Raw genomic sequence first — 456173 nt, 5'->3', positions numbered from 1 at the left:
CCCATTTGCGCATCGACTTGCCGGTGTGGTTGAAGTCCTTGGACATCAACGCATCGGCCTTGGCCCAGCTGGTGAGCCAATTCAAGGTGCATTCCAGCTGCTCCGGGCGACCGTCGCGCATGAACTGCATCACGCGCTTGCTGGTGTCTTTTTCCAGCTTGGTGATGTCGGCGGTGCTGTCGCGAAAGGCCTTTTCCGATTGCACATTCAGCGTGGAACGGGCCTTGTCCGAACCTTCGTACTTGCTGCGAAATTGCAGCGAGCCGGTGTACGGCGCCGGCATGGTGTCGCAGTCATTCTTGAAGTCGCCGGTCTTGAACGCTTCCACCGGGGCGAAATAACCCTGGGGCGGACGCAGTGGCGCGGCGGCGTTGACTGAGCCGGCGAAGATCGCCATGCCCAGTAAAGTTGGAATCAATAACTTCTGCATAAGTAACCTCATTGCCCGAGTTGGGCGGTCTGTTGACCACCGCTTGGGAATACGTTGCGTGTGCAAATTTTCGCTTCAACCTTCTGCGCGGCCTGACCCGCTTCGGGGCCCTGCACTTCCACGGCCAGCAGGTTTTGCGTGGCCCAGTCTTCATCGGTGCGCAGTTCAAAGGCGAAACGCCCGTCTGTATCGGATGTTTCGGGTTTCTCGATCTTGATGTCCTCGTGGCGCCCGTTCATGTACCAGAGGGTGGCTTGCAGGGTTTTCACCGAAGGGTCGGCGAAGCGGATGTCGACCTGATGGCTGGCATTGCGCAGGTCTTTGTTCGAACTGTTCACCAGCAATTCGTTCTTGCCGGGCTTCAGCGTGGTACTGGCGGTCATCTGGGCGGTCTTGCCTTCGCAGCCGTTGTCCAGCAGCGACATCATCTGGCGGTAGATGGTCTCCTGATCCAGGCGATACAGCGGCGAGAATTCCCAGATCAGAATCTTCGGCGGGGTCTTCTGGAATTCTTCGCTGCCCAGGTACTGGATCATCGAGCCTTCGAGGCCACCGCCGGGAAAGGCGACGTTGAGGATGTCGGCACCGATTTCCTGTTCCAGGAAGCCAGCGAAGTTGTAGTTCTTGCCGCTGTGGCTGGTGCCCACGAGGGTGATCTGCGGGTTGCCGGAATCGCCGAACAGGTCGCCGTCGCCCGCTTCGCCCTTGGGCTCGGTGGTGAACTGGTCCATGTACTGGATCGCGTAGCTGGTGCCGCACAGTTGCCCGGCCATGTTGTGCAAGGTGCCGGTCTTGCCCATGCGCCCGGACCGTTTGGTCTCGAATTCACGCTGCGGGATACCGGCAAATTCAGGCATCGCGCGCACTTTGGCGCCGACGATTTTGGCGGTGCGCTGGGCGCCGTACGGCGTCCAGTGTTGGTCACCGCGGAAGTAGAAGTCGTGGGCCGGCAATTCATCCGGCAGCTGCTCGTTGGTCAACGGCGACAGGTCCGGCACCACGTAGCCCATCTTGGCGAAGCGGCCGAGCATGGTCTTGTAATTGCCCAGGGCCTTGTCGAAATCGAACTTGGCTTTCTCTTCCGGGTTGAGCTTGTTGCGGTTCACCAGGCCACGGGTCGGCTGGTACACCACCACCAGTTCCACGCCCTTGCTCTTGAACGCATCGTGCAGCTGTTGCATGCGTTTGTAGCCGGCGGGGCTGGTGTCGAATTCGGTGCGCAGGTCTTCCTGGGTACGGAACAGCCAGTCACCCTGGGCTTGTACCAGGGTGGTGAAGTTCTGTTGGTAGCGCGTGGTGTAATTCTTCGCGTCGTGGGCGGCCGGGCACAGGCTGCAGCACGGCTCGGCGCTGAACTTCGGGGCCTGTACTTCGTCGGCGCGCACGCCCTGGCTGGCCGCGAGCAGGCCGAGGGTCAAACCCGAAAGGCTGAGCAGTTTGATCATGTGTGGGTGCATAAAGGTCATCCTCAGTCCTGCATTTCGGTCTGGCGTTCGACAGGGTCGATCAGCACGGCTTTCTTCTGGCGTACCAGCAAGTCGAGAATCTCTTCCTGGCGATCGCCGAGAACGCCCGAGAAGCTGATGCCACTGGATTTGGTCGGCGCAAGCATCGACACGCGGTACAGCTCGACACTCAACGGCGAGTCGATGGACAGCGGCCCGCTGCCGTTGGCGGCCAGTTCACCGCCGACCACGATCAGCGAGACCTTGGTGTCGAACGGGTCGAGGGCGATGTCGCGGTCGGTGTCGGTCAGGTCCTTGATGTGGCCGTATACGCCGGTCAGCCCGTTGGCCATGGCCACGTTTTCGTACAGGCGAATGTTCACGCTGTTACGTATGCGGATGCCGTGGCGACGGTTGCTGATCACCTTGTTGCCCCACAGCAGGTTATCGCCGCTCTCATAGAGGGTGATGCCGTCGGTGTGGTTGCGGTAGATCTCGTTGTCGGCGATCAGGTTGTTGACGCTGTTACGGTCGATCACCAGGCCCGAGAGCTTGTTGTCGAAACTGCGGTTGTTGAAGATGAAGCTGTCGTTCACTTCCCGGGAAATGATGATGCCGTGCTTCTTCTTCGTGCCGTAGACGGTGTTGTCGGTGATGATCAAACCGTGTGACCGGTCGTGGGGGTCAATGCCGTAGACGATGTTGTCTTTGTAGGTATTGCCCTTGAGCACAAAGCCGGTGGTCTCATAGCAGTAGAAGCCGTACCACATGTCCGAGAACTCGGAGTCGACGATCCAGCCCGTCGGCTCGGGACGCTTGAGCACCTTGGCCATGTTCGGCGTGTACTGGGAAATACTCACGCCATACGACTTACTGTTGGCGTAGCCGAAGCTGGCCATCTTGCTGTTGGCGATGTAGGTCTCGGTGCCGCCCCAGGCCAGCAGGAACGGACGGAATTCCTTGGGCGACTGGAAGGTCGCCGGGCCGTTGGTCTTCTCGCGCCAGCCGGTGATTCTGGTGTCGCGCACAAACAGCTGGCCGTCGTTGATCAGGAACGAACCGGCCTCCTGGGACAGGCGCAATTCCTGGGTCTGCTTGTCGATTTCGAGGATGCCTTTACGGCCCACCACGATCGGCAACTTGGCCAGGAACACCCCCGGCGAGGTTTCGCTGAAGTACTGCTTGGGCACTTTCTTCAGCAGGTCCTTGAGGTTCATGTAGCCGTCGTCGACAAAGATCGCCTGGGGAATGCCGTGCTGGCGCACCACCCATTCAGCCATCTTGTTGTCGCCGCCGATGAAGTCCTTCAGGGCGTCTTCCTGCATCATCCGGCGGATACTGATTTTGCCCGGCTTGCTGCGCACGATTTTCTTCGCGATATTCGCCGCGGTGTAGCCGGACACGTCCGGCAGCGCCGGCTTGGCCATTTCCAGCGGCTCGGTCGGCGGGCTCGAAATGGTGTAGGTCTTGGCCTGTTGCAGCTCTTTGGCGATGGTCGGCGCCTTGACCTGCTGCGCGACATCGGCGAAGGCCGAAGTGCTGGCCAGCAGCATGGCTGCGACCAGCAGGCTGACCGAGCCTTTGAGGGCTTGAGGGTTCATTGCGCAGGCTCCCATCAGAACTTCCAGATCACGTCGACAAAGGCGCGATGCATGTACGAGTCGACCTGGCTGCCATAGGCGTCGCCCGGTTTGAACACACCGGCACGGAAGCGCACCAGGGCCGACGGTTCGTCGATCGACTGGCTGAGCCCGGCCGGCAGCAGGCCTTTCTTGAAGTACTTGGTGACCACCAGGTCCATCTCCTGGCCCAGGTCTTTCTTGCCGTCTTCAAGCGGCAGGGAAGTGCTGGACAGGATCGCGCCGGTCACGTCATCGGTGTTGTTCTGCACGGCATCGATGCCGTTGCTGCCGACCGGCTTGTTGCCGTCGACGCGCCAGAACTTGTGGTACACGAGGCTGGCGTCATAGTCCTCGCGCAACTGCCAGGAACCGAACAGGCTCATGGACTGCATGTTGTTCATTTCGCCACGGAACGCTTCGCCGAAACGGTGGACACGGGACTGGGTACCGGTCCAGTTCGAACGGTTGCTTTGCAGGCCGTTCTGCTCGTATTCGGCGCTCGCGCGCGAGTAAGCCGCGCCCACTTGCCACTGCGGGTCCAGACGCAGGCGCACACCCAGGTCGGTGGCCCAGCCATTCACGTCATCGCTGCGCTTGGCATTGGCGGGGCGGGTGCCGTCGGCGTTCAAGGCGTTGACCGTGTCGCGGTCACCCTGCATGCCGGTGACGCTCGCCCAGTAGTTGACGGTGTTGGTGTTGCGCCAGTTGTAGGCGTCGCTGTTGGCTTCGATGCCGAGCCAGGTCAGGTCGCCGTTCTCGCGTTTGTCCAGCGAGTCGGTGGCCACGCCCGGTTGCGGGTAGTCGAGCTTGCCGTCGTCATGGGTGTGGTGAGCGCGCAGGCCGATCCACTGGCCTGGCGTCCACTGATAGGCGGCGTCGGCGTAAAGGTGCTGGCGGTCCTTGTCCTTGGGCGACAGTTCCTTGAGGTCGGTGCGGTATTCGCTGAAACGCTCGGCGACGCCGACATTGGCCTTGAGCAAGGTGGTGTCGAAGGTCCAGTTCAGCGCTTCGATGTTGGTGTCGCGCCATTGGCCGTCGTCATTGCGCAGGCGTTGGCGACCGAGCTTGAGGATCTCGCCGGGGTAGGGCGTGAAGCCGCCGTAGGCGACCCAGAACTCGCGCATCGCCAGGTAGTTTTTCTTGCTCTTGCGGTCGTCATTGCTGGTCTGTTGGGTGGCGTCATCCGAGGACTGTTGCAGGGTGTCGGTCTCGATGATGTCGCTGGACGTCACGGCCTGGCCCATGGCGTAGGCGCTCCAGTTGCCGCTTTCGCCGTAGATCCACGGGCGCAGGTCGAGGCCGATGCCGTTGACGTCGCCGCCTTTCTGGGTGCCCAGGTCGCGGTCATCTTCGGACTGGCCGGTGACTTTCACTTCCAGGCCGAAGTTCTTGGCTTCGGTCAGCGCGGCCAGGGTCGGGCACGACCACAGCAGGGCGAAGGTCAGGCCGATGCCGGCCATGACGAATGGATTGAGCTTCATAGGGATTCCTCGCCGTCTTCTTCTTGCAGGGCGTGCAATTGCAGCGTGCTTTGGGCCAGGGTGCCGCGCGCGGCCAGTTCCTGTTGCACCAGGCGTTGGCCTTCGGCGCGTTGTTCCGGGGTCAGCGGGGCTTCGAGCTGGGTGGCCAGGTCGTTGGCTTCCGGCGTGTCCTGGGCCTTGGCCAACTGGCTGAAGACATAGGCGTTAAGCGGATCGGGCTTGGTGCCCTTGCCTTGGGAGAACAGTTGGGCGATCGCGAAGTCGGCGCTGTTCTGGCCGTTGCGCGCGGCGGTCAGCAGGTGGTCGAGGGCCTTTTGCGAATAGACCTTGCCCAGGTAGCCACGACGATAGATCTGGCCGAGGTAGTAATCGGCAGCCACTTCGCGGCCGACGGCTTTCTGGAAGTGTTCTTCGGCAGCCTTGGCGTCAGCCGGGACCCACTTGCCTTCGTAGTAGAGCTTGCCCAGCAACAGTTCGGCGCGGGGCTGGTCGGCGGCGCGGCCGTTGTCGAGGTACTTCATCATCTGGTCGACGTCGCCCAGTTCCGGGAAGTCGTAGAGCAGTTGCGCCAGGCTGACCCAGGATGCCGGGTAGCCCGGGGCGATTTTTTCCAGCAGGGCCTGGGCAGTTTTTTCGTCGGTCTTGCCCAGGGTCGCATCGCCCAACACACGGGCAACACTGTCGACCCGTTGGGCGGTCACGGCGCCACGGCTGTAGCCGGCTTCCATCTGTTTCAGCAGCTCAGCCTGTTTTTCCGGCTCGGCTTTTTTCTGGTAGACCGTGGCCAGCTCGACGTAGCAGATATCCGTGGTGTTCAGCGCGGCCTTGCAGATGCTTTCCACTTCGTCCAGATGCTGGTCGTAGGTGTCCTGGGTGCGGTACAGCAGCACCTGGGCGAGACCTGCTTCCGGGTAACCCGAGGCGCGCCATTTGCTGATTTGCTGCTGGGCGTTGATGTTCGGGAAACTGTGGGGGTATTGCAGGTACAGCATCGCCAGCGGGATCAGGGTGTTGCCTTCGCCATTGGCAAAGGCTTTTTTCAACAGGCCTTCGGCTTCATGGTGCTCGGCTTCGGTCGCGCCAGGCTTGGCCACCAGCAGGCGGCCCAGGCGTGCCTGGGCACGGGGCGAGGTGTCGGCGGCCGCGCGATACGTGGCTTCGGCCTGCTTGATTTGCTCGGGGTCGCGGGTGCCGACCTGGATGTCAGCCAGGCCCACCTGGGCCTCGCTGTAGCCCAGGTCTGCCAGCTGCTGGTAGTTCTGCTGCGCGGTGACCGTGTCGCCACGCTTGAGGGCTTCGTTGGCCAGGCGTTGGTCGGGCAGGCCGGCGCACCCGGCGAGGGCGATGGCCAGCGCCAATGGAACCGGCAGGGATCGAAGGGCGCTCATGGTTAAAGACCTGCAGCCATGGCTTTGTCGATCAGCCAGTTCAGGGACGGGCCACGGTCGCTGGTCACTTCAACCGGGCGACCGGCGTAGGTGCTGTCCAGCGGGGCATCGGGTTTGATCTGCACACGGATGTCGGAGGACATTTCGGTGCTGTTGAGGCTGGTGCTGCTGACGATGGTGCCGGTGCGAACCTGCTCTTCATCCGCCACCTGGAAGTTCACACGGGTGCCCGGGCGAACGTCGGCAAACTGGCGATAGGAGAAGCGTGCATCCACGTTGGCCTGGCTGCCGCGTGGCACCAGCTGGAAGATCACGTCGCCTTTGCTGGCGTACTGACCGTCGGCGACCAATTGCTGGGCCACGACGCAGTCGCACGGGGAGGTGAGGGTGCCGGTCATTTGCTTGCCGAACAGCTCTTCCACCTTGGCCGGTTGCAACTGGTCCTCGTCCAGATGGCCTTTGAGCACGTCGAGCATGCTGGTGCTGAAGGTCGCCAGTGGCGCGCCCTTGGCCGCCACTGCATCCCCTTTGATCAGGCTCTGCACGGTGCCATCGCGGGGCATGGTGACGTTCATCCCGGGCACGCTCACCAGGCCGGAGGTGGCGTGGCTGACGAAGTACATGCCGTACACCGATTTGACCACGAAGCCGAAGGCGACCAGGCCCACCACGAAGATCCCGAGGCTGAAGGTCACGGCCCGCAGGCGGCCGCCGACGCTCATGTTGCTGCCGCTGTCCTTGACCTTGCGCGCCTTGGTGAAGTTGTCGCGTTGCAGGGTTGCCAGCACGTCGCCCATGGTCACGATGTCGCCGGACAAGTGCGAGGTGATCAGGTGGCGCAGGGTCGAGATGTCTTGTGCGTCGAGGTTCTGGAACTGGCAACCGGTGCGGCCGGTCTGGCGGTCGTAGGAGCGAATCTGCAGCTCGACGTCCATCGCCAGGCCGAGGTTATCGATCACGAACTGCAAGCGACCCTTGTGCACATCGCCGACTTTCAGCGGCTGCTGCGGGGCGTTGAACGCCAGGCCGCCGGCGGACAGGTCGATGACGCGTACTTCCATCGGCGTGTGGTCGGCGCCGAAGAAGCGCAGCTTGGCCGGGATTTTTACCCGGGCGTGTTGGCGCTGGGCTTCGGATTCGTGGACAACGTTGGCGTTTACTTGGCTATTCATGGTGTGTAGTTCCTAGTTAATTCAGGCTTGGCAGGGTCAAACCATCATCAGCAACACGGCGACGAAAATGCTGCCGGCGGAGAAGGTCATGGTCCGAGACGACCAGGTGTTGAACCAACGTTGAAAGCTGGCCAAATCGCGGGTCAGTTTGGTGTCCTGGCGTGTCCAGGACTGTTGATCAAGGCGGAAGAACACGTAGATCTTCACCAGCGCGCCCATGATCTGGTTGTAATAGAGAATCACCGGGTAAGCCGGGCCGACCCGGTGACCGGAGCACGACAGCAGCAGGGTCAGGATGAGGCGGGTGATGCCGATCCACAGCAGGTAGGCGAGGATGAACGCGCCGCCGTATTTGAACGTGGCGATGATCGCCACGGTCAGGCCCAGCAGCGAAGTCCACATCGACACGCGCTGGTCAAACAGCACGATGCTGGTGAACAGGCCAAGCCGGCGCATACCCAGGCCGAGGGCACGGGAGTTCTGGCGCAGGTTGTTGCCGTACCAGCGGAACATCAGCTTGCGGCTGGCCTTGATAAAGCTCTTTTCCGGCGGGTGTTCCACGGTGTGGATCGCAGCGTCCGGCACGTAGAAAGTGTCGTAGCCCAGGCGCATCAGGCTGAACCAGCTGGACTTGTCGTCACCGGTCAAAAACTTGAAGCGGCCCAGGCGCCAGTGTTGCAGCGAGTCGCTTTCCACGTCGGCGATAAAGCCCGGGTCGGTGACCACGTTGGCGCGGAACACCGACATGCGGCCGGTCATGGTCAGCACGCGTTTGGACAAAGCCATGGAGCACATGTTGATGTGGCGCTGGGCGAAGCGCAGCTTGTGCCACTCGCTCATGATGTAGCCGCCGCGCACTTCGCAGAACTCGTTGGTGGTCAGGCCGCCGACATTGCCGAACAGCTGGAACCACGGCACGGTCTTGCGCACGACGCCCTCGGCGAGCACGGTGTCGCCATCGATCACGGCCACCACGGCGCGGTCGTCCGGCAGGTGGCGGGAGATGGCGCGAAAACCGAAGGCCAGGCCGTCACGCTTGCCGGTACCGGCGATACGCACGAAGTCCAGCTTGACGTGGTCGGGCGGGTTCATCCTGGCCCACAGGCTCTTGACCAGCAGCTCATCGGACATTTCCACCAGCGAGCAGACCACGGTGGTAGGGAAGCCACATTCGATGGCTTCGCGGATCACCGAGCTGTAGACCTGGGCCGTGGTCAGCGCGTCGATCCGAAAGCTTGTCACCATCAGGAATACGTGGGACGGGTCTGCTGCCTTGCCCAGCTTGCGCACTTTGCGCCGCAGGTGCGGGTAGACCACGTACAGGAACAGCATGCCGCGAAAGAAATGCGTAGCACCCATCGAGTAGCGCCAGATACCGACGGCGCCAATCAGGAAAATAAAATTCTTCGACTCGGAGTCGAACGTACTCGCCGGCAACAGCAGGGCGAGTCCCATCAGCAGGCTCAGGAAAAACAGCCAGCCGGCGGATTGGAGGAGTACGTGTTTTAACTTGGACATAGGCGTCATTCCGCAGGTGAAGGAGGCTTCAAGCGGCAAGCGCCGGGGATCAGGACGCTTGCCGCTTGAAACTTGCCGTTGCTGTTACCAGCAAATGCCTTCGGTACGACCGCTCACGCTGGTGGCCTTGGACATGAAGCCCACCAGGTCGACCACTTGCTTGCCGTGGGGAGCGTTATGCGCCAGGGCACGGAACTTCTCATCGCGGTTGCCCAGGATGATCACGTCGGAGTTGTTGATCACTTCGTCGAAGTCCGAGTTGAGCAGGGACGACACGTGCGGGATCTTGCCCTCGATGTATTCCTTGTTCGCGCCGTGCACGCGGGCGTATTCGACGTTGCTGTCGTAGATGCTCAGGTCGAAACCCTTGCCGATCAGCATTTCGGCCAGTTCCACCAGCGGGCTTTCGCGCAGGTCATCGGTGCCGGCCTTGAAGCTCAGGCCCAGCAGGGCGACTTTGCGTTTGTCGTGGCTGGAGACGATGTCAAAGGCGTTTTGCACCTGGGACTCGTTGCTGCGCATCAGCGAGTTGAGCAGCGGCGCATCCACGTCGAGGGAGCCGGCGCGGTACGTCAGGGCGCGCACGTCTTTCGGCAGGCACGAGCCGCCGAACGCGAAGCCCGGGCGCATGTAGTACTGGGACAGGTTGAGGGTCTTGTCCTGGCAGACCACTTCCATCACTTCGCGGCCGTCGACACCCACCGCCTTGGCGATGTTGCCGATCTCGTTGGCGAAGGTCACTTTGGTCGCATGCCAGACGTTGCAGGTGTACTTGATCATCTCGGCGACGGCGATGTCCTTGCGGATGATCGGGGCGTCGAGTTCTTCGTACAGCGACTGCAGGACATCGCCGGAGGCTTTGTCGAACTCACCGATGACGGTCATCGGCGGCAGGTCGTAGTCGGCGATGGCGGTGCTTTCACGCAGGAACTCAGGGTTTACCGCGACGCCGAAGTCGACACCGGCTTTCTTGCCGGAGCAGTCTTCGAGAATCGGGATGACCACATTCGCCACGGTGCCTGGCAGCACGGTGCTGCGGACCACGATGGTGTGGCGGGTGGTCTTGTCACGCAGGACAAAACCGATCTCGCGGCACACCGATTCGATGTAGTTGAGTTCCAGGTCGCCGTTCTTCTTGCTCGGCGTACCGACGCAAATCATCGACAGGTCGGTATCACGGATTGCTTCGGCGAAATTGGTGGTGCCGCGCAGTCGGCCAGTTTGAATACCCTGGCTCAACAGCTCGCCCAGACCCGGTTCAACGATGGGCGATTTGCCCGCGTTGATCAGGTCGATCTTTTCCTTGGAGATGTCTACGCCGACGACCTCATGGCCTCGTGCAGACAGGCAACCGGCACATACTGCGCCGACGTAACCTAGACCAAATATGCTGATGCGCATCGCATTTACCTCATTGTTAATCGTGCCATTAGATGGCCGGAGTTCATGTTTTGAAGCGTCACTCAGACACTGGAAAGTGCGACGAATAAACGTCGATATATCCAGTGCAGGCATACTAAAAGTCGAGTGACTAACTAATGCACTCAAGTTGTGCGCAACTTGGCCTTATTGTTGGGGCTTGCCCTGAAATGCAGCCAGCCTTCCTGGGGAAGGGCCTGGCGCCAGTGCCTCAAGGCGTTGACAGGGGCTTTAAGCCCTTATATATCAACGGCTTGGGTTGTCTCACTGACCCATACAGGTGAGCTCAGCCTTGGCCTTTTCGGAGAAAGTAGTGAAACCTCTTCGTCCGCCTTCAACTAGTCAGTTGATGGTTTGACCATTGAGTCAAAGTTAGATGACAACTTTGCTACTTCATTTGGTCGCCGCGTAAGTCATCTCTTACATTTGCAGAGATAATCGTTACCGGTGGTATGAGCGGTGCTTTGGGACATAGTTCCGGGCCGCTCATCCTGTTTCCGGAAATTTCTTGAAATATTAGGAAAGATGGCACTAGTACTATTGTGATAGCACTTGCTATTTGGGCCAGTAGTTGCGGGGAGTTGCGAGGGCTAAATAGTTTTGTGCCACTACTCTTTGAAAAAAGTGGTGCCACTACGAAAAAAATTGACGAATGTCGAGTGAAATAAATGTTAGGAATTCTGAAGAAATATTTTTGACGCCAAATAAATGACGATTAGATGGGCTGAAGAGGGGTTTATTCGAGGGAATTGTTGTGGCGAGGGAGCTTGCTCCCGCTGGGGCGCGCAGCGGCCCTGGCTTTTTTGGGGCCGCTGCGCAGCCCAGCGGGAGCAAGCTCCCTCGCCACGGGTTTCCGGTTTTCAGAAAGACTGAGTTATTCCGGTGCGTGATCCCGCAGGAACACCAGGTTATCCGGTTTCGACTGCTCCGCATTGAAGCGGTAGCCCTGTACGTCAAATTCCTTGAGCCTGGCCGGGTCGTTGATGCGTTCTTCAATCACGAAGCGGCTCATCATGCCCCGGGCCTTCTTGGCGTAGAAGCTGATGATCTTGTACTGGCCGTTTTTCAGGTCCTTGAACTCGGTGTTGATGATCCGCGCGTTCAGTGCCGGGCGCTTGACTGCCGAAAAGTACTCGTTGGAGGCCAGGTTGAGCAGCACGTCATCGCCTTGTTCGGCCAGGGCTTCGTTGAGCCATTCGCTGATGCGGGTGCCCCAGAAGGCGTACAGGTCCTTGCCACGGGCGTTGGGCAACTTGGTGCCCATCTCCAGGCGGTACGGCATCATCAGGTCCAGTGGGCGCAGCAGGCCGTACAGGCCGGAGAGCATGCGCAGGTGGTCCTGGGCGTAGGTGAAGTCGGCGTCTGTGAAGGTTTCGGCGTTGAGGCCGGTGTAGACGTCGCCCTTGAAGGCCAGCAGGGCCTGTTTGGCGTTGGCTTGGGTGAAGGCTGGGGTCCAGCTGCCGAAGCGTGCGGCGTTGAGGCCGCCGATCTTGTCGGAGACGTGCATCAGTTCGCTGATCTGCGCCGGGCTCAGTTCACGCAGTTGTTCGATCAGCTCCTGGGAGTGGTCGAGGTATTGCGGCTGGGTGAAGCGCGGGGTGACCGGCTTTGACTCGAAATCGAGGGTTTTGGCGGGGGAAATCACCGTCAGCATGAAGTCGTCTCCTTTAATCGTGGGGGGATTCTAGGGGGTAGGGAGGTTTGACTCCACCTATGATGGTGATAGATGTCTGGGGGTTTGTGTGTATATCCGTTATTTAGGTAACGGCGGCTTAGGGTTCCGCCCTTACGGCGGGTCACTTTTGGCAAACGCCCCAAAAGTAACCAAAAGGTCTTTGCCCCACCACTCGGTGCCTCGCCTAGGCTCGGCATGCCCGCACTCCGGCCCGATTCCGCGGGCCGCCGCGACGGGCCATCCATGGCCCGGCGCGGCTAAATCGGCTTCCCTGCCGATTTACCCGCTCCACCGTGCCTGCTTGCGGCCATCGTGGTTGACGGGGCCCGCAGATCAAGATCAACAGCAAGAGCACAGCGGCCTACAGGCCGGCTTGAGTGGTAGAAGCCACAGCAAAAGCCAAAGCGAAAGCAAAGCTGCTTTTCTGTAGGAGCCGGCTTGCCGGCGAAAAACCTGAGAACGCCGCGTTCATTCAGGATGCCCACGTCATCGTTAACGACCATCGCCGGCAAGCCAGCTCCTACAGTTGGACCGTGCCCGCTTTAGATTTTGATTTTGCTTTTGCCTTTGCTTCACACCACTCAAGCCGGCCTGTAGGCCGCTGTGCTGTTGATCTGCTTTTGATCTTGATCTTAGGCGCCCCGTTAAACCACGCTGGCCGAACGCAGGTAGTACGGAGCGGGTAAACCGGCAGGACGCCGGTTTAGCCGCGACGGGGCAGGGACGCCCCGTCGCGGCGGCCCGCTTCGTGCTACCGGAGAGAGGGCACACCGAGCCTAGGCGAGGTGCCGAGTGGTGGGGCAAGAGCGTTTTGCTTACTTTTGCGCTGTTCAAAAGTGAGCCGCTGTAAGAGCGGAACCCATATCAGCCATCACCCAAATAACGGATCTACACACCAACCCAATAGCCCCCCCCACACGATCGGCTATAGTGCCCGACGACTCTGGAAAGGGAGACCCTTCGTGCGAATTGCGCTTTTACTGTCAGCCTGGCTCATCTGCCTGGGCGCCCAAGCCGCCCCCGTGGATGTCGCGACCCTGGACCGCGGCACCTGGCCCGAACGCCTCAGCAGCCCGGCCCTGTTCGATGTCGCCTCCCGCGCCGAAATCCTGATGTTCGCCCACACCCTGCTGGCCAGCGAAGCCCTCGACGAGCCCGCCCTGAAACAGCGCCTGGGCCTGAAGATCATCAACCAGGCTTCCATCGACGACCTGCGCCGCCAACTGTGGCAACGGCTGTTGGAAAACTACACCTTCGCCCAACAAAGCTGCGAACAGGACGCCTCCTTCTGCTACCTGGTGGAAAACATGGACGACCTGCGCGAACAAGCCGCCAAGTTCCAGGTCAGCGACAGCTCCTTCTATATAGGCTGGGCCGGCCCCAGCCGCGTATTCCACGAACGCTACCTGGATGAACAGTTACGCAAGGCCGCCCTGTTCCCGCAGATCAGCAGTGAAATCGCGCGCTTCGGCGATCACGAACGCAACGGCGACGAACTCAACGACCGGATGTTCCTGCTGACCTTCGACAGTGGCCCATCCCCCGTCAGCGGCAACACCGACTGGCTGGCCGACTACCTGCGCAAACAGAAAATGCACGGCCTCTTCTTCGTGCTCGGCAACAGCCTGCAAACCCGCGTTGAAAAAAGCTCGGCCACCGACGTGCAGGCGCTGTACCAGGGCCAGTGCGTCGGCATCCAGGGCTGGCAGTACCGTTCCCATAGCCACTGGGTCGACTGGCAGTCCTCCATCACCCGCAGCGCCTCCCTGGCCCAGAGCCTGATGCCGGAAAACTACGTGCCGCTGTTTCGCCCGCCCTACGGCCAGCGACGCTCCGACAGCCAGGGTTTCTTCCAGTCCCAGGGGCTGCAGGTGGCGCTGTGGGACATCGATTCAGAAGACGAAGCCGGCAAGCTCAAGGCCGATGAGTCGGCCAACCGCGTGCTGACGCTGATGCTGCTGTGGCGGCGCGGGGTGATCGTGTTCCACGACACCCAGGACAAGGCGCGCATCGCATTGCCCTGGCTTTTGCACGCCACGGCAGAAAGTGGACTCGGCTGGCAGGATTGCCGGGAAGCGTTTCGCTGAAAAGCACGAAGAGCCCGGCCCTGTTGGGGCTGAGGTTTTTTCGGGGGGAATTTGGGAGATATTTCGATACAGGCGGACTTCCGACTTTAACGGTGCAATGCCGGCTCGCCTAGTGCTATTCGTCATCCTGAAAAATAAACTTCAAAAAAGCGTCAAAGTGCTTTTTCCTGTCATGTGTTTTGCGGTATTACGAAGACAGACAGCCGAAACCTGCAACACAGGTGGCGTCTTCCAAGACACCTCTTGTGTGCACCGCACTTGACGCCCCTCAAGTGCGTTCGACGGTCGAATCGAGGCGCAGCACTGTCGCGGTATTGCGTCGACTGGCTCCCACAAAGGTGACCGAGTATGGATGATCATGGACGTAACCCTTCTTCCGACCAGCCAATCCTTTATGTGCTTGATACCAACGTACTGATTCACGATCCAAACGCACTGCTTAACTTTGAAGAACACCACGTCGCCATCCCGATGATCGTGCTTGAGGAGCTCGACAAACTCAAAAGCGGGCACCACAGCGTTGCCGCCGAATGCCGCCAGGCCATCCGCCTGATCGACAAGACCCTCGGCGAAGCCTCCCCCGATGACGTCGAGGTGGGCGTACCGATCCAGCGTGGCAAAAGCGGGCCCAAGGGCTTGCTGTCGATTCTGATGAGCAAGCGCAGCGAGCCCAACAGCCTGCTGCCGGAGAATCTGAACGACAACAAAATCATCAACCAATTGATCGACCTGCACGCACGTGACAAGGACCTGCGCCTGGTGCTGGTGACCAAAGACATCAATATGCGCCTGAAGGCACGAGCGTGTGGGATCGCTGCCGAGGACTACAGTACTGACCAGCTGGTTGACGACGTATCGATGCTGTCTCGTGGTTATCACACCATGACCGGCTCGTTCTGGGATCGCGTCAGCAAGGTCGAAACCCGTCAGGACCATGGCCGCACCTGGCACCAGGTACAGCTGATCGACAACCTGCCGGCCGTGCACATCAACGAGTTCATCATCGACGAACAGGGTTTTGTGGGCTGGATCAAAGAGATCCAGGTCGACAAGCTGCTGATCCTCGACCTGCATCAGGAGCCCCTGTTGCACCAGGAAGCCTGGGGCCTGAAACCGCGTGATATCTACCAGAGCCTGGCGCTGTACGCCTTGCTTGATCCGGACATCCACCTGGTCAACCTGACCGGTGCGGCAGGCTCGGGGAAAACCATCCTCGCCCTGGCGGCCGCCATCGAACAGACCATGGTGACGAAGCGCTATCGCCGCATCATCGCCACCCGCAGTGTGCAGGGCCTGGACCAGGAAATCGGTTTCCTGCCCGGCACCGAAGCGGAAAAAATGGAGCCGTGGCTGGGGGCGATTACCGACAACCTCGAAGCCTTGCACATGGATGACGAAAACACCCATGGCAGCGTCGACTACATCCTCAGCAAAGTGCCGTTGCAGTTCAAATCCCTCAACTACATCCGGGGTCGCAGCTTCCAGCAAAGCCTGATTTTGATCGATGAATGCCAGAACCTCACGCCGCACCAGATGAAAACCATCATCACCCGTGCCGGCGCCGGTTCCAAAGTGGTGTGCCTGGGCAACCTGGCACAGATCGACACCCCTTACCTGTCCGCGACCAGCTCCGGGCTGACGTACCTGACGGAACGCTTCAAGGACTTCCCGAACGGCGTGCACATCGCCTTGCAAGGTGTCCCTCGTTCGATTCTGGCCGAATACGCCGAATCTCACCTGTAACCACTGACCACTGTAGGAGCCGGCAAGCCGGCTCCTACAAATTCAGCTGTGCGCAAAATTGACCCGCAGGTTTACAATCGGGGCTCCTGATCAGGAGTATCCCTGTGCTGACTCATCTCGATTCCCAAGGTCGCGCCCATATGGTCGACGTCACTGAAAAAGCCGTGACGTTCCGTGAAGCCGTGGCCGAAGCGCGGGTGCGCATGTTGCCCGAAACCCTGAAAATGATTGTCGACGGCGCCCACCCCAAGGGCGACGTGTTTGCCGTGGCCCGCATTGCCGGGATCCAGGCCGCGAAAAAAACCAGTGACCTGATTCCCCTGTGCCACCCGTTGATGCTCACCGGGGTCAAGGTTGAACTCAGCGCCGATGGCCTGGACGCGGTGCACATCGTCGCCCGCTGCAAACTCAGCGGCCAGACCGGCGTCGAGATGGAAGCGTTGACGGCGGCGAGCGTGGCGGCCCTGACGATCTACGACATGTGCAAGGCCGTGGACCGTGGCATGACCATCGAAAATATTCGGCTGCTGGAGAAACTCGGCGGCAAGAGCGGGCATTTCAAGGCGGACCAGGCATGAGCATCAACGTATTGTTTTTTGCCCGTTACCGCGAAGCGGTGGACCTGGACTCCCTGGAAGTGGAAGGCGAGTTCGCTACGGTCGAAGCGGTGCGCCAGGCATTGGCGGCGGACCCCGGCTTTGAAGTGCTCAACGAAACCGGCTTGATGTGCGCCCGCAACGAAGAACTGTGCTCGCTGGACGAGCCGCTGGTTGATGGCGACGAAGTGGCGTTTTTTCCGCCCGTCACCGGAGGCTGACCATGGCGATTCGGGTGCAGGTCGAGCCGTTTGATCCGGGTGCCGAAGTTAACGCTATGCACGCGGCCAATGTGGGCGTGGGCGCGGTGGTGAGTTTTGTCGGCTATGTGCGTGATTTCAACGATGGCCGGGAGGTGGCGGGGATGTTCCTTGAGCACTACCCGGGCATGACGGAAAAAGCCCTCGGCAAAATCGCCGTCGAGGCCGAGCAACGCTGGCCGCTGCTCAAGTTGGAAGTGCTGCACCGCATCGGTGCCCTGGAGCCGGGTGAGCCGATCGTATTCGTCGCAGCGGCCAGTGCTCATCGCCAGGCCGCGTTTGATGCCTGCGCGTTTGTGATGGACTACCTGAAGACGCGGGCGCCGTTCTGGAAGAAAGAAAACACCAGCGAGGGCCCGCGCTGGGTGGAAGGGCGCGACAGCGATCACGCGGCTGCTGACCGCTGGACGCACTAGGTTTTTTAACCCCTCTCGACTGTGATTGTTCTGTGTTCCCCGCTGAGTTTGATCACTCGTGCGGGCTTTCCTGATGCTATGGGAATAATCACCCTGGCTGTCATTTCAAATGGTTCTTAGAAAGCACCACGTAACTGTTAATTCTAACAGTTACGTGGGGTTTCGTTAGCGCCTTTAATATGGCTGGGCGTCGACTTTTAACAGTTTCTATTGTTCTTTGTTGTTTTGTCGCTCTTTTATTCAGGTAGGTTGGGTACTGGGAGCGCAGCAATGAAAAATGATAAGGAAAGTGTCCGGTTATCACGTCTTAACATTAGTTCGTCCAATGGCGCGACCTCGACTGATGCGCTGTATGCCAATGGTCGCCATCAATGCGCGGTGATTATTGAGCTGGTTAAAGAGGTGAAGGGTGATAACGGTGTTTGGAGCCATGCACGGTTGACGGATGACGAACGTTCCTGTGTAACCGTGACGGTAGTAACGTCAGTTGATCATCAACAACTTCCGCTTGGCTGGAGTTGTGATGAGAAAAGGAATATCTATGACCTCGGACTTTGGCGTCGTGGAGCCATAGCGGCAAGGCACGCAGCGGCTTCAGACTATCAGGCGCCTGTTGAAACGGTTGTCCGTTACCTGCGTTTCAATTCGGAGCTGCCTTTGGAGTCGGTAACGTTCGTGGCTCGAGCTGTTCTGGATGGAAAAATTTATACCAGCCACATTTCCAGCGCAGAACAGGAGCATGGTTCGTCGTTGACAATAACTCCGGTGCCTCCAGAACGGCTGGCTAACGTTGATATGGTCCCATTCGTCGACCATGGAGCTTTTCGTTCCGGTATGGTGGAAATGGATGTTTATTATTGGACTCCACCCGCGGGCCTAACATTTTTAGAAAATCGTGGTCTTGATTCGCCTATAGCGTTAGTTGATGAGGGGAGTCATTTTCAGAGTTCTTACTTTTATACGGGGTCCGACGTTCCGACCAAGGCCGGGGTGATCCCAGGTAATAACACGTTCGCCATGCAATTGGTTTACAGCGATGTTCATGGAAAAGGGGCACCCGCGAATGCCTCAGTGAGATTTAATGAAAGAAACACGATTATGCGTGCTATCCGGTTGAAAGGCTGGATGCGCCTTGACCAGGGAATCAACACGAAGACGCCGTGGCGGCTGTTGGATAATTTTGGCACTGAACATGTGTTTTTCTTGAATACCCAAGACACGGGAGAGTCCATCACCCTGGGTGATTTGGGCAATGACGCAGAGTATAAAATTCAGTATTTGCACATCACGCTGCCGGGTGGTGGTACCTCGACCAGTTCGTTGTATGCCAATGGCCGTCATCAATGCAAAGTGGAAATCGAGGCGATCAAGGAAAAATATGTTCCCGAGACTGCTACTTGGATTGGTGTACCGTTGACTGATGCCGAACGCGCCAGTGCGACGGTGACTCTATATTCTGCGAATCGGGATCAACCCCTTCCTGCGGGCTGGAGTTGTGATCGGGAAAAAAACATATACGACACCGGCCTTTGGAATCGAGGTGCCATAGAACGGCAGGAACAAGAGGAAGCACCACTCCCGGAAAGTGCGGCCAATGAAGTCATTAGCAGGTACATGCGTTTCAATTCTACGCAGGCCATTGAGCCTCATCGGTTTATGGCGAGAATAGAGGTGGATGGAAAAGTCTATACCACCAATATGAAGTTGGATGATGTCGCTTTTGATGCGTGGATAAATATAACGCCTGTCAGGCCTTATGCCCTGAAAGTCGTGGATCTTGTCGAGTACGTTGATTACGACGCGCTTGATGTTCCCGTGGCGGATGTGGATGTGTACTACTACACGCCTCCGTCAGGATTGAAGTTTCTTGTAAATAGAGGGCTCGACAGTCCATTGGCGATCAGGAATGAAGGTCCATTCTTTCAAACTTCTTACACTAATATGGGAACGGGGAGCTTCAATAAAAAGTTTAGAAAAGGAGGGGTTGTCATGGGCAAGGATGCTCCTGGCTCGCGAGTTCAGATGAGTGATCTGCACCAGAATATCCCTTGGCTCAACTCTTATGTGCGGTTTCATGAGAGGGACACTATTATGCGTGCTGTGAAATTGGAGGCTGAGTCAATTTATACCAATTACGATACCAGGAGTCCTTGGCGCTTATGGGATAACTTTGGTTGTGAGCATTCTTTTTGGCTGGATTGGAAGAACGGCGGTAATGCAATCGTGTTGAAAGACTACTGAGCAAGTTTGAAGTGTACGTTGCGTGTTTATAAGGCATCGGTCGATGCGTGTAACTAATGGACCCCCCTCATGAATGTCTATTCGAACGCATTTAACTTTAGCTCTCACTTCAACGGTTCCGTCGACTTGCGCACTGGCCAATACGGTTGTCTGATCCGCCTGGCAACGTTGTGCCCTCAGGGTCCCCTGGAGGTCAGCCGGGACTTTACGCTGTCATTTTCAATGATGGATACCACCAGCGGTGTCTACGGCCTGGGTTGGCGTTTGAGCAATACCGAGTTCGACGTGGCCACCTCCAGGCTGACTCTGCTCAGTGGCGAGCAGTTTCAAACCCAGAGTCTGCCGCCCGTAGGCGGCACGCTGGTGATCAAGGATCGCAAGTTGAAAGACCTGGCGGTCAAGCGGGTGGACAGCACCACATTGCAGGTGATCTATAAGGACGGCACCGTCGAAACCCTGCGCCGTACCAACAGCACGGTGCCGTACCGGATTGTTGCCATACGCTTTGAAAATGGCGAAAGCCTGGACGTGCGGTACACCAGCAGCGGGTCTCTGGAACGGATCCTTAATCACAAACAAGAGGAACTGTTGGTACTGACCTATTCGGGCGGACGCTTGCAGATGGCCGATGCGCGGGTGGACGGTAGCCGCTATGCACGCACCCGTTTTGTATTCACTGGAGACCGATTGACCAGTGTGACGGCGCCCTATGATCGAACCGAAGCGCCCGGTGCCGCAGCGTATTTGTTCGGTTATACCCCGGCGTTCAGAAATGGCCTGGTTGCGATGAACCGGGTGCAGTCACCGATGGGCGGAGTTGAACAGATCAGCTATGTCGAAAACGGACATCAATATGCCAACGGTGCGTTCATCCCCAGGGTGGTGACGTGGCTGAATACACCCGGCGCCACTCAGCCGGCCATGTCCCGTAGTTACACGTACAGTCCCAGCAGAAATTTTACCGGCTACCCGTTTTCGGGCGGCTTTCGTGAGGGAGAGGACAACCTCTACCTCACGGCCAGTGACTACGTTTACTTCACGGAAGAAACCCTCCTGGGGGCCACGTCTGCACTTAATGTGGTGACGCGAACCACCTACAACAAGTTTCACCTGCTCACCGAGGAGCGGACCCTGCGCGAGGGCACGCAGACCCTGCAGACCATCACCTACAACATCACACCCGGTGCTGCCTTCAGCGCACAGCCGGCCAACCTCCAGTTGCCACGGGTGATAACCAAACAGTTCGGGTTAGTGGCGGGCGGGGCTGTGAGAAAGGAAGAGGTCATCAGCGAGACGGATCAATTTGGCAATGAGTTGAGCAGCACCGATGCGTCCGGCATCCGTACCGAGTACAGCTATTACCCGATTGCGGGCGACGGAGCGCGTTGCCCGCCCGATCCTCACGGCCTGTTTGAGCGATACACCCGGCAGGAGCGGATTGTCCCGGCGTTGCTTGGGCCGTTGGTCCGTGTGACCGAACATACCCACGTACGTGTGGCAGTGGGCAGTAGCTATTTTGTCGCGATGGAGTCGAGCACCGTTTCCACCGGGGTCGTGACCCGGGAAACCTATTACGAGGCGGCCGATAACCCCGCCCTGCATGGTCGATTGAAAACCACGACCATGACCCTTGATAGCCAGTCCCATGTAACGGAGGTCAATTACACCTTCAGCGGCGACATGATGACTGAAACGCGCCGCTTGAAGGGGGCGGATGGACAGTGGCTGGAATCGGCGCGCTCGCTGTCGCTGGCCAATCGACGTGTGCTGAATATGACCCGGGACAATGGAGTGGTCGTGGCCTTTGAGTTTGATGTCATTGGCCGACTGGTCGCAGAAGCGATTTCCCCCGGCACTCCACAGCAGGCGCGCCGTACCTACGCCTATCACTTCGCGACGAGCACCACCCGGGCCAACGTGGTGACCACCGATGCCCAGGGCACCCGTGTGATCAGCTATTTTGATGGCACTGGCCGGCCAGTAGCCGTGGCACAGTTGCTGGAGGGGCGTGAACGGGCGATCAGTACCCAGCGTTACGATGGCCTCGGGCAGCATGTAGAAACAACTCAAGTGGACCTGCTCTCCGGCGCCGAGCGCAGCCTGGTGACACGTTATGCCTATAACCGTTGGGGTAACCCCAGCCAGGTGGCTCATGCCGATGGGCGGGTGGAGCTCGATGAGTATGACCCGCTGTTGAATATGACGGTGACCGGAATGGCCGGGGAGGGGCGCATCGAAACCTGGTTCAACCAGTACAACCAGCCGAGGCTGGTTAACCGGGTCAGTACCAGCGCCAAAGAGATTCAGTTGGAATCACGGACCTACGATGGCTTGGGGCGGTGCACGACACTCAACGATGTGGACAAGAACCTGACCGAGTACACCTACGATCGGTTTGATCGCCTGAGTACTGTCGTCGAGCGGCCACTCGGGGCAACGCCCGCGCGCACACGGGTGCTGGCCTATGCTGCGGGAACCACGCAAGAGCTGGTCATGTCCATCAACGTGGATGGCAAGACGTTGGGCACTCGCTCCTACGACAGCCTGGGCCGGTTGAAGTCCGAGGCCAGGGGGACAACGCCGGCAACTACCTGGAGCTACGCTGCGGGCTCAACACAGCCGGCCTCCTGTGTCTCCCCCCGGGGCGACCGGCAGGATTATCGCTATGACGCGCAACTGGACGTGCTGGACCGGATCGATATGGCAGGGCATCCCCAGGTCAACAGCCAATACGATCCCGTCACCGCTTTGCTGCGCAGTTCGACCACGTCCACCTTGATTCACGAAGTGCAATACGATCTCAACGGGTCTCCCAGGGAAGAGATGCAGTCGCTCAACGGCACCCGGTTGACTGCGCAGTACCGCTATTCCCCAGCCGGGCGCTTGATTCATCACACGTCGGCGGCCGGCCAGAGCAGCGAGCTGGAATATGACCCCGCCCGCGGCCGGCTGGTTAAAACCACTACCGGGCAAGTAGTGGCACAACAGGGCTACGATGAGTTCGGCCGGCTGGCGAGCCTGACGACGACCCACGGCACCATCAGCATCGTGGCAAAAATCACCTATGACGACCTGGGGCGGGAAGTCGAGCGTCGTATCGAGCAAAACACAGCATTGCTGGAGAGCATCACCAGCACCTATTACACCAGCAGCTTGTTGGCTACCCGGGTAATCAAGGGCGCCAACAGCCAGGTCGTCGTCAGTGAAACGTTTACCTACGATGGCTATTTCCGTTTGGCGACGTACCGCTGCGAGGGGGCTGAGCAACCACAGGACCAGCAAGGGCGGGGGATTGTCGGCCAGGTGTTCAGTTATGACGGTCTGGATAACATGACGCGCGTAGTGACTTCCTTTGCCAATGGCAGCCAAGACACCTGCACCCGTTATTTCCAGGGCAGCGATCCTGCGCGCTTGACACGGTTGACCCACACCAACCCAGTACAGGATCAAACGCTGAGCTACGATGCGTCGGGCAACCTGCTGGGAAGCACGGCGTGCCGTACATTGGCTTTCAACGGCTTTGACCAACTGACGAGTGTGCAGACCGGCGCTTTCACCTACAGCTATCAATACGATGCCGAGGCTCGGCAAGTCATCACCCATCGCGGCAGCGAACAGCCGGTGATGCTGGCTTATTCCGGTGATCGTCTCGACGGCCTGGTTCAGGGCTCCAGAAAGATTCGTTTTCTCAATGGTGCGCAGGAGGTGCTGGCCCGCACCGGCGGCGCGGAAGGCGAGCAACTGCACATCAACGATAGCGCGGGCAGCGTGCGCGGACTGGTCAGTGCCGGCCAGCCGCTCAAGCGCCGGCACTATACGCCCTACGGTGATGCGAAGATTGCCCTGGATGACGGTGTGTCCCGCACCCTGGTGGATTTGCAACTCCCGGCATTCAACGGGGAGCGCCTGGATGTGGGGGTCAACCTTTATCATTTGGGTAACGGTACCCGTGCCTATGATCCGGCGCTGGGCGTATTTGTTTCTCCCGATCCGCTGAGCCCGTTTGGCGAGGGCGGAATCAACGGGTATGCCTACTGCCGGTGTAATCCGGTCAACATGACGGACGCCGACGGGTTGTTCCCTTCCTGGTTGTCATGGGCATTGACGGGGACTGCGCTGGCCTTCTCGATTGTGAGCCTGGGATTCGGTGTGGCGGGGCTGGCAGGTGTATTGGCGATGAACGCAGCGATTGCGGCGGGTACTGCGGCAGCGGGAGCGAAGGCGGTGGTGGGGGCGGCGCTTGCCGCCAAGGTATTGGGGGTTGCCGCGTCGTCGATGGGGTTGGTGAGCGTGACGCTGGCTGTTGCGTCGTTGGGGGTTGCGGCGGTCGACAAGCAGATGGGCTGGGATCGTTCACAGCACATCAAGAACCTCGGCTGGGCGTCTACCGGCTTTGGAATCGCGTCATGGGGGCGAGTTTCAGTAGTGCTTTTCTGTCCGCGAAAGGCGCGTTTGGCCGGGCTGCGTTGGCGGCCAACAATGAGAAGTTTTCGGGTTACGCCAGTCTTTTCGACACCCCGATCGGTTCTGCCGTCAGCACAGCGGCCAAACAAATTACGGGGTTGAGTTATCAATTCACGCAGAAGAGCGGGCTGACCTGGTTCTCCAGAACGTACGGCGTCGTGGGTTTTACCTTGAGGTCGTTCAATTTCACTCGAGGGGTCATCGCCCGGGTCAAAAGCCTGCAGGGGGGCGCCGTTCCTCAGGCGGACGGCCCGCCCGGTGCACACCCTCAGCCCTCGACGCATGCCAGCCGCTTTGTGGATATGCAGGGCAGCAGCAGTAGCTTCCATGAGTCGTTCAGTGAGGTGGCTGCGGCTATTCGTCGGCCAATCCTCGGTGAGCTCAATCAGGGATGAGAGGGCGTCCCAGGCGTGCGGGGCAGAGCATTGCGGCACTTAGCCCTGCCTCTTGCAGCGGTGCGGGCAATGGTTTCCCGCGTACCAGCGCGGCACTGGCCTGACCCATCGCCGGTGACGTCTGAATCCCATAGCCGCCCTGGGCCGCAATCCAGAACAAGCCCTCCACCTGTGGATCAAAGCCGCAGACCAGATCCCCATCGCTGACAAAACTGCGCAGCCCGGCCCAGGTCCGCGCAGGCCGGCGGATGCTCAGGGTGGTGGCTTCTTCTATGTGATAGATGCCCGTCGCAATATCCAGCTCTTCCGGCTGCACATCGTGGGGCTCCACCGGGTCGGCATTGGCCGGTGAGCCGAGGAACATGCCGGCGTCGGGTTTCATATAGAACGAGCCGTCGAGGGCTGCCAGTTCCGGCCATGCATGGATGTTGAGTTCAGCGGGCGCGGCGAACACGAATGCACTGCGACGCTTGGGTTGCAGGCCGATTTTCTGTGCACCGGCCAACTCACCGATGTGGTCGGCCCAGGCACCTGCGGCGTTAATGATGACCGGGGCGCTGAAGTGCTGTTGCGCAGTGCGAACTTGCCACACGCCCTGGGCGTCGCGGGTCAGTTTTTGCACGTCGTTGTCGGTGTGGAGTTCACCGCCGTTGCGTCGAATGCCACGTAAATAGCCTTGGTACAGCGCGTCGGTGTCGATGTCGCAGACGGTGGGGTCGTAGATCCCGCCATGGACCTTTTCCCGGCGCAGGATTGGCATCATGGCCATCGATTCATCGACGTCGAGCAGGCGCGTTTCCGGCACCAGGGCCTTGGCGCTCAGGTATTGGCGCTGCAATTCGTCCGGGTCGCCAGTCAAGTCCACCAGCAATTCGCCTCGCGGGGTGAGCAGCGGGTGCTCGGCAAAACCGGTGGGCGGGTGATCGAAGAAGGCGCGGCTGCCAAGGGTCAGTGCACGAACCTGGGGCGTGCCGTAGGCGGCGATGTACAGGGCGGCGGAGCGGCCGGTGGAGTGGTAACCCGGCATCGACTCGCGCTCCAGCACGATGACGCGGGCATGTTGTGACAGCCAGTAACCGGCGGATGCGCCAGCGATGCCACCGCCGATGATGATGTAGTCGGCCTGGTTCATGTGTTCCTCCTTGAATTTGAAGACGCTGAAACCAAATGTGGGAGCGGGCTTGTGTAGGAGCCGGGCTTGCCCGCGATGCAGGCACCTCGGTGTGTCAGTTACACCGAAGTGATGCTATCGCAGGCAAGCCCGGCTCCCACACAAGCCAGCTCCCACATGTTCTACCGCATTCCAGCTTAAGGGCGTTTACGCTCCACCGGGCGCAACAAATGCGTCGGCGGCGTTTCGCAGCTGATCTTGCGGCCCAGCAGTGTTTCGATCGACGGCAACTGGTACGAATCGTCTTCACCGGCAAAGCTGATGGACACGCCCGCAGCGCCCGCGCGGCCGGTACGGCCAATGCGGTGCACGTAGTCGTCCGGCACTTCCGGCAGGGTGAAGTTGATCACGTGGCTGATGCCGTCGATGTGGATCCCGCGCCCGGCCACGTCGGTGGCCACCAGCACGCGAATCTTGCCTTCGCGGAAACCTTCCAGGGTCTTGATGCGCTTGTGCTGCGGCACGTCGCCAGACAGTTGCGCGGCGTTGACGCCGTCACGCACCAGGCGTTCTTCGATGCGCCGCACTTCGTCCTTGCGGTTGGCAAACACCATCACCCGCTCCCACCCGTTGTCGTTGACCAGGTTGTAGAGCAGCTTGTATTTGTCGGCACCGGCCACTGCATAGATGTGCTGTTCGACGTTCTCGCTGGCAACGTTCAGGGCCTCGATCTCGACGATGGACGGGTCGGTGGTCCACTGCTTGGCGAGGTTCATCACGTCTTCGGTGAAGGTCGCGGAGAACAGCAGGGTCTGGCGCTCGTTTTTCGGCGGGGTCTGGCGAATGATCTGACGTACTTGGGGGATGAAGCCCATGTCGAGCATGCGGTCGGCTTCGTCCAGCACCATCACTTCGACCATGTCCAGGTGCACGTCGCCGCGCTGGTTGAAGTCCAGCAAGCGGCCCGGCGTGGCAACCAGGATGTCGCAGTGACGCGCTTCCAGGTGCTTGAGTTGCTTGTCGAAGTCCATGCCACCGACAAACGTCATCACGTTGAGGCCGGTGTATTTGGTCAGGTCGGCGGCGTCCTTGGCGATCTGGACCACCAGCTCCCGGGTCGGGGCGATGATCAGTGCGCGCGGCTCACCCATGTAGCGTTCTTTGGGCGGCGGGGTCTGCAGCAACTGGGTGATGATCGAGATCAGGAAGGCAGCGGTCTTGCCGGTACCGGTCTGGGCGCGACCGATGGCGTCTTTGCCGGCGAGGGTGAAGCCCAGCACTTGCGCCTGGATCGGCGTGCAGTACGGGAAACCCAGGTCCTGGATGGCGTGCATCAGTTCCGGGGCGAGCTTGAAGTCATGAAAGCGGGTTTTGCCTTCCTGGGGTTCGACAACGAAGTCTTCCAGTTTCCAGGGGATAACCACAGGCTTTGGCGCGCGTTCGCGGCGCGGCTTTTCCTGGCGTGGCTTCTCGGCGGGTGGTTCTTCAGCGACGTTAACCGTGGCGGGTGTGGTCACCGGCTCTTTTTTTGGCGAGGCTACAGGTGCGGTCCGGCCGGGCTGCTGACCGTCATTGCGGTTGCCTTGGGCGTGGGCGGGGGCACTGGAACCTGGCGCGAGCTGCTCAGCCTCGCTTTTACCGAACATCTTCTTGAGTGCTTTGAGCACGGTCATCTCATCAATTGGTTAAGGAATGTACGCCGGCCAGTGTAATGCAAGAATCGGGCGCGGCGTAGTGCGTTGGTCATACGGCTACACAATGTGTGGTTTTCAGCCGAGGCGGGCGGCCAACCAGGTACCGATATCGTGTATCTCCTGGGGTAACACTTCGTGGCCCATTGGGTATTCCTGCCATGCCACGGTGACACCGCGGGACTTCAAATGCTCATAGGCGCTGCGTCCCATGGCGTTCTGGACCACATCGTCGTACTGGCCATGCAGGCACAGCGCCGGAATTCGTTGCTGGCTGGCCGACAATTCAAGCTCGTCGCCGAAGGTCGGAGCATAGGTGGAAAGGGCAATCACGCCACCCAATGCGCCCTGCCATTTAAGGAACGCGGTGTGGAACACCACGGCGCCACCCTGGGAAAATCCGGCGAGGAAAATCCGCGAGGCGTCTATTCCGCTGCTTTTTTGTTCCTTGATCAGGTCGGTGACCATTCTGGCCGACTCTTCCAGCTCTTCAAGGCTGATGGAGCGCGCCGGGCTCATGGCCTTGATGTCGTACCAGCTGGGCATTTCGTAGCCGCCATTAATGGTTACCGGGCGTGTCGGCGCCTGGGGCAGAACAAAGCGTGTAGTCAGGAGTTTTTCCTGCAGGGCTTCAGCCACCGGCAGGAAGTCGTAGCGATCGGCACCCAGGCCATGCAACCAGATTACGCAGGCGTCTGCGGGCTTGGCGGGCTGAAGAATCAAGGGTTCGGTCATGTCTGCTCCATAAATGTGCGTGCGCTCCGATTGAGTGCGTCGGAACGGTGCGCGACGGGTTGATCTGTTAAGAGAATGTCGCAAGGTTGAATCTTTTGCTCTTGACCATGGGCTGAAACGACTCAGCCACCAGTCTGGTACGGGGCTTGCTATGAGAAACCCGATGTCAAGGCTCACCCCAGGCGGTAACACTATCAGTGACTGACGCCTGTGGGATAGCAACTGGACTTAAAGCAAAAACCTCATGCTGTTTGACCCCAAAAAAGCCAACACGGGTCGATGTCGCCTCATAAGGGTGCGGTGGGGTTCGAGCTCCGACACAACAAGAGCAAAACTGGAGGTTTGAATGAAGGTATTGAAATCCACCCTGGCCATCGTGACCGCGGCTGCCGTACTGGGTGTCAGTGGTTTCGCCCAGGCTGGCGCTACCCTGGACGCCGTGCAGAAGAAAGGCTTTGTGCAGTGTGGCGTGAGCGACGGTCTGCCGGGCTTCTCGGTGCCGGATGCCAGCGGCAAGATCCTCGGGATCGACGCTGACGTGTGCCGTGCTGTTGCTGCTGCCGTATTCGGTGACGCAACCAAGGTCAAATTCAGCCAGTTGAATGCCAAGGAGCGTTTCACCGCGCTTCAGTCTGGCGAAGTCGACATCCTGTCGCGCAACACCACCATGACCAGCTCCCGCGATGCCGGCATGGGCCTGAAATTCCCGGGCTTCATCACCTACTACGACGGTGTTGGCTTCCTGGTTAACAACAAGCTGGGTGTGAAAAGCGCCAAGGAACTGGACGGTGCAACCATCTGCATCCAGGCCGGTACCACCACTGAGCTGAACGTTTCCGACTACTTCCGTGCCAACAACCTGAAGTACACCCCGATCACGTTCGACACCTCCGATGAAAGCGCCAAGTCGCTGGAATCCGGTCGTTGCGACGTACTGACCTCCGACAAGTCCCAGCTCTACGCACAGCGCAGCAAGCTGGCCTCGCCGAAGGACTACGTGGTACTGCCGGAAACCATTTCCAAAGAACCGCTGGGCCCTGTCGTGCGTAACGGCGACGACGAGTGGCTGGCCATCGTGCGCTGGGTTGGCTACGCCATGCTCAACGCTGAAGAAGCCGGTATCACCTCGAAGAACGTCGAAGCTGAAGCCAAGTCCACCAAGAACCCGGACGTTGCCCGTCTGCTGGGTGCTGACGGCGAATACGGCAAAGACCTGAAAGTGAAGAAAGACTGGGTCGTACAGATCGTCAAGCAAGTCGGTAACTACGGCGAAGTGTTCGAGAAAAACCTCGGCAAAAGCACGCCTCTGGAAATCGATCGTGGCCTGAACGCACTGTGGACCAACGGTGGCATTCAATACGCACCACCTGTGCGCTGATCGCTGATGGTTCTGTCACCCGGTGGGCCAACCGCCGGGTGATGTTCTGTTCCATTATTCCTGGGGCACTTAATGCAAAATCAAATCGGCGCACCAAAACAGAAGCTCAGCTTCAGTGATCCAAAAGTGCGTGCGTGGCTATTCCAGATCATCACGATTGTGGCGGTGGTCTCGTTGGGCTGGTACCTGTTCAACAACACGCAAACCAACCTTCAACACCGGGGCATTACCTCGGGTTTCGACTTTCTTGAGCGCAGTGCCGGCTTCGGCATCGCTCAGCACCTGATCGACTACACCGAATCGGACAGCTATGCCCGGGTCTTTGTGATCGGTCTGCTCAACACTTTGCTGGTGACCGTGATCGGCGTGGTCCTGGCGACCATCCTCGGGTTCATTATCGGGGTGGCGCGTTTGTCGCCCAACTGGATGATCAACAAGCTGGCGACCGTGTACGTGGAAGTGTTCCGCAACATTCCGCCGCTGCTGCAAATCCTGTTCTGGTATTTCGCGGTCTTCCTGACGATGCCGGGGCCGCGCAACAGCCACAACTTCGGTGACACCTTCTTTGTCAGCAGCCGTGGCCTGAACATGCCCGCCGCATTGATGGCGGACGGTTTCTGGCCGTTTGTGATCAGCGTCGTGGTGGCGATCGTCGCCATTGTGCTGATGGCCCGCTGGGCCAACAAACGCTTTGAAGCCACTGGTGTTCCCTTCCACAAGTTCTGGGCGGGCCTGGCCCTGTTGGTGGTGATTCCTGCGCTGTGTTCACTGATCTTCGGTGCACCGCTGCACTGGGAAATGCCCAAGTTGCAGGGTTTCAACTTTGTCGGCGGCTGGGTATTGATCCCTGAACTGCTGGCATTGACCCTGGCGCTTACCGTGTACACGGCAGCGTTTATTGCCGAGATCGTGCGTTCAGGCATCAAGTCTGTCAGCCACGGCCAGACCGAAGCGGCGCGCTCCCTGGGCCTGCGCAACGGTCCGACCCTGCGCAAAGTGATCATCCCGCAAGCCTTGCGCGTGATCATCCCGCCGCTGACCAGCCAATACCTGAACCTGGCGAAAAACTCGTCACTGGCCGCCGGTATCGGTTACCCGGAAATGGTTTCGCTGTTTGCCGGCACGGTGCTCAACCAGACCGGCCAGGCCATCGAGGTTATTGCCATCACCATGAGCGTGTACCTGGCGATCAGCATCAGCATTTCCCTGCTGATGAACTGGTACAACAAGCGCATTGCGCTGATCGAGCGGTGAGGAAGCCTGCATGAGTACGCATACATTCAAACCTGATATGCCGCCGCCGAACAAAGTGTTCGGGCCGATGGCATGGATGCGCGCCAACCTGTTTTCCAGCTGGCTCAACACCCTGCTGACGCTGTTGGCGTTTTACCTGATCTACCTGGTCGTGCCACCGATCCTGCACTGGGCCATCCTCGACGCCAACTGGGTCGGGACTACGCGCGCCGATTGCACCAAGGAAGGCGCCTGCTGGGTGTTTATCCAACAGCGCTTCGGGCAGTTCATGTACGGCTACTACCCCGGCGACCTGCGCTGGCGCGTGGACCTGACCGTGTGGCTGGCCATTGTCGGCGTGGCGCCGTTGTTCATCTCGCGCTTTACCCGCAAGGCGGTCTACGGCCTGAGCTTTTTGGTGGTGTACCCGATCGTTGCCTACTTCCTGCTGCACGGCGGGATCTTCGGCATGACCAACGTTGCCACCAGCCAGTGGGGCGGCCTGATGCTGACCCTGGTGATCGCCACCGTCGGCATCGCCGGCGCCTTGCCATTGGGCATTGTGCTGGCGCTGGGGCGGCGGTCGAACATGCCGGCGATTCGTGTGGTCTGCGTGACCTTCATCGAGTTCTGGCGCGGTGTGCCGTTGATCACGGTGTTGTTCATGTCGTCGGTGATGTTGCCGCTGTTCTTGCCGGAAGGCATGGGCATCGACAAGCTGCTGCGGGCGCTGATCGGCGTGATCCTGTTCCAGTCGGCCTACGTGGCCGAAGTGGTGCGCGGCGGTTTGCAGGCGATTCCCAAGGGGCAGTACGAAGCGGCCGCCGCGATGGGCCTGGGTTACTGGCGCAGCATGGGCCTGGTGATTTTGCCCCAGGCGCTGAAGATGGTGATCCCGGGCATCGTCAATACGTTTATCGCGTTGTTCAAGGACACCAGCCTGGTGATCATCATCGGCCTGTTCGACCTGCTCAACAGCGTCAAGCAAGCCGCCGCCGACCCGAAATGGTTGGGCATGGCCACTGAAGGCTATGTGTTCGCCGCCCTGGTGTTCTGGATTTTCTGTTTTGGTATGTCCCGCTATTCCATTCATTTGGAACACAAGCTGGACACAGGCCACAAGCGTTAGGAGTTTTGTGATGAGTGAAGCGATCAAACAGCCTGTGAGCCCTGAAGGCATTATTCAGATGCAGGGCGTCAACAAGTGGTATGGCCAGTTCCACGTGTTGAAAGACATCAACCTGAACGTCAAGCAGGGCGAGCGTATCGTGCTGTGCGGCCCGTCGGGTTCCGGCAAGTCCACCACCATCCGCTGCCTCAACCGCCTGGAAGAGCACCAGCAGGGCCGCATCGTGGTCGATGGCGTGGAACTGACCAACGACCTCAAGCAGATCGAAGCGATCCGCCGCGAAGTCGGCATGGTGTTCCAGCACTTCAACCTGTTCCCGCACCTGACCATCCTGCAGAACTGCACGCTGGCGCCGATGTGGGTGCGCAAGATGCCCAAGCGCAAGGCCGAAGAAATTGCCATGCACTACCTTGAGCGTGTGCGTATTCCGGAACAGGCCCACAAGTTCCCGGGGCAACTGTCCGGCGGCCAGCAACAGCGCGTGGCGATTGCCCGTGCGCTGTGCATGAAACCGAAAATCATGCTGTTCGATGAGCCGACTTCGGCACTCGACCCGGAGATGGTGAAGGAAGTGCTCGACACCATGATCGGCCTGGCGGAAGACGGCATGACCATGCTCTGCGTGACCCACGAAATGGGCTTCGCCCGCACCGTGGCCAACCGCGTGATCTTCATGGACAAGGGCGAGATCGTTGAACAGGCCGCCCCGAATGACTTCTTCGACAACCCGCAGAATGATCGGACCAAGTTGTTCTTGAGCCAGATTCTGCATTGATGCGGGAGTAACGCTTAAAAATAAACCCGGCCTTGTGCCGGGTTTTTGCGGGTCAGGCCACCGTAAGATTTTCATGTTCTTTGTGCTCGGTGTATTTAAACGCTCCTCGCAGGTCGGCACCTTCGGCCAGGGCCTTTGCGTCAGCGAGCAAATGCGGGTAACGATCCAGGAGGCGCATCAGCAGCATCAATGCCTTTGGCGGAAGAATCTCGCCGCGCTCGTAACGCGAAAATGCGTTGTGGCCACCACCGGACAGCAGTTGCACGGTTTCTTTTTGCGTAAGGTGTAGTTTGCGACGGATACGCTTCATCTCGGCGCCGATCATTTGCCGGGCCGCGATAACCAGTTCATCGCCGGCTTGCCCGTGGCGCTCCGAGCTTTCGGGATCCCATTCGATTTCTCCGCACTTCTGGCACTCCCAACCAGAAAGATTATCGACACGGCGCTCCATGCCCTTGATGCTCATGGTTTCGCCGCGCCCTTCGAAATGTGTCATGCCCTCACGCGCGCCGCAGCTGAAACATTGCTGGGTTTTCATGGGTTTTTCTCCTTAAAGGAGATTACGGGTGGGCCGCCGGCAGGGCGGTATGTCACCTTTATATAAATCTCCAGATCTTGTGAGTTCGTGTGGTACACGTCCTGCCACACTCGATGGTCTTCATGGGTGGTCATCGATTTGTACAACATCTTGGTTTGCAGCTCGAAAATGACTTCCTGCATCTCTTCGATAGTCAGGCCCATCTCCTGGCCGGTCCTTTCTGCGGTATTGGTAAATGCTTTCTTCCCAAGCCGCCTGACATTCGCTTTTATCGCCGCCAAATCGTAATGAGGTGTGTACTTTTCCATAAGACACCTGAGGCCGAAATTACCCTCTAAGGGTAATTTTATCAATCGGAAATCCCGCTCCATTTGTTACCCAACCAACCCTAGTGCGTTGCCTTTGTAGGCAACTCCTAATAGGCTGTGGGAAAATTCATCCTATGATTGGACGAAAGCTCGGATCCCATGACAGACATCGCCCCTCTCATCAAACGCTCCCTCGTCGACCTGGCGCTGGACCAGTTGCGCCAGCGCATCACCCAAGGCGTGTGGGCGATCGGCGAGCGCCTGCCCACCGAGCCCGAGTTGTCTGCCGAGTTGGGCATCAGCCGTAACACCGTGCGCGAAGCCATGCGGGTGTTGGCGTTCTCCGGGTTGATCGAGATCCGCCAGGGCGACGGCAGCTACCTGCGCTCCATGACCGACCCGCTGGGCGCAATGAAAGCCTTGTCCCACTGCACCCTGGCCCAGGCCCAGGAGACACGGCAGATTCTTGAGGTCGAGGCCATAGGACTGGCGGCGTCAAGGCGTACGGATGAAGACCTGATCGCCTTGCGCGCGGCGCTGAAAGCCAGCGGCGAGCATTACCACGGCGACCTGGAGCACTACATCAGCTGCGACCTGGTGTTCCACAAACGCCTGGTGGACGCCGCCCACAACCCGGCCTTGAGCGAGCTGTACCAGTACTTCTCCAGCATCGTCGGTGCGCAACTGCGCCAGACCCTGAACATCAAGCCCCGTCGGCAAGCGGTGTTCGATTTGCACGGCGCCTTGCTCGATGCCCTGGAGCAACAGGACCCGGAGCGCGCCAAGGCCCTGTCCCGGCAGTTGATCAATGAACCTTGAACCCGAGAACCTCATGCCCCGTTCAGAAAACGCCCTTGAAGAACTGCTGATCGATGCCGAAGCCGACGACGATGAGGTCCAGCACAGCCCGCCGGTGGTGAGTCGCCCTTGGTTGTTGCTGCTGGGCCTGATCCTGGTGGCGCTGAACCTGCGCCCGGCGCTGTCGAGCATGTCGCCGCTGCTGGCTGAGGTATCGAACAGCCTCGGTTTGTCGGCGGCCAAGGCCGGACTGCTGACCACCTTGCCGGTGTTGTGCCTGGGCCTGTTCGCGCCGCTGGCACCGATCCTGGCCCGGCGTTTTGGCGCCGAGCGCGTGGTGCTGGGGATCCTGTTGACCCTGGCGGGCGGCATCATCCTGCGCAGTTCATTCGGTGAGGTCGGACTGTTCGCCGGCAGCCTGCTGGCGGGTGCGAGCATTGGCATCATCGGTGTGTTGCTGCCCGGCATCGTCAAGCGCGACTTCGCCAAACAGGCGGGCACCATGACTGGCGTGTACACCATGGCCCTGTGCCTGGGCGCGGCGCTGGCGGCGGGGTCCACGGTGCCGCTGAGTCACTACTTTGGCGACAGCTGGAACATCGGCCTGGGGTTCTGGATCCTGCCGGCGTTGATCGCTGCACTGTTCTGGCTGCCGCAAATCGGCCAGAAGCACGGCGCGCACTCTGTGGCTTATCGGGTGAAGGGCCTGTTGCGTGACCCGCTGGCCTGGCAGGTGACCCTGTACATGGGCCTGCAATCGTCCCTGGCCTACATCGTGTTTGGCTGGTTGCCTTCCATCCTGATCGGGCGTGGCTTGACCGCCACCCAGGCCGGCCTGGTGCTCTCGGGGTCGGTGATCGTGCAACTGGCCAGCTCCCTGGCTGCGCCGTGGCTGGCCACTCGCGGCAAGGATCAGCGCCTGGCCATCGTGGTGGTGATGGTGCTGACGCTGGGTGGCCTGTTCGGTTGCCTGTATGCGCCGCTGGACGGTTTGTGGGGCTGGGCGATTCTGCTGGGCCTGGGCCAGGGCGGTACGTTCAGCCTGGCACTGACCTTGATCGTACTGCGTTCGCGCGATGCCCACGTCGCCGCCAACCTCTCGAGCATGGCCCAGGGCATCGGTTATACCCTGGCGTCCATGGGGCCGTTCGCGGTGGGCCTGGTGCATGACTGGACCGGCGGCTGGGCCGCCGTGGGCTGGATTTTCGCGGTGATCGGCCTGGGTGCGATCGTCGCCGGGCTGGGCGCGGGACGTTCGCGGTACGTTCAGGTGACCAGCGAAAAGGTTTAGCGCGCAGGGCTACAGGTACACGATTTGAAGGCTGCCCGAGCCATCGATGCGTACGTCGGTGCTCAGGTCCAGGTTTTTCAGGGCCGCGAGCACCACCTCGACCTTCAGCAAGGTATTCAGGTTCTGAATCGCTGACGGCCCGGCGGTGCTGCCTTCGGTGTCGGTAAAGGCCAGGTAGCTCTGTGAACCGATGTCGATAGGCCGCAGGTTGGCCGGGCGCCAGGCGACGCCGCCCGTGGTGGATTCGGTGCCATAGATTTGCGCCACGCTGTCGACCACGGTGAGTGTCGGGTCGAAACTCACCGAGAACAGGCCCACCTTGTTGCCGCTGTTATCCAGGCCCAATCCGTAGTAGATCTCGCTGTTGACGTTCGCCGAGCCGTCGCGGTTGTCCGTCATGAGCAGGGCGAAACGGGTCGGACCGTTGCAACTGATGCCCAGGCTCAATTGGCGCAGGGGCAGGCGTGTGCCTGTCTCGATGTTCAGGTCCTGATGGGAAATTCTCCCCAGATTGACCACGCCCCCACCGGACAGCGTCGGGGTGCAGGCCAGCGGGGCGATGCGGCCCTTTACCGTCAATTCGACGGTGGAGGCGGCGTGTGCCATGGGCGGGATCAGCAAGAGTGCGGTGGAGAGTGCAATGCCGTAAAGGTTCATGGGTGGGTCCTCGATAGACGTTACAGGTAAATGATTTCGATGGTGCCCGAGCCGTTCAGGTGCACATCGTTGCGCAGGTCCATGGTTTGGCTGGGGGCCAGGATCGCTCTGATTTGCAGGCTGCCGGAGAGGTTCTGGATGGATACCGGGCCGCCGTTGTCGCCGGCACGGTCGGTGAACCCCAGGTAGCTGTTGGCGCCGAGGGGAATTGTCTGGGAGCTGGAGGTGCTCCAGGCGCGACCGGCGGTGGTGGAGTCGGTGCGGTACAGCGAGGCCAGGGTGTCGGCGCTGAAGTTCGCGGGGTCGACCTGCACGTAGAAGCGCCCGATCTTGTTGCCTGCGCCGTCCAGGTCCAGGCCGTAGGAGGTTTCATCGGTGCCGCCGGTGGCCGAGCCGTTGCGGTTGTCCTGCATGCGCACGGCGAACGGGGTGGCGGCATCGCAGGCGACGGAAAACAGCAGGTTTTTGGTCGCCAGCACGGTTTCTCTTTCAACGTTGAGCGCCTTGGCCGACAGCGTGCCGTAACTCACCACGCCACCGTTGGACAAGCTCGGGACGCAGGCGGCGGGCACGACGTGTGCACGCAGGGCCAGCTCGCGCGCACGGCCGGTGTTGACCGCATCGATCAGGCCGCTGGCTTCCCATGAGGTTGCGTCCTGGACCAGGGTGGCGCCCGCATCGGCCCAGGCGCGTACGGTCAATTGCAGCGCCAGGCTGTTGCCCGGCACCACCGCGCCGGCCCGCACCGGCGCGATGCCATAGCCAGGCCGCCAGTTGAGTACCGCGCTGGTGTCGGTGGGTGATTGGCCCGGGGCGCTCAACAGTCCCAGCTCCACGGCCTGGCCGTCGACGACGGCGTCGCTGAGCTGTATCTGAAAGTTGCCGCGTTCGGTAAACCGCAGCCGCTCGGCGCTGGCCGCCAGGCCACGGTAGAACAGGCTCAAGTCGGTGGGCTGCGGGCAGTTGAGCGTCAGGCTCAGCCGGCGTTCGCCGACCAGCTGTTGGCCCGCCGGGTCGTGGCGGGCGGTGCGGCTCAGTTGGCCGAAATCCAGCAGCGATTCACTGAGGTTCAGTTGGCACTCGTCCAGCGCCTGGGCGTTGGAAGCCATGCCGAGCAGCAGTAAGGTCGCCAGTCGTTGCAGGGTTTTATCAAGGTTCATGGCACAGTCCTCAAGGCGTCTGGCAGCGGGCGGGGGCGGTTTCGAAATACACCTGCGGGTCAGCCTTTTCCGCGAGTTTGAAGCGCAACCGGCAGCGGTTCATGCCGGGGGCGTTTACCCACAGCGAAGGTTGATCGAGCACGTTGGGCAAAAACACTTGGCTGTTGTCCTGCACCAGCGTCACGAACGCCCCCTGATCGTCGGTCACCGACGCACCGCGAGGCAGCGGTTGGCCCTGATCCGTACTGACGGTGAGCAACACGCGGCGCGTCATCGTCACGCCGAAGTCGAGTTTGTCCACCGCCCCGCGTCCGGCAGAAACCATCGCCAGGCCGTTGCTGATATCGGCGTTGCGAGGCAGTGAACGGGTTTGCACCTCCACCGCGCTGCTGCCATAGGCCGTCACTTGCGGCACCACGGCCTGGCCTTGCCAGTCGGTCCAGACCGGCCCGCTGGGGGTGTTGACCTTGATGCCGGGCATGTCGCCGACCGACAGCACGGCGAAGGTCTCGCGTACAGGGTAAGGCGACAGGGTGACGCCGCCGTCATGCACCACCACGCCGCCGCGGGCACCGCCCTGATAGCTGGATTGATCCGCGTTGGAGCGGGTGTAGTTGAAGTCGAACTGGCTGTAGCGCGGCAAGTACGAAACCCCCAGCGAACTTTCCACTTCCTGGTCACGGCTGTCGTGCTCGGCGGCAACCCGGTAGCTGAACTGGTCATTGACCTGCTCGTTCAGGCCCACGCCGACGCGGTGCTCGCCCCCCGAGTTGCGCAGCCAGGAACGGCCGCGACGGTTCTCACCCAATGGAACGCTGACCGTGAAGTACAACGCGTTGTCCTGATAATTCTGGCCGCCCATCTGGCGTTCGCCGCTGGCGGAAATCGACACGCCCCTGACGTTGGTGCCCCAGGAGGCGAAGAGGCGGCTGCTGTCATCACCGTCAAATGTGCTGGAGCGAGACGCACCGCCGCTGAATGCGCCCAGCCAAGGATGGGTCCAGGACAGCGCCAGGCTTTGTTGGTCACGGTAACGGTGGCGGGTGTTGCGGCGGGTTTCCCGCTCGTTCTGGTAGACCGTTTCTTCCAGTTCACGATACCCGGGTGTGCGGTAGGAGTTGGCTGCCGTGAATGACCATTGCTCGCCCAGCCGCTGGGTCCAGGACAGGTCGGTTTGCAGCCCGCGTTCGGCTTCGTCCAGCCGTGCGTCGGTGGCCTGGGTGGAGAGTTGGATCTGGCCATCGGCCCACGGCAGCCAGCCGAGGTTCAACCCGGCGGAGCGATAATCACTGGCCAATAACGTGCCGGCCCCCAGGCTCAGCCGCGGGTGCAGCGCACCACTCCAGCCGGCGCTGACGACCCAGGGATCGCTGCCATCGGCGTCGCCGACGTTGCGTACACGGCCGGCCCCGATTGAATAACCGGGTGCAGGCAAGCCAATCCCGAGCAGGGCCGCCGGCACGGTATAACGCCGTTCGCCACCCGAGGTTTCCTTGACCGTGACTTCCACATCCGAACGGTTATTGAGGCGCCTCACATCGGTCAGGGAAAACGGGCCGGCGGGCACTACGGTGGAGTGGATCAGTGCACCGTTCTGGCGGATTTCCACCTGGGCGGGGCTGTTGGCGATGCCGTCAATGGTTGCGCCCTGGTGCTGATCCTGCAGCGCCTGTTCAGTGAACACCTGCGCGCCGGTGATCTGCGCACCCGGCAGCACCGGGTTGTAGAGGTTGATCTGGCCGGTCTGGAGCACCGCCTGATGACGGGCAAAGGTGCGTTGCGCATAGGCTTCCAGGTGCGTGCTGCTTGAGCGGTCATCCTGCCAGGTCTGTACCTGCCGGCTGCGCACGATCCAGTCGCCGGCATTGAACCCGACCTCGGTGTTGGCGGAGCCGAAACGGTTGCTGTCGTCATTGAAGCGGTTGTAGACGCCACTCATGTCGTAGTTGAGCAGGGCGGCGACACCGCCGGTCTGGTAGCCGGAAATGTCTTGCTGGCGCGGGCGCAAGGCGTCGGTCGGCACCACCAGCGCCACGCTGAGGGTGGCGGGGTCTTGTTCAACCACGGTCTGCGGATAGGCCTTGATGAAATCATGGCAGCGCGGGTTGTCGTCGGGGACGATCAGGTTGGCCGCGTCGAGCAGCGGGCGATCAAAACACAGGGTGCCGTGCTCATCGAACTGTGCGTTGATTCGTCCTTGCCGCTGGCCGTTCACAGCGAGGCTGACGGCGTGCACGCCAGCGGTGAAGCGGGGTGTTTCCAGCAGCAATTTGGCCAGCGCCGGATCGATGCCGCGCTGGTGCAAGGTCTTTGCGTCGAACTGGCCCTGGCTGTCGGCCCAGGCCGGGGCAAGCCAGAGCAGGTTGATCAGCGGGAGCGCGGCCCTGCTTAAGAGCGTACGCGCCAGGGTGCGTTGCGAACCGTCGCGCACGGCTTCGCCGTCACGGTACTTCAATACTGTTTTCACGAAGGACACTCGGATTGTTGGGGGCGCGCAGCCTCGCTGCGTGCGGCTCCCGGCCTGTTGGGTGGTGACCGTCATGGCGCGGTCACTTCATTTTTATGGTGCGTCGGATCTCTTGAGTGGAGGGGCAATCGGCGCGTCATAGGCGGCGACCGCAAAGCCGTATACCGTCGCCGGTTGCAGGCGCACGCTGCTCGCGGCCTGCGCAGCGACACCCATCGTCAGGTGTTCGCCGGGCAAAATGTAGGTGCGGGGCAGCATCGCCCGCTGCTTGCCGGGCAGCAGTTGCAGCTCCTGGGCCAGGCGCACGACATACGGGGTGTCGTTGAGGACACTCAGTTCGTTGTTGTTCAGCGACCAGCTCAAGCCGGTCCAGGGCGTGCGATTTTGTGCCAGGCCCTTGGGGTGAATGATCACCGGCAGGTTCTGGCGCACGGTCACGCCTACCCGTGCATGCCCGGCCTCGGCGGGCGCCCGGTCCTGGGGCATGCCTTCGAAGATCGCGCGCTTGAGTCGTTGAGTGGTCAGGGGTTGCCGGTTCTGCAAAATGAAGCGCACCAGTTGGGATGCAGAGGGGTTCACCCTGGCCAGCGGCGGGGTGACCACCAGCAGGCTCTCGGTGTCTTCGGGCACGTTTTCCAGGGTGACGTGCAGCAAGGCTACCTGCGAGTCGGTGTTGGTCACCGAAACAGAGGCTTCGCCTTCTGCCTCATGGACGATCACCACGGACGTTTCCGGCACCATGCCGTCGGCCAGGGCCGCACAGCTCCATAGCAGGCTGAACAGGCCGAGGCTCAGAACGTGTCGCACATCGGGTTTTGATAATAACGGGGTCATGACGTGTCTCGTCAGGTCATTCATGACCCGGCCCCAGGCGCAAGGCCTGAGGCGCGGATCGCGAGAACGTTAAAGGTATTTGACGGTGATCGTCGCCGAACCATCCAGCGGCACTTCGTTATCCAGTGTCAGTTGGCGGGTGGGCGCGATCTCCGCACCGACCCGCACATCCGCCGTCAGGCTGCGCACGGGAATCGGTACCAGAGAACCTATATAGGCAACACTGAGAATGTCACCCCGAACAAGATTGGGTTCGGCCCACCATGAGCCGCCGTTGTTCGGCGAAGCGATGGTATGCACCGCTATGCCGTCGGCGACGGGTGAGGAAAACCTCAGCTCGAAGGCCCCGAGTTTTTCACTGCCGTTGATCAACCCCAAACCGTAATACATCGCGTCGCCCCGGTGGTCCGAGCCTTCACGGTTATCGTTGCCCTGCAAGGCCAGCAACGTGCTGCCCTCACACGCAATTGCCAGTTGCAGGTTGACGTTGGCCAGGGAGGTAGCGCGGTCGGGCCGCAGGTCCTTGGCGGACATCTTGCCGTAGTCGACCACACCGCCGCTGGTGAGCGTTGGCGTGCAGGAACTCGGTGTAACCAGTCCCTTGACTGCCAGGTCCACGGTCGAGGCCGCGTGAGCATCAAGGGCGCCCAGTAACAGGACCGGCGCGATGATGCTGAGCATCTTGTTCATGGTGAAACGAACTCCTTTTCAGTGTCGGGCCAGGGGTTACAGGTACTTCACTTCCAGTGTCGCCGAACCGTCGAGGGGCACTTCGTTGCTCAGGTCCAGGCCATCGGTGCGGGCGATTGATGTCATCACCTCCAGGTCTACGGTCAGGTTCTGCACCGGCAGCGGTTGCGAGTCATCGCTCATGGCCGCGACCGAGGACAAAAACTGTGGGTTCCAGAACGCATCGTTAAACCAGGACATCCCGTTGTCTTCGGTAATGATGGGCTGGACGGCCACGGTGTCGGCGATCGGGTTACGCAAGTACAAGTAGTAGAAACCCAGCTTTTGAGTACCGTTGATCAGGCCCAGCCCCATCCCTTGGCTCATTGATGCTGATCCGGGCCGGTTATCGATAGCCTTCAGGCCAATCAGGATTGGCGCGTCGCAGCTCACGGTCATTTGCAGGGTTTGTGCGCCGATGAAGGTGGACCCTGTGATCTTGAGGTCTTTCGCGGAGATCTTGCCGTAATCGACCTGGCCGCCACCGGACAACTGCGGCGTGCACGAGTTGGGGGTAATCAGGCCAGTCACCGTCAAGTCCACGGTGGACGCCGCAAATGCGGCGGGAGCGCAGGCGATCAACAGGGTGCTGGCAACGGTTTTGAATAGCGTGTTCACGGTAAAAACTTCCTTTGTTTAAAGCGGGATGGGGAGGGTTGTGGATCAGAGGTACTTCAATTGCAGCGTGACGTGGCCGTCGATGGACTCCTGATCGATCAGGGTCAAGCCGTCGGCCGGTGCAATGTTGGAGTAGACGCGCAGGTCCGCATCCAGGTTTTGCAGGGCGAGGGGCGTGTCCGCACCGCCTATGGCCGCAACGGAGGTGAGGGCGGCGTGCCCTACATAGGCCGCCGGGACCCAGGTGGCCCCGCCATTGGTTGAGAAAATCGGGCGTACCGGCGCGCTGTCGGCCACCGCGTTGGAAAGCCCGAACGCCACACTCCCTACCTTCTGGTTGGTGCTGGTCATGCCCAGGCCGTGCAGGCTTTCGATGTAGGAAGTGCCCGAGCGGTTATCAATCATGCCCATGGCAAAGAAGGTCGAGCCTTCACAGCGCACGCTCAAGCTCATCGCGCGTGTCGGCAACGCGGTGTGCTGATCGGGCTTCAACTCGGCCGCCGAAATCTTGCCCAGATCAACCGCTCCTCCACCAGAAAGCGTGGGGTTGCAGGAGCTGGGGGTGATCCTGCCCCGGACGTTCAGATCGGTAGTGCTGGCAGCCCAGACCGACGATGTCAGTACCGAGGCTAGGACTGCCGGAACAAGTCGCTTCATGTGGTTAAACCTTTGTGAGGGGCCGCCGTTGGCCGGTGAGGTCTTCTCCACCTTGCGGGCTGGCGGCGAGGGTCAAGCGGACCGTTGCCCCAATCGGGGTGGGGCGCAATTTAGCGGTCGGGTCGGGGAGGGGAAATACAACAATTACGAGAATCCGCCGCGTCCCTCTACGTGCTCCGGATCAAGTCGGAATAGGCGATTGTGGGTGTAGGAAAACCTGTATTTTCGTAGTTCTTGTATCGCCACGAACACGCTCATTTGGATAGGTTGTTTTTTAAATGGGTGTCGTGTGAGTGGTTGTTGACCGCTGCCGGGAGTGCCCCTCTCTTGAAGATGGGCCCGTGGCAAACAAAGACGCTGGCCCTCTGCGTTGATACCGAGGTGGCCATGGTGCCAAGCGTTTTTGCAGGCGACGGCCCGAACCGGCAAACGCCGGCATGGCGTAGCCCTCCTGCTCACTGGCGGCTCCTGAGTGTCCTGGTCGTCGACGACCATCAGACCTACCGCGCCTTGATGGGCTGGTTTTTGCAGAAGTTCGAACTGGCCCATGTACTGGTCGAGAATGGGCAAGCCGCGTTAAGCACCATGGCCCACAGGCGTTTTGATCTGGTGATCAGCGATTGCCGGATGCCGGTGATGGACGGCTACAGCATGACCCGTGAGATACGCCATCGTGAGCGTACCGATGGCCGCGAGCGTGTCCCCGTGATCGCTCTCACCGGAAAGCTGGGGCCGGACGATGCTCGGCGCTGCCTTGAGGCCGGCATGGATGACTGGCTGCTCAAGCCGCTGTCCCAGGAGCGGTTGCGTGAAGTGCTGGAACGCTGGTTGCCGCAGCGGCCGGGGGAGGTACGCCACCCGTTCAGCGAGGCCCCACAAAAAAACTGGCCAACCCGTGCCGGGCTGATCGAGATGTTTGGAGACGGGCAGGTGGTGGACCTGATGTTGGGCAGCCTGCTGCGGGAGGCCGATTCGGATTATGCGAGCCTGGTGTGCGCCTTCCGCAAGCAGGACCGGCAAGGCACGCTCGAATGCCTGCACCGACTGGCGGGCAGCCTGGCGTTCCTGGGCGGCACGGACCTGGACACTCGCGCGGGGCACCTGATCGACCGCGTGCGTGATCACGGAGTTCTGGTCAACCGGCGTGACCTGCAACGGTTTGAAAAAGAGCTGATCGTGTATCTGCGTTATTTGGCAGATTTATGACATCGGTAAAGGGGTTTGTAGGATTTTCTTCGGTTGTGGGTAGGTTTGTTTTGTAGGTGTTTTCCTTTTGTTTTGTAAGCTAAAAGTCGATCACTTAAAAACACGGGACCCAAGTGAAAACCAGTCTCGAACAGGCGGTTGTTGCCCGCTGCGGACGGGGGTATTTTGCGCCAATCAATTTGCCATCATTCGTGGGTTTCTATGCTTCGCGTAATTATTGCTGACGATCATCCCATTGTTCGTATTGGACAAAAGGTAGTGATCGAAGCGGACGGCAGGTGCAAGGTGGTGGGTGAGGCCAACGGTCCTGATGAGTTGCTCAGCGTGTTGGCTTCCACCCCCTGCGATATCCTGGTAACGGACTTTGCCATGCCCGGAAACCAGCAGGCGGATGGCTATGTTCTGCTGGGGTTGTTGCAACGCCAGTACCCCGGGTTGCCGGTGATCCTGGTGACGATGTTTGCCAATATCGCCACCTTGCGTGCCTCGTTCGCCCAGGGCGCCAGGGCCATCGTCGCGAAGAACGCCTCCGCCAAAGAGTTGCCTTCGGCGATCAAGGCGGTGAGCGAGGGCAAGACGTTTGTCAGCGAATGCCTGCGGGTGCAGTTGGTCGAGGCCGGGACCGGCGACCAGTTGCAGCCGCCGCAACTGTCCGGCAAGGAGCGGGAAGTGGTGCGCATGTTGGCCAGCGGCATGACCGTCAGCCAGATTGCCGCACGGGTCAACCGCAGCATTTCCACCATCAGCAAGCAGAAAAGCACGGCCATGAACCGCCTGTGTATCTCCACCGATGTGGATTTGTTCGCCTATGCTCGCAGCAGCGGAATGGTTCCCTGAATGTGTGGGACGGGGTATTCCTGGCGTTGATGCCAGTAGTGTTCCCGGACGTTGGGGATTATCGTACCGGCCATCCAACCCCTTTTGCGGAACCTGCCCATGAGCGACGCCCATAACGCTTTGATCACCGAGTTCTACAGTGCCTTCCAGCGCCTGGATGCCGAGGCCATGAGCGCCTGCTACACCGACGACGTGGTGTTCAGCGACCCGGCGTTCGGCGAGCTGCGTGGCCGGGATGCGGGCGACATGTGGCGCATGCTCACCACCCGCGCCAAGGACTTTTCCCTGACCTTCGACAGCGTGCGCAGTGACGAAATCACCGGCAGCGCGCACTGGGTGGCGACTTACCTGTTCAGTGCGACGGGCAACACCGTGGTCAACGACATCCGGGCGCGTTTTGTGTTTCGTGATGGCAAGATCTGCGAGCATCACGACCACTTCGACCTGTGGCGTTGGTCGCGCCAGGCATTGGGCACCAAAGGCCTGTTGCTGGGCTGGACGCCGCTGGTGAAAAACGCGGTGCGGGCCCAGGCGCTGAAAGGGTTGAAGGCGTTCCAGGCCAGTCGTTGATAAGATTGGCGTTCCTTTGGTTTGCCGAATTGATCCGTGACCACTCCCTCTGAAGCCAAGCCGTGGTTTGTGTACCTGGTGCGTGCCGCCAATGGCTCGCTCTATTGCGGCATCAGCAATGACCCGGTGCGCCGCTTTGCCACTCACCAGAGCGGCAAGGGGGCACGGTTTTTTCTCTCAAGCCCCGCCGTGGCGCTGGTGTACACCGAAGCCTGTGCCAGCAAGGCCGAGGCGTTGCGCCAGGAACGGCTGATCAAGAAATTGAAGAAAAGCGCCAAGGAGTGCCTGGCGGCGATCGGTCCATCAATTTGACTGATAGGTTCCCATGCGCGCCTTTGCCGGGTTTGCAGGCTAAGCTGGACGCTCACTCATTGAGCGGAGCCTGGCATGTCTGAGTTGATCCTCCACCACTACCCGCAATCCCCGTTTGCTGAAAAAGCCCGCCTGTTGCTGGGCTTCAAAGGCCTGTCCTGGCGCTCGGTGCATATCTCACCGGTGATGCCCAAGCCTGACTTGACCGCCCTCACTGGCGGCTATCGCAAGACCCCGGTGCTGCAGGTCGGCGCCGATATCTACTGTGACACCGCGCTGATCGCCCGCCGCCTGGAACAGGAAAAGACCGCGCCGGCGCTGTTTCCCCAAGGCCTCGAACTGGTCAGCCAGGGTTTCGCCGCCTGGGCCGATTCGACGGTGTTCTCCCATGCGGTGAGCCTGGTGTTCCAGCCGGAGTCCCTGGCGGTGAAGTTCGCCAAGGTACCGCCGGAAATGATCCAGGTGCTGGTGGCCGACCGCAGCAAGTTGTTCAGCGGTGGCACGGCCACCCGTGTGCAACTGGACCAGGCCAAACACCAATGGCCGGTGATCATCGGCCGTATCAATCAACAGTTGCAGCATCAGCAGGGCGACTTCCTGTTCGGCGAGCCGTCGATTGCCGACTTTGCCCTGGCGCATCCGTTGTGGTTCCTCATGGGGTCGCCGGTGACGTCGCCGCTGGTGGAAACCTATCCCGCCGTGGCCGCCTGGTTGGCCCGGGTGCTGGGTTTCGGCCATGGCACGTCTAGCCAGATGACCGCCGAACAAGCCCTGGACGTCGCGCGTAATGCCACGCCAGCCAACTTGCCGGAAGAAATCTTCGAAGACCCGAACGGCTTCAAGCCCGGCCAGCAGGTGACCCTCAGTGCTACCGATTACGGCGTCGATCCAGTGGCCGGCGAGTTGCTGTTCACCGGCCGTGAACAGCTGATTGTGCGGCGCACCGACGAACGTGGCGGCACCGTGCATGTGCACTTTCCACGCTTCGGATTTCGGATCCAACCGGTATGACTGAAATTATTTTCAAATCGGTGTGAGGTAAACCTGTCGGCCATCCGTGTAGTGCTTGAAACTGCGATTAATTCGCATTAACAGCGCTTTTTACACACGGGTTCTCAAGCATGAAGTCCAGGGCAACGTCGGCGGGTTCGGTTAAACAGTGGTTGGGAGCCTCGGTATTGGCGGTTTCGGGGCTGGCGCTGCTGCCCCTGGGCGTGGCGCAGGCGGCTGAGGCGCAGCAACAGAGCACGCTGTTCAACTTTGCCCTGGCCGCCAAGCCGCTGCCCCAGGCCTTGAGTGATTTCACTCGGGTGACCGGCATCAGCGTGGTCTACACCGACGAAGCGCCCTACGCGATCAAGGCCCCGGCCATCACTGGGCAGATGAGCGCGACCCAGGCCATGCAGCGCCTGCTGGGCAATTCCGGCTTCACCTTCCGCCAGATCGACGCCCGCACCCTGGCCCTGGAGCCGCTGCCGACCGACGGCGCGCTGAACCTCGGCGCTACGACTATCAACGGCGCCGCACTGGCCTCGGATACCACCAGCTATCAGCCGCCGCCTACCAGTTCGGTGATGCGTTCCCACGGCCTGCTGCTGGAAACCCCACAAACCGTCAACGTGGTGCCGGCCCAGGTGATGCGCGATCAACAGCCGCGCAACCTCGACGACGCCCTGACCAACATCAGCGGCATCACCCAGGCCAACACCTTGGGCAGCACCCAGGATGCGGTGATGTTGCGCGGTTTTGGCGATAACCGTAACGGCTCGATCATGCAGGACGGCATGCCCCTGGTGCAGGGCCGGGCGCTGAACTCCACCGCCGAGCGCGTCGAAGTGCTCAAGGGCCCGTCGTCGTTGCTGTACGGCATCCAGGACCCGGGCGGCGTGGTGAATATCGTCAGCAAGAAACCGGAATTGGTCCAATCCACCTCCCTGACCGTGCGCGGTTCGACCTTTGGTGACGGCAAGAACGGCAGCGGCGGCAACCTCGACACCACTGGCCCCATCGGTGACAGCGGGTTGGCGTACCGCTTGATTGTCGACCATGAAGACGAAGACTACTGGCGCAACTACGGCACTCACCGCGAAAGCCTGATTGCTCCGTCGCTGGCCTGGTATGGCGACAGCACCAAGCTGTTATTTGCCTATGAGCATCGGGAGTTTCTCTCGCCGTTCGACCGGGGCACCGCCATCGACCCCAAGACCAACCACCCGCTGAATATCCCGTCGACTCGCCGTCTCGATGAGCCCTTCAACAACATGGAAGGCCGCTCCGACCTGTACCGCTTCGAAGCCGACCACGACCTGAACGACGACTGGAAAGCCCACTTCGGCTACAGCTGGAACCGCGAGACCTACGACGCCAGTCAGGTGCGTGTGGTCAAGGTCAACACCAACGGCACCCTGACCCGCAGCATGGACGGCACCCAGGGCGCGCTGACCACGGACCGCTTCGCCACCGCCAGCCTTGAAGGCAAGGTGAACGTCGCCGGCATGCAGCACGACCTGACCTTCGGCCTGGATGACGAGTACCGCAAAATCTACCGGGCCGACCTGATCCGCCAATCGCCCCGTGGCACGTTCAACTACAACGATCCGGTCTATGGCAATGAAGTGGCGGGCACCACCGTCAGCGCGCCGGACAGCAACCAGACCGACCTGCTGCGCAGCGACTCGCTGTTTATGCAGGACGCGATCCACCTCACCGATCAGTGGATCCTGGTGGGCGGCGCGCGCTATCAGATGTACGACCAATACGCCGGCAAGGGCGTCCCGTTCACCGCCAACACCGACGGCAATGGCCAGAAATGGGTACCCCGCGTTGGCCTGGTGTACCGCTACACCGACGAGCTGTCGTTCTACGGCAGCTACACCGAGTCGTTCAAACCCAACTCCACCATCGCGCCGCTCGACAACAAAACGATCCTGGACGGCAGCCTCGAGCCGGAACAGTCGAAGTCCTGGGAGCTGGGGACCAAGCTCGACATGCCGGGTCGCATCACCGCGAGCGCAGCGTTGTTCAACATCGAAAAACGTAACGTGCTGGTCCAGGTGGGCGATGGCCTGACCTCGGTCTACAGCGTCGCCGGCAAGGTGCGCTCCCGTGGCCTGGAACTGGATGCCAGCGGTCAGCTGACGGACAAGTGGAGCGTGATCGGCAGCTATGCCTACACCGACGCGGTCGTTACCGAAGACCCGGAGCTGAAGGGCAACCGCCTGCAAAACGTCGCGAAAAACACCGGCTCGCTGTCGGCGGTGTATGACTTCGGCAGCATCCTCGGGGGGACCAACTGCGGGTGGGCGCCGGTGCACGTTATGTGGGCGAACGCTCGGGCGATGCGGCCAACAGTTTCGACCTGCCGGGTTATACCGTGGCCGATGCATTTGCCACGTATGACACCAAGGTCGATGGGCAGAAGGTCAAGTTCCAGCTCAACGTGAAGAACCTGTTTGACCGCACCTATTACACCTCTGCCGTGAACACCCAGTTCGTGTCCATTGGCGATGCGCGGCAGGTGTCGGTGTCCAGCACCCTGACCTTCTAAATTCGGTGACACCTTATGGCGATGTAGCGGGTTACCTCGCCATAAAGTTGTCGAGCTGCTAGCGTTGCCGCCTTTAATGACTTTGCGGGAACACAAGACCGATGCAGTTGGGACGATGGACACACGCCAGCGGGCTGCTGCTGGGTTTGAGCTTGTTGCTGGGCGGTTGCGCCACGGCGCCGAAAAACTCCACCAGCGCCAGCCTCGACCAGTTGCTGGCCGACCCGGCACTGCACGGTGCCAGCGTATCGCTGATGGTGCGCGACGCCCGCAGTGGCAGCACGCTCTACCAACACAACCCGCGCACGCGGCTGACCCCGGCCTCCAGCCTCAAGCTGCTGACCACCTCGGCGGCCATGGATGTGCTGGGGCCGCAGTATCGGTTTTCCACCCAACTGTTGGGCGATGGCCTGCGCCAGGGTGCGGTGCTTGACGGCAATCTGTACCTGCGCGGCCAGGGCGACCCGACGGTCCAGTGGGCGGATTACCAGGCGTTGGCCGCCAGCCTGGCGCAGCAGGGCATCAGGCAGGTGCAGGGCAACCTGGTGTTCGATGACAGCTTTTTCGACGCCGAGCGCCTGGGCGTCGACTGGTCCCAGGACGACGAAAGCACCTATTACGGCGCGCAGATTTCGGCGCTGACGGTGTCGCCCAATGCGGATTTTGATGCGGGCTCCCTATTGGTCACGGCCAGGGCGCCGGTGGCGGCGGGGCGCCCGGTGACGGTGGAACTCTTCCCGGCCACCGATTACGTGCAGATCAGCAACCGTGCCGTCAGCGGGGCGGGCAATAGCTACGGGATCAACCGCCAGCATGGCACCAACCTGTTGCGCCTCAGTGGCGCGCTGGCACCGGGCAAACAGAGCCCGCAACTGGTCAGTGTGTGGGAGCCGACGCAACTGGTGGCGAACCTGTTCGGGCAGGCGTTGGCGGAGCAAGGGATTAGCGTGCTGGGGCGTCGTGTTATCGGCGGTGTCACGCCGACCACGGCGACGGTGCTGGCGATGCACGAGTCGGCGCCGTTGCAGGCATTGATCACGCCGCTGCTCAAGCTGTCCAACAACAACATGTCTGAAGCATTGCTCAAGACCATGGGCCGCAAGACGGCCAATGCCGGGACGGCCCAGGCGGGTGTGGCGGCGGTGGCAGGGTTCCTCAAGCGTCAGGGGATTGATGCTTCAGCCTTGAGCCAGGTGGACGGTTCAGGGCTGTCGCGACGCAACCTGGTGTCGTCGCAAAACCTGACGGACCTGCTGCTGGCCGCCAGCAAACAGCCCTGGTTCAACGCCTGGTACAACGCGTTGCCGATTGCCGGCAATCCGGAGCGCATGGCGGGCGGCAGCCTGCGCTATCGCCTGCGGGGCACTGCCGCCGAGAACAACCTGCACGGCAAGACCGGCTCCATGACTGGCGTATCGTCGTTGACCGGTTATGTCACCGATGCCAATGGGCGTAAGTTGGTGTTTGCGGTGGTGACCAACAATTACGTGGTCGAAGGCGCGCGCATCAAGGCATTGGAGAACCGCCTGGCCACGGTATTGGCCAACAGCACGGACTAATGAACGCTGAAGATCAACTGTGGGAGCCATTAGGCAGATTGCATTTCAAGGCAGAAACGCCTGCCGGTACTCCCCGGGCGTCGCGCCCATCGCCTGGCGGAACCGGTTGGTGAAGTGGCTGGCGCTGGAAAACCCGCACGCCAGGGCGATCTCGCCCAGGGGCAACGACCCGCCCCGCAACAGCTCCCGGGCGCGGGCCAGTCGCCGCGCCAGCAGGTACTGGTGGGGCGGCAGGCCAAAGCTCTCGCGGAACATCCGCGCAAAGTGGTACTCCGACAACGCACACAACCCCGCCAACTGCCCCAGGCTGACCGGCTCGGCCAGTTGCTGGTCGATGTACTCCACCAATTGCCGGCGCTGGTGGGCGGCGAGCCCGCCTTTCAAGCGCAGGCCCTCACGCATTCCCACCTGGCTGAGCAGGGTGTGGCTGAGCATTTCATGGGCCAGGCTGCTGGTGAGCAAGCGTTCGCCGGGTTCTTTCCAGTTCAGGCTGATCAGTTGGTGAAAACGCCGGGCCTGCTGGGCATCGTCGAGGAACGTGCTCTCACGCAACAGCAACTCGCGCGGCTCACGGTCCAGCAGTGTCACGCAGCCCAGGGCGAATTGCTCCGGGCTGAAATACACGTGGGCCAGGCGGATTTCGCCGTTGATCACCCAGGCCGACTGATGATCGGCCGGCAGGATGCACAGCTTGTCCGGGCCGCCCTTGGTGCCGGGCTGGTCGCGGCGAAAGGTGCCGGTGCCGCCGCCGATGTAGCAGGACAGGGTGTGGTGGTCAGGGGCTTCGTAATCCTGGGCGTCGTGATGGTTGCTCCACAAGGCTGCAGACAAGCCGTCACCGAGCTCGGCGCACAGCTCAAGGCGAGCGTTGGGCGAGCGGTTGAGGGATTGAAAGACTTGCAGGGTTTCCAGTGGCGGCATATTCGTACTCTCTGACGGCTTGCATCCTACTCCCAGCGACGGCGGCTGTGATCCCGGCAGCCGACAAAAGCGCAAGAATCTGCAAGAGGCTGGATGCCGTCCGGGGCGAAACTGTGGCTCAACCCCAAGGAGCCCGTCATGAACCTATTCCTGTATTTACTCACCGTGCTGATCTGGGGCACCACCTGGATTGCCCTCAAATGGCAGCTGGGCGTGGTGGCGATTCCGGTGTCCATCGTCTATCGCTTTGGCCTGGCGGCGCTGGTGCTGTTCGTGATGTTGCTGCTCAGCCGCAAGCTGCAGGTGATGAACCGGCGCGGGCACTTGATCTGCCTGGCTCAGGGTTTGTGCCTGTTTTGCGTCAACTTCATGTGCTTCCTCACCGCCAGCCAATGGATCCCCAGCGGCCTGGTGGCGGTGGTGTTCTCCACGGCCACCTTGTGGAACGCGCTGAACGCCCGGGTGTTTTTCGGCCAGAAAGTCGCACGCAATGTGTTGATGGGCGGTGGCCTTGGCTTGCTCGGCCTGGGGCTGTTGTTCTGGCCGGAACTAGTGGGCCACACCGCCAGCCCGCAAACCCTGCTCGGCCTGGGTTTGGCGTTGCTCGGCACGATGTGTTTCTCGGCGGGCAACCTGCTGTCGAGCCTGCAACAGAAGGCCGGCCTCAAGCCGCTGACCACCAATGCCTGGGGCATGGCCTATGGCGCCTCGATGCTGGCGATGTACTGCGCGGTACAGGGCATTCCATTCGATATGGAATGGAACAGTCGCTACATCGGTTCGTTGCTGTACCTGGTGATACCGGGTTCGGTGATTGGGTTTACCGCCTACCTGACGCTGGTCGGGCGGATGGGCCCGGAGCGGGCGGCGTATTGCACCGTGCTGTTCCCGGTGGTGGCGTTGAACGTCTCGGCCTTTGCCGAGGGCTATCAGTGGACCGCACCGGCGTTGGCCGGCCTGGTGCTGGTGATGGCGGGCAATGTATTGGTGTTTCGCAAGCCCAAGGCTGGCGCGCCAATCAATCCGATCTACAAGGCGAAGCAGGTCTAGTGTGGAAGCTGTCGAGCCCGAGCGAGGCTGCGATGCAGGCGCTGCGGTCTTGCAGGTGCACTGCGGTGATGCCATCGCAGCCTCGCTAAAGCTCGACAGCTCCCACAGTTGATCTCTTTCGTTCGTTATTTCAGGCCCAACCGCTTGGCCATCCGCCCCAGGTTGGCCCGGTCCAGGCCCAGCTCGCGGGCGGCGCTGGCCCAGTTGTGCTGGTGGCGTTCCAGGCAGGCAGTGATGACCTGGCGCTGGTAGTTCTCGGTGGCCAGGCGCAGGTCACCGCTGACGTCCGACACGTCGACTGGCTGCTCTTCGGCCTGCGGCGCAGTGACGTTCGGCAAGTCCAGGTCTGTCGCGTCCAGGCTGAGAATCTTCGGCCGTTCCCGGCAGTTGCCCAACGCTTTCAATGCACTGCGGCCGATCAAATGTTCCAGCTCGCGCACATTCCCCGGCCAGGCGTAAGCCAACAGTGCCGCCTGGGCATCGCTGGTCAGGCGCAGGCTGCCCAGGCCCATGCGTGAGCGGTTCTGCTCAAGGAAAAAACCCGCCAGCAACAGCACATCGCGGCCACGCTCCCGCAGCGCGGGCACTTGCAGCGGATAGACGCTCAAACGGTGGTAGAAGTCCGCACGATAGCGACCGTTTCGCACTTCTTCGGCCAAATCACGGTTGGTTGCGGCGATCAGGCGTACATCCACCTGATGCTCCTTGTCGGACCCCAGGCGCTGCAACTGGCCGCTTTGCAGCACCCGCAACAGCTTGGCCTGCACGGTGAGGGACAGTTCGCCCACTTCATCCAGGAACAGCGTGCCGCCATTCGCCAGTTCGAACTTGCCCCGGCGTTCATTCAGCGCGCCGGTAAATGCCCCGCGCACATGGCCGAACAACTCGCTTTCCACCAGGGTTTCCGGCAGCGCGGCGCAGTTGAGGCTGATCAGCGGTTTCTCGGCCCGCGAGGAGGCGGCGTGGATCGCCTGGGCCACTAACTCCTTGCCCACGCCGGTCTCGCCGGTGATCAGGACCGTCAGGTCGCTGCCGCCCACCAGGTTGATTTCTTCCACCAGGCGTTTGTGGGTCTTGCTCTGGCCGACCATTTCCTTGTGCTGCTGGCCGCTGGCCTGGCGGTAGATTTCGGCCCGCTGGTGTTCGTCTTCGGCCCGCAGGGCCAGGCGTTCGATGCGCTCGGCGACATTCACCGTCGCCGCCGCGAGGCTGGCGAAGGCTTGCAGGGCGTCCAGTTCCACCCGCTCGAAACGCTCGGTGTCGAGGGCGTCGAGGGTCAGCAGGCCCCAAGGCTGGTCATCGACAAACAGCGGGCAGCCCATGCAGTCGTGGACTTCAAGATGGCCGTGCAGGCCGTCCACCAGACCGTCGTAGGGGTCGGGCAGTTCGCTGTCGCTGTCAAAACGGGTCGGGCCGGGGCTGCTGAGCAGCACGCCAAAGCGCGGGTGCTCGCTGACTTTGAAGCGCCGGCCCAGGGTGTCGGTGCTCAAGCCGTCCACCGCCAGCGGGACCAGCCATTCGCCGTCGAGGCGCAGCAGGGCGGCGGCGTCACAGGGCAGCAGGGCGCGCATGGCCTGGAGCAGGCGCCGGTAACGCTCGCCTTCGGGCAGCTCGCGGGAGAGGTCGGCGACCAGGGGCAGCAGGGTGGTGAGCAGCGGTTGCGCAGTCATAATGACTCCTTGTAGTCATAGTGACTATAAGGTGTAGGAAGTCATATTGACTATATTATTTTCAAGTTGCTGATTTATAAGGTTTTGTTAGTTGGCATGAATACTGAGTAGTAAAGGGTATTCAGTAAGAAGACTCAGGAGTCTGCCATGCTTAGTGCCCAAGACCGTGCCATCGTCAAATCCACCGTGCCCCTGCTGGAAAGCGGCGGCGAAGCCCTGATCACCCATTTCTACCGCATGATGCTGTCCGAGTACCCGCAAGTTCGCCCACTGTTCAACCAGGCCCACCAGGCCAGCGGCGACCAGCCCCGGGCCCTGGCCAATGGCGTGCTGATGTACGCCCGGCACATCGACCAACTGGACCAGTTGGGCGACCTGGTGGCGAAGATCATCAACAAGCACGTGGCCCTGCAAATCCTGCCTGAGCATTATCCGATTGTGGGTACCTGCCTGTTGCGGGCGATTTCCGAAGTGCTGGGCAGCGAAATCGCCACCCCGGAAGTGATGAGCGCCTGGGGCGCCGCCTATGGCCAGTTGGCCGACATCCTGATCGGTGCCGAAGCGGCTATCTATAAAGAGAAGGAAGAGGCGCCGGGCGGCTGGCGCGGTGCGCGCGCGTTCACCCTGGTCAAGCGGGTGGAGGAGAGCGCGGAAATCATCTCGTTTTACTTTGCGCCTGTGGATAACGGCCCGATCCTGGCCGCCGAGCCTGGTCAGTACATCGGCATGAGGCTGGTATTGGATGGCGAGGAAGTGCGCCGCAACTATTCCCTGTCGGCGCGAGGCGACTCGGGCCAGTACCGCATCAGCGTCAAGCGCGAAGCCGGTGGCCGGGTGTCCAACTACCTGCATGACCAATTCCCGGTGGGCGCGACCATCGACCTGTTCCCTCCATCGGGTGAGTTCACCCTGGCGGCCAGCGACAAGCCCTTGGTGCTGATCAGCGGCGGCGTGGGTATCACGCCAACCCTGCCGATGCTTGAAGCGGCCCTGGCCACCGAGCGTCCGATTCACTTTATCCACTGCGCGCGTAACGGCGGCGTGCATGCGTTCCGCGACTGGGTGGACGGCCTGGCTGAGCAGCATCCGCAACTCAAGCGCTTCTATTGCTACGCCGAAGATGATGGCGTGAGCCCGGCGGCGGACAAGGTCGGCATGCTCAGCCAGGAGCAACTGGCGGCGTGGTTGCCGCAGGAGCGCGACGTGGATGCGTACTTCCTGGGGCCAAAAGGCTTCATGGCGGCGATCAAGCGTCACCTGAAGGCCCTGGGTGTGCCGGAGCAGCAGAGCCGGTATGAGTTCTTTGGGCCGGCGTCGGCGCTGGAATAGGATTTAATCGATACACCGGGTCGGCCCCATCGCGGGCAAGCCCGGCTCCCACATGGGACAGTGTTTGCTTGGGCAACTCAGTCAAATGTGGGAGCCGGGCTTGCCCGCGATGGCGTCAGTACATTCACAACATTTCCCCGATTAATCCGCTGTTAACCCTCCCTGTTTAAACCTCCTCACGCCAACTGCTCAACTTTCACCGTCCGCGTGTAAACTTGCGGCCATTGGCACAACCACAATTGGCTAAAGGGAAACGGGGATGATCGACGAATTGCGTTTGGGCAGGGAGCGACGCTTTCTGGTACTGCTGGGCATCATCTGCCTGGCGCTGATCGGCGGGGCGCTGTACATGCAGGTGGTGTTGGGCGAGGCGCCATGCCCGCTGTGCATCCTGCAACGTTATGCCTTGCTGCTGATCGCGCTCTTCGCCTTCATCGGTGCCGCCATGCGCACCACCCGCAGTGTCACGGTGTTTGAAGCGCTGGTGACCCTCAGCGCCCTCGGTGGCGTCGCCGCTGCCGGCTATCACGTGTACATCCAGTTCTTTCCGAAGGTCAGCTGTGGCATCGATGTGCTGCAACCGATTGTCGATGGCTTGCCGCTGGCCTCGGTGTTCCCCTTGGGGTTCCAGGTCGACGGTTTCTGTGAGACGCCGTACCCGCCTGTCCTCGGCCTGTCCCTGGCCCAGTGGGCGCTGGTGGCCTTTGTGCTCACGGTGATCCTGGTGCCGCTGGGCATCTACCGTAATCGCCAGGGCAAAGCCTAAGCGGTAGCCCGTCAACGCCCCGGCCTTCCTATAAAGTAGGCCGGGGCGTTTTTGTTTGTAGGCATTTTGTGAAGGGACCGTGACGCGGGGCAAGTTTGGGTGCGCGCAGCATGCGACATGTTGTCACACGGACGCTGTCGCAGGACGTTTCTGACGCCCGTAAACGCGGCATAAATTTGCATGAGGCGGCGTTTTATGGCTGTCAGTTCGTCGTCTGGCCGACGCCGCGAATGGCGTGAGGTCAGCGACATTGGCGGAAGTCTGAATGCCTTGTTTTCAGGGCACTTGGATCCGTTTTCGATGCCCTTACAGCCTGTAGGGGATGTGGCAAACTGCCCAATAACACGGCATTTTTTGTGGTTTTTGTCGAGAATCAAACGCGATACGATCGCGGACCTTTGCAATAATGGTGAAGGATTATTGCTGGAAACGATAAAAATTATTTCTGGATAAGACATGGTTTATACATCGCTAGCTAACTACAATCGCCCGCACTGAATGTCCGGTGCTGCTCACCCCTGAGCAAACTAGGGCGGTCGAGAAGCGGATGTAACGTTTCATGCGACCCCAGGTGCCGGCAGCCTTTCAACTATCCGCACCAAATGGAATTGGTCTGTAACAAGGCCTTTGACCAACGAATTCGAATAAGAACTCACCGCTAGCCCGGGACGTGTCGATTCGCGCAAGGTGCGACGGGCAGGCCCTTATTCAATCGAAGAGAAATGCCAACCCTTGGCAGGGTGAAGTGTTGGCGATCAAAACCCAACTGCATTGCGCAAGCTGCTTTAGAGGTCGTGAGATGAGTAAAAACAGGTACCCCCGATTACTAGGCTTTTTGCCGCTGCTCGGCATGCTGTTAATGCTGGGAGGCTGCAAGTGGACCTTGCTCGACCCCAAAGGTCAGGTCGGTCTGGATCAACGAAACCTGATTATCACCGCCACTCTGCTGATGCTGTTGGTTGTAGTGCCCGTGATCATCATGACGTTCGCCTTCGCCTGGAAATACCGCGCGTCGAACACCAGCGCCACCTACGCGCCGAAGTGGTCGCACTCCACCAAGATTGAAATCGCGGTGTGGCTGGTTCCGATCCTCATCATCATCGCCCTGGGTTACATCACCTATAAGTCGACCCACGAGCTGGACCCGTACCGTCCGCTGGACTCCGACGTCAAGCCGATCAACATCGAAGTGGTCGCGCTGGACTGGAAGTGGCTGTTCATCTACCCGGACCTGGGTATCGCCACTGTGAACCAGATCCGGTTCCCGGAGAACACCCCGCTTAACTTCCGGATCACCTCCGACGCCGTGATGAACTCGTTCTTCATCCCTGCACTGGGTGGCCAGATCTACGCGATGGCAGGCATGCAGACCCGTCTGCACCTGATCGCGAACGAAAAAGCTGAAATGGAAGGCATCTCCGCCAACTACAGCGGTGCTGGCTTCACCGGCATGAAATTCAAAGCGATCTCGACGAGCCAGGAAGATTTCAACGCCTGGGTAGCCGAAGTCAAGGCCGCACCTAAACAGCTTGATCAAGCTGAATACGACGCCCTTGCCAAACCAAGCCAGAACAACCCAGTCGCCCTGTACTCCACGTACGAGCCGGACCTGTTTCAGAAAATCGTCGACAAGTACGAAGGTATGAAACCAGGCAAGCCGATCGAGCACGAGAAGAAAGAAGTGGCCGCGGTTGAAGGTTCTGACACGGGCTCGCATTCAACTGCTGGGGCAGAGGAGTAAACGATGTTTGGTAAATTAAGTTGGGATGCGGTCCCGTTCCACGAGCCGATCGTGATGGTGACCATCGCCATGATCGCGCTGGGTGGTCTGGCACTGTTTGCAGGTATCACGTACTTCAAGAAGTGGACCTACCTGTGGACCGAGTGGCTGACTTCGGTCGACCACAAGAAAATCGGCGTCATGTACGTCATCGTTGCCATGGTCATGCTGCTGCGTGGTTTTGCCGACGCCATCATGATGCGTACCCAGTTGGCCATGGCCACCGAGGGTTCGCCTGGCTACCTGCCTCCTGAACACTATGACCAGATCTTCACCGCCCACGGTGTGATCATGATCATCTTCATGGCGATGCCTTTCTTCACCGGCCTGATGAACCTTGCCTTGCCGCTGCAGATCGGTGCGCGTGACGTTGCGTTCCCGTTCCTGAACTCCTTGAGCTTCTGGCTGCTGGTGTCCGGCGTGGTGCTGATCAACCTGTCCCTGGGCGTCGGCGAATTCGCCAAGACCGGTTGGGTTGCGTATCCGCCGTTGTCGGGCCTGGCTTACAGTCCGGGCGTGGGTGTGGATTACTACATCTGGGCGCTACAGTTATCAGGACTCGGGACGACACTGACGGGGGTCAACTTCCTGGCCACCGTCCTGAAAATGCGCGCCCCGGGCATGAAGCTGATGGACATGCCGATCTTCACCTGGACCTGCACCTGGGCCAACGTACTGATCGTTGCATCGTTCCCGATTCTGGCTGCAACCATGGCGTTGCTGTCGCTTGACCGTTACCTGGATTTCCACATTTTCACCAACGAACTTGGTGGCAATCCAATGATGTACGTGAACCTGTTCTGGGCATGGGGTCACCCTGAGGTGTACATCCTGATCCTGCCAGCGTTCGGTATCTTCTCTGAAGTGATCTCGACCTTCTCGGGCAAGCGCCTGTTCGGTCACCACTCGATGATCTACGCCTCGGGCGCGATCTCGGTACTGGGCTTCATGGTTTGGCTGCACCACTTCTTCACCATGGGTTCGGGGGCCAGCGTCAACGCGTTCTTCGGACTGGCGACGATGCTGATTTCCATCCCGACGGGGGTGAAGCTATTTAACTGGCTATTCACCATCTATCACGGCCGTCTGCGTATCACCAGCCAGGTTCTGTGGACCCTGGGCTTCATGGTGACCTTCGCGATCGGCGGCATGACCGGCGTACTGCTGGCCATCCCGGGTGCTGACTTCGTACTGCACAACAGCCTGTTTGTAATTGCTCACTTCCACAACGTGATCATCGGCGGCGCGGTATTCGGCTACATCGCAGGCTTCAGCTTCTACTTCCCGAAAGCGTTCGGCTTCAAGCTGCACGAAGGCTGGGGCAAGGCTGCATTCTGGTTCTGGATCTCGGGCTTCTTCGTCGCGTTCATGCCGCTCTACGCATTGGGCTTCATGGGCATGACCCGTCGTCTGAACGCCACTACCAACCCTGAGTGGGTGCCGTACCTGTACGTCGCCATGGTCGGTGCACTGATGATTGCTGTCGGTATCGCCTGCCAGCTGATCCAGCTGTATGTCAGCGTGCGTGATCGCAAGCAGAACCTGTGCGAATCCGGCGACCCATGGAATGCACACACCCTGGAATGGTCGACCTCGTCGCCACCGCCGTTCTACAACTTTGCCGTACTGCCTAAGGCTGACAGCATCGATCCGTTCACCGAAGCCAAGGAAGACGGTACTGCGTACCAGAAGCCTGCGCGTTACGAACCGATCCACATGCCTAACAACACCGCCACTGGCGTGGTGATGGGTGCGCTGTTGACCGTATTCGGTTTCGCAATGATCTGGCACATCTGGTGGCTGGCCATCGTGAGCCTGGTGGGTACCATCGGCTACTTCATCGTTCACGCTGCCCGTGATGACCAAGGCTACATGGTGCCGGTCGACGTGATCGAACGCATCGAAGCCGAGCAACACGCTCGCCTGGTTGCCGAGAAGAAGATCCCGGCCAACCGTGTTGAAACCTCGTTGGAACAGGCTTAAACCATGTCGAACTTAGTGACCAATGCTGGACACGCCCATGTCGATGACCATGGGCACGATGACCATCACCACGACTCGGGGCCAATGACCGTCTTCGGTTTCTGGCTCTACCTGATGACCGACTGCATCTTGTTTGCGTCGATCTTCGCGGTGTACGCGGTACTGGTAAACAACGTAGCGGGTGGCCCGTCGGGCCACGACATCTTCGAACTGCCTTACGTGCTCGGCGAAACCGCCTTGCTGTTGTTCAGTTCGATCACCTACGGCTTCGCCATGCTGGCCTTCTACAAGGGCAGCAAGAAAGGCGTCCTGAGCTGGTTGGCACTGACCTTCCTGTTCGGCCTGGGCTTCATCGGCATGGAGGTCAACGAGTTCCACCTGCTGATCTCCGAAGGTTACGGCCCGCACCGTAGCGGCTTCCTGTCGGCGTTCTTCACGCTGGTAGGCACCCACGGTCTGCACGTGACTGCCGGTCTGATCTGGATGGCGACCATGATGTATCAGGTCAACAAACATGGCCTGACCAACACCAACAAGACTCGCCTGAGCTGCCTGAGCCTGTTCTGGCACTTCCTGGACGTGGTCTGGATCTGCGTCTTCACCGTTGTCTACCTGATGGGGACTCTGTAATGGCTAATGCACATTCCCATGACAGCCACGATGACAGCCACGGCAGCGTCAAGTCGTACGCCATCGGCTTCATCCTGTCGGTCATCCTGACGCTGATCCCGTTCGGCCTGGTGATGTACCCAACCTTGCCGAAGTCGATCACCTTGATGATCGTCCTGGCGTTCGCGGTGATTCAGGTGCTGGTTCACCTGGTGTACTTCCTGCACCTGGACCGCTCGAAGGCTCAACGCGATAACGTGATTGCGTTCGTGTTCGCAGGCTTGGTGATCCTCCTGCTGGTTGGCCTGTCGGTATGGATCATGTTCAGCATCCATACGTTCATGATGGCGAAGTGAGGTAAGACCCGATGTCGCTTAAGCACTTTATCCAAATCACCAAACCGGGGATCATTTTCGGTAACGTGCTTTCTGTGGCAGGCGGTTTCTTCCTGGCCTCCAAGGGGCATGTCGATCTGGCCATATTCCTGGCTGCGATGATCGGCACGTCCCTGGTGGTAGCTTCCGGTTGTGTATTCAACAACTGCATCGACCGCGATATCGACATCAAGATGGAGCGCACCAAGAATCGTGTGCTGGTGCAGGGCCTTATCTCCCTGAAGCTGGCACTGATCTTCGCGACCGTTTTGGGTATCGCAGGCGTGGTGTTGTTGTACAAGGTGGCCAACCCGCTGGCGGCGCTGTTTGCCGTGATCGGTTTTGTCATCTACGTCGGCTTCTACAGCCTGTACCTCAAGCGCAAGTCGGTTCACGGCACGCTGGTGGGCAGTCTGTCGGGGGCGATGCCGCCGGTGATTGGTTATGTGGCTGTGACCAATAGCTTCGACATGGCCGCGCTGGTGCTACTGGTGATGTTCAGCCTGTGGCAGATGCCGCACTCTTATGCCATTGCGATCTTCCGCTTCAACGACTACCTGGCTGCTTCGATTCCGGTCCTGCCGGTCAAGCGTGGCATCCGGGTCGCCAAGAAACACATCCTGCTCTACATCCTGGCCTTCCTCGTGGCGACCTTGATGTTGACCTTCAGTGGCTACGCCGGCATGAGCTACCTCGCCGTTGCCGCCGCCATGGGCATGTACTGGTTGTACATGGCCTGGACGGGCTACAAGGCGGTGGATGACACCGTCTGGGCACGCAAGCTGTTCGTCTTCTCGATCTTCACCATCACCGCCTTGAGCGTGATGATGTCCCTGGATTTCCAGGTGCCGAAAGAGTTGCTGCTGACGTACGCCCACTGAGTGATCAAACAGTAAAAAACCCCGCCTTCGAAAGAAGCGCGGGGTTTTTTATTGAGGGGCCTTTAAACTATGCCAAATCTTACAAATGCAGGAAGCAGCGTGATGAGTAAAAAAGCCGTTATCGTATTCAGTGGTGGGCAGGACTCGACGACCTGCCTGATCCAGGCACTGCCGCTGTATGACGAGGTGCACTGCATTACCTTCGACTATGGCCAGCGGCATGTGGCAGAAATCGAAGTCGCGCAGAAACTCGCCAAGCAACTGGGCGCCACCGTTCACAAGGTGATGGACGTGTCCCTGCTGAACGAGCTGGCCATCAGCAGCCTGACCCGCGACAACATTCCGGTGCCCACGGTGAACAGCTCGGGCGAGAGCTTGCCAAGCACCTTCGTGCCGGGCCGGAACATTCTGTTTTTGACCCTGGCGGCGATTTACGCCTATCAGGTCAAGGCAGAAACCGTGATCACGGGCGTGTGTGAAACCGACTTCTCGGGTTACCCGGATTGCCGGGACGAGTTCGTCAAGGCGCTGAATAAAGCGCTGCAACTGGGCATGGAGTACGACGTGCGCCTGGAAACGCCGCTGATGTGGCTGAACAAGGCCGAGACCTGGGCCCTGGCGGACTATCACCACCAGCTGGACCTGATCCGCAACCAGACCCTGACCTGCTACAACGGCATCATCGGTACGGGGTGTGGCAACTGCGATGCGTGCAACCTTCGCGCACGTGGCCTGAACGACTACCTGGAAAACAAGGCAGCCGTCCTGCAGAGCCTGAAAAGCAAACTGGCTTGATGCCGAGCATTCCCGTGCTGAGCACGGGAACGTTCACCGATCAGTTGGCTTGCTGCGCAGCCTGGTTATCGCCGGTGATGTAGCGCTTGAACAACGAGCGGGCGCCATAGGCCGGCAGGATGTTGAAGAAGGCAAAGCAGACTTTGATCGCGATCTGCACGTAGATCATGTTCAGGATGTCGCTGGTCTGCATCGCGCCGTAGAACGCGATGAAGCAGAACAGGAAGCTGTCGATAATCACCGCGAAAAACGTACTCAGGAAAATTCGCAGGAATAAATACCTGGAGTTGGTCAGCTCTTTGATCTTGCACAGCAGGTACGAGTTTATGTTCTCCGACACCAGGAACGAAACCGAAGAGGCGATCAACACCGACGACACCTGGATGATCACGTCGTTGTAAGGCCCGTCGAGCTTCCAGCCGGGCAAGCCGGGGAGGAAGGTCGAGCCGTAGAGCAGGATGATGATCATCGCGTTGCTGGCAAACGCAAACAGGATGGCCCTTCGCGCCAGTCGGAGGCCGAACTGCTCGTTGAGCAAGTCCACGATCAGGAATGTCAGCGGGTACAGAAACGTGCCGGGTGTGACGATAATGCCCAGCGACTCCAGGTAAATCGGTTTGGTCGCGGCGATGCTGGTAAAGATATAGAACGTAAAGAGCAGCAGGTTCAGGATGATATAGATCATCCATGAGTTCTCATTGCGGTCATTGAGCTCGTACGCGGTGAGCGCCCCGCCCTGGGAATAGAACTTCTTGTACATGTTCTTGACTTCCATTTTATTTAAATTGTCCATGATTTCGCTGTTCAGCACTTCGCTCAGCTTTACTCGAATGACCTTGCCCGTGGCGATCACCATGATCACTGCCAGGCTCTTGTCATTCTCGAACCCCAGCAACTTGTATTTGCTGTTCTCGACGTCGTGTTCATACGTGGTCATTGAAGCGCTCCTCGATGATATCTCCCACCACACAGATACGATCCGAGCTCACACACGCTTCATCCGTGATGAATAGTGTTTTGCTGACGCAGTCGTACACCAACTTTTCCTTATCGTCGCTCGACGAGCCCTTTTGCACGATCAACAAATCCCCCGGCTCGTTGACGCCGGCAATTTCATGTTCCAGCAGAACAGCGATCAAGTTGTAGGAGGTGCCGAAGTAGTAGGTCAGCGGGTACAGCGTGGCGAGTTCACCAATGCGCTTGTCCATGCTCGCCATGACCAGGCTTTGCTTGATGATCGGCACGGCAGCCGGGTTCATATTTCCCTGGGGGGAAATACTGCTGTCGATGATTTCTTTTTCTTCAAAGTCGAGGGTCTCGATTTCTTCGTAGGAGACGCCAAAGAAATCCGAGATCTTGCGGACGGTGGACTGCTGTACGTTGACGACCTTGCCTTCCAGAATGTTGTAGATCGTGGTTCTGGTCAGGCCGGCCGCGTTGCACAACGACAGTTGCGTCTCTCCGCGGCTTTTAATCAGGTATTTGATATTGCTCTTCAAATACTCGGTGCGTTCTTTTCTGTGAATCAAATGCCCACCACTTCCTTATGTTTTACACCGAGCGTCCATTCTGGCCGGGTTGCGGGCTTCGCCGCGGCGCGAAGTGTTGCATGCGCCCGCTACAAGAATAAAGACCGTGATCAGTTTTTTGGCGATTGGCCAGCATCCAGCCAGGGAAAACCGCGCCTTGTCCCCCGTACCCCGGCAAAAAGAATCATTTAATTTGGAAAATGTTCATTTTTCTGCTTAATTGCCCTGCGCCCAACGGAAAGGTGCTCGGGATTTTCAGGGAAGGAACACATGACTATGACAGTCAACACGCAACCACTTACCCACCACGCCAGCCTGTTGCAACGAGGGCGGACGGATCTTCGGGCAGAAGACGCAGAGCTGGCGGGGCTGCTGGATGCGGAAGTCACGCGCCAGCACCAAACCCTGTCACTGGCCGCTTCGTCCTGCGCCGTGAAGCCGCACATCCTGGCGGCGTCCGCCTCCGTGCTGGTCAACGTGACCGCCGAGGGTGCCCTTGGCTGGCGTCATCACGCCGGCTGCGAGAATGCCGACCGGGTCGAAGCCCTGGCGGTCCGCCGGGCGCGTGAGCTGTTCGGCGCGCAATACGCCGGCGTGCAACCTCACTCCGCATCGACGGCCAATTACCAGGTGCTGGCGGCCTTGCTGGAGCCCGGCGACACGGTGCTCGGCATGGCCACCGATCATGGCGGGCACCTGAGCCATGGCAGCCCGGTGGCGTTCACCGGCGCGTACTACAAGGCGCTCAGATACGGCACCACCTCCAAGGGCGTTATCGACTACGAACAGGTGCGCACACAGGCGCTGGCCCATCGCCCGCGCGTGATCATCTGCGGTGCGACGGCCTATTCGCACCTCATCGATTTTGAACGGTTCCGCGCGATTGCCGACGAAGCCGGGTCGATCCTGCTGGCGGATATCTCGACCATCGCCGGCCTGGTCGCCACCGGGCGCCATCCGAGCCCGGTCGACGCGGCCCACGTCACCACGCTGTGCACCCACCGGCAACTGGGCGGCCCGCGCGGCGGCCTGATCCTTGCCGGGCGCGACGCGGAAACCAAGGTGCCCGGCCTCAAGACCACCTTCAGTCGTCTTCTCGACCAGGCCGTGTTCCCGCGGATGCAGGGCGCGCCGGCCTTCAACATGATCGCGGCGAAAGCGGCGGCGTTCGGCTACGCCATGTCGGCGGAATTCGACGCCTGGATGGCGCGGATTCGCACCACCGCCGATGAACTGGCCAGTGCGTTTCAGGCCTGTGACTACGAGGTGGTGGGCGGGCGCAGTGAGAACCACTCGATCCTGATCCGCCTGCGTGGCGGCATCACCGGCTCTGTCGCCCAGGCGGCGCTGGAGCAATGCGGCATCATCGTGGACAAACATCGCGCCCCGGGTGAGACGCGACCGTCATTTGTCGCCAACGGGTTGTGTATCGGTAGCGGCTCCCTGGCACAGCGCCACATGGACACCCACGGATGCCGTCAGGTGGTCGAGCTGGTTTGCCGGGTACTCGACGCCGTCACGCCCCTCAACGAGCACAAATACACCCTCGATCCCGTCGCGCAGGAATCCCTGCGTTTACAGGCCCGAACCTTGTGTGCGAAGTACCCGCTCGCGGATTACTTGCCTGACTGAGTCATTACCCCGGGGGATGTTTCATGTTATTGCGGGATAAATTGCTGTACGGTGTTTAAGCGGCTGTTATAGACGGTCGCGCTATTGCTTATATCCATAATTAACAAGCTGCACGACAGCTTGACGTTCTCCTGGCAGTTATAAAAAGGGCTCTTAAAGTCCGTTCAACCTCCGTGAACGAAGTACTCAGCCTTTTGCAGTGAAGTCGAACTTGGCCTCTGCGCCGATCGTTGTTCGACTCATGAGGAGATACCCCGTGATAACCCGAAGAAAACTTCTTTATTCAGGCGCAGCCTTGACCGGCGCCGGCCTGTTTGCCCCGCTGTGGGCCGGTGCCGCGCTGGCGCAGGACGTCAGCAGCGCCGCCAGCGATGACATTGAATCCTTCCGCCAATTGTCGATGTTCCTCCTCGAACGCCCGAGCCTGGATGCCGCCTTGTCCTTGCGCATCCTGGCCCAGTGCACCCAGAACGACCCTGCATTCCCCGAGAAGATCAAAGCCTTGTGGAGCAAGGTTGGCCAGCATCACCTGCGCAGCGTCAGCCAGTTGTCCGGCAGCCCGTTCTACGCCGACCCGGTGGTCAAGGACACGACGCAGAAAATCGTCTCGGCCTGGTACCTGGGCTACACCGGCACCCCGGTGTCCCTGCGCGCCACCGACGGCACGCGGCTGGTGACCTTCACCGGCGCCCTGGCCTATGCGCCGACCGCAGACGCCACGGTGATCCCGACGTACTCCCGGGGAAAAACCAATTACTGGGTTAATCCTCCGGCCACGCTGGCCAACGACTAAGACAAGGCACTTTTATGAATCAGGATTTTGACGCCGATGTCATTGTGGTTGGCTCCGGCGCATTAGGCAGTAACGCAGCATTTGAATTGGCCAAACACGGCAAGTCGGTGATTATTCTGGAAGCGGGTGAACATATTCCCCGCTGGAAGATAGTCGAGAACTTCCGTAATTCGTCGAATAAAGGCAATTACAACTCGCCGTATCCGAATGAGCCGTGGGCCCATCATTCTTATGATGAGCAATACATCGAGAACACCGGTTCTTTCGAGTTTCGCCCCGGCATGTTGAAACTGGTGGGCGGCACCACCTGGCACTGGGCGGCGGCGTGCTGGCGTTACTTGCCCAACGATATGAAGCTAAAGACCCTGTACGGCGTAGGTCGCGACTGGCCGCTGGAATACAGCGAGCTGGAACCCTATTACGTGCGCGCAGAAATTGCCCTGGGTGTGTGCGGCAGCGACACGCAGGACCAGAGCGGGCAGGGCGGCGGCGCGTTTCCGCCGCGCTCAAGCCCCTATCCGATGGCGCCGGAAGGCGATACCTACCTGTTCCAGCGCCTGCGTGAACGCATGGCCCCGGCGGGGTATCACTTTATCCATGAGCCCAACGGCCGCGCCACCGAACCCTACGACGGGCGCCCGGCGTGCAGCGGCAACAACAACTGCATGCCGGTCTGCCCCATCGGGGCGATGTACAGCGGCGACGTGCATGCCCGCCACGCCGAACAGGCCGGCGCCAAGCTGATCACCGACGCCACCGCTTACAAGCTGGAAAAAGGCGCTGATGACAAGATCGTCGCGATCCATTACCGCAGCTCCACCGGCGCCGATGTGCGGCTCACGGCCAAGTACTTCATCGTCGCCGCCCATGGCCTGGAAACCCCCAAGCTGTTGCTGATTTCCGAGGTCGCCAACTCCTCCGACCAGGTCGGTCGCAACCTGATGGACCACACCGGCCAGGGCCTGCAATTTATCGCCGACGAGCCGTTGTGGCCGGGGCGCGGAGCGGTGCAACAGGGCGGGATTTTCAATCGCCGCGACGGTGAGTTCCGCAAGGAGCGTGCTTCGGTCAAACACTCGATCTCCAACAACGTGCCGAACATTGCCGTGGCCAAACGGCTGATCGCCCAGGGCGTGTACGGCAAGGAGCTGGACGAGCGCATCCGCCACGACGCGGCGCGTTGGGTCGACGTGTCCACCGTGTATGAAACCCTGCCGTTGCAGACCAACACCGTGCGCCCAAGCCGCACCCGCAAGGACGCCCTGGGCATCCCGATGCTGGTGGTCAACTACGAGGTGGGCGATTACGTGAAGGCGGCCAAGGCCGGCGTCACCGAAGACTATGCGCACTTCGTGCAACTGATGGGCGGCACGGTGGTGGAAGACAACACCGGCTACCAGAACCGCGACCACCTGATGGGCACCGTGATCATGGGCGCCAACCCCAAGGACTCGGTGGTCAACCACGAGTGTCGCACCCACGACCACGCCAACCTGTTCCTCGCCACCACCGGGGTGATCCCGGCGTCCGGCACCATCAACCCGACCCTGGCGGGCGTGGCGCTGAGTATCCGTATGGCCGACATCATTGCGCGGGAGGTCTAGGTCATGGGATTGCTTAAATTTCCGTTGCTGGCCTTGCTGCTCACCGCGTTGCCGGCGTTTGCCGCTGAAGACACCGCCGCGCTGATCCAGAAAGGCGCCTATGTGGCCCGTGCCGGTGACTGCGAAGCCTGTCACCGCACGGCTGAAAACGGCGGCGCGCCGCTGGCCGGTGGGTATGTGATCGACTCGCCCATGGGCAAGATCATCTCCAGCAACATCACCCCGTCCAAGGCCTACGGCATTGGCGACTACACCGAGCAGCAACTGGCAGACGCCTTGCGCAAAGGCATCAACGCCAAGGGCCAGCACCTGTACCCGGCGATGCCTTACACCTCGTACCAGGGCATGAGCGATGACGACATCCACGCCTTGTACGTGTACCTGCAACAGGGCGTCAAAGCCGTAGACCAGCCGGTGCCGGAAACCCACCTGGCGTTCCCGTTCAACATCCGCCAACTGATGTTCGGCTGGAACCTGGTGTTCCTCGACAGCCAGGGCTTTGTGCCCAAGCCCGGCGCCACCGAACAGGTCAGCCGTGGCCAGTACCTGGTGGACAACCTGGCCCACTGCGGCGCCTGCCACACCCCGCGTAATGCCTTGATGGCCGAGGACAACAGCCAGTACCTGGCCGGTGCGAAACTGGGTGGCTGGGTCGCGCCCAACATCACCTCCGACAAGGTCAGTGGCCTGGGGGACTGGAGCGACGACGACCTGGTCAACTTCCTGAAAAACGGTCACCTCGCCGACAAGGCCCAGGCGGCAGGCGGCATGGCCGAAGCCGTGGAAAACAGCTTCCGCTACCTCAGCGACAGCGACCTGCACGCCATGGCCGCCTACCTGCACAGCGTGCCGCCGGTCCGCGACCCCGGGCAGACCGAGCGCGTAGTGCGCAAGGTCACACCCGTGGACATGAGCACCCTGGAAACCGGCCAGGGCGACCAGGCCTCACTGGCCGACGCCACCGGCCTGAATGGCGCACGCCTCTACAACTCGGCCTGTTCCAGTTGCCATGGCCGCGATGGCCAGGGCAGTGCCGACAAGTTCTACCCGTCCCTGAGCCTCAACACCGCGCTCAACGGCAACCAGGCCAACAACCTGGTGATGGCGATCATCGCGGGCATCGACCGTAAAGGGGCCGATGGTGCCGTGAGCATGCCGGCCCTGGGCGGCGACCTGAACGACGCGCAAATCGCCGCCATTGCCAACTACAGCCTGCACACCTTCGGCAACCCGGCGCTGAGCGTCAGTTCCGAAGAAGTCACCAGCCTGCGTCGCGGCGGGGATGTGCCGTTGTTGATCACTGCCATGCCGTATCTGTTGTGGGGCGGTGGTTTTGTGGTGTTGGTGCTGATTATCGTGCTGGTGCTGTGGCGCCGTCACCGCAAACACCTGCGGGAAGTGGAGGCCAAGCGGATCGCATTGAACCGGCGTTTTCATTCCAAGTAGGTAGAAACGCAAAAGCCCCGCCTTCGGTCTGAAGCGCGGGGCTTTTTGTTGGCCGGGTAAATCACCGGGTGTTTTCCTCGTCATACCCAATGGCAGGAACGGGGGCGAATCCCGCACCTGACGCTGCGAGCCGACAAGGAGAGGTCTTCATGGTCAACGTGAGTCGTCGTTCCCTGATCGCACTGGGCGCGGCCTTGCCCTTGCTGGGGCGCCTGGAGTGGGCTGAAGCAAGTCCGGCTGTGGCGGCGCCCGAGGCGCTGCTCAACTATAACGAAAGCCCCTACGGCCCCTCGCCGGCTGCGCGGCAGGCGATGCAGCGCGGCATCGCCGCCTCGGGGCGCTATCCTTACCCGGACATGTACGCGCTGGTCGAAGAGTTTGCCAAACAGCAGGGCATTCTGGAGGAGCAGGTGGCGGTGTTCGCCGGCTCCATGGCCGCGTTGCGTTACGCGGTGCTGGCGTTTACCAGCGAAACCCGCAGCCTGGTGATGGCCACGCCTTCCTACGAAGTACCGCGCGAGGCTGCCGAATCGCGCAAGGCCAAGGTGCACGAAGTAGACCTCACCGCCGATCACGCCCATGACCTTCCCGCCATGCTCGCCATTGACCGGCAGCCCGGCCTGATCTACCTCTGCAACCCGAACAACCCCACCGGCACCCTCACACCCGCCAAGGCCATCGAACAGGCCCTGGCGAACAAGCCCAAAGGCAGCATTTTGCTGGTGGACGAGGCCTATATCGACTTCAGCGATGCGCCCAGTTGCGTGGCGTGGGTCAGGGACCATGACGACTTGCTGGTGCTGCGTACGTTCTCGAAAATCTACGGCCTGGCTGGCGCGCGCCTGGGGCTGGCCATCGGTCATCCGGCGTTGCTGGAACAGTTGGCGGTGTATGGCGGGGATAACGTGCCAGCTGCCGCCAGCTTGCTCGCCGGCCGCGCCAGCCTCGCGGATACGCAACTGGTGCCCGCGCGCAAGGCGCTGAATACACGGTTGCGGGATGAAACGGTGGCGTGGCTAAAAAGCCGGGGATTCACCTGCACGGCGTCTCACAGCAACTGCTTCATGATTGACGTGCGCCGTCCGGCCGAACAGGTCATCGAGCAGTTGGGCGAACAGGGCGTGAAGATTGGGCGCGTGTGGAAAAACTGGCCGCAGTGGGTGCGGGTCACGGTGGGCAATGCTGAGGAGATGCGGCGGTTTCGCGAGGTGTTTGCGGCTCAGATCGTAGGCTGAATGTGCTGCGACGCAGACCCAATGTGGGAGCTGGGCTTGCCCGCGATGCAGGCACCTCGGTGTGTCAGCTGCAACGAGGTGATGCTATCGCAGGCAAGCCAGCTCCCCCAGAGAGATCGGGTTACTGCTGGGCGATGCTGTAGCCCTCAAACGCGGTCTGCTGCTGCAGCGCCGTGATGATGCTTTTACGTGTCAATGGCTGCTCGGCGCCCGAGTTATCCACAAAGGTTTCAACTTCCAGTTCCGCCTCGTCACCTTCACCGACAAAGCTGAAACCGAGGAACTCAAACGCTTCACGGTCCACGTTCGGCTTGGAGCGCGGCGAACGCATCGGCAGGGTGACGCTGATGCCGTCCTTGCTGATGGCGAACACTTCCGCTTCCTTCTTCGGGCGGGAAGCCTTGCCTTTGCCGGCGCTCGGGTTGCTGATGGCCTGGTGGGTCTGGTTCAGCACCTTGAGGGCCAGGCCGTAGACCAGCTCCTGAAACTCCGGGTCGTCCTTGAAGCTGGACAGGATGCGGCTGATGGAGAATTTGCTGTTCAGGTCTTCGAGGGCGGCGTTGTCAGCGGCTTCGGCGTCCTTGAGCTGCTTGAGCTCGCCCATCAGGTCGTAGGCCTTGTCGTCGTCGAAAGCATCGTGCGCCTGGCGGATGGCCACGCGCAGTTCGCGGATCTGGTCGCTTTCCTTGGAGGTGTGGAACGCGTCCAGCACCATCTCGCTGATGGTCTTGGCCGCCGGCACGTGCTGTGAAAGATTGATGGCGTTTTCGTATTCAGCTTTGGACTGCAAGGCGACTACGGATTCTTCGGTACGGGAATCAGACATTGAAATTTCACTACTTCAGTAAACGGGGAGACGGGAAAAGCGTCGCGCATTTTCAGCGGGGAGGGGGATCAGGTCAAGGCAGCACAATGCCCTCATCGCGGCTGAATGACGCCAACGCCCGCCGCAGCTTGATCGCCCGCCCGCAAAACAGCCCCACCGTGAACCCCGCAGCCCCGCCCGCCAGGGCCAGCATCGGCGCGGTGCTCGACAGCAACGGATGCACGGCCTGTTGATAGCCGAGGTAATACTTCACGCCGAAGAACAATTGGGAGATCAGCAGGATTTTCCAGGTGCCGGGCAGCACCAGCGTGCTGCCATCGAGGCTTGCACCCCGGGCGGTGAACAGCGCCATTGCCAACAGACTGCCGACGGCCGCACCGCCCAGCCAGCAGGCGATCGAGAGTGCCGAGTGTTCAATGGACATCAGCGACCAGATCACCAGCACCACCGGCAGGATAACCAGCGACCGGCGGGTTTCGCGGCTGCCGCGGGTGGCCTTGATCCCGTACCAGCAGATCCACAGATAAACGGCGTACACCCAAAGGGGCGTGCCCTGGAGAATATCGAGCATAGTCAGCGTCCGTGCCTGATGAAGGAGGGCGTTGATAGTCGCCGGGCCACGAGGGGCTTGTCCATCGATTTAACCGAGGCGTTTGCCCATTTCGAAGGCGCGCTTTTCATAGCCCAACTCTTCGTACAGCCGCTGGGCCGGTTCGTTGAAGGCCCAGACGGTCAGGCGCAAATCCCCGGCGCCCTGGCGGACCGCCCAGCGCTCGGCCAGTGCCATCAGCTCACGGCCAATGCCCTGGCCGCGCTGGGCCTCCAGCACGCAGACCGAGCCGATCCGGGCGACGCGCAGCGGCTGCAGCAACGGGCTGGCCGTCTCGATGATTTGCACGGTGATAAACCCGACGCTCGCACCCTGCAACTCCGCCAGAAACACCGCCTGGACCCGGCTGGTGAGGCAGGGCCGCCAATGGGACTGGTCGCGCTCCACCTGCTCGGTGGCGTCACGGTAGATATCGGGCCGTTCCTGGTGGTGCAGGCGGTTCAACGGCTGGCCGAGCACGCACAGGGTGTGCAGGTCATCCAGGTGCGCCTGGCGATAGGTCAATCCTTGGGACATGCTGCTCCTTTGAAACGAACCGGGAAGGGAGCGTCTTTATGCCTGTTGTCCACAGGCATCACAAGCCTTGCAGGGCACTCAGCTGAGCTTCCAGCCCTTCACGCAAGCCACTGCCGCGCCGGGCGATAAACACCAGTTGCACCGCCAGCTCCGGCGTTTGCCCGTTGGCCAGGGTGAACTGGCTGCGACTGCCCACGTGTTGCAGCCAGAACGGTTGGTCGTTGCCTTGCAAATGCACCAGGCCCTTGAGCCGGAACAGGTCCTTGGGCAGTTGCCCCAGCCAGTCGCGCAAGGCTTTGGCGGGCAGCGGCTGGTTGCCCTGCCATACCCAGCTTTCAAACAGTTGGTCATGGCGCGGCAGCACCGGGCTCAGGCCGTTGCGCTCGCTGCGCTCACCCAGCAGCAGGGCGTCCGGCACCATCGCCTGCACCGTGCTCAGCACCCGTGCCCGCCCACCGATCTCGGCACGCAGGGTTTCCAGTTCGGCGGCGCTGATCAGGTCGGCCTTGTTCAGCAACACCAGGTCGGCGCAGGCCACCTGGGCCCGGGACAGCCGCGCGAACTCGCCTTCCAGGGCGCGGTAGCCGCTGGCGTCCACCAGGGTGATCACCGTGTCCAGGTGCAACTGCGCCTTGAGCTGTGGATAACCCAGGGTCTGTACAATGCGTTGCGGGTCGGACACGCCGCTGCACTCGATGACGATCCGGTCCAGGCGCGGGCGCATCTGCGTCAGGCTTACCAGCTGCGCCAGCAGGTCTTCCTGCACGGTGCAGCAGATGCAGCCGTTCTGCAGGCTGACCACCGCGTCGGTGACTTCGGCGATGATCGCGGCATCGATGTTCAGCTCGCCAAAATCATTCACGATCACCGCCATGCGCCCGTACTGCGGCTGCTGGGCCATGCGGTTGAGCAGGGTGGTCTTGCCGGCGCCGAGGAACCCGGCGACCACCGTCACCGCGATGCTCGCGGCGTTCATTCGATCACCGGCGGCAGGCCTTGCCACACCGCTTGTAGCGAGGTGTCGGCAAAGGTGCCGAGGCGGTCGTACACCGGGCGGCCTTCGACAAACGTCAGTTGCACCTGGGTCTGGTGGATGTAGTTGCGTGCAGGCTCGGCGAACAGATCGCGGTCGAGCACGATCAGGTCGGCCGACTTGCCCACTTGCAGGCTGCCGGTGGCGTGTTCCAGGCCCATGGCGTGGGCGCCGTTGAGGGTCGCCACTTGCAGCGCCTGTTCGAGGGTGATCGGCTCACCGAAGCATTCCGGCTCCTGGTTCCACGGGTTCTGGCGGGTGACCATGGTTTCCAGGGCCAGCCACGGGTCGATCGACGCCACCGGCCAGTCGGTGCCCATCACCGCCAGGCCGCCTTCGGCCAGTACGCCTTTGAAGTCGTAGATGCGCTTGAGGCGTTCCTGGCCATAACCGCTGCGCGCGCCGCTGGCGAAGGGTGTCGGGTACCAGGCGGCCGGGGAAAATTCGGCGATCACGTTCAGGGCCTTGAAGCGCTTGAGGTTGCCCGGGTGCAGCAACGTGCTGTGGGCACACTGGTGACGAATCCCGCTGTCACCATTGACCCGCCGGGCTTCGGCCACCGCATCCAGGAACACGTCGGAGGCGCCGTCGCCGGTGCAGTGGGCGATCACCCGCAGGCCGCGACGGTCCATGTCCACCACCATGTCGGTGATGTGTTCCGGGGTCAGGTTGAGCTTGCCGCGCCAGGTGGAATTAGCTTCCCACGGGGTCATAAGGTACGAGGATTTTGGCTCCACGGTGCCGTCGAAGTGGAACTTCACCGCGTTCGCATTCAGCCGGGCGCTGCGGTAGTAGTGCCGCTCGCCGCCGAGCAATTCCCAGCGCCGGCGCACCGGGAAAATATCGTCCTGCCAACTGATGGCGGCTTCCACCCGCAGGGTCAGTTCGCCGGCGTCGTCCAGTTCCTTGAGGGCGTCCAGGCGCCGCTCGCAGACGTGCACGTACTTGGTCGCCGTTACCCCACGGGAGCTTTGGAAATGCACGCCATCGCGATAGGCGCGGCGCAGCACGTCCACCGGGGTTGGCGGCATGGCGGCGTGGATCAGCGCGTAGGCGCCGTCGATCAGCAGGCCGGTGGGCTCGCCGTTGAGTTCGTCGCGCTCCATGTAGCCGTTGCGCGGGTCGGCGGTGTGGCGGTCGATGCCGGCCAGTTCCAGGGCTTTGGAGTTGACCATCATGGTGCCCCACATCCGGTCGAGCAGGGCCACCGGGCGGTCCGGCATGATGCTGTCGAGCCAGTCGCGGCCGGGCGTCAGCCCCGCTTCGCGGAAGGTGTAGCGCACCCAGTATTGGCCGTAGATCCAGCCGTTGCCCGGGTGGCTGTCGGCGTAGGCGTGGATCGCCGCCGCCAGTTGCTCCGGGGTCGGGTCTTCGAGGCCCACGTCCAGGTCATCGCTGTAGCGCGGGGCCAGTGCCAGGTCGGGGTGGGTGTGCATGTCGTGCAGGCCCGGCATGCAGAACGCGCCTTGCAGGTCATGCTGGCGGGTGTGCGGGCCGATCAGGCTTTGCACGTCTGCGAAGGTGCCCACGGCGATCAGGCGCCCGTCGCGAATCGCCACGGCCTCGGCCCACGGCTGGGCCGGGTCGAGGGTGTAGAGGCGAGCGTTGTGCAGCACTAGGTCGGCGTGAGGGCTGACGGCGGAGTGGGTGGAATTGAATTGGTCGGAAGCAGTCACGGGGTAAACCTCGATATTCAAAGCGGCGACGATCAACTGTGGGAACTGGCTGTGTGGGAGCCGGGCTTGCCCGCGATAGGATCACCTCGGTGTTACTGAGAAACCGAGGTGCTTGCATCGCAGGCAAGCCAGCTCCCACAGTGATTGGGTTTCGTCAGTGGATCAGCGATTGGCCCGCAGGCCCTGAACAAACCCGGCAATGCGCTGGCAAGCGTCCTTGAGGGTGTCATCGGCGACGGTGAAGGAGATCCGCACAAACCCCTCGGCGCTGGCGCCAAAGGCCTGGGCGTCGAGCACCGAGACGCCGGTGGCGCGGAACAGTTGCCAGGCGAAGTCCATGCTGGTCAGCCCGGTGCGGCGCACGTCCACCAGCATGAACATCCCGGCCTGGGGCACGCGGCAGTCCAGGTCGGTGATCGCGCTCAAGCCTTGCACCACTAGGTCACGCCGCCGGCGATACACCGCCCGTGCATCGCTGACCACCGCATCATCCACGTCCAGCGCCTTGATCGCGGCTTCCTGGATAAACCCCGGCAGGCCGTAGAGCATGCACAGCAGCAGGTTATCCAGATGCCCGATCAGGGGTTTGGGCCCCACCACCCAGCCCACGCGCCAGCCGGTCATGGCGTGGGTTTTCGACAGGCTGTTGAGCACCACGGTGCGCTCGGCCATGCCCGGCAACGAGGCGATGCTCAGGTGTTCATGGTCGTAGGTGATCTGCCCGTAGACTTCATCGGAGATCACCCACAGGTCGTATTGGCGCGCCACTTCGGCGACCATTTCCAGCTCTTCACGGCTGTAGACGTTGCCGGTGGGGTTGCAGGGCGTGGCCAGGGCGATGCCCCGGGTCTTGTCGGTGATCGCCGCTTCCAGCGCGGCGCGGGTCAGGCGAAAGCCGTTGGCCGCCGGTTGCTCGATGGTCGCGATGCGCGCCCCGGAGGCGTGGATGCAGGCCTCGTAGGTCAGGTACATCGGCTCCGGCACCAGCACTTCATCGCCATGGCTGAACAGGCACAACGAGGCGGCAAACAAACCGTTCTGCGCGCCGGCCACCAGCGCCACATTGTCGGCGTGCACTGCAACGCCTTGCAGCCGGCTTTGCTTGATGGCGATCGCTTCGCGCAGGGCCGGGCGGCCGAGTACGTGGGTGTAGTGGGTGTCGCCGGCGCGCAGGGCGTCGACGGCGGCTTCGCAAATCGCGCTGTCGGTGGCGAAGTCCGGGTCGCCCACGCTGAGCACGATCACGTCCTCGCCACGGCCCCGGGCCTCGACGGCCGCGTAGTGAATATCCCAGGCGCTGACGGACTCGCCGCTAATGCGTTCGACAAACGGGGAATAACGCATCCTTGTTCTCCTTAAAGCAAAATTGATTCAAGCCTGGCGCTGCGGGACTTTGCCCCAGCGCGAGAAGCCGTGTTCGATCACGAACGCCAACACAATGTAGATCAGCGCCACCGCCAGCAGCGGCTCATACACGCGCAGGGTCTGCGCCCGCACCAGGTTGGCGGCCCCCAGCAAGTCAGTGACGGCCACGGTGGAGGCCAGCGCGGTGGCCTTGAGCAGCAGCACCGTCTCGCCCACCAGGGTGGGCTTGACCAGCTCCAGGGCACGGGGCAACCAGACCCGGCGCAGCACCATCATTCGCTTCATGCCATAGGCCCGCGCGGCTTCCAGCTCACCCTTGGGCACGGCCCGCAAGGCGCCGCGCAGCACTTCGCCAACGTAGGCGCCCACACACAAAATCAGCGCCAGGGCCACGTACCAGAAGCCTTCGCGCAGGTATGGCCAGAGAAAACTGCCGCGAATCAGCGGGTAGCTGGCGAACACACTGCCCACGCCGTAGTACAGGATGTAGATCTGCACCAGCAGCGGCGTGCCGCGAAACACGGCGGTGTAGGCGCGCAACGGGCCGCTGATCAGCGGGTTGGACGACAAGCGCCCCAACGCCACCAGCACCGCCAGTGCAAAGCCGAAGATGCCCGACAGCACCAGCAACTTCAGGGTGATGCCGAGGCCGTGCAGCAGCTCGCCGGCAAAACTGTTGATCCAGGAAAAGTCCATCCGCCGTGCTCCTCAGTGCTGTGGCATCCAGCGGTTGATCCGGCGCTCGAACACCCGGAACGCGCCGTTGGAAATCAGCGTGATGACGAAATACACCGCCGCCACCGCCAGGTAGAACACCAGGTAATGCTTGGTGGAGCCCGCCGCCTGCTTGCCCACCGAGAGCAATTCGCTGTAGCCGACGATGCTGATCAATGCGCTGTCCTTGACCAGCACCAGCCACAGGTTCGACAGGCCGGCCATGGCAAACGGCAACATGCTCGGCAGCAGCACCCGGCGCAGCAGCAACCAGCGTTCGATCCCGAAGGCGCGTGCCGCTTCAATCTGCCCCGCCGGAATCGCCTGGATCGCGCCGCGAATAATCTCGGCCGAATACGCTCCCTGCACGATCCCCAGCACCAGCACGGCCGCGGCAAACCCGTTCACCGTGACGCTGTCGCGGCCCATGGCGGCCATGGTGATGTTCAGCAGGTCGGTGCCCGCGTAGTACAGCAGCAGAATCAGCAGCAACTCCGGCACCGCGCGGTACAGCGTGGTGTAGGCGTTGGCCAGGCGTACCAGCCAGCGCGGGCCCTTGAGTTTGATCATGGCCACCAGCAAGCCGATGGCCAGGCCCAGCACAAAGGCTCCGGCGGAGATCTGCAAGGTCACCACCGCGCCCTGGAGCAGGGCGTGAAGCCAGCCGTCGGCGACGAACAGCTGGGAAAGTTCGGACAAAGAAATCATGAGTTTTTCCGCCGGGTGTTACTGCGCAGAGATGTCGACGCTGAAGTAGCGGCTGCGGATTTTGTCGTAGGTGCCGTCGGCCTTCATCGCTGCCAGCGCGCTGTTGAGTTGCTGCTTGAGGGCGTCGTCACCCTTGCGCACCGCCGCACCGATGCCCGAACCGAACAGCGGGTCTTTCGGCGCCAGGCCCTTGTCGGCCAGGCCGCTGCCGCCGGAGGATTTGAGCAGCGGCTCGATGGTCAGCGCGTCGGCCAGCATCACGTCGATGCGCCCGCTTTGCAGGTCGGCGGTCATGTCGTCCTGGGTGGTGTAGTAACGCAGGGTCGAGCCCTTGGCGTAGTAGGCCTTGAGGTAGGTGGCGTTGGAGGTCGAGCCTTGTACGCCGATGACTTTGCCTTTGAGGCCTTCGGGGGTAGTGGTCAGGTCCAGGCTGGCATCGGCCACCCACATGGCCGGCGTCTGATAGTACGGCGCGGTGAAGTCGACGACCTTTTCACGTTCTTCGGTGATGCTCATGGAGTTGAGGATCACGTCGATCTGCTTGGAGGTCAGCGCCGGGATCAGCCCGTCCCAGGACACTTCCTTGAGCGGGCACTGGGCTTGCAGGCGCTCGCACAAGGCCTTGATCAGCTCCGGCTCGAAACCGCTCCAGGCGCCATTGCCGGCTTTCTCGGAGAACGGCGGGTAAGGTTCCAGGGCGATACCGAAGACGATTTTTTCGGCGGCCACGGCGCTGTGGGCGGCGAGCGCGAACAGGCAGCCGGCGGTGAGAGTCTTGATCAGCTTTTGCATGGGATTACCCTGTTTGAGTTGTTTTTGGGGGGCAGTGTTGGAGCGATCAAACGCGATTGTCCTGGGCCATGACGAACTGGCGGCAGCGCTCGCTATCAGGATTCTGGAAGACTTTTTGTGGCGTGCCTTCTTCTTCTACCAAGCCCTGGTGCAGGAACATCACCTTGCTCGACACATCGCGGGCGAAGGCCATTTCGTGGGTGACGAGGATCATGGTGCGACCTTCTTCGGCGATGCCCTGGATGACCTTGAGCACTTCGCCCACCAGCTCCGGGTCGAGGGCCGAGGTGGGTTCATCCATCAGCAGCACCCGGGGGCGCATGGCCAGGGCGCGGGCGATGGCCACGCGCTGTTGCTGGCCGCCGGAGAGAAAGGCGGGGAAGGCATCGCGCTTGTCCGCCAGGCCGACTTTTTCCAGCAGGTGTTCGCCGTGGGCGATGGCGTCCTTGCGGTCTTCGCCGAGCACGTACACCGGCGCTTCGATGACGTTTTCCAGCACGGTGCGGTGGGGCCACAGGTTGAAACTCTGGAACACCATCGACAGCTGGGTACGCAGCCGTGCCACCTGGTCGGGGTCAGCGATTCGCGGGTTGCCGGCGCGGTCTTTTTTCAGTCGCACCTCTTCGCCGTTGATGCGCAGGCTGCCGCTGCACGGGATTTCCAGCAGGTTGATGCAGCGCAGCAGGGTGCTTTTGCCCGAGCCGCTGGAACCGATCAGCGACACCACTTCGCCTTCGTTGGCGCGCAGGGAGATGCCTTTGAGAACGTGGTGTGCGGCGTAGCTCTTGTGCAGAGCGTCGATGGCGACCACCGGGGTGACGGAATTGGGCTGCGCGTGCAAGGGTTATCCCTCTTGTTTTTGTAAGGTAAGCGGCCTCACGGGTGCGCCGTGATGGAGGTCGAGAATAGCTACTGGCCCTTTGAGGTCAATCGAGGATTTTTCGCCCGACCTTGAAATTTAATTCAACTGTCCTGCTGAAAACTTCCCGGTGCTGTGGCTATGTCTGGCGGTGGATAACGGCTATGGTGCGCAAAAATACCCGCCGGTGAAGACCTATGCGCTACCCCTCCATGACCGCCTTGCGGGCGCTGGACGCGGTGGCTCGGCTGGGCAGCGTGTCGGACGCTGCCACCGAGCTGAACCTGACCCCCAGCGCCATCAGCCACCAGATCAAGAGCCTGGAGCAGACGTTGGGTTTTGCCCTGACCGAGCGCACCGGGCGCAGCATTCGCATCACCTGGCAGGGCGAGCGCTATGCCCGGGACATCCACCTGCTGCTGGCGAATATCCTCGAAGCCGGGCAGCGCTTTGACGGCCAGCAGGTCAGCGGGCGCCTGTGCATCAGCAGCCCGGCGGGGTTTGCGACGTATTGGTTGTGCACCCACATCGCGGATTTCCAGGCGCTGTACCCACAGGTGGAATTGCACCTGATTTCCCCTCGTACGCCAGACGACACCAGCGACCAGAACGCCGACCTGTTCGTGGCCTACGGCATGGGCGACTGGCCGAACCAGCATGTGCAGAAGATTGTGTCGTTGCGTTATTTCCCGGTGTGCAGCCCGCGCCTGGTCAACACCATGGGCGGGCTCAAGACCCCGGAAAACCTGGTGGGCGCGCCGTTGCTGCACATGATCGACTACTCCGACTGGCGCGTGTGGCTGGCTGCCGCGGGGGCGCCGAATGTGGATGTGCAGCGCGGCATCGTGTTTGCCGATGCGCATTTTGTGCAGTCGGCGTGCATTGCCAGCCAGGGGATTGCCATGGGCGACAACCTGATCAGCGGCGAGGCATTGGCCAAGGGCTGGCTGGTGCGGCCGTTCGAGACCGAGATCGAGTCCAATCGCGGGTATTACCTGGTGGCCGATCACCAGAAGGTCGAGCGCCCGGTGGTGCAGGCGTTTGGGGAGTGGGTGAAGTTGCAGTTGGGCAGCGGTTTACTCAGTTGAGGGCGTGACCTGTGAATTTTTTTCGGCAGTGGTGGTGAAATTTTTCGATTGTTGCGCCTCCTTGCGCGCCCTATGGTCCCGCACATCGACACAGAACAATAAAAAAGGAGTGAGCAATGACCACCTGTGCCCAGTCACTGGTGCGCCTGCTGGAAGGGTATGGCGTAGACACCGTCTTCGGCATTCCCGGCGTGCACACCGTTGAGCTCTACCGTGGCCTGCACGGCAGCCGCCTGCGCCATATCAGCCCGCGCCATGAGCAGGGCGCCGGCTTCATGGCTGACGGTTACGCCCGGGCCAGCGGCAAGCCCGGCGTGTGTTTCATCATCACCGGCCCGGGCATGACCAACATCCTCACCGCCATGGGCCAGGCCTACGCCGACTCGATCCCGATGCTGGTGATTTCCACCACCAACCGCCGCGAACACCTGCGCCTGGGCCATGGCCACCTGCACGAACTGCCGGACCAGCGCGCGATGGTCGCCGGCGTGTGCGCCTTCAGCCACACCCTGCAATCCCCGGCGCAACTCCCGGAAATCCTCGCCCGGGCCTTTGCGGTTTTCAAATGTGCACGCCCGCGCCCGGTGCACCTGGAAATCCCGCTGGACGTGCTGGACATGCCCGCTGTCGACCTCAACCTGATGCCCCGCAGCTTGCCCGGCGCGCCGGCTCCGGCACCGGCCTCGCTGGCCGCCGCCCTGCGGTTGCTCGACGAAGCACGCCGCCCGTTGATCCTCGCCGGTGGCGGTGCCCGGGACTGCGCCCCGGTGTTGCAACAACTCGCCGAGCGCCTCCAGGCACCGGTGGCGCTGACCACCAATGCCCGTGGCTTGCTGCCGATGAATCACCCGCTGTTGCTGGACGGCGTGCAGTCATCCCGTCATGGCCGTTCGCTGTTTGACGAGGCCGATGTGATCCTCGCGGTGGGCACCGAACTGGGAGAAACCGACTACGATTTCTTCGGCCTCGGCCCGCTGAAATTCAAGGCGCCGCTGATTCGCCTGGACATCGACCCGATGCAAGTCATGGGCGTGCAACGGGCCCATGTCGGCCTGGTGGGCGATGCCCGCGAAGGCTTGCAGGCGCTGCTGGAACAGGTCGCCCCGCAAGCCTCGTCCGGCAGTTGGGCGCAGGATGGCGTACAACGGGTCAACCGGATCGAGCGCGACAGCTGGACTGCCAAGCAACAGGGCCTGCAAGGCTTGCTCGACCTGCTGCGCGACAGCCTGGTGGACCCGTTGATCGTCGGCGATTCAACCCAGCCGGTGTACCAGGGCGCGGTGGGTTACCAGGCGCCGGCCGCCAACAGCTGGTTCAACGCCGGCACCGGCTACGGCACCCTCGGCTACGGCTTGCCGGCGGCCATCGGCGCGAAACTGGCCAGGCCCGAACGCCCGGTGGTGGCGCTGGTGGGCGACGGCGGCATGCAGTTCTCCTGCGCCGAACTGATCGCCGCCCGCGAGGCCGATGTGGGCGTGATCATGGTGCTGTGGAACAACCAGTGCTACGGCGAGATTCGCGACTACATGGAAGCGCGGGAAATACCGCCGCTGGGGGTCGACATCATGACCCCGGACTTTGCTGCCATGGCCCGCAGTTTCCATATCGCCCATCACGCGGTGGATACCCCACAGGCCTTGCACTCCTTGCTGCAGGAGCTGGCCGGCACCCGCCAGCCGGTGATGATCGAACTCGACGCCGCCCGCTACCTGAAAAACGCCTGATCCTCTGAAACACCGCAGATCAACTGTGGGAGCTGGCTTGCCTGCGATGGCGTCACCTCGGTGTTACTGATGTACCGAGTCGTCTGCATCGCGGGCAAGCCCGGCTCCCACAGGTGTGTGATCCCTCCTGGCCCTGACCCACATCAAGGGCCGCGCACAAAAAATCCGCTACAACGAAGCTGGGGCTGACCATGCCCCGGTTATCCGCCTGATGACCCAATAAAAACGATTGCAGACCTGCGTCGAGGGGACCACCCCAGGCCCGGGTTATTAAAGGAATAGTGCGATGATTTTTCCCCTGTCACGTCTGGGCCTTGTGGGGGTGATGCTGTGTCTGTCTCTTCCCCTGCACGCCAACGAAGCCGACCCCACGCTGATCGAACAGGGCAAATACGTTGCCCAACTGGGCGACTGCATCGCCTGCCATACCGCCAAACAGGGCGCGCCAATGGCCGGCGGGCTGGAACTGAGCACGCCGATGGGCACGATTTATTCGAGCAACATCACCCCCGATCGCGACACCGGCATCGGCCAGTACAGCTTCGAGCAGTTCGACCGGGTGATGCGTGAAGGCGTGACGCCGGCGGGGCAGAACCTGTACCCGGCGATGCCGTATCCGTCCTACGCAAAGATGAGCGAAGGTGACATGCGCGCCCTGTTCGCCTACCTGATGCAGGGCGTGGAGGCGGTGAACAAACCGAACCTGGAGGCCGAGATGGGTTTCCCGTTCAACCAGCGCTGGGGCCTGGCGTTGTGGAATTTTGCGTTCCTGGACAAGCAGCCGTTTGCGCCGGACCCGGCCAGGGATGAGGTGGTGAACCGTGGCGCGTATCTGGTCCAGGGCCTGGGGCATTGCGGTTCCTGCCACACACCGCGCGGCATCGCGTTCCAGGAAAAGGCCATGAGCGATGCCGGCCGCAGCGGCCAGCATTACCTGGCCGGGGAGACTGTGGAGCATTGGCGTGCGTTGAGCCTGCGCAACCTATGGACCGTGGACGACACCGTGCAATTGCTCAAGACCGGGCAGAACCGCTTTGCCACGGTCTCCGGCAACATGGCGGATGTGATTCATCACAGCACCCAGCATTTCACCGACGCCGACTTGACGGCTATCGCGACCTATTTGAAATCCCTGCCGCCGGGCAAGGACGACCTGCCGATGCCCGCCGTGGCCCACGAGCCTGCCGCGCCGCCCAAGGACCTGTTTACCAGCCGTGGCGGCCTGGGCTACATGCAGTTTTGCAGTGACTGCCACCGCAGCGACGGCGGCGGGGTAAAGGGCTTGTTCCCGAGGCTGGCGGGCAACCCGGGCGTTGCTTCGAACAACCCGACGTCACTGCTGCATATCACGCTTACCGGCTGGGAAACCGCTGAAACGGCAACCCATCCACGGGTCTACACCATGCCTGGGTTTGCCCGGCTGGCGGACCAGGAAATCGCTGAAATCCTCAGCTTTGTGCGCAGCAGTTGGGGCAACGAAGGCACGCCCATCACGGCTGCCCAGGTGAAGAAAATGCGCGGGCAACTCAACCCGATCACCACCGATTCTTCCGCGTTCGAAACCCCGCGCCTGGCTGAATTGCTGGCGGCGCCGAATGCCGATCAAGTGGTGCGTGGCATGCGCCTGCACTTGCAGACCAAGGAGCTGCTGCCGAACAACGTTGGCAATGCGCTGAACTGCACCAGTTGCCATCTCAACGCAGGCACCGTGGCCGACGGTTCGCCGTTTGTGGGCGTCTCGGCGTTTTTCCCCGGCTATGCGCCGCGCGCGGGCAAGGTGGTGAGCCTGCAAGAGCGGATCAACGGCTGCTTCCGGCGCTCGATGAATGGCACGCCGTTGCCCCCGGAATCGGCGGATATGCAGGCGATGGTGGCGTACTTCGACTGGATGAAAAACAACACTAAACCGCAAGACAAAGTGGCGGGGCGTGGGGTAGGCAAGGTCGACCCGGCGATCAAGCCGGACATGGAGAATGGCAAGCAGGTGTACGCCAAGCAGTGCGCGGTGTGCCATGGCGACAATGGCCAGAGTTTGACACGGGCGGATGGCGAACGGGTGTACCCGCCGCTGTGGGGCGAGCAGTCGTTCAATATCGGGGCGGGGATGGCGCGGCTGTACACGGCGGCGGCGTTCGTCAAGCGCAACATGCCGATCGGGTTCCACGAGAAATTCCCGTTGGGGCAGGGTGGTTTGTCGGATCAGGAGGCGGTGGATGTGGCGGCGTACTTCTCCCAGCAACCTCGCCCGGACTTTCCGGACAAGGTGAAGGACTGGCCTAAGGGCGGTAAGCCGGTGGATGCGCGGTACTAGTTAAGCGTTAACACCGGGACTGTAGCAAAGGTGCTTATTGTGGCGAGGGAGCTTGCTCCCGCTGGGCTGCGCAGCGGCCCCAAAATAGTGGGAGCGCTACGCACTCCAGCGGGAGCAAGCTCCCTCGCCACAGAGGTTTCAATCAGCTTTTAAAAGGTGGTACGCAGACCGACCTGCACACTCCGGCCCGGTGCCGGGGCGATGTCCCGCAGGATCGAGCTGGCATAGCGCACGGTCTGGTTCGTCAGGTTCTCGCCGTTGACAAACGCCAGCCACTGGCTGCCGCCCACATTGAAGCGGTAGCCGGCGCTGGCGCCCAGGGTGGTGTAGCCGTCGGTGCCGCTTTCGTTATCCGGTACCCGGCCTTGACCTGCTGCGTGCTCGACATCGATCCGCGCCTGCCAGCGATCCAGTTCCCACAACAAACCGCTGTTCAAACGCAACGGCGCAATCCGGGGCAACGCTTCACCCGTGTCCAGGTTGGTCGCACGGGTGTAGTCGCCCGACAGCTCCAGCGCGAACTTGCCGTAGGCACCTTCTCCCAGCTTGATGTGGTCCTGGGCTTCAAACCCTGCGAAACGCGCACGCACGCCGGAGTATTTGTACTCGGGGATGCCGCCGGCGTCTTCCTCGCCTTCGTCGTTCAGGGTACGACCGCTGCCCAGCAGGCCGATGTAGTTGGAGAAGTGGCTGTAGAACACTCCGAAGCTGCCCTTGTGGGTGCCGTTGTCAAAGCGCAGTGCCAGGTCGCTGGACACGGCTTTTTCCTTCGACAGGTTGGCGTCGCCCAGTTCATAGGTGCCGGTGGCGACGTGGGCGCCGTTGGCATACAGCTCGTAGAAGGTCGGGGCACGTTCGGTGTAGCCGAGGGTGGCAGCCAGCGACCAGATTGGCGTCAGGGTGTACACCGCGCCGGACGACAGGCTGCCGGCGGTGAAGTCGGCGGATTTGTTGGCATTGGCGAAGCGCGCGTTGCCTTTGCCGTCCGGGTCGACGTTGGTGTGTTCCAGGCGCCCGCCGAGGCTTAGCTTGAGGCGCTCGGTGGCCTGCATTTCTTCGAGGATAAACAGCGCGCCGGCATTGGTGTCGGTCTGCGGCACGAAGGCTTCTTCACCCAGGGCCGAGAATTCATTGCGGCTGACTTGCGCGCCCACCACACCGTTGAACGGCCCGATCGGCAAGTGCCGGGCTTCCACGCGGGCTTCGTAGCCCTTGTTCTTGAAGGTGGTGCCGGTCTCGCCGCCTTCGATTTCCATGTGCTTGTAGTCGGTATAACCGGCGTCGAGTTTGACCGAGGTGAACGGCCCTTGCAGGTTACGGATCTCGGACGCGAAGGCGTAGTGATCCTGCTTCATGCGGATGCGCACATCCTGCTCGGCCGGGGAGCCGTAGTTGCTGTCGTAGTTGCTGTAGGACAGCCCGGCGTAACCGTCGTCCCACGTGTAGGAACCGCCGACCGAACCGCCGTCCTGACGCCCGTTGCTGTTGCCCAGGCGACCGTTCTTGCCTTCACCGTCTTCGCTTTCCGGCGCATGGCGGCTGCGGGCAAAACCGGGGATTTTCAGGTCGTTGAATTTCCGCGCGTTGGCGTCCAGGTGCAAGGCGAAGCTGCCGTTGCCGGCCTCCAGTTTGCCGGCGCTGCTGCGGGTGGTGTCGGCGCCGCCGTAGCGCAATTCACCGGCACCGTGAATACCCTCAATGGCCTCGGTGGGGATGCGGTTGTCGAAGGTGTTCACCACGCCACCGATGGCGCTGCCGCCATACAGCAGGGCGGCCGGGCCGCGCACGATTTCGATGCGGTCGACGTTGACCGGGTCCAGCGGCACCGCGTGGTCATAGGACAGCGACGAAGCGTCCAGCGCGCCGACGCCGTTGCGCAGGATGCGAATGCGGTCGCCGTCCTGGCCACGAATGATCGGCCGGCTGGCACCCGGGCCGAAGTACGAGGATGACACGCCGGGTTGCTTGTTCAGGGTTTCACCCAGGCTGCCTTTTTGTTGCAGGGTCAGGTCTTCGCCTTCCAGCACGGTGGTGGGCGAGGCGAGGGTTTCGCTGCCCAGCGGGTTGCCGGTGATGACTTGGGGTTGCAACTCCAGGGCATTGGCCTGGGAGGTGATCAACAGGGCGGCGGCCAGCGGGGTGAGGCGCCAGAGAGAAGAGAGGGACATCGGTCGTTCCTTGGCAAACGGCAAAAAGAGAAGGCTGAAAACGGTAAGGGATTCGATACCCCTTGATAGTTATCGTTACAATATAACATCACTTTTTTCCCTGCCAAGGGGAACTTTCCCGAAAACCTGCTCGATCATTCCCACTCTGATCGTTCCCACGCTCTGCGTGGGAATGCATCCCGTGACGCTCTGCGTCACCATTGCGCAGGGCAATAAATCGCGTCGACCGCAGGACGCAGAGCGTCCAATTCGGCATTCCCACGCAGAGCGTGGGAACGATCGAATGCGTCTACAGTTAAAGCGGTGCTTCCACCGGCCCGGCCCGTCCGCTAAGGTGCGCGGCTTGGTTTTCTTCTTTTCTGCAAAAGGCCCGGCATGACCGCGACAAACAAAGACCCACTGCACGGCGTCACCCTGGAACAGGTCCTCACCGTACTGGTGGCGCATTACCAATGGGAAGGCCTGGCCGAGCGCATCAACATTCGCTGTTTTTCCAGTGACCCGAGCATCAAGTCGAGCCTGTCGTTCCTGCGCAAGACGCCGTGGGCGCGGGAGAAGGTCGAGGGTTTGTACGTGAAGCTGATGCGCACCAAGCGGCCGGTCGAGGATTGAGGTGAAACGTCACCTTATCGGCCTGGCAGCTCTCGGCGGTTGGGCTGGCCTGGCGCTGCAGCAGTACATCATTTTCTATTTTCGCTGGGTTGATGGCGCGAGCCTGTTGCCGGGCCTGGTGAATTTTTTCAGCTTCTTCACCGTGCTCACCAACACCCTGGTGGCGGTGGTGTTGACCCATGCCTGGGTGCAACGGCCAACGGCAGCGAGGCGGTTTTTCCTCGGGCCGGTGGTCAGCAGCGGCATCGCCGTGAGCATTGTGCTGGTCAGCCTCGCCTACAGCCTGTTGCTGCGGCATATGTGGGCGCCTGCAGGCCTGCAGTTTGTGGCGGACGAGTTGCTGCACGACGTGATGCCGTTGGTGTTTGTGGTGTATTGGTGGTGCTGCGTACCCAAGGGCAGCCTGCGGCTCAAGCACATCGGGCTGTGGGTGATCTACCCGGTGGTGTACTTCGCGTATGCGCTGTTGCGCGGGTATGTGTGGGGGCTGTATCAGTACCCGTTCATTGACGTGGACACGTTGGGTTATCCACAGGTGTTTATCAATGCCGGGGGGATTCTGGCGGGGTTCGTGCTGGTGGCGCTGGCAGTGGTGGGGCTGGACAGGCTTGCCAGCCGCCACCGCTGAGTTCTATTCCTCGCTGGCGTCGGCGCGCCAGTAGCCCACGGCCTTGAGGGACGCCTCATTCACCTTGTGCTGATCCAGCAACACCCGCCGTACCTGGCGCGACAGTTTGGCCTCGGTGGCGACAAAGCTGTACAGCGAACCGCCCGGCAAAGTGAGATTTTTCACCGTTTCAAGCAGGTCGTCCTGGCCACGTACCACCCAGATCACTTCAACCTCGGCAGCGCTGTGCAGCGGCTGCTGTTCCGCCGTATTTTCGATCTCGATGACCGCCAATACCTTGCGCCCCGCCGGTAATTCCTCGGCGCGCCGGGCGATGGCCGGGATGGCGGTTTCATCGCCGATCAGCAGGTAGCTGTCGAAGATATCCGGCACGATCAGCGAACCCCGTGGCCCACCGATATGCAGGTGCTGGCCGACCTTGGCCTGTTCGGCCCAGGTGGACGCAGGGCCATCGCCGTGCAGCACGAAATCGATCTCCAGTTCGCCAATCTCCAGGTCAAAACGCCGTGGCGTGTAGTCGCGCATGGCGGGTGCAGGGCCGTCGCCCTGGAGGCTGAAGTTCGGGTCGTCCAGCGCCGCTTGCTCGGCGGCGTTCTGCGGGAACAGCAGCTTGATATGGTCGTCGGCACCCAGGCTCACAAACCCGGCCAGTTGCGGCCCGCCAACGGTGATACGGCGCATGCGCGGGGTGATATCCACCACCTTCAGTACTTCCAGGCGGCGGCGTTTGATCTCGTGCATGACGCGGTGGATTTCGAGTTTATTCGGTTCAGTCATTGGGCTTGCTCCGGTACAGGTTGAACAGCCGGACCGTCGACGATGGCCTGGGCCGTGGTGTTGAGCAGGGCGGCAACCCGGACGATTTCTTCCGGGCTCCAGCGTCCGTGGTGAAGCTGCAAGGCATGGCGCAGGTTGTGCACCGCCTCGTGAATTTCCGGCGGGCGGTCATGGCCACGCAGGGAGCGCTTGCTGACGTCGATACGCATGCGCACGCCTTCCAGGGCAATTGCTTGCTCACTTAAGGAAAGACGTCCGGCGTCGGTGATTGTGTAGCGTTTTTTTCCGCCTTCGGCGTCGCCGCTGATCATTTCGCTTTCTTCAAGGAAGGTCAGGGTCGGGTAGATCACGCCGGGGCTGGGGCTGTAGGCGCCGTCGAACAGGCCTTCGATCTGGCGGATCAGGTCGTAGCCGTGGCATGGCTGTTCGGCGATCAGCGCCAACAGCAGCAGTTTCAGGTCGCCGGGGGCGAATACCCGCGGGCCGCGGCCGCCGCGTTCGCGGCCCGGGCGTTTCTCGAAGCCGTCGCGGCCCTCGCGGTGGGTATGATGGTCTCTCATATCCAGGTGCTCTCTCTCTTGGTTTAGATACAACTTAAGATATATCTTTACGAGCGAGCAACCTGACCAGACGAACGGTCATCCCACCTGAACGTTTGCTCGCCTCCCTCCCGAAGCCGATTCAGTCGGCCTATTCCTCAACCCGTTAGTTGGTTTTTATAAGTAATGACTATTGTTTTTTATAAGGTGTAATCCTATTCTTACAGACTTCCCGCTTACAAATAATTCTCATTAAATTGCATGTAGTCTAGTTCTTACAGACTATTTTTTAGTTTTGGCAAAGTGCCATAATTTTCCTATGTGTCTTGGTATGACAAAGCTACACACGTCAGCGAATCGGACGGCTTTTTTATTAAATATCGCCATGGATAATTGCCCGGCGTCGAACGAGTGACAGAAATGCAATGCAAGTAGTTGGAAAAACCAATACTTCAAATGGCTTTCTGGAAAGCGTTAAACGCTTAACAAGTCCTGCGTGCAACTGCGACAGGATACCGTTGTGATATTTAATATTATGTGAGCGTCTGCAAATGAATTCTAAAGTGAAAACTGCGCTGTTAACTCTCGGCCTGCTGGCAGGTTCGATCTCTGTTGCCAATGCTGCGGATGGAACGGTTACGTTTTTGGGGTCTGTGCACTCGGGTGCTTGCTCTATCAAACCTGAATCCGTAGATCAGAGCGTTCCCCTCGGTGCGATCGCAAAGCATCAGCTGGAATCTGGCGGCAAGTCGACAGCCCGGAGCTTTTACATTGAGCTTGAAGGCTGCGATCTGTCCAGCCTCACCGATAAGACGGTGACCACTGCCTTCACTGGCGCGCCGTCGAGCATTGTTCCTGGCGCGCTCGGCACTGTCGGTGACGCGGGCGGCATCGGCATCATGATGACCCACGGCGGCCGACCTGTCGTGCTGGGCACCCCTACGACCCCGCAAGTCATTTCCGAGGGTAGTAACACGCTGGAGTTCGGTGCCTTCGTACAAGGCCAGGCCACCGGCGCAATCGTTCCCGGTGTGTTCAGCGGGGTCACGAATTTCACCTTGGCTTATCAGTAAGTTTTTCCCCCGCCACTTCAGGTGGCGGGGGGAAGCTGGCGGGAGGTTCAGGTGAAAACATTCATAAGTCTCGCTATCGCCTCCTCATTGACGATGTTCATCAGCCCTTGGGTGTTCGCACAGACGGATGCGCAAGGCGATGGGGTCGTCACGCTGGGAGGCGTGATCATCGATTCAGCCTGCGGGCTGGAAGCGGCCACTGTCGATCAAACCATCGAGATGGATTCCGAACCCATCGGCCGGCTTTTACGAGACGGGGAGGGACAAAAAAAGCCCTTCCAGTTGCGTTTGGTGAACTGCTCGGTGACTCGTCCCGACCCCTCGCGACCCGGTGTAACGCTGCCGGATTGGGAACACTTGCGCGTGACATTCGACGGCCCTGCCGACAGGGGCGGGCGCTCCTTTGCTGCCTTTGGCGGCTCCCAAGGGGTTGCCTTCCATATCCAGGATGCGGCGGGTGAAGAGAGTGTTCCGGGAGTGCCGATGGCGCTGCATCCGGTGATTGATGGCGACATGACGCTCAACTACACGGTGCACTTGGTGGGCAACGGAGTGCCGCTATTGGCGGGGGATCACACGGCCGCCGTGCGGTTCAAGTTGGAATACTTTTGAAGAGTGATGGGTTGCTTGCATGTGGAATGCCTCGAAAGTCATAAATACGCTTCGCCCGGGATTCTTTGGCGGGTTGATATCACTGGCAGGAACTGCAATGGGGGCCGGGGATATTGAGTTCAATACCGACGTGCTTGATCTGAGTGACCGCACCAATATTGACTTGTCTCGGTTTGCACGCAGCGGGTTTATCTTGCCCGGCAACTACGCGATGGTGGTGCAGTTAAATACCCAGCCAATGACTGAATACTCCGTGGCGTTCTATCCTCCTGATAATGATCCCAAGGGAAGTCAGGCCTGTTTATCCCCGGAACTTGTAGAGCAGTTGGGCCTGAAACAGTCCGGCGTGGCCAAACTGCGCTGGTGGAAAGACGGCCAGTGCCTGGACCCTGAAGGCTTGCCCGGTATGGAGGTCAGCGCCGATCTGGCCACCTCCACGCTGAGCATCAGCCTGCCTCAGGCCTATCTGGAATACAGCGCCATCAACTGGGACCCGCCTTCGCGTTGGGATGAAGGGGTACCCGGGCTGCTGGTTGACTACAACATGACGGCGCAGTCGAGCTACCGCCGGCACGACGGTACCCGCAATGACCTCACGGGTAACGGAACCGTCGGGGCCAATGCGGGTGCCTGGCGCCTGAGGGCGGATTGGCAGGGGCGTGTCGAGAAAGACCGGGAATCGTCGGCCCGGCGGCAAAAACTGGAATGGAGCCGTTACTACGCGTATCGCGCCCTTCCGGAGATGAAAGCGCGCCTGGTGGTGGGCGAGGACTACCTGTATTCGGACCTGTTCGACAGCTTTCGTTTTACCGGGGCCGGGCTCAAGTCGGATGAAAGCCAGCTGCCACCCAACTTGCGCGGTTACGCGCCGGAAGTGGTTGGCGTCGCCAAGACCAATGCCAAAGTCATCATCAGCCAGCAGGGCCGTGTGCTGTATGAAACGCTGGTGGCGGCAGGACCGTTTCGTATCCAGGACCTGAATGACGCCGTGTCCGGCAGGCTGGATGTGCGGGTGGAAGAGCAGGACGGTTCGGTACAGAAATTCCAGCTCGATACGGCCGGTGTTCCCTACCTGACGCGTCCCGGGCAGGTGCGTTACAAGCTGTCTGCCGGGCAGCCGTCCAACCTTCAATACCACGACGACGGTGCCTTCTTTGGTACCGGGGAGTTCTCCTGGGGCATCAGCAACGGCTGGTCGCTGTTGGGCGGTGCGATATTGGATAACAACTACCGTGCGCTGTCGGCCGGGGTGGGGCGTGATCTGCTGGCGTTCGGGGCCATCTCGGTGGACGTGACAGAGTCCCGCGCACACCTTTGGAACGAGACGCTCACGGGTAAATCCTACCGGCTTCAATATTCCAAGCACTTCGAACAGTACGACAGCCAGGTCACCTTCGCGGGTTACCGGTTCTCCGAAAAGAACTTCCTGAGCATGAGCCAATACCTGGATGCCAAGCATTACGGGATGAACGGCGAGCTCGGCGGACGGGGCGTGTATGACCAGAACGGTGAGCTTGTTGAACACTGGAGGCCGATTGGCGGCAACAAGGCCCTTTATACGGTCACGGTGAACAAGCAGTTCCGTGACCTGGGCGCCACCGTCTACGCCAGCTACAACAAACAAACGTACTGGAACCGGCCGCAGACCCAGCGCTGGAACCTGTCGGCGTCACGCTACTTCAATTTTGGCACCGTCAAAAACCTGAACATGTCGCTGAACGTCTACCGCACCCGGGAGTACCACCATAAGGATAACGGGATGTCGCTGACAGTCAGTTTGCCGTTCGGGCGCAGCGGCACACTCTCGATGGATGCCAGTAGAACCGGGGGCGATAACGGCTTTTCAACGCGCTTCAGCGACCGCATCGACGAGCGTAACAGCTACCAGTTGGGTGCCAGCGATAACTCCGCCAACGGTTACCTGAGTCATATCGGGGACCAGGCCGACATCGACCTGAGCGCGAGTACCCAACAAGGCAATAACCGAACCCTCAGTGCGTCTGTTCGCGGCGGCGGCACGCTCACGCCTTACGGCGGGGCGCTCCACCGTACAACCAGTGCCGGCGGAACCCGGTTGATGGTCGACACCGGGGGTGTGCCCGACGTGCCGATACGGGGTTATGGCACGCCGACCCGCAGTAACGCCTTCGGCAAGGCGGTCATTTCCGATATCAGCAGCTATCAGCGTACGGCGGCCAGCGTCGATCTGGAGCGCTTGCCGAACAACGTCGAAGCCACTCAATCCGTGACCCAACTGACCCTCACCGAAGGGGCGATTGGTTACCGGTCGCTGGAGGTGATTAGCGGTACCAAAGCCATGGCTGTTCTTCGCCTGCCGGATGGCAGTGCACCGCCCTTTGGCGCGACGGTGCAGAACATGAAACAGCAGGACACCGGCGTGGTGAATGACGGCGGGGATGTCTACCTGAGCGGCATTCAGGCCGGCGAGAAGATGATCGTCAGTTGGGGCGGCGCCGAACGGTGCCTCATCGAACTGCCTGTGATTTTACCGGCCGATGGCCTGACCGATGCCCTGCAACTGCGCTGCCAAATGGTAGCCGTGGATCAATCCTTGTCCGAGCCAGCAGCGCTGACCGGCGAGCGTAACGATATGGAGAACACACCCTCATGATGCTGAACATACGCCTCACCTGCCAGGCCTTCGCGCTGTTGGCCCTGGCCTTGAGCCAGGGCGCCAACGCCGCGGTTGCCCTGGACCGTACCCGAGTGATTTTTGATGGCGGCAAGGATGCCACCAGCGTGAACATCACCAATAACAACACCCAATTGCCGTATCTGGCCCAGGGCTGGATCGAGGATGAAGCGGGCAAAAAAATAACCTCGCCCTTGATCGTGCTGCCGCCGGTTCAACGATTGGAGCCCGGCAAACAAAGCCAGGTGAAAGTTCAGGCGTTGCCGGCGGTCAAGTCGCTGCCCCAGGATCGGGAGACCGTCTTCTACTTCAACCTGAGGGAAATTCCGCCCCGCAGCGACAAGGCCAACACCCTGCAAATTGCCCTGCAAACCCGGATCAAGTTGTTTTACCGGCCCAAAGCCATTGCGCCCAGCCAGCAAGACCTGTCCACCCCCTGGCAGGAGAAGCTGACGCTTACCCGCCAAGGCGACCTGTATCAGGTGAACAACCCCACGCCCTACTACGTGACCCTGGTGGATGCACGCAGCAGCAAGGACGGCAATACCGTGGAGAGTTTCGAGCCGGTGATGGTCCCGCCCAGAGGTTCGCAAACCCTGGGGCCAACGGCCAAGGCACTCGGCACAACCCCCTATCTGGCCTACGTGAATGATTACGGCGGACGCCCGCTGCTGGCGTTCACCTGCAGTGGCGAAACGTGCAACGTGAACGTGCAAGCCTCGCAGCCTAGTCAGTAGTGCCTGCTGCCGGAGAAAGTCATGAAGTTAGACAACGTGAAGGTCTTGGGCTGTCTGTTACTGGCCTTGATGGCGAGTGCCCACGCCCTGGATGAAGAAGATATCGAGGGCATGGTGGGCCGGCTGAATATCCGCGGGGCCATGCATGAAATGCCGTGCAGCCTGGAGATGACGTCCGTCCATCAAACGATCGACCTGGGCGCCATCTCTGCCGGCCAGTTGCAACGGCCTGGGGATCAGGCGACCGCCAAGGCGTTTCAGCTGCGTTTCAAGGATTGCCAGCGCACCGCCGGCAAAATCGCCAGTGAGCGTACGGGGAACCTGACATGGAGTGCCCACCAACCCGTGCTGTCGGTGGCGTTTAACGCGCCTGCCGATGCCGATGACCCGCGGCTGGTCAAGGTGCAGGGCATCACCGGGATGGGCCTGCGTTTGACCGATGTCGAGGGCCGGGACGTACAGCTGGGCTCAAGGGGCGAGCCGCTGTTTTTGCCTCTGGGCGACAGCACTCAAACCTGGAATGTGCAGCCCACGCGCACCTCCGCGCCATTGACCAGCGGGGCATTTCGGGCCGTGGTGGATTTCAGGCTCAACTATGAGTAAGGGCAGAGCGATGGCTAAGTTAACCGGCTCGCGAGCCATGTTTATCGGTGGGTGCCTGTTGTGGGCGGTCAGCCAGAGTGGGCAGGCGGCAACCAACCTGACCATCCGCGCGGTCATCATCGCGCCGCCGCCGTGTGTGATTAACGGCGGCAGCACGCTCAATGTGCCGTTCGGCAATGACCTGCATACGACGCGCATTGATGGCGTCACGTATCGCCGGGATGTGCCGTATACCGTCAGCTGCACGCCCCCTGTCTACAGCAATGCAATGACCCTGGAGCTCAAGGGCGTTGGCGCAGCGTTTGATAGCAACGTGCTCTTGACCCGCAAGGCGGACCTTGGGGTAAAGCTGTTCGTCAACGGTGCTGACTGGCCGCTGAATACGGCGGTGAGATTTACCCATCCCAACTTTCCCGTCGTACAGGCAGTGCCGGTAAAACGGGCGGGCAGCACGCTGACGGGCGGGGCCTTTGATGCCACCGCCACCCTCGTGATCGAGTACCAATAATGAGGAACGATCAATGACTTTTTGGTCGCAGCGAGCGTTGCTCGCCTTGTGTTCCATCGGCCTTTGCAGTGGTGTGTCGGCCAACGTGACGTTCACTGGAACGCTGAACGAACCCCCGCCCTGCACGATTGATTCTGGAAGCACGATTGAAGTGGATTTTGGCGATGTCGGCACAAAGCGTGTCGACGGCGTGAAATACCGCAGGACGGTCGGCTACACCATCCGATGCGGCCCCTCCACGCTGCCGTGGTTGCTGAGGTTGAGCATCAACGGCACCGCCACGACGTTTGACAACTCGGCGGTGCAGACCAGTGTGCCCGAGCTGGGTATTCGGCTGTTTCAAAACAACCTGCCGTTTCGACTCAATACGCCGCTGGACATCACCTTGTCGTCACCGCCGACATTGGAAGTGGTACCCGTCAAGCAGCCGGGTTCTGTTCTGGCCCCCGCCCGGTTTACGGCGGTGGCCACGTTGTTGGCCGAATACCAGTAGGAGTCGAGTCTATGCGACATGAAAGGGTTCATAAGGGCTGGTCATGTGCCGGGTTGGCAATACTGCTGAGCTTCGGCCTGACCTCCACTGGGCATGCGGTGGATAACCTGAGGTTCAAGGGCAACCTGGTCGAGCAGGCTTGCACGATCCGGCCGGGAGACGAGGCCATCACGCTGGAACTCTGGGACGTTGCCAGCAAGCACCTCTATATCAACACGCGCACGGTCGGCAAAGGTTTCAGGCTGCACCTGGACGACTGTGACACCACCATCAGCGAGTCGGTCAGCATCACCTTCGGCGGTGTGGAAAACCGTGAGCTGCCCGGGTTGTTTGCGCTGGATGGGGGAAGCGGTGCCTCAGGTATCGGGCTCGGTATAGAAACGCTGAGCAATAAGTTACTGCCCGTGAATACCGCCAGCGACGAACAGCGGTTGAGCAATGGGAACAACGTCATTGAGCTCAAGGCCTATGTGCAGGGTGAGCCGAACGCCATCAGGGATCAGACCATTGGGCATGGTGCCTACAGGGTCAGCTCTATTTTTACGCTGGATTATCCGTAGTCGTGAACATCAGTTCGCAGGCGGAGCAACGAGAGAACAACATGAAACGACTCTATGGAGCCATTGTGCTCCTCTCCCTGATGAGTGTTACCACAACCGCGGCAGCCGTGAGTTGCCGTGTGAATGGCGGAGGATGGGTAACGGTAGGCAACGGCGGGGTTATCAATCTGCAGGTTCCCGTCACCGTCGTGCTACAGACCGGTCCGGACCGAATCTCCCTTGAAGGGGCGAGGCTCGAATGCCGATACACCATCGGCCCTCAGACACCGTCTCGAGGAGAGGACTACTGGACAACCGGAAACGGCGCACCCTGGACGCCCGGCCCCAAATTTGCTCGCGAAGGCACAGGGTTACGAATAAACGGCGTGTTCCGAAACACCCCTATTCCTATTGGCATCCGAACGAACACCATGCCTGACAACGCGGTGACTTACCCGATCGATATAACGCCCTATATTTTGACGCGTAACAGTCCGGTGACGCCTATTGATATTCGAATAGGGGACAATCTCGGAACGTTACGTATTCACCAGACAAACAATTCAATACCCATTGAGGTTGGGTCGCCGCTCACGCTCACTTACACCGCGGCCAACAACTTCACCGTCTCCCCCTCAACCTGCACGATCAACAACAACAACCCAATCGTGATCGACTTCAACGACGTGCACCAACGGGCAATCGGCACCGACCCGCTGACATCGACCGTCCGCACTAACCGCCGTTTGAACTACTCATGCCCGGGCCCGGGGAGCATCACCAGCCCGATCACCATCACCTACCAAGGCACCCCGTCGTCGTTCAACGCCAACCTGCTGACGATGAGCAATCCGGATGTGGGGACCGCCCTTGTCCGTGGGGGGAGTGCGGTTAGGGTAAACGGTTCTTTCCTGAGCCAGATTACCAACAACGCGGGGGGCGACGATGTGACGTTTGCGCTGGTCAAGCGAGCGGGGACCCTGCCTGCCGCCGGGCCCATAAACGGGAGCGGCGTGCTGGTAATGGGCGTGCCCTGACAAGGCCCGCTCGCCAGATAACGGTGATGTTTAGAGGCTTGTGGTGGCCCTGCCTACCGATTGCTCATGCCAACCGCCTCCCTTTCAGCGCGCGGCGGTGGTGGTCGGAGTCTGGCACAGGGTGTTGTTTCCCGGCTGCAAATAGGGCGTGAGAATCGGCGCCATGCCCTTGAGCACCTGCACCGGCAACGCCGAGGTGAACTTGAAGCCCTGGGCCGAGGCGCCGGGCACAAACGCGGTCAGCGCGCCGAAATGGTGGTCGCCGATATAGAACACAAACGTTGCCGTGCGGTTGATCGCCTTGGAGCTGAGGATCCGCCCGCCGGCACCGATGGCTTCGATCCGGTTGTCGCCGGTGCCGGTCTTGCCGCCCATGGCCAGCGGTGTGCCGTCGGCCAGGTTGAAACTGCCGGACACGCGGCGTGCGGTACCGGCGTCCACCACTTGCGACAAGGCACCGCGCAGGGCGGTGGCGACCTCCGATGGCATGACCCGCTTGCCCCGATTGGGGTCGTTGATCAGGCGGGTTTCATAAGGCGTGTCGGCGGCAAAGCGCAGGCTGTCGATGCGCAGGGTGGGTTGGCGCACGCCGTCGTTGAGGATGATCCCCACCAGTTCCGCGAGGGCGGCCGGGCGGTCGCCGGAACTGCCGATGGCGGTGGCCAGCGACGGCACCAGGTGGTCGAACGGGTAGCCGACTTTTTGCCAGCGCTGGTGAATATCGAGGAAGGCTTCGATCTCCAGCATGGTGCGGATACGGCTGTCGCGGGCGCTCTTGTGGCGGCTTTTGAACAGCCAGCTGTAAACCTCCTGACGCTCGTGTTCACTGGCGGCGGTGGCCTGGGTGAAGGTGGCGTCGGGGTTGTTCAGCAGGTAGCCCATCAGCCACAAATCCAGCGGGTGGACCTTGGCGATATAGCCTTGGTCGGGCAGGTCGTAGGCGCCCGGGCCGTAGTTCTGGTAGAGCTTGTCGAGGCGCTCGTCGGTGAGTTTTTCGGTGCTTTTCACGCTGCTCAGGTGTGAGCGGATAAAGCTGTTGAAGCTCGCCTGGCTGGCGTTGGGCAGCAGGTAGCGGTGCACGGCGGCCAGGCGTATGGCGGTGGGGTGCATGCTGTCGAGGAAGGTGTCGAGGCGGGCCTGGGTGTTCTTGTTGCGGTACTTTTTCCAGAACTTCAGCAGGAACGTGGTGCCTTCGCGGTCGGCGAACTGGGCGAGGTATTCCTGGCGGCGCGGGTCGTTGTCGTCCTTGAGCAACTCGGCGCTGTTGTTCGGGCCCTGGTAGGTGCTGTAGCGCACCAGGTCGCGCATCAGGCGAATGAACGGCAGGTTGATGGACTCGCGCAACGCTTCGATCAACGTCGGGTTACGGCCGTTGTCCTGGCTGCGAAAGTTGTGGAAGTGATGCAGGCCGCCACCGGTGAAAAAACCTTCGCTGGTGTTGGCCGAGTATTGGCGATTGAGGGCCGCGTCGAGCATGGTCGGCAGGCTGCGGTCGCTGTTCTGGGTCAGGTAGTCGAGGGCCCAGCGGGTGATGCGGTCCTGGTCGTCCACCTTGACTGTGCGCAGCTCGGCAGCCGGCATCGCGCCGTATTTGTCGTGCAGTTCACTGACGATTTGCAGGTAGGTGGTCATCACCCGCAGCTTGGCGGTGGAGCCCAGTTCCAGCTTGCTGCCCTCGTTGATGTCGAAGGGCTGGTCGGTGCTGTCGGTCTGCACCCGCACCCGCGCGCCGTCGGGTGTCATCTCGTAGAGGTTGAAGCTGTAGCGCACCTGGGCGGTGCTGGCGGGCGTCAGCAAGGTCGGGCCGATCAGGCCGATCTGCGCGGCAAAGGCCGGGTCGGCGAGGTGCTTGAGGTAAGCGCTGGCCTGGCGTTGCAGGTCGGCTTGCAAGGTGCTGGTGGCGGCGAGGTCGAGGCGGTCAAGGTCGTACAGCGGCTGGTTGAGCAGCGCGGCCAGGCGCGTACGGGCGACGGTGATGCCCTTGTTGCTTTCGATCGGCTGGATCGTTGGCTGCTGTTGCCAGTCGCGGTAGGTGACGTTACTGGCGAGGGCAGCCTTGGCCAGCGCCGGGTCGATCACGTTGTTTTGCGCAAGCAGGCGGATGTGGCTGTCGGTGAGGTCGGCCAGTTCCTTGTGGCCCTTGGACAAATAATGAGACGGGCGGCGCTGGGCGATCATCAGCGACAACACCTCGCGCAGGGCCAAGCCTTTTTGTGGCAGCTGTTTGGGGTCGGTGTTGTTGAGCAGTGCATTGGTCTGGTTGAAGTCGGCGCCGTACCACACGCGCAAACCTTCGGCCATGCCGTGCACTTCACCGTGGCCGGGTACCGCCGACAGGGGCACGCTGTTGAGATAGTCGCGCACGATGTCCTGGCGCGCGGCGAGGGTTTGCGGGCCGTCCTGGTAAGCCCGCACGCTGGCGGAAATCATCTGGCGGATTTTCTCGCCGCCGGACAGGGTCAGGCCGTCGGGCGAGTGGCGGTATTTCTCCAATTGAGTGGCCAGGGTACTGCCGCCTGCCGTCTGGCCGGGCAGGTGCAAGAGCTTCGCCACCTGGGACCAGGCGGCCTTGGCAAAGCGCGGCCAATCCACGGCGGGGTTGAGTTGGGGATTTTTCGGGTCCAGCAGGTCGCGGTCTTCGATAAACAGCAGGCTGTTGACCACCACCGGCGGAATCGCCGCGAAGCTTGGGTAGAACTGCTGTGGATAGGTGAACTGATACAGCGGTGCGGCGCGGCAATCGGTGATGGTCAGGCCGGCCTGGATTTTTTCCGGGTAGGGCACAAACAGGCCGCGCTGGGCGTAGGCCATCAGATCAGGGGAGAAGCGTGCTTGTGCCTGGATCAGGTAGTCCCGCTTGATCAGACGCGGCAGGAACTCGCCCAGGGCACTGTAGCCCAGGCGCTTGTCGAACGGCCCGGCCCCGGGATAAACCCGCGCATCACTGGGGCCTGCATGCATTTGGTAGGTGAGGGTTGAAGCGAGGTCGGTGAAGGTTTTGGCCTGCAGCCGTGAGGTGTGCATTTCCCTCAGGGCGGCAAAGCCCAGGGCGACCAGCGCAATCAGCAGCACCAGCCAGAGCAGCCGCCACCACAGTCGCCGGCGGGGAGGAGGGCTTTGTGGCAACGGCTGTTCATCCGGGCTATCGGTGGATACCGCAGCCTTGGTCGAAGCGTTTTGCCATAAAGCGCCCATAGTCGATTGATCCATTTACGTAGATTGATCGGACTTGGTTGAAGCTTAGACGGTGGTGGGCGAGTGGGGGGGATTTGTGACTGTGGGGTTGTTTGTGGCGAGGGAGCTTGCTCCCGCTGGAGTGCGAAGCACTCCCAAAGAACCCGCCTCGGTTTGACTGTAAAACCGTGTGCCCGGGTTTTGGGGCTGCTGCGCAGCCCAGCGGGAGCAAGCTCCTCGCCACAGTGGTTTTTATTCCCGCTCATAGCCAGCAGGCATCCCACAGTGGGTAATCGCCGGCGCGTTCGACCAGTCCCGCTCTGATGGGGTTGGCGATGATGTATCGGGCCAAATGACGCAAATCTTCACCGTCCCTGATTCCCCGGTCGTGATAGCCGTTCTGCCAAAAGGCTCCTGTGCCGTTCCTTGCGCGGTTGATTGTGTGCGTGCTGCGGGATTTAACCGCTTGCATCAGCTGGGGCAGGCTGCGTTGCTCAAGCTGGACCAGCCAATGAAAGTGGTCAGGCATGATGACCCAGGCTATGGAACTCCCCCATTTTTGCTCATGGGCACGCCTGAATTCGGTTACCAGCAGGCGACCCAGATGAAAGTTGGTAAAGAGTGGTTGGCGATTGTGGACGACGGCTGTGACCAGGTAGGCCCTGCCGGGCTCGCTGAATCTACCGGTTCTCAGGCGATGGGATTGAGGGCGTGCAGGCATTCCATTGCATTCCTTGTTGCTCCAGATGAATTGACGCTAGCAGCCTGGCAGGGACCCTGATCCCGGAACTATTGAGTACATATTTCTATGCTTGGGCATCCGCCGTGGAGAGGGCGCTTGCTGTGGCGAGGGAGCTTGCTCCCGCTGGAGTGCGAAGCACTCCCAAAGAACCCGCCCGGTCTAACTGAAAAACCGCATGCCCAGGTTTTGGGGCTGCTGCGCAGCCCAGCGGGAGCAAGCTCCCTCGCCACAGCAAGCCCCCTCACTACAGCAAACCCCCCTTGCCAAAGTGGGCTGCGGTAGCCAGGAAGTACTGAGCTAGAGCCTCCCCCCACCGGTAAATCCGCCAAAGGTAGGGGCATGACGCTGCACCATTACCGTGCAATACTCGCCGCCGTTTGTTGGCGATGATTCCTACGCGGAACAGGTAATGCTCCTCCGCCAAAGGGGGCTTTACCGCGAGTTCCCGCTGAATCTTGTCGTTTATAGAGTGAAAACCCCTGGGTTTAGCTTTTTATACTGCACCCCCGCTGATCTGGCCCGGCCAGACGGTCTTGCCCAAAAGGCAGGCCCGCTATCAGGACGCCTCGGCCACCCGCCGCGACGCCCCGGACTCGGTGGCTCATATCCAATAACAAGACGAGGTTGTATCCCTATGCCAGCTGGCAATCACCTGCCCCATGGCGAGACCGCTCAGGGCGGTCCGCTGAAACGCGAACTCGGCGAACGGCATATTCGCTTGATGGCCCTCGGCGCCTGTATCGGTGTCGGTCTGTTCCTGGGCTCGGCCAAGGCCATTGAAATGGCCGGCCCGGCAATCATGCTGTCCTACATCATCGGCGGCCTGGCGATCCTGGTGATCATGCGCGCCCTCGGCGAGATGGCCGTGCACAACCCGGTCGCCGGTTCGTTCAGCCGTTATGCACAAGACTATCTCGGCCCGCTGGCGGGCTTTCTCACCGGCTGGAACTACTGGTTCCTGTGGCTGGTGACCTGCGTCGCGGAAATCACCGCAGTCGCCGTGTACATGGGCGTGTGGTTCCCCGATGTGCCCCGCTGGATCTGGGCCCTTGGCGCACTGGTCAGCATGGGCACCATCAACCTGATCGCGGTCAAGGCGTTCGGTGAGTTCGAGTTCTGGTTCGCGCTGATCAAGATCGTCACCATCATTGCCATGGTGATCGGCGGCGTCGGCATCATCGCGTTCGGTTTCGGCAACGACGGCGTGGCGCTGGGGATTTCCAACCTGTGGGCCCACGGCGGCTTCCTGCCCAACGGCGTGACGGGCGTGTTGATGTCCCTGCAAATGGTGATGTTCGCCTACCTGGGCGTCGAGATGATCGGCCTGACCGCCGGTGAAGCGAAGAACCCGCAGAAGACCATCCCGAGTGCTATCGGCTCGGTGTTCTGGCGCATCCTGCTGTTCTACGTCGGTGCGTTGTTCGTGATCCTGTCGATTTACCCGTGGAACGAAATCGGCACCCAGGGCAGCCCGTTCGTGATGACCTTCGAGCGTCTAGGCATCAAGACCGCCGCCGGCATCATTAACTTCGTGGTGATCACTGCGGCGTTGTCGTCATGCAACGGCGGCATCTTCAGCACCGGGCGCATGCTCTACAGCCTGGCGCAGAACGGCCAGGCCCCGGCCACGTTCGGCACCACGTCGAGCAACGGTGTACCCCGCAAGGCGCTGCTGCTGTCGATCTTCGTGTTGTTGCTGGGCGTGCTGCTCAACTACATGGTCCCGGAAAAAGTCTTTGTGTGGGTCACCTCCATCGCCACCTTCGGCGCGATCTGGACCTGGCTGATGATCCTGCTGGCCCAGCTCAAATTCCGTAAGAGCCTGAGCCCGGCCGAGCAAAAAGCCCTCAAGTACCGCATGTGGCTGTACCCGGTCAGTTCCTACCTGGCGCTGGCGTTCCTGCTGCTGGTGGTGGGCCTGATGGCGTACTTCCCGGATACCCGCGTGGCGCTGTATGTCGGCCCGGCGTTCCTGGTGCTGCTGACCGTGTTGTTCTACGTGTTCAAGTTGCAGCCGACCCAGGCTGCGGCGCGCACCGCGAGCTGATTTTTCGGTGCTCAACAAAAAGCCCCTTTCGGGGCTTTTTGTTTTTCAGGCGGTAGCGACGCGTGTCGGTTGCGTGAGCCGCTCGTTCAAGTCCAGCCAGGCCCCCAGCAGCGCCATCAGCCCGGCGCCCACCATCGCGGTGAAGATTTGCATGGCGAAGGCATCGCCGGTGATCGCATTGACCATGTCCGCCAGCGGCGCCAGCAGCACCCCCAGGCAGAACACTTCGAGGGAGTAACGCCCCATGCGGCAGGTTTGCTGTGCCAGCCAGTTTTGCGTCCAGCCATGGCCGGGCAGCAGCTTGGCGGTGACATAGGCCAGCGCCAGGAAGTGCAGCAAACGCACGGGCGACAGGTCGGTCTTGCTGATGGGGTACAGCAGGTCACTGAGCACCGACGGCATCAGCGCGTCGTGGATCTCCGGCCAGCGCCACGAGATCGTGAGCACCCCCGCCACCACGGCGTACACCGCCGCAGCCACGAACAACGGCTGACGCAGCAGCCTGCGGGTTTCTGCCGGGCGTGGCTGCTGTGCATGAATCGCCGCCGCACCGCCCAGCACAAACAGCAACTGCCAGGTCACCGGGTTGAAGTACCACACACCGTCGGCGATCGCCGCCAGGTTCCAGCCCAGGTGCGGTGCCAACAGGTACACCGCCAGCGAAACCGCCACCACCGCCCAGGTCTTGCGCAGCAGCAACGGCAGCACCAGCGGCAGGCAACCCAGCAGCACGATATACAGCGGCAGCGGGTCCATCAGGTTGGGCTTGAAGCGCAACAGCAGTTCATCCACCAACGCTTGCTGGGGGTGGGTGACGAAATGCGTCAGGCCCATCTCTTCGACCAGGTCGCGGGTTTCCACATGGCTGTTGGCGAAGAACACGATGCCCATCAGCATCGCCAGCAAAAAGATATGCACCACATACAGCACCCAGGTGCGCCGCCAAATCTTCACGCAGGCGATCAAATAGCCGTCGCGCTGCAGGATCTTGCCGTAGGCCAGCACCGCCGCATAACCGGCCAGGAACACAAAGACTTCCGCTGCATCACTGAAACCGAAGTTGCGCAGGGTGATCTGGCCCAGAGGGTTGTGGGGTACGTGATCCCAGAAAATGAAGATCAACGCCAGGCCCCGAAAAAAATCGATGCGCGGGTCGCGTCCGTTCAGCATGGCAGCGGGCTCTTGAACAAGGGGTTTAGTAATGACAAGCAGGCGACGGCTTTAGTCGTGCCGTACGTCGGGCGGGCGCAGGTTGGCGGTATTTGTAAGCAATTGCAAAGCTCAGTTTTTACTGAATGTCTCATCGCGGCGTTTAAACATCGATGATCACCAGCGTGCCGTGGCTGCCGGCAAGTACGGCGTGGGCGATGCCGGCTTCCACCAGGTACATCTGGCCGGCGCCGACGTCGACGGCCTGCTCGCCGATCGACAGGCGCAAATGGCCGTCGATCACCAGGAGGCCCTCGTTGTAGTCGTGGGTTTCTTCTGCGTAGGCCTGCGCATCCATGCGCAGCACCTTGATCCGCGCCGGGCCGACCTGGCCCAGGCGGGTGGATTTCCAGGTGGCTGGCAGTTGTGCGGCGAGGGCGGTGAAGTCCAGTAACGGCATGGTGAAGCTCCTTGTTTCAACGATGCCGTTCGGTGGTCCGGTTCAGCGGGATTTTCAGTGTAGGCGACTCAGGCCGCCGCGATTTCATTCGGCTCAAAACTGTCCGCCCGAGCCATCTGCCACATGCGCGAATAAAACTCGCCATTCACTTCGCCGGTCAGCAGTTCCCCAGGCTTGAGGAACACATGCAGCTGCGAGAACAGCTTGATCTCGGTGGCCGACATGCGCCGCACCAGGTGCTTGGCCGACAGTTGCGACGGATGATCGAGGCCGGCGGCGGCGAGCATTTCGGCCAGGGCCTTCAGGGTGTTGCGGTGGAAGTTGAACACCCGCTGGGCCTTGTCCGGCACCACCAGGGCGCGTTGGCGCAACGGGTCCTGGGTGGCCACGCCGGTGGGGCATTTGTTGGTGTGGCAGCTTTGCGACTGGATGCAGCCGATGGCAAACATGAAACCCCGCGCCGAGTTGGCCCAGTCGGCGCCGATGGCCAGGACGCTGGCGATGTCGAACGCGCTGACGATCTTGCCGCTGGCGCCCAGCTTGATCTTGTCCCGCAGGTTCAGGCCCACCAGGGTGTTGTGCACAAACAGCAGGCCTTCGCGCAGCGGCACGCCGATGTGGTCGGTGAACTCCACGGGCGCGGCGCCGGTGCCGCCTTCCTTGCCGTCCACCACGATAAAGTCCGGGAGGATGCCGGTTTCGAGCATGGCCTTGGCGATGCCCATGAATTCCCACGGGTGGCCCAGGCAGAACTTGAAACCCACCGGCTTGCCGCCCGACAGTTCACGCAACTGGGCGATGAACTGCATCATCTCGATCGGGGTGGAAAACGCACTGTGCCGCGACGGCGAGATGCAGTCTTCGCCCATCATGATGCCGCGGGTATCAGCGATTTCCTGGGTGACTTTGTGCTTGGGCAGGATCCCGCCGTGGCCCGGCTTGGCGCCCTGGCTCATCTTGATTTCGATCATCCGTACCTGCGGGTTCTGCGCCTGCACGGCGAAGCGTTCCGGGTCGAAACGGCCGTCGCTGGTGCGGCAGCCGAAATAGCCGCTGCCCAGTTCCCAGGTCAGGTCGCCGCCGTTTTCCCGGTGGTAGGGGCTGATGCTGCCTTCGCCGGTGTCGTGGGCAAAGTTGCCGAGCTTGGCCCCTGGTTGAGGGCGCGAATCGCGTTGGCGCTCAACGAGCCGAAGCTCATGGCCGAGATGTTGAACACCGAGGCCGAGTACGGCTGCTTGCACTGCGGGCCGCCGACGATCACGCGAAAGGCGCTGGGGTCGCTCAACGGTGCGGGGCGCATGGAGTGGCCGATAAACTCGAAGCCCGACTGGTACACATCGATCAGCGTGCCGAACGGTTTGTCGGCGCTTTCATTCTTGGCGCGGGAGTAGACCAGCGAGCGCTGGGCCCGGGAGAAGGGCAGGGCGTCGCTGTCGGATTCCAGCAGGTATTGGCGGATTTCCGGGCGGATGCCTTCCACCAGGTAACGGATATTGCCCAGGATCGGGTAGTTGCGGCGCACCGCGTGGGGGCTTTGCATCAGGTCGAAAATGCCGATCAGGCTGAGAATGCCGGTGACCACGGCGATCGGCCACAGCCATTCGTGTTCGATAAACGGCATGCTGGCGAGGGTGAAAATGACGCAGACGGCAAAGAACGCGTAACGGCTTAGTAACGACAGGCTCATACGGTTTTTCCTCAGGTTCAACTCTACAGGTCGATCTGCCATTCTGCGCCAGTACTCAAAGCCCGGACAAGGATTGACCGCTCTGGTGCGCGTTTTACAGGCCTTGGTTCCGGAACCGTTCCTTGGGAAATTGCCACTACGGGCTTGGGGCGCGAACCCCGTACGTCAACTTTGTCCTTGGGTGAATTACTTATGAGAATCAGTGCTTCAGTTGCTCCCGATCGCTATCCGTCGCCGTTTGCGCCGTCGGGAAAACCCGACGATAGCCCGAAGAACATGACGCAGAACATCGCCGGTGCCGTCGGCAACAAAACATGGATGTTCCCCGGCCTCAGCAACATGGCCCTGGGTGTAGAAAAGTCGGATGGCAGCGCCGCCGGCATGATGGCCGGTGCAAAAACCGGGCTGGAGAAAACCCTGAACGACGGCCTGGAAACGTCGATCCGTGGCGCCGCACAGGGGAACCTGATGTCAATCTTCAAAGGCTATGCCGAGGCCGTCGCCAAAAATGAAGCCACACCGGCGTTCGTCAAGGAAGTCGTGCTCAAACTCCTCGACTGGTTGAGTTCCTGGGGCCGATCTAGCTCGTTTGCGCCTGCAGAAAAATCGAGAACAGCTCCGACTGGGATTTGATGCCCAGCTTGCTGTACATGTGTTTCTTATGGACTTTCACGGTTTCAACAGAGATTTCCAGCTTACGAGCGATTTCCTTGCTGGAGCAACCACTGAGCATCAATCGGCCAACATCCAGCTCCCGCGCGGTGAGTTGTGCGCCCCAGTCATCGTTCTGGATCGGTGCCTGCGGCGCGCTCACCTGGTTGAGTTCATGGGGCAGGCGCTGGCGCAGCAGGCTCAAGACCCAGGGTTGGATCAGCGACAGCAGGGCAATCTGCTGTGGGGCGAAACGCTGTTTGCAACCCAGGGACAGGCATAAGGTTCGCCCGTCCGGTTGCTGGCAATTGAACTGGATTTCATCGGCCACCACGTTCAGCCGGAAGTAGCGCTGGTAGTACTCGGTCAGCTCGAAATGCTCCGGCGCCACTTCGGCCAGGCGAAACAGCCCGGTGCGCGAGTGTTCGCGGCTGGCGATGTAGAAGGGGTCGAGCAGGTACAGGCCGTTGAGGTAGTCCTGGAACAGATGGTCCGGCTCGCCGTCCTGGCCGGGGCATTCGGCGAACACCAACGGCTTGTGCTCGCTGCTGAACAGCAACACCACCCAACTGTCGAACGGCACGTACTGGTCCAGCAACCGGACCAGTTGCGTCCAGAAATTGGGCTGGTCCAGGGCGTCTATCATTTGCCCCACCGAACGGTGCCAGGCGATGTCTTCCAGCGACAATGTCATGCATCTACCCCCATAGGGTTAACCCGGCTGCGTGATTTCCCGAGTGATTGCGGCCTGCGCATACTGCGCCACAGTTAAAACAACAGGACACACCATGAAGGTCGAATTTGCCCAACTGGCAGGCCGCGATAACGGCACAGCTTACAACCTTGAGCGCGCTTTGGCGGCGATTGCCGCGTGTGCGGCCGATACCCAACTGGTCGTGTTCCCGGAAACCCACCTGATGGGCTTCCCGACCGCCAGCACCGTGGCGGACGTCGCCGAACCGGTGGACGGCCCGACCGTGCAGGCCATTATCCAGGCTGCGCGAGCGCGCAACATCGCCGTGGTCATCGGCATGGCCGAGAACGACGCGGGCCAATTCTATAACACCACTTTGATGATCACCCCCGAAGGCATCGCCCTGCGTTATCGCAAGACCCACCTGTGGGCCTCGGACCGCGGCGTGTTCACCCCGGGTGATCGCTACGCCACCTGCGTGTGGAACGACGTGCGCGTGGGCCTGTTGATCTGCTACGACATCGAATTCCCGGAAACCGCCCGCGCCCTGGCGCAGGTGGGCGCTGAAGTGTTGATCGTCACCAACGGCAACATGGACCCCTATGGCCCGACTCACCGCACCGCGATCATGGCCCGCGCCCAGGAAAACCAGGCGTTTGCGCTGATGGTCAACCGGGTGGAAGCGGGTGACGACGGCCTGATGTTCGCCGGTGGCAGTGCCCTGGTGGACCCGTTCGGCACCTTGCTGTTTGAAGCCGGGCGTGAAGAAGGCCAGTTCAGGGTCGAGCTGGACCTTGGACAACTGGCGGCAGCGCGACAGGACTATCGCTACCTGGATGACCAGCGCTTGAAATTGCCGGGGGAGGTGATTGAGCGCGAGGACGGTACACGGGAGTTGTTGATCCCCAAGGCCTGATCTCACTGGCAAATGGAATTGCTGTGGTGAGCGAGCTTGCCTCGCGCGGGGCAAGCCCACTCACCACAAAGGCTGTGCCTTACATAAAAAATAAAGACATTCGCAACACCGACTTCAGTTCTGCCATAACTCTAATAATTGCGCGGAGAATCGCTCATGGCTCGTTTGCAACGCACCCTGTCGTTAGGGTCGGTGGTGCTGTTTGGCATCGCCTATATGACACCGATCATTGTCCTGGGTACCTTCGGCATCCTGGCGCAATCCACCGCCGGCATGGTCCCGGCCGCTTACCTGGCCGCCCTGGTGGCGATGTTCTTCACCGCCATGAGCTACGGCCGCATGGCCTCGGCGTTCCCGGTGGCCGGGTCGGCCTACAGCTACGTGCGCAAGGCCATCAGCCCCAAGCTCGGGTTTATCGCCGGTTGGGCGGTGCTGCTCGACTACCTGTTCCTGCCCATGGCCATCTGGCTGATCGGCGCGGCCTACCTGCATTCAGCCTTCCCGGCCGTGCCGCAATGGGTCTGGGTCCTTGCGTTTATCGGGGTCACCAGCGTGATCAATATCATCGGCCTGAAACTCGCCAACGGCATCAACGCCTTGCTGATGCTGGTGCAGTTTCTGGTGCTGATTGCCTTCGTCGCGCTGTGCATCCACTACATCGGCGGTGACGCCAGCAAGCCGCTGTGGACCGTCACTCCGTTCTTCAACGGCCAGATGCAAATGCCGCTGATCATGAGCGGCGCGGCGATCGCCTGCTATTCGTTCCTGGGCTTCGACGCGGTCAGCACCCTGACCGAGGAAACCCGTGACCCACGCCGCACCATTCCCAGGGCGATCATGTTGATCACCCTGATCGGCGGGCTGATCTTCGTCGGCGTGTCGTACTTCGTGCAGATCGCCCACCCGTCGTTCGAATTTACCGACGTGGACTCGGCGGCCTATGAGATTGCCCGCAACATTGGCGGCGACCTGTTCGTGTCGATCTTCCTGATCGGCCTGATCGTCGGCCAGTTCGCCTCGGGGCTGTCGGCCCAGGCCAGCGGTTCGCGGTTGCTGTTTGCGATGGGCCGCGACGGGGTGTTGCCCAAGTCGTTCTTCGGCACGTTGCATGCGCGCTTCGGTACGCCGGTGAACAGCATCCTGCTGTGCGCCGTGGTGGCCTTGCTGGCGCTGAAGCTGGACGTCACCACCTCCACCTCGTTCATCAACTTCGGCGCCTTCCTGGCTTTCAGCCTGGTGAACCTGTCGGTGATCTTCCACTACTGGATCGGCGCTAAACAGCGTGGGCTGCGGGAGCTGGTGCTGTTCCTGGTGTTCCCGACCATCGGCCTGCTGGCGGATGTGTGGTTGATGGTCAGCCTCGATCACCTGGCGATTTACCTGGGCCTGAGCTGGTTGGCGATTGGCCTGGTGTACCTGGGTTTCCTGACGCGGGGCTTTTCGCAGCAACCACCGGAGATGGATTTCCAGGAAGCCGCATAGAAGCTTGAGGTCTATTCTTATTGCGTTCGGTTCTCGTTTGGGTACATAATTTGTGTTACTGTATAACACTAATTGATCGCCCAGACGCCCCGGAGGCCTTATGAAACCTGGTATCCACCCCGACTACCGCACCGTGTTGTTCCACGACACCGCCGCCGATGTGTTCTTCCTGATCGGTTCCACCGTGGAAACCGACCGTACGCAAAAACACAGCGACGGCCACACCTACCCTTACGTGCTCCTCGACGTGTCCAGCGCCTCGCACCCGGTGTACACCGGCCAGCAGCGCAAGACCCAGTCCGAAGGCCGCATCGCCGGCTTCAACAAGCGGTTTGCGTCGTTTGGTTCGGCCCCGAAGAACGCCGAAGCCTGAGCCTGTCCCCTGTAGAGGCGTGCCTTTACAGGGGATCTGCCGTCTGGCGAATCGGCAATATCACCCGAAACGTCGTGCCCTTGCCCACTTCGCTGTTCACCGAAATCGTCCCGTGATGCTTCTTCACGATCCCGTACGACAGTGACAGCCCCAGGCCTGTACCTTCGCCCACCGGCTTGGTGGTGAAGAAAGGGTCAAATATTTTCTGCACACTCTCCGGCGCGATCCCGCAGCCGGTGTCCGCCACTTCCAGCCAGACCTTGTCGCCCTCCACGCCGTTGCTGAGGGTGATGGTGCCGCGTTCCGGGCCCATGGCCTGGGCGGCGTTGATCACCAGGTTCATCACCACCTGATTGAGCTGCGAGGCCAGGCATTCAATGTCCGGCAGCACCTGGAAATGCTTGACCACATCGGCCTTGTACTTGAGTTCGCTGGCGACGATGTTCAGGGTCGAGTCGATCCCCTGTTGCAGGTTTGCCCACTGCCATTGCTCGTCGTTGTCGACCCGCGAGAAATCCTTCAGGTCCTTGACGATCTGGGCCACGCGGCCAATGCCGTCCTTGGATTCGTGGATCAGAACCGGGATGTCTTCCTTGAGAAACTCCAGGTCCATGGCCTTGCGCAGGCTTTGCAAGTGCGTCAGGCATTCGCCGGGCGCGAGGGCTTCTTCGGCCTGCCGATAGGCGTCGAGCATCTGTTGCAACTGTTTGAAGTAGCCGTCCAGGGTGCTCAGGTTGGAGGAGATAAACCCTACCGGGTTGTTGATTTCATGGGCCACGCCCGCCGCGAGCTGGCCCAGGGACGCGAGTTTTTCCGATTGCACCAATTGGCTTTCCAGTTGCTTGCGCTCATCGATTTCCAGTTGCAGCGCCTGGCTGGTCAGGGTCAACGCCTGGGTGCGTTGCTCCACCAGATGCTCCAGATGACTGGTTTGCAGGGACGCGCGCCGGGCCATGTCCCATTTGGCAGCGAGGGTGCTGGCCATCTGTTGGACTTCGATGTTGTCGAAGGGTTTTTTCAGGATCAGCAGGCGGTCATGGGCGTGCAGGCGAAACAGCAGTTCTTCCCAGGAATAATCGGAGTAGGCGGTGCACACCACCACTTGCAGGTGCGGGTCGACTTTCCACAGCGCTTCGATGGTTTGCGCGCCGTCCCAGCCCTGGGGCATGCGCATGTCCACAAAGGCCAGGGCGTAGGGGCGCTCTTGTTGCATGGCCTGGCACAGCAGCTGCAACCCTTCCTGGCCACCGTAGGCTGAATCCAGCGTGAACGCCTGGGCCTGGGGTTTGACGCTGTCGCCGAACAGCGCGGTTTCCATCTCGTCCAGTTCCAGGTTCGACTCCACGGGCGGCGTCAGGATCTTGCGGAAGTCCTGGTGAATCGACGGGGTGTCATCAATCAGCAGGATTCGCCGGTTCGGTGGTTGGTTCATGCTCATGTCCGTGCGGGGTCAAGAGGGATGTGCAAGGTGAACACCGCGCCTTTGCCCGGGCCGTCGCTGTGGGCGGTCAGGCGGCCCTTCATTTCCAGGGCGGCCAGGGCGCAACTGTGCAGGCCGAAGCCGTGGCCTTCCTTGCGGGTGGTGAAACCGTGGGTGAAGATTCTGGTCATGTTTTCTGCCGGTATGCCTTCGCCCTCGTCCTTGACGCTGATCTGCAAGGTGCCGTCGTCCAGCGGCAGCACCGTCAGGGTCATTTGCCGGGTGCGGTCGGTGAGGTTGGACATGGCGTACTTGGCGTTGCTGATCAGGTTGACCAGGATCAGCAGCAACCGATGCTTGTCGGCCATGATCTCGGGCACGTCGTGGTAGTCCTTGACCACCGTCACATGGTGGCGGCTCAGGGCCCCGGAGTTCATGCGCAGGGCATCTTCCATCAACGCACTGATGTGCACCGGCTCCAGCAGCGTGGACGCACCGGCGTAGGACTGTTGGGTGGACACAATGTCCTTGATGTGGTCGACGCTTTTGCTCAGTTGCGCCAGCTCCTCGGTGAGGCCCTGCTGTTCAGTGGCGATGGCCTCGACCAACTGGTTCAGGTAGCCGGGCAGCAGCTTGCCTTTTTCATCTTCCGTGAGAAAGGTGCCGAGGTCATGGCGGTGCTCGTTGATCAACTGCATGGCCTTGCCCAGCCCCAGCGCCTTGCTGGTGCGCAGCTTGCGCGCCACCAGCTCGGCAGAGATGTTCACGCTGTTGAGCACGTTGCCGACGTTGTGCAGCACGTTGGTCGCGATCTCCGCCATGCCGGCCTGGCGCGCGCTGTCCATGAGTTCGCCCTGGGCATCCTTGAGTTCCCGGGTGCGCTCTTCAACGCGCTGCTCAAGGCTTTCGTTAACCACATGCAGGGCCCGGTTGACCCGGTTGATCTCGGCGAAACTGCGCAACAGGCGAATCGCCAGGTACAGCAGCAGCGCCACCAGCAAGGTGGAAAACACCAGCAGGTAGCGGTGGTATTTCTGGTCGAGCAGGTCGGCCGCAGTCTGGTCCTGGTTGAGCTGGTTGGTCAGGTCGTCCAGGCGTTCGGCCAGCGGCACGGCGGCGATGCGTTCAAGCAGGCCGTTGACCACGGGCTGTTCCCGCAGGATCAGCGAAATGTGATTGCTGAGAATCTCCACCGGCACCTGGAACGACTCGGGCAGGCTCAGTTTGTTGATCGCCAGTTTATTGAGGCCCACCAGGATGTCGGCGGCCTTGTCGTCGCTGGTCACCTGGGCGAATTCGAGGCTGCTGAGGAGCACGTCGTAGGTGTCGGTGGCGATGCTTTGCTGGAGCAGTTTGTCGGTGTCGGTGAGCGCCAGGAACTGCGCCTGGATATCGTCCTCGGCGGTGGGCAGGAAGGCCAGGGAATTGCGCAACACCGCGTTGTGGGACTTGAACTGGTCCACCAGCCGGGCCTTTTCCTGGATCGCCTGGCGATAGGCGTCCTGGCCGGCCTGCCAGCGGGCCGGGTCTTCGTGACGGTGTTGCGATTCGCGCCGCTCCAGGCTTGCCCACAGGCGGTTCATTTCGCTGAGGGGCGCCACCAGAGGGTCGTAGTTGTGGGTCAGGGCAATCCTGGCCTTGAGCACTTCACTGTCCCATTGTGAGTTCAGTTGCTTGATTTCGCGGATCAGGTCGCGGGACTCGGTGTAGGTGGTGGTCTGGTCACTCGACGACTTGAGGTACAAAAAAACCAGGGTCGAGGCGAGTATCAGGGTCATGGTGCTGAGCATGAGCTGGGTGGCGCGGCGTGAGAGTTTCATAGTGGCTTGCCTGCCCATTCGCCGGTCAGGGTTTTCAGGAACAGCACGATCAGGGTCGTGTCTTCAGCCGAGGGAACGCGACCCAGTTGGTACTTGAACATCACGTCGACGGCTTCTTCGAGGGTCTTGGCCGAGGCGTCGTGAAAGTACGGTGCGGTGACCGCCACATTGCGCAGGCTGGGCACTTTGAACACGTTGCGGTCTTCCTCGTCCTTGGTCAGCAGGTAGCGTCCCAGGTCGGCCTCGGTGGGGTTGCCACGGGCCTTGAAGTAGTCGCCCATCACGCCGAACTTCTGGTACATGTTGCCGCCGATATTGGCACCCTGATGACAGGCGATGCAGCCGTATTCCTTGAAGCGCTGGTAGCCGTATTTTTCTTTAAGGGTGAGGATGTCGGTGTTGCCTTCCAGGTATTGGTCGAAGCGCGAATGCGGGGTAAGCAAGGTACGCTCATAGGTCGCCAGGGCGTTTTGCACATTGGCGGGTGTGATGCCGTCGGGGTAGATCTGCTGAAATGTGGCCTGGTAATGGGGCAGTGCCGACAAGGTTGTCACCACCGTTTGCCAGTCGTTGCCCATCTCCATCGGGCTGGTGACCACCTGCTCGACCTGCGCCTCCAGGGTGTCGACCCGGGCATTCCAGAACTGCTTGAAGTTCAGGCTGGCGTTGAACACGGTCGGGGTGTTCAGCGCCACCGGCTTGCCGTCGAAACCCAGGGAGAAGGGCCGGTTGTCGACGCCGCCGGTTTGCAAGTCATGGCAGCTGGCGCAGGACTTGGTGTTATTGACCGACAGCCGTGTTTCATTGAACAACTGACGCCCCAGCTCCACTGTTGCCACGTCCAGAGACGGCACCGGCGGCAGCGGTTTGAGGGGTTCATCCAGCGGCGCGGCCATCACCGGCAGGCAGGTTGCCAGCCAAAGCGTGATGGCGAGCCCGGGCGCCCGGGAAGACCGGAGAACGTAGCGTGGCGTGGCGTCGCTCAAGCGATGATTCCTTGGGGCAGAAGGTTATTGGCTGGGCATCAGGGTGCGTCGCCCGGCTTGCATCAGTTGGGCGAACTCTTCGGCGGGCACGGCCTTGCTGAACAGGAAACCCTGGCCCTCTTCGCAGTGGTGGGCCTTGAGGAAATCCAGCTGCTCCACCGTCTCCACGCCTTCGGCAATGATGTTCAGGTCCAGGCTTTTACCCAGGCTGATGATCGCGCTGATCAATTGCGCGTCCTGGGTGTTTTTACTCAAGCCGCGAATGAACGACTGGTCGATTTTCAGCACATCAATCGGAAACCGCCGCAGGTAGCTGAGGCTGGAGTAGCCGGTGCCGAAATCATCCACCGCCAGGCGCACGCCCATGGTCTTGATTGCCCGCAGTGTGGTCAGGGTGTCCTCGACGTTTTGCATCAGCACGCTTTCGGTAATCTCAAGCTCCAGCAAGCCCGGCGCGAGGTGGGTGCGTTCGAGGATGGCCGCCAGGTTGGCGACAAAATCCCGCTGGCGAAAATCGATGGCCGAGATGTTCACCGAAATGCACAACGGGGTCAGGCCGCAGGCCTGCCAGGCTTGGGCTTGCTCGCAGGCCTGGCCCAGTACCCATTGGCTCAGGGGCACGATCAGGCCGCTGTCTTCGGCCACCGGGATAAAGGCCGACGGGTAGACCCAGCCATGGTCCGGCTGATGCCAGCGAATCAAGGCTTCCGCGCCGACGATCCGCCCGCTGTTCAAATCCAGTTTCGGCTGGTAGTGCAAGACAAACTCATCGCGTTGCAGGGCCAGCCGAATCGCGGTCTCCAGGCTTTGTTGTTCCTGGGCGCGGCGGTTCATGTCATCAATGAAAAAGCTGAAGTCATTGGGGCCATGATCCTTGGCGGCGTGCATGGCGGTTTCGGCTTTCTTGATCAACTCCACGGCGCTGAAACTGTCGTTGGGGTAAATGCTGATGCCCAGGCTGGCGGTGACGCTCAGGTCGTGGCCGGCCACGTAGCGAATGTGGCTGACGGCCTTGAGGACTTTTTCGGCAATGTGCTGGGTTTGCTGGGGATGATGAACGTCGTTGAGGATCAGCACGAACTCGTCGGAGCCATAGCGAAACACCGAGTCTGATTCGCGCACGGTCGCCACCAGGCTTTGGCTGACTTGCTTGAGCACTTCATCGCCCACCGGGTGGCCCAGGGCGTTGTTGATGCGCTTGAAGCGGTCCAGGCCGATAAACATCACCGCCAACTGGGTGTCGTGGCGCCTGCAGACCGCGATGGCCTGGGTCAGCCGATCGCCCAGCAAGGTGCTGTTGGGCAGCTCGGTGAGGGCGTCGTATTGCAGCAGGTGCGAGACCTTGAGCAGTTCCTGCACCCGCTCCTCCACCGTACGCTCCAGGCCCATCAGCTTGAGCGCGGCATCTTGTGCCAGTTGCCATTTCCAGGTGAGGGCGCTGGCCATCTGGCGGATTTCGAGGTTGTCGAAGGGTTTTTTCAGGATCAGCAGTTGGTCGTCGTATTTGAGCCGCGCCTCGATGGCTTCGAAGGAGTAGTCGGAGTAGGCCGTGCACAGGGCGATTTGCAGGTGCGGGTCGACGGCCCACAGCTGTTCGATGGTCTCCAGGCCATCCCAGCCCGGGGGCATGCGCATGTCGATAAACACCAGGGCGTAGGGCGTGTTGGCGGCCAGGGACTTGGTCACCAGGGCCAGCGCTTCCTGGCCCTGGTAGGCCGAGTCCAGCAGGAACGTCTGGCGCACCGCCGGGGCGGTGCCGAACAGGGTCTCTTCGATGCTGTCCAGGGACTGGCCGCCGTTGGCGTCGGCCTCGAGGATCTTGCGGAAGTCTTCGTGGATCGACGCGGTGTCGTCGACGATCAGGATTCGCCGGTTGGCCCGTGTGGAGCGCGGGTTCACGAGCGGTTCCGGGAGGCGCTCAACTGCATATTCTGGCGCATGTGGCTTCCTTACCTTGAGTGCATCGGTAAACAGGGGCGGTCATGGGCTTCATGCCACAAGCATAGTTGGCTCCCTTGAATAAGTCGGCCAGTTGGCGTCAAATCAACGCCAGTTACCCCCGTCTTCATCTAGCGCTCAATGCACCTGCAAGTACAGCGATTGATGATGACCGGGGTGCAATGGTGCAATTTTGTGTCATTGAGAGGAGGTGTCGCCATGGACGAGCAACTTGCTACGACTGCCCCCTACACCCCCACGATTCTGCTGGTCGATGACGAAGAGTCGATCCTCAACAGCCTGCGCCGCCTGCTGCGTGGCCAACCCTATGACGTGCTGCTGGCCGGCAGCGGCGCCCAGGCCCTGGAAATCATGGCGGCCCGGCCCATCGACCTGATCATGACCGACGCCCGCATGCCGGCCATGGACGGTGCGATGCTGCTGGCCGAGACCCACCGGCTGTACCCGGCCACCACGCGCATCCTGCTGACCGGCTACGCCGACATGAGCATGATGATCAAGGCGATCAACGAAGGGCAGATCCACCGCTACATCAGCAAACCCTGGAACGACGAGGAAATGCTCCTGACCTTGCGCCAGTCCCTGGAGCACCAGCATTCCGAGCGTGAGCGGCTGCGCCTTGAACAGTTGACCCGCGAGCAGAACGACCAGCTGAAAGCCCTCAATGCGACCCTCGAAAAACGCGTCGTGGCGCGCACCTCCGAGCTGCAGCAGACCGCCGACATGCTCGACCTGGCCTACGATGAGCTCAAGCGCAGCTACGTGACCGGTACCGAGGTGTTTTCGCTGCTGGCCAACCTGCGGCTGCCCAAGGAAAAACAGACCAACCGCCAATTGATCGAACTGATCCGCGTGTACTGCAAGTTCCAGCCCATGGACGAAGCCAGCGCGCGCGACCTGACCATGGCCGCCGCGCTCTATAACATCGGCAAGCTGAGTTGGAGCGACAGCATGATGGTGTCGCCCTCCGACCTGCTGCACAGCACCGACCGTGAACGCTACCGCGCGTACCCGGCCCAGAGTGAATCGTTGCTGATGACCCTGGAGCCGATGAAAGATGCCGCGCGCCTGATTCGCCATCACCAGGAGCGCTGGGACGGCAGCGGCTTTCCCGACCACCTCAAGGGTGACGCGATTCCGTTCGGCTCGCGCCTGTTGAAGCTGGCGGTGGACTTTATCGAACTGCAACGCGGCCTGATCCTGGAGCGGCAAATGAACAGCGACGAAGCGCTGCTCTACATCCGCAAATACGCCGGGCGTCTTTACGACCCGGACATGGTGGAAGACTTTATCCAGGCCTGTGCCGCGTTCCTCAGCGACGTGACCCTGGGCGACCCGACCGTGAAAGTCCTGACCACCCGCGAGCTGGCCGAAGGCATGGTACTGGCGCGTAACCTCAACGCCGACAACGGCATGTTGCTGCTCAACGCCGGCAAGGTGCTGAACCTGCCGCTGGTGGACAAGCTGATTGCGTTCGAGGCCATGGAGGGGGCGAAGTACAGCGTGTTTATCAAAGCGCCGGATGAGGCGCTGCTTTCGGGTTGAGGCCGGTTCATGGGATCCTTGCGCCTTTGTATCGAAGGCGACCCTCCCATGACCTCCACCATTCGCATCGCCGCCGCCCTGCTGATCGGCAGCGACGGCCAGACCCTGCTGGTGCGCAAGCGCGGCACCCAGGCCTTTATGCAGCCGGGCGGCAAGATCGACGCCGGCGAGCAACCTGCCGAGGCCCTGGCCCGCGAGCTGCACGAAGAACTGGGCCTGCGGATTGATCCGGCGGCAGCGGTGTACCTGGGCCAGTTCTCGGCCCCGGCGGCGAATGAGCCGGGTTTTGTGGTGCAGGCCGAGTTGTTCCAGGTGCACATCGACGTGCCGGTGACCCCGGCCGCCGAGATTGAAGAGGTGCGCTGGATCGACCCGGCCGGCGACGGCGATTTGCACCTCGCGCCCCTGACCCGGGACCTGATCCTGCCGTTCTACCGCGCGTCTCTAACGGGTGCGTGAAACGGTGGCGAGGGAGCAAGCTCCCTCGCCACAGGTACCCGCTGTTCATCAGCGTACGGCGCTGACCCCATCCAGGGTCGAGAACGAGGTGTCCTTGGCCGTCAGCAAAAAGTCGCGCATGTACGGCGCGTCGAGCATGTCGGCGCGAATCCCGGCGTACAGCGTGGCAAACAGGCCTTTCTCTCCCAGCCGCTTGGCTTTCACATACCCCCGGGAGCTGTATTCATGCAGTGCCCAATGGGGCATGCCGCACACACCGCGACCGCTGGCCACCAACTGCATCATCATCACCGTCAGCTCCGAGGTGCGCACCTGGGCCGGTTCCACATCGGCCGGTTCCAGGAAGCGGGTGAAGATGTCCAGGCGGTCGCGCTCCACCGGGTAGGTGATCAGGGTTTCGCTGATCAGGTCTTCGGGCACGATGTACGGCTTGTTCGCCAGCGGGTGCTGGTTGGCCACCGCGAGCATGGCCTCGTAGGTGAACAACGGCACATAGGTGATGCCCGGCAGCTCCAGCGGGTCGGAGGTCACCACCAGGTCCAGGTCGCCACGGGCCAGGGCCGGCAACGGCGCGAAGGCGAAGCCGGAGGCCAGGTCCAGCTCGACTTCCGGCCAGGCGTCGCGGAACTGGTCGATGGTCGGCATCAGCCACTGGAAGCAACTGTGGCACTCGATGGCCATGTGCAAGCGACCGGCCGTGCCGCCGGCCAGGCGTGCGATGTCACGCTCGGCGCCGCGCAGCAGGGGCAGGGTGGCGTCCGCCAGTTGCAGCAGGCGCAGCCCGGCGCTGGTGAAGCGCAGCGGCTTGGTCTTGCGCACAAACAACGGCATGCCCAGGCGTTCCTCAAGCTCCTTGAACTGGTGGGAAAGCGCGGACTGGGTCAGGTGCAGGCGTTCAGCGGCTTCCACCAGGCTGTCGGCTTCGCGCAGGGCGTGCAGGGTCTTGAGATGACGGATTTCGAGCACGGGCTCTCCATGAATATAACTTGTGACAAATTCGAATAGGGTGAGTTTGTCTCATGTTGCGATGCCTGTCGACAGTGGAGCGGTTGTTTAAATGGCGACCGCGCCGCCCGGGAGGGCGGCGTGGTGCATGCAGGTTTAGAGGTTGGCGAAGTGTTTGATGAACAGCGTGCGGCTGATATCACCGCGCCAAATCGGGTTGTGGGCGGGTTGTTGCTTTTGCCATTCCAGGCCCAGGTTGCGCTGCTCCGGCAGTTTCAGGTGGGCTTTGACCACGGTGTCGAACGGCGTGCTCGCCGAGTCGTAATGGGCGTGGGCGTACCACAGCACTGGCTCGCCGGTTTGGGTGAGGTCATGTACGGCGTACTCCTGGTAAAAGTCCGGGCGTCCGTCCTGGCGTCTTCCGTTGGCGATACGTTCACCCAGTTTGTTCAGGCGTACATAGCGCTTTGGGTCCGTCGGATGGGGCGTAAGCAGGTGGTCCAGGTACGCGCCGGTCGGTGTTTGACTGATCATCGACTGCTGAATACGCAGGCTGCGCCCGGCCGCTGTCAGCTCTTGGGCTTTGCTGCGCAGTTGACCAATGATGGCTTCGTCGGGCGCCACGCGCTGGATACGGTTGGCGCGCACCGTCAGCTCGCCGGCTTCGCTGACCAGCATGTACTCCAGGTCCACAGGTGCCGTGTTCTGCTGCGCATAGTTCTGGATCTTGTGTTTGTAACCGTCCAGGCCATTGAGCCGGGATTGCGCTTCATTGACCAGGGTGCTGCGTGCAAGGCTGCTGTCGGTGGTCGGCGCGGATTGCCGAGGGGGAGGAGCATCCAGGCGTGCGCGGTTGCTCTGTGGGTCAACGTTCCAGGTTTCGATCGGGCCCGCAGGATTTTCGATGGTGAATTGGCGCGTTCTGCTATTCGGGGGCGTTGTTTCGGTGCCGATCAGCAATTGGTTTTCGTCGGTGGCAAATACATTGAACGTGGCGTTTCGCGGCCGGGTGGGCGTGAGGCCCATGTCTCGGTGGGCCAGCTCGACCATTTTTTCCAGGTCGGCGAGCAGTTCGATGAGGCGCGGTTGGTCGAAATGTTGCGGATAACCCAGGTTCCAGGTTTTCAGGTCGCGGCTGAATGTCTCATAGCCCTGGATGCAGCCTTCCAGGAGGGTGACACGTTGAGAGCGGGTCGCGTTGGAGCGGTCCAGTGTGTAGTGGACATAGAGGGTGCGTGCGACTTCGATATGGCGTTGTAGTGTCTGTTGGCGCAAATAGAACCAGGAAAATTCGCTGATAGTTTCGAAGTGGTGAAGCGTTTCGAGGCTGAACCTGAACCTGAGGTAGCGGCGATAATCCGCGCCGAAATTGGTGTTCAACTCTGCCAGATCAGCGCTCAGCTCGGTATGGGATCTGCGGTGGTCTGGCAAGCGCGTGTGATCGGTTTCGGTGTACTGGAACTCCCGCTCGTTTCTGATTTTATCGTGCCAGGCGTTGGCCGTTTGAGCGTGTTGCTCCAGGTCATCGAGCGTCTCGCGAACCTTGATGCTGATGGTTTTGCGTTGTTTGAGGAGGTTGATCACGCTGGCGGTGTCGATCCTGTCGATGGTCAGTGCGCCGAATTGCGTGACTTGCACCTGCAGGTCGCGGCGAGCACCTTTGGCAAGCTCAATGCTGTTTCTCACGATGATTGCGGCATTGGCCTGGCGCAGGCCCTGTCGTCCATTGATCGCCTCCCGGCCGACCGGCCTGGGCAGTTGTTCTACGGCACGATCGTGACGGATCGCCACATCATTCGCAGCGCGCAAGGACTCGTACAGTTCGTTCCGGGCAGTCGGTTTGTTTTGCGGTTCTGCATTCAGGTAAATCAATTCCAGTCGCTTCGCCCGCTGGATCCGGTTGCTTAGCTCATTACCCAGAGCCATGGCTTCGTCCTGCAGACGCAACTGCTGGCGCCAGGCGCGATCCGTCCACCAGACCGGCAACCGCTCACGAATCGCCAGCGGCCAGATCGGATCAAGCCGGTCCGCCAGGTGCCCGAGCACGCCACCGCCACCGGCGAGGCCACCGTTGACCAGGGTGCCGTACACCGCACCGTGGGTGTTCCACTCGCCGGCCTCGTCAAGCACGATCGGCTGTTTGTAGCTGCGGGTGCGGGTGCCTTTCATGCGCAGGGTGTGCAGGTCGACATCCAGTTGCACCTCGAAGACACGGCCCTGGCTGAGAATGAAATCCCCCTGAGGGTGCCGATAAACGTTGCGGTAGATGCCTTCGTGGTGAGGTTGCAGGCCGTGCAGGGAGATCGGTTGTTCGTATTCGTACCCGGCGAAGCGTCCAGCGATGTTTAACGACTTGCGCAACGAAGGCGGGGACAAGGCGCCCGCGCTCTGGCTCAGCCCTTCCAATTGGCGCAGGCGCACGCGGGATTTGCTGGCGTTTTGGGCGACGCCCATCCCGGTGCCGAGGTCGACGCCGGCGTCGATCAGCGCGTGCAGGCACGAAGCCAGGGCGTCAAAACCGTCCTGCAACTCGCCGCGCAGGAACGCCGCCACGGCCAGGTTCGCCATCACCCACGCATCGTAAAGACCAATGGCGGTGCCGATAAACGGCACGAAACCCATGGCCAGCTTGATGAAGTACACCGCCTGGGCGCCGCTGCCCGCCAGCTCGCGCATCAGTTGCGTGCTGTTGGAACGCGACGTTGCGCGATGGGCTTCCAGTACTTGACCCATGTGGACGTTGAGCAGGTTTTTCGCCAGCGAGGTCGAGGCGGGCCAGGGGACGCCAACACCCATGATTGCATCGTAATTTCTGAGCACGGCCTGTTTGATACGGTGGGCATGTTTCTCTACCTCGCCGCCCAGTGCCCGACCTGCCAGGTACTGACTCATTTCGTCGCGCAGGCACCAGTTGAACAGGGCTTTGCGGGCCGATTCCAGGTTGTCGAAACGATAAAAAAACTGGCCGTCGATGCGGTCCGGCAAATACAGGAGGGTGACGCCGCTGGTCTGTTCTTCGATAAAGGTCACGCCGAGCAACGTGGCACTGTAGCTCCCAGTGTCGCTGCCGCCGACGGTGAGAGACGCCGGTTTGAGCACGATCCGGCGGTTACCTGCGTTCCAGGCTTCAGGGGAGTTGGCGTCGATGGCGATGCCCAGGATCTGCAGTGCGTCGGCATTGAGGTGGCCACGCACCTGCGCGATACGGCTTTGCAACTGGAGCAGCAAGCGCCAGTTCTCCAGCAGTGTTTGCGCTTGGTATTCGTCGCTGAAAGTGGACTGGCCGGGGCGGCCGAGGAAGGTCGCGACGATCCGGTCTTCGTATTGTTGAGCGACGTCCAGCTCCGAAATCAGCCGTCTTGCGTACGGCGCGTCGACTCCTCTGAGCAGGCGTTGGCGCTCGGCTTCATCGGTGCTGGTGACTTCGACTTTCATGAACTCCAGGCGATCCTGCAAGGCTTTGTCGACGGTAAACAGTGCCAGTTCGTGGAGCTTGACCTTGCTGCGCGCGGCACTTGGTTTGTTCACGGTTCGTGGTGAAAAAGAACCGGGTGCGCCTTTGCCCACGAGTACCTGCTGTTCAACCTTTTCCGGCAGGTCCAGCGTGAGCGTAAAGTTTTGCTTGAGGGAAAAGTCCCGGCGCAGGCGTTGATCCACCTGCTGCTGGCTGAAACTTTTGGCGGAGGGCAGGTCTCGCTGAAACAACTGTTGGGAGTGGCGCATGGCATCAACACTGGCGGCGATCGCCGGCTTGAGTTCGGCCACCTGGTCATTGGACAGTGCACTGACCCATTGCGGACGTTGACGGGCCAGTTCGACGCTGCGTTGTTGCTCCAGCAGTTGTGTGTACGCCAGCTCCCGTGCGGCGTGACGGTGTACTTGCCATTCCGGGAGACTTTTTTCCACCAGCGCGTTCAGCGCGGCGGTTTGTTGGGACTGCTGGGTTGCGTCAGGGTGCAGGGCCATGATCTGCACGGCTTTTTGCGCGCAATCCTGCAGCTGGCTTTGCAGGCTGTAGTCGAACGGTTCGGTGAGCACCTCCGCGAGGTGCAAGCTGAGCACATCATCGTCGCCGTGAATGCCGAACAGCTTGGCTTGCAACGCCTGCAGCGAGGCAAAACGTTGCAGGCCGCCCGCCTGGCCTGGCCAGTAGAGCAATAACGCCACGTCTGCCACGGGCTCGATCAGCGCGGATGCGTCGATGATCGCCAGCGGGCCATTGAGATCCTGGCTGCGCACGACGGTACTGCCGTGATCAACGCTGCGTGTGCTCTGGCTGAGTACCACGCGGCAGGCGGCCACCGGCAGGCTGCGATCCCGGCGATTGGGGTAATCCAGTACGGCCTTGAGTCGCAGGTATTCGTCGTGGCTGATTTGGCCGAGCAGTTGCTGGATCTCGGCTTCGGCGCGCACACCCTCCAGGCGCGCTGCGTGGAGCGCGTGGTAGGCCGGTTCGAGGGTCTGGCGCAGCTGTCGCAGCTGCAGGCCGGTTTTGTTTTTCAGGAGCAAAGTGGCGGCGGTTTGGGCGGCATTTTGTGCCGCGCTCAAGGTGTCCAGATGCGGTTTCAGGTTGTGCAATGGGTCGGCGTGTTCAGGGTCCAGCAGGGCTTCCAGGGCCAGGCGCTGCTGCCTGAGTGTGGCCAGACGCACGTTGAGCGGCAGGTCGGCATTGAGCAGGCCAAAGGGTTGCGGGGTAGTGTCTGGGTCTTCCGTTATCGGAGTGGGGGAGGACGGCACTGCCGTGAAAAATCCCTCTACGCGCAGGTTGCGGTAGCGCTGGTCGGCGGCGTCCAGGGCTGTGGGGCCATGGGTGGCCAGGTCAGTGCCAGTGTTTTCGCTCAGCGCTGCTTGTAGCCGGGAGCCGCGTTCGGCAAGCCAGGCGTCCATGGCGTCGGTGAGGTGGGCGGTGGTCAGTGTGTAGTCGATTTCACTGGCCGGTTTTTTTGGGGTCGATCCCAGGAGCTCATCCTGTTGCGCAATCAACCAGCTTTCCAACTCGGTGCGTTCGCTGAAGAGCTGGAACACCGGTTGCCTGAAGGGCGTGTACAGCAACTGGGCGGTCAAGGGCACGGTGTCGATGCTCAGTACCAGCGCGGTGTGCAGGGGCAGGGCCCGGCCATCGGCCGATTTGAAGCTCAGCCGCTCGGCATACACGGTGCGGTCAGGGGCGTTGGGCAGGTCCAGCATCGTGAGGACGGGCTTGAGTTGATCGGTACTCAGCTGCCCAAGCGCAAAGGCCACCTGGGCAGCGGCTTCGAAGTGGCTTTTATACAGTTGGTTGACTCGGGTCCGACGCGAAGCCGGCGTGTGCGGTGCCCGTGCGTTCCAGTAGCGGTCCCAGTGCTCAGCGACGAAGCGGTTCAGGTCAGCGGTCTTCAGGTGGTCGAGCAGTTGCCGCGGGGACAGCTCAAACAGTCGGTGTTTTCGGTCCAGGCCGACCACGATGTAATCCTGGTCAAGCGAGGCAGGCAGCATCGGGTTCTGCTGCACAAAGACCAGTGCATTGCTCAAGCTGATAAACGCGTTGTTGGTGCCGCGCAGGCCGGCGGTATTGCCATCTACGTCCAGTTGCTCCCTGAGCAGGCGCGTGACCAGGCCCGGGGTGTCGGGAATACCCGCCATCAGGTCGAGCATTGCCTGCTGGCAGTCGGCCCAGCGTTGGGTCGCCGAAAGCAACAGGCTTTCATCGACCCACAGGCGCCCCAGGTGGCTTGAATAGTTGAACTCGTCGATGCGCGCGAAGCGCTCTGTTGTGTTGTGTTCGTCAGTCATAGTGAGATGGGTTACGTGGGGAGGGGCGGGATGCTCCTCTTCAAGCCTGCGATTACACGTGAGTGCGCAGGGCATGAAGTGGTATCCCGATGTCGCAATGACCGCTGGGCACTCTTCATCAAACTGTCATGGAACTGTGGCAGCGCGCTTGAACAAACTTCATCAGACTCGCGCTCTACTGGGGTTCTGCGTTTCGGTGTTTTTCATGCGCGTGTTGTTTTTACTGGCCGCTTTACTGTTCGGCCTGCCGTCTTTTGCGGCGTCTCGATGTGATGTCAATGTCCCGACCCAAACGGTCGACCTGGCTCAGGTAAGCATCGCCTACCAGAGTATCGGGCGTGCGTCCGACCCTGCCTTGCTGCTGGTGATGGGCCTGGGCGGGCAGTTGATCCACTGGCCGGACGAAGTGGTGGTTGCCCTGTGCGAGCAGGGTTTTCGGGTGATTCGTTATGACAACCGCGATGTCGGCCTGTCCACCTGGCGCCAGGCGCCCGCCAGCGCCAACCTGACCTTCGAAGTGCTGCGCTACAAACTCGGCCTGCCGGTGGCGGCGCCCTACACTTTGACGGACATGGCCGACGACGCGCTGGGGCTGATGGACGGCCTGCACATCCAACAATTCCACGTATTGGGCGCAAGCATGGGCGGGATGATCGCCCAGCACCTGGCGGCCATGGCGCCGCAGCGGGTGGAAAGCCTGACGCTGATCATGACCAGCTCCGGCGCCGAAGGCCTGCCCGCCCCCAGTGCGGCCCTGGTGCAACTGTTGTCGCGGCGCAGCGCACCCAATCGCGAAGTGGCCCTGGAACAACAGGCCGACCTGCTGGCCGCGTTGGGCAGCCCTTATGTGAAGGATGACCGCAAGGTGCTGTTGCAACAGGCGGCGCAGTCTTACGACCGGGCGTTCAACCCCGACGGTGTAAAGCGCCAGATCATGGCGATCCTTGCCGAGCCCAGCCGGGTGCCGTTGCTGAACCAGCTGCGGGTGCCGACGCTGGTGGTGCACGGCACCGCCGACCCGCTGTTGCCGGTGATGCACGGCGTGCACCTGGCGGCGCATATCCAGGGCAGCCAGTTGCGGCTGATCCCGGGCCTGGCCCATCGTTTCCAGGAGGCGTTCAAGGCGCCGTTGCTGGCGGCGGTATTGCCGTACCTGCAGGCCCATCGCGAGGATGCGGCGCATTGGGCGCAGATCGACGCGGTGACGCCCGCCAAGGTTTTGTAAGGGCGTAACGGGGTGTATCGTGGGACCTTTCCGGCGTTTATAGCCAGCGAGGTTGCCTAGTCATGAGTACTCCCCTGAAAATCGATTTCGTCAGCGACGTGTCTTGCCCCTGGTGCATCATCGGCCTGCGCGGGCTGACCGAAGCCCTAGACCAGTTGGGGCCGGAGGTGCAGGCCGAGATTCATTTCCAGCCCTTTGAGCTGAACCCGAACATGGCGCCTGAAGGCCAGAACATTACTGAACACATCACTGAGAAATATGGCTCTACGGCTGAGCAATCCCAGGCTAACCGCGCGCGGATTCGCGACATGGGGGCGGAGTTGGGGTTTGCGTTTCGCACTGACGGGCAGAGCCGGATCTACAACACCTTTGATGCGCACCGCCTGTTGCATTGGGCCGGGCTTGAGGGGTTGCAGTACAACCTGAAGGAAGCGTTGTTCAAGGCGTATTTCACTGACCAGCAGAATCCGTCTGATCATGGGACGTTGGCAGCTATTGCCGAGGGGGTTGGGCTGGATCGTGTGCGGGCAGAGGAGATTCTGGCTTCGGATGAGTATGCGGCCGAGGTGCGGGAGCAGGAGCAGTTATGGGTGTCGCGCGGGGTGAGCTCGGTGCCGACCATTGTGTTTAATGATCAATATGCGGTGAGTGGTGGGCAGCCGGCTGAGGCGTTTGTCGGGGCGATTCGGCAGATTATCAGTGAGGCTTCCAAAGGCTGATCGGTGTACATATCCGTTTTTTGGTAACGGCGGCTATTGGTTCCGCTCTTACAGCGGGTCACTTTGCAAAAGCGGCAAAGTAACCAAAACGCTCTGCCCCGCCTGTCGGCACCTCGCCTAGGCTCGGTGTTCCCTCACTCCGGCATTGCTCCGCGGGCCGCCGCGACGGGGCGTCCCTGCCCCGTCGCGGCTAAACCGGCGTCCTGCCGGTTTACCCGCTCCTCAATCCCTGCGTTCGGCCTCGGGCTTATTGGGGCAGTCAGAGCCAGATCAAGATCAAGATCAAAAGCAAGAGCACAGCGGCCTACGGGCCGGCTTGAGTGGTAGAAGCCAGATCAAAAGCCAAAGCGAAAACCAAATCTGAAACGGATGCAGCTCTGCTTTTCTGTGGGAGCTGGCTTGCCTGCGATGGCATCACCTCGGTGTGTCTGATGTACCGAGTTGTCTGCATCGCAGGCAAGCCAGCTCCCACATTTGACCGTGCCCGCTGTAGATTTTGATCTTGATGTTGCCTTTGCTTCACACCACTCAAGCCGGCCTGTAGGCCGCTGTGCTGTTGATCTGCTTTTGATCTTGATCTTAGGCGCCCCGTTAAACCACGCTGGCCGAACGCAGGCTTTGGAGCGTGGGTAACCCGGCAGGACGCCGGGTTAGCCGCGCTGGGCCAAGGATGGCCCATCGCGGCGGCCCACGGTCCAAAGCCGGAGTGAGGGCACACCGAGCCTAGGCGAGGTGCCGAGTGGTGGGGCAAGAGCGTTTTGCTTACTTTTGCGCTTTTCAAAAGTGAGCCGCTGTAAGAGCGGAACCAATCGAAGCCATCACCCAAAAAACGGATATACCCCCAGCTCAATCAAACTTATAGCTGATCGCAGTCTGCACCTGCCCCTGATTCACATCCCCGGTTTCCTTGACGATGCTGCTATTGGCCGCCGAACCAACAAGGTGAATCCAGCTGGCACTGGTCAACAGCGACCACTTCGCATCCAGGGGAAACTCAAAACTCTGCGTCAACGTCAGGTTCTGAAACCCGGCACTGGCGTTATAAGGCCGAAACCCCGAAGCCGCCGCCTCGTTCGCATCCACCCCGAAAAACGTCTGCGCCTGACGCGCATCGGCAAAGTGCGCCATCAAGCCGGTGCTGCCGATGATGCCGCTCCCCAACGGATAACCCAGCTCACCCCCAAGCTTGCCCACCACGCCACTTTGATCCCGCGCACCGCCCACGGCCTGGCCCACTTGCGCATACACCCGCCAGAACTCAGCCGGTGCGTACTGAATAAAGCCCCCGACCTCAGCCATATCCGAAACATCCCGCAAGCCCCGCAACGACCCGTTGGCAGTCCGCCCCGGCAGGTAATTGATATAAGGCCCGGCCGTAAAGCCTTGGGTATTCAGGGCACTCCAGGTCAGCCCGTCGTCGGTACCCAGGCTGACACTCCCCCAATCCAGATCGAAGTAAGGAATGGGCCGCGTTTCGTAGCGGCTGCCCGTCGGATCATGGGGCTGATAGCTGACGCCCGCGCCGACCTCGCCGGTGATCCCGTCCGCCAGCGCAGCGCCGGAAACACCCCACAGCCCCAGCAAACCGGCGAATACAGCAAAAGTAACCCTGAACATGGAGCCATTTCCTTTTGTGAACATGCGCGCATGAACGCGCAAACACCCTGCCTTAGGCAAGCACTCATCTAGGTTGTAGCAAGCTACAAAAATTGTAGCCAGTTCCGACACAACCACACGCCGATACCCGCCAAACCCCTTGAAAACAGGGGTTGCTGGCACTTGGCACACTCCGTGCTCTATCCCCTGCAAGCGCAACAGCGCGTTCCTACTTCATAGGTAAATGCAGATGATTCACTGGCATATCGTGTGTGACTTCGACGGGACCATCACCCCCACCGACGTCATCGACAACGTCCTCCAACGCTTCGCCGGTCCCGAGTGGGAAACCATCGAACAGGAATGGCTGGATGGGCACATCGGTTCGCGCGAATGCCTGAGCCGTCAACTGGCGCTGATCAAGGCGACTCCCGCCGAGTTGCTGGCCTACTTCGACAGCGTCGAGATCGACCCGGATTTCCCGGATTTCGTCGACCATGTCATGGGCCTCGGCGCTTCCATTGAAGTGGTCAGCGATGGCATCGAACAAGGCATCGCGCGGATTCTGTCGCGCAACTACGTGACCTTGTTGCCGATCCTCGCCAACCGTCTGCGCCAGGTCGACCAGAACAGCTGGCGCATCGACTTCCCGTATTCCAGCGATGCCTGCCGCGCGGCTTCCGGCAACTGCAAGTGCAAGTCCACCCCGCGCAACAAGCGCGTGCTGGTGATCGGCGACGGCAAGTCCGACATGTGCGTGGCCTCCACCGCCGACTTCGTCTTCGCCAAGGCCAGCCTGGCCGACTACTGCGAAACCAACAACATCCCCTACGTGCGGTTCGACACCTTCGCCGAACTGCCGGCATTGCTGGCCAAGCTGCCTCAGGGCATCGCCGCCAACGCCACCTCCTTCAGCACCTCTTCCGACAATCAGGAACTCTTCCACCATGTCTGATATCCGTATTGCCACCGCAGAAGACCAGGTTCTTCTGGATAAAGAAGCCAAGTACTGCTCCTACGGCGACACCGTTCACTACATCGACCCTCCGCGTATTTTCAGCCGTTGCGAAGGCTCCTACGTGTGGGACACCGAAGACCAGGCTTACCTCGACCTGCAAATGTGGTACTCGGCCGTTAACTTCGGTTACGCCAACCCGCGCCTGAACAACGCGCTGAAACAGCAGATCGACACCCTCCCGCAAATCGCCAGCCAGTACCTGCACAAAGGCAAGATCGAGCTGTCGGAAATGATCGCAGTCGACGCCAAGAAAAAATTCGGCCTCGACGGTCGCGTGCACTTCAACGTGGGCGGTTCGCAGTCCATCGAAGACTCCCTGAAAGTGGTACGTAACGCCACCAACGGCAAGAGCCTGATGTTCGCGTTCGAAGGCGGCTACCACGGCCGTACCCTCGGCGCGTCCTCGATCACTTCGAGCTACCGCTACCGTCGCCGCTACGGCCACTTCGGCGAGCGCGCCAACTTCATCCCGTTCCCGTACCACTTCCGCGGCCCGAAAGGCATGACCAAGGAAGAATACGGCAGCCACTGCGTGCAGCAGTTCGCCCGCCTGTTCGAAACTGAATACAACGGTGTGTGGGACCCGAAAGTCGGCCAGAGCGAATACGCGGCCTTCTACGTCGAGCCGATCCAGGGCACCGGCGGCTACGTGATCCCGCCGATGAACTTCTACAGCGAGCTCAAGCAGGTCCTCGACCAGCACGGCATCCTGATGGTCGTCGATGAAATCCAGATGGGCTTCTGGCGTACCGGCAAGCTGTGGTCGATCGAACACTTCGACGTCAAACCTGACGTGATCGTCTTCGGCAAGGCGCTGACCAACGGCCTGAACCCGCTGGGCGGCATCTGGGCCAGGGAAGAGTTGATCAACCCGAAAATCTTCCCGCCAGGCTCCACTCACTCCACCTTCGCGTCCAACCCGTTGGGTACCGCGGTAGGTCTGGAAATGTTCAAGATGACCAGCGAAGTCGACTACGGCGCGATGGTCATGGCCAAGGGCAAATACTTCCTGGCCGGCCTGCAAGAGCTGCAAAAACGCTTCCCGATCATCGGCGACGTCGACGGCCTGGGCCTGGCACTGCGCTGCGAAATCTGCGCCCCGGACGGCTTCACGCCGGACAAGGCCACCCTGGACTACATGGTCGAGGAAGGCATGAAGGGCGACATGGTGGTTGACGGTCAGAAACTCGGCCTGATCCTCGACGTGGGCGGCTACTACAAAAACGTGATCACCCTGGCACCGTCCCTGGAAATCAGCTACCCGGAAATCGACCTGGGCCTGAAGCTGCTCGAGCAACTGCTTGTGCGAGCGACCAAACGGTGATCAGCCACGAGATCGACCTCGGTGAAGGTGATGCCGGCTTCGTTCTCGGTAGCGGTCCGGTGGGGATCCTGTTGATCCACGGCCTGACGGGCACCCCGACGGAACTCCGTCGGGTGGCCCAGGGGTTGGCCAAGGTCGGTAACTGCACGGTGTACGTGCCGACCCTGGCCGGCCACTGCGGGGACAACAGCGACCTGCAAGCCACTGGCTGGCAGGACTGGTACGAAGGCGTCCGCAAGACGTTCGTCGGCGTGAAGCAGCGCCACGAGCAGGTATTTGTCGGCGGTTTGTCGATGGGCGCGGTGATGTCGATGTACGTGGCGTCGCAGTTTCCCGGCCAGGTCGCCGGCTTGTTGATGTACTCCACCACGTTGAAGTACGACGGCTGGAGCATCAACAAGATGGCGTTCATCACGCCGTTGCTGATCCGTATTCCCTTCGGTGTGCGCCTGTTCCGCTTCACTGAGAAGCCGCCCTACGGCATCAAGAACGAGCGCCTGCGGGCTATCGTCGAGCGGCAGATGAAGGAAGGGGAGAGCAGCGAAGCGGGGCTGTTGACCATGGAGGGCGTCACGGTGCGCGAGTTGCACTGGATGAATGCCGTGGTGAAGAAGCTCATGCCATCGATCAAGACCCCGGCCCTGGTACTGCATTCCATCGAGGATGACATCACCAGCCGCTGGAACGCCGATTACGTGGAGCGCCACCTCGGCGGCCCCGTGACCAAGATCCTGCTGGATAACTGCTACCACATGATCACCGTCGACCTGCAATACCGCCGGGTGATCGAGTTGAGCGCCGAGTTTGTCGGGCAACACGCACACGCCACAGAGGCACCTGAAGATTATCGACAGCTGGCTTGAACCCTAAGGATTTGACGTGATCACCGCCCAAGCCTTTTCGACCATTCGGGCCATCGAACGCAGTGCCTGGAACGACTGTTTTCCCGATGCCCTGGAGGATTGGGACTATTACGTGGCCGTGGAAAATGCCGCCATTGATGATTTTCAGTGGCGGTATCTCGCGGTGTTTGACGAGGCAACGCTGGTGGCGGTCGCGCCGGCGTTCATTACGCGTTATCGCCTCGACACCACGGTGTCGGGCGTAGGCAAGCGCTTTACCGAGCGCCTGGAGCGACTGTGGCCGGGTGTTTTGAAGCTGGGCCTGTATGCCATCGGCTCGCCGGTGGCGGAACAGTGCAATGCGGGTGTCGCCAGTCATGTTCCCGAATCCGGGCGCGAGGCGTTGCTTGCGCAGTTACTCGCCGCCGCACGCCGGGATGCCGATGCGTTCGGCGTCGGGCTGGTAGCGGTCAAGGACGCACCGACCAAGGACGAAGGCTGGTCAAACAGCTGCCTTGGCGCGGGTTTCCAGAGCATGCCCAGCCTGCCCACGGCATTATTGCCGATTCCTTTTGGTTCAGTGGACGCCTACCTGGGTTCCCTGGACAAAGCCACCCGCAAGGACTTGCGCCGCAAACTGCGTGCGCCTGGCCCTCGCATTGAGTGGCGACGTAATATCGACGACGTACTGCCGCGCATCATGGCGCTGTACGAGGCCACCCTGGAACGTTCCGACCTGCAGTTCGAGCGACTGCCGGCGGGCTATTTCACCGGTATCCTTGAACAGCTGCAAGAACGTGCGGTCTGTGTGCTTTATTGGGTGGACGAGCAACTGGTGGCGTTCAACCTGATCCTGCTGAACCAGGATCGCCTGATTGACAAGTTTTTCGGCGAAGACAGTGACTACAGCCGCGAATACAGCCTGGCGGTGCGCAGTTGGTTAACCAATATCGACTACTGTATTCGCCATGACATTGCGTTGTATGAGTGCGGTCAGGCCGGCTATGCCAGCAAGTTGCTGCTGGGCTGCGAGTTCCAGGGCAACAGTATGTTTTTCCGCCACCGCAACTGGCTGGTCAACCGTGCGCTGTTCGTTGCAAAAGTGTTTCTCCGACCGGATCGATCCGACCCTGCCATGGCTGCTGCGATAAGCGAAACCTGATGATCAACAAGACCCGCCAAAAAGCCCGCCCCTTTGCCATTTCGCGTTGGAGCGTCCAGCGCAAGCTGGTGCTGGCGTTCTGGCTGGTCACCGTGATCCCGACAATGATCGCGGCGGAGCTGGCCGCCACAACGCTGTCGCAGATTTTCGACAGCAACGTGCGGATCTGGCTGCAGGAGTCGACCAAGATCGTCAAGGACGAGATCGGCGACATCCTCCACGACAACGCCCGGGTCGCCCAGCTGTTCCTGCGCTACACCAAGCCGCCGTCGTCGCGCCAGGCCGAGAAGCACGACAAACTGACCGCCGACATTGCCGCCGCCACCGACATCGATGTGGTCGCGCTGATCCGCAGCAGTGACCACAAGATTGTCTTCAGCACGGCCGCCGATGACATCGTCAAGCAAATCAACCTGGCCAGTAATGCGGTGCTGCAGACGGTCGAGGTGGCTGGCGTGACCACCGGCGTGGTGGTGTCGACCTTCGAGACCAGCGAGGACGGCGTTGACTATCAACTGCTGGTGGCCACGTACCTGGACAGCAGTTTCCTGACCAGCGTGGCCGATGTGCACTCGCTGGACCTGCGCTTGTACCTGGCCAACCCCACCGGTTTCTCGGAAATTTTCTCCACCCAGCGCTTCGTCGATCACCCCAACCGGATTCCTTCGAATATCGAAGCCGCGCTGCGCAGCACCAAGCAGCCCAGCGAACAGTTCACCAATAACTACAGCGGTTTGTACTGGCCGATCTTCAACGATGCCGGCGAGCTGCAAGGGGTGATTTTCAGTGGCCTGCTGCGGCACACCAGCCTGGTGGGCCTGGTGAACCAGAGCAACCTGTTCGTGCTGATCTTCCTGCTCAGTTCGGCCTTGTCCCTGGCGGCCGGGATGTTGGTGTCCCAACGCCTGACCCGCCCGCTGCGGGATTTGTCCGAAGGCGTCAGCGCGGTGATTTCGGGTAACTATCAGCATCGCGTGGCGGTCAGCGGCGGCGACGAACTGGCGCAACTGAGCAGCACCTTCAACCACATGACCGAGCGCCTCGGCGAGTTGCATCACCTGGAGGCGCAACTGCGCCGCCGCGACCGCCTGCATGCGCTGGGCGAGGTCGCCATGGGCCTGGCCCACGAAATTCGCAACCCGCTGGGCATCATCAAGACCGCCACCCAGTTGCTGCACCGCCGCGTCGATTTGCCGGAAACCGACAAGCGTCACCTCGAATACGTGATCAGCGAGGTCAGCCGGATCAACGACCTGATCACCGAATTCCTCGACTTCGCCAAACCCAGCGCGCCGTTGCGCACAGTGCAAGCGGCACGGCCGGTGGTGGAGGAAATCCTCGGCTTCTGCGGGCCTGAGCTGTCGACTCATAACATCGACGCGCAAATCGATGACCAGGCCCCCGGCGCGACGATTTATGCCGATGCCAAGCAGCTCAAGCAGGCCTGCCTGAACCTGATTCTCAACGCCATCGACGCGATGCCTGGCGGCGGTCGCCTGACCCTGGGCATCCACAGCGTGGGCGGCAACACAGTGATCAGCATCGCCGATACCGGCGAGGGTATTCCGCCGGACATGATCGAGCGGATCTTCACGCCATTCGTCACCACCAAGGCCTCGGGCACGGGCTTGGGTCTGGCCAAAGTCTTCTCGATCATGGAAAGTCATGACGGCAGCATTGAATGTGTCAGCGAGAAAGATGCCGGCGCCACCTTCAGCCTGTACATTCCGGCCCAGGGTGACGACGACGGCGATGATGAGGATGGTGATGACGCATAACGTATTGGTAGTCGACGACGAACCCAAGCTCTGTGACTTGCTCTCGTCGGCCTTGAGCCAGAGCGGGATCCAGGTCTTTACCGCCGGCAACGGCCTGCACGCGCTCAAGGTGCTGGAGCAGGAAGACATCGACCTGGTGATCAGCGACTGGCGCATGCCCGGCATGGACGGTCCGGCGCTGCTGGCGGAAATCAAGGTGCGCTACCCGCAACTGCCGGTGATCGTGATGACCGCCTACAGCACTGTGAAAAACGCGGTGCAGTCGATGCGCAACGGGGCCTACGACTACATTGCCAAGCCGTTCGACATCGACGAGCTGGACATCACCGTGGCCAAGGCCCTGCAGTTTCGCGACATCATGCGCGACAACGCGCGCATGCGTGCCGAGCTGGATGAACACGCCCAGTTCGACAGCCTGGTGGGGGATAGCCCGGCCTTTCGCCGCGTGCTGCATGCCGTGGATTCGGTGCGCGACAGCAACGCCACGGTGCTGCTGACGGGCGAAAGCGGCACCGGCAAAGAGATGGTCGCCCGAGCCATCCACAAACACGGCAACCGCGCCGACAAGCCATTTGTGGCGGTCAACTGCGCGGCGATTCCTGAAGGCTTGCTGGAAAGCGAGATGTTTGGCCACCGCAAGGGCGCGTTCACCGGCGCCGTGGCGGACCGGGTCGGGCGCTTCATGCAGGCCGATAAAGGCACGTTGTTTCTCGATGAAGTGGGCGACATGCCGTTGGCGTTGCAGGCGAAAATCCTGCGGGCCTTGCAGGAGCGGGTGATTGAACCGGTGGGTGACCCGCGCGAGCGCAAGGTAGATGTGCGGGTGATCGCGGCTACCAACAAGAATTTGCTGGATGCGGTGGCCAACAAAGAATTTCGTGAAGACCTTTACTACCGCCTGAATGTATTCCCGATTCCACTGCCGGCCCTGCGTGAGCGGGTGGAAGACATCGCGCCGCTGGCCCGGCACTTTGCCCAGACCTTGAGCGCCACCGCCGGTAAACGCATCACCGGTTTCAGCCCCGAGGCGTTGCAGGCGATGGGGGCGTATTCCTGGCCGGGCAATATTCGCGAGCTGCAAAACTGCGTGGAGCGGGCGACCATCGTCGCGGCGACGCCGGTGATCGAGGATATTGATTTGCCGGCGTATCTGTTTGCTTCCAAACCGGCTGAAGACGGGGTGGGCGCGATACTCAGCAACGGGCCGGGTGTGCCCCAGGATCTGGACGCGGCGCTGGCCGAGGTGGAGAAGGCGTACATCATGGCCGCGTTGCAGGAGAGCAACGGGGTGCAGGCTGCGGCGGCCCAGAAGATCGGGATTTCCGAGCGCAGCTTTTGGTACCGGTTGAAGAAACTGGGGATTCAGGTGGACAAGATTGTTCGCTAGGCGGCGCTGAGCAGTTGTTGGGGGGGAGTACATATCCGTTATTTAGGTAACGGCTGCTTATGGTTCCGCTCTTACAGCGGGTCACTTTTGAAAAGCGCAAAAGTAACCAAAACGCTCTGCCCCGCCTGTCGGCACCTCGCTAAGGCTCGGTGTTCCCTCACTCCGGCATTGCTCCGCGGGCCGCCGCGACGGGGCGTCCCTGCCCCGTCGCGGCTAAACCGGCGTCCTGCCGGTTTACCCGCTCCTCAATCCCTGCGTTCGGCCTCGGGCTTATTGGGGCAGTCAGATCAAGATCAAAAGCAAGAGCACAGCGGCCTACAGGCCGGCTTGAGTGGTAGAAGCCAGATCAAAAGCCAAAGCGAAAACCAAATCTGAAACGGATGCAGCTCTGCTTTTCTGTGGGAGCTGGCTTGCCTGCGATGCAGACAACTCGGTTTTTCAGATGCGCCGAGGCGAGGCCATCGCAGGCAAGCCAGCTCCTACAGTTGGACCGTGCCCGCTTTTGATTTTGATCTTGCCTTTGCTTCACACCACTCAAGCCGGCCTGTAGGCCGCTGTGCTGTTGATCTGCTTTTGATCTTGATCTTAGGCGCCCCGTTAAACCACGCTGGCCGAACGCAGGCTTTGGAGCGTGGGTAACCCGGCAGGACGCCGGGTTAGCCGCGCTGGGCCAAGGATGGCCCATCGCGGCGGCCCACGGTCCAAAGCCGGAGTGAGGGCACACCGAGCCTAGGCGAGGTGCCGAGTGGTGGGGCAAGAGCCTTTTGGTTACTTTTGGCTGGGCCGGCATTCCGGCTCCTTTCAAAAGTGACCCGCTGTAAGAGCGGAACCATAGGCGGCCGTTACCTGAATAACGGATAAACACACCCACCCAGCTCCACATTTTCAATAAGCGTATGTCAGGCGTGTACGCGAACCCACACACTCACCAACACCGTAGCCGCCATCAACCACGCCACTGCCGCCACCGCCAGCGAAGCCTCCAGCCGCATCCGGTCGACCATCACATACAACGTCGCCAGGTACACAAAGTACGGAATGATCGACCACATCCCGAACACGATGGTGGTCTTCAAATCCTCCACCGAACGGCCCTTGCCGACGATGTAATGCGCGATCAGCGCGAACGTCGGAAACAGCGGCACCAAGCCGGCGATGTAATAGTTCCTGGTCTTGGCCAACGCCGCCAGGATCAGCACGACCCCCGCGCCCAATGCGGCCTTCAGCAATAAATCCACAATGCGCTCCTAGTGGCTCAGCCCGTATTTCTTGACCTTGTCGAACAGCGTGGTCTTGGCCATCCCCAGTTCCTGGCTGGCCTGGGTCAGGTTGCCGCCGCTGCGTTGCAAGGCGTCGTTGAGCAGGTTGCGCTCGAAGGCTTCCACCGCTTCGGTGAACGCCAGGCCGTGGTTGCCACTGCTGGCGCCGCTCTTTTTGAACGCCGGCAAGCCCAGGGCAAACCGCTCGGCGACGTTGCGCAGTTCACGCACGTTGCCCGGCCAGTCGTGGCTCATGAGGTTGGACAGGGTCTGGTTGTCGAGGTCTGGCACGGTGCGGTCGAAACGCAGGGACGACTGCTGCAGGAAGTGTTCGAACAACTGCAGGATATCTTCGCGACGTTCCCGCAGTGGCGGCAGTTCCAGGGTCACCACGTTGAGGCGGTAGTACAGGTCGCTGCGAAACTGGTTGGCGCGGCTCAGGTCGTCGAGGTCGGACTTGGTGGCGGCGATCACCCGGCAATCCACCGCCACGCTCTGGTTCGAGCCCAGGCGTTCCAGGGTGCGTTCCTGCAACACCCGCAGCAGCTTGATCTGCAGGTTCATCGGCATGCTTTCCACTTCGTCGAGGAACAGCGTGCCTTCGTGGGCGTGTTCGATCTTGCCGATGCGGCGTTTGCCGGCGCCGGTAAACGCGTTGGCCTCGTGGCCGAAGATTTCGCTTTCGAACAGGTTTTCCGGCAGGCCGCCGCAGTTCAAGGCGACGAACTGGTGGGAATGCCGGCGGCTGAAATCGTGCAGGCAGCGGGCGACCAGTTCCTTGCCGGTGCCGGTCTCGCCTTCGATCAATACGTTGGCCGAGGTGTCGGCGACGTTGGCGATCAGTTCCCGCAGGTTTTGCATGGCGGGGGAGCGGCCGATGATCCGGCCTTCCAGGGAATCGCGCTCGGCCAGTTGCCGGCGCAGCGACCAGACTTCCCGGGCCAGGCCGCGTTGTTCCAGGGCGCGGCGGGCGACGTCCACCAGGCGCTCGGGGGAGAAGGGTTTCTCCATGAAGTCATAGGCGCCGTTGCGCATCGCGCCCACGGCCATGGAGATGTCGCCGTGGCCGGTGATCAGCACCACCGGCAGGCTTTTGTCCAACGCCTTGAGCCGGGTCAGCAGCTCCAGGCCGTCGATGCCCGGCAGGCGGATATCGCTGATGACGATGCCGGCGAAGTTTTCACCGACCCGGGTCAGGGCTTCTTCGGCGCTGGCCACGCCCACGCTGGGAATGTCTTCCAGGGCCAGGGCTTGCTGGCAGCCGAGCAATACATGGGGGTCGTCTTCGACGATCAGGACGGTCAGGTCGGTGGTTTTTTCTGCGTTCATTTCGACTCGACTTGTTGAGGGTTCACCAGCGGCAAGCTCAGGACAAAGGCAGTACCACCGCTGGCCGGGTGTTCGACAGCGAGGTTGCCGCCGGTGGCGGCCGCGAGGCTGGCCGAGAGTGTCAGGCCCAGGCCCAGGCCTTGTTCGCCGGGTTTGGTGGTAAAGAACGGTTCGAACAAATGCTTGCGGGCCTCGGGGTCAATGCCGTGGCCGTTGTCGCGCACCTGCAGGCGGTATTTGCCGTCGACGGTATCGCCTTCCAGCCACAGCTCGGGGGCCGGTTGCGCCTGCATCGCGTCCAGGGCGTTGCCGATCAGGTTGACCAGGATCTGCTCCAAGCGCGTCTGGTCGATCTGCAACTGCGCACTGCTGAAGTGGCGATGCACCGTCAGTGGCAGGGTCTCCAGGCGGCTGCCGAGGATCTGGAACGTGGCGTCCACCGCCTTGCCCAGGCTGGCTTCACCCTGGTCGTCGCCGCGCCGGGCAAAGGAGCGCAGGCTGGCGGTGATGCGGCCCATGCGGTCGATCAGTTCGTTGATGGTCTTGAGGTTGGCACTGGCGGTGTCCAGGGCGCCACGCTCCAGGAAGCGCACGGTGTTGCCCGACAGGGTGCGCAACGCGGCCAGCGGCTGGTTCAATTCGTGGGCGATGCTGGTGGACATCTGGCCGATGGCGGCGAGTTTGCCGGCCTGTACCAGTTCGTCCTGGGCCCGGCGCAAGGTTTCCTCGGCCTGGCGCCGCTCGCGAATCTGGCTCTTGAGCCGTTCGTTGCTGGCTCGCAGGTCGGTGGTGCGTTCGGCAATCCGTCGTTCCAGCTGGTTGTTGGCTTCCTGCAAGGCTTCCCGGGCGGCGAGGCGGGTGGCAATCACCTTGCGCCGCTCGTTCCAGGCGATCAGCAAAAACGCCACCAGGGCGAAGGCCACGGCCACCAGGATGCCCTGGTTGATGGCGGCCCGGCGCAGGTCATTCAGCGGAGTCAGCAGGGTGAAGTTCCAGGGGTGTCATTCAGCGGGCGGGTCTGGGCCAGGTAGCTCACCTCATGCTCGTCTGCCACCACTTCGCTGTTGGCCGGGAAGGTCAGCTTCTCGGTGCCTTCGTTGAGGCGCTCGCGGGCCAGGGGTTCCAGCTCGTTGAGCGTCGCCCAGTAGTATTGAAGGCTGTGGGCGAGGCGGTCCTTGGTGTCATCGCTCAGGGGGCGCACGGACTTGAGGCGACGGGCCGGGTCGCTGGAGAGAATGATGATGCCGTTCTCGTCACTGACGAAGGCCTCCAGGCGCGCCCGCTGCCAGCGTTCTTCCAGCGCTTCGAGGCGCACCTTGACCACGGCCACGCCGATGATCTTGCCGTGTTCTTCCAGGCCATGGGCCAGGTAATAGCCGGGTTCGCCGTTGGTGCTGCCGATGCCGTAGAACCGGCCGGGCTGGCCGCGCACGGCATTCTGGAAATAGGCACGGAAGGACAGGTCTTCACCCTGGTAACTGTCGGCGTCGCGCCAGTTACTGGTGGCCAGCACACGGCCGGTGGTATCCATCACGTAGATCGCCCGGCTGCGACTGCGCCGGTTCAGGCCTTCGAGGTAGTCGTTGACGGTTTTGCGGGTTTCCTGATTCGGGTCGGCCAAGAGCCTGGAGACGCTGGATTCCAGCTCCAGGAGGCTGGGCAGGTAGGTGTATTTGCTGAGTTCGCTCTCGACGGTGCGGGCGTGCAATTCCAGCTGGCGTTCGCCGGTGTCGGTGAGGGTGCGGATCCCATAGAACTCGCTGATCCAGAAGCCGACGTAACCCAGTCCGATCATCAGGGCGATGATCAGCGGCGGCAGGAACAATTGGCGAATCAGACGAGGCTTCACGGCAAGTGATGGCGGCGCGGCGCGAAAGAGGTTGGGGTCGCATTTCATCACAGATGCCTTGGGTCAACCAGAGCTGCCAGCTTGCGCGGTCCCGTGTGGGAGCAGGCTTGTGTGGGAGCCGGGCTTGCCCGCGATGCAGGCGCCTCGATGTGTCAGTTACACCGAGGTGATGCAATCGCAGGCAAGCCAGCTCCCACACAAGCCTGCTCCCATACAAACCCGGTTTTCACTGGGGAGCAGTGGTGCTTTTAGTGCTGCAGGATTTTCTCAAGGAAGTGCTGCGCACGCTCGGAGCGGGCGCTGATGTCGCCGAAGAACTCCTCTTTCGGGCAGTCTTCGATGATCTTGCCGGCGTCCATGAAGATCACCCGGTCGGCTACCTTGCGGGCGAAACCCATTTCGTGGGTCACGCACATCATGGTCATGCCTTCGTGGGCCAGTTGCACCATCACGTCGAGTACTTCGTTGACCATTTCCGGGTCGAGGGCCGAGGTCGGTTCGTCGAACAGCATGACGATCGGGTCCATGGCCAGCGCACGGGCAATCGCCACACGCTGTTGCTGGCCGCCGGAAAGCTGGCCCGGGTGCTTGTGGGCGTGGGCCGACAGACCGACGCGCTCCAGCAGTTGCAGGCCCTTCTTGGTGGCTTCTTCCTTGCTGCGGCCCAACACCTTGATCTGCGCGATGGTCAGGTTTTCGGTGATGGTCAGGTGCGGAAAGAGCTCGAAGTGCTGGAACACCATGCCAACGCGCGAGCGCAGTTTCGGCAGGTTGGTCTTCGGGTCGGCGATGGAGGTGCCATCGACGACCACGTCGCCTTTCTGGAACGGCTCCAGGGCGTTGACGCACTTGATCAGGGTGGACTTGCCCGAGCCGGACGGCCCGCACACCACGATCACTTCGCCTTTTTTAACCTCGGTGCTGCAGTCGGTCAGCACCTGGAAGTCGCCATACCACTTGTTGATATTCTTGATAGAGATCATACGGCAAACCTTTTTTGCAGACGCTTGACCAGCAGCGAGGCGGAAAAGCTGATGATGAAGTAGACGACACCGGCGAAGATCAGGAACTCATTGGAGCGGCCAATGATGTCGCCGTTGGAGCGGGCGGAGTTGAGGAAGTCCACCAGGCCCACGGTGTAGACCAGCGAGGTGTCCTGGAACAGGATGATCGACTGTTGCAGCAGCAACGGGGTCATCTTGCGGAACGCCTGGGGCAGGATGATCAGGCGCATGGTCTGGCCGTAGGTCATGCCCATCGCTTGTGCGGCGGCCATCTGGCCCTTGGGGATCGACTGCACGCCGGCCCGCACGATTTCACAGAAGTACGCGGCCTCGAACATCATGAAGGCCACGACGCAGGAGGTGAACGCACCGATCGGGGTGTCTTCGCCGGTGATCCAGCGCAGCACGAACGGCACCGCCAGGTAGAACCAGGTGATCACCAACAGCAGCGGGATCGAGCGGAAGTAGTTCACGTAGGCGCCGGCCAGGCGTGACAGCAGTTTGCTGGACGACAGGCGCATCAGCGCGAGGATGGTACCCAGGACGATGCCGCCGACCACGCCCATGACCATCAACTGCAAGGTCATGACCATGCCGTTCCACAGGCCCGGGATGGCGGGGATGATGCCGCTGAAATCGAAGTCCATTATTTACCCCCCACGGAGATCAGGCCGGGCACGGCGACTTTCTTCTCGACCACGCGCATCAGCAGCATCAGGCTCATGTTCAGGGTGAAGTAGATCAGCGTGGCCAGGGTGAAGGCCTCAAACAGGTTGGCCGAGAACTCGGCGGTCTGTTTGGTTTGCGCCAGCAATTCCATCAAGCCGATCAGGGACGCCACGGAGGAGTTCTTGAAGACGTTGAGGAATTCCGAGGTAAGCGGTGGAATGATGATCCGGTAGGCCTGGGGCAGCAGCACGTTCCAGTAGATCTGCGGCAGCTTGAAGCCCATGGCGCGTGCGGCGGATTCCTGGCCACGTGGCAACGCCTGGATGCCGGTGCGCACTTGTTCGCACACACGGGCGGCGGTGAACAGGCCCAGGCACACGACAACGCTCAGGTAGGCCGAGGTGGTCGGGTTGAGGTCTTGTTTGTACCAGTCTTGCAGGTTCTGCGGCAGCAGGTCGGGTATCAGGAAATACCAGATGAACAGCTGAACCAGCAGCGGTACGTTGCGAAACAGTTCCACGTAGCAGGTCGCGATGCCCGATACGATGCGGTTTGGCACGGTGCGCATGACGCCCAGAATGGACCCCAGCAGCAAGGCGATAATCCATGCCACGACGGCGATGGCAATGGTCCAGCCCAAGCCGGCGATGTACCAGTCGAGATAAGTCTCGCTGCCCACGCCGGTGGACTTGAAGAACACGCCCCAGTCCCAGTTGTAATTCATTAGGGTCTCCCCTCGAGATCGATCGATGTACAAGCACCCGCTTGGGGAAGATCCTTTCCCGCCCGGCGGTGAACGCCAGGCACACGCGATCGGCTCGAAAACCGCCAGGTCGAGTGTTCCAAAATAAAAGCCAGCAGGTAGTAACAGACGCCTGAGGGAATGTTGGCTCCCTCAGGACATAAGCTTAGTCAGGTATCAGATTTTTACGTCAGGCGCTGGCTTGTCGCTCGGAGTGGCGATCAGGTCCTTCACCTTGTCGCTCATCGGGAAGTTCAGGTTCAGGCCTTTAGGTGGAATCGGGCTTTCAAACCACTTGCTGTAGATCTTGTTGATCTCGCCGGATTTGTACAGGCCGACAATCGCGTCATCCACGGCTTTCTTGAAGGCCGGGTCGTCTTTACGAACCATGCAGGCGTAGGCTTCGAAGGACTGTGGAGTACCGGTGATTACCCAGTCATCCGGCTTCTTGGCCTTGGCTTCTTCACCGGCCAGCAGGGCGTCGTCCATCATGAAGGCAACGGCGCGGCCGCTTTCCAGCATCTGGAAGGATTCGCCGTGGTCCTTGGCGGAGATGACGTTCATGCCCATCTGCTTGTCAGCGTTCATCGCCTTGATGATGCGCTCGGACGTGGTGCCCGCGGTGGTCACGACGTTCTTGCCTTTCAGGTCAGCGAAATCGCTGTAGGACGGCTTGCCATCCTTGTCTTTCTTGACCAGGAGGCGGGTGCCGATTTCGAAGATGTTGACGGTGAAGTCGACTTGCTGGGCGCGTTCGGCGTTGTTGGTGGTGGAGCCGCACTCGATGTCCGCGGTGCCGTTCTGGATCAACGGGATACGAGTTTGCGAGGTGACCAGGTTGTACTTGGTCTTCAGGTCGGGTTTGTTCAGGTCTTTTTTCAGGGCTTCAACGATAGCCAGCTGAATGTCGTGGGAGTAGCCCACGGGTTTGCCCGAACCATCCGCGATGTAGGAAAACGGAATGGAGCTGTCGCGGTGAGCGAGAGTGATGGTGCCGGAGTCGTTGATTTTCTTCAGCGTGCCGGTGAGCTCGGCGGCGAAAACTGGAGTGCTGATCAGAGCAGCAGCGATAGCTGCGCCCAAAATATGGGGAACGATACGCATCAATACTTCCTCGACATTTGTTTTTTTTATGAGACCGGTTGGACGGCCACGTTTTTATATAAACAGTACTGCGAAAGCCTGAGACGGCTCCTGAGGCGCCTCAGGCAATCGCCTACGAGTGTAGAGCATGAGTCGTGCCAGACCAGGAATAAAAGGTTAACTGCATGATTTATATGGAGATTAAGTTTATGTGACGAGTTTTTTAGGCAGGTGAGGTCCGGCAAACCGAATAGCCGGAGGCATGGCGTTCGGAAAACCGAATGGCGGAACACGCCGGTATCGCCCATGAAAAAGCCCCGGGAGTGTGGGGCCCGGGGCTTTTTTGGTGGGGCGCTGTCAGAACGTGTAGTCGGCCGACACCACCGCTGCACGGCCATCGCCAGGCACCGCCCAGCCGTTGTTACGGATGCGGGTCAGGTACTCCTTGTCGAACAGGTTGTTGATGTTCAACTGCAGGTTCAACTGTTTGTTGACCTTGTAGCCGAGCATCGCACGTTGCACCGCGTAGCCCGGCGCAGTCGGTGCCCCGGCGGCGCTGACCAGGTACTGTTTGCTCTGCGCGGTGATGCCGTAGCCCACCTGGAAGTCGTAGGGCAGGTCGTACACCGTCCAGAGACTGGCCGCATGTTTGGGCGTGAACGGCAGCGGCTCGCCTTTCTGCGCGTCGAAACCGGTGGTTGCCAGGGTGTAGTCGCTGGCACTGCGCAATACGCGGGTGTCCAGGTAGGTGTAATTGGCGAACACCTTCCAGCGGTCGGTTATCGCGCCGCTCAGGCCCAGTGCGACGCCATCTGCACGCGCTTTGCCGTCGAGGGATTGAGTGCCGCTCAGGTTGGTTGGGTCGTTATCGGCGACTTTGTAGTTGGTGCGGTCATTGCGGAAGATCGCGCCGGTGACCGACAAGGCATTGTCGAAGAAGTCCCACTTGGTGCCGATCTCATAGCTGACGGCGGTTTCCGGGGCGACGTTGCAGTTGTTGGTGGCGATGCCTGAGCTTTTGGCCGGGGTGTAGCAACCGCCATTGACGCTGGCTTGTGACGGCGTCTTGCTGTTGCCGTAGGCGATATAGACGCTGCCGTTTTCCGCCGGTTTGTAGACCAGCGCCAGGCGGTAGGATGTCAGGTCATCCGCTTGGCCGTAGCGGGTGCCGGGCGTCTCCACTCCGGTGCTGGAGTAAGCATTGGTCACCGAACTGCCGGCGTTGTGCTCGTAACGCAAGCCGCCGTTGATTTCCCATTGCGGGCTGAGCTTGAGCGTGTCGAAGGCATAGGCGGCGCGGTTGTTCAGCGCGCCATCGACGTGGGCCGCCCGGGTGAAGTTGACCGGGCCGGTCCATTCGGAATTCGGATCGCTGTAGCTGACCGGTGGCGGGATTATCGTGCTGCCGTTGGCGTTGGTCAGCCACTTTCCGGTATCCGCCTCGTATTCCTCGCGGCTGATGGCAATCCCGGTCACCAGCGTGTGGTCGACAAACCCGGTGCTGAAGTGGCTGGTGACGTCGGTCTGGTTGGTGAACATCTTGTTCTGGGTGTTGCGCTCGTTGCCCAGTGAGCCGCCGCTTGGCTGGAAATAGCCTGGTTGCAGGCCCGCGGCGCACGGCGCGCCCGTGATCTGGGTGCCGCTGGCCAGGCAGCCGGCCTGTGCACCTTCGGGGCCGGAGGCGCGCAGGTCCTGGCGAACCCGCTCGACACGGGTGAAGTTGCGCACCGACACGGCGTCGTTGAAGTCGTGTTCGAGCTTCAGGCTGAACGAATCCGAAGTGATCTGCTGGTCATTGATGTTGTGGTAGCCGTAGAAATCGCTCCAGCCCACGCCCGGCATGGGTTTGCCGTTGTAGATGGGGATGCCGTATTGCGGTGTGTTGTCGTCTTTCTGGTGCTCGTAGCTGACGGTCACGCGTGTCGGCGTGCCCAGGCCAAATGCGATGGAGGGTGCAATGCCCCAGCGTGAGTAATCTTCATAATCGCGGCCTGGCACATCGTTACCATGGGCCATCAGGTTCAGGCGGAACGCGGTGGTGTCGTTGAGCGTCTGGTTGGTGTCCAGGGTGGTGCGCTTGTAGTTATCGGTGCCGATGCCGGCACTGATGGTGGTTTTGTCGCGTAATTCTGGCTGCTTGCTCACCAGGTTGATGGTGCCGCCGACCGCACCGGAACCGGAATACACCGAACTGGCGCCGCTGACGACTTCGACCTGTTCCAGGTTGAACGGGTCGGTGCGGCTGTACTGCGCGCTGTCGCGCACGCCGTCCACGTAGATGTCGCCGCTGGCGGAAAACCCGCGCAGGTTGATGCTGTCGCCATACCCGCTGCCACCTTCGCCGGCACCGAAGGTGATGCCGGGCACGGTGCTGAGCACGTCGCGCAGGGTCAGCAGGTTCTGGTCATGAATGACTTCCTTGGGCACCACCGTAATGGTCTGCGGCGTGTCGCGCAGCGCCTCGGTGTACTTGGGGGAAGACGGAGCCACAGGGTTGTAGACGCTCTGGCTCGGGGCCTGGCCTTCGATGCTGGTCGCGCCGAGCTGAATGACCCCTGTGTTGTCCTCTGGTGCGGGCTCCGCCGCGTAACTGAATCCTCCCTGCGCAGCCACTGCCAAGCCCACTGCCGACGCGAGCATATGCCGCGATGAAAGGGGGGCAGAACTGATCCCGGTAGCCATTGAGTAGTCTCTTGTTGGTGTTAGTGAGATGCGATCGTAATTGATAAGCGATCTCAAATGTAATACTTTGTAACCAAATAATTCATGAAACTTTTGCGGTCCTTGATCGCCACACGGGGCAGTCATGCAAAGTGCGCAGCCAGGCAGTGAGCCGTCTGATATCGGTGATAACCCGCGTGCCTATGTGCGGTGGGTGATGCATGCCGCTCAACTGGGTGATGCCGACGCACAGGCGACCCTGGCCCAGCTGCTGCTTGACGGTCGCGGCGTGCAGAAGGATGAGGCGCTGGCGCTGAGCTGGTTTCGCATCGCTGCACGGCAGCGCCACCCCATGGCGATCAACATGATCGGGCGCTGCCTGGAGAATGGCTGGGGCTGCACAGTCGACCTGGAAGACAGCGCGTTGCATTACCGCAAGGCTGCCGACCTGGGACTGGATTGGGGCATGTACAACTACGGGCAATTGCTGACACGCGGTCGGGGCGTGGAGCGAGACCTTGTTGCGGCCTATGAGCTGTTCGCTCGGGCTGCGGGCAACGGGCACGCCAAGTCGATGAACCTGTTGGGGCGGTTCCACCACGAGGGCGTTGTGGTGCCCAAGGATGTTCAACTGGCGAGGCAGTGGTACCGGCGCTCGGCCGAGGCCGGGGATTTCCGTGGGCAATACAACCATGCCTCGGAGCTGGCCGAAGACGGAGACGAAGCGCAGGCCTGCCTATGGCTGGAGCGGGCGCTCACAACAGCTACGCCGGGCTTTCTGCAGGCGGCGTATCCGGTGTTGGTGGGCTCTGCCCTCGCCGGGATTCGTGAAATGGGCCTGCGCTATCAGCGCCATCTGCAGGCATGAAAAAGCCCCTGGACCTTTCGGTGCAGGGGCTTTTTTACGGCGGGCTGATCAGGCGGCTTCGATCTTGCCGCGATTGTGCTCAACCTTGGACAGGTAACGCTGCACGTTTTCCTGTTCTTCCGGCGTGGTGAACAAGCCCAGCTTGCTGCGGCGCCACAGGATGTCCTGGGGCTGCGTGGCCCATTCTTCGGCGCACAGGTAATCGACTTCGCGGGTGTACAGGCCGCCACCGAGGTGGTCGCCCATGTCGGCCAGCGATTGCACGCCTTCCAGCAGGCGCCAGGTGCGGCTGCCATAAGTGGTGGACCAGCGACGGGCAATCTCGCTCGGCACCCAGTCGTATTTGCCGCGGATTGCATCGGCCAGCGCTTCTGGCGTGCTCATGTTTTCGCCACCGGGCAGGGTGGCCGTGGCAGTCCAGCTTGGGCGCATCTGCGTGAAGTACGGCGCCAGTTGTGCCATCGCCGATTCGGCCAGCTTGCGGTAAGTGGTCAGCTTGCCGCCGAACACCGACAGCAATGGCGCCTCGCCCGAGGTGCCCGACAGCGCCAGGGTGTAGTCGCGGGTCACGGCCGACGGGTTGTCGGATTCGTCGTTGCACAGCGGGCGCACGCCGGAATAGGTGTGCACGATGTCATCGCGGCTCAGCTGTTTCTTGAAGTGCGCGTTGACCACGTTGAGCATGTAGTCGGTTTCACCTTCGGTAATCGCCACTTTCGCCGGGTCGCCGGTGTATTCGCGGTCGGTGGTGCCGATGATGGTCAGGTGATTCAGGTACGGAATGGTGAAGACGATGCGCTGGTCTTCGTTCTGCAGGATGTGCGCGTGGGCGCCTTCATACAGCTTCGGCACGATCAGGTGGCTGCCCTGGATCAGGCGGATGCCGTAGGGCGAGTCCAGCTTCAAGTCATCCTTGATGAACTTGGCCACCCATGGGCCGGCGGCGTTTACCAGCGCGCGGGCACGGATCGAGAACAGGCTGCCATCGGCGCGCTCCATGTTCATTTCCCACAGGCCTTTACTGCGGTGTGCGCTGACGCAACGGGTCTGGGTGTGGATATGCGCACCCTTTTCCCGCGCGGCCATGGCGTTGAGTACTACAAGGCGGGCGTCGTCGACCCAGCAGTCGGAGTATTCGAAGCCTTTGGTGATTTCGCTTTTCAGCGGGCTGTCGGGGCCGAACTTGAGGCTCTTGGAGCCTTCGAGTTTTTCCCGCTTGCCCAGGTGGTCATAGAGGAACAGGCCGGCGCGAATCATCCACGCCGGGCGCAGGTGCGGGCGGTGCGGCAATACAAAACGCATTTGCTTGACGATGTGCGGGGCCTTGGCCAACAGCACTTCACGTTCAGCCAGGGCTTCGCGCACCAGGCGGAACTCGTAATGTTCCAAGTAGCGCAGGCCGCCGTGGATCAGCTTGCTGCTGGCGGAGGAAGTGTGGCTGGCCAGGTCGTCCTTTTCGCAAAGGAATACCGACAAACCGCGCCCGGCTGCGTCTGCTGCGATGCCGACGCCATTGATCCCGCCACCGATAACGGCGACGTCATAGACTTCAGCAAGCGGTGGGGCAGGCAAGGTAGAAGGGTTCATCGGCTGGCCTCGCAATCTTTTTCGTATTGGAATTCGAACATAAATGTTCATTTGCGAAAATGGTAGCTCATAAACGCGGGCACAGCCAGTCCGCTTCGATTGAAAATACTGATCGAAGGGCGAATAAAGGAAAATTTGTGAACATCAGGGGGCAGGACACCCCCTGTTTGGGCTTACACCACTTCCAGCCGAATCTTGTGCTGATTCAATAGTTGCACCAGCGCCGGAACCGGCTGCTGATCGGTGACTAGACAATCAATCAAACTGATCGGTCCCAAGCGAATCATGGCGTTGCGCCCGAATTTGCTGGAGTCCGCGGCCAGGATCACCTTGCGCGCATTGGCAATGATCGCCTGGGAAACCCGAACTTCCTGATAATCGAAGTCCAAAAGGCTGCCGTCTTCATCAATACCGCTGATGCCTACCAGGGCGAAATCGACCTTGAACTGGTTGATAAAGTCGACGCTGGCCTGGCCCACCACGCCGCCGTCACGGCGTACGTTGCCGCCGGTCAGGAGTACGTCGAAGTCGTCTTTGGCACTCAGCATCATGGCGACGTTGAGGTTATTGGTGATGATTTTCAGGTGGCTGTGGTTAAGCAGCGCACGAGCGATCGATTCGGTGGTGGTACCGATGTTGATAAACAGCGAGGCGTGATCGGGGATTTGCGCGGCAATCGCTTCGCCGATGCGCTGTTTCTCGTCGCGCATCTGGTCGGCACGCATGGCGTACGCGGTGTTTTCAACGCTGGAGTCATAGGCTGCGCCGCCGTGGTAGCGGCGCAACAGATTGGCTTCCGCCAGTTGATTGATATCGCGGCGGATGGTTTGCGGGGTGACAACAAAGAGCTGCGCCATTTCCTCGATACTCACATAGCCGCGTTCGCGGACCAGTTCGAGGATTTGTTGCTGGCGGGGAGGCAGATTCATGGTGCGTCCTTTGGGCTGCCGTAAAAAGTGGCCCATGATGACGCAGGAATCTGCTCCCTGCCAGTTGCAACCCTATGCGGGTCCGGCGCTTGGCTTATTCAGCGCCTTCGTGGGGTTCCCAGTCGCGGGTGCGGCTCACCGCTTTTTGCCAGCCGGCGTAGAGTTTTTCCTTCGCCGCTTCTTCCAGTTGCGGTTCGAATTGACGCTCGATCACCGCCTTGCCGCGCAGTTCGTCCAGGCTGCCCCAGAAGCCGCAGGCCAGGCCGGCCAGGTAGGCGGCGCCCAATGCGGTGGTTTCGCGCATCTGTGGGCGTTCGACCTGGGTGCCGAGGATGTCGGCCTGGAATTGCATCAGGAAGTTGTTGGCGACCGCGCCACCGTCTACCCGCAGGGATTTGAGGCGTTCGCCGGAATCCTGCTGCATGGCGTCAAGTACGTCGCGGGTCTGGTAGGCAATCGACTCCAGGGCAGCACGAATGATGTGGTCCACGCGTACGCCACGGGTCAGGCCGAACAGCGCGCCACGGGCATACGGGTCCCAGTAAGGAGCACCCAGGCCGGTGAAGGCCGGGACCAGGTACACGCCGTTGCTGTCCTTGACCTTGCCGGCGAAGTATTCGGTGTCGGTGGCGTCGGCGATGATCTTCAGCTCGTCACGCAGCCACTGCACGGTGGAACCGCCGTTGAACACGGCGCCTTCCAGGGCGTAGGCCACTTCGCCGCGGGGGCCGCAAGCGATGGTGGTGAGCATGCCGTGCTTGGATTTCACCGCCTTGTCGCCGGTGTTCATCAGCAGGAAGCAGCCGGTGCCGTAGGTGTTTTTCGCCTGGCCCGGTTCCACGCACATTTGGCCGAAAAGCGCCGCCTGCTGGTCACCGGCGATACCGCCGATGGCAATGCCGCTTTTGGTGCGGCCGTAGATTTCCGAGGAAGACTTCACTTCCGGCAGCATTTCGCGCGGCACGTCGAGAATCTCCAGCATCTTCGCATCCCACTCCAGGGTGTGGATGTTGAAGAGCATGGTGCGCGAGGCGTTGGTGTAGTCGGTGACGTGGGTTTTGCCGCCGGTAAATTTCCAGATCAGCCAGCTGTCGATGGTGCCGAACAGCAGCTCGCCGTTACGCGCACGCTCGCGGCTGCCTTCGACGTTGTCGAGGATCCACTTGAGCTTGGTGCCGGAGAAGTACGGGTCGGTGACCAGGCCGGTGGTGTCGTTGATGTATTGCTCGTGGCCGTCGCGCTTGAGCTGCTGGCAGATCTCGGTGCTGCGGCGGCATTGCCAGACGATCGCGTTGTAGATCGGGCGGCCGGTGATTTTGTCCCAGACCACGGTGGTTTCACGCTGGTTGGTGATGCCGATGGCCGCGACCTGGTCATGGTGCAGGCCGGCTTGTGCCAGGGCCTCGACCATCACCGCGCTCTGGGTGGCGAAAATTTCCATCGGGTCATGTTCGACCCAGCCGGCTTGCGGGTAATGCTGGGTGAATTCACGCTGGGCGGTGCAGACCACGTTGGCGTCACGATCGAAGATGATCGCCCGGGAACTGGTGGTGCCCTGATCGAGGGCAATGATGTAGTTCTTATTCTGAATGTCGGTCATGTCGATTGCCTTGGACGGAGAATAGGGAAGTCAGTAAACAGCCTGGGCCGCAAAAGGGCAGTACGGCCCAGGCTATCGCATCAGGAAGTACGGGTTTTGCCGGTGGCAGCCGCTTCGGTTGCATCCGTTGTAGCAGGTGCGGCGCTGGGCAGGTGACGGGCAATCAGCCCGCGATACGCTGCTGCACCGAGGCAGGCACCGACAATCGGTGCAAAGATCGGAATCAGGAAATAAGGAATGTCGCGCCCGCCGGTGAAGGCCATTTCACCCCAACCGGCGAAAAAGGTCATCAGCTTGGGACCGAAGTCGCGCGCGGGGTTCATCGCAAAGCCGGTCAGCGGGCCCATGGCGCTGCCGATCACGGCGATCAGCAAACCAATCAGCAGTGGCGCCAACGGGCCACGGGGCAGGCCGTTGTTGTCATCGGTCAGGGCCATGATCACGCCCATCAGGATCGCGGTGATGACCATTTCCACTATGAACGCCTGGGCCGTGCCCAGCAATGGGTGCGGATAGGTGGAGAACACCGACGCCAGTTCCAGGCTGGCCTGGGTGCCGCGAATCATGTGGTGGGTTTGTTCGTAATCGAAAAACAGGTTGCTGTAGAGCGTGTAAACCAACGCGGCCGAGCAGAAGGCACCGGCGACTTGGGCGATGATGTAGAACGGCAATTTGCGCTTGTCGAAATCGGCAAAAATGCACAGGGCGATACTGACGGCCGGATTGAGGTGAGCCCCGGAAATACCGGCGCTCAGGTAGATCGCCATGCTGACGCCGATCCCCCAGATGATACTGATTTCCCACAACCCAAAGCTGGCACCCGCGACCTTGAGCGCAGCAACACATCCGGTACCGAAGAAGATCAGTAACGCAGTGCCGAGGAATTCGGCCATGCATTGACTTGAAAGTGAAGGCTGTTGAAGAGCAGTTGTCATGGAAAACCTCTGTTTTTGTTGTTGTCTGGCGTTTTGCCTCAACGGGCAATCGGCGATTTTCACCGTGGCGAGGATCCCCATCCTGTTCACGGCTTACTGCTGTGAATCCGTAGGTCTATTCCTACAGTATTCGTAAACGAAAAAATATAGACAAGAATGACGGCTGTCAAAGGTCGAAAGTGAACGATCAGTCATTTTGTAATTATTGGTGTGGTGAATGATCGTGCCGTGGGCGATGGGAGACGCTGGCGGGGACCGCGCGGGGGCGTGGCAGAGGGCTTCGGACTAGAGCCTTTTGCCCTGTGTTGGCCTAGAATTGGCCGTCTGTTTTTTCACCTTTTTGCCAAGCCTGGAGCCCGCATGACGCCCGCATTGGACCTGTTGAAAAAAGTTCGCGCCGAACATCGAATCCACAGTTACGAACATGACCCCAAGGCAGCCTCCTATGGTCTGGAGGCCGCGGAAAAATTGGGGCTTGATCCTGCGCAGGTGTTCAAGACCCTGCTGGCCAGCAGTGAAAAGGCTGAGCTGCTGGTGGCTGTTGTGCCGGTCGTCGGAAGTTTGGATTTAAAAGCGTTGGCGCAGGCGGCCGGGGTGAAAAAGGTCGAGATGGCGGACCCTGCGGCGGCGCAACGGGCGACCGGTTATTTGCTCGGTGGTATCAGCCCATTGGGGCAGAAGAAGCGCTTGCGCACCTTTGTCGATGTGACGGCGCAGTCGTTTCCGACGATTTTTATCAGTGCGGGGAGAAGGGGGCTTGAAGTGGAGTTGGCAGCAGCGGTGCTGGCCGAACACACCCAGGCCAAGTTCGCGGAAATTGGCCGGGCGTGATGCGTTGACGTCAGGAGGCGGTGCTGTAGCGGCGAACGCCTGACTCAACCTGAGGGATTTGTGCTGCGGTGCTGCCCGAGGCCTGGAACAACACCAGGTGCTCGGCTGCCACGCGAATGCCCACATCGGCACCGACCAAGTGATCGGCGTGGCTGGGAAAGATCGATTCCAGCTGTGCGCCTGTCGGCAGTTGCAAGCGATACAGGGTCGACGCACCGAGGAACGTCTTGCCGACAATCCGCGCCTTCAAGGCACTGTCCGGCGCATAAACGATGTCGTCCGGGCGTAGCAATACATCCACGGCGCCGCCTGTAGGCCAGGTGTAGGCACGGTTGCCGCGCAATTCGCCCAGCTCCGTGGTGACCGATTCCGGCGTGTTCAATTGCCCGCGAATAAAGTAACCCTGGCCAATAAAGCTGGCGACAAAGGGCGTCAGCGGTTCGTGGTAGAGGTTGTAGGGCGTGTCCCACTGCTCCAGGCGGCCTTCCTTGAACACGCCGACATGGTCACTCACCGCGAAGGCTTCTTCCTGATCATGGGTCACCAGAATCGCACTGGTGCCCCGCGCCTTGAGGATGTCGCGCACTTCATGGCTGAGCTTGCGCCGCAGTTCGCCGTCGAGGTTGGAGAAGGGTTCGTCCAGCAGCAACAGTTGTGGCTCCGGCGCCAGGGCGCGGGCCAGGGCGACGCGCTGTTGCTGGCCGCCGGAGAGTTCGTGGGGGAAGCGTTTGCCCAGGTTCTTCAGGTTCACCAGTTCCAGCAGTTCGGCGACCACACGCTCTTTTTGCGGGTGTTTGCGAATGCCGAAGGCGATGTTGTCGGCCACGCTGAGGTGTGGAAACAGCGCGTAGTCCTGGAACACCATGCCGATGCGACGTTTCTCCGGGGCCAGTGTGAAACCGGCGCTGGAAATGACTTCGCCCGCCAGGCTGATCTCACCTTCGTGCACCGGCTCAAACCCGGCAATGGCTCGCAGGGTGGTGGTCTTGCCGCAGCCCGAGGAGCCCAGCAGGCAACCGATGTCGCCAGCGTTGAGGTGCAGGTTGAGGTTCTGCACCACCCGTTGATCCTGATAACCGCATGCCAGATTGCGTAGGTTCAGCAGTAATGGCTGGCTCATGCAGGGCGGTATGCCGGCGCAACCAGGAATTCGAGCAAGGCCTTTTGTGCGTGCAGGCGGTTTTCTGCCTGGGCCCAGGCCACCGAGCGCTGATCATCCAGCAGGTCGAGGCTGATTTCTTCGCCGCGGTGGGCGGGCAGGCAGTGCATGAACAGCACGTCCGGCGCGGCCAGGTCGAGCAGGGCGCGGGTCACCTGGAACGGGGCGAACAGCTTGAGGCGCTTGGCAGTTTCTTCTTCCTGACCCATGGACGTCCACACGTCGGTGCTCACCAGGTGCGCGCCGATGACCGCCTCACGCGGGTCGCGGACAATGGTCACGCGATCGCCGGCCTGGGCCAGGAAGCGTGCATCCGGCTCGTAGCCTTCAGGGCAGGCGACGCGCAATTGGAAGTCGAACTGGATCGCCGCTTCTATATAGCTGTTGCACATGTTGTTGCCGTCGCCGATCCAGGCCACGGTCTTGCCCTGGATCGAGCCGCGCTGTTCGAGGAAGGTTTGCATGTCGGCCAGCAACTGGCACGGGTGCAGGTCATCGGACAGGCCGTTGATCACAGGCACGCGGGAGTTGGCGGCAAATTCGGTCAGGGTGCTGTGGGCGAAGGTACGGATCATCACCGCATCCAGCATGCTCGACATCACAATCGCGCAGTCGCTGATCGGCTCGCCGCGACCCAGTTGGGTATCGCGAGGCGACAGGAAGATAGCCTGGCCGCCGAGCTGGATCATGCCGGCTTCGAAGGACACACGGGTGCGGGTCGACGACTTCTCGAAAATCATCCCGAGCACGCGGTTTTTCAAAGGCTCGAACAGTACGCCGCGGTTACGCAGGTCTTTAAGCTCAATGCCTCGACGGAGCACGCTGACCAGCTCTTCGGGCGTGCAATCCATCAGGGAGAGAAAGTGCCTTGCGCTCATCATTAACTACCTTTTTGCAACAGACCGCAGATACTCAAAGCCTTGTTTATTTTGAAAACGGGCGAGACCTGCGGCGAAAGCCGCACGGGGCGACGAAATAGGGGAAGGCGCGATCTTATAATTAAATGTCGCGTCTTACCAATAGGGCTACAGTTTTTAGGGGAGTTCAAGGACGCGGGGAGGGCGCTTTTGAAGCCTGTTTACTGACAGCAGCGGGTCATTTGTACACTGGCGTTACTTCATATTGCAATGCGCGAGGGCGGGCGCAGGCCAGGGTACGTCGGTTTCAGCGGGCTGCCGGAGGGCGTTGAAACATTTCCTGATGTTTCTTCATGCCCTGGCCTGATGCCGCTGGATTCACACGACGAACGTTGCTGGCGCTGCTGCCTGGGGCGGGCCATAGTTTTTGTCCGAAGCGCTCAGCCCACAATAAAGAGACTGGCCATGACCAAGACTCTCCACCACCGTGCCTGCCATCTGTGCGAAGCCATCTGCGGCCTGACACTGGAAACCACCCAGGGCGAAGACGGGAGCCTGGCGATCACCTCGATCAAGGGCGACCCCCTGGACACGTTCAGTCGTGGCCATATCTGCCCCAAGGCCGTGGCCCTGCAGGACATCCAGAACGACCCGGATCGCCTGCACCAGCCCATGTTGCGGGTGGGCAGTGAATGGCAGCCGATCCCGTGGGACGACGCCTTTGCGCTCGTAGCCGAGCGCCTCGCGGGCATCCAGGCACGCCATGGGCAAAATGCGGTGGCGGTGTACCAGGGCAATCCGAGCGTGCACAACTATGGCCTGATGACCCACAGCAATTACTTCCTCGGCCAGCTCAAGACCCGCAATCGGTTTTCCGCCACCTCCGTGGACCAGTTGCCCCATCACCTCACCAGTCACCTGATGTACGGCCACGGCCTGTTGCTGCCGATCCCGGACATCGACCATACCGATTTCATGCTGATCCTCGGCGGCAACCCGCTGGCGTCCAACGGCAGCATCATGACCGTACCGGACGTGGAGAAACGCCTGAAGGCGATCCAGGCCCGGGGCGGCAAAGTGGTGGTGGTTGATCCGCGCCGCAGCGAGACAGCGGCGATGGCCGACCAGCATCTGTTTGTGCGCCCGGGTGGCGATGCGGCGTTGTTGTTCGGCTTGCTCAATACGCTGTTCGCCGAGAACCTGACCCGTGACAGTCACCTGCCGGTCGACGGTCTGGATGAAGTGCGCCAGGCCGTGGCCGGGTTCACCGCCGAGGCCATGAGCCGTCAATGCGCGGTGCCTGCCGAGCAGATCCGTCAGTTGGCGCGGGACTTCGCCGCGGCTGACAAGGCAGTGTGTTATGGCCGCATGGGCGTGTCGACCCAGGCGTTCGGCACCCTGTGCCATTGGCTGGTGCAGTTGATCAACCTGGTTACCGGTAACCTGGACCGCGTGGGCGGCGGCGTGTGCACTACGCCGGCAGTCGACCTGGTAGCCTCCACCTCCGGCGGGCATTTCAATCGCTGGCAGAGCCGGGTTTCCGGGCGGCCAGAGTACGGTGGCGAGTTGCCGGTGTCGGCATTGGCTGAAGAAATGCTCACCGAGGGTGAAGGACAGATCCGCGCCCTGGTGACGGTGGCGGGGAACCCGGTGCTGTCCACGCCCAACGGCCGGCAACTGGAGCAGGCGCTGGATGGGCTGGAGTTCATGGTCAGTGTCGACCTGTACATCAATGAAACCACGCGCTATGCCGACCTGATCCTGCCGTCCACCTCGGCACTGGAAAACGATCACTACGACACCACGTTCAACATGTTCGCAGTGCGCAATGTCACCCGCTTCAACCGCGCCATCCTGCCAAAACCCGAGGGTGCATTGCATGACTGGGAAATCTTCGTCGGCCTGGCCCAGGCGTTTGCCGCGAAAACCGGTAATGCACTCAAGCCCACCATGCCGCCCGCGCAGATGATCGACTTCGGGCTGCGGGCCGGGCCTTATGGCGATACGTTGTCCATTGCCGCGCTGGCGGATCATCCTCACGGCCTGGACCTCGGGCCGCTGAAGCCGAACCTGGCGGGCCGCATGAAAACCGCCAATGGCCATCTGCAGGCGGCACCGCCGGTGATCCTCGCCGACCTTGCGCGTTTTGCCGCGCAGCCGGTGCCCGAGGTGAATGAGTTGCTGCTGATTGGCCGTCGCCATGTGCGCAGCAACAACTCCTGGATGCATAACTACCACCGACTGGTGAAGGGCAAGCCCCGTCACCAGTTGCTGATGCACCCCGACGACCTGGCCCACCGTCAGCTTGTCGATGGGCAGCGGGTGCGCGTGAGTTCGCGCATCGGCATGATCGAAGTGGAGGTATTGGCCAGCCTGGACATGATGCCCGGCGTGGTCAGCCTGCCTCACGGTTGGGGGCACGGCCGCCCGGGCGTGCAGATGACCATCGCGAGCGGGCAGCCGGGGGCGAGCGCAAACGACCTGACGGACGAGCGGCAATTGGATGAGCTGTCGGGTAACGCGGCGTTGAATGGCGTGCCAGTGCAGGTGGCGGCGGCGTAAGGATTGTCTGTCGGGGAGTCCGAGCGTCACGCTGGGGTTTGCGTTACAATGCGCCACCGTGCCGACCCATGAGTCGGAAAGTTCCAGCCGAGGTGTTCCATGGATATCATCGAAACGATCAAAGAGCAGATTGCCAACAACACTATTCTGCTTTACATGAAGGGCGCACCTAACGCGCCTCAGTGTGGCTTCTCCGCAAAGGCTTCCCAGGCAATCATGCAATGTGGCGAGAAGTTCGCCTACGTGGATATCCTGCAGAACCCGGAAATCCGCGCCAACCTGCCGAAGTACGCCAACTGGCCAACCTTCCCGCAGTTGTGGGTGGCCGGTGAGCTGGTCGGCGGTAGCGACATCATCACCGAAATGGCGGCTGACGGTTCGTTGCAGGCACTGATCAAAGACGCAGCAGCCAAGGCTGCGGCGAAGACCGAAGCCTGATTTTTTCCAGGCTGCGGCAATAAAAAGCCCCGCTTCTCGAAAGAGAGCGGGGCTTTTTAGTGGCCGGGAACTAAGGGTTATTCACCCATCTGCGATTGCAGGTAATTCTCGATAGTCACTTTGTCGATCAGGCCGATTTGGGTTTCCAGCCAGTCGATGTGTTCTTCCTGGTCTTCAAGGATATCTTCCAGCAACTCGCGGCTGCCGAAGTCGCCCTTGGTTTCGCAATGAGCGATGGCGGCCTTGAGGTCGGTGTGGCTCTTGCGCTCGAAGTTCAGGTCGCAGTTGATCATTTCCTGGGTGTGCTCGCCGATGTTCAGCTTGCCCAGGTCCTGCACGTTCGGCAGGCCTTCCAGAAACAGGATGCGCTTGATCAGCGCGTCAGCGTCCTTCATGGCCTTGATGGATTCTTTGTATTCACGCTTGCCCAGCTTTTCCAGGCCCCAATCGTCATACATGCGTGCATGCAGGAAATACTGATTGATCGCGACCAGTTCATTGGCAAGGATTTTGTTGAGTTGCTGGATGACTGTAATGTCGCCTTTCATGATTGGGGTCCTGCCCTGTATTAGCTGTATATAAGGCGGAGTTTGAGCGGCGTAATGACTACTGTCAAACCTAAGTTATTGAATAATAAATGAAAATTAATCGGAATAAGAATGTTTGTGTTCCGCGTCTTGGCGCTAACTGTTTGAATTTCGGGCATAAAAAAACCGGACACTAAGTCCGGTTCTTTAAAACACGCCAATTATGCGTGTGTAAATTCTGCTGAGTAGGGGATCGCAGCCTGGGCAGTTTGCAGCTGCGTCAGGGTTTCCCGTACCACTTGCTTGGCGAGGCAGGCACATTTGCCGCATTGGCTGGCCACGCCGGTGGTTTCACGTACTTCCTTGTAGCTGCAGCAACCTTCATAGATCGCTTCGCGGATTTGTCCGTCGGTGACGCCAGTGCAGAGGCAGACATACATAAGGGAGAACCATCGCGGTTTAAGGCTTAAGTGCGACGGATCTTAATGTTAACGAGAATGATTGTCAAAGTAGTTTCACAAGGCTTGCTGTTTGCAAGCAGGCTCACTGACGAACGGCTTTTTTCCGGTATGATGGTCGGTCTTCACGAAGCGTGATCGCGTCACAGGCCTGTCGTTTAGCTTCGGCACACTGGGGCGGATCCTTTTACTTCAGTCACCACCATCAGGAGATACCCAATGAGCGTACTCGTCGGCAAACAAGCCCCGGATTTCGACGTACCCGCCGTCCTCGGCAATGGCGAAATCGTAGACAGCTTCAAACTGTCTGAAGCCATCAAAGGCAAATACGGCCTGGTGTTCTTCTACCCGCTGGACTTCACCTTCGTCTGCCCTTCGGAGCTGATCGCCCTGGATCACCGCATGGACGATTTCAAGGCACGCAACGTTGAAGTGGTAGCCGTTTCCATCGACTCCCATTTCACCCACAACGCCTGGCGCAACACTGCCATCAATGATGGCGGTATCGGCAAAGTCAAATACACCATGGCTGCCGACATGAAGCACGACATCGCCAAGGCCTACGACGTTGAGTCCGAAGGCGGCGTGGCTTTCCGTGGCGCGTTCCTGATCGACGACAAGGGCGTTGTGCGCTCGCAGATCATCAACGACCTGCCGCTGGGCCGTAACATGGAAGAGCTGATCCGTCTGGTTGACGCTCTGCAATTCCACGAAGAGCACGGCGAAGTTTGCCCTGCCAACTGGAAAAAGGCGACAAAGGCATGAACGCTTCGCCAGAAGGCGTTGCGGCTTACCTGACCGAGAACGCCGGCAAGCTGTAAGCCGGATTCGCGGGACAAAAAAACCGGCCTGAGAAGGCCGGTTTTTTTATGCGCGGGCGTTGGCTTCAGTCGTTGAAGTCTTCCCAGCCGCCCATCTGTTTCCAGCGGTTGACGATGCCGCAGAACAGCTCGGCCGTCTTCTCGGTGTCGTAGCGGGCCGAGTGGGCCTCACGACCGTCGAAGTCGATACCGGCGGCCTGGCAGGCTTTGGCCAGTACGGTCTGGCCATAGGCCAAGCCAGCGAGGGTCGCGGTGTCGAAGCTGGAGAACGGGTGAAACGGGTTACGTTTCATGTCCAGGCGCGCCACAGCCGCGTTGAGGAAGCCCAGGTCGAAGCTGCTGTTGTGGCCCACCAGGATTGCGCGTTTGCAGCCATTGGCCTTCAACGCCTTGCGCACGCCACGGAAGATGTCGGTCAGCGCCGCTTCTTCACTGACGGCCATGCGCAGTGGGTGATCGAGCTTGATCCCGGTGAACTCCAAAGCCGCGGCTTCGATGTTGGCGCCTTCGAACGGCTCGACGCGGAAGAAATGGGTGTGTTCCGGGAACACGAAACCCTGTTCATCCATGCCGATGGTCGTGGCGGCGATTTCCAGCAATGCGTCAGTGGCGCAATTGAAGCCGCCGGTTTCTACGTCGATAACGACCGGCAGGTAGCCACGAAAACGCTCGGCCATCGGGTGACGAGAACCGCCACCACCGCCGCCGTGTTCCTGGTCGTCGTCGTAATGGTCTTCACTCACGGGTGTTCCTCCAGCAGGCGCCAGCGCAGTGTTTCACCGGCGCGCAGCGGGATAACGGTCAGCTCGCCAAACGGCAGGCTGGTGGGGGCGGTCCAGTCTTCACGGACCAGGGTAATGCGGTCGGTATTCGCCGGCAGGCCATAGAAACGCGGGCCGTTGAGGCTGGCGAACCCTTCAAGCTTATCCAGCGCGTTGCGTTGTTCGAACGCTTCGGCATACAACTCGATCGCCGCATAGGCGGTGTAGCAACCAGCACAACCGCACGCTGCTTCCTTGGCGTGTTGGGCGTGGGGGGCGGAGTCGGTACCGAGGAAAAATTTCTCGCTGCCACTGGTGGCGGCATCCAGCAGCGCCACCTGGTGCGTATTGCGCTTGAGAATCGGCAGGCAATAGAAGTGCGGCCGAATCCCGCCCACCAGCATGTGGTTGCGGTTGTACAACAGGTGATGCGCGGTGATGGTCGCGCCGACGTTGGCCGAAGCCTCGGTGACGAACTGCACGGCATCGGCGGTGGTGATGTGCTCGAACACGACCTTGAGGGTCGGGAACAGCTCCACCACGCGGCGCATGTGCTCGTCGATGAAGATCTTTTCACGATCGAATACATCGACATCGCCACGGGTGACTTCACCGTGGATCAGCAACGGCATGCCGACTTCCGCCATGGCTTCGATGGCCGGCAGAATCTTGTCGATACTGGTTACGCCGGAATCGGAGTTGGTGGTCGCACCGGCCGGGTACAGCTTGGCGGCGTGCACGAAACCGCTGGCCTTGGCCTGGCGAATTTCTTCGGGCTGGGTGCGGTCGGTCAGGTACAGCACCATCAACGGTTCGAAACGGCTGCCGGCCGGTCGTGCAGCGAGGATGCGCTGGCGATAGGCATCGGCTTCCGCGGCGTTACGCACCGGAGGTACCAGGTTAGGCATGATGATGGCGCGGCCAAACGTGCGCGCTACATCGGCCACGGTTTGGGGCAACGCAGCACCATCGCGAAGATGAATATGCCAGTCGTCGGGACGCAGCAGGGTCAGGCGGTCGGACATTGGGGATTCCAGGCGGGTCAATCTGGTGGGAATGCTACCGGAAAAGACTCTTGCAGGCACTCGCTATCAAGTTTTGCAGGATGCGACCGATATCCCTGGGTATGCCTTAACGATGTATGACGCCTTGATGTGTTGTAGAAACCAGTGGAGCCTCCCGTGCGCCAGCATTATCTAGCCCTGCTCAGTGTGTTCGCCAGCCTGCCCTCGATGGCCCTCACGTTCCAGACACGTCTGGAGAATATTGAGTGGAAAGTGGAGGGCGATAAATTCGAGTGCCGCTTGAGCCAGCCGATCACCGATTTCGGCACGGGCGAGTTCGTACGCCGGGCCGGCGAGCAGGCGACGTTTCGTCTGAAAGCCTTTAACGGTTCGATGGGCGGCGGTTCCGCAACCCTGCTGGCAGCGGCTGCGCCGTGGCAACCGGGACGTGGTGATATCAACCTGGGTGCGGTGCGGATCGGTAGTGGCGATGTGCTGTTTAACAGTTCCCAGGCCCAGGCGGGACGCTTGTTTACCGGCCTGCTTGAAGGTCGCAGCCCGACGGTGCGCCACTATAGCCGTGAGGGTGGTTACTCCGAAATCCGCCTGTTACCGGCGAAATTCAGCAAGGCCTACAACGACTACCAAATGTGCACCACCAAGCTGCTGCCGATGAATTTCGAGCAGGTCAAACAGACCGAGGTGGGCTTCCCGGGTGGAGGCATTGAACTGGACGCGGCGGCCAAGAAAAAACTGTCGGTGATTCTCGAGTTCCTGAAAGCCGACCCTACGGTCAATCACATCGAGTTGAACGGGCACTCCGACAACAGCGGCAATCGCCTGACCAACCGTGATGTTTCCCGGCGTCGTGCCCTGGCAGTGATGGACTACTTCAAGGCCAATGGCATTGAGGAATCGCAGATTACCCTGCGCTTTCACGGCGAAAGCTACCCATTGGCGCCGAACACCAACCCGGCCAACCGGGCGAAAAACCGCCGGGTGAATATTCAACTCGAACGGGTGGCAGCCCCCGAGAAACCGGCGCCCCAGGCCAAAGCGCCGGGCAACGCCGCCGCCACATCATAAGGTCCGGCGTTTCGTCGCCCGCTCGACATAATCTGTCGCTTTATCTTCATTTGCTGTCGCGCCTCTGTAATTTCACGGTTTTGGTCGGTAGAATCGACGCCTTTCCGTACAACCCCGTGGAGTGATGGCATGGCCGACGTAAACAAGGTCGTTCTCGCGTATTCCGGCGGCCTGGACACTTCGGTGATCCTCAAGTGGCTGCAGGATACTTATAACTGTGAAGTGGTGACCTTCACCGCTGACCTGGGTCAGGGCGAAGAGGTCGAACCTGCACGTGCCAAGGCGCAAGCCATGGGCGTGAAAGAGATCTACATTGACGACCTGCGCGAAGAGTTCGTCCGCGATTTCGTTTTCCCGATGTTTCGCGCCAACACCGTCTACGAAGGCGAGTACCTGCTGGGTACCTCCATCGCACGTCCGCTGATCGCCAAGCGCCTGATCGAAATCGCCAACGAAACCGGCGCCGACGCCATTTCCCATGGCGCCACCGGCAAGGGCAACGACCAGGTGCGTTTCGAACTGGGTGCCTACGCCTTGAAGCCAGGCGTAAAAGTGATTGCTCCGTGGCGCGAATGGGACCTGCTGTCCCGTGAAAAGCTGATGGACTACGCTGAAAAGCACGCCATCCCGATCGAGCGTCATGGCAAGAAGAAGTCTCCGTACTCGATGGACGCCAACTTGCTGCACATCTCCTATGAAGGCGGCGTGCTGGAAGACACCTGGACCGAGCACGAAGAAGACATGTGGAAGTGGACCGTCTCCCCGGAGAACGCTCCTGACAAGGCCCAGTACCTGGAACTGACCTACCGCAAGGGCGACATCGTCGCGCTGGACGGCGTCGAAATGACCCCGGCCACCGTACTGGCGACCCTGAACCGTATCGGTGGCGAACACGGTATCGGCCGCCTCGACATCGTCGAGAACCGTTACGTGGGCATGAAGTCCCGTGGTTGCTACGAAACTCCGGGCGGCACCATCATGCTGCGCGCTCACCGCGCCATCGAGTCCATCACCCTGGACCGTGAAGTGGCTCACCTCAAAGACGAGCTGATGCCCAAGTACGCCAGCCTGATCTACACCGGCTACTGGTGGAGCCCTGAGCGTCTGATGTTGCAACAGATGATCGATGCTTCCCAGGTCCACGTGAACGGTGTTGTGCGCCTGAAGCTGTACAAGGGCAACGTGATCGTGACTGGCCGCAAGTCCGACGAATCGCTGTTCGATGCCAATATCGCCACCTTCGAAGAAGATGGCGGCGCCTACAACCAGGCGGACGCGGCAGGCTTCATCAAGCTGAACGCGTTGCGCATGCGCATTGCGGCCAACAAGGGTCGCAAGTTGTTCTGAGTGTTTTAAGTTGCAATGAAAAATGGCCCCATTAAGGGGCCATTTTTTTTGGCCGAAAATACGCAGGAAATCATTATGGATGATGTGATGTTTATCGTTCGGCTCAAAAAAGCCAGTCCTGAAGGATGCGGGGTGGAATGTTTATGTTTTTACGGGGGCAATGTTTATTAGTTTCGCTCGATAAGTGATGCATTGTTGAAAGTGGCTTTTTTTTCTTGTGTGCAGGAACTATGTACTACAGAAATTTCACTCAGAAATGTACTGCGAATATGTCGGATGCCGACATGGCTGTAGGATTTATGGAGCGTAACTAGTTATGACGAATGGAACTTTAAAAAAACCGGTTTCACCCCCGATTCACAGGTTTTTCGAGGAGGCACAAGGGGTATTTGCTGAAACTTGTGTACGGCACGTTTACGCTGTCCCCGGTAATCCTGGGAATTTTCACTCAAAATATTTTTGTGCTCGGAAAGTTCTGAAGGCCTCAACAAAACTGGACACCTCCAGGTTGGCGTTTTTTTGTAGGTTAAATCCGATGTCTCTGTGGGTTGGGTCTCTGCTTGCTGTTGTTTGGGGGGGAGCACTATGCCCAGCGTGAAACGACTAGGCTATTGTGCTTACTCTTAATAATTCGAACAGCGAAATTGGACTTGCCCATGAATAAAGTGCTGATCGTGGATGATCATCCCGTCATTCGTCTTGCTGTGCGTATGCTAATGGAACGTCATAGTTATGAGGTCGTTGCCGAGACCGATAACGGTGTCGATGCCTTGCAACTTGCACGGGAGCATATGCCGGACATTGTCATACTGGATATTGGAATTCCCAAACTCGATGGCCTGGAAGTTATATGCCGGCTGTCCTCTACCAAACAGGCCCATCCGTTCAAGGTGCTGGTGCTGACGTCCCAGGCGCCCGGGCATTTTTCCATGCGGTGCATGCAGGCGGGGGCTGCCGGCTACGTGTGCAAGCAGCAGGACCTCACCGAGCTGTTGAGTGCGGTCAAGGCGGTGCTGTGCGGGTACAGCTACTTCCCCAACCAGGCGCTGAATTCGGTGCGCTCCACAATGGGCAACGCCAGCGAAGCCGACATGGTCGAGCGCCTGTCCGGCCGGGAGATGATGGTGTTGCAGCAGTTGGCCCGCGGCAAGACCAACAAGGAGATCGCCGATGGCATGTTCCTGAGCAACAAAACCGTGAGTACCTACAAGACGCGCTTGCTGCTCAAGCTCAACGCGCGCTCCCTGGTGGACTTGATCGAGCTGGCCCAGCGTAACGGGTTGGTATAGATCGGCGGCACGCTTACATGCAGTCAGAAAAAAGCCTCCGCAAGGGAGGCTTCTGCTTGTCGTTGGGTCGATTAGAGATCGAAGTCGTAATCGGCCAACTGTTTTTGCAAGCGCCGCTCTTCCAGAAGGTTGTCGATGGTGCGGCGTTTGCTCAAATTGGTCTTGGCCACCTCTACCGGTGCTTCTGCTGCATCATCGTCGGATTCAGCGCCAACAACGTCGTCTTCTACATCCAGTTGCTCTTTGCCAGTGCTCATAACGTTAACTCCAGGCTAAGACTGCCGTTGGCGCTCCTTATAACGATAATCCTGGGCCTGGTAAAAAAGATTTTTTCAATCGACTCATCGATAAAAGCAATGAAGGCTCAATCGTCGGAAGTCTTTTCCTTGTATTCGCACAGGTCTTCGATGCGGCAACTGCCACAGCGCGGCTTGCGGGCCTGGCAGACGTAGCGCCCGTGAAGGATCAACCAATGGTGTGAATCCAGCAGATACGGCTTGGGCACAAACTTCATCAGTTGTTTTTCCACCTCCACCACATTCTTTCCGCGGGCGATGCCGGTACGGTTGCTGACCCGGAAAATGTGCGTGTCCACGGCCATGGTCAATTGGCGAAATGCCGTATTGAGCACCACATTGGCGGTTTTGCGTCCTACGCCGGGGAGTGCTTCTAGGGCTTCGCGTGTCTGCGGCACTTCGCTGCCGTGCAACTCCACCAGCAGCCGGCATGTCTCGATGACATTCTTCGCCTTGCTGTTGTACAGGCCGATGGTCTTGATGTATTCGGAAAGCCCCTCCACCCCAAGCGCATAGATCGCCTCCGGAGTGTTGGCCACGGGATACAGCTTGGCGGTGGCCTTGTTAACGCCGACGTCTGTGGACTGGGCCGAGAGAATCACGGCGATCAGCAACTCGAACGGCGAGGAATAGGCCAGTTCGGTCTTCGGTTCCGGATTGTCTTCGTGAAGCCGGCGGAAAATTTCCAGGCGTTTTGCGGCGTTCATGGCGCGAGCGGTTCCTTGCAGACAGTCAGTGTGATTTTGAAAAATGGGCCCAGGCTTGTCGCCCGGCCAGCAACAACCCGAGCAGGATAAACCCGACGGGGGCCAACGCGGTGACAGAGCCGCTACCGATCAGCCCACGCAGTATGCCGAGGGTGACCAGCAGTACGCCAAACAGGCCGAACAGTTGCACGCGTGCCTTGCCCTGGCCTGCTTCGAAAAAGCCCGAAAACTCCAGTAACACGCATTGAACACTGATCAGTGCCAGGTAAATACCCAGCTGTTGATATAAGGGCAACGCGAACGCTTGCAAGAGCAGTTGTACGCAACTGACCAGTGTCGCGGCGATCAGCAGGCTGGCCATCAGTTGCATACGCTCGCCGAGGCGGTTGCGCAGGGTGTGCATGCCCAGGCCATACAGCGCCACGATCAGCACCGAGAGCACCCAGAAGCCCAACGCCTTGAGCAGCGTGTCGCTCACGCCAATCAATGGCGCCAGCATCAGCGAGCGGGCCAGAGCTTTAGTCATGGGTTGACGGCTCCAACACCCGTTGGCGGTGCTCATCAAAGTAACGCAACGCATCGTGAACCCCATTGATCACCGCCCGGGACGTGATGGTCGCGCCAGCCATCTGATCGAATTGGCCGTGGTCTTTCTTCAGCGCCCAGGCGGAATCCTTGGAGTCGTCTCGGGACAGTCCCTTGAATGCTGCAAGCCAGGGATTGCCAGGTTCTGCGATATGCCCACCGAGGCTCGGGGTTTCCGACTGACTCAAGTTTTTCACCGCCAACAGCTTGCCGTTGTAGGAGATGGCGATCAGCAATTCGATGGGGCCGCCATAGCCATTGGTTTGCGAGCGCAGCAGCACTGCGCTGGGTTGCCCGTTCAAGCTGGCGAGGTAGCCGCCCAGCAATTGGCTGTTTGCCAGTGCCTGTGGATGTATCGCGAGCGGGTGTTGCAGGGGCTGATTGTCGTAAGTGCCGACGGGGAGGATATCCAGCAAGGCCTGGCGCTGGAGGTTGTGTTGGGCTTCGCTGGCACGGCTGGCAGTCAACTGCTGCACGCCCAACGTCAGTGCGATCCCCGCCGCAGCGATCAGTAACACTGTCATCAGGCCCCGTGTGGTGTTCATGAGCTCACCGCAGGCTGTCTGGGTGTTGCCAGGCGCTCAAGAGCCGGCACCGCCAGGTTCATCAGCAGCACGGCGAACGCCACGCCGTCGGGGTAACCGCCCCACGTACGAATCAGGTAAAGTAGCAAGCCCACGCCGACGCCGAACATCAGGCGCGCACGCGGGCTTTTCGCGCCGGACACCGGTTCGGTCACGATAAAAAACGCCCCGAGCATGGTGGCACCGCTGAGCAGATGGAACAGCGGCGAACCGTGGGAGTCCGAGCCCGAACCGTTCCAGCACAACAGGCTGATAACGAACACGCTACCGAGCATTCCCACCGGCGCATGCCAACTGAATACCCGTTGTTGCAACAGCCACAGCCCGCCCGCCAGAAAGGCCAGGTTCACCCATTCACTGCCCTTGCCGGCGACGTGCCCGAAAGCGGAGTGGCTGGCAAACAGCTCATCCATGGTCAGGCTCTTATTGATCCGCAGGGCATCCAGGGCGGTCGCCTGGGCCCAGGCATCCGGCGCATCACCTTGCACACCGAACACCTGTTGCAGGCCGGCCAGCAGGTCCATGCCGTGGGAGACGGGCCAATGGGTCATGGGTTGGGGAAAGGCCACCAGCATCAGTGCATAGCCGACCATGGCCGGGTTGAACGGATTCTGGTTGCCGCCATACAGGTGCTTGCCCAGCAATAATGCACCGGCGACTGCGGCCACGCATAACCACCACGGACAATAAGGTGGCAGCGCCAGGGCCAGCAGCGTGGCCGTGACCAGGCCGCCGAGATCACTGACCGAACGCCCGCGCAGCCGCTGAACGCCAGCCTCCACGACCCGCGCACAACCACAAGCCAGCAATAGATTGATCAACACGCCCCAGCCATACAGCCAGAACATCCCCAGCAAACCCGGCACCGTCGCCAGCAGCACACGCGTCATCGCGTGCTGCTGACGATCAACGGCTTCAAGCACTGACATCGTCGCCCACCAGCGCCGCAAGCGCCTGTTCTGCGGTTTCGAAGTGCTGTTGCAGGATGATCAATTGCGACTGCTGCTCAAAGGTCGGCGGATGCCCGAACGCTTTCAGCGACTTGTGCAACTGGGCGCGGCTCATGGCCAGGTTGATCTTTGCCTTCTTCAGGGCGGCGTCCATCGCGGCGGCTTTTTGCGCGCGAACCCGCTCAATGGCTGCCTGGACCGGGTTAACCGTGACCGCGGCCGCAGCCACGGGTGCCGCGCGCTGGGTGCGGGCCAAACGCTCGGCGAGCTTCTGTTCTTCCTCACGTTGCAGCCGCGCGTTGCGCTGTTCAAACCGCCGTCGGGCCCGGTCACGCTTGAGGTCGCGCGCCTGGCGCTCGGCATCATTGGAGGCTAGCCCGCCGACTATCGGCAGCGCCGTGGTCAACGGGCGCATCTCGATGCAATCCACCGGGCAGGGCGCGACACACAGGTCACAACCGGTGCACTCGTCGATAATCACGGTGTGCATCAATTTGGCCGCCCCGACGATGGCGTCCACCGGGCAGGCCTGGATGCATTTGGTACAGCCGATGCACTCTGCTTCACGGATAAACGCGATCTGCGCGGGCGCTTCGCCCCGGGAAGTGTCCAGCTCCAGCACCGGGAGCTTCAGCAACTGCGCCAGGCCGGTGATGGTTTCCTGCCCGCCGGGTGGGCACTTGTTGATCGCCTCGCCCTGGGCAATGCCTTCGGCGTAGGGCTTGCAACCAGGGTGCCCGCACTTGCCACATTGGGTCTGCGGCAGCAGGGCGTCGATACGTTGAATCAGGCTCATGGTTTGATCATTGCGTTGAAACCCAGAAAAGCCACGGCCATCAGCCCGGCGCTGATCAACGCCACCGGCAGACCCCGAAAGGGCAGCGGTATGTCGTTGTCGGCAATACGTTGGCGCAGGTCACTGAACAGGCTCAGCACCAGCCAGAAGCCCAGCCCTGCGCCCAGGCTCAGAGCGGCCATGTGTGTCAGCCCTTTATCCGCTTGCGTGCCCAGCAGCACCACGCCCAACACCCCGGCATTCCCCAGCAATAACAGCCACAGGCCATCGAACGGCAGCTTGGGTAACCGGCGGGCCAGGACGCTCAACAGCGGCTGGATCAACAACACCGTCACCGGCAAAAATAAAAACAGCCGCAGGGAGGTCAGCGCCAGCGGCTGCAGAAGATAGTGATCAAGCAGATAACCCAGGATGCCACTCAGCAGCATCAGCACCGTGGTGGCGATGCCCAGCGCATGTACGCGCCGGCGTGAGTCGGCCGTGGATGCCAACACCGGGTCGACAGCCAGCGGCATCTGCAACACGAGGTTGCTGATCAGGGCTGTGCTGACAAGGGTGAGAAGCATATCGGTCATGGTCGTGCCGGGTTAAGCCAACAGAATCCGATTATCCGGCAAGCGAGGGGGGTACTAGCTGAAACCGCCCCATGGCCGAGACCATGGGGCCGTTCGCAGTTTTACTTGATGCGCTGACCGGGCTTGGCGCCGCTGTCCGGGCTCAACAGGTAGATCTCTTCACCGCCGGGGCCCGCCGCCATCACCATGCCTTCGGAGATGCCGAACTTCATTTTCCGTGGCTTGAGGTTGGCGATCATCATGGTCAGGCGACCATCGAGCTTGGACGGGTCCGGATAGGCGCTCTTGATCCCGGAGAACACGTTGCGTTGCTCGTCACCGATGTCCAGGGTCAGGCGCAGCAGCTTGTCGGCGCCTTCCACGGCTTCGGCCTTGATGATCAGCGCAACCCGCAGGTCTACCGCAGCGAAGGCGTCGAAGTCGATTTCCGGCGACAATGGATCTTTCGCCAGCTCGCCGTTGCCTGCCGGGGCCGCGTCGCCAGTGTCGGTCTTGCTGGCTTCGAGGTCTTCTTTCGAAGCGTCGGTCATGGCCTGGACTTTTACCGGGTCGATACGGGTCATCAGCGGCTTGAACTCATTCAGCTGATGGTTGCCGAGCAAGGTCGCGTGGTCGTTGCAGGTCAGCGGCGGCACGTTGAGGAACGCCTCGGCGTCGGCCGCCAGCAGTGGCAGTACCGGCTTGAGGAGGATCACCAGTTGGCGGAACAGGTTGACGCCCGTGGCGCAGATGGCCTGGACTTCAGCCTGCTTGCCTTCCTGTTTGTTCAGCGACCACGGTGCCTTGTCGGCGATCCAGGCGTTGGCACGGTCGGCCAGGCCCATGATCTCGCGCATGGCGCGGGCAAAGTCGCGGGCTTCATAGGCGTCGGCGATGCTTGGCGCAGCGGCCAGGAACGCATCGGTCAGCTCGGGTGCGGCATTTTCAGCCACCAGCACACCGGCGTTGCCCTTGTGGATAAACCCGGCGCAGCGACTGGCAATGTTGACGACCTTGCCCACCAGGTCCGAGTTGACCTTCTGTACGAAGTCTTCCAGGTTCAGGTCGAGGTCGTCCACGCCACGGCCCAGCTTGGAGGCGTAGTAGTAGCGCAGGTATTCCGGCGACAGGTGGTCCAGGTAGGTGCGCGCCTTGATAAAGGTGCCACGGGATTTGGACATCTTCTGGCCATTGACGGTCAGGTAGCCGTGAACCGCGATGCCGGTCGGCTTGCGGTAGCCCGAACCTTCGAGCATTGCCGGCCAGAACAGCGCGTGGAAGTTGACGATGTCCTTGCCGATGAAGTGATACAGCTCGGCGGTGGAATCCTTGGCCCAGAACGCGTCGAAGTCCAGCTCCGGCGTGCGGTCGCACAGGTTCTTGAAGCTGGCCATGTAGCCGATTGGCGCGTCCAGCCAGACATAGAAGTACTTGCCAGGTTCGCCCGGGATCTCGAAACCGAAATACGGCGCATCGCGGGAGATGTCCCACTGTTGCAGGCCGGCATCCAGCCATTCGGCGATCTTGTTGGCCACGGCATCCTGCAGGGTGCCGCTGCGAGTCCAGGTTTGCAGCATCTGCTGGAAATCCGGGAGCTTGAAGAAGAAGTGCTGGGAATCCTTGAGCACCGGGGTGGCGCCAGAGATGGCCGACTTCGGATCCTTCAGGTCGGTAGGCGCGTAAGTGGCGCCGCATTTTTCGCAGTTGTCGCCGTACTGGTCTTCAGTGCCGCATTTCGGGCAGGTGCCCTTGATGAAGCGGTCGGCCAGGAACATTTTCTTTTCCGGGTCGAAATACTGGGTGATCGAACGCGTGGCAATGTGCCCGGCGTCTTTCAAGCGCAGGTAGATCTGGCTCGACAGCTCGCGGTTTTCGTCGGAGTGGGTCGAGTGGAAGTTGTCGAAATCCACCAGGAACTCGGCAAAGTCGGCGCTGTGTTCAGCCTGGACGTTGGCGATCAGTTGTTCCGGGGTGATGCCTTCCTTCTCGGCGCGCAACATGATGGCCGAACCGTGGGCGTCGTCCGCGCAGACATAAATGCATTGGTTGCCGCGATGCTTCTGGAAGCGCACCCACATATCGGTCTGGATGTACTCAAGCATATGGCCAAGGTGGATGGAACCATTGGCATAGGGCAGGGCGCTGGTGACGAGGATCTTGCGTGGCTCGGACATGGGGCTCGGCTACTTGATGAAACGGAGGTCGGCCACTATAAAGCGCCGGGAAATTTATTTCACCCCGTGCGGCTGTTTCAGGATTTTCCCGGCGGCCGAAAGCGTGCCGCTGAAGCGCTGGAACGGTTAGGATAGCCGCCTGTTTTAGTCAGTCTTTTTTCGGGAGTAGCCCATGAGCGCCGTCAATCGCGCAGCGGTGGAAGCCGTTCTTCGCCAATACACCGACCCCTACCTGAACCAGGACCCGGTCAGCGCCGGGTGCGTACGGGCCATCGACGTGCAGGGTGACAAGGTTTCGGTCCAGCTTGAGCTGGGCTATGCCGCCGCGCTGTTCAAGAGCGGCTGGGCGCAGATGCTGCAAATGGCCATTGAAGGCCTGGACGGCGTCAGTTCGGCCAAGGTCGACATCCAGTGCGTGATCGCCCCGCACAAGGCCCAGGCGCAGATCCCGGGCCTGGCCAACGTCAAGAACGTGGTGGCCGTGGCCTCCGGCAAGGGTGGCGTGGGCAAGTCCACCACCGCGGCCAACCTGGCCCTGGCCCTGGCCCGCGAAGGCGCGCGCGTCGGCATTCTCGACGCTGACATCTATGGCCCCAGCCAAGGCGTGATGTTCGGCATCGCCGAAGGCACCCGGCCGAAGATCAAGGACCAGAAATGGTTCGTGCCGATTGAATCCCATGGCGTGGAAGTCATGTCCATGGCCTTCCTGACCGACGACAACACGCCGATGGTCTGGCGTGGCCCGATGGTTTCCGGCGCCTTGCTGCAACTGGTCACCCAGACCGACTGGGGCAACCTGGACTACCTGGTGATCGACATGCCACCGGGTACTGGTGATATCCAGCTGACCCTGGCGCAGAAAGTGCCGGTGGCCGGCGCGGTGATCGTCACCACGCCGCAGGACCTGGCGCTGCTGGATGCCCGCAAGGGTGTGGAGATGTTCCGCAAGGTCAACATTCCGGTGCTGGGTGTCGTGGAAAACATGGCGGTGCACATCTGCTCCAACTGCGGCCACGCCGAGCATCTGTTCGGTGAAGGCGGCGGCGAGAAGCTGGCGACCCAGTACGGGGTTGAACTGCTGGCGTCGTTGCCGCTGTCCATGGGGATTCGTGAGCAGGCCGACGGCGGCAAGCCAACGGTCGTAGCCGAGCCCGATGGCCAGATTGCCATGGTCTACCAGGAACTGGCCCGTCACGTAGGCGCGCGAATCGTCCTGCAGGAAGCCGAGGCCCAGGCGATGCCGACCATCACTGTCAGCGACGACTGATCCACCGGATGGGAAAAAGCCTCGACTGTGTCGGGGCTTTTTCTTGTCTGGCGAACACGCAGGGGGCGCTTGTTACCCTTTTGCGTAATTGCTGGTGTAAGCATTCACTTACTTTTTCGTAAGCGTTTGGGTTTTTTCGCCGGTGCGGACGTCTCGAATCGGCTGCCTATATTTCTATCCAATTGAAATATAACAATTATTTATTCGTGTCTGAACATCGAAACCTGTAGTCCGGCGATTTGGATCCCGTTGAACTTCCTCGGGAACTCTCTAAGATCAGCCCTGTGTCCACGGATTGACACAGTCATCACGGAACGATGATTCAGGGAACCTCGCAGGATGCGATTCATCAGGACGATGAAAAGGAACACAGGGACTAGGGAAAAAATGTGGGCGGGTCATACCGCCCCTTTTTTTTGCCTGTAGAAAAGTGAAACCCGCCCCGCAGAAATGCAAAAAGGCCCGTAACGGGCCTTTTGGAGGGCATCGACGCTATCAGCGCTCGAGGTCTGCAATCTTGCCTTTTTTGCCATCCCACTCTGCCGCATCCGGCATCGGGTCTTTGCGCTCAGTGATGTTTGGCCAGATTTCCGCCAGCTCAACGTTCAACTGAATAAATTCCTGCATCTCTGCCGGGACTTCGTCCTCGGAGAAAATCGCGACGGCCGGGCATTCTGGCTCACACAGGGCGCAGTCAATGCACTCGTCCGGGTGGATGACCAGGAAGTTCGGGCCTTCGTAGAAGCAGTCCACCGGACACACTTCTACGCAGTCGGTGTACTTGCACTTGATGCAGTTGTCGGTGACGACGAAGGTCATTTCTAATTCTCTCCTCAGGCGGCGGCAGCGAAACCCTTTGTGGCAGGGCTCGCGAGGTTCGGGAGCGATAGTCTGCAGGCCAGGCTAAAAGCCCGCAGCATCCCAAACCGCGCGAGAGTCTACCAGCTTGCAAGCGTCTGCGTTATATCCGAGTCTTAAGTGCATATAACATTTCGAGCGCTTTTCGCGGCGTCAAGTCGTCCAGGTCAAGTTTAGCCAACTCATCCAGTACCGGGTGAGGCAGGCTGGCGAACATGTCGCTCTGGTGCGGCGTGCTCGGTTTGTTGCTGGTTTTGGCCGGGCTGGCCACGGGAAGCTCGTGGGGCAGGGCGGTTTCTTCCAGGCGGCTCAGGTGCTCGCGGGCACGGGTGATCACTTCAGCCGGTACACCGGCCAGTTGTGCCACGGCCAAGCCGTAACTCTGGCTCGCCGGGCCGGGCAGCACGTGGTGCAGGAACACGATGCGCTCGTTGTGCTCGGTGGCATTGAGGTGCACGTTGGCGACCAGCGGCTCGTTTTCCGGCAGCACGGTCAGCTCGAAGTAGTGGGTCGCAAACAGCGTATACGCCCGCAGGTGCGCCAGCCGCTCGGCGGCGGCCCAGGCCAGGGACAGCCCGTCAAAGGTGCTGGTGCCGCGGCCCACTTCGTCCATCAGCACCAGGCTGCGTTCGGTGGCGTTGTGCAGGATGTTGGCGGTTTCGCTCATTTCCACCATAAAGGTCGAACGGCCACCGGCCAGGTCATCGCTGGAACCGATCCGGGTGAAGATGCGGTCCACCAGGGACAACTCGCAACTGGCTGCCGGTACGAAGCTGCCGATGTGGGCCAGCAGCACGATTAATGCGGTCTGGCGCATGTAGGTGGATTTACCGCCCATGTTCGGACCGGTGATCACCAGCATGCGGGTGTCGTCGTCCAGCGACAGGTCGTTGGCGACGAACGGCGTGGTCAACACCTGTTCCACCACCGGGTGGCGACCTTGCACGATGCGCATGCACGGCTCGCTGACAAAACGCGGGCAGTTCAGGTCAAGGTTCAGGGCGCGCTCCGCCAGGTTGCTCAGCACATCCAGTTCGGCCAGGGCGGCGGCGGTGTCCTGCAACGGCGCCAGCTTGTCGATCAAGCTTTCCAGCAACGCTTCATAGAGCATCTTCTCCCGAGCCAGGGCGCGGCTTTTGGCCGACAGCGCCTTGTCTTCGAACTCTTTCAGTTCCGGGGTGATAAAGCGCTCGGCGCCCTTGAGGGTCTGGCGGCGCTGGTAGTCGATCGGCGCCTGCTCGGCCTGCTTGCTCGGCAACTCGATAAAGTAGCCGTGCACGCGGTTGTAGCCGACTTTCAGGTTGGCCAGGCCCGTACGGGCTTTTTCACGGGCTTCCAGGTCGATCAGGAACTGCCCGGCGTTCTCGCTCAGGGATTGCAGTTCGTCCAGCTCGGTGTCGTAACCGGTCTTCAACACGCCACCGTCACGGATGATCGCGGGCGGGTTGTCGATGATGGCTTTTTCCAGCAGCGCCGCCAGGTCCGGGTAGGTGCTGGTGGTGACGGCCAGCTGTTGCAGGTGCGGCGCTTCCAGTTCGGTCATCGCTGCTTGCAGTTGCGGCAGGGCGCCAAGCGCGTCCCGCAGGCGCGCCAGGTCACGGGGCCGTGCGTTACGCAGGCCGATCCGCGCGAGGATCCGCTCGATATCGCCGATTTCCTTGAGCTGCGGTTGCAGCTTTTCAAAGCGATAGCGGTCCAGCAGGCAAGTAATGGAGGTTTGACGTGCTTGCAGTACGGTCAAATCCCGCAGCGGACGGTTCAACCAGCGAGTCAACAAGCGGCTGCCCATGGCGGTCTGGCAACGGTCGACCACCGATTGCAGGGTGTTGTCGCGCCCGCCGGCCAGGTTGGTGTCCAACTCCAGGTTGCGACGGCTCGCGCCGTCCAGCACCACGGTGTCGTCCAGGCGTTCATGACGCAGGCTGCGCAAGTGCGGCAGGGCGGTGCGCTGGGTTTCCTTGGCGTAGCTGAGCAGGCAACCGGCGGCGCCGATGGCCAGGGTCAGGGTTTCGCAACCAAAGCCCTTGAGGTCTTGCACGGAGAATTGCTGGCACAGGCTTTTCAGCGCCGAATCACGCTCGAAATCCCACGGCGCGCGGCGCTTGGTCCCACGACGACGTTCCGCCGGCAAGTCCTTTGGCCAGTCGTCCGGGATCATTAACTCCACCGGATTGACGCGCTCCAGTTCCGCCAGCAGGTTTTCCCAGCCCTTGATCTCCAGCACCGTGAAGTTGCCACTGGTGATATCCAGCACCGCCAGGCCGAACAGCCGCTCGTCCCCCAATACCGCAGCGATCAGGTTATCGCGACGCTCATCCAGCAGCGCCTCATCGCTCACCGTGCCCGGGGTAATGATGCGCACCACCTGACGTTCCACCGGGCCCTTGCTGGTAGCCGGGTCGCCGATCTGCTCACAGATCACCACCGACTCGCCCAGCTTCACCAGCTTGACCAGATAGCCTTCCAACGAATGATAAGGAATCCCGCACATCGGAATCGCCTGCCCGGCCGACTGCCCGCGCGCGGTCAGGGTGATGTCCAGCAACTTGGCGGCCTTCTTCGCATCTTCATAGAAGATCTCGTAGAAGTCGCCCATGCGATAGAACATCAACTGATCAGGGTGCTGGTTTTTCAAGCGCCAGTACTGCTGCATCATCGGGGTGTGTGAGGACAGATCTGAAATTGCTTTATTCATCAGTAGGTTAGGTAATTTCTTGAAAATGGCTGGGGCAGAAATGGGGCATTCTGGTAACCAAATTAGCTTTGATCCCTTAGAGAAATAAGGTATCAAAAGGCTATCGTCGCCGAGCTTTGCCAATGCGTTGAGGTTACCATGTCGCATTAGTATTCCTCTCCCCCATTTTTCACTGTGACGCCTGTGCGCGCCACAGTGCCGATTACCACCTTCGTAATCGGCTAAGCATCATCAAGGAATTGAAATGGCAAGAAAGCCGATTAGCCGTACGCTGCAGCTCAAACCGATACATTTTTCTCAACTCAAATCTGGGCCCAAGATTGTGCTTGCCGATTTGATGCGCGAGCTGCGCGATCGTTGTCCAACTGTTGGATCACGCATCTGGGAGCAGATGGTACGTCTCGCTGACGGCACCCAAGTTCCTCAGCAATGCTATTTTTTCAATAATTTTGAGGAATTGGACGACGATACTTGTGTGTTTGAGGTTTGGTCTTACGAGCCCGGAGCAATTCCTCCAACACTGACGCCTGATCCGCACCAGGCTAACGCTGTAATAGATGAGCGAGCAGGCGCGGAGGGAGATGAGGCTCGCGAGCTTATCTATATATCTTATATTTTAGTTTACGGTCAGGCAGCAGTTGTTGAGAGTACTCGCGGTGCTGGCGGTATTATGTACATTGAGCGTTACTTGAATAAATTGGTTCGTCAGTTCAGTTTGGGGCGCGGTTACAATTTTTATTTTACAGATGCGGTGTCTTCAGGTTTGCGTGGAGAGATTGCTCGTGGGGGAGGAGCCAAGGGCTTTACTTTAGGACTCAGTGAATCGGTTCCTAATACTGATAGTGAATTACTGGGTATGCTTTCGGGTGTAAAAAGATATATGCCCAGCACTGGAATGATGACGGTTGAGTGGAAATCTAAGGATACACTCCCAACCGAGAAGGTTATCGCGGCATACGACGAAGCGAGGGAGCAAGAAGAGATCGACGGTGTTATTATTCATCTGGCTGACGGTTCCTCGATTCGTGGTGCAGCGAAATTTAAGATTAAGAAAACGATTGAAGTTACTGACGTTGGTGGTAAGAATCCTGATAGAGCGGAACTGATCAGGAAAATGCTCGTCTATCTTGAGGAACTATGTACGCCCGGAGATAACGGAAAAAGGATTTTGGACGAATCTGGAGCGCTAGCCGACAATGAAATATTTATACCTAATTCCCGAAGAACTAAAGAACGCAAAGCTAGTAAATGATGAGCTTGGGGACGTTGCGCGCGCCTCCGCTAGCAACGTAGCATATCTAGTCTTCAATATGGTTATATTGATTCTGGGTGGTGTGCTTGGCTTTTTTTGTATTGATAAAGTTGATGATAATCTTTTAAACGCTGTGATCACGTTCAGTGGTGTGATTATTGGTTTCGTGATCACTGCTATGCTTTTTTCTGGGCGTAGTCAGTACGTAGGTAAAATGACATATGAGCAAACTTATCTTTATGGTTTAAAGGTTAAGTACATGCTCATGTCTCAAATGAATACATTGTTTTCTTTTTTGATTTGCCTTGGATTTAGTTTGCTTTCGATGCTGGCAATTAAGATGAATGTTTTCTATGGAAAGAGCATTCCTCTTGTTATGTCGTCCGGTTTTTTTGTTCTTGGTTGTTATCGGATGATGCTTCTGCCTTTCCAGATTTATGACGTGCATTCTTTGGCTCTTGATAGTCTTCTTGAAGAAAGTCGTGGAGACGTAAAGTCAGCCGTTAAATCTGCGAGCGAGGCTAGGCTGAGAAAAGTCATATAGTGTTGGCTGGTTATTTTGTTTTGTTTATGCTGTTCCAGATGTTTGCAAGCTCGGTAGGTGATTCGTCATCCATCCATTTGGCATAAACTTCCACCAGCATGGTGAAATCTTTATGTCCCATCTGCTTAGCAATAAATGCGAGGTTGCCACGGGCAGTGAGACACCAGCACGCGTAGGTATGGCGCGTCTGGTACGGTCGACGAGGGCGGATGCCAGAACGCTTTTGGATCGCCGCCCACTTGGTATTCCAAGCGGTGGGGACATACCAGAAGTTTATGATCTTCTTGCGTGCCTGAGTGGAGGGAGAAAGCAGTGGGGTGACCTTTTCTTTCCGACTCTCGTGCCTGTTCTGGAACACTTCAATGGAGCGTGCAGGGTGATCGGCCACAAGCACCATCAGCGCACGACAGGCTTCTACTGCTGGCGGCATTAATAATACTGAGCGCGGCCTCCCCGTTTTGGGAATCTTGAACGTGCCTTTGGCGGTAATGGCGCGGGTAATGTTGATCTGTCCTGATTCCAGATCTATGTCTTCTACAGCTAGCGCACATAGCTCACCTGGTCGAAGCCCGGTGTACACGGCCAGGGTAATGGCCGCAGAGTCCTGCGGGTGAAGGCATCCTTTTTCTACCAGCAGTTGGAATTCATCACGAGTAAGCGGATCTGGCTCTTGGCCTTGCATTGCGAACCGATTACACGCTTCTGATAAACCCGGACGGCAATACCCATTTATCTCGCACCAACCCAAAAAACCGGCGAACGTTGCCAGGTAGTGGTTGACGGTCGACGGCGCTCGATCTGCAATCAGCAGCATCCTTAATAACTGGATGTCTTCGGGCAACAATACGCCGGCTAGACGATCAATTCCGACCAGGGCAGTGCAGATGTCCAAGGCATAACGGTACTTCTGAATCGCCCCGGGCTTCGTAGTTCACAAACGGTCAGGTCAAATTCGCCGCTCGATGCATAAAATATGCAAATTAGCATTTGCCAAGCATCAAAACTGCCTGCACTATCCGCGTTATGCAAAAACGCAACGTTTCTATCGTCTTAAGAGAGCTGCTGGACCGCGACCGGATCTCCCCCACGGAGCTTCACCGGCGTACCGGCGTGCCTCAATCCACGCTGTCCCGGATCCTCAGCGGCAAGATCGTTGACCCGTCTGACAAGCACATCTCGCGCATCGCCGATTACTTCCAGGTTAGCACCGACCAGCTGCGCGGGCGCGCGGCGCTGGTGCCGGCGCGGTCGGAAGAGCGCGACCCGATGCATTCGGAACTCAAGGACATAAGCCTGTGGGACGACGACACCCCCGTTAATGATGACGAGGTGTCGATCCCCTTTCTGCGCGAGGTTGAATTGGCTGCTGGATCAGGAAGATTCGTCATCGAGGAAAGCGAGAAGGCCAGCCTGCGTTTTGGCAAGCGCAGCCTGCGGCACAACGGTGTGCAGTTCGACCAGGCCAAGTGCGTGACGGTGCGTGGCAACAGCATGTTGCCGGTACTGCGTGATGGTGCGACGGTGGGCGTCAACGCCGGCAAGTGCGGGATCGGCGACATCGTCGATGGCGACTTGTATGCCATCAACCACAACGGCCAACTGCGGGTGAAACAGCTCTACCGCCTGCCTTCCGGGATTCGCCTGCGCAGCTTCAACCGCGATGAACACCCGGACGAGGACTACAGCTTCCAGGACATCCAGGATGAACAGATCAGCATCCTCGGTCACGTCTTCTGGTGGGGCATGTACGCCCGCTAACCCCTCCGCGTAGGACAAAGCCCGCCAATGAGCGGGCTTTTTTTCGCCTGTGCAAAACCACCAAACCCATGCCTGCAAGGCTATGAATGCATGCGTGCATATCTATCGCAAAAATAAATGCATTTGTGCATTGACTGTATATGCATACATGCATATTCTCCATCTCAAGCCAGCCAAGAAGGTCTGGTGGAGGCGGCAAGGATGCTGCCAGGGGAGACAAGGACGTTACGCAACACCGGCAAGGACGCCATCGAAGCGATGGCACGGATGCCAGGCAACACCGGCAAGGATGCCGACGCTCTTTAGTTTCATACCGCTTCAAGAACAGGCAGCGATGAACCGGCCTTAACGGTTCAGAGGGTTGGCAACTGGCCCGGGTGTGCAGCGTAAAGCACCAGAAGCAGTTATCCGGCAGACAGGGATCGTGGTCGGAAAAACATTGAGGAAAGGTCCGTACCGCGCCAGTAGCGCCGAAAGACCGAGGAAATCATTACTGAAAAGCCCGGGCAACCGGGCTTTTTGGAATGCCTACCTATAAATGGAATTACCCAAAACCCGGCACTGCGCCGGTAATGCTCAGCCAGGAGGCGTGACATGACAAACGAGCAGCAAGCGTTAGCGGAAATGCCTATCTGGCTGGTGATCGTATTGGCCCTGATCGGCGGTGTGTCCGGAGAAATGTGGCGCGCCGACAAGGAAGGCGCCCGTGGTTGGTCGCTGTTGCGGCGCCTGGCCCTGCGTTCCGGGGCCTGCATGGTGTGCGGGGTATCAGCCCTGATGCTGTGCTACGCCGCCGGCATGTCGATCTGGACGGCCGGCGCCATTGGTTGCCTGACCGCCATGGCCGGTGCAGACGTGGCCATCGGCCTTTATGAACGGTGGGCAGCCAAGCGGATTGGCGTCAACGAAGGCACCCGTCAGGACCCGCAGTAACCGTTGCAAGGACGCTACTTAAATGACCCTCATCGAAAAACCTTCCCAACTCCCTCAAGCCATCAGCGAGGCGCTGCATATTGCCTTTCCGGACCTGAAGGTCGGCAATCACCAGGATTTTCAGGGCGCCGGGGATAACACCGGCGTATTGATCACGGTTGAAGGCAATGGCCCGGGCATCCGCTCCCGTGAAGGGCGCAAGGCCCATGCCCTGGGGATTTCACTCAAGGCCATGGTCGCTCCGGGTGCATTGCCCTTTGATGCCTGTGACCTGGCCAGTCGACTGATGGACCTGGTGCTGGACAACCGCTGGAACCTGCCGCAGGCGCAGTGCGACCTGCCGACCAACATAGTCGCCGCGCCCTCAATACGCACTCCCGCCGAAACGGACTACGACACCTGGACCGTCACCTTCACCCAAACCCTCTATATCGGACCGCCGTTGCTCAACGACCCCACAGGCAAACCGCTGTTCGCCTGCACCTGGGAAGTCTCGAACATCGACGACCCCGACCAATACAAACCACTGGCGGAGTAACCCATGTTTGACGCGCTGTTACGCATGCAACTGGGGCCAATCATCGAGCGCCTGGCTGAAATGGAAGCCCAGCTCGAAGACCTCTATCGACGCGCCGAAAGTTTCTGCCGCATCGGCGTGTGCCAGGAGGTCGATGCCGCCAGCAACACCTGCAAGGTCAGCCACGGCGACTTGCTCACCCCGGCGATCCGTTTTTTCAACCCCAGCGCCGGTGCACAGACCGAAACCCGCATCCCTTCGGTGGGCGAGCAATGCGTGCTGCTCAACTACGGCGGCGGCGAGGGCGGGGCGCAATCGGTGGCCTTGTTCGGCTTGAACAGCGATCGTTTTCCGCCGGTCTCCAGCGTTCCGACACTGACCCGGCGGCGCCATCAGGACGGCACCCAAAGCGACTACGACGACGCCAGCCACACCTTCAACTGGGCCAATGGCCCCACCACGTTCATCGGTTCCCGCGAGCAGGTCGACGTCAAGGTCGGCGCCGCCAACCTGACGATGAGCGCCCAGAGCATCACGCTGCAAGTCGGCGGCACCAGCCTGTTGCTGGATGCCGGCGGCGCGCACTTCAGCGGCCCGGTGGTGGACCACCAGGGCCGGGTCATCAGCCCCTGATAAGGACATCCCATGATTGGAATCGATCGGAACACCGGGGCGGCCGTCGATGACTGGCTGCAATTCGTACAGCGCGCCACCCGAGCGCTGACCACGCCGTTGGGCACCCGCCAGAAGCGCCCGCTGTACGGCTCAATGATCCCGCAACTGCTCGGGCAAAACCTCGGCGACGACCTGCTGATTCTCGCCCAAAGCCATGCCGCCCAGGCGTTCTACAACCCACAGAACGGCATTGCCGACTTCGAGCCGCAAGTCATCGTCGCCAACCGCCAGGGCGCCGGCCTGTTGTTGCGCTTTGCCGGCACCTGGAAAAACCGCAAACAAACCTTCGAGGTGGTGACATGAGCATGCTGATACCCGGCCAGAACCAGTTGGCCGAGCCGGCGATCATTGCCGTCGACGAGTTCGAACCGCTGTTGGCGGAGTTCAAGGCGTTTGTGGTTGATTACGTCGTTGGCCGAGCGCCGGAAAATGCGGCCAAGCTCAAGGTCAGCCTGGAGAACGAGAGCGAGTTGCTGACGTTGGCGCTCGAAGCTTTTTGCGTTCGCCTGCAAACCCACGAGCGCAAATACAACGCCCGCATCAAGCAGATGCTGGCGTGGTGGGCCACCGGCAGCAACCTCGACGCACGCCTTGCCGACATGGGCCTGGAGCGTCAAGTGCTTGATCCCGGCGATCCGGCGGCTTTCCCGCCAGTGCCGCCGACGCTGGAGAGCGACGATGACGCCCGACTGCGTTATTACCTCGCGCCCCATGCTCCAGCGGCAGGGTCGCGCATGCAGTATCGCCGGGAGGTTTTCACCCTGGGTGAGCGTCCATCAGTGAAAGTGCAAAGTGCTACGCCCGGGGTGGTGACGGTCACTTATACCTTCGACCCGGACGGCTACGCGGCACGGGTCAAGGATGGCAACGGCCGTCGCACCGCGCCGGGTGAAGTGATGGTGACGGTCTTGGCCCGAGACGGGGATGGCACGCCACCTGCTGATCTGCTCGACGGTGTACGCCGGCATTTCGCCCGGCCTGATGTGCGGCCGGAAACGGATCTCGTCACGGTGCAGGCGGCTCAGATCCTGCGCTACAAAATCCGCGTGGTGGCGAAGATCAACGCCGGCCCGGATTCCGGGCTGACCCAAGTGGCCGCGCAACAACTGCTGCAAACCTACGCCGAGTCTTGTCATCGCCTGGAAGGGCGTGTGGACCCGAGCTGGATCGACTACGCCATCCACTCGGCGGGCGCTGCGCAACTGCAAATCCTTGAGCCGCTGGAGCCGATCGTCACCACGGCGTTTCAGGCGCCGTATTGCACGGGTGTCGAGGTGGAGGTGCGCACGCTATGAACGAGCCAAAAGGCAGTTTGCTGCCTGCCAACAGTTCTCCGTTGGAGAAGGCGCTGGACATGGGTTTCGGGCAGTTGCTCGACCGGGTTACTCCACCGTTCCCTGAACTGATGGATCCGGCTCGAACGCCAGTGGCGTTTTTGCCCTACCTGGCGGCGGATCGGGCGGTCAACGAATGGAGCGCCACTGCCCCCGAAGCTGAAAAGCGCTTGACGGTCAAACTCGCCTGGCCCACTGCCCGGCAAGCGGGCACTCGCCAAGCGCTGGAAAATGCGGCCAAGGGTTTGCAATTGGCACCGGAGGTTCGCGCCTGGTACGAACAGACGCCGCCCGGCGAGCCCTACAGCTTCTCCGTGCGGGCTTACACCGAGCTGCCCTACAGCGAAGAAATTGACGCCCGTCTAGACCGCCGCCTGTCCGATGCCAAAAGCGAGCGCGACATGCTCTCGATCTCCGTGGGCTTGAGCGCGTTCGGTGGCCACAGCATCGGCGCCGCCACCGTGTGCGGCGAGCTGACCACGATTTACCCGCTGGTGCTTGCCGGGCTCGAGGCGTCTGGCAGTGCCTTCATGGCCGCCGGCCTCTACACCGTCGAAACCACCACCCTTTATCCACAGGAGTCCTAAATGGCTGACTACTACACCCTGCTTACCAATGCGGGGATCGCCTACGAAACAGCCTGCAAGGCTGCTGGCGTGCCGATCAAACTTGCGCAAATTTCAGTTGGTGATGGAAATGGGGCGGTCTACAACCCGGATGCCACAGCCAAAGCGCTGAAGCGTGAAGTCTGGCGCGGGCCGCTGAATGCGTTGTTCCAGGATGAGAAAAATCCGAGTTGGTTGCTGGCTGAAGTGACTATTCCGGCTGAGGTCGGTGGTTGGTATGTACGTGAAGCCGGGCTTTGGACGGACACGGGGATTCTTTATGCGATAGTGAAATATCCGGAATCTTTCAAACCGGTGTTGGCAACGTCAGGGACGGGGAAAGAGTTTTATATTCGGTCGATTTTCGAGACTAACAACGCTTCGCTTGTAACGTTGTTGATTGACGACACTGTCGTCAAGGCAACACGTGCTTGGGTGACGGGTTATGTGGCTGATGAGCTTGCCAAGCTAGATGCAAAGCAGTCGGTACGCGTGGCAACTACGACAAATATCGCGTTGAGTGCGGCGCAAATAGTTGATGGTGTGGCTGTCGTTGCAGGTGACCGGGTTCTAGTAAAAAACCAAACAGTTGCGAAAGACAACGGGCTTTACGTTGTGACCAACGCTGACTGGGTTCGCGCAAAGGACGCGGACTCCAGTGCCAAGGTTACGTCGGCCATGACTGTGGTGGTCGAGCAAGGGGTAACTCAGCCGGATACTATTTGGCAATTGATTACTGATGGTTCAATAGTTCTTGGCTCTACGGCGCTGACGTTCCAGAACATTACCTTTGGTTTTGCCCCTCTCCAGTCGCCCGTATTTTTGGATAACCCCACTGCACCCACGGCGCTCCAGTTTAATATCAGCAAAACACTGGCGAATACCGAGTTTGTGCAGCGAGCGTTGGGTAATTACAGTGACGTTTCAGTATTGTCGGTTAGTGCAAATTTAACGCCGCAATATTTCGGAAGGGTATTGCTGCTAAATTCAGGCACCGAAATTACCGCGACGCTGCCTCCCTCCAGCGGTGGGCAAATAGGCAGTGTGATATCTATCCGAAACGTAGGCTCCGTAAATGCGATAGTAGTTCCTTTTGGCTCTGATACTGTTGCAGCTATAGCTACCAGGCCGCTATCGCGTTTAGTTGTTCCACCTGGATCGTCGGTGGACTTGGTGCTGCAGGGAACTAACTACTTCCTGTCGGGAACGTCGGCACTTAAATTGAGCTCTGAGTTTTCTTCGTCGATAGACTACAGCGGATACCAGAAGCTCCCTAGCGGGTTGATTATTCAGTGGGGAAATACAGTTTCGAATGGCGCAGGTTTTGGGAACTGGTCGATCACGTTGCCGATAACGTTCCCGAACTCGTGTCTGAGTGGGTCGATTTTAGGAAACGGAGGAGCTACGGTTTTCTCTCTTACATCGATGACTACTAACACACTAAATGCCACCGCGATGATATCTACAACGGGCGTTGCGACTTCAAAACTTGGCGGATTTTTCATCGTTGTAGGCTACTGAGAAAGGGGGAATTAATGTTTGCTTCAAAATCTACTCGCGGCTTTTACGACCCCGACATTCATGAGTTTATGCCGGATGATGTACTTGAAATTTCCGCTAAGCGATACGCTGAACTGTTCGCGGGACAGTCAGAAGGAAAGGTAATTACTTGGGGGGATGATGACTTTCCAGTGCTCGTTGATCCTCCATCGCCAACTCATGACGAGCTGATTGTTGCCGAAAGAGCTTGGCGCGATGCTCAGCTATCTCCGACTGATGCCATTGTTTCAAGGCATCGTGATGAGCTGGAAAGTGGCGGCGCGACAACCCTTACATCTGAGCAGTACATCGAGCTGCAAGAGTATCGACGCCGGTTGCGAGACTGGCCACAAGAGGCGGTATTTCCATCGGCCAACCACCGTCCCGTAGCGCCTTTTTGGTTAACAACTCAACTTTAAAAAACGCTTCGCACTGAAGGTATATCTTCTTTCCTGTTTCACACACTTCCTGAAAACCACTCCAAGCCGCGCAGCGGCTTTTTTTACGCCCGGAGATCCACCTATGGCCAACCGCCAAACCTACACCGTCCTCATCCCGTTCCCCACCGGCGCCGGCCATTGGTCCACCGCAGGCGAGGAACTCGACCTGCTGGACGTCGAAGCATCCGCCCTGCGCACCGCTGGCCGCCTGGAACTCACCAGCGTCCTCAACTCCACTCCCAAGAAGGCTGAATAACCATGGCTGAGGTTTTGAACTTCGAGCACAACGGCATCACTGTGAATGCCACCGAATCCCCCGAGGCCATGGGTGGCCTGGGCGACAACGTCATCGGCCTGGTGGGCACTGCCCCCAACGCCCATGCCTCGATTCCGAAAAACGCCCCGTTCCGCATCAACAGCTTCACCACCCAGGCGCTGCTGGACCCGACTGGCGCTGAAACCGGCACGCTGTTCCATGCCGTGTACCAGATCCTCAAAGTGGTCAAGGTGCCGGTCTACGTGGTGATCGTCGACGAGGGCGCCACCCCGGCCGATACCCTCAATAACGTAATCGGCGGTGAAGAGCCGGTTACCGGCCGCAAACTGGGCCTCGCGGCCCTGGCCAGCGTCCCCGAAGACCTGACCATCATCGGTGCTCCAGGCTTCACCGGCACCAAGGCCGTGGCCGGCGAATTCGCCTCCTTCGGCAAGCGCATCAAGGCCCGTGTGGTGCTGGATGGCAAGGACGCAACCGTCGCCGACCAGGTGACCTACAGCGGCGAACTGGGCGGTGCCGACCTCGGTTTCGACCGTTGCCTGCTGGTGCACAACATGCCGTCGGTGTACTCCAAGGCCGCGAAGAAAAACGTGTTCCTGGCGCCGTCGTCCCTGGCCATCGCTGCACTGGCCAAGGTCAAGCAGTGGGAGAGCCCGGGCAATCAGGTGACCTTCGCCGAAGATGTTTCCCGCGTCGTCGAGTACAACATCCTCGACACCTCCACCGAAGGCGACCTGCTTAACCGCTACGGCGTGAGCTACTACGCCCGCACCATCCTCGGCGGTTTTTCGCTGCTGGGTAACCGTTCCATTACCGGCAAGTTCATCAGCTACGTCGGCCTGGAAGATGCGATCAGCCGCAAGCTGGTCAAGGCCGGCCAGAAAGCCATGGCCAAGAACCTGACCAAGTCGTTCATGGACCAGGAGGTGAAACGTATCAACGACTGGCTGCAAACCCTGGTGGCTGACGAAACCATCCCCGGCGGCAGCGTGTACCTGCACCCGGAGTTGAACAGTGTCGAGAAGTACAAGAACGGCACCTGGTTCATCGTCATCGACTACGGCCGCTACGCGCCGAACGAACACATGATTTATCAACTCAACGCCCGCGATGAAATCATCGAGCAGTTCCTGGAGGACGTTCTCTAATGTTTACCAACCGTGTAAGACAGGCCATTGCGGCCACCCTTCAGGGCTTGCCGTTGTCGGCTACCGTCAATTCCTTCACCCCGCCGAAGATTGACTTCGATATGGAGCTCATGACCGGCGGGCGCTTTATCGCCGAGGAAATGGCCAAGAGCGCCAAAGCGCTCAACGCCACATTGGAGCTGCAAGGCGCAGGTCCGGAAATCATGCTTGCCCTGGGCGTGCGCCTGGGCGACGACATTTTGCTGAACGTGCGCGAAGCCGGCCAGGACCAGGATGGCAAGACTTACTTCACCTACCACACCATCGGCGGCAAGCTGAAGACTCTGACCGAGGCACCGGTGAAGATGGGCGATAAACCCACCATCACCCTGGAGTTCTCCTGCCGCACCTACAACCGCCTGGAAAACGGCATCCCGGTAATCGACATCGACGTACGCACCCAGAAGTTCGTGCTCAACGGCGTCGACATCCTCGGCGATGCCCGCCGCGCGGTGCTGATGCCGTAAGGGCCTTGCGATTTCTGTAGGCGCTGGCTTGCCTGCGATGCAGGCGACTCGGTGTATCAGTTGCACCGAGGCGATGCCATCGCGGGCAAGCCCGGCTCCCACAGTGATCGCGTTCGCCCCGAGAGGTGCGGTGCTTTTCAACAACGTTTGACCAAGGAATTGACTCATGGCCTGGATGCCTCCGCTGCACATCCTGCTGTCGCCGATCACCGCCGATACCGGCGCGACAATCGAGCAGGTGCAACTCAAGCCGCTGTACTACGCCGCGCAAAAAGACGCGCTGGCCCGGGCCGGTGACGACGAGGACGACCAGTTTTTCGAACTGGCGAAACTCGCCACCGGCCTGTCGGAAAAAGAGCTCGACCAGCTCAAACGTCCGGACTACGTGAGCATCGCGCAATACGTACATGACATGTCGACCCGCCCGGCTTCGTTCTTCCTGGACGAATCCCGCACGCCTGGTGACTCAACCATCTCCGAACAGGTGAAGCTGCTGCTGCCGCTGAACGCAGCGGGCCGAACCCTGACCGATGTGACCCTGGAAATGCCTGCCCTGCGCGCTACCAAAGTGATGAAAAAACTCACCACGGCCAAGGAACGCGCCGAGTTCATCACTGCCCATTGTTCCGGGCTGATGATCCCCGACCTAGCGGGCCTTACCGTGCCCGACTGGACGGAACTGCAGGGGCGCATCGACGATTTTTTAAACAAACCGGCGGACTTCTTTCGGAGCGCGACATCGAAGTAATTCTCGACATCGTGCCGCTCATTTACTCGGTAAATGAAGCGGAAATCCTGGACTGGGACGCCGGAAAAGCATTGCGCCGCTACGACATCGCGATCACTCGCCTTGGCGTCAAACAGGAGTAGAGCGGATGGCAGACAGTAAATTTGGATTGAAGTCGCTCATCGCCAGGGATGGCCAGGCGACTTACGGCTCGCTTGAAACGGCCGGGGCAGGCGCCAGCATCCAGCCCATTGCGCCGATGCTGGCTGGCCCGTCCTTGCTTGATGCCTTACCCAAGGACATGCCGGGCTTTCAACTGGCAAATGTCGGTGTGCAACTGGCGCAACTGGTCGCGGGGCAGGCCCGGCTCATTGACACGTTGGAGAGGTTCAACGGCTCATTGCTCGATGTGATGAGGGCCCTGCAGGCCGGCAAAGGCAATAGCACGAGCGGCGCCTCATCCGATCCAGCCCAACCCTCGCAGGCGCTGGAAACGGCGATGACCGACCTGCATGAAGTGGTGGGGTTTGCCGGGCGTGAACGCACACAACTGCGCGAGGCCAACCTGGCCATGGCGTCCGACCCACTGGTTGCCGCGAGTGGCGCAGGTGCTGTCGATCTGGCCAGGGTCGAGCAGGTAGGTGCCCGGTCCGGTGTAGGCAAGGACCTTGAAACTCGCCAGGCTGATTTGCTGCAGTTCGCCCGCGATTCCGCGATCATCGCCGCGGCCTTTCAGACCGATATCAAGACGGCCGGCGAGATGATGGGCGGCTGGCGTGGGTCGATGAAGTTGGATCGCCCGCAGGCGCTGGATCTGGCTGACGCCACCAACGTGCTGGGCTCCCACGCTTCGCTCAAGGCCGATGCGGTGGATATCGGTACGATTGTGCGTCAGAGCACGGCCGCGAGAATGTCGGGCATGCGCCCCGAACAGGTCGCGGCGTTCTCGGCGGCGTTGCTCACGGCCGGTAACAACCGGGCGTCTGCCGGGCTTGCGGTGGAAAAAGTCGGCGCCGCGCTGGCCAAGGGTGATGGTGCCTCCGAGGGGCAGCGCGCTGCCTGGGCAGAGCTCAAGCTTGACCCGAAGGTGCTTGCGGCAGGCATGAAGCAGGACGCACCGCACACAGTGCTGACGGTCCTCGAAGCGCTCAAGGCGCAGCCCCAGGAAAGGCAGGCGGCACTGGCCACTCAGTTGTTCGACGGTAACCGCTCGATTCTGAGCCTGGTGCCGGTGATCGACACGGTGAAGCAGGCTTTCACGGCGGTGGCCGACAAGTCGACTTACGCGACTTCGGCTCTGGGCGACCAGGGCTCGGTCATGCGTTCGGCTACCGGCCGGGCAGACTCCACCAAAGCCCATGAACAGGCCTTCCAGGCCAGTACCACCCGCCTGGAGACAGCCTCCGATACGGCAATTGCACCCCTGAAAAATGGCGCGCTGACGGTGCTGACCTCTGTGGTCAACGGCTTGGGATGGCTGGCTGAATCGCTGCCCAAAGCCACGGCCGCCCTCGCATTGGCCGCCGTGGTGATGGTACCGCTGGCGAAGAAGCTCGGCGGTACTGTCGTGGACAAGGTCTTTGACAAGGTCGCCGGGAAAGTTCTTGGCGAGGATGGCGCACCCCGCGATGCAGGCGGCAACAAGTCCAACCCGTCCGGGAGCAAAGGGACGTCACAAGGCAGCGACACACGCCAGGCCGACCGCACTCCAGGCAAAAACTCAGGCCCAGATGCGCCTACGAAAACCGACAGAGCCAGCCGAATCGCGAAGCGAGGATCGTTGGCGGTGGTGGTGGCGGACGCTGGTGTCAATCTCATCAAAGGTGCGAACAACGGCACTCTGAAAGAGTCCGTTGGCGCCAGTGTGGGGTCGATAGGCGGTGGTATCGCGGGCGGTTTGGCCGGCGAGGTAGCAGGGCTGGCCATTGGGCGTGCCGTTGGCACGCTCGCAGGGGCGGCGCTGGGTTCGATTATTCCGGGCGCCGGCACATTGTTGGGCGGTGTGATCGGCGGCTTTGCCGGTGGTGCAATTGGCAAGGTGGTGGGCGGTGTTGTCGGCACTTTCGTCGGCAGCGACGTCGGTGCCAGCCTCGGCGAGAAAGTCATGAGCAGCGACGACCGTCTCCCGCCACCCGAACAGGTCAGCCAAAGCCTTCCCAACGCTCAAACAGACAACCGCCAAATCAACTTCGCCCCGCAGATCAACATCACCGCCCCCGAGCAGGCCAGTTACCAAGCGCTGGCGGCGCTCGTCGTGCAACAGATCGAGGCGCAGTTCACGCCGCTCTCGATGGATAACCTGCTGGCGACGCGACGCGACGCGGCACTCACCGATGGAGCAGTCTGATGCGACAACAAATGGTGTTGGGCAGCTTTATTTTCGGGCTGTCGCGCGGGTTTGCCTACGCGACCCTCGACCGTAAGAGTAGCGGTGGCTGGGTCGCGCTGGACATCATTGCCGGCAAACCCAAGTCCAGCCAGACCGGCCAGCCCCTCGAAACATTGACCTTTGGCGGCAAGGCGGCGCGTGGCATTGGTATGGCCAGGCTCGACGAGCTGCGCGACTTGCAGGTCTTGCGTACACCGCTGCCGTTAGTGGACGGGATTGGCCGTAACTGGGGGCTGTGGACGATCAAGTCGGTGGACGAGAAACAAGCCAACGTGATCGACGACGGCACGGCCATGCTGATCAATTGGACGTTGGTACTGGAGGAATTCGTCAATGCGTAGAGTCCGAAGTATTGCCGGTGACTCAGTCAACCTGCTGCTCTACCGCGAACTGGGTCGTAGTGACGACGCCGCTGAGGAAGCACTATGGCACCTCAACCCGGACCTCGCGGAACACGGGGCGGTATTGCCGGCCGGCATCGGTGTGATCGTGCCGGAACTGGACGCGCGCCCTGTCGCAAAAAAGCCGGTTTCGGTTTGGGATTAAGGAGGAACCATGGCACTTGGATTCACACCGATGGTGGAAATTTACGGGATCAATGCCGCGCTGCTCAACGAGCGATTATTGGAGTGGGAACACACCGATGCCGCAGGCTTCGTATCCGACCAGCTCAAGCTGACCCTTGATATCGAAGGGCTCGAGGGCTTGCCCCGCATGGGTGGAAGGATCGGCCTGCGGGTCGGTTACCTCGAGACTGGCCTGGAGGACAAGGGGCTGTTCAAGATTACCCAACGCACCCCATACCTTTTCCCCATGCGCCTGGTGCTGGTGGCCACGGCAGCGCCGTTCGACCACGACGAATTCAAACAGCGCCGCACAGCCAGCCATGGGCCGACCACCCTGGGCGCACTGTTCCGCCAACTGACCACACGTTATGGATTCTCACCCAGGGTCGCGCCGGATCTGGACGCTGAAAAGATCGCTCACATCGACCAGACCAACGAAAGCGACATGAGCTTTCTGACCCGGCTTGCCAAGCGTTTTGATGCGGTGGCCAAGCCTGTCGACGAACTGTACGTGTTGGGCCGTAAAGGCCAGCTCACCTCGTTGTCGGGCAAGCCGCTGCAAGAAGTGCGGCTGTCGGTCACCCGCGATAACCGTCCGGGCGACCACGCGTTTATCAGCGCCAGTTTTACCGAGACCAGCCGGGCCAAGTTCGAAGGGGCCAAGGCGTCCTGGTGGGATGCCGCTACTTGCAAGAAACGTGAGGTGGAGGTGGGTGGCGCGCCGTTCAAAGTGCTTGCCCAGCGCTACCAGAGCGAAGACGAAGCCAGGACAGCGGCCGAGGGCGAGATGCGCCGGGTTGGCCGTGAAGGCCTGCAGATCAATGTGATATGCCCCGGCAACCCGGCGCTCCAGGCCGAAGGGCTGCTGATGCTGGATGAAACCTGGCCCGGCTTCATGCAGGGGCGCTGGTCCATCGACACGCTGACGGCCATCGGCAAACGCAAGGAAAGCTACCGATGCACGATCAAGGCGACCGGGCTGTCATCACCTGAATGACGCGCCCGATCGGTCCCCTCTACCCACCCGCTTCGGCGGGTTTTTTATTGCCTGGTGAGGCGCCATGAAGATCACCCCTCTGGTCAGTCACCTGCGGGATCGCTGCCCATCGTTCAACCAACACATCCGCGCCGGCCTCGACCTTGACGCGCTGCAAAACCTGCCAGTGCTTGACGCGCCCCAGGCGGTCGTCACGCCGATCTGCGACAAGGCCAGCCCTAACACTACGCAAAACAGCAGCCGCCAAACCCTGCGCGAGCATTTTGGCGTGGTGCTGGTGCTGGATCTGCCGGAAGGCCAGCACGCCCAGGCGATGGACCAACTGCATGCCCTGCGCGCCGAGGTCTGGCGGGCGCTGGTGGGCTACAAGCCCGAAGGGTTCTACGAGCCTATCCAGTACGACGGCGGCGAATGGCTGTTGCTTAGCAAGGTTCGCGGGTTGTACCGGCTGCGGTTTTTTCTTGAGAGCCAGTTGGGACGCAACCTCAGCACACAGCCAGCGGAAACCTGGCTCGAGCTTGAGCTGGACGCTCTGCCGTCCTTCAACGGGGTGACGGTGCGGGTCGATGCCATCGACCCGGCCGACCCCAATCTGCAACACCCAGGCCCCGACGGGCGCCTGGAAATGACCTTTTCTGCCGAGGTAAAACCATGAGCAAACGCATCACCGTACTGCCGGTTTCCGGCCGTGCCGTACCTGACCCGGAGGCGGGCGATCTGCTGCCGGCCGAAGGTCGCGAAGTCCCGGACAACGCCTGGTGGCGTCGACGTCTGGCCGATGGCGACATCACCACCAAAGCCGTCAAGGCGGCAAAACCACAGGGAGCCAAATAATGGCGATTGGATTCAGTCATATTCCGGCGGACATTCGTGTGCCGCTGTTCTACGCCGAGATGGACAATTCGGCGGCCAATAGCGCGTCGTCGGCCTTGCGCCGGCTGATCGTGGCTCAGGTCAACGACAACGTCACAAGCCCGGAAATCGGCAGCCTGGTGCTGGTGTCGAGCGCGGCGATGGCCAAGCGTATCGGCGGCCAGGGTTCGATGCTGGCGTCGATGTACGAGACGTTCCGCAAGAGTGACCCGGTGGGCGAGATCTGGTGCCTGCCGCTGCACAGCACCGAAGGCAGTGCGGCCAAGGCCGATCTCACGCTGAGCGGTGCCGCCACCCAGGGTGGTGTTCTCAGCCTGTACGTCGGCGGCACCCGGGTTCAAGCGACCGTGATCAATGGCGCCACCGCGGCCGTTGCCGCCACCGCCCTGGCGCTGAAAATCAACGCCAGCGCCGACCTGCCGGTCAGTGCGGTAGCCGCCGAAGGCACCGTCACCCTGACCGCCAAATGGACCGGTGAGAGTGGTAACGACATCAGCCTGCAGCTCAACCGTTTGGGCCAGAGCAACGGCGAGCAAATTCCCGACGGCCTGACCGCCGTCCTCGGCAAAATGGCGGCGGGCGCCGGTGTACCGGACCAACTCGCAGCGCTGGCGGCACTGGGCGACGAGCCGTTTGAATTCATCTGCATGCCCTGGGCCGACACCACCAGCCTCAACGCCTGGCAAGCGGTGATGGATGACAACGGCGGTCGCTGGTCCTGGGCCAAGCAACTGTTCGGCCACGTCTACACGGCCAAGCGCGGCACCATCGGTACCCTGGTGGCCGCCGGGCAAGGGCGTAACGACCAGCACGTGACCATCCAGGCCATGGAGCCGGGTGTGCCGCAACCGTTCTGGGTTCAGGCAGCGGCATTGGCCGCGCGCACCGCGGTGTTTATTTCCGCCGACGCCAGCCGTCCGACCCAAAGCGGCAGCCTGCCAGGCCTCGACCCGGCCGACGCCAGCGAGCGTTTCACCCTGACCGAGCGCCAATCACTGCTCAACTACGGCATCGCCACGGCTTACTACGAAGGCGGCTACGTGCGCATTCAGCGGGCGATCACCACCTACCAGAAGAACGCCTTCGGCCAGGCGGACAACTCCTACCTGGACAGTGAAACCCTGCACCAGTCGGCCTTTATCGTGCGCCGCCTGCAAAGCGTGATCACCAGCAAGTACGGGCGCCACAAACTCGCGGCTGACGGCACGCGCTTTGGCGCCGGCCAGCCGATCGTGACCCCGAGCACTATTCGCGGTGAGCTGATCGCCCAGTACGCCAAGCTGGAACTGGAAGGCCATGTGGAGAACGCCGAACTGTTCGCCGAGCACCTGATTGTCGAGCGTGACAGCCAGGACCCAAGCCGGGTCAACGTGCTGTTCCCGCCCGATTACGTCAATGGGCTGCGGGTGTTTGCGCTGCTCAACCAGTTCCGTTTGCAGTACGACGCGGCGGTGTAACCCCCGCGCTTTTCGCAACTGATTCCAGCCCGCCGCGTGCGGGCTTATTTTTGGGAGAAACATCATGGGTCAACTGATTGCGGGCACCTGCTACGTCAAAGTGGACGGCGCTCAACTGACCATCAACGGCGGCTGCGAAGCACCGTTGATGGCCGTCAAACGGGAAACTGTGGTGCCGGGTTTCTATAAGGAAACCGACATCACCCCGTCCTTCAAAGTCACCGCGCTGCACACGCCGGACTTTCCGCTCAAGCAGCTGATCGCGGGCACCGACATGACCGTCACCTGCGAATTCAACAACGGCAAAGTCTACGTGCTGGCCGGTGCCTACCTGGTGGAAGAACCGGTGGCCAAGGGCGACGATGCCGTGATCGAGCTGAAATTCGAAGGCATCAAGGGGACCTGGCAATGAGCGATACGGTGAAGCTGCAAGTGGCCATCGAGGCCCACGGCGAGCCACTGGCCGAACTCACCCTGCGCCGCCCGACGGTGCAGGAAGTGCGGGCGATCAAGGCGCTGCCGTACAAGATCGACAAGGGCGAAGACGTGAGTCTGGACCTCGACGTGGCCGCCAAGTACATCGCGGTGTGCGCGGGTATTCCGCCGTCGTCGGTCAACCAGCTCGACCTGGTGGACTTCAATGCGCTGAGCTGGGCCGTCGCCGGTTTTTTCATGAGTGCGGCGCAGGCTCCGTCGCCGAGCTGATTGCGGTGGCCTATGACCTGGCCTGGTTCTGGAAGGTTGACCCCGAACAGATGCTGGCCAGGCCTTTGGATACGCTCCGGGAATCCCTGGAGCATGCGCAACGGATCAATGCGATGCAGCAGGTGCAGTGATGGCAGAAGCTCAGAAAGTAGAAAGTACCGCCGTGCGCCTGACCGGTATCGACCAGCTGTCGCCCAAGCTTGCTGCGTTGCAGGCCACCGTCGGGCGCTTCCGGCAGAACCTGGAACAGACCGGCCTCGGCAAGCTGGACATCGCTGGTTTGGTGAAAGGCGGTGGGCTGGCGGCGCCGTTTGTCAGCGGTATCAAATCGGCGTTGGCGTTCAAGGCTGAGGTCGGCGGGGTGAGTGCCGCCGTGGGGCGGGGCGTTACCGAAGCGGCGGCGCAGGGGATGAAGGATTTCAACGCGTCGCTGGACAAGGTCTCGGTGGCTTTTGGTACTGCACTGTTGCCGGCCGTCACGGCGGTGGTGGTCGGGCTGGAGCCGTTGCTGGCGTCGGTGGCCCAGGTGCTCACTGAAAATCCGCAACTGGTGCAGGGCCTGGCTGCCGGCGCGGTGGCGTTTACCGCGATACAGGCGGCCGTCACCGGCGTGTCTCAGGCACTGGGCTTGATGCAACTGGTGCTCAGCGCCAATCCGATTGTGCTGGTTGCCGTCGGCATTGCGGTGGCCGCGGGATTGATCGTCGCCAACTGGAAGCCGATATCGGCGTTTTTTGTCGGGCTTGGCGAGCGCGTGATGTCGGCGATTGGAACCCTGGGCGAGTTTTTTCAGACGGTCTTTGCGTTTCGTCCGCTGGAACAACTGATGCGCCTGTGGGGGCCGATCAGCGTTTTTTTTGCGGGGCTGTGGACGTCGCTGAAGGTGGCGGCGCAGCCGGTGATCGGCTTTTTCAAGACGCTGTTTTCCTGGTCGCCGATCGGGTTGGTCGTCGACAACTGGACGCCGTTGAGCGGTTTTTTTGCCGCGCTTTGGGACTTGCTCAAGGCGCTCAGCGTGCCGGTGGTCGAGTTCATGAAGAGCCTGTTCAGTTGGTCACCCTTGGGGCAAATCATTGCCAACTGGGGCGTGATCAGCGGGGTGTTTACGGCGATCTGGAGTGACTTCAAGCTCACCGCGCTGGCGGCCTTCACCGTCGTCAGCAGTTACTTCGACTGGTCACCCCTGGACAAGATCTCTGCCGTCTGGGGCACCGTCACCGGTGCATTTGCCTCGATCTGGAGCGATATCAAGTTGCAGGCCCAGGATGCCTTTGTGGTGTTGAGTGGCCTGTTCGACGATTGGCATCCGATGGAACAGCTCGAAGCCATGTGGGCGCCGGTACTGAGTTGGTTCACCGAGTTGTCGGAGAAGCTTGCGGTGATAACCGCGCCGATTCGCAAGCTGTTTGATGGTGGGCTGGGTGAAGCGATCAACCGGGCTACCGGCAGTGTGGTGGAGTTGACCACCGAGCAGCAGGCGCGCAATGCCGAAAGCGCGCGTAATCCATCCTGGTTTCGCAAGGGGCCTGAGTTGATTTCGCCGCTGGCGTCCAGCTCCAGTTCGCTGCTGCAACAAACCGCCGCCAACAACCGCACGCAGCTTAATGGCGACTTGCGGGTGAGCTTCGAGAATGCACCGGCTGGCCTGCGGGTCGACCAACCCCAGACCAACCAGCCCGGCCTGAGTGTCACTCCGCGTGTCGGCTACCGTTCCCTGTCCCTTGGAGGCTCCAATGAGCTGGCGTGATCGTTTGTTGCCGGCGTCGTTTCGTGGCGTCGGATTTTGGGTCGACCAGGCAAAAGTCCCGGTCGGCAAGAAGGGCCAGTTGCACGAGTACCCTCAGCGCGACCTGCCGTTCTTTGAAGGGCTCGGCCAGCAATCCAGGGTGCATGAGCTGACGGCGTTTGTGGTGGGCGAGGATTGCCTGGAGCAGCGCGACAAGTTGCTCAAGGCCCTGGAGGAGGGCGCCGGTGAGCTGGTGCACCCTTGGCTTGGACGGTTGCAGGTCAAGGTCGGCGAATGCGAGATGACCCAGACCCGTCAGGACGGCGGGCTGGTGACGTTTGCCCTGAAGTTCTATCCCGACGAGCCTTTGAAGTTTCCCACGGCAGCGGTCAATACCCGCCAGCTGTTGCTGGTGTCGGCCGATAGTTTGCTGGGTTCGGCAGTACTGCGTTTTGAGCAGGCCGTCGCGCTGGTGAAACAGGCGCGGGTGGGCATCCAGGCGTTGCGCAATGGGCTGGCAGAGGTTTACCAGGTGATTGAGCAGCAGTTTGCCCCACTGATTCAGTTGTATGGCGACCTGAATGCCTTGGTCAAAGCCATCAAGGACGTGCCCAAGGAGTTGAGCGCCGAGTTCAAGGGCCTGCTCGGCGATGTGAAGGAGCTGAAGGAGTTTGCCCGCACTGGCTACCGCGGCATGTTGGCCAACCTCTCGCAGCAGGTGGAAGCGGCGCGCAACATCGACGTGCCGAAGCTGACCACCGGCAAGGACAGCGTCGCGGCAGTGCAGGCTACTGCCAACCTCGTACAGGATGCGTTGTGGGTGAAGATCGCCCATTGGCTGGCGGACGTACCGGTGGCGACCAAACCGGTGACCCTCAGCACCACGCCGTCCCTGGCGCAACAGGCGGCACAGCCGGTGCAGCGCCGTGAGGTGCCGGTAGCTGACGATGTGCTGGTGCTGCGTGATCTTCTGAACGAAGCCATGTGGCAAGCCGCATTGAAGGCCGACGCCGGGCACTACGTTGCACTGAACGACTTGCGCCAACAGATGTTTACGCATCTGACGGCGGTGGCTTCGTCCGGTGTACGGCTGGTCAACCTGACGCCAATGCGCAGCATGCCGGCTTTGCTGTTGGCGTATCAGCGCTTTGGTGATGCGACGCGAGTGGGCGAGGTGGTGCAGCGCAATCGGGTGGCCCATCCGGGCTTCCTGCCGCCTGCCGATCTGCAAGTGGTCAGGGAGTAATCCATGAACGAGTCGGACAATGCCGTCACGCTGACGGTTGATGGCCTGGACTATGGCGGCTGGAAAAGCGTCGAAATCAGCGCCGACCTGGAACGCCAGTTTCGCACCTTCACCCTCAACATCACCTGGCAATGGCCCGGGCAAACCCTGGCGGTGCCAATCAAACCGGGTGCCCGCTGCCAGGTACGGATCGGTTGCGACCTGGTGCTCACCGGCTTTGTGTTCAAGGTGCCGGTCAGCTATGACGGCAAACAGATCAGCCTGAGTATCGAGGGCGGTTCGCTGACCCAGGACCTGGTGGACTGCGCCGCGATCAACCAGCCCGGCCAGTGGCGCGGGCAAAGTGTGCTGAGCATCGTGCATGCACTGACGGCTAGCTATGGCGTCGAGGTGCTCAGCGAGATTGCCGAGACCACCCGTTTGCATACTCACAGCATCGTGCCCGGCGAGACGGTATTTCAATCCATCGACCGCTTGCTGACGCTGTATCGGGTGTTCTCTACCGACGACGCGGACGGACGCCTGGTGTTGGCGTTGCCCGGCAGTGCAGGGCGCGCAAATGACAGCCTGGAGCTGGGCAAGAACATCCTTTCGGCGAATGCTCCGAGGGACTTTGGCTCGGTGTTTTCCGAGTACCGGGTCATCGGCCAGCACAAGGGCGATGATCAGAAAAGCGCGACGGCGGTGAGTGAGGTTTCAGGCATTTCCCGGGATGAAAAAGCCACGCGAAAACGCGTCACGGTGATCAGCGAACCGACGCAGTTGACGCCTGAGCTGGCTCAGCAACGCGCCGACTGGGAGCGTGCTACTCGCACTGGGAAGGCCCTGACTACCACCTACACCGTGCAAGGCTGGCGGCAGTCCAACGGCGATCTGTGGCGCCACAACCTGTTGGTGCGAGTGATCGATCCGGTGCTGGGTTTCGACCAGGACCTGCTGATCTCCAGGATTACTTATTCGCTTTCCGAGCAAGGTTCGATCACCACCCTGCAGGTGGCGCCGCCGTCCACCTTTGATGCCAATCCGTTGCCCTCTGCTTAACCCCAAGGAATTTCCATGAGCCTACTGACTCGCCTGCTGGCGCGCGGCACTGTCGTGCTCGCCCACTCGGCCACCAAGCTGCAATCGCTGCAAATGCGCCTGACCGCAGGCGAAGTGAACGACGACATGGAGCACTTCGAACCCTACGGTTTTACCAGCAACCCGTTGGCCGGTGCTGAAGGCATCGCCACGTTCCTGGGCGGCGACCGCTCCCACGCCATCGTGCTGGTGGTAGCGGACCGTCGCTATCGGTTGCAGTCCCTGGCACCGGGTGAAGTGGCGATCTACACCGACGAAGGCGACAAGGTTCACTTCAAGCGCGGGCGGGTGATCGACATTGAAACCGCCACCCTGAACATCCGCGCCAGCAGCGCCGTGAACATCGATACGCCGACCCTGACCCAGAGCGGCAAGATCATCTCCCAGGGCGACCAGATTGCCGGCGGTATCAGCCAGATCCGGCACGTGCATGTGGGCGTACAGCCCGGCAATGGCCAGACCGGCGCGCCGGCGGGAGGCCAGTGATGTTTGTCTCCGACAACCTGAAAAATGCCCTGACCCGTTCGGTGCTGATCAGCCTGTTCACCTGGCGCCGTGCCGCGCCGGACGATGCCGTTGACGATGACGAGCGCTTCGGCTGGTGGGGCGACAGTTTTCCCAGCGTGGCCGACGACCGTATCGGCTCAAGGCTGTGGCTGCTGCGCCGGGTCAAGCTGACCCGCCAGACGCAACTGGACGCCGAATTCTATGCCCGCGAAGCCCTGCAATGGCTGATCGACGATGGGCATTGCAGCGCCATCGAAGTCCTCAGTGAACGCCTCGACGCCCAGCGCCTCAACCTGCGCACGCAGCTGACCCTGGCCGACGGCGAGCGCCTGGACATCAACCCTGATAACAGTTGGCAGGTGATCTATGCCGTTTGAAACCTCTTCGCTGCCGGTGCTGATCAAACGCATCCAAAGCGACCTGGCCAGCGACTCGCTGCGCCAGTCCGATGCCCAGGTCCTGGCGCGTACCCTGAGTGGTGCGGCGTTCGGCCTGTACGGTTATCTCGATTGGATCGCTGAGCAGATCCTGCCGGATACCGCTGATGAATCCACCCTGGAGCGCATTGCCGCGTTGCGCTTGAACCAGGCGCGCAAGGCCGCGGTGGCGGCCACTGGCAGCGTGAGTTTTACCGCCGCGGCGGGCGCGGTGCTGGATGTGGACACGCTGCTGCAAGCCAGTGATGGCCGCAGCTTCAAAGTCACTGCTGCCGGTACAACCCACGCGGGCCTCAACACCACCACGGTGCAGGCGATGGACGCCGGCGCGCTGGGTAATGCCGACGCCGGGCTGAGCCTGGTTGCGGTGCAGCCGCTGCAAGGTATCGGCTCGACCTTTACCGTGCTGGCGCCGGGGCTGACCGGCGGTGTGGGGCGGGAAACCCTGGAGTCGCTGCGGGCGCGGGTGATTCGTTCCTACCGGGTTATTCCCCAGGGCGGTTCGGCGCAGGATTACGAGACCTGGTCACTCGAAGTGCCCGGGATTACCCGCGCGTGGCGTCGCGGCAATTACCTCGGGCCGGGGACGGTAGGGGTGTTCGTGATGCGTGATGACGATCCGCAGCCGATCCCGAATGCAGCGCAGTTGGCGCAGGTGCAAGCCCATATCGAACCACTGCGGCCGGTGACGGCTGATGTGTATGTGTTGGCGCCCGTGATGAAGCCGGTGGCTTATCAGCTGCGGCTGACACCCGACACCAGCGCCGTGCGGGCGGCGGTCGAGGCCCAACTGCGGGACTTGCACAACCGCGAGGCGGGGCTGGGTGAGACCTTGCTGCTGACCCATATCGCCGAAGCCATCAGCACTGCGACCGGTGAGACCGATCACAAACTGACAAGCCCGCTGGCGGACGTTACGGCAGCGACGAATCAGTTGCTGGTGTTCGGAGGTATCACATGGCTGGAGTAAGGACCGCTGGCCAGTATCAAGAACAACTGATCGCCTTGTTGCCCAGCGGTCCGGCCTGGGATCTGGAGACGGTACCGCAGTTGGAGACGGTGCTCAAAGGCATCGCCGAAGAACTCACGCGCATCGACGCCCGGGCCTGCGACCTGCAAAACGAGATGGACCCGGTGACGGTCAGCGAACTGGTGCCCGAGTGGGAAAGGGTGATGCAACTGCCCGACCCTTGCCTGGGCGTGAGCCCGCTGTACGACGACCGTCGCCTGGCGGTGCGTCGACGCTTGTTGGCGGTGGGCAGCCAGCGTGCGGCGTACTACATCGAAATCGCCCGCAGCCAGGGTTATCCGGACGCCAGTGTCACTGAACATCGCGCCCCGCGCATGGGGCGCTCGCGCTTCGGCGCTGCGCATTTTGGCACCTGGCAGGCGCACTTCATGTGGACCCTCAACACCGGCGGCCGCCAGCACCTGGGCCGACGGTTTGGGGCGAGTTATTGGGGAGAGCGGTTTGGCGTCAACCCGGGGAACGCCCTGGAGTGCCTGATTCATCGCAGCGCACCTGCTCATACGCAGGTGCACATCAATTATGACTAGAGGATAGAAGCGTGGATTATCCAAAGAGTGTGCCCAGCGTTGGGCTGGTGAATGGCAAGTTTGTGGATGAAAACCCGGTGACGGGGACGCCGGGGAGTTTGATTCCGGCGGCGTGGGGGAATGGGGTTACGCAGGAGATTTTGAATGTGCTGGCGGCGGCGGGGATTGTTCCGGATGAGCTGAAAGCTGATCAACTGTCGGCGGCGATTTCAAAGATAGTCGCTTCGGGCGTTACGTGGTCCCTGCTTTCCGGTAAACCGACAACGCTGGCGGGATATGGAATTACGGACGCGGTGGCGGTTGGGCAATATGGCTTGGGTGCAAATGTAGCTCCCAGAATTGCTATTGATACAGTGGGTTTGCCAGGCGGGTTTTACTCTTACCTCGATGGTAATACCAGTTTTGGCAACTATGTCGGCTTGGTAAATATCCCATATACCACAGGGGCTTATGCCGGACAGTTAGGGTTTCAGCATGGAAACCCGGATACCGTAGTCTTTGTCCGTGGCTGTGATCAAAGTGGTAAATGGACGCCTACTCGACAGTTATGGCATGACGGAAATCTTAAACCGGGCGATATGTTTCCTGTGGGCACCACTATTCAATATGCGGGCCCTTATCCACCGGCAGGCTTCTTGAAAGAGAACGGTGCAGAAGTTTCACGGACTGTGTACGCAAAGCTGTTTGCAGCCATCGGGACGTTCTATGGTCCTGGAGACGGCGCCACTACGTTTAATGTGCCTGATAGTCGAGGTGAATTTATTCGCGGGTTTGATGATGGCCGCGGGATTGACCCACAACGTGTACTGGGGTCGTTGCAATTGGATGCGATGCAGGGACACTGGCATGGGCCACGTCCGGGTACCACGCTAAATGGTAGTCCCGGCAGCTGGAACGCAAGCAACGGTACTAATGGTGGCTACAACATTGGCAGTACGGGGGACCCTGTTACTAACGGGGTAAATGGAATTCCAAGAACCAGTAATGAGACCCGCCCCCGTAACACTTCTCGTCTAATGTGCATCAAGTACTGAGGTTATTTATGACTAATTCTGCTCCTATGCTTTATCAGGCACACCCGGTGACCGGAGAGTATATAGGTCCTGTATTTGCCGATTCGGATCCGCTAATTGAAGGGGGTTGGCTCATTCCAGCCATGGCTTTTACTGAAGCTCCTCCAGCAGTAGAGCCTGGTTATGTTGCTGTAAATGTGAAGGGCTCTGAGCATGTGTGGAGTTTGACCCCTGACATGCGCGGTACTGTTTATCGCATCGATAGCGGTGAGGAAACCAACTGGCAGCAGTTGGGTGAACTGCCGGCTGAATTTACGCCTCTTCAACGTCCAAGCATTAATCACACTTGGAATGGTTCCAATTGGTCGCTTGATGAACAGGCAAAAAATCGTAAAGAGTGTGAGTCTGAACGTCTCTGGCGGGATCTGGAAATTGACAACACTCAGTGGCTACGAGAGCGCCACCGCGACGAGTCGGATCTGAAGCTGGATACGACTCTGACAGAAGCTCAGTTTGCGCAACTGTTGGCTTATCTCCAGTCCTTGCGTGACTGGCCGCAGCACTCAAAGTTTCCGACCTTTGAGTTTCGTCCCAAAGCGCCGGATTGGATAATTGAGTTCCAGTAGGGCCGGAGGGTCTGCCATGCCGCTCGTTCAAAATGATATTGCGCGAATCATGCCCAACGCCCGCTCCCAAGCGGGCGTTTTCATATGCGCTCTCAACACTGCAATGTTCCACCATCAAATTACCACTCCCAAACGCATCGCCGCTTTCCTAGCTCAAATTGGCCACGAATCCGGCGAACTGCGTTACGTACGTGAATTGGGCAGCGATCAATACCTGAGCAAATACGACACCGGCAGCCTGGCTGCCCGACTCGGCAACTCCCCGAAGCCGATGGCGACGGCCAGAAGTATCGCGGCCGTGGCCTGATCCAGCTCACCGGACGGCGCAACTACCTGGCGTGCAGCCAGGCGTTGTTCGGTGATGAGCGTCTGTTGCAGCAACCGGAGTTGTTGGAGCAGCCGCAATGGGCGTGCGAATCCGCCGCGTGGTTCTGGCAGAGCAATGGCTTGAACGAGCTGGCCGACAACGACCAGTTCACCACCATCACCCGGCGCATCAATGGCGGTCTTAATGGTCTGGATAACCGTCTGCAGTTGTGGGCGCGGGCAAAGGCGGTGCTATGGGTTTCCTGACGTCGTACCGCCTGCTTGGTTTTTTGCTGTCGTTGGCGGTTTCGGCAGCAATTGCATGGCAGGTACAGGCTTGGCGGTACGGCACGCAACTGGAGCGACTGGAGGCTCTGCACGCCGAAGCGCAAAGCCAGCAACAACAGGCCGAACAGGACAAACGGCTGGCACTGGAGCAACAACTCAGTGCCAGCGACCAACAACACGCCCGGGAGCTTTCCGATGCACAACGTGATCAGGCTCACCTGCGGGATCGCCTGGCCACTGCTGATGTGCGGTTGTCAGTCCTTCTCGACGCCAGCGACCCCGCCAACGGGTGCGCAATGCCAGCCACCGCCGCCCCCGGCGGCGTGGTTCATGCAGCCCCGCGAGCCCGACTTGACCCGGCGCATGCTCAACGAATTATCGCCATCACCGACGACGGCGATAACGCACTGATCGCCTTGCGCGCCTGCCAGGCATATGTCCGGGCCGTCGCGCGTTAGTCTCTTGTAACTTGCATGGCCCATGGGCTCCTGTAGGGTAGGCAAACGCCCGCGCACTCCAGGAGACGACCGTGAAGGAAATTACTCAACTCGCCGCTGAACTTGGCCGACGCTTGCAGGTTCTGAATGCCCACGTCACCACGGCCGAGTCCTGTACCGGCGGCGGTATCGCCGAGGCGATCACGCGGATTCCCGGCAGTTCGGCCTGGTTCGAAGCCGGTTACGTCACGTATTCCAATCGCCAGAAGACCCGGCAGTTGAATGTGCCGGAAGCCTTGTTCCCGAAAGTCGGTGCCGTCAGCCGCGAAGTGGTGGAAGCCATGGTCCGCGGCGCCCAGGAGAAAAGCCTGGCGCGTTTTGCCGTGGCGGTCAGCGGCGTGGCCGGCCCCGATGGTGGTTCGCCGGACAAGCCGGTGGGCACCGTATGGCTGGCCTTTGGGGTTGGCGATGAGGTTACCGCCGAGCTCGAACACTTCCCCGGCAACCGCGACGAGGTCCGCCGACAAACGGTAAAGGCCGCGCTAGAGGGCTTGTTGCGACGAGCTGCAGCAGAAATAGAAAATCAGGGGTAGGCGATCACGGATCTTTGTGGAACAATACTGTCTACTTATACAGGTGTTGGCCGCCAGGCCTTATTGATTACGTGAGGACTTTAATGGACGACAACAAGAAGAAAGCCTTGGCTGCGGCCCTGGGTCAGATCGAACGTCAATTCGGCAAGGGTGCCGTAATGCGTATGGGCGATCACGACCGTCAGGCGATCCCGGCTATTTCCACTGGCTCTCTGGGTCTGGACATCGCGCTCGGCATTGGCGGCCTGCCAAAAGGCCGTATCGTTGAAATCTACGGTCCTGAATCTTCCGGTAAAACCACCCTGACCCTGTCGGTGATTGCCCAGGCACAAAAAATGGGCGCCACCTGTGCGTTCGTCGATGCCGAGCACGCCCTGGATCCTGAATACGCCGGCAAGCTGGGCGTCAACGTTGACGACCTGCTGGTTTCGCAACCGGACACCGGTGAGCAAGCGCTGGAAATCACCGACATGCTGGTGCGCTCCAACGCCATCGACGTGATCGTGGTCGACTCCGTGGCAGCCCTGGTACCGAAGGCTGAAATCGAAGGCGAAATGGGCGACATGCACGTGGGCCTGCAAGCCCGTCTGATGTCCCAGGCCCTGCGTAAAATCACCGGTAACATCAAGAATGCCAACTGCCTGGTGATCTTCATCAACCAGATCCGGATGAAGATCGGCGTGATGTTCGGCAGCCCGGAAACCACCACCGGTGGTAACGCGCTGAAGTTCTACGCTTCGGTCCGTCTGGACATCCGTCGTACCGGCGCGGTGAAGGAAGGTGACGAGGTTGTTGGTAGCGAAACCCGCGTTAAAGTCGTGAAGAACAAGGTGGCTCCGCCGTTCCGTCAGGCCGAGTTCCAGATTCTCTACGGCAAGGGTATCTACCTGAACGGCGAGATGATCGACCTGGGCGTGCTGCACGGTTTCGTTGAGAAGTCCGGTGCCTGGTATGCCTACAACGGCAGCAAGATCGGTCAGGGCAAGGCCAACTCGGCCAAGTTCCTGGCAGACAACCCGGATATCGCGGCCACGCTCGAGAAGCAGATTCGCGACAAGCTGCTGACCGCTGCACCGGACGTGAAAGCTGCCGCCAATCGTGAGCCGGTTGAAGAAGTCGAAGAAGTCGACACTGACATCTGAAGCAAACGATGACCGTTGTCCTGGATACACTCGTCGCCGTAAGGCGCACTGCAATGGACCTGCTCGCACGGCGCGAGCACGGTCGTGTCGAGCTGACGCGCAAACTGCGGCAGCGCGGGGCAGATCCCGAGATGATCGACACAGCCCTTGACCGTTTGACGGAAGAAGGGCTGCTGTCGGAATCCCGTTACCTCGAAAGTTTTGTTTCCTACCGAGCCCGATCCGGCTATGGCCCGGCACGCATTCGTGAAGAGCTGAGCCAGCGTGGCCTGCAACGTGCTGATATTGAACTCGCCTTGCGTGAGTGCGGCATCAGCTGGCAGGCGCAATTGGAAGATACCTGGCGCCGCAAGTTTGCCGGTCATCTGCCCATTGATGCGCGGGAGCGGGCGAAGCAAGGTCGCTTCCTGAGTTACCGTGGATTCTCGATGGAGATGATCAGCCGCCTGTTGAGCGGTCGGGACATGGATGACTGAAGGCTGCGCCTGGTAAATGGTTGCTCTGATTATTGCGGGGCCTGGTGTGGCGAGGGAGCTTGCTCCCGCTGGGCTGCGCAGCGGCCCCAACCTGCGCATCGTTCTACCGGACACAACCCAAAAGGCCCGCTATGAAAATAGCGGGCCTTTTTGCGTTTCAGGGGCAGATCACGCCGTCTCCGTCACCCGCTGCTGCGTTTTCCCCTGAGCCTGGGCCCAGTTCTCCGGCAAGTTGATGTAGTCCACCAATTCCCGCAGCCGTCCCTGATCGCGCCCATTGAAGTTGAACACCAGCCGCGTCAGGTGGCTGAAGCTTGGCTCGTCATGCTCCTCGCCAACGTACGCCGTTTGCTGGAACTCCCCACTCAGCCGCAGGCTGGCAAACGCCTCTTGCAGGTGAGCCAGTGCACGGTCGCTCAACGGATGATGCATGCGAATCACAAACTGGCGCTTCAGCCAGCGCGTGGAGTGGAAGTTGGCGTAGAACTGGTTGATCTCTTCCACCGCCTCTTCAGCGCTGTACACCAGGCGCACCAGCTTGAGGTCGGTGGGCAGGATGTAGCGATTGGCTTCAAGCTGGCTGCGGATAAAGTCCAGGGCCCCTTGCCAGAAGCTGCCACCCGGTGCGTCCAGCAGTACCACCGGAACCAGCGGGCTTTTGCCGGTCTGGATCAGGGTGAGTACTTCCAGCGCTTCATCCAGGGTGCCAAAGCCGCCCGGACACAAGATCAGGGCGTCGGCTTCCTTGACGAAAAACAGCTTGCGGGTAAAGAAGAAGTGGAAGGACAGCAGGTTCTCGGTGCCATCGATGGTCGGGTTGGCATGCTGTTCAAACGGCAGGGTGATATTGAACCCCAGGCTATGTTGCAGGCCGGCCCCTTCGTGGGCAGCGGCCATGATGCCGCCGCCGCCGCCGGTAATCACCATCAGGTCCGAGCGGGCCAGAACCGCGCCCACTTCCCGGGCCAATGCGTACAGTGGGCTTTCCACCGGCGTACGCGCCGAGCCGAACACGGTGACTTTGCGGCGTCCCTTGAACTGTTCGAGTACGCGGAAGGCGTGGTCCAGTTCGCGGATCGCCTGGAGGGTGATCTTGGCGTTCCAGCGGCTGCGGTCGTCCTGGGCCATGCGCAACACGGTGAAGATCATGTCGCGATAAAGGGGGATATTTGGGCTGTTGGGCGCAATCAGGTGGAGTTGCGCGTCGACCTGCTGCGTGAGGTCGGTGCCGTTTTCTTCAAATTGATGGATCAGGAGTTCATTCGGTTCGTAAGGCATTCAACTTCTCCTTCTTCACAGAACCCTGGGTACCGGCGAGAAATTCGTCGGGACCACGACACTGCATGTGTCGCTGCCTCTGCTTAACGAGGTGGGCGAAACCGGTTCTGTATGTTCCTTATGTTTAAAAACCTTTGCACTGCACGCACAGGAGGGCAACCCTCTTTTGCCCTGAAAATGTTACAAAACGGTGTGAAAACCCGCTGTTTCAGGCTTTCGGGATGAATTGATCATGAGCCTATAAAGTCTTGGCTGGCAACCGCTTATTGATCACTTGTGAGGGAGTTTAGACGCTGCCGCGAGCGGGCAAGGGCGAATGGTTCAGAGGGGCATTTTGGGCGCCGCTGGTCAGCGGCGCGCGAAAGGGGGCATCGCTTACTTTTTCTTCTTTGCGGCAGCCGGCGCAGGGCAGTCAGCTTCCTGGAACTTCACCGACGCCACCGGGCGGTTGGTTTTGTTCTCGGTAATGTCGTAGCGCATGATCGCGCCCTTGGCCATCAGCTCGCGATAACCCTTGTTGAGGCACACGCTTTGTCCCAGCTGGAAGTACACCGCCTTGGGATTGGCGCGCATTTGTTCGGCACGGTCCGGCAGTACGCTGAGATGATCGATCAGCTGCAAGCCTTCAACGGTGTAGGCCACTTCCAGGGTCTTGTCGTCAATTTCCCGTGGCAGGTCCTTGTTGCTTTCCTCTGCGACGCTTTGCAGCTTCTTGTTCAGTTGAGCCTCCAGCAGCGAGGCCGCTTGAGCGCCCAAGGGCAAGATCAGCGCCAGGGCGACGGACGGAACTAGAACACGTGGCATAAGACGCAGCATGAAACTCTCCTGATTCGGTTACTGGTGCATAGACCAGCCACTGCGCTGTGCGTTCAGTGGCGCGGGATTATAGGTGACCGCTTGCCACTACGGCCAGCGTATTACCGGGAAGTGCAGGTGGGCGCGGGCGCCTCTGGTAAACTGCGGCAACTTTTGCCTTCCCGAGTTCTATCCGTGTCGATTTCCACTTTCCGGCGGCGCACCCGATGAGCCATGCCGTTTCCCGCTTGCGCACCCAGCGCCTGGCCCGCGCCGTAAAGCCCTTTGTTGCGCGGGGCTCGCGTGCCGAGCGCTGCCCCGGCTGCCGGGTGATTCCCGAGTACTGCCTGTGCGCCTGGCGGCCCAAGGTCGAGGCGAAATCCGCCATGTGCCTGTTGATGCACGACGTAGAACCCATGAAACCCAGCAATACCGGCTGGCTGATTGCCGATGTGATCAACGACACCACCGCGTTCCCCTGGTCGCGAACCGAAGTCGAGCCCGAGTTGCTGACCTTGCTCGCCGACCCGCAATGGCAGCCTTACATCGTGTTCCCCGGCGAATTCGTGGCGCCGGAGCGAGTGGTCAATCAGGTCAAGCTGGAGGAGGGCAAGCGCCCGCTGTTCATCCTGCTGGACGGTACCTGGAGCGAAGCGCGCAAGATGTTCCGCAAGAGCCCGTATCTGGAGCACTTGCCGGTGCTGAGCCTGGCGCCCGAGCAACTGTCGCGCTACAAACTGCGCCGCTCCAAGCGTGATGATCACTTCTGCACCGCCGAAGTGGCTGCGCTGTGCCTGGAACTGGCCGAAGACCTGGCCGCCAGCGAAGTGCTGGATGCTTATCTGGACGTGTTCAGCACCCACTACCTGGCCGCCAAGTTTCAGCTGGCACTGGACCCGGCCGACATCGTCCATACTCGTCTTGCACCTTATCTATAGGGGTCATGGCCAGCCGACCTTTGCATGATGGCCGCGTAAACGCGCAGCCCGCTAAAATAGCCACGGGCGTAGCGCTTGACCACCCAGGCTACGCTGGGCATGCTTGGCGCCGATTGGGGCGCTGTCACAGATTGGATACGTCGTTTTTTGACGTTGAGCGCGCCCTTTGGTGACTGCTGGCCTGGCAGCCACCTTGCGCGTTGGCGAGCACTGAACCCATCAGTGCCCCCTAAAAAACAGGATCATTTAATAAATGGCCACATACGAAATCCTGATTGCCGATGACCACCCGCTGTTTCGCAGCGCGCTGCACCAGGCGGTCACGCTGGGCCTGGGGCCGGATGTACGCCTCGTCGAAGTCGCCAGCATTGCCGAGCTGGAAACCCGCCTCACCGAAAAATCCGATTGGGACCTGGTCCTGCTGGACCTGAACATGCCCGGTGCCTATGGTTTTTCCGGGCTGGTGCTGCTGCGCGGGCAATACCCGCAGATTCCGGTGGTGATGGTCTCGGCCCAGGAAGAGGCCTCGGTGGTGGTGCGCTCCAAGGAGTTCGGCGCCAGTGGTTTCATTCCCAAATCCAGTTCAATGGAAGACATCCAGAAAGCCGTGCGCACGGTGCTGGACGGCGACGTCTCCTGGCCACCGCAAGCCTTTGAAGAGATCAATGTCTCGGACGAAGCCAAGGCCGCCCGCGATGGCCTGGCCAGCCTGACGCCCCAGCAGTTCCGCGTGCTGACCATGGTCTGTGAAGGCCTGCTGAACAAGCAGATTGCCTATGAGTTGAGTGTGTCGGAAGCGACCATCAAGGCTCACGTCACGGCGATTTTCCGCAAGCTGGGCGTACGTACGCGAACCCAGGCGGCGCTGCTCTTGCAACAACTTGAGTCAATTTCGCAGCACTAAGACGCTGTTCATTCACGTTTTTTTGACTTTGCTTGCTCTAGTTTCCCCACACCTTTTTGCTCAGTTGCCTACTCTATGTCGCCTTTCAAAGGTCAAACCGGTATCAAACGTATCTTCAACGCGGGGGGATATTCCCTGGATGGCCTGCGCGCGGCTTTCACCGGCGAGGCGGCGTTTCGTCAGTTGGTGTTGCTCAACGTTATCCTGATCCCGCTGAGTTTCTTCCTGAACGTCAGCCGGGTGGAGCGGGCGTTGCTGATTGCCGTGTGCCTGCTGGCGTTGATCGTCGAGTTGCTCAACTCGGCAGTCGAGGCGGCGATCGACCGGATTTCCCTGGACCTGCACCCCTTGTCGAAAAACGCCAAGGACATGGGCAGCGCCGCTCAGTTCGTCGCGCTGACCATGATTACCCTGGTGTGGGCCGTCATCCTGATCTAGGCGATGGTGGGCAACACAATCTCGTCGCTGCGCTGCACCCCGGCGGTAAAGGCGCGGCACAGTTCAAGAAATTCGCGCATCGCCGAGGTCTGGTACTTCTGCTTGTGCCAGATGAAGTAGAACTGCCGGGCCAGGTCCAGGTCCGGGGTTTCCACCGGTACCAGGCTGCCGCGCCGGAAGGCATCGCGCAGCGCCAGCCGCGAAATACAGCCAATCCCCAAACCTGACTCCACGGCCCGCTTGATCGCCTCGGTGTGTTCCAGCTCCAGGCGGATATTCAGCGCGCTGCGGTGATGACGCATGGCCTGGTCAAAGGTCAGGCGCGTGCCGGAGCCTTGTTCCCGCAGGATCCACGCCTCATGGGTCAGCTCTTCCATAGTCGCCTGGCCGCGTTTGGCCAGGTGATGCTGGGGCGCACAGAACACCACCAGTTCATCTTCCACCCAGGTTTGCACCTCGATGTCCGGGTGGCTGCAGTCGCCTTCGATTAGACCCAGATCAATTTCGTAGTGCGCCACCTGATGCACGATATGCGCAGTGTTCTGCACATGCAGCTTTACCTGGCTCTCGGGGTGCTGCTGCATAAAGCTGCCGATCAGCAGCGTGGCCAGGTAATTACCGATGGTCAGTGTGGCGCCGACCGCCAGGGAGCCGAAGCCCGACTTGCCGTTGAGCAGGTCCTCGATCTCCTTGGCCTGGTCCAGCAGCGCCACCGCCTGGGGCAATAGCTGGTGACCGAGGGCGTTCAAGCTCAGGCGTTTGCCCGCACGGTCGAATAATTGGCAGCTGGATTGGCGCTCCAGCTCGGTGATCGAGGTGCTGGCGGCGGATTGAGATAAGGCCAGAAGGCCAGCAGCGCGCGAGACGCTTTCCTGCTGGGCGACGGCGACGAAGACTTGCAGTTGACGTAGAGTAAATCGCATATCTATATAACCGATAACCCTTATCTTAATAATCCAGTTAACAGATATTGTCGCCGCCATTAGAATGCTGTGCAATTGCGCATCCAACAGTTGGCGCAGACCCATTTCCAGGAGTTCCCCGTACATGAGCAACATGAACCACGAGCGTGTCCTCAGTGTTCATCACTGGAACGACACTCTGTTCAGCTTCAAGTGCACCCGTGATCCGGGCTTGCGCTTCGAGAACGGTCAGTTCGTGATGATCGGCCTGCAACAGCCCAATGGCCGCCCGCTCATGCGCGCTTACTCCATTGCCAGCCCGAACTGGGAAGAGCATCTGGAGTTCTTCAGCATCAAGGTGCCTGATGGCCCGCTGACTTCCCAATTGCAGCACTTGAAGGAAGGCGACGAGATCATCATCAGCAAAAAACCGACGGGCACCCTGGTGCTTGACGATTTGAAGCCGGGCAAGCACCTGTACCTGCTCAGCACCGGTACTGGCCTCGCGCCCTTCATGAGCGTGATCCAGGACCCGGAAACCTACGAGCGTTTCGAAAAAGTGATCCTGTGCCACGGCGTGCGTTACGTCAACGAAGTCGCTTACCGTGAATTCATCACCGAGCACCTGCCACAGAACGAGTTCTTCGGCGAGGCCCTGCGTGACAAGCTGATCTACTACCCGACCGTGACCCGCGAGCCCTTCGAAAACGAAGGCCGCCTGACCGACCTGATGCGCAGCGGCAAGCTGTTCAGCGACATCGGCCTGCCGCCGATCAATCCTGAAGACGACCGTGCCATGCTGTGCGGCAGCCCGAGCATGCTGGATGAAACCAGCGAAGTGTTGAACAGCTTCGGCCTGAAGGTTTCCCCGCGTATGCGTGAGCCGGGTGACTACCTGATTGAGCGTGCGTTCGTCGAGAAATAAGGGAACCGATTTGCTTTTGTGGCGAGGGAGCTTGCTCCCGTTGGACTGCGAAGCGGTCCCGGCGAGGCCACCTGGTTGTTCCAGATAAAATGGGGTGTCAGGTTTTGGGGCCGCTGCGCAGCCCAACGGGAGCAAGCTCCCTCGCCACATGAATTTGGTGCGACTAAAAAGCCCGCGGTGCCTTCACAGGCAGCGCGGGCTTTTTCGTTTCCGGGATTTACTTGGCGGCAATCACTTCCAGCACACAAATCATCCCGGCCTCGGGATAGTGCCAGCGCACATCCACATCCCAGAACTGCGCCCCGTATTCCCGCTCCGGGCCGGGCGTCTGGTACGCCGGCCGTGGATCCTGGGCCAGGCACTGCTCGATCAGCGCCACCAATGGCTCGCCAAGGCGCTGAGCGTGGCCTTCTGCCTGTTGCAGTGCCGTCTTCAGCCACTGCACAGGAATCAGCGCTGGCGCGGCGCTGGCGATGCTGTTGGTCGCGGTGTCAACGATGTCTGCGTACGGTACGTACGGCTTGATGTCGAGAATCGGCGTGCCGTCCAGCAGGTCGATGCCGGATATCCACAGCCGGCCGTCTTCCACCTTGTCCAGCTTGACCACCGACTGGCCAATGCCATTGGGCCGGTGCGTCGCGCGGGTGGCAAACACGCCCATGGACGTGTTGCCGCCCAGGCGAGGCGGGCGCACTTTCAGTCGGGGCTTGTCTTCCAGCGCCTGGTGGAACAGGAACAGCAGCCACACATGGCTGACCTGCTCCAGGCCCTGCACAGCCTCACCCTGGTCGAACGGCGCCACCAACTCCACCACGCCCCGAGCGGCAGGCGCCAGTTGGGGCTGGCGCGGGATGGCGAACTTCTCCTTGAAACAGGAGCGGACAAAGCCGATGGGCGAGACGCTGTAGGTCACGGGCTTAGGCGCGAACGCGCAGGGTCAGGCCCTTGAGGAAGTTGCGCAGCAACTGGTCGCCGCAGGTGCGGTAGTTGGTGTGGCCGAACTTGCGGAACAGCGCGCTCAGTTCAGGCTTGGACACCGGGAACTCGGAAGCCTTGAGGATCGCGTGCATGTCGTCTTCCTTCAGTTCGAAGGCGACGCGTAGTTTCTTCAGGACGATGTTGTTGGTCACCGGCAGTTCGATCGGCTGCGGCGGGCGGCTTTCGTCCTTGCCGCGCTTGAAGATCACCAGGCCGTCGAGGAAGTGCGCCATGACTTCATCCGGGCAGAACACGAAGCCTTCTTCCTCGTCTTTCTTGAGGTAGGTCAGCAGGTCGTCCTTGGTGACTTCCATGCCACCGAGCTTGGTGATCTCGACCATCTTGTTGTCGCTGATGTCGAGCATGTAGCGCACGCTGCGCAGTACGTCGTTGTGAATCATGTGGGCAATCCTGGTCATTCAACTGTGAGCACCGTCCAGGCAGGCGGTGCCTTACGATTCGGCGACAAAAGAGGTGTCAGAACTTCTCTTTGCCGGACAGATAGCGCCATTGGCCTACCGGCACTTTGCCGATGGAGACTCCGCCGATGCGGATGCGTCGAATGGCGACGACTTTCAGGCCAACGGCTTCGCAGAACAAGGCAATCACACCCGGTTGCGGGTTTTTCAGTGCAAAGCGCAGGCGGTTCTCGTTCTGCCAGCTGGCTTTCACCGCGGGCAATTCCTTGCCTTTGTAGGTCAGGCCGTGGTTCAAGCGGTTCAGGCCGTGGGCGACCATGTCGCCGGACACCTCCACCACGTATTCCTGTTCGATCTTGTTCGCGTCAGCCGTCAGCTTGCGCAGGATCTTCCAGTCCTGGGTGAACACCAACAGGCCGCTGGCCTTGGCTTGCAGGTCGCTGCTGGCGGTCAGGCGCAGGAAGTGGCCTTTGAGCGGGCGCTTGCTGAAGCGGTGTTCTTCCGACAGGGTCTCGGCGTTGATCGACGCCATGGCCGTCTCGGCGTCCACACCCGCAGGGGCGTGGAACAGGATGGTCACTGGCTCCGGCGCGGTGGCCTTGGCCTCAGGGTCAAGTTCGACCTTCTGGGTGGTGACCTTGAACTGCGGCTCGTCGATCACTTCGCCATCCACCGTGACCCAGCCGCCTTCGATGAACAGCTCAGCCTCCCGACGGGAGCAACCGACCAGTTCGATGAGGCGTTTGGAGAGGCGTAGGGGTTCAGTCATGACAAGGGCCGAAACAAAAGGGGGCGGCTATTGTACCTGTGTGGCGCCGGTTAATCCCGGCTCCATTTCATTTAGCCGCGGCGCGCCTGTGGCTGGGCCTGGCGCAAACGCATGTGCAGCAACGGATAGGGCTGCCCCATGCCGTCATGCTCGGTGCGTCCGATCACCTCGAAGCCCTGCTTGAAGTAAAAGCCCAAGGCCTGCGGGTTCTGTTCATTGACGTCCAACTGGTCGGCGTTCATGCACTCGATGGCATAGCGCAACAATTGCCGTCCCAGGCCCTGGCCACGGTGCGCGGGGTCGATAAACAGCATCTCGACCTTGCCCGCCGCCACTCCGGCAAACCCGGTGATGCGCTGGCGTGAGTCCTTGGTGCAGATCAGCATCACCGCGTCGAGGTAGCGGGTCAGCACCAGGTTTTTCAGCAACTCGATGTAACTGTCCGGCAGGAAATCATGGGTGGCCCGCACCGATGCCTCCCAAATACGGGTCAGTTCCTGGTAGTCGCTGGATTTGGGTGTATGGATAACCGAATGCTGACGCATGCCCGCTGCCCCTTGCCGATGATTGGCGCTGATGGGCAAAACGATAGACCTAAAAAAGCCCCGCATCTTGTCCAGAAGCAGGGCTTTTTCAATTCTTTACACCTTAAGCGCGCTTTTCAGCCCACAGGTCGTACTCGTCGGCGTCGGTCACGGTGCACCAGACCTTGTCGCCTGGCTTCAGACCGCTGGCATCGTCGATGAACACATTACCGTCGATTTCCGGCGCGTCGAAGAAGCAACGGCCAACCGCGCCTTGCTCGTCGACTTCGTCGATCAGTACTTCGATCTCCCGGCCGATGCGCAGTTGCAGGCGCGCGGAGCTGATGGCCTGCTGGTGCGCCATGAAACGTTCCCAACGGTCCTGCTTGACGTCGTCCGGAACGATCGCAGCGTCCAGCAGGTTGGCCGGCGCGCCTTCAACCGGCGAGTACTGGAAGCAGCCAACGCGGTCGAGCTGGGCCTCGGTCAGCCAGTCCAGCAGGTACTGGAAGTCTTCTTCGGTCTCGCCCGGGAAGCCGACGATGAAGGTGGAGCGAATGATCAGTTCCGGGCAGATCTCGCGCCAGTTCTTGATGCGCGCCAGAGTCTTGTCTTCGAAGGCCGGGCGTTTCATGGCCTTGAGGATTTTCGGGCTGGCGTGCTGGAACGGGATGTCCAGGTACGGCAGGATCTTGCCGGCGGCCATCAGCGGGATCAACTCATCAACGTGCGGGTACGGATAAACGTAGTGCAGGCGCACCCAGACGCCGAGGCTGCTCAGGGCTTCGCAGAGTTCGGTCATGCGGGTTTTCACCGGCGCGCCGTTCCAGAAGCCGGTGCGGTATTTGACGTCAACGCCGTAGGCGCTGGTGTCCTGGGAGATCACCAGCAGCTCTTTGACGCCGGATTTGACCAGGCGCTGGGCCTCGTCCAGGACGTCGCCCACCGGGCGGCTCACCAGCTTGCCGCGCATCGACGGGATGATGCAGAAGCTGCAGCTGTGGTTGCAGCCTTCGGAAATCTTCAGGTAGGCGTAGTGGCGCGGGGTCAGTTTGATGCCTTGTGGCGGCACCAGGTCGATCAGCGGGTTGTGGTCCTGGCGCGGCGGCACCACATCGTGAACGGCGTTGACCACCTGCTCGTACTGCTGCGGGCCGGTCACGGCCAGCACGCTCGGGTGCACGTTGCGGATGTTGCCTTCTTCCACGCCCATGCAGCCGGTGACGATCACCTTGCCGTTTTCCTTGATGGCCTCGCCGATCACTTCCAGCGACTCTGCCTTGGCCGAGTCAATGAAGCCGCAGGTGTTGACCACCACCACGTCCGCGTCCTGGTAGGTGGACACGACGTCATAACCTTCCATGCGCAGCTGTGTAAGGATGCGTTCGGAGTCGACCAGAGCCTTTGGGCAACCCAGGGATACAAAGCCGACCTTGGGGTTGGCTTTTGCGATGGTGGTGGACATGTCTAACCTCGGTATTGAATGACGCCGCCAGTCGTGCACGAAAGGCGGCGGACGGGCGCTTGGCGCGCCTCTGATCAAAAAGTGCGCAATTCTATCGACGGGAATCGCTCTTGACCAGCTTTATGCAGGGAAATACGACGAGTGCTGCGCTATGCTTCGCGCCGTTGCACCTGAGTGAATTTCCTCGGTCAATAAATCGTCTGTAACGAGAAGTAAAACAGCGCATGCTGTGGACAGCATAGGCGCCCGCAGCAGGCGCGCTGTTTATAAAAGACCGCAGGTCAAAGGGCAGGAGTGGTTGATGGGTCAGGCAAGTAGTCAGGCAGCAGGTGCCGAGCAGTCCAACGCAAAGCCGATCGGCATGCTGGTGGCGGCGGTGGGGGTGGTTTATGGCGATATCGGCACCAGCCCGCTCTACACCCTTAAAGAGGTGTTTACCGGGGGTTATGGGGTTCAGGTCAACCATGACGGCGTGCTGGGGATCCTGGCGCTGATCTTCTGGTCGCTGATCTGGGTGGTCTCGATCAAATACATGCTGTTCGTGTTGCGTGCGGATAACCAGGGGGAAGGCGGCATCATGGCCTTGACCGCGTTGGCGCGACGGGCGGCGGGCGAGCGTAAGCGGCTGCGCAGTTTCCTGGTGGTTTGTGGCCTGTGTGGCGCGGCGCTGTTCTACGGCGACAGCATGATCACCCCGGCGATTTCCGTGTTATCGGCGGTTGAAGGTCTGGAGTTGGCCTTCGATGGCCTGGAAAAATGGGTCGTGCCGATCGCCCTGATTGTGCTGGTGGCGCTGTTCCTGATCCAGAAACACGGCACCGACCGCATCGGCAAGTTGTTCGGGCCGGTAATGGTGACCTGGTTCCTGGTGCTGGGCGGCCTCGGCGCCTATGGCATCACCCAGCATCCGGAAGTGCTCAACGCCATGAACCCGATGTGGGGCGTGCGTTTCTTCGAGGCCCACCCGGGTATTGGCGTGGCGATCCTCGGTGCGGTGGTGCTGGCGCTGACCGGTGCCGAAGCGCTGTACGCCGACATGGGCCACTTCGGTCGCAAACCCATCGCTCGCGCCTGGTTCATGCTGGTGTTGCCGGCGCTGGTGCTCAATTATTTCGGCCAGGGCGCCTTGTTGCTCGGCGATCCTGAGGCCGCGCGCAACCCGTTCTACCTGCTGGCGCCGAGTTGGGCGCTGATCCCGCTGGTGGTGTTGTCCACGCTGGCTACGGTGATCGCGTCCCAGGCGGTCATCTCCGGCGCGTTCTCCCTGACTCGCCAGGCGATCCAGCTCGGTTATATCCCGCGCATGCACATCCAGCACACCTCCAGTGCCGAACAAGGCCAGATCTACATCGGCGCGGTGAACTGGTCGCTGATGGTTGGCGTGATCCTGCTGGTGTTGGGCTTTGAGTCTTCCAATGCACTGGCCTCGGCCTACGGCGTGGCGGTGACCGGCACGATGCTCATGACCACCATCCTGGTGTCGGCGGTGATGCTGCTGCTGTGGAAATGGCCACCCATACTGGCGGTCCCGGTATTGGTCTGCTGCCTGTTGGTGGACGGGCTGTACTTTGCTGCCAACGTGCCGAAGATCGTCCAGGGTGGTGCCTTTCCGGTGCTCGCGGGGATTGTGCTGTTCGTGCTGATGACCACGTGGAAGCGTGGCAAGCAACTGCTGGTGGACCGCCTGGATGAGGGGGGGCTACCGTTGCCGATCTTTATCAGCAGTATCCGTGTGCAGCCGCCCCACCGGGTCCAGGGCACGGCGGTGTTCCTCACTGCGCGGCCCGATGCCGTGCCCCACGCGCTGTTGCACAACCTGCTGCATAACCAGGTACTGCACGAGCAAGTGGTGCTGTTGACGGTGGTCTACGAAGACATTCCGCGAGTGCCGGTCGCACGTCGCTTTGAGGTGGATGCCTACGGCGAAGGCTTCTTCCGGGTGATCCTGCATTTCGGCTTTACCGATGAGCCAGACGTGCCCGAGGCGCTGAAGCTGTGCCATCTGGATGACCTGGACTTCAGCCCGATGCGCACCACGTACTTCCTCAGCCGCGAGACCGTGATCGCTTCCCGCATCAAGGGCATGGCGCGCTGGCGCGAAGGGTTGTTCGCCTTCATGCTCAAGAACGCCAACGGCAACCTGCGCTTCTTCAAGCTGCCGGTTAACCGGGTGATCGAACTGGGTACCCAGGTAGAAATGTAAGACCAACAAAAAGCCCCCGGTGCCTTGCGGCAGCGGGGGCTTTTTTGTGGGCGCTTATTCGGCCTTGGGGGTGCCTTGGCGCTTATTGATGATGTCCACCAGGCGCTGGGCCAGCGCCGGGTAATTCTCGTCGAAGTGATGGCCGCCAGGCAGCTTCATCGCTTCGCCGACGGCGGTCTTGTCGGTACAGCCGCTTTCATCGACTTCTTCGGCTCCGTAGATGCACACCACTTTGGCCGCTGGCAGCTTGGCCATTTCCGGGCCGGTGGCGGCTTCTTTGCCGGCGTTGCCCAACCAGCCTTCCACTTCGATCTCGAAGCTGCCGGTGCGGGCGAAGGCCAGCAGGATAATTGCGTCTACACGCTGCTGCTCGCTTTCCGGCAGGCGGTTGTAGATGGCCGGCAACACGTCGGCGCCGAACGAGTAGCCGGTCAGCACGAAGCGCTTGGTGCCCCACTTCTGCCGGTAGTGCTGCATCAGCTCGGTGAGGTCCTTGGCGCTTTGTTCCGGGGTCTTGTGCTGCCAGTAGTAGCGCAGGGTGTCGATGCCGACCACCGGGTAGCCGATCTTGGCCATCTCTCCGGCCACGTCACGGTCCAGGTCACGCCAGCCGCCGTCTCCGGAGAGGAACAGGGTGACGGTGTCCTTGGCCTGGCCGGCAGGCACTTCGACCACCGGGATCGCCAGGCCGCCGTTGTCCGAACCCACCAGTTGCTTGCGCAGTTCGTTGTTCAGCACTTGCGGGTAGTGAATGTCGTAGTCGCTGATGCTGGTGGTGGCGCGCGGTGTGTCGCGTACGAAACTGGCGGCATCATCGTCAGGGTTATCGTTCCAGGCCACCAGCCAACTGCCGTGGGCCGAGGTTTTCGGCAGCGGGTCGCTGCAGCCCGGTTGTGCCAGGGCGAAGCCGACGGAGATGGCGTTGGCCTTGTCGTCGTTCTGAGCAGCCAGCCAGCGCCAGGCCAGGGCTGCGCCAGGGCCGATGCCGCTGACCAGCGTCGCCGGGCCTTTAAGCTGGCCGAGGGCGGTCTGCAGGGCTTGTTCCTGAAGCTTGCAGTCTTCCTTGGGCAGGATCACCTGGACGATCTGCGCCGCGCCGCCCTGGCTCAGGGCGATCAGTTGGCTGTCGGTCAGGGTTTCGTCGGCCAGCACGGCCACGGCCACGCGGGCCTTGGGTGCGGTGCCCGGGGTTACGCGGGTCAGGACGGTGCCGTCGGCCTGTGGCAGTTGTTCCAGAGTCGGTTGCGGTGCAGGGCGGTTCCAGTACCAGTAACCGCCACCGAGGATCAGTGCCAGTACCACCAAAAATGCCAATACATACCGCCAGGAGCGTCGAATCATCAGCGTTTCACCAATCCAGTCAAGCCGCCCGCAATCAGGGCGGCGGTGTCGGCCAGTGCCACCAGCGGATCAAGTCCTGCGGGCACGGCCATATAACGGGGTTCCCAGTCAGGCTGGAACTTGTCTTTGAAGCGGCGCAAGCCTTGGAAGTTATACAGTTGCTCGCCACGGCGGAACACCATCGAGCCCAGGCGTTGGGTCAGCGGGGCGCCACGTCGTGGTTGCAGGCCCGACAACGGCACCATGCCGAGGCTGAAGCGGGCGTAGCCATGGTTCTTATAATGTTGAATCAGGCCGACCATCATGAATTCCATGGTCAACTTCGGCGCGTCCGGGTGCGCACGCATCAGGTCGAGACTGGCCAGGTCGTGGCTGTAGGTCTCAAGCAGGTTCGCAAACGCTACCGGGCGCCCTTCGAAGCGAATGATCGCAATACGAAAGTGCTTGAGGTAGTCGTCGCTGAATCGTCCCAGGGAAAAGCCTTTTTCCCGCACGTTCTTGCCGGTCAGCCACGCGTCGGAGATGACTTTCAGCTCCTCCATCGGGGCCTGGCCGGGTTCGTGGATCTCCAGGGACAGGCCATCGCGGGTCCCGCGGTTCCAGGTGTAGCGCAGGTCCTTCATCTCTTTGCCCTTGGCTTCCAGGTCAAAGCGTTTCAGGTCGACCCGGGCTTCTTCACCCAGCTTGATCGCGGTCAGGCCGATGTCCATGTAGTACGGCAGGTTCTCCGCGCGCACCTGGTAGAACACCGGGCGGGCATGGTGAATATCACACAGGTCACGGAACTGCCAGATCATCTCGGCCCGTTGCAGGGTCGGGCCGATCGGGTCATACAAGGCCACCAGGCTGCGACCGCGACGGGCGTACATCAGGAACGCCTCGTCGTTGGGGTGAAACAGCAGGGCTTTGTCGCCGGTCAGTGCCAGGCCGCCATCGGGTTGCGCCGAGTTCATCAGGATCTTGGTGGCGCGCTCCAGTTCATCCGGTGTCGGCAGGTGGATGATCGGGCGCGCGGTGCGCAGCAGCCAGGTCAGCGAGACCACCACCAGCACCACGGCAGCGCCCAGCAGCGAGCGCAGGCCACGCGGAGCGTTGGCGTCGAGGGTGAACTGCCACCACAGTTGATGGCTGTAAGGCACATCCTGATAGGCAAACAGCAGCAGCCAGATCGACGCGCCGAGCACGCACACGCTGGCCACCAGGTACAGCGGCGAGAACGGCAGTTCGGTCAGGCGGCTGGCGCGATAGAAGGAGCGTCGAAAGATCGCCAGCAGCACCGCCGTCATGGTCATCAGGCTGGCTTCTTCCCAGTCGAAACCCTTGAGCAGCGAGAGCAGGGCGCCGGTCAGCAGCAGCACCATGGTCAGCATCCACGCGGCGGACAACCGCCGACGCAGGCCTTGTGCGAGCAACAGGCAGAGCACGCCGATCAGGCTGGCACCAAAGTGCGAAGCGTCAATCAGGCGATGAGGAATCAGGAAGCCGATGTTTTCCAGGCGTGAGTCGATTTCCGGGGTTGCGCCGGAAAACAGCAGGACCACGCCGGACAAAAAAACCAGTACGGCCAGGATCGGTGCCGCGAGGCCGGAGGCCGCCCGCAGGCTTTGTTGCGTCTGGAACAGGCGCTGGGCTTCATTGACCAGCAGGAACACACAGGCGATCAACAGCGGCAGCACCACGTAGATCATCCGGTACAGCAGCAATGCGGCAGCCAGTGGTGCGGCGCCGAGCTTGTCGGCAAAGGCCGCCAGCAGGATCGCTTCGAACACCCCGACGCCGCCCGGTACATGGCTGAGCACGCCGGCGGCCAGGGCCAGCAGGTAGACCAGCAGGAACGGGCCAAAGGGCGGCGCTTCCGGCAGCAGCATATACAGCACCGTGGCGGCGGCGGCGACGTCGAGGGCGGTGATGATCAGTTGCAGGAAGGTCAGGCGACGGCCCGGCAGGCGCAGGGTGCGGCGCCCGGCCTTGACCAGCAGGTTGTCGGGGTACGGTTGTTCCGGCAGGCGACGGCGGTAGATCCCAATACACAGCGCTGCTGTCAGCAACAGCACCGCACCGGCGATACCGCCGAGCAGGCTGGCCGGTAAATGCAGCGCGTTGGACGCGGCGGGCAGGTTGCTCAAGGTGGCCAGCGCAGCCAGTGGCGGCAGGGCACAACCCAGTGCCAGGCTGGCAAACACGGTCATGCGCGCCACTTCGGAGGCGCCGATGCCATACCGTGCATATAAACGGTAGCGAACCGAACCGCCCGAGAGCATCGACAGGCCAATCGCATTGCCAATGGCGAAGGCGGTAAAGCCACCGTAGGCCAGGGTCTTGGCCGGCAGTTTCACGCCTGCATAGCGGGCACCGGAAAATTCATAGCCCAACAAAATGATAAAGCCGGCGACCGCGGCACCGAATGCGCCCAGCAGTGCAGGTTTAGGCACTTCCAGGATCGAGTCGTGGAGCGCGTACAAGTCCAGCTCAAGCAGCAGGTGGCGACAGGCGATAAGGGCGATTGCGAACAGCAACAAGGTGACGGCCAGCCCGATGGGTTGGCGGTATTTGCTCAACAGATCCAGCCAGCGCAAACGGGTGGGAGTGATCGGTTGTGTCGCTGTGACAGTGTCTTGTGGTTCAGACGAGTTGGCGCGCATCAATCACCTCGTGGATTGTGCGCGACAGGATGGAGGTATCCAGCCAAGTTACCAATCCCTATGGACAAAATAATTACAAATATTAACGCGTATCGCGAAGTGCAGCGACAGCGCCCATTGGTCGTAGAAGGACAGTGCTTGAAGACTTAGCATAGCTTGCAATGAGATGGACTCTACAAACCGTGTACGGTTTCATGAAAGATGCCATGCCATTGTTTCAAAAGGACTTTTTCGTCAGATACAAAAAAGGCCACTCTTTCGAGCAGCCTTTTTTGATGTTTGGTTGCGGGAGCCGGATTTGAACCGACGACCTTCGGGTTATGAGCCCGACGAGCTACCAGACTGCTCCATCCCGCGTCTGTGTGGCGGCATTCTACAGAGCAACGACAGGGTGTCAACCGTTAATCGGCTGATGGGTCAAATAAGTGCGAATAAGCGTCAAATTGTCACGCACCAGCGGTAAGTGCGCGATTGGGAAAGGTTTTTTGTCAGACAATCGAAAAGGGCGCTAAAACAGACAGGCACAAAAAAGGCCACTCTTTCGAGTAGCCTTTTTTGATGTTTGGTTGCGGGAGCCGGATTTGAACCGACGACCTTCGGGTTATGAGCCCGACGAGCTACCAGACTGCTCCATCCCGCGTCTGTGTGTCGGCATTCTACAGAGGAACGCGGGTGTGTCAACCGCTGATTCAAAGAAAAGCGCTTGTGGTTCAATCGGTTAGCTCTCCAAGGCGACCCCTTGATAGGCCGCGGGGCCAGTCTGGCCGAGGCTTTCAGCTCTATTGGGGGGTGGTTTTCGATTGAGAAAATGAATTCATCTGCGAATTTTCCTACCGCTTAAGCGGAAGATTCAAACTACTGGTGCTATATACAGGTGTGAGTGAGATACTGCCCACCTGTTCGTTTTCTGCCCAGAACCACTGCCTTATATATGACGCAGCGCAAAATCATCCACGTCGACTGTGATTGCTTCTACGCCGCCATCGAGATGCGCGACGACCCGACCCTGGCGCAAAAGCCCCTGGCGGTGGGCGGCTCGGCAGACCGTCGCGGAGTGATCGCCACCTGCAACTATGAAGCCCGGGCCTACGGTGTGCGCTCGGCCATGTCGTCCCGGCACGCCTTGAAGCTGTGCCCGGACCTGACCATCGTCAAGCCGCGCATGGACGCCTATAAAGAAGCGTCGAAGGAAATCCAGACGATCTTTCGCGACTACACCGACCTGATCGAGCCGTTGTCCCTGGACGAAGCCTACCTGGACGTCTCCGACAGCCCGCATTTCGGCGGCAGCGCCACGCGCATTGCCCAGGACATTCGTCGGCGGGTCTCCAACCAGTTGCACATCACCGTTTCTGCGGGCGTGGCGCCGAACAAGTTCCTCGCCAAGATCGCCAGCGACTGGAAAAAGCCCAACGGATTGTTTGTGATCACCCCGGATCAGGTCGAAGACTTTGTCTCGGCGCTCCCGGTGAAAAAGCTCCACGGCGTGGGCAAGGTCACCGCCGACAAACTGGCGCGTCTGGGAATTGAGGATTGTCTGCAGCTGCGGGAGTGGAACAAGCTGGCGCTGGTGCGTGAATTTGGCAGCTTCGGCGAACGCCTGTGGAGCCTGGCCCGTGGGATCGATGACCGTGTGGTGCAGAACGACAGCCGCCGGCAATCCATCAGCGTGGAAAATACCTACGATGTGGACCTGCCGGACCTGCCCAGTTGCCTGGAAAAATTACCTGAACTGATGGAAACCCTGGCCGGGCGCATGGCGCGCATCGACAGCAGCTACCGGGCGGGCAAGCCGTTCGTCAAAGTGAAGTTTCACGACTTTACCCAGACAACCCTGGAGCAGGCCGGGGCAGGGCGGGACCTGGAGAGTTACCGGCAGTTGCTGACCCAGGCATTCAATCGTGGCGGCAAGCCGGTGCGATTGCTGGGGATCGGGGTTCGATTGCTGGATTTGAGCAGCGGCAACGAGCAGCTCCAATTTCCCTGGTAGAAACCGAAAACCAAATGTGGGAGCGGGCTTGCTCGCGAATGCGGTGTGTCAGCCAGCACATGCATCAACTGACACACCGCATTCTCGAGCAAACCCGCTCCCACATTTAAAGGCTTCAGCGTGCCTCAGGATCCGCCACCAGACGCCCCGCGTCCTTGGTCAGGGCCTGCAGGAATTCCTGCTGCAATTCCGGATCATTGCGAGTCAACTCGATCAGGCTTTGTTCCAGCTCGCTGGCTTCCTCTTCCAGGCCCAGCTCCGACAGGCGCTTGACCCGGTGCACCCACTCACTGACCTCGTCGTCTTCCAGGTCGTCGTAGATCAACCCGTGAGCTTCGAGCAATTTGCCCCGCAGGGTGCTGCTGATAGCCAGGGATGAGTCCGAGTGCACGTCGTCCTGGGCATCTTCAACGCTGATCTTCAGGGTGCTGATGCGGTTCAGGTCCTGCTCGGCAAACGGGCTGTCCAACAGGTTCAGGCGCAGTACGCCATTGCGGTCGGTGGTCAGCTCATGGGTTTGCTTGCCGGCAGTCACCTGCACCGGGCGCTCGCTCCAGGGCAGGCTCGAATACTCCACGCGCTTGTCGCGCTGGACTTCATCGATACCCGCCAGGTTCTGTTGCGCACGGCCGTTGGACTGCACGTTCATGAACGGGTTGACCCCGTCCACGCCGTAGCTGAGCCAATCGCGGGTCATGCTGGCAGGCAGGTTGCCCAGGGCAAAGATATTCGCCACGTTGGCGCCGACGCCCGCCACCAGCGCGACCGCGCCAAGGGGCATCTCATAGAGTTTGCGCCAGGGCTGGTAGGGCGTGTAACGGTCGTAACGACGGGTGACTTCGAATTCGGTGACCTCAAAGGTCTTTTGCTCATGAATGCGAACCCGGCGTTGCGGCAGCTCCAGCACTTTGGGCTCGCCTACATCGATCTGCAGGCTGTGATCGAGCAATTTGCGCTCGATGCGTTCCTCGTGCTCGCTGCGTTGCGACATCTGGTTGGCGCAGCCGCTGACCAGCAGGGCGCCACATAACGTGGCGCCCCCCAGGGCTATGGTGTTTCGCTTGAACATGACGACTCTTGATCTGGGTTTCAGCGACGAATACGCGCCTGAAGGAAAGACAGCACGTCAGCCACCGGCAACGGTTGGGCTTCGGCTTCGGTCCGGCTCTTGTATTCCAGATTGCCATCGGCCAGGCCGCGGTCACTGACCACGATCCGGTGCGGGATGCCAATCAGTTCCATGTCGGCGAACTTGATGCCCGGGCTGGTCTTCTTGTCCCGGTCATCCAGCAACACTTCAAAACCGGCAGCCGTCAGTTCGGCATACAGCTTGTCGGTGGCTTCGCGCACTTGCTCGGTTTCGTAGCGCAGCGGTACCAGGGCGACCTGGAACGGCGCCAGGGCGTCACTCCAGATGATCCCTTTCTCGTCGTTGTTCTGCTCGATGGCAGCCGCAACCACGCGGGAAACACCAATGCCGTAGCAACCCATTTCCAGGGTGATCGGCTTGCCGTTCTCGCCCAGCACTTCGCACTTCATCGCCTTGCTGTACTTGTTCCCCAGCTGGAAGATGTGCCCGACTTCGATGCCGCGCTTGATTTCCAGGGTGCCCTTGCCGTCCGGGCTCGGGTCGCCTGCAACCACGTTGCGCAGGTCGGCCACGGTCGGAACCGGCAGGTCACGTTCCCAGTTCACGCCGAAGTAGTGCTTGTCATCGATGTTGGCACCGATGCCGAAGTCGCTCATCAGCGCCACGGAACGGTCGATGATGATCGGCAGCGGCAGGTTCAGCGGGCCCAGGGAACCGGCGCCGGCGCCAATAGCGTCGCGCAGTTCGGAGTCGGTGGCCATCACCAGCGGGCTGGCAACGCCTGGCTGCTGGGCGGCCTTGATTTCGTTGAGCTCGTGGTCGCCACGGATCACCAGGGCGATCAGTTTGCCTTCTTCCTCGGCGCGCACGATCAGGGTCTTGATGGTCTTTTCAATCGGCAGATTGAATTTCTCCACCAGGGCCGCGATGGTCTTGGTCTCAGGCGTATCCACCAGGCGCAGCTCTTCGCTTGGCGCAGGGCGGGAGGTTTCCCGTGGCACGGCTTCGGCTTTCTCGATGTTTGCCGCGTAGTCGGAACCGTTGCTGAACACGATATCGTCTTCGCCGGATTCGGCCAGTACGTGGAACTCGTGGGAGCCGGCGCCGCCGATGGAGCCGTTGTCCGCTTCAACCGGGCGGAACTTCAGGCCCAGGCGGGTGAACACGTTGCAGTAGGCGGTGTGCATGCGGTCGTAGGTGACCTGCAGGGACGCCTGGTCAGCGTGGAACGAATAGGCGTCCTTCATGATGAATTCACGGCCGCGCATCAAACCGAAGCGTGGGCGGATTTCGTCACGGAACTTGGTCTGGATCTGATACAGGTTGAGGGGCAGCTGTTTGTAGCTGCTCAACTCGTTGCGCATCAGGTCGGTGATCACTTCTTCGTGGGTCGGGCCGGCGCAGAAATCGCGGCCATGACGATCCTTGAAGCGCAGCAATTCAGGGCCGTACTCTTCCCAGCGCCCGGATTCCTGCCACAGCTCAGCCGGTTGGGTGCTCGGCATCAACACTTCCAGAGAGCCGGCGGCGTTCATTTCTTCACGAACGATGGCTTCGACCTTGCGCATCACCTTCAAGCCCATGGGCAGCCAGGTGTACAGGCCCGAGGCCAGTTTGCGGATCATGCCGGCGCGCAGCATCAGCTGGTGGCTGATCACGACCGCGTCGGAAGGCGTTTCTTTCTGTGTGGCGAGCAAATATTGACTGGTGCGCATGGTAGGCCGTTGTCGGTTGCTTGGACTTGAAATGACTTTTGATTGTACGGGCGGTCGCTGCCGGAGTACAGGCATCTGTGGGAGCTGGCTTGCCTGCGATGCAGGCGGCACGGGGTGTCAGTTACACCGCGGTGATGCCATCGCAGGCAAGCCAGCTCCCACATTGACCGCGTACTTTCAGTCTTCTTTGGTGGGGTTCAAACGAACCCGCCGGCTTTCCTGGAACCAATGCAAGGCAATCAGGATCAGCGTCGGCACACCCAGCAGGCAGGTGATCAGGAAGAAATTGTGGTAACCGAACTTCTCGACCATCACCCCCGAATACCCGCCGATCAAGCGTGGCAGCAGCAACATGATCGAGCTGAGCAGGGCGTATTGGGTGGCGGAGAACTTCAGGTTGGTCAGGCTCGACAAGTACGCAACAAACGCCGAGGTCGCCATGCCCGAACTGAAGTTATCCAGGGAGATGGTGAAAATCAGCATCTGCAGGTCCGGGCCCATGTCGGCGAGCATCACGAACAGCAGGTTGGTACCGGCCGATGCTATACCGCCGATAAACAGGATCGGCAGGATGCCGAAGCGCACGATCAGCAGGCCACCCATGCCGGCACCCAGCAGGGTCATGATCAGGCCGAACACCTTGCTGACGCCGGCGATCTGGTCCTTGGTAAAACCCTGGTCGATATAGAACACGTTGGCCATGACGCCCATCACCGTGTCCGACATGCGATAGGTGGCAATCAGCCCCAGCAGCAGGAGGGCCTGCCAGCGGTAGCGCAGGATAAAGTCGTTGACCGGCGTGAGCACCGGCGCCAGGCCCCGGCGACCCATGGTCGACAGGCACAGGGTGGTGAGGATGATATAGAGGATGGCCCGCAGGAACGCGCGGTCTTCCAGCAGCAAGTCCAGCAGGCTGACGCCTTGGAACAGCACGCTGGCGAAGTCTGTGTTGTACAGCTGGGTAAACATCGCCGGCACCGACACCAGCAGCACGATCAATACGAACACCGAGACCAGTTGGTGCGCAAAACTGTAGCGACCGGCCTGCAACTGGGTGCGCAGTGGCACATTGGGTTCGCGCATGAACAGGGTGGTCAGCAGCGCTGGCACCATCAGCACACCGAACAGCACATACGTGCCGGCCCACGCCGAGTGCTTGTAGTTGAACCCGGTGGAACCGAAGCCTTCAGCGAAAAACAGTGCGCCGGCGGTAGCCAGCAGGGCGGCCACGCGATACCCGGACATATAGCTGGCGGCCAGCGCGGCCTGCTGGCTGTCGCTGGCGATTTCCAGGCGGTAGGCGTCTACGGCGATATCTTGCGTGGCGGAAGCGAAGGCGACGATAACGGCGATGGCGATCAGCCAGGACAGGTGCTTTTGCGGATCGCAGAACCCCATGCCGATCAATCCGAGGATCACCAGCGTCTGGGACAGTACCAGCCAGGAACGACGACGTCCGAGCTTGCCGAGCAGCGGCAGGCGCCATTGGTCGAGCAAGGGCGACCAGACCCACTTGAAGGCATAGGCCAGGCCGATCAGGCTCGCATAACCGATGGTTTCGCGGGCCACACCGGCCTCACGCAACCACACCGAGAGCGTCGAGAACACCAACATGTAAGGCAAGCCGGCAGCAAAGCCGAGCAGCAACAGCACTAACGTCGAGGGGCTGGCATAGGCGGCGAGCGCGGCGCGCCAGGTTTTACGGGGCATGGGCTGGAGTCTGCCTCAGAATTACGCAAATAAAGCGCGCACTCTAACCGCTGTGCTCTACCGGGCGCCAGCCATGACGCTGAATATCAACACGATTGTTCAGGATGCTGACACCTTCGCCGCGCAAACGCGCGCGTTGCTCGTCCCCCGAGGCACTGCCCGCTGGCAGACTTATCCGACCGCCGGCACCCAACACGCGGTGCCAGGGCAGTTTGGTGTCTTCTGGCAACTGGCTCAGGATGCGGCCCACCCAGCGCGCGGCGCGACCCAAACCGGCCAGGTGCGCCAGCTCCCCGTAGCTGATCACGCAGCCTTCGGGCACTTGGGCGAGGGTCAGGTACAGCACGGTGCGGCGCATTTCGGCCGGGCTTTGCGGGGCGTCGGTCGTTTCGTTCACGGTGGGCATGTCCGATGAAAATATCCGTCTATTCGTAGGAAATGTCTGCAAATGTGCCGCCGGGCACGGAACTCGATACAAATACCCGAGTCAGTCCTTGCTAAGAAGTTATCCGCCCCGATAATGCCCGTTTTTTCGCCAAACTCGAGCCCCAAATCCGCTTATGTTGTCCAGAACCCTGCTGTGCCTCGCTGTTTTCAGCGCCTCCACGCCGCTGCTCGCCGATACCGTCTGGTTGAAGAACGGTGACCGCCTGACCGGCAAGATCAAGGTTTTCGACGGTGGCAAGCTACTGATCCAGACCGACTACGCCGGTGCCATCCCGGTGGACTGGAAGCAGGTCAAGACCCTGGAAAGTGACCAGGAGTTGCTGGTCAAACAGGATGCCTACACCGGTGAGAAGGCCAAGTCCCTGCAGGCGGCCGATGACGGCAAAGTCATCCTGGCCAACGGCGAGGCGCCGAAGACTGTCGAGCTGGCCAGCATCCAGCAGATCATCAAGCCCAAGCCGGTGATCGAAGACCTGGTGTGGAAGGGCAATGTCGACATGGCGCTGGACTACAAGCGTGCGGAAAAAGACACCAACGACTACGACATCGACTTCAAGACCACTGCCCGCCATGGCCAGTGGCGCCATACCGCCCAGGGCGAGTACAACCGCGAATTCCAGGACGACGTGACCACCACCGACAACTGGGCGCTGGAATATGACCTGGACCGCTTCATCACCGAACACTGGTTCTGGCAGGGTCGCTTGACCTACAAGCGTGACAAGGTCGAAGACCTGTCCCGCCAGCGCACCGTGGGTACCGGCCCGGGCTATCAATTCTGGGACGACGAGCTGGGTGCGTTCTCCCTTGGTTCGCTGGTCAACCGCACGGATTACGAATATCAGGACGGCGGCAAGGACAACTTCTACTCGCTGGCCATGAAGTGGAACTACAACCGCTACCTGGTGGGCAAGACCGTCGAATTCTTCACCAATGGCGAGCTTGGCAAGCCGTTGGCCGGGCCGTCCGACTATTCCCTGGATGCGGAAATGGGCCTGCGCTACAAAGTCACCGAGTGGGCCTCCCTAAACCTCAAGGCCGAGCGCGACATTATTAGTGGCGACTCGGAGAGTGCGTTGAGCAAGACCCGCTACACGGCAGGTTTCGGCGTCGCCTGGTAAAGAGGCGCCTGGTAAAGCGCTGCCTGGTTAAAGGCGCAACCCGCCGTCCATTTCCAGGATCCGCCCGGTGTAGTAGTCGTTCTCAAAGATATACGCCGCCGAATGGGCAATCTCCTCGGGCCGCCCCATGCGCTTGAGGGGAATGCCCGAGGTCATCTTCTCCAGGGCCTCGGGCTTCATGCCCAGGGTCATCTCCGTCTCGATAAACCCCGGTGCAATGCCCGCCACGCGGATACCGTAACGCGCCAGCTCCTTGGCCCAGGTCACAGTGGCGGCTGCTACACCGGCCTTCGCGGCGGAGTAGTTGGTCTGGCCGACGTTACCGGCGCGGGAGATCGACGAAATGTTGATGATGGTGCCCTGATTCTTCAGCTCCACCATTTTTGCCGCCACCTCGCGGGTGCACAGGAACACCCCGGTGAGGTTGACGTCGATCACCGCCTGCCACTGGGCCAGGCTCATTTTGGTCATCTCGCCGTCCTTGACCTTGAGCAGCAGGCCGTCACGCAAAATCCCCGCGTTGTTGATCAAGCCGTTGATCGCACCAAAGTCGTCGGCGATCTGCGCCACGGTGTGGGTGACCTGCTCTTCATCCGCCACGTTGCACAGATAGGCCCGGGCCTTCACGCCATGGGCCTGGCAGGCTGCCACGGCCTGGTCGAGTTTTTCCTGATTGAGGTCCACCAACGCCAGGTGTGCACCTTTGGCGGCAAAATACTCGGCCATGGAACGGCCCAAACCCTGGCAACCGCCGGTGATAATGATTACTTTGTCGTTGAGATGCATTCGCAAGTCCTGTGGGCAGAATTAAGCGGCTATCCAAGTTTGTTTTTTGACGAAATTTATCAAAGGAGTCATAAGTTGAGCGCGCACGTTGCCAAGAATGCCCGAGAACTACTGCTCAAGGAATACCGTGGGGCACTCTCCACCTTGTCCAAGGCCATGCCCGGTTTCCCGTTTGGCTCAGTGGTGCCGTACTGCCTGGACGCCGAGGGCCGGCCGCTGATCCTGATCAGCCGAATCGCCCAGCACACCCATAACCTGCAGAAAGACCCCAAGTGCTCCCTGTTGGTGGGTGAGCGTGAGGCGGACGATGTGCAAGCCGTAGGGCGCCTGACCTACCTGGCCGAAGCCGAAAAGCTCGAAGACAGTGCTGCGATTGAAGCCGCCGCCGAGCGTTATTACCGCTACTTCCCGGATTCGGCGAACTACCACAAGGCCCATGATTTTGACTTCTGGGTGCTCAAGCCGGTACGCCACCGTTACATCGGCGGGTTTGGCGCGATCCACTGGGTCGACAACTTGACCCTGGCCAACCCGTTCGCCGGCAAGGCCGAGCTGAGCATGATCGAGCACATGAACAGCGACCACACCAAGGCCATCGCTCACTACGTCGAGCTGGCTGGGCTACCGACTTCCGAGCCTGCGCAATTGGCCGGTATCGACAGCGAAGGCATGCACCTGCGCATTGGCCAGGCCCTCTATTGGCTGCCCTTTGCAGAGCCTTGCAACACGCCGACACAAGTACGCGAAGCCTTGGTTTTCCTGGCTCACGCCGAGGTCTGGCCGAAAAAAGCAGCCGCTGAAGCTTGAATTCACGAAACGGCGACGTCATCTAAGGTGAAGTAGCAAGGCATTCTTGCGTTGAGGAACCATTTGATGCGCCCTTTTTTGTTGCTCTTTTTGTTGTTTCCGGTGCTGGAGCTGTTCGTATTCGTACAAGTCAGCGGGGCAATCGGGTTTTTCCCGGCGCTGCTGCTGATCATTCTCGGCTCGATGCTCGGCGTCCTGGTGCTGCGCGTCGCCGGCCTGGCCACGGCGCTGCGTGCCCGTGAAAGCCTGAATCGCGGCGAACTGCCGGCCCAGACCATGCTGGAAGGCTTGATGATGGCGTTGGCCGGTGGCCTGCTGATCCTCCCGGGTTTCATCAGCGACGTGGTCGGCCTGGTGATGCTGCTGCCGTTCACTCGCAAGCTGCTGGCGGGCAAGATGCGCCAGCGTGCCGAAGAGGCGGCGATCCGCCAGCGCGCCTTTGCCGACGACCTGCAACCCCGCGGCGGCCCGGCTCCGCGCCAGCCCCTGGGGCGTGAAGGTGACGTGATCGAAGGCGAGTTCGAACACCGCGACCCCAAGTAATCCCCTCACTGGCACGGCACCTTCGGGTGCCGTGTGGCTTTTAAAGACGCCCCCGACACAAAAATTTTCATCTCTGCACCCTTGTAATAAGCTTATGCGCCCTTATGTAACGGTCACCGCAAGGTTTCTGGTGGCGACACCAGACAGACTTCCGCGTTTCGCACCGCGAACCGCGACCGGCACCGCCGGAATTTAACTAGCCGGAATTGACACCGGCCGATGAAAAACACAATTAGGAGAGATCGACAATGAGCAAGCTTCGTCCTCTGCATGACCGCGTCGTCATCCGTCGCAGTGAAGAAGAAAAGAAAACCGCTGGCGGTATCGTTCTGCCAGGTTCGGCTGCTGAAAAAGCCAACCACGGTGTGATTCTCGCTGCTGGCCCAGGCAAAACCCTGGAAAACGGTGAAGTACGTGCGCTGGCTGTGAAAGTGGGTGACAAGGTTGTTTTCGGCCCTTACTCCGGCAGCAACACTGTGAAAATCGACGGCGAAGACCTGCTGGTAATGGCTGAGAACGAGATTCTCGCTGTTCTGGAAGGCTGATTTCCCCGCTCATCTTCCCGTTACTACAAAGTATTTAAGGAATATCGATCATGGCTGCTAAAGAAGTTAAATTCGGCGATTCCGCCCGTAAGAAAATGCTCGCCGGTGTCAACGTCCTGGCTGACGCAGTAAAAGCGACCCTGGGCCCTAAAGGCCGTAACGTGATCATCGAGAAGAGCTTCGGCGCTCCGACCATCACCAAGGACGGCGTTTCCGTCGCCAAAGAAATCGAGCTGAAAGATCGCTTCGAAAACATGGGGGCGCAGCTGGTCAAAGACGTTGCCTCCCGTGCCAACGATGACGCAGGCGACGGCACCACCACCGCCACCGTTCTGGCTCAGTCGATCGTCAACGAAGGCCTGAAAGCCGTCGCTGCCGGCATGAACCCGATGGACCTGAAACGCGGCATCGACAAGGCGACCATCGCCATTGTCAAAGAGCTGAAGTCCCTGTCCAAGCCATGCGCTGACACCAAGGCAATCGCTCAGGTCGGCACCATCTCGGCCAACTCCGACAGCTCCATCGGCGACATCATTGCCGAGGCCATGGAAAAAGTCGGTAAAGAAGGCGTGATCACCGTTGAAGAAGGCTCGGGCCTGGAAAACGAACTGTCGGTTGTTGAAGGCATGCAGTTCGACCGTGGCTACCTGTCCCCGTACTTCGTCAACAAGCCAGACACCATGACCGCCGAGCTCGACGGCCCGCTGATCCTGCTGGTTGACAAAAAGATCTCCAACATCCGTGAACTGCTGCCAGTTCTGGAAGCTGTTGCCAAAGCCGGCCGCCCACTGCTGATCGTTTCCGAAGACGTTGAAGGCGAAGCCCTGGCGACCCTGGTTGTGAACAACATGCGCGGTATCGTGAAAGTGGTTGCTGTTAAAGCACCTGGTTTCGGCGATCGTCGCAAGGCCATGCTGCAGGACATCGCTGTTCTGACTGGCGGTACCGTTATCTCCGAAGAGATCGGCCTGAGCCTGGAAAGCGCTACCCTGGAACACCTGGGTAATGCCAAGCGCGTCACCGTGACCAAGGAAAACACCACCGTGATCGACGGTGCTGGTGTTGAAGCTGACATCCAGGCACGTGTTACCCAGATCCGCGCTCAAGTGGCTGATACCACTTCCGACTACGACCGTGAAAAACTGCAAGAGCGTCTGGCCAAGCTGTCCGGCGGCGTTGCAGTGATCAAGGTTGGCGCAGGTTCCGAAGTTGAAATGAAAGAGAAGAAAGCCCGCGTTGAAGACGCCCTGCACGCTACCCGTGCAGCCGTTGAAGAAGGCGTGGTACCTGGCGGCGGCGTGGCACTGGTTCGCGCTCTGCAGGCTATCTCCGAGCTGAAAGGCGACAACGCTGACCAGGACGTCGGTATCGCTCTGCTGCGTCGTGCGGTTGAAGCACCTCTGCGCCAGATCGTTGCCAACTCCGGCGACGAGCCAAGCGTAGTCGTCGACAAGGTCAAGCAGGGTTCGGGTAACTTCGGTTACAACGCTGCTACCGGCGAATACGGCGACATGATCGAAATGGGCATCCTGGACCCGGCTAAAGTGACTCGTTCGGCTCTGCAAGCGGCTTCGTCGATTGCCAGCCTGATGATCACCACTGAAGCAATGATCGCCGAGATCAAAGAAGATGCTCCAGCTGGCGGCGGTATGCCAGACATGGGCGGTATGGGTGGCATGGGCGGCATGATGTAAGCCAGCCTTACCCCGATACTGAAAAACCCCGCCTGCAGCGATGCAGGCGGGGTTTTTTTATGCGCGCAGGTCAACTGACGCCGCGACGCCCGAGGAGTTTCTTGAACATGAAACCACGGGCCAGCATCAGGTGCGAGGCGGGCGGCAAAGATGCCACGGGTCCCGGTGCCGCAGTGCCGGATGACGGAGGGACAGGCACGTTTGCGGTTTTTTTGAGGGGCGCCGGTTGGGGCCGCTCCCAATGGCCGGACATGACGACCATGCCCAGCAGTTTTAGGGTGTTGCCGTAGTAGTCCTGGTCCCGGATGGACTGGTGCTGCAGGTTGTCCCAGATGTTATTGAGCCACAGCTGATTGTCGGGGCTGATCATTGCGCTGACCCCGAGTGCCGCCACAAAGGCCGGCTCATTCTGCGCTTCATCAATGATACTGCCGTCGATCCGGTAACCACTGTTGAAGTTACCCGGCTCATCGTGAGTGGTGGCGCGTGCCCAGCGGTTGAAAGTGGTCAAGGTGTACAGAGCGCGAGGGTCACCGTACATCAAGTAATCCAGGCCGATGCGCCACGGGTAACGGGCGGCATTCCACGCGTAGGCGCCGTCGTATTTGCCTTCCACCAACTCGGGCCGTGCCGGGGTGAGCGAGGTGTCCAGGTGGCTGATAAAGTCCGGCACCAAAGCACTTTTGGCACTGTAGCGCTGGGTAAAGGTGCTGATGATCGAATAGGTCTTGTCGCGAACCGCCTGCCAGCGTTTATCCCCGGTCATGGCGAAAAAGCTGTAGAGGTGCGACTGCATGAAGTCCGAGCTGCGAGTCGTGTACTCCAGCTCTGCATCGCCGTCGGTACCGGCCCAGTCGCCGAGCATCAAATGGTGGGTCCTGGGATGCACCTCGTGTTTCATGATCGCCGCCATGACCGTGTTGGCCTCGCTGCGATAGTCAATCGTGCCCTGGCTGCCCCATTTCTGGTCGGCCAGCAGCAGGGCGTAGGCGATGTCCAGGTCGCCGTCGGTGGCGCTGACGTCGCCGCGAAAGGCGTCGGTGGAGTCGCCGCATCCCTCGACCTGGTTCCAGGCCATCAAGCCGGGATCGGACGCTGCCGGGTGATCCTGGAAGTAGCGCACCATGGCGTCGAAGGTCTTTTGCGCGTCGTCATCGTAGTCCGCCATCATCACCGTGAGCAGCATGCCGTAACCATGGGCCTCGGACACCGTGATCGTGCCGGGCGCAGTGCCACCGCCCACCGGTTTGTGGTCGGCGTTGACCTTGACGAAAACCCGGCCGCTGCCGCATTCGCTCGACAGATACACCGCCTTCCAGTCCTTGTAGAACGTGACCAGTTGCTGATCCATGATCGCCTGGGATTGGCGATTGGGCAGGATAGTGCCGGGGTAATAGGGCGCGTGGACACTCTGGGCCGCGAGGCTGCCTGACCATGAACCGGCGGCCATGCACAGTGATAACACCAGCGTAGGCAGATGCCGTTTAAGGTGACGCATGAAGTGACTCTCCAACCTGATCCAAAGGGTATGGACTCAGGATGGCGCGTGCGATCCTGAATCAGGTCGCGAGGTTAGCGGCAGCGGGGAGGTTCCACTGTCACAGGCTGTAACAGCCTAACCCGGGCGCAGCGCCAGGGTCAGGGTCAGGCGTGCACCGCCCAACGGGCTGCGGGAGATCGACAGTTCCCCTCGGTGCCAATGGCTGGCGCGTTTGGCCAGCGCCAGGCCCAGGCCAAACCCGCCGGGTTCGTCGCCGCCCATGGCCAGGCGCACGAAGGGCTCGAAGATCTTTTCGCGGTTTTCTGGCAGCACGCCGGGGCCGTCATCGTCCACATGCAGCACCAGGTGCTGGCCTTGGGATGAAGCGCTGACATTCACCCGTTCGCGGGCGTAGGTGATGGCGTTGCTCAGCAGGTTACGCACGATCAAATGCAGCAGGGCGCGATCACCGATCAGCTCCAGGTCGGCCGGGTCGGTGTCCAGGGTCAGCAAGCGATGGTGCCCGTCCAGCAGGGCGAACTCCTGTTGTAGCCAGTCATGGATATTGATCGGCTCATGCTGCAGGTCGCTGGGCGCGTCGGCCAGCCGGGCAAAGGCAAGGCTGGCGCGAACCAGCGACTCCAACTCTTCGATGTCGGTTTGCAGGCGCTCTTGCAGGCGGGTGCGGGTTTCGGGGTCGGCACTTTTGCTCAGCAGCGCCAGGGCAAACCGCATCCGCGCCAGGGGCGTGCGCAGTTCGTGGGACACCGCCTGCGAGACCTCCCGGTGGCGCTCACCCATCGACGTGATGTCCTGGGCATGCTGGCGCAAGGTCTGCTGCAACGGTGCCCATTCCTGGCTCATGGCCGGCAGCAGCGTGTTCGGCGTGCGGGCGAGGGTAGCAATGCTGGCGTTGAGGGTGTTGAGGTCGTGGGTGTACTTGCGCCGGGCACGCAACGCGATCCAGAGAAACAGCACCACCGGCAGGCCGGCGACACAGGCGGTCACCCAATACACCGGATATTGCAGCAGGTCCTTCACTTCGGCGGTTCCCCACATGGGGCCGAATTGAATCACCGTATCGTCGTCCAGCGGGAAGTAGGTAACGTCCTCATCACTGTTCTGCGCGGGCTGATGGTGGTCGAGCATGACCAGGGCTTCCGGCGGCAGCTCAATATCATCCTTTTTCACCAGGCTGACCGGGTACTGAAAGCGGGCTTGCAGCGCCTCGATATGCGCCTCCCGCTGTTCGGCGGGCAAGGCCTTGAGTTGCTCGGCCACCAGATAACCCGGGCCGGCCATCAAGCGCAGAAAACTGTAGTCGCCGACAAACACCGCTGCGTTCGTGCACAGCCACAACAGGTAGAAGGTGAGGGCCGCCCAACTGGTGCCGGCGGCGATGGCCATCCACGGGCGCACTTTAGACAGCATGCTGGCTCCCCGTCGGGATTTCGACGAACAAGTAACCCTGCGCGGTGATGGTCTGGATGGTCACGGGGCACTCAAGGCTCATCAGTTTTTTGCGCAAGCGCGACACCCGCATGTCAATTGAACGATTCAGGCCGTCGTACTCCAGGCCACGCAGGCGCTGGAGCAGTTTTTCCCGGGTGAGCAATACGCCGCAATGGCGGGCGAAGATGGCAAGCAACTCGAATTCGGCCACCGAAAACTGCAAGGGCGCCTCGCCAAGCCAGGCGAAGTGGTTGTTCAGGTCCAGCCGAAACGTGCCCCACTGATAGTAGCTGCGGGGGGCCTGGGGATGGCGGCGCAGCAGCGAGCGGATTCTCGCCAACAACAACAGCGGGTCGATCGGCTTGACCACGTAGTCGTCGGCCCCGGCGGCAAACCCCACCAATTGTTCGGCGTTCTCGTCCAGGGCGGTCATCATCAGGATCAGCCCGGGATAATGGTCGCGAATCTGTCGGCACAGGGTAAAGCCGTCGATGCCCGGCAGCATCACGTCGAGGATCAACAAGGCCGGCTGCTCATCACGGATGCGTTGGGCTGCGCGGTCGCCACGGTGTTCTACCGCCACGGTAAACCCCTCGGCGCGCAGGAACTCGGCGGTGAGCGCCGCCAGGGGCAGGTCGTCTTCGATCAGCAGCAGGGTATCGGACATGGCTCAGCGGGATCATTGCCAAAAAAGTGCGCAGAGTGTTGCGCCCTTGCCCCCGGCGAGGCAAGGGGTGTTCATCAAGCGGATGCGGCGGGGCGGTACAGCAAAAAGTAATACGCGCCCAAGCAAATCAGCCAGCTGAAAATCGCCGTCCACACGTTATGGGAAAGAAAGTGCGCGCCTTGCATGGTGCGGCTCACCGAAAGCACTGTGCCCAGCCCCAGCGCAAATATAAAAGCCCAGCGCGCCATTCGTGGCCGGCGATCCCTCAGGGCAAAAAACAATGCAAACAAGGCAAACCCGGTCGCCGCATGCCCACCCGGCCAGCAACGGCCCGGCTTGTCGGTAGGCGGCCTGGGGCTGAGCAGTTCGCTGTAAGTCTCCTGGCCGCCAAACTCCTTGACGCTCCACGGGCATTGCACCGCGGTTACCGTCTTCAAGGGTGAGACAAACGAGGTAGCCAGGCCCAGGGACAGCACCAGGCAGCCCAGCTCCCGACGATAGGGCTTAAGCCGTTCAACAATAAAGGCTCCGGCAAACCCGGCGATCGCCAGTACGGAAAACACGATCACCATCTGCTTGGCGCGATCGTGAAGAATGTCTTCGAGAAAAAAACTGTGCCGGCCCACAAAGCCGCCTTCGGCAGCGTTGTAGAACAGTTTGGCCACGTCCATGTCCAGCGATGTCAGCTCCAGCAACAGCATGACCACCGCCAAAACGGCTGGCACGCCGAGACCGAGCCAAAAGTTGAGGGGTTTGGAAACCGGGCGAGCAGCGATTGCGTGCATGGTGAACTCAGATTCTAAAAAAAGCCCCGGGCAGACCTGGCCGGGGCGTTTCGGTTAGCGTGCACTCACCTGGGGGACCTCGTCCTTGGGCGCCCTCCAGCTCAGCAACTGTTGTTTGTAGCCGTAACTGGCGCCCTGGTAGTAGGTAATGGCCCGCTGGATCAACGGGTCATCGCTGCCAACACGGGACTCATGGCTGTCACCCAGCGCCTGGTCATGGCGGCGCAGGCCCTGGCGTGGGCTGAGGATCGCCAGGTCGTTACCGTCGAATAAACCGAGGTACTGGTAATTGCCGACCACTACCCGTGGCGGCAGCGGGTTGTCTTGCAGCAGGTTGCGGCCAAAAAACGTCGACTCGTAGCTCAGGTTCAACAAGCCCAGCAGCGTCGGCGCGAGGTCGATCTGGCTGGCCAGCTTCGCGTTCTCCGCGGCATCAATCAGCTTGGGCGCGTAGATGAACAGCGGGATCTGGTAATTGACCATGGGCAGGTCTTCCTTGCCCGCGCTGCCTGCCGTGTGGTCGGCGACGAAGATAAAGATGGTGTTGTCGAACCAGGGCTTCTGGCGCGCCGCGTCCAGGAACTGGCCGATGGCGTAGTCGGTGTACTTCACCGCGCCATTGCGCCCGTCGCCGGATTTGATATCAACGCGGCCTGCCGGGTAGGTGTACGGGCGGTGGTTGGAGGTGGTCATCAGCTGCAGCAGGAATGGTTGCTGCTTGGCGTAGTCTTCGTCCGCCAGTTTCAGCGTCTGTTTATAGAGGTCTTCGTCGGCCATGCCCCAGGCGTTTTTGAAGCTGATTTCCGCTTCGGGCACGCTGCTCTGGTCGACCACGCGGTAACCGTTGCCGCTGAAAAACGCGTTCATGTTGTCGAAGTAGCCACGGCCGCCGTAGACAAACACGCTGTCATAGCCGATGGCGTTGAGCTGCTGTCCCAGGCTCCCGAAGCCGCTCTCCCGGCCGATGCGCTTGACGATGGAGCGTCCCGGCGTCGGCGGAATGGCCAGGGTGATGGCTTCCAGGCCACGGTCGGTGCGGGTACCGGTGGCGTAGAAGTTATTGAAGTACAGGCTTTGCTTGCGCAGCGCGTCGAGGTTGGGCGTGAGGTTATTCGGGTCGCCGTTGCTGCCCATGTACTTGGCGCTGAAGCTTTCGATGGTCACCAGCACGATATTGGGTTTGCGCAGCGTGCCCGGGTTGGTAATGGCGCGGCGGATATCCAGCGGATCAGTGCCGATAAACCGTGCGTTCGGCTCGCTGAGTTCGGCGCGCAACTGCTTGGCGACCACATCCGCCGGGAGGCTCTTGTAGAACTGGTTATAGTCCAGCTCGTTATTACGGAAGGCGGCGAAGAACTGATACGGGCCGTTGCTCGCCAGTTCATTGTTGTAGGCGTTACCGCCCTGGCTGCGCGGGCTGTCCTGGTTGATCAATTGCAGGCTCAGGCCGGCCACCACCAACAAACCGAGTGCGTTGAGCAGGCGCTTGCGCATCGCGGGCAACGGCGCATTCATCGCCGTGTTGAACGGTTTACGCAAGGCCAAGCTCAAGACGATTGCCATCACCGCCAGCAGGCTCAGCAGCTTGCCGATCGGATAGGACTCCAGCAGGTTGTTCAGCACCTCTTTGGAGTAAACCAGGTAATCCACGGCAATAAAGTTGAAGCGCACGCCGAACTCGTCCCAGAACAACCATTCGGCCACGCTGGTGAAGAGCATGGCGAACAGGCTGACGGTGAGTACGGCCTGCAGGAACCAGCGATGGCCCCGGCGACGCCACAACCCCGGCGGGCACAGCAGCAGGTACAGGCCCAGGGGCAGTGCAGCATAGGCGAGGAAACCGAGGTCATAGAGCAGGCCCACGCCAAATACCGGCAGCAGGTTACCGCTTACTTCGTCCAGGTGGGTTACCAGCAGCAGAATCCGGGTCAGTAGAAAAACAACCAGCCAGGCACCGGTCACCAACAGCAAATAGCGCATTGGCGCCGTTTTTGGAAAACCCATGTCAATGTTCCTTATTTTCGATGGGCGCGATCTTCGCGCTGACACTGTAGTCAGGTTGTGAACCTATAGTGAAAAACTCGTTAAGTCCCGCAATCGGTGAAAACAGTAATTGACGCGGCCTTCAGCCCTAGCCGTGAGCCATACTTGGCCTTAAGCTGCGCGAGCCAACACGGCCGTTACCGCGTACGGAGACACTGCCCATGCGAATTTTATTGGTTGAAGACAACCGCGATATTCTGGCCAACCTGGCCGATTACCTGGGGCTGAAGGGCTACACCGTAGACTGTGCGCAGGACGGTTTGTCGGGCCTGCACCTGGCTGCAACCGAACATTACGACCTGATCGTGCTCGACATCATGCTGCCCGGCATTGATGGCTACACCCTGTGCAAACGCCTGCGTGAAGACGCACGCCGCGACACGCCGGTGATCATGCTCACCGCCCGTGACCAACTGGATGACCGGCTGCAGGGCTTCAAGTCCGGCGCCGATGACTACCTGCTCAAGCCGTTTGCGCTGTCGGAATTAGCTGCGCGCATCGAAGCGGTGCTGCGCCGTGCCCAGGGCGGCGGTCGCCGTGCCTTGCAAGTCGGTGACCTGAGTTACGACCTCGACACCCTGGAAGTCACCCGCGAAGGGCGCCTGCTCAAGCTCAACCCGGTCGGCCTGAAGCTGCTGGCGGTGCTGATGCAAAAAAGCCCTCACGTGTTGCGCCGCGAAATTCTCGAAGAAGCCCTGTGGGGTGATGACTGCCCGGACAGCGACAGCTTGCGCAGCCATGTCCATCAACTGCGTCAGGTGATTGATAAACCCTTCGCCAAACCGTTGCTGCAAACGGTGCACGGTGTGGGTTATCGCCTGGCCGAGGGTCGTGATGGAGTTTAAGCAAAGCCTTGCCCAGCGGATCATCATTGCCTTCGCCTTGATGAGTGCGTTGGTGGCGGGGGCCTTCGCCATGGGCATCGTCGCCACGGTGCACCTGGTGGAAGAAAAACTCATTTCGGCAGGCCTTGGCGGTGACTTGCAACGCCTGCTGCTGATGGACAGCGTCGAGGACTGGAGCCACCGTCCCGAGCCGGACCAGCTGTTCTACTTCAGCGGCGGCCCTGGCGATTTCGAGCTGCCCAAAGACTTGCGCCACCTGGACGCCGGTTTTCACGAGGTATTCCGCGAGCAGCTTTCCTACCACGCGATGGTCGAAATCGTCGACGGTCGCCGCTATGTCCTGCTGCAAGACCAGAGCGATTTCGAAGAGCGCGAGCGCGTGCTGTTTGCCGTGGTGCTGGTGGGGTTTGTGCTTAGCCTGGCGCTGGCGGTGTTCCTCGGTTGGGTGCTGGCGCGCAAGGTCATGGCACCGGTGGTGCGCCTGGCTCGCCAAGTGCGCCATCGGGACCAGTTACTCGGCCTGGCGCCGCCCCTGGCCCCGGACTATGCCGCGGATGAGGTCGGTGAGCTGGCCGTGGCCTTCGACGCGACCCTGGGCCGTTTGCGCCAGGCGTTGTCCCGGGAGCAGCTGTTTACCAGCGACGTCAGCCACGAGTTGCGCACCCCGCTGATGGTGCTCGCCAGTTCCTGCGAACTGTTGCTGGAGAACCCGGCGATTGATCAGCGCGGCCGCAAGCAGGTTGAGCGCATTGCGCGGGCCTGTGAGGAAATGCGCGAACTGGTACAGACCTTCCTGATGCTGGCCCGTGCCCAGCGCGAAGAGGCGGGCATGTCGCCCCAGGCCAACCTGGCGCAGGTGGCCGACGACCTGCTGGGGATCTGGCGTGAGCCGATCGAGCGCAAAGGCCTTGAGCTGATTTATCAGCCCGGGGCACCACTGGATACCCGCTACAACGCGACCTTCCTGCATGCGGTGATGGGCAACCTGCTGCGCAATGCACTGCATTACACCGAGCAAGGCTTTATCCGCCTCACCCTGGAGCCGAGTGGCTTTGTGGTGGAAGACTCCGGCGTGGGAATTCCCGAGGACAAGCGCGAAGCGATGTTCGAGCCGTTTGTGCGCGGCAGTGAAAAGCGCGGTGAAGGCCTGGGCCTGGGTTTGTCGCTGGTCCAGCGCATCTGCGAGAACCAGGGCTGGAGCGTCAGCCTCAGTACCATGGAGCCCAACGGTTGCCGTTTTCATGTCGAGTTGAGTCAGGTCAAACCCTGATGCCTGCCCTGCCGCTACCCTGCGGCAGACTCCTCGATTTTCGCCGAAGATGGCACCATGCCACGACTTGTATCTGCAAAGTTTTGTAATGTATACGATTCGACAGGACAAGTTTTTCACAATGTGTTGACCTGTTGATCACAGGATTCTGCTTAAGGTTGTAGGCATCAGTAACTGGAGACCCGTTGATGCCTACTCCGATCAAGCTCGAATTTTCCGAAAAGTACGACGATCAGCACGCGCAGAATTATTTGCTCAAACATCAGGACAATCTGGCTCGCCGGTTGTCCCACAAACGCGACGAGCAATTGGCGCGTGGTGCGCTGGCCATGGCCGGTGAGCCTGGCCTGGTGCTGGACTTGCCGTGTGGGGCCGGGCGTTTCTGGCCATTACTGGCAGAAAAGCCCAACCGCGTGATCATTGGCGCCGACAATTCAGCGTCGATGTTGAAGATCGCCACCGTCGCCCAACCGGCGGATGTGGTGAAACGGGTACGCCCCTTGCAGACGTCTGCCTTTGATATTGATTTGCCCGACAACGCAGTCGACAGCATTTTCTGCATGCGCTTGATGCACCACATTGGTGACCCCGAGCACAGGCTGGCAATACTGCGCGAATTTCAGCGTGTTACCCGCGACAGCGTGATTATCTCGTTGTGGGTGGACGGCAACTTCAAGGCGTGGAAACGCAAGCGTGCCGAAGTGCGGCGTCGCAAGAAAGGTGAGCAGGAAGGTTACCAAAATCGGTTCGTGTTACCGGCTGCTACTGTTGAGGCAGAGTTTGAACAGGCCGGTTTCCGTGTTCAGGAATCTCTGGACTTCATACCGCTCTACGCCATGTGGCGAGTGTATGTATTGCGCAAGAGGTAACAGGATGGCTGTCGAGTGTTTAGCAGGTAGTGAAGTAGCTCCCGAAGAGCGATTTGATTATTTCTGGCGCCAGCAGGGCGAGTGGGTCGAGGAACCCAATCGTCGTCGTGGCGGTGAAAGTGGTGTGCAACGGGTTGTGGGCACCAATGGTCGTTTGCTCTACAGCAAGCGCCAGACCGGCCATATCTACCGCAGTTGGCTCCATCCTTTTGGACGCCCCACTGTTTTACGTGAGCGCGATGCCCTCAAGGGCCTGCGTTTGCTGGATGTACGCGTGCCGGAACTGGTGTTCTGCGAAGCCCGCCGCGACCCTGAGCACCAGTGGAAAGCGTTGTTGGTGACGGCGTCGCTGGACGGTTTCGACGAGATCGAAAACTGGTACGCCGCCGGTGGTCGTGAGCAGTATGGCGAGTTGGTGCATGAGCGCTTGCTCAAGGAACTGGCCGGTACCCTGGCGCGGATGCACAAGGGCCGTTGGCAGCATGGTTGCCTGTATATCAAGCATATTTTTGTGCGGGTGACGGGCGAGGGTGATGCGGCCAAGGTAGAAGTGGCGCTGCTGGACTTCGAGAAGTGCCGCCAGCGGTTGACCGCGTTTCGGGCGGCTCGGCACGACATGTTGCAGTTGCGCCGCCATTCGTCGTGGAATTCTACGGACTGGAAAAAACTCAGCTACTTTTACGAGACGGCGTTTGGCAGCGCTATCAAAGGTTTAACGTAATGAAGCTAGAAATTGCACGAGGTTTGTTTCTGTTGGGGGCGTTGGGCATAGCTGCCCTGGCCCTGGCTGCCTGGGAGCAGCCCCGGACACAAGTCCTCAGTGCGGTGCAGGGTGTCGGGCAGCAGTGCCCGATGCCGCGGATCGCCAAGGTCGGTGTCACGGCCAAGCCTGATCATGAGTTGTTGTTATTCATGTTCGGGATGTCCCAAGGGATGAGGCCACAAAGTTGAAGAGATTGAAGCCCAAATAAAAGGCCTCGCTGGTTCGAGGCCTTTTATTTGGGCTTGGTTTTTGGGGGGGGTATATCCGTTTCTTCGGTAATGGCTACTTGTGGTTCCGCTCTTACAGCGGGTCACTTTGGAAAAGCCCCAAAGTAACCAAAGGGCTCTGCCCCGCCTGTCGGCGCCTCGCTTAGGCTCGGCGTTCCCTCACTCCGGCATTGCTCCGCGGGCCGCCGCGACGGGGCGTCCCTGCCCCGTCGCGGCTAAACCGGCGTCCTGCCGGTTTACCCGCTCCTCAATCCCTGCGTTCGGCCTCGGGCTGAGTGGGGCAGTCAGATCAAGATCAAAAGCAAGAGCACAGCGGCCTACAGGCCGGCTTGAGTGGTAGAAGCCAGAGCAAAAGCCAAAGCGAAAACAGAGCCGCTTTTCTGTAGGAGCCGGCTTGCCGGCGAAGAACCTGAGAGCGCCGCGTTCATTCAGGACGCCAACGTCATCGTTAACGACCATCGCCGGCAAGCCAGCTCCTACAGGGGATCGTGCCCGCTTTAGATTTTGATCTTGCCTTTGCTTCACACCACTCAAGCCGGCCTGTAGGCCGCTGTGCTGTTGATCTGCTTTTGATCTTGATCTTAGGCGCCCCGTTAAACCACGCTGGCCGAAAGCAGGTAGTACGGAGCGGGTAAACCGGCAGGACGCCGGTTTAGCCGCGACGGGGCAGGGACGCCCCGTCGCGGCGGCCCGCTTCGTGCTGCCGGAGTGAGGGCACACCGAGCCTAGGCGAGGTGCCGAGTGGTGGGGCAAGAGCCTTTTGGTTACTTTTGGGCTCCTTTCAAAAGTGACCCGCTGTAAGAGCGGAACCCATAGCCGCCCTGACCGCAGCAACGGATATGCCCCCCGATCAAACCAGATGCAGATGGTTATCCCAAAGCCCCGCCGGCAATTCCAGCGGCTTACCCACCAACGGCACCTGCCGACAATCATAAAACCGGCAACGCCCCTGACCGGAAGTCACCACAAACCCGTCCGCCACCGCACCCACCCCGGCACAGTCCGGCAACGGCCCGTCCAGCAGCAACTCAGCGCTGTCCATGTTCCAGATAAAGAACCGGTTTCCCCGGGGCGCCGTCAGCGCCACCAGTCGCAACTCACTGTGCACCGCCACACTGGCCGTGTAATGCCCCATGGCCTGCAACTGCTCATCCGCCACCGGAAACGCCACAAACGCCTGCCCCGGCCGCTTGATCGCCAGTAACTCCGAGCGCTCATGAGACGCCCCCATAAACTGCTGCCCGGCGAGGATCGTACCGTCGCTGGCAATCCCCATATGCCGCACGCTGTTCATCTGCTGGCCCAGGGTCTCCTTGCTCAACAGTGTCCCGTCGCGCTGCATCAGGACCAGGCTCGGCTCCATGGCATTCAGGTTCATCTCGACCCGGCTCTCGGCCTCGGTACGAATCCCGCCGTTAGCCACCACCAGTGTCTCGCCGTCAGGCATCCACGACACCTGATGCGGCCCAATCCCATGGGTAGAAATCTCACCGGTGTGCACCAACCGCTCACCCTCAAACCGATACACACCCAGCAAGCCGCGACCCGGATCGGACGTGTCATTCTCCGTGGCATACAGCCACTCGCCGTCCTTGTGAACCACCGCGTGCCCATAGAAGTGGCGATTGGCCTTGGAGGTGATGGTTTGCAGCAGCGCCCCGTCCCGCAAGTCGATCAGGTAGCTCTCGGTGCCCGGCCGACGGGCGACAAACAGCGCAATCGGCAGTGTCGGGTGGTTGATGATGTCGTGGCAACGCTGGCCGACCTGGGTGGCAAACACCTGCTTGCCGTCCAGGTGGAAGCCGACGGCGTAGTGCTTGCCGTCGCTGTCATCCCGCGCCGAGAGCAGCAGCGGGCTTTTGCCCTTCTGCTTGAACAGCGTCCAGCCACCCAGGGTGATTGCACTGAGCAGCACGCTGCCGATCGCCAAAGCCTGTCGCCTGAGCATCATCAGTCACCGTCGTTGGCGTTAAAGCCCAGTTGGATGCCCAGCGCCTTGGCCAGTTCGCCTTCGTGCAGGCGGTGGACCACGTTGAGGCTGTCGTAGATATCGTTGAGTTGTTGGCGCCCGGCATCGTCGGCCAGCAGTTCGTTCAGCGAACGCTGGTTGCTGGCGAACAGTTTCAGGGACGCGGCATACGCGGCGTCGATCTTGTCAGCCAACGGCTTTTGATCGGCCGGCAACAGGCCGCGCAGGCCTTTGTTGTCGACGCCGACCCAGACGGTCTGGGCGGCAGCCAGGCTGGCCTCCAGGCTTTGCAGGGACGACTGGCTGCGCCACGCATCAGCCTGGAACGGCTGCGGGATACCCTTGGTCTGGCGGCCCATTGGCGTGCCGAGTTTTTTCTTCAGCGTGTCCAGCGCGGTCACTTGGACCCGCAGCAGGTCGGCGATGGCTTCGTGGGAATCGGCGTAGCGCTGGTTAGGAAACTTGGTCATCTGCGCCAGCATGCCGTCGGTGCTGTTCCAGCTCGAGAGGATTTCTTCGGCCAGCAGTTTCTGGCGCTCGCCAATGGCCACCAGCAGCGGGCAGTAACGGGCTTTTTGCGTCTCGTCCGCCAGGTCAGTCTTGGCGTCGTAGAGGATGTATTCGTAGGCCGACAGGCCCTGCACCACGACGCTGGATTTGGCCAGTGCGGCGGCGTCGATCTGCGGTTGGGTGCTCACCAGTTGTTCGACCTGACGGCCCACCAGGTTTTTCTTGTCCGGCCAGAACTGCACCTGCCACGAACGGTTGCCCTCGGCCAGCGGGCCGATCAGCAACGGCTGCAACTCGGCCCAGGCTTTTTGCGCGTGCAGGAAGTCGGCGCGGGCGGTCTCCAGGCTTTCCTTGCCCTGGCAGTAAGCCAGGGCACTGACGGCCAGTTGGCGGTCGGCTTCAACCCAGCGGCTGTAGGTCGGCAGGATCACTTGCTTGGCGATGGCCGCCGAGGTCACCGCTTGCGGGTCCTGGGGCGAGCACGCACCGAGGGCGAGGGCGGCCAGGCTGGTGAACAACAACTTGGGACGGAACATGTCGAGCTCCCTTCTGTAATTAGGACAAAGCTTATAAAGAATTTAGAAATGCCAGCAACGCAGCGCGCTGTTCGGCATTGAACGACAACACATGCTGCTGCGCCGCCTGGGCTTCTCCGCCGTGCCACAGCACGGCTTCCATCAGGTTGCGGGCGCGGCCGTCATGCAAGAACTGGGTGTGACCACTCACGGCCTGCGTCAGGCCGATGCCCCACAACGGCGGTGTGCGCCAGTCGCGGCCACCGGCCTTGAATTCGCTGCGGTGATCGGCCAGGCCGTCGCCCATGTCGTGCAACAGCAAATCGCTGTAGGGGCGAATCACCTGGTTGGCCAATTCAGGTTCGGCGGCGGTGGGCGCCGTGGTGAATTGCGGGGTGTGGCAGCCCTGGCAACCGGCCTGGTAGAACAGGTTTTTCCCGGCCAGCACTTGCGGTGCGTTGACGTCGCGGCGGGCGGGCACGGCCAGGTTGCGGGTGTAGAACAGCACCAGGCGCAGGATGTTGTCGCTGACCTCAGGCTCGCCATCTGGGCCATTGCCGTTGGGCGCCTGTTTGCAGGCCACTTGTGCATCGGTGCAGTCATCGAACGGTCTCAGGGACGTGGTGAGGCCCATATCACCAGAGAACGCGTGAACATTTTGTTGATTGAGGTTCGGCTGCCCGGCTTTCCAGCCGAATCGACCGAGGACAGTCTTGTGTTGCGCGTCGTCCCAGACCCAATTCGCCCGTCCGACGAGAGCTTCCTTGTCGGCGGTTTTCGGGTCGGTGTTGCGCAGGATGTCGGCGTCGGGAATCGCTTCCAGCAGCCCCAGGCCGATCATCGGCGGTGCAACCCGGGCCGAGAACCGCGTGTCGGGGTGCATCGGGCCGTAACCCAGCTGGGTGATTTGCAGCGCCGGCTTGCGCAGTTCGACAACGGTGCCGTCCTTGAAACGGACATTGACCGGTGTGTAGTCGACCCGCACCTTGCCTTCCGGCGCGACGCCGGGTACGGCCATGTCCTGCAATTGCCCACCGTAGACCGGCTCGGGGACTACACCCAGTTGTTCGATGACCTTGGCATAGGGCGGCGCATCGGGAATCGACAGGCGCACCAGCATCGACACCGCGTTGGGCGCATCGGGCAGCGGCGGATGACCTCGGCCGTCCTTGATATGGCAGTTCTGGCAGGCATTGGTATTGAACAGCGGCCCCAACCCGTCGCGGGCGGTGGTGGTGGACGGTGCAATCACCCAGGGGCTGCGGAAGAAACTGTTGCCCACGCTGAAGTCCAGGCGCCGGGTGGGCGACAGGTTGGCCGAAGGCAACGAGAAGGCGTTCTGGTCGGTCTTCCTTACTGTTGCCGCGCCACCGGCACGTGCTTCGCCCGGCTCCGCTTTCGTGAATCGCGGGGCGTCATCGCAGGCACTCAGGCTCAGGGCCATCAACAGTGCAGACAGGCGCAGGGGCGAACGGGACATCAGTCTTCCTGAACGTAGGCTGAAAATAAGGCCGCAAAGTCTAACAGGGCAGGGCGGATTGAATAAGAGCAATTATCGTTTGGTGGTATCCGATTCATTCCCGCTAGAATGGCTGCACATTTTTCTCTGGAGGTGGCCAATGCAGGCTCTCGACGCTTTGCTCAACCGTGTTTCCGTGCCGCGACTGCTGGACCCGGCACCGACCCAGGAGCAGCGCGACCTGCTGTTCGCCGCCGCCATGCGCGCCCCCGACCACGGCCAACTGCGGCCTTGGCGCTTCCTGACAGTGGAAGGTGCGGCACGTGAGCGCATGGGCACGCTGCTGGCCGAAGCCGCCCGTCTGCAAGACGCCGACGCGCCCCAGGCGTTTATCGACAAGGCACAAAATGGCCCGCTGCGTGCGCCGTTGGTGGTGGTGGTGATTGCCCGCCTGCAAGAACACTTCAAGGTGCCCAAGTCCGAGCAGCGCCTGGCAGCGGCCTGCGCGGCCCACGGGATTCTGCTGGCGGCGTACGCCCAGGGGATCGGCGCGGTGTGGCGCACCGGTGAGTTGTCGTACTCGGCCCACGTCGCCAAAGGCTTGGGTTTGACCGGGGATGAGGAAGTGATTGGCTTCCTCTACCTCGGTACTCCACAAAACCCGCCGCGTACGGCGCCGAAGGAAGACCTGGCGCCGTTCGTGGCCGCCTGGACCGGGGCTTAAACCCGAAACTGATCCATCAGCTTCATCTGCTGGCTGGCCAGGGCATTGAGTTGGCTGCTGATGGCCGCCGATTCGGTGGCCTGGCCGGTCAGGGTTTCGGTCACGGTGCGGATCGCCGAGACGTTGCGGTTGACCTCTTCGGCCACTGCACTCTGCTGCTCGGCGGCGCTGGCGATTTGCAGGTTCATGTCGCTGATTACCGTCACCGCGTCGTTGATCTTGCCCAGCGCTTGCACCGCCTGATGAATCTGGCCGGCATTGTTCTGGGCTTGGTTCTGGCTCGAATGCATGGTCGCCACCACCCCGCGGGTGCCGGTCTGGATGCGCTCGATCACCAGGCGAATCTCCTCCACCGAATCCTGGGTACGCTTGGCCAGGTTGCGCACCTCGTCGGCCACCACCGCAAAACCGCGCCCGCTTTCCCCGGCGCGCGCGGCTTCAATCGCGGCGTTCAGGGCCAGCAGGTTGGTCTGCTCGGCAATGCTGCGGATCACTTCAAGTACCGAGCCGATCTGTTCGCTGTTCACCGCCAGGGCTTCGACTTCGGTCACGGCCTTGCTGACTTCTTCGGCCAGGGTGGTGATGTCGCGGGTGCTGCGTTCAATAATCTGCATGCCTTCACGGGCTGACTGGTCGGCACCCCGGGCAGCGCTGGCGGCGTTGGACGCGCTGTTGGCCACATCGTGGGCGGTGGCGCTCATTTCGTTCGAGGCCGTGGCCACCTGGTCGATCTCACGGAACTGCACCTGCATGCCTTCACTGGTCTGGCGCGCGATTTCCGAAGACTGATCAGCGGTGCCACGGGCTTCGGTGATGCTTTGCTTGATCTGCGCGATGGTCGGCTGCAGCTTGTCGAGGAAGCGGTTGAACCAGTTCACCAGTTCGCCGAGCTCATCCTTTTTCCCGTAGGCCAGGCGTTGTGTGAGGTCACCGTCGCCGCTGGCGATTTCCTTGAGCATGGCGGCCACGCTGTTGATCGGCCGGGTCACGCCGGTGGCCGCCAGCCAGATCAGCAGCAGGCCCAGCAAGCCGGCGGCTGCGCCCACCAGCAACGCCTTGACGGTGCCACTGGCCTGGGCCTTGTCGAGCACCGCCTGGAGTTTCAGCGAATCTGCCAGCAGCACTTCCTTGGGCAGTTTGATGACGATGCCCCAGGATTTGGCGTCGGCAATCGGCTTGACCGGGTACACCGCGCGTATCGTGCCGTCTTCCTCGCGGATCTTGCGGGTATCGTTGGCCAACAGTTGCACAATCTCCTTGCCTTCGGCACCGAGGGTGTCGATCAGGTTCTTGCCGACTTTGGCGGGTTCGCCGCTGTAGCCGGCGATCAGGCCCGTGCTGGAGAGAATCTCCAGGTGCCCGGCACCGTCGAACAGCTCCTTTTGCGCCGCATCGGTCGCGGCTTGCAGGGTGTTGAGGGCAAGGTCGACACCCACCACGCCCATCACTTTGCCGTCGACCAGCAGCGGCAGGGAAATGGTGGTCATCAACACCGGTTTGCCGGCCACCGTGTCTTCATACGGGTCCAGCAGGCAGGTGTTTTTGGTGTCTCGCGGGCAGGTGTACCAGATGTTGTAGGGCGTGCCGCTGAGGTTGAGGGTGGTCTTGGTCAGGTCCTCTTCGACCATCACCGTGTTCAGGCCCTCACCCCCGGCGCGGCTCCAGTAGCTGGAAAAGCGGCCTTTCTCGTTGGACACGCGGGCAGCGTCGTTGACGAATTCGCTGTCTTTGCCATCGAGCGCGTTGGGCTCGAACGACAGCCAGATGCCGAGCACCTTGCTGTTGCGATCAAAGGCGGTTTTCAGGCTGTGGTTGAGTTCTTCACGCAAGGCCCCGGCGTCCAGCGAGCGCTTGCCGGCCAGGGTGCGCAGGTCCTTGATCTGGTCGGCGAGGGCGGTGACCACCAACAGGCTTTCGCCGAAGGTCTTTTGCAGTTGTACGGCTTGTTCGGCGGCCTTGGCCTGCAACAGGTTCTGCACGCTGTTGGTGAGCATTCGCGAGCTTGAGTCGCTGATCAGTTGGTCGTTCTGGCTGGTCTGGTAGAGGTTCATGCCGACCACCAGCGCGATCACCCCCAGCAGGCAGAGACCGGACAACAGCACGATTTTCAAGCGAATGGAGAGGGTGTCGAACATAGGTGTACCCGCGAATGGACTTATTGGTCTGCAAGCTCACGCGAGTCCATTCGGCGCTATGCCCGGAACATCGGCTTGGGCCGGCGGTTCATGAGCGGGAGCCGATGAGCGGTAGGCGGGTGTCAGGCGGGTTGCGGGAGGCGTTCCGGCCGTGACCAGATCCACAGGTTGCCCATGCTCATCCCGGCGATGGCCAGGTAGATCGGCCAGCCGTGTTCGAGCATCACCAGCATCAGGCCGGCGCACAGCAACATGCTGATGGTGGCGCTGACTTTGGCCCGGCGGGCGATGATTTTGCCGTTGCGCCAATTGAACAGGATTGGCCCGAACAGCCGATGGTTTTCCAGCCAGGCACTCAGGCGCGGGGAGCTTTTGGTGGCGGCCCAGGCGGCCAGCAGGATGAACTCGGTGGTGGGCAAGCCCGGTACCACAATCGCAATCAAGCCGATGCCCAGGCTGACGTAGGCCAGCAGGCCGAACAGGACGCGGGCGATTTTGGACGAGGATTGGGTTTTGCCGGTCATTTTAGTGGGGCTTGCAGGGTGGAGTGGGTTGCAGATTATAGAGACTGGCACCCGATCAAATGTGGGAGCTGGCTTGCCTGCGATGCAGACAACTCGGTGCATCAGGTACACCCGGTTGATGCCATCGCAGGCAAGCCAGCTCCCACATTGATTGGGTTTCTACAGAAAAATCAGGCCAGTTCAGGGCTGGTAGCGTACGCCTGTTCCAGCAGCACGGTGAAGCGCACGAACGCGTCAACCGCGCCTTTTTCCACTTCGGCTTCTTCTTCGGCGCTGAATTCCAGTGCGTCGAGGGTGCGGGTGAAGCTTTTCCAGCCTTCAGCGCGACCGCCTGCCGGTTCGCCCAGGTGACGGGCACCGAAGGTTTCGCTCAAGCCAAGGCCCACGGCACGCTTGATCAGGAACGCGGCGCCCAGCTTGGAGCCTTCGGACACGAACAGCCAGCCCAGCGCTTCGGCCTTGCTCGGGTTGTTCACGGCGCCGGCCACCGGGGCGGGTACTTCGGTGTCCAGGTCGCCCAGGTCCAGTTTGGCCGCTTCGGCACGGCAGCGTTCGGCCAGGTCAGGGACGATCTTGATCAGTTCGGCGTCGTTGTACAGCGCCACCAGTTCCGACTGGAACAGGTACTGCGCGACCACGAAGCGGGCGAAGTTGGCTTGGGTTTCAAACGGGGCGTGGGCCTTCACCAGGGCGTCGAGCTTGGTGTGCGGCTCGTTGGTGATCTGGTTCAGGCGTTGGGAGCGCAGGCTTGGGCGTTCAGCAGTAGAAGAAGCGGTCATGAAGATGTCCTTGAGAGGGGAAGCGTCTGGTTGCCAGGCTGTTATGAACTAGACGAACCAGAAGACGCGTCACAGTAAAAAATCCGCACCCCGGCGGAGATTAAATTCCGCCGGGGTGCGGCTCCATGGGTCAGATGTCCCAGATCAGGTTGATCGCAAAGTTGCGGCCCGGCTGGGTCAGGCGGTCCAGGTTGGCCGGGCCGGTGACGCCGGCTTCGCCCACGCTGTCGTAGCTGCGCACGTCATCCCAGTTCCAGTATTTCTTGTCGGTCAGGTTGTACAGGCCACCGTTGATGGTCACGTCGTGGGTGACCTTGTAGAAGCCGGTCAGGTCGACGATGCCGAAGCCCGGGGTCTTGAACGGGCCGTTGGCGCTGTTACCGTCGGGTGCGAAGAAGGTGGTGCTGTCTACGCGGTCCTGTTTCTTGACCAGGGTCCAGCTGACCAGGGCGCCGTAGTTCTGCTGGTCGTAACCCAGGCCGAACACGCCCTTGAGCGGGTTGACGCTGTTCAGCGGTTCGCCGTTGTCGTCATTGCGCCCGTAGGTGTAGGCAATCGAGCCTTGGGTGTACAGGCCCTGCGGTGCGCCAAACGCGTCGAGGTTCAAGCGGCCCTTGGCCTCCACGCCCTTGATGGTGGCGTGCTTGATGTTGTTGGCTTCGAACTGCTGGACGGTGCCGCCGGCGACGGAGGCGTCTTCATCGATGAAATCACGGTACTTGTTGTAGTACACCGCCACGTCAAACGAGCCCGAGTCGAAGTTGCCGCGAATCCCGGTTTCAACACCGCGGCTGCTTTCCGGCTTGAGGTCCGGGTTGGGTTCCACGGTGTAGCCCTGTTGCAGGTTTTCAAAGCGGCCATACAAGGCTTTGGCCGACGGCGTGCGATAACCTTCGGCGTATTGGCCGAACCAGGTGTATTGCTCGGTCAACGCGTAAGTGATGCCGAACTTGGGCGTTACACGGTGCCAGTTCTTTTCCGAATCGCTGTGGTCGTAGATGCGTGTCGGGTCAACGGTGTTGAGGAATTCCTGGGTCAGCTTGGGTTTGAGCTGGATGTAGTCATAACGCACGCTGGGCAGGAAGGTCCACTTGTCCCAGGCGATCTGGTCCTGGGCAAACAATGCATAGGAGTTGATGGTCGGGTCGGGGAAGTCGCTGGCCTTTTTCACGCTGTCGGAGGCCGACGGGCTAGGGGCGCCGATGGCGGTGCAACCTGCGCCGACCGCCAGGCAAGTCGCGGAGCCTTCACGGGAGCCGGTGACTTTCTGCTGCTTGAGGGTGGTGCCATAGGTCACGACATGGTCGGTTTCGCCGATGCTGAAGGCCTTGTCCAGTTGTGCGTCGAATACCCACTGTTTCTCTTCGTACAGCGTGTCGCGTGTGCGCAATACCTTGCGCGATGGCTGGTAGATTTCTGCGGTGGTCTGGTCGGTCTTGGCAATCTGGTAGTTGAGGCTGGTCTTGATGTGATCGGCAATCGGCGAGTCGAGGGCGAACTTGTTCTCGATGCCGAAACGCTCACGGGTGATGGTGTCGTTGCCCGTACGGCCCCGATAGAAGTTAAAGCCCTGGCCACCGACGAACGGGCCGCCCACCGCGTTTTTCAGGTTGGTGTCGCGGTCATCCTTGAACTTCTCGTAGGTCAGGCCCAGGCGGTTTTCTTCACCGTAGTTCCAGCCCAGTTTGGCCAGCACGTTGGTGGTGCGCGCATCTTCCGGGTTGGCGCCGGTACGGGCCAGGCCGGTGGCGTTGTTGCCGTCGTAGGATTCCATTTCGTGGCCGTTGCGCTGGCTCAGGTGCAGCAAGCCGTCGAAGTCCTGTACGCGACCGGCGACGGTGCCGGAGGTCAGCCAGCTCTCGTCGGCGGAGCTGTAGCCGGTCTTGAGGCGGGCGCCGACATCCTGGCCGGGCTTGATGATGTCGTCCGGGTCGAGGGTGAAGTAGCTCACCGCACCACCGATGGCGCTGCTGCCGTACAAGGCCGAGGCCGGGCCGCGCAGGATCTCCACGCGCTTGACGATTTCCGGGTCGACGTAGTTGCGGCGGGTCTTGGCGTAGGGGCCGTTGAAGAAGTTGTCCGGCACCTCGACACCGTCCACCTGGGTCAGGATGCGGTCGCCGTCGATCCCGCGAATGTTGTAGCCGGCATTGCTGGAGCGGGTACCGGCACCACCGACCGAAACACCCGGCTCGTAGCGCACCAGTTCACGGATGGTGTTGACGTTCTGGCGGTCCAGTTCTTCGCGGTCATGCACCGTCACGGTACTGGGCACGCTGTCCACGGCCTGTTCCTGGCGGGTGGCGCTGATGGTCATTTGTTGCAGGGTGATGGCGCCGGCAGCGGCACGCTTTTCCAGGACGATGTTGTTATTGCTCAGTTTGCGATAGCCCAGGTTGGTCCCCACCAACAGCCGGTCCAGGGCTTTATCCGCCGGCAATGAGCCGCGCACGCCAGGGGACGACACACCCTGGCCCAGCTCGGCGGGCAGGCCGATTTGCCAGCCGGTCACGGCGGTAAAGGCGTTCAGTGCCGAGACCAGGGATTGCTGTTCGATGCTGAAACTGTAATTGCCCTGGCTGCGGGTGGCAGGCTCTGCGGCGCTGGCGACCATGACGGGCGCACCGGCCAACAAAATGGCGGCCGTCAGCAGGGACAGGCCCTGGCGGCGAACGGGCGAAGAGGACCGGCGGTTGAAACGAGAGGACATCGAGAGCGCTCCGGAAGGTACGAATCTTATAGGTGCGACACTGAATCAAATAGGAATCAGTTGCATTGGCTATAACGAGACGTACCGTCGCGGGCTATCGAGTAAAAATAATTCTCATTTAGTTCAGGATCACCAGCGCCGGGTATTCCGAGAGCTTGGCCGAGGTGATGTGGGCCAGCGAACGCACGACGTCCAGCGGTTGGTCGAGGCGGTAGTTACCGGTGACCGCGACGCTGGCGAGCTTGTCGTTGTTGTTGACGATCCAGCCGGGGTAGTAGCGGCGCAGCTCGGCCAGCACTTCACTCATCGGGCAGTTTTCGAAAATCAGCCGGCCATCGACCCAGGCCAGGTCCTTGGTGGTGTCCAGTTTGGCCGGTTGGCCGAAGCCCTTGGGGCCGATGCGGATACTTTCGCCGGCGCTCAGGCGTACCCGTGCGTCGTCAAAGGTGTTGCTCAGGTCCACATCGCCACGCTGCACCTGAACCTGGGCTTCACCGTTCAGGTAGCGCACGGCGAAGGCGGTGTCGCGCACGCTGGCGCGCACCGGGCCGGCGTCGATTTCCAGGGGCAGGCCACGGCTGGGCAGCACTTCAAAAAACGCCTCGCCTTGATACAGGCGTGCGATGCGCTGGTGGTCCTTGATGCTGCTGGAGAATGCAGAATTGGTGTTAAGCAACACTTTCGAGCCATCGTCCAGCTGCAGGCGCTGGCGCTCGCCGACCACGGTCAGGTGATCAGCCTGCAGGCGCATCGGCAGGTTGCTGAAGCTGAACAGGCCCAGCAGCAACACGGCGGCGGTGGCCAGGGGCTTCCAATGGGGTTTGATACGGCGCCAGGCGCTGGGCTTGCGCGGCGCATTCAGGGCGACGGCCGCGCTGTGCACGGGCGCGCCGCCCCAGGCGGTCTGGGCCTTGATGAAGGCTTCGGCGTGCAGCGGGTCACTGGCGAGCCAGGCTTCAAATTCGGCCTGCTGCCCGGATTGCGGGCACTGCAAGGCGATCAGCCAGTCGAGGGCTTGGTCCATAGCCGTGTCTTGCAACACCTCATGAGCCAGCTCATGGGGGTGCAGTTTATTCGGATCCGTCACGGTGTTCCTCGGGTCTTCGCCACGTTTTAATCAATAGTCCTACAGACTGTGCCGACAAAGCTTAAGGGCGATCCAGTCTTTCGGCCACACCTATGCAGATGGCCATGATCAATTTCAGTTCCTTTTGCACGGTGCTCAGGGACACCTCGAGCTTGTCGGCGATCTCCTGATAGCTGCAACCGTGCAGGCGGCTGAGGATAAAGATTTGCTGTTGGCGGGCGCTCAACTGGCCGAGGCTGACGCTCAGGTGTTCGAGCAATTGCTCGGCCTGTGTCGCATCTTCGGGGGTGCTGACGGGGGAGGCGACGCTTTGCAGGACGTCCAGCGGGACATCTTCCTGCAGGGTACGGGCCTGAATCCTGCGGGCGCGCAGGTGGTCCAGCGCCAGGTTGCGTGCCGTCTGGTACACGAAGGGTTCGAGGTGGTCGATCGGCCGTTCGCTCAAGGCCCGGGTGACGCGCAGGTAGGTTTCCTGCAGCAGGTCCTCGGCGGTGCTGTGGTTATTCACCATCCGCTGCAAGGTGCGCAGCAGAATCACGCGCTGGGTGAGGAAGACTTGATTGAAGCGAGATTGGCTCACAGTGATACCAGACCGATTTGCAGCGAATGATAATGCTTATCATCAACGCAAATGGCAAGTGGCACTTTGAGAGGCTTGTGTTGGCCCAAGGCTGCGATCGACTGCGAAGCCGGCGTATTCCAGACGCTGCCGATATGTCTGAAGTACCTGTTCGCCTGGTTTACGGCTGCTTCGCAGTCGATCGCAGCCTTGTGGCCATTTAAGGTGTTACGGGGTTATACGCGGTCCCGCAGATACGCCTGGTAGTCCGGAATCCGGTGCTCATGGGCCTGTTCCATCATCGGGCTGCTGAGCAGGTAGTCGGCGCTGCATTCATTGCAGGCCACCGGGATGTTCCACACCGCGGCCACCCGCAGCAGCGCCTTGATATCCGGGTCGTGAGGCTGCGGTTCGAAGGGGTCCCAGAAGAACACCAGCATGTCCACCCGCTGCTCGGCGATTTGCGCGCCGAGTTGCTGATCACCGCCCAGCGGACCGCTGATCATGGTGTCGATGGGCAAGCCCAGGCGGGCACTCAACAGGTGCCCGGTGGTGCCGGTCGCCACGAGGTCGTGGCGGGCCAGGCGGTCTTGTTGCCGCTCGGCCCAATCCAGGAGAAACACCTTGCAATGGTCATGGGCAACCAGGGCGATACGCTTGCGCGCCGCCATGGTCTTGTTCATGAAGCCGATGCCGACCATGCCGTTACTCCGCGTTGCAGAGCGCCAGGCAGTTATCCAGCATGCGGTTCGAGAAGCCCCACTCGTTGTCGTACCAGGCCAGCACTTTCAGCAGTTTGCCGCTGACTTTGGTGTGGTTGGCGTCGAAGATCGACGAAAGCGGGTTATGGTTGAAGTCACTGGAAACCAGCGGCAGGGTGTTGTAGCCGAGGATTTTCGAGTGCTGGCTGGCTTCTTTCAGCAGCGCGTTGACTTGCTCGGCGCTGGCTTCTTTTTTCAGTTGCACGGTGAGGTCTACCAGCGACACGTTGATCACCGGCACACGTACGGCCATGCCGGTCAGCTTGCCTGCGAGTTCCGGAAGTACCAGGCCCACGGCCTCGGCGGCACCGGTCTTGCTCGGGATCATGTTCTGGGTGGCCGAACGCGCGCGGTACGGGTCGGTGTGGTACACGTCGGTCAGGTTCTGGTCGTTGGTGTAGGCGTGGATGGTGGTCATCAAGCCGCTTTCGATGCCCAGCTCGCGGTGCAGCACCTGGGCCACCGGCGCCAGGCAGTTGGTGGTGCAGGAAGCGTTGGAGATGATCTGGTGGGATTGACGCAAAATGTCATGGTTCACGCCATACACCACGGTGGCATCGGCGCCCTTGGCCGGGGCCGAGATGATCACCTTGCGCGCGCCGGCGGTAATATGGGCGGCGGCCTTGTCACGGTCGGTGAACAGACCGGTGCATTCGAAGACCACGTCCACCTTGTGTGCAGCCCACGGCAGGTCGGCCGGGTTGCGAATGGCACTCACGGCAATCCGGTCACCGTTGACGGTCAGGCTTTCCTGATCGTGGGCGACCTCTGCGTCGAAAGTACCGTGGACGGTGTCGTATTTAAGCAGGTGGGCATTGATCGAGCTGTCGCCAAGATCGTTGATGGCGACGATCTGCAAATCCTGACGGTAGCCTTGGGTATAAAGTGCGCGCAGGACATTACGGCCAATACGGCCAAAACCATTGATAGCGATACGTAGAGTCATTGGAAGGTGCCTGTCGTCGATTTGTTGTAAGAATTACAAGATTATTCGCATAAAAATAGAAAACAAGCCTTTTTAGTGGCAATATTTTGTTCAATCTACAACGAGTGACCTGAATCAACTGGTCCGATTGGTCAAGCAACACCCTGCCAACCTCTTCGCGGCGGGCTTTTGACCAGCATAGACACTCAGGTCGCCACATCCGTTAGCCTGGAGTTCTATACATGCATCCCCGCGTACTTGAGGTCACCGAACGGCTTATCGCCCGCAGCCGTGCAACCCGTGAGGCATACCTTGCGCTCATTCGCGGCGCTGCCAGCGACGGCCCGATGCGCGGCAAGCTGCAATGCGCCAACTTTGCCCACGGCGTGGCCGGGTGCGGCACCGAAGACAAAAACAGCCTGCGCATGATGAATGCCGCCAACGTGGCAATTGTTTCGTCATATAACGACATGCTGTCGGCCCACCAGCCGTACGAACATTTCCCAGAGCAAATCAAAAAGGCCCTGCGTGAAGTCGGCTCTGTTGGCCAGTTCGCAGGCGGCACCCCTGCCATGTGCGACGGCGTGACCCAGGGCGAGCCGGGCATGGAGCTCAGCCTGCTGAGCCGTGAAGTGATTGCGATGTCGACGGCGGTAGCGCTGTCCCACAACATGTTCGACGCCGCGCTGATGCTGGGCATCTGCGACAAGATCGTCCCCGGCCTGATGATGGGCGCCTTGCGCTACGGCCACCTGCCGATGATCTTCGTGCCGGGCGGCCCGATGCCGTCGGGTATCTCCAACAAACAGAAAGCCGACGTGCGCCAGCGCTACGCCGAAGGCAAGGCCACTCGCGAAGAGCTGCTGGAATCGGAGATGAAGTCCTACCACAGCCCGGGCACTTGCACCTTCTACGGCACCGCCAACACCAACCAGTTGTTGATGGAAGTGATGGGCCTGCACTTGCCGGGCGCTTCGTTCGTCAACCCGTACACGCCGCTGCGTGACGCCCTGACCCGCGAAGCCGCGCACCAGGTCACCCGTCTGACCAAGGCCAACGGCAACTTCACGCCGATCGGCGAGATCGTCGACGAGAAATCCATCGTCAACTCCATCATCGCCCTCAACGCCACCGGCGGGTCCACCAACCACACCCTGCACATGCCGGCCATCGCCATGTCGGCGGGCATCATCCTCACCTGGGATGACATGGCCGACCTCTCCGAGGTGGTGCCGACCCTGTCCCACGTGTATCCAAACGGCAAGGCCGACATCAACCACTTCCAGGCAGCGGGCGGGATGTCGTTCCTGATCCGCGAACTGCTGGAAGCCGGCCTGCTTCACAACGACGTCAACACCGTGGCCGGTCACGGCCTGAGCCGCTACACCCAGGAACCGTTCCTGGTGGACGGCGAGCTGGTATGGCGTGAAGGCCCGATCGAAAGCCTCGACGAAACCATCCTGCGCCCCGTGGCCCGTGCGTTCTCTCCGGAAGGCGGCCTGCGCGTGATGGAAGGCAACCTGGGCCGTGGAGTGATGAAGGTTTCTGCCGTGGCGCTCGAACATCAGATCGTCGAAGCCCCGGCCGTGGTGTTCCAGGACCAACAGGACCTGGCCGATGCGTTCAAGGCCGGCCAGCTGGAAAAAGACTTTGTTGCCGTCATGCGTTTCCAGGGGCCACGTTCCAACGGCATGCCGGAATTGCACAAGATGACACCGTTCCTCGGCGTGCTGCAGGACCGTGGCTTCAAAGTTGCCCTGGTAACAGACGGGCGCATGTCCGGCGCGTCGGGTAAGATTCCCGCCGCGATTCATGTCAACCCTGAAGCCCAGAGCGGCGGGCCACTGGCACGCGTGCGCGATGGCGATATCATTCGCGTGGATGGCGTCAAAGGCACCTTGGAGCTTAAGGTGGACGCCGAAGAATTTGCAGCGCGCGCGCCTGCCACGGGCCTTCTGGGCAATAACGTCGGGGCCGGTCGCGAGCTGTTTGCGTTTATGCGTTTGGCCGCAAGCTCCGCAGAGCAGGGCGCCAGCGCCTTTACCTCTGCCCTGGAGACACTTAAGTGAAGCTTGCGCTGGTCGGTGATATTGGGGGTACCAACGCCCGTTTTGCGTTGTGGCGTGATCAGGAACTGCATTCGATCCGCGTCCATGCGACGGCGGATCATGCCAGCCCGGAAGAGGCGATCCAGGTCTATCTCAAGGAAGAAGGCCTGGCCATCGGCTCGATTGGCGCGGTGTGCCTGTCGGTCGCCGGTCCGGTGAGTGGAGATGAATTTAAATTCACCAACAATCACTGGCGCCTGAGCAAGACTGCTTTCTGCAAGACGTTGCAGGTGGACGAGTTGCTGCTGGTGAATGATTTTTCGGCCATGGCCCTGGGCATGACCCGCCTGAAGCCCGATGAATTCCGTGTGGTGTGCGAAGGCACGCCGGAGCCGTTGCGCCCGGCGGTGGTGATTGGCCCGGGCACTGGCCTGGGCGTGGGCACCTTGCTCGACCTCGGCCATGGCCGTTGGGCCGCATTGCCGGGTGAGGGCGGCCATGTCGACCTGCCGGTGAGCAGCCCGCGGGAAGCCCAGCTGTGGCAGCACATCTACACTGAGATCGGCCATGTCAGCGCGGAAACCGCCTTGAGTGGGGGTGGTTTGCCCAGGTTATACCGGGCGATCTGCGCGGTGGACGGCCATGAAGCGGTACTGGAAACCCCCGAGGCCATCACTGCCGCTGGCCTGGCGGGCGACCCGATTGCCCTGGAAGTGCTGGACCAGTTCAGTATCTGGCTGGGCCGCGTCGCCGGTAACAACGTGCTGACCACCGGTGGTCGTGGCGGGGTGTACATCGTGGGCGGCGTGATCCCGCGCTTTGCCGATTTCTTTATCAAGAGTGGTTTTGCCAGGAGTTTTGGCGACAAAGGCTGCATGAGCGACTACTTCAAAGGCATTCCGGTGTGGCTGGTGACCGCACCGTATTCCGGTTTGACCGGGGCAGGTGTAGCGCTGGAGCAGGCATTTGCGTAGGCAGTGATGGCGCCATCGCAGGCAAGCCAGCTCCCACAGGGAAATGCATTCCACATGTGGGAGCTGGCTTGCCTGCGATGAGGCCCTCCAGAACAACGAATTATTAAGCCCGTCCCATCCCTAACAACAAGGACGACCCCGTGAGCGTAATCAGTAAATCCATTCTCCTGGTCGACGACGACCAGGAAATCCGCGAGTTGCTGCAAACCTACCTCAGCCGCGCCGGTTTCCAGGTGCGTGGCGTGCCGGATGGCGCGGGGTTCCGCCAGGCGATGAACGAAGCGCCGTGCGACCTGGTGATCCTCGACGTGATGCTGCCGGACGAAGACGGCTTCAGCCTCTGCCGCTGGATCCGCCAGCACCCGCGCCAGGCGCAGGTGCCGATCATCATGCTTACCGCCAGTTCCGACGAAGCCGACCGCGTGATCGGCCTGGAACTGGGCGCCGACGATTACATCGGCAAACCCTTCAGCCCCCGTGAGTTGCAGGCGCGGGTCAAGGCCTTGTTGCGTCGCGCCCAGTTTGGCCAGGAGCGCAGCGGTGGCGAGGTGCTGGTGTTTGGCGAGTGGCGCCTGGACATGGTCAGCCACCGGCTGTTCCATGTAGACGGCGAGGAAGTGATTCTTTCCGGCGCCGACTTTGCCCTGTTGAAACTGTTCCTTGACCATCCTCAGCAAATTCTCGACCGCGACACCATCGGCAACGCCACCCGTGGCCGTGACCTGATGCCTCTTGACCGGATTGTCGACATGGCCGTCAGCCGCTTGCGCCAACGCCTGCGCGACACCGAAAAACCACCCCGGCTGATCCGCACCGTGCGTGGCAGTGGCTATCAATTGGCAGCCAGCGTGGTTGCCGGCAATGCCCACTGAGCGCCTGCGTGAGCTGCGCCGGCGGATCCCGGTACCGCGCTCGCTGCTGGGGCGGATGTTACTGCTGACCCTGTTGGCGGTGCTGTTTGCCCAGGCGTTGTCCAGCGTGATCTGGGTGTCGCAACTGCGCGCTACCCAGCTCGAAGGCCTGGTGACGGCAGCCCGTAGCCTGGCGCATTCGATGACCGCCAGCGTCAGTTATTTCCGTTCCTTGCCGGTGGCTTTTCGGCCCTTGGTGCTGGACCAATTGCGCAGCATGGGCGGTACGCGTTTTGTCGTCACCCTCAACGACAAGCCGCTGGACATGGCGGTGTTGCCGCAAACCCCGCGCAAGCAGGCGGTGCTCGGCGCCGTTGAAGAAGTGTTGCGCCAGACCCTGGGCAGCGACGTGCATGTCTCGGTGGAGTTTGTCAGCGCCGAAGACCTGCGTATTTTCAATGCCGGCTTGAAGCTCGATGAGCTGCCGCGTTCCTGGGCGCATTACGCACTGACCCTGGAGCCGGTGAATCCCCCGGTATTGGTGACCCAGATCCAACTGGCACAGGGCGAATGGCTGTACATCGCGTCGTTGCTGCCGGAGCCTTACACCAGCCTTGAAGAACAAGGCCTGCCGTACCAGCAGGTGTGGTTTATCGTGCTCACCAGCGGTTTCCTGCTGCTGTTTATCGGCCTGTTGGTGCACTGGCAAAGCCGGCCGCTCAAGCGCCTGGCAAGGGCCGCGCGGGACATGTCCCTGGGTGCCGACGTGGAGCCGGTGGCCGAAGGTGGTGGCAGCGAAGTGGTGGAAGTGGGGCGCGCCTTCAACGCCATGCGCGAACGCATCAGCCGCTACCTGACCGAACGCAGCCAGTTGTTCAGCGCGATTTCCCACGACCTGCGCACCCCCATCACGCGCCTGCGGTTACGGGTGGAGTTGCTGGAAGACGAGAACCTGCAAACCAAATTCGGTCGCGACCTGGACGAGCTGGAGTTGCTGGTCAAAGGCGCGCTGCAGTGCGTCAAAGACACCGACATCCACGAAAACATCGAACCGGTAGACCTCAACCACGTGCTCGACTGCCTGGTGGAGCCTTACCTGGCGCCCAACGGCAATGGCCGCGTGACCCAGCATGGCCGGGCACTGACGACTTACCCGGGCAAGCCGCTGGCGCTCAAGCGCTGCATCGGCAACCTGATCGACAACGCGTTGAAGTACGGGCAGAACGCCCATTTGCACATTGAAGACGATGGCGCGGAGTTCATCCTTCACGTCGACGACGAAGGCCCGGGCGTGCCGGAACAGCGCCTGGAGCAAGTCTTCGAACCGCACTTCCGTCTGTCCGGGCAGCAGCAGGGGTATGGGTTGGGGCTGGGCATCGCCCGCAACATTGCCCACAGCCACGGGGGAGAAGTGAGTTTGCAGAATCTGCGCGAGGGTGGATTGCGGGTAACCTTGCAGTTGCCCCGCAGCCTCGACTAGTTGCGCGAAGTTGCTTTTGTGGCGAGGGGGCTTGTCCCCCGTTGGGCTGCGTAGCGGCCCCATCACGATCACCGCAGTCTTTCAGGCAGATCACTGTTGCAGATTTCAGGACTGCTGCGCAGTCCAACGGGGGACAAGCCCCCTCGCCACAAAAAACTTCTCACCGCAGGGTCTGCGTTAAAGGCTCTGGCGCAACCTGGCCAGATCCCGCAACGGTGGCGCACCAAACAGCCGGCTGTATTCGCGGCTGAATTGCGAGGCGCTTTCATAGCCCACCCGATAACCCGCCGCCGAGGCTTCCAGGCCCTCGGCGATCATCAACCGCCGGGCTTCCTGCAAGCGCAACTGCTTCTGATACTGCAACGGGCTCATGGCGGTCATTGCCTTGAAGCGGTGGTGCAAGGTCGAGACGCTGAGGTTTACTTCCTTGGCCAGGTCATCAATGCGCAGGGGCTGTTCGTAGTTGCCGTTCAACCAGCTGATTGCCTGGCTGACCCGATGGCTCTGACTGTTGGCCACGGCGATTTCATACAGCCGATAACCCTGTGGGCCACGCAACAGGCGGTAGAGAATTTCGCGATTGATCAACGGCGCCAGCATCGCGATGTCTTTCGGCGTGTCCAGCAAGCGCGTCAGGCGCAGCACGGCATCGAGCAACTGGTTGTCCAGGCGGTCGACATACATCCCGCGGGAGGTCGGGCGTGTGGGCACACCCATCGGGCCGGCTTCGGCGATCAGCGCGGTGATTTGCGCCGGGTCGATGTTCACCCGAATCGACAGGTTGGGGTCTTCCGGCGCGGCGTCGAGGATGCGCCCGGCCACCGGCATCGATACGGAGAACACCAGGTAATTGAGCGGGTCGTAGGCGAAGACTTCATCTGCCAGTCGCACTTCCTTGCGGCCCTGGGCGAGGATGCACAGCGCAGGCTCCACCAGCACCGGCATGAAGTCGCGCGGGGTGTTGTGGCGGTTGAGGTACAGCGACGTGATCGCCGTGCCGTAGGAACCATCCTCCCAGGTATGCCGGCGCACGATGCCGGCGAGTTCTGCGCGCTGCTTTTCCATATCGGCGTCGAGGGGCGTGGAGCGAAGTTCGGGCGACGACATGGGACATCCTCTGGTGCTTTGACGATGGGCACAGCTTAAAGGCGGCTTTGCAAAGAGTGGTACTTCGATTCTGCACAATCCTTGCCTGATCCTGCGATAAATCGTGAATCAGGCAAGCCAGGGGCTGTCATGCGCCTGAAATACGGCAGTCATGCCGGGAATAAAACCCGCGGGCCGATTGTTATCTCTACGCATCTCGCAGGATTGTGCAATAAGCCGGCAGGAATCGACTAACTGCATCCACACCTGCGCCAGTATCTTTGATCCTGTGGCAACACGCCCTCACAGTGCTTGCCGAGCATCACTTCTCAACGGGAGAGTCGAACATGTCCACCCCCATTCCCGCGAGCCATATGGCCTTTATCCGTGCCCGTACCGGGTACAGCACCGAACTCGGTGCACGCTTGAGCAGTTTGATTGAACCGGGCCGTCAGGCGCCGGGTTGCCTGCAATTCTCGTTGCAGCATTCCCAGGCAGACCCGGATGTGTGGTTGGTGTCGGGCTTCTGGAGCAGCGAGCAGGCGATGAGTGCCTACTTCAGCTCGCCGGCGCTGATGGTCTTCACCGAGTTGTTGAATGACATGGTGGTTCGCAGCATGGACTTCCAGACCTTTACCGACGCGTCGGCCGTCAATGCCTATGGCGAGTACCTGCAACTGGCGGGTTAGTGCTTTAGAATGGCCGCCTTTCCCATTGGCCAGGACCTGCAACATGGCACGTAAAGAGTTTGCCCACCACGAAGCCGTTTCCGCCCTGGTGCGTGAAGATGAGGGTGGCTATAGCGCCGCCATCGCCGTCAAGGCGCTGGATGGCATGGGCGCACCGCGCTTTCACAAGATCCTCGATGGACAGAAGTTCAAGACCGCCTCCGACGCCGACGATGCCGCAGCTCTGCAACTGGAGCGCTTGGTCGATGTAGATGAAGGCGGTCAGCTCTCTTGGGCAACTTCCGCCAACTAAAAACACCGCTGATCCAAATGTGGGAGCGGGCTTGCTCGCGAATGCGGTGGATCAGTCGGCATATGCATTGACTGACACGCCCCATTCGCGAGCAAGCCCGCTCCCACATTTTTATCGCATCCCAATCAGCGTTGCGCGGCGCCTGGGCGGTACATTTTGAACAGCGCTTCCGGCCCCAACTGAAAATAATCCGCCGGGCCGCCTCCACGCAGGATCGGCTCGGCGGCAGCGGTGTCGTACACGCCGTCTTTCAGCAGCCATTTGGCGATATGCACCGCGACCACTTCGCCAAGCACCAACCAGCTGGGCACCCGTTCCTTGTCGGCGCGCTGCAGCTGAATGATCTGCGTCACCTTGCACTCGAACGACACCGGGCTTTCCCCGACGCGAGGCACGGCGATCACCTTCGAAGCCACTGGCGTCAAGCCAGACAATTCAAACTCGTTGACCTCGGGTGATACCGGCGCGCAACTCTGGTTCATCTGCTCGGCCAGCGGGCGGGTGGCCAGGTTCCACACGAATTCGCCGGTCTGTTCGATGTTGTTCAGGCTGTCTTTGCGTCCGACACTGGAAAACCCAATGATCGGCGGAATGTAGTTGAAGGCGTTGAAGAAACTGTAGGGCGCCAGGTTCAGGCGGCCCTGGCTGTCGTGGGACGAGATCCAGCCAATCGGACGCGGGCCGACAATCGCATTGAACGGGTCATGGGGCAGGCCGTGGCCGTTGGCGGGTTCGTAGAAGTGGATATCGTCGGACATGGCCGGGGTTCCTGCTGCGCGGTTCGGGGAGGGCATCATAGTGCAATCCTATGCTGCGGATTTCTATCATCCATATGGAATTTTCATACCGCCCCCACCTATTTTTCACAGCTCCCGGTTCAGTCTGCGCGCCAGGTCGACACCCCCGATAAGTCGACCGTTTGAACGACTGAGCCTTTGGAGCCTTCTGCACAATGAACAAACTTCCTCAGATCACCCTGGCGTTCTGGGTCATGAAAATCTGCGCCACGACCCTGGGCGAAACCGCCGGGGACTTGCTGTCGATGACCTTGAATGTCGGTTACGCCATCAGCTCGATGATCCTGATCAGCGTGTTCCTGGTCACCCTGGTGACGCAACTCTGGTCGAAAACCTACAACCCGGTGCTGTACTGGATCGTGATCCTGTCCACCAGCACTGCCGGCACCACCATGTCCGACTTCATGGACCGCACGCTGGGGCTGGGTTATGCCACGGGCTCGATGATTCTGGTGTCGATCCTGGTGGCGATCTTTGCCCTGTGGCGTATCAGCGGCGACTCGCTGAACGTGAACAAGGTCCAGACCTTTCGCGGTGAGCTGTTCTACTGGATGGCGATTCTGTTTTCCAACACCCTGGGCACGGCGCTGGGGGATTTCCTGGCGGATGATTCCGGGCTGGGGTTTGCCGGTGGGGCCTTGCTGATCGGCGCGAGTATCGCGGTGGTGGTGTTGCTCAAATACTTCACGCGGATTTCGTCGGTGCTGCTGTTCTGGGTCGCGTTTGTGCTGACCCGGCCGTTCGGCGCAACCCTGGGTGACTTCCTGACCAAACCCCATGAAAAGGGCGGGTTGGACTTTGGCACCATCGGCTCGTCGGCCGTATTGGCGGCAGTGCTGGTGGTGATGATTGCCGGGGCGGCGTATGCCCAGCGCCGGTATGGGCGCCAGGCGGTGGCCGAGCTGTCCTGAAGCCAATGAAAAAGGGGCCATGTCAGTCAATGACATGGCCCCTTTTTTACACCTGGCGAACCCTTAGTCCGTGGTGATCCGCGAATGCTTGCGGGTGTCCTTCATGGTCACGTACACCAACAGCGACACGGCGATACACGCGGTGACGTACCAGTAGTAGCCGGTCTCCATGCCAATGCTCTTGAACCACAGCGCGATGTATTCAGCGGTGCCGCCGAAGATCGACACGGTCAGCGCATAGGGCAGACCCACACCCAGGGCACGGATTTCGGTCGGGAACAGCTCAGCCTTTACCACCGCGTTGATCGAGGTGTAGCCGCTGACGATGATCAGCGCCGCCATGATCAGGAAGAACGCACCCCACCAGGTCTGGATGGTGTGCAGGGTGGTGAGGATAGGCACCGTGAACAGCGTGCCGAGGACGCCGAAGGCGATCAGGATTGGCCGACGGCCAACCTTGTCCGACAGCCCGCCGATGATGGGTTGCAGGCACATGAACAGGAACAGCGTGGCCGCCGAAATGGTGGTGGAGTCGGAGATGCTCATGCCGACCGTGTTCACCAGGTATTTCTGCATGTAGGTGGTGTAGGTGTAGAACGCCAGGGTGCCGCCCATGGTCAGGCCGACCACGGTCATCAGTTCCTTGGGGTGGCGCATCAAGGTGCGCATTGCGCTTTCCTTGGCCTTTTCTTTCTTGGTGAACGACTCGGTTTCTTCCATGCCGCGACGCAGGTACAGCGCCACTACCGCACACAACGCGCCGATGGCGAACGGGATACGCCAGCCCCAGTCGTACAGTTGCTCGGTGGTCAGCAATTGTTGCAGCACGATCAATACCGCCAGGGCGATGAGCTGGCCAGAGATCAGGGTCACGTACTGGAAGCTGGAGTAGAAGCCCCGACGTTCCTTGGTCGCCATCTCGCTGAGGTAGGTGGCGGAGGTGCCGTATTCGCCACCGACCGACAGGCCTTGCAGCAAACGCGCGAACACCAGCAGGATCGGTGCGCCAATGCCGATGGCTTCATAGCCGGGGCTCAGGGCAATCAGCAATGAGCCGAAGCACATCAGGTATACCGACGCCATCAAGGCCTTTTTACGCCCGACCTTGTCGGCGTACAGGCCCATCAGCCAGCCACCGATCGGGCGCATCAGGAAGCCCACGGCGAAGATCGCGGCGGTGTTCAAGAGTTGTGCGGTGGTGTCGCCTTTCGGGAAAAAGGTCTTGGCGAAGTACAGCGAGAAGGCCGCGTAGACGTACCAGTCGTACCACTCGACCATGTTGCCGACCGACCCGCTGAAGATCGACCTGATACGGCTGGAGGTGGTGCGTTCTTTTGCCGGCGCAGCCGCCGACCCCAGAGGCAGGGAGTTGGAGTTATCCATTTAAGGATCCTTCATCTAATTGTTTTTGTGGAGCGCGCGGTAGCGCAGCCTGGTCGGGGCTATAGCAGGAGCTGTGCCAAGCAGGTGAAGGCCCGGTCTAGAAGGGTTTGCAGATTTTTTTGAGCGGAAAGTCGCTGATGATTGGAGGGTGATGAGCGGAAATCCGCTCATTCGTCTTTGAGGAACGTGTCCCGCGCCAGGCCATGGCGCTGCATTTTTTCGTTGAAGGTGCGCCGGGGCAGTTGCAGCTCGGCCAGCACCGCCTTGATATCGCCTTTGTGCCGGGTCAATGCGGCTTTCAGGCAATGGGCTTCAAACGCTTCCTGCTGCGCCGCCAACGATTGCCCGGCTTCGATGCCTTCCGGCTCCGGTTCACCCAGCCCCAATACCTGGCGTTCAGCGACGTTGGCCAGTTCCCGCACGTTACCCGGCCAGTCATGGCTGAGCAGGCGGCCCAGCGCTGGGCCGCTCAACGGGGCGAAGCTGCGGCCCAGGCGTTCGGCGGCGCTTTGTGCAAAGTGCTCGAACAGCAGCGGAATGTCTTCCCGGCGCTCGCGCAGCGGTGGCAGGCGCAGTTGCGCGACGGTCAGGCGATAGGCCAAATCCTCGCGAAAACGCCCGGCGCGGGCTTCGTCCAGCAGGTCCGGCTTGGTGGCGGCGATGATCCGCAAGTCCACCTTGATGCTTTGATTGGAGCCGAGACGCTCCAGTTTTTGCTCCTGCAACACCCGCAGCAATTTCACTTGCTGGGCCAGGGGCATGCTTTCAATTTCATCGAGAAACAGCGTGCCGCCGTCGGCGTATTCCAGCTTGCCGATGCGCTTGCCCTGGGCGCCGGTGAACGCGCCACTTTCATGGCCGAACAGTTCGGCTTCAAACAGTTGCTCGGGAATCGCTGCGCAGTTCAGCGCCACAAACGGCTTCTTCGCACGGGGGCCGAAATCATGCAGGCAACGGGCGACCAGTTCCTTGCCACTGCCGGTTTCGCCGCGAATCAGCACATTGACCGGAAGACCTGCCAGGTCCAGCACTTGCCGGCGCAGGTTCTGCAAACCCCGGGACACCCCCAGCAGGCTGGATTCCAGTTGAGCCCGGTGATCGGCCTGTTGATGCAGGCGGCGGTTCTCCAGCACCAGCCCGCGTTTGTCGAGCGCCCGGCGCAGGCTGCTGAGCAGGGCTTCGGGGCTGAAGGGTTTTTCGAGGAAGTCGTAGGCGCCATCGCGCATGGCTTCGACGGCCATCGGCACATCGCCGTGGCCGGTGAGCAGAATCACCGGCAGGTCGGCGTCGCGCCGCTGCACTTCGGCCAGCAACTCCAGACCGCTGAGGCCGGGCATGCGCACGTCGCTCAGGATCACCCCGGGAAAATCCCTGGGCAATTGCGCCAGGCATTCCTCGGCCCGGCTGAACAACTGCACGTCAAAACCCGACAGGCTGAGCCACTGCTCGACGGCCGTGCGGATACTGGCTTCGTCGTCGACCACAATCACCGCATTCAACATAGGTCTGGCGTCTCCAGGGCGATGGGCAAGGTCAGGGTAAAGATCGCCCCGTCACCTTGATTGCCGGCGCTCAGGCGGCCGCCGAGTTCGTGGACGATAGCGTACGACACGGCGAGCCCCAGGCCGAGCCCGTCGCCCACCGGTTTGGTGGTGAAGAACGGGTCGAACACGCTGTTGAGGTGCTCTTCGGCAATTCCGCCACCGCTGTCGCTGACGGTCAAGCACCACAGTTGCTGGTCGGCGTGCAGGCGGATTTCCAGGCGCTTGCGCGGCTTGTCGGCCATGGCGTCGAGGGCGTTGCGCAGCAGGTTGATCAGCACCTGTTCCAGGCGAATCGCGTCGCCACGTACCCAGGCCGGGCGGGTCAAGTCCAGCACGGTGCCGATGGCTTCGTCCCGCAGGCGGGCGTCGAGCAAGTGCAGGGACTGGTCCACCACCGTGGCCAGGTCGAGGCGTTCGCGCAGGCCGCTGGGGCTCTTGCGGGCGAAGGTCTTGAGGTGGCCGGTGAGGGCGGCCATGCGGGTGAGCATGTCGTCCAGCGGGGTCAGGGCCTGGTAGGCGTCGTCCACCCGGCCGTGGTCCAGCAGCAGCCGCAGGGTCGCCAACTGCATGCGCTGGGCGGTCAGCGGCTGGTTGATTTCGTGGGCGAGGGCGGCAGACATCTGCCCCAGCGCTGCCAGCTTGGCGGATTGCACCAAACCATCCTGCGCCGTACGCAGGGCGCGGGTGCGCTCTTCCACCAACTGTTCAAGTTCTTCGCGGCTGCGCTGACGCAGGCGGGCCAGGCGCCAGCGCTGGGTCAGGAACAGCACCAGGAACACCAGCGCCAGCCATGATCCGGCAGCGGCGAGGCCGGCGTTGCGTTGGTCTTCAAAGGCAACCTGTGGCTTGCGCAGCAGGTGCAAGGTCCAGCCTTCGGCCTTCAGCGGCAGGGATTCCCAAATGTAATTGGCCTTGCCGTCGGGGCCGTCGACGCGCATCAGGTGGCTGTTTTCGTCAAAGCGTTGCAAGGCTTCGGTGTCCAGCGGCAGCAGCTGTTTCTTGTCGTATTGGCGCGTGGCCTTGAGTTCGGCGTGGTCGCTGTCTGAGAGCGGGCGCAACGCGCGGTAGCGCCAGCCCGGCTGGTTGGCGATAAACACAATGCCGCGGGCATCGCTGACCAGCAGCAGGTCATTGCCCTGGGCCCACTCGCGCTCCAGTTCCGGGAATTCCAGCTTGACCACCATGGCACCGAGGAACTGCTCGTTCTCGCCCACTACCGCGCTGGAGAGGAAATACCCGGGAATCCCGGTGGTCACGCCCACCGCGTAGAAACGCCCGGTGCCCTGGCTCAGGGTCTGGCTGAAGTAGGGACGAAACGCGTAGTTGTGCCCGACGTAACTGCTGGGCAGGTTCCAGTTGCTGGCGGCCACGGCCAGGCCGTTGCGGTCCATCAGTTCCAGGGTGGAAGACTGGGCGGCACCGTTGATGCGTTCCAGTTTGCGGTTGAGCAAATCCTGGGTGGCGGCGTCCAGCGGGCCTTTCAAGGCGCTGATCATTTCCGAGTCGAGGGCCAGCACGGCGGGCAGGGCGCGGTAGCGTTCGATCAGGGTGTGCAGGGAGTTGCCATAAAGCATGAGCTGCTGATTGGCGCGGGCGGCGTCGTCCACCAGGGCCAGGCGTTCGGCGTGGCGGGTGGCCAGGGCGGCAGCCAGCATCGCACCGGCAATGATCAGCAGGGAGTAGAAGGTCAAACGCAACGGGCGGGGAATCGCGATCATACGAAGATGAACAGTGCAATTGGGGGCGAGCACCATAGCATGAGGCGCATGGCTTGTTGCGATGGGAGGGATTGTCCTGTGGCGAGGGGGCTTGTCCCCCGTTGGAGTGCGCAGCACTCCCGCTCTTTTCGGGGCCGCTGCGCAGCCCAACGGGGGACAAGCCCCCTCGCCACAAGGTCATTTATCCCGCAGGGGAATTGCTTACTGCACTTCTACCGCCAGGCTTTCACTGATCTTTTTCTGCCAGATGGCAGGACCGGTGATGTGTACCGACTCACCCTTGCTATCAACGGCAACCGTGACCGGCATGTCTTTCACGTCGAACTCGTAGATCGCTTCCATGCCCAGTTCGGCGAATGCCACCACGCGGGATTTCTTGATGGCCTGGGCCACCAGGTAAGCCGCGCCGCCGACGGCCATCAGGTAAACCGCCTTGTGGTCCTTGATCGCTTCGATGGCGGTCGGGCCGCGCTCGGATTTGCCGATCATGCCCAGCAGGCCGGTTTGCTCGAGGATCTGGCGGGTGAACTTGTCCATCCGCGTGGCGGTGGTCGGACCGGCAGGCCCAACCACTTCTTCGCGCACCGGATCAACCGGGCCGACGTAGTAAATGAAGCGACCCTTGAGGTCCACCGGCAGGGTTTCACCCTTGTTCAGCATCTCGACCATGCGCTTGTGCGCGGCGTCGCGACCGGTGAGCATCTTGCCGTTGAGCAACACGGTTTCGCCCGGCTTCCAGCTCTGCACGTCCTCCGGGGTCAGGGTGTCGAGGTTGACGCGACGGGCCGACGGGCCGGCTTCCCAGACGATTTCCGGGTAGGCGTCCAGCGGTGGCGCTTCCAGCGACGCCGGGCCCGAACCGTCGAGCACGAAGTGCGCGTGACGGGTGGCGGCGCAGTTGGGGATCATGCACACCGGCAGCGAAGCGGCGTGGGTCGGGTAGTCCATGATCTTCACGTCGAGCACGGTGGTCAAGCCACCCAGGCCCTGGGCGCCGATGCCCAGTTGGTTGACCTTCTCGAACAGCTCCAGGCGCATCTCTTCGATACGGTTGGACGGGCCGCGCTTCTTCAGCTCGTGGATGTCGATGGATTCCATCAACACTTCCTTGGCCATCACCGCAGCTTTCTCGGCGGTGCCGCCGATGCCGATGCCGAGCATGCCCGGTGGGCACCAGCCGGCGCCCATGGTCGGAACGGTCTTGAGCACCCAGTCGACGATCGAGTCGGACGGGTTCAGCATGGCCATTTTCGACTTGTTCTCGGAACCACCGCCCTTGGCGGCCACGTCCACTTCCACGGTGTTACCCGGGACGATGGAGTAGTGGATCACCGCAGGGGTGTTGTCCTTGGTGTTTTTACGCGCACCGGCCGGGTCGGCGAGGATCGAAGCCCGCAGGACGTTTTCCGGCAGGTTGTAAGCCTGGCGCACGCCTTGGTTGATCATGTCGTCCAGGCTCATGGTGGCGCCATCCCAGCGCACGTCCATGCCTACACGTACGAATACGGTGACAATCCCGGTGTCCTGGCAGATCGGGCGGTGGCCGGTGGCACACATGCGCGAGTTGATCAGGATCTGTGCCATGGAGTCACGGGCCGCTGGCGATTCTTCGCGCAGGTAGGCTTCGTGCATCGCCTGGATGAAGTCAACGGGATGGTAGTAGGAAATGAATTGCAGGGCGTCGGCAACGCTCTGAATCAGGTCGTCTTGCTTGATCACGGTCATGAGTCGCGCTCCTCTATAAGGGAACATTCAATAAAGGTGGCGTCAGTGTTGCATCGGTCGGCTGAAGCCACCTTTCCAAGGCACGCCAAAGTGGTGCAGGCGCGACGCTAAAAAGGCGCGGCAGTATAACCCGCCACGGTGGCCGATACACCCGACTATGGTCAAACTCTACCGGGCGTGATTCCCTGTAGACGCCTTTTTGATCCGAGTCCCTTGATGCCTGAACTTCACGTCGGCGAACGCCACTGGTCGGTAGCCACCGGCAGCAACCTGCTGGATGCCCTGAACCAGGCGGGGGTGGCCGTGCCCTACAGCTGCCGTGCCGGCAGTTGCCACGCCTGCCTGGTGCGTTGCCAGGGAGATATCCAGGACAACCAGCCGGATGCCCTGAGCCCGGCACAACGCCAGGACGGCTGGCGCCTGGCCTGCCAGTGCCAGGTCACGGCTGACGTGCGGGTCGAGACCTTTGACCCGTTGCGTGACGGGTTGCCGGCGACGGTGCTGAGCGTTGATTGGTTGAACCCGAGCGTATTGCGCCTGCGGCTGCAACCCGAGCGCGGCTTGCGCTACCGGGCGGGGCAACATCTGGTGCTGTGGGCGGGCAGCGTCGCGCGGCCGTATTCCCTGGCCAGCCTGCCCCAGGAAGACCCGTTCCTCGAGTTTCATATCGATTGCCGGCTGCCGGGTGAATTCAGTGACGCCGCCCGCCAATTCAAGGCCGGTGACAGCCTGCGCCTGGGCGAACTGCGGGGCGGCGCGTTGCAGTATGACCCCGACTGGCAATCCCGGCCGCTCTGGCTGCTGGCTTCGGGCACTGGCCTTGGGCCGCTGTGGGGCGTGTTGCGCGAGGCCCTGCGTCAGGATCACCAGGGCGCCATCCGGGTCATTCACCTGGCCCATGATGCAGACGGTCATTATCTGGCCGAGCCCTTGGCGCAACTGGCTGCGGCGCACCCGAACGTGACGGTTGAGCGATGGACAGCGGCTGAGGCAACCGAGGCTTTGGCGCAACTGCGGCTTGTTTCCCGGCAAACTCTGGCCTTACTCTGCGGGCACCCTGCCAGTGTCGAGGCCTTCTCCAAGCGCCTGTTCCTGGCCGGACTGCCGCGCAATCAACTGCTGGCCGATGTGTTCCTGCCCCGTGGTTGAGCGCTGAATTTTCCAGCCGCGAGATTTGCCATGACCGATGCCATCCTGCAGCAACGCGAACGCGGGTTGCTGATCCTGCAGCTCAACCGCCCGGACAAGAAAAACGCCCTGACCCGCGCCATGTACAGCCAACTGGCCAAGGCGCTGGAGCAGGCCGATGCCGATACCGGCGTCAATGCGGTACTGATCCAGGGCAGCAGCGAGTGCTTCACTGCCGGTAATGATATTGGCGACTTCCTTGAACAACCTCCGGCGGATCTCGACAGCCCGGTGTTTCACTTCATGCGCAGTTTGCTCAATTGCCGAAAGCCGGTGATTGCCGCGGTGGCGGGTGTGGCGGTGGGGATTGGTACAACGCTGCTGCTGCATTGTGACCTGGTGTATGTCAGCCGGGATGCGCGGTTGCGCATGCCGTTCGTCAACCTGGGGCTGTGCCCGGAGTTTGGTTCCAGTTTGATCCTGCCGCGTTTGTTGGGGCATGCCAAGGCGGCGGAGTTGTTGCTGTTGGGTGAAGGATTCAGCGGTGAGCAGGCGGCTATCTGGGGCATTGCGACCGAAGCGTTGGGCAGTGGTGAGGCGGCATTGGCCAAGGCGCGGGAAGTCGCCGGCCGGTTCGAAGTCCTTGCGCCGGGCGCGGTGCAAGTCAGCAAGCACCTGATGAAAAGCGTCGATCGCGAACAGTTGCGCAAGGTGATCGAGGAGGAAGGGGCGTTGTTTACCCAGCGGTTGAAGTCGCCGGAGGCGATTGCGGCGTTGTCGGGTTTTATCGCCAGACGATGAAGAAGTGTTGTGGGAACGGGCGCCATCGCAGGCAAGCCAGCTCCCACAGTTAATCGCGTTTCTTCAAGTCAACTCGGTCAACTGTGGGAGCTGGCTTGCCTGCGATGAGGCCCTGATAGCCAATGGAATATCCCGATCTGAAATGCAAAAAGCCCCGCCATTCACATGGCGGGGCTTTTGTTTTTCAGCGTGTCACTCAGACCATTGGGTCGCCAACGTGCAGGATCTTCATGCCGTTGGTGCCGCCGATGGTGTGGTAGCTGTCGCCCTTGGTCAGGATGACCCAGTCGCCTTTCTCCACAACGCCGCGCTTGAGCAACTCGTCGATCGCGGCCTGGCTGACTTGCTCAGGCGGCAACGAAGCCGGGTCGAACGGTACGGTGTAGACGCCACGGAACATGGCCGCGCGGGCCTGGGTTTCGCGGTGCGGGGAGAACGCGTAGATCGGCACCGAAGAACGGATGCGCGACATGATCAACGGCGTGTAGCCACTTTCGGTCAGGGCGATGATCGCTTTCACGCCCGGGAAGTGGTTGGCGGTGTACATGGCGGCCAGGGCGATGCTCTGGTCACAGCTTTCGAAGACCTTGCCGATACGGTGGCTGGAGGTCTTGCTGGTCGGGTGCTTTTCAGCGCCGACGCAGATGCGCGCCATGGCCTGTACGGCTTCCAGCGGGTACGGGCCAGCCGCACTTTCAGCCGAGAGCATCACGGCGTCGGTGTAGTCGAGCACGGCGTTGGCCACGTCGGACACTTCGGCACGGGTCGGCATCGGGTTCTGGATCATCGACTCCATCATCTGGGTCGCAACGATCACCGCTTTGTTGTGGCGACGTGCGTGCAGGATGATTTTCTTCTGGATGCCGATCAGCTCGGCGTCGCCGATTTCCACGCCCAGGTCACCGCGGGCAACCATGACGGCGTCGGAAGCCTTGATCAGGCCGTCGAGGGTTTCGTCATCGGCCACGGCTTCGGCGCGTTCGATCTTCGCCACCAGCCAGGCGGTACCGCCGGCTTCGTCGCGCAGTTTACGGGCGTATTCCATGTCGGCAGCGTCGCGCGGGAAGGATACCGCGAGGTAATCCACTTCCATTTCGGCGGCGAGCTTGATGTCGGCCTTGTCTTTTTCAGTCAGGGCTGGAGCTGTGAGGCCACCGCCGCGACGGTTGATGCCTTTGTGATCGGACAGCGGGCCGCCGATGATCACGGTGCAGTTCAGTTCAGTTGGCGTTGCGGTGTCGACGCGCATGACCACGCGACCGTCGTCCAGCAGCAGTTCGTCGCCGACGCCGCAGTCTTTCACCAGGTCCGGGTAGTCGATACCCACTACGTCCTGGGTGCCTTCGGTCAGCGGGTGGCTGGTGGAGAAGGTGAACTTGTCACCGATCTTCAGCTCGATCCGCTTGTTGGCGAATTTGGCGATACGAATTTTCGGGCCTTGCAGGTCACCCAACAGTGCAACGAAGCGGCCATGCTTGGCGGCCAGGTCACGCACCAGCTTGGCGCGAGCCTTGTGCTCGTCCGGGGTGCCGTGGGAGAAGTTCAGACGGGCAACGTCCAGGCCAGCCAGAATCAGCTGTTCGAGGACTTCCGGCGAGTTACTGGCCGGGCCAAGGGTGGCGACGATTTTGGTACGACGGACGGACATGCACGGACTCCTGAGTTCAAGCGCTGGGGAAGGCTACTATGCTCTTTGGTTGTAGTCATTGTTCGTTTGCACTACTTATCGATGATTCGCTTGTTTTCACTCTGCATGAACAGATGAACAACCTTGAAGATTTTCGATGAAGGGTCGATACACTGCACAAGACAGGAGAACCCCCCATGCGAATCGTGATCATTGCTGCCCTGGCCGTCAGTGTTGTCGGCTGCACCCGTTGGTCGATGGACCATCATTTGAACAATGCGTACCGCGCTTACGGCGTGGGCGATTGCCAGCGGGTCACCCTTGAGTTGTCCCAGGTCGACCGTGAAAGCCGTTCCCGGCGCTACGTGCAACCGGAGGTCTCGATGCTGCGCGGGCAGTGCCTGGAGCGCGAGAAACTGTTCGTCGATGCGGCGCAAACCTATCAGTTCATCATCAGCCAGTACCCGGCGAGCGAGTACGCGTTCCGCGCGCGTGCCCGTTTGGATACCCTGCAACAACTGGGGCATTACCCCGGCGCGAGCGTTGCCCAGCCGCGTCCGGCGTCATTGTGATGATATTTGTCATGCTATAGCTGGCTCGTTGCCAGTCTTGGGCTAATCTTTAAATGTCGGTTTGTATAGGTTTCTATTCGAACGGATGGAATGCCCGGATTTGGCGGCTGTAAAGTGACAAAGCACTGGCTGTTGTCGCACCGATATCCGGGGAGAGCGGGCCTGTCGGGCTCGTTCCGAATCACTGGAGCGGCCAAATTCATGGCCATTGGATGGCGACCTCATCATGTTTACTCACCGACGGATCGAGCGGCATCAGTTACCCTGCTTCCTGCAAGTGTTCAATCGCCTGACGGACAAGCCCATTGGTTATCTGGGCAATGTGTCCGAGCAGGGGCTGATGCTGATCAGCCAATTGCCCATGATGATCGACGTGGAATTCGAACTGCGCTTGAAGATTCCCGGCCCCGAGGGCGAGGTGCATGCGGTAGACCTCACGGCTACCTGCCTGTGGTGCCATGAGGATATCAACCCTCAGCATTACGACTCCGGGTTCAGTGTGTCCCGGGCGCCTGCCGAATATGGCGAGGTGATCAGTGCACTGTTGAATTACTTCAGCTTCGATCCTTTGCAGGCCTCTGCCTAGATTCTGTCGGCGTGCTGCTCGCTGGGCGGCGCGCCAGTCCTCATAACGCTCCGGCTTTTTTCCAGCCCAGGTAGCGGGTCACCAAAGCGGCTCCCAATTCCGAAGGCAGCGCGTCCAGGACCGACAGGCCGTGGGCGGTCAGGCGGTCGTGGAGTTCGTCCCGGGTATTGAGATAGTCGATGTTGCCGCAATAGGCCAGGGCTTCGGGCAGGGTTTGCACGGGGGCCTGGCGCAACTGGTCAAGGACCTCCTCCCGCAGGCTGGCGACCAGCACCCGGTGCTGGCGGCTGATGCGTTTGACGGCGGCCAGCAACTCTTCATCATCCTCATCCCGCAGATTGGTCACGATGATCACCAGCGAGCGGCGTTTCTGCCGGGCCAGCAGTTGGCTGGCGGCCGCCTGGTAATCGGCCGTGCGCCGTGAAGTGTCGAGGTCATACACCGTATTCAGCAACAGGTTGAGCTGACCACTGCTCTTGACCGGGGCGAGGTAGCGCGGCTGGTCGCTGGCAAACGTGCAAATCCCTACGGCATCCCCCTGGCGCAAGGCGACATAGCTGAGTAACAGGCAGGCGTTGAGGGCGTGGTCGAAGTGCGACAGTTCGGCGTCCTGGCTACGCATGCGCCGGCCACAATCGAGCATGAACATGATTTGCTGGTCGCGCTCATCCTGGTACTCCCGGGCGATCGGGGTGCGCTGCCGGGCGGTGGCTTTCCAGTCGATCTGGCGCAGGCTGTCGCCCTCGCGAAACTCGCGCAGTTGATGAAACTCCAGGCCCAGCCCGCGTCGTTGCCGCTGGCGTACGCCAAGCTGGTTGAGCCAGTTGTCCACCGCCAGCAACTGAGCCCCGTACAGGCGCGCGAAGTCCGGGTAGACGCGGGTGGCATCGCTGACATCTATCAGGCGCCGTGCCGACCACAGCCCCAAGGGGCTGGGAAGATGGATTTCACACCGGGTAAAACTGAAATGCCCTCGCCGCAGTGGCCGCAGGCGGTAACCCAATTCACTGTGCTCACCGGGTCGCAGTTCGATGGACTGTGGCAGGTTCTCCACCGCCAAGCCGTCAGGCACATGATCGAATACACGGGCTACCAGCGGCTGTGGATAGTCGTGTTCCAGCGTCACCCGCACATCTCCCCAGCGACCCAAAGCGAGGCTGCCGGGCATCTGCCGTCGTACGCGCGGGGAGGGCCGGCGGCGCAAGCGGCTGGCGTCCAGCAAGGCCAGCAGCAACAGGGCGAGCAGCAAGCCCCAGGTCACTGAGTGCAGGGTGCCGGGTACCTTGAACTGCAGAGCCACCAAGGCGCCGAGCACGATGCCCAGGCCCAGCAGCACAATGAGCCAGATCAATAGCAGGCGGGCGGGTCTCATGGGCGTGTCATTGCCGTGGCGCCGGGACTTGGTCCAGCAGTTGCCTGAGCACCTGGTCGACTTCCAACCCGTCGATATCCAGCTCCGGCGCGATCCGCACGCGGTGGCGCAACACCGCCAGGGCACAGCCCTTGATGTCGTCCGGGGTCACGAACTCGCCCCCGCGCAGCAGGGCTCGGGCCCGAGCGCCACGCACCAGGGCGATGGAGGCCCGGGGACCGGCGCCGATGGTCAGGCCTGGCCAACTGCGGGTGGTACGGGCCAGGCGCACGGCGTAGTCGAGTACCTGCTCATCCAGCGGCAGTTCGCTGGCAATCTGTTGCAACAACAGCACGTCTTCAGCGTGCAGCACCGTGCGCAGTGGTTGGACGTCGAGCATGTCGGCCCGGGACGAGCGGGTGACTTCGCGCACCATGTCCAGTTCCTGCTGCGCCTCGGGGTAGTCCATGCGCACTTTGAGCATGAAACGATCCAGCTCGGCTTCGGGTAACGGGTAAGTGCCTTCCTGCTCGATGGGGTTCTGGGTGGCCAGCACCATGAACGGCTGGCCGATGGGCAGCGCCTCGCCTTCGAGGGTCACCTGGCGTTCCTGCATGGCTTCCAGCAACGCCGCCTGGGTTTTTGCCGGCGCGCGGTTGATCTCGTCGGCCAATAGCAGGTTGGTAAACAGCGGACCCTTGCGCAGCTTGAACTGTTCGGTATGCAGGTCGTACACGGCATGGCCGGTCACGTCGCTGGGCATCAGGTCCGGTGTGAACTGGATGCGCGCGAACTCGCCACCAAAGCAGCGAGCCAGGGCACGTACCAGCAAGGTCTTGCCCAGCCCGGGAACTCCCTCAAGCAGGACATGGCCGCCTGCGATCAACGCAGTGAGCACGTCATCGATCACCGGGTCCTGGCCGATGACTGCCTTGCGCAATTCGACGCGCAAGGCCTGGGCCAGTTGGCTGGCGCGCTGAATAGGGTCAGCGGCTGGAAATTCGCTCATAGGGCATTCCTGAGGGTTTGCAGGCAGGCCACCTGGCGGCTGAAGTCGGCGCTGGAAAGCCGCCGTTTCGCCGGGAGTGGGCCGAGGGCCTGGCTGATGATGAGGGCGGGTTGGCGGGTCAGGCGTTCAAGGACCTGCGATTGTTCGGCGGTGTCGAGGTGTTCGAACCCGGGATGACGGCGCCGGGCTGTGCGCTGGATGTCGCGCTGCAAGGCAATTAGCAGGCTGTTTTGCCCACTGCGGCGCAGCAGGAAGTCGGCACTGGCTTTCAAGTGTTCCTGCAGTTGCCGGCGTGCCTTGGGTGCCGGTGGCCGGATCGGGCCCTGGCGCATGCCGACATGCCATAACCCCAGGGCGATCAGTGCGGCAAGTGCCACCAGGGCCTGGGGGAAGTAGCGCAGCAACAGGCTGAACAGATCCTCGACGTCGGTGTTGAACAGCAGCGTAACCTGAGTGCCCTGGCTCAGGTACCAGAGCAGCCAGGCGTTATCGTGTTTGCCAATGGCCGGGCTTTTCCACAGGTCGCTGTCGGTGACCACGGTGACGCGGCCTTGCCCGAGGTTGACCTGCATCAGGTGCGTCGACCGGGCGCTGTTCGCCGAGAATTGCGCCAGGTGCCTGGGATCGGTGAGATTGAAGTCGGTGTCGAAGCTGAAATAGGCCGGCGCCGTTTCGTTGTCCACATAGAGTTTGGTCAGGTCCGGCGCTTTCTTTTTACGCGCAGGGGCTGGTGCGTCGAACTCTTCACTGAAGGATTGGTGTATCTGGACGCGATCCAGCAGCAGGTCACCACTTTTGCCGGTGTCCTCATCCCACAACGCTTCGGCTACCAGTAGAAGGTGGCCGCCAGCCCGGGTCCATTGCAGGAGTTGATCCACCTGCGGCGGGCTCATGTTGCTGCGTTCGCCCAGCAACAACAGGCTGTTGCCTTCGGGCGAAAGGTTGGTCAGCCGCTCCAGGCTGTTGGTCTGCTCCACCACCACGCCTTGCTGGCGCAGAAAGTGTTCCGCCGCGAGGTAGGGGTTGGCGAGGGCTTCAGGAGAAGGGCCGCGATCGACCACCTCCTGGTAGGGAATCGCCTTGTGCCAGGCATAAAAGCCGCCTGCGGCCAACAGACATGCCACAAGCAGCCCCACCCACAGCAATGGCCGGTTCATTGCGCCGCACCGGAGCCGAACAGGGCTCGCCAGTTGCTGCACAGCTGTTGTTGCGCCAGGGCGGGCGGCAGGCGGTGGCCATAGGCAAGGTTTTGCCAGTAGCGGGTCAGCTCATCACTGAATGCCAGCAACTGCGGTTGTTGTAGTTGGCGGATACGCTCCAGGACCTGACCTTCGGTGTCGGCGCTTTTCAGCGGCAGGTTGAAGTCGTGCAGCAGGCGGCTGAGCAAGCCACGGTAAAGCAAACCGAGGGCTTCCCGGGGCTGGGTTGCCCAGAGCTGTTCGGCGGTGCCGGCGATGTCTTCCGGCAGCGTGTCGGCCCCCAGTTCGAGGCCGAACAGTTGTGGGGGAGCTGGGTTGGCAGCCTTGGGCTTGTGCGGTCTGCGTCGGCTGACAAACGCATGCAGCCAGTCGCGATAACGCCAGATCACCAGGGCCAGCCCACCCACAAGCAATCCCCAGAGCAGTACCTCAAGCCCTTTCGCGATGTGCTTGAACGAATCGCTGTTGAGGTTTTTCAGGAATGCTTCCAGCCAGGCCGGCAGCTTGGCGTCACCTGCCGCTTTGTTTTTGTCTGTGGCTTTATCCTCGCCGAAGCGATAGCGGGTGACGGTTTCCGGGTTTTTGAACGGTGGCTGTTCCAGCAGCGCCTTGATCGACTGATTGGCCGATTGCGTACTCAGGGGCTTTTGGGAGACCAGCTCATCCGCCCATACCGGTGGCGCCGTCGGGACCAGCATCAGCCCGATCATCAGCAACAGAACCGGCGCCACACCACTCAGGCGCTGGCGCAATCGGCGGAACACCAGTTCCAGGTCCCAGGCTTCCAGTACGGTGCGGCGGTTCAGGTACAGGCTGAAGCCACAGGCGACATAGATGGGTTCCCAGAACACCAGGATCAAGGCATAGAAGGCATTGGTCAGGTGTTCCAGCCACCGCCAGTCGTGTCCCGCAGTGAGCACCAGCTGTTGCCAATCCCAGTCCCGCTCGACCTCTTGCGGCAGGAAGAAATAGAACGCGGCCATCAACCCGAACCACAGGGCGATTTCCAGGTGCACCCCGATCAGGGTCAACCAGCGCGCGGCCCCCGCGTTGCGTTGTTGCAGCACTCCAAGACGTTGTTGGCGCGCCTGGCCGTGCAGGCCTTCGAGCTGGACCACCGGCATCTCGAAGCTGCGGCTCAGGCTGAAGCGCCGCCAGGTCAGGCTGGCCAGCAATTGGCCCTTGAGCAGGCGCGGCCATTGGCGCAGAGCCTGCTTCAGGCTGGGTGTTTCGCCGAACAGGGCCTTGGACAGGATATACAGTGGCAGGCGGTCGAAGGCGGGTTTCAACCACCAGAACAGCAACAGCGCGGTGGAGGGGTGGTTCCACAGCAGCACGCTGAACAGGGCGAAGACCGGCAAGGTCACGATGGCCCAACTGCTCATCAGCAGCAGTCGGTGTTCGCGGGCCAGCATGATGCCGAGGTCCATGGCTTCCCACGAGGTACGCGGGCGGATCACGACGCTGGCGTCACTCAGGCGCATGGCGATTCCGTCCGGCAAACAGCAGGTAGGCAGCCATCAGCAACCACAGCGCGGCGCCCACCAGGTACTTGATCCACGGTGCCACGGCAGTGGTTGAGGACCAATACGCTTCGATAAACGCGGCGATCAGCAGGAACACCATCACCCCACAAATCATTTGCACGCTTTTGCGCGCAGCCAGTCGCAGGGATTCGCCTCTTGTCAGTTGCCCCGGTGCAATCAATGCCCAGCCCAGTTGCAGGCCTGCTGCGCCGGCCAGGGCAATGGCGCTGAGTTCGAAGGCACCATGGCCAATCACAAACGACCAGAAGGTCTGGCCATAGCCGATTTGTGTCAGGTGCCCGGCAACGGCACCGATTATCAGGCCGTTGAAGAACAGGAAAAATACGCTGCCCAGGCCGAACAGCAGCCCGGCGGCAAAGGTCTGGAAGGCGATACCGATGTTATGCATGACGTAGTAGCCGAACATCATCCAGTCTTCGCTTGAGGCGCGTTCGGCTGCCCGGCCCAACCGGCTGGCATCGGGATCGTACATGCCCTGCATCTCGGCCACTTGTTGCGGGCTGACGATGCTGTAGATCAGGTCCGGAAACAGGTACACCAGCAAGGCGATGCCGATCAGGCTGCCAAAGAACAGAAGGCTGGCGGCCAGCACAAATGGCCATTGCGCGCGAACCAGCCTGGGGAAGTCGGCCAGCAGGAAGCCCAGCACGTTTGCTCCCAGTTGGCTGCGATGTCGATACAACTGTTGATGGCCACGCAAGGCCAGTTGCTGCAGCGGGTCAACCAGGTAGCTGCTGTAGCCGCGCTCCTGTGCCAGGGCCAGGTGCTGGCACAGCTGCCGGTATTGATGAGGGAAGTCGGCGAAATCGGTGTGCCTGGCTTGGCCTTTTTCCAGCTGTGTCAGCTGTGTGGCAAAGGCTTGCCATTGTGGCTGGTGGCGGCTTTCGAAAAGACTCTGCTTCATGCTGGCCCCAACAATCCGCGGGCCACGCCATTGAGTTCCGCCACGGCGCGGGCAGGGGAGACTTGCAGGGGCGTGGCCAGGATCGCAGCCAGTTCGCTGACCCGTTCCGTGGACAGTTCGCCCTGGCGTTCGGCGAAGCCGAGAATGGCCCGTTGCTCGCTCAGTTCAAGGGCGAACGGCAGGCGCAGTGCCGGGGCTTGCGGTACTTGCGGACGGGAAAGCGCTTGTTCGCGGTAGATCACCAGGGTCCCGGCTGCGAGGTCGCCCAGGCGCTTGAAGTGGGGGTGTTGCAGGCAACTGATGGCGCCGAGGAAGTAGCCGAAGGGCAGCATGTCGACAAAGCGCAGCAGGTTGCGGACCAGCGAGGCGGACCAGCCGATGGGCGTGCCATCGTCCTGCACCACCCGCAGGCCCATGATCTGCTTGCCGGGCGAGCAGCCCTGGTTGAGCACTTCGAACAGCACCATGTACCACCAACTGACGAGGAACAGCAGCAGCGAACCCAGGCCAATGCCCAGGTTGCCGAGAAAGGCCAGCGCGATGAACAGGATGCCGAGAATCAGGCCGCGCAACCCCAGGTCGAAGGCAAACGCCAGCGAGCGTACCAGCAGCCCGGCGGGGCGCAGGGGCAGGTCGATGCCCTCCGGGGTCTCGATCTGGTAGCGGGTATCCAGTGGCGCAGGTGGCATCGCGGTCCTTGGCAGTGCAGCGCTGGCGCCTGGGCGGCGGCAGCGGCGGGGTTGGAAACACGGATGCTAGCAGTGTCGACGGTGGAAGCAACCACTCAACGATTTACTGAATGTTTGTACAGTGAACACAGCGCTGGCCCCCGGTACCTTCAAGCGCCTAGACTTTGGCGGTCTTCAGCACAGGAATAGCCCGTGACCACCATTTTCTGGTACGACTATGAAACCACCGGCATCAACCCGCGTACCGACCGCCCGCTGCAGGTAGCCGGCATTCGCACCGACCTTGAGCTCAACGAGGTCGGGCCGCCGGTCAACCTCTACTGCCAGCCCAGCGACGATATCCTGCCGCACCCGGCGGCGTGCGCGATTACTGGCATCACCCCCGGCGTACTGGCGGAGAAGGGCCTGGCCGAAGCCGACTTCATGACCCGGGTGCACGCTGAACTGGCGGCGCCCGGCACCTGCGGGGCCGGCTATAACACCTTGCGTTTTGACGATGAGATGACGCGCTACAGTTTGTACCGCAACTTTTTTGATCCTTATGCCCGGGAATGGCAAGGCGGTAACAGCCGCTGGGACCTGATCGACGTGGTACGCACCGCCTACGCCCTGCGCCCGGACGGGATCGTCTGGCCGGAACAGGACGGGCGCGTCACCCTCAAGCTTGAGCGATTGACCGCCGCCAATGGCATCGATCACGGGCAGGCCCACGATGCCTTGTCCGATGTGCGTGCCACCATCGCCCTGGCCCGGTTGGTCCGCGAGAAGCAGCCCAAGCTTTACGACTGGTTGTTTCAATTGCGCAGCAAGCAGCGGGTCATGGACCAGGTGCGCTTGTTGCAGCCGATGGTGCACATTTCCGGTCGTTTTTCTTCCGAGCGTCATTACCTGGGTGTGGTGCTGCCGTTGGCCTGGCATCCACGCAATCGCAATGCGTTGATTGTCTGCGACCTGGGGCTTGATCCCCAGGGGTTGCTGGACGAGGACGCCGATACCTTGCGCAAGCGTCTATACACCCGCCGTGACGACCTTGCCGAAGGTCAGTTGCCGGTGCCGCTCAAGTTGTTGCACATCAATCGCTGCCCGGTGGTCGCGCCGTTAAGTGTGCTTCGGGCGCAAGACCGTGAGCGCCTGCAACTGGATATGGATGAGTACGCTGCCCGTGCCCTGCGGCTAAGCGACGCACAAGAACTATGGCGCGATAAATTAGCGGCGATTTACGCCGAGGAAGATTTTGCGTCGAGCGCCGATCCGGAGCAGCAGCTATACGATGGTTTTATCGGTGATCGGGATCGACGTTTATGTGAACAAGTGAGAGTCGCCGAACCTGAGCAACTAGCACGGCAGCAGTGGCCGTTCGATGATGAACGTTTGCCTGAATTATTATTTCGCTATCGCGCCCGTAACTTCCCCGAAACCTTGAATAGTGAGGAGCAACAACGCTGGAGAGTTTTCTGTCAGCAACGTTTGTCAGACCCGCAATGGGGAGCTCCAAACACCCTCGAGGATTTCAAACAGGCGCGTCTTGAGTTGGCTGTTAGTGCTACACCGTTTCAGCGGCAGGTGCTTGATGAGTGGCAGGAATATGTTGACTCTTTAGCGACTCGAATGAGCCTGTAGTCGGCTCCCGGGTAAAACGCGGACAATAAAAAACGCCAGCAAGCTGGCGTTTTTTATTGCGTTGCGAATCACGCAGCGTCCTGACGAGGCTTAGCCCAGCAGGGTAGCCCAGCCTTCAACCACGTCGCCGCCCCACTTGGCTTTCCACTCTTTCAGAGTCTTGTGGTTGCCACCTTTGGTTTCAATCACTTCGCCGTTATGCGGGTTTTTGTATTGTTTAACCTTGCGAGCACGCTTGGTGCCGGTAGTTTTTACGGCGCCACGTGGAGCCTTAACTTTCGACTCTGGATCCAGCAGCGCGATGATGTCACGCAGGGATTTGGAGTATTCGCCCATCAGGGTGCGCAATTTGCCTTCGAATTCCAGCTCGGTTTGCAGTTTGTCGTCTTGGGACAGGTTCTTCAAACGGGCTTGCAGCTCTTTGATAGCTTCTTCGGTGGCGCGGTATTCGTTGATCAGGGACATGGGGACTACCTTATGTAGGGCGCTGGGGTGAAAGGGGATAGTGGCCCAATAATAGTCAGACGGTTTGTCCAAGTAAACATTTAAGACCGCATTTATGTAATTTACTTTGGTTGTTTGTGGCAAAAGCGTGGAATTGAGTTAATTAGTAAGGGTTAAGCCCTTAAAGATACTCTCGTTAAGTCTTGGCTTACTGCCGGAGTCCACGCGTTTGCACACATATAGTGGGTAAAACCTTACGCTATTAAGGGGCAGGGCTGACGCCCGCTATCAGAATAAGCGTTGAGGAATACTGCAGTTTTTCTGCGCAATCGCTAGAATGGCGACCTTTGCGAAGTTCTGGAGTTTCCCCCTAATGCGCACTTTTCGGCTGGTGATTGCTTGCCCGGACCGGGTTGGCATCGTTGCCAAGGTCAGTAACTTTCTGGCTTCCCACAACGGCTGGATCACCGAAGCAAGCCATCACTCGGACAATCTCAGCGGCTGGTTTTTCATGCGTCACGAAATCCGTGCCGATACGCTGCCCTTTGGCCTGGAGGCATTTCGCGAGGCATTTGCGCCGATCGCTGAAGAGTTCTCGATGACCTGGCGCATCACCGACACGGAACAGAAAAAACGCGTGGTCCTGATGGCCAGCCGTGAGTCCCACTGCCTGGCTGACTTGCTGCACCGCTGGCACAGCGACGAGCTGGACTGCGAGATCTCCTGCGTGATTTCCAACCATGACGACCTGCGCAGCATGGTCGAGTGGCACGGCATCCCGTATTACCACGTCCCGGTCAACCCGCAGGACAAGGAGCCGGCATTCAACGAGGTCTCGCGCCTGGTCAAGCAGCACGACGCGGACGTCGTGGTACTGGCGCGCTACATGCAGATCCTGCCGCCGGAACTGTGCAGTGAGTACGCTGGCAAGGTGATCAACATTCACCACAGCTTCCTCCCGTCGTTTGTGGGCGCCAAGCCGTATCACCAGGCATCCCTGCGGGGTGTGAAGCTGATCGGCGCAACGTGCCATTACGTCACCGAAGAGTTGGACGCCGGTCCGATCATCGAGCAGGACGTAGTGCGCGTCAGCCATAGCGACAGCATCGAAGACATGGTGCGTTTTGGCCGTGACGTCGAGAAGATGGTGCTGGCCCGTGGTCTGCGCTATCACCTGGAAGACCGGGTATTGGTGCACGGCAACAAGACCGTCGTGTTCTGATTGAAGCGTTTTGATTGAAGAATGAAGGGCCTGGGCGTTAAATCGCTACAGGTCCTTTTTCTTTGGCAACAGGTGAGGAATGGAGAATGAGCGATCCATTGGATAAAGCCACGTCCAAAGCCCCCGCGACGCTGGGAGAGGGCTGTTTGAGTCGATATGACCCGGATGACCTGAGCAGTGAGGACGGCACCGAGTTTCCTGGCGCCGTCGAGTTGTGGGAACAGTTGCAGGACACATCTGATTCGCCGGAAGAAAAGGCGTCAGCCGCTGCGCAAGGCAGCAACTGAGCCTGCTGGATCAGATCCGGAAACTGCCCACCAATTGTTTCAAGCGGGCCGCCTGCTGTTCCAGGTCGGAACAGGCCCGTAACGTTGAATGCAGGTTTTCCACGCCTTCCTGATTGAGGGTGTTGATCTCGGTTATGTCCATGTTGATCGACTCCACCACGGAGGTCTGTTCCTCGGTGGCGGTGGCGACCGACTGGTTCATGCCGTCAATTTCACCGATGCGCAGGGTCACGCTGTTCAGGCGCTCGCCCGCGAGGTTGGCGATTTCCACGCTGTCCTGGCTGTGGCGCTGGCTTTCGCTCATGGTGCTGACCGAATCCCGGGCGCCCACCTGCAGCTCCTCGATCATCTTTTGCACCTGTTGCGCCGACTCCTGGGTGCGATGTGCCAGGTTGCGCACTTCATCGGCCACTACCGCGAACCCGCGGCCGGCTTCCCCGGCTCGTGCGGCTTCAATCGCCGCGTTGAGGGCCAGCAGGTTGGTTTGCTGGGAAATGCTGGTGATCACTTCCAGGATTTGCCCGATGTTCACCGTCTTGCTGTTAAGCGCTTCGATATTGGTGCTGGAAGCGCTGATCATCTGCGACAGCTGGTTCATCGCCTTGATATTGCGCTCCACCACCTGCTGACCGTCTTCCGCCAGGTGCCGGGCATCGCTGGCCTGGCTGGAGGCTTGCGCGGCGTTGCGGGCGATTTCCTGGGCGGCGGCCCCCAGTTCGTTGATGGCAGCGGCGACGCTGTTGGTGCGATTGGCCTGTTCGTCGGAGTTGACCATTGAGGAGTTGGAGGCGCTGACCACCCGCAGGGCCACTTCATTGACCTGCTCGGTGGCCGAGGACACTTCGCGAATCGAGGTGTGAATCCGTTCCACAAAGCGATTGAACGCGCTGCCCAGCACACCGAACTCGTCATGGTTCTGGATGGTCAGGCGGCGAGTCAGGTCGCCTTCACCGTCGGCAATGTCTTCCATGGCGCGGGTCATGACGTGCAGTGGCTGCAGCAGGATGCGGATCAGCATGCCCAGCAGGGCGATGATGATAACCACCGCGATAATCGTGGCAATGATCGCCGAGGTGCGGAATTCGCTGAGCATGGCGAAGGATTTGTCTTTATCTACCGACAGGCCGAGGTACCAGTTCACCGATGGCAAGCCCTTGATCGGGGTAAAGGTGACGATGCGGGTCTTGCCGTTAACCTCGACTTCGCTGAAGTCGCTGCTGATCTTGGGGGTAGTGTTTGGATAGACGTCGGCCAGGGTCTTCATCACCAGGCTCTTGTCGGGGTGTACCAGTACTTTACCGTCGGCGCTGACCAGGAAGGCATAACCCATGCCGCCGAAGTTCAGGGCGCCGATATTGTCCACCAGGGTTTGCAGGCTCAGGTCGCCACCCACTACGCCGACACTCTGGCCCGCTTTGCTGCTGGGGGTGGCAATGGAAATGATCAACTGGCCGGTGGCTGCATCAATATAGGGTTCGGTCAGGGTCGAGCCGTTGCTGCTCTGGGCCCCCTTGTACCAGGGGCGCACACGCGGGTCGAAGCCGTCGGGCATCTTGGTGTCGGGGCGGATCACGAAGCCGCCTTTGCTGTCGCCCAGGTAAGTCGCCATGAATGAAGAGGTCAGGGCTTTCTGTTCCAGCAGGCTGGCGACGGTGCTTGAATCAGGGTTGATGGCGATGTTCTGCGCGGCGCTTTCTATCAGCACAATGCGCCCGGCGAGCCAGGTCTGGATATTGCTGGCGGTGACATCGCCCATTTCATGCAGGTAGTTGTTCAGATCGTCGCGAATCGCATTACGCTGCAAGTAGTCGTTGTAGAGGGTAAACAACGCAAAGGCGGCAATGACGACAAGAGCGGCGGCAAGCAGGATTTTATGGCTGAAACGCAGATTTTTATTCATGGCTTGTGGGGTCCGCTATGGTCTTAATATCCGATGCACGTCCTTTTGGGGCGTGCAAAATGGCTGCGTCAAAAAAAGTGTGATATTTCCATCTGCTCCTGCAGGAATTATCCGGCCCATTTTTTCTAAGACTTTTTGGGTCTCTCGCGTTAACTGTATCGACCATGCAGTGCTAAAGATTAACCATGGGTGACAAAATGCCTGACTCTTCGCAACTCATTATTGGTGCAGATCTCAAAGGCCAGCCGATCGCCCAGTCGATGCGCCTGGCCAACCGCCATGGCCTGATCGCGGGCGCCACCGGTACGGGCAAGACCGTCACCTTGCAGCGCCTGGCAGAAGCCTTCAGCGATGCCGGCGTCGCGGTATTCGCCGCCGACATCAAGGGCGACCTGTGTGGCCTGGGCGCCGCAGCCAACCCTCAGGGCAAGGTCGCCGAGCGGATTGCCGGCATGCCTTTCCTTAATTACGCGCCCAAGGCTTATCCGGTGACGTTGTGGGATATTCACGGCCAGTCCGGTCATCCATTACGCACCACCATCAGTGAAATGGGCCCGCTGTTGCTCGGCAGCCTGCTGGAACTTACTGACAGCCAGCAATCAGCCCTCTACGCCACCTTTAAGGTGGCCGACCGCGAGGGGTTGTTGTTGCTGGACCTCAAGGACCTGAAGGCCCTGCTGAATCATCTGCGCTACCACCCGGAGTTGCTGGGGGAAGATGCGGCCTTGATGACCACGGGCTCAAGCCAGGCTCTGTTGCGGCGTTTGGCGGTGCTGGAGCAGCAGGGTGCCGAAGCGTTGTTCGGCGAGCCGGCCCTGCAACTGGAAGATATCCTGCAACCGGCCAGTGACGGCCGCGGGCGCATTCATCTGCTGGACGCCAGCCGCCTGGTGCATGACGCGCCGAAGGTGTACGCGACCTTCCTGCTCTGGCTGTTGGCCGAATTGTTCGAGCAACTGCCGGAACGCGGCGATGCCGACAAGCCACTGCTGGCGCTGTTTTTCGATGAGGCGCATTTGTTGTTCGCCGACACCCCCAAGGCTCTGCAGGATCGCCTGGAACAGGTGGTGCGGTTGATTCGTTCGAAAGGTGTCGGCGTGTATTTCGTCACCCAGTCTCCGGGTGACCTGCCGGACACCGTGCTGGCACAACTGGGCTTGCGTATCCAGCACGGGTTGCGGGCGTTTACCACCAAAGAGCAGAAGTCCCTGCGGGCAGTGGCCGATGGTTTCCGTCCGAATCCGGCGTTTGATGCGTTGGCGGTGCTGACCGAGCTGGGTACCGGTGAGGCGTTGGTGGGAACCTTGCAGGAAAAGGGGACGCCTGAAGTAGTCCAACGCGTACTCGTGGCACCGCCGCAATCGCGGATCGGGCCGTTGAGCGAAGCCGAGCGGGCGGCATTGATTGCCAGTTCGCCGTTGTTGGGGCGTTATGACAAACCGATTGATCGGGAGTCGGCGTACGAAGTGTTGATGGCGCGCAAGGACTTGGGGCCGCAAGAGGAGGCGGCGCCCGCCGCTGAAGAACCGAGTTTCACCGACAAGGCCGGTGCGTTCCTTGGCACCACGGCCGGCAAGGCGCTGAAATCCGCGATGCAGCAGGCGGCCAATCAGATGGGCCGGCAGTTGGTGCGAGGGTTACTGGGCTCGTTGTTGGGTGGCAGCAAGCGTAAGTAAAGCAGGGGAGTCGCTCGCCCTCACGCCTTCGGTTTGGCGTGAGCGGCCAGGCGCTCCAGCGCAGCGCGCAAGTTCGGATCGGTAATCCCGTCTGCCGTGGCCTGAATGGTTTCGGCCGCAATCTCCGACAAGTCCATGGTATGACCCGCTGCACCTTGCTGCACGGTCGGCGGCTGCACCTTGAACTGGATGCGCGTCAGGCTGGCGAATTCGTCAAAGGCCATCAATTGGCGCTGCAAGCGTTTTTGCTGATAGCGCAGGCGCGTCGCCCAATGGCCGTCGGTGACGATCAGCAGCAGATTGCCTTCACGCCACGAGGCCACGTGGCAGTGTTCGCGGGCGGCGGGTTGCAGTTGGCTTTCTACCAGGCGTTGCAAATGACCAAGGCGTTGCGCATGGCCAAAGATGGCTTTTAAAGGCTTGGCTTCGCGAAGCAACACGGCGGGAGCACGGGCCGTAAGAGGGCGAAATGCCATGACTAGACACCTTAAGTAACAGAGAGGCCATGGTAGCAGAAAGCGTCTGCGACGCCGCGGCCATTGCATTACCGGCAGTTTATCCATTAAATCAACGAGTAACTTATTACCTGAATGGGTTGAAGTTCAGCAAAAAGCCCTTATTTTAAACAAGCCCTCCAAGAGCGCCGTGCCAGCATCGTGGAATAACGCCACTTTCCTCACCCACGTTTCCGGGTAGAATGCTCGTTCGCATGCGGCCGTGAGGGCTGCTCGGGCGACTCACGGGGCGCCCTCCATCCCTATGTGTGGAAGAACCTGCCGATATGTTTGCGCCTTTGTTAAAGAAACTTTTTGGAAGCAAGAATGAGCGCGAAGTCAAACGCATGCTCAAGACGGTGCAGCTGGTCAATGCCTTCGAAGAGCAGATGGTTGCCCTTTCGGACGAGCAATTGCGCGCCAAGACCGAAGAGTTCAAGGCCCGCATAGCCAAAGGTGAAACCCTCGACAAGCTGCTTCCCGAAGCCTTTGCGGTCGCCCGTGAAGCCGGCAAGCGTGTCATGGGCATGCGCCACTTCGACGTTCAGTTGATCGGCGGCATGACCTTGCATGAAGGCATGATTGCCGAAATGCGTACCGGTGAAGGCAAGACCCTGGTGGCAACCCTGGGCGTTTACCTCAATGCACTGTCCGGCAAGGGCGTGCACGTTGTGACGGTGAACGACTACCTGGCTCGCCGGGATGCCAACTGGATGCGCCCGCTGTATGAATTCCTCGGCCTGACCGTCGGCGTTGTCACGCCGTTCCAGCCGCCGGAAGAGAAGCGCGCCGCCTACGCTGCCGACATCACCTACGGCACCAACAACGAATTCGGTTTCGACTACCTGCGCGACAACATGGCGTTCAGCATGGAAGAAAAATTCCAGCGCGAACTCAATTTTGCCGTGATCGACGAAGTCGACTCCATCCTGATCGACGAAGCCCGTACCCCGCTGATCATCTCCGGTCAGGCGGAGGACAGCTCGCGCCTGTACACCGAGATCAACAAGCTGATCCCGCGCCTCGAGCAACATATCGAGGAAGTGGAAGGCGTGGTGACCAAAGAAGGTCACTTCACCATCGACGAGAAGACCCGTCAGGTCGAGCTCAACGAAGCCGGTCACCAGTTCGTCGAAGACATGCTGACCCAGATCGGCCTGCTGGCTGAAGGCGAGAGCCTGTACTCGGCGCACAACCTGGGCCTGTTGACCCACGTGTATGCCGGCCTGCGCGCGCACAAGCTGTTCCATCGCAACGTCGAATACATCGTGCAGGACGGCCAGGTCGTACTGGTCGACGAACACACCGGTCGTACCATGCCGGGTCGCCGTTTGTCGGAAGGCCTGCACCAGGCGATCGAAGCCAAGGAAGTCCTGAACATCCAGGCTGAAAGCCAGACCCTGGCCTCGACCACCTTCCAGAACTACTTCCGTCTGTACAACAAACTGTCCGGCATGACCGGTACAGCCGACACCGAAGCGTTCGAATTCCACCAGATCTACGGTCTGTCGGTGATGGTTATCCCGCCGAACAAACCGCTGGCGCGTAAAGACTTCAACGACCTGGTGTTCCTGACCGCCGACGAGAAATACGCTGCAATCGTCGCCGACATCAAGGAATGCATGGCCCAGGGCCGTCCTGTGCTGGTGGGTACGGCCACCATCGAAACTTCCGAGCACATGTCGGGCTTGCTGAACAAGGAAGGCATCGAGCACAAGGTTCTCAACGCCAAGTTCCACGAAAAAGAAGCGGAAATCATCGCCCAGGCCGGTCGCCCAGGCGCACTGACCATCGCCACCAACATGGCCGGTCGTGGTACCGACATCCTGTTGGGCGGTAACTGGGAAGTGGAAGTCGCGTCCCTGGAAGACCCGACGCCTGAGCAGATCGCGCAGATCAAGGCCGACTGGCAGAAGCGTCACCAGCAAGTGCTGGAGTCCGGCGGCTTGCAGGTGATCGCTTCCGAGCGTCACGAATCGCGCCGTATCGACAACCAGCTGCGTGGTCGTGCCGGCCGTCAGGGTGACGCCGGTTCCAGCCGCTTCTACCTGTCCCTGGAAGACAGCCTGATGCGCATCTTCGCCTCTGACCGGGTGAAGAACTTCATGAAAGCCCTGGGCATGCAGTCCGGTGAAGCGATTGAACACCGCATGGTGACCAACGCCATCGAGAAGGCCCAGCGCAAGGTAGAAGGCCGCAACTTCGACATTCGTAAGCAATTGCTCGAGTTCGATGACGTCAACAACGAACAGCGTAAAGTGATTTATCACATGCGTAACAGTTTGTTGGCCGCCACCAACATCGGCGAGACCATTGCCGATTTCCGCCAGGACGTGCTCAACGCCACGGTCAGCGCACACATTCCGCCACAGTCGCTGCCTGAGCAGTGGGATGTTGCCGGTCTGGAAGCGGCGTTGAAGAGCGACTTCGGTGTCGACTTGCCGGTCCAGCAATGGCTCGACGAAGACGACCACCTGTACGAAGAAACCCTGCGCGAGAAGCTCATGACCGAGCTGCTGGCCGCCTACAACGAAAAAGAAGAGCAGGCGAGTGCCGAAGCACTGCGCACCTTCGAGAAGCAAATCGTACTGCGCGTGCTGGACGACCTGTGGAAAGACCACCTGTCGACCATGGACCACCTGCGTCACGGCATCCACCTGCGTGGCTACGCTCAGAAGAACCCGAAGCAGGAGTACAAGCGCGAGTCGTTCACGCTGTTCTCCGAGCTGCTGGATTCGATCAAGCGCGATTCGATTCGTGTGCTGTCCCACGTTCAGGTGCGTCGCGAAGACCCGATCGAGGAAGAAGCTCGCCTGCGTCAGGAAGCCGAGGCACTGGCTGCGCGCATGCAGTTCCAGCATGACGAAGCGCCTGGTCTTGAGGCTCCGGAAGTGTTGGGTGAAGAGGTCGATGTGGCCCTGGCCCAGGCCCCGGTGCGCAATGAGCAGAAGCTGGGCCGCAACGAGCTGTGCTGGTGCGGTTCGGGCAAGAAGTTCAAACACTGCCACGGCGAAATCAACTAAGATTTTCGCCTGACGCTGCAACACCCCGCGCCGCGACCGGCATCAGCCGTCGCGGCGTTTTGCCATTTTGTCACCGTCGATAGCGACGGGTCACACATCCACTATTTTTAGGAGCGCATTCATGGCTGTTGGTCTTGGTCCTTTGCCCACGTTGCACCCGGTTGCCGGTTTTGAACTCGGTATTGCTTCGGCCGGCATCAAACGCCCGGGGCGCAAGGATGTGGTGGTGATGCGCTGTGCCGAAGGCTCGACCGTCGCGGGTGTGTTCACCCTGAACGCGTTTTGCGCGGCACCGGTGATTTTGGCCAAGCAGCGGGTTGAAGGCCCGGTGCGTTACCTGCTGACCAACACCGGCAATGCCAACGCCGGCACCGGCGAGCCTGGGCTGGCCGCCGCTGCCCGCACCTGCGCCAAGCTGGCCGAACTGACTGGCGTTGATGCCATCCAGGTGCTGCCGTATTCCACCGGCGTGATCGGTGAGCCGCTGCCGGTAGAGAAAATCGAAGGCGCGCTGCAAGCGGCGCTGGATGACCTGTCGGTGGATAACTGGGCGGCTGCGGCCACCGGCATCATGACCACCGACACCCTGCCCAAAGGCGCGAGCCGCCAGTTTGTGCATGAAGGCGTGACCATCACCGTGACCGGCATCAGCAAAGGCGCCGGCATGATTCGCCCGAACATGGCGACCATGCTTGGCTACATCGCCACTGACGCCAAAGTATCCCGTGACGTGCTGCAAAACCTGATGCTCGACGGCGCCAACAAGTCGTTCAACCGCATCACCATCGACGGCGACACTTCGACCAACGACTGCTGCATGTTGATCGCTACCGGCAAGGCCGACCTGCCGGAAATCACCTCGTCCAACGGCGCGTATTTCGCGGCGTTGAAGCAGGCCGTGTTCGAAGTGTGCATGGACGTGGCCCAGGCCATCGTGCGCGACGGCGAAGGCGCCACCAAGTTTGTGACGGTTGAAGTCAACGGCGGCGGCAATCACCAGGAATGCCTGGATGTGGGCTACACCGTGGCTCACTCGCCATTGATCAAGACTGCGCTGTTTGCCTCCGACCCGAACTGGGGCCGTATCCTGGCCGCTGTTGGCCGTGCCGGTGTGCCGAACCTGGATGTGAGCAAGATCGACGTGTTCCTCGGCGAGGTGTGCATCGCCAGCCGTGGCGCCCGTGCCGAGACGTACACCGAAGCCCAGGGTTCTGCGGTGATGCAGCAGGAAGAAATCACTATCCGTATCGAATTGGGTCGCGGTGAGTGCAGCGAAACCATCTGGACCACTGACCTGTCCCACGAGTACGTGAAGATCAACGCGGAATATCGCACCTGACACCAGGCTGGTCTTCAAACCGATTCAGAGGAAATAGTGCGGTGAAACGAGTTCATGTAGCAGCAGCGGTCATCCGGGGTGTCGACGGCAGGATTCTGCTGGCGCGCCGCGCCGATACCCAGCATCAGGGTGGCCTCTGGGAGTTTCCCGGTGGCAAGGTGGAGGCCGATGAGTCGGTCGCTGCCGCGCTGTCCCGTGAGTTGCAGGAAGAGTTGGGTATCCAGGTCACAACGGCTCGTCCGTTGATCAAGGTGCAGCACGATTACCCGGACAAACAGGTGTTGCTGGATGTCTGGGAAGTCTCGGCCTTCACCGGCGAACCCCACGGTGCCGAAGGGCAGCCGCTTGAATGGGTCGCCCCGCGGGACCTGCCGAACTACGAGTTTCCGGCGGCCAATGCGCCGATCGTTGCGGCGGCACGTTTGCCGGCGCACTACCTGATCACCCCGGGTGAGCTGGAAACCCCCGTGCTGTTGCGCGGCATTCAAAAAGCCATCGCTGGCGGCATCAAGCTGGTCCAGTTGCGTGCCCCCAACGGTTACGATCCCAAATACCGCGACCTGGCGGTGGACGCCGTGGGTCTGTGTGCGGGCAAGGCGCAATTGATGCTGAAAGGGCCGTTTGAATGGCTGGGGGATTTTCCCGCAGCTGGCTGGCACATGACCTCGGCGCAACTGCGCAAGTACGCCAGCAAGGGGCGACCTTTGCCCAAGGACCGCTGGTTGGCGGCGTCTTGCCACAATGCTGAGGAATTGGCGTTGGCGGAATTGATGGACGTGGATTTCGTGACGTTGTCGCCGGTGCAGCCGACCCAGACGCATCCGGATGCCCAGCCGTTGGGTTGGGAGCAGGCGCAGCAGTTGATCAGCGGCTTCAGCAAGCCGGTGTTCCTGCTCGGTGGGGTTGGGCCTGCCGAGCTGGAAAAGGCGTGGGAAGCCGGTGCTCAAGGTGTGGCAGGGATTCGGGCGTTCTGGCCTGAGGTTTAAGGACCAGGCCGGGGCGCTTGTTGTGGCGAGGGAGCAAGCTCCCTCGCCACAAGTCTCAATCAGTCAGTAAGCGTCAGTGCGGCTTCGCGGCCGCTTGCCACAAAATCTCCGCAACACCCTGACGCTTGGCAATCACTCGTGCTGCCACAAACAGCAAGTCCGACAGCCGGTTGATATACGCCAACCCTACGCCTTCCAACGGTTCCACCGCATTCAGGTGCTGACACCGCCGCTCCGCGCTGCGGGCCAGGCTACGGCACACATGAGCCTGGGCAATCAGCGCCGAACCACCCGGCAAAATGAAGTTTTCCAGCGGCCCGACCTCTTCATTCCAGCGATCAATCGCGGCTTCCAAACGGTCGACTTCTGCCGCATTCAGCGCTTTGTACACCGGCATGGCCAACTCACCGCCCAGGTCGAACAGTCGATGCTGGCAGGGCGTAAGCACCTCGATCACATCCTTCAGCGCCGGGTGCTGCCCGCTCTGTTCCTCCAGGCCTGCTAACAACAAACCAAGCTGGCTGTTCAACGCATCCACTTCGCCAATCGCCTCCACCCGTGGATGGTCCTTGGGTACGCGGCGGCCGTCGCCCAGGCCGGTTTCGCCCTTGTCGCCGGTACGGGTGTAAATTTTCGACAGGCGAAAGCCCATGGTTAGCGCTCCAGTTGAGTGAGTTCGTTGGGTGGCAATTGGCTGCCGGCCAGGGGCAGGCGCAAGGTGAAGCAGGTGCCCTGGCCGAGGGTGGAATGGACTTCCATCTGCCCCTTGTGGTTGTTGGTGATGATGAAATACGAGACCGACAACCCGAGCCCGGTGCCCTGGCCGATCTCCTTGGTGGTGAAAAACGGTTCGAAGGTGCGCTTGCGCACGTTCTCGCTCATGCCGATGCCGTTGTCCTCCACCTGGATTTCCGCCCACGGCGGGTTCAGCCGGGTACGCAGGATGATACGCCCGGGCTCGCTGTCATCTTCGCGCTGATGAATCGCCTGGGCGGCGTTTTTCAGCAGGTTGAGAAGTACCTGTTCCAGTTCGTTGGCGGTGCCGGGCACCGGGCCCAACTGCGGGTCGAACTGGCGGATGATCGCCTGGCCCTTGAAGTCGAAGCCGACGGTGAGGTCGAAATCGTTGCCGGCAATTTCCACCGCCTGGTCAATCAGCGCCGGTAGATCGCAGGGTGCCATCTGGCGATCGCTGCGGCGGCTGAAGCTGAGCATGTGGGTGACGATTTTCGCCGCCCGGGCGCCGGCTTGCTGGATGCCGTCGAGCAATTGCGGCACTTCGCGGCTTTGCAGGTAGCGGTTCACTGTTTCCAGCTCGATGCCTACCTGTTCGGCATGCTCGAGGTTTTTTGGCAGCTCCGGCGACAGCCGGCGGCGGATGTTCTGCACGTTATGCAGGATCGCCCCGAGCGGGTTGTTGATTTCGTGGGCCATGCCGGCGGCCAGGCCGCCGACCGAGAGCATCTTCTCCGACTGCACCATCATTTCTTCCAGGGACAGGCGCTGGGTGATGTCGTCGATCCGGATGACCACACCGCGCCCGGCACCACCCATCAGCGGGTAGAACGTCAGGGCGTAGTGCTTGGGCTCGTCATCCTTGACCCAGGTCACCCGCTCGATCCGCTCCACGGTGTGTTGCTCCACCGTGGCCTTGATCTGCGGCAGGAAGGGCTTGAGTGGCTGGAAGGCGAGGAAGATCGGCTGGTTCAGCGCCTCATCCAGACGGGTGCCGGAAAGTGCGCTGGCCTCCTGGTTCCATTGGGTGACGTAGAGCTGCTCGTCGAGGGCGATCAGCGCCGAGGGCATCGAGTCGATGATGCTGTTGAGGTAATTCTGGAACCCGGTGAGTTTTTCTCGATCTTGCTGCGCACCTGGACTTCCAGCTCCAGCTTGCGGTTGGTGTGGCGGGTTTCTTCCGCCAGGCCCTGGGCTTGATCGTAGGCGGCCTGGGAATCGTCCCGCGCGCGCTTGAGTTGCTGCTCGCGGGCTTCGATGCGCGAAAGCATGGTGTTGAAGGCTTCGGCGAGGCTGCCGATTTCGTCGTGGTTGCCGCGACCTGCGCGCAGGGCGTAGTTCTCTTCCCGGGTGACCTGGCGCGACAACTCTTCCAGTTCATGGATCGGCCGGGTAATCAGGCGCTTGATCTGCCGGGCAATCACCAGCCACAGCAGCACACTGAAAATCAGAATACCCAGGCTGGCGGTGAACGTCCCGGTATAGAAGGCCACCGGCAGTTCGCTGCTGGCCACCAGCAGTAAATGCCCGGACGGTTGGCCGGCACGGGGAATGGTGATCACTTGATTGCTGCGAAACTCGGTGGCGCGCCAGATTTCAATCTCGCGGTAATTGTCGGGCAGGTGCAGGCGATTGGCGTGTTGCAACTGGGCCAGGCGGGTGCCTTCGCCGTCATATAAGGCGGCGGCCCGTAATGGCGAGTAGCTGGTCAGTTCATCCAGCAGGGTTTGCGCCTTGAGCGGTGAGTCCAGCGCCTCGGCCGCCAGCGACGGGTTGGACACCAGCCGGCCGATGGCCTGCAAGGCCTGGGGGGCCATGCTTTCCTGGGAGATCCAGTAGGCGGCGCTGATAAAGGTCAGGTTGGCCACCAGCAACACGGTGGTCAACAAAACCAGCAGGGCCGCCAGCAGTTTCTGCCCAACCGGTAGATTTTCGAGACGCTGGCGCAGTGGCATCGAGGTTTTCGCTGCAAAGGAACAAGCAGGCAGGGTAGCGCGTGCCTCAGTCGCTGGGCAATCCGCGTGCAGACAGTCGCTGTACCAATCGCACCTGGAGTTGTTGCAGGTGCGGCAAGGTCAGTTGATGGCGAGCCGCCGCCTGGCAGGCGTAGCCGAGCAAGTAGCTGATTTCGGTGCGCCGGGCACTGATCACGTCCTGGTACATCGACGAGTAGTTGGCCGCGGTGGCCTGGATCACGCGTTCCACTTCACTCTGCAAATCCTGCGCGGCGGCGGGTTGTCCGCAGCATTCCAGCAGGTCGGCGAGTTCGGCGCACAGGGTGGCGACTTCGCACTGATGGGCCTGCAGCTCGCCATTGCGGCATTCGTACAGCACGGTCAGCGGGTTGATCGCACAGTTCAGGGCCAGTTTGCGCCACAGGCGGGTAAGGATGTCGGTGCTCCACTCATGGGGAATGCCGGCGGCTTGCAGGTCATCCAGCCAGAGCGGCGGGGTAGGGTGGCTCGCATCCCCCAGCCAGGTATAGCCATGGCCGGCAAACACCACCCGCCAGTCGCTTTCACGAAACGCGCCTTCGGTGCTGGAGGCAAAAATGCAGCGGGCTTGGGGCAGTTGGGCGGCGACCGCGTCCTGGCTGCCCAGGCCATTTTGCAGCAGGATCAGTTCGGCGTCGGGTGCCAGCCGGTGTTGAAGCTGTGCGACGGCGTCTTGGGCGTCGTAGGCTTTGCACGCCACTAGCAGGCGATGAATTGGCCCCGGACTGTCGGACGTTTCGCCGACGACCGGGTAGGTGTGGGCCACGCCTTGCTCAACCAAGGTCAGGCCGCTGGCCGCCTGATAGCTCGCCAGCCGCGCGTGGTCCCGCAGGATCAGCCGCACGGGCAGCCCGGCACGGGCCAGGCGTGTGGCCCACAGCGTGCCGAGACTGCCGGCGCCGAGGACATGCCAGGTGGTCGACATCAGTTTTTACTCCGTAAGGCTGCCCGCAGTGAACGAGGCGAAAGAACCGCTATAATGCCCGGGCATTTTAGCCCGGGCGTGCTCCATCTCTACTGAGCCGCGCCCCTTTTTATTGGAGAAATTACATGCCGTCGTTCGACGTGGTATCCGAACTGGACAAGCACGAACTCACCAACGCCGTCGAGAACGCCGTCAAGGAGTTGGATCGTCGTTATGACTTGAAGGGCAAGGGCAGCTTCGAGTTCAAGGAAAAAGACCTCACCGTCAACCTGACCGCAGAAGCCGATTTCCAGCTTGAAGCGATGATTGAGATCCTCAAGCTGTCCCTGGTCAAGCGCAAGATCGATGCACAGTGCCTTGAAATCAAGGACGCGTATGCCTCCGGCAAGCTGATGAAGCAGGAAGTCGTGTTCAAAGAGGGCATCGACAAGGAGCTGGCGAAGAAAATCGTCGCTCACGTCAAGGACGCCAAGCTCAAGGTCCAGGCCGCGATCCAGGGCGAGCAGGTGCGCATCACCGGCAAGAAGCGTGACGATTTGCAAGAGGCCATTGCTGCCTTGCGTGCCAAGGCTTTCGACATGCCGCTGCAGTTCAATAACTTCCGCGACTGAGTGCCCCCGTCGGGAACCTGAGGGCGTTTTTGACGTCCCACGCCCAGAACCTGCAGAAACGATTGAGCCCTTCGGGGCTCATTTGTTATGTGGGCATAAATAAAGCCGCACATCCGGTAAACAGGAGAATGTAGATGGATTTGAACGCTGAAGTGGATCACCTGATCAAGACCTCGGAGTCGTGGTTACCGATGATCATGGAATATGGCAGCCGCTTTTTGCTGGCGGTGGTCACCCTGGCCATCGGTTGGTGGCTGATCAACGTCTTGACCCATCGAGTGGGGCGTTTGCTGGCCCTGCGTAATGCTGACCTGGCACTGCAACACTTCATTACCAGCCTTGCGAACATTGCGCTCAAAGTCATGCTGGTGGTCAACGTGGCCTCGATGATCGGCGTGGCAACCACCTCGTTCGTTGCCGCGATCGGTGCCGCCACCCTGGCCATCGGTCTGGCATTGCAAGGCAGCCTGGCGAACTTCGCCGGCGGCGTGCTGATTCTGTTGTTCCGTCCGTTCCGCATTGGTGACTGGATCGAAGCCCAGGGTACTTCCGGTACCGTCGACAGCATCCAGATCTTTCACACCGTGTTGCGCACCGGCGACAACAAGACGGTGATCATCCCAAACGGCAGCCTGTCCAACGGCCTCATCACCAACACCAACCGTCAGCCGACCCGCAAGGTGGTGTTTGACGTGGGTGTCGACTATGAAGCCGACCTGCAGAAGGCGCGTGAAGTATTGCTGGAACTGGCCAAGGATCCACGGGTACTGGCTGATCCTGCACCGGCAGCCGTGGTTTCGACCCTGGGCGACAGTTCAATCACCGTATCCCTGCGAGTCTGGACCAAGACGTCGGATTACTGGGACGTGATGTTCATGTTCAATGAACTGGCGCGTGACCGTTTAAAAGGTGCGGGGATCGATATTCCGTTCCCGCAGCGGGTTATTCGCGTGATGCAGGAAACTGCTGCGAAGTGAGGGTGTGACTTGCGTGTCAAACTTGTCCGATGTGTCAGGTTTGATGCGTGTAGTTAAACTAGATAGTTAGCTTGCTAGTTATCCCGGTATTGAGATTACGTTGCAATAAAAAAGCCGCTCACTTGGAAACAAGTGAGCGGCTTTTTAGTTAGGGCCGAGGCCCTAAGTCATCGTTGTAATCAAACTGCCAATTACAAGATGTTCAGCGGGTATTGCGCGATCAGACGCAGTTCGTCGATCGACGCCGAACCGTAGTACACACCATCGCTGGAGCGATAAGTGGCTTGACGTACGCGCAGGCTCAGGTCTTTGGCTGGGCCGCTCTGGATCACGTACTTGGCTTCGATGTCACGTTCCCACTCTTTACCGTTCGAAGTGTCGGCGGTGTTGGCGCCGGTACCTTTAACGTAGCGAGTCATGAAGCTCAGGCCTGGAACGCCGAAAGTCGCCATGTTCAGGTCGTAGCGAGCCTGGAAGGACTTCTCGTCTTCAGCGTTGAAGTCGGAACGAGCGATGGAGTTGGCAAGGAAGATCGTGCCGCCGCCGTCTACGCCGTAGCCGTAGTCACCGTCACCGCTAACCTTCTGGTAGGCCAGGGTAAAGGTGTGAGCCTGGATGGTGTACGCACCTTGCAAGCTGTAGGCACGGTTATCCAGTTTGGTGGTGCCGTCCTTCTCAGCCCGTTGCAGGCCAGCGCCATCGCTTTTGGTGCTGTAGATGTTGAAGTCGACCGCCAGGGACTGTTCATTGCTAAGCGCATGGGTCCAGTTCAGGTTGGCGTAGGTTTTCTTCCAGTAGTCTTCGGTCTTCGCGTAGTAGAGGCTGGCGCTGACTTCTGGAGTCAGGGCGTAGACGCCACCGATGAAGTCAGTTTTTGTCAGGCCCAGGCTGTCGCGGTAGGTCTGGGCTTGCGCCACGCTCGAAGTGAAGTGACCGCCTTCAAGTTTCAGGCCCTTGATCTCGTTGCTGGTCAGCGAGATACCTTGTGGCAATTCAGGCAGCAGACGGCTGTCATCGGATGCGAATACAGGTGCGGTGGTGTACTGGTCGCCGATTTTCAGGACCGTATCGGAGATACGGAACTTAACTGCGCCGCCGCCTTTGGAGTAATCATCTTGAGCGCGACCGTCGGAGCCTGTTGGAAACAGGCCGGTGCCGGAACGACCCTTGCCGCTGTCCAGTTTGACGCCCAACAGACCGATCACGTCGACACCCACACCGATGGTGCCTTGGGTGAAGCCCGACTGGTACAGGCCGTTGAAGCCCAGGCCGGTTTCGTCGACGCGGCTTTTACCGGTGTCGTTGTTACGGAAGTCGCGGCTAAAGTTCAGGAGGCGAGTGTTGATGCTGAAGGTACTGTCTTCAACAAAGCCCTTGGAGTCGTCCTGAGAGGACGCCATTGCGAACTGCGAGGTGCCTGCTGAAACAGCCAGGGCGATCATGCTCCACTTCATCACGCGCATCGTGATTTGCTCCTTTGGTTTTAGGAAGAGTACTGCCGTCCCACCTATATTTTTGTCTGGGCGGCTCTTTCTTTTTTGTGTCGGCGCAAACTTATATCACGCTGACAATATTGGCGATACTTGCCCATCTATCCTTTCAGCTTCTTTACGAGCCTGTCGTAAATTGCTATGTCCATGTCGCAAATTTACAGTTCGAATGTAACCGAACTGACAACTTCAATACTGTTTTAAAACCTTGAGTTCAGGGTGGAAAAGTCACCCTTGAAAGTTTTAACACTTCCCTGAAAAGCATTGACCCGCTGTTGTTTTCTGTCGCGAAACACCTGCTTCCCGCCGGTGCTGTTGTCGACCATATGGGGGTGAATGCAACAAGCGTGCACAAACGAGTAACTGAATGTGATTTTTTCGTGAAAATTGTCAATGCCCTGTAAAAACCGCATAAGCACGGGCTTTTTACGCCGTTTGGTTTGGCCTTGACGCGCCTGCTGTACTCCTGTTCGGTGGTGCATAAAACCTGCACCAGAGCAAAACGTTACCGGTTCACCCCGTTCGGTGGGTAGTCGGCGGATCCCTTTGAGGCACAAATGGGTCATTTTGGTGCAGTGGTGCCCTTGCTGTATTTTTGCTCCAGGCTGCTGTTCGCGCCTGGAAAGCCCTCTGGATCAGGTGCTTGAAGCCTGACACGCGTCCCGTCTTTGACTAAGTGAGGATGTGTTGGTCATTTAGCCTAGCCGAAATATTGACCTGTCTCGAAATGGTGCGCTTTTTTTCATGGCGTCCTGTTTGGGCGCGTATTTGGTCCGCTGCATTCGCCGTGAAGCGCCGGGCATTCGCAGGTATGCTGGGCGCCTGAAACCTGACCCGCCGAACGGGAGTGACTGCTGTGTTCGCCTTAGATCCACGTCTTCAACAAGACACCTTGCCCATCGGGGATTTCCCCCTGTGCCGGCTGCTGCTGTCCAATGACTCAAATTACCCCTGGTTCATCCTGGTGCCGCGCATAGACGGTATCAGCGAAGTGTTTCAACTGGATGTCGCTGACCAGCAGCGGGTGTGGCAGGAAAGCACGGCGCTGGCGCAGTTGCTTAATGAAGGGTTTGGCGCTGACAAGATGAATATTGGTGCACTGGGCAACGTGGTCAGCCAACTGCACGTGCATGTGATCGTGCGCAGGCGCGATGACGCCGCGTGGCCTGCGCCGGTCTGGGGCAAGCATCCGGCGAAGCCTTACAGCGACGAGCAAGTGGCGGCGATTCGTGCGCGTCTGCGCGAAATCCTGCCGGCTGACTTCACGTTCCTGGAGGCTTGAGCCATGGATCTTCAAGACCGCGTGACCGACCTGGAAAGCCGCCTGGCTTTTCAGGACGACACCATTGAGACCCTCAATGACATCCTGGTCACCCAGCAGCGGGCGGTCGAACGCCTGCAGTTGCAGATGACTGCGCTGCTCAAGCGCCAGGAAGAGATGGGCGGCCAGTTCGAGTCGTCCGAGGAAGAGGCGCCGCCGCCTCATTATTAATGCAGGGGCGAATGCCAGGGCATAAAAAAACCGCGATGCAGCCAGGCTGCATCGCGGTTTCTTTTTTCGGGGTGCTGGAATCAGCGACGCGGCAACGCGGCGATCACATCTTCAGCTTGCAGGCCCTTGTCGCGGTTCATCACGGAGAACTCCACGCGCTGGCCTTCCACCAGGACGCGATGACCTTCGCCGCGAATCGCCCGGAAGTGGACGAAGATATCGTCGCCCGAATCCCGGGAAATAAAGCCGAAGCCCTTGGAGGTGTTGAACCACTTGACGGTACCGGTATCCCGGTTGGTCATGTCGTAGGTTTGCGACGCAGCGGCCGGGGAGGAACGGTAAAAACTGATGGCCAGATGAAGAACGATGGCGACCAGTGCTATTGCCAGGCTGAGCAGGACGGCCGGGTGGCCACCGACTTCAGGCATAGGCGCCAGCAGGGTGAGGGTTTGCACGACAACAGCCAGGACCAGCAGGGCGCTGACCAGGTTTTGCAGTTGATGACGCGGGCCTTTGTTCCAGTAAGGAATGACTGGAGCCAGTGTCAGGTTAAGAAGACCAAAGAAGGTCAGGTAGAGAGCGTCAGGTTGTTGCAGGTAAGGCAGGGTTTCTGATCGCAGGCTGGGGATAAAGGACAGCAGCAAAGCTGCGGCGCCCGTTAGCAGGTGGACGATTTTCAACATTTTGATTAACTCACGTTAAGACGGATCACGAGGAAGAGCTGACTGGCACGGTTCGCTTCTGAACAATGGGAGGCGTTGGGCACGTGCGCGGGTATCAGCCTATGTCGCTACCGCGAAAAATAACGGTGGCGACACGCTGCCTATTTAACAGCAAAGCCTGTGCCTACTCAAATCAAGCATTTCAGGCTGTTACAAGGGGCACGGCATTTCTGCGGCAAACACTTGTCCTAGACAGGTGCAGGCTTTTTCGCAGGCGTTGGGTAATTTTTCTTGCAGGGCTCGAAGCCCCGTCTGTCGCGCAGATTCGCTCTGCAAGGGGCGATTTGCCGCACCTCGTGAGGGTCAGCCGGGCTGCGCAAGGCCGGTACTCTTGCTAGAGTGGTCCTGCACCTGATCAATGAATTTTTTATCAATTGAAGGGGAAAAACATGGCAATCGATATTGGTATCAGTGAAGAAGATCGTAAATCAATCGTTGATGGACTTTCGCGACTGCTTTCCGATACCTATGTACTTTACCTGAAGACCCACAACTTCCATTGGAACGTAACGGGCCCCATGTTTCGCACACTGCACTTGATGTTTGAAGAGCAGTACAACGAGCTGGCGCTGGCGGTGGATTCAATTGCCGAGCGGATTCGCGCCCTGGGCTTTCCGGCGCCGGGTGCTTACTCGGTGTACGCGCGACTTTCTTCAATCAAGGAAGAAGAGGGCGTGCCGAGCGCTGAAGACATGATCAAGCAGTTGGTCGAAGGCCAGGAAGCGGTTACCCGCACCGCCCGGGGCATCTTCCCGTTGTTGGATAAAGTCAGCGACGAGCCAACTGCGGACTTGCTGACCCAGCGTATGCAAGTTCATGAAAAGACCGCGTGGATGTTGCGCTCCCTGCTCGAAAACAAGTAACACCGGTTGCGGGTGGGCGTTGAACCGACGCCCCTCGCATGCTTGCTTCCCGGCGATTCCCTTCATCCTGCGAGCTTCCTGATACGCGCGTTGGCTTGTCCTACGGCGATCGGCTCCCTGTCTTCTGGCTGCACTTGTCTTCTTGATGTTTTATAGGCCCAACGGCCAACAAGAACGATTGATGGGTGGCCGTCAGGCAATGGAGTGTCAAGTGTATGTCACGCGGAGCAGGTAACGGAGTGATGGAAACGTGCGGGTTGCACAAGATAAAGGTAGATCCCTTTGCCAAGGGGTTTGATATGAACCTGGCCAGGCCATTGTCCCGATCCGTTCGGCTTAATGGTTTTTCGACGTGTTTGCGACTTGAAGAAGTCTATTGGAATATCCTCACGGAGATAGCCAGGATCAATACCTGTTCGGTCAGTGCGCTGCTGTCTTACGTGGACCGCGAAGTGCACTTGCGTTATGGCGGTGTAAAGAACTTCAGCGGTCTGGTCAGGGTGGTGTGCGTGGTTCATTTATTGAAAGGACGCATCACTGCGCCAAGTGTCCCTCCGGGCCAGGCGTGATCCTTGTGCCAGCCGCCAGCCCCGGGATTGTCCCGGGTCGGGCGCCTGGCACACGCCTGTTGCAGCCACCTATATAAAGAGCAGCACGCCGCCACGGCTGCACAGCCTCGATTTACCAGATATAATCCCGGGCTTTGCTGCGCATGCCGGGACTTTCCCACGGGACACAGTCAGGGCAGGGCGTGGCGCAGTAATGATCTGATCGCCGAGACATCTCCATGCCCATGTACGACTATCAATGCGCTTCCTGTGGTCATCAGTTGGAAGCCATTCAAAAGATCAGCGCCGCGCCGCTGGTCGATTGCCCTGCCTGCCAGGCACCGGAGCTTAAAAAGATGTTGTCCATGCCGGGCTTTCGCCTGAGTGGCAACGGCTGGTACGAGACCGACTTCAAGACCGGTTCGAAGAAGAATCTGGCCGGCGGCGACAAAGCAGACTGAGTTGAACTCTACGCGCAGGCTCCTGCATTATCCGTCACCTGACTTAGCTGTACGGTGATGAGGCAGGCCTCCACCGAATTTCGAATTACGAGAAGCGAAACCACTATCATGATGCGCAGCCACTATTGCGGCCAACTGAACGAGACCCTGGAAGGTCAGGAAATCACCCTTTGCGGATGGGTTCACCGTCGCCGCGACCACGGCGGGGTGATCTTCCTCGATATCCGTGATCGTGATGGTCTGGCCCAGGTGGTGTTCGATCCGGACCGCGCCGAGAGCTTCGCCGCCGCCGATCGCGTGCGCAGCGAGTATGTCGTGAAGATCACCGGCAAGGTTCGCCTGCGTCCGGCCGGTGCCACCAACGCCAACATGGCGTCGGGCATGATCGAAGTGCTGGGCTACGAGCTTGAAGTGCTGAACGAGTCGGAAACCCCGCCGTTCCCGCTGAACGAGTTCTCGGACGTTGGCGAAGAAACCCGCCTGCGTTATCGCTTCCTCGACCTGCGTCGCCCGGAAATGGCCGAGAAGCTGCGTCTGCGTTCGCGCATGACCACCAGCATCCGCCGCTTCCTGGACGAGAACGGCTTCCTCGACGTCGAGACGCCGATCCTGACCCGTGCTACTCCGGAAGGCGCCCGCGACTACCTGGTGCCGAGCCGTACCCACGCCGGTTCTTTCTTCGCCTTGCCGCAGTCGCCACAGCTGTTCAAGCAGCTGCTGATGGTTGCCGGCTTCGACCGTTACTACCAGATCGCCAAATGCTTCCGTGACGAAGACCTGCGGGCCGACCGCCAGCCGGAATTCACCCAGATCGACATCGAGACCAGCTTCCTCGATGAAAAAGAGATCATGGGCATCACCGAGCAAATGATCCGCAACCTGTTCAAGGAAGTGCTGGACCTGGAGTTCGGCGAATTCCCGCACATGACCTTCGAAGAAGCCATGCGCCGTTACGGTTCCGACAAGCCAGACCTGCGTAACCCGCTGGAACTGGTTGACGTTGAAGACCAACTCAAAGACGTCGACTTCAAGGTGTTCAGCGGCCCGGCCAACGACCCGAAATGCCGTATTGCCGCCCTGCGTGTGCCTGGCGCTGCGAGCATGCCGCGCAAGCAGATCGACGATTACACCAAGTTCGTCGGCATCTACGGTGCCAAGGGCCTGGCGTACATCAAGGTCAACGAGCGCGCCAAGGGGGTTGAAGGCCTGCAGTCGCCAATCGTCAAGAACATCCCTGAGGCCAACCTCAACGTGATCCTGGATCGTGTTGGCGCGGTCGACGGCGACATCGTGTTCTTCGGTGCCGACAAGTCCAAGATCGTCAGTGAAGCGCTGGGTGCACTGCGGATCAAGGTCGGCAACGACCTGAACCTGCTGACCTGCAAGTGGGCGCCGATGTGGGTGGTCGACTTCCCGATGTTCGAAGAGAACGACGACGGCAGCTTCAGCGCGCTGCACCACCCGTTCACCGCGCCGAAGTGCACGCCGCAAGAGCTGGAAGCCAACCCGGCTGGCGCTCTGTCCCGTGCCTACGACATGGTGCTGAACGGCACCGAACTGGGTGGCGGTTCGATCCGTATCCACCGCAAGGAGATGCAGCAATCGGTCTTCCGCCTGCTGGGTATCGACGAAGACGAACAGCAAGAGAAGTTCGGCTTCCTGCTTGACGCCCTGAAGTACGGCGCGCCACCCCATGGCGGCCTGGCCTTCGGCCTGGACCGTCTGGTGATGCTGATGACCGGTGCCCAGTCGATCCGTGAAGTGATTGCCTTCCCGAAAACCCAAAGTGCTGCCGACGTCATGACGCAGGCACCGGGTGTGGTGGATGCCAAGGCACTGCGCGAGCTGCATATCCGTCTGCGCGAGACACCAAAGGCTGAGTAAGGCCGCAGCGTGAAAGCGCGATAAGGTTTTACATTGTCAGCTAAGGGCGCATCTTCGGATGCGCCTTTGCGTTACAAGGGCTGTACGTTTAAGAGGGAAGTCCCGCCTGGGGCGGGATCGACAGGTTTCTACAGAATTTCGGAGTTGTGTTATGGCTGGCCATTCCAAGTGGGCGAACATCAAGCACCGCAAAGAGCGTCAGGATGCCAAGAAAGGCAAGATCTTCACCAAGTGGATTCGCGAGCTGACCGTCGCTGCCCGCCAGGGTGGCGGTGACCCGGGCTCCAACCCGCGTCTGCGCCTGGCCCTGGACAAGGCACTCGGCGCCAACATGAGCCGCGACATCATCGACCGTGCCGTGGCCCGTGGCGCCGGTGCGGCCGATACCGATGACATGGTCGAATTGAGCTACGAAGGCTACGGCCCGGGTGGCGTGGCGGTGATGGTCGAGTGCATGACCGACAACCGCAACCGTACCGCGGCGGCCGTGCGCCATGCGTTCAGCAAATGTGGCGGCAACCTGGGCACCGATGGTTCGGTGGCCTACCTGTTTGAACGCAAGGGGCAGATTTCCTTCGCGCCGGGCGTTGATGAAGATGCGCTGATCGAAGCGGCGATGGAGGCAGATGCCGACGACGTGGTGACCAATGAAGACGGCTCCATCGACGTGTTTACCTCGTTCGCGGGCTTCTATTCGGTGCGTAACGCCCTGGAAGCGGCCGGTTTCAAAGGTACCGATGCGGAAATCGTGATGCTGCCGACCACCAGTGCCGAACTGGACCTGGACGGCGCGCAGAAAGTGCTCAAGATGCTCGATATGCTTGAAGACCTGGATGACGTGCAGAACGTCTATTCCAACGCCGATATCCCGGAATCGGTCGCCGAACAGCTCACATAAGGGCACTGAAGATCCAATGTGGGAGCTGTCGAGCCCCGGCGAGGCTGCGATGGCATCAACTCGGTGTGACTGATGCTCCGAGGTGCCTGCATCGCAGGCAAGCCAGCTCCCACAGGATTCTATGCTGTTACACAAACCATGTGCCTCGCGCATCCGCTTTAAACCCATCTCGCAGGCGTTATGACTCTAATCCTAGGTATCGACCCCGGTTCGCGAATCACCGGCTTTGGCGTGGTGCAACAGACCCCGCGAGGCTGCGTGTACGTGGCGTCGGGCTGTATCCGTACCGGCGCCGGCGAGTTGGCTGAGCGCTTGCAGATCGTTTATCGCGGCGTGCGTGAAGTGATCCAGACCTACGGCCCGGTCACCATGGGCATTGAAAAGGTGTTCATGGCAAAAAACGCCGACTCGGCCCTGAAGCTCGGCCAGGCACGCGGTGCGGCCATCGTTGCCGGTGCGGAAGAGGGCATGGAGATCGCCGAGTATACCGCGACCCAGGTCAAGCAAGCCGTGGTCGGTACCGGTGCGGCCAATAAGGAGCAAGTGATGATGATGGTCATGCACATGCTCAAGCTCACCGCCAAGCCGCAAATCGATGCCTCCGACGCCCTGGCCATTGCCATTTGCCATGCCCATACCCGTTCCAGCCTGATGCCGCACGGCTTGGGTACGGCACGCAGTCGTGGCGGCCGGCTGCGTCTCTGATAGCATCAGCGCAATCATTCTGCGTGGGGTGCGTGAACGGCCTGTGCTGTCGGCCGGCATGCCCGCGTTATTACCGGTCAGGCCTTGATCTGAGCCGACTCTTAAGGATTCGAACGTGATTGGACGCTTGCGCGGCACCCTGGCTGAGAAACAGCCGCCGCACCTGATTCTGGATGTAAACGGGCTGGGCTATGAGTTGGAAGTGCCCATGACCACCCTCTACCGCCTACCGTCGGTCGGTGAGCCGCTGACCCTGCACACCCACCTGGTGGTGCGCGAAGACGCACAATTGCTCTATGGTTTCATTGGCAAGCGTGACCGGGATTTCTTCCGCGAACTGATCCGCCTCAATGGCGTGGGGCCGAAGCTGGCGCTGGCGCTGATGTCGAGCCTGGAGGTCGATGAATTGGTACGGTGTGTGTCGGCGCAGGATACGTCGGCGTTGACCAAGGTCCCGGGCGTCGGCAAGAAAACCGCCGAGCGTTTGCTGGTAGAGCTCAAGGACCGCTTCAAGGCCTGGGAAGTCGTACCAAGCATGTTCGCCCTGGTGCCTAACCAGCCGGACGCGCCGGGTGTACCGGTGGCCAGCGCCGAAAGCGATGCAGTCAGCGCGCTGATTTCCCTGGGCTACAAGCCGCAGGAGGCGAGCAAGGCCGTGTCGGCCATCAAGGACAAGAACCTGAGCAGCGAAGACATGATCCGCCGCGCCCTGAAGGGAATGATTTAAGTGATTGAAGCTGATCGTCTGATCGCGGCCACCGGCCCGCGTGATCGTGAAGAAATCCAGGACCGGGCGATTCGTCCCCTGAGCCTTGCCGAATACATCGGCCAGCCCACCGTGCGCGAGCAGATGGAGTTGTTCATCCAGGCTGCGCGCGGGCGCAGCGAATCACTGGATCACACGTTGATCTTCGGCCCGCCGGGGCTGGGCAAGACCACCCTGGCCAACATCATCGCCCAGGAAATGGGCGTGTCGATCAAGTCCACCTCCGGCCCTGTGCTGGAGCGCCCGGGCGACCTGGCGGCGCTGCTGACCAACCTGGAACCCCACGACGTACTGTTTATCGACGAGATTCACCGGCTTTCGCCCATCGTCGAGGAAGTGCTGTACCCGGCCATGGAAGACTTCCAGCTGGACATCATGATCGGCGAGGGTCCGGCGGCGCGTTCGATCAAGCTCGACCTGCCACCGTTTACGCTGGTGGGTGCCACCACCCGCGCGGGGATGCTGACCAACCCGCTGCGAGACCGTTTCGGGATTGTTCAACGTCTAGAGTTCTATAGCACGGCGGATCTGGCCACCATCGTCAGCCGTTCGGCGAATATCCTCGGTTTGCCCCTGGACCCGGAAGGCGCGTTTGAAATCGCCCGCCGCGCCCGCGGCACACCGCGGATCGCCAACCGTTTGCTGCGCCGTGTACGGGACTTCGCCGAAGTGCGTGCCAAGGGCCATATCACCAAGCCCGTGGCGGACCTGGCGCTGAACCTGCTGGATGTGGACGAGCATGGCTTTGACCACCAGGACCGGCGCCTGCTGTTGACCATGATCGAGAAGTTCGACGGTGGGCCGGTGGGGGTGGACAGCCTCGCAGCGGCCATCAGCGAAGAGCGGCACACGATTGAGGATGTACTGGAGCCTTACCTGATCCAGCAGGGCTACATCATGCGTACGCCGAGGGGGCGGGTGGTCACCCGGCATGCCTATCTGCACTTTGGGTTAAACATTCCGTCACGATTGGGCGAGATGCCCGTAGTAGACGAATTCCTCGATGCAGTAGACGATTAAAAAGGCTTGGCGATTCGATTTATTCGGCGTTTGTGCTGTCCTAGTGGCTGGCGTCGTCATTCTTTCGTTAGAAATGTGCCACAGAATGAAAAACAGTTGCCTGGCCGGATTGGCAACCTGAGGAGTAAGCACTAGAGTATGCGCGCGCAAAACGGGGATCAGTCGTTCGCACATCGCTGTCGCGTTTATTACGAGGACACCGATGCTGGCGGCATCGTTTATTACGTCAATTACCTAAAGTTCATGGAGCGGGCTCGAACCGAGCGGCTACGGGAGCTGGGCTTTGCCCAATCCCAGCTGGCAGGGGAGGACCTGTTGTTTGTCGTGCATTCCAGCGAGGCGCGTTACTACGCGCCGGCGCGACTGGACGACGAGCTGCTGGTCAGCGCAGAAATAACCGAATTGAACCGTGCCAGCCTGCGCTTTAAACAGCAGGTCAGGCGGGCTACGGATGCAACGCTGCTCTGTGAGGGGCAGTTCCTGGTGGCCTGTGTTCGCACCAATAGTTTGAAACCCCGGGCCATTCCCGAAACTCTACGCGCGGCCTTTGCCGGCGTGAGCGGCGCGGGTAAACATTCAGAGCAGGAGATTTAGCGTGGAACCTACCGTCGTCGACCATTCCTCCATGTGGAGCCTGGTCAGCAATGCCAGTGTCGTGGTTCAACTGGTGATGCTGGTCCTGGTAGCCGCATCGGTTACCTCTTGGGTCATGATTTTTCAGCGCAGCAACCTGCTGCGTGCCGGTCGACGTGCCCTGGAGAGCTTCGAAGAGCGCTTCTGGTCGGGTATCGACCTGTCCAAACTGTACCGCCAGGCCGGCAGCAACCCAGACCCGGATTCGGGCGTAGAACAAATCTTCCGCGCCGGCTTCAAGGAGTTCTCCCGTCTGCGCCAGCAGCCAGGCGTTGACCCGGAAGCGGTCATGGAAGGCGTGGCCCGTGCCATGCGCGTCGCGATTTCCCGCGAAGAAGAAAAGCTTGAGCAAAGCTTGCCGTTCCTCGCCACCGTAGGCTCCGTGAGCCCGTACATCGGCCTGTTCGGTACCGTTTGGGGCATCATGAACTCCTTCCGCGGCCTGGCCCAGGCCCAGCAAGCGACCCTGGCCACCGTGGCCCCGGGTATCGCCGAAGCGCTGATCGCCACCGCCATCGGCCTGTTCGCAGCTATTCCCGCAGTAATCGCCTACAACCGTTTTGCTGCTCGCGGCGAAACCTTGATCAGCCGTTACTACACCTTCGCCGATGAATTCCAGGCGATCCTGCACCGTAAAGTGCACACCAGCGAAGAATAAGCAGGTAATTCCCAATGGCTTTAATCGCTCGAGCTCGCAAAAAGCGCAAGCCGGTCGCCGAGATGAACGTAGTGCCTTACATCGACGTGATGCTGGTGCTGCTGGTTATCTTCATGGTGACCGCGCCGATGCTCAATCAGGGCGTGAAGGTTGATCTGCCCAAGGTTTCCAGCGAAGCCTTGCCGCAGGACAACAACACCCAGGTCCTGACCATTTCGATCAAGGCTGACAAGACCTATTACTGGAACCTTGGCAGCGAAGTCGACACTCAGAAACAGCAGGACAAGGCCATGACCTTGCCGCAGATGACTGATGCCGTGACCAAGATCATTCGCGCCGGCAACGAAGGTGGCAAGCACACGCAGGTGTTCATTCGCGGCGACAAAGTCGTCGACTACGGCTCCGTCATGGGCGCCATGGGCGGGCTGCAGAAGGCCGGAGTCGGTAATGTTGGCTTGATTACCGAGGCGCCCTGATGCACCAACAGCGAGAGCCGTCCGCCTCGGAAAGCTACTTCTGGCCTAGCGTCTGGGCAATTGCCCTGCACGTCCTGGTGTTTGGCATGCTGTTCGTCAGCTTTGCCATGACCCCGGACCTGCCGCCAGCCAAGCCGATCGTGCAGGCGACCCTGTATCAGCTGAAATCGAAAAGCCAGGCCACCACCCAGACCAATCAGAAGATTGCGGGTGAGGCCCAGAAGTCGGCTGCGCGCCAGACTGAAGTCGAGCAGATGGAACAGAAGAAGGTCGAGCAGGAAGCGGTGAAGGCTGCTGCGGAACAAAAGAAAGAAGAGGCGGCTCAAAAGGCCGAGGAATCGAAAAAGGCTGACGAGGCGAAGAAAGCTGAAGAGGCGCAAAAGGCTGATGAAGCCAAGAAAGCCGATAAAGCTGCCGAAGCCAAAAAGGCCGAAGAGAAACAATTGGCTGATATAGCCAAGAAGAAATCTGAAGAAGAAGCCAAGAAAGCCGCCGAAGAAGAGGCCAAGAAAAAGGCCGCTGAAGACGCGAAGAAAAAGATTGTCGAAGACGCGAAGAAGAAAGCCGCGGACGACGCCAAGAAGAAAGCTGAAGCTGACGAGGCGAAGAAGAAAGTCGCCGACGATGCGAAGAAGAAAGCTGCCGCCGATGCCTCCAAGAAAAAGGCCCAGGAAGCAGCACGTAAATCGACCGAAGACAAAAAGGCCCAGGCCTTGGCCGATTTGCTTTCCGACACGCCGCAGCGCCAGCAGGCCTTGGCCGATGAACGTGGTGATGAAGTCGCGGGCAGTTTCGATGACCTGATTCGTTCACGGGCAGCAGAAGGGTGGACCCGTCCTCCTTCGGCACGCAAAGGCATGACAGTAGTGCTGCAGATCGGCATGTTGCCGGACGGTACGGTGACTTCGGTCAGCGTGGCCAAGTCCAGTGGCGACGGCTCGTTCGACAGTTCGGCGGTAGCAGCGGTCAAGAACATTGGCCGGTTGACCGAGATGCAGGGAATGAAACCAAGCGACTTCGCTCCCTACCGTTCATTCAAGATGACATTCACACCTGAGGATCTAGCCTTGTGAGAAACCTTCTTCGAGGAATGCTTGTCGTTATTTGCTGCATGGCAGGGATAGCGGCGGCGGATGAAAAGAACATCCTGGTCACCAGCGGTAGCGATCGGGCCACCCCGATCGCCGTTGTGCCGTTTGGCTGGCAGGGCGGCAGCGTGCTGCCGGACGACATGGCGCAGATCATCAGTGATGACCTGCGTAACTCCGGTTACTACGCACCGATCGACAAAGGCAACATGATCAGCCAGCCGACCCAGGCCAGCGAAGTCATCTTCCGTGACTGGAAAGCGTTGAACGCCCAGTACCTGATGGTGGGCAGCATCACGCCGGCCGGCGGTCGCCTGCAGATCCAGTACGCGTTGTTCAACGTCGCGACCGAGCAGCAAGTGCTGACCGGCAGCGTGTCGGGCACCACAGACCAACTGCGGGACATGGCGCACTACATCTCCGACCAGTCGTTTGAAAAACTGACCGGGATCAAGGGTGCCTTCTCGACTCGCCTGCTGTATGTAACGGCCGAGCGTTTTTCGGTAGACAACACTCGTTACACTTTGCAGCGTTCCGACTATGACGGCGCTCGCGCAGTGACGCTGCTGCAATCCCGTGAGCCGATCCTGTCGCCTCGCTTTGCACCGGATGGCAAGCGTATCGCCTACGTGTCCTTTGAACAGAAGCGTCCACGGATCTTCGTTCAGCACATCGATACCGGTCGCCGTGAGCAGATCACCAACTTTGAAGGCCTGAACGGTGCGCCAGCCTGGTCGCCGGATGGTTCGCGCCTGGCGTTCGTGCTGTCCAAGGACGGCAACCCGGACATCTACGTGATGAACATGGCCTCGCGCCAACTGAGCCGTGTTACCAGCGGCCCGGGCATCAACACCGAACCGTTCTGGGGTAAGGATGGTTCGACCATCTACTTCACCTCCGACCGTGGCGGCAAGCCGCAAGTCTACAAAACCAGCGTCAACGGCGGCGGCGCCGAACGTGTGACCTTTATTGGTAACTACAACGCTGCACCCAAGCTTTCAGCTGATGAAAAGACGTTGGTGATGATTCACCGTCAGGATGGTTTCACTAATTTCCGGGTTGCGGCCCAGGATTTGCAGCGCGGAACCGTAAAAATCCTTACAGATACCAACCTTGATGAGTCAGCCACTGTTGCGCCCAACGGCACCATGGTAATCTACGCCACCCGCCAGCAGGGCCGGGGAGTCTTGATGCTCGTGTCCATTAATGGACGCGTAAGGCTCCCGCTTCCTACCGCACAAGGCGAAGTCAGAGAACCGTCCTGGTCCCCTTACCTGAACTGACGCGGCGCTACAAAAAGAAGTACTTAACACACTGGGGTTCATTAGGAGTTTCACGATGGAAATGCTGAAGTTTGGTAAGTTTGCTGCTCTGGCTCTGGCTCTGTCCGTAGCCGTTGGTTGCTCGTCTAAAGGCGGCGACAATGCCGGTGAAGGCGCAGCTGTTGATCCAAACGCTGGTTACGGCGCTAACACTGGTGCAGTTGACGGCTCCCTGAGCGAAGAAGCTGCTCTGCGCGCTATCACCACTTTCTACTTCGAATACGACAGTTCGGACCTGAAGCCAGAAGCCATGCGCGCTCTGGACGTTCACGCGAAGGACCTGAAAGCTAACGGCGCTCGCGTTGTTCTGGAAGGTAACACCGACGAACGTGGTACTCGTGAGTACAACATGGCACTGGGCGAGCGTCGTGCGAAAGCCGTTCAGCGCTACCTGGTACTGCAAGGTGTTGCTCCAGGCCAACTGGAACTCGTTTCCTACGGTAAAGAGCGTCCAGTTGCTACTGGCCACGACGAGCAGTCCTGGGCTCAAAACCGTCGCGTCGAACTGCGTAAGTAATTCGTCATGCGAACGTGCCGTCGTGCTCTAACTGTATTGGCTCTCAGCCTGGCACCGCTTGCGGTGTGGGCTGCGGTTCCTGTGGAAGATAGCAACTCTGGCTATAACAATAGCGGGAGCAGCTATCCGCCAGCGGGTTATGGCACGAACGGCGCCTATGCCGGGGGCGCGGCTACGGCCGCGCCTTCGGCACAGGGCGAGCTGTTCAATCAGCTGCAACGCATGCAGGATCAATTGTCGCAGCAACAAGGCACGATTGAAGTTCTGCAGAATCAAGTGAACCAGCTGAAGCAAGAAGGCCTGGAGCGATACCAGGATCTTGATCGACGCATTGGAGCCGGCGTTACACCTGCCGCCACTCCTGATAATTCTTCTGCCGGTGGCGCGCCCAGTGCCGCCGCCGGTGGTGCAGCAGCAGGGGCCGCGGCTGCCAGCCAAGCCCCTGCCGCGAGCAGCGAGCCGGGTGATCCGGCGAAGGAAAAGCTGTATTACGACGCAGCCTTCGACCTGATCAAGGCCAAGGATTTCGATAAAGCCAGCCAGGCTTTTACCGCATTCCTGCGCAAATACCCGAACAGCCAGTACGCGGGCAACGCCCAGTACTGGTTGGGTGAGGTGAACCTGGCCAAGGGCGACCTGCAAGGTGCAGGTCAGGCTTTTGCCAAGGTCAGCCAACTGTACCCCAAGCACGCCAAGGTGCCGGATTCGCTGTACAAACTCGCTGACGTAGAACGCCGCCTGGGTCATACCGACAAGGTCAAAGGCATTCTGCAGCAGGTGGTGGCCCAGTATCCGGGTACCTCCGCTGCGCAGTTGGCCCAACGGGACCTGCAACGCATGTAAGCGGTTGCAACCCGTTTAGAAGAAACCCGCGCCCTGCGCGGGTTTTTTCGTTAGAATCCACGCCCTTTTATGAAACACGCTTTTTGGGGTTTACGCGTTGGCGGAACTCCTTGAAGTGCCTGACGGAGGCGGACAGCCTGTTTAGCTGTTACGCCCGTGGCGACTATGCAAGACACATTACGTATCACCGAAGTTTTTTACTCGTTGCAGGGTGAAACGCGCACTGCCGGGCTGCCCACTGTATTTGTGCGCCTCACCGGTTGCCCGCTGCGTTGCCAGTACTGCGACAGCGCCTACGCCTTCAGCGGCGGCACCGTGCGTACCCTTGAAGACATTCTCGAGCAAGTAGCCGGTTACCGGCCGCGTTATGTCTGCGTCACCGGTGGCGAGCCACTGGCGCAACCTAACGCCATTCCCTTGCTCAAGCAGTTGTGTGATGCCGGTTATGAGGTGTCCCTGGAAACCAGCGGCGCCCTGGATATTGCTGCGGTCGACCCTCGCGTCAGCCGGGTCGTCGACCTGAAGACCCCGGGTTCCAAGGAAGCACACCGCAACCGCTACGAGAACATCGAACTGCTGACGCCCAACGATCAGGTCAAGTTCGTCATCTGTTCCCGCGAAGACTACGACTGGGCGACCTCCAAGCTGATCCAGTATGGCCTGGACCGACGCGCCGGCGAGGTGCTGTTTTCCCCAAGCCACCATGACCTGAACGCCCGCGACCTGGCCGACTGGGTCGTCGCAGACAATCTGCCGGTGCGCCTGCAGCTGCAACTGCACAAGTACTTGTGGAACGACGAGCCGGGGCGCTGACATGACGGATCAAAAGCGTGCGGTCATCCTGCTGTCCGGCGGCCTCGACTCCGCCACCGTGGTCGCCATGGCCCGTGCCGAAGGCTACAGCTGCTACACCATGAGCTTCGACTATGGCCAGCGCCACCGCGCCGAACTCGACGCCGCCGCCCGCGTCGCCCGTGACCTGGGCGTGGTGGAGCACAAGGTGATTGGCCTGAACCTCGACGGCATTGGCGGCTCGGCGTTGACCGACAGCTCCATTGATGTACCGCAAGGCCCCAGCGAAGGCATCCCGGTGACGTACGTGCCGGCGCGCAACACCGTGTTCCTGTCCCTGGCCCTCGGCTGGGCCGAAGTGCTCAGTGCCCGCGACATCTTCATCGGCGTCAATGCCCTGGACTATGCCGGTTACCCGGACTGCCGTCCCGAGTACGTCGAGTCGTTCGAACGCATGGCCAACCTGGCGACCAGGGCCGGCGTAGAGGGGCAGGGCTTTCGTATCCTGGCGCCGCTGCAGAACCGCAGCAAGGCCGATATCGTGAAGACTGGCGTAGGACTTGGCGTTGATTACTCGCTGACTGTTTCCTGCTATCAGGCGGACAATGACGGCCGCGCTTGTGGGAAATGCGACAGCTGCCGACTGCGTGCTGAAGGCTTCCAGGCGGCCGGAATTGCTGACCCAACGCGTTATTTCTGATTTATTTCAAATTAGGTGTTGAATAATCCTTAGAAATCAGTATTATACGCGCCACCACACAGCGGGTCGTTAGCTCAGTTGGTAGAGCAGTTGGCTTTTAACCAATTGGTCGTAGGTTCGAATCCCACACGACCCACCATTTTTGGCGGTTTAGAAAATCCGGAAGGCCCACGCAAGTGAGGATTTCCGGGTTTTTTTTTGCCCAGCGAAAGGCCGGTCACTCTCGGGCAGAGAGTGATCGGCCTTTTTGTTAAATCTAGCCAAAGCGCCCGGTTATATAGTCCTCGGTCTGCTTCATCTTCGGCGTAGTAAAGATCTGGTCCGTCTTGCCATGCTCAATCAGTTCGCCCATGAACATGAACGCCGTGCTGTCAGACACGCGGGCGGCCTGCTGCATGTTGTGGGTCACGATGATCACTGTGTAGTGCTCTTTCAGCTCAGTGATCAATTGCTCGATGCGTCCGGTGGAAATCGGATCGAGCGCCGAGGTCGGCTCATCCAGCAGCAATACCTGCGGCCGCAGTGCAATGGTGCGTGCGATGCACAGGCGCTGTTGCTGCCCGCCTGACAGGCTCTGGGCGCTTTGCTTGAGTTTGTCTTTCACCTCGTCCCACAGGGCGCCACCTCGCAGGGCCTGCTCGACACGGTCATCCATTTCCCGGCGTGTCAGTTTTTCATGGTGGCGTACGGCATAGGCGATGTTGTCGTAGATCGACATCGGAAAAGGCACGGGCTTTTGGAAGACCATTCCGACGTGGCTGCGCAGGCGGTTCATCGAGTAGCCCGGTGCGAGGATGTTTTCGCCGTTCAGTAGCACTTCACCGCGCGCTTCCTGCTTTGGGTACATCGAATAGATGCGGTTGAACACACGCAGCAAGGTCGACTTTCCGCAGCCCGAGGGGCCGATGATCGCGGTGATGCGTTTTTCCGGAATATCGATGTCGATGGATTTCAGTGAGCGTTGGTTGTTGTAGAAAAACTCCAACCCACGGACACGGATTTTGGTTTTTTCAGGATCAAGGCGGGTCGATTGCATCAGTGGGACCTATTGCGCAAAAGAATCAGGCGAGACAGCAAGCTCAGCACCAGTACGAACATCGTCAGTACCAGCGCGCCCGCCCAGGCCAGGGAGTGCCAGTCATCGAAGGGGCTCATGGCGTACTGGAAAATTACCACCGGCACGCTGGCAATCGGCTTGAGCAGGTTGCTGCTCCAGAACTGGTTGCCGAAGGCGGTGAACAGCAGCGGGGCGGTTTCCCCGGTAATCCGGGCCAGCGCCAGCAGGATGCCGGTCACCACCCCGGCCTTCGCCGCTCTCAATACAATCTGCAACGTCAGCTTCCATTGCGGTACGCCCAGGGCCAGGGCGGCCTCGCGCATGGTGGAAGGTTGCAGCTGAAGCATTTCGTCCGTCGTCCTCACCACCACCGGAATCACCAGCAGGGCCAATGCCAACGCACCGGCAATCGCGGAAAAGCCCACCTGGTGATTGGTCAGCAGGTTCAGTGGCAGGATCACGCCGGTGTAGATGAACAATCCCAGCACGATGGAAGGTGCGGACAACAGAATGTCGTTGATGAAACGAACCGTAGTCCCCAGGCGCGAATGGCGTGCGAATTCCGCCAGCCAGATGCCCGCCATCAGCCCGATGGGTGTGCCGATCAGCAGGGCAATCCCCGACATCAGCGCGCTGCCATAAAAGGCGTTGGCCAGCCCGCCGTCTGTTCCGGGGGGCGGTGTCATTTCGGTAAACAGGCGCAGGTTGAGCGCCTGAAAGCCGTTGATGATGGTGGTCAGCAGGATCCAGGCGAGCCAAAGCAGGCCAAAGGCTGTCGCGCCACAGCTCAGCAGCATGGCCACGCGGTTCTTGAAGGCACGCTTGCGGTACAGGCGTTCGTTGCTGTTCATAGCCCCTCCTTGCGGGACAGGCGCATCAGCATCAGCCGCGCCAGTGCCAGCACCACAAATGTCACGATGAACAGCAGGAAGCCCAGTGCGATCAGCGCCGAACGGTGCAGGTCGGTATAGGCCTCGCTGAATTCGTTGGCGATGACCGACGCGATGGAGCTGCTGGGCATCAGCAATGAGGCCGAGAACTGTTGGGCGTTACCCAGTACGAACGTGACCGCCATGGTTTCGCCCAGGGCGCGACCGAGGCCGAGGAACACCCCGCCGACCACTGCCGAGCGGGTGTAGGGCAGGACGATGTCCCACACCACTTCCCACGTCGTACTCCCCAATGCGTAGGCCGACTCTTTCAACTGAGTCGGCACGCTGCGAAAAACTTCATGCATTACCGAGGTAATGAACGGCGTAATCATGATCGCCAGTACGATGCCGGCGGTCAGCATCCCGATGCCCAGTGGCGGCCCCTGGAACAGCGAGCCAATAAACGGCAGTGCACCCAGGTAATCGTTGATCCAGGGCGACAAGTGTTCGGCCATAAAGGGCCCGAAAACAAACAATCCCCACATGCCATAGATGATCGAGGGGATGCCCGCGAGCAATTCAACGGCAGAGGCCACCGGCATTCTCAGCCAGGGCGGCGCCACTTCGGTCAGGAAAATCGCGATGCCAAAACTCACGGGCACCGCAATCAGCAACGCGAGGAAGGAGGTGACCAGCGTGCCGTAAATCGGCACCAGGGCGCCAAAGTGGTTGTTGACCGCATCCCACTCGGTGCTGGTGATAAAACCGAAACCGAAGGTCTTGAAGGCCAGGCCACCGCCCCACAATGTCGAGGCGGCAATGCTGGCCAGCAACAGCAAGACGAGCATGGCGGCGCCGAACATTGAGCGTTTGAACCACAGGTCGTTGCGTTGATCGCGGGCGGCGCGGCTGTCACCCGATACATCGCTCGCGTGAGTCGTCATGGCCAGGGGTTGGACAGTTTCGTTCATATCAGATGTGCTCATCCCCTTGCTCAAACACGTAGTGGCTCGGGCAAGGGGACTATGGGAGGGCGGATCAGTGGGCGAAGTCAGACTTCCAGTAACCTTCGATCCGGGTCACGAGGGAATCAGGCAGCGCTACGTAGTCCAAAGCCGCAGCCTGCTGCTGACCTTTTTCCAGCGACCATTTGAAGAAGTTGAAAGCGGCCTGGCTTTGCTCGGCGTTTTTCGGCTGCTTGTACATGATGATCCAGGTGGTCGCTGTGATCGGCCACGCGTTCTCGCCCGGGGCGTTGGTCATGATCAGGTTGAAGTCTTTGGCGTCGGCCCAGTCGGCGGTATCCGCAGCCGCCTGGAAGGCCTTGGCGTTGGGCTCGACAAACTTGCCCGACGCGTTCTTCAACTGGGCGTAAGTCATTTTGTTCTGCAGGGCGTAGGCGTATTCAACAAAGCCGATGGAGTTCTTGATCTGCTTCACGTAGGCCGAAACACCTTCATTGCCTTTGCCGCCCACACCGACTGGCCACGGCACGGTGGTGCCGAAACCGATCCTGGTCTTCCAGCTGTCACTGACTTTGGCGAGGTAGTTGGTGAAGTTGTAAGAGGTGCCCGAGCCGTCCGAGCGGTGAACCACGGTGATGTTCGCGCCCGGCAGCTTCAGGCCAGGGTTGAGTGCGGCAATCGCCGGGTCGTTCCAGGCCTTGATGTCGCCCAGGAAGATTTTCGCCAGGACGTCACCATCGAGTTTCAGCTGGCCGGCCGCAACGCCTTCAACGTTCATCACCGGCACGATGCCGCCGATCACGCTTGGGAATTGACCCAGGCCGCCGGCCTTCAGTTCATCCGCCGACAGCGGCGCGTCGGAGGCGCCGAAGTCTACGGTTGCCGCCTTGATCTGGGCGATACCGCCGCCGGAACCGATGGACTGGTAGTTGATCCGGTCACTGGCGCTTTTGCTGTATTCCTGGGACCACTTGGACAGTACCGGGTAGACGAAACTGGAGCCTGCGCCCGTGACGTCAGTGGCGTGAGCGACACCACTCAGGCACAGGGCAGTGAACAACACTGACAGACTCTTTTTGGTCAGCAACATCACGACGACACCTCAAAGTAAGGGGGTAAGTGGAAGGGTCCACCTGTCTAAGACGTGACGATTTAATTCCCGGGATGTTTCTGTTTGATGACGGTTTGGCTTTGTGAAGAAACATTTAGAAATATCTGTAGAAGGCCTCAAAAGAGAGATTTTGAGGCCTCCTATTGATCAACCGTGGCTGCGCACCAGGATCGATTCGTCAATCTGCGCGACTGACGTCACCCCGGTCAGCGTCATCGCCACGCGCATTTCCTTGGCGAAGATATCCAGCAGGTTCTCCACCCCGCGCTGCCCGTCAGCGGCCAGCGCGTAAGCCTGCGCACGGCCCAGCAGCACGCCTTTGGCCCCAAGGGCAAGCATGCGCACCACGTCCAGCCCCGAGCGTACGCCGGAGTCCACCAACACCGTCAGATCGCTGCCCACGGCTTGTGCGATCGGTGCCAGCGCCTTGGCCGTCGACAGCACACCATCCAGTTGCCGGCCGCCGTGGTTGGAGACGACGATGCCGTCGGCTCCGAAGCTCACCGCATCCTTGGCATCCTGCGGGTCGAGGATGCCTTTGATGATCATCGGGCCTTTCCAGAACTCGCGGATCCACTCCAGGTCTTTCCAGCTGATGGAAGGGTCGAAGTTGTTGGCCAGCCAGCCGATGTAGTCCTTCAACTGGGTGGGCTTGCCCAGGTACTTGGAGATGTTGCCCAGGTCGTGGGGGCGGCCCATCAGGCCGACATCGAAGGCCCAGGCCGGTTTGGTCATGGCCTGCAGGATTTGGCGTTGCGGCCCGTAGGCGCCGGACATTCCCGAATGGGCGTCGCGATAACGCGCGCCGGGGGTGGGCATGTCGACGGTGAACACGAGGTTCTTCACCCCGGCGGCCTGGGCCCGCTCCAGGGCGTTTTTCATGAAGCCGCGGTCTTTCAAAACATACAGTTGAAACCAGATGGACTGCGGGCTCTGGGACGCCACTTCTTCAATCGGGCACACAGAAACGGTCGACAGGCAAAACGGAATGCCCTTGTTCGCTGCCGCCTTTGCCGCCTGGACTTCACCGCGCCGGGCAAACATGCCGGTCAGCCCCACCGGGCTGAGGACCACCGGCATCGCCAGCGGCTGGTCGAACAGGGTGGTCTCAAGGCTCAGGCTTTCGACGTTGCGCAGGATGCGCTGGCGCAGGCTGATATCCGACAGGTCCGAGCTGTTGGCGCGCAGGGTGTGTTCGGCGTAGGCACCGCCGTCGATGTAGTCGAACAGGAAACGCGGCAGTTTGCGGCGGGCGGCTTCGCGGTAATCCGATGCGGACGAAATGATCATGAACAGTGATGCCCCGAGTGAAGAAAACGGTGGGGTGAGGATAGACAAAGGCCTTTCATGGTAAAAACAACTTTTCCAACTTGAATCAAGTCGTAAATGGAATACTCATGAACCTTCGCACGTTGCTGGCTTTTGTCGAAGTGGTACGCCAGGGCAGCTTCTCACAGGCGGCCGAGGTTGTTTCGCTCACCCAGTCTACCGTCAGTAAGGCAGTGAAGACCCTGGAAGATGAATTGGGCACGCCGCTGTTCAATCGCATCGGCCACAAGAGCGAACTGACGGCTGCCGGCGAAATTGCCTACCGTCGCGCCTTGGTGTTGCTGGCCGAGCGCAGTGACCTGGTGGCCGAGATCAATGACTTGCTGGGGCTCAAGCGCGGTGTATTGCGCATCGGTTTGCCGCCGGTAGGCAGTGGCGTGTTGTTTGCGGCGATGTTCGCCCTGTACCGGCAGCGTTATCCAGAGATCGAGATCGAGCTGATCGAGCACGGCAGCAAGAAGCTGGGCGAATGCCTGGAGGCGGGTGAGGTGGACCTGGCGGCCTTGCTGGTGCCGGTGGCCGGCGAATTTGAATATCAGGATGTGCGCGTCGAACCGCTGATGGTGGTCATGCCGATCGACCATCCATTGGCCGGGTGTAAAAGCGTCGACTTTTCCGACCTCGCCGACTCACCCTTCATACTGTTCGAAGCCGGGTTTGCGCTTAACCGGATTATTCTCACCGCCTGCGAGCGCAGAGGCGTAGTCCCGCGCATCACCGCCCGCAGCGCCCAGATCGACTTTATCGTCGACCTGGTTGCCGCAGGCCTGGGCGTCGCGTTTTTGCCGAGCATGCTGGCTTACAAACACCTGCACGCTGGCATTGCCCTGATTCAGTTGGACGAGCCCGAGACCGATTGGCACATCGCCATGGCCTGGCGACGACAGGCGCACTTGCCACCGGCAGCACGGGCCTGGCTGGACCTGGCCCTGGAGATGGGCAATGTGCCGGACGTGGCCCAGCTGCCGGGGTGAGCCAGCGTGAGCAATTGGTTGGCGGACAGGCCGTTTTCGAGGTGCGGCTCAAAGCTCCACCTTCATTAAAACCCATCAGTCACATTGGGGTTTCAAGGTCTGAACAAGTACCGTAAAAACCGCCGAAGTCTTTGAAATCAGAAGGATTGTAGGACAATTTTCAGTATGAAAAACTCTTCATAATTCGCTCGCTCGAAGATTGGTAGCTTCCACGTGCTGCCCAATAATTCGAGTTCTAATAATGAATAAAAAACTCTTCAAGAGCGCTTTGGCGCTGTCGGTTTCGCTTGCCTCCACTTCCCTGTTTGCCGGTGGTTTCGCCCTCAATGAACAAAGCATCAGTTCAATGGGCACCGGTTACGCCGGGCGTTCCTCCTCTGCCGACGACGCTAGTACGGTGTTCGGCAACCCGGCCGGCATGTCTCGCCTCAAGCACAATGAAGTGAGCATCGGGGCGACCTACCTGGATGCCAAATCGAACATCAAGGACGCCAGTTCCTCTCAAGGTGGCGCGGACAACCCCGGTACCAACAAAGGCGATATGGTCCCCGGCATCGCCATCCCGATGGGCTACCTGGTGACGCCGATTGATGAACACTGGGCGTTCGGCCTGGGGATCTACGCGCCGTTCGGCCTGGTGACCGACTATGAACACAGCTTCCAGGGCAATGGCTTTGGTAACAAAAGCAAGGTTCAAGTCATCACGGTCCAGCCGACGGTCAGCTACGCCTTCAACGACAAGGTTTCGGTGGGCTTCGGTCCAACGTTCAACCGGATCAGTGGCGAGCTGGACTCCAAGGTCCCGGCATTTGGCCTGGGTACTGAAAACGTGAAGGTCAAGGGCGACGACACCGCCACCGGTTTCAACGCCGGTATCCTGGTGCAGCCGATTGAAAGCACGCGCATCGGTGTGACGTACCACTCGCAGGTTGTGTATCACCTGTCGGGTAACACCAATGCCTCAGGGGTTCTCTCTAACCTGTTGGATGGCGGCCCGCAGCGGTATGACGCCAAGCTGGATGTCACCACGCCGTCGTCCGTGGACTTCTCGGTTACCCATAAACTCAACGATGACTGGACCTTGTACGTCGGCAGCACGTACACCCGCTGGAGCCAGTTGAAGAAGATCACGATTAACAACAGTGGCGTCTCAGACCTCGCCACCGAGCTGGCCGGCCTGAACTCCATTACCGAAGAACAGCACTGGCATGACACCTGGTCTCACGCCATCGGCCTGTCGTACCAGTTGAACAAACAATTGGTACTGCGGACCGGCTTCTCGGTGGATCAGACCCCTACCAACAACACCGACCGTTCCGTACGTATTCCTACGGGCGATCGCACGGTATTCAGCCTGGGTGCCGGCTGGACGCCAGTCGATAACCTGACCTTCGACGTCGCTTATTCCTACCTGAAGGAAGAGCCGATCAAGGTCCGCGACAATAATCCGCAGTTGGCACTGACCTACGACGCCAAGTATGAAAACAGCGCCAATGGCTTTGGCGGTTCGGTAACTTACCGCTTCTGATGCACCGAAAGAGGGCAAAGAGTCATTTTTCTGGCATGGCTCTTTGCTAGCAATTGTATCAATCGTGCTATCAAACCCTCCCTGTCTTGGTTAAATTAGGAGCAATCCAGCTCAAGACAGGGATCGTCATGACTACGCTTTCGCCCATCAGCTCCGCCATTGCCCTTATCAATCGGCCGACCATTATGCCGCCAGCAACGCTGACGCCAGAAACGGACGCCACGGGCGTGCGGCCCTCCTCGGTGGTCAGCCTCGGCAACGTGGCGGTTGATGTCCAGGCCCAGACCTATTCCCGAAACGGCCAATTGGGCGTCCATGAACCGATCACGGTCTGGGAAAATGACAGCCAGGATGCCGTTACACGGGCGATTGGCGCGAATATCGCCTCAACGCCCAGAGCCACCGGGTTCAGCGGCTTGGGCGCTACCCTGATCGCGCAATTCGCCAAGAGCGGTACGGACATTTCCCAGTCGGCGCTCGGCACCGCGTCGTCCAAGATCCAGAGCCCGGCCGAACTCAAGGTTCAGCAAGCCCTGCTGCACAGCGAAGCAGATAACCGGGTCAGCCTTACCGTCAAGACCGCCAGCGGCAAGACCGTCACCTTCAGCCTGGCCAGCCAGCCCGGTGGCCTGGCCGCGCAGGCCAAGGTGGACGGCGGCACCCTCAGCGCCGCAGAGCTCAAGGAAATCGCCAAGTTGGGCGAAGCTTTCCAGGGCGCCATCGACGGCCTGGCTGCCCAGCCGCCGAAACTCGATCTGAGCAAGCTGACGCAGTTTGATTCCAGTGTGTTGTCCTCGGTAGACCTCAGCGGCAAATTGAAAGCGGGGGCTGTTGACGACATCACCCTCGCGTTTCATGCGGACAGCCAGAGCCGTACCACTCGCATGAAAAGCCCGGCTGGAGAGGTGAACCTCTCGGTGGACCTGAAAAACGCCGGCATCCTCGGCAACGCCAAGCAACAGGCAATCGCACTGAAAAGCTACCTGGCCCAGTTCGACAAGGCCCAGGCGCGTGGCAAAGCCGATGCTGACCTGATGGCGATGTTCAAGGATGCGTTTACCGCCATGAACAGCAACTACCCGCAGGGCGTCAAAGCGCCACAGGCGCTGACCCGGAATGCGGCGGATCAAGGCCTGTTGACGGGCTTGGCAGATTTCAAGGCCTCCATCAGCCAGACGGCCAGCTCCCCCAACCCGGCGCGCCTTGGGGAAACCGACACGTTTGCCTATACGGTGTCCCAGAAAACCCGTGTGGGCGGCAGTGACATCTCGAATCGCACGATTGATCAGGTCCAGCAATCAAGCCTCAAAGCCAGTTTCCATCGGGACCTCAATGGCGGAAAGCCGCCGGCTTTCGACACCCACCGCGAGTCGCAGAACTACCTCTATGTGCAGGTCGACGACAAGGCCAGCAGCGCGGCGAATATCACCTACAAGGATGGCTTCCTGACCAACGCCTCCGTCGATCAAAGTGCCAGCCAGAACACCCGCACGCAGCGCTACGAGATGGCTAATCTGGTTAAGGACACTCTGGAGCCTAACCAGGCCAGCAGCCATCGCGACTACCTGATATTGCTGGAATATGCGGCGCGAGAGGGCAAGAAAGTCCAGGGCGCCGATGAAACCATCCTGAAGGATGCGCTGGCGAACATGCATCAGGGCGTGTTGCTGCAAGACGATCCTGGCGCGTTGCCGCGCTAAACCGGTCGCTGTAAAAAAGGGAAACCCCGGCGTGGGTTTCCCTTTTTTATGCCTCGCCGAATCCCAGATTAGGCTTTTGAATCCATTCGATATTCTGTAGCCTTGCGCAGCTTCACCGTGCTTGATGAACACAATCACTTCGTCCGGCGGCGCCCGAAAGGCTCCAGAGCCGGTGGTACACTCGACTTTCGCGCAACTGCGCCTGCAGGTCTTGCGAACATGACGCAAATTTCCGAACGCCTTCTGGTCCAAGCCCACCTCGACGCCAAGCAGCCCAAGGTGCTGAGCGCCGAAGAAGAGGCGGGCTACCGTGCCGCCATCGCCGCCGAGCTCAAGGCTCAGGACGCGGTGCTGGTGGCTCACTTCTACTGCGACCCGGTGATTCAGGCTTTGGCCGAAGAAACCGGTGGCTGTGTCTCCGACTCCCTGGAAATGGCCCGCTTCGGCGCGGCGCATCCGGCCAAGACTGTGCTGGTGGCTGGCGTGCGTTTCATGGGCGAGACCGCGAAGATCCTCACGCCGGAAAAACGCATCCTGATGCCGACCCTGGAAGCTACGTGCTCCCTGGACCTTGGTTGCCCGGTGGATGAGTTTTCGGCGTTCTGTGATCAGCATCCCGAACGCACGGTGGTGGTGTATGCCAACACCTCGGCGGCGGTGAAAGCCCGGGCTGATTGGGTGGTGACCTCCAGTTGTGCGCTGGAGATCGTTGAAAGCCTGATGGATAACGGTGAGACGATTATCTGGGGGCCGGACAAGCATCTGGGCACCTATATCCAGCGTCAGACCGGCGCGGACATGCTGCTGTGGGACGGTGCGTGCATTGTTCACGAGGAGTTCAAGTCCAAGCAGTTGGAGGACATGAAGGCGCTGTACCCGGACGCTGCGATCCTGGTGCACCCGGAGTCGCCGACGTCGGTGATTGAGTTGGCGGATGCGGTGGGGTCTACCAGTCAGTTGATTGCGGCGGCGCAGCGGTTGCCGAACAAGACGTTCATTGTGGCGACCGACCGTGGGATCTTCTACAAGATGCAGCAGTTGTGTCCGGACAAGGTTTTTGTCGAGGCGCCGACGGCTGGGAATGGGGCGGCGTGCCGTAGTTGTGCGCATTGTCCGTGGATGGCGATGAATACCCTGGAGCGCACGCTGCAGTGTTTGCGTGAGGGGAGTAATGAGATTTTTGTTGAGCCTTCGGTGATTCCGCAGGCTGTTCGGCCGCTTAAGCGGATGCTGGATTTTACTCAGGCTGCGCGGTTGAGGTTGGCTGGGAACGCTTGATCTGGGTTGTGTACATATCCGTTTCTTTGGTAACGGCGGCTATTGGTTCCGCTCTTACAGCGGGTCACTTTTGAAAAGCGCAAAAGTAACCAAAACGCTCTGCCCCGCCTGTCGGCGCCTCGCTTAGGCTCGGCGTTCCCTCACTCCGGCATTGCTCCGCGGGCCGCCGCGACGGGGCGTCCCTGCCCCGTCGCGGCTAAACCGGCGTCCTGCCGGTTTACCCGCTCCTCAATCCCTGCGTTCGGCCTCGGGCTTATTGGGGCAGTCAGAGCCAGATCAAGATCAAAAGCAAGAGCACAGCGGCCTACAGGCCGGCTTGAGTGGTAGAAGCCAGATCAAAAGCCAGAGCGAAAGCCAAATCTGAAACTGATGCAGCTCTGCTTTTCTGTGGGAGCTGGCTTGCCTGCGATGGCATCACCTCGGTGTGTCTGATGTACCGAGTTGTCTGCATCGCAGGCAAGCCAGCTCCCACATTTGATCGTGCCCGCTGTAGATTTTGATCTTGATGTTGCCTTTGCTTCACACCACTCAAGCCGGCCTGTAGGCCGCTGTGTCCTTGATCTGCTTTTGATCTTGATCTTAGGCGCCCCGTTAAACCACGCTGGCCGAACGCAGGCTTTGGAGCGTGGGTAACCCGGCAGGACGCCGGGTTAGCCGCGCTGGGCCAAGGATGGCCCATCGCGGCGGCCCACGGTCCAAAGCCGGAGTGAGGGCACACCGAGCATTAGCGAGGTGCCGAGTGGTGGGGCAAGAGCGTTTTGCTTACTTTTGCGCTGTTCAAAAGTGAGCCGCTGTAAGAGCGGAACCAATAGTCGCCGTTAAGAAAATAACGGATATGCCCCCAATCCAACCCTACTTCTTTTTCTTCGGAATCCGCACCAACCGCGTATCCGAATAAATGTCATGCCAGCCACGCTTCTGCTTATCAAACAACGCCCAGATAAACCCCAGCCCAACGCACAACCACGAAGCGATCGACACCACAAACCGCAACAACGCCTGCCACAGGCTGATCCGCGACCCGTCAGCGTTCTGCACCCGCACGCCCCACACCTGCATGCCCAGGGTCTGCCCCGAATACGTCCAGAACTTGGCAAAAAAACTAAACAGCACAAAAAACAAAATCGTCGACAAGAGTGGGTCACCATCCAGCGCGCCGGATTCAGAAAGCGCCCGCAGCTTGGCCTCACCGACAAACCCCATCCACACCAGCTTGTAGATAAAGGCCGTGACGATCAGCAGGGCAGTGCACAACAGGAAATCATAGAACATCGCTGCCAGACGACGGCCCAGGCCTACGGGAGGAAACTCGCCTTGGGGGCTCAGCAGGTGTTTCGACATGGCATGGCTCTCGGCAGAAAAAAGCCATTTTACGGAATAACGCTCATAAAAAAGCCCCTGATGTCATATCAGGGGCTTTTTGTCGCAGAAGAGATCAACCCTCTGCTTGTACCTCGTCGGCTTGCATGCCTTTCTGGCCTTGCACCGCGATGAAGGTCACTTTCTGGCCTTCCTTCAGGCTTTTGAAGCCGTTGCCCTGAATAGCGCGGAAGTGGACGAACAGATCCGGACCGCTTTCTGGAGTGATAAAACCAAACCCTTTCTCGTCGTTAAACCACTTGACGGTACCGCTCTGACGTTCAGCCATTTTCTTATTTCCTTGACGCAAAAAATTAATGACAGCCCCTTTCACATGAAAGAGTACTGGGCTGGGTTGCAGGAAAGTAAGAGACGTCGAACGGGTTGTAGCAAACTTTGGCTACTGCCCAGGTCCAGGTTCCAAGCGACCCATGCAAACACAGTGGGCAAACTCTACGCCAACTAAGACAGAAAAAACAAGCCCCGGGAAAAGCCCAGCGTTTACTCGGCTTTGTGACACTTCGGTCAACAATGTGGATCCCGTTTATTCGATAGAGTTGGTCACTTGTTATAGGTGACTGAACATAACATTGACTATCGTCAATGCACTTTTATGTGGCGGTTGCGTTACAAATTAGTGCGCTTTAACGCAACCGCGTTACTTATAGGAACAGTCAATCAACCACGGTAGTAACGCTGTGGCACGAATGGCATTTTACTTACACGAAGTGGCACCTTTTTCCCACGTACCAATGCAGACACTTCGGTATCCAGTGCGATGAATGCGCTGTCCAGGTAACCCATGGCCAGAGGGCCGCCCAGGCTCGGGCCAAAACCGCCGCTGCAGACGCTGCCGATCACGGTGCCGTGCTCGTCGACGATTTCTGCGCCTTCACGTACCGGCGTGCGTTCCTGCGGCAGCAGGCCCACGCGTTTGCGGCTCACACCGGTTTGTTGCTGGGTGAAGATCGCGTCGGCGCCCGGGAAACCACCGGCACGCGCGCCGTCTGCACGACGGGCCTTGGAAATCGCCCACAACAGGCTGGCTTCAATCGGTGTGGTCTCGGTGTTCATGTCGTGGCCGTAGAGGCACAGGCCGGCTTCCAGGCGCAGGGAGTCGCGGGCGCCCAGGCCGATGGCCTGTACTTCGGTTTCGGCCAGCAGGCTGCGGGCCAGGGCTTCGGCACTGGCGGCCGGTACCGAGATTTCGAAACCGTCTTCGCCGGTGTAGCCCGAGCGGCTGACGTAGCAGTCCACGCCCAGCAGGCGGGTCGGGGCGAATTGCATGAAGGTCATGTGCTTGACCTCCGGTGCCAGGCGCGCCAGTACGCTGACGGCGGCCGGGCCTTGCAGGGCCAGCAGGGCGCGTTCTTCGAACAGCGGTTCGATGGTGCACTGGTCACCGATGTGCTGGCGCAAGTGGGCCAGGTCCTGGTCCTTGCAGGCGGCGTTGACCACCAGGAACAGTTCGTCGTTACCCAGGTTGGCGACCATCAGGTCGTCCAGGATGCCGCCTTGCTCGTTGGTGAACATCGCATAACGCTGCATGCCCACCGGCAGGTCGATGATGTCTACAGGCACCAGGCTTTCCAGGGCCTTGGCGGCACCGGCGCCGGTCAGGCGGATCTGGCCCATGTGGGACACATCGAACAACCCGGCCTGTTCACGGGTGTGCAGGTGTTCCTTCATCACGCCCAGTGGGTATTGCACCGGCATGTCGTAGCCGGCGAACGGCACCATGCGCGCGCCCAACTCGATGTGCAGGGCGTGCAACGGGGTTTTCAACAGGGTTTCGGTGGACATATTCAGCTCCTGAAAAACGTGCGGACGCGCTGGTGGGCGTCAGCACTCGATAATGTTGACCGCCAAACCGCCACGGGCGGTTTCCTTGTATTTGCTTTTCATGTCGGCGCCGGTCTGGCGCATGGTGCGGATGACCTTGTCGAGGGACACGAAATGTTGCCCGTCGCCGCGCAGGGCCATGCGCACCGCATTGATGGCCTTGACCGAACCCATGGCGTTGCGCTCGATGCAGGGCACCTGCACCAGGCCGCCAATCGGGTCGCAGGTCAGGCCGAGGTTGTGTTCCATACCGATCTCGGCGGCGTTTTCGACCTGGGAAACCGTACCGCCCAACACTTCACACAGGGCGCCGGCGGCCATGGAACAGGCCACGCCGACTTCTCCCTGGCAGCCGACTTCGGCGCCGGAGATCGAGGCATTTTCCTTGTACAGGATGCCGATGGCTGCGGCGGTGAGCAGGAAACGCACCACGCCGTCTTCGCTGGCGCCCGGGATAAAGCGCATGTAGTAGTGCAACACCGCCGGCACAATCCCGGCCGCACCGTTGGTGGGGGCAGTGACTACGCGCCCGCCATTGGCGTTTTCTTCGTTGACCGCCAGGGCGTACAGGTTGACCCAGTCCAGCACCGACAACGGGTCGCGCAGCGCCGATTCCGGGTTCTTGCACAGCTGGCGATGCAGCGCGGCGGCCCGGCGCTTGACCTTCAGGCCGCCGGGCAAAATCCCTTCATTGCGACAGCCCGCGTCCACGCAGTCCTGCATCACCTGCCAGATCTTCAGCAAGCCTGCGCGGGTTTCCGCTTCCGGGCGCCAGGCGCTTTCGTTGGTCAGCATCACCTGGCTGATGGAAAGCCCATAGGTGGCGCAATGGCCGAGCAGGTCCTTGGCACTTTTGAACGGGAAGGTCAGGGGCGTGGCGTCTTCGACGATCCGGTCGTGGCCGGCGGCGTCTTCATCCACCACAAATCCGCCGCCCACCGAGTAGTACTCGCGGCTGCGAACCTGCAAACCGGCGGCGTCGAAAGCGCGGAAGATCATGCCGTTGGGATGATAGGGCAGGGGTTTGCGAATCATCGCCAGGTGTTCTTTCTCGTTGAACGCAATGCTGTGTTCACCGAGCAGGTTCAAGCGTGCGTTGCCGCGAATTTCCAACAGGCGAGCGGCGACGGTTTCAGTGTTCACGGTGTCCGGGTGTTCGCCTTCCAGGCCCAGCAATACAGCCTTGTCGCTGCCGTGGCCTTTGCCGGTGGCGCCGAGGGAGCCATAGAGTTCCACCTTGACGCAGGTGGTAGCGCTCAGCAGGTTGTCGCGCTTGAGGCCTTCGACGAATCGAGCGGCAGCGCGCATCGGGCCGACGGTGTGGGAGCTGGAGGGGCCGATGCCAATCTTGAACAGGTCGAACACGCTTAAAGACATGGTTGTTCTCCGGTTTCTTATTATTTATCGGGTGTACGCGGTCCCAATGTGGGAGCCGGGCTTGTGTGGGAGCTGGCTTGCCTGCGATAGCATCACCCGGGTCTACCGGATAGACCGAGGTGCTTGCATCGCAGGCAAGCCAGCTCCCACAAAAGCCAGCTCCCACATTGACCGCGTTCTACCGCTCAGGTTATGCGTAGCTTTCGATCGACGGGCAAGCGCACACCAAATTGCGATCGCCAAACACGTTGTCGACCCGGCCAACCGGTGGCCAGTACTTGGCTTCGATCAACGACGCCACCGGGTACACCGCTTGTTCACGGCTGTATGGGTGGCTCCATTCGCCCACCAGTTCCGCCGCGGTGTGGGGTGCGTTCTTCAGCGGGTTGTCGTCCTTGTCCAGCGAGCCGTTTTCCACCGCGCGGATTTCTTCGCGGATGGCGATCATCGCGTCGCAGAAGCGGTCCAGTTCTTCCCGGGATTCGCTTTCGGTCGGCTCGATCATCAAGGTGCCGGCCACCGGGAACGACATGGTCGGCGCGTGGAAACCGAAGTCGATCAGGCGCTTGGCCACGTCATCCACGCTGATCCCGCTGCTGTCTTTCAACGGGCGCAGGTCGAGGATGCATTCGTGGGCCACCAGGCCGTTGCTGCCGGTGTAGAGCACGGGGTAGTGCTCTTCGAGGCGACGGGAAATGTAGTTGGCATTCAGGATCGCCAACTGCGACGCGCGCTTGAGGCCCGCGCCGCCCATCATGCTGATGTACATCCAGGTGATCGGCAGAATGCTCGCGCTGCCGAACGGTGCGGCGCAGACCGCGCCTTCCTTGCGTTCCATCGCGGCATGACCCGGCAGGAACGGCGTCAGGTGGGATTTCACGCCAATCGGGCCAACGCCCGGGCCGCCACCGCCGTGGGGAATGCAGAAGGTCTTGTGCAGGTTCAGGTGGGACACGTCGCCGCCGAACTTGCCCGGGGCGCACAGGCCGACCATCGCGTTCATGTTGGCGCCGTCGATGTACACCTGGCCGCCGTTGTCGTGAATGATCCCGCAGATTTCGCGGATGCCTTCTTCGAACACGCCGTGAGTCGACGGGTAGGTGATCATCAGCGCAGCGAGGTGCTCGCGGTGTTCGATAGCCTTGGCGCGCAGGTCTTCGATGTCGACGTTACCGCGCGCATCGCATGCAGTCACCACCACGCGCATGCCAGCCATGTTGGCGGTGGCCGGGTTGGTGCCGTGGGCCGACGACGGGATCAGGCAGATATCGCGGCGCTCTTCGCCACGGCTCTGGTGATAGGCCCGGATGGCCAGCAGGCCGGCGTACTCGCCCTGGGAACCGGCGTTCGGTTGCAGGGAAATCGCGTCGTAACCGGTGGCCGCGCAGAGCATGGCTTCCAGTTCGGTGGTCAGTTGCTGGTAGCCGGCGCTTTGCGAGGCTGGGGCGAACGGGTGCAGGGCACCGAACTCGGCCCAGGTCACCGGGATCATTTCGCTGGCAGCGTTGAGCTTCATGGTGCATGAACCCAGCGGGATCATGGTGCGATCCAGGGCCAGGTCCTTGTCGGCCAGCTTACGCAGGTAGCGCATCAGCTCGGTTTCGGAGTGGTAACGGTTGAACACCGGGTGGCTGAGGATCGGCGACTGGCGCAGCAGTGCGGCGGGCAGGGTGCTTTCAACGCTGGCGGCGAGTGCGGCGAAGTCCGGCAGGGCTTTATCGCCTGCGAACACGCTCCACAGTGTTTCGATGTCGGCTTGCGAAGTGGTTTCGTCTACCGACAGGCCAAGACGCTCGCCATCGACCACACGCAGGTTGATGCGCTGGGCGCGAGCCTTGTCGTGCAGGGCGGCGGTGTGTGCGCCGGTCTTGATGGTCAGGGTGTCGAAGAAGTTTTCTTGCTCAACCGTCAGGCCCAACGCGCTCAAGCCTTTGGCGAAGATCGCGGTCAGGTGGTGAATGCGGTTGGCGATCTGGGTCAGGCCTTTAGGGCCGTGGTACACGGCGTACATGCTGGCGATGTTGGCCAGCAGGACCTGGGCGGTGCAGATGTTGCTGGTGGCTTTCTCGCGGCGGATATGTTGCTCGCGGGTCTGCATGGCCAGGCGCAGGGCCGGCTTGCCGAAACGGTCGACGGACACGCCGACCAGACGGCCCGGCATGTCGCGCTTGAACGCATCCTTGGTAGAGAAGTAGGCCGCGTGCGGGCCACCAAAGCCCAGCGGTACGCCGAAGCGTTGCGCGCTGCCGATGGCCACGTCGGCGCCGAACTCACCCGGCGGGGTCAGCAGGGTCAGGGCCAGCAGGTCGGCGGCCACGGCCACCAGGGCGTTGGCGGCGTGGAAGCGTTCGGTCAGCTCAACGTAGTCGAACACGTCACCGTTGCTGGCCGGGTATTGCAGCAGGGCGCCGAAGAAGGCGCTGACGTCGGTCAGTTCACGCTCGTCGCCCACCACCACGTCGATGCCCAATGGCTCGGCACGGGTGCGCAGCACATCGAGGGTTTGCGGGTGGCTGTGCACGGAGGCGAAGAACGCATTGCTGCCTTTGTTCTTGCTCAGGCGCTTGCAGAAGGTCATGGCTTCGGCAGCGGCGGTGGCTTCGTCCAGCAGGGATGCGTTGGCGATCGGCAGGCCGGTGAGGTCGCTGATCAGCGTCTGGAAGTTCAGCAGCGACTCCAGGCGGCCTTGTGAAATCTCCGGCTGGTAAGGCGTGTAGGCGGTGTACCAGGCCGGGTTTTCCAGGAGGTTGCGCAGGATCGGCGACGGCGTGTGGCAGTTGTAGTAGCCCTGGCCGATGTAGGTCTTGAACAGCTCGTTCTTGGCGGCAATTGCCTTGATCGAAGCCAGTGCATCGGCCTCGCTCAGGCCGTCGCTCAGGCCCAGTACGGCGGTGCCCTTGATGCTTTCCGGGATCACGCTGGCGCTCAGGGCTTCCAGGGAATCAAAGCCCAGGGTGGCGAGCATGTGTTGCTCGTCGTCCTGGCGCGGGCCGATGTGGCGGGCGATGAATTCGTTGGCGGTGGTCAGATTAACGGTCATGGCGCGCTCCTCAGGCTTCGGCGTTGGCTTTGATCAGGCGGTCGTACGCATCCTGATCCAACAGCTTAGCTACTGCACCGGCATCGGCCGGCTTAAAGCGGAAGAACCAGCCTTCGCCCATCGGGTCTTCGTTGACCAGCTCGGGGCTGCCGTCCAGCTTGTCGTTCACTTCGAGGACTTCGCCATCCAGCGGCATGTACACGCCGCTGGCGGCCTTGACCGATTCAACGGTGGAGGCTTCTGCCCCTTTGTCGTAGGACTGCAGCTCCGGCAGTTGCACGAAAACCACATCACCCAGCGCGTTCTGCGCAAAAGCGGTAATGCCCACGGTCACGCTGCCGTCGGCTTCGGCGCGCAGCCATTCGTGATCTTCAGTAAAGCGCAACTCGCTCATGGAAACTCCTCAGGGCCAGATTCGTCTGGTGGACGGGATTGGAATAATGGGGAGTTGCTTAGCAAAAACGCGGCCAATGTTTTTTTATCGTTATAAAACAAAGGTTTATTGATTTTTGTTGGCGAGGTTCGAACCGTGGCTGTAGCGATATCGCTACAGCTCGACGCACGAAAAAAAGCCTATGAGGATCAAAGCCTTGCATAGCGACGCTTGAAGGGGTGTGTATTGATATCGTTCCACTGTAGCGCTTTCAGTACAGGTGGAGGTCGCTTTTGATATGAAGGTGGAGTGCACCCAATGTGGGAGCTGGCTTCAGGGCTTGTTGGGGATGCCGTACTTGCGCAGTCGATGGGCGATGGCGGTGTGGGAGGTTTGCAGGCGGCTGGCCAGTTGGCGTGTGGACGGGTAGCTGACGTACAGCTTCTCCAGCAAGGTGCGCTCGAAGTCTTCCACCGCCTGCTCCAGGCTATCGACTTCCCCATCGCTCTGGCGCGCAACGGAGGTGCCGGCGATGTCCAGGTCGCCAATGTCCACCAGGCTGCTTTCGCAAATGGCGGCAGCGCGGAAAATCACGTTCTGCAACTGGCGCACGTTGCCCGGCCAGCGGTTGCCGAGCAGGGCCGGATAGGTGCCCGGCGCCAGGCGGCAGACCGGGCGCTGGATCTGCGCACAGGCCTGCTGCATGAAGTAACGGGCCAGCAACAGGATGTCCTGGCCGCGCTCGCGCAGGGGCGGTACTTCGACATTGAGCACGTTGAGGCGGTAGAACAGGTCTTCGCGGAAGGTGCCTTCGCTGACCATCTTTTCCAGGTCGCGGTGGGTGGCGCTGAGGATCCGCACATTGACCTTCACCTCACGGTCGCCGCCCACGCGACGGAAGCTGCCGTCGTTGAGAAACCGCAGCAGCTTGGCCTGCAAGTACGGCGACATCTCGCCGATCTCGTCGAGGAACACCGTGCCCTGGTTCGCCAGTTCCATCAGCCCCGGCTTGCCGCCACGCTGGGCGCCGGTGAAGGCGCCGGGGGCGTAGCCGAACAGCTCGCTCTCGGCCAGGTTTTCCGGCAGGGCCGCGCAGTTCAGGGCCAGGAAAGGCGCACTGTGGCGAGCGCTGATGGCGTGGCAGGCGCGGGCCACCAGTTCCTTGCCGGTGCCGGTCTCGCCCTGGATCAACAACGGTGCATCCAGCGCCGCCACCCGTTGCGCCCGCGCCTTGAGGGTGCGGATCGCCGGGGACTCGCCCAGCAGCGCGTCGAACCCTTCGGCGTGGTCGTGGTGCAGCGCCGACAGTTGTTCGCCGATGCGGTTGGGTTGGTACAGGGTCAGCAGGGCACCGGCGTCGGTGATCGGCGTGGCGTCCAGCAGCAGGGTCTGGCCGTTGACGCTGATTTCCCGCAGGGCTAGGCGAAAGCCGTGTTCCAGCAAGGTGGCCAGCAGTGATGGGTCGTCGAACAATTCGTTGATGCTTTCCCCGGCGGGCTCGCGGCCATACAGCGCGACCAGGGCCGGGTTGGCCAGCAGGATCTTGCCGGCGCTGTCCAGGGCCAATACCGGGTCGGTCATCGCGGCCAGCAGGGCGTCGAGTTGCAGGTGCTGGCGCTGGCCGGGAAGGATGTCGACCACGGTTACCGCTTGCACACCGCGCACGCTGAACAGTGCATCGCGCAGTTCTTCCAGCACTTCGGCGCTCAGGGTCGGGGCGTCGATGTAGACGTTGGGCGGCACCATTTCCACCGCATCCAGGTTGAGATTGCGCCCACCGAGCAAGGCCAGGACTTCCTGGGTGATGCCGACGCGGTCGATGAAGCTGACGTGGATACGCATGGGGCGGTTAGCGGTTCTGGCGGGCGAGAGGTGGCAAGTATGCCTTGGAGAAGATGGAGATCAAAATGTGGGAGCGGGCTTGCTCGCGAATGCGGTGGGTCAGTCACCAAATATGTTTCTGATACACCGCCTTCGCGAGCAAGCCCGCTCCCACACAAGCCCGCTCCCACATTTGATCGTTGGTGCCCGGGAAATCGGGTTATTCCAGGTGTTCAGGTTTGATCGGGTCGCCCGGCTTCACATCCAGCTGATGGCGCACATCCTCAAACATCAAGTCGTACTGCTTGTGCATCTGGCCATTGAGCACGGCAATCTTCGGCATGCCGTACTTCTGCGCGATGTTCATCGCCTGCCGGGCGAAGTCGAACGACTGGTCCTTGGGCAGGAAAAACTCTTCCTTGAGGTCCTTGCCCTGCACCGAGCCGTGCATCTTGAAGAGCATTCCCTTGCCTTCCTTTGGGTCCTGGCTGACTTCGTAGTCGATGCACAGGTTGTAGCTGTAGTCATCCTTGTTCAGCGCGTGGCGTTCGATGTGCAAGTGACCAGGTTCAAAGGTAGCCATAGGCGTTTCTCCTCTACTTCACAGGTAGGTGATGCCAGGTTTTGCGGTACTGATGCGGGTGCCGGCGCTGCCCTGGACGATCGCTTCGATGTCCGAGAGTGAACCGATCACTGCGGTTTTGCCAGTCTGGCGGGCGAACTCGCACGCCGCCTGGACCTTGGGCCCCATGGAGCCGGCGGCGAAGCCGAGCTTTTCCATTTCGTCCGGGTGCGCCTGGCCGATGGCTTTCTGTGTCGGTTTGCCGAAGTCGATAAATGCGGCATTGACGTCGGTGGCGATCACCAGCAAATCGGCGTCCAGTTGCCCGGCCAGCAAGGATGAGCACAGGTCTTTGTCGATCACGGCTTCAATGCCCTTGAGCTTGCCGTCTTCGCCATACATCGTCGGAATCCCGCCGCCGCCGGCGCAGATCACGATGCTGCCTTTTTCCAGCAGCCACTGGATCGGGCGGATTTCAAAGATCCGCTTCGGCCGTGGGCTGGCGACCACGCGGCGATACTTGTCGCCATCGGGGGCAATCGCCCAGCCTTTTTCGGCGGCGAGTTTTTCCGCTTCGGCCTTGGAGTAGACCGGGCCGATGGGCTTGGTCGGGTTCTGGAAGGCCGGGTCCTTGGCGTCCACTTCGACCTGGGTCAACAGCGTGGCGAACGGCACTTCGAAGTCCAGCAGGTTGCCCAGTTCCTGCTCGATGATGTAGCCGATCATGCCTTCGGTTTCGGCGCCCAGCACGTCCAGCGGATACGGCGAAACCTGGGTGTAGGCGGCAGCCTGCAGCGACAGCAGGCCCACTTGCGGGCCATTGCCGTGGGCAATCACCAGCTCGTTGCCGCTGTGGATCTTGGCGATCTGTTCGGTGGCGATGCGGATATTGGCCCGTTGATTGTCTGCGGTCATGGGTTCACCACGGCGCAGAAGGGCGTTGCCGCCCAGTGCAACGACGATACGCATAATGCAATCCTTCTAGAATTCGGCCTTGTGAACACAGGACAAACTGTGGGAGCGGGCTTGTGTGGGAGCCGGGCTTGCCCGCGATGGCATCACCTCGGTGCATCTGAAATACCGAGGCGTCTGCATCGCAGGCAAGCCAGCTCCCACAAAAGCACTTCCACATTGACTGTGTTCCGACAGTGGGAGCGGTATTGGTTTAGATATCCGCCAACGCCGACACCAGAATCGCCTTGATGGTGTGCATGCGGTTCTCGGCTTGCTCAAAGGCAATGTTGGCCGGGGACTCAAACACTTCTTCGGTCACTTCCACGCCGTTGGCCAGGTTCGGATAACGCGCGGCGATGTCCTTGCCGACCTTGGTCTCGCTGTTATGAAATGCCGGCAGGCAGTGCATGAATTTCACCCGTGGGTTGCCCGAGGCCTTCATCATCTTGGCGTTGACCTGGTACGGCAGCAGTTGCTCGATGCGCTCGTCCCACGCTTCCACCGGCTCGCCCATGGACACCCAGATATCGGTGTGGATGAAGTCCACGCCTTTGACCGCTTCTTTCGGGTCTTCGGTGATGGTGATGCGCGCGCCGCTTTCTTCAGCGAACTCTTGGCACTGCTTGATGAAATCAGCATGCGGCCACAGGGCTTTCGGCGCGCCGATGCGCACGTCCATGCCCAGCTTGGCGCCGATCATCAGCAGCGAGTTGCCCATGTTGTAGCGGGCATCGCCCAGATAGGCGTAGCTGATGTCATGCAGCGGCTTGTCGCTGTGCTCGCGCATGGTCAGGGTGTCGGCGATCATTTGGGTGGGGTGGAATTCGGCGGTCAGGCCGTTGAACACCGGCACGCCGGCAAACTTGGCCAGCTCTTCGACGATTTCCTGTTCAAAGCCACGGTACTCGATGGCATCGAACATCCGGCCGAGGACGCGGGCCGTGTCTTTCATGCTTTCCTTGTGGCCGATCTGCGACGACACCGGGTCGATGTAGGTGACGTGGGCACCCTGGTCGTGGGCCGCGACTTCGAAGGCGCAACGGGTGCGGGTCGAGGTTTTTTCGAAGATCAGCGCGATGTTTTTGCCCTTCAGGTGCGGACGCTCGGTGCCAGTGTATTTGGCGCGCTTGAGGTCGCGGGACAGGTCCAGCAGGTAGTGCAGCTCGCGGGTGGTGTGGTGCATCAGCGACAGCAGGCTGCGGTTGCGCATATTAAAAGCCATGGTGGATCTCCTTAGGTTTCGGTTATCCCCTTGGCCACTGCTGGATAAACAGCGGCCAAGGCCAAAAAATTAATAGTCGATTGGGTCGCGAATGATCGGGCAGGTCATGCAGTGGCCGCCGCCACGGCCCCGGCCGAGTTCACCGGCGCTGATGGTGATGACTTCCACGCCGGCCTTGCGCAGCAGGGTATTGGTGTAGGTATTGCGGTCGTAGCCGATCACTACGCCAGGCTCCACGGCCACCACGTTGTTGCCGTCATCCCACTGCTCGCGTTCGGCGGCGAAGCTGTTGCCGCCGGTTTCCACCACGCGCAGGGCCTTGAGGTTCAGGGCGGCGGCGACGGTGTCGAGGAAGTTGGTTTTTTCGCGTTGGATATCGATGCCGCCGGGCTTGGTCTCGTCCGGGCGCAGGGTGAAGGCGACGATCTGGTTCACCACTTCCGGGAAGATGGTGACCAGGTCGCGGTCGCAGAAGCTGAACACCGTGTCGAGGTGCATCGCCGCGCGGGATTTCGGCAGGCCGGCAACGATCACGCGCTCCACGGCTTTGTGCTTGAACAGGTTCAGCGCGAGTTGGCCGATGGCCTGGCGCGAGGAACGCTCGCCCATGCCGATCAACACCACGCCGTTCCCGATCGGCATCACGTCGCCGCCTTCCAGCGTGGCGTTGCCGTGTTCCTGGTCGGGGTCGCCGTACCACACCTGGAAGTCAGCGTTGGTGAACTCGGGGTGGAATTTGTAGATGGCGCTCGCCAGCAGGGTTTCCTGGCGTCGCGCCGGCCAGTACATCGGGTTCAGCGTCACACCGCCGTAGATCCAGCAGGTGGTGTCGCGGGTGAACTGGGTGTTCGGCAGTGGCGGCAGGATGAAGCTCGAATGCCCGAGGAAGTCGCGGAACATCTCGATGGTCTTGCCGCCGAAGCTGCTCGGCAGGTCATCGGCCGACACGCCACCGATCAGGAACTCGGCGACCTTGCGCGGCTCCAGGCTGCGCAGCCACGAGCCGACTTCATTGACCAGCCCCAGGCCGACCTGGTTGGCGGTGATCTTGCGCTCCAGGATCCAGTCCAGGGCTTCGGGGATGGCAACGATGTCGGTCAGCAGGTTGTGCATTTCCAGCACATCGATGTCGCGCTCGCGCATCTTGGTCACGAAGTCGAAATGGTCGCGCTTGGCCTGGGCCACCCACAGCACGTCATCGAACAGCAATTCATCGCAGTTGTTGGGGGTCAGCCGCTGGTGGGCCAAACCTGGGGAGCACACCATGACTTTGCGCAGTTTGCCGGCTTCGGAATGTACGCCGTACTTCACTTTTTCCGTGGTCATTACAGATCCTCCAGTGAACAATAATTACAGGGTCAGGAAACCGTCGTAGAGCCCATAGGCCGCCACCAGGGCGCCGATGACTACTGCGGCGAAAATCAGTTTCTCGACATTGGTGAAAATCGGTTTGCCCAGCTCGTGCTTGGCCTTGGCGAACAGGATTGCGCCGGGGGCGTAGAGCAGGGCGGACAGCAGCAGGTACTTGGTGCCGCCGGCATAGAGCAGCCAGACCGCGTAGATCAGCGCGATCGCACCGATAAACAGGTCTTTCTTGCGGTCGGCCAGGGCGTTTTCGTAGGTCTCACCGCGCACCGCCAGCAACAGCGCATAGGCCGCCGACCACAGGTAAGGCACCAGGATCATCGAGGTGGCGAGGTAGATCAGCGACAGGTAAGTGCTGGCCGAGAACAGGGTGATCACCAGGAAAATCTGCACCATGGCGTTGGTCAGCCACAGGGCGTTGACCGGCACGTGGTTGGCGTTTTCCTTACGCAGGAACTCCGGCATGGTGTGGTCCTTGGCCGCGGCGAACATGATCTCCGCACACAGCAGCACCCACGACAGCAACGCCCCCAGCAAGGAAATGATCAAGCCGACGCTGATCAGCACTGCGCCCCAATGCCCCACCACATGCTCCAGCACCGCTGCCATCGACGGGTTTTGCAGCTTGGCCAGTTCCGGCTGGGTCATGATCCCCAGGGACAGCACGTTCACCAGCATCAGGAACAGCAGCACAGTGATAAAGCCAATCACGGTGGCCTTGCCGACGTCGGAGCGTTTTTCGGCGCGGGACGAGAAGATGCTCGCGCCTTCGATGCCGATGAACACCCAGACGGTGACCAACATCATGTTGCGCACCTGGTTCATTACGCTGCCCAGGTCCGGGTTTTTCACGCCCCAGATGTCTGCGGTGAAGATGTCCAGCTTGAACGCGAAGAGCGCGATCAACACGAACAGCACCAGCGGCACCACCTTGGCAACAGTGGTCACCAGGTTGATGAACGCCGCTTCCTTGATCCCGCGCAGCACCAGGAAGTGCACGGCCCACAACAGCACCGACGCGCCGATCACCGCCGCCGGGGTGTTGCCTTCACCGAAGATGGGAAAGAAGTAACCGAGGGTGCTGAACAGCAGCACGAAGTAGCCGACGTTGCCCAGCCAGGCACTGATCCAGTAACCCCAGGCCGACGAGAAACCCATGTAGTCGCCAAACCCGGCCTTGGCGTAGGCATACACCCCGCCGTCGAGGTCAGGCTTGCGATTGGCCAGGGTCTGGAAGACGAAGGCGAGGGTCAACATGCCCACGGCGGTAATCACCCAACCAATCAGTACCGCGCCCACATCGGCGCTGGCCGCCATGTTTTGCGGCAGTGAGAAGATCCCGCCACCAATCATTGAACCCACGACAAGTGCAACCAGTGCGCCTAATCGAAGTTTTCCGGGAGATTCAGACATCGCATGACTCCAATGCAGGAGAAGAGAGACCACAGAATAAATCCGTGCGCTAATCAAACAGCTGACTCAGATCACTTCATTGGCACATTCCATTGTGAATTAATGACTTATGATGAAAGCTACGGGCGCTGAAGTGCCCCGCAGAGGCTCGTCGTAGAGCGTTTCTGCGTTTCAAACAACAGGATTTCTCATTAGCATGGACCTTTGAAGCTAGCCCGTATTTCCAGATATGCAAACTTTTCCATAGCAGCGTTATTTAAATTATAAATTTGCCTTAACGCTGTTTATTGTCATGCCTTTAAGTTATGAAGCTTGCGGCTTTATTAGCTATATCTAATAAACGCTACATCGGCTTAATAAATTAGTTGAGTACACAGTTGTTGGCTCGATTGTTGTTTTTTTCAGGAGTGTCCATGTCCCAACCCTCGGAAAAGCTGCGCCTCAATGCCTTGATCGCCTTGGTGGTGGGCTCGATGATCGGCGGCGGGATTTTCTCGTTGCCGCAGAACATGGCGGCGCGGGCCGAGGTGGGCGCGGTGTTGATTGGCTGGGCAATTACCGCCGTGGGCATGCTGACTCTGGCGTTCGTGTTTCAGACCCTGGCCAACCGCAAGCCCGAGCTGGATTCCGGCGTATACGCCTACGCCAAGGCCGGGTTTGGCGACTACATGGGTTTCTCGTCGGCCTGGGGTTACTGGATCAGCGCCTGGATGGGCAATGTCGGTTACTTCGTGTTGCTATTTAGTACCCTCGGCTACTTTTTTCCGGTGTTCGGCCAGGGCAATACCCCGGTGGCGATCGCCTGCGCGTCGGTGCTGCTGTGGGCCGTGCATTTTCTGGTGATGCGCGGGATCAAGGAGGCGGCGTTCATCAACCAGATCACCACTGTGGCCAAGATCGTGCCGTTGGTGATGTTTATCGTGATCGCCGCCGTGGCGTTCAAGGCCGATATCTTTACCCGCGACATCTGGGGCCTGAGCAACCCGAACTTCGGTGGCGTGGTGGACCAGGTGCGCAACATGATGCTGGTCACGGTGTTTGTGTTTATCGGCATCGAGGGCGCCAGCGTCTACTCGGCGCGAGCCGAGAAACGCTCGGACGTGGGCCGGGCCACGGTGATCGGTTTCCTGGGCGTGCTGGCGCTGCTGGTGTTGGTCAACCTGCTGTCGCTGGGGATCATGAGCCAGCCGGAATTGGCCAACCTGCAAAACCCGTCCCTGGCCGGGGTACTGGAACATATCGTCGGGCCCTGGGGCGCGTTGTTGATCAGCATCGGGCTGGCGGTTTCGCTGCTGGGGGCGCTGCTGTCGTGGGCGCTGCTCTGCGCCGAAATCCTCTACGCCACCGCCCATGACAAGACCATGCCCGCGTTCCTGAAGAAGGAAAACGTCAACCAGGTGCCCGTCAATGCGCTGTGGCTGACCAACGTGATGATCCAGCTGTTCCTGGTGATCACGCTGTTTTCGGAAAGCACCTACACCACCCTGATCTACCTGGCGTCGTCGATGATCCTCGTGCCCTACCTGTGGTCGGCGGCGTATGCCGTGTTGTTGAGCGGGCGCGGCGAAACCTATGAAGGCGCCCACGGCGAACGCATGAAGGACTTGCTGGTGAGCCTGATTGCCCTGGCTTACGCGGTGTGGCTGCTTTACGCCGGTGGTTTGAAATACCTGCTGTTGTCGGCGCTGCTGTATGCGCCGGGGGTGATCCTGTTTGCCCTGGCCAAGCGTGAGCAGGGCCAGCCCTTGTTTACCCACCTGGAAAAAGGCATTTTCGCCTGCGTGATCGCCGGGGCGAGCCTGGCGGCGTATGGGTTGTACAGCGGGGTGTTGTCGTTGTGAGGATTCAACTGGGGTATCAGGCGCCCTATGACTGGGCGGCGATGCTGGGTTTTCTGTCGGCCCGTGCGATCAGCGGGTTGGAGACAGTGGACGGCGGCGTGTACTCGCGCAGTATCAGTGTCGGCGGTCAGTATGGCTGGCTCAGTGTAACGCCCGGCACGGGGGAGTGGCTTGAGGTAACGGTGGGTTTTCCCGACCCGAACGCGTTGCCTGAGATTGAGCGGCGGTTGCGCGACATGTTTGACCTGGCGGCTGACCCGCAGCTGATCCAGCGGCAACTGGCGACGGATCCCTTGATGGCACGGTTGGTGGCGGCGCGGCCCGGCCTGCGGGTGCCGGGAACCTGGGACGGGTTGGAGTTGGCGATTCGGGCGGTACTGGGCCAGCAGATCACCGTAGTGGCGGCAATCAAATTGGCAGGCAAGTTGGTGGCGCAATACGGCACGCCGTTGGTGACACCCCATGCCGGCGTGACCCATGTGTTTCCCGACGCCGAGGTGTTGGCGGCGGCGGACCTGGCGAGCCTGGGCATGCCGAAAAGCCGCGGGCGGACCTTGTCGGGTGTGGCCCAGGCGTTGCTGGATGACCCCCATATCTTCCAGCCGAAAGCGAGCTTGAAGGAGAGCGTGGCGCGGCTGGTGGCATTGCCGGGGATTGGTGACTGGACGGCCCAGTACATCGCCATGCGCCAGATGCGCGAGCAGGATGCGTTTGCTTCGGGGGATATCGGGTTGATCAATGCGTTGGCCGCGCTGGAAGGCGGGCCGGTGAGCCCTCGCCAGTTGCTGGCACGGGCTGAAGCCTGGCGACCGCTTAGGGCGTACGCGGCGCAGCATTTGTGGACATCATTAAGCCGGGCAGATTGATTCTGCGTACCTGTGGCGAGGGAGCTTGCTCCCGCTGGGGCGCGAAGCGGCCCCATTGACCTAAAGGCAGGGGCCTGCTGCGCAGTCCAGCGGGAGCAAGCTCCCTCGCCACAGGATCTTCGGTCACCATTGAGGGCGATGTGAACCCAATTCAACTGCGGGCAAATCCCACTGCAACGGTGTGCCGCTGAGGGTCACCGGGGGCAGTAACCGATGGGCCGGGCCCCACGCGGTCTGCTCGACCACCAGGCCCTGATCACCCGGCTCTTCGGCTCGCAAGGGCGGTTGTTCCTGAGCGTGTCTGGCGTCCACCAACAGCTTTGCCGTGCGCGCCAATGACAGCAGCGCCGACCCGCCGCGCCCGGATTTCAAACGCTCACTCAATGCCTGGATCGCACTGGCGGCCATTAAGTACCCGGTGGCGTGGTCCAGCGCCTGCAACGGTAGCGGCACGGGTTTGTCGGCCTTTTTCCACTGCCGGCCAGCCTCGGCAATTCCGGTGCTCATCTGCACCAGGCTGTCGAAGCCCCGGCGATTGCGCCACGGGCCGCTCCAGCCATAGGCATTGAGGCTGGCATCGATCAGGCCGGGCGCCAGGGGTTGCAGCGCAGCCTCGCCGTAGCCCAGCTGCTCCAGGGCATCGGCGCGGTAGCCGTGCAGCAGGATGTCAGTGTCCTTGAGCAGGCGCTCGAAGAGGTTTCGGTCGTCGGGGTTTTTCAGGTCCAGGCGGGCGCAGCGTTTGCCCAGGGTCATTTCCGGCACCACGCCCGGTTCGTTCCAGTCCGGGGCGTCGATGCGCAGTACGTTGGCCCCAAGCCCGGCGAGAAATCGGCTGGCGGTGGGGCCGGCCAACACGCGGGTCAGGTCCAGCACCTTGATGCCCGCCAGTGGCCGCGCCACCGAGCCGAGCCAGGGTTTGTCGCTGAGGGTTGCAAAGGTCTGGCGATGAACCAGCGGTTCCTGATTGACCGCCAACCCTTGAGGATGAGCTTGCCAGTCTTGCCACGAACGCATCTGCGCGGCACAGCCGTTCGCCTCGACAATCGCTTGTTCCAGCTCGGCAGCGTTCCATTGCGCAACCTTCGCGGCCATTGCGTCACGGTCAGCGGCCTGCCCGAGTACGCGCTCGGCGGCGGCACGATGGTGCGGCGCATTGGTGTGCAGGCGAATCCAGCCATCGGCGCAGGCGTAGTCGCCGGCAATCGGGTCCCACAGCGGCGGTGTGGCCCAGCCGTCGGGACGCAGGGACGAGGAGAACCAGAATGAGGCGAGGCGTCGATCGACGGTCACTGAGGGCAAGCGCCCGGTTTGCTGCAACAGCAACTGGGCAACCGCCTGGCCGGCTGCGCCGATGCTGGCGCTGGCCAGTTCGGTGACGGCAAAGGTCGAGGGCAGGGCGCCGGCCTCGGTGAAGGCCAGCGCGGTGACGGGTAAGTCGAGTGCTTCCTGGATGGGAGTGAGCAGATCAGTCATCAAAGGCCCTCCTTATGAGAAGGGCCATCATAGAAGATCATCAGGGTTGAATGACAACCCCGGGTTCCAGCGGCAAATCCACGCTGGCGATAAAGCCGCCATCGGGATGATTGGCCAGGATCAGGCTACCGCCATGGCGCTCCGCCGCGCGCCGGGCAATGGCCAGGCCCAGGCCGTGGCCTTGGGCGGTTTGCCCCGGGGCCCGGTAAAACGGCTCGCCCAACTGGCTCAGGTGTTCGGCGTCTACGCCGGGGCCGTGATCGCGCACGCTGATCACAATGCGTTCGCCCTGGCGTTTGGCGTCCATTTCAATCGGTTGCCCGGGCGGGTTGAAGCGTTGGGCATTGCGCAGCAGGTTGTCCACCGCGCGTTCGATCATGGTCGGCCAGCCCTTGAGTTGCAGCCCGGCCTCGGCATCGAGCTGCACGGGCTGGTCCGGCGCACCCAGCAGCGCGTCTTTTTGCAGGGTCCTGAGCAACGGATTGAGGTCGATGTCTTCGGCGCTGGCGTTGTCGGCGTCCACTCGGGCGAGTACCAGGATTTCGCTGATCAGTGCTTCCAGGCGGTCGCATTCACGGGTCAGGCGGGGCCAGAGTTTCTCCCGTGCCTCGGGCGTGGCCCGTTCTGCCAGGGCCAGGGCGATTCGCAGGCGGGCCAGGGGCGAGCGCAGTTCGTGGGACACGTCCCGCAGCAATTGGCGCTGGCTGCCGATCAGGCTTTGCAGGCGGGCGCCCATGCGGTTGAAGTCGGTGGCGAGCACGCCGAATTCGTCGCGACGGTTGGCCAGTCGTGCCAGGCTGTTTTGCTGGTAGGTGGTCTGGCCCAGGTCGTGCACCGCGCCGCGCAGGCGGCTGAGGGGGCGAGTGATAGACAGCGTCACCAGCAGGCTGAACAGGGTCAGCACCACCAGTGCGATCGCCAGGGCACTCAACGGCCAGAGCAGGCTGCTGCGGTGCCAGGCGTCCAGCTCCGGGTGAGGGATGCGGTAGATCAACAGGTAGGTGTCGCCGGTTTTTTCGCTGGTGTATTCGGCGGTCAGGCGGCGCCAGGGCAGGTGGCGGTCCTGGCTGTCGTTTTGCCGGGCTTCGAGGGCGGCGGCCCGACGCGGGAACGTGCCGCGCACCACAGGCTCGCCGCTTTCGTTAAGCACTTGCACGTCGATGTGGTACTGGCGCTTGCGCTGCTGCAGCAAGTCCTGGGCGGCGTCCTCGCCCTGAGCCTCATAGAGCTGCGTCCATTCCTGCGCGAGGTTATTGAGCCCGGGGTGGCGGCTGAGAATCCACGCATCCTGGTTGAGCATATGCCCCAGCAGGATCGACAACCCGGCAACCAGGGCAATGGCCAGCCAGAAGCTGGCAAGGACGCGCCAGAACAATGAACGCACAAGAAATCCTCAAACAGGAAAAGCCCAGCGGCGGTGGCCACTGGGCTGTGGGAGTGAAGCTAGATCATTATTGCGCTTTTTGCGGCTGCTGGGCTTTCCAGGCCTGGAATTCCTTCCATTCGGCGCGGCGCTCGGCTTGTTTCTTCACGATCTCGTCGAATTTCTTCTGTTGATCGGGTTTCAGCACGGCACGGATATCGGCCTGGGTTTTCTGTTTGCCGGCGGCCATTTCGTCTTGCATGGCTTTCTGGTCAGCGGCCGGGAGTTTATCCAGGTACTTCTTGACCAGCTCTTTGCGAGCGTGCCATTGCTGGCCCATCAATTTGCCGATCTGCTGGCGTTGTTCATGGGTCAGATCAAGCTGGCTGAAAGGGCCACCTTTGCCCCGCATGCCGTGTTCACCGCCGTGGCCTGGGCCGCCCATCATGTGGCCTTCCGGGCCGCCCATCGGGCCAGGGCCTTCAGGTGCAGCGGCCATGGCAACGGTTGGCAGGGCGGCAGCGAACATCAGAGCGATAAGGGTCTTGCGCATGGTGATTCTCCTGTCTCTATTCCGGTGAGTCCGGATGTGAGTAGATTACGGAGATCAAGGTCAGCGGCAGTCAGGGGAGGGTAAAGCTTGGGTAAAGAGGATTTTGGGCGGGGCTGACAAAACTCACGCCATCCTTGTAGGAGTCCGGCTTGCCGGCGATGGCGCTATCGGATCTTGCGTCTCGCTTTCTGACGCCATCGCCGGCAAGCCGGGCTCCTACAAAAATAGGAGTTAAAGGCTGTAGTAATAGCCGCGGCTACGCAGCGCCACGATCCGTGGCCGGCCATCCGGGTGCGGGCCGATCTTCTTGCGCAGGTTGCTGACGTGCATGTCCAGGCTGCGGTCATACAGGGTCAGCTTGCGGCCCAGGGCGATTTGCGCCAGTTCCTGTTTGTCCAGTGGCTCCCCCGGCTGGCGCAGCAAGGCTTCCAGCAGGCGGCTTTCGGAGACGGTCAGGGCAAATTCCTGTTCATCGATAGTGACCACGCCACGCACCGGGCTGAAACACAGGTCGCCCAGCTCCAGCTGGGTGGACACGGCAGCCGGGTGGCTGCGACGCAGCACGGCGCGCAGCCGGGCAGTCAGTTCGCGAGGGTCGCAGGGCTTGGCCAGGTAGTCGTCGGCGCCCAGTTCCAGGCCGAGAATCCGGTCCAGCGGTTCGCCGCGGGCCGAGAGCATCAGCACCGGCAACTCCGGGTGGTCGCTGCGCAATTGCTTGAGCAGCTCAAGGCCGCTGCCATCGGGCAGCATCACGTCGAGCACCACCGCCGCCGGGGCGGCTTCGGCCAATGCCTTGCGGGCGCTCAAGCCGTCATGGCAGGCGCGCACCTGGAAACCTTCCTGGCTCAGCCAACTGGTCAGCAGCTCACAGAGCTCCTGGTCATCATCTATCAGTAACAGCTCGCTCATGACTCACTCAATTTAGCCATTGTCGACGGCGCCGGTGCCCGCCACTGGCGAAGATCCCGCACAACAGGGCGATCAGCGCGACTGCTCCACCGGTCACGAACCATTGCTGTTGTTCGGTAAGCCAGCGTGGCAAGGCACTGCCCTGTGCTTCTTTGAGTTGCTGGGCCAGGCGTTGGTTCTCCTGGCGCAGTTTACTCAGTTGGGTACTTTCCCGGGTGGCGTCAGCACTTTGCAATTGCTTGCTCAGTTCTTCCCGCTGCCGTTCGCTTTCTTTCAAACGTTGCTGCAAATCGGTGATCTGGCTGCCGGCACTCAAGGACAGGGGCGTAGAACTGCCGGTGTTCGAGGTTTCTTCAGCGTGGGCCGTAGCCCCGATCATTAACACTGCCAACAGACACAACTGACGTAAGCGCATCGGAACTCCTGATTCCACACGAATATTCAGAACGTTGTCGGCAGGTTACCGGGAATAATGAGCGTTTAGGAGTGCGCCGAAGCCAATTGGTTCAGCGCACAACGAATCAAGGCAGGACTTGTTTGAACGGTTTGACCAGCACTTGGGCGTACACGCCGGCCGCCACATACGGATCAGCGTCGGCCCAGGCTTGTGCCGCCGCCAGGGAGGCGAACTCGACAACCACCAGGCTGCCGGTAAAACCGGCGTCTCCCGGGTCATTGCTGTCGACCGCCGGGTGCGGGCCGGCCAATACGAGGCGGCCTTCGGCTTGCAGCTGTTTCAGGCGCTCCAGGTGCGCCGGGCGCACGCTCAGGCGTTTTTCCAGGGAGTTGGCGACGTCGGTGGAAATGATTGCGTAGAGCATGTCAGTCCTCGGTTTTCGGCGTGGTAGGGTCGGTGTCATGCAGGTGGCGCGACAGGTAGATACCCTGGCCGACCAGGAACAGCACGGTCATGCCCAGGCTGCCGAAGACCTTGAAGTCCACCCAGTAGCTCTGGAAGGTAAAGGCGACGAACAGGTTGGCGGCGCCGCAGAACAGGAAAAACACGATCCAGGCGATGTTCAGGCGAACCCAGACCGGGTCCGGCAAGCTCAGCGCGTGGCCCATGATCCGCTTGATCAGCAGGCGGTCACCGATGAAGTGGCTGCCGATAAAGGCCAGGGCGAACAGCCAGTTGACCACCGGGGCTTTCCATTTAAGGAAAGTTTCGCTGTGGAAGGCCAGGGTCAGGCTGCCGAAGACGAGGCAGGCGACCAGGGTCAGCCATTGGCTTTTTTCCAGCTTGCGCTGGGAGATGAAGAGCGCGCCGTAGACCACCACGGAGCTGATGATCAGCACGGCGGTGGCACTGTAGATGCCACCGACTGTCAGCTCGTGGCCGGCAATATCGATTGAGCGAGGGTCGATTTTGTAAACGATGAAAAACAGCAACAGCGGGATGAAGTCGATGAATTGTTTCACAGTAAGAGCCAGAAGCTGGATGTGGCGGCATAATAACAAACATCCTTGGTAGCGAAAGCGCCAGCTGACTTGAGGTTACACACTCCCGTGAATGTTGATTTGCACTGCCATAGCACAGCCTCCGACGGCGCCCTGGCGCCCGCGGTCCTGGTTGCGCGTGCGTTTGAAAAAGGCGTGCGAGTCCTGTCGTTGACCGACCACGACACCCTCGAAGGCCTGGCAGAGGCCCGCGAGACCGCGAATGCGCTGGGTATGCAACTGGTCAACGGGGTTGAATTGTCCTGCACCTGGGGTGGCGCAACCATTCACGTCCTGGGCTACGGTTTCGACGTCAACGCGCCGCCGCTGGTTGCGGCCATCGCCCAATTGCACGATGGCCGCTGGCTGCGGTCCGAAGAAATAAGCCGCAAGCTGGCCTTGAAGGGCATGCCCAACGGCCTGGAGGGCGCCCGCGCCATCCAGCAGGAACTGGGCGACAGCGGCAACGCTCCGGCCCGTCCGCATTTTGCCGACTGGATGGTGCGTGAAGGTTTTGTAAAGGATCGCGCCGAAGCGTTCCGCAAATGGCTGGGCGCCGGCAAGCTGGGAGACGTCAAGCAACACTGGCCGACCCTGGAAGACACCGTTGGCACACTGCGGGCAGCAGGCGCGTGGGTCAGCCTGGCGCATCCCTGGCATTACGATTTCACCCGCAGCAAGCGCCGCAAGCTGATTGGCGACTATATTCAAGCGGGCGGCCACGCAATCGAAGTGGTCAACGGGCATCAACCCGCCGAACAGGTCGGCAGCCTGGCGATTCTTGCCCGCGAATTTGGTCTGCTGGTCAGCGCCGGCAGTGATTTTCATGGCCCTGGCGGCTGGTCCGAGATTGGCGAGTACCGTGCCGTCCCGGAAGATTTGCCGCCCCTTTGGTGTCGCTTCAAACATGACCCCATTATTGCCACCGTCTGAACAGGTAGAACACGTGAGTCAATTCTTCCAGATTCATCCGGAAAACCCGCAGGCGCGCCTGATCAAACAGGCCGTGGAGATCATCCGTGCCGGTGGCGTGGTGATCTACCCCACAGATTCCTCCTACGCGATTGGTTGCCAGATCGGCGACAAGAATGCGGTCGAGCGCGTAAGACGCCTGCGTGACCTGGACAAGAACCACAACTTCGCGCTGATTTGCAGCGACCTGTCCCAACTGGGGCTGTTCGCCAAGGTCGACACCGGCACCTTCCGCCTGCTCAAGGCCCACACGCCGGGGCCCTACACCTTTATTCTGAACGCCACCCGGGAAGTGCCGCGCCTGCTGCTGCACCCGAAGAAGCGCACCATCGGTTTGCGGGTGCCGGAACACCCGATCGCCCTGGCATTGCTGGCCGAACTCGGTGAGCCGCTGATGAGCGTGTCGCTGATCCTGCCGGGCGAAGAGGAGCCGTTGTACGACCCTTACGAAATGCGCCGGCTGCTGGAAAAACACGTCGACCTGATCATCGACGGCGGCTACGGCGGCAACAAGGCTTCCACCGTGATCAACCTGGCCGACGGCGAGCCGGAAGTGGTGCGCGTGGGTTGCGGCGACCCGGCACCGTTCATGGTCGAGGCCTGAATGTCGGCCGTGGAAACCGTCGACAGCCAGGCGGGCGCCCAGCAGGAACTGCCATTTGCCATGGTCTACGGCCAGGCGGTCATGGAAATGCCGCTGGACCTGTACATTCCGCCGGACGCCCTGGAAGTCTTCCTTGAAGCCTTCGAAGGCCCGCTGGACTTGCTGCTGTACCTGATCCGCAAGCAGAACATCAACATCCTCGACATCCCGGTGGCGGAAATCACCCGCCAGTACATGGGCTATGTCGAGTTGATGCAGACGGTACGCCTGGAACTGGCCGCCGAATACCTGGTGATGGCCGCGATGCTCGCGGAGATCAAGTCACGCATGCTGCTGCCGCGCTCGGAAACCATCGAGGCGGAAGAGGACGACCCGCGCGCCGAACTGATCCGTCGCCTGCAGGAATACGAACGCTTCAAGGCCGCCGCCGAAGGCATTGACGGTTTGAGCCGGGTGGGCCGCGATGTGGTAGTGCCCAAGCTTGATGCCCCGGAAGCCCGGGCGCGCAAGCTGTTGCCGGACGTGAGCCTGGAAGAATTGCTGATGTCCATGGCCGAAGTCCTGCGCCGTGGCGACATGTTTGAAAGCCACCAGGTCAGCCGCGAGGCGCTGTCCACCCGTGAGCGCATGAGTGATGTGCTGGACCGCCTCAAGGGCGGCGGGTTTGTACCGTTCGTAGAGCTGTTTACCAAAGAAGAAGGGCGCCTGGGGGTCGTGGTGACTTTTATGGCGATCCTCGAACTGGTCAAGGAATCCTTGGTCGAGCTGGTCCAGAATGAGCCTTTTGCGGCTATCCACGTGCGGGCGCGAGCCGAATAAAGAGCTGAATCGATGAATTTGACTGAACCCCGCGAACTGGCGCCGCTGCTGGAAGCCTTTCTCCTGGCCTCGGGCAAGCCGCAATCTTTGGAACGCCTGTTCGAGCTGTTTGAAGAAGCCGAGCGCCCTGAGCCGCCGGTGTTCAAGAAGGCCCTGGAGATTCTGCGCAAGTCCTGCGATGGCCGTGCGTTTGAGCTGCGGGAAGTGGCCTCGGGTTATCGCCTGCAAATCCGCGAGAAGTTCTCGCCGTGGGTCGGCCGCCTGTGGGAAGAGCGCCCGCAGCGCTATTCCCGGGCGATGCTGGAGACCATGGCGCTTATCGCCTACCGCCAGCCGATCACCCGGGGCGAGATCGAAGACGTGCGGGGTGTGGCGGTCAACAGCCATATCGTCAAGACGTTGCTGGAGCGGGAGTGGATCAGGATCGTCGGCTATCGGGACGTGCCCGGCAAGCCGGCGATGTTTGCCACCACCAAGGTGTTCCTCGACCACTTCAACCTGAAAAACCTCGACGATTTGCCGCCTTTGGCCGAACTGCGGGAGATGGAACCGGACCCGGTTCTGGACTTCGACGACGCGCCCGTGCCCGCCGGATTGCAGGAGCTGGCCGACGCCAGCGCCGAGCCGGAAGAGCCGAAGGACGAAACCAGTTTCCATACGCTGTTGCTGGAACTGGACGACATGGAGCAGGGCATCAAGACCGACTTCGACGATCTGCTGCGTGATGGTGCGGCCAGCGAAGGGGAGCCGGAGCCCGCGCTGCAACTGAACGTTGAGGTTGAGGCGCCAGTCGAAGTTGAACCGGAGCCGGAACCGGAACCCGAAGAAGACATTCTCGGCGTCGCGGAGGCCCGTGCAAAACTGCTGGCCGCCGTCGCCGCTCTCGAACAGCCCGAACTGAGCGACGAAGAAGCCGAAGCCCAGGCACTGGCCGAAGCCATCGAAAACGAGCGCCGCCAATTCGAAGACTGACGCAGAACAAAATGTGGGAGCGGGCTTGCTCGCGAATGCGGTGGGTCAGCCATGCATCCGGCGACTGACACACTGAATTCGCGAGCAAGCCCGCTCCCACATTTGGATTGTCGCCAGCAAGGAGAACTCAAATGAGCTCCACCAAAGACCCCTGCATCAGCATCTGCAAATTCACTGACGACATCTGCGTGGGCTGTGGCCGCAGCAAGCGCGAGATTCGCGCCTGGAAGAAACTCGACAAGGTCGACAAGCGCACGGTGCTCGCCGAAGCCGAGTTGCGCCTGCTGGCGCTGGGGGCCACCGGTCGGCGGAAAGGCAAATGAACCTGCACTTATCGACTAGTCTCTGATGCGCAACGCGCGCCATGAGCGTATGATTCGCGACCCTTTGGCGATGCGTTTGCCAACAGCCCAGCTTTTACTATCTTCAGGCCAAGCCTGAATCGACACACCGGGAGGTGCTTAAGATGAGTGACCAAGACCAGAACGACAGCCAGGAAATCGGCCCCGCAGGTGAAAAACTGCAGAAAGTCCTCGCCCGTATCGGCGTAGGCTCGCGCCGCGACGTAGAAGCCTGGATCACCCAGAAGCGCATCAAGGTCAACGGCGTTGAAGCCACCCTTGGCCAGCGCGTCGACCTGCACGATGCCATCACCATTGATGGCAAGGTCATCAAGCGTGAAGAGGCCGCCGAATCGGTGCGCCGCGTCATCATGTACAACAAGCCCGATGGCGAAATCTGCACTCGTGACGACCCGGAAGGCCGTCCCACCGTATTCGACAAGATGCCGCGCCCTAAAGAAGGCCGCTGGATCAACATCGGTCGTCTCGACATCAACACCACCGGCTTGCTGATGTTCACCACCGACGGTGAGCTGGCCAACCGGCTGATGCACCCTTCCTACGAGATGGACCGTGAATACGCGGTACGTGTACGTGGTGAAGTCGATGACGAAATGATCGAGCGCCTCAAAGCCGGCGTTGTGCTGGAAGACGGCCCGGCCAAGTTCACCGACATCAAGCAGGCTCCGGGCGGCGAAGGCTTCAACCATTGGTACCACTGCGTGGTGATGGAAGGCCGTAACCGTGAAGTCCGTCGCCTGTGGGAATCCCAGGGCCTGGTGGTCAGCCGCCTGAAGCGCGTGCGTTTCGGTCCGGTGTTCCTCAACTCCGACCTGCCGATGGGCCGCTGGCGCGAAATGAGCCAGTACGAAGTCGACATCCTGAGTGCTGAAGTCGGCCTGACGCCGGTAGCCATGCCGCAGATGAACGCCAAGAGCAAAGACAAGCTTGAGCGTATGCAGCGTAAATCGTCGCGCCCTGTTGCGCGTACCGACCGTGTTGCCCGCACCTTGCGCCCTGCGCTGGATGCACCGGCCACTGGCGGTCGCATCTCCCGCGAGCCGCACATCGAAGGCGAGCGTCGTCCTTCGGCACCGGCTCGTCAGGATGGCGAGCGTGCTCCGCGCGCGCCGCGCCCGGCTGGTCGTGGTGGTGATGCACCGGCAGGCGGTCGCGGTAACCGTGGCGAGTCTGGCCGTGGTGCTCCGGCTACCGGCCGTTCCGACGACAGTGCCAGCACCAAACGCCCGGCCAAGCCAGCGCCGAAAAAGCGCCCGGGCTTGAAACTGGTCGATGACGCGCCATCGGGCAAGCGTCGTGGTGCACCGGCCGGTTCCGGCCAGCGTCCAGGTTTTGGTCGCAAGAAGCCGCAGTGAGTCGTTAAGCACTGCACAAAAAAACGCCAACCCTCGGGTTGGCGTTTTTTTTGGTCTGGATTTGGCGTGCACTCTACACAGCAAACCTGCTTTCCTGTGGGAGCTGGCTTGCCTGCGATGGCATCACCTCGGTATTGCCGGCGGACCGAGTTGCCTGCATCGCAGGCAAGCCAGCTCCCACATTTGATCTCCATTTGTTTTGAAAGTCGTCTCAGAACATGAACGCGCCATCAAACACCGGCTTGTCGTCGAGGGCCAACACGCCGCTGGCAAAGATCAGGTCCAGATGATGACTGCCTTTCTGCCCGCCACCCAGGCCCAGATGCAGCCCGCAGTGGCGCTCTTCAAAGCCGGCATTGCGCGCATACAGGTCCTTCACGCCTTCATTGGTGCCGATGCCCAGTTCCTCCACCCGGCGGTTGGACGGGTTGGCATTCAGGTATTTGTTGAAGTCGTCCGCCAGCCCCGGCACTTCGCTGGCGACGGTGCAGATGGTCGAGTTCTCGATCCACAGTTCCAGCGGTGATTGCAGTACGCCGTATTTACGCGCAAAGGGGATGGTGCTGAGGAAGGTGCCGACAAACCGCACCTGGCCGTTGATGGCCTCGCTGTGGGTCGCGATCTCGCCGGGCGCCAGGTCGTGGTTGCCGACGCCGTTGATATTGGTCCACTTCTTGATACTGCTCATGGGCGCTTCAAGGCGCGAGCCATGCTGGTCGGTGAAGCTCAGTACGCTGGCCTGGGACATGCGCCGGATCAACGTGGCGTTGAGGTCGGCGATTCGCTGGGGGGCGACGCTGAAGGTGTCGTAGAAGTAATCGCCATAGTCCTTGAGCAGCAGGGACTTTTTCCAGTGCTCAGCCATCACGCCCTGCAGTGCGCGGATAAAGTCCGGGCCTTCGGCGCGTGGGTTGGGCAAGGTCGAGGAATCGTAGAGAAACATGTACAGGTCGCAGTCTTCGATGGCCTTGGCCAGCGCTTCGCTGGGGGCCTGGTCCAGGCGCTGTACCTGGAAGTCGAAACGCGCGGCGCTGCCCTGGATGATCGACTGGGCGATGGCGTCGTAGCGTTCGGTATGGCCAAGCAAAATGGTGGGGCGGTGCAGGCCGGCGAGGGCCGGGTGATGGGCGAGGTAATACAGAAAATGTTCGACGGCGCGGGCCTTGTCCATGACGTCCTTCCTTCAAAGCCTTCGGTAGGAGCAGTGGCAGGTGCGGCGTCCCGCACCTGCCGGGGTGCCTGATCAGATTAGAAAGGCCACATCGCGGTGCCGAACGGCACGACGGCATCGGCTTGCATCATTTCAACGGCGGCCTCGTGGGTCGGCGCTTCAAACCAATCGTCGAGTTGCAGTTCGGTTTCCAGGTCATTTTCCAGTGCTTGCATGGTGAATCTCCTAGATGACGTTGTTTGAGAACGAGCATGCCAGCGGGCTGCGCTGGGCAAGTGGATGAACCTAGAAGAGTGTGTTTGGGAATGCAAAATTTTTATTGACACGGTTTCATTTGGATTTTTTATTCTGTTTTGCTGGCGTTTTGGTTTATGTCGATGAAACAGCGAGTTGGTTGCGTCGTTTTGTAGGAATGGTCCTTTCGTCAACTTCTCGTTATCTGAAAGAATTTTCCTAATGTCCCTCCTGTCTGCCGCACCGCATCCTGTCAGCCCAGACAGGTTTGGCGGTGTACAATGCGCCGCGTTTTACTGTGATCCAACTATTTCAGGGCTATCCGCCTTGTTCATTCCGCCTGGCCACAAGCCCGTCGGGTTCGATTTCGTCACAGATAAAAACAACAGGTGACGTATGACCGTAAGAAAAAACGCTGGACCGGGGTTTGATCGGCGCTGCTGTAGCCCGTTACCAAAGCAGCACCCCTCCATGAGCACCATCAAACCTTGCGTGAGACCCTTTCCATGAGTGAAGCCAACTCGCATTCAGGCGAACTGAAGCGCGGCCTGAAAAATCGCCATATTCAACTGATCGCCCTCGGTGGCGCGATTGGCACCGGGCTGTTCCTGGGCTCGGCCGGTGTGCTGAAATCCGCCGGGCCGTCGATGATCCTCGGCTATGCCATCTGCGGCTTTATCGCCTTCATGATCATGCGCCAGCTGGGCGAAATGATCGTCGAAGAGCCGGTGGCCGGTTCCTTCAGCCACTTTGCCCACAAGTATTGGGGTGGTTTCGCCGGCTTCCTGTCGGGCTGGAACTGCTGGATTTTGTACATCCTGGTGGGCATGTCGGAGCTGACGGCCGTCGGTAAATACGTGCACTACTGGTGGCCCGAGATCCCGACCTGGGTGTCGGCCGCGGCCTTTTTCGTGCTGATCAATGTGATCAACCTGTCCAACGTCAAAGTCTTCGGCGAGGCCGAGTTCTGGTTTGCGATCATCAAGGTGGTCGCCATCGTCGGCATGATCGCCCTGGGCAGCTACCTGCTGGTGAGCGGCACCGGCGGGCCACAAGCCTCGGTGACCAACCTGTGGGAACACGGCGGTTTCTTCCCCCATGGCGTCGGTGGTTTGGTGATGGCCATGGCGATCATCATGTTCTCGTTTGGCGGCCTGGAGATGCTCGGGTTTACTGCGGCTGAGGCGGACAAACCCCGCACGGTGATCCCGAAGGCGATCAACCAGGTGATCTACCGGATCCTGATTTTCTACATTGGCGCGCTGGTGGTGTTGTTGTCGTTGACGCCTTGGGACAGCCTGCTGGAAACCCTGAATGCTTCCGGTGACGCCTACAGCGGCAGTCCGTTTGTGCAGGTGTTTTCAATGCTGGGCAGTAACACGGCGGCGCACATTCTCAACTTTGTGGTGCTGACGGCGGCGTTGTCGGTCTACAACAGTGGCACCTACTGCAACAGTCGCATGTTGTTGGGGATGGCCGAGCAGGGTGATGCGCCTCGGGTGTTGGCGAAGATCGACAAGCGCGGGGTGCCGGTGCGGTCGATCCTGGCGTCGGCGGCGATTACGCTGGTGGCGGTGTTGATGAATTATCTGATTCCCCAGCATGCGCTGGAGCTGTTGATGTCGCTGGTGGTGGCGACCCTGGTGATCAACTGGGCGATGATCAGTTTTTCGCACTTTAAGTTTCGCCAGCATATGGATCGGACGGGGCAGGTGCCTTTGTTCAAGGCGCTTTGGTACCCGTATGGGAATTACATTTGCCTGGCGTTTGTGGTGTTTATTCTTGGCGTGATGCTGCTGATTCCGGGGATTCAGGTGTCGGTGTATGCGATTCCGGTTTGGGTGGTGTTTATGTGGGTTTGCTACGGCATCAAGAATAAGCGCAAGGCTCGGGAGGGGGTGGTGTTGAGTCGGGGTTGATCTCGGGTACATATCCGTTGCTGCGGTAACGGCCGCTTATGGTTCCGCTCTTACAGCGGGTCACTTTGGAAAAGCCCCAAAGTAACCAAAGGGCTCTGCCCCGCCTGTCGGCACCTCGCCTAGGCTCGGTGTTCCCTCACTCCGGCATTGCTCCGCGGGCCGCCGCGACGGGGCGTCCCTGCCCCGTCGCGGCTAAACCGGCGTCCTGCCGGTTTACCCGCTCCTCAATCCCTGCGTTCGGCCTCGGGCTTATTGGGGCAGTCAGAGCCAGATCAAGATCAAAATCTACAGCACAGCGGCCTACAGGCCGGCTTGAGTGGTAGAAGCCAGATCAAAAGCGAAAGCCAAAGCGAAAACCAAATCTGAAACTTATGCAGCTCTGCTTTTCTGTGGGAGCTGGCTTGCCTGCGATGGCATCACCTCGGTGTGTCTGATGTACCGAGTTGTCTGCATCGCAGGCAAGCCAGCTCCCACATTTGACCGTGCCCGCTGTAGATTTTGATCTTGATGTTGCCTTTGCTTCACACCACTCAAGCCGGCCTGTAGGCCGCTGTGTTCTTGATCTTGCTTTTGATCTTGATCTTAGGCGCCCCGTTAAACCACGCTGGCCGAACGCAGGTGGTGCGGAGCGGGTAAACCGGCAGGACGCCGGTTTAGCCGCGCTGGGCCAAGGATGGCCCATCGCGGCGGCCCGCGGAGCATCGCCGGAGTGAGCAACCGTGTCGAAATTCAAGCCATTTCAGCGAAATGCTTTTGATCGCGCACCATCGCATTCAGGATCGTCAGCAACTTTCTCATGCATGCCACCAGCGCTACTTTCTTCGTCTTCCCTGCAGCAAGCAGGTGGTTGTAAAACCTCTCGATCACCGGGTTATGGCTCTTCGAGGACAAGACAGCCATGTAAAGGACACTTCGCACCTCAGCTCGACCACCCCATATCCGTCTACGTCCTTTGTAGAGACCGCTATCACAGTTAAAAGGGGCCACACCAACCAATGCAGCCACTTGTTTGCGATTAACCTTGCCCAGCTCCGGAACCATTGCCAGCAGCGAAAGTGCGAGCACATTGCCAACGCCCGATACCTCGCGCAGCAAATCATAATTGGCCTTCCAGGCCGGCGAAGCTTTGATCGCTTCGTGCAAGTCATCGTCTGTGCTTTTAAGGCGCTTTTGAAGCCAGACGATATGTGCCTTGATGTCCCGTCGAAGTGCCTTGAATACCGCCTGTTTCAGTCGAGACTCTTCCGCCACGATCATATCGATGAGCTGGCGGCGTCGAGTCAGTAGATCCGCCAGTTCACGAGCGTGTTCATCTGGCATCTCCCGAATCTCGGGTTTGACCGCCTGGGCAAACTCCGCAATCACCTGGGCATCCAGAGCGTCGGTTTTCGCCAGCCTACCGGTCGCCTTGGCGAAATCACGAACCTGACGGGGATTGACAACAACAACGGGTAATCCAGCAGCACAAAGCTCGGCAGCGGCAAGCCGCTCATATCCGCCAGTTGCTTCCAGCACCACCAAAACCGGCTCCTGAGCCTTGAGATGTTTAGCTAAACGCTGGATATCTTCTTGAGTATTGAAAAACTGTTCGACTTGGCCAGTAGTGCTGACGAATGAGTCGAGCTTGTTTTTGGAAGCATCAATTCCGACGAACGCAGAGTCATGGTCCATAGCGTTTTCCTCACGTCCAACCTTGCAGAATCGGGCTTTGCGCCCAGGCAACCGTTCGGACTAGTTTAGGAAGGAACCTGCTCCGACCCATGCTCACTCACGATCTCGAAATCAGAGGGCACTACGGTCTGAAGCAGGTGAAAACAATCTTACAAGGGCACACCGAGCCTAGGCGAGGTGCCGAGTGGTGGGGCAAGAGCGTTTTGCTTACTTTTGCGCTTTTCAAAAGTGAGCCGCTGTAAGAGCGGAACCCATATCAGCCATAACCCAAAAAACGGATATGCCCCCAGGCCCCAGCAGCCCACCACATTGGCGTATCCTTACCCACCACCCCCAAGGCCCGATCAAAAAATGCTGGTGATTTCCAACAACGTGCACCTCCCCGACGCCGAGATCGAGTTGACGGCCATCCGCGCCCAAGGCGCCGGCGGTCAGAACGTGAACAAGGTCTCCAGCGCCGTGCACCTGCGTTTCGACATCCCGGCCTCGTCCCTGCCTGACTTCTACAAGGAACGCCTGCTGGCCCTGCGCGACAGCCGCATCACCAGCGAAGGCGTGCTGATCCTCAAGGCCCAGCAATACCGCACCCAGGAACAGAACCGCGCCGACGCCCTCGAGCGTTTGGTCGAGCTGATCCAGAGCGCCACCAAGGTCGAAAAGAAGCGCCGCCCCACCAAACCCACCCTGGGCTCAAAAAAGCGCCGCCTTGAATCCAAGACCAAACGCGGCAGCATCAAGGCCGGGCGCGGCAAGGTCGACTTCTAGCTCGCTTCCCGTTCTTCGCGATACTTCGGCGCCTGCCGGTACAGGTACAGGCTCAACAGCAACCCGCCAAACGCAGCGATCGCCGCAAACAGGAAGATCGAGGCAAACCCGAACCCCGCCGCAATCGCCCCGGCCAACGGCCCGGTGATCCCCAGCGACAAGTCGATAAACAGCGAATACGCACCCACCGCCGCGCCACGGCTTGAAGCGGGTACCAGGTTGACCGCCTCCACCCCCAGCGCCGGAAACACCAGGGAAAAGCCAAACCCGCTCAACGCCGCACCCGCCAGTGCCAGATGAGGATCCGGCGCCAGCCACAACAGCAGCAGGCCCAGGGTCTCTACCGACAGGCAGGCAATCGCCACGCGAAACCCGCCAATCCGGTTGATCAAATTCCCGAACAGCAACCGCGCCCCGATAAAGCTGGCACCAAACAGGCTCAGGCACAGCACGGCGTTATCCCAATGCTGGGTCGCGTAATACAAGGTGATGAAGGTAGCGATGGTGCCAAACCCGATCGAGCCCAACGCCAGCCCGCAACCGTGGGGCAGCACGCGCCCCAGTACATGCATGAACGGCAGGCGCTCGCCCACCACGATCGGTGCGGCGACTTTCGGCCAGGCCAGCAGCAGGCCCAGCACCGCCAGCAGGATGATGCTGACGCCCATGCTCCACAGCCCGAAATGACTGACCAGCAACACCCCCAGCGGCGCGCCGATGGCCAGGGCGCCGTAGCTGGCGATGCCGTTCCAGGAGATGACCTTGGCGGTGTTTGCCGCGCCGACCCGGCCGATGCCCCAGCCGATGGAGCCAGAGCCCACCAGGCTTTCAGCGCTGCCCAGCACCAGGCGGCCGATCAGCAGGCTGGTGAGGCTCAACGCCGGCAGGTGCGATAACCACGCCGAGAGCAACATGAACACGCCGCTTAACCCGCAACCGGCCAGGCCGTACATGACGGCGCGTTTGCTGCCGCGGTTATCGATGATGCGCCCGGCATAGGGCCGGCTCAGCAGGGTGGCCAGGTACTGCACGCTGATCACCAGGCCCGCGATCACGGCGCCAAAGCCCAGGTCGCTGTGCACATAGCCCGGCAGCACGGCCAGCGGAATACCGATGTTCAGGTAGCCGATAAAGGTGAACAGGACGATGGAAACGACTTGCAGCGTGACCGCCATGGGGCGCTGGGTATCTGGCATGGGGAGAGGTCCACTGTCGCAGCAGGAAAAGATAGGCTGCTTATGATACCGATGCTGGGCGTGCGCGGGGGCAGGAAACCAAACTTTTAGCGATCGGCGGGGTTGAGCAGTTGCGTGGTCACCAGCGCGGCGAGGGCGTTTTCCTGGGTGCCGAAGCGCTTGAGCAGGAGTGCCTGTTTTTCCGGGGTGAGGCGGTTCCAGACATCGACCATCTGCAGGGCAGTGTCGAGCAGGGCTGTATCGGGGGTGGTGTCGGTCATGGCGGGGCTCACGGTGTTCAGGCGGTGTGGAAAGCGCGCAATGTCACGCTTTCCACACGGTCTGGGTACGGCACTCAGTCTTCGCTTTTGCGGTCGACCGGTTTTGCCTCTTTTGGCTCGGGCTTGCTGGCGCCGGCCTGTTGCGGGGTTGGCTGCTCAGTTTCGCGCAGGCTTGGGAAGGGGAGATTAGGGATTTCGTGCATCGTCGTCGCTCCTCGCAAGATCTGTTTTATCAATCGCAGGTGATTCCGCGCTTTCAAAAAGCTTGTGCAGGATACAGCACTGTAAATGACAGAAAGATTTTATCTCGGAAAATGAACCCGTCTTCATCCCGCTGCGCAAGTGACGTGGCGCCACAGGTGGATCCATTGTCATCGTACAACATCACCCTTAACGGATTGACATCGCGCTGCTGACTGAATATAACGCTAATAGTTGTATGACGACATATGACGTTACAGTTTTATAGCGCCCGTAATACGGATGCGCTCGGTCGCAGAACGTACGCCTCAAATCTAAAAATAATTAAGGTGAAGCGATGAAAATCAAAGGCATCCGTTGGTGGATGGTCGGGCTGATGACGGTCGGCCTGATTATTAACTACCTGGCCCGCAACACGCTCTCAGTCGCAGCCCCCACGCTGATGACCGACCTGAGCATCTCCACTGAGCAGTACTCCCATATCGTGGTTGCCTGGCAGGTGTGCTACGCCTTGATGCAGCCGATCGCCGGTTATGTAATCGACGCGATTGGCACCAAGATGGGCTTCGCCATCTTTGCCATTTCCTGGTCGGTGGTGTGCGCGCTGGCCGCGTTTGCCACCGGTTGGCAGAGCCTGGCGGTGGCCCGTGGCGCGCTGGGGCTGACGGAGTCGGCGGGCTTCCCCGGCGGCGTCAAGGCGATTACCGAGTGGTTCCCGGCCAAGGAGCGCTCCGTCGCCATCGGCTGGTTCAACTTTGGCTCCTCGTTTGGGGCGTTGCTGGCGCCGCCACTGGTGGTCTGGGCAATTTTGCACAGCGGCTGGCAGTTGGCGTTCCTGATCGTCGGCGGCATTGGCCTGGTGTGGAGTGGGCTGTGGCTGCTGCTGTACAAGCACCCGCGTGACCAGCGCCTGCTCGCTCAGGCCGAGCGCGAGTACATCGAGGCTGGCCAGGAAACCCACCTCAAGGAAGGCGCGCAGAAGAAAGCCAGTTGGAGGCGCATCCTCAAGAGCCGCAATTTTTTCGCCATGGCCTCGGCGCGCATGCTCTCGGAGCCGGCCTGGCAGACCTTCAACGCCTGGATTCCGCTGTACCTGATGACAGAGCGGCACATGAACATCAAGGAAATGGCGCTGTTTGCCTGGCTGCCGTTTCTCGCTGCCGACATCGGCTGCGTGCTGGGCGGCTACCTGAGCCCGCTGTTCCATCGCTACTTCAAGGTCTCGCTGTTCACGTCGCGCAAGCTGGTGATGTTGTTCGGCTGCCTGTGCATGATCGGCCCGGCCTGCATCGGCCTCGTAGACAGCGCCTACACCGCGATTGCCCTGCTGTGCGTCGGCGGTTTCGCCCACCAGACCTTGTCGGGCGCGCTGTTTTCCATCGCCTCGGACTCGTTTGGCAAGAACGACGTGGCCACCGCGACCGGCGGCGGGCAGATGTGCGGGTTTATCGGGGCCGCGGCATTTACCGCCGTGTTCGGTGTACTGGTGACCAAGGTGGGCTACAGCCCGCTGTTTGTGGTGCTGGCGATTTTCGACATCATCGCCGCCATCGTGATCCTGGCGGTAGCCCGGGAGATCGTTAAAGGCCCCGAGCCAGTCGCCCAGACCGGCCAGGGCGGCACGTTGCTGCCGGTTTAGCCCTGACGCTCCATCGCGGCCTTGTAGAGCGAGTTCTTCGGCTGGGCAAACACCCGTGCCAGCATCGGTTCGAAGAAGCTCAGCGGCAGGGTGTCGTAGGCCGGATCGAACGCCGCCGCGTCGTACTGCGCGCAGAACTCGATGGTTTGCCGGTACTGCGGATGGTCGCCAAATTGCTCGCGCAGGTGGCGGTCCATCCCCAGGTGATGGAAGAAGTAATAGCCCTGAAAGATCCCGTGCTTCTCCACCATCCACAGGTTCTCGGGGCTTACAAACGGCTTGAGGATCGCGGCGGCGATGTCCGGGTGGTTGTAGGAGCCCAGGGTGTCGCCGATGTCATGGAGCAGGGCGCACACCACGTATTCTTCATCGCGCCCGTCGTGCCAGGCACGGCTTGCGGTTTGCAGCGAATGGGTCAGGCGGTCCACCGGGAAACCGCCGAAGTCGCCCTCCAGCAACCGCAGATGCGCGAGGATCCGGCTGGGCAATTGCCGGGCGTAGGCGCTGAAATCCCTGGCGATGATCGCCCAGTCTTCCTGGGTGCCGTCCTGCATATGGGTGAAGCGGGCCTGCTGGTTCATCAAAGCCTCTCTTATTGTTTTTGAGGGACGGAGCTAGAACGGCACCTTGCCCAGGATCATGTCGCGGTACATCACAAAATCCCCCAACAGGCTGTAAAGCGGATGCTGGAAGGTCGCCGGGCGATTCTTTTCAAAGAAGAAGTGGCCGATCCAGGCAAAGCTGTAGCCGGCAACCGGCAGCGCCAGCAGCAGCCACCAGGCGCCTTTGCCAATGGCGAACGCGAGAATGAAGATAACGAGGCTGGTGCCGATAAAGTGCAGGCGACGGCACGTACTGTTGCCGTGTTCGCTCAGGTAATACGGGTAGAAATCGGCGAAGCTGTTGAATTGTCTGGCATTTTCCACAGTATCCGGCCCTCTGGTTATTGTTCTGCCCGACAGATGTTCGGCGGGGAGCTTATTTGAGTCTAGAGTCATCAGTGGTAACAGCCAGTGACAATAGATGCCACTTTAGTATCCTTCGGATTCCTGGCTGTCGTTTCAGCCTTCCTTGTTAAGAAAACGCCATGAGCGAACGAACGACTTCTGCAAGCTGGGCGATGGGGATAGTCAAGGCGCTGGAGATGGACGGCCTGGATTGCCGTGCCTTGTTCAAGCAGCTCGGCCTGGATTACGCCGCGCTGAACGACCCCGATGCGCGTTTCCCCCAGGACTCCATGACCCGGCTCTGGCAGCGCGCGGTCGAGCTGTCGGGCAACCCGGCGATTGGCCTGAACATGGGGAAGGTGGTGCGACCGGCGTCGTTTCATGTGGCCGGCTATGCCTTGATGTCCAGTAACACCCTGGCCGAAGGTTTTATGCGGCTGGTGCGTTATCAGCGGATCATTGCTGAAAGCGCCGACCTGAGTTTCCGACTTTTACCCGAAGGCTATGCGCTGATTCTTACCGTGCACGGCGATCACCTGCCGCCCACCCGGCAAAGTGCCGAAGCCTCCCTGGCGAGTGCGCTGGCGTTGTGCGGCTGGTTGACCGGGCGCACCCTGCAGCCGCGCAAGGTGCTGGTGCAGGGCGATCAGCCGGTGGACTTGGCACCCTACAAACAAGCCTTCCATGCACCGCTGGTGTTCAACGCGCCCTATGACGCACTGATTTTCGAACGGGCGGACATGGAAGCGCCGTTGCCCACGGCGAACGAGGCGATGGCGTTGCTGCATGATCGTTTTGCCGGGGAGTACCTGGCGCGGTTTTCCGAAAGCCGCGTGACCCACAAGGCGCGCCAGGTGTTGTGCCGGTTGCTGCCCCAGGGCGAGCCCAAGCGCGAGGTGGTTGCGCAGACGCTGCACCTGTCCCAGCGCACCCTGCAGCGCCGCTTGCAGGAGGAGGGCACCAGTTTCCAGACCCTGCTTGACGACACTCGCCGCGAATTGGCCGAGCAATACCTGGCGCAGCCGAGCATGACCCTGCTGGAAATTGCCTACCTGTTGGGGTTTGCCGACCCGAGCAACTTCTTCCGGGCGTTCCGTCGTTGGTTCGATGCCACGCCCGGCGAGTACCGGGCGCGGTTGCAGGAAGCGCCCGTCAGTGACGCCAAAACGCCGGAATGCACAGCACAAACACCGTAATGATCTCCAGCCGGCCCAGCAGCATGCCCAGGGACAGGATCCACTTGGCGGCGTCCGGCAGGGTGGAGAAGTTGCCGGCCGGGCCGATGGTTTCCCCCAGGCCCGGGCCCACGCCGGACACGGTACTGGCGGCGCCGGTCAGCGCGGTCATCCAGTCCAGCCCCAGCAGCGACAGGGCCAGGGCGATGGCGCAGATGGTGATGGCGAAGAAAAACGAGAAGGTCAGGATCGAGCGCACGATTTCTTCATCGAGGCGATGGCCGTTGTACTTCTGCTTGATCACCGCGCGCGGGTGAATCAGCTGGTTCAAGTTGGCCTTGAGCAGGATGTAGGCCACCTGGAACCGAAAGATCTTGATGCCGCCGGCGGTGGAGCCGGAGCAACCGCCCACAAAGCCCAGGTAGAAGAACAGCATCAGCGAGAAATTGCCCCAGATGCTGTAGTCCCCCAACGCAAAGCCGGTGGTGGTCACCACTGAAGTGACGTTTACCGCCACGTGGCGCAGCGCGTCCAGCCAATGCAAGTCGGTGGTCCACCAGTACCAGGTGCCGAGTACCAGCCAGGTCACCAGCAGCAAACCGAGCAAGCCTTGCACCTGCTGGTCCTTGATCAGCGCCCGGCGGTTGCCCCGCAGCGTGGCCACATACAGGGTGAACGGCAGGCTGCCCATGATCATCACCACCACCGCCACCCAGTGCACTGCCGGCTGTTTCCAGTGGGCCAGGGATTCGTCGGAGGTGGAAAACCCGCCGGTGGAAATGGCTGACATCGCATGGTTGATCGCATCGAACAGGCCCATGCCGGCCCACCAGAACGCCAGGCTGCCGAGGATGGTGATGCCCACGTAGGCCGCCACGATCAGGCGCGCCACCATGTGCGAGCGGGGCATGACCTTTTCCGAGCGGTCGGAAGATTCAGTCTGGAACAGGCGCATGCCGCCGATGCGCAGCAGCGGCAGGATCGCCACCGCCATGCCGATAAAGCCGATGCCGCCGAGCCAGTGCAGCAAGGAGCGCCAGATGAGGATGCCCGGGGACATGGTGTCCAGGCCGCTGAGCACCGTGGAACCCGTGGCGGTGATGCCGGACATGCTTTCGAAGAACGAGTCGGTGTAGCTGATGTGCTGGGTCAGCAGGAACGGCAGCGCGGCGAAGATGCACACCACCAGCCAGCTGGTCACGGTGAGGAGGTACATGTCCCGCGGGCGCAGGTGCACGTGTTCCGGGCGGCCGGGGATGACCAGCGCCAGGCCTGCGATGAACGTGATCAGGCTCGCCCAGAGGAACGATGGCAGGTCGCTGGTGCGTTCGAAAAACACCAGGGTCGCCATGGGGATGACCATGGCGATCGCCAGGGTGATCAGGAAGATGCCGATAATGAAACCGATTATCCGTAAGGTCGGCAACGCCATGAGGTCCGCTCGGTGTGACAGGGAAAGGCGCCATTCTACCTGCGGTGCAGGGCAAGTAAACCGGGGCGCAGCTGACAGCGTATGAACCCGGTGGTGAGTGGGATTTTTGTGGTGAGCGGGCTTGCCCCGCGCTGGGCTGCGTAGCGGCCCCAAAAAAACGCCGGGTTCTTTCAGGAAGAACTCGGCGTTTGCCATTAGGGCTGCTGCGCAGCCCAGCGCGGGCAAGCCCGCTCGCTACAGTGATCAGAACTCGTGATCAGCGTTATCCGGGTTCAAGTCGCTGATGCCCAGCTTGCCAGCGGCCTGTTCGATCGAACCGGTCTGCTTCACCAGCGCGGCGATGGCATCACGCACGATCTGATTGCCTTTGTCGTTACCGGCGGCGATCAGTTGGTCGTAGTGCTCACCGTTGTTGGCGTGATCCACCATCACCTGGATCTTCGCTTCGGTCGATGCCAGGTCAGCCTTCAGGGTTGCGTCGGCAGCCGGGTCCGCCTTGGCCACCAGGGACGACAGGCTGGCGCCGGTCATTTTGGTGCCGTCGGTGCGGGTGTACTCGCCCAGGTAAACGTTACGAATACCCTTGGCGTCATAGAAGTGCGAGTTGTGGGTGTTGTCGCTGAAGCAATCCTGTTCGTCTTCCGGCGAGTTGGCTTCCAGGGAAACCTTCATCCGCTCACCGGCCAGTTCGCCCAGGGACAGGCTACCCATGCCGAACAGCATTTTGCGCAGGCCATCGGTCGCAGGCTCTGCTTCCAGCGTGGCGCGGTAGTTGTCTTCGACGTTGGGTTTCCAGTTGCCGACCATCTCTTCCAGGTCGCTGACCAACAGTTGCGTCACGGCGCGCAGGTAGGTGCGGCGACGCTCGTTGTGGCCGCCAGTGGCGCCATCACCGGTCATGTAGTCCGAGGCTGGACGGTTGCCGGCGCCCGGGCCGGTGCCGTTCAGGTCCTGGCCCCAGAGCAGGAATTCAATCGCGTGGTAGCCGGTGGCAACGTTGGCCTCGGAACCGCCCAGCTCATTCAGGCTGGCGAGTTTTTCCGGGGTGATGTCTTTCACGTCGACCTTGTCTTCGCCGACCTGGATCTCGTTGTTGGCAATGATGTTGGCGGTGGCGCCAGGGTTGCCCAGGGCGTGTTCGTAGGTCTTGTCGACGTAGTCGATCAGGCCTTCGTCCAGGGGCCAGGCGTTCACCTGGCCTTCCCAGTCGTCAATGATGGTGTTGCCGAAACGGAACACTTCGCTCTGCAGGTAGGGCACACGAGCGGCGATCCAGGCGGTACGGGCCGCTTTCAGGGTGTCGTCGTTCGGGTTGGCGAGGAAGGTGTCGATCGCGGTTTGCAGGGTTTTCGCGGTGGACTCGGCATCGCTGTACACCGCGAACACCATGTCTGCGTAGTGCGCGACCACCGCCTTGGCGGCGGCTTCGTCAACCTGGCCTGCCGGGGCAGCCGCCGGGGCGGTAGTGCTGGCGGCGGCCGGGGCTTGAGGCGCGGCGGCCTTGTCTTTGCCTTCACCGCAACCGGCGAGCGAAATGGCAATGGCGAGAAGGCTGGCGGTGGCCAGGGGCATACGAATCATGGCGAACATCCTGCTTCGGTTGTTGATGGGGCACGCGGGGGGCGCGCAAAACTGCGACATAATGCGAAAGATTTGCATTTTGTGTAAAGGGTTATAAGTAGGAAATATTTAGTATCGTTTTGCCGGCCACCGGTGCGCGTGCTCCCGGTGGCCGGCATCGCCTCAGAGAATGGCGGCGTTGTTGCGCTGGGCCTGTTTCAAATAGGCCACCAACTCCCGCGCCGGCAGGGGTTTGCTGTAGTGGTAGCCCTGACCTTCGTGACAGCCCTCGGAGATGATGTAGGCCTCCTGTTCGGCGGTCTCCACGCCTTCGGCGATCACCTGCATGCCGAGGCTTTTGCCGAGCTGGATGATCGCCCGCACGATGGTCGCATCGTCGTCGTCATCCAGCAGGTCCTGGACGAAACTCTTGTCGATCTTGATCTTGTCCAGCGGCAGGCTTTTCAGATAGCTCAGGGACGAATAGCCGGTGCCGAAGTCATCAATCGCAATCAGCGCGCCGGAGCGGCGCAGGCTCAGCAGGTGCTGGGCGGCGGTGCTGATGTCTTCCATCAGGCCGGTCTCGGTGACTTCCAGCTCCAGGCTGCGGGGCGGCAGGCGGTAGATTTGCAGCAGATTGTTGACAACCCGTGGCAGCTCGGCGTGGTGCAGTTGCACCGTCGACAGGTTGACCGCCATGCGCAGCTCGGTGAAACCCAGGTCGTGCCATTCCCGCAGTTGCCGGCAGGCCTGGTCCAGGACCCATTCGCCGATGGCAATGATGGTGCCGTTCTGTTCCGCCAGCGGGATAAACAGGTCGGGTGGCACCAGGCCGTGCTCCGGGTGCTGCCAGCGAATCAAGGCTTCGACCCCCACCACGCGGTGGTCGAGGTAGCTGATCTGTGGCTGGTACACCAGGTGGAACTGCTCGCGGCTCAAGGCATCGCGCAAGTCTTTTTCCAGCTCGCGGCGGCGGCGCATTTCGCTGTCGACGCTGGCGATATAGAACTGGTAGCGGTTGCGCGAACGGCTCTTGGCCAGGGTCATGGTCTGTTCGGCTTTTTGCAGCAACTTCTCGGTGCTGTCGCCGTCTTCCGGGAACAGGGTGATGCCGATGGTGGCGCGCAGGCGGATTTGCTCGTGCCCATCGTCGAGGGCGAACTCCGCTTCCAGGTCATCGAGGATGCTTTGTGCCAGCTCGGCGGCTTCATAAGGCTGCTCGATATCGGCCTGCACCAGGGCGAACTGGTCGCCGCCCAGTCGGGCCAGGGCACCCAGGCGGCCGCTGTGGGCGCGCAGGCGGTCGGCGAGGGCCAGCAGCAACTGGTCGCCGGCCTGGTAGGTGAACTGCTCGTTGACGCTTTTGAAGTCATCCAGCCCCACACACAACACGGCGACCCGACGTTGCCGGCGGCCGGCGTCGATCAGGATCTTGTCCAGTTGCTCCTGCAGTTTCTGGCGGTTCGGCAAACCGGTGAGAAAGTCGTATTGGGCCATGCGCAGCAGGCTGTTTTCCGCCTCGTGGCGCAAGTGCGTATTGCGCTCGATGGATTCGAGCAACTGGTTGGCGGTGTTGATCCAGATCCCCAGTTCGTTTTTCTCGTGGCCTTTCAGCTGCGGGATCTTGTGCTCGCTGGGGCGGTCGGGGTTGATCGAACTCAGGTGCTCGATGATTCGCGAGAGCGGCTTGGTGAGCAGCCAGTGATAGACCAGGTACAACACCAGGCCCATGGCCAGTGCTCGCAGCACCCCGGAGATAAAAATGATCACTGAGCTGACGAGAAAACCTTTGCCGTAGGTGGCGGTGTCGAGGGTGATGCTCAGGTCACCGTAGTACTCGCTGTAAGGCCCGCGCCCCACCAGTGGGGTGGTGAAAGTGCGTTCCTGGCCCAGAATCAGGTCGGTCAGCCAGCGGCTCGGGGATTGTTGCAGGTCGCGGGTTTTTTCCGCGAGCATGGTTTCGTTGGGGTGGCCGATGGAGGCCATGCGCACCGCATCGTCCTGGAACAGGCCTTCGATGACCTGCATGCCCATCTCCCGGTCCAGGCTGTAGACGGCCTGGGTGGACGGGTCGCGAAACATGTCGAGGATGCGCTGGGCATCACCGGCCACGGCCTGGCGCGTCTTGTACGCATCAAAGACGATTTGCGCCGCGCTCAGTACCACGCCCACTGCCAATGCCGAAAGCAGTACCACCCGTAGCAACTTCACCGACAAGCTGTTTTTGAGTTCCAGCTTCAAAGGGTTATTCCTTGTTCCATGCGGGTAGCCTCAATATGCCATGAGTATTGGCAATCCCGTGAGGGCAGTCAAAGGGACATTGTGGCCAGGGCAGGTTTTACGGTTTAGATGAGGCGCCTTGGGTATGACGTTGGGAGGGGAATGGGGAGAGAGGCCAGGCTTGCAGAACGGTCGGCGGATAGTTCCCGCCGACTTTTTGTACCGTCTTGTCAGGGCGAACACGGATTTTCCGGGCCCGCGAGACAAGCCGTCGAGTGTTCAGCGCACATCAGGAATATGAAATTTTCGGCGGTTGTTGCTGTTCCTGCGCCTGAGGGTTGATTTGCCCCATGGTCTGTTGAGCCATGTCCATGGCCTTATCAAGCATGCCCAAGCCCTTGTCCAGAAGGTCCATGCCCTTATCAGCCATATTGAGAGCTTGGGGGGCCATGCCGAGCAAAGATAGTGGATCCATATCAGGTTCTCCTGCAGTCAAATGAGAGGAACATTCCTCTTACATGCTGCGTGGCAAAATCCCCCTGATGAGTTCCAGCTTTTTCCTGGCTTTTTCCATTTGTAACTGCCCACAAAAAAGCCCGGCAATCGCCGGGCTCTTTCTACTGCAAGCGGTACTTAAGCAGTGAAGGTTTTGCCTTCGAACTGCTCAGCCACGAACTTCCAGTTGACCAGGTTCCAGAACGCTTCCACATACTTTGGACGCACGTTGCGGTAGTCGATGTAGTAAGCGTGTTCCCAGACGTCGCAGGTCAGCAGCGGGGTGTCGCCGCTGGTCAGCGGGTTGCCGGCGCCGATGGTGCTGGCCAGGGCCAGGGAACCGTCAGCCTTTTTCACCAGCCAGCCCCAACCGGAACCGAAGGTGCCGACGGAAGTCTTGGTGAACTCTTCCTTGAACTTGTCGAACGAACCGAAGGCGGCGTTGATCGCCTCAGCCAGTGCGCCGGTAGGTTGACCGCCGGCGTTTGGCGCCAGGCAGTTCCAGTAGAAGGTGTGGTTCCAGACCTGAGCGGCGTTGTTGAAGATGCCGCCCGAAGAAGACTTGACGATTTCTTCCAGGGTCTTGCCTTCGAACTCGGTGCCAGGCACCAGGTTGTTCAGGTTCACGACATAGGTGTTGTGGTGCTTGTCGTGGTGATATTCCAAGGTTTCCTTGGAAATGTGCGGCTGCAGGGCATCGTGTGCGTAGGGCAGCGGCGGCAATTCGAAAGCCATGATGATTCTCCTAATCAGGTCAGTTGCGGTGAGCGCAAGGCCGATCACGGGCGGCCAAACAAGCGCCGGGGAGTTTGTACTCTTTGCGGCGCAGGGGCTGGATCATAGCACCGGGGGTGCGGCAAAACCACGCAACAACTGTGTGGGATAGAGGTTCCAGAGCGTTTTGGAATATCTACGCTGCGCTGATTAATTGATAGGCCACGCTGAACATCATGGCGGCCACCAGCAGGTCCAGAATCCGCCAGGTGGCGGGGCGCGCCAGCCACGGTGCCAGCCATGCCGCGCCCAGTGCCAGGGTCATGAACCACAGCAGTGAAGCGCTGGCGGCACCGGCCACGTAAGCGCCGGGTTCGGTTTGCTGGGCGCCGAGGGAGCCGATCAACAAGACGGTGTCCAGATACACGTGGGGGTTGAGCAAGGTCACCGCCAGGGCGCTGAGCATCACTGCCTTCAGGGAGCGCACCTTGAGGTGGTCGCCCTGGCCCAGGCTTTGTTTCGAACAGGCCCGGCGCAGGGCAAGGGTGCCGTACCACAACAGGAACGCCGCGCCGCCCCACCGGGCGATCGCCAGCAGTACCGGGTTATGCGCCAGCACGGTGGCCAGGCCGAACACACCGGCCGCCACCAGGATGGCGTCGCACACCACGCACAAGGCCGCCACAGGCAGGTGATGTTCACGGCGCAGGCTTTGCGCCAGGACAAAGGCGTTCTGGGTGCCAATCGCCATGATCAAGCCGAAGGCCACCAACAAGCCGTTCATATAACTTTGCCACATAGGATTTACTCCGCGCCCGCCGCCAATTGCCGCAACACCGTCATGGCGCGCTCGGCATCGGCGCGGCCGACAAACAGGTGATCGTGGTAGTAGCCGGCAATCACGTTGCAGCTGATCCCGGCGGAGCCCAGGGCTGTGGCAAACGCGGCGGTCAGGCCCACGGCTTCCAAGGCTGAATGCACATTGAGGGTGATCCACGCCGCGACGTACTCGAAGGCCAGCCCGGCCTTTTCAGCCTGCTGGCGCTCGACGATCAGCGTCAGGCCTTCCTGCTCGCGGAAGCTGCCGATCACCTCGCATCCCTCGGGGATGCGGCTGTCGGCCAGGGTGCAGAACACGTAGTCGCCATCATTGAGGTGTGGGCTCATGCTGCGCAGCAGGGTTGCCAGGGCGGTTTCGCCAGCCATGTGGAGGGTCCTTGAATAAGAAGAAACGATGCTGGCTATTCTCACGTTCAAGGCTGTATAAGAAAAACCAATATTGCTGATCGCTCATTAGGAAAACTGATGTTCGACTATAAATTGCTTTCCGCCCTCGCAGCGGTGGTGGAACAGGCCGGGTTTGAGCGCGGCGCTCAGGTGCTGGGAATCTCCCAGTCGGCGATTTCCCAGCGCATCAAGCTGCTGGAAGCGCGAGTCGGCCAGCCGGTGCTGGTACGGGCCACGCCGCCGACACCCACCGAAATCGGCCGCCGTTTGCTCAACCACGTGCAACAGGTGCGGCTGCTGGAGCGCGACCTGCAAAGCCAGGTGCCCGCGCTGGACGAAGAGGGCATGCCCGAGCGCCTGCGCATCGCCTTGAATGCCGACAGCCTGGCCACTTGGTGGGCCGAGGCGGTGAGCGACTTCTGCGCCGAGCAGCACCTGCTGCTGGACCTGGTGGTAGAGGACCAGACCGTCGGCCTCAAACGCATGCGCGCCGGTGAAGTGGCGGCCTGCATTTGCGCCAGCGAACGCCCGGTGGCCGGTGCCCGTAGCCTGTTGCTCGGTGCCATGCGTTACCGGGCGCTGGCCAGCCCGGCGTTTGTCGCTCGGCACTTTCCCGAGGGCGTACGCGCCGATCAACTGGCCCGCACGCCGGCGTTGGTGTTCGGGCCGGATGATTTCCTGCAGCATCGCTACCTGGCTTCCCTGGGCGTTGACGGTGGTTTCGAACACCATTTATGCCCATCGTCCGAAGGGTTTATCCGCCTGACGGAAGCCGGATTGGGCTGGGGCCTGGTGCCCGAATTGCAGGTGCGTGACCAGCTGGAAAGAGGTGTGCTGGTGGAGTTATTGCCAGATAAGCCGATCGATGTGCCGCTGTACTGGCATCATTGGCGCAGTGGTGGACAATTGCTGGGCTTGCTGACCGATCATCTGGCACACACAACAGGGCAATGGTTGGTGCCGTTGGAGTGATGGCCAGCGTCAAGGCAACAGCGATGAAAAACGAAAGAATGCGGAGTAAGTCATGAAAATTCTGGTCACCGGCGCAAGCGGCTTCATTGGCGGGCGTTTTGCGCGTTTCGCCCTGGAGCAGGGCCTGGACGTGCGGGTCAACGGGCGGCGGGCCGAGGGTGTGGAACACCTGGTGCGGCGCGGCGCCGAGTTTATCCAGGGTGATTTGAATGATCCGGACCTGGTGCGCGAGTTGTGTCGCGACGTCGAAGCCGTGGTGCACTGCGCCGGGGCCGTGGGGTTGTGGGGGCGTTATCAGGATTTCCACCAGGGCAATGTGCTCGTCACCGAAAACGTGGTGGAGGCCTGCCTGAAACAACGGGTCGGGCGCCTGGTGCACCTGTCGTCGCCGTCGATCTACTTCGATGGCCGCGATCATCTGGGGCTGACCGAAGAGCAAGTGCCCAAGCGCTTCAAGCATCCCTATGCGGCCACCAAATACCTGGCGGAACAAAAGGTGTTCGGTGCCCAGGAGTTCGGCCTCGAAGTACTGGCCCTGCGCCCGCGGTTTGTCACGGGCGCCGGTGACATGAGCATCTTCCCGCGCCTGTTGAAAATGCAGCGCAAAAACCGCCTGGCAATTGTTGGTGATGGCCTGAACAAGGTCGATTTCACCAGCGTTCACAACCTCAATGAAGCCCTGCTCAGCGGTTTGCTCGCGACGGGCTCGGCGTTGGGCAAGGCCTACAACATCAGCAACGGTACCCCGGTGCCGGTGTGGGATGTGGTGAACTACGTGATGCGCCAAATGGACATGCCTCAGGTCACCCGTTACCGGTCCTACGGCTTGTCCTACAGTGTTGCGGCGCTCAATGAGGCGTTTTGCGCGATGTGGCCAGGCCGTCCTGAGCCGGCGTTGTCACGGCTGGGCATGCAGGTCATGAACAAAGATTTCACCCTCGACATCACCCGCGCACGGCATTATCTCGACTACCAGCCCAAGGTCAGCCTGTGGGCGGCCCTCGATGAGTTTTGCAGTTGGTGGAAAGCCCAGGACGTGGGGCTTAAATAACCGGCAACACACCGGGAACCGAATTTGCGACCCAGGGTCGATCAGTGCGGCAGGTCGAGGTTTATACTTCGGCGCTTGGCTATCTATATGCCACCTCAAAGGTTTGAAGGTTGATTCATGCGTAACGATGCTAACGACGACTTTGACAACGTCCCCAGCCTGCGGGCTGACACCTCGGACGACGATGATTTTGAGCCGACGCCGGCCACGTCCGTGCGCTCCCGGCCAACGCCGGTAGTCAAGGTCAAGAGCGCCAGTACCGGGCCGTTGTGGGCATTGGTCGGCGCGCTGCTGTTCGCCTTTGCCGGCCTTGCCTGGTGGAGCTTCCAGCAGATTTCCCTGATGGGCCAGCAACTGGTGGCGACCCAGGAAAGCTTCGCGCGCATCAGCGAAGAAGCGGCGGGGCGCCTGCAGGACATTTCCGGCAAGGTGGTGGCCAGCGAGGCCAGTGTGAATAACGGCAGTGAAGCCCTGAAGCTACAGATCAAGCAGCTGGAAACCCAGTTGCTGGAGCAGGGCAAGCAGCAGTTGGGCGTGGCGGGCCAGGCGACTGACCTCGACAAGCGCCTGGAGCAAATGACTGCCAGCACCACCCAACTGGCCGGCGCCAACGCGCAGTTGCAGGGCCAGGTCCAGGCGCTGACGGATGCGGTGGCAACCCTCAAGTCCCGGGACACCGAATTCAAGGAGCTCTCCGCCGACGTCGCCGCGCTGAAAAAACAGGGCAACCCTGCGGCCGCGATTGCCCGCCTGGAGCAGGACCTTGTGGTCCTCAAGAGCGAACAGGACAGCCGCCCGGCCGCCTCCGACGGCCCGTCCAACAAGGAATTCGACGTGTTCCGCATCCAGACCACGCGCAACGTCACCACTTTGCAGAGCCAGGTGCAGAACCTGCAGCAGCAGATCAACCAGCCGGCGCGGATCACCCCACTCGGGCAGCCATGATGTTGATCCCTTGTAGGAGTCATGCGCATGACTCCTACAAGCCCTAGCACACTTAATGTCACCATTCGGTGACATTTCCTACCTCCTTCGTTACTTGCCCTCGCTCCGCCCTTGTTTAGACTCCCGTCATCCCGCAAATAATAAAAAGGGCTAATCATGACCACGCAACCACTGCCTGCCAGTAGTTGGCTGAACGCACCTGCCCATCACGCCTGGCTTGCCACTGAAGGCCAGCGCCTGCTGTCATTCGCCAAGGCGTCCAGGCTGCCTGAAGGCTTCGGCAACCTCGACGACCGCGGCGTCTTGCCGCCCGATGCCGTCGCCGAAACCATGAACACCGCCCGCATGACCCACAGCTTCGCCATGGCCCACGGCCTGGGCTTGCCCGGTTATGCCGAGCTGGTGGAACACGGTGTCGCGGCCCTCAGTGGCCCGCTGCGCGACGCCCGCCACGGCGGCTGGTTCGCCAAGCCCGATGCCCGCGATGGCAACACCGGCAAGGCCGCCTACCTGCACGCCTTTGTTGCCTTGGCTGCCAGCTCTGCGGTAGTGGCCGGCGCACCCGGCGCCCAGACCTTGCTCAACGACGCGACCCACATCATCGACCAGTACTTCTGGAGCGAAGAGGAGGGCGCGATGCTCGAGTCCTTTGCCCAGGACTGGAGCGGTGTCGAAGCCTATCGCGGCGCCAACAGCAACATGCACGCCACCGAATCCTTCCTGGCCCTGGCCGATGTCACCGGTGAAACCCGCTGGCTGGACCGGGCGCTGCGCATCGTCGAGCGGATTATTCATACCCATGCGGCGGAAAACCGGGACATGGTGATCGAACATTTCGACAGCCACTGGCAACCCCTGCGCGGTTACAACGAAGACAACCCGGCCGACGGTTTTCGCCCCTACGGCATCACCCCCGGCCACGGCTTTGAATGGGCGCGGCTGGTGTTGCACCTTGAGGCCGCGCGCCTGGACGCCGGGCTCGTCACCCCCGATTGGTTGTTGACCGACGCCAAGGGCCTGTTCGCCAGCGCCTGCGAATATGCCTGGGCGGTCGACGGTGCCCCCGGCATTGTCTATACCCTCGACTGGAGCCAGCGCCCCGTGGTGCGCGAGCGCCTGCATTGGACCCATTGCGAAGCCAGCGCCGCTGCCCAGGCGTTGCTCAAACGCACGGGAGAGCTGCATTACGAGACCTGGTACCGGCGCTTCTGGGAGTTCTGTGAAAGTCATTTCATCGACCGAACCCACGGCAGTTGGCACCACGAACTGAGCCCGAAAAACCAGCCCAGCGCCAAGATCTGGGGTGGCAAGCCGGACCTCTACCACGCCTGGCAGTCTGTATTGCTGCCGGGTCTACCCTTGTCACCGAGCATGGCCAGTGCCGTGGCCGCCGGGCGTTATGTCACCAAGTGGTGACATTTTGGCGTCCCTTTGTTACCTGCACCTGAAAAATCCCTGTTTAAACTCGTTTGCAGCGCAAGCACCGACTTGCATGCATAACAACAAGAAAAAAGGTACTCAGATGAAAGCGATCAGTCGCCTCGCCGTAGCTATTTCCGTTGCCTCGTTGTTTCCCCTCAGTGCTTTTGCCGCCGACTCGAAAGGGACGGTTGAAGTTGTGCATTGGTGGACCTCGGGTGGCGAGAAAGCGGCAGTAGATGTCCTGAAGGCCCAAGTTGAAAAAGACGGTTTCACCTGGAAAGACGGTGCCGTCGCCGGCGGTGGCGGTTCCACTGCCATGACCGTGCTGAAAAGCCGCGCCGTTGCTGGCAACCCGCCAGGCATGGCCCAGATCAAAGGCCCCGACATCCAGGAATGGGCGTCCACCGGGCTGCTCGACACCGACGTCCTGAAGGTTCCCGCCAAAGAAGAAAAGTGGGACTCCCTGCTGGACAAGAAAGTCTCCGATACCGTGAAGTACGAAGGTGATTACGTGGCCGTGCCGGTGAACATTCACCGCGTCAACTGGCTGTGGATCAACCCGGAAGTCTTCAAGAAAGCCGGTATCGAAAAACCGCCTACCACCCTCGAAGAGTTCTACGCCGCTGGCGACAAGCTGAAGAAAGCCGGCTTCATTCCGCTCGCCCACGGTGGCCAGCCTTGGCAGGACAGCACCGTTTTCGAAGCCGTCGTACTCTCGGTAATGGGGGCTGACGGTTACAAGAAAGCCCTGGTCGACCTGGACGAAAAAGCCCTGACCGGCCCTGAAATGATCAAGTCCCTGACCGAACTGAAGAAAGTCGCGACCTACATGGACGTCGACGGCAAGGGTCAGGACTGGAACCTGGAAGCCGCCAAAGTCATCAATGGCAAGGCCGGCATGCAGATCATGGGTGACTGGGCCAAGAGTGAATGGACCGCCGCCAAGAAAGTCGCCGGCAAAGACTACGAGTGCGTAGCCTTCCCGGGCACCGACAAGGCGTTCACCTACAACATCGACTCCCTCGCGGTGTTCAAGCAGAAAGACAAAGGCACTGCTGCCGGTCAGCAGGACATCGCCAAAGTCGTGTTGAGCGAAAACTTCCAGAAAGTCTTCAGCATCAACAAGGGCTCGATCCCGGTTCGTATCGACATGTTGAAAGACATGGGCAAATACGGCTTTGACTCCTGCGCCCAGACCGCCGCCAAGGACTTCCTGGCAGACGCCCAGACCGGCGGCCTGCAGCCAAGCATGGCGCACAACATGGCGACCACGCTGGCCGTACAAGGCGCGTTCTTTGACGTAGTCACCAACTACATCAACAACCCGGCCGCTGATCCGGCAGCCACCGCGAAGCAACTGTACAGCGCGGTCAAGTCGGCCAAGTAACGGTTAGTACTGAATGGCCTTGCGGGGGGACCCCTAACCCCCGCAAGGCATGTTCCTGTAGTCCTTTTTCCCTGTACTGGATTTTCCCATGAGTTCTGTTGCTGTGTTCAGCAAAGCCTCGCCGTTCGATGCACTGCAGCGCTGGCTACCCAAACTGGTGCTGGCGCCGAGCATGTTCATCGTTCTGGTGGGCTTCTATGGCTACATCCTGTGGACGTTTGTGCTGTCGTTCACTAACTCGACTTTCCTGCCGACCTACAAGTTCGTGGGCCTGGCTCAATACGCGCGCTTGTTCGACAACGACCGCTGGTGGGTCGCGAGCAAGAACCTCGCGGTGTTCGGTGGCATGTTCATCGGCATCACCTTGGTGATCGGCGTGACGCTGGCGATTTTCCTCGACCAGAAAATCCGTCGCGAAGGCTTTATCCGCACCATTTACCTGTACCCGATGGCGCTCTCGATGATCGTTACCGGTACCGCCTGGAAATGGCTGCTCAACCCGGGCATGGGCCTGGACAAACTGCTGCGTGACTGGGGCTGGGAAGGCTTTCGCCTGGACTGGCTGATCGACCCGGACCGTGTGGTGTATTGCCTGGTGATCGCCGCTGTGTGGCAAGCCTCGGGCTTCATCATGGCGATGTTCCTCGCCGGCCTGCGCGGTGTTGATCAATCGATCATCCGTGCTGCGCAGATCGACGGCGCGAGCATGCCGCGCATCTACTGGAAAGTGGTGCTGCCAAGCCTGCGTCCGGTGTTCTTCAGTGCGGTGATGATTCTGGCGCACATCGCGATCAAGAGTTTCGACCTGGTGGCGGCCATGACCGCGGGTGGTCCGGGTTATTCCTCCGACCTGCCGGCGATGTTCATGTACTCCTTCACCTTCAGCCGCGGCCAGATGGGCATGGGCTCGGCCAGTGCGATTCTGATGCTCGGTGCGATTCTCGCAATCATCGTGCCTTACCTGTACTCCGAGCTAAGGACCAAGCGCAATGACTAGTCTTGTCGGCAAACCTGCCATCAGCCTGAGCCGCATCGCGATCTACGCGGTGCTGATCCTCGCTGTCCTGTTGTACCTGGTGCCGTTGGTGGTCATGTTGCTGACCAGCTTCAAGACCCCGGAAGACATCAGCACCGGCAACCTGCTGAGCTGGCCTTCCGTTGTCACCGGCATTGGCTGGGTGAAAGCCTGGGCCACGGTTGACGGTTACTTCTGGAACTCGATCAAGATCACCGTTCCGGCCGTGCTGATCTCCACCGCCATCGGTGCCTTGAACGGCTACGTGCTGTCGATGTGGCGTTTTCGCGGCTCGCAGCTGTTCTTCGGCCTGCTGCTGTTCGGCTGCTTCCTGCCGTTCCAGACCGTGCTGCTGCCAGCCTCGTTCACCCTCGGCAAGATGGGCCTGGCCAGTACCACCACGGGCCTGGTGTTCGTGCACATCGTCTACGGACTGGCGTTTACTACACTGTTCTTCCGTAACTACTACGTCAGCATTCCCGATGCACTGGTGAAGGCGGCACGCCTGGATGGCGCGGGGTTCTTCACGATCTTCCGCTTGATCATCCTGCCGATGTCGACACCGATCATCATGGTGTGCCTGATCTGGCAGTTCACGCAGATCTGGAACGACTTCCTGTTCGGCGTGGTGTTCTCCAGCGGTGATTCGCAGCCCATCACAGTGGCGCTGAACAACCTGGTCAACACCAGTACCGGGGTCAAGGAATATAACGTTGATATGGCGGCGGCGATGATCGCCGGGCTGCCGACCCTGCTGGTCTATGTGGTCGCAGGCAAGTATTTCGTGCGCGGCCTGACGGCCGGCGCGGTCAAGGGGTAATCATGGCAACGCTTGAACTTCGTAACGTAAACAAGACCTACGGTACCGGCCTGCCGGACACCCTGAAGAACATCGAACTGTCGATCAAGGAAGGTGAGTTCCTGATCCTGGTCGGGCCTTCGGGTTGCGGCAAGTCGACCTTGATGAACTGCATTGCCGGCCTGGAAAACATCACCGGCGGCGCGATCATGATCGGCGATCAGGACGTGAGCGGCATGAGTCCCAAGGATCGCGACATCGCCATGGTGTTCCAGTCCTACGCGCTGTACCCGACCATGAGCGTGCGCGAGAACATCGAGTTCGGCCTGAAGATTCGCAAGATGCCCCAGGCGGCGATCGACGAAGAAGTGGCGCGCGTCGCCAAGCTGCTGCAGATCGAGCACCTGCTCAATCGCAAGCCGGGCCAGCTCTCGGGCGGCCAGCAACAGCGCGTGGCCATGGGCCGTGCACTGGCGCGTCGTCCGAAGATCTACCTGTTCGACGAACCGCTGTCCAACCTCGACGCCAAGCTGCGGGTCGAGATGCGTACCGAAATGAAACTGATGCACCAGCGTCTGAAAACCACCACCGTCTACGTCACCCACGATCAGATCGAAGCGATGACCCTGGGCGACAAAGTGGCGGTGATGAAGGACGGCATCATCCAGCAGTTCGGCACGCCGAAAGAGATCTACAACGACCCGGCCAACCTGTTCGTGGCGAGCTTTATCGGTTCGCCGCCGATGAACTTCATTCCACTGCGCCTGCAACGCAAGGACGGCCGCCTGGTGGCGCTGCTGGACAGCGGCCAGGCCCGGTGTGAATTGCCGCTGAGCATGAACGATGCAGGCCTTGAAGACCGCGAAGTGATCCTGGGCCTGCGCCCGGAGCAGATCGTGCTGGCCGCAGCCGAAGCCACCGGCGCACCGACCATTCGGGCCGAGGTGCAAGTCACCGAACCGACTGGCCCGGACACCCTGGTGTTCGTGCAAATCAATGACACCAAGGTCTGCTGCCGCCTGGCGCCCGATGTGGCGCCGCAGGTGGGCGAGACCCTGACCCTGCAGTTCGATCCGGCCAAGGTGTTGCTGTTCGACGCCAAGACCGGTGAGCGTCTGGGCACTGCCGCTTCGTTGCCTGCACAGGAGCGCAGTGACAACGTCGCTCAATTCAAGGGACGTTGAATGGCAGGAGCGGGCACGCTCCTGTCGGGGAACCAGGGACAAAGAAGTAAACCGCGTTAGATAAAAACAGTTAATAACAATAAAGACGAGGATGTAGGGATGAAAAAGCAACACAACAACACCCGGCTGATCTGCCAACTGTCAGCAGCAGCAGCCCTGGTATTGTCCGCCAATGCGATGGCGGCCGATGCATTCAGCTCCGATTCCAAGTGGATGACCGGCGATTGGGGCGGTGAGCGTACCAAGCTGATCGAGCAAGGTATCGACATCAAGGCGGATTACGTAGGTGAAGTCGGTGGCAACCTCAGCGGTGGCTACAACAACGACAAAACTGCCCGTTACGCTGACCAGTTCGGTCTGGGCGTAGCACTGGACCTGGACAAGCTGTGGGGCTGGAGCAACACCCAGGCCAAGATCCAGTTGACCAATCGTAATGGTGCGAACATCTCCAACGACCGTATCGGTGACCCGCGTGCCGGCACCTTGAGTTCGTCTCAAGAAGTCGACGGCCGTGGCCACATGGTGCGTCTGACGCAGTTCTGGATTCAGCACCAGATGTTCGACAACAAGCTGGACGTGAAACTCGGCTACTTCGGTGAAGGCGAAGACTTCAACACCTTCCCGTGCGACTTCCAGAACCTGTCGTTCTGCGGCTCCCAGGTCGGTAACTATGTAAACACCTGGTACAACTGGCCAGTCAGCCAGGCGGCTATCCGCGTGAAGTACAACATCACGCCTGAGCTGTATGCGCAAATCGGTGCGTACAACCAGAACCCGTCGCAGCTTGAGCACGGCAACGGCTTCAAACTCAGCGGCAGCGGCACCAAGGGCACCGTATTGCCGGTGGAATTGGTCTGGTCGCCTAAGGTCAACGGCCTGCCGGGCGAATACCGTGTGGGTTACTACAAGAGCACCGCCGATGCCACCGACGTACGTGAAGACGTCAACGGCAACGATGCTGGCACCACGGGCGCAGCCTTCCGTGTTCGCAGCAGCAAAAGCGGTTACTGGGGCGTTCTGCAACAGCAACTCACCACCCACAATGGCGACGCTTCCCGCGGCTTGAACATCGCGGCCAACGTCACCTTCCACGACAAAGACACCAACCTGGTCGACAACTACCAGTCGCTGATGCTTGTGTACAAGGGCCCATTCGACGCACGTACCAAAGATGACGTGGGTATCGGTGTCTCCCGTATCCACGCCAACAGTGACGTGAAGAAAAACGCCGAGTTGCTCAATGCCGCTGGTGGTTTCACCGATTACGATCAGTCGGGCTACGCACCGCTGCGTAACACTGAGTACAACGTTGAACTGAACTATGGTTTCCACGTCACCAATTGGCTGACCGTGCGTCCTAACCTGCAATACATCGCCAACCCAGGCGGCGTGAAGCAGGTCGACAACGCGGTAGTCGCGGGCCTGAAAATTCAGTCTACGTTCTAACGTTGTTGCGATAAGCTCCTTCTCTCTGTGCGCATTTTGCGGGTAGCCATGGCTATCCGCTTTTTTTTGTGTGGGAGCTGGCTTGCCTGCGATGCGAGCCCCGCGGTGTATCTGCCACACCGAGGCGATGCCATCGCAGGCAAGCCAGCTCCTACAAAGATATTCAGGACCGTGGCACATGCATGAGCATCCGCTGCAACGCTTTTTCAAATCCCTGCGCGAGCGACCGGTATTCGCCTGGGAACGCTTTCAGATGCGCGATGTGTTGGTGATCGATCACCCGCTCTGCCAAGCGGTGTTCAGTCGCCAGGGCGCGCAATTGCTGCACTTTCAGCCCAAGGGCCAGAAACCCTGGCTGTGGTGCGCGGCCAAGTGGCCGCAGGTCGGCGCCATTCGTGGCGGCGTGCCGGTGTGTTGGCCGTGGTATGGCCGCCATCCCAGCGAAAACGCGTGGCCGTCCCATGGTTGGGCGCGGCTGATCGACTGGAAACTGCTGGACAGCAGCACCGACGACGACGGCGTGCGTTTGCACTGGCAATTGCAGCTATGCGATTGGCAGGTGGACCTGCATGCGCACCTGGGGAAACCCTGGAACTGCGCCTGGCCACCGAGCACCAGGACGAACTGCCGTGCCAGCTGAGCCATGCTTTGCACGCCTATTGGCGAATTGGCAACGTCGGTGAGATAGCGCTGTCTGGGCTCGATGGGGCGCAAGGCTACGACCAGCTCAATCGCCAGGTTTGCCAGCAGGAAGGTGAGTTGCGGGTCGATGGCGGCTGTCAGCGGGTGTTCCAGCACGAGGGCGAACTGCACCTCAAGGACCATGCCTGGCAGCGCGAGTTGTGCATCGATACCGGCGAGAGTGCCGACACGGTGGTGTGGCACCCGGGCAGCCGGCCGTTGCTGGGGGTGAGCTTCAACGAGGCGTCGGGGTTTGTGTGTGTGGAGTCGGCGATGGCCGGTGCGAGCCTGGCGCCGGGGGAGAGGGCGCATTTGAGTTTGCAGGCGCGGGTGGGGGCCTGAGGCCTGTGGTGAGCGGGCTTGCCCCGCGCTGGGCTGCGAAGCGGCCCTGAAACCAGCCACCGAGATATACCTGAATCAACTCGGTGAGCTTAATAGGGCCGCTTCGCGGCCCAGCGCGGGGCAAGCCCGCTCACCACAGAGGTCGGCACAGTCGCGTAGATTTCGAACTAGTTGAACTCATCCCCGACCGGATAACGGCTGTCATTCAAGCTCTCTTTGATCTTGCGCAAATGCGGCTGGAAATCCACCCCGCGACGCAAGGTCATGCCCGTCGCCAGCACGTCCAGCACCGTCAGCTGGATGATCCGCGAGGTCATCGGCATGTAGATGTCGGTGTCTTCCGGCAACGGAATGTTCAGGCTCACGGTACTGACCTTGGCCAGTGGCGAGTTCTCGGCCGTTACGCCCAGCACCGAAGCACCGTTTTCCCGCGCAATACGCGCCACTTCCACCAACTCACGGGTACGCCCGGTGTAGGAAATGATCACGAATAACTCCCCGGTATGGGCCACCGAGGCGATCATCCGCTGCATCAGCACATCGGCATGGGCCGTGACCGACAGGTTGAAACGGAAAAACTTGTGCAGGGCATCCATGGCCACCGGCGCCGAAGCCCCGAGGCCAAAGAAGTGGATCTGCCGGGCCTGGATCAGCAGGTCCACGGCCTTGCTGATCAGGTTCGGGTCCAGGGCCTGGCAGGCGCTGTCCAGGGAGGCGATGGCGCTGCCAAAGATCTTCTGGGTGTAGGCCTCGGGGTTATCATCGGCCCCTACCGCACGGCTGACATACGCCGCGCCACTGGCCAAACTTTGCGCCAGCTGCAATTTAAGTTCAGGGTAACCACTCACGCCGAACGAGCGGCAGAAGCGGTTCACTGTAGGTTCGCTGACCGAAGCGGCCTGGGCGAGGGCGGCGATAGAGAAGCGGGTCGCCTGCTGCGGGTTGAGCAGGATGACCTCGGCGACTTTACGTTCAGCCTTGTTCAGTTCTTCGAGGCGTTTCTGGATCTGTTCCAGTAGATTTCGCACGCGGTCCATTCATGTTTCCTTAGGGCGACGATGCAAATAAGGGTCGTCAACCAGTCGACGAGCGGCCCTTTGCGGTGGCCTATCCTACTTAGGGTAGTTGAACACCACCACTCGGAATACGTTTTTTGGGAAAATGTTGTGGTTATTACTACATTTTTCCTTGAGTGATGCCTTAAAAAAAGGTATTTGTAGCTTAACTTGATAAAAGAACAAACATCATGCCTTCGATAACCGTAGAACCCTGCACCTTTGCCCTGTTTGGCGCCTTGGGTGATCTGGCGCTGCGCAAGTTATTTCCTGCCCTTTATCAACTCGATGGTGCGGGCCTCCTGCACGAAGACACGCGCATCCTGGCCCTGGCCCGTGAGGCGGGTTCCGAGCAGCAGCACCTGGCCCACATCGAAAAAGAATTGCGCAGCTACGTCGGCAAGGAACTGGACGAAACCGTCGCCCAGCGCTTCCTGGCTCGCCTGACGTACTTGCACGTCGACTTCCTGAAAGCCGACGACTATGTTGCCCTGGCGGAAAAAGCCGGCACCGAACAACGCCTGATTGCCTACTTCGCCACCCCGGCGGCGGTGTACGGCGCGATCTGCGAAAACCTGTCCAAGGTCGGCCTGGCGGAAAACACCCGCGTGGTCCTGGAAAAACCCATCGGCTCGGACCTCGATTCGTCGCGCAAGGTCAACGACGCCGTGGCGCAGTTTTTCCCGGAAAACCGCACCTACCGCATCGACCACTACCTGGGCAAAGAAACCGTCCAGAACCTGATCGCCCTGCGTTTTGCCAACAGCCTGTTTGAAACCCAGTGGAACCAGAACTACATCTCCCACGTGGAAATCACCGTGGCCGAGCAGGTCGGCATCGAAGGTCGCTGGGGTTACTTCGACAAGGCCGGGCAACTGCGGGACATGATCCAGAATCACCTGCTGCAGTTGCTGTGCCTGATCGCCATGGACCCGCCGGCCGACCTGTCTGCCGACAGTATTCGTGACGAGAAGGTCAAGGTGCTCAAGGCCCTGGCGCCGATCAGCCCCGATGGCCTGACCACCCAAGTGGTGCGCGGCCAATACATCGCCGGCTACAGCGCCGGCAAGCCGGTGCCGGGTTACCTCGAAGAAGAGAATTCAAACACCCAGAGCGACACCGAAACCTTCGTCGCGCTGCGAGCCGATATTCGTAACTGGCGTTGGGCCGGGGTGCCGTTCTATCTGCGCACCGGCAAGCGCATGCCGCAAAAGCTGTCGCAGATCGTCATCCACTTCAAGGAACCGTCCCACTACATCTTCGCCCCCGAGCAGCGCTTGCAGATCAGCAACAAGCTGATCATCCGCCTGCAACCGGACGAAGGTATTTCCTTGCGCGTGATGACCAAGGAGCAGGGCCTGGACAAGGGCATGCAACTGCGCAGCGGGCCACTGCAACTGAATTTTTCCGACACCTATCGCAGCGCGCGGATTCCCGATGCCTACGAGCGGTTGTTACTTGAAGTCATGCGCGGCAACCAGAACCTGTTTGTGCGCAAAGATGAAATTGAAGCCGCGTGGAAGTGGTGTGACCAGTTGATCGCCGGGTGGAAAAAATCCGGTGATGCGCCCAAGCCGTACGCGGCGGGGTCCTGGGGGCCGATGAGCTCGATTGCACTGATCACGCGGGACGGGAGGTCTTGGTATGGCGATATCTGAACTGAAACTGCCTCAGGGCGTCACTGCCCATGAGTACCGCACCGCGGCGCTGCTGGCCGACGGCTTGGCCAATGACGTGGCCGAACAACTGCGCACGGCCATCAGTGCCCGTGGCGAAGCGACCCTGGTGGTGTCCGGTGGCCGCAGCCCGGTGGCGTTCTTCCAGAACCTCGCCAAACAAGGCCTGGACTGGTCCAAGGTGACCATCACCCTGGCCGACGAGCGCTGGGTGCCGGTGGAACATGCCGACAGCAATGCCGGCCTGTTGAAAAAGTATTTGCTGCAAGGGCCGGCGGCCAAGGCGAAGTTCCTGAGCCTGTACAGCGTCGCCGCCACCCTTGAGCAGGCTGCCGAGCAGGCCGATCGCCTGCTGGCCGAGTTGCCGGCGATTGACGTGCTGGTACTGGGCATGGGCGACGACGGCCACACCGCGTCGCTGTTCCCCAACAGCCCGAACCTGGCTGATGCACTGAAGCCAGATGGCAGCCGTCGTTGCTGGCCAATGCTGGCGCCGACCGTGCCGCACCAGCGCCTGACCATGAGTCGCGCATTGCTGGCCACCGCCCACTACACCGTGCTGTCGATTTCCGGCAGCTCGAAATTGACCACCTTGAGCGCCGCGCTGGCCAGTGACGACGTTGCTGCCATGCCGATACGCGCGTTTTTGCAACCTACTTTAGAGATTTACTGGTGCCCATGAGCCAAGGATCAGCCGCGATGAACAGCCCTCAACCTACCGTTTCCATGGCGGACAAAGTTGCCTTGATCGACAGCCTCTGCGCCAAGGCGCGGATCCTGCCGGTGATCACCATTGCCCGTGAACAGGACATTCTGCCGCTGGCCGATGCCCTGGCTGCCGGTGGTTTGACCGCACTGGAAGTGACCCTGCGTTCGCAGTTCGGCCTGAAGGCCATCCAGGTGCTGCGTGAGCAGCGTCCGGAGCTGTGCACCGGCGCCGGTACCGTGCTGGATCGCCATATGCTGGAAGCGGCCGAAGTGGCCGGTTCGCAATTTATCGTCACCCCGGGCATTACCCGTGACCTGCTGGAAGCCTCGGTGCACAGCCCGATTCCGCTGTTGCCTGGCATCAGCAATGCTTCCGGGATCATGGAAGGTTATGGCCTGGGTTATCGCCGCTTCAAGCTGTTCCCGGCTGAAGTCAGCGGTGGCGTGGCGGCCATCAAAGCGTTGGGCGGCCCGTTTGGCGAAGTGAAATTCTGCCCGACTGGCGGTGTGGGCCCGGCCAACATCAAGAGCTACATGGCCTTGAAGAATGTGATGTGCGTGGGCGGTAGCTGGATGCTGGACCCTGAGTGGGTCAAGAACGGCGACTGGGCACGTATCCAGGAAACCACCGCCGAGGCGCTGGCCCTGCTGGACTGATTGGATTTACCGAATCGTTGTTGCTGTGTTCTACGGCATTTTTGCGGCGCACTTGGTCGGTGCGCCGCTTTTTTTGCCTGCTGGAAACCTTCAGGGGTGACTGAGTACATATCCGTTATTTAGGTAACGGCGGCTTATGGTTTCGCTCTTACAGCGAGTCACTTTGCAAAAGCGGCAAAGTAACCAAAGCGCTCTGCCCCGCCTGTCGGCACCTCGCCCAGGCTCGGTGTTCCCTCACTCCGGCATTGCTCCGCGGGCCGCCGCGACGGGGCGTCCCTGCCCCGTCGCGGCTAAACCGGCGTCCTGCCGGTTTACCCGCTCCTCAATCCCTGCGTTCGGCCTCGGGCTTATTGGGGCAGTCAGAGCCAGATCAAAATCAAAAGCAAGAGCACAGCGGCCTACAGGCCGGCTTGAGTGGTAGAAGCCAGATCAAAAGCCAAAGCCAAAGCGAAAACCAAATCTGAAACTGATGCAGCTCTGCTTTTCTGTGGGAGCTGGCTTGCCTGCGATGCAGACAACTCGGTCTCTCAGGTGCACCGAGGCGATGCCATCGCAGGCAAGCCAGCTCCCACATTTGACCGTGCCCGCTTTAGATTTTGATTTTGCCTTTGCTTCACACCACTCAAGCCGGCCTGTAGGCCGCTGTGCTCTTGATCTGCTTTTGATCTTGATCTTAGGCGCCCCGTTAAACCACGCTGGCCGAACGCAGGTAGTACGGAGCGGGTAAACCGGCAGGACGCCGGTTTAGCCGCGACGGGGCAGGGACGCCCCGTCGCGGCGGCCCGCGGAGTAGTACCGGAGAGAGGGCACACCGAGCATTAGCGAGGTGCCGAGTGGTGGGGCAAGAGCGTTTTGCTTACTTTTGCGCTTTTCAAAAGTGAGCCGCTGTAAGAGCGGAACCCTAAGTGGCCGTTACCTAAATAACGGATATACACGCTAAGGCGCGCTCAGTTCTGTGATGGCTTTGATCAACACGTGGATGTCCGCCGCTGACGTCAGAAAGCCCGGCGTCACCCGAATACAACTGCCGAACGACGCGCCGCTGCGGGTCGTGGTAAACAGGTCATATTCCTTGAGCAACCGATCCGCCATCACCTGTTGATCCGGCTGATCAGTGAACTTGAACGAGGTGATCGCGCAATACAGCCGAGGATCGTCCGGCGTCAGCACTTCAATTCCCGGCAACTGCCGCACCTCGCTCACCCACAAATCCCGCAGGTAGTTGAGCCGGGCGCCTTTGGCCTTCGAGCCGCCCAATGCCCGATGCTCTTCGAACACCAGCGGCAACGTCATCAGTGCCGGGAAATTCGGCGTGCTGTATGGCGTACGCGCACGTACATCGGTGACCGGGTAGTGAAACTCGCCCATGTCGGGATCAATGTCCGCCAGCCGCTGCGGGTCGATATAGATAAAGCCCAGGGTCAGCGGCGCGCCAATCCACTTGTGCAGATTAAAGCCGGCAAACGCGATGCCCAACTGCGCCAGGTTGAACTCGATCTGCCCCAACGCATGGGCGCCATCCAGGATCACATCAATCCCGTGTTCTTTGGCGGCGGTGGCAATTGCCTCCACCGGCATTACCAGTCCGGTGCGGTGGGTCACGTAAGTCAGTGCAAGCAATTTCAGACGCGGGTAGCGCACGAACGCATCGCGATACGTCTGCACCAGGCTGTCGAAACTGGCCGGGTGTTCGTGGGCAATCTCGATGACCTCCACCCCACGGTTCTGCGCCAGCCAGCGCATGGCGCCCTTGACGGTGTCGTATTCCAGGTCGCTGATCAGCACCTGGTCGCCCGGCTGCAGGCGGTTGTAGTTGCGGATCAGCGACTGCAAGGCATCCGAGGCGCAGCGGGTGAGGGCGACGGCTTCAGGGTCGGCGTCCATTAACTGCGCCAACTGGTTACGAATCTCGAGGTTTTCGCCCTGCTCGAAACGCTGGCGCACATGGATCGAATTGCTGCGATTGATGAAGGCTACGTGGTCCTGATACTGCTGCAGCACCGCGCGGCTCATGCGCCCGAAGTAACCGTTTTCGAGGTTGATCGGGCCAGGCTCAAGGTCGTAGCGCTGGGCGATTTGGTGCCAGTGTTGTTCGTCGCGGGTACTGTCCATGTGCGTGCTCTATTAATGACGAGGGGCTGGCTTGCCGTGTTTGGCGCGCAGGGGTTCCAGCAGTTCGGACAAGCCGTTGTGGTCGATTTCCTGCATCAGTGCCAGTAACCCCCCCAACTCGCCGTGGGGGAAACCTTCACGGGCAAACCAGTTCAGGTAGGGCCCAGGCAGGTCGGCAATGATCCGGCCCTTGTACTTGCCGAAGGGCATTTCGCGGGTGATCAGCAGTTCAAGTTTTTCAGGGTTCATTGGGGCTTCAAGTGTTTGAGTCGATGCGTTGGAAAATACAGGCATTCTGCATGGAGGCCAAATGACAGATCATGCAAATAAAGCGGATACAGATTTTTGGTCAATATTTAACTTATTGAAATATAAGGATTAATTCGTTTTTCAAAAGCTGGCACGGGCGCTGCAATGACTAATGCACGTTACTTAACCCGCGAAGGAATTGAAAAATGACTGATATCAACAAAGAATCGATCTCCGTACTCAATGACCTGATCGAGACCAGCAAGGACGGCCAGGAAGGCTTCAAGACCTGCGCAGAAGACATCAAGCATCCAGAACTCAAAGCCCTGTTTGCCAAACGTTCCGTTGATTGCGCCACCGCCGCTGCCGAACTGCAGACTGCCGTTAAAGCACTGGGTGGCGATCCGGAAAAATCCGGCAGCGTCGCTGGCGCCCTGCACCGTGGCTGGGTCGACGTGAAGTCGCTGGTCACCGGTAAAGATGAAGAAGCTGTGCTGAACGAAGCCGAGCGCGGTGAAGACCACGCGCTGAAGGCTTACAAAGAAGCGATCGAGAAGATCAACAAGCACAACCTGCTGGGTATCCGCGACCTGGTGGAGCGTCAGTTCCACGGCGCGCAACGCAACCACGACCAGGTGAAAGCCCTGCGTAACCAGGCACGCGCTCAGTCTTGAGCCCGGCCTGAATAGAAAAAGCCCCGCAGATGCGGGGCTTTTTTATGCGTGGTGGTTTAACCGATGCTGATGGCTGGCAGTTCGGTCAGGGTCACGGTCTGCTGCTTGCGCGGCGCGAGGATCTCGGCTTCACCGTCCACCACCAGCTCATCGCGCTGGTTGAATACGCGGGTGGCGATGCGCACGCGAAACTTCGGCAGCTTCTCCAGGATTTCCAGACGCACGGTCAGGGTGTCGCCGATTTTTACCGGCTTCTGGAAAGTCATTTGCTGGCCGATGTAGATGGTGCCGGGCCCAGGCAACTCACACGCGACTGCCGCGCTGATCAGGGCGCCGCTGAACATACCGTGGGCAATGCGTTCCTTGAACATGGTCGCCTTGGCGAATTCGGCGTCCAGGTGCACCGGGTTGTGGTCGCCGGACATCGCCGCGAACAGCTGGATATCGCGCTCTTCGACGGTCTTGCTGTAGCTGGCGGTCTGGCCGACTTCGAGGGCTTCGTAAGGCGTGTTGGTAACCTGGGTCATCAGATGGTGCATCCTGTGGCTAATCGATAATCTTAATGTATTGATTTTAAACGAAATATCATTCGCAGCGAGCGGGGCGGCGCAGTATTGCAGCCTGGTCCAGCCACGTCAGCACATCGGCTGTGACCGCATCACGGTTGGTTTCGTTGAATAATTCGTGGCGCGCCTGCGGGTAAATGCTCAGCTCCAGGTTCTGGCAGCCGGCTTCGCGCAAAGCGTTGGCCAGACTTTTGAGACGCTTGCCTTCACTGACCGGATCACATTCTCCGCCCATTATCAGGATCGGCAGGCCCGGATCGATCTGAGCGAGATTGGACGCTTTGCTGATTTGCTGCAAGCCGCTCAGCAGGTCGATCCACAGCTGGTTGGTGCAGCGAAAGCCGCAGAGCGGGTCGCTGACGTACTTGTCGACCTCGGCCGGGTCGCGGCTGAGCCAGTCGAAAGCGGTGCGATTGGGTTTAAATGCCTTGTTGAACGATCCAAATGACAGGAAATCAATCAGCGCACTGCGCCCGCGCAAGCCCTGGCGCAAGCGCTCGATGTGGGCGATCACCTTGGCTGCGCCGTACAGCGCCACCGGCTGGAAATTCGAGCCGCTGAGAATCGCCCCGTTGAGGCTCGCGCTGTGGTGCAGCAGATACGCCTGGGCAATGTAGCTGCCCATGCTGTGGCCCAGCAGAATGATCGGCACCCCCGGCGCCTGCTGGCCGATGTGCTGATTAAGGCTCGCCAGGTCGCCCACCACTTTGTTCCAGCCATCTTTCTCGGCAAACAGCCCCAGGGTGCCTTCGTCGGCAGTGCGCCCGTGGCCGCGCTGGTCAGGGGCGTACAGGCCGTAACCGGCGTCACACAACGCCTGGGCCAGGCGCCCATAGCGGCCACTGTGCTCGGCCATGCCGTGGGCCAGCATGATCAACGCCTTGGGCGGCCCGTCCGGCAGCCATTGGTTGACGTACACCCGACTGCGGTCATTCGCGGTCAGCCAGAAAGTGGTGTGGTTCATGGCGCTTCCTTTGCTCAGGGTCGTTGCAGTGTATAGCTCATCTGCCCGCGGCTGCTGGATCAGCGCTGGCCTTGGCAGGGAGATTCACACAATCAATGACGCATCTTGTTGTATTTGCCTGATTGACCATAGCTGCTAACGTCCCCAAAGCTCCGCTTTCATCGCAGCATCAAAAGCGGCCGGACCACTCAGGTAAGAGGACAAGAATAATGCAACCTGATTTCTGGAATGACAAACGCGCGGCCGGGGTTCCCAACGAGATCGACCTCACGGCCTACAAGTCGGTGATCGAAGTCTTCGAGCGGTCCTGCAAGACCTTTGCCGATCGTCCGGCGTTCAGCAACATGGGGATCACCCTGACCTACGCCGAGCTGGATCGCCGCAGTGCAGCGTTCGCCGGTTACCTGCAATGGCACACCGACCTCAAGCCGGGTGACCGCATTGCGGTGCAGATGCCCAACGTCCTGCATTATCCGATTGCCGTGTTCGGCGCCCTGCGCGCGGGGCTGATCGTGGTCAACACCAACCCGCTGTACACCCCGCGGGAAATGCGTCACCAGTTCAAGGACGCCGGCATTCGGGCGCTGGTGTACCTGAACCTGTTTGGCTCGCGGGTAGAAGAAGTCAGTAAAGACACCGAGATCGAATACCTGATCGAAGCGAAGATGGGCGACTTCATGCCCGCCGCCAAGGGCTGGCTGATCAACACCGTGGTCGACAAGGTCAAGAAGATGGTCCCGGCGTACAACCTGCCGCAGGCCATTTCCTTCAAGCGCGCCCTGAGCATGGGTGCGGGCCAGGCGCTCAACCGCCACCCGGTGACCCTCGATGACATCGCGGTGCTGCAATACACCGGCGGCACCACCGGCCTGGCCAAGGGCGCCATGCTCACCCATGGCAACCTGGTGGCCAACATGCAGCAGGTGCGGGCGTGCATGTCGCAACTGGGCGACGACGGCCATCCGCTGATCAAGGAAGGGCAGGAGGTGATGGTCGCGCCGCTGCCGCTGTACCACATCTATGCCTTCACCGCGAATTGCATGTGCATGATGGTGTCGGGCAACCACAACGTGCTGATCACCAATCCCCGGGACATTGGCGGCTTTATCAAGGAGCTGAAAAAGTGGCGCTTTACCGGGCTGCTGGGGCTCAACACGCTGTTTGTGGCGTTGATGGACCACCCGGATTTCAAGACCCTGGATTTCTCCCACCTCAAGCTCACCAATTCCGGCGGCACTGCGCTGGTCAAGGCGACGGCCGAGCGCTGGCAGCAACTGACCGGCTGCGCGATTGGCGAAGGCTACGGCCTGACCGAAACCTCACCGGTGGCCAGCACCAACCCGTATGGCGGCAAATCGAAGCTGGGCACCGTGGGCATTCCGGTGCCGGGCACGGCGATGAAGGTCGTCGATGACAGCGGCGTGGAGTTGCCGCTGGGCGAGCGGGGCGAGCTGTGCATCAAGGGCCCGCAAGTGATGAAGGGCTACTGGCAGCAACCGGTGGCGACCGCCGAGACCCTGGACGCCGAAGGCTGGCTCAAGACTGGCGATATCGCCGTGATCGACCCGGACGGCTTTGTGCGCATCGTGGACCGCAAGAAGGATCTGATCATCGTCTCGGGCTTCAACGTGTACCCCAACGAGATCGAAGACGTGGTGATGGCACACCCGGCAGTGGCCAGTTGCGCGGTGATTGGCGTGCCCGACGAGCGCACCGGCGAGGCGGTGAAGCTGTTTGTGGTGGCTCGTGCCCAGGGCGTGAGCCTTGAAGAGCTGAAGACCTACTGCAAGGCCAACTTCACCGGCTACAAGGTGCCCAAGCACATTGTGTTGCGTGAGTCGTTGCCGATGACGCCGGTGGGCAAGATCCTGCGGCGCGAGCTTCGCGACATCGCCTGATTTGGAATAGGCTCAAAAATGTGGGAGCAGGCAAGCCAGCTCCCACATTGTTTTTTAGCCCTGTAGAGCCCATTCCAGAGCCTTTCCTCGGCTTGTAGAATCTTTGCTCTAAAAATGACTATTAGATATTCTTGAGTCATGTTTATGACCGTAGGGGCCTCTTTTGGCTCTAGGCGGCCCTTGGCAAAGCTGCTACTCTCGGCGCGCTTTGTGACCTCTTGGCTTGCTTTTAACCGCCAGACTCACCCAAAAACAAACAAATAATAATCGCATCAAATGCGATGAATGAATTCGCGTCGCTGAGGAGTGGGCTTCCATGATCGAAGACTTTTGGAAGGATAAGTACCCCGCCGGGATTGCTGCAGAAATCAATCCAGACGAGTATCCGAATATTCAGGCGGTACTGAAGCAGTCCTGCCAACGCTTCGCCAACAAACCGGCTTTCAGCAACCTGGGCAAGACAATCACCTACGGTGAACTGTACGAACTGTCCGGCGCCTTTGCCGCGTACCTGCAACAGCATACCGACTTGCAGCCCGGTGATCGAATCGCCGTGCAACTGCCCAACGTCCTGCAATACCCGGTCGCCGTGTTCGGCGCCATCCGTGCTGGCCTGATCGTGGTCAACACCAACCCGCTGTACACCGCGCGGGAAATGGAACACCAATTCAACGACTCCGGTGCCAAGGCCCTGGTCTGCCTGGCCAACATGGCGCACCTGGCTGAAAAAGTCGTGCCCAAGACCTCCGTCAAGCACGTGATCGTCACCGAAGTCGCCGACCTGTTGCCGCCGCTCAAGCGCCTGCTGATCAACAGCGTCATCAAGTACGTGAAGAAGATGGTCCCGGCTTATCACTTGCCCAAGGCGATCAAGTTCAACGACGTATTGGCCAAGGGCCACGGCCAGCCGATCAACGAAGTCAGCCCCGCCAGTGACGAAGTCGCCGTGTTGCAATACACCGGCGGCACCACCGGCGTGGCCAAGGGCGCGATGCTGACCCACCGCAACCTCGTCGCCAACATGCTGCAGTGCAAGGCGCTGATGGGCTCCAACCTCAATGAAGGCTGCGAGATCCTCATCACCCCGCTGCCGCTGTACCACATCTATGCCTTCACCTTTCATTGCATGGCGATGATGCTGATCGGCAACCACAACATCCTGATCAGCAACCCGCGCGACCTGTCGGCGATGGTCAAGGAACTGTCGAAGTGGAAGTTCAGCGGTTTTGTCGGCCTGAACACCCTGTTTGTTGCGCTGTGCAACAACGACGCCTTCCGCAAGCTGGATTTTTCGGCGCTGAAAGTCACCCTGTCCGGCGGCATGGCCCTGCAATTGGCGGCGGCCGAGCGTTGGAAAGCGGTCACCGGTTGTTCCATCTGCGAAGGTTACGGCATGACCGAGACCAGCCCGGTGGCCACCGTGAACCCGATCCAGCACATCCAGATCGGCACCATCGGCATTCCGGTGCCGTCGACCCTGTGCAAGGTCATCACCGATGACGGCGTGGAGCTGGCGCTGGGTGAAGTGGGCGAGCTGTGCGTCAAGGGCCCGCAAGTGATGAAGGGCTACTGGCAGCGCGAAGAAGCCACTGCCGAGATCCTCGACAGCGAAGGCTGGCTGAAGACCGGTGACATCGCGATCATCCAGCCGGATGGCTACATGCGCATTGTCGACCGCAAGAAGGACATGATTCTGGTCTCCGGTTTCAACGTGTACCCCAACGAGCTGGAAGACGTGCTGGCGGGCCTGCCAGGCGTGCTGCAATGCGCAGCCATTGGCGTGCCGGACGAGAAGTCCGGGGAACACATCAAGATCTTCATCGTGGTCAAGCCGGGTGCCACCCTGACCAAAGACCAGGTGATGGAGCACATGCGTGCCAACGTCACCGGCTACAAGGTGCCCAAGGCCGTGGAATTCCGCGACGCACTGCCGACCACCAACGTGGGCAAGATTTTGCGCCGTGAACTGCGGGATGAAGAACTGAAGAAGGCCGGTTTGAAGAAGTAACCGGTCTAAAACAAAAAGCCCCGCAGATGCGGGGCTTTTTATTGAACGCTGATCGCGCCACTTGAAATGCAATCCAAATGCGGGAGCTGGCTTGCCTGCGATAGCGGTGGGCCAGTCAAAGCAGTGTTAGCTGACCCACCGCTATAGCTCCCACAGGTTACAGCGCGAACTGCGCAAAGCTCACGCCAGCACCTGCCGGGCGTACATCCTTGAGGAACGAATCCTTGTCGGCACTCAGCTCCAGGGTGATCTCCGGCTTGCGCTTGCCGGCATTGCGCACCACCAGGCCTTCAAGCTTCTCGCGCAAAAACACGGTCGGCACTTTCAAGTGCAGCAACTGGTCGCTATCGGCGTTGTGCATCAACAAGTGAATCCACTCGTACTGGCCTACGGCAATCCGTCCCACCGGCAGGTCGAACCACCAGATGTTGCGTTTGCGGTCCAGGTCGGTGAAGTGGCAGTTGTTGACGCCGAGTACGGCACCGCCCAGTTCCTGGTTTCTGCGGGCAATGGCCTGTGCTTTATTGAGTTTCATAACCTTCCTACGGGATCTGTTATCCAGCGCTTGCGCCTGGATGTGCCCGGCATTCTCGTGGGTTGGCCGCAAAACATAAAGCCCAACCTGCTGCCGATGAGCAAATGCGCGATGAAATGCCCGCAAAAAATAATTGAAACTCTCTGGAAAGGCCAAGGGTCAACGATTACGTAGTGACCAAAATCCTTGATTGTTCCCAGGAGAAATACCATGAGTAGCACATCGGATAAGGCAAAAGGTTTGGCGAACGAAGCCGTCGGCAACATCAAGCAAGGTGTTGGCAAAGTCACCGGCAACGACAAGTTGCGGGCTGAAGGCGTGGTTCAGGAAAAGAAAGGCGAAGTGCAAAAAGCAGTCGGCGACACCAAGGACGCGGTAAAGAAAGCGGTCAAATAGTCCCGACCTGGCTGCGTGCATTCCAGCAGCCCGACGGCCATCCACGGATGGCCGTTTTTGTGTCACCTGCAGTGATTAAAGTTTGGAAATTGTTTCAAGGTCGCCAAATGGGCTACCTTGATGTAGAAAACGGCCCCTGAGTCGCCCACGAACTCAACCTTTTTGCGGCGAAAGGAGACGCTATGATTTTTCCAGTATTACAAGGCTTGCCCTTGCACAAAGTGCTGGTGCGCACCGTCACAGAGTTCCTCGATGACGAAATGCCTACGTACGCCTCGGCACTGGCCTACCAGATGCTGTTCTCGTTGTTTCCCTTCCTGCTGTTCCTGATTGCCCTGATCGGTTTCCTGCACCTGCCGGACTTCTTCACCTGGCTGCGCATGCAGTCGGAACTGGTGTTGCCGCCCCAGGCCCTGGAGCAGGTCAACCCGGTAATCGACCAGTTGCAGCAATCCAAAGGCGGCCTGTTGTCGGTGGGTATCGTGATTGCGCTGTACACCGCCTCGGCGGGTGTGCGTCTGATGATGAGCGCGATGAACGCCGCCTACGACGTGGTGGAAGGCCGGCCGATCTGGAAACGTTTCCCGCTGTCGATTTTCTACACCGTTGGCATCGCCGGCATGTTGTTGGCCGCCGCCGCGTTGATGGTGCTCGGGCCGCAGGTGATGGAATGGCTGGCGGGGCAGATCGGCATGCAGGAATTCGTGGTCACGCTGTGGACCATCCTGCGTTGGCCACTGATCGTGATCCTGCTGATGTTCGCCGTGGCCTTGATGTACTACTTGATGCCTGACGTGAAGCAGAAATTTCGCTTTATCACCCCGGGTTCGGTCCTGGCGGTGGTGGTGTGGATCATCGCTTCCCTGGGTTTTGGCTACTACGTCAAAACCTTTGCCGACTACAACGCCATGTATGGCAGTATCGGCGCGATCATTGTGTTGCTGCTGTACTTCTACATTTCCGCCGCCGTGCTGTTGCTGGGGGCGGAGATGAACGCGGTGATCGAACACATGTCGGCCGAAGGCAAGGACCCTGGTGAAAAGGACTTTGGCGAGCACGACGACAAACAACATGTCTCAGGCCTTGGCCGGGACCACTCACTCAAGCCCACTACCGACGAAGTCTGATCGATGATCCGTGAAATCCTGAAAATGGGCGATGAGCGCCTGCTGCGTATTGCCCCGCCGGTTCCGCCGGAGATGTTCGACAGCCCCGAGTTGTGGCAGTTGATTGATGACATGTTCCAGACCATGGAACACGTCGGCGGCGTCGGCCTGGCCGCGCCGCAGATTGGAGTGGACCTGCAACTGGTGATCTTCGGTTTCGAGAGCAGCGAACGCTACCCGGACGCGCCCGCCGTGCCCCAGACCATCCTGATCAACCCGCTGATCACGCCCCTCAGCCCGGTACTGGAAGAGGGCTATGAAGGTTGCCTGTCGGTGCCTGGTTTGCGCGGGGCGGTGGACCGTTATCAGCAGATTCGCTACGAAGGGTTTGACCCCAAGGGCGAGCCGATTGTGCGGATTGCCGAAGGCTTCCACGCGCGGGTGGTACAGCACGAATGCGATCACCTGATCGGCCGGCTGTACCCGTCGCGGATTACCGATTTCAGCAAGTTCGGGTTTATCGAAGTGATGTTCCCGGACATGGATCCGACGGCAGACGAATAACCGGCGATCCCTGTGGCGAGGGAGCTTGCTGTGGCGAGGGAGCTTGCTGTGGCGAGGAGCAAGCTCCCTCGCCACAGCAAGCTCCCTCGCCACAGAATGTGTGGTTTATTTAGCCGGTTTTACAAACCGCAACGTCATCCGGTCCGACTCACCAATCGCCACATACTTCGCCTTGTCCTTCTCCCCCAACGTCAACGCCGGCGGCAAGGTCCAGACCCCGTCCGGATAGTCCTTGGTGTCTTTCGGGTTGGCATTCACCTCGCTCTGCCCCTCAAGCTTGAACCCCGCGTCGGTCGCCAGTTTCACCACATAGGCGGTGGTCAGGTAACCGCTGTGCTTGATGTCTTCCAGCGACGCCCCGTCCTTGGCCCGGTGATCCACCACACCCAGCACGCCGCCCGGTTTCAACACCTTGAAGAATGCGCCGAACATCGCCGGCGCCGTATCCGCCATCACCCAGTTATGCACGTTGCGAAAGGTCAGCACCGTGTCCGCCGAGCCAGGCTTGCCCAGCACCGGTGCCTTGGGGTCGAACTCGGCGAAGCCGGCCTTTGAGTAATGCACCGGGTCTGCGGCGAATTTCTTTTTCAGGTTTTCTTCTGAGGTACGCGCATAAGCACTGCTGCTTGGCGCCTGCACCGCAGCGATGTAATGGCCGTTGTCCTTGAGCAGCGGCGCCAGCACTTCGCTGTACCAGCCGCCACCCGGGGTGATTTCGATCAGGGTCTGGTTGGACCGCAGGCCAAAGAATTCGAGGGTCTGTTGCGGGTGACGATACACATCCCGTGCGCTGTTGGCCGGTACCCGCCAACTGCCGGCGAGCACGGTTGCATACTGCTCGGCGGAAACCGGGGCTTCGGCTGCCTGGCTCAAGGCCGGGGCGAGGAGGGCTGCAAGGGATAAAGCTGCAAGGGTCGCTTTCATGATCATCCTGGTAATGGGCCGCTAGTGCAGCCGAGGCTAGCATGGTGCCCAAGACCGCTGATCACACTTTATTGAAGGTCGACCTCACCAACGGTTCTAAGCCCATGGCGATCATGGGCTTGTTGCGTTTGTAGCGCACCAGGCGTTCGGAAAGGGACTGCGGCAGCAACGTGTCCTGGGTAAAACCGAGACGCTGGTAAAAGCTTTCCAGCTCCGGATGGCACAGCAGCCACACCGTCCCGTCGACGCGGGTGACCGATGCCCGAATCAGCCGCGCCGCCAGCCCCTGGCTACGCAGCGCCGGGTCCACAAACAGCCCGGTCAGCCATTGCCCGCCCACCACCGGCGTCAGGCACAGGCCCGCGACAATCTCGCTGCCCTTGGCCACCCACAACTGGCCGCCCTTGAGGGCTTTCATCGGTGAGTGGTGGCTGCGGTAAAACTTGTTCAGCAGCGGCCACAAAGGCTCTGCCAGTCGATCGATGTGCAACTCGGGCATGGTTTTCAAACACACAGGTTCCGGGGCTGCGGATTATAAGTCGGGCAAAGCGCCTTCTGTTGGGCAATAGGTGTTATACCCAGTGTTACATCCCCTGTAAGTGGAGCACGCATCATGGCCAAAGGTCTGAATTCCAAGAAAGCTGACAAGAAGAAACCGGCAAAGACCGCCGATGAAAAACGCGCCGACAAAAAGGCCAAGAAAACCGACAGCAATCTGTTCGGTCATTAAGTTCTAAGCTAAGCACCAAACGATCTGCAAGATTTTCCCGCCTCATTGCACAGAGCAGGATGAAGCCGACTTTTTCGTCGGCCACGCCTGCCCTGAGCTGCCGATGTCCAACTACCTTGATGAAACCCAGCGCCGGGAAATCGAAGCCCTGGCGAAGTCCTTTACCGCCCGCACCGAGTGGCCGACCTGGCTGCTGCTGATGGGCGTGTACGCCGGCTGGTTTGCCGTGATCCTTGGCAGCCATTGGCTCGGCCTGTGGCTGAGTACCGCGCTGCTGATCCCGCTCGTGGCGTTGTGGATGTCCCTGCAACACGAACTCCTGCACGGCCATCCCACCCGTTTCACGGCCCTGAACAAAGTCCTCGGCTACGCCCCTTTTGCCGTCTGGTATCCCTACACCCTGTACCGCAACTGCCACCTTGTGCACCACAACGATGAGGACCTGACGGTGCCCGGCGTCGATCCGGAAAGCCGCTACCTGAATCAGCGGCAATGGGACGCCAGTTCACTGTTCGAGCGCACCCTGCATTGGCTGACCAAAACCGTCCTCGGGCGCTTCCTGCTGGGTTCGCCCCTGGCGCTGTGGAAGCTGGCGCGCAACGAGTTCAGGCGCCTGCGCCAGGGCCAGCGCCAGGCATGGTTGATGTGGCTGAGCCATGGCACCGTGACCGTGCTGATGCTGACCTTCATCGCCCACTGCAGCGCACTGCCCGTGTGGCACTACGTGGTGCTGGTCAGCGTGCCGGCCTTGTCGGTGGCGGCGATCCGTTCCTACTATGAGCATCGCCCGCACCCGCAACCGGAACAGCGCACGGTGCTTAACGAAGCCGCCTGGCCGTGGACCTGGCTGTTCCTCAACAACAATCTGCACCTGGTGCACCACGATTTGCCGAAGCTGCCGTGGTACCTGCTTCCCACTGTCTACCGCGCGCGCCGCGAACAATGGGTGGCGCGCAGCGGCGGGTTCCTGGTGCAGGGTTACGGCCAGTTGATCGGCCGTCACGGGCTCAAGGCCATCGACAGCCCACGGCACCCCTTTGCTTGAGAGACAACCATGAGTGATCGCTACGCCGAATTGCAGATGTACGTGGCCCCGCAGCCCGTACAACAGGCCAACGAGCGTTGGCTGTCGCGCATCCTGGAGCACCTGGGCGCGACTCGCCGCAACGCTGACCACCTCGACTTGCGCAGCCTGTGGCGCGCCCCCGAATTGCTGCTGACGCAAACCTGCGGCTACCCGCTGATGACCGAGTTGCGCGGGCAAGTCCAGGTGATCGGCCGCCCGCGCTACGAGCTGGCCCACAGCAGCGGCGGCGTCCATTGCAGCCTGCTGCTGACCCGCGACGACAACCCACGCGTTGCCTTGGCCGACTTTTATGACAGTCGCGGCGTGATCAACGGCCATGACTCCAACAGCGGCATGAACCTGCTGCGCGAACGCCTGGCGCCGTTGCAGCAGGGCGGTCGGTTCTTTGCCGACGTCGGCATCAGTGGCGCCCATCGCGAAAGCCTGCGCTGGCTGCGGGAAGACCGGGCGGACCTGGCCGCCATCGACAGCGTGACCTTCGACTACCTTGCACGCTTTGCGCCGGATGAAGTGGCCGGGCTGCGAATCGTCAGCCGCAGTGCGCCGAGCCCGACGTTGCCTTACATCAGCGCGTTGGGCGCCAGTGAAGCCCTGCGTGAAGCCATGAACCTGGCCTTGCAGGATCTGCCCGAGGTGGTGCAAACCCTCGGCGTACACCAAGTGCTGCCCGCCACTGAAGCCGATTACCAGGTGCTGCTGGATTACCGACAACAGGCCGAAGCCCTGGGTTATCCAAAGCTCCAATGATCGTTCCCACGCTGAGCGTGGGAACGATCTGTTACGTAGAGGATAGGAACTATAGGTTATATAAAAATACCTTTTAAATATTATTAAAGAATAAGCAGCCTTGCTAGGATCGCTCCACCGGAACACCGGACATAACGCGCAACCTACTCAGATGGAGCCACTATGTCCGGCGCCGACACTTCTCACAGCGACTACGTGGGCGGATTATTCCGCAGTCATTACGACTGGCTGTGCAGCCGTTTGCACCGTCATCTCGATTCCCGTGCCCACGCCGAAGACATCGCCGCCGACACCTTCGTCCAGCTTTTGAGTTCCCCGGGCGTGGCGCCGATTCGCCAGCCTCGCGCCTTGCTCACCACCATCGCCCAGCGCCTGATGTACCAGCTGTGGCGCCGCCGTGACCTGGAGCGCGCCTACCTCGACGCCCTCGACCAGGACGAAACCTCGCCCGCGCCATCCCCTGAGGACCTGGCGCAAATGCTCGAAGCCCTGCAGGCCATCGACGAGTTGCTCGACGGCTTGCCGGCCAAGGTCAAGGCGACCTTTCTGCTGTCGCAACTCAATGGCCTGACCTACCCGGAAATCGCGGCGGAGCTGGGCATCTCCCAACGCTCGGTCAGCGACTACATGACCCGCGCCGTCAATCGCTGCCTGCGGCTGTGCCTGGAATGACCGACGAACTGATCGACAGCGCCACCCGCTGGGTGGTGTTGCTGCGCTCCGGCGAGGCGAGTGCCGCCGACTGGCAGCGCTACCACCAATGGCGCGCCGAAGACCCACGCCACGAAGCGTTGTGCCAACAACTGGAAACCCGCCTCGGCGTGTTTCAAATTCCGCAGGCCCAAGGCGTCAGCGGCAAGGTATTGCAGCAGGCACTGGACGCGCCCTCCAGCCGCCGCACCGTGTTGCGCGGCGCCCTGGTCGGCGCTGGCCTGATGCTGGGCGCCGGTTGGCTGGCCCGGCCGGTGGTGGAGGATTTGACCGCCGACATTCGCACCGGCACCGGCGAACGGCGCACCGTGGAATTGGCCGATGGCAGCGAGTTACTGCTCAACGCCCGCAGTGCCGCCGACATCCAGTTCGACCCGCAACGCCGCGTGGTGCGCCTGCGCGACGGCGAGCTGCTGGCGAAGATTGCCAAGGACAGCAACCGACCGTTTTTCATCCAGACCGACCAGGCCCGGCTGCGAGCCTATGGCAACCGCCTGTTGCTGCGCGAGCGTGAAGGGCAGGGCCACGTGGTGGCGCTCAATGGCGCGCTGGAGATCGACGGCCAGAACGGCGAGCGCCTGCAACTGGAGGCCGGGCACGAGGTCACTTACGACCGCTTCGGCTTCGGCCCGGTGCTGGCCAGTTCTTCAGGGGCGACCGCGTGGGTCGACGGCTTCCTGCAAGTGCGCGACCGCCCGTTGGTGGAGGTGATCGATGCCCTGCGGCCGTACCACAACGGTGTACTGCGCCTTGATCCGTCCGCGGCAGGTTTGCGGGTCAGCGGCCTGTACCGCCTAGACAATCCCGACCAGATTCTCGACACCCTGGCCCGCACGCTGCCGATCCATATCACCCGCCGGACCGGCTTGTGGGTGACAGTCAGTGCCACATAAAAACGGTTCGCCTCGGGCAATGTGGGCGCTGGCTTGCCTGCGATGCAGACACCTCGGTGCCGCAGTTGCACCGAGTCGATCCCATCGCAGCCTCGCTGAAGCTCGACAGCTCCCACATTTGATCGAGTCGCGTCCAAAGGTCGGTTCTAACGACATAACCAAACGATCTGCAAGTTTTGCCCCGGCCATCCCACATCACTCCCGTAAGCGCTGCGGGGAGCAGCGCTCAGGAGTTTCCTTGGGGGGAGCCAACATGAGCCCATTCAACCGTACACCGCTTCGAACCTTTGCCCTGGTGCCGCTGGCCAGTCTGTTCCTGTCCTTCGCAGCCAGCGCCGAAGACGCGCGGCAGGTCTACCACATCGCGCCCGGCCCGCTGGATGAGGTGCTGCTGAACATCAGCCGCCAGAGCGGCCAGGTGATTTCGTTCACGCCGCAGTTGGGTAACTATTCCTCGGCCCGTGTCGACGGTTCGCTGTCAGCGCAACAGGCGGTAGACGCCGCGCTCAAGGGCACCGGCCTGCAAGTCCAGGTCAGCCCGGACGGTGCATTCATCATCAAGGAAGGCGCCAAAGCGCTGCCTGCCAGCAACAGCATCAAGGCGCAAACCGCCGAAGCCCAGGCGCCGACCCTCGACCGCGTGGTCGCCATCGGCACCCGTCGCAGCGACGCCACGGCCCTCACCAGCAGCGCCCCGGTGGATGTGATCAATGCCGAAGAACTCAAGCAAACCGGCGCCACCAGCCTTAACCAGGCGCTGTTCCAACTGCTGCCTTCATTCAACTTTCCACAGAACAACAGTGCGACCCGCGGGCAAGACCCCAAAGGCGCCTCCCTGCGCGGCCTGTCGCCTGACCAGACCCTGGTGCTGATCAACGGCAAGCGCCGGCACACCTCGGCGGTGGTGAATATTTCCGGCGGCGTGCCGTTCATTGGCGCGCAGCCGGTGGACCTGGACATGATCCCCATCAGCGCCATCGATCATGTCGAAGTGCTGCGCGATGGTGCCTCGGCGCAGTACGGGTCTGACGCGGTGGCCGGTGTGGTCAACATCGTGCTCAAGGAGCGGGACAGCGGTGGCGGCATCAACACCCAACTGGGCAAATACGCCCAGGGCGACGGCTTCAGCAAAACCACCGACGGCTGGTACGGCATCGGCTTGCCGGGGGACGGTTTCCTGACCCTGAGCTTCAACACCCTGAACAACAAACCCGATGACATCGGCGACAAATACGTCGCCGACGGCCAGGTACAAGACCCGCGCTGGGGCGGTGCCGGGCGCGACAAATACAACCTGGCGGCCAACGCCGAAATCGGCCTGAACGACCAGTGGCGCCTCTACAGTTTCGCCACGTTCGGCCAGGACACTTCGGTGAACAACACGCCGCCACTATTGGCCAGCAGCCCGAACAACGTTGCAGGGATCTACCCCAACGGCACCATTCCGAAATACCGCTATCGCTATGAGGACGGCGCAATCACCGTCGGCACCCGCTACGAAGACGAGAGCATCGGCCGCTTCGATTTGAGCGCCACCTATGGCCGCGACGAACACGATGAACTGGCCTTCAACACCGTCAACCCGAGCTATGGCCTGAACAGCCCGACCAAGTTCAACGTCGCCACCCTGGTCAACGACCAGACCAACATCACCCTGGATTACGCCAAGGATCTGGACGTCGACTGGTCGAGCCATCCGCTCACCGTGTCGGCGGGCGTGGCCTACCGGCATGAACAATATCGGCTGGAGGCGGGCGACTACGACTCCTACTCCTATGGCGGCATCGATGGTGTGCAGGTGGGGGCGGTGCAGGCTTCGGGCCTGACGCCGGACGACGCCGGCACCTTCAAGCGTGACGTGGGCGGCGTGTACTTCGGCCTGGAAAACCAGGTGACCGACAAGCTCCAGGTCGGTATTGCCGGGCGTACCGAGCACTACTCGGACTTCGGGTCGGCCACCACCGGCAAGCTCTCGGCGCGCTACGACTTCTCCCCGAAAGTCGGCCTGCGGGCCACGGTCAACAACGCCTACCACGCCCCCAGCCTGGGCCAAATCGGCACCTCCTGGACCACCACCACCAACCTCGACGCCAACGGCAACCCGGTGCTGACCCGCATGCTGCCGGCCGACAACCCGGCCGCCCGTGCCCTGGGCGCCCAGCCGCTGAAGCCCGAGAAGTCCACCAACTACTCCCTGGGCCTGGTGCTGCGCCCAACCGAGCAGGCCTCGCTGACCATCGATGCCTATCAGATTTCGATTCGTGACCGCCTGCTGTTCAGCGGCGGCATTTCCGGGCCGCTGGCCGAGCAGATCCTCAAGGATGCCGGCTACGGCCAGTACTCCTGGGCGCAGTTCATGACCAACGCCGCCGACACCCGCACCCGTGGCGTCGACATCGTGGGCAAGTACAACCTGGACCTTGAGCAGTTCGGCAACCTGAACCTGTCGGCGGGCTACACCAAGGCCCGTACCACCATCGAAAAAGTCCACGAAAACCCCAACGGCTTTGAAGTGCTGACCCGCGAATCCCGAGGCTTCCTGGAGCACGGTTACCCGGAAGACAAGCTGGTGTTTGGCGCGGTCCACAAACTCAACCAATGGACCATCGCCCTCAACGAAACCCGTTACGGCAAGTACCGCAAATATGCGTCCAGCGAAGCCAACGCCCAATACGACCAGACCTTCAGCGCGCAATGGACCACCGACCTGGACGTGAACTACGCCTTTACCAAACAACTGCGGGTGTCGGTGGGCGTCAACAACCTGTTCGACAGCAAGCCTGACGACTACAACACCCGTTTGCGCCAGACCCCGGGCCAGCAATACAGCTACCTGTCGCCGACGGCGCCGGAAGGGGCGTTTTACTACACGCGGCTCAGTTATGACTTTTAACCGACACCAAACTTAGGTGGATAAGTTTTTTTGTGGTGAGCGGGCTTGCCCCGCGCCGGGCTGCGAAGCAGCCCTAAAACCGGCTGCCGAGTTCTGTCTGCAGGAACACGGTGACTTGATTGGGGCTGCTCCGCAGCCCGGCGCGGGGCAAGCCCGCTCACCACATGAGGCCCGTTCACCCCATTGGAATCACCTTCTTTCACCGAACAACTACGAGGTTGACGATGAACCACTTGAAAAAATACTGAGCAGCAGCCTCCTGGCACTGAGCTTGTTGGCCCAACACACCCCGGCCGCCGAACCCGTCAAACCGATCCACTTCGGTGACATCACCTGGGAAAGCGGCAGCCTGATCACCGAAGTGCTGCGCCTGATTGTCGAGAAAGGCTACGGCCTGCCCACCGACACCTTGCCCGGCAGCACCGTGAGCCTGGAAGCCGCCCTGGCCAAGGACGATATCCAGGTGATCGGCGAAGAATGGGCCGGGCGCAGTCCGGCGTGGGTCAAGGCCGAAAGCGAAGGCAAAGTGTTCGGCCTGGGCGACACCGTCAAAGGCGCCACCGAAGGTTGGTGGGTGCCGGAATACGTGATCAAGGGCGACGCCGAACGCGGCATCAAACCCCTGGCCCCGGAGCTTAAATCCGTCGCCGACCTGGCCCGCTACAAAGACGTGTTCCGCGACCCCGAAGACCCGACCCGTGGGCGCTTCCTCAACAGCCCCACCGGCTGGACCTCGGAGATCGTCAACAGCCAGAAGATCAAGGCCTACGGCCTGACCGACAGCTTCGTCAACTTCCGCACCGGCTCCGGCGCGGCGCTGGATGCGGAGGTGGCTTCGTCGATCCGTCGCGGCAAGCCGGTGCTGTTCTACTACTGGTCGCCGACGCCCCTGCTGGGTCGCTTCAAGTTGATCAAACTGGAAGAACCACCGTTCAACGCCGAAGCCTGGAAGACCCTGGCCGACGCCAACAACCCGCACCCCATCGGTACCCGTTCGATGCCGGCGCACTTGGCGATTGGCGTGTCGGCACCATTCAAGGCGCAGTACCCGCAACTGGTGACGTTCTTTGAAAAGGTCGACCTGCCGATTGACCTGCTCAACGGCATCCTCGCGCAAATGGCCGAGAAGCGCACCGCGCCGCGCCTGGTGGCTGAAGCGTTCCTGAAAGAACAACCGCAGGTCTGGCAGCAATGGGTGCCGGCGGACGTCGCGGCCAAGGTCAAGGAGAGTCTCTGATGCGCAAGCTCATCGCAGCCACACTGTTGGCGCTGTGCGCCGGGCCCCTGCTGGCGGCAGAACCGGCCACCCTGCGCGTCGGCTACCAGAAAAGCTCGGTGAGCATGGTGCTCGCCCGTGAGCATCACCTGTTCGAAGAAGGGCTGCCGGGCACCAAGGTCGAGTGGATCGAATTCCTCGGCGGCCCGCCGCTGATCGAAGCCTTGAACGGCGGCAGTATCGACATCGGCAACATCGGTGACATCCCGCCGATCTTCGCCCAGGCCGCCGGCATCGACATCCGCTACATCGGCGTCGAACCCAATGACGGGCGCACCGAAGCCATCCTGCTGCCCAAAGACAGCACCGTGCAGAGCGTGGCCGAACTCAAGGGCAAACGCGTGGCGCTGCTCAAGGGCTCCAGCGCCCACAACCTGTTCCTCAAAAGCCTGCTGCGGGCCGGCTTGCAGTGGAAGGACGTGAACGTGGTGTACCTGTCGCCCTCCGACGGCCGTGCGGCGTTTGAACAAGGCAAGGTCGACGCGTGGGTGGTGTGGGACCCGTACTACTCGGCGGCCGTGGTGGACGGCTCGGCAAAAGTATTGGGGGATGGCCAGGGGTTGAATCCGGCGGGCAGTTTCTTCATCGCCAGCGGCCCGTTCGCCAAGCAACACCCGCAGGCGATTGCCGCGATCCTCAAGGTGTTTGCCCAGGCGCAGCGGTTGTCTCTGGATGAGCATGACCAAAGCGTCGCGCTGATGGCCAAGACCCTGGGCCTGCAGCCGGCGGTGGTGGAAAGCTACTTCCAGCATCGCTCGCCGACGCCGAGCCGGCCACTGGAAGCCGTGGACATTGCCAACCAGCAACGCACGGCCGACGCGTTTTTTGCCAACGGCCTGATCCCGAAAAAGGTCGATGTGCAGCAAGTCGTGTTCAAGGCCCCGTAACTTTTCCGGTATGCGAGTACCCCTGTGATGAGGGAGCTTTTGTGGTGACGGGGCTTGTCCCCCGTTGGGCTGCGAAGCAGCCCTGAAACCTGCCAACCCGCTCTGTCTGAAAAAGCTCGGCGATCTTATTGGGGCCGCTTCGCGGCCCAACGGGGGACAAGCCCCCTCGCCACAACGAGCCTTCCGGCCACAAAAAAAATTCTCAAGGTCCCTTCGTAACCCATCAGTGAGCAGACCATGCAACCGATCTACATCGACTTTCTCAACGGCCTGGACATCGACGAACTGGCCCTGACCAACGACGAAATCCTCAACGCCATCGAATCCAGCCTCGCCATCCAGGGTCGCCGTGAGGCGGTGATCGAGCCGCGCATGCACCTGATTCCCGGCGGCGATATCAACGGCCACTTCAACGTGCTGCGCGGCGTATTGGGCGGCGCGATCGGCTACGCCGGGGTCAAGGTGGTGGGGGATTTTGTCGACAACTACCGCAAGGGCCTGCCCTCGGAACTGGCGATTCTCAACCTGCTGGACCCGGCCACCGGCATCCCCAAAGCCATCCTCGACGCCTCGGCGATCACCGACATGCGCACCGGCGCCGTCACCGCCATCGGCGCCAAATACCTGGCCCGGCCCGACAGTAAAATCCTCGCGCACATCGGCGCCCGTGGCACCGCCTATTGGAACGTGCGCTTGCTGGATCACCTGTTCGACTTCGACGAGATCCGCGTGCACTCGCGCCGCAGCGAAAGCCGCGAAGCGTTCGCCGAACGCCTGCGCCGCGACCTCGGCAAGCCGGTGATTGTCACCGACGATTGGGAGTCCACGGTGCGCGGCGCCGACATTGTGGTCGAGGCGTCACGCCTGGATCAGCCCCAACCCTTGCTGCATACCGAGTGGATCAAACCCGGTGCATTCGTTGTGCCCTACGGCACCATGAGCGCGGTGGAACTGTCGTTGACCGACATCATGCACAAGCTGGTGGTGGACGATTGGGGCCAGTGCAAAGGTGGCATGTTTGGCGCATTGCGCGCCCATGTCGACGCCGGAAAACTCAGCGCCGAGACCTTGCATGCCGAGTTGGGGCAGATCGTGGCCGGCTTGAAAACCGGTCGGGTATCCCCTGAGGAAACCATCCTGTTCTGGCACCGTGGGTTGAGCCTCAGCGATATCGCGTTGGGCCATGCGCTGCTGGAAAAATCCAGACGCCTCGGGATCGGCCAGCGGCTGCGCTGGGCATGATTCACTTCGATACCAATGGCCTGGCAATTGAGGATTTGCTGTCGATTGCCCGGCAAGACGCGCCGGCTGATTTCAGTAGTGCCGCCCGCCAGCGTATCGACGAAGGCCATCAACTGTTGCAGCGCCTGGTGGCTGAAGGCACGCCGATTTACGGCGTGACCACCGGCCTCGGTGCAGCGGTGGATACGCCCGTGGCGCCGGTGCAGGCCAGCATTCCACTGGGGCGCGCGGTGGGCGTGGGGCGCCTGGCCAATCGACAGGAACTACGGGCGATTACCGCCGCCCGCCTGGCCGGGTTGGCCCAGGGGCGCTCGGGCATTTCGCCGGGGGCGGCGCAGGCGCTGCTGGATTTGCTCAATAGCGGCGTCGAGCCCGAGGTGCCGTTGCTCGGGTCGTTGGGCGAGAGCGACCTGGCGCCGTTGGCGCATTTGAGCCTGGCGCTGAATGTGCCGCTGACCGGTAAGGATGGCCTGGCGCTGGTGTCGGCCAACTCCGCGAGTATCGGCCTTGGCGCCTTGCTGGTGGCCGAGGCTGAGCGAGCCTTGCAGGCGCTGTTGGCGGCGCTGGCGTTGTCGTGTGAGGGTTATCGGGCCAACCTCAGTCCGTTCCAGCCATGGGCTTCGCGGTTGCGTCCGGCGCCGGGTCAGAGTGAGCAGTCAGCGGCGTTGCTGCAGTGGGTGGACGGCGGCGAATTGGCCGACAACCCACGCCGCCTGCAAGACCCGTTGAGCTTTCGCTGTGCCACGGTGGTTCAGGGCGCGGCGCATCAAGCGGTGCAGCAACTGCGTGAGCTGGTTGAGCTGGAACTGGCCAGCGGCGCGGACAATCCGGCGTTGATCAGCGAAGAGGCCTTGGTGCTGGCCACGGCGAATTTCGACAGCACGCACCTGGCGCTGGCGGCAGAAGGATTGGGCCTGGCATTGAGCCGTGTGGCAGCGTGCAGCGCCGAGCGGATAGCCAAACTGTTGTCGCCGGCGTCCAGTGAGCTGCCGCGCTTTCTGATCAATCAGCCGGGGCATGTGGGCATGGCCGCGTTGCAGCGCACCAGTTCGGCGTTGGTGGCGGAGATCGGGCATTTGGCCAATCCAATCCCGGCGGTGAGCGTGCCGGTGGCAGATCGCGTGGAAGATTACGCGGGCCAGGCGCTGACAGTGATCGAGAAAACCCGGCAGTTGGTGCAGCGGGTGGTGTGGCTGGGCAGTATTGAACTGATCGTGGCCGCGCAGGCGGTAGACCTGCGCGGCACGGTTCAACTGGGGCAGGGCACCCGGCGTATTCATCAGGCGGTGCGCCGCCAGGTGGCGCACCTGGATCAGGATCGCTCGGGGTCGGTGGATGTGTTGGCCTTGGCAGCATTCATCGAGAACGCAGGCTTGAACCCCATTCTCTAAATCAAAGAAGATCAACTGTGGGAGCTGGCTTGCCTGCGATAGCGGTGTTGGATTCACCATCGCTATCGCAGGCAAGCCAGCTCCCACATTTTTGACTGCATTTCAGGTCATGGATTTTCAGCGGCCAGGGCGGCAATCACTGCCGGGCGTTCACCGATCCGCTGTTGAAATCTCGCCAGCGCCGGCCACTGCTGCAAATCGATATCAAAGAACCCCGCCCAACGCAGCACCACAAACAGGTACGTATCCGCCACCGAGTAGTGCGCGCCCAGCAGGTAATCCTGACGCTCCAGGGTCTGCACCAGAATCGCAAACCGCTTGAACAGCGTGGCCTTGAACAGTGCCTTCACCTCCGCAGGGATCGCGTCCTTGAACAGCACCCCCAGCCCGCCATGAATCTCGCTGGAGACAAAGTTCAGCCACTCCTGCAAACGCACCCGCTCCCAACTGCCATTGACCGGTGCCAGGCCCGCCGCCGGCACTTGGTCGGCCAGGTATTGCAGGATGGCGGCGCCTTCGGTCAGCACCTCGCCGTTGTCCAGTTGCAGTGCCGCCACGTAGCCCTTGGGGTTGATCTGCAAGAAATCATCACCCTCGGCCGTGAGCTTTTTCTGGTTGTCGACGCGAATCAATTCAAACGGCAGGGCCAATTCCCGCAGCACGATATGGGAGGCGAGGGAACAGGCATTCGGGGAAAAATACAGCTTCATCGGGACAACTCCGCAGGACAGTTGCCTTCAGTCTCCTGGGCATGGCACCTTGCGTAAAATTAATCTTTCAGAATCCTGCCATAAGGACAGCTACTGCCATGATGAACCTGATGCACTGGCGCCTGTTGGTGGCTGTGGCGGACAACGGCAGTATTACCGCCGCCTCCGAACGCGTCGGCATGACCCAGTCTGCGGCCAGCCAGGCGATGGCGGCCATGGAGGCCAACCTGGGTGCGCAACTGTTTGTGCGCGAGGCGCGCCAGACTGTGCCCACCGCCCTGGGCCTGCAAGTGATCGAGCAGGCGCGGGTGATGCTCGGGGCCTTGCAGGCGATTCGCACCACAGTGGACGAAGCGCGGCCCATGCTGCGTGGGACGATTCGCATCGCGAGTTTCCCCATGGTGCTGGCGGTGTTCCTGCCGCCGCTGTTGCGTCGGTTCAACCAGCTTTACCCGGGCATTGAGGTCACGGCCCTGGAAGTCACCGACGATGAAGTGAACACCTTGCTCGACGCGAACCTGATCGACCTGGGCGTGGTGCTCAACCCGCCGTCGGAGCGCAATGCCGCAGTGCTGGGGCGCGATAACTGGGTGGCTGTGTTGCCGATGGCGCACGTGTTATCCCGGCGTCCTGCGCAGGCAACGGTCACGCTGGAGGAACTGGTGGAGCAGCCGTTCGTGCTCGCCACCGGCGGCTGCACCGTCAACGCTCGCAGCCTGGCGCAGGAGGCCGGGCTGGTGTTGCGCGAGGTGCGGGTGGAAGTGCGGGAGTGGAACAGTGCTTTCAGCCTGGTGCGCGAAGGCGTGGGTGTGACGCTGGTGCCCGAGATGACCCTGCCGGCCCAGCGCCACGGCTTGCGCATCATGCCGCTGGCGGAGCCGGTTCACCGCGAGTTTGCGTTGGTGACTTCACGCCATCAATCGCCCTCCGCAGCGGTAAATGCTTTGTTGCAAATGCTGGCTGACTAGTGGCCTTGCATAGCGCCAACGCCTGTCTATGCTCACCCAGAACCGTTGATGACGCTCGGCATATAAAGCGTTTCGGATAGGTTTCCCCATAAAGGTCTGCGATCAAGATTCAAACCGTGAATGGAATGCGCCCGCGTGGGCGTCGGGAAAATAAAGGGTGATCTGACATGTTCAACCGCCAACACAAAACCGACCTGCTGGAAATCGAACGCTTCTCCTGTGCCCTCTCCGAAGCCAAGGCTAAATTGGCCGCCATCAGCCGCTCCATGGCGATGATCGAGTTTGATCGCAACGGCATCGTGCTGGATGCCAATGAAAACTTCTGCAAGACCATGGGCTACAGCGCTGAAGAAATCCGTGGCAAACATCACCGGATTTTCTGCGAAGAGGCCTACACCCACACCGATGCCTACGCCAAGCTCTGGCGCGACCTGGCGCGGGGCGAGGCCCTCAGCGGCACCTTCATGCGCTTGAACAAGCATGGCCAGGAAGTGTGGCTGGAAGCCAGCTACATGCCGGTGCTCGGTGCCGACAACCAGGTGCAGAGCGTGATCAAGGTCGCCTCGGACATCTCGGCGCGGATTCACCGCGAGCATGAAAACCAGAGCCTGATCGACGCCATCGGCCGCTCCATGGCGGTGATCGAATTCACCCCGCAAGGCCAGATCCTGAATGCCAACGACAACTTCCTGAAGACAGTCGGCTATTCCCTCAACGAAATCGTCGGCCAGCACCACAGCATGTTCTGCCATCGTCACGAAACCGAGTCGCCGACTTACAAGGCGTTCTGGGCTTCCCTCAATCGTGGCGAGTACCACTCCCATCGTTTCGAGCGCAAAAACAAATACGGTCAGACGCTGTTCCTGGAAGCCTCCTACAACCCGATCTTCGATGCCAACGGGCGCCTGTACAAAGTGGTGAAGTTCGCCAGCGACATCACTGACCAGGTCACCACCTTGCGCACCGCCGCCGACTCGGCCCACGCCACCTCGGTGCAGAACGACGCCTGTGCCCGCAAGGGGTCGGAAGTGGTGCAGCAGACCGTGCAGATCATCGAAGAAATTTCCCGCGACCTTAACGAAGCCGCCGTGAGTATCGATGCGGTGAGCAAACAGTCGGACATCATCGGCACCATCGTCCAGACCATTCGCGGCATCGCCGACCAGACCAACCTGCTGGCGCTGAACGCCGCGATCGAAGCGGCCCGGGCCGGTGAGCATGGTCGCGGGTTTGCGGTGGTGGCGGATGAGGTGCGCAGTCTGGCGGCGCGCACCAGCCAGGCGACGATCGAGATTGTGGACGTGGTGCGCAAGAACCACGACCTGTCGATCAGCGCGGTGTCGAGCATGCAGTCGAGCTTGAGCCGTACGGGGCTTGGGGTGGAGCTGGCGAATGAGGCGGGGCAGGTGATCCTGGAGATTCAGGAAGGGTCACGGCATGTGGTGGATGCGATCAGTCAGTTCAACTCGACACTACAACTGCAGTAACACACCATTATGGTCGAGCAATAACCTGTGGCGAGGGAGCTTTTGTGGTGAGGGGGCTTGTCCCCCGTTGGGCTGCGCAGCAGCCCCAAAAGCGGCCACCTCATTCCATCAGAAGGAACGCGGCGACCGGATTAGGGCTGCTTCGCAGCCCAACGGGGGACAAGCCCCCTCACCACAGGAAAGCCCTTCGCCACAGGATTTGTATCGTCAGGGCTTAGATCGCAGCCAGGGTTTCTTTCACGTTCTGCGCCTGCGGGTCAGCCGTCTTCGCCGCTACCTGCTGCGTCTGCTGCTCTTTCAGGCGTTCTGCCACTTCTTTGGAAATAGCGTCCTGCTTTTCCTGAGGCATGTTCTTCACATCATCCTCGGTCAAACCCTGTTCCTTGAGCAGTTGCTCGCGGATGCGCTCGGCCGGGCTTTTCTTCATGTAGTCGGTGAAGTCACTGCGGGCCGAAGTGGTCGAGTCAGTCTTGGCCGTATCGGTGGTCGAGGTGGTTGCGGTGGTGGCTTGCAACTGCACACGGGTCTTGGCGAAGGCGGCATTGATGTTGTCGGCAGTGGCGTCGGCCGCTGCCTGTGTGGTCGATACAGTGGTGGTGCCCTGCTGCACGTTTTGTGCGGCGCCGCTGTACAGCGCGCTGGCTGCGGCGTTGGCCGGGTCCATGTCGGCGCGTTTGATGCGTTGGATCGTTGACTGAGCCTGGGGATTGTTGTTGATCAGCATGATCAGGACACCTGTGGATGTGAGCGGTCCCACAGGTGGAGCAATTAGCGTGCCCAGTGATATGGCCCCGTGTTTACGGGGCTTTTGGCCGCCACCGTCGGCAAACGTTGGCGTGCCGACGGCCATTGTTTGCCGCTAGTGGGCAATGTTCTCCAGCGCCAGGTTGCGGGTGCGCGGGCCGAACCAGCTGATGGTGATCATCACGATCAACATGCTGCTGGCGATAAACGCCAACACGCCCGGCGTACCGAGGTGTTCAAGGATCACACCGATCAGCAAGCTGCTGAACACCGTCGACAACCGGCTGAACGAATAGCAGAAACCTACCGCCCGGGCGCGGATGTTGGTGGGGAACAGTTCGCTCTGGTAGGAGTGATAACTGAAGCTCAGCCAGGCGTTGCAGAAGGTGATCATCACCCCGCAGATCACCAGCCCTACGGCGGTGGTTTGCAGCGCGAACAAACTGCCGAAGATCACCGCGCCCAGGGCCGAGCCGACAATCTGCCATTTGTTTTCAAACCGGTTGGCCACCTTCACAAACAGCAGCGGCCCCAGCGGGTAGGCGAGGGTGATGATGAAGGCATAACCCAAGCTGTGGGTCACGCTCACGCCCTGGCCCGACAGCAGCGCCGGCAACCAATTGCCAAAGCCGAAAAAGCCGATGGCCTGGAACACATGAAACACAATCAGCATCAACGCCCGGCGCCGGTAGGGCGGTTGCCAGATATCGGCAAACCGCCCTTGGCCCTGCACGCTGACGGCTTCCGGCTCCGGTTCATCCAGAGGCTTGCCGTGGTCCTTCTGGCAACGTGCCTCAAGGCTGTCCATGATCTGCCCGGCCTCATCAAAACGGCCTTTTTGCGCGAGCCAGCGCGGTGACTCCGGCAGGCGTTTGCGCAGTTGCCAGATAAACAGCGCAAACACCGCACTGCTCAGCACCACCCAGCGCCAGCCAGAGACCCCGAACGGCGCCTGGGGCACCAGCCACCACGACATCAAGGCCACCGCCGGCACCGACAGGAACTGGATGAAAAACGCAAAGGCAAACGCCGAGCTGCGCATGCGCTTGGGCACCAGTTCCGAAAGATAGGCATCGATGGTCACCAGCTCGATGCCGAGGCCGATGCCCACCAGGAAGCGCATACAGATAATCCCCAAGGCAGAGGTCTGAATACCCATCAGCACAGTGGCGACGGTGTACCAGATCAGCGCAAAGGTGAAGATCGCCCGGCGCCCGTAGCGGTCGGCAATCGGGCTGAGCAGGCTGGCACCGAGGAACAGGCCGAGGAAGGTGGCCGAGGCAAAGGCCGCCTGGTCGGAGAAGCCGAATACGCCCTGGCTGCCGGTGTGGAAAATCCCGTCACTGATCAAGCCCGGGCTGATGTAGGCGGTCTGGAACAGGTCATACAGCTCGAAAAAGCCGCCAATCGACAGCAACGCCACCAGGCGCCACACGGTGGCGACGGCGGGCAGCCGGTCGATGCGCGCGCTGATGTGGGCGGCGCGGATCGGGTCGATGCCGTCTGCGGTAGAGGGTGAAGACATGGGCAGAAGACTCAGTAAGTGATCGGGATCTCGAATGCCTGAAACGCATCATCCAGCGGTTGGTAACCCAGCACACGGGTTGTTTCGCTGAGGTCCAGGCGTTTGAAACGGTTATTGGAAATGCCGTGGGCGATGAGGTGTTTCACCCCGATGGTTTCCACCGAACGTTGCAGCAACTGCACGGCGTCCCGCGGGCTGAGCCAGGCGCTGAGGTCGCGGGCGTTGTTCAGGTCGTGGGTTTCGGGGAATTCAAACGCACCGATGCGCAGGGCGATGGTGGAGAGCGGGGTTTTGGCGGCGTAAAAACCGCACAAGGCCTCGCCGTAGCATTTGCTCACGCCGTACAGGTTGGCGGGCAATACGGGCATGCCGGGGGTGATCTGGCGGTCGACCGGGTAGCCTTCGATGGTCTGGGCGCTGCTGGCGAACACCAGGCGTTTTACCCCGGCGGCCACGGCGGCTTCGAACAGGTACGTGGTGGCCAGGATGTTGTTGGGCAGCAACTCGTCGAAGGTGGCGCTGGCGTGGGGGATGCCCGACAGGTGCACGATCACGTCAATCCCGTCGAGCAGCGCGGTGAGGCTGGTTTTGTCGCTCAGGTCAGCGTGCACGAAGCGGTGTTCGCCGAGGGCGAAATCCGGCTCGATGCGGTCGGTGAGGGTGAAGCGGTAGCGGTCTTTCGAGGCTTCGAAAAACGTCTTGCCGATGCGGCCGCAAGCGCCAGTGAGCAGTACGTTGAGTCCGTTCATTGTGTCGTCCTTGTTTTTAGTTGTGGCCGTCGAGGGCGAAGGCCTTGAAGCCAGGGCGCTGGCTGAGGGTTGCGTAGTAGGCGCTGACAGCCGGGTAGGAGGGATGCTCCATAGGCGTCATCCGCCAGCGGTGTACGGACAGACCGATGAGGATGTCGGCCAGTGTGAACGCATTACCGGCCACGTAGGCATTGGTTTTGGTCAGTTGCTGTTCCAGCAGGCCCATCTTGTCGTTCCAGCCGCGCACACCGGCAGCGAGGCGTTGCGGGTCTTGGTAGTCCGGGTTTTTGCGCACCAGGGCGTGGAAGGCGTAGCTCCAGGACGGGTTGAGTTCGGTGGCTTGCCAATCCATCCATTGCTCCACTTTGGCACGGGCTGCCGGTTCGGCGGGTAGCAGGTCGTGGCGTTGGTGCAGGCCCACGAGGTAGCGGCAGATGGTATTGGATTCCCACAGCACGCCGTTGTCGTCGATGAGTACCGGGACTTGGGCGTTAGGGTTCAGGGCCAGGAATTCGGGGGATTGGGTGGGCGTGAAGCCGATGCCCCAGTCTTCGCGCTCGTAGGGAATAGCCAGCTCCTGGCAGGTCCACAGGACTTTTCGCACGTTGATAGAGGAGGTGCGACCCAAGATTTTCAGCGAATGGCCCATGGTGCTTTCCTGGCGACGGTGAGAAGGCAGGGAGGCAATTTAGCAGGGGCATCAGCCGACGACGACCAAAAATGTAGGAGCTGGCTTGCGGTCTGTTAGATCAGTGGTGATTCTTGATCCATCAATTCGCCGGCAGCGCTGAAGCCGGCAACCCAAACGTGCGATCGAACAGCCAGTTGAAGGCAAAGGTGTAGCACGGAATGAAAATGATCAGCGCCAGGTCCAGCAGGAAGGCTTGCACCAGGCTGATGTTCATCCACCAGGCAATCAGCGGGATCAGGAAAACGATCAGGGTCAGCTGGAAGCCTACGGCATGGGCGATGCGCCGTTTGACGGTGCGGGTGCGGTCGGCCTGACGGCATTCCCAACGCTCGAAGAGTGAGGTGTAGATGAAGTTCCAGGTCACCGCAATGGTGGTGATGATGACCGCCAGCGGGCCGGTGCTGGAAGGGTGGGTACCGGACAGCAGGGCCAGGCCGAGGGCGGAAAAGGTCATGCCGATCACTTCATACAGCGCCACATAGACCAGTTTGCGTTTTACGCCTTGCATGCAACTTCCTCTTTTTTCGTGACAGGAGCGTCAGAAGGCGCAGAAGATAGCCTCAGTATTACTGATAGAAAAAGTCAGTAGCTTTCAGTTTTATTGATAGGTGGTGACGTGGCTTTTACCAATGACAGCGTTGAATTGTTCCTGGCCGTTGTGGACAAGGGCTCCTTTTCAGCTGCTGCGCGGTCGCTGGGTAAGGTGCCGTCGGCGGTGAGCATGGGCATCGCCAACCTTGAGGCCGAGCTGGGCTACCCGCTGTTTGATCGCACGCATCGCGAGCCAGCGCCTACCGCTCTGGCCATGGCCCTGCTGCCGCATGCACGATTGATTGCCGACCAGTTCAAGCAGTTGCAGGTGCATGCGTTGCAGTTGTCCCAGGGGTTGGAAAGCAAGCTCTCCATCGGGGTGGTGACTGAGCTGGATACTCGCCGTTTACTGGCCGCCATCGGCGCGGTTTCCCGGCATTACCCGCTATTGGAAATCGAGGTGCTGACGGCGCCGCAGGATGAGGTATTGCGCTGGCTGCACAGCGGCCGGGTGAGTGTGGGCCTGACGTTTGCCGGCTTGAGTGTTAATGCGCTGGAGCGTTTTCAGTTTATCGGCAGTGAGCAGTTGATCGCCTGCATCAGCCCCCTGCATCCCAAGTTTCAGGGCAGTGGCGAGCCATTTCTGGAGGACCTGGTTCAGGTGCGACAGATTGTGGTGGCCAGCGCAGATTTGCCCCTGAGTGACAGTCGCCCGCTTATCGGGCAATCCTGCTGGCGCACCGATAGCCTGGGGATGGCGCTGGAGATGGTGGAGGCAGGATTTGGCTGGGGTAACTTTCCGTTGTCGGCGGTGGCGCCGTTGCTGGAGGCGGGCCGGCTCAAGCGCCTGAGCTTCAGGAATATCGAAAATGGCCTGGCGATGGTGGTGAATGCGGTGTGGTTGAAACATCAGCCGCTGCGCAAGGGCGCGGCTGAGTTGGTCAGGTTTTTGAGCGTGTAGGGTCAGGTACTCTCGCGCACCTTCAGCTCAAACCCCATGTCCACCACCGGCCGGGCGATCTTGTTACCGGCCATCACCGTCAGCAAATGCTCTGCCGCGCGCCGGCCAATGGCTTCGCGAGGCGTACTGATGCTGCTCAAACGCGGCACCATGAACGAGGAGGAGGGCAGGTCGTTGAAGCCCAGCACCGAGATCTGCTGCGGTATTTTGATGCCATGGCGCAGTGCTTCCAGCAACGCGCCCTGAGCCAGGTCGTCGTTACCAAAGAAGATCGCGTCCACATCCGGATGGCTGGCCAGCAGTTGCAGGAACAACTCACCGCCCAACCCCACTGACGATGGCCGTGGCGTCAGCACTTCAAGCGCCGGGTCGTACAACCCCGCCTGCTGCAACGCCCGGCGAAAGCCTTCACCGCGCAATAACGTGCGCTGGTCCAGTTGCGCACCGATGTAGGCCAGGCGTTTGCGACCCCGCGAGATGAGATGCGCGGCCGCCGTTTCCCCGGCGTTCAACTGCGAGAATCCTACGCAGTTCAATCCGGCGCCCGGGTCCAGGTCCATCATGTACACACACGGCACGTTGCTTGATTCCACCATTCGCCGGGCACTTTCCGTACGGTCAAACCCGGTCAGCAGCAACCCCCGTGGCTGGTAGGCCATGTAGTTGCGCAGCAGGTCTTCTTCTTCGTCGCGGGAATAGTGGGTGTTGCCGATCAGCACTTCAAAGCCTTTGGGCCGCAGTACCTGGTGGATGGCTTCCAGGGTTTCGATAAACAGCAGGTTGGACAGCGACGGTACCAACACCACCACCGACTGGCTCTGGGCGGACGCCAGGGCACGGGCGGCCGGGTTGACCACGTAGCTCAATTCGGCGGCGGCTTTTTGCACTTTTTCCACCAGTTCGGTGGCCACGGTGCTGATGCCGCGCAAGGCCCGGGAGGCGGTAATCGGGCTTACGCCGGCCAGGCGGGCTACTTCATTCAGGGTAGGGCGGCCCGTGGTGCGGGTATTTTTATCGTTCTTGGGAGTCATCAGGCGGCTTGCCAAACAAAAATCGAGGCACTAAGGTAGCGCTGTCTCCAAGACCCTGCAAATTCTTGAACGTCGGGATGCCTGTTCCCGTTCAAACCTTTGGAGCAGATGCACGCGTCACTCCATAAAAATGACAAGACGGCGCGGGAAGAGCCTGTTTTTGCACTAGCCTTACAGCGTGCAAAGGTAGCGCTATCTGCGTCTTGAGGTGTTTCATGAGTCAACCTGTTACTGCCCTCGTGATCATGGGTGTTTCCGGCTGTGGCAAGTCCAGCGTCAGCGAGGCCCTGTGCCTGCTGAACGGCGCCACCGCCATCGAAGGCGACAGCTTTCACCCCGCCGCGAACATCGAGAAGATGAGCGCAGGCCATCCCCTTAACGACGACGACCGCGCCGGCTGGCTCGACATCCTGTGCGATGAACTGCGCCGCTCGCTCAAAGCCGGCGAGCATCCGGTGCTCACCTGTTCGGCCCTGAAAAAGAAATACCGCGACCACCTGCGCGAAGCCGCGCCGGGCCTGGGCTTTGTGTTTCTGGAGCTGACCCGCGAAGTCGCCGCCGACCGTGTGTCCCATCGCCCCGGCCATTTCATGCCGGCAAGCCTCATAGACAGCCAGTTCGCCACCCTTGAATCGCCGGTGGGTGAGCCGTTGACCCTGGCCCTCAACGCCAGCGTAGACAGCGTCGAAGAGCTGGCCGAGCAAACCAATGCCTGGTGGCTCGAACACGGCTTTGAACCAAACAAATAATTTTTTGCCGGACAAGATAGCGCTGTCCGCCTGCACTGAATTTTTTACCGGCTTTAATAACAACAACAAACAGGAGAGACCCCCATGTTTGGCTTGTCCCACGATACCTATCTGCTGCTCGATGCAGTGGTGACCATCATCGGCCTGATCGTGTTGATCACCCGGTTCAAAGTCCATCCGTTCATTGCGCTGATCATTGCCGCAGGCTTTCTCGGCCTGACGTCGGGCATGCCCGTGGACAAGATCATCAAGGCGTTCCAGGACGGCTTCGGCGGGGTGCTCGGCTTTGTCGGGATTATCCTGGCGCTGGGTACGATGCTCGGCAAGATGATGGCCGATTCCGGCGGTGCCGATCAGATCGCCCAAACCCTGGTGCGGGCCTTCGGCAAGGAGAAGGTGCAGTGGGCAATGATGTTCGCCGCGTTCCTGGTGGGCATTCCGCTGTTCTTCGAGATCGGCTTTGTACTGCTGATTCCGCTGGTGTTTATCGTCGCGCGCCGCACTGGCGTGTCGCTGATCAAGATTGGTATTCCGCTGCTGGCGGGCCTGTCGGCGGTGCACGGTCTGGTGCCTCCGCACCCGGGCCCGTTGCTGGCGATCGGCGTGTTCGGTGCCGACATCGGCAAGACCATTCTCTACGGCCTGATCGTCGCGCTGCCTACGGCCATCATCGCCGGCCCGCTCTACGGTTCGTTCATCGCCAAGTACATCCCGGGCAACCCGTCCCAGGAACTGGTGGACCAGCTGGCCAGCGAGCAACCGGAATCCAAGACCCTGCCGAGCTTCAGCATCACCCTGATCACCGTGCTGTTGCCGGTGTTCCTGATGCTGCTGAAAACCTTCGCGGACGTTGCACTGCCGGACGGCCACGTGATCCGCAACTGGATGGACATGATCGGTCACCCGATTACCGCCTTGCTGCTGGCCTTGCTGCTGTCGCTTTATACCTTTGGCCATCGCCAGGGCATCGGTTCCAAGCAAATCCTCAAGCTGCTCGACGCCAGCCTTGCGCCGACCGCAGCGATCATCCTGATCATCGGTGCCGGTGGTGGTTTCAAGCAGATGCTGGTGACCAGCGGCGTGGGTGATGTGATCGGCCATATGGCGGTGACCGCGCAGATCAACCCGATCCTGCTGGCCTGGCTGGTGGCGGCGGTGATTCGTGTGGCCACCGGTTCTGCCACCGTGGCGACCATTACCGGCGCAGGCATTGTGGTGCCGGTGGTGGGGATGATCCCGGGGGTGAACCGCGAGTTGCTGGTATTGGCGACGGGGGCGGGTTCGCTGGTGTTGTCTCACGTCAACGATGCGGGGTTCTGGCTGGTGAAGCAGTACTTCAACATGACCGTGGCCGAGACGTTCAAGGCCTGGACGGCGATGGAGACCATCCTGTCGGTGGTGGCGTTGGGCTTTATCATGTTGTTGTCGCTGGTGGTCTGACAGGCGCACCGCAAAACAAAATGTGGGAGCTGGCTTGCCTGCGATGGCGATGGTGAATTCAACACCGCTATCGCAGGCAAGCCAGCTCCCACATTGATTGGGTTCCGGCAGTTGGATCGGGTCAGGCGTCAGCTTTCTTGACCAGCCCATCCGCCCGGAACATCGCCCGGATGCCCCGCACCGCCTGGCGAATCCGGTCCTGGTTTTCGATCAGCGCAAAGCGCACGTGATCGTCGCCATACTCACCAAAGCCGATCCCCGGCGACACACACACCTTCGCCTCCAGCAGCAGCTTCTTGGCAAACTCCAGCGAACCCATCGCGGCATACGCCTCGGGGATTTTCGCCCAGACGTACATCGATGCCTTCGGGTTCTCGACCATCCAGCCCAGCTCATGCAGGCCTTTGACCAGCACGTTGCGGCGCTGGCGGTACTGCTCGGCAATGTCTTTCACGCACTGCTGATCGCCTTCCAGCGCCGCAATCGCCGCCACTTGCAGCGGGGTGAAGGTGCCGTAGTCGTGGTAACTCTTGATCCGCGCCAGGGCGTTGACCAGTTCCGGGTTGCCCACCATGAAACCAATGCGCCAGCCGGCCATGTTGTAGCTCTTGGACAGGGTGAAAAACTCCACCGCAATGTCCTTGGCGCCCGGCACCTGCATGATCGAGGGGGCTTTCCAGCCGTCGTAGACGATGTCGGCGTAGGCCAGGTCATGCACCACCAGCACGTCGTACTGTTTGGCCAGGGCGATCACCCGTTCGAAGAAGTCCAGCTCCACGCACTGCGCGGTGGGGTTGGACGGGAAGCCGAGGATCATCATCTTCGGCTTGGGGATCGAGCCGCGAATCGCGCGCTCCAGTTCAGCGAAGAAATCCACGCCCGGAATCAGCGGCACCGAACGCACCTGGGCGCCGGCAATCACGGCACCGTAGATGTGAATCGGGTAGCTGGGGTTGGGCACCAGCACCGTGTCGCCCTGGTCCAGGGTGGCCAGCATCAAGTGCGCCAGGCCTTCCTTGGAACCGATGGTCACGATGGCTTCGGTTTCCGGGTCGATGTCCACTTCGTAGCGGTCTTTGTACCAGCGCGAAATCGCCCGGCGCAGACGCGGAATGCCTTTGGAGGTGGAGTAACCGTGGGTGTCTTCGCGTTGGGCGACGGTGACCATTTTTTCCACGATGTGCGGTGGCGTGGCGCCGTCAGGGTTACCCATGCTCAAGTCGATGATGTCTTCGCCGCGCCGACGCGCAGCCATCTTCAGCTCGGCAGTGATATTGAAAACGTAAGGGGGAGTCGATCTATGCGCGCAAAGCGGCGCGGCGAACCTTGGTCGGCCATTGTTGCCTCGAAATACGTAAGCGCCCGGAACCGTCCGAGCGACGTCGGCCACTGCGGTGGCCTGCGGGGCAGACAATACGGTCGATGATGGCCAATTGTCCAGATGTTGCGGCAAAAATTTCTGCTTGGAGTACGGCGGGGATATGCCCCTATACTCGACGCGGGTTTGTTCCCTCATAAGAAGGAGACTGTTCAGATGGATCAACAGACAAAACTGCCATTACAGCCGCACATGGAAGAGGGCAAGGCCCTGGTGATCGCGGGTGTGCAAGGGCGTTATTCAAAGGCCACGCTGGGAGATATTCCCAAGTTGTGGGAACTGTTCGACAGCTGCTTCAAAGAGATCAAGCAGCGTGTGGGCGGCGTGACTTACGGCGTGTGCTACAACGCCAAACACGATGAATTCGACTACCTGGCGGGCGTCGAAGTGCCGACCAAGGGCGATGTGCCGAGCAACTTCGAGTCGATTGAAATTCCCGCCCATCGCTATGCGGTGTTCCCGCATTACGGCCCAGTGCAGGCGCTGGCGCAGACCTATGAACGCATCATGTTCGAGTGGCTGCCGGGTTCCGGCTACAAGGTGATCGGGGCCGATTTTGAGCGTTACAGCGCCGACTTCGATGTGGGCAAGGGCACGGGCTCCGTGGAAATCTGGATTCCGATCGAAGCCGAGTCCTGATGGCGTGAAACACCGGGTGGGAGCGCCTCCCACCCGGTGGCCGTGACTCAGGTGTCGTTGAGCAGACGCGTGATATAGGTGTAGTAGTTCGCGTTGGGGCCGGACACCAGGAATTTTTCGCCAGGGTGCTGCAACTCGACTGTGCTTACATGCGCTTGCCCCGGGCCGCTGCTCCTCGTATAGGCCAGCGCCACACCAGCATTCCCAAAACTATTATCTTTATGCCCTTCGTGGTTGTACCTCACCAGTTTGGTGGTGAAGCCCGTTGACTGTTCTCTAGCCAATACCACGATTTTTCCGTCTTGCTGCACCACATGACTGACGTAGGAGCCGTCCTCTACACCGGTTTGCACGGGGACGCCTTGATGGAAGGAAGGGTCAAGGTGTCCGTCTGCGGTGAAACTGGCGATAAAGTTATGAATGTGCCGCGGTTGTGCATCTGATCCGACGACGGTGATTTTATTGTGGGTATCTACCGCAATACTGAAAACGCTGCGGATGCGACCGTCTTGTTCGAGGGCCAGTTCAACGACACCTGCCTGGCCAAAAGGATGGTCTGGCAAGCCTGCGTCGGTGTAGCGAGCAATGATGGCGTGACCGCCGTTGTGACCCGCAACCAGCAATCCACCATTGTGTGGAAAGGCCAGGTCGTGCAACACGGTGTTGTGCAGGTTCACTTGTCCGTCATCGCCAAATGCAGTGTCCCGCAAGCCGTTGCTGTGCAATTTGATAATGACGCTGTCTGCGTGAGTCGTGGCGAATGCGGCAAACACGGCTCCGTCGCCTTCTCGAACTTTGAAACCCTGTTTTCCGAGCAGATTATCCGCGAGCGGTACATTCAGGGGCGCACTGCCGAAACCGGGGTTGAAGTTTATGTCCGTAGTCCCATCGTCATGAAAACGGGTGATGAAGGCCATGTTGTTTACGCCAGGTAGCCGTACTTCCCAAAGCATCAGGTATTTGCCATCAGTCTGCACCGCAAGGCTGACAATACGTGGATTTGCATCCGCCTGGTTGAGCACCTGCTCCTTGGGATTGTGACCGGCGGCATCGTGTTTTACCGCCTCGACCAGGTAGAACTCGCTGGGGGCGTTTTTGGGGGGCCAGGTGGCATGGGCAGGGTGCTCTTGGGCACGAGCCCACCAGGATTACGCCGGCTTCCAACGGTGATGAGGGTCTGGTCCCTCGTGAGTCGGGTGAGGCCGGCGGGGTGATCGAACACAACCTTTCCGGCGTCGCCAAAACTGAGGTCAAGGCTGCCTGCGATGTTTTTGGGGCTCTTCATGATGGTGCGCCTCTGATGGATTAAGGGCTCCATACCTGCTCGTCCAACCTTACCAAGCGACAACGTGGAAACGGCAGTACACCTCACAAACCGCAGGGCGGATAGCTGTTAGAAGTAACAGGTAGTGCACACACACAAGGGGTAGGAGGCGCTTGCAACCGCCTCTCAATACAACGTGGCCTTGACCCGCTCCGGCATTTCCCGGTCATAGGCTTCGGCGTCAAACGCCCCGTCGTTCAGCCGCTTGTGAAACGCCCCGGCGCTGGGCAGTGCCGAGCGATCCAGATGCTTTTCCGGGTTCCAGCAATCGGAGCGCACGAAGGCTTTGGAACAATGGAAATACGCCGCTTCCACCTGTACCAGGATCACCGAGCGGGCCGCTTTGCCATTCACCGCAAAGCTCTCCAGCAACTCGGGCTCGATGGAAATCTGCGCGCGACCATTGACCCGCAATGTCTCGCCAATCCCCGGAATGATGAACAGCAGCGCAATACGCGGATCCACCACCAGATTGCGCAAGGTGTCGAGGCGGTTATTCCCTGGCCGATCCGGAATCGCCAACGTGCGCTCGTCGATGATTCGTACAAACCCTGGCACATCGCCGCGGGGCGAGCCATCAATGCCGTCCGGGCCGGACGAACTCACCACCACCAAGGGTGACGCGCGGACCATCGCCTGGTAATCCTCGTTGAGGAACGAGATTTCCTTGCGCACGGCCCGTTCGTGGGGGAGGCCATAGAGGGACTCGAGTTGTTCCAGGGTTGTTAGCATTTCACCACCTCCTCGTTGTTTAAAACACCCACGCCAACCGGCGCTCATACCCAATCCGCCCCTTGTACGCCTCACCGCTGTCCACCCACCCTTGCTGCAAATACAGCCCCATCGCCGCCACATTGTCCGTGTCCACCGACAGTTCCAGGGCCTTGATCTGCGGCCAGACCAGGCGCGCAGCCGCTGGCAGGGCCTGCAGGCAGGCTTTGCCAAACCCCTGGCCTTGTTGATGGCGGTCGACTTGCAGTGCATGCAGCGTGGCGCTGTGTTCATCCGCCCAATGGGGCAGGCAGGGCGGGCGTTTGAGCAGCAGGAACGCCACGGGAATCTCGTCGGCGAGTAGGGCAAAACCCGCCACGCCGGGGCTCGGCTTGGCCAGCAGAGTGTTCAGCGCACAGTAGATATCGCCGGAAAACGCCAGTTGTTCGGGATGCACTTCCAGGGTGCCGAGTTGCTGTTGCTGCAGGGCAGTCAACGTCTCATAGGGAACGAGGCGAGTTTCCATCGGCGTAGCATCCGAAATCCTACAAAGAAGCGCGGATTCTAGCGGGTTTGCGGTATTCGCAATTATTTTTCGCGGGACTGTCGATTGGCCGATATCCCAGTCGACTAAGGGTGTCTTCAGTGATTTTTCCCGCAAGGAGTATCGCCATGAGCACTGCAATCAACAGCTTGATCGAACAATGGAAACAGGCGGTCATCGCCAAGGACGTTGAGAAGATTGTCAGCTTTTACGCCGACGATATCGTCGCGTTCGACGCCGTTAGCGCCCTGCAGTTCAAGGGTAAGGCCGCCTACCAAGCGCACTGGAAGGCGTGCATGGAGTTCTGCCCGGGCCCCGGGGTCTTTGACTTCCACGAGCTGCATATCGTCGCCGCCGATAACAGCGCCTTTGCCCACTGGCTGGCGCACTGTGGCGGCACCGGGCCCGACGGTGTGCTCAAGACCTGCTGGATGCGCGTCAGCGCCGGTTACCAGCGCGTTGGCGGGGAGTGGAAAGTGGTGCATGAACATTGGTCGGCACCCTTCGACATGGAAACCGGCGCCGGTCTGTTCGACCTGAAACCTTGAACGCCGCGAACTATAGTCAGTTGTCCGAAAACGGAGAATCCCATGAAATACCTCTGCCTGATCTATAGCAACGAGCAGGTGCTGCATGATTCGCCCGACAGCCCCAAGGACCCGGAATGTTTTGCCTATGGTGCCGCCGTGCAGGCCAGCGGGCGGTTGCTGGCCGCCGAACCGTTGGAGTCGGTGACCACCGCGACCACCGTGCGCATGCGCAACGGCAAGCTGTCGATCACCGACGGGCCGTTTGCCGAAACCAAGGAGCAACTCGCCGGGTTTTACCTGATCGAAGCCAAGGACCTGAATGAAGCGATCCAGGTGGCCGGCGGCATTCCGGCGGCCCGGGTCGGCAGTGTGGAAGTACGCCCGGTGCGTGAATTGAATCTCTGATCACAACAATAAAACTCAGGAGGTTTACCCATGACTCATCAACCCAAACCCGCCGAATTTGAACTGTCCATCAGTCGCTTGATCGATGCCCCGCGCAGCCGGGTGTTCCGCGCCTGGACCGAACCCGCCTTGTTGCAACAGTGGTGGGGCCCACACGGCATGACCACCCCCGAGTGCGAAATGGACCTGTGGGTAGGTGGGCAGTTTCGCACGCTGATGCGCGCGCCCGACGGCAGCGAGTACCCGACCCAAGGCGTATTCCTCGAAATTACCGCCCCCAGCCGGCTGGTGTTTACCGATGCCTTCACCCCCGGCTGGATCCCTTCGGGCCAGCCGTTCATGACCGCCGAAGTGACCTTTGAAGACGTCGACGGCAAGACGCTTTATACCGCCCGTGCCATGCACTGGAGCGCTGAAACCAGGCAGGCTCACGAAGCCATGGGCTTTCACGAGGGCTGGGGCCAGAGCCTGGACCGCTTGGTGACGCTGGTGACCGAAGGCATGCGCGATTGACGGTGCAGGCCCGGGTCGAAGCGGTTTATCGCAGCGAATCGCGGCGTGTCCTGGCGACCCTGATTCGCCTGCTCGGCGACTTCGACCTGGCTGAGGAAGCCTTGCACGAGGCGTTTTTCGTCGCGGTGGAACGCTGGGAGCAGGACGGTGTGCCCGACAATCCCCGGGCCTGGCTGGTCTCGACCGGGCGCTTCAAGGCCATCGACCGCCTGCGCCGCCAGGCCCGTTTTGCCGCGCACCAGAACCAGTTGCTGGCTCAGGCCGATGAACTGGAAGACGCCGACTGGAGCGCCGAAGACGTGGAAGACGACCGCCTGCGCCTGATCTTTACCTGCTGCCACCCGGCGCTGGCGGCCGATGCCCAGGCGGCGCTGACCTTGCGTGAGATCTGCGACCTCACCACCGAGGAAATCGCCCGGGCGTTTCTCGCCACGCCGGCCACCATCGCCCAGCGCATCGTGCGGGCCAAGGGCAAGATCCGCGAGGCGAAAATCCCCTATCAAGTGCCATCCCTGGCGGAATTACCCGAGCGCCTGGACAGCGTGCTGCGGGTGATTTACCTGGTGTTCAACGAAGGGTATTCGGCGTCCATGGGCGCCGATTTGACCCGGGAAGACCTGACCCGCGAAGCGATTCGACTGGGCCGCTTGCTGATGGAATTGTTGCCGGAGCCGGAAGTGATGGGCTTGCTGGCGCTGATGCTGCTCCACGAATCCCGGCGACCGGCACGCACCTCGGCGGGCGGTGAGTTGGTGCTGCTGGACGAGCAGGACCGTTCGCTGTGGGACGCTTCGTTGATCGCTGAAGGATCTGCCCTGGTGGAGAAAGCCCTGACCTCGCGACGCTTCGGGCCCTACAGCCTGCAGGCGGCGATTGCGGCGGTGCATGCTGAAGCGGCGAGCGCTGATGAGACCGACTGGCCGCAGATCGTCGGGCTTTATGACGTGCTGCTAACGGCGGTGCCGTCGCCGGTGATCGAGCTGAATCGCGCGGTGGCCGTTGCGATGCGCGATGGGGCGTTGGCGGGACTGGAGTTGGTGGACGGGATTCTGGCGCGGGGGGAGTTGGTCGACTATCACCTCGCACACTCGGCGCGGGGCGAATTTTGCCGGCGGCTGGGGCGGATGGAGGACGCGCGGCGGGCGTTTGAACGGGCGCTGGCATTGACCCGGCAAGCGCCCGAACAACGGTTTATCGAGCGGCGCCTGGCGGAATTCAAATAGCCTGTGAGACTGAAATGCGATCCACTGTAGGAGCTGGCTTGCCTGCGATAGCGGTGGGTCAGCCATACAACTGTTGCTGATACCCCGCTATCGCAGGCAAGCCAGCTCCCACAGTGGATTTGTGTTGTCTGCCTTGGCTTCTTACGGCTGCTGACGCGTCGCCGCCAACACGATCTCGCGAATGCACACATGCTGCGGCTGCTGGTATGCGTAGGCAATCGCCGAGGCCACGTCGTCGGCGCTCAGCACGGTGCCGCCCATGTCCTGTTTCCATGCCTGGTAGCCGGTCTTGATAGCTTCATCGGTGGTGTGGCTCAGCAGTTCGGTTTCCACCGCGCCCGGCGCAATGGTGATCACGCGCACATTGTGCGGCGACAATTCTTCCCGCAGGTTTTCCGAAATCCCGTGCACGGCAAACTTGGTGCCGACATACGCAACGTGGTTCGGGAAGGTCTTGCGCCCGGCCACCGAGCTGACGTTGATGATAGTGCCGCCCTTGCGCTCGACCATGCTGCCGGCCACCGCATGAATGCCGTTCAGCAGGCCTTTCACGTTGACGTCGAGCATCTGTTCCCACTGCTCCGGGTCCTGCTCGCTGACGGCGCCCAGCAGCATCACGCCGGCATTGTTGATCAGCGCGTCGGCCGGGCCGAACTGGGCTTCGGCTTCTTTCACCGCCGCCACCAGCGCGGCGCGGTCGGTGATGTCGACACCGCGACTCAGGGTGTTCGGCAGGTCCAGGGCATTCAGCCGGTCGATGCGGCGGGCCAGCAGCAACAGCGGGTGGCCGGCGGCCGACAGCAAGCGTGCAGTCGCTTCGCCAATGCCCGAACTGGCGCCGGTGATGATGATCAAGGGCTTGCTCATGGTGGAACTCCTGAGATAAGAAAAACAAATAACTGAACGTGGGGCGCAGTATATTTAGCCCTTGAGTGGCTGAAAAATGCCTTATTCCTCTGTCTGTCATCGGTAATAACTATGGATGTGCGTCATCTCAAGGCGTTTCTCGCGGTGTTCGAAGAGCGCAATATCACCGCCGCCGCCCAGCGCCTGTTCATCAGCCAGCCGACGTTGTCGGTGACCATCAAGCAACTGGAAGAAGAGTTGGGCGTGGCGCTGTTCCTGCGTCAGCCCCGTGGGGTCGAGGTCAGTGATGAAGCGCGGGTGCTGTACCCGCAGGCCCGGCGCATGGTGGCCGAGGCCGATGCGTTGAGCCGGCTGTTTCGCGGGCGCGAAAACCGCATCGCCCTGGAGCTGGGGGTGGAGGGCGACATTGCCGACAGCCAGATCGAAACCTTCCTGCGCATGGCGCACCAGGGCTTGCCGGGTTTGCTGCTGACCTTGCAGGAAGGCTGCGAAGGAGAAGGTCGCCTGGCCGTGGAGGAAATGTGCTGCGAGGACGAATTGTTCCTGCCGCTTTGGGAAGAGTCCTACGTCATGGCGCTGCCGGCTGCGCACCCGATGGCGGCGGGTGGAAAAGAACAGGCCTGGGCGCCGATCGAAGACTGGATCACCTGCCCGCAGCATGACTCCCACCAGCGGCTGATGGCCCTGTACGGGCGTTCGCCCCAGGCGGTGGCCGGGCATGCCGGTTCGTTGACCCAGGCCTTGCACATGGTGGCGGCGGGAGTGGGTGTAGCGATGTTGCCGCAGTCGCTGGCGGCGGAGCGGGCCGGGGTAGTGATTCGCCCGTGGCACCTGCCGGCACCGACACGCCGGGTGGGGTTGTGCTTTGCCGCCCAGGCCCTGGAGTTGCCGGCGTTGCGGGCGCTGCATGAATACTTCCAGAACAACCGCCCGCCGCAGATTGAAGCGGCCTGAGCCGTTACTCCAGCATCTTGCCCAGCAGCCAACTGCCTGCCGGGCCGGGCGGATGCTGGCGTGACCACAATGCATCTACCGCCACCGAACGTGGCCAGCCTCGGGCCTTGATTTCATGCAGGTGGTCACCGCCAAACCGCTCCACCAGCCAGCGCGGCAGAGGCGCCCAGCCGAAACCCAACTGCGCCATTTCCATCAGCATCAGGTAACTGGGCGCCGACCACACACGGCCCAGGCCACGGGTTTCATTCGGGTTGATGATGCTCGCCAGGCGCAGTTCGCGGTGTTGTTCCAGGGTTTGCTGGTCGATGTCCACAAGGTTCGCCAGCGGATGTTTGGGGGCGACAAACAGCGCGATTTCCGTGCGCTCTTCCACAGCGGTGCTGGTGAGGTCCGGCGGGTAGACCTCCTGCATTTCGATAAACGCAATCTGCGCCCGGCCGCTTTGCACCAGGGCGATCAAGTCTTCGCATTCGGCGATCAGGCATTCCAGCTCCAGGTCCGGGTAGCGTTGCTCAAAGGCGCTGAGGGCGGTTTCGAAACGGTCCGATTGATAGGTATCGGACATTGCGATACTCAGCTTGGGCTCCAGCCCCTGGGATAACTGGCTGGCCGCCAACTCCAGGCGGCTACTGGCTTCCAGCACCTGCTCGGCGCGTTGCAGCAGTACATGCCCGGCCGGGGTCAGCGTCGGCTTGCGGCTGCTGCGATCAAACAGCACCACGTCCAGGTCAATCTCCAGGCTCGCCACTGCCGCGCTGACGGTGGACTGGCTCTTGCCCAGCTTGCGCGCCGCTGCGGAAAACGAACCCTGGGTCGCCGCCTGCACAAACGCCTGAAGCACTTCATGTGAGGCCATGACTATCGCCTTGATCGATGGTTATTGGTTATGAAGTATCGGGTTAAAGGGTAATGATGGCAACCATCGTCACTCACGGAGAACGGGTCATGACACCCACCAAGTCGATTACTGAACGCGTTTGGCAAGCCATTGGTTTTGAAGGCCTGGCCTTAATGATCTGTACGCCACTGCTGGCGTGGATCATGGATAAACCGGCCCTGGAGATGGGCATGGTGACCTTGGCCATCAGCCTCATGGCGTTGGCCTGGAACGTGATTTTCAATGGCCTGTTCGACCGTCTCAAGGCGCGCCTGCGACTGTCCGGCGGGGCCTGGACCCGCGTGCTGCATGCGTTGATGTTTGAAGGCGGCCTGGTGGCGATCTGCGTTCCGTTGATCGCCTGGTGGCTGAACATCAGCCTGATGCAGGCGTTTATCCTCGACATCGGCGTGTTGCTGTTTTTCCTGCCGTACACCTATGTGTATCACTGGGCGTATGACGCGGTGCGGGAGCGGATCCTGCAGAAACGGATGCGCACCGCGTAGGAGTCCGGCTTGCCGGCGATGGCGATTTTGGATACGTCATCGCCGGCAAGCCAGCTCCTACAGGGGGTGTAGCGAGGCCACAAAATCGAGGAATGCCCGCACCTTGGCCGCCGGCAAATGCCGCGACGGGTAGAAGGCATACAACGGGAAACGCTCGTCGGGCCAGTCGGGAAACAACTCCACCAGCGCGCCCGACTCCAGCGCCGGCGTCAGCCCAAGGTCGAGCATCTGCGCCACCGCATGCCCGTGTTCGCACACGCTGTATAAGGTCCCGGCATCGTTGACCACCAGCCGCCCGCGGGTGGCTACGTTGACTTGCTCGCCGGGGCGGTGGAATTCCCAGCCAAATGGCCGGCCGGTCTGGGAGTCGCGAAAGTCGATGCACACGTGCTGGCCGTCTTCCAGGTCCAGTGGATGGGCCGGGCGACCATGGCGCTGAAGATAAGCCGGCGAGGCCAGCGTCAGTACCCGCACCTCCATCAGCTTGCGGGCGATCAACGAGGAGGATTGCGGAATGCCAAAACGGATGGCCAGGTCAAAGCCATCCGCCACCAGGTCCCCGAGCTGATCCCGCGTGTGCAGGTCCAACTGCAGCTGCGGGTATTGGCCCATGAATTCACCGAGCACTGGCCCCAGCACCAGCCGCGAGAAGTACGGGTCGATATTCACCCGCAGCCGTCCGCGTACCGTCAGGGCGCTGTCGGCCGCCGAGCTGGCGGCCTCTTCCAGGCCGGCCAGCAGCGGGGCGATTTCCTGGTAAAAACGCCGGCCCTCGTCGGTCAATTGCACCGAGCGGGTAGTGCGGTCGAACAGGCGGATGCCCAAGCGTTTTTCCAACCGGGAAATCGCCCGGCTGACCCCCGAAGGCGTCATCTCCAGGCTGTCGGCGGCGCGGGCAAAACTGCCGCTGTCGACCACGGCGGCCAGTACGCCCATGCCGCCGGCCAGTCCTGGATCAAAACTCATGGGTGATTGCCTGTCAGGTATCCGAAAGCATTGATGCTAGCGGAGAATCAGACCGGGTTACAGAAACATCCCGCCGGAGGCCTCGACCCGTTGCCCGGTGATCCAGTTGCTGCCATCGGCCAGCAGGGTGGAGATCGCCCCGCCAATGTCATCCGGCAAGCCCGCGCGACCCAGGGCGGTGTTGTTGGCGACCATGGCGTTCACGTCCGGGTTGTCCCGCACCACGCCGCCGCTGAAATCGGTGGCAATCGCGCCGGGGGCCAGGGTGTTGACGGTAATCCCGCGGGCGCCCAGTTCCTTGGCCTGGTAGCGGGTCAGTACTTCCACCGCGCCTTTCATCGAGGCGTAGGCCGAGTAACCCGGCAGGCTGAAGCGCGCCAGGCCGCTGGAGATGTTGATGATGCGGCCACCGTCGCTGATCAGCGGCAGCAATTTCTGGGTCAGGAAAAACGGACCCTTGAAGTGAATCGCCACCAGTTGGTCGAACTGCGCTTCGGTGGTTTCAGCGAAGCTGGCATGGGCGCCGATCCCGGCATTGTTGATCAGGAAGTTGAAGTGCGCCTGACCGAACACGTCTTTCAATACTGCGCCGACCTGGGCGGTGAACGCCTCAAAGGTAGAGCTCTGGCTGACGTCCAGTTGCAGCATGGCCGCCTTGCCGCCCAGTGCTTCGACTTGGGCGACCACGGCTTGGGCTTCGTCCGCCGCGCGGTTGTAGGTGCCGATGATGTCGACGCCCTGTGCCGCCAGGTGCAGCGCAGCGCTTTTGCCCAGGCCGCGGCTGGCGCCGGTGATCAATGCAATTTTACGGGTCATGGTGTAGTCCTCGGAGCGTGTGAATGTTCGTGGGATTGAGTGTATTTGTCCGCCAATAACGTGATAAACAGCGCTATACCGGAATCACTGGCCGGATAAGGCGAACAATCCATGAACAAACTTGAGCTGCTGCGCACCTTCGTGCGCGTCACCGAACTGTCGAGTTTCACCCGGGCGGGCGAGAGCCTGGGCCTGCCGCGCTCTACGGTTTCCGAGCATGTGCAGGCGCTGGAAGAACTGCTGGGCGCGCGCCTGTTGCAGCGCACCACGCGCAAGGTGCAGGCCACCCAGGACGGCCGCGTGTTGTACGAGCGCAGCAAGGACTTGCTGTCCCACATGGAGGAACTGGAAGGCTTGTTTCGTCAGGATGAGGCGCAGTTGGCGGGACGGGTTCGGGTGGACATGCCCAACGTGATGGCCCGCGAACTGATCCTGCCGCGCCTGCCGGAATTCATGGACCAGCACCCGCTGATCGAGATGGAGATCAGCAGCACCGACCGCCAGGTTGACCTGTTGGCCGAGGGCTTTGACTGCGTATTGCGGGTGGGGGCGCAGCCGGACCAGTCGGTGGTGGCCCGGTTGCTGTTCAGCATGCCGATGATCAACTGCGCGAGCCGCACCTACCTGGAACGCTACGGCGTCCCTCAGACGCTGGACGATTTGGCCGACCATCATCTGGTGCATTACGTACGCCCGCTGGGCTCGCGTTCGCCAGGGTTTGAGTACGTGCAAGGCAACAAGGTGCACCGGGTCCCCATGGCCGGGCGCGTCACGGTCAACAGCACCGACGCTTACAGGGCGGCGTGCGTGGGTGGTTTCGGCCTGACCCAAGTGCCAGCCCTGGGCATTCTCGATCTATTGGCCAGCGGCGAGTTGGTTTCGGTGCTGCCGGACTATCCGGCCCCCGCGCTGGACGTGTCCCTGCTGTACGCCGGCCAACGGCATTTGCCGCTGCGGGTGCGGGTGTTCATGGACTGGCTGGCTGCCACCTTGCAATTCGCGTTTAACGCCGGGCTGACAACTGCTGCGGCGCAAGGAACGCATCGTGGAAGTAATCACGAAACGCCTGCATTGCCGGAGTGAAGTCACGCTCGCGGTGCCAGGCCAGGCCGACGCTCATGGGCGTGACCTTGTCCGTCACGCTCACGGTTTCGATGCGCTTGCCTTCCAGTGACCACGGGCGATGCACCAGGTCCGACAAAATCGCCACGCCGCTGCCATTGGCGACCATGCTGCGCACCGCCTCCACCGAGCTGGTGCGCAACCGCACCTTGGGTGTTTGCCCGGCCTGCTCCCAGTAGCGCATGGCGCTTTGTTCGGCTTCGTCGACGGTGAGGAAAATGTAAGGTTCCCTGGCCACGTCCGCGAGGCTGACGGCGGGGCGTTCGCACAACGGGTGATGGCTGGGCAGCCACAGGCGGCGTTCGGAGTTGAAGAGGATTTCCGAGACGATATCCGGGTGGGTGAGGTTGGCGGTGAGCACCACGGCCATGTCGAACTGGCCGTTGAGCAGGCCGTGTTCGATCGCCTGGCGTTCCTGTTCGAACACCTCGATGGTCACGTCCGGGTGCCAGTGTTCCATGCGCTGCAAATGGTGCGGCAGGAAGTAGCCGAGCACGGTGTAGCTGGCCGCCACCCGCAATACGCCGCTGGCGCGGTAGTCCGGCAGCGGGCTGTTCAGGGCATCGTCGACGCTGCGCACAATCACGTAGGCCCGGTTGAGAAAGTGCCGCCCGGCGTCGGTCAGGCTCATGCCCTGGGCCGAGCGCACAAACAGCTGGGCGCCGAGCATCGCTTCCAGCTCCTTGATCGCAGTGGTCACCGCGGACTGGGAGATGTTCAGGTGAATCGCCGCCTGGGAGATCTGGCCGATTTCGGCGGTGGCGACGAAGTAGCGGATTTGGCGCAGGGTCAGGGACATGGCGGGTATCTGATTTTCAGAAGATGGGCCATCTGATAATAGATCTTCCCAAGGGGTCAAGCCGCAGCCTAATTTCCATGGCATGAACTTCAACGGAGCGACCCCGATGCAGGCAGTGGATTTCAATTCGGACATGGGCGAAGGCTTTGGCCCCTGGACCATCGGCGACGGCGTCGACAGTGAACTGATGGCGTACATCAGCTCGGCCAACATCGCCACCGGCTTCCACGCCGGCGACCCGGGCACCATGCGTCGCACGGTCGAGCGCGCCAAGCAACTGGGCGTGGCGATTGGGGCGCACCCGGGCTTTCGTGACCTGGTGGGTTTCGGCCGTCGCCACATCAACGCCCCGGCCCAGGAGCTGGTGGACGATATGCTCTATCAGCTTGGCGCCTTGCGGGAAATCGCCCGGGCGCAGGGCCTGACGCTGCAACACATCAAACCCCACGGCGCGCTCTACATGCACCTGGCCCGGGACGAAGAAGCGGCACGCTTGCTGGTGGAAAACCTGCAACGGCTGGAGCCCACCTTGTTGCTGTATTGCATGCCCAACTCGGTGATCTGGCGTATTGCCAAGGAACTGGGCCAGCCGGTGGTGCGGGAGTTTTACGCCGACCGTGAGTACGATCTCACGGGCTCCATCGTGTTTACCCGCAATGTGCGCGCGCTGGATCCTGCGACGGTGGCGGCGCGGGTCCTGCGGGCTTGTCAGACCGGGCTGGTGCGTACCGTCGAAGGGGAAGACCTGTTTATCGAATTCGATTCCATCTGCCTGCACAGCGACACCCCCGGGGCCCTTGAACTGGTGGAAGCCACCCGTGAAGCCTTGGATAAGGCGGGGATTGTTGTGCGCACACCCCGCTGACCGACACTGGTGCCCAGACACCGGGTCTGACTGATTTTTTGCCTGCCTTTCTACAATGATTCCAAGAGGAACAGACATGGCCGAATCTTCCCCGATCCGCTACAGCTTTGGCGGTGATGAACACCTGTTTGCCGAGGTCAGTGAGAGCATGTCCCTGGAGGCCTTCTTCAAGGGCATGGCCGTGACCCGCGCGGTGGAACGCCTGGCCCTGGACGGCGTGCTGGACGTTTGCCTGGCGAATGCCTCGTTCCAGATTCGCTTCGACCCGGACCGCATCGCGCCTCACGTGCTGCTCGACGCCGTGCAAAGCGCCGAAGCTCTGGCGGTGGCCGAACGCACCTTGCACACCCGCATCATTGAAATTCCGGTGCTGTACAACGACCCCTGGACCCATGAAACCCTGATGCGTTTTCGCGACCGCCATCAGGACCCGACCGGCACCGACCTGGAGTACGCCGCACGGATCAATGGCCTGGCGGACGTGGAGGCGTTTATCGCCGCCCACAGTGGCGCGCCATGGTTTGTCTCGATGGTGGGGTTTGTGGCGGGCCTGCCGTTCATGTTCCAGATGGTCGAGCGCGAGCGGCAGTTGCAGGTGCCCAAGTACCTGCGCCCGCGCACCGACACGCCAAAATTGACCCTCGGCCACGGCGGCTGCTTCGGCTGTATCTACTCGGTACGCGGCGCCGGCGGTTACCAGATGTTCGGCGTCACCCCGGCACCGATCTACGACCCGCAGCAGCAACTGGCTTACCTGAAAGAGCACATGGTGTTCTTCCGCCCCGGCGACATCGTGCAGTTCAAACCCATGGACCGCGACGCCTATGACCTGGCCGTGGCTGAAGTGGACGCAGGGCGTTTTGACCTGCGCATCCGCCCGGTTGAATTTTCCCTCGATGCCTTTCTTGCGGACCCCATTGGCTACCCGAAAACCCTGCAGGAGGCACTGGCATGATCAAGGTACTCAAACCCGGCCTCGCCACCTCGGTGCAGGACCTTGGCCGTGAAGGTTATTACCACCTGGGCATCCCGCCGTCCGGCGCGCTGGACCAATACGCCTTGAGCGCGGCCAACCATCTGGTGGGCAACCCGGCCGGTGCTGCCGGCTTGGAATGCACGTTGATCGGGCCGGAGCTGGAGTTTCAACAGGATGCATTGGTGGCGCTGTGCGGGGCGCTGATGTCGCCGCGCCTGGACGGTGTGGTGGTGCATCAGGACACCGCGTTTCAAGTGCGTGCCGGGCAAGTGCTGCGCTTCGAATTCCCCAAGGCCGGTGCGCGGACTTACCTGGCGGTGGCCGGTGGCATCGATGTGCCGCTGGTACTCGGCAGTCGTTCCACTTACACCCTCGGCGCCTTGGGCGGGTTTCAGGGGCGGCGGTTGGTGGAGGGTGATGAACTGCCGGTCGGCGAGGCCAGTGGCAAAGGCCGGGCGGGGAACAGTTTGCCCATGGCGTTGCGCCAATCGGTAGGCGGCGACGTGACCCTGCGGGTGGTACCGGGGCTGTATTACGAGCGACTGACACCCGGCGCAAAAAGCAGCTTTTTTGCTGAACCCTGGACGGTCGGTTCGGAAGCGGACCGCATCGGCTATCGCTTCAAGGGCGGCAGCGCCTTGAGCTTTCAGCCACGGGAACAGCCGTTTGGTGCCGGGTCTGATCCGTCGAACATCGTCGACAGTTGCTACCCCATCGGCTCGATCCAGGTACCGGCCGGGCTGGAGCCGATCGTGCTGCATCGGGATGCGGTGTCGGGTGGCGGCTACGCGATGATTGGCACGGTGATCAGTGCCGACCTGGATCTGATCGGGCAGATGCAGCCGAACCAGCGGGCGGGGTTTGTGGCGGTGACGCTGGAGGAAGCACTGGAGGCGCGGCGGGTGTACAAGAAGCGGTTGAGGGTGATGGGTGGGTTGTTTAATACCTGAGAACGCCGCCGAACCCCTGTGGGAGCTGGCTTGCCTGCGATAGCGGTGTATCAGTCACCACCGCTATCGCAGGCAAGCCAGCTCCCACATTTTTATCGGGCTGTGTCAGAACAACTGGGTAAACAGCCAATACAGGCTGCCCGACAACAGAATCGCCGCCGGCAAGGTCAGCACCCAGGCCATCAGCAAGTTGCGGATGGTCTTCATCTGCAAGCCACCCCCATTCGCCACCATGGTCCCGGCCACACCCGACGACAGCACATGGGTGGTGGACACCGGCAAGCCATAGATGTCCGCCGCGCCGATGGTCAGCATCGTCACCATCTCGGCCGAGGCGCCCTGGGCGTAGGTCAGGTGGGTCTTGCCGATCTTCTCGCCCACCGTCACCACGATGCGCTTCCAGCCGACCATGGTCCCCAGCCCCAGGGCGATGGCCACCGCGATCTTGACCCACAGCGGAATAAACCGTGTGGCGCTGTCGATCTGTTGCTTGAACAGTTGCAGCTTGTTCTGGGTGTCGGCGTCGAAGTTGCCGACCTTGCCCTTGTCCATCAGGCGGATGGTTTCGCTGGTCAGGTACATGTCGTTACGCACGTTGCCCACGGCTTCCACCGGTACGGCCGCGAGGGAGCCGTAGCTCTTCACTTCTTCACCGATATGCCCGGTGATGGCGGCGAGGGCGGGCACCAGTTCCGGCGTGGCTTCCTTGGTGCGCACATAGGTCGACAAGGTGGCGCGGGAGTCGGCAGGTGCCAGTTGCGGGGCACTTTTCACCAGGGCGGCCTGGGTCACTTCGGCCACGGCGGCAAACTGCAATGACTCACCCGCCGGCATGGTGCGGTTCAACGCGTAGGCCATCGGCAGGGTGCCCACCAGGATCAACATGATCAGGCCCATGCCTTTCTGGCCGTCGTTGGAACCGTGGGCAAACGACACGCCGGTGCAGGTGGCGATCAGCATGCCGCGAATCCACCATGGCGGCGGAGTGTCGCCTTTGGGTGCCTTGTACAGCGAACGGTTTTTCACAAAGGCCCGCAGCGCCAGCAACAGCAGCGCGGCGAAGGCGAAGCCGATCAGCGGCGACAGCAGCAGCGCATAACCGATCTTGATCGCCTGGCCCCAATCCACACCGCTGGTACCGTCGCGGCCGTGCATCAGCGCGTTGGCCACGCCCACGCCGATGATCGAGCCGATCAGCGTGTGGGACGACGACGCCGGCAAGCCCAGCCACCAGGTGCCGAGGTTCCATAGGATCGCGGCGATCAACAGCGCGAAGATCATCGCAAAGCCGGCGGAGGAGCCGACCTGCAAAATCAGCTCAACCGGCAGCAGGGCGATGATGCCGAACGCCACCGCGCCGCTGGACAGCAGCACACCGAGGAAGTTGAAAAAGCCCGACCACACCACCGCGAAATGCGGCGGCAGCGAGTTGGTGTAGATCACCGTGGCCACGGCGTTGGCGGTGTCGTGGAAACCGTTGACGAACTCAAAGCCCAGGGCGATCAACAGCGCCACACCCAACAGCAGGAACGGCGTCCAGGTGGTGACCACCGTGCCCAGTTCGTGCATGTCGTGCATCAGGCTGTAGGCGGTGAACAACAGGCCCATGGCGAGCACGGCGAAGAAAATGATCACCGTGAGCAGGCCGGGTTTCTTGTCCAGGCGCGGTTTGGGATCGGTTGTAGCTGAGGAGGTGGAGGCGGTCAGCGAAGGGGTTGCCATGCCGGAACATCCAGTGTTGGGGAGGATGTCGGTCATGATCATTGCAAAATGTTACAGAGATGCTGCGGTAAGTCAGTGTTTAAGGAATTGGGATTGCCGCTTGTCTACAAACTGGCGCCGATCAAGTGTGGGAGCGGGCTTGCTCGCGAATGCGGTGTGTCAGCCAACATTTCAGTGACTGATCCACCGCCTTCGCGAGCAAGCCCGCTCCCACATTTTGAACGCACTCCAGTTTCAGTAATCCTTGCGCTTGCGGAACGCCCAGCGCCCGGCAATCAGGGTGAACGTAGCCACCAGTGCCACCAGGATCCAGAAGCCCTCGGGGTCCGTAGAAAGCGGTACGCCCCCGACGTTCATGCCAAAAAAACCGGCAATGATATTGATCGGCAGCGCCAGCACCGTGACCACGGTCAGGGTGAACAGCGTGCGGTTGCTCTGCTCGTTGAGGTTGGCGGCGATCTCTTCCTGCAGCAGCTTGATCCGTTCACCCAACGCCATCAGGTCGTTGATGATCAGCGCAAACTCCTCGGTGGATTTGCGCAACTCCTTCACGTCTTCCTTCTGCAACCATTGCGGCGGGCGATTGAGCAGGCGCAGCAACGAGCCGGGCTCCAGCGCCAGCAGCCGTTGCAGGCGCACCAGCACCCGGCGCGCGGCACCCAGTTCGGCCCGGTTGGTGGACAAGCGTGACGACAGTAACTGGTCTTCGATCTGGTCGACGCTGAGGCTGGTCTTGCGCACGATCTGCGTCAGCACCTCGCCCTGGTCCCGCAGCAAATGCACCAGCAGTTCCAGCGGCGAACGAAAGTGCTCACCGGCCTTCACCGACGACCGCAGCTTGTCCACCGAGTGCAGCGGTTGCAGACGCGCACTGACCAACAGCCGGCTGCGGGCGCAGACCCACAACGTGGAAATGTCTGAAGACACCATGCTGCTGAAGTTGAACACCACGTCGTTGACCACCGCCAGCAAGGCCGAGTCCACGTGTTCGATGCGGGTGGAGCGTGAGCCTTCGTGCAAGGCTTCGAAGAATTCTTCCGGCAGGTTCAGGTGCCCCTGCATCCAGCGCTCGCAGGCGGCGTGGGCCAGGTTCAAGTGCAGCCAGAGGAATTCCTCGGGGTCACCGGGTTGCTGCAAGGCCGCCAGGGCGGTGGCTGAGTCGATCTGTTCGCCCTTTTCACCGGGGCGAAAACGAAAACCGTAAAGCAAGCCAAACAGGTCGGAGTCCTGGTGGCTGTGGTCGATGCTGTGGTTCATGGAGGCTCGCAGGGAAAGTGCCTGTAGGAGATTTCACAGGTTCACTTGAGCGCATCATGGCAACTGGATTTGACGGTTTTGTGACAATTTGAGGTGGGCGTCAATTGCCTGTGGGCAAACTGAAGCTGAACACCGTGCCGCCCTGCTCGTGGGACGACACCTCCAGCCGCCCGCCATGGGCGTCGGCAATCTGTTTGACGATGTACAAGCCCAGGCCCAGCCCGGCCTGGGGTAGGGCGCCGGTCGGTCGGGAGTAGGGCTGGAACAGCAGCGGGATGGCTTGATCGCTGATCACCCCACGGTTTTTCACCGTCAGCTCGAACGTACCGTCGTTGACTTGCGCACTGACCTCAACCGGCCCTTCGGGGTTGCCGTGGCTGATGGCATTGCCCACCAGGTTGGAGAGCAATTGCGCCAGCCGTTCGCGGTCGCCTTGCACCCCCTTGAGGCTGCCGATGCGCGCGTGAATCTGGCGTGTCGGGTGAACGTGCTGCACCTCGTCCACCACGTGCTGCAGGGTGTCTTCCAGCCCGGAGCATTCACCGATGTTCACCGGGATGCCGCTGCCCATGCGCCCTCGGGCAAAGTCCAGTACATCTTCCACCAACTGCGAGGCGCGACGGCCGCTGGCGAGCATGTGCCGCACGAGGGTGTCGGTGGCCGGGTCCGGGTGTTTGCGCAACAG

416 protein-coding genes, 3 tRNA genes and 12 pseudogenes (2 of these 431 running past the window's edge) are annotated in these 456173 nt (G+C 60.8%); 229 read left to right on the top strand and 202 right to left on the bottom strand.

Features of this window, described 5'->3' with window-relative positions; translation table 11 throughout:
• From JFV30_RS23555 to yaaA, 9 genes are all read right to left on the bottom strand, one after another.
• Positions 1 to 430, bottom strand: partial view of a mannuronate-specific alginate lyase gene (locus tag JFV30_RS23555; RefSeq protein WP_201125322.1) — the beginning only. The gene continues 680 nt to the left of window position 1, outside the view; only the first 430 of its 1110 coding nucleotides appear in the window; it begins with the start codon at positions 428 to 430; its stop codon lies beyond the left edge, outside the window.
• Between the two features lie 8 nt (positions 431 to 438).
• Positions 439 to 1887, bottom strand: a complete 1449-nt coding sequence (locus JFV30_RS23550; protein ID WP_010170425.1) for an alginate O-acetyltransferase — start codon at positions 1885 to 1887, stop codon at positions 439 to 441.
• Positions 1888 to 1898: 11 nt separating this feature from the next.
• The gene (gene algG / locus JFV30_RS23545; protein WP_029615879.1) at positions 1899 to 3491 is read right to left on the bottom strand and encodes a mannuronan 5-epimerase AlgG; all 1593 of its coding nucleotides are present in this window, start codon (positions 3489 to 3491) and stop codon (positions 1899 to 1901) included.
• Entirely contained in the window at positions 3491 to 4978 is a 1488-nt protein-coding gene (locus JFV30_RS23540; protein WP_201125321.1) for an alginate export family protein, read from the bottom strand. Before JFV30_RS23540 ends, algG begins: the two co-directional genes overlap by 1 nt.
• Entirely contained in the window at positions 4975 to 6366 is a 1392-nt protein-coding gene (gene algK / locus JFV30_RS23535) for an alginate biosynthesis TPR repeat lipoprotein AlgK (RefSeq protein ID WP_169386265.1), read from the bottom strand. Before algK ends, JFV30_RS23540 begins: the two co-directional genes overlap by 4 nt.
• Positions 6367 to 6368: 2 nt before the next feature.
• The gene (locus JFV30_RS23530; protein WP_201125320.1) at positions 6369 to 7538 is read right to left on the bottom strand and encodes an alginate biosynthesis protein Alg44; all 1170 of its coding nucleotides are present in this window, start codon (positions 7536 to 7538) and stop codon (positions 6369 to 6371) included.
• Positions 7539 to 7574: 36 nt separating this feature from the next.
• Positions 7575 to 9056 carry a mannuronan synthase gene (gene alg8, locus JFV30_RS23525; RefSeq protein ID WP_201125319.1) on the bottom strand — a complete coding sequence of 494 codons (1482 nt, stop codon included), beginning with the start codon at positions 9054 to 9056 and terminating at the stop codon, positions 7575 to 7577.
• A gap of 84 nt (positions 9057 to 9140) precedes the next feature.
• The gene (locus tag JFV30_RS23520) at positions 9141 to 10457 is read right to left on the bottom strand and encodes a nucleotide sugar dehydrogenase (RefSeq protein ID WP_010170413.1); all 1317 of its coding nucleotides are present in this window, start codon (positions 10455 to 10457) and stop codon (positions 9141 to 9143) included.
• Between the two features lie 892 nt (positions 10458 to 11349).
• Positions 11350 to 12129 carry a peroxide stress protein YaaA gene (gene yaaA, locus JFV30_RS23515; RefSeq protein ID WP_177043510.1) on the bottom strand — a complete coding sequence of 260 codons (780 nt, stop codon included), beginning with the start codon at positions 12127 to 12129 and terminating at the stop codon, positions 11350 to 11352.
• Between the two features lie 983 nt (positions 12130 to 13112).
• Between yaaA and JFV30_RS23510 the strand changes: the two genes are divergently transcribed.
• The 7 genes from JFV30_RS23510 to JFV30_RS23480 all read left to right on the top strand — a co-directional run bounded on the left by JFV30_RS23510 (position 13113) and on the right by JFV30_RS23480 (position 24059).
• Entirely contained in the window at positions 13113 to 14237 is a 1125-nt protein-coding gene (locus JFV30_RS23510; RefSeq protein WP_201125318.1) for a polysaccharide deacetylase family protein, read from the top strand.
• Positions 14238 to 14585: 348 nt separating this feature from the next.
• Positions 14586 to 15980 (top strand): PhoH family protein, encoded by a 1395-nt coding sequence (locus tag JFV30_RS23505; RefSeq protein WP_010170407.1) that lies wholly within the window; start codon positions 14586 to 14588, stop codon positions 15978 to 15980.
• Between the two features lie 104 nt (positions 15981 to 16084).
• Entirely contained in the window at positions 16085 to 16558 is a 474-nt protein-coding gene (moaC, locus tag JFV30_RS23500; RefSeq protein ID WP_010170404.1) for a cyclic pyranopterin monophosphate synthase MoaC, read from the top strand.
• Positions 16555 to 16797: a molybdopterin converting factor subunit 1 gene (gene moaD / locus JFV30_RS23495; RefSeq protein WP_201125317.1), complete on the top strand. Its 243-nt coding sequence runs from the start codon at positions 16555 to 16557 to the stop codon at positions 16795 to 16797. The genes moaC and moaD overlap by 4 nt, the downstream gene beginning before the upstream one ends.
• Before the next feature lie 2 nt (positions 16798 to 16799).
• Positions 16800 to 17252, top strand: coding sequence for a molybdopterin synthase catalytic subunit MoaE (gene moaE, locus JFV30_RS23490; RefSeq protein ID WP_201125316.1), 453 nt, complete (start codon positions 16800 to 16802; stop codon positions 17250 to 17252).
• 270 nt (positions 17253 to 17522) lie between these two features.
• Positions 17523 to 19493 (top strand): hypothetical protein, encoded by a 1971-nt coding sequence (locus JFV30_RS23485; protein ID WP_201125315.1) that lies wholly within the window; start codon positions 17523 to 17525, stop codon positions 19491 to 19493.
• A 69-nt stretch (positions 19494 to 19562) separates the two neighbouring features.
• Positions 19563 to 24059, top strand: coding sequence for an RHS repeat domain-containing protein (locus tag JFV30_RS23480; RefSeq protein ID WP_242487114.1), 4497 nt, complete (start codon positions 19563 to 19565; stop codon positions 24057 to 24059).
• Between the two features lie 279 nt (positions 24060 to 24338).
• Here JFV30_RS23480 and JFV30_RS23475 read toward each other — a convergent pair whose 3' ends face one another.
• The 3 genes from JFV30_RS23475 to JFV30_RS23465 form a co-directional block, all read right to left on the bottom strand.
• Complete coding sequence (locus JFV30_RS23475) at positions 24339 to 25484, bottom strand: NAD(P)/FAD-dependent oxidoreductase (RefSeq protein WP_201125314.1); 1146 nt, start codon at positions 25482 to 25484, stop codon at positions 24339 to 24341.
• 176 nt (positions 25485 to 25660) lie between these two features.
• Positions 25661 to 27136, bottom strand: a complete 1476-nt coding sequence (gene rhlB / locus JFV30_RS23470) for an ATP-dependent RNA helicase RhlB (RefSeq protein WP_201125313.1) — start codon at positions 27134 to 27136, stop codon at positions 25661 to 25663.
• Positions 27137 to 27232: 96 nt separating this feature from the next.
• Complete coding sequence (locus JFV30_RS23465; RefSeq protein ID WP_010170394.1) at positions 27233 to 27889, bottom strand: alpha/beta hydrolase; 657 nt, start codon at positions 27887 to 27889, stop codon at positions 27233 to 27235.
• 346 nt (positions 27890 to 28235) lie between these two features.
• On the opposite strand from JFV30_RS23465, the gene JFV30_RS23460 reads away from it, so the two are divergent.
• The 4 genes from JFV30_RS23460 (at position 28236) to JFV30_RS23445 (ending at position 32404) form a co-directional block, all read left to right on the top strand.
• Positions 28236 to 29267 (top strand): amino acid ABC transporter substrate-binding protein, encoded by a 1032-nt coding sequence (locus JFV30_RS23460; RefSeq protein WP_010170392.1) that lies wholly within the window; start codon positions 28236 to 28238, stop codon positions 29265 to 29267.
• Between the two features lie 72 nt (positions 29268 to 29339).
• Positions 29340 to 30521 carry an amino acid ABC transporter permease gene (locus tag JFV30_RS23455; RefSeq protein ID WP_177088555.1) on the top strand — a complete coding sequence of 394 codons (1182 nt, stop codon included), beginning with the start codon at positions 29340 to 29342 and terminating at the stop codon, positions 30519 to 30521.
• 10 nt (positions 30522 to 30531) lie between these two features.
• Positions 30532 to 31629: an amino acid ABC transporter permease gene (locus JFV30_RS23450; RefSeq protein WP_003216325.1), complete on the top strand. Its 1098-nt coding sequence runs from the start codon at positions 30532 to 30534 to the stop codon at positions 31627 to 31629.
• Positions 31630 to 31639: 10 nt separating this feature from the next.
• A complete protein-coding gene (locus JFV30_RS23445) occupies positions 31640 to 32404 on the top strand; it encodes an amino acid ABC transporter ATP-binding protein (protein ID WP_003171943.1) in 765 nt (254 codons plus the stop codon).
• A 52-nt stretch (positions 32405 to 32456) separates the two neighbouring features.
• Here JFV30_RS23445 and JFV30_RS23440 read toward each other — a convergent pair whose 3' ends face one another.
• A complete protein-coding gene (locus JFV30_RS23440) occupies positions 32457 to 32942 on the bottom strand; it encodes a type II TA system antitoxin MqsA family protein (RefSeq protein ID WP_010170379.1) in 486 nt (161 codons plus the stop codon).
• Positions 32939 to 33250: a type II toxin-antitoxin system MqsR family toxin gene (locus JFV30_RS23435; protein ID WP_201125312.1), complete on the bottom strand. Its 312-nt coding sequence runs from the start codon at positions 33248 to 33250 to the stop codon at positions 32939 to 32941. The genes JFV30_RS23440 and JFV30_RS23435 overlap by 4 nt, the downstream gene beginning before the upstream one ends.
• 159 nt (positions 33251 to 33409) lie before the next feature.
• Between JFV30_RS23435 and JFV30_RS23430 the strand changes: the two genes are divergently transcribed.
• Both JFV30_RS23430 and JFV30_RS23425 read left to right on the top strand, forming a co-directional pair.
• On the top strand, positions 33410 to 34069 hold the full coding sequence (locus JFV30_RS23430) for a FadR/GntR family transcriptional regulator (protein WP_201125311.1): 660 nt from the start codon (positions 33410 to 33412) through the stop codon (positions 34067 to 34069).
• Complete coding sequence (locus JFV30_RS23425) at positions 34059 to 35339, top strand: CynX/NimT family MFS transporter (protein WP_201125310.1); 1281 nt, start codon at positions 34059 to 34061, stop codon at positions 35337 to 35339. Before JFV30_RS23430 ends, JFV30_RS23425 begins: the two co-directional genes overlap by 11 nt.
• Before the next feature lie 9 nt (positions 35340 to 35348).
• Here the strand turns inward: JFV30_RS23425 and JFV30_RS23420 are convergent, their stop codons facing one another.
• The 7 genes from JFV30_RS23420 to JFV30_RS23390 form a co-directional block, all read right to left on the bottom strand.
• A complete protein-coding gene (locus JFV30_RS23420) occupies positions 35349 to 35996 on the bottom strand; it encodes a DUF1120 domain-containing protein (protein ID WP_201125309.1) in 648 nt (215 codons plus the stop codon).
• Positions 35997 to 36016: 20 nt separating this feature from the next.
• Positions 36017 to 37156: a DUF1120 domain-containing protein gene (locus JFV30_RS23415; RefSeq protein WP_201125308.1), complete on the bottom strand. Its 1140-nt coding sequence runs from the start codon at positions 37154 to 37156 to the stop codon at positions 36017 to 36019.
• Positions 37157 to 37166: 10 nt separating this feature from the next.
• Complete coding sequence (locus JFV30_RS23410) at positions 37167 to 39623, bottom strand: fimbria/pilus outer membrane usher protein (protein WP_201125307.1); 2457 nt, start codon at positions 39621 to 39623, stop codon at positions 37167 to 37169.
• Positions 39624 to 39716: 93 nt separating this feature from the next.
• The gene (locus JFV30_RS23405; RefSeq protein WP_010170366.1) at positions 39717 to 40457 is read right to left on the bottom strand and encodes a fimbria/pilus chaperone family protein; all 741 of its coding nucleotides are present in this window, start codon (positions 40455 to 40457) and stop codon (positions 39717 to 39719) included.
• A 69-nt stretch (positions 40458 to 40526) separates the two neighbouring features.
• Positions 40527 to 41147: a DUF1120 domain-containing protein gene (locus JFV30_RS23400; RefSeq protein ID WP_201125306.1), complete on the bottom strand. Its 621-nt coding sequence runs from the start codon at positions 41145 to 41147 to the stop codon at positions 40527 to 40529.
• A gap of 36 nt (positions 41148 to 41183) precedes the next feature.
• Positions 41184 to 41804: a DUF1120 domain-containing protein gene (locus JFV30_RS23395; RefSeq protein ID WP_201125305.1), complete on the bottom strand. Its 621-nt coding sequence runs from the start codon at positions 41802 to 41804 to the stop codon at positions 41184 to 41186.
• Positions 41805 to 41849: 45 nt separating this feature from the next.
• Positions 41850 to 42461 (bottom strand): DUF1120 domain-containing protein, encoded by a 612-nt coding sequence (locus tag JFV30_RS23390; RefSeq protein ID WP_201125304.1) that lies wholly within the window; start codon positions 42459 to 42461, stop codon positions 41850 to 41852.
• 387 nt (positions 42462 to 42848) lie between these two features.
• Here JFV30_RS23390 and JFV30_RS23385 point away from each other — a divergent pair, with 387 nt between their 5' ends.
• From JFV30_RS23385 to dacB, 7 genes and pseudogenes are all read left to right on the top strand, one after another.
• Positions 42849 to 43667, top strand: a complete 819-nt coding sequence (locus JFV30_RS23385) for an Hpt domain-containing response regulator (protein ID WP_201125303.1) — start codon at positions 42849 to 42851, stop codon at positions 43665 to 43667.
• Positions 43668 to 43868: 201 nt separating this feature from the next.
• Entirely contained in the window at positions 43869 to 44504 is a 636-nt protein-coding gene (locus JFV30_RS23380) for a response regulator transcription factor (RefSeq protein ID WP_029615874.1), read from the top strand.
• Positions 44505 to 44603: 99 nt separating this feature from the next.
• Positions 44604 to 45074, top strand: coding sequence for a nuclear transport factor 2 family protein (locus JFV30_RS23375; RefSeq protein ID WP_010170354.1), 471 nt, complete (start codon positions 44604 to 44606; stop codon positions 45072 to 45074).
• Positions 45075 to 45110: 36 nt separating this feature from the next.
• Positions 45111 to 45386, top strand: a complete 276-nt coding sequence (locus JFV30_RS23370) for a GIY-YIG nuclease family protein (RefSeq protein ID WP_010170353.1) — start codon at positions 45111 to 45113, stop codon at positions 45384 to 45386.
• Positions 45387 to 45461: 75 nt separating this feature from the next.
• Entirely contained in the window at positions 45462 to 46397 is a 936-nt protein-coding gene (locus JFV30_RS23365) for a glutathione S-transferase family protein (RefSeq protein WP_201125302.1), read from the top strand.
• A 110-nt stretch (positions 46398 to 46507) separates the two neighbouring features.
• Positions 46508 to 48933: pseudogene (locus JFV30_RS23360) on the top strand (TonB-dependent siderophore receptor).
• A 101-nt stretch (positions 48934 to 49034) separates the two neighbouring features.
• Positions 49035 to 50492, top strand: coding sequence for a D-alanyl-D-alanine carboxypeptidase/D-alanyl-D-alanine endopeptidase (gene dacB, locus JFV30_RS23355; protein WP_201125301.1), 1458 nt, complete (start codon positions 49035 to 49037; stop codon positions 50490 to 50492).
• A gap of 45 nt (positions 50493 to 50537) precedes the next feature.
• Here the strand turns inward: dacB and JFV30_RS23350 are convergent, their stop codons facing one another.
• A complete protein-coding gene (locus JFV30_RS23350; protein WP_010170348.1) occupies positions 50538 to 51413 on the bottom strand; it encodes a helix-turn-helix domain-containing protein in 876 nt (291 codons plus the stop codon).
• Positions 51414 to 51551: 138 nt separating this feature from the next.
• Here JFV30_RS23350 and JFV30_RS23345 point away from each other — a divergent pair, with 138 nt between their 5' ends.
• Positions 51552 to 52463: a DMT family transporter gene (locus JFV30_RS23345; protein WP_010170346.1), complete on the top strand. Its 912-nt coding sequence runs from the start codon at positions 51552 to 51554 to the stop codon at positions 52461 to 52463.
• Between the two features lie 125 nt (positions 52464 to 52588).
• On the opposite strand, the gene norR is transcribed toward JFV30_RS23345, so the two are convergent.
• Positions 52589 to 54133, bottom strand: coding sequence for a nitric oxide reductase transcriptional regulator NorR (gene norR, locus JFV30_RS23340; RefSeq protein ID WP_201125300.1), 1545 nt, complete (start codon positions 54131 to 54133; stop codon positions 52589 to 52591).
• A gap of 147 nt (positions 54134 to 54280) precedes the next feature.
• On the opposite strand from norR, the gene hmpA reads away from it, so the two are divergent.
• The 8 genes from hmpA to queC (JFV30_RS23300) all read left to right on the top strand — a co-directional run bounded on the left by hmpA (position 54281) and on the right by queC (JFV30_RS23300) (position 62650).
• On the top strand, positions 54281 to 55462 hold the full coding sequence (hmpA, locus tag JFV30_RS23335; protein ID WP_201125299.1) for an NO-inducible flavohemoprotein: 1182 nt from the start codon (positions 54281 to 54283) through the stop codon (positions 55460 to 55462).
• 259 nt (positions 55463 to 55721) lie between these two features.
• Positions 55722 to 56228 (top strand): disulfide bond formation protein B, encoded by a 507-nt coding sequence (locus JFV30_RS23330; RefSeq protein ID WP_010170340.1) that lies wholly within the window; start codon positions 55722 to 55724, stop codon positions 56226 to 56228.
• A 799-nt stretch (positions 56229 to 57027) separates the two neighbouring features.
• The gene (gene cyoA / locus JFV30_RS23325) at positions 57028 to 57969 is read left to right on the top strand and encodes a ubiquinol oxidase subunit II (RefSeq protein ID WP_010170339.1); all 942 of its coding nucleotides are present in this window, start codon (positions 57028 to 57030) and stop codon (positions 57967 to 57969) included.
• Between the two features lie 3 nt (positions 57970 to 57972).
• Positions 57973 to 59991, top strand: coding sequence for a cytochrome o ubiquinol oxidase subunit I (gene cyoB / locus JFV30_RS23320; RefSeq protein ID WP_010170338.1), 2019 nt, complete (start codon positions 57973 to 57975; stop codon positions 59989 to 59991).
• A gap of 3 nt (positions 59992 to 59994) precedes the next feature.
• Positions 59995 to 60621, top strand: coding sequence for a cytochrome o ubiquinol oxidase subunit III (locus JFV30_RS23315; protein WP_008435616.1), 627 nt, complete (start codon positions 59995 to 59997; stop codon positions 60619 to 60621).
• Complete coding sequence (gene cyoD, locus JFV30_RS23310; protein ID WP_003216374.1) at positions 60621 to 60956, top strand: cytochrome o ubiquinol oxidase subunit IV; 336 nt, start codon at positions 60621 to 60623, stop codon at positions 60954 to 60956. Before JFV30_RS23315 ends, cyoD begins: the two co-directional genes overlap by 1 nt.
• A gap of 11 nt (positions 60957 to 60967) precedes the next feature.
• Complete coding sequence (gene cyoE, locus JFV30_RS23305; protein WP_010170337.1) at positions 60968 to 61855, top strand: heme o synthase; 888 nt, start codon at positions 60968 to 60970, stop codon at positions 61853 to 61855.
• 102 nt (positions 61856 to 61957) lie between these two features.
• Complete coding sequence (queC, locus tag JFV30_RS23300) at positions 61958 to 62650, top strand: 7-cyano-7-deazaguanine synthase QueC (RefSeq protein ID WP_010170336.1); 693 nt, start codon at positions 61958 to 61960, stop codon at positions 62648 to 62650.
• Between the two features lie 40 nt (positions 62651 to 62690).
• On the opposite strand, the gene JFV30_RS23295 is transcribed toward queC (JFV30_RS23300), so the two are convergent.
• Together JFV30_RS23295 and JFV30_RS23290 are read right to left on the bottom strand one after the other, a co-directional pair.
• Positions 62691 to 63587: a queuosine precursor transporter gene (locus JFV30_RS23295; RefSeq protein WP_169386244.1), complete on the bottom strand. Its 897-nt coding sequence runs from the start codon at positions 63585 to 63587 to the stop codon at positions 62691 to 62693.
• Positions 63574 to 64179, bottom strand: coding sequence for a helix-turn-helix transcriptional regulator (locus JFV30_RS23290; RefSeq protein WP_201125298.1), 606 nt, complete (start codon positions 64177 to 64179; stop codon positions 63574 to 63576). The genes JFV30_RS23295 and JFV30_RS23290 overlap by 14 nt, the downstream gene beginning before the upstream one ends.
• 276 nt (positions 64180 to 64455) lie before the next feature.
• Between JFV30_RS23290 and JFV30_RS23285 the strand changes: the two genes are divergently transcribed.
• From JFV30_RS23285 to ptaA, 5 genes are all read left to right on the top strand, one after another.
• Positions 64456 to 65811 carry a serine hydroxymethyltransferase gene (locus JFV30_RS23285; RefSeq protein ID WP_201126235.1) on the top strand — a complete coding sequence of 452 codons (1356 nt, stop codon included), beginning with the start codon at positions 64456 to 64458 and terminating at the stop codon, positions 65809 to 65811.
• Positions 65812 to 66052: 241 nt separating this feature from the next.
• The gene (locus JFV30_RS23280; RefSeq protein ID WP_274610282.1) at positions 66053 to 66604 is read left to right on the top strand and encodes a sugar dehydrogenase complex small subunit; all 552 of its coding nucleotides are present in this window, start codon (positions 66053 to 66055) and stop codon (positions 66602 to 66604) included.
• Between the two features lie 14 nt (positions 66605 to 66618).
• Positions 66619 to 68208, top strand: a complete 1590-nt coding sequence (locus JFV30_RS23275; protein ID WP_169386242.1) for a GMC family oxidoreductase — start codon at positions 66619 to 66621, stop codon at positions 68206 to 68208.
• A 3-nt stretch (positions 68209 to 68211) separates the two neighbouring features.
• Positions 68212 to 69654, top strand: a complete 1443-nt coding sequence (locus JFV30_RS23270) for a c-type cytochrome (RefSeq protein ID WP_201125296.1) — start codon at positions 68212 to 68214, stop codon at positions 69652 to 69654.
• Positions 69655 to 69803: 149 nt separating this feature from the next.
• The gene (gene ptaA, locus JFV30_RS23265; RefSeq protein WP_201125295.1) at positions 69804 to 70889 is read left to right on the top strand and encodes a pyoverdine biosynthesis transaminase PtaA; all 1086 of its coding nucleotides are present in this window, start codon (positions 69804 to 69806) and stop codon (positions 70887 to 70889) included.
• A gap of 121 nt (positions 70890 to 71010) precedes the next feature.
• On the opposite strand, the gene JFV30_RS23260 is transcribed toward ptaA, so the two are convergent.
• From JFV30_RS23260 to JFV30_RS23215, 10 genes are all read right to left on the bottom strand, one after another.
• A complete protein-coding gene (locus JFV30_RS23260; RefSeq protein ID WP_010170322.1) occupies positions 71011 to 71715 on the bottom strand; it encodes a hypothetical protein in 705 nt (234 codons plus the stop codon).
• A 73-nt stretch (positions 71716 to 71788) separates the two neighbouring features.
• On the bottom strand, positions 71789 to 72286 hold the full coding sequence (locus tag JFV30_RS23255; RefSeq protein WP_201125294.1) for a hypothetical protein: 498 nt from the start codon (positions 72284 to 72286) through the stop codon (positions 71789 to 71791).
• A 69-nt stretch (positions 72287 to 72355) separates the two neighbouring features.
• Positions 72356 to 72841: a GNAT family N-acetyltransferase gene (locus tag JFV30_RS23250; protein WP_201125293.1), complete on the bottom strand. Its 486-nt coding sequence runs from the start codon at positions 72839 to 72841 to the stop codon at positions 72356 to 72358.
• Between the two features lie 58 nt (positions 72842 to 72899).
• Complete coding sequence (locus tag JFV30_RS23245) at positions 72900 to 73817, bottom strand: CobW family GTP-binding protein (protein WP_201125292.1); 918 nt, start codon at positions 73815 to 73817, stop codon at positions 72900 to 72902.
• Positions 73814 to 75550 carry an amidohydrolase family protein gene (locus JFV30_RS23240; RefSeq protein ID WP_201125291.1) on the bottom strand — a complete coding sequence of 579 codons (1737 nt, stop codon included), beginning with the start codon at positions 75548 to 75550 and terminating at the stop codon, positions 73814 to 73816. Before JFV30_RS23240 ends, JFV30_RS23245 begins: the two co-directional genes overlap by 4 nt.
• 162 nt (positions 75551 to 75712) lie before the next feature.
• Complete coding sequence (locus JFV30_RS23235; protein ID WP_010170310.1) at positions 75713 to 76894, bottom strand: pyridoxal phosphate-dependent aminotransferase; 1182 nt, start codon at positions 76892 to 76894, stop codon at positions 75713 to 75715.
• 27 nt (positions 76895 to 76921) lie between these two features.
• A complete protein-coding gene (locus tag JFV30_RS23230; RefSeq protein WP_010170308.1) occupies positions 76922 to 77611 on the bottom strand; it encodes an ABC transporter permease in 690 nt (229 codons plus the stop codon).
• Positions 77612 to 77623: 12 nt separating this feature from the next.
• Complete coding sequence (locus JFV30_RS23225) at positions 77624 to 78337, bottom strand: ABC transporter permease (protein ID WP_010170306.1); 714 nt, start codon at positions 78335 to 78337, stop codon at positions 77624 to 77626.
• A gap of 18 nt (positions 78338 to 78355) precedes the next feature.
• Positions 78356 to 79129 (bottom strand): transporter substrate-binding domain-containing protein, encoded by a 774-nt coding sequence (locus JFV30_RS23220; RefSeq protein ID WP_010170304.1) that lies wholly within the window; start codon positions 79127 to 79129, stop codon positions 78356 to 78358.
• Positions 79130 to 79175: 46 nt separating this feature from the next.
• Positions 79176 to 79970: an ABC transporter ATP-binding protein gene (locus JFV30_RS23215; protein ID WP_010170302.1), complete on the bottom strand. Its 795-nt coding sequence runs from the start codon at positions 79968 to 79970 to the stop codon at positions 79176 to 79178.
• Between the two features lie 215 nt (positions 79971 to 80185).
• Between JFV30_RS23215 and JFV30_RS23210 the strand changes: the two genes are divergently transcribed.
• From JFV30_RS23210 to JFV30_RS23200, 3 genes are all read left to right on the top strand, one after another.
• A complete protein-coding gene (locus JFV30_RS23210; protein WP_010170300.1) occupies positions 80186 to 81076 on the top strand; it encodes a LysR substrate-binding domain-containing protein in 891 nt (296 codons plus the stop codon).
• A gap of 116 nt (positions 81077 to 81192) precedes the next feature.
• Positions 81193 to 82800, top strand: coding sequence for a 5-guanidino-2-oxopentanoate decarboxylase (locus JFV30_RS23205; RefSeq protein WP_201125290.1), 1608 nt, complete (start codon positions 81193 to 81195; stop codon positions 82798 to 82800).
• Positions 82801 to 83086: 286 nt separating this feature from the next.
• Positions 83087 to 85111 (top strand): c-type cytochrome, encoded by a 2025-nt coding sequence (locus tag JFV30_RS23200; protein ID WP_201125289.1) that lies wholly within the window; start codon positions 83087 to 83089, stop codon positions 85109 to 85111.
• A gap of 149 nt (positions 85112 to 85260) precedes the next feature.
• Here the strand turns inward: JFV30_RS23200 and JFV30_RS23195 are convergent, their stop codons facing one another.
• Complete coding sequence (locus tag JFV30_RS23195) at positions 85261 to 87279, bottom strand: TonB-dependent receptor (RefSeq protein WP_201125288.1); 2019 nt, start codon at positions 87277 to 87279, stop codon at positions 85261 to 85263.
• A 375-nt stretch (positions 87280 to 87654) separates the two neighbouring features.
• On the opposite strand from JFV30_RS23195, the gene JFV30_RS23190 reads away from it, so the two are divergent.
• Complete coding sequence (locus JFV30_RS23190) at positions 87655 to 87891, top strand: VF530 family protein (RefSeq protein ID WP_201125287.1); 237 nt, start codon at positions 87655 to 87657, stop codon at positions 87889 to 87891.
• 1 nt (position 87892) lies between these two features.
• On the top strand, positions 87893 to 88519 hold the full coding sequence (locus tag JFV30_RS23185; protein ID WP_201125286.1) for a Pr6Pr family membrane protein: 627 nt from the start codon (positions 87893 to 87895) through the stop codon (positions 88517 to 88519).
• 3 nt (positions 88520 to 88522) lie between these two features.
• Here the strand turns inward: JFV30_RS23185 and JFV30_RS23180 are convergent, their stop codons facing one another.
• Together JFV30_RS23180 and JFV30_RS23175 are read right to left on the bottom strand one after the other, a co-directional pair.
• Positions 88523 to 89296, bottom strand: a complete 774-nt coding sequence (locus JFV30_RS23180) for a siderophore-interacting protein (protein WP_010170287.1) — start codon at positions 89294 to 89296, stop codon at positions 88523 to 88525.
• Positions 89293 to 89856 (bottom strand): PadR family transcriptional regulator, encoded by a 564-nt coding sequence (locus tag JFV30_RS23175; RefSeq protein WP_201125285.1) that lies wholly within the window; start codon positions 89854 to 89856, stop codon positions 89293 to 89295. The genes JFV30_RS23180 and JFV30_RS23175 overlap by 4 nt, the downstream gene beginning before the upstream one ends.
• 530 nt (positions 89857 to 90386) lie before the next feature.
• Between JFV30_RS23175 and JFV30_RS23170 the strand changes: the two genes are divergently transcribed.
• Genes JFV30_RS23170 through JFV30_RS23130 form a run of 9 tightly spaced genes read left to right on the top strand, consistent with a single transcriptional unit; the run spans position 90387 to position 98090 of the window.
• Positions 90387 to 90908, top strand: coding sequence for a fimbrial protein (locus JFV30_RS23170; RefSeq protein WP_201125284.1), 522 nt, complete (start codon positions 90387 to 90389; stop codon positions 90906 to 90908).
• Between the two features lie 51 nt (positions 90909 to 90959).
• Positions 90960 to 91520, top strand: coding sequence for a fimbrial protein (locus JFV30_RS23165; RefSeq protein ID WP_201125283.1), 561 nt, complete (start codon positions 90960 to 90962; stop codon positions 91518 to 91520).
• 19 nt (positions 91521 to 91539) lie between these two features.
• The gene (locus tag JFV30_RS23160; protein WP_201125282.1) at positions 91540 to 94152 is read left to right on the top strand and encodes an outer membrane usher protein; all 2613 of its coding nucleotides are present in this window, start codon (positions 91540 to 91542) and stop codon (positions 94150 to 94152) included.
• Entirely contained in the window at positions 94149 to 94910 is a 762-nt protein-coding gene (locus JFV30_RS23155) for a fimbria/pilus periplasmic chaperone (RefSeq protein ID WP_201125281.1), read from the top strand. The genes JFV30_RS23160 and JFV30_RS23155 overlap by 4 nt, the downstream gene beginning before the upstream one ends.
• Positions 94911 to 94931: 21 nt before the next feature.
• Positions 94932 to 95513 carry a fimbrial protein gene (locus JFV30_RS23150; protein ID WP_201125280.1) on the top strand — a complete coding sequence of 194 codons (582 nt, stop codon included), beginning with the start codon at positions 94932 to 94934 and terminating at the stop codon, positions 95511 to 95513.
• Between the two features lie 10 nt (positions 95514 to 95523).
• On the top strand, positions 95524 to 96021 hold the full coding sequence (locus JFV30_RS23145; protein ID WP_169386225.1) for a fimbrial protein: 498 nt from the start codon (positions 95524 to 95526) through the stop codon (positions 96019 to 96021).
• 13 nt (positions 96022 to 96034) lie between these two features.
• Positions 96035 to 96514, top strand: a complete 480-nt coding sequence (locus tag JFV30_RS23140; RefSeq protein ID WP_201125279.1) for a fimbrial protein — start codon at positions 96035 to 96037, stop codon at positions 96512 to 96514.
• An 11-nt stretch (positions 96515 to 96525) separates the two neighbouring features.
• Positions 96526 to 97074 (top strand): fimbrial protein, encoded by a 549-nt coding sequence (locus JFV30_RS23135; RefSeq protein ID WP_201125278.1) that lies wholly within the window; start codon positions 96526 to 96528, stop codon positions 97072 to 97074.
• 41 nt (positions 97075 to 97115) lie between these two features.
• A complete protein-coding gene (locus JFV30_RS23130; RefSeq protein WP_201125277.1) occupies positions 97116 to 98090 on the top strand; it encodes a fimbrial protein in 975 nt (324 codons plus the stop codon).
• A gap of 84 nt (positions 98091 to 98174) precedes the next feature.
• Here JFV30_RS23130 and JFV30_RS23125 read toward each other — a convergent pair whose 3' ends face one another.
• Together JFV30_RS23125 and JFV30_RS23120 are read right to left on the bottom strand one after the other, a co-directional pair.
• Positions 98175 to 101285, bottom strand: coding sequence for a transglycosylase domain-containing protein (locus JFV30_RS23125; protein ID WP_201125276.1), 3111 nt, complete (start codon positions 101283 to 101285; stop codon positions 98175 to 98177).
• Between the two features lie 241 nt (positions 101286 to 101526).
• Positions 101527 to 101985, bottom strand: coding sequence for an REP-associated tyrosine transposase (locus tag JFV30_RS23120; protein WP_201125275.1), 459 nt, complete (start codon positions 101983 to 101985; stop codon positions 101527 to 101529).
• Between the two features lie 655 nt (positions 101986 to 102640).
• Here JFV30_RS23120 and JFV30_RS23115 point away from each other — a divergent pair.
• Complete coding sequence (locus JFV30_RS23115; protein ID WP_010170255.1) at positions 102641 to 104053, top strand: amino acid permease; 1413 nt, start codon at positions 102641 to 102643, stop codon at positions 104051 to 104053.
• Positions 104054 to 104098: 45 nt separating this feature from the next.
• Here the strand turns inward: JFV30_RS23115 and JFV30_RS23110 are convergent, their stop codons facing one another.
• From JFV30_RS23110 to JFV30_RS23100, 3 genes and pseudogenes are all read right to left on the bottom strand, one after another.
• Positions 104099 to 105223: an OpgC family protein gene (locus JFV30_RS23110; protein ID WP_201125274.1), complete on the bottom strand. Its 1125-nt coding sequence runs from the start codon at positions 105221 to 105223 to the stop codon at positions 104099 to 104101.
• Positions 105224 to 105365: 142 nt separating this feature from the next.
• On the bottom strand, positions 105366 to 105662 hold the full coding sequence (locus JFV30_RS23105; RefSeq protein ID WP_201125273.1) for a cupin domain-containing protein: 297 nt from the start codon (positions 105660 to 105662) through the stop codon (positions 105366 to 105368).
• 68 nt (positions 105663 to 105730) lie between these two features.
• Positions 105731 to 107349, bottom strand: a pseudogene (locus JFV30_RS23100) (FMN-binding glutamate synthase family protein).
• Between the two features lie 192 nt (positions 107350 to 107541).
• On the opposite strand from JFV30_RS23100, the gene JFV30_RS23095 reads away from it, so the two are divergent.
• On the top strand, positions 107542 to 107982 hold the full coding sequence (locus JFV30_RS23095; protein WP_201125272.1) for a hypothetical protein: 441 nt from the start codon (positions 107542 to 107544) through the stop codon (positions 107980 to 107982).
• Here JFV30_RS23095 and JFV30_RS23090 read toward each other — a convergent pair.
• Positions 107930 to 108694 carry a helix-turn-helix transcriptional regulator gene (locus JFV30_RS23090; protein WP_201125271.1) on the bottom strand — a complete coding sequence of 255 codons (765 nt, stop codon included), beginning with the start codon at positions 108692 to 108694 and terminating at the stop codon, positions 107930 to 107932. The two genes, JFV30_RS23095 and JFV30_RS23090, sit on opposite strands and share 53 nt — an antisense overlap.
• Before the next feature lie 94 nt (positions 108695 to 108788).
• Between JFV30_RS23090 and JFV30_RS23085 the strand changes: the two genes are divergently transcribed.
• The 3 genes from JFV30_RS23085 (at position 108789) to JFV30_RS23075 (ending at position 111465) form a co-directional block, all read left to right on the top strand.
• Positions 108789 to 109610, top strand: coding sequence for a carbon-nitrogen hydrolase family protein (locus JFV30_RS23085; RefSeq protein ID WP_201125270.1), 822 nt, complete (start codon positions 108789 to 108791; stop codon positions 109608 to 109610).
• Positions 109611 to 109766: 156 nt separating this feature from the next.
• Complete coding sequence (locus JFV30_RS23080) at positions 109767 to 111092, top strand: APC family permease (protein WP_201125269.1); 1326 nt, start codon at positions 109767 to 109769, stop codon at positions 111090 to 111092.
• A 100-nt stretch (positions 111093 to 111192) separates the two neighbouring features.
• Positions 111193 to 111465 carry a type B 50S ribosomal protein L31 gene (locus tag JFV30_RS23075; protein WP_201125268.1) on the top strand — a complete coding sequence of 91 codons (273 nt, stop codon included), beginning with the start codon at positions 111193 to 111195 and terminating at the stop codon, positions 111463 to 111465.
• A 25-nt stretch (positions 111466 to 111490) separates the two neighbouring features.
• Here the strand turns inward: JFV30_RS23075 and JFV30_RS23070 are convergent, their stop codons facing one another.
• The 4 genes from JFV30_RS23070 to JFV30_RS23055 form a co-directional block, all read right to left on the bottom strand.
• On the bottom strand, positions 111491 to 112897 hold the full coding sequence (locus JFV30_RS23070) for an ATP-binding protein (RefSeq protein ID WP_201125267.1): 1407 nt from the start codon (positions 112895 to 112897) through the stop codon (positions 111491 to 111493).
• 2 nt (positions 112898 to 112899) lie between these two features.
• Complete coding sequence (locus JFV30_RS23065) at positions 112900 to 114705, bottom strand: DAHL domain-containing protein (RefSeq protein ID WP_201125266.1); 1806 nt, start codon at positions 114703 to 114705, stop codon at positions 112900 to 112902.
• Entirely contained in the window at positions 114702 to 115634 is a 933-nt protein-coding gene (locus JFV30_RS23060; RefSeq protein ID WP_237151073.1) for a cytochrome-c peroxidase, read from the bottom strand. The genes JFV30_RS23065 and JFV30_RS23060 overlap by 4 nt, the downstream gene beginning before the upstream one ends.
• An 81-nt stretch (positions 115635 to 115715) precedes the next feature.
• Positions 115716 to 117590, bottom strand: coding sequence for an EAL domain-containing protein (locus tag JFV30_RS23055; RefSeq protein ID WP_201125265.1), 1875 nt, complete (start codon positions 117588 to 117590; stop codon positions 115716 to 115718).
• A gap of 258 nt (positions 117591 to 117848) precedes the next feature.
• Here JFV30_RS23055 and JFV30_RS23050 point away from each other — a divergent pair, with 258 nt between their 5' ends.
• Together JFV30_RS23050 and JFV30_RS23045 are read left to right on the top strand one after the other, a co-directional pair.
• Complete coding sequence (locus tag JFV30_RS23050) at positions 117849 to 119195, top strand: HD domain-containing phosphohydrolase (protein WP_010170233.1); 1347 nt, start codon at positions 117849 to 117851, stop codon at positions 119193 to 119195.
• Between the two features lie 48 nt (positions 119196 to 119243).
• Positions 119244 to 119654, top strand: a complete 411-nt coding sequence (locus JFV30_RS23045) for an NUDIX hydrolase (protein WP_177116181.1) — start codon at positions 119244 to 119246, stop codon at positions 119652 to 119654.
• A 48-nt stretch (positions 119655 to 119702) separates the two neighbouring features.
• Here the strand turns inward: JFV30_RS23045 and metR are convergent, their stop codons facing one another.
• Positions 119703 to 120620: a transcriptional regulator MetR gene (gene metR / locus JFV30_RS23040; protein WP_010170229.1), complete on the bottom strand. Its 918-nt coding sequence runs from the start codon at positions 120618 to 120620 to the stop codon at positions 119703 to 119705.
• A gap of 135 nt (positions 120621 to 120755) precedes the next feature.
• Entirely contained in the window at positions 120756 to 126371 is a 5616-nt protein-coding gene (locus JFV30_RS23035) for a dermonecrotic toxin domain-containing protein (RefSeq protein ID WP_201125264.1), read from the bottom strand.
• Between the two features lie 205 nt (positions 126372 to 126576).
• Here JFV30_RS23035 and JFV30_RS23030 point away from each other — a divergent pair, with 205 nt between their 5' ends.
• A complete protein-coding gene (locus tag JFV30_RS23030; protein ID WP_201125263.1) occupies positions 126577 to 127596 on the top strand; it encodes an alpha/beta fold hydrolase in 1020 nt (339 codons plus the stop codon).
• Between the two features lie 62 nt (positions 127597 to 127658).
• A complete protein-coding gene (locus JFV30_RS23025) occupies positions 127659 to 128315 on the top strand; it encodes a DsbA family oxidoreductase (protein WP_201125262.1) in 657 nt (218 codons plus the stop codon).
• 846 nt (positions 128316 to 129161) lie between these two features.
• On the opposite strand, the gene JFV30_RS23020 is transcribed toward JFV30_RS23025, so the two are convergent.
• Positions 129162 to 129932, bottom strand: a complete 771-nt coding sequence (locus tag JFV30_RS23020) for a MipA/OmpV family protein (RefSeq protein WP_010170213.1) — start codon at positions 129930 to 129932, stop codon at positions 129162 to 129164.
• Positions 129933 to 130161: 229 nt separating this feature from the next.
• On the opposite strand from JFV30_RS23020, the gene JFV30_RS23015 reads away from it, so the two are divergent.
• The 6 genes from JFV30_RS23015 to JFV30_RS22990 are packed head-to-tail and all read left to right on the top strand — an operon-like array spanning position 130162 to position 137422.
• On the top strand, positions 130162 to 130866 hold the full coding sequence (locus tag JFV30_RS23015; RefSeq protein WP_010170212.1) for an MtnX-like HAD-IB family phosphatase: 705 nt from the start codon (positions 130162 to 130164) through the stop codon (positions 130864 to 130866).
• Positions 130859 to 132253 carry an aspartate aminotransferase family protein gene (locus tag JFV30_RS23010; protein ID WP_201125261.1) on the top strand — a complete coding sequence of 465 codons (1395 nt, stop codon included), beginning with the start codon at positions 130859 to 130861 and terminating at the stop codon, positions 132251 to 132253. The genes JFV30_RS23015 and JFV30_RS23010 overlap by 8 nt, the downstream gene beginning before the upstream one ends.
• Positions 132250 to 133116 (top strand): alpha/beta hydrolase, encoded by an 867-nt coding sequence (locus JFV30_RS23005; protein ID WP_201125260.1) that lies wholly within the window; start codon positions 132250 to 132252, stop codon positions 133114 to 133116. The genes JFV30_RS23010 and JFV30_RS23005 overlap by 4 nt, the downstream gene beginning before the upstream one ends.
• 16 nt (positions 133117 to 133132) lie before the next feature.
• The gene (locus JFV30_RS23000; protein WP_201125259.1) at positions 133133 to 134257 is read left to right on the top strand and encodes a GNAT family N-acetyltransferase; all 1125 of its coding nucleotides are present in this window, start codon (positions 133133 to 133135) and stop codon (positions 134255 to 134257) included.
• On the top strand, positions 134257 to 136035 hold the full coding sequence (locus tag JFV30_RS22995) for a sensor histidine kinase (protein WP_169386205.1): 1779 nt from the start codon (positions 134257 to 134259) through the stop codon (positions 136033 to 136035). Before JFV30_RS23000 ends, JFV30_RS22995 begins: the two co-directional genes overlap by 1 nt.
• Positions 136025 to 137422 (top strand): sigma-54-dependent transcriptional regulator, encoded by a 1398-nt coding sequence (locus JFV30_RS22990; protein WP_201125258.1) that lies wholly within the window; start codon positions 136025 to 136027, stop codon positions 137420 to 137422. The genes JFV30_RS22995 and JFV30_RS22990 overlap by 11 nt, the downstream gene beginning before the upstream one ends.
• A gap of 899 nt (positions 137423 to 138321) precedes the next feature.
• On the opposite strand, the gene JFV30_RS22985 is transcribed toward JFV30_RS22990, so the two are convergent.
• The 8 genes and pseudogenes from JFV30_RS22985 to JFV30_RS22950 form a co-directional block, all read right to left on the bottom strand.
• Complete coding sequence (locus JFV30_RS22985; RefSeq protein ID WP_177324997.1) at positions 138322 to 138651, bottom strand: GlpM family protein; 330 nt, start codon at positions 138649 to 138651, stop codon at positions 138322 to 138324.
• A gap of 18 nt (positions 138652 to 138669) precedes the next feature.
• The gene (locus tag JFV30_RS22980; RefSeq protein WP_201125257.1) at positions 138670 to 140010 is read right to left on the bottom strand and encodes a sigma-54-dependent transcriptional regulator; all 1341 of its coding nucleotides are present in this window, start codon (positions 140008 to 140010) and stop codon (positions 138670 to 138672) included.
• Positions 140007 to 141907 (bottom strand): annotated as a pseudogene (locus JFV30_RS22975) (sensor histidine kinase). The gene JFV30_RS22980 and the pseudogene JFV30_RS22975 overlap by 4 nt, the downstream one beginning before the upstream one ends.
• Positions 141908 to 142107: 200 nt before the next feature.
• Positions 142108 to 142842: an amino acid ABC transporter ATP-binding protein gene (locus JFV30_RS22970; RefSeq protein ID WP_010170183.1), complete on the bottom strand. Its 735-nt coding sequence runs from the start codon at positions 142840 to 142842 to the stop codon at positions 142108 to 142110.
• Positions 142839 to 143510: an amino acid ABC transporter permease gene (locus tag JFV30_RS22965; RefSeq protein WP_010170181.1), complete on the bottom strand. Its 672-nt coding sequence runs from the start codon at positions 143508 to 143510 to the stop codon at positions 142839 to 142841. Before JFV30_RS22965 ends, JFV30_RS22970 begins: the two co-directional genes overlap by 4 nt.
• On the bottom strand, positions 143510 to 144256 hold the full coding sequence (locus JFV30_RS22960; protein WP_003208731.1) for an amino acid ABC transporter permease: 747 nt from the start codon (positions 144254 to 144256) through the stop codon (positions 143510 to 143512). The genes JFV30_RS22965 and JFV30_RS22960 overlap by 1 nt, the downstream gene beginning before the upstream one ends.
• Positions 144257 to 144451: 195 nt before the next feature.
• Complete coding sequence (locus JFV30_RS22955) at positions 144452 to 145378, bottom strand: glutamate/aspartate ABC transporter substrate-binding protein (RefSeq protein ID WP_010170177.1); 927 nt, start codon at positions 145376 to 145378, stop codon at positions 144452 to 144454.
• A 336-nt stretch (positions 145379 to 145714) separates the two neighbouring features.
• A complete protein-coding gene (locus tag JFV30_RS22950; RefSeq protein ID WP_201125256.1) occupies positions 145715 to 148039 on the bottom strand; it encodes a TonB-dependent receptor in 2325 nt (774 codons plus the stop codon).
• A 124-nt stretch (positions 148040 to 148163) separates the two neighbouring features.
• On the opposite strand from JFV30_RS22950, the gene JFV30_RS22945 reads away from it, so the two are divergent.
• On the top strand, positions 148164 to 148886 hold the full coding sequence (locus JFV30_RS22945; protein WP_201125255.1) for a tetratricopeptide repeat protein: 723 nt from the start codon (positions 148164 to 148166) through the stop codon (positions 148884 to 148886).
• A 48-nt stretch (positions 148887 to 148934) separates the two neighbouring features.
• Here the strand turns inward: JFV30_RS22945 and glpD are convergent, their stop codons facing one another.
• The 4 genes from glpD to JFV30_RS22925 all read right to left on the bottom strand — a co-directional run bounded on the left by glpD (position 148935) and on the right by JFV30_RS22925 (position 153937).
• Complete coding sequence (glpD, locus tag JFV30_RS22940; RefSeq protein WP_010170171.1) at positions 148935 to 150473, bottom strand: glycerol-3-phosphate dehydrogenase; 1539 nt, start codon at positions 150471 to 150473, stop codon at positions 148935 to 148937.
• Positions 150474 to 150646: 173 nt separating this feature from the next.
• Positions 150647 to 151402 carry a DeoR/GlpR family transcriptional regulator gene (locus JFV30_RS22935; RefSeq protein WP_003208723.1) on the bottom strand — a complete coding sequence of 252 codons (756 nt, stop codon included), beginning with the start codon at positions 151400 to 151402 and terminating at the stop codon, positions 150647 to 150649.
• A 94-nt stretch (positions 151403 to 151496) separates the two neighbouring features.
• Positions 151497 to 153002, bottom strand: coding sequence for a glycerol kinase GlpK (glpK, locus tag JFV30_RS22930; RefSeq protein ID WP_003208721.1), 1506 nt, complete (start codon positions 153000 to 153002; stop codon positions 151497 to 151499).
• Positions 153003 to 153082: 80 nt separating this feature from the next.
• Positions 153083 to 153937: an MIP/aquaporin family protein gene (locus tag JFV30_RS22925; protein ID WP_201125254.1), complete on the bottom strand. Its 855-nt coding sequence runs from the start codon at positions 153935 to 153937 to the stop codon at positions 153083 to 153085.
• A 360-nt stretch (positions 153938 to 154297) separates the two neighbouring features.
• On the opposite strand from JFV30_RS22925, the gene ybaK reads away from it, so the two are divergent.
• On the top strand, positions 154298 to 154768 hold the full coding sequence (gene ybaK, locus JFV30_RS22920; RefSeq protein ID WP_010170166.1) for a Cys-tRNA(Pro) deacylase: 471 nt from the start codon (positions 154298 to 154300) through the stop codon (positions 154766 to 154768).
• Between the two features lie 10 nt (positions 154769 to 154778).
• On the opposite strand, the gene JFV30_RS22915 is transcribed toward ybaK, so the two are convergent.
• Both JFV30_RS22915 and argF read right to left on the bottom strand, forming a co-directional pair.
• On the bottom strand, positions 154779 to 155888 hold the full coding sequence (locus JFV30_RS22915) for an ABC transporter ATP-binding protein (RefSeq protein WP_008433494.1): 1110 nt from the start codon (positions 155886 to 155888) through the stop codon (positions 154779 to 154781).
• Complete coding sequence (argF, locus tag JFV30_RS22910) at positions 155885 to 156805, bottom strand: ornithine carbamoyltransferase (RefSeq protein ID WP_010170162.1); 921 nt, start codon at positions 156803 to 156805, stop codon at positions 155885 to 155887. The genes JFV30_RS22915 and argF overlap by 4 nt, the downstream gene beginning before the upstream one ends.
• Positions 156806 to 157249: 444 nt before the next feature.
• Here argF and JFV30_RS22905 point away from each other — a divergent pair, with 444 nt between their 5' ends.
• On the top strand, positions 157250 to 159346 hold the full coding sequence (locus JFV30_RS22905) for a molybdopterin oxidoreductase family protein (RefSeq protein WP_201125253.1): 2097 nt from the start codon (positions 157250 to 157252) through the stop codon (positions 159344 to 159346).
• A 99-nt stretch (positions 159347 to 159445) separates the two neighbouring features.
• The gene (grxD, locus tag JFV30_RS22900; protein WP_003208710.1) at positions 159446 to 159784 is read left to right on the top strand and encodes a Grx4 family monothiol glutaredoxin; all 339 of its coding nucleotides are present in this window, start codon (positions 159446 to 159448) and stop codon (positions 159782 to 159784) included.
• Positions 159785 to 159861: 77 nt separating this feature from the next.
• On the opposite strand, the gene bfr is transcribed toward grxD, so the two are convergent.
• Positions 159862 to 160332: a bacterioferritin gene (gene bfr / locus JFV30_RS22895; protein WP_010170157.1), complete on the bottom strand. Its 471-nt coding sequence runs from the start codon at positions 160330 to 160332 to the stop codon at positions 159862 to 159864.
• Between the two features lie 200 nt (positions 160333 to 160532).
• Positions 160533 to 160751 carry a bacterioferritin-associated ferredoxin gene (locus JFV30_RS22890; RefSeq protein WP_003208706.1) on the bottom strand — a complete coding sequence of 73 codons (219 nt, stop codon included), beginning with the start codon at positions 160749 to 160751 and terminating at the stop codon, positions 160533 to 160535.
• A gap of 237 nt (positions 160752 to 160988) precedes the next feature.
• On the opposite strand from JFV30_RS22890, the pseudogene JFV30_RS22885 reads away from it, so the two are divergent.
• Positions 160989 to 161590: pseudogene (locus JFV30_RS22885) on the top strand (peroxiredoxin C).
• Positions 161591 to 161655: 65 nt separating this feature from the next.
• On the opposite strand, the gene rnt reads toward JFV30_RS22885, so the two are convergent.
• Positions 161656 to 162333 (bottom strand): ribonuclease T, encoded by a 678-nt coding sequence (gene rnt, locus JFV30_RS22880; RefSeq protein WP_010170149.1) that lies wholly within the window; start codon positions 162331 to 162333, stop codon positions 161656 to 161658.
• Positions 162330 to 163376: a dihydroorotase gene (gene pyrC / locus JFV30_RS22875; RefSeq protein WP_003208703.1), complete on the bottom strand. Its 1047-nt coding sequence runs from the start codon at positions 163374 to 163376 to the stop codon at positions 162330 to 162332. Before pyrC ends, rnt begins: the two co-directional genes overlap by 4 nt.
• 156 nt (positions 163377 to 163532) lie before the next feature.
• On the opposite strand from pyrC, the gene JFV30_RS22870 reads away from it, so the two are divergent.
• The 3 genes from JFV30_RS22870 (at position 163533) to JFV30_RS22860 (ending at position 167077) form a co-directional block, all read left to right on the top strand.
• A complete protein-coding gene (locus tag JFV30_RS22870; protein ID WP_201125252.1) occupies positions 163533 to 164441 on the top strand; it encodes an OmpA family protein in 909 nt (302 codons plus the stop codon).
• 129 nt (positions 164442 to 164570) lie between these two features.
• Positions 164571 to 165788 carry an argininosuccinate synthase gene (locus JFV30_RS22865; protein ID WP_201125251.1) on the top strand — a complete coding sequence of 406 codons (1218 nt, stop codon included), beginning with the start codon at positions 164571 to 164573 and terminating at the stop codon, positions 165786 to 165788.
• A 656-nt stretch (positions 165789 to 166444) separates the two neighbouring features.
• Positions 166445 to 167077 carry a response regulator transcription factor gene (locus tag JFV30_RS22860; protein WP_003208698.1) on the top strand — a complete coding sequence of 211 codons (633 nt, stop codon included), beginning with the start codon at positions 166445 to 166447 and terminating at the stop codon, positions 167075 to 167077.
• A 71-nt stretch (positions 167078 to 167148) separates the two neighbouring features.
• Here the strand turns inward: JFV30_RS22860 and JFV30_RS22855 are convergent, their stop codons facing one another.
• The 8 genes and pseudogenes from JFV30_RS22855 to metG form a co-directional block, all read right to left on the bottom strand.
• Positions 167149 to 167334 carry a PA3496 family putative envelope integrity protein gene (locus JFV30_RS22855; RefSeq protein ID WP_003208696.1) on the bottom strand — a complete coding sequence of 62 codons (186 nt, stop codon included), beginning with the start codon at positions 167332 to 167334 and terminating at the stop codon, positions 167149 to 167151.
• 107 nt (positions 167335 to 167441) lie between these two features.
• A complete protein-coding gene (nth, locus tag JFV30_RS22850; RefSeq protein ID WP_010170146.1) occupies positions 167442 to 168080 on the bottom strand; it encodes an endonuclease III in 639 nt (212 codons plus the stop codon).
• A 25-nt stretch (positions 168081 to 168105) separates the two neighbouring features.
• Positions 168106 to 168606, bottom strand: a complete 501-nt coding sequence (locus JFV30_RS22845; protein WP_201125250.1) for an Rnf-Nqr domain containing protein — start codon at positions 168604 to 168606, stop codon at positions 168106 to 168108.
• Positions 168599 to 169210, bottom strand: coding sequence for an RnfABCDGE type electron transport complex subunit G (locus JFV30_RS22840; protein ID WP_201125249.1), 612 nt, complete (start codon positions 169208 to 169210; stop codon positions 168599 to 168601). The genes JFV30_RS22845 and JFV30_RS22840 overlap by 8 nt, the downstream gene beginning before the upstream one ends.
• A complete protein-coding gene (locus tag JFV30_RS22835) occupies positions 169207 to 170178 on the bottom strand; it encodes an RnfABCDGE type electron transport complex subunit D (RefSeq protein WP_201125248.1) in 972 nt (323 codons plus the stop codon). The genes JFV30_RS22840 and JFV30_RS22835 overlap by 4 nt, the downstream gene beginning before the upstream one ends.
• 10 nt (positions 170179 to 170188) lie before the next feature.
• A pseudogene (gene rsxB, locus JFV30_RS22830) lies at positions 170189 to 170995 on the bottom strand (electron transport complex subunit RsxB); the annotation flags it as partial.
• Positions 170992 to 171570, bottom strand: a complete 579-nt coding sequence (locus JFV30_RS22825) for an Rnf-Nqr domain containing protein (protein ID WP_201125246.1) — start codon at positions 171568 to 171570, stop codon at positions 170992 to 170994. The pseudogene rsxB and the gene JFV30_RS22825, both read right to left, overlap by 4 nt.
• Before the next feature lie 101 nt (positions 171571 to 171671).
• On the bottom strand, positions 171672 to 173723 hold the full coding sequence (gene metG, locus JFV30_RS22820) for a methionine--tRNA ligase (RefSeq protein ID WP_201125245.1): 2052 nt from the start codon (positions 173721 to 173723) through the stop codon (positions 171672 to 171674).
• A 172-nt stretch (positions 173724 to 173895) separates the two neighbouring features.
• Between metG and apbC the strand changes: the two genes are divergently transcribed.
• Complete coding sequence (gene apbC, locus JFV30_RS22815; RefSeq protein ID WP_201125244.1) at positions 173896 to 174990, top strand: iron-sulfur cluster carrier protein ApbC; 1095 nt, start codon at positions 173896 to 173898, stop codon at positions 174988 to 174990.
• A 495-nt stretch (positions 174991 to 175485) separates the two neighbouring features.
• Here the strand turns inward: apbC and fdxA are convergent, their stop codons facing one another.
• Both fdxA and mutS read right to left on the bottom strand, forming a co-directional pair.
• Positions 175486 to 175809: a ferredoxin FdxA gene (fdxA, locus tag JFV30_RS22810; RefSeq protein WP_003208688.1), complete on the bottom strand. Its 324-nt coding sequence runs from the start codon at positions 175807 to 175809 to the stop codon at positions 175486 to 175488.
• A gap of 142 nt (positions 175810 to 175951) precedes the next feature.
• Positions 175952 to 178531 (bottom strand): DNA mismatch repair protein MutS, encoded by a 2580-nt coding sequence (gene mutS / locus JFV30_RS22805; protein WP_201126234.1) that lies wholly within the window; start codon positions 178529 to 178531, stop codon positions 175952 to 175954.
• A gap of 256 nt (positions 178532 to 178787) precedes the next feature.
• Between mutS and JFV30_RS22800 the strand changes: the two genes are divergently transcribed.
• Positions 178788 to 179795 carry a hypothetical protein gene (locus tag JFV30_RS22800; protein WP_201125243.1) on the top strand — a complete coding sequence of 336 codons (1008 nt, stop codon included), beginning with the start codon at positions 178788 to 178790 and terminating at the stop codon, positions 179793 to 179795.
• Complete coding sequence (locus JFV30_RS22795; RefSeq protein ID WP_201125242.1) at positions 179740 to 180339, top strand: hypothetical protein; 600 nt, start codon at positions 179740 to 179742, stop codon at positions 180337 to 180339. Before JFV30_RS22800 ends, JFV30_RS22795 begins: the two co-directional genes overlap by 56 nt.
• Before the next feature lie 10 nt (positions 180340 to 180349).
• Here the strand turns inward: JFV30_RS22795 and JFV30_RS22790 are convergent, their stop codons facing one another.
• Positions 180350 to 181180, bottom strand: a complete 831-nt coding sequence (locus JFV30_RS22790; protein ID WP_242487113.1) for a tyrosine-type recombinase/integrase — start codon at positions 181178 to 181180, stop codon at positions 180350 to 180352.
• A gap of 182 nt (positions 181181 to 181362) precedes the next feature.
• On the opposite strand from JFV30_RS22790, the gene JFV30_RS22785 reads away from it, so the two are divergent.
• The 37 genes and pseudogenes from JFV30_RS22785 to recX all read left to right on the top strand — a co-directional run bounded on the left by JFV30_RS22785 (position 181363) and on the right by recX (position 209219).
• Positions 181363 to 182097 (top strand): LexA family transcriptional regulator, encoded by a 735-nt coding sequence (locus JFV30_RS22785; protein ID WP_029615867.1) that lies wholly within the window; start codon positions 181363 to 181365, stop codon positions 182095 to 182097.
• 594 nt (positions 182098 to 182691) lie between these two features.
• Positions 182692 to 183030 (top strand): phage holin family protein, encoded by a 339-nt coding sequence (locus JFV30_RS22780; RefSeq protein ID WP_177046859.1) that lies wholly within the window; start codon positions 182692 to 182694, stop codon positions 183028 to 183030.
• A gap of 22 nt (positions 183031 to 183052) precedes the next feature.
• On the top strand, positions 183053 to 183568 hold the full coding sequence (locus tag JFV30_RS22775) for a hypothetical protein (RefSeq protein WP_201125241.1): 516 nt from the start codon (positions 183053 to 183055) through the stop codon (positions 183566 to 183568).
• 3 nt (positions 183569 to 183571) lie between these two features.
• The gene (locus JFV30_RS22770; RefSeq protein ID WP_201125240.1) at positions 183572 to 184180 is read left to right on the top strand and encodes a phage baseplate assembly protein V; all 609 of its coding nucleotides are present in this window, start codon (positions 183572 to 183574) and stop codon (positions 184178 to 184180) included.
• Between the two features lie 12 nt (positions 184181 to 184192).
• Positions 184193 to 184525, top strand: coding sequence for a phage baseplate protein (locus JFV30_RS22765; RefSeq protein ID WP_010170122.1), 333 nt, complete (start codon positions 184193 to 184195; stop codon positions 184523 to 184525).
• A complete protein-coding gene (locus JFV30_RS22760; protein WP_201125239.1) occupies positions 184522 to 185517 on the top strand; it encodes a baseplate J/gp47 family protein in 996 nt (331 codons plus the stop codon). The genes JFV30_RS22765 and JFV30_RS22760 overlap by 4 nt, the downstream gene beginning before the upstream one ends.
• Entirely contained in the window at positions 185514 to 186143 is a 630-nt protein-coding gene (locus JFV30_RS22755; RefSeq protein ID WP_201125238.1) for a phage tail protein I, read from the top strand. Before JFV30_RS22760 ends, JFV30_RS22755 begins: the two co-directional genes overlap by 4 nt.
• Positions 186144 to 187682, top strand: a complete 1539-nt coding sequence (locus JFV30_RS22750) for a phage tail protein (protein ID WP_201125237.1) — start codon at positions 186144 to 186146, stop codon at positions 187680 to 187682.
• 14 nt (positions 187683 to 187696) lie between these two features.
• The gene (locus tag JFV30_RS22745; protein WP_201125236.1) at positions 187697 to 188119 is read left to right on the top strand and encodes a phage tail assembly chaperone; all 423 of its coding nucleotides are present in this window, start codon (positions 187697 to 187699) and stop codon (positions 188117 to 188119) included.
• Between the two features lie 103 nt (positions 188120 to 188222).
• Positions 188223 to 188396, top strand: a complete 174-nt coding sequence (locus JFV30_RS22740) for a hypothetical protein (protein WP_010170111.1) — start codon at positions 188223 to 188225, stop codon at positions 188394 to 188396.
• Positions 188397 to 188398: 2 nt separating this feature from the next.
• Positions 188399 to 189565, top strand: coding sequence for a phage tail protein (locus tag JFV30_RS22735; RefSeq protein WP_201125235.1), 1167 nt, complete (start codon positions 188399 to 188401; stop codon positions 189563 to 189565).
• A complete protein-coding gene (locus JFV30_RS22730; protein ID WP_201125234.1) occupies positions 189565 to 190071 on the top strand; it encodes a phage major tail tube protein in 507 nt (168 codons plus the stop codon). The genes JFV30_RS22735 and JFV30_RS22730 overlap by 1 nt, the downstream gene beginning before the upstream one ends.
• A gap of 166 nt (positions 190072 to 190237) precedes the next feature.
• Positions 190238 to 190819, top strand: a complete 582-nt coding sequence (locus JFV30_RS22725; protein ID WP_201125233.1) for a phage tail assembly protein — start codon at positions 190238 to 190240, stop codon at positions 190817 to 190819.
• A 127-nt stretch (positions 190820 to 190946) separates the two neighbouring features.
• The gene (locus JFV30_RS22720; RefSeq protein ID WP_201125232.1) at positions 190947 to 193145 is read left to right on the top strand and encodes a phage tail tape measure protein; all 2199 of its coding nucleotides are present in this window, start codon (positions 190947 to 190949) and stop codon (positions 193143 to 193145) included.
• A complete protein-coding gene (locus tag JFV30_RS22715) occupies positions 193145 to 193528 on the top strand; it encodes a phage tail protein (RefSeq protein WP_201125231.1) in 384 nt (127 codons plus the stop codon). Before JFV30_RS22720 ends, JFV30_RS22715 begins: the two co-directional genes overlap by 1 nt.
• A complete protein-coding gene (locus JFV30_RS22710; RefSeq protein WP_201125230.1) occupies positions 193521 to 193733 on the top strand; it encodes a tail protein X in 213 nt (70 codons plus the stop codon). The genes JFV30_RS22715 and JFV30_RS22710 overlap by 8 nt, the downstream gene beginning before the upstream one ends.
• Before the next feature lie 9 nt (positions 193734 to 193742).
• A complete protein-coding gene (locus JFV30_RS22705; protein WP_201125229.1) occupies positions 193743 to 194750 on the top strand; it encodes a phage late control D family protein in 1008 nt (335 codons plus the stop codon).
• A 64-nt stretch (positions 194751 to 194814) separates the two neighbouring features.
• On the top strand, positions 194815 to 195405 hold the full coding sequence (locus JFV30_RS22700; RefSeq protein ID WP_201125228.1) for a phage tail terminator protein: 591 nt from the start codon (positions 194815 to 194817) through the stop codon (positions 195403 to 195405).
• Complete coding sequence (locus tag JFV30_RS22695; protein ID WP_010170093.1) at positions 195402 to 195584, top strand: DUF2635 domain-containing protein; 183 nt, start codon at positions 195402 to 195404, stop codon at positions 195582 to 195584. The genes JFV30_RS22700 and JFV30_RS22695 overlap by 4 nt, the downstream gene beginning before the upstream one ends.
• Positions 195584 to 197080 (top strand): phage tail sheath subtilisin-like domain-containing protein, encoded by a 1497-nt coding sequence (locus JFV30_RS22690; RefSeq protein WP_201125227.1) that lies wholly within the window; start codon positions 195584 to 195586, stop codon positions 197078 to 197080. Before JFV30_RS22695 ends, JFV30_RS22690 begins: the two co-directional genes overlap by 1 nt.
• A 64-nt stretch (positions 197081 to 197144) precedes the next feature.
• On the top strand, positions 197145 to 197492 hold the full coding sequence (locus tag JFV30_RS22685) for a phage tail tube protein (protein ID WP_010170089.1): 348 nt from the start codon (positions 197145 to 197147) through the stop codon (positions 197490 to 197492).
• Positions 197489 to 197785, top strand: a complete 297-nt coding sequence (locus JFV30_RS22680) for a phage tail assembly protein (RefSeq protein ID WP_010170087.1) — start codon at positions 197489 to 197491, stop codon at positions 197783 to 197785. Before JFV30_RS22685 ends, JFV30_RS22680 begins: the two co-directional genes overlap by 4 nt.
• A gap of 5 nt (positions 197786 to 197790) precedes the next feature.
• Positions 197791 to 197916 (top strand): hypothetical protein, encoded by a 126-nt coding sequence (locus JFV30_RS33470; RefSeq protein WP_010170085.1) that lies wholly within the window; start codon positions 197791 to 197793, stop codon positions 197914 to 197916.
• Positions 197916 to 199532: a hypothetical protein gene (locus JFV30_RS22675; RefSeq protein ID WP_201125226.1), complete on the top strand. Its 1617-nt coding sequence runs from the start codon at positions 197916 to 197918 to the stop codon at positions 199530 to 199532. The genes JFV30_RS33470 and JFV30_RS22675 overlap by 1 nt, the downstream gene beginning before the upstream one ends.
• Positions 199519 to 200757 carry a DNA circularization protein gene (locus tag JFV30_RS22670; protein WP_201125225.1) on the top strand — a complete coding sequence of 413 codons (1239 nt, stop codon included), beginning with the start codon at positions 199519 to 199521 and terminating at the stop codon, positions 200755 to 200757. Before JFV30_RS22675 ends, JFV30_RS22670 begins: the two co-directional genes overlap by 14 nt.
• A 3-nt stretch (positions 200758 to 200760) precedes the next feature.
• A complete protein-coding gene (locus JFV30_RS22665; protein ID WP_201125224.1) occupies positions 200761 to 201798 on the top strand; it encodes a phage baseplate assembly protein in 1038 nt (345 codons plus the stop codon).
• A gap of 15 nt (positions 201799 to 201813) precedes the next feature.
• Entirely contained in the window at positions 201814 to 202323 is a 510-nt protein-coding gene (locus tag JFV30_RS22660; RefSeq protein ID WP_010170077.1) for a phage baseplate assembly protein V, read from the top strand.
• Positions 202323 to 202721, top strand: coding sequence for a phage GP46 family protein (locus JFV30_RS22655; protein WP_010170074.1), 399 nt, complete (start codon positions 202323 to 202325; stop codon positions 202719 to 202721). The genes JFV30_RS22660 and JFV30_RS22655 overlap by 1 nt, the downstream gene beginning before the upstream one ends.
• Positions 202711 to 203751: a baseplate J/gp47 family protein gene (locus JFV30_RS22650; RefSeq protein WP_201125223.1), complete on the top strand. Its 1041-nt coding sequence runs from the start codon at positions 202711 to 202713 to the stop codon at positions 203749 to 203751. The genes JFV30_RS22655 and JFV30_RS22650 overlap by 11 nt, the downstream gene beginning before the upstream one ends.
• A complete protein-coding gene (locus JFV30_RS22645) occupies positions 203739 to 204338 on the top strand; it encodes a YmfQ family protein (protein WP_010170071.1) in 600 nt (199 codons plus the stop codon). The genes JFV30_RS22650 and JFV30_RS22645 overlap by 13 nt, the downstream gene beginning before the upstream one ends.
• 11 nt (positions 204339 to 204349) lie before the next feature.
• Positions 204350 to 205372 (top strand): tail fiber protein, encoded by a 1023-nt coding sequence (locus JFV30_RS22640; RefSeq protein WP_201125222.1) that lies wholly within the window; start codon positions 204350 to 204352, stop codon positions 205370 to 205372.
• 8 nt (positions 205373 to 205380) lie between these two features.
• Complete coding sequence (locus JFV30_RS22635; RefSeq protein WP_201125221.1) at positions 205381 to 205977, top strand: phage tail assembly chaperone; 597 nt, start codon at positions 205381 to 205383, stop codon at positions 205975 to 205977.
• Positions 205978 to 206026: 49 nt separating this feature from the next.
• Positions 206027 to 206550, top strand: a pseudogene (locus JFV30_RS22630) (glycoside hydrolase family 19 protein).
• Positions 206538 to 207029 (top strand): lysis system i-spanin subunit Rz, encoded by a 492-nt coding sequence (locus JFV30_RS22625; RefSeq protein ID WP_201125220.1) that lies wholly within the window; start codon positions 206538 to 206540, stop codon positions 207027 to 207029. Before JFV30_RS22630 ends, JFV30_RS22625 begins: the two are co-directional and overlap by 13 nt.
• A 71-nt stretch (positions 207030 to 207100) precedes the next feature.
• Positions 207101 to 207601 (top strand): CinA family protein, encoded by a 501-nt coding sequence (locus JFV30_RS22620; RefSeq protein WP_010170066.1) that lies wholly within the window; start codon positions 207101 to 207103, stop codon positions 207599 to 207601.
• A gap of 83 nt (positions 207602 to 207684) precedes the next feature.
• Positions 207685 to 208743, top strand: a complete 1059-nt coding sequence (gene recA, locus JFV30_RS22615) for a recombinase RecA (RefSeq protein WP_010170065.1) — start codon at positions 207685 to 207687, stop codon at positions 208741 to 208743.
• An 8-nt stretch (positions 208744 to 208751) separates the two neighbouring features.
• The gene (gene recX / locus JFV30_RS22610; protein WP_010170064.1) at positions 208752 to 209219 is read left to right on the top strand and encodes a recombination regulator RecX; all 468 of its coding nucleotides are present in this window, start codon (positions 208752 to 208754) and stop codon (positions 209217 to 209219) included.
• A gap of 168 nt (positions 209220 to 209387) precedes the next feature.
• Here the strand turns inward: recX and JFV30_RS22605 are convergent, their stop codons facing one another.
• Both JFV30_RS22605 and JFV30_RS22600 read right to left on the bottom strand, forming a co-directional pair.
• The gene (locus JFV30_RS22605) at positions 209388 to 210497 is read right to left on the bottom strand and encodes an LOG family protein (protein ID WP_201125219.1); all 1110 of its coding nucleotides are present in this window, start codon (positions 210495 to 210497) and stop codon (positions 209388 to 209390) included.
• A gap of 375 nt (positions 210498 to 210872) precedes the next feature.
• Positions 210873 to 211313, bottom strand: coding sequence for a PA3611 family quorum-sensing-regulated virulence factor (locus JFV30_RS22600; protein ID WP_010170062.1), 441 nt, complete (start codon positions 211311 to 211313; stop codon positions 210873 to 210875).
• 206 nt (positions 211314 to 211519) lie between these two features.
• On the opposite strand from JFV30_RS22600, the gene JFV30_RS22595 reads away from it, so the two are divergent.
• From JFV30_RS22595 to JFV30_RS22585, 3 genes are all read left to right on the top strand, one after another.
• A complete protein-coding gene (locus JFV30_RS22595; protein WP_201125218.1) occupies positions 211520 to 212230 on the top strand; it encodes a tRNA-uridine aminocarboxypropyltransferase in 711 nt (236 codons plus the stop codon).
• Positions 212231 to 212483: 253 nt separating this feature from the next.
• Entirely contained in the window at positions 212484 to 213134 is a 651-nt protein-coding gene (gene erdR / locus JFV30_RS22590) for a response regulator transcription factor ErdR (RefSeq protein ID WP_003208636.1), read from the top strand.
• 75 nt (positions 213135 to 213209) lie between these two features.
• Positions 213210 to 213572 (top strand): diacylglycerol kinase, encoded by a 363-nt coding sequence (locus tag JFV30_RS22585; protein ID WP_003208635.1) that lies wholly within the window; start codon positions 213210 to 213212, stop codon positions 213570 to 213572.
• On the opposite strand, the gene JFV30_RS22580 is transcribed toward JFV30_RS22585, so the two are convergent.
• A complete protein-coding gene (locus tag JFV30_RS22580; protein WP_010170057.1) occupies positions 213569 to 214495 on the bottom strand; it encodes a LysR family transcriptional regulator in 927 nt (308 codons plus the stop codon). The genes JFV30_RS22585 and JFV30_RS22580 overlap by 4 nt on opposite strands.
• A gap of 124 nt (positions 214496 to 214619) precedes the next feature.
• On the opposite strand from JFV30_RS22580, the gene fpr reads away from it, so the two are divergent.
• Positions 214620 to 215399: a ferredoxin-NADP reductase gene (gene fpr / locus JFV30_RS22575; protein ID WP_003189055.1), complete on the top strand. Its 780-nt coding sequence runs from the start codon at positions 214620 to 214622 to the stop codon at positions 215397 to 215399.
• Between the two features lie 217 nt (positions 215400 to 215616).
• On the opposite strand, the gene tsaA is transcribed toward fpr, so the two are convergent.
• The 5 genes from tsaA to rimO all read right to left on the bottom strand — a co-directional run bounded on the left by tsaA (position 215617) and on the right by rimO (position 219554).
• Positions 215617 to 216312: a tRNA (N6-threonylcarbamoyladenosine(37)-N6)-methyltransferase TrmO gene (gene tsaA / locus JFV30_RS22570; RefSeq protein ID WP_010170049.1), complete on the bottom strand. Its 696-nt coding sequence runs from the start codon at positions 216310 to 216312 to the stop codon at positions 215617 to 215619.
• Positions 216313 to 216316: 4 nt separating this feature from the next.
• The gene (locus tag JFV30_RS22565; protein WP_010170047.1) at positions 216317 to 216778 is read right to left on the bottom strand and encodes a DUF1456 family protein; all 462 of its coding nucleotides are present in this window, start codon (positions 216776 to 216778) and stop codon (positions 216317 to 216319) included.
• A gap of 76 nt (positions 216779 to 216854) precedes the next feature.
• Positions 216855 to 217565, bottom strand: a complete 711-nt coding sequence (locus JFV30_RS22560; protein WP_003208627.1) for an rRNA pseudouridine synthase — start codon at positions 217563 to 217565, stop codon at positions 216855 to 216857.
• 71 nt (positions 217566 to 217636) lie between these two features.
• Positions 217637 to 218110, bottom strand: coding sequence for a GNAT family N-acetyltransferase (locus JFV30_RS22555; RefSeq protein WP_201125217.1), 474 nt, complete (start codon positions 218108 to 218110; stop codon positions 217637 to 217639).
• Positions 218111 to 218213: 103 nt separating this feature from the next.
• Entirely contained in the window at positions 218214 to 219554 is a 1341-nt protein-coding gene (gene rimO, locus JFV30_RS22550) for a 30S ribosomal protein S12 methylthiotransferase RimO (protein ID WP_169386167.1), read from the bottom strand.
• A 301-nt stretch (positions 219555 to 219855) separates the two neighbouring features.
• Here rimO and JFV30_RS22545 point away from each other — a divergent pair, with 301 nt between their 5' ends.
• Entirely contained in the window at positions 219856 to 221757 is a 1902-nt protein-coding gene (locus tag JFV30_RS22545) for a potassium transporter Kup (protein ID WP_010170040.1), read from the top strand.
• A 54-nt stretch (positions 221758 to 221811) separates the two neighbouring features.
• On the opposite strand, the gene JFV30_RS22540 is transcribed toward JFV30_RS22545, so the two are convergent.
• The 4 genes from JFV30_RS22540 to JFV30_RS22525 form a co-directional block, all read right to left on the bottom strand.
• Positions 221812 to 223098: a virulence factor family protein gene (locus JFV30_RS22540; protein WP_201125216.1), complete on the bottom strand. Its 1287-nt coding sequence runs from the start codon at positions 223096 to 223098 to the stop codon at positions 221812 to 221814.
• Positions 223098 to 225740: a bifunctional lysylphosphatidylglycerol flippase/synthetase MprF gene (mprF, locus tag JFV30_RS22535; RefSeq protein ID WP_201125215.1), complete on the bottom strand. Its 2643-nt coding sequence runs from the start codon at positions 225738 to 225740 to the stop codon at positions 223098 to 223100. The genes JFV30_RS22540 and mprF overlap by 1 nt, the downstream gene beginning before the upstream one ends.
• A 280-nt stretch (positions 225741 to 226020) precedes the next feature.
• A tRNA-Met gene (locus JFV30_RS22530) sits at positions 226021 to 226097 on the bottom strand.
• 206 nt (positions 226098 to 226303) lie between these two features.
• Positions 226304 to 226380, bottom strand: a tRNA-Met gene (locus JFV30_RS22525).
• A gap of 291 nt (positions 226381 to 226671) precedes the next feature.
• On the opposite strand from JFV30_RS22525, the gene dinB reads away from it, so the two are divergent.
• On the top strand, positions 226672 to 227730 hold the full coding sequence (gene dinB / locus JFV30_RS22520; RefSeq protein WP_010170027.1) for a DNA polymerase IV: 1059 nt from the start codon (positions 226672 to 226674) through the stop codon (positions 227728 to 227730).
• 115 nt (positions 227731 to 227845) lie between these two features.
• Here dinB and JFV30_RS22515 read toward each other — a convergent pair whose 3' ends face one another.
• The 4 genes from JFV30_RS22515 to JFV30_RS22500 all read right to left on the bottom strand — a co-directional run bounded on the left by JFV30_RS22515 (position 227846) and on the right by JFV30_RS22500 (position 232651).
• Entirely contained in the window at positions 227846 to 228799 is a 954-nt protein-coding gene (locus JFV30_RS22515; protein WP_010170025.1) for a hypothetical protein, read from the bottom strand.
• A 20-nt stretch (positions 228800 to 228819) separates the two neighbouring features.
• Positions 228820 to 230535 (bottom strand): proline--tRNA ligase, encoded by a 1716-nt coding sequence (locus tag JFV30_RS22510; protein ID WP_201125214.1) that lies wholly within the window; start codon positions 230533 to 230535, stop codon positions 228820 to 228822.
• A 177-nt stretch (positions 230536 to 230712) separates the two neighbouring features.
• Positions 230713 to 232245 (bottom strand): AmpG family muropeptide MFS transporter, encoded by a 1533-nt coding sequence (locus JFV30_RS22505; protein WP_201125213.1) that lies wholly within the window; start codon positions 232243 to 232245, stop codon positions 230713 to 230715.
• A gap of 43 nt (positions 232246 to 232288) precedes the next feature.
• Complete coding sequence (locus tag JFV30_RS22500) at positions 232289 to 232651, bottom strand: MGMT family protein (protein ID WP_201125212.1); 363 nt, start codon at positions 232649 to 232651, stop codon at positions 232289 to 232291.
• A 154-nt stretch (positions 232652 to 232805) separates the two neighbouring features.
• Here JFV30_RS22500 and JFV30_RS22495 point away from each other — a divergent pair, with 154 nt between their 5' ends.
• Positions 232806 to 233813: a DUF481 domain-containing protein gene (locus tag JFV30_RS22495; RefSeq protein ID WP_201125211.1), complete on the top strand. Its 1008-nt coding sequence runs from the start codon at positions 232806 to 232808 to the stop codon at positions 233811 to 233813.
• 27 nt (positions 233814 to 233840) lie between these two features.
• On the opposite strand, the gene JFV30_RS22490 is transcribed toward JFV30_RS22495, so the two are convergent.
• On the bottom strand, positions 233841 to 234599 hold the full coding sequence (locus JFV30_RS22490) for an SDR family oxidoreductase (RefSeq protein ID WP_010170018.1): 759 nt from the start codon (positions 234597 to 234599) through the stop codon (positions 233841 to 233843).
• 75 nt (positions 234600 to 234674) lie between these two features.
• On the opposite strand from JFV30_RS22490, the gene JFV30_RS22485 reads away from it, so the two are divergent.
• The 4 genes from JFV30_RS22485 (at position 234675) to groL (ending at position 238188) form a co-directional block, all read left to right on the top strand.
• Positions 234675 to 235406 carry a HugZ family pyridoxamine 5'-phosphate oxidase gene (locus tag JFV30_RS22485; RefSeq protein WP_010170017.1) on the top strand — a complete coding sequence of 244 codons (732 nt, stop codon included), beginning with the start codon at positions 234675 to 234677 and terminating at the stop codon, positions 235404 to 235406.
• 66 nt (positions 235407 to 235472) lie between these two features.
• Positions 235473 to 235949, top strand: coding sequence for an FxsA family protein (locus tag JFV30_RS22480; RefSeq protein WP_008433587.1), 477 nt, complete (start codon positions 235473 to 235475; stop codon positions 235947 to 235949).
• Positions 235950 to 236197: 248 nt separating this feature from the next.
• Positions 236198 to 236494, top strand: coding sequence for a co-chaperone GroES (locus tag JFV30_RS22475; protein ID WP_003208599.1), 297 nt, complete (start codon positions 236198 to 236200; stop codon positions 236492 to 236494).
• Between the two features lie 50 nt (positions 236495 to 236544).
• A complete protein-coding gene (gene groL / locus JFV30_RS22470) occupies positions 236545 to 238188 on the top strand; it encodes a chaperonin GroEL (protein ID WP_003208597.1) in 1644 nt (547 codons plus the stop codon).
• A 70-nt stretch (positions 238189 to 238258) separates the two neighbouring features.
• On the opposite strand, the gene JFV30_RS22465 is transcribed toward groL, so the two are convergent.
• The 5 genes from JFV30_RS22465 to JFV30_RS22445 all read right to left on the bottom strand — a co-directional run bounded on the left by JFV30_RS22465 (position 238259) and on the right by JFV30_RS22445 (position 244576).
• Positions 238259 to 239686 carry a glycosyl hydrolase family 8 gene (locus JFV30_RS22465; protein ID WP_201125210.1) on the bottom strand — a complete coding sequence of 476 codons (1428 nt, stop codon included), beginning with the start codon at positions 239684 to 239686 and terminating at the stop codon, positions 238259 to 238261.
• 117 nt (positions 239687 to 239803) lie between these two features.
• On the bottom strand, positions 239804 to 241099 hold the full coding sequence (locus JFV30_RS22460) for a sensor histidine kinase (RefSeq protein ID WP_201125209.1): 1296 nt from the start codon (positions 241097 to 241099) through the stop codon (positions 239804 to 239806).
• A complete protein-coding gene (locus JFV30_RS22455; RefSeq protein WP_010170013.1) occupies positions 241089 to 241787 on the bottom strand; it encodes a response regulator transcription factor in 699 nt (232 codons plus the stop codon). Before JFV30_RS22455 ends, JFV30_RS22460 begins: the two co-directional genes overlap by 11 nt.
• A gap of 74 nt (positions 241788 to 241861) precedes the next feature.
• Entirely contained in the window at positions 241862 to 242572 is a 711-nt protein-coding gene (locus JFV30_RS22450) for a phosphatase PAP2 family protein (protein WP_201125208.1), read from the bottom strand.
• A 54-nt stretch (positions 242573 to 242626) separates the two neighbouring features.
• On the bottom strand, positions 242627 to 244576 hold the full coding sequence (locus JFV30_RS22445) for an LTA synthase family protein (RefSeq protein WP_201125207.1): 1950 nt from the start codon (positions 244574 to 244576) through the stop codon (positions 242627 to 242629).
• 200 nt (positions 244577 to 244776) lie between these two features.
• Here JFV30_RS22445 and colR point away from each other — a divergent pair, with 200 nt between their 5' ends.
• The 5 genes from colR to JFV30_RS22420 all read left to right on the top strand — a co-directional run bounded on the left by colR (position 244777) and on the right by JFV30_RS22420 (position 248550).
• Entirely contained in the window at positions 244777 to 245460 is a 684-nt protein-coding gene (gene colR / locus JFV30_RS22440) for a two-component system response regulator ColR (protein WP_003175870.1), read from the top strand.
• A complete protein-coding gene (locus JFV30_RS22435) occupies positions 245450 to 246730 on the top strand; it encodes a sensor histidine kinase (RefSeq protein WP_010170010.1) in 1281 nt (426 codons plus the stop codon). Before colR ends, JFV30_RS22435 begins: the two co-directional genes overlap by 11 nt.
• A 188-nt stretch (positions 246731 to 246918) precedes the next feature.
• Positions 246919 to 247599 carry a class I SAM-dependent methyltransferase gene (locus tag JFV30_RS22430; protein ID WP_003208584.1) on the top strand — a complete coding sequence of 227 codons (681 nt, stop codon included), beginning with the start codon at positions 246919 to 246921 and terminating at the stop codon, positions 247597 to 247599.
• 4 nt (positions 247600 to 247603) lie between these two features.
• The gene (locus JFV30_RS22425) at positions 247604 to 248320 is read left to right on the top strand and encodes a lipopolysaccharide kinase InaA family protein (protein ID WP_029615863.1); all 717 of its coding nucleotides are present in this window, start codon (positions 247604 to 247606) and stop codon (positions 248318 to 248320) included.
• Positions 248320 to 248550: a hypothetical protein gene (locus tag JFV30_RS22420; RefSeq protein WP_010170008.1), complete on the top strand. Its 231-nt coding sequence runs from the start codon at positions 248320 to 248322 to the stop codon at positions 248548 to 248550. Before JFV30_RS22425 ends, JFV30_RS22420 begins: the two co-directional genes overlap by 1 nt.
• Before the next feature lie 889 nt (positions 248551 to 249439).
• Here the strand turns inward: JFV30_RS22420 and JFV30_RS22415 are convergent.
• Genes JFV30_RS22415 through JFV30_RS22405 form a run of 3 tightly spaced genes read right to left on the bottom strand, consistent with a single transcriptional unit; the run spans position 249440 to position 253063 of the window.
• A complete protein-coding gene (locus JFV30_RS22415) occupies positions 249440 to 250537 on the bottom strand; it encodes a DUF1513 domain-containing protein (protein WP_169389240.1) in 1098 nt (365 codons plus the stop codon).
• Positions 250538 to 250539: 2 nt separating this feature from the next.
• Entirely contained in the window at positions 250540 to 251604 is a 1065-nt protein-coding gene (locus JFV30_RS22410) for an imelysin family protein (RefSeq protein WP_201125206.1), read from the bottom strand.
• 31 nt (positions 251605 to 251635) lie between these two features.
• A complete protein-coding gene (locus tag JFV30_RS22405) occupies positions 251636 to 253063 on the bottom strand; it encodes a di-heme oxidoreductase family protein (RefSeq protein ID WP_201125205.1) in 1428 nt (475 codons plus the stop codon).
• A 139-nt stretch (positions 253064 to 253202) separates the two neighbouring features.
• Here JFV30_RS22405 and JFV30_RS22400 point away from each other — a divergent pair, with 139 nt between their 5' ends.
• Positions 253203 to 253766, top strand: coding sequence for an NAD(P)H nitroreductase (locus tag JFV30_RS22400; protein WP_010170004.1), 564 nt, complete (start codon positions 253203 to 253205; stop codon positions 253764 to 253766).
• Here JFV30_RS22400 and JFV30_RS33730 read toward each other — a convergent pair.
• From JFV30_RS33730 to gap, 9 genes and pseudogenes are all read right to left on the bottom strand, one after another.
• The gene (locus JFV30_RS33730; protein WP_446739878.1) at positions 253763 to 254518 is read right to left on the bottom strand and encodes a methyl-accepting chemotaxis protein; all 756 of its coding nucleotides are present in this window, start codon (positions 254516 to 254518) and stop codon (positions 253763 to 253765) included. The genes JFV30_RS22400 and JFV30_RS33730 overlap by 4 nt on opposite strands.
• Positions 254519 to 254620: 102 nt before the next feature.
• Positions 254621 to 255760 (bottom strand): annotated as a pseudogene (locus JFV30_RS33725) (PDC sensor domain-containing protein); the annotation flags it as partial.
• Positions 255761 to 256023: 263 nt separating this feature from the next.
• Positions 256024 to 256425, bottom strand: coding sequence for a YbaN family protein (locus tag JFV30_RS22390; protein WP_169386154.1), 402 nt, complete (start codon positions 256423 to 256425; stop codon positions 256024 to 256026).
• 170 nt (positions 256426 to 256595) lie between these two features.
• Positions 256596 to 257204: a biliverdin-producing heme oxygenase gene (locus tag JFV30_RS22385; RefSeq protein WP_169386153.1), complete on the bottom strand. Its 609-nt coding sequence runs from the start codon at positions 257202 to 257204 to the stop codon at positions 256596 to 256598.
• 130 nt (positions 257205 to 257334) lie between these two features.
• Complete coding sequence (locus JFV30_RS22380) at positions 257335 to 259914, bottom strand: TonB-dependent receptor (RefSeq protein WP_010170001.1); 2580 nt, start codon at positions 259912 to 259914, stop codon at positions 257335 to 257337.
• 118 nt (positions 259915 to 260032) lie between these two features.
• A complete protein-coding gene (locus JFV30_RS22375) occupies positions 260033 to 261001 on the bottom strand; it encodes a FecR family protein (protein WP_201125203.1) in 969 nt (322 codons plus the stop codon).
• Positions 261002 to 261062: 61 nt separating this feature from the next.
• Positions 261063 to 261581, bottom strand: coding sequence for an RNA polymerase sigma factor (locus JFV30_RS22370; RefSeq protein ID WP_010169998.1), 519 nt, complete (start codon positions 261579 to 261581; stop codon positions 261063 to 261065).
• Positions 261582 to 261796: 215 nt separating this feature from the next.
• Complete coding sequence (locus tag JFV30_RS22365) at positions 261797 to 262261, bottom strand: methylglyoxal synthase (protein WP_010169997.1); 465 nt, start codon at positions 262259 to 262261, stop codon at positions 261797 to 261799.
• Positions 262262 to 262265: 4 nt separating this feature from the next.
• Complete coding sequence (gene gap, locus JFV30_RS22360; protein ID WP_003214117.1) at positions 262266 to 263267, bottom strand: type I glyceraldehyde-3-phosphate dehydrogenase; 1002 nt, start codon at positions 263265 to 263267, stop codon at positions 262266 to 262268.
• A 221-nt stretch (positions 263268 to 263488) separates the two neighbouring features.
• Between gap and edd the strand changes: the two genes are divergently transcribed.
• The 4 genes from edd to JFV30_RS22340 all read left to right on the top strand — a co-directional run bounded on the left by edd (position 263489) and on the right by JFV30_RS22340 (position 268599).
• A complete protein-coding gene (gene edd / locus JFV30_RS22355; protein ID WP_177045954.1) occupies positions 263489 to 265315 on the top strand; it encodes a phosphogluconate dehydratase in 1827 nt (608 codons plus the stop codon).
• A complete protein-coding gene (locus JFV30_RS22350; protein WP_010169995.1) occupies positions 265312 to 266268 on the top strand; it encodes a glucokinase in 957 nt (318 codons plus the stop codon). Before edd ends, JFV30_RS22350 begins: the two co-directional genes overlap by 4 nt.
• Before the next feature lie 140 nt (positions 266269 to 266408).
• Positions 266409 to 267140 carry a response regulator gene (locus tag JFV30_RS22345; protein WP_010169994.1) on the top strand — a complete coding sequence of 244 codons (732 nt, stop codon included), beginning with the start codon at positions 266409 to 266411 and terminating at the stop codon, positions 267138 to 267140.
• The gene (locus JFV30_RS22340; RefSeq protein ID WP_010169993.1) at positions 267130 to 268599 is read left to right on the top strand and encodes an ATP-binding protein; all 1470 of its coding nucleotides are present in this window, start codon (positions 267130 to 267132) and stop codon (positions 268597 to 268599) included. The genes JFV30_RS22345 and JFV30_RS22340 overlap by 11 nt, the downstream gene beginning before the upstream one ends.
• A gap of 177 nt (positions 268600 to 268776) precedes the next feature.
• On the opposite strand, the gene JFV30_RS22335 is transcribed toward JFV30_RS22340, so the two are convergent.
• The gene (locus JFV30_RS22335) at positions 268777 to 269706 is read right to left on the bottom strand and encodes an AraC family transcriptional regulator (RefSeq protein ID WP_201125202.1); all 930 of its coding nucleotides are present in this window, start codon (positions 269704 to 269706) and stop codon (positions 268777 to 268779) included.
• Between the two features lie 326 nt (positions 269707 to 270032).
• Here JFV30_RS22335 and JFV30_RS22330 point away from each other — a divergent pair, with 326 nt between their 5' ends.
• Entirely contained in the window at positions 270033 to 270374 is a 342-nt protein-coding gene (locus tag JFV30_RS22330; protein WP_010169991.1) for an antibiotic biosynthesis monooxygenase family protein, read from the top strand.
• 43 nt (positions 270375 to 270417) lie between these two features.
• A complete protein-coding gene (locus tag JFV30_RS22325; RefSeq protein ID WP_201125201.1) occupies positions 270418 to 270666 on the top strand; it encodes a hypothetical protein in 249 nt (82 codons plus the stop codon).
• A gap of 125 nt (positions 270667 to 270791) precedes the next feature.
• Here JFV30_RS22325 and JFV30_RS22320 read toward each other — a convergent pair whose 3' ends face one another.
• The gene (locus JFV30_RS22320; RefSeq protein ID WP_201125200.1) at positions 270792 to 271424 is read right to left on the bottom strand and encodes a flavin reductase family protein; all 633 of its coding nucleotides are present in this window, start codon (positions 271422 to 271424) and stop codon (positions 270792 to 270794) included.
• A 194-nt stretch (positions 271425 to 271618) separates the two neighbouring features.
• Between JFV30_RS22320 and JFV30_RS22315 the strand changes: the two genes are divergently transcribed.
• Positions 271619 to 272374 (top strand): COG4705 family protein, encoded by a 756-nt coding sequence (locus JFV30_RS22315; protein WP_010169988.1) that lies wholly within the window; start codon positions 271619 to 271621, stop codon positions 272372 to 272374.
• A 63-nt stretch (positions 272375 to 272437) separates the two neighbouring features.
• On the opposite strand, the gene JFV30_RS22310 is transcribed toward JFV30_RS22315, so the two are convergent.
• The 4 genes from JFV30_RS22310 to JFV30_RS22295 form a co-directional block, all read right to left on the bottom strand.
• Positions 272438 to 273757 carry an MFS transporter gene (locus tag JFV30_RS22310; RefSeq protein WP_010169987.1) on the bottom strand — a complete coding sequence of 440 codons (1320 nt, stop codon included), beginning with the start codon at positions 273755 to 273757 and terminating at the stop codon, positions 272438 to 272440.
• Between the two features lie 167 nt (positions 273758 to 273924).
• Positions 273925 to 275259, bottom strand: coding sequence for a sigma-54-dependent transcriptional regulator (locus tag JFV30_RS22305; RefSeq protein ID WP_201125199.1), 1335 nt, complete (start codon positions 275257 to 275259; stop codon positions 273925 to 273927).
• Positions 275253 to 277019: an ATP-binding protein gene (locus JFV30_RS22300; protein ID WP_169386147.1), complete on the bottom strand. Its 1767-nt coding sequence runs from the start codon at positions 277017 to 277019 to the stop codon at positions 275253 to 275255. Before JFV30_RS22300 ends, JFV30_RS22305 begins: the two co-directional genes overlap by 7 nt.
• Before the next feature lie 201 nt (positions 277020 to 277220).
• Complete coding sequence (locus JFV30_RS22295; protein ID WP_003214142.1) at positions 277221 to 278744, bottom strand: fumarate hydratase; 1524 nt, start codon at positions 278742 to 278744, stop codon at positions 277221 to 277223.
• Positions 278745 to 278960: 216 nt separating this feature from the next.
• Between JFV30_RS22295 and JFV30_RS22290 the strand changes: the two genes are divergently transcribed.
• Both JFV30_RS22290 and JFV30_RS22285 read left to right on the top strand, forming a co-directional pair.
• Positions 278961 to 279893: an iron-sulfur-binding ferredoxin reductase gene (locus JFV30_RS22290; protein WP_201125198.1), complete on the top strand. Its 933-nt coding sequence runs from the start codon at positions 278961 to 278963 to the stop codon at positions 279891 to 279893.
• Positions 279894 to 279923: 30 nt separating this feature from the next.
• Positions 279924 to 280673: an enoyl-CoA hydratase-related protein gene (locus tag JFV30_RS22285; RefSeq protein ID WP_201125197.1), complete on the top strand. Its 750-nt coding sequence runs from the start codon at positions 279924 to 279926 to the stop codon at positions 280671 to 280673.
• Between the two features lie 196 nt (positions 280674 to 280869).
• On the opposite strand, the gene pyk is transcribed toward JFV30_RS22285, so the two are convergent.
• Positions 280870 to 282321 (bottom strand): pyruvate kinase, encoded by a 1452-nt coding sequence (pyk, locus tag JFV30_RS22280; protein ID WP_010169982.1) that lies wholly within the window; start codon positions 282319 to 282321, stop codon positions 280870 to 280872.
• Between the two features lie 176 nt (positions 282322 to 282497).
• On the opposite strand from pyk, the gene JFV30_RS22275 reads away from it, so the two are divergent.
• Together JFV30_RS22275 and JFV30_RS22270 are read left to right on the top strand one after the other, a co-directional pair.
• Positions 282498 to 282872, top strand: a complete 375-nt coding sequence (locus tag JFV30_RS22275; RefSeq protein ID WP_003214151.1) for a tetratricopeptide repeat protein — start codon at positions 282498 to 282500, stop codon at positions 282870 to 282872.
• A gap of 226 nt (positions 282873 to 283098) precedes the next feature.
• Positions 283099 to 283458: a PilZ domain-containing protein gene (locus JFV30_RS22270; RefSeq protein WP_010169981.1), complete on the top strand. Its 360-nt coding sequence runs from the start codon at positions 283099 to 283101 to the stop codon at positions 283456 to 283458.
• Between the two features lie 40 nt (positions 283459 to 283498).
• Here JFV30_RS22270 and JFV30_RS22265 read toward each other — a convergent pair whose 3' ends face one another.
• From JFV30_RS22265 to JFV30_RS22240, 6 genes are read right to left on the bottom strand one after another with little or no spacing between them, the layout of a single operon-like run.
• Positions 283499 to 284830: a DUF58 domain-containing protein gene (locus JFV30_RS22265; protein ID WP_201125196.1), complete on the bottom strand. Its 1332-nt coding sequence runs from the start codon at positions 284828 to 284830 to the stop codon at positions 283499 to 283501.
• 7 nt (positions 284831 to 284837) lie between these two features.
• On the bottom strand, positions 284838 to 285818 hold the full coding sequence (locus JFV30_RS22260) for an AAA family ATPase (RefSeq protein ID WP_169386142.1): 981 nt from the start codon (positions 285816 to 285818) through the stop codon (positions 284838 to 284840).
• On the bottom strand, positions 285815 to 286975 hold the full coding sequence (locus JFV30_RS22255; protein ID WP_201125195.1) for a DUF4350 domain-containing protein: 1161 nt from the start codon (positions 286973 to 286975) through the stop codon (positions 285815 to 285817). The genes JFV30_RS22260 and JFV30_RS22255 overlap by 4 nt, the downstream gene beginning before the upstream one ends.
• Positions 286972 to 288501 carry a DUF4129 domain-containing protein gene (locus JFV30_RS22250; protein ID WP_201125194.1) on the bottom strand — a complete coding sequence of 510 codons (1530 nt, stop codon included), beginning with the start codon at positions 288499 to 288501 and terminating at the stop codon, positions 286972 to 286974. The genes JFV30_RS22255 and JFV30_RS22250 overlap by 4 nt, the downstream gene beginning before the upstream one ends.
• A complete protein-coding gene (locus JFV30_RS22245) occupies positions 288488 to 289468 on the bottom strand; it encodes a stage II sporulation protein M (RefSeq protein ID WP_201125193.1) in 981 nt (326 codons plus the stop codon). Before JFV30_RS22245 ends, JFV30_RS22250 begins: the two co-directional genes overlap by 14 nt.
• Complete coding sequence (locus tag JFV30_RS22240; RefSeq protein ID WP_201125192.1) at positions 289465 to 290157, bottom strand: RDD family protein; 693 nt, start codon at positions 290155 to 290157, stop codon at positions 289465 to 289467. The genes JFV30_RS22245 and JFV30_RS22240 overlap by 4 nt, the downstream gene beginning before the upstream one ends.
• Positions 290158 to 290349: 192 nt before the next feature.
• Here JFV30_RS22240 and sbcB point away from each other — a divergent pair, with 192 nt between their 5' ends.
• Entirely contained in the window at positions 290350 to 291777 is a 1428-nt protein-coding gene (gene sbcB, locus JFV30_RS22235) for an exodeoxyribonuclease I (protein WP_201125191.1), read from the top strand.
• A 90-nt stretch (positions 291778 to 291867) separates the two neighbouring features.
• Here the strand turns inward: sbcB and mvaT are convergent, their stop codons facing one another.
• Positions 291868 to 292242, bottom strand: a complete 375-nt coding sequence (gene mvaT, locus JFV30_RS22230; protein ID WP_005790963.1) for a histone-like nucleoid-structuring protein MvaT — start codon at positions 292240 to 292242, stop codon at positions 291868 to 291870.
• 352 nt (positions 292243 to 292594) lie between these two features.
• Here mvaT and purU point away from each other — a divergent pair, with 352 nt between their 5' ends.
• Together purU and JFV30_RS22220 are read left to right on the top strand one after the other, a co-directional pair.
• The gene (purU, locus tag JFV30_RS22225; RefSeq protein ID WP_010169973.1) at positions 292595 to 293443 is read left to right on the top strand and encodes a formyltetrahydrofolate deformylase; all 849 of its coding nucleotides are present in this window, start codon (positions 292595 to 292597) and stop codon (positions 293441 to 293443) included.
• 86 nt (positions 293444 to 293529) lie between these two features.
• Positions 293530 to 293730 carry a hypothetical protein gene (locus JFV30_RS22220; protein WP_201125190.1) on the top strand — a complete coding sequence of 67 codons (201 nt, stop codon included), beginning with the start codon at positions 293530 to 293532 and terminating at the stop codon, positions 293728 to 293730.
• A gap of 10 nt (positions 293731 to 293740) precedes the next feature.
• Here JFV30_RS22220 and JFV30_RS33720 read toward each other — a convergent pair whose 3' ends face one another.
• Together JFV30_RS33720 and JFV30_RS33715 are read right to left on the bottom strand one after the other, a co-directional pair.
• Positions 293741 to 294505, bottom strand: a complete 765-nt coding sequence (locus tag JFV30_RS33720; RefSeq protein ID WP_442962328.1) for a methyl-accepting chemotaxis protein — start codon at positions 294503 to 294505, stop codon at positions 293741 to 293743.
• Between the two features lie 93 nt (positions 294506 to 294598).
• A pseudogene (locus tag JFV30_RS33715) lies at positions 294599 to 295630 on the bottom strand (HAMP domain-containing protein); the annotation flags it as partial.
• A 197-nt stretch (positions 295631 to 295827) separates the two neighbouring features.
• On the opposite strand from JFV30_RS33715, the gene JFV30_RS22210 reads away from it, so the two are divergent.
• A complete protein-coding gene (locus JFV30_RS22210; protein ID WP_010169970.1) occupies positions 295828 to 297306 on the top strand; it encodes a helicase HerA-like domain-containing protein in 1479 nt (492 codons plus the stop codon).
• A gap of 20 nt (positions 297307 to 297326) precedes the next feature.
• Here JFV30_RS22210 and JFV30_RS22205 read toward each other — a convergent pair whose 3' ends face one another.
• Positions 297327 to 297782, bottom strand: a complete 456-nt coding sequence (locus JFV30_RS22205; RefSeq protein WP_010169969.1) for a DUF721 domain-containing protein — start codon at positions 297780 to 297782, stop codon at positions 297327 to 297329.
• 305 nt (positions 297783 to 298087) lie between these two features.
• Between JFV30_RS22205 and secA the strand changes: the two genes are divergently transcribed.
• The 3 genes from secA to JFV30_RS22190 all read left to right on the top strand — a co-directional run bounded on the left by secA (position 298088) and on the right by JFV30_RS22190 (position 303148).
• Positions 298088 to 300823: a preprotein translocase subunit SecA gene (gene secA / locus JFV30_RS22200; RefSeq protein ID WP_010169968.1), complete on the top strand. Its 2736-nt coding sequence runs from the start codon at positions 298088 to 298090 to the stop codon at positions 300821 to 300823.
• Between the two features lie 121 nt (positions 300824 to 300944).
• Positions 300945 to 302162, top strand: coding sequence for a bifunctional glutamate N-acetyltransferase/amino-acid acetyltransferase ArgJ (gene argJ / locus JFV30_RS22195; protein WP_201125188.1), 1218 nt, complete (start codon positions 300945 to 300947; stop codon positions 302160 to 302162).
• Between the two features lie 41 nt (positions 302163 to 302203).
• The gene (locus JFV30_RS22190) at positions 302204 to 303148 is read left to right on the top strand and encodes a Nudix family hydrolase (RefSeq protein WP_201125187.1); all 945 of its coding nucleotides are present in this window, start codon (positions 302204 to 302206) and stop codon (positions 303146 to 303148) included.
• 73 nt (positions 303149 to 303221) lie between these two features.
• Here the strand turns inward: JFV30_RS22190 and JFV30_RS22185 are convergent, their stop codons facing one another.
• The 3 genes and pseudogenes from JFV30_RS22185 to JFV30_RS22175 all read right to left on the bottom strand — a co-directional run bounded on the left by JFV30_RS22185 (position 303222) and on the right by JFV30_RS22175 (position 306802).
• Entirely contained in the window at positions 303222 to 303800 is a 579-nt protein-coding gene (locus tag JFV30_RS22185; protein WP_063027599.1) for a cob(I)yrinic acid a,c-diamide adenosyltransferase, read from the bottom strand.
• Positions 303801 to 303802: 2 nt separating this feature from the next.
• Positions 303803 to 305838: pseudogene (locus tag JFV30_RS22180) on the bottom strand (ATP-binding protein).
• Between the two features lie 46 nt (positions 305839 to 305884).
• Positions 305885 to 306802, bottom strand: a complete 918-nt coding sequence (locus JFV30_RS22175) for a putative 2-dehydropantoate 2-reductase (RefSeq protein WP_201125186.1) — start codon at positions 306800 to 306802, stop codon at positions 305885 to 305887.
• A gap of 125 nt (positions 306803 to 306927) precedes the next feature.
• On the opposite strand from JFV30_RS22175, the gene JFV30_RS22170 reads away from it, so the two are divergent.
• Both JFV30_RS22170 and JFV30_RS22165 read left to right on the top strand, forming a co-directional pair.
• The gene (locus tag JFV30_RS22170) at positions 306928 to 307413 is read left to right on the top strand and encodes a YajQ family cyclic di-GMP-binding protein (RefSeq protein ID WP_010169962.1); all 486 of its coding nucleotides are present in this window, start codon (positions 306928 to 306930) and stop codon (positions 307411 to 307413) included.
• 134 nt (positions 307414 to 307547) lie between these two features.
• Complete coding sequence (locus JFV30_RS22165) at positions 307548 to 308390, top strand: mechanosensitive ion channel family protein (protein ID WP_169386131.1); 843 nt, start codon at positions 307548 to 307550, stop codon at positions 308388 to 308390.
• A 191-nt stretch (positions 308391 to 308581) separates the two neighbouring features.
• On the opposite strand, the gene JFV30_RS22160 is transcribed toward JFV30_RS22165, so the two are convergent.
• Complete coding sequence (locus JFV30_RS22160) at positions 308582 to 309853, bottom strand: OprD family porin (RefSeq protein ID WP_003209790.1); 1272 nt, start codon at positions 309851 to 309853, stop codon at positions 308582 to 308584.
• Between the two features lie 883 nt (positions 309854 to 310736).
• Between JFV30_RS22160 and JFV30_RS22155 the strand changes: the two genes are divergently transcribed.
• Together JFV30_RS22155 and JFV30_RS22150 are read left to right on the top strand one after the other, a co-directional pair.
• The gene (locus JFV30_RS22155) at positions 310737 to 311162 is read left to right on the top strand and encodes an HIT domain-containing protein (protein WP_010169959.1); all 426 of its coding nucleotides are present in this window, start codon (positions 310737 to 310739) and stop codon (positions 311160 to 311162) included.
• A gap of 3 nt (positions 311163 to 311165) precedes the next feature.
• On the top strand, positions 311166 to 311372 hold the full coding sequence (locus JFV30_RS22150) for a SlyX family protein (protein ID WP_017847119.1): 207 nt from the start codon (positions 311166 to 311168) through the stop codon (positions 311370 to 311372).
• Between the two features lie 80 nt (positions 311373 to 311452).
• Here the strand turns inward: JFV30_RS22150 and JFV30_RS33465 are convergent, their stop codons facing one another.
• On the bottom strand, positions 311453 to 312055 hold the full coding sequence (locus JFV30_RS33465; RefSeq protein WP_010169957.1) for a cold-shock protein: 603 nt from the start codon (positions 312053 to 312055) through the stop codon (positions 311453 to 311455).
• Positions 312056 to 312483: 428 nt separating this feature from the next.
• Here JFV30_RS33465 and JFV30_RS22140 point away from each other — a divergent pair, with 428 nt between their 5' ends.
• The 18 genes from JFV30_RS22140 to JFV30_RS22055 all read left to right on the top strand — a co-directional run bounded on the left by JFV30_RS22140 (position 312484) and on the right by JFV30_RS22055 (position 326407).
• Positions 312484 to 312957 (top strand): Dps family protein, encoded by a 474-nt coding sequence (locus JFV30_RS22140; protein ID WP_003209800.1) that lies wholly within the window; start codon positions 312484 to 312486, stop codon positions 312955 to 312957.
• A 215-nt stretch (positions 312958 to 313172) separates the two neighbouring features.
• Positions 313173 to 313526 (top strand): ribbon-helix-helix domain-containing protein, encoded by a 354-nt coding sequence (locus tag JFV30_RS22135; RefSeq protein ID WP_201125185.1) that lies wholly within the window; start codon positions 313173 to 313175, stop codon positions 313524 to 313526.
• A 218-nt stretch (positions 313527 to 313744) separates the two neighbouring features.
• Complete coding sequence (locus JFV30_RS22130) at positions 313745 to 313966, top strand: FmdB family zinc ribbon protein (protein ID WP_003209804.1); 222 nt, start codon at positions 313745 to 313747, stop codon at positions 313964 to 313966.
• Positions 313967 to 314074: 108 nt separating this feature from the next.
• The gene (gene aspS, locus JFV30_RS22125) at positions 314075 to 315850 is read left to right on the top strand and encodes an aspartate--tRNA ligase (RefSeq protein WP_169386125.1); all 1776 of its coding nucleotides are present in this window, start codon (positions 314075 to 314077) and stop codon (positions 315848 to 315850) included.
• A gap of 151 nt (positions 315851 to 316001) precedes the next feature.
• On the top strand, positions 316002 to 316748 hold the full coding sequence (locus tag JFV30_RS22120; RefSeq protein WP_010169954.1) for a YebC/PmpR family DNA-binding transcriptional regulator: 747 nt from the start codon (positions 316002 to 316004) through the stop codon (positions 316746 to 316748).
• A 180-nt stretch (positions 316749 to 316928) separates the two neighbouring features.
• Entirely contained in the window at positions 316929 to 317453 is a 525-nt protein-coding gene (ruvC, locus tag JFV30_RS22115; RefSeq protein WP_003209812.1) for a crossover junction endodeoxyribonuclease RuvC, read from the top strand.
• 115 nt (positions 317454 to 317568) lie between these two features.
• Positions 317569 to 318180, top strand: a complete 612-nt coding sequence (ruvA, locus tag JFV30_RS22110) for a Holliday junction branch migration protein RuvA (protein WP_010169952.1) — start codon at positions 317569 to 317571, stop codon at positions 318178 to 318180.
• A complete protein-coding gene (gene ruvB / locus JFV30_RS22105) occupies positions 318181 to 319239 on the top strand; it encodes a Holliday junction branch migration DNA helicase RuvB (protein ID WP_010169951.1) in 1059 nt (352 codons plus the stop codon). It begins immediately after the preceding gene.
• Positions 319240 to 319377: 138 nt separating this feature from the next.
• Positions 319378 to 319833, top strand: coding sequence for a tol-pal system-associated acyl-CoA thioesterase (gene ybgC, locus JFV30_RS22100; protein WP_010169950.1), 456 nt, complete (start codon positions 319378 to 319380; stop codon positions 319831 to 319833).
• A 1-nt stretch (position 319834) separates the two neighbouring features.
• Positions 319835 to 320530, top strand: a complete 696-nt coding sequence (tolQ, locus tag JFV30_RS22095; protein WP_003209819.1) for a protein TolQ — start codon at positions 319835 to 319837, stop codon at positions 320528 to 320530.
• 23 nt (positions 320531 to 320553) lie between these two features.
• On the top strand, positions 320554 to 321006 hold the full coding sequence (tolR, locus tag JFV30_RS22090) for a protein TolR (RefSeq protein ID WP_161635741.1): 453 nt from the start codon (positions 320554 to 320556) through the stop codon (positions 321004 to 321006).
• Positions 321006 to 322079: a cell envelope integrity protein TolA gene (gene tolA / locus JFV30_RS22085; RefSeq protein WP_010169949.1), complete on the top strand. Its 1074-nt coding sequence runs from the start codon at positions 321006 to 321008 to the stop codon at positions 322077 to 322079. Before tolR ends, tolA begins: the two co-directional genes overlap by 1 nt.
• Positions 322080 to 322096: 17 nt before the next feature.
• Positions 322097 to 323377: a Tol-Pal system beta propeller repeat protein TolB gene (gene tolB / locus JFV30_RS22080; RefSeq protein WP_032881902.1), complete on the top strand. Its 1281-nt coding sequence runs from the start codon at positions 322097 to 322099 to the stop codon at positions 323375 to 323377.
• A 55-nt stretch (positions 323378 to 323432) separates the two neighbouring features.
• The gene (pal, locus tag JFV30_RS22075) at positions 323433 to 323933 is read left to right on the top strand and encodes a peptidoglycan-associated lipoprotein Pal (protein ID WP_003209827.1); all 501 of its coding nucleotides are present in this window, start codon (positions 323433 to 323435) and stop codon (positions 323931 to 323933) included.
• Positions 323934 to 323939: 6 nt separating this feature from the next.
• Positions 323940 to 324776, top strand: a complete 837-nt coding sequence (ybgF, locus tag JFV30_RS22070) for a tol-pal system protein YbgF (protein WP_063027616.1) — start codon at positions 323940 to 323942, stop codon at positions 324774 to 324776.
• A gap of 165 nt (positions 324777 to 324941) precedes the next feature.
• Positions 324942 to 325589 carry a 7-carboxy-7-deazaguanine synthase QueE gene (gene queE / locus JFV30_RS22065; protein WP_010169945.1) on the top strand — a complete coding sequence of 216 codons (648 nt, stop codon included), beginning with the start codon at positions 324942 to 324944 and terminating at the stop codon, positions 325587 to 325589.
• Between the two features lies 1 nt (position 325590).
• Positions 325591 to 326268: a 7-cyano-7-deazaguanine synthase QueC gene (gene queC / locus JFV30_RS22060; RefSeq protein ID WP_169386122.1), complete on the top strand. Its 678-nt coding sequence runs from the start codon at positions 325591 to 325593 to the stop codon at positions 326266 to 326268.
• Positions 326269 to 326331: 63 nt separating this feature from the next.
• Positions 326332 to 326407 (top strand) — tRNA-Lys (locus JFV30_RS22055).
• A 117-nt stretch (positions 326408 to 326524) separates the two neighbouring features.
• On the opposite strand, the gene pstB is transcribed toward JFV30_RS22055, so the two are convergent.
• The 5 genes from pstB to lldD form a co-directional block, all read right to left on the bottom strand.
• Entirely contained in the window at positions 326525 to 327304 is a 780-nt protein-coding gene (gene pstB, locus JFV30_RS22050) for a phosphate ABC transporter ATP-binding protein PstB (RefSeq protein WP_010169941.1), read from the bottom strand.
• Positions 327304 to 328176, bottom strand: a complete 873-nt coding sequence (gene pstA / locus JFV30_RS22045) for a phosphate ABC transporter permease PstA (RefSeq protein ID WP_010169939.1) — start codon at positions 328174 to 328176, stop codon at positions 327304 to 327306. Before pstA ends, pstB begins: the two co-directional genes overlap by 1 nt.
• Positions 328173 to 329168: a phosphate ABC transporter permease subunit PstC gene (gene pstC, locus JFV30_RS22040; protein WP_169386120.1), complete on the bottom strand. Its 996-nt coding sequence runs from the start codon at positions 329166 to 329168 to the stop codon at positions 328173 to 328175. The genes pstA and pstC overlap by 4 nt, the downstream gene beginning before the upstream one ends.
• 67 nt (positions 329169 to 329235) lie before the next feature.
• A complete protein-coding gene (gene pstS, locus JFV30_RS22035; RefSeq protein WP_201125184.1) occupies positions 329236 to 330252 on the bottom strand; it encodes a phosphate ABC transporter substrate-binding protein PstS in 1017 nt (338 codons plus the stop codon).
• Positions 330253 to 330420: 168 nt separating this feature from the next.
• The gene (gene lldD / locus JFV30_RS22030; RefSeq protein WP_201125183.1) at positions 330421 to 331563 is read right to left on the bottom strand and encodes an FMN-dependent L-lactate dehydrogenase LldD; all 1143 of its coding nucleotides are present in this window, start codon (positions 331561 to 331563) and stop codon (positions 330421 to 330423) included.
• Between the two features lie 107 nt (positions 331564 to 331670).
• Between lldD and JFV30_RS22025 the strand changes: the two genes are divergently transcribed.
• From JFV30_RS22025 to nadA, 4 genes are all read left to right on the top strand, one after another.
• Positions 331671 to 332576 carry a LysR family transcriptional regulator gene (locus JFV30_RS22025; RefSeq protein WP_201125182.1) on the top strand — a complete coding sequence of 302 codons (906 nt, stop codon included), beginning with the start codon at positions 331671 to 331673 and terminating at the stop codon, positions 332574 to 332576.
• Positions 332577 to 332817: 241 nt separating this feature from the next.
• Positions 332818 to 334104, top strand: coding sequence for an OmpP1/FadL family transporter (locus JFV30_RS22020; RefSeq protein ID WP_010169927.1), 1287 nt, complete (start codon positions 332818 to 332820; stop codon positions 334102 to 334104).
• A 128-nt stretch (positions 334105 to 334232) separates the two neighbouring features.
• The gene (locus tag JFV30_RS22015) at positions 334233 to 335804 is read left to right on the top strand and encodes a lactate dehydrogenase (RefSeq protein WP_242487112.1); all 1572 of its coding nucleotides are present in this window, start codon (positions 334233 to 334235) and stop codon (positions 335802 to 335804) included.
• A gap of 219 nt (positions 335805 to 336023) precedes the next feature.
• Complete coding sequence (gene nadA / locus JFV30_RS22010) at positions 336024 to 337082, top strand: quinolinate synthase NadA (RefSeq protein ID WP_003209852.1); 1059 nt, start codon at positions 336024 to 336026, stop codon at positions 337080 to 337082.
• 852 nt (positions 337083 to 337934) lie between these two features.
• Here the strand turns inward: nadA and JFV30_RS22005 are convergent.
• The 12 genes from JFV30_RS22005 to arcD (JFV30_RS21950) form a co-directional block, all read right to left on the bottom strand.
• Positions 337935 to 338423: an RDD family protein gene (locus tag JFV30_RS22005; protein WP_201125181.1), complete on the bottom strand. Its 489-nt coding sequence runs from the start codon at positions 338421 to 338423 to the stop codon at positions 337935 to 337937.
• 94 nt (positions 338424 to 338517) lie between these two features.
• Entirely contained in the window at positions 338518 to 338730 is a 213-nt protein-coding gene (locus JFV30_RS22000; RefSeq protein ID WP_003316897.1) for a cold-shock protein, read from the bottom strand.
• Between the two features lie 389 nt (positions 338731 to 339119).
• Positions 339120 to 340244: a glycine cleavage system aminomethyltransferase GcvT gene (gene gcvT / locus JFV30_RS21995; RefSeq protein ID WP_088427109.1), complete on the bottom strand. Its 1125-nt coding sequence runs from the start codon at positions 340242 to 340244 to the stop codon at positions 339120 to 339122.
• Positions 340245 to 340283: 39 nt separating this feature from the next.
• The gene (locus JFV30_RS21990) at positions 340284 to 341660 is read right to left on the bottom strand and encodes an L-serine ammonia-lyase (RefSeq protein WP_201125180.1); all 1377 of its coding nucleotides are present in this window, start codon (positions 341658 to 341660) and stop codon (positions 340284 to 340286) included.
• Positions 341661 to 341850: 190 nt separating this feature from the next.
• Positions 341851 to 344700 carry an aminomethyl-transferring glycine dehydrogenase gene (gene gcvP / locus JFV30_RS21985; protein ID WP_201125179.1) on the bottom strand — a complete coding sequence of 950 codons (2850 nt, stop codon included), beginning with the start codon at positions 344698 to 344700 and terminating at the stop codon, positions 341851 to 341853.
• 10 nt (positions 344701 to 344710) lie between these two features.
• Positions 344711 to 345094: a glycine cleavage system protein GcvH gene (gene gcvH, locus JFV30_RS21980; protein WP_201125178.1), complete on the bottom strand. Its 384-nt coding sequence runs from the start codon at positions 345092 to 345094 to the stop codon at positions 344711 to 344713.
• Between the two features lie 312 nt (positions 345095 to 345406).
• Positions 345407 to 346915 carry a sigma-54-dependent transcriptional regulator gene (locus tag JFV30_RS21975; RefSeq protein ID WP_201125177.1) on the bottom strand — a complete coding sequence of 503 codons (1509 nt, stop codon included), beginning with the start codon at positions 346913 to 346915 and terminating at the stop codon, positions 345407 to 345409.
• Between the two features lie 199 nt (positions 346916 to 347114).
• A complete protein-coding gene (locus JFV30_RS21970) occupies positions 347115 to 347477 on the bottom strand; it encodes a DUF5064 family protein (protein WP_010169903.1) in 363 nt (120 codons plus the stop codon).
• A gap of 18 nt (positions 347478 to 347495) precedes the next feature.
• Positions 347496 to 348425, bottom strand: a complete 930-nt coding sequence (arcC, locus tag JFV30_RS21965) for a carbamate kinase (RefSeq protein ID WP_010169902.1) — start codon at positions 348423 to 348425, stop codon at positions 347496 to 347498.
• Between the two features lie 196 nt (positions 348426 to 348621).
• Entirely contained in the window at positions 348622 to 349632 is a 1011-nt protein-coding gene (locus JFV30_RS21960) for an ornithine carbamoyltransferase (protein WP_010169901.1), read from the bottom strand.
• 69 nt (positions 349633 to 349701) lie between these two features.
• Positions 349702 to 350958 carry an arginine deiminase gene (arcA, locus tag JFV30_RS21955; protein WP_010169900.1) on the bottom strand — a complete coding sequence of 419 codons (1257 nt, stop codon included), beginning with the start codon at positions 350956 to 350958 and terminating at the stop codon, positions 349702 to 349704.
• 24 nt (positions 350959 to 350982) lie between these two features.
• Positions 350983 to 352410, bottom strand: a complete 1428-nt coding sequence (gene arcD, locus JFV30_RS21950; RefSeq protein ID WP_010169899.1) for an arginine-ornithine antiporter — start codon at positions 352408 to 352410, stop codon at positions 350983 to 350985.
• 413 nt (positions 352411 to 352823) lie between these two features.
• Here arcD (JFV30_RS21950) and arcD (JFV30_RS21945) point away from each other — a divergent pair, with 413 nt between their 5' ends.
• A complete protein-coding gene (arcD, locus tag JFV30_RS21945; protein WP_010169898.1) occupies positions 352824 to 354251 on the top strand; it encodes an arginine-ornithine antiporter in 1428 nt (475 codons plus the stop codon).
• A 2-nt stretch (positions 354252 to 354253) separates the two neighbouring features.
• Entirely contained in the window at positions 354254 to 355117 is an 864-nt protein-coding gene (locus tag JFV30_RS21940; RefSeq protein ID WP_169389238.1) for a DNA-3-methyladenine glycosylase family protein, read from the top strand.
• A gap of 123 nt (positions 355118 to 355240) precedes the next feature.
• Here the strand turns inward: JFV30_RS21940 and JFV30_RS21935 are convergent, their stop codons facing one another.
• The 7 genes from JFV30_RS21935 to JFV30_RS21905 all read right to left on the bottom strand — a co-directional run bounded on the left by JFV30_RS21935 (position 355241) and on the right by JFV30_RS21905 (position 360834).
• Entirely contained in the window at positions 355241 to 356590 is a 1350-nt protein-coding gene (locus tag JFV30_RS21935) for a CoA transferase (RefSeq protein ID WP_201125176.1), read from the bottom strand.
• A 40-nt stretch (positions 356591 to 356630) separates the two neighbouring features.
• Positions 356631 to 357974, bottom strand: a complete 1344-nt coding sequence (locus tag JFV30_RS21930) for a sensor histidine kinase (protein ID WP_201125175.1) — start codon at positions 357972 to 357974, stop codon at positions 356631 to 356633.
• A 67-nt stretch (positions 357975 to 358041) separates the two neighbouring features.
• A complete protein-coding gene (locus JFV30_RS21925) occupies positions 358042 to 358506 on the bottom strand; it encodes a hypothetical protein (RefSeq protein WP_010169894.1) in 465 nt (154 codons plus the stop codon).
• A 231-nt stretch (positions 358507 to 358737) separates the two neighbouring features.
• Complete coding sequence (locus JFV30_RS21920; protein ID WP_003220065.1) at positions 358738 to 359415, bottom strand: response regulator transcription factor; 678 nt, start codon at positions 359413 to 359415, stop codon at positions 358738 to 358740.
• 7 nt (positions 359416 to 359422) lie between these two features.
• Positions 359423 to 359830, bottom strand: a complete 408-nt coding sequence (locus JFV30_RS21915; RefSeq protein ID WP_010169893.1) for a translation initiation factor 2 — start codon at positions 359828 to 359830, stop codon at positions 359423 to 359425.
• Between the two features lie 106 nt (positions 359831 to 359936).
• The gene (locus tag JFV30_RS21910; RefSeq protein WP_010169892.1) at positions 359937 to 360236 is read right to left on the bottom strand and encodes a YciI family protein; all 300 of its coding nucleotides are present in this window, start codon (positions 360234 to 360236) and stop codon (positions 359937 to 359939) included.
• A gap of 1 nt (position 360237) precedes the next feature.
• Complete coding sequence (locus JFV30_RS21905; RefSeq protein ID WP_201125174.1) at positions 360238 to 360834, bottom strand: septation protein A; 597 nt, start codon at positions 360832 to 360834, stop codon at positions 360238 to 360240.
• A gap of 87 nt (positions 360835 to 360921) precedes the next feature.
• Between JFV30_RS21905 and JFV30_RS21900 the strand changes: the two genes are divergently transcribed.
• The 6 genes from JFV30_RS21900 (at position 360922) to rluB (ending at position 365936) form a co-directional block, all read left to right on the top strand.
• Positions 360922 to 361785: a PHP domain-containing protein gene (locus JFV30_RS21900; RefSeq protein ID WP_010169890.1), complete on the top strand. Its 864-nt coding sequence runs from the start codon at positions 360922 to 360924 to the stop codon at positions 361783 to 361785.
• Positions 361786 to 361798: 13 nt separating this feature from the next.
• Positions 361799 to 362428, top strand: a complete 630-nt coding sequence (locus JFV30_RS21895; protein ID WP_003220075.1) for an L-threonylcarbamoyladenylate synthase — start codon at positions 361799 to 361801, stop codon at positions 362426 to 362428.
• Positions 362429 to 362548: 120 nt separating this feature from the next.
• Positions 362549 to 363247, top strand: coding sequence for a segregation and condensation protein A (locus tag JFV30_RS21890; RefSeq protein ID WP_173406103.1), 699 nt, complete (start codon positions 362549 to 362551; stop codon positions 363245 to 363247).
• Positions 363248 to 363259: 12 nt separating this feature from the next.
• The gene (scpB, locus tag JFV30_RS21885) at positions 363260 to 364219 is read left to right on the top strand and encodes an SMC-Scp complex subunit ScpB (protein ID WP_201125173.1); all 960 of its coding nucleotides are present in this window, start codon (positions 363260 to 363262) and stop codon (positions 364217 to 364219) included.
• A 131-nt stretch (positions 364220 to 364350) separates the two neighbouring features.
• On the top strand, positions 364351 to 364542 hold the full coding sequence (locus JFV30_RS21880) for a DUF1289 domain-containing protein (RefSeq protein WP_003220079.1): 192 nt from the start codon (positions 364351 to 364353) through the stop codon (positions 364540 to 364542).
• Between the two features lie 143 nt (positions 364543 to 364685).
• A complete protein-coding gene (rluB, locus tag JFV30_RS21875; protein ID WP_010169888.1) occupies positions 364686 to 365936 on the top strand; it encodes a 23S rRNA pseudouridine(2605) synthase RluB in 1251 nt (416 codons plus the stop codon).
• 211 nt (positions 365937 to 366147) lie between these two features.
• Here the strand turns inward: rluB and JFV30_RS21870 are convergent, their stop codons facing one another.
• A complete protein-coding gene (locus JFV30_RS21870; RefSeq protein ID WP_010169887.1) occupies positions 366148 to 367107 on the bottom strand; it encodes a hypothetical protein in 960 nt (319 codons plus the stop codon).
• Between the two features lie 77 nt (positions 367108 to 367184).
• Positions 367185 to 367322, bottom strand: a complete 138-nt coding sequence (locus JFV30_RS21865) for a hypothetical protein (protein WP_003175756.1) — start codon at positions 367320 to 367322, stop codon at positions 367185 to 367187.
• A gap of 525 nt (positions 367323 to 367847) precedes the next feature.
• Between JFV30_RS21865 and JFV30_RS21860 the strand changes: the two genes are divergently transcribed.
• Positions 367848 to 369260 carry an amino acid permease gene (locus tag JFV30_RS21860; RefSeq protein WP_201125172.1) on the top strand — a complete coding sequence of 471 codons (1413 nt, stop codon included), beginning with the start codon at positions 367848 to 367850 and terminating at the stop codon, positions 369258 to 369260.
• Positions 369261 to 369989: 729 nt separating this feature from the next.
• On the opposite strand, the gene JFV30_RS21855 is transcribed toward JFV30_RS21860, so the two are convergent.
• Positions 369990 to 370931, bottom strand: coding sequence for an IS110 family transposase (locus JFV30_RS21855; RefSeq protein ID WP_201125171.1), 942 nt, complete (start codon positions 370929 to 370931; stop codon positions 369990 to 369992).
• 351 nt (positions 370932 to 371282) lie between these two features.
• Here JFV30_RS21855 and arfB point away from each other — a divergent pair, with 351 nt between their 5' ends.
• Positions 371283 to 371696, top strand: coding sequence for an alternative ribosome rescue aminoacyl-tRNA hydrolase ArfB (gene arfB / locus JFV30_RS21850; protein WP_010169885.1), 414 nt, complete (start codon positions 371283 to 371285; stop codon positions 371694 to 371696).
• Here arfB and JFV30_RS21845 read toward each other — a convergent pair.
• From JFV30_RS21845 to JFV30_RS33460, 3 genes are all read right to left on the bottom strand, one after another.
• On the bottom strand, positions 371693 to 372892 hold the full coding sequence (locus JFV30_RS21845; RefSeq protein ID WP_010169884.1) for an MFS transporter: 1200 nt from the start codon (positions 372890 to 372892) through the stop codon (positions 371693 to 371695). The two genes, arfB and JFV30_RS21845, sit on opposite strands and share 4 nt — an antisense overlap.
• Positions 372893 to 372978: 86 nt before the next feature.
• Positions 372979 to 373152 (bottom strand): hypothetical protein, encoded by a 174-nt coding sequence (locus JFV30_RS21840; protein ID WP_010169883.1) that lies wholly within the window; start codon positions 373150 to 373152, stop codon positions 372979 to 372981.
• A gap of 74 nt (positions 373153 to 373226) precedes the next feature.
• Positions 373227 to 373355, bottom strand: coding sequence for a hypothetical protein (locus tag JFV30_RS33460; RefSeq protein ID WP_010169882.1), 129 nt, complete (start codon positions 373353 to 373355; stop codon positions 373227 to 373229).
• Between the two features lie 362 nt (positions 373356 to 373717).
• Between JFV30_RS33460 and JFV30_RS21835 the strand changes: the two genes are divergently transcribed.
• On the top strand, positions 373718 to 374992 hold the full coding sequence (locus JFV30_RS21835) for an MFS transporter (RefSeq protein WP_201126232.1): 1275 nt from the start codon (positions 373718 to 373720) through the stop codon (positions 374990 to 374992).
• Here JFV30_RS21835 and JFV30_RS21830 read toward each other — a convergent pair.
• Positions 374989 to 375573 (bottom strand): HD domain-containing protein, encoded by a 585-nt coding sequence (locus tag JFV30_RS21830; RefSeq protein WP_201125170.1) that lies wholly within the window; start codon positions 375571 to 375573, stop codon positions 374989 to 374991. The two genes, JFV30_RS21835 and JFV30_RS21830, sit on opposite strands and share 4 nt — an antisense overlap.
• 33 nt (positions 375574 to 375606) lie before the next feature.
• Positions 375607 to 375918, bottom strand: a complete 312-nt coding sequence (locus JFV30_RS21825; RefSeq protein ID WP_201125169.1) for an Mpo1-like protein — start codon at positions 375916 to 375918, stop codon at positions 375607 to 375609.
• A 161-nt stretch (positions 375919 to 376079) separates the two neighbouring features.
• Here JFV30_RS21825 and JFV30_RS21820 point away from each other — a divergent pair, with 161 nt between their 5' ends.
• Positions 376080 to 377135 (top strand): AraC family transcriptional regulator, encoded by a 1056-nt coding sequence (locus JFV30_RS21820; RefSeq protein ID WP_201125168.1) that lies wholly within the window; start codon positions 376080 to 376082, stop codon positions 377133 to 377135.
• Here JFV30_RS21820 and JFV30_RS21815 read toward each other — a convergent pair.
• The 7 genes from JFV30_RS21815 to JFV30_RS21785 form a co-directional block, all read right to left on the bottom strand.
• Positions 377092 to 378546: a TrkH family potassium uptake protein gene (locus tag JFV30_RS21815; protein ID WP_010169877.1), complete on the bottom strand. Its 1455-nt coding sequence runs from the start codon at positions 378544 to 378546 to the stop codon at positions 377092 to 377094. The two genes, JFV30_RS21820 and JFV30_RS21815, sit on opposite strands and share 44 nt — an antisense overlap.
• Positions 378547 to 378789: 243 nt before the next feature.
• Complete coding sequence (locus JFV30_RS21810) at positions 378790 to 380127, bottom strand: imelysin family protein (RefSeq protein WP_010169876.1); 1338 nt, start codon at positions 380125 to 380127, stop codon at positions 378790 to 378792.
• Positions 380128 to 380289: 162 nt separating this feature from the next.
• Positions 380290 to 382347, bottom strand: coding sequence for a putative bifunctional diguanylate cyclase/phosphodiesterase (locus JFV30_RS21805; protein WP_201125167.1), 2058 nt, complete (start codon positions 382345 to 382347; stop codon positions 380290 to 380292).
• A 268-nt stretch (positions 382348 to 382615) separates the two neighbouring features.
• Positions 382616 to 382801 carry a hypothetical protein gene (locus JFV30_RS21800; RefSeq protein WP_201125166.1) on the bottom strand — a complete coding sequence of 62 codons (186 nt, stop codon included), beginning with the start codon at positions 382799 to 382801 and terminating at the stop codon, positions 382616 to 382618.
• Positions 382802 to 382959: 158 nt separating this feature from the next.
• Positions 382960 to 383556 (bottom strand): superoxide dismutase, encoded by a 597-nt coding sequence (locus tag JFV30_RS21795; RefSeq protein ID WP_003212997.1) that lies wholly within the window; start codon positions 383554 to 383556, stop codon positions 382960 to 382962.
• 175 nt (positions 383557 to 383731) lie between these two features.
• Complete coding sequence (locus JFV30_RS21790) at positions 383732 to 384334, bottom strand: LysE/ArgO family amino acid transporter (protein ID WP_201125165.1); 603 nt, start codon at positions 384332 to 384334, stop codon at positions 383732 to 383734.
• Positions 384335 to 384339: 5 nt separating this feature from the next.
• Entirely contained in the window at positions 384340 to 384741 is a 402-nt protein-coding gene (locus JFV30_RS21785; RefSeq protein WP_201125164.1) for an ACT domain-containing protein, read from the bottom strand.
• A 99-nt stretch (positions 384742 to 384840) separates the two neighbouring features.
• On the opposite strand from JFV30_RS21785, the gene JFV30_RS21780 reads away from it, so the two are divergent.
• From JFV30_RS21780 to JFV30_RS21735, 10 genes and pseudogenes are all read left to right on the top strand, one after another.
• On the top strand, positions 384841 to 385734 hold the full coding sequence (locus tag JFV30_RS21780) for a LysR family transcriptional regulator ArgP (RefSeq protein ID WP_169386104.1): 894 nt from the start codon (positions 384841 to 384843) through the stop codon (positions 385732 to 385734).
• A gap of 52 nt (positions 385735 to 385786) precedes the next feature.
• The gene (locus JFV30_RS21775; RefSeq protein ID WP_010169870.1) at positions 385787 to 386785 is read left to right on the top strand and encodes an NAD-dependent epimerase/dehydratase family protein; all 999 of its coding nucleotides are present in this window, start codon (positions 385787 to 385789) and stop codon (positions 386783 to 386785) included.
• A 117-nt stretch (positions 386786 to 386902) separates the two neighbouring features.
• Positions 386903 to 387730 (top strand): ATPase, encoded by an 828-nt coding sequence (locus tag JFV30_RS21770; protein ID WP_201125163.1) that lies wholly within the window; start codon positions 386903 to 386905, stop codon positions 387728 to 387730.
• A gap of 156 nt (positions 387731 to 387886) precedes the next feature.
• Positions 387887 to 389146, top strand: coding sequence for a D-mannose isomerase (locus JFV30_RS21765; RefSeq protein ID WP_201125162.1), 1260 nt, complete (start codon positions 387887 to 387889; stop codon positions 389144 to 389146).
• A gap of 106 nt (positions 389147 to 389252) precedes the next feature.
• Entirely contained in the window at positions 389253 to 390539 is a 1287-nt protein-coding gene (locus JFV30_RS21760) for an ABC transporter substrate-binding protein (protein WP_010169867.1), read from the top strand.
• An 88-nt stretch (positions 390540 to 390627) separates the two neighbouring features.
• Positions 390628 to 391536 carry a carbohydrate ABC transporter permease gene (locus tag JFV30_RS21755; RefSeq protein ID WP_010169866.1) on the top strand — a complete coding sequence of 303 codons (909 nt, stop codon included), beginning with the start codon at positions 390628 to 390630 and terminating at the stop codon, positions 391534 to 391536.
• Positions 391529 to 392374 (top strand): carbohydrate ABC transporter permease, encoded by an 846-nt coding sequence (locus JFV30_RS21750; RefSeq protein ID WP_010169865.1) that lies wholly within the window; start codon positions 391529 to 391531, stop codon positions 392372 to 392374. The genes JFV30_RS21755 and JFV30_RS21750 overlap by 8 nt, the downstream gene beginning before the upstream one ends.
• A gap of 2 nt (positions 392375 to 392376) precedes the next feature.
• Positions 392377 to 393537: an ABC transporter ATP-binding protein gene (locus JFV30_RS21745; protein ID WP_010169864.1), complete on the top strand. Its 1161-nt coding sequence runs from the start codon at positions 392377 to 392379 to the stop codon at positions 393535 to 393537.
• Positions 393538 to 393636: 99 nt separating this feature from the next.
• Positions 393637 to 394983, top strand: coding sequence for a carbohydrate porin (locus JFV30_RS21740; protein WP_010169863.1), 1347 nt, complete (start codon positions 393637 to 393639; stop codon positions 394981 to 394983).
• Positions 394984 to 395161: 178 nt separating this feature from the next.
• Positions 395162 to 396006 (top strand): annotated as a pseudogene (locus JFV30_RS21735) (D-hexose-6-phosphate mutarotase).
• A gap of 167 nt (positions 396007 to 396173) precedes the next feature.
• Here the strand turns inward: JFV30_RS21735 and JFV30_RS21730 are convergent.
• Complete coding sequence (locus JFV30_RS21730) at positions 396174 to 397034, bottom strand: MurR/RpiR family transcriptional regulator (RefSeq protein ID WP_177090645.1); 861 nt, start codon at positions 397032 to 397034, stop codon at positions 396174 to 396176.
• 218 nt (positions 397035 to 397252) lie between these two features.
• On the opposite strand from JFV30_RS21730, the gene zwf reads away from it, so the two are divergent.
• Genes zwf through JFV30_RS21715 form a run of 3 tightly spaced genes read left to right on the top strand, consistent with a single transcriptional unit; the run spans position 397253 to position 400102 of the window.
• The gene (zwf, locus tag JFV30_RS21725) at positions 397253 to 398719 is read left to right on the top strand and encodes a glucose-6-phosphate dehydrogenase (protein WP_076015857.1); all 1467 of its coding nucleotides are present in this window, start codon (positions 397253 to 397255) and stop codon (positions 398717 to 398719) included.
• Positions 398706 to 399419: a 6-phosphogluconolactonase gene (gene pgl / locus JFV30_RS21720; protein WP_010169859.1), complete on the top strand. Its 714-nt coding sequence runs from the start codon at positions 398706 to 398708 to the stop codon at positions 399417 to 399419. The genes zwf and pgl overlap by 14 nt, the downstream gene beginning before the upstream one ends.
• A gap of 17 nt (positions 399420 to 399436) precedes the next feature.
• The gene (locus JFV30_RS21715; RefSeq protein ID WP_010169858.1) at positions 399437 to 400102 is read left to right on the top strand and encodes a bifunctional 4-hydroxy-2-oxoglutarate aldolase/2-dehydro-3-deoxy-phosphogluconate aldolase; all 666 of its coding nucleotides are present in this window, start codon (positions 399437 to 399439) and stop codon (positions 400100 to 400102) included.
• Between the two features lie 936 nt (positions 400103 to 401038).
• Here JFV30_RS21715 and JFV30_RS21710 read toward each other — a convergent pair.
• The gene (locus tag JFV30_RS21710) at positions 401039 to 402214 is read right to left on the bottom strand and encodes an aminotransferase class V-fold PLP-dependent enzyme (RefSeq protein WP_201125161.1); all 1176 of its coding nucleotides are present in this window, start codon (positions 402212 to 402214) and stop codon (positions 401039 to 401041) included.
• Positions 402215 to 402226: 12 nt separating this feature from the next.
• Positions 402227 to 402463 carry a DUF3820 family protein gene (locus JFV30_RS21705; RefSeq protein WP_003213031.1) on the bottom strand — a complete coding sequence of 79 codons (237 nt, stop codon included), beginning with the start codon at positions 402461 to 402463 and terminating at the stop codon, positions 402227 to 402229.
• Positions 402464 to 402669: 206 nt separating this feature from the next.
• Between JFV30_RS21705 and JFV30_RS21700 the strand changes: the two genes are divergently transcribed.
• On the top strand, positions 402670 to 403137 hold the full coding sequence (locus JFV30_RS21700; protein WP_010169856.1) for a ferritin-like domain-containing protein: 468 nt from the start codon (positions 402670 to 402672) through the stop codon (positions 403135 to 403137).
• Between the two features lie 56 nt (positions 403138 to 403193).
• On the opposite strand, the gene JFV30_RS21695 is transcribed toward JFV30_RS21700, so the two are convergent.
• Together JFV30_RS21695 and JFV30_RS21690 are read right to left on the bottom strand one after the other, a co-directional pair.
• A complete protein-coding gene (locus JFV30_RS21695; protein WP_003213034.1) occupies positions 403194 to 403664 on the bottom strand; it encodes a MaoC family dehydratase in 471 nt (156 codons plus the stop codon).
• A gap of 58 nt (positions 403665 to 403722) precedes the next feature.
• Positions 403723 to 404667 (bottom strand): alpha/beta hydrolase, encoded by a 945-nt coding sequence (locus JFV30_RS21690; RefSeq protein ID WP_010169854.1) that lies wholly within the window; start codon positions 404665 to 404667, stop codon positions 403723 to 403725.
• Between the two features lie 209 nt (positions 404668 to 404876).
• Between JFV30_RS21690 and fadD2 the strand changes: the two genes are divergently transcribed.
• Both fadD2 and fadD1 read left to right on the top strand, forming a co-directional pair.
• Complete coding sequence (fadD2, locus tag JFV30_RS21685; RefSeq protein ID WP_010169853.1) at positions 404877 to 406565, top strand: long-chain-fatty-acid--CoA ligase FadD2; 1689 nt, start codon at positions 404877 to 404879, stop codon at positions 406563 to 406565.
• A gap of 316 nt (positions 406566 to 406881) precedes the next feature.
• Positions 406882 to 408573, top strand: a complete 1692-nt coding sequence (gene fadD1, locus JFV30_RS21680) for a long-chain-fatty-acid--CoA ligase FadD1 (RefSeq protein ID WP_010169852.1) — start codon at positions 406882 to 406884, stop codon at positions 408571 to 408573.
• Positions 408574 to 408730: 157 nt separating this feature from the next.
• Here fadD1 and JFV30_RS21675 read toward each other — a convergent pair whose 3' ends face one another.
• Entirely contained in the window at positions 408731 to 409108 is a 378-nt protein-coding gene (locus JFV30_RS21675) for a hypothetical protein (RefSeq protein WP_201125160.1), read from the bottom strand.
• Between the two features lie 210 nt (positions 409109 to 409318).
• On the opposite strand from JFV30_RS21675, the gene JFV30_RS21670 reads away from it, so the two are divergent.
• From JFV30_RS21670 to def, 3 genes are all read left to right on the top strand, one after another.
• Entirely contained in the window at positions 409319 to 409504 is a 186-nt protein-coding gene (locus tag JFV30_RS21670; protein WP_003213044.1) for a CsbD family protein, read from the top strand.
• A gap of 182 nt (positions 409505 to 409686) precedes the next feature.
• On the top strand, positions 409687 to 410631 hold the full coding sequence (locus tag JFV30_RS21665) for a YihY/virulence factor BrkB family protein (protein ID WP_010169851.1): 945 nt from the start codon (positions 409687 to 409689) through the stop codon (positions 410629 to 410631).
• A gap of 3 nt (positions 410632 to 410634) precedes the next feature.
• Complete coding sequence (gene def, locus JFV30_RS21660; RefSeq protein WP_003213049.1) at positions 410635 to 411174, top strand: peptide deformylase; 540 nt, start codon at positions 410635 to 410637, stop codon at positions 411172 to 411174.
• A 105-nt stretch (positions 411175 to 411279) separates the two neighbouring features.
• Here def and JFV30_RS21655 read toward each other — a convergent pair whose 3' ends face one another.
• Both JFV30_RS21655 and JFV30_RS21650 read right to left on the bottom strand, forming a co-directional pair.
• The gene (locus JFV30_RS21655; protein WP_201125159.1) at positions 411280 to 412098 is read right to left on the bottom strand and encodes a class I SAM-dependent methyltransferase; all 819 of its coding nucleotides are present in this window, start codon (positions 412096 to 412098) and stop codon (positions 411280 to 411282) included.
• A 61-nt stretch (positions 412099 to 412159) separates the two neighbouring features.
• Positions 412160 to 412597: a GNAT family N-acetyltransferase gene (locus JFV30_RS21650; RefSeq protein WP_201126231.1), complete on the bottom strand. Its 438-nt coding sequence runs from the start codon at positions 412595 to 412597 to the stop codon at positions 412160 to 412162.
• A gap of 334 nt (positions 412598 to 412931) precedes the next feature.
• Here JFV30_RS21650 and JFV30_RS21645 point away from each other — a divergent pair, with 334 nt between their 5' ends.
• From JFV30_RS21645 to JFV30_RS21605, 9 genes are all read left to right on the top strand, one after another.
• The gene (locus JFV30_RS21645) at positions 412932 to 413873 is read left to right on the top strand and encodes a fatty acid desaturase (protein ID WP_201125157.1); all 942 of its coding nucleotides are present in this window, start codon (positions 412932 to 412934) and stop codon (positions 413871 to 413873) included.
• A gap of 9 nt (positions 413874 to 413882) precedes the next feature.
• A complete protein-coding gene (locus tag JFV30_RS21640) occupies positions 413883 to 414662 on the top strand; it encodes a phosphate/phosphite/phosphonate ABC transporter substrate-binding protein (RefSeq protein ID WP_201125156.1) in 780 nt (259 codons plus the stop codon).
• Between the two features lie 162 nt (positions 414663 to 414824).
• On the top strand, positions 414825 to 415334 hold the full coding sequence (locus tag JFV30_RS21635) for a sigma-70 family RNA polymerase sigma factor (protein ID WP_010169846.1): 510 nt from the start codon (positions 414825 to 414827) through the stop codon (positions 415332 to 415334).
• Complete coding sequence (locus JFV30_RS21630; protein WP_201125155.1) at positions 415331 to 416266, top strand: FecR domain-containing protein; 936 nt, start codon at positions 415331 to 415333, stop codon at positions 416264 to 416266. Before JFV30_RS21635 ends, JFV30_RS21630 begins: the two co-directional genes overlap by 4 nt.
• Before the next feature lie 253 nt (positions 416267 to 416519).
• Entirely contained in the window at positions 416520 to 419159 is a 2640-nt protein-coding gene (locus tag JFV30_RS21625) for a TonB-dependent receptor (RefSeq protein ID WP_201125154.1), read from the top strand.
• A gap of 241 nt (positions 419160 to 419400) precedes the next feature.
• A complete protein-coding gene (locus JFV30_RS21620; RefSeq protein WP_201126230.1) occupies positions 419401 to 420396 on the top strand; it encodes an ABC transporter substrate-binding protein in 996 nt (331 codons plus the stop codon).
• Positions 420396 to 421322: an aliphatic sulfonate ABC transporter substrate-binding protein gene (locus JFV30_RS21615; RefSeq protein ID WP_201125153.1), complete on the top strand. Its 927-nt coding sequence runs from the start codon at positions 420396 to 420398 to the stop codon at positions 421320 to 421322. The genes JFV30_RS21620 and JFV30_RS21615 overlap by 1 nt, the downstream gene beginning before the upstream one ends.
• 237 nt (positions 421323 to 421559) lie before the next feature.
• On the top strand, positions 421560 to 422564 hold the full coding sequence (locus JFV30_RS21610; RefSeq protein WP_201125152.1) for an ornithine cyclodeaminase family protein: 1005 nt from the start codon (positions 421560 to 421562) through the stop codon (positions 422562 to 422564).
• Complete coding sequence (locus JFV30_RS21605; RefSeq protein WP_201125151.1) at positions 422561 to 423955, top strand: HAL/PAL/TAL family ammonia-lyase; 1395 nt, start codon at positions 422561 to 422563, stop codon at positions 423953 to 423955. The genes JFV30_RS21610 and JFV30_RS21605 overlap by 4 nt, the downstream gene beginning before the upstream one ends.
• Positions 423956 to 424062: 107 nt before the next feature.
• Here JFV30_RS21605 and gstA read toward each other — a convergent pair whose 3' ends face one another.
• Positions 424063 to 424665, bottom strand: coding sequence for a glutathione transferase GstA (gene gstA / locus JFV30_RS21600; protein WP_201125150.1), 603 nt, complete (start codon positions 424663 to 424665; stop codon positions 424063 to 424065).
• A gap of 98 nt (positions 424666 to 424763) precedes the next feature.
• Between gstA and JFV30_RS21595 the strand changes: the two genes are divergently transcribed.
• The 3 genes and pseudogenes from JFV30_RS21595 (at position 424764) to JFV30_RS33705 (ending at position 427120) form a co-directional block, all read left to right on the top strand.
• A complete protein-coding gene (locus tag JFV30_RS21595; protein ID WP_169386089.1) occupies positions 424764 to 425633 on the top strand; it encodes a LysR family transcriptional regulator in 870 nt (289 codons plus the stop codon).
• Between the two features lie 167 nt (positions 425634 to 425800).
• Positions 425801 to 426529 (top strand): annotated as a pseudogene (locus tag JFV30_RS33710) (PAS domain-containing protein); the annotation flags it as partial.
• An 18-nt stretch (positions 426530 to 426547) separates the two neighbouring features.
• Positions 426548 to 427120 (top strand): methyl-accepting chemotaxis protein, encoded by a 573-nt coding sequence (locus tag JFV30_RS33705; protein WP_371132976.1) that lies wholly within the window; start codon positions 426548 to 426550, stop codon positions 427118 to 427120.
• A gap of 214 nt (positions 427121 to 427334) precedes the next feature.
• Here JFV30_RS33705 and JFV30_RS21585 read toward each other — a convergent pair whose 3' ends face one another.
• The 5 genes from JFV30_RS21585 to JFV30_RS21565 all read right to left on the bottom strand — a co-directional run bounded on the left by JFV30_RS21585 (position 427335) and on the right by JFV30_RS21565 (position 431337).
• Positions 427335 to 427844, bottom strand: coding sequence for a hypothetical protein (locus tag JFV30_RS21585; RefSeq protein WP_201125148.1), 510 nt, complete (start codon positions 427842 to 427844; stop codon positions 427335 to 427337).
• A gap of 135 nt (positions 427845 to 427979) precedes the next feature.
• Positions 427980 to 429389: an MFS transporter gene (locus JFV30_RS21580; protein WP_201125147.1), complete on the bottom strand. Its 1410-nt coding sequence runs from the start codon at positions 429387 to 429389 to the stop codon at positions 427980 to 427982.
• Between the two features lie 11 nt (positions 429390 to 429400).
• The gene (locus JFV30_RS21575) at positions 429401 to 430138 is read right to left on the bottom strand and encodes an NAD-dependent epimerase/dehydratase family protein (protein ID WP_201125146.1); all 738 of its coding nucleotides are present in this window, start codon (positions 430136 to 430138) and stop codon (positions 429401 to 429403) included.
• A gap of 16 nt (positions 430139 to 430154) precedes the next feature.
• Positions 430155 to 430787: a glutathione S-transferase family protein gene (locus JFV30_RS21570; RefSeq protein WP_201125145.1), complete on the bottom strand. Its 633-nt coding sequence runs from the start codon at positions 430785 to 430787 to the stop codon at positions 430155 to 430157.
• A gap of 121 nt (positions 430788 to 430908) precedes the next feature.
• The gene (locus tag JFV30_RS21565; RefSeq protein ID WP_201125144.1) at positions 430909 to 431337 is read right to left on the bottom strand and encodes a PACE efflux transporter; all 429 of its coding nucleotides are present in this window, start codon (positions 431335 to 431337) and stop codon (positions 430909 to 430911) included.
• A 108-nt stretch (positions 431338 to 431445) separates the two neighbouring features.
• Between JFV30_RS21565 and JFV30_RS21560 the strand changes: the two genes are divergently transcribed.
• Positions 431446 to 432321, top strand: coding sequence for a LysR substrate-binding domain-containing protein (locus JFV30_RS21560; RefSeq protein ID WP_201125143.1), 876 nt, complete (start codon positions 431446 to 431448; stop codon positions 432319 to 432321).
• 2 nt (positions 432322 to 432323) lie between these two features.
• Here JFV30_RS21560 and JFV30_RS21555 read toward each other — a convergent pair whose 3' ends face one another.
• On the bottom strand, positions 432324 to 433355 hold the full coding sequence (locus JFV30_RS21555) for a LacI family DNA-binding transcriptional regulator (protein WP_201126229.1): 1032 nt from the start codon (positions 433353 to 433355) through the stop codon (positions 432324 to 432326).
• Positions 433356 to 433567: 212 nt separating this feature from the next.
• Between JFV30_RS21555 and JFV30_RS21550 the strand changes: the two genes are divergently transcribed.
• On the top strand, positions 433568 to 434101 hold the full coding sequence (locus JFV30_RS21550; RefSeq protein WP_169386084.1) for a gluconokinase: 534 nt from the start codon (positions 433568 to 433570) through the stop codon (positions 434099 to 434101).
• A gap of 84 nt (positions 434102 to 434185) precedes the next feature.
• Positions 434186 to 435541 (top strand): GntP family permease, encoded by a 1356-nt coding sequence (locus JFV30_RS21545; protein ID WP_201125142.1) that lies wholly within the window; start codon positions 434186 to 434188, stop codon positions 435539 to 435541.
• A 121-nt stretch (positions 435542 to 435662) separates the two neighbouring features.
• Here JFV30_RS21545 and alaC read toward each other — a convergent pair.
• Positions 435663 to 436879: pseudogene (alaC, locus tag JFV30_RS21540) on the bottom strand (alanine transaminase).
• Between the two features lie 196 nt (positions 436880 to 437075).
• On the opposite strand from alaC, the gene JFV30_RS21535 reads away from it, so the two are divergent.
• Complete coding sequence (locus JFV30_RS21535) at positions 437076 to 437558, top strand: GyrI-like domain-containing protein (RefSeq protein ID WP_201125141.1); 483 nt, start codon at positions 437076 to 437078, stop codon at positions 437556 to 437558.
• 47 nt (positions 437559 to 437605) lie between these two features.
• Here JFV30_RS21535 and JFV30_RS21530 read toward each other — a convergent pair whose 3' ends face one another.
• The 3 genes from JFV30_RS21530 to JFV30_RS21520 form a co-directional block, all read right to left on the bottom strand.
• Positions 437606 to 438580 (bottom strand): hypothetical protein, encoded by a 975-nt coding sequence (locus JFV30_RS21530; RefSeq protein WP_201125140.1) that lies wholly within the window; start codon positions 438578 to 438580, stop codon positions 437606 to 437608.
• Between the two features lie 428 nt (positions 438581 to 439008).
• The gene (locus JFV30_RS21525; RefSeq protein ID WP_201125139.1) at positions 439009 to 439614 is read right to left on the bottom strand and encodes a pyridoxamine 5'-phosphate oxidase family protein; all 606 of its coding nucleotides are present in this window, start codon (positions 439612 to 439614) and stop codon (positions 439009 to 439011) included.
• A 19-nt stretch (positions 439615 to 439633) separates the two neighbouring features.
• Positions 439634 to 440119, bottom strand: a complete 486-nt coding sequence (locus tag JFV30_RS21520) for a GNAT family N-acetyltransferase (RefSeq protein WP_201125138.1) — start codon at positions 440117 to 440119, stop codon at positions 439634 to 439636.
• Positions 440120 to 440265: 146 nt separating this feature from the next.
• Here JFV30_RS21520 and JFV30_RS21515 point away from each other — a divergent pair, with 146 nt between their 5' ends.
• Genes JFV30_RS21515 through JFV30_RS21500 form a run of 4 tightly spaced genes read left to right on the top strand, consistent with a single transcriptional unit; the run spans position 440266 to position 442808 of the window.
• Positions 440266 to 440685 (top strand): YybH family protein, encoded by a 420-nt coding sequence (locus tag JFV30_RS21515; protein WP_201125137.1) that lies wholly within the window; start codon positions 440266 to 440268, stop codon positions 440683 to 440685.
• Positions 440686 to 440727: 42 nt separating this feature from the next.
• Complete coding sequence (locus tag JFV30_RS21510) at positions 440728 to 441072, top strand: YciI family protein (protein ID WP_169386078.1); 345 nt, start codon at positions 440728 to 440730, stop codon at positions 441070 to 441072.
• 30 nt (positions 441073 to 441102) lie between these two features.
• Complete coding sequence (locus tag JFV30_RS21505) at positions 441103 to 441585, top strand: SRPBCC family protein (RefSeq protein ID WP_010169821.1); 483 nt, start codon at positions 441103 to 441105, stop codon at positions 441583 to 441585.
• Entirely contained in the window at positions 441582 to 442808 is a 1227-nt protein-coding gene (locus JFV30_RS21500) for an RNA polymerase sigma factor (protein ID WP_201125136.1), read from the top strand. Before JFV30_RS21505 ends, JFV30_RS21500 begins: the two co-directional genes overlap by 4 nt.
• A 141-nt stretch (positions 442809 to 442949) precedes the next feature.
• Here the strand turns inward: JFV30_RS21500 and JFV30_RS21495 are convergent, their stop codons facing one another.
• On the bottom strand, positions 442950 to 443675 hold the full coding sequence (locus JFV30_RS21495; protein WP_201125135.1) for an SDR family oxidoreductase: 726 nt from the start codon (positions 443673 to 443675) through the stop codon (positions 442950 to 442952).
• 111 nt (positions 443676 to 443786) lie between these two features.
• Between JFV30_RS21495 and JFV30_RS21490 the strand changes: the two genes are divergently transcribed.
• Positions 443787 to 444629 carry a LysR family transcriptional regulator gene (locus JFV30_RS21490; protein ID WP_093206950.1) on the top strand — a complete coding sequence of 281 codons (843 nt, stop codon included), beginning with the start codon at positions 443787 to 443789 and terminating at the stop codon, positions 444627 to 444629.
• A 4-nt stretch (positions 444630 to 444633) separates the two neighbouring features.
• Here the strand turns inward: JFV30_RS21490 and JFV30_RS21485 are convergent, their stop codons facing one another.
• Positions 444634 to 445488 carry a LysR family transcriptional regulator gene (locus JFV30_RS21485; RefSeq protein WP_201125134.1) on the bottom strand — a complete coding sequence of 285 codons (855 nt, stop codon included), beginning with the start codon at positions 445486 to 445488 and terminating at the stop codon, positions 444634 to 444636.
• 89 nt (positions 445489 to 445577) lie between these two features.
• Between JFV30_RS21485 and JFV30_RS21480 the strand changes: the two genes are divergently transcribed.
• Complete coding sequence (locus JFV30_RS21480) at positions 445578 to 446015, top strand: multidrug/biocide efflux PACE transporter (protein WP_201125133.1); 438 nt, start codon at positions 445578 to 445580, stop codon at positions 446013 to 446015.
• A gap of 57 nt (positions 446016 to 446072) precedes the next feature.
• On the opposite strand, the gene JFV30_RS21475 is transcribed toward JFV30_RS21480, so the two are convergent.
• Positions 446073 to 446981, bottom strand: coding sequence for a LysR family transcriptional regulator (locus JFV30_RS21475; RefSeq protein ID WP_169386074.1), 909 nt, complete (start codon positions 446979 to 446981; stop codon positions 446073 to 446075).
• 57 nt (positions 446982 to 447038) lie between these two features.
• Positions 447039 to 447797, bottom strand: coding sequence for an SDR family NAD(P)-dependent oxidoreductase (locus JFV30_RS21470; protein WP_201125132.1), 759 nt, complete (start codon positions 447795 to 447797; stop codon positions 447039 to 447041).
• 111 nt (positions 447798 to 447908) lie between these two features.
• On the opposite strand from JFV30_RS21470, the gene JFV30_RS21465 reads away from it, so the two are divergent.
• Positions 447909 to 448880: a LysR family transcriptional regulator gene (locus tag JFV30_RS21465; protein ID WP_201125131.1), complete on the top strand. Its 972-nt coding sequence runs from the start codon at positions 447909 to 447911 to the stop codon at positions 448878 to 448880.
• On the opposite strand, the gene JFV30_RS21460 is transcribed toward JFV30_RS21465, so the two are convergent.
• Positions 448801 to 449718 (bottom strand): LysR family transcriptional regulator, encoded by a 918-nt coding sequence (locus JFV30_RS21460; RefSeq protein ID WP_017475938.1) that lies wholly within the window; start codon positions 449716 to 449718, stop codon positions 448801 to 448803. The genes JFV30_RS21465 and JFV30_RS21460 overlap by 80 nt on opposite strands.
• A gap of 106 nt (positions 449719 to 449824) precedes the next feature.
• Here JFV30_RS21460 and JFV30_RS21455 point away from each other — a divergent pair, with 106 nt between their 5' ends.
• The 3 genes from JFV30_RS21455 to JFV30_RS21445 all read left to right on the top strand — a co-directional run bounded on the left by JFV30_RS21455 (position 449825) and on the right by JFV30_RS21445 (position 452509).
• Positions 449825 to 450583, top strand: a complete 759-nt coding sequence (locus JFV30_RS21455) for a 5-oxoprolinase subunit PxpA (protein WP_201125130.1) — start codon at positions 449825 to 449827, stop codon at positions 450581 to 450583.
• 76 nt (positions 450584 to 450659) lie between these two features.
• Positions 450660 to 451538 carry a 5-oxoprolinase subunit B family protein gene (locus JFV30_RS21450; protein WP_010169810.1) on the top strand — a complete coding sequence of 293 codons (879 nt, stop codon included), beginning with the start codon at positions 450660 to 450662 and terminating at the stop codon, positions 451536 to 451538.
• Complete coding sequence (locus JFV30_RS21445) at positions 451535 to 452509, top strand: 5-oxoprolinase subunit C family protein (RefSeq protein ID WP_201125129.1); 975 nt, start codon at positions 451535 to 451537, stop codon at positions 452507 to 452509. Before JFV30_RS21450 ends, JFV30_RS21445 begins: the two co-directional genes overlap by 4 nt.
• Before the next feature lie 105 nt (positions 452510 to 452614).
• On the opposite strand, the gene JFV30_RS21440 is transcribed toward JFV30_RS21445, so the two are convergent.
• From JFV30_RS21440 to JFV30_RS21430, 3 genes are all read right to left on the bottom strand, one after another.
• Positions 452615 to 454231, bottom strand: a complete 1617-nt coding sequence (locus JFV30_RS21440; protein WP_201125128.1) for an inorganic phosphate transporter — start codon at positions 454229 to 454231, stop codon at positions 452615 to 452617.
• Positions 454232 to 454465: 234 nt separating this feature from the next.
• The gene (locus tag JFV30_RS21435) at positions 454466 to 455488 is read right to left on the bottom strand and encodes a transporter (protein ID WP_010169807.1); all 1023 of its coding nucleotides are present in this window, start codon (positions 455486 to 455488) and stop codon (positions 454466 to 454468) included.
• A gap of 100 nt (positions 455489 to 455588) precedes the next feature.
• Positions 455589 to 456173: the final stretch of a GAF domain-containing sensor histidine kinase gene (locus JFV30_RS21430; protein WP_201125127.1), read on the bottom strand. The gene runs 591 nt beyond the window's last position; the window shows 585 of its 1176 coding nt (coding positions 592-1176); its start codon lies off the right edge, out of view; it ends in the stop codon at positions 455589 to 455591.

Source organism: Pseudomonas sp. TH32 (genome assembly GCF_016650855.1).
In the GTDB taxonomy this organism is placed as follows: Bacteria; Pseudomonadota; Gammaproteobacteria; order Pseudomonadales; family Pseudomonadaceae; genus Aquipseudomonas.
This window is presented reverse-complemented; position numbering and strand designations above follow the sequence as displayed.

Excerpts from the sequence above, each read along its gene's own strand:
- JFV30_RS23550 (WP_010170425.1), bottom strand. The coding sequence starts at position 1,887 with ATGCACCCACACATGATCAAACTGCTCAGCCTTTCGGGTTTGACCCTC.
- algG (WP_029615879.1), bottom strand. The coding sequence starts at position 3,491 with ATGGGAGCCTGCGCAATGAACCCTCAAGCCCTCAAAGGCTCGGTCAGC.
- JFV30_RS23540 (WP_201125321.1), bottom strand. The coding sequence starts at position 4,978 with ATGAAGCTCAATCCATTCGTCATGGCCGGCATCGGCCTGACCTTCGCC.
- algK (WP_169386265.1), bottom strand. The coding sequence starts at position 6,366 with ATGAGCGCCCTTCGATCCCTGCCGGTTCCATTGGCGCTGGCCATCGCC.
- JFV30_RS23530 (WP_201125320.1), bottom strand. The coding sequence starts at position 7,538 with ATGAATAGCCAAGTAAACGCCAACGTTGTCCACGAATCCGAAGCCCAG.
- alg8 (WP_201125319.1), bottom strand. The coding sequence starts at position 9,056 with ATGTCCAAGTTAAAACACGTACTCCTCCAATCCGCCGGCTGGCTGTTT.
- JFV30_RS23520 (WP_010170413.1), bottom strand. The coding sequence starts at position 10,457 with ATGCGCATCAGCATATTTGGTCTAGGTTACGTCGGCGCAGTATGTGCC.
- yaaA (WP_177043510.1), bottom strand. The coding sequence starts at position 12,129 with ATGCTGACGGTGATTTCCCCCGCCAAAACCCTCGATTTCGAGTCAAAG.
- JFV30_RS23505 (WP_010170407.1), top strand. The coding sequence starts at position 14,586 with ATGGATGATCATGGACGTAACCCTTCTTCCGACCAGCCAATCCTTTAT.
- moaD (WP_201125317.1), top strand. The coding sequence starts at position 16,555 with ATGAGCATCAACGTATTGTTTTTTGCCCGTTACCGCGAAGCGGTGGAC.
- moaE (WP_201125316.1), top strand. The coding sequence starts at position 16,800 with ATGGCGATTCGGGTGCAGGTCGAGCCGTTTGATCCGGGTGCCGAAGTT.
- JFV30_RS23485 (WP_201125315.1), top strand. The coding sequence starts at position 17,523 with ATGAAAAATGATAAGGAAAGTGTCCGGTTATCACGTCTTAACATTAGT.
- JFV30_RS23480 (WP_242487114.1), top strand. The coding sequence starts at position 19,563 with ATGAATGTCTATTCGAACGCATTTAACTTTAGCTCTCACTTCAACGGT.
- JFV30_RS23475 (WP_201125314.1), bottom strand. The coding sequence starts at position 25,484 with ATGAACCAGGCCGACTACATCATCATCGGCGGTGGCATCGCTGGCGCA.
- rhlB (WP_201125313.1), bottom strand. The coding sequence starts at position 27,136 with ATGACCGTGCTCAAAGCACTCAAGAAGATGTTCGGTAAAAGCGAGGCT.
- JFV30_RS23465 (WP_010170394.1), bottom strand. The coding sequence starts at position 27,889 with ATGACCGAACCCTTGATTCTTCAGCCCGCCAAGCCCGCAGACGCCTGC.
- JFV30_RS23460 (WP_010170392.1), top strand. The coding sequence starts at position 28,236 with ATGAAGGTATTGAAATCCACCCTGGCCATCGTGACCGCGGCTGCCGTA.
- JFV30_RS23455 (WP_177088555.1), top strand. The coding sequence starts at position 29,340 with ATGCAAAATCAAATCGGCGCACCAAAACAGAAGCTCAGCTTCAGTGAT.
- JFV30_RS23450 (WP_003216325.1), top strand. The coding sequence starts at position 30,532 with ATGAGTACGCATACATTCAAACCTGATATGCCGCCGCCGAACAAAGTG.
- JFV30_RS23445 (WP_003171943.1), top strand. The coding sequence starts at position 31,640 with ATGAGTGAAGCGATCAAACAGCCTGTGAGCCCTGAAGGCATTATTCAG.
- JFV30_RS23440 (WP_010170379.1), bottom strand. The coding sequence starts at position 32,942 with ATGAAAACCCAGCAATGTTTCAGCTGCGGCGCGCGTGAGGGCATGACA.
- JFV30_RS23435 (WP_201125312.1), bottom strand. The coding sequence starts at position 33,250 with ATGGAAAAGTACACACCTCATTACGATTTGGCGGCGATAAAAGCGAAT.
- JFV30_RS23430 (WP_201125311.1), top strand. The coding sequence starts at position 33,410 with ATGACAGACATCGCCCCTCTCATCAAACGCTCCCTCGTCGACCTGGCG.
- JFV30_RS23425 (WP_201125310.1), top strand. The coding sequence starts at position 34,059 with ATGAACCTTGAACCCGAGAACCTCATGCCCCGTTCAGAAAACGCCCTT.
- JFV30_RS23420 (WP_201125309.1), bottom strand. The coding sequence starts at position 35,996 with ATGAACCTTTACGGCATTGCACTCTCCACCGCACTCTTGCTGATCCCG.
- JFV30_RS23415 (WP_201125308.1), bottom strand. The coding sequence starts at position 37,156 with ATGAACCTTGATAAAACCCTGCAACGACTGGCGACCTTACTGCTGCTC.
- JFV30_RS23405 (WP_010170366.1), bottom strand. The coding sequence starts at position 40,457 with ATGACCCCGTTATTATCAAAACCCGATGTGCGACACGTTCTGAGCCTC.
- JFV30_RS23400 (WP_201125306.1), bottom strand. The coding sequence starts at position 41,147 with ATGAACAAGATGCTCAGCATCATCGCGCCGGTCCTGTTACTGGGCGCC.
- JFV30_RS23390 (WP_201125304.1), bottom strand. The coding sequence starts at position 42,461 with ATGAAGCGACTTGTTCCGGCAGTCCTAGCCTCGGTACTGACATCGTCG.
- JFV30_RS23385 (WP_201125303.1), top strand. The coding sequence starts at position 42,849 with ATGGTGCCAAGCGTTTTTGCAGGCGACGGCCCGAACCGGCAAACGCCG.
- JFV30_RS23380 (WP_029615874.1), top strand. The coding sequence starts at position 43,869 with ATGCTTCGCGTAATTATTGCTGACGATCATCCCATTGTTCGTATTGGA.
- JFV30_RS23375 (WP_010170354.1), top strand. The coding sequence starts at position 44,604 with ATGAGCGACGCCCATAACGCTTTGATCACCGAGTTCTACAGTGCCTTC.
- JFV30_RS23365 (WP_201125302.1), top strand. The coding sequence starts at position 45,462 with ATGTCTGAGTTGATCCTCCACCACTACCCGCAATCCCCGTTTGCTGAA.
- dacB (WP_201125301.1), top strand. The coding sequence starts at position 49,035 with ATGCAGTTGGGACGATGGACACACGCCAGCGGGCTGCTGCTGGGTTTG.
- JFV30_RS23350 (WP_010170348.1), bottom strand. The coding sequence starts at position 51,413 with ATGCCGCCACTGGAAACCCTGCAAGTCTTTCAATCCCTCAACCGCTCG.
- JFV30_RS23345 (WP_010170346.1), top strand. The coding sequence starts at position 51,552 with ATGAACCTATTCCTGTATTTACTCACCGTGCTGATCTGGGGCACCACC.
- norR (WP_201125300.1), bottom strand. The coding sequence starts at position 54,133 with ATGACTGCGCAACCGCTGCTCACCACCCTGCTGCCCCTGGTCGCCGAC.
- hmpA (WP_201125299.1), top strand. The coding sequence starts at position 54,281 with ATGCTTAGTGCCCAAGACCGTGCCATCGTCAAATCCACCGTGCCCCTG.
- JFV30_RS23330 (WP_010170340.1), top strand. The coding sequence starts at position 55,722 with ATGATCGACGAATTGCGTTTGGGCAGGGAGCGACGCTTTCTGGTACTG.
- cyoA (WP_010170339.1), top strand. The coding sequence starts at position 57,028 with ATGAGTAAAAACAGGTACCCCCGATTACTAGGCTTTTTGCCGCTGCTC.
- cyoB (WP_010170338.1), top strand. The coding sequence starts at position 57,973 with ATGTTTGGTAAATTAAGTTGGGATGCGGTCCCGTTCCACGAGCCGATC.
- JFV30_RS23315 (WP_008435616.1), top strand. The coding sequence starts at position 59,995 with ATGTCGAACTTAGTGACCAATGCTGGACACGCCCATGTCGATGACCAT.
- cyoD (WP_003216374.1), top strand. The coding sequence starts at position 60,621 with ATGGCTAATGCACATTCCCATGACAGCCACGATGACAGCCACGGCAGC.
- cyoE (WP_010170337.1), top strand. The coding sequence starts at position 60,968 with ATGTCGCTTAAGCACTTTATCCAAATCACCAAACCGGGGATCATTTTC.
- queC (WP_010170336.1), top strand. The coding sequence starts at position 61,958 with ATGAGTAAAAAAGCCGTTATCGTATTCAGTGGTGGGCAGGACTCGACG.
- JFV30_RS23295 (WP_169386244.1), bottom strand. The coding sequence starts at position 63,587 with ATGACCACGTATGAACACGACGTCGAGAACAGCAAATACAAGTTGCTG.
- JFV30_RS23285 (WP_201126235.1), top strand. The coding sequence starts at position 64,456 with ATGACAGTCAACACGCAACCACTTACCCACCACGCCAGCCTGTTGCAA.
- JFV30_RS23280 (WP_274610282.1), top strand. The coding sequence starts at position 66,053 with ATGAGGAGATACCCCGTGATAACCCGAAGAAAACTTCTTTATTCAGGC.
- JFV30_RS23275 (WP_169386242.1), top strand. The coding sequence starts at position 66,619 with ATGAATCAGGATTTTGACGCCGATGTCATTGTGGTTGGCTCCGGCGCA.
- JFV30_RS23270 (WP_201125296.1), top strand. The coding sequence starts at position 68,212 with ATGGGATTGCTTAAATTTCCGTTGCTGGCCTTGCTGCTCACCGCGTTG.
- ptaA (WP_201125295.1), top strand. The coding sequence starts at position 69,804 with ATGGTCAACGTGAGTCGTCGTTCCCTGATCGCACTGGGCGCGGCCTTG.
- JFV30_RS23260 (WP_010170322.1), bottom strand. The coding sequence starts at position 71,715 with ATGTCTGATTCCCGTACCGAAGAATCCGTAGTCGCCTTGCAGTCCAAA.
- JFV30_RS23255 (WP_201125294.1), bottom strand. The coding sequence starts at position 72,286 with ATGCTCGATATTCTCCAGGGCACGCCCCTTTGGGTGTACGCCGTTTAT.
- JFV30_RS23250 (WP_201125293.1), bottom strand. The coding sequence starts at position 72,841 with ATGTCCCAAGGATTGACCTATCGCCAGGCGCACCTGGATGACCTGCAC.
- JFV30_RS23245 (WP_201125292.1), bottom strand. The coding sequence starts at position 73,817 with ATGAACGCCGCGAGCATCGCGGTGACGGTGGTCGCCGGGTTCCTCGGC.
- JFV30_RS23235 (WP_010170310.1), bottom strand. The coding sequence starts at position 76,894 with ATGCGTTATTCCCCGTTTGTCGAACGCATTAGCGGCGAGTCCGTCAGC.
- JFV30_RS23230 (WP_010170308.1), bottom strand. The coding sequence starts at position 77,611 with ATGGACTTTTCCTGGATCAACAGTTTTGCCGGCGAGCTGCTGCACGGC.
- JFV30_RS23225 (WP_010170306.1), bottom strand. The coding sequence starts at position 78,337 with ATGATTTCTTTGTCCGAACTTTCCCAGCTGTTCGTCGCCGACGGCTGG.
- JFV30_RS23220 (WP_010170304.1), bottom strand. The coding sequence starts at position 79,129 with ATGCAAAAGCTGATCAAGACTCTCACCGCCGGCTGCCTGTTCGCGCTC.
- JFV30_RS23210 (WP_010170300.1), top strand. The coding sequence starts at position 80,186 with ATGCGCTACCCCTCCATGACCGCCTTGCGGGCGCTGGACGCGGTGGCT.
- JFV30_RS23205 (WP_201125290.1), top strand. The coding sequence starts at position 81,193 with ATGACCACCTGTGCCCAGTCACTGGTGCGCCTGCTGGAAGGGTATGGC.
- JFV30_RS23200 (WP_201125289.1), top strand. The coding sequence starts at position 83,087 with ATGATTTTTCCCCTGTCACGTCTGGGCCTTGTGGGGGTGATGCTGTGT.
- JFV30_RS23195 (WP_201125288.1), bottom strand. The coding sequence starts at position 87,279 with ATGTCCCTCTCTTCTCTCTGGCGCCTCACCCCGCTGGCCGCCGCCCTG.
- JFV30_RS23190 (WP_201125287.1), top strand. The coding sequence starts at position 87,655 with ATGACCGCGACAAACAAAGACCCACTGCACGGCGTCACCCTGGAACAG.
- JFV30_RS23180 (WP_010170287.1), bottom strand. The coding sequence starts at position 89,296 with ATGACTGAACCGAATAAACTCGAAATCCACCGCGTCATGCACGAGATC.
- JFV30_RS23175 (WP_201125285.1), bottom strand. The coding sequence starts at position 89,856 with ATGAGAGACCATCATACCCACCGCGAGGGCCGCGACGGCTTCGAGAAA.
- JFV30_RS23170 (WP_201125284.1), top strand. The coding sequence starts at position 90,387 with ATGAATTCTAAAGTGAAAACTGCGCTGTTAACTCTCGGCCTGCTGGCA.
- JFV30_RS23160 (WP_201125282.1), top strand. The coding sequence starts at position 91,540 with ATGTGGAATGCCTCGAAAGTCATAAATACGCTTCGCCCGGGATTCTTT.
- JFV30_RS23155 (WP_201125281.1), top strand. The coding sequence starts at position 94,149 with ATGATGCTGAACATACGCCTCACCTGCCAGGCCTTCGCGCTGTTGGCC.
- JFV30_RS23150 (WP_201125280.1), top strand. The coding sequence starts at position 94,932 with ATGAAGTTAGACAACGTGAAGGTCTTGGGCTGTCTGTTACTGGCCTTG.
- JFV30_RS23145 (WP_169386225.1), top strand. The coding sequence starts at position 95,524 with ATGGCTAAGTTAACCGGCTCGCGAGCCATGTTTATCGGTGGGTGCCTG.
- JFV30_RS23140 (WP_201125279.1), top strand. The coding sequence starts at position 96,035 with ATGACTTTTTGGTCGCAGCGAGCGTTGCTCGCCTTGTGTTCCATCGGC.
- JFV30_RS23135 (WP_201125278.1), top strand. The coding sequence starts at position 96,526 with ATGCGACATGAAAGGGTTCATAAGGGCTGGTCATGTGCCGGGTTGGCA.
- JFV30_RS23130 (WP_201125277.1), top strand. The coding sequence starts at position 97,116 with ATGAAACGACTCTATGGAGCCATTGTGCTCCTCTCCCTGATGAGTGTT.
- JFV30_RS23125 (WP_201125276.1), bottom strand. The coding sequence starts at position 101,285 with ATGGGCGCTTTATGGCAAAACGCTTCGACCAAGGCTGCGGTATCCACC.
- JFV30_RS23120 (WP_201125275.1), bottom strand. The coding sequence starts at position 101,985 with ATGCCTGCACGCCCTCAATCCCATCGCCTGAGAACCGGTAGATTCAGC.
- JFV30_RS23115 (WP_010170255.1), top strand. The coding sequence starts at position 102,641 with ATGCCAGCTGGCAATCACCTGCCCCATGGCGAGACCGCTCAGGGCGGT.
- JFV30_RS23110 (WP_201125274.1), bottom strand. The coding sequence starts at position 105,223 with ATGCTGAACGGACGCGACCCGCGCATCGATTTTTTTCGGGGCCTGGCG.
- JFV30_RS23105 (WP_201125273.1), bottom strand. The coding sequence starts at position 105,662 with ATGCCGTTACTGGACTTCACCGCCCTCGCCGCACAACTGCCAGCCACC.
- JFV30_RS23095 (WP_201125272.1), top strand. The coding sequence starts at position 107,542 with ATGAGAATCAGTGCTTCAGTTGCTCCCGATCGCTATCCGTCGCCGTTT.
- JFV30_RS23090 (WP_201125271.1), bottom strand. The coding sequence starts at position 108,694 with ATGACATTGTCGCTGGAAGACATCGCCTGGCACCGTTCGGTGGGGCAA.
- JFV30_RS23085 (WP_201125270.1), top strand. The coding sequence starts at position 108,789 with ATGAAGGTCGAATTTGCCCAACTGGCAGGCCGCGATAACGGCACAGCT.
- JFV30_RS23080 (WP_201125269.1), top strand. The coding sequence starts at position 109,767 with ATGGCTCGTTTGCAACGCACCCTGTCGTTAGGGTCGGTGGTGCTGTTT.
- JFV30_RS23075 (WP_201125268.1), top strand. The coding sequence starts at position 111,193 with ATGAAACCTGGTATCCACCCCGACTACCGCACCGTGTTGTTCCACGAC.
- JFV30_RS23070 (WP_201125267.1), bottom strand. The coding sequence starts at position 112,897 with ATGAACCAACCACCGAACCGGCGAATCCTGCTGATTGATGACACCCCG.
- JFV30_RS23065 (WP_201125266.1), bottom strand. The coding sequence starts at position 114,705 with ATGAAACTCTCACGCCGCGCCACCCAGCTCATGCTCAGCACCATGACC.
- JFV30_RS23050 (WP_010170233.1), top strand. The coding sequence starts at position 117,849 with ATGGACGAGCAACTTGCTACGACTGCCCCCTACACCCCCACGATTCTG.
- JFV30_RS23045 (WP_177116181.1), top strand. The coding sequence starts at position 119,244 with ATGACCTCCACCATTCGCATCGCCGCCGCCCTGCTGATCGGCAGCGAC.
- JFV30_RS23035 (WP_201125264.1), bottom strand. The coding sequence starts at position 126,371 with ATGACTGACGAACACAACACAACAGAGCGCTTCGCGCGCATCGACGAG.
- JFV30_RS23030 (WP_201125263.1), top strand. The coding sequence starts at position 126,577 with ATGCGCGTGTTGTTTTTACTGGCCGCTTTACTGTTCGGCCTGCCGTCT.
- JFV30_RS23025 (WP_201125262.1), top strand. The coding sequence starts at position 127,659 with ATGAGTACTCCCCTGAAAATCGATTTCGTCAGCGACGTGTCTTGCCCC.
- JFV30_RS23020 (WP_010170213.1), bottom strand. The coding sequence starts at position 129,932 with ATGTTCAGGGTTACTTTTGCTGTATTCGCCGGTTTGCTGGGGCTGTGG.
- JFV30_RS23015 (WP_010170212.1), top strand. The coding sequence starts at position 130,162 with ATGATTCACTGGCATATCGTGTGTGACTTCGACGGGACCATCACCCCC.
- JFV30_RS23010 (WP_201125261.1), top strand. The coding sequence starts at position 130,859 with ATGTCTGATATCCGTATTGCCACCGCAGAAGACCAGGTTCTTCTGGAT.
- JFV30_RS22995 (WP_169386205.1), top strand. The coding sequence starts at position 134,257 with ATGATCAACAAGACCCGCCAAAAAGCCCGCCCCTTTGCCATTTCGCGT.
- JFV30_RS22990 (WP_201125258.1), top strand. The coding sequence starts at position 136,025 with ATGACGCATAACGTATTGGTAGTCGACGACGAACCCAAGCTCTGTGAC.
- JFV30_RS22980 (WP_201125257.1), bottom strand. The coding sequence starts at position 140,010 with ATGAACGCAGAAAAAACCACCGACCTGACCGTCCTGATCGTCGAAGAC.
- JFV30_RS22970 (WP_010170183.1), bottom strand. The coding sequence starts at position 142,842 with ATGATCTCTATCAAGAATATCAACAAGTGGTATGGCGACTTCCAGGTG.
- JFV30_RS22965 (WP_010170181.1), bottom strand. The coding sequence starts at position 143,510 with ATGGACTTCGATTTCAGCGGCATCATCCCCGCCATCCCGGGCCTGTGG.
- JFV30_RS22960 (WP_003208731.1), bottom strand. The coding sequence starts at position 144,256 with ATGAATTACAACTGGGACTGGGGCGTGTTCTTCAAGTCCACCGGCGTG.
- JFV30_RS22955 (WP_010170177.1), bottom strand. The coding sequence starts at position 145,378 with ATGCGTATCGTTCCCCATATTTTGGGCGCAGCTATCGCTGCTGCTCTG.
- JFV30_RS22950 (WP_201125256.1), bottom strand. The coding sequence starts at position 148,039 with ATGGCTACCGGGATCAGTTCTGCCCCCCTTTCATCGCGGCATATGCTC.
- JFV30_RS22945 (WP_201125255.1), top strand. The coding sequence starts at position 148,164 with ATGCAAAGTGCGCAGCCAGGCAGTGAGCCGTCTGATATCGGTGATAAC.
- glpD (WP_010170171.1), bottom strand. The coding sequence starts at position 150,473 with ATGAACCCTTCTACCTTGCCTGCCCCACCGCTTGCTGAAGTCTATGAC.
- JFV30_RS22935 (WP_003208723.1), bottom strand. The coding sequence starts at position 151,402 with ATGAATCTGCCTCCCCGCCAGCAACAAATCCTCGAACTGGTCCGCGAA.
- glpK (WP_003208721.1), bottom strand. The coding sequence starts at position 153,002 with ATGACCGACATTCAGAATAAGAACTACATCATTGCCCTCGATCAGGGC.
- JFV30_RS22925 (WP_201125254.1), bottom strand. The coding sequence starts at position 153,937 with ATGACAACTGCTCTTCAACAGCCTTCACTTTCAAGTCAATGCATGGCC.
- ybaK (WP_010170166.1), top strand. The coding sequence starts at position 154,298 with ATGACGCCCGCATTGGACCTGTTGAAAAAAGTTCGCGCCGAACATCGA.
- JFV30_RS22915 (WP_008433494.1), bottom strand. The coding sequence starts at position 155,888 with ATGAGCCAGCCATTACTGCTGAACCTACGCAATCTGGCATGCGGTTAT.
- argF (WP_010170162.1), bottom strand. The coding sequence starts at position 156,805 with ATGAGCGCAAGGCACTTTCTCTCCCTGATGGATTGCACGCCCGAAGAG.
- JFV30_RS22905 (WP_201125253.1), top strand. The coding sequence starts at position 157,250 with ATGACCAAGACTCTCCACCACCGTGCCTGCCATCTGTGCGAAGCCATC.
- grxD (WP_003208710.1), top strand. The coding sequence starts at position 159,446 with ATGGATATCATCGAAACGATCAAAGAGCAGATTGCCAACAACACTATT.
- bfr (WP_010170157.1), bottom strand. The coding sequence starts at position 160,332 with ATGAAAGGCGACATTACAGTCATCCAGCAACTCAACAAAATCCTTGCC.
- JFV30_RS22890 (WP_003208706.1), bottom strand. The coding sequence starts at position 160,751 with ATGTATGTCTGCCTCTGCACTGGCGTCACCGACGGACAAATCCGCGAA.
- pyrC (WP_003208703.1), bottom strand. The coding sequence starts at position 163,376 with ATGTCCGACCGCCTGACCCTGCTGCGTCCCGACGACTGGCATATTCAT.
- JFV30_RS22865 (WP_201125251.1), top strand. The coding sequence starts at position 164,571 with ATGGCCGACGTAAACAAGGTCGTTCTCGCGTATTCCGGCGGCCTGGAC.
- JFV30_RS22860 (WP_003208698.1), top strand. The coding sequence starts at position 166,445 with ATGAATAAAGTGCTGATCGTGGATGATCATCCCGTCATTCGTCTTGCT.
- JFV30_RS22855 (WP_003208696.1), bottom strand. The coding sequence starts at position 167,334 with ATGAGCACTGGCAAAGAGCAACTGGATGTAGAAGACGACGTTGTTGGC.
- nth (WP_010170146.1), bottom strand. The coding sequence starts at position 168,080 with ATGAACGCCGCAAAACGCCTGGAAATTTTCCGCCGGCTTCACGAAGAC.
- JFV30_RS22845 (WP_201125250.1), bottom strand. The coding sequence starts at position 168,606 with ATGACTAAAGCTCTGGCCCGCTCGCTGATGCTGGCGCCATTGATTGGC.
- JFV30_RS22840 (WP_201125249.1), bottom strand. The coding sequence starts at position 169,210 with ATGAACACCACACGGGGCCTGATGACAGTGTTACTGATCGCTGCGGCG.
- JFV30_RS22835 (WP_201125248.1), bottom strand. The coding sequence starts at position 170,178 with ATGTCAGTGCTTGAAGCCGTTGATCGTCAGCAGCACGCGATGACGCGT.
- JFV30_RS22825 (WP_201125246.1), bottom strand. The coding sequence starts at position 171,570 with ATGACCGATATGCTTCTCACCCTTGTCAGCACAGCCCTGATCAGCAAC.
- metG (WP_201125245.1), bottom strand. The coding sequence starts at position 173,723 with ATGTCCGAGCCACGCAAGATCCTCGTCACCAGCGCCCTGCCCTATGCC.
- apbC (WP_201125244.1), top strand. The coding sequence starts at position 173,896 with ATGAGCGCCGTCAATCGCGCAGCGGTGGAAGCCGTTCTTCGCCAATAC.
- fdxA (WP_003208688.1), bottom strand. The coding sequence starts at position 175,809 with ATGACCTTCGTCGTCACCGACAACTGCATCAAGTGCAAGTACACCGAC.
- JFV30_RS22800 (WP_201125243.1), top strand. The coding sequence starts at position 178,788 with ATGGCAAGAAAGCCGATTAGCCGTACGCTGCAGCTCAAACCGATACAT.
- JFV30_RS22795 (WP_201125242.1), top strand. The coding sequence starts at position 179,740 with ATGAAATATTTATACCTAATTCCCGAAGAACTAAAGAACGCAAAGCTA.
- JFV30_RS22785 (WP_029615867.1), top strand. The coding sequence starts at position 181,363 with ATGCAAAAACGCAACGTTTCTATCGTCTTAAGAGAGCTGCTGGACCGC.
- JFV30_RS22780 (WP_177046859.1), top strand. The coding sequence starts at position 182,692 with ATGACAAACGAGCAGCAAGCGTTAGCGGAAATGCCTATCTGGCTGGTG.
- JFV30_RS22775 (WP_201125241.1), top strand. The coding sequence starts at position 183,053 with ATGACCCTCATCGAAAAACCTTCCCAACTCCCTCAAGCCATCAGCGAG.
- JFV30_RS22770 (WP_201125240.1), top strand. The coding sequence starts at position 183,572 with ATGTTTGACGCGCTGTTACGCATGCAACTGGGGCCAATCATCGAGCGC.
- JFV30_RS22765 (WP_010170122.1), top strand. The coding sequence starts at position 184,193 with ATGATTGGAATCGATCGGAACACCGGGGCGGCCGTCGATGACTGGCTG.
- JFV30_RS22760 (WP_201125239.1), top strand. The coding sequence starts at position 184,522 with ATGAGCATGCTGATACCCGGCCAGAACCAGTTGGCCGAGCCGGCGATC.
- JFV30_RS22755 (WP_201125238.1), top strand. The coding sequence starts at position 185,514 with ATGAACGAGCCAAAAGGCAGTTTGCTGCCTGCCAACAGTTCTCCGTTG.
- JFV30_RS22750 (WP_201125237.1), top strand. The coding sequence starts at position 186,144 with ATGGCTGACTACTACACCCTGCTTACCAATGCGGGGATCGCCTACGAA.
- JFV30_RS22745 (WP_201125236.1), top strand. The coding sequence starts at position 187,697 with ATGTTTGCTTCAAAATCTACTCGCGGCTTTTACGACCCCGACATTCAT.
- JFV30_RS22740 (WP_010170111.1), top strand. The coding sequence starts at position 188,223 with ATGGCCAACCGCCAAACCTACACCGTCCTCATCCCGTTCCCCACCGGC.
- JFV30_RS22735 (WP_201125235.1), top strand. The coding sequence starts at position 188,399 with ATGGCTGAGGTTTTGAACTTCGAGCACAACGGCATCACTGTGAATGCC.
- JFV30_RS22730 (WP_201125234.1), top strand. The coding sequence starts at position 189,565 with ATGTTTACCAACCGTGTAAGACAGGCCATTGCGGCCACCCTTCAGGGC.
- JFV30_RS22725 (WP_201125233.1), top strand. The coding sequence starts at position 190,238 with ATGGCCTGGATGCCTCCGCTGCACATCCTGCTGTCGCCGATCACCGCC.
- JFV30_RS22720 (WP_201125232.1), top strand. The coding sequence starts at position 190,947 with ATGGCAGACAGTAAATTTGGATTGAAGTCGCTCATCGCCAGGGATGGC.
- JFV30_RS22715 (WP_201125231.1), top strand. The coding sequence starts at position 193,145 with ATGCGACAACAAATGGTGTTGGGCAGCTTTATTTTCGGGCTGTCGCGC.
- JFV30_RS22710 (WP_201125230.1), top strand. The coding sequence starts at position 193,521 with ATGCGTAGAGTCCGAAGTATTGCCGGTGACTCAGTCAACCTGCTGCTC.
- JFV30_RS22705 (WP_201125229.1), top strand. The coding sequence starts at position 193,743 with ATGGCACTTGGATTCACACCGATGGTGGAAATTTACGGGATCAATGCC.
- JFV30_RS22700 (WP_201125228.1), top strand. The coding sequence starts at position 194,815 with ATGAAGATCACCCCTCTGGTCAGTCACCTGCGGGATCGCTGCCCATCG.
- JFV30_RS22695 (WP_010170093.1), top strand. The coding sequence starts at position 195,402 with ATGAGCAAACGCATCACCGTACTGCCGGTTTCCGGCCGTGCCGTACCT.
- JFV30_RS22690 (WP_201125227.1), top strand. The coding sequence starts at position 195,584 with ATGGCGATTGGATTCAGTCATATTCCGGCGGACATTCGTGTGCCGCTG.
- JFV30_RS22685 (WP_010170089.1), top strand. The coding sequence starts at position 197,145 with ATGGGTCAACTGATTGCGGGCACCTGCTACGTCAAAGTGGACGGCGCT.
- JFV30_RS22680 (WP_010170087.1), top strand. The coding sequence starts at position 197,489 with ATGAGCGATACGGTGAAGCTGCAAGTGGCCATCGAGGCCCACGGCGAG.
- JFV30_RS22675 (WP_201125226.1), top strand. The coding sequence starts at position 197,916 with ATGGCAGAAGCTCAGAAAGTAGAAAGTACCGCCGTGCGCCTGACCGGT.
- JFV30_RS22670 (WP_201125225.1), top strand. The coding sequence starts at position 199,519 with ATGAGCTGGCGTGATCGTTTGTTGCCGGCGTCGTTTCGTGGCGTCGGA.
- JFV30_RS22665 (WP_201125224.1), top strand. The coding sequence starts at position 200,761 with ATGAACGAGTCGGACAATGCCGTCACGCTGACGGTTGATGGCCTGGAC.
- JFV30_RS22660 (WP_010170077.1), top strand. The coding sequence starts at position 201,814 with ATGAGCCTACTGACTCGCCTGCTGGCGCGCGGCACTGTCGTGCTCGCC.
- JFV30_RS22655 (WP_010170074.1), top strand. The coding sequence starts at position 202,323 with ATGTTTGTCTCCGACAACCTGAAAAATGCCCTGACCCGTTCGGTGCTG.
- JFV30_RS22650 (WP_201125223.1), top strand. The coding sequence starts at position 202,711 with ATGCCGTTTGAAACCTCTTCGCTGCCGGTGCTGATCAAACGCATCCAA.
- JFV30_RS22645 (WP_010170071.1), top strand. The coding sequence starts at position 203,739 with ATGGCTGGAGTAAGGACCGCTGGCCAGTATCAAGAACAACTGATCGCC.
- JFV30_RS22635 (WP_201125221.1), top strand. The coding sequence starts at position 205,381 with ATGACTAATTCTGCTCCTATGCTTTATCAGGCACACCCGGTGACCGGA.
- JFV30_RS22625 (WP_201125220.1), top strand. The coding sequence starts at position 206,538 with ATGGGTTTCCTGACGTCGTACCGCCTGCTTGGTTTTTTGCTGTCGTTG.
- recA (WP_010170065.1), top strand. The coding sequence starts at position 207,685 with ATGGACGACAACAAGAAGAAAGCCTTGGCTGCGGCCCTGGGTCAGATC.
- recX (WP_010170064.1), top strand. The coding sequence starts at position 208,752 with ATGACCGTTGTCCTGGATACACTCGTCGCCGTAAGGCGCACTGCAATG.
- JFV30_RS22605 (WP_201125219.1), bottom strand. The coding sequence starts at position 210,497 with ATGCCTTACGAACCGAATGAACTCCTGATCCATCAATTTGAAGAAAAC.
- JFV30_RS22600 (WP_010170062.1), bottom strand. The coding sequence starts at position 211,313 with ATGCTGCGTCTTATGCCACGTGTTCTAGTTCCGTCCGTCGCCCTGGCG.
- JFV30_RS22595 (WP_201125218.1), top strand. The coding sequence starts at position 211,520 with ATGAGCCATGCCGTTTCCCGCTTGCGCACCCAGCGCCTGGCCCGCGCC.
- erdR (WP_003208636.1), top strand. The coding sequence starts at position 212,484 with ATGGCCACATACGAAATCCTGATTGCCGATGACCACCCGCTGTTTCGC.
- JFV30_RS22585 (WP_003208635.1), top strand. The coding sequence starts at position 213,210 with ATGTCGCCTTTCAAAGGTCAAACCGGTATCAAACGTATCTTCAACGCG.
- JFV30_RS22580 (WP_010170057.1), bottom strand. The coding sequence starts at position 214,495 with ATGCGATTTACTCTACGTCAACTGCAAGTCTTCGTCGCCGTCGCCCAG.
- fpr (WP_003189055.1), top strand. The coding sequence starts at position 214,620 with ATGAGCAACATGAACCACGAGCGTGTCCTCAGTGTTCATCACTGGAAC.
- JFV30_RS22565 (WP_010170047.1), bottom strand. The coding sequence starts at position 216,778 with ATGATTCACAACGACGTACTGCGCAGCGTGCGCTACATGCTCGACATC.
- JFV30_RS22560 (WP_003208627.1), bottom strand. The coding sequence starts at position 217,565 with ATGACTGAACCCCTACGCCTCTCCAAACGCCTCATCGAACTGGTCGGT.
- JFV30_RS22555 (WP_201125217.1), bottom strand. The coding sequence starts at position 218,110 with ATGCGTCAGCATTCGGTTATCCATACACCCAAATCCAGCGACTACCAG.
- rimO (WP_169386167.1), bottom strand. The coding sequence starts at position 219,554 with ATGTCCACCACCATCGCAAAAGCCAACCCCAAGGTCGGCTTTGTATCC.
- JFV30_RS22545 (WP_010170040.1), top strand. The coding sequence starts at position 219,856 with ATGGGTCAGGCAAGTAGTCAGGCAGCAGGTGCCGAGCAGTCCAACGCA.
- JFV30_RS22540 (WP_201125216.1), bottom strand. The coding sequence starts at position 223,098 with ATGATTCGACGCTCCTGGCGGTATGTATTGGCATTTTTGGTGGTACTG.
- mprF (WP_201125215.1), bottom strand. The coding sequence starts at position 225,740 with ATGCGCGCCAACTCGTCTGAACCACAAGACACTGTCACAGCGACACAA.
- dinB (WP_010170027.1), top strand. The coding sequence starts at position 226,672 with ATGACGCAGCGCAAAATCATCCACGTCGACTGTGATTGCTTCTACGCC.
- JFV30_RS22515 (WP_010170025.1), bottom strand. The coding sequence starts at position 228,799 with ATGTTCAAGCGAAACACCATAGCCCTGGGGGGCGCCACGTTATGTGGC.
- JFV30_RS22510 (WP_201125214.1), bottom strand. The coding sequence starts at position 230,535 with ATGCGCACCAGTCAATATTTGCTCGCCACACAGAAAGAAACGCCTTCC.
- JFV30_RS22505 (WP_201125213.1), bottom strand. The coding sequence starts at position 232,245 with ATGCCCCGTAAAACCTGGCGCGCCGCGCTCGCCGCCTATGCCAGCCCC.
- JFV30_RS22500 (WP_201125212.1), bottom strand. The coding sequence starts at position 232,651 with ATGCCCACCGTGAACGAAACGACCGACGCCCCGCAAAGCCCGGCCGAA.
- JFV30_RS22495 (WP_201125211.1), top strand. The coding sequence starts at position 232,806 with ATGTTGTCCAGAACCCTGCTGTGCCTCGCTGTTTTCAGCGCCTCCACG.
- JFV30_RS22490 (WP_010170018.1), bottom strand. The coding sequence starts at position 234,599 with ATGCATCTCAACGACAAAGTAATCATTATCACCGGCGGTTGCCAGGGT.
- JFV30_RS22480 (WP_008433587.1), top strand. The coding sequence starts at position 235,473 with ATGCGCCCTTTTTTGTTGCTCTTTTTGTTGTTTCCGGTGCTGGAGCTG.
- JFV30_RS22475 (WP_003208599.1), top strand. The coding sequence starts at position 236,198 with ATGAGCAAGCTTCGTCCTCTGCATGACCGCGTCGTCATCCGTCGCAGT.
- groL (WP_003208597.1), top strand. The coding sequence starts at position 236,545 with ATGGCTGCTAAAGAAGTTAAATTCGGCGATTCCGCCCGTAAGAAAATG.
- JFV30_RS22465 (WP_201125210.1), bottom strand. The coding sequence starts at position 239,686 with ATGCGTCACCTTAAACGGCATCTGCCTACGCTGGTGTTATCACTGTGC.
- JFV30_RS22460 (WP_201125209.1), bottom strand. The coding sequence starts at position 241,099 with ATGCTGTCTAAAGTGCGCCCGTGGATGGCCATCGCCGCCGGCACCAGT.
- JFV30_RS22455 (WP_010170013.1), bottom strand. The coding sequence starts at position 241,787 with ATGTCCGATACCCTGCTGCTGATCGAAGACGACCTGCCCCTGGCGGCG.
- JFV30_RS22450 (WP_201125208.1), bottom strand. The coding sequence starts at position 242,572 with ATGCACGCAATCGCTGCTCGCCCGGTTTCCAAACCCCTCAACTTTTGG.
- JFV30_RS22445 (WP_201125207.1), bottom strand. The coding sequence starts at position 244,576 with ATGGGTTTTCCAAAAACGGCGCCAATGCGCTATTTGCTGTTGGTGACC.
- colR (WP_003175870.1), top strand. The coding sequence starts at position 244,777 with ATGCGAATTTTATTGGTTGAAGACAACCGCGATATTCTGGCCAACCTG.
- JFV30_RS22435 (WP_010170010.1), top strand. The coding sequence starts at position 245,450 with ATGGAGTTTAAGCAAAGCCTTGCCCAGCGGATCATCATTGCCTTCGCC.
- JFV30_RS22430 (WP_003208584.1), top strand. The coding sequence starts at position 246,919 with ATGCCTACTCCGATCAAGCTCGAATTTTCCGAAAAGTACGACGATCAG.
- JFV30_RS22425 (WP_029615863.1), top strand. The coding sequence starts at position 247,604 with ATGGCTGTCGAGTGTTTAGCAGGTAGTGAAGTAGCTCCCGAAGAGCGA.
- JFV30_RS22420 (WP_010170008.1), top strand. The coding sequence starts at position 248,320 with ATGAAGCTAGAAATTGCACGAGGTTTGTTTCTGTTGGGGGCGTTGGGC.
- JFV30_RS22415 (WP_169389240.1), bottom strand. The coding sequence starts at position 250,537 with ATGCTCAGGCGACAGGCTTTGGCGATCGGCAGCGTGCTGCTCAGTGCA.
- JFV30_RS22410 (WP_201125206.1), bottom strand. The coding sequence starts at position 251,604 with ATGTTCCGTCCCAAGTTGTTGTTCACCAGCCTGGCCGCCCTCGCCCTC.
- JFV30_RS22405 (WP_201125205.1), bottom strand. The coding sequence starts at position 253,063 with ATGTCCCGTTCGCCCCTGCGCCTGTCTGCACTGTTGATGGCCCTGAGC.
- JFV30_RS22400 (WP_010170004.1), top strand. The coding sequence starts at position 253,203 with ATGCAGGCTCTCGACGCTTTGCTCAACCGTGTTTCCGTGCCGCGACTG.
- JFV30_RS33730 (WP_446739878.1), bottom strand. The coding sequence starts at position 254,518 with ATGCAGGTGCAGTTCCGTGAGATCGACCAGGTGGCCACGGCCTCGAAC.
- JFV30_RS22390 (WP_169386154.1), bottom strand. The coding sequence starts at position 256,425 with ATGACCGGCAAAACCCAATCCTCGTCCAAAATCGCCCGCGTCCTGTTC.
- JFV30_RS22385 (WP_169386153.1), bottom strand. The coding sequence starts at position 257,204 with ATGACCGCTTCTTCTACTGCTGAACGCCCAAGCCTGCGCTCCCAACGC.
- JFV30_RS22380 (WP_010170001.1), bottom strand. The coding sequence starts at position 259,914 with ATGTCCTCTCGTTTCAACCGCCGGTCCTCTTCGCCCGTTCGCCGCCAG.
- JFV30_RS22365 (WP_010169997.1), bottom strand. The coding sequence starts at position 262,261 with ATGGTCGGCATCGGCTTCATGAACAAGACCATGGCGGCGCGCAAGCGT.
- gap (WP_003214117.1), bottom strand. The coding sequence starts at position 263,267 with ATGACTCTACGTATCGCTATCAATGGTTTTGGCCGTATTGGCCGTAAT.
- edd (WP_177045954.1), top strand. The coding sequence starts at position 263,489 with ATGCATCCCCGCGTACTTGAGGTCACCGAACGGCTTATCGCCCGCAGC.
- JFV30_RS22340 (WP_010169993.1), top strand. The coding sequence starts at position 267,130 with ATGCCCACTGAGCGCCTGCGTGAGCTGCGCCGGCGGATCCCGGTACCG.
- JFV30_RS22335 (WP_201125202.1), bottom strand. The coding sequence starts at position 269,706 with ATGTCGTCGCCCGAACTTCGCTCCACGCCCCTCGACGCCGATATGGAA.
- JFV30_RS22330 (WP_010169991.1), top strand. The coding sequence starts at position 270,033 with ATGTCCACCCCCATTCCCGCGAGCCATATGGCCTTTATCCGTGCCCGT.
- JFV30_RS22325 (WP_201125201.1), top strand. The coding sequence starts at position 270,418 with ATGGCACGTAAAGAGTTTGCCCACCACGAAGCCGTTTCCGCCCTGGTG.
- JFV30_RS22320 (WP_201125200.1), bottom strand. The coding sequence starts at position 271,424 with ATGTCCGACGATATCCACTTCTACGAACCCGCCAACGGCCACGGCCTG.
- JFV30_RS22315 (WP_010169988.1), top strand. The coding sequence starts at position 271,619 with ATGAACAAACTTCCTCAGATCACCCTGGCGTTCTGGGTCATGAAAATC.
- JFV30_RS22310 (WP_010169987.1), bottom strand. The coding sequence starts at position 273,757 with ATGGATAACTCCAACTCCCTGCCTCTGGGGTCGGCGGCTGCGCCGGCA.
- JFV30_RS22305 (WP_201125199.1), bottom strand. The coding sequence starts at position 275,259 with ATGTTGAATGCGGTGATTGTGGTCGACGACGAAGCCAGTATCCGCACG.
- JFV30_RS22300 (WP_169386147.1), bottom strand. The coding sequence starts at position 277,019 with ATGATCGCGATTCCCCGCCCGTTGCGTTTGACCTTCTACTCCCTGCTG.
- JFV30_RS22295 (WP_003214142.1), bottom strand. The coding sequence starts at position 278,744 with ATGACCGTGATCAAGCAAGACGACCTGATTCAGAGCGTTGCCGACGCC.
- JFV30_RS22290 (WP_201125198.1), top strand. The coding sequence starts at position 278,961 with ATGCCTGAACTTCACGTCGGCGAACGCCACTGGTCGGTAGCCACCGGC.
- JFV30_RS22285 (WP_201125197.1), top strand. The coding sequence starts at position 279,924 with ATGACCGATGCCATCCTGCAGCAACGCGAACGCGGGTTGCTGATCCTG.
- pyk (WP_010169982.1), bottom strand. The coding sequence starts at position 282,321 with ATGTCCGTCCGTCGTACCAAAATCGTCGCCACCCTTGGCCCGGCCAGT.
- JFV30_RS22275 (WP_003214151.1), top strand. The coding sequence starts at position 282,498 with ATGCGAATCGTGATCATTGCTGCCCTGGCCGTCAGTGTTGTCGGCTGC.
- JFV30_RS22270 (WP_010169981.1), top strand. The coding sequence starts at position 283,099 with ATGTTTACTCACCGACGGATCGAGCGGCATCAGTTACCCTGCTTCCTG.
- JFV30_RS22265 (WP_201125196.1), bottom strand. The coding sequence starts at position 284,830 with ATGAGACCCGCCCGCCTGCTATTGATCTGGCTCATTGTGCTGCTGGGC.
- JFV30_RS22260 (WP_169386142.1), bottom strand. The coding sequence starts at position 285,818 with ATGAGCGAATTTCCAGCCGCTGACCCTATTCAGCGCGCCAGCCAACTG.
- JFV30_RS22255 (WP_201125195.1), bottom strand. The coding sequence starts at position 286,975 with ATGAACCGGCCATTGCTGTGGGTGGGGCTGCTTGTGGCATGTCTGTTG.
- JFV30_RS22250 (WP_201125194.1), bottom strand. The coding sequence starts at position 288,501 with ATGCGCCTGAGTGACGCCAGCGTCGTGATCCGCCCGCGTACCTCGTGG.
- JFV30_RS22245 (WP_201125193.1), bottom strand. The coding sequence starts at position 289,468 with ATGAAGCAGAGTCTTTTCGAAAGCCGCCACCAGCCACAATGGCAAGCC.
- JFV30_RS22240 (WP_201125192.1), bottom strand. The coding sequence starts at position 290,157 with ATGCCACCTGCGCCACTGGATACCCGCTACCAGATCGAGACCCCGGAG.
- mvaT (WP_005790963.1), bottom strand. The coding sequence starts at position 292,242 with ATGTCCCTGATCAACGAATACCGCGCCACCGAAGAAGCTATCAAAGAG.
- purU (WP_010169973.1), top strand. The coding sequence starts at position 292,595 with ATGCGCACTTTTCGGCTGGTGATTGCTTGCCCGGACCGGGTTGGCATC.
- JFV30_RS22220 (WP_201125190.1), top strand. The coding sequence starts at position 293,530 with ATGAGCGATCCATTGGATAAAGCCACGTCCAAAGCCCCCGCGACGCTG.
- JFV30_RS33720 (WP_442962328.1), bottom strand. The coding sequence starts at position 294,505 with ATGGTCAACTCCGACGAACAGGCCAATCGCACCAACAGCGTCGCCGCT.
- JFV30_RS22210 (WP_010169970.1), top strand. The coding sequence starts at position 295,828 with ATGCCTGACTCTTCGCAACTCATTATTGGTGCAGATCTCAAAGGCCAG.
- JFV30_RS22205 (WP_010169969.1), bottom strand. The coding sequence starts at position 297,782 with ATGGCATTTCGCCCTCTTACGGCCCGTGCTCCCGCCGTGTTGCTTCGC.
- secA (WP_010169968.1), top strand. The coding sequence starts at position 298,088 with ATGTTTGCGCCTTTGTTAAAGAAACTTTTTGGAAGCAAGAATGAGCGC.
- argJ (WP_201125188.1), top strand. The coding sequence starts at position 300,945 with ATGGCTGTTGGTCTTGGTCCTTTGCCCACGTTGCACCCGGTTGCCGGT.
- JFV30_RS22185 (WP_063027599.1), bottom strand. The coding sequence starts at position 303,800 with ATGGGCTTTCGCCTGTCGAAAATTTACACCCGTACCGGCGACAAGGGC.
- JFV30_RS22175 (WP_201125186.1), bottom strand. The coding sequence starts at position 306,802 with ATGTCGACCACCTGGCATGTCCTCGGCGCCGGCAGTCTCGGCACGCTG.
- JFV30_RS22170 (WP_010169962.1), top strand. The coding sequence starts at position 306,928 with ATGCCGTCGTTCGACGTGGTATCCGAACTGGACAAGCACGAACTCACC.
- JFV30_RS22165 (WP_169386131.1), top strand. The coding sequence starts at position 307,548 with ATGGATTTGAACGCTGAAGTGGATCACCTGATCAAGACCTCGGAGTCG.
- JFV30_RS22160 (WP_003209790.1), bottom strand. The coding sequence starts at position 309,853 with ATGCGCGTGATGAAGTGGAGCATGATCGCCCTGGCTGTTTCAGCAGGC.
- JFV30_RS22150 (WP_017847119.1), top strand. The coding sequence starts at position 311,166 with ATGGATCTTCAAGACCGCGTGACCGACCTGGAAAGCCGCCTGGCTTTT.
- JFV30_RS33465 (WP_010169957.1), bottom strand. The coding sequence starts at position 312,055 with ATGTTGAAAATCGTCCACCTGCTAACGGGCGCCGCAGCTTTGCTGCTG.
- JFV30_RS22140 (WP_003209800.1), top strand. The coding sequence starts at position 312,484 with ATGGCAATCGATATTGGTATCAGTGAAGAAGATCGTAAATCAATCGTT.
- JFV30_RS22135 (WP_201125185.1), top strand. The coding sequence starts at position 313,173 with ATGTCACGCGGAGCAGGTAACGGAGTGATGGAAACGTGCGGGTTGCAC.
- JFV30_RS22130 (WP_003209804.1), top strand. The coding sequence starts at position 313,745 with ATGCCCATGTACGACTATCAATGCGCTTCCTGTGGTCATCAGTTGGAA.
- aspS (WP_169386125.1), top strand. The coding sequence starts at position 314,075 with ATGATGCGCAGCCACTATTGCGGCCAACTGAACGAGACCCTGGAAGGT.
- JFV30_RS22120 (WP_010169954.1), top strand. The coding sequence starts at position 316,002 with ATGGCTGGCCATTCCAAGTGGGCGAACATCAAGCACCGCAAAGAGCGT.
- ruvC (WP_003209812.1), top strand. The coding sequence starts at position 316,929 with ATGACTCTAATCCTAGGTATCGACCCCGGTTCGCGAATCACCGGCTTT.
- ybgC (WP_010169950.1), top strand. The coding sequence starts at position 319,378 with ATGCGCGCGCAAAACGGGGATCAGTCGTTCGCACATCGCTGTCGCGTT.
- tolA (WP_010169949.1), top strand. The coding sequence starts at position 321,006 with ATGCACCAACAGCGAGAGCCGTCCGCCTCGGAAAGCTACTTCTGGCCT.
- tolB (WP_032881902.1), top strand. The coding sequence starts at position 322,097 with ATGCTTGTCGTTATTTGCTGCATGGCAGGGATAGCGGCGGCGGATGAA.
- pal (WP_003209827.1), top strand. The coding sequence starts at position 323,433 with ATGGAAATGCTGAAGTTTGGTAAGTTTGCTGCTCTGGCTCTGGCTCTG.
- ybgF (WP_063027616.1), top strand. The coding sequence starts at position 323,940 with ATGCGAACGTGCCGTCGTGCTCTAACTGTATTGGCTCTCAGCCTGGCA.
- queE (WP_010169945.1), top strand. The coding sequence starts at position 324,942 with ATGCAAGACACATTACGTATCACCGAAGTTTTTTACTCGTTGCAGGGT.
- queC (WP_169386122.1), top strand. The coding sequence starts at position 325,591 with ATGACGGATCAAAAGCGTGCGGTCATCCTGCTGTCCGGCGGCCTCGAC.
- pstB (WP_010169941.1), bottom strand. The coding sequence starts at position 327,304 with ATGCAATCGACCCGCCTTGATCCTGAAAAAACCAAAATCCGTGTCCGT.
- pstA (WP_010169939.1), bottom strand. The coding sequence starts at position 328,176 with ATGAACAGCAACGAACGCCTGTACCGCAAGCGTGCCTTCAAGAACCGC.
- pstC (WP_169386120.1), bottom strand. The coding sequence starts at position 329,168 with ATGAACGAAACTGTCCAACCCCTGGCCATGACGACTCACGCGAGCGAT.
- pstS (WP_201125184.1), bottom strand. The coding sequence starts at position 330,252 with ATGTTGCTGACCAAAAAGAGTCTGTCAGTGTTGTTCACTGCCCTGTGC.
- lldD (WP_201125183.1), bottom strand. The coding sequence starts at position 331,563 with ATGATCATTTCGTCCGCATCGGATTACCGCGAAGCCGCCCGCCGCAAA.
- JFV30_RS22025 (WP_201125182.1), top strand. The coding sequence starts at position 331,671 with ATGAACCTTCGCACGTTGCTGGCTTTTGTCGAAGTGGTACGCCAGGGC.
- JFV30_RS22020 (WP_010169927.1), top strand. The coding sequence starts at position 332,818 with ATGAATAAAAAACTCTTCAAGAGCGCTTTGGCGCTGTCGGTTTCGCTT.
- JFV30_RS22015 (WP_242487112.1), top strand. The coding sequence starts at position 334,233 with ATGACTACGCTTTCGCCCATCAGCTCCGCCATTGCCCTTATCAATCGG.
- nadA (WP_003209852.1), top strand. The coding sequence starts at position 336,024 with ATGACGCAAATTTCCGAACGCCTTCTGGTCCAAGCCCACCTCGACGCC.
- JFV30_RS22005 (WP_201125181.1), bottom strand. The coding sequence starts at position 338,423 with ATGTCGAAACACCTGCTGAGCCCCCAAGGCGAGTTTCCTCCCGTAGGC.
- JFV30_RS22000 (WP_003316897.1), bottom strand. The coding sequence starts at position 338,730 with ATGGCTGAACGTCAGAGCGGTACCGTCAAGTGGTTTAACGACGAGAAA.
- gcvT (WP_088427109.1), bottom strand. The coding sequence starts at position 340,244 with ATGTCCACCGAAACCCTGTTGAAAACCCCGTTGCACGCCCTGCACATC.
- JFV30_RS21990 (WP_201125180.1), bottom strand. The coding sequence starts at position 341,660 with ATGTCTTTAAGCGTGTTCGACCTGTTCAAGATTGGCATCGGCCCCTCC.
- gcvP (WP_201125179.1), bottom strand. The coding sequence starts at position 344,700 with ATGACCGTTAATCTGACCACCGCCAACGAATTCATCGCCCGCCACATC.
- gcvH (WP_201125178.1), bottom strand. The coding sequence starts at position 345,094 with ATGAGCGAGTTGCGCTTTACTGAAGATCACGAATGGCTGCGCGCCGAA.
- JFV30_RS21975 (WP_201125177.1), bottom strand. The coding sequence starts at position 346,915 with ATGCGTATCCACGTCAGCTTCATCGACCGCGTCGGCATCACCCAGGAA.
- JFV30_RS21970 (WP_010169903.1), bottom strand. The coding sequence starts at position 347,477 with ATGGCTACCTTTGAACCTGGTCACTTGCACATCGAACGCCACGCGCTG.
- arcC (WP_010169902.1), bottom strand. The coding sequence starts at position 348,425 with ATGCGTATCGTCGTTGCACTGGGCGGCAACGCCCTTCTGCGCCGTGGT.
- JFV30_RS21960 (WP_010169901.1), bottom strand. The coding sequence starts at position 349,632 with ATGGCTTTTAATATGCGCAACCGCAGCCTGCTGTCGCTGATGCACCAC.
- arcA (WP_010169900.1), bottom strand. The coding sequence starts at position 350,958 with ATGACCACGGAAAAAGTGAAGTACGGCGTACATTCCGAAGCCGGCAAA.
- arcD (WP_010169899.1), bottom strand. The coding sequence starts at position 352,410 with ATGTCTGAATCTCCCGGAAAACTTCGATTAGGCGCACTGGTTGCACTT.
- arcD (WP_010169898.1), top strand. The coding sequence starts at position 352,824 with ATGTCCCAACCCTCGGAAAAGCTGCGCCTCAATGCCTTGATCGCCTTG.
- JFV30_RS21935 (WP_201125176.1), bottom strand. The coding sequence starts at position 356,590 with ATGACTGATCTGCTCACTCCCATCCAGGAAGCACTCGACTTACCCGTC.
- JFV30_RS21925 (WP_010169894.1), bottom strand. The coding sequence starts at position 358,506 with ATGCGCAAGACCCTTATCGCTCTGATGTTCGCTGCCGCCCTGCCAACC.
- JFV30_RS21920 (WP_003220065.1), bottom strand. The coding sequence starts at position 359,415 with ATGAGCGAGCTGTTACTGATAGATGATGACCAGGAGCTCTGTGAGCTG.
- JFV30_RS21915 (WP_010169893.1), bottom strand. The coding sequence starts at position 359,830 with ATGCGCTTACGTCAGTTGTGTCTGTTGGCAGTGTTAATGATCGGGGCT.
- JFV30_RS21910 (WP_010169892.1), bottom strand. The coding sequence starts at position 360,236 with ATGCTCTACGCAATCATTTCCACCGACGTCGCCAACTCCCTGGAAAAA.
- scpB (WP_201125173.1), top strand. The coding sequence starts at position 363,260 with ATGAATTTGACTGAACCCCGCGAACTGGCGCCGCTGCTGGAAGCCTTT.
- JFV30_RS21880 (WP_003220079.1), top strand. The coding sequence starts at position 364,351 with ATGAGCTCCACCAAAGACCCCTGCATCAGCATCTGCAAATTCACTGAC.
- rluB (WP_010169888.1), top strand. The coding sequence starts at position 364,686 with ATGAGTGACCAAGACCAGAACGACAGCCAGGAAATCGGCCCCGCAGGT.
- JFV30_RS21870 (WP_010169887.1), bottom strand. The coding sequence starts at position 367,107 with ATGGACAAGGCCCGCGCCGTCGAACATTTTCTGTATTACCTCGCCCAT.
- JFV30_RS21865 (WP_003175756.1), bottom strand. The coding sequence starts at position 367,322 with ATGCAAGCACTGGAAAATGACCTGGAAACCGAACTGCAACTCGACGAT.
- JFV30_RS21860 (WP_201125172.1), top strand. The coding sequence starts at position 367,848 with ATGAGTGAAGCCAACTCGCATTCAGGCGAACTGAAGCGCGGCCTGAAA.
- JFV30_RS21855 (WP_201125171.1), bottom strand. The coding sequence starts at position 370,931 with ATGGACCATGACTCTGCGTTCGTCGGAATTGATGCTTCCAAAAACAAG.
- arfB (WP_010169885.1), top strand. The coding sequence starts at position 371,283 with ATGCTGGTGATTTCCAACAACGTGCACCTCCCCGACGCCGAGATCGAG.
- JFV30_RS21845 (WP_010169884.1), bottom strand. The coding sequence starts at position 372,892 with ATGCCAGATACCCAGCGCCCCATGGCGGTCACGCTGCAAGTCGTTTCC.
- JFV30_RS21840 (WP_010169883.1), bottom strand. The coding sequence starts at position 373,152 with ATGACCGACACCACCCCCGATACAGCCCTGCTCGACACTGCCCTGCAG.
- JFV30_RS33460 (WP_010169882.1), bottom strand. The coding sequence starts at position 373,355 with ATGCACGAAATCCCTAATCTCCCCTTCCCAAGCCTGCGCGAAACTGAG.
- JFV30_RS21835 (WP_201126232.1), top strand. The coding sequence starts at position 373,718 with ATGGTCGGGCTGATGACGGTCGGCCTGATTATTAACTACCTGGCCCGC.
- JFV30_RS21830 (WP_201125170.1), bottom strand. The coding sequence starts at position 375,573 with ATGAACCAGCAGGCCCGCTTCACCCATATGCAGGACGGCACCCAGGAA.
- JFV30_RS21820 (WP_201125168.1), top strand. The coding sequence starts at position 376,080 with ATGAGCGAACGAACGACTTCTGCAAGCTGGGCGATGGGGATAGTCAAG.
- JFV30_RS21815 (WP_010169877.1), bottom strand. The coding sequence starts at position 378,546 with ATGGCGTTGCCGACCTTACGGATAATCGGTTTCATTATCGGCATCTTC.
- JFV30_RS21810 (WP_010169876.1), bottom strand. The coding sequence starts at position 380,127 with ATGATTCGTATGCCCCTGGCCACCGCCAGCCTTCTCGCCATTGCCATT.
- JFV30_RS21800 (WP_201125166.1), bottom strand. The coding sequence starts at position 382,801 with ATGGATCCACTATCTTTGCTCGGCATGGCCCCCCAAGCTCTCAATATG.
- JFV30_RS21795 (WP_003212997.1), bottom strand. The coding sequence starts at position 383,556 with ATGGCTTTCGAATTGCCGCCGCTGCCCTACGCACACGATGCCCTGCAG.
- JFV30_RS21790 (WP_201125165.1), bottom strand. The coding sequence starts at position 384,334 with ATGTGGCAAAGTTATATGAACGGCTTGTTGGTGGCCTTCGGCTTGATC.
- JFV30_RS21785 (WP_201125164.1), bottom strand. The coding sequence starts at position 384,741 with ATGGCTGGCGAAACCGCCCTGGCAACCCTGCTGCGCAGCATGAGCCCA.
- JFV30_RS21780 (WP_169386104.1), top strand. The coding sequence starts at position 384,841 with ATGTTCGACTATAAATTGCTTTCCGCCCTCGCAGCGGTGGTGGAACAG.
- JFV30_RS21775 (WP_010169870.1), top strand. The coding sequence starts at position 385,787 with ATGAAAATTCTGGTCACCGGCGCAAGCGGCTTCATTGGCGGGCGTTTT.
- JFV30_RS21770 (WP_201125163.1), top strand. The coding sequence starts at position 386,903 with ATGCGTAACGATGCTAACGACGACTTTGACAACGTCCCCAGCCTGCGG.
- JFV30_RS21765 (WP_201125162.1), top strand. The coding sequence starts at position 387,887 with ATGACCACGCAACCACTGCCTGCCAGTAGTTGGCTGAACGCACCTGCC.
- JFV30_RS21760 (WP_010169867.1), top strand. The coding sequence starts at position 389,253 with ATGAAAGCGATCAGTCGCCTCGCCGTAGCTATTTCCGTTGCCTCGTTG.
- JFV30_RS21755 (WP_010169866.1), top strand. The coding sequence starts at position 390,628 with ATGAGTTCTGTTGCTGTGTTCAGCAAAGCCTCGCCGTTCGATGCACTG.
- JFV30_RS21750 (WP_010169865.1), top strand. The coding sequence starts at position 391,529 with ATGACTAGTCTTGTCGGCAAACCTGCCATCAGCCTGAGCCGCATCGCG.
- JFV30_RS21745 (WP_010169864.1), top strand. The coding sequence starts at position 392,377 with ATGGCAACGCTTGAACTTCGTAACGTAAACAAGACCTACGGTACCGGC.
- JFV30_RS21740 (WP_010169863.1), top strand. The coding sequence starts at position 393,637 with ATGAAAAAGCAACACAACAACACCCGGCTGATCTGCCAACTGTCAGCA.
- zwf (WP_076015857.1), top strand. The coding sequence starts at position 397,253 with ATGCCTTCGATAACCGTAGAACCCTGCACCTTTGCCCTGTTTGGCGCC.
- pgl (WP_010169859.1), top strand. The coding sequence starts at position 398,706 with ATGGCGATATCTGAACTGAAACTGCCTCAGGGCGTCACTGCCCATGAG.
- JFV30_RS21715 (WP_010169858.1), top strand. The coding sequence starts at position 399,437 with ATGAACAGCCCTCAACCTACCGTTTCCATGGCGGACAAAGTTGCCTTG.
- JFV30_RS21710 (WP_201125161.1), bottom strand. The coding sequence starts at position 402,214 with ATGGACAGTACCCGCGACGAACAACACTGGCACCAAATCGCCCAGCGC.
- JFV30_RS21705 (WP_003213031.1), bottom strand. The coding sequence starts at position 402,463 with ATGAACCCTGAAAAACTTGAACTGCTGATCACCCGCGAAATGCCCTTC.
- JFV30_RS21700 (WP_010169856.1), top strand. The coding sequence starts at position 402,670 with ATGACTGATATCAACAAAGAATCGATCTCCGTACTCAATGACCTGATC.
- JFV30_RS21695 (WP_003213034.1), bottom strand. The coding sequence starts at position 403,664 with ATGACCCAGGTTACCAACACGCCTTACGAAGCCCTCGAAGTCGGCCAG.
- JFV30_RS21690 (WP_010169854.1), bottom strand. The coding sequence starts at position 404,667 with ATGAACCACACCACTTTCTGGCTGACCGCGAATGACCGCAGTCGGGTG.
- fadD2 (WP_010169853.1), top strand. The coding sequence starts at position 404,877 with ATGCAACCTGATTTCTGGAATGACAAACGCGCGGCCGGGGTTCCCAAC.
- fadD1 (WP_010169852.1), top strand. The coding sequence starts at position 406,882 with ATGATCGAAGACTTTTGGAAGGATAAGTACCCCGCCGGGATTGCTGCA.
- JFV30_RS21675 (WP_201125160.1), bottom strand. The coding sequence starts at position 409,108 with ATGAAACTCAATAAAGCACAGGCCATTGCCCGCAGAAACCAGGAACTG.
- JFV30_RS21670 (WP_003213044.1), top strand. The coding sequence starts at position 409,319 with ATGAGTAGCACATCGGATAAGGCAAAAGGTTTGGCGAACGAAGCCGTC.
- JFV30_RS21665 (WP_010169851.1), top strand. The coding sequence starts at position 409,687 with ATGATTTTTCCAGTATTACAAGGCTTGCCCTTGCACAAAGTGCTGGTG.
- def (WP_003213049.1), top strand. The coding sequence starts at position 410,635 with ATGATCCGTGAAATCCTGAAAATGGGCGATGAGCGCCTGCTGCGTATT.
- JFV30_RS21655 (WP_201125159.1), bottom strand. The coding sequence starts at position 412,098 with ATGAAAGCGACCCTTGCAGCTTTATCCCTTGCAGCCCTCCTCGCCCCG.
- JFV30_RS21650 (WP_201126231.1), bottom strand. The coding sequence starts at position 412,597 with ATGCCCGAGTTGCACATCGATCGACTGGCAGAGCCTTTGTGGCCGCTG.
- JFV30_RS21645 (WP_201125157.1), top strand. The coding sequence starts at position 412,932 with ATGTCCAACTACCTTGATGAAACCCAGCGCCGGGAAATCGAAGCCCTG.
- JFV30_RS21640 (WP_201125156.1), top strand. The coding sequence starts at position 413,883 with ATGAGTGATCGCTACGCCGAATTGCAGATGTACGTGGCCCCGCAGCCC.
- JFV30_RS21635 (WP_010169846.1), top strand. The coding sequence starts at position 414,825 with ATGTCCGGCGCCGACACTTCTCACAGCGACTACGTGGGCGGATTATTC.
- JFV30_RS21630 (WP_201125155.1), top strand. The coding sequence starts at position 415,331 with ATGACCGACGAACTGATCGACAGCGCCACCCGCTGGGTGGTGTTGCTG.
- JFV30_RS21625 (WP_201125154.1), top strand. The coding sequence starts at position 416,520 with ATGAGCCCATTCAACCGTACACCGCTTCGAACCTTTGCCCTGGTGCCG.
- JFV30_RS21615 (WP_201125153.1), top strand. The coding sequence starts at position 420,396 with ATGCGCAAGCTCATCGCAGCCACACTGTTGGCGCTGTGCGCCGGGCCC.
- JFV30_RS21610 (WP_201125152.1), top strand. The coding sequence starts at position 421,560 with ATGCAACCGATCTACATCGACTTTCTCAACGGCCTGGACATCGACGAA.
- JFV30_RS21605 (WP_201125151.1), top strand. The coding sequence starts at position 422,561 with ATGATTCACTTCGATACCAATGGCCTGGCAATTGAGGATTTGCTGTCG.
- gstA (WP_201125150.1), bottom strand. The coding sequence starts at position 424,665 with ATGAAGCTGTATTTTTCCCCGAATGCCTGTTCCCTCGCCTCCCATATC.
- JFV30_RS21595 (WP_169386089.1), top strand. The coding sequence starts at position 424,764 with ATGATGAACCTGATGCACTGGCGCCTGTTGGTGGCTGTGGCGGACAAC.
- JFV30_RS21585 (WP_201125148.1), bottom strand. The coding sequence starts at position 427,844 with ATGCTGATCAACAACAATCCCCAGGCTCAGTCAACGATCCAACGCATC.
- JFV30_RS21580 (WP_201125147.1), bottom strand. The coding sequence starts at position 429,389 with ATGTCTTCACCCTCTACCGCAGACGGCATCGACCCGATCCGCGCCGCC.
- JFV30_RS21575 (WP_201125146.1), bottom strand. The coding sequence starts at position 430,138 with ATGAACGGACTCAACGTACTGCTCACTGGCGCTTGCGGCCGCATCGGC.
- JFV30_RS21570 (WP_201125145.1), bottom strand. The coding sequence starts at position 430,787 with ATGGGCCATTCGCTGAAAATCTTGGGTCGCACCTCCTCTATCAACGTG.
- JFV30_RS21565 (WP_201125144.1), bottom strand. The coding sequence starts at position 431,337 with ATGCAAGGCGTAAAACGCAAACTGGTCTATGTGGCGCTGTATGAAGTG.
- JFV30_RS21550 (WP_169386084.1), top strand. The coding sequence starts at position 433,568 with ATGAGTCAACCTGTTACTGCCCTCGTGATCATGGGTGTTTCCGGCTGT.
- JFV30_RS21545 (WP_201125142.1), top strand. The coding sequence starts at position 434,186 with ATGTTTGGCTTGTCCCACGATACCTATCTGCTGCTCGATGCAGTGGTG.
- JFV30_RS21535 (WP_201125141.1), top strand. The coding sequence starts at position 437,076 with ATGGATCAACAGACAAAACTGCCATTACAGCCGCACATGGAAGAGGGC.
- JFV30_RS21525 (WP_201125139.1), bottom strand. The coding sequence starts at position 439,614 with ATGCTAACAACCCTGGAACAACTCGAGTCCCTCTATGGCCTCCCCCAC.
- JFV30_RS21520 (WP_201125138.1), bottom strand. The coding sequence starts at position 440,119 with ATGGAAACTCGCCTCGTTCCCTATGAGACGTTGACTGCCCTGCAGCAA.
- JFV30_RS21515 (WP_201125137.1), top strand. The coding sequence starts at position 440,266 with ATGAGCACTGCAATCAACAGCTTGATCGAACAATGGAAACAGGCGGTC.
- JFV30_RS21510 (WP_169386078.1), top strand. The coding sequence starts at position 440,728 with ATGAAATACCTCTGCCTGATCTATAGCAACGAGCAGGTGCTGCATGAT.
- JFV30_RS21505 (WP_010169821.1), top strand. The coding sequence starts at position 441,103 with ATGACTCATCAACCCAAACCCGCCGAATTTGAACTGTCCATCAGTCGC.
- JFV30_RS21495 (WP_201125135.1), bottom strand. The coding sequence starts at position 443,675 with ATGAGCAAGCCCTTGATCATCATCACCGGCGCCAGTTCGGGCATTGGC.
- JFV30_RS21490 (WP_093206950.1), top strand. The coding sequence starts at position 443,787 with ATGGATGTGCGTCATCTCAAGGCGTTTCTCGCGGTGTTCGAAGAGCGC.
- JFV30_RS21485 (WP_201125134.1), bottom strand. The coding sequence starts at position 445,488 with ATGGCCTCACATGAAGTGCTTCAGGCGTTTGTGCAGGCGGCGACCCAG.
- JFV30_RS21480 (WP_201125133.1), top strand. The coding sequence starts at position 445,578 with ATGACACCCACCAAGTCGATTACTGAACGCGTTTGGCAAGCCATTGGT.
- JFV30_RS21475 (WP_169386074.1), bottom strand. The coding sequence starts at position 446,981 with ATGAGTTTTGATCCAGGACTGGCCGGCGGCATGGGCGTACTGGCCGCC.
- JFV30_RS21470 (WP_201125132.1), bottom strand. The coding sequence starts at position 447,797 with ATGACCCGTAAAATTGCATTGATCACCGGCGCCAGCCGCGGCCTGGGC.
- JFV30_RS21465 (WP_201125131.1), top strand. The coding sequence starts at position 447,909 with ATGAACAAACTTGAGCTGCTGCGCACCTTCGTGCGCGTCACCGAACTG.
- JFV30_RS21460 (WP_017475938.1), bottom strand. The coding sequence starts at position 449,718 with ATGTCCCTGACCCTGCGCCAAATCCGCTACTTCGTCGCCACCGCCGAA.
- JFV30_RS21455 (WP_201125130.1), top strand. The coding sequence starts at position 449,825 with ATGCAGGCAGTGGATTTCAATTCGGACATGGGCGAAGGCTTTGGCCCC.
- JFV30_RS21450 (WP_010169810.1), top strand. The coding sequence starts at position 450,660 with ATGGCCGAATCTTCCCCGATCCGCTACAGCTTTGGCGGTGATGAACAC.
- JFV30_RS21445 (WP_201125129.1), top strand. The coding sequence starts at position 451,535 with ATGATCAAGGTACTCAAACCCGGCCTCGCCACCTCGGTGCAGGACCTT.
- JFV30_RS21440 (WP_201125128.1), bottom strand. The coding sequence starts at position 454,231 with ATGGCAACCCCTTCGCTGACCGCCTCCACCTCCTCAGCTACAACCGAT.
- JFV30_RS21435 (WP_010169807.1), bottom strand. The coding sequence starts at position 455,488 with ATGAACCACAGCATCGACCACAGCCACCAGGACTCCGACCTGTTTGGC.